The 454,510-nt window shown below is 71.9% G+C and carries 428 protein-coding genes, 3 tRNA genes, 8 pseudogenes, 4 riboswitches and 3 other annotated features (2 of these 446 cut by a window edge); of the genes and pseudogenes, 175 read left to right on the top strand and 264 right to left on the bottom strand.

The window, feature by feature from the left end:
* From JOE61_RS18950 to hrcA, 4 genes are all read right to left on the bottom strand, one after another.
* Nucleotides 1-8: the 5' portion of a sodium-dependent transporter gene (locus tag JOE61_RS18950; RefSeq protein ID WP_193667397.1), read on the bottom strand. 1,549 nt of this gene lie to the left of the window's left edge; only the first 8 of its 1,557 coding nucleotides appear in the window; the start codon lies at nt 6-8; its stop codon lies off the left edge, out of view.
* A 102-nt stretch (nt 9-110) separates the two neighbouring features.
* Complete coding sequence (locus JOE61_RS18945; protein ID WP_193667398.1) at nt 111-851, bottom strand: 16S rRNA (uracil(1498)-N(3))-methyltransferase; 741 nt, start codon at nt 849-851, stop codon at nt 111-113.
* A 7-nt stretch (nt 852-858) separates the two neighbouring features.
* Nucleotides 859-2,040: a molecular chaperone DnaJ gene (gene dnaJ / locus JOE61_RS18940; RefSeq protein ID WP_193667399.1), complete on the bottom strand. Its 1,182-nt coding sequence runs from the start codon at nt 2,038-2,040 to the stop codon at nt 859-861.
* Nucleotides 2,041-2,131: 91 nt separating this feature from the next.
* The gene (hrcA, locus tag JOE61_RS18935) at nt 2,132-3,166 is read right to left on the bottom strand and encodes a heat-inducible transcriptional repressor HrcA (protein WP_193667400.1); all 1,035 of its coding nucleotides are present in this window, start codon (nt 3,164-3,166) and stop codon (nt 2,132-2,134) included.
* A 133-nt stretch (nt 3,167-3,299) separates the two neighbouring features.
* On the opposite strand from hrcA, the gene JOE61_RS18930 reads away from it, so the two are divergent.
* From JOE61_RS18930 to JOE61_RS18910, 5 genes are all read left to right on the top strand, one after another.
* Nucleotides 3,300-3,989, top strand: coding sequence for a hypothetical protein (locus JOE61_RS18930; RefSeq protein ID WP_193667401.1), 690 nt, complete (start codon nt 3,300-3,302; stop codon nt 3,987-3,989).
* 4 nt (nt 3,990-3,993) lie between these two features.
* Nucleotides 3,994-4,845: an MBL fold metallo-hydrolase gene (locus tag JOE61_RS18925; protein ID WP_193667402.1), complete on the top strand. Its 852-nt coding sequence runs from the start codon at nt 3,994-3,996 to the stop codon at nt 4,843-4,845.
* Between the two features lie 107 nt (nt 4,846-4,952).
* Nucleotides 4,953-5,195 (top strand): hypothetical protein, encoded by a 243-nt coding sequence (locus JOE61_RS18920; RefSeq protein ID WP_193667403.1) that lies wholly within the window; start codon nt 4,953-4,955, stop codon nt 5,193-5,195.
* 90 nt (nt 5,196-5,285) lie between these two features.
* Nucleotides 5,286-6,137, top strand: coding sequence for a DUF3097 domain-containing protein (locus JOE61_RS18915; RefSeq protein WP_193667404.1), 852 nt, complete (start codon nt 5,286-5,288; stop codon nt 6,135-6,137).
* A complete protein-coding gene (locus JOE61_RS18910) occupies nt 6,134-6,520 on the top strand; it encodes a DUF4870 domain-containing protein (protein ID WP_204797315.1) in 387 nt (128 codons plus the stop codon). Before JOE61_RS18915 ends, JOE61_RS18910 begins: the two co-directional genes overlap by 4 nt.
* Here the strand turns inward: JOE61_RS18910 and hemW are convergent.
* Together hemW and JOE61_RS18900 are read right to left on the bottom strand one after the other, a co-directional pair.
* Nucleotides 6,513-7,739: a radical SAM family heme chaperone HemW gene (hemW, locus tag JOE61_RS18905; protein ID WP_193667405.1), complete on the bottom strand. Its 1,227-nt coding sequence runs from the start codon at nt 7,737-7,739 to the stop codon at nt 6,513-6,515. The genes JOE61_RS18910 and hemW overlap by 8 nt on opposite strands.
* Before the next feature lie 110 nt (nt 7,740-7,849).
* Nucleotides 7,850-9,670, bottom strand: coding sequence for an AMP-dependent synthetase/ligase (locus JOE61_RS18900; protein WP_193667406.1), 1,821 nt, complete (start codon nt 9,668-9,670; stop codon nt 7,850-7,852).
* A gap of 217 nt (nt 9,671-9,887) precedes the next feature.
* Between JOE61_RS18900 and JOE61_RS18895 the strand changes: the two genes are divergently transcribed.
* Nucleotides 9,888-11,315 carry a sugar transferase gene (locus tag JOE61_RS18895; protein WP_193667407.1) on the top strand — a complete coding sequence of 476 codons (1,428 nt, stop codon included), beginning with the start codon at nt 9,888-9,890 and terminating at the stop codon, nt 11,313-11,315.
* Here the strand turns inward: JOE61_RS18895 and JOE61_RS18890 are convergent.
* From JOE61_RS18890 to JOE61_RS18865, 6 genes are all read right to left on the bottom strand, one after another.
* Complete coding sequence (locus tag JOE61_RS18890; protein ID WP_193667408.1) at nt 11,260-12,429, bottom strand: glycosyltransferase family 4 protein; 1,170 nt, start codon at nt 12,427-12,429, stop codon at nt 11,260-11,262. The genes JOE61_RS18895 and JOE61_RS18890 overlap by 56 nt on opposite strands.
* Complete coding sequence (locus tag JOE61_RS18885) at nt 12,417-13,676, bottom strand: Wzz/FepE/Etk N-terminal domain-containing protein (RefSeq protein ID WP_193667409.1); 1,260 nt, start codon at nt 13,674-13,676, stop codon at nt 12,417-12,419. The genes JOE61_RS18890 and JOE61_RS18885 overlap by 13 nt, the downstream gene beginning before the upstream one ends.
* Nucleotides 13,677-13,851: 175 nt before the next feature.
* The gene (locus JOE61_RS18880; protein ID WP_193667410.1) at nt 13,852-14,955 is read right to left on the bottom strand and encodes a glycosyltransferase; all 1,104 of its coding nucleotides are present in this window, start codon (nt 14,953-14,955) and stop codon (nt 13,852-13,854) included.
* Nucleotides 14,943-16,103 carry a glycosyltransferase family 4 protein gene (locus JOE61_RS22625; protein ID WP_193667411.1) on the bottom strand — a complete coding sequence of 387 codons (1,161 nt, stop codon included), beginning with the start codon at nt 16,101-16,103 and terminating at the stop codon, nt 14,943-14,945. Before JOE61_RS22625 ends, JOE61_RS18880 begins: the two co-directional genes overlap by 13 nt.
* Before the next feature lie 3 nt (nt 16,104-16,106).
* Complete coding sequence (locus JOE61_RS18870; RefSeq protein ID WP_193667412.1) at nt 16,107-17,504, bottom strand: O-antigen ligase family protein; 1,398 nt, start codon at nt 17,502-17,504, stop codon at nt 16,107-16,109.
* Nucleotides 17,501-18,997 (bottom strand): oligosaccharide flippase family protein, encoded by a 1,497-nt coding sequence (locus JOE61_RS18865; RefSeq protein ID WP_193667413.1) that lies wholly within the window; start codon nt 18,995-18,997, stop codon nt 17,501-17,503. Before JOE61_RS18865 ends, JOE61_RS18870 begins: the two co-directional genes overlap by 4 nt.
* 152 nt (nt 18,998-19,149) lie before the next feature.
* On the opposite strand from JOE61_RS18865, the gene JOE61_RS18860 reads away from it, so the two are divergent.
* Nucleotides 19,150-19,878: a hypothetical protein gene (locus JOE61_RS18860; protein WP_193667414.1), complete on the top strand. Its 729-nt coding sequence runs from the start codon at nt 19,150-19,152 to the stop codon at nt 19,876-19,878.
* 50 nt (nt 19,879-19,928) lie between these two features.
* Here the strand turns inward: JOE61_RS18860 and JOE61_RS18855 are convergent, their stop codons facing one another.
* From JOE61_RS18855 to JOE61_RS18840, 4 genes are all read right to left on the bottom strand, one after another.
* The gene (locus tag JOE61_RS18855; protein WP_193667415.1) at nt 19,929-20,753 is read right to left on the bottom strand and encodes a hypothetical protein; all 825 of its coding nucleotides are present in this window, start codon (nt 20,751-20,753) and stop codon (nt 19,929-19,931) included.
* Nucleotides 20,754-20,863: 110 nt separating this feature from the next.
* Nucleotides 20,864-21,793, bottom strand: a complete 930-nt coding sequence (locus JOE61_RS18850; protein ID WP_193667416.1) for an aminoglycoside phosphotransferase family protein — start codon at nt 21,791-21,793, stop codon at nt 20,864-20,866.
* Between the two features lie 5 nt (nt 21,794-21,798).
* Entirely contained in the window at nt 21,799-23,679 is a 1,881-nt protein-coding gene (gene lepA, locus JOE61_RS18845) for a translation elongation factor 4 (RefSeq protein ID WP_193667417.1), read from the bottom strand.
* An 89-nt stretch (nt 23,680-23,768) separates the two neighbouring features.
* Nucleotides 23,769-25,493, bottom strand: coding sequence for a thiamine pyrophosphate-dependent enzyme (locus JOE61_RS18840; RefSeq protein WP_193667418.1), 1,725 nt, complete (start codon nt 25,491-25,493; stop codon nt 23,769-23,771).
* Between the two features lie 125 nt (nt 25,494-25,618).
* On the opposite strand from JOE61_RS18840, the gene JOE61_RS18835 reads away from it, so the two are divergent.
* Entirely contained in the window at nt 25,619-26,659 is a 1,041-nt protein-coding gene (locus JOE61_RS18835; protein WP_193667419.1) for a phosphotransferase family protein, read from the top strand.
* A 96-nt stretch (nt 26,660-26,755) separates the two neighbouring features.
* Complete coding sequence (rpsT, locus tag JOE61_RS18830) at nt 26,756-27,016, top strand: 30S ribosomal protein S20 (RefSeq protein ID WP_193667420.1); 261 nt, start codon at nt 26,756-26,758, stop codon at nt 27,014-27,016.
* 126 nt (nt 27,017-27,142) lie between these two features.
* On the opposite strand, the gene holA is transcribed toward rpsT, so the two are convergent.
* From holA to JOE61_RS18795, 7 genes are all read right to left on the bottom strand, one after another.
* On the bottom strand, nt 27,143-28,141 hold the full coding sequence (holA, locus tag JOE61_RS18825) for a DNA polymerase III subunit delta (RefSeq protein ID WP_193667421.1): 999 nt from the start codon (nt 28,139-28,141) through the stop codon (nt 27,143-27,145).
* A gap of 55 nt (nt 28,142-28,196) precedes the next feature.
* Nucleotides 28,197-30,563, bottom strand: coding sequence for a ComEC/Rec2 family competence protein (locus JOE61_RS18820; protein WP_307823101.1), 2,367 nt, complete (start codon nt 30,561-30,563; stop codon nt 28,197-28,199).
* Entirely contained in the window at nt 30,560-31,552 is a 993-nt protein-coding gene (locus JOE61_RS21870) for a ComEA family DNA-binding protein (RefSeq protein ID WP_227491272.1), read from the bottom strand. Before JOE61_RS21870 ends, JOE61_RS18820 begins: the two co-directional genes overlap by 4 nt.
* Nucleotides 31,553-31,972: 420 nt before the next feature.
* A complete protein-coding gene (locus tag JOE61_RS18810; protein ID WP_193667422.1) occupies nt 31,973-32,854 on the bottom strand; it encodes a DegV family protein in 882 nt (293 codons plus the stop codon).
* A gap of 12 nt (nt 32,855-32,866) precedes the next feature.
* Entirely contained in the window at nt 32,867-35,374 is a 2,508-nt protein-coding gene (leuS, locus tag JOE61_RS18805; protein WP_193667423.1) for a leucine--tRNA ligase, read from the bottom strand.
* A 206-nt stretch (nt 35,375-35,580) separates the two neighbouring features.
* Nucleotides 35,581-37,722 (bottom strand): PhoX family protein, encoded by a 2,142-nt coding sequence (locus JOE61_RS18800; protein ID WP_193667424.1) that lies wholly within the window; start codon nt 37,720-37,722, stop codon nt 35,581-35,583.
* Nucleotides 37,723-37,820: 98 nt separating this feature from the next.
* A complete protein-coding gene (locus JOE61_RS18795) occupies nt 37,821-38,798 on the bottom strand; it encodes a helix-turn-helix domain-containing protein (RefSeq protein ID WP_193667425.1) in 978 nt (325 codons plus the stop codon).
* A gap of 70 nt (nt 38,799-38,868) precedes the next feature.
* Here JOE61_RS18795 and JOE61_RS18790 point away from each other — a divergent pair, with 70 nt between their 5' ends.
* The 4 genes from JOE61_RS18790 (at nt 38,869) to JOE61_RS18775 (ending at nt 43,800) form a co-directional block, all read left to right on the top strand.
* A complete protein-coding gene (locus tag JOE61_RS18790; protein WP_193667426.1) occupies nt 38,869-40,398 on the top strand; it encodes a flavin-containing monooxygenase in 1,530 nt (509 codons plus the stop codon).
* Nucleotides 40,399-40,436: 38 nt separating this feature from the next.
* Nucleotides 40,437-40,637: riboswitch (cobalamin riboswitch) on the top strand.
* A gap of 141 nt (nt 40,638-40,778) precedes the next feature.
* Nucleotides 40,779-41,609, top strand: a complete 831-nt coding sequence (locus JOE61_RS18785) for a ferredoxin-like domain-containing protein (protein WP_307823100.1) — start codon at nt 40,779-40,781, stop codon at nt 41,607-41,609.
* The gene (locus tag JOE61_RS18780; RefSeq protein ID WP_193667428.1) at nt 41,606-42,271 is read left to right on the top strand and encodes a precorrin-8X methylmutase; all 666 of its coding nucleotides are present in this window, start codon (nt 41,606-41,608) and stop codon (nt 42,269-42,271) included. Before JOE61_RS18785 ends, JOE61_RS18780 begins: the two co-directional genes overlap by 4 nt.
* Nucleotides 42,268-43,800 carry a precorrin-2 C(20)-methyltransferase gene (locus JOE61_RS18775; RefSeq protein WP_193667429.1) on the top strand — a complete coding sequence of 511 codons (1,533 nt, stop codon included), beginning with the start codon at nt 42,268-42,270 and terminating at the stop codon, nt 43,798-43,800. The genes JOE61_RS18780 and JOE61_RS18775 overlap by 4 nt, the downstream gene beginning before the upstream one ends.
* Here the strand turns inward: JOE61_RS18775 and JOE61_RS18770 are convergent.
* The 4 genes from JOE61_RS18770 to cbiE form a co-directional block, all read right to left on the bottom strand.
* Nucleotides 43,782-45,113 carry an HNH endonuclease gene (locus JOE61_RS18770; protein WP_193667430.1) on the bottom strand — a complete coding sequence of 444 codons (1,332 nt, stop codon included), beginning with the start codon at nt 45,111-45,113 and terminating at the stop codon, nt 43,782-43,784. The genes JOE61_RS18775 and JOE61_RS18770 overlap by 19 nt on opposite strands.
* Before the next feature lie 138 nt (nt 45,114-45,251).
* Complete coding sequence (locus JOE61_RS18765) at nt 45,252-46,358, bottom strand: hypothetical protein (protein WP_193667431.1); 1,107 nt, start codon at nt 46,356-46,358, stop codon at nt 45,252-45,254.
* A gap of 499 nt (nt 46,359-46,857) precedes the next feature.
* Nucleotides 46,858-47,604 (bottom strand): cobalt-precorrin-4/precorrin-4 C(11)-methyltransferase, encoded by a 747-nt coding sequence (locus JOE61_RS18760; protein ID WP_193667432.1) that lies wholly within the window; start codon nt 47,602-47,604, stop codon nt 46,858-46,860.
* Nucleotides 47,601-48,848, bottom strand: coding sequence for a precorrin-6y C5,15-methyltransferase (decarboxylating) subunit CbiE (cbiE, locus tag JOE61_RS18755; protein ID WP_193667433.1), 1,248 nt, complete (start codon nt 48,846-48,848; stop codon nt 47,601-47,603). Before cbiE ends, JOE61_RS18760 begins: the two co-directional genes overlap by 4 nt.
* Before the next feature lie 26 nt (nt 48,849-48,874).
* Nucleotides 48,875-49,033, top strand: a riboswitch (cobalamin riboswitch).
* Nucleotides 49,034-49,056: 23 nt separating this feature from the next.
* Between cbiE and JOE61_RS18750 the strand changes: the two genes are divergently transcribed.
* From JOE61_RS18750 to JOE61_RS18725, 6 genes and pseudogenes are all read left to right on the top strand, one after another.
* Nucleotides 49,057-51,102, top strand: coding sequence for a VWA domain-containing protein (locus JOE61_RS18750; RefSeq protein ID WP_193667434.1), 2,046 nt, complete (start codon nt 49,057-49,059; stop codon nt 51,100-51,102).
* Nucleotides 51,103-51,125: 23 nt separating this feature from the next.
* Nucleotides 51,126-51,746 carry a 5,6-dimethylbenzimidazole synthase gene (gene bluB, locus JOE61_RS18745; RefSeq protein WP_193667435.1) on the top strand — a complete coding sequence of 207 codons (621 nt, stop codon included), beginning with the start codon at nt 51,126-51,128 and terminating at the stop codon, nt 51,744-51,746.
* 1 nt (nt 51,747) lies between these two features.
* Complete coding sequence (gene cobO / locus JOE61_RS18740; RefSeq protein ID WP_193667436.1) at nt 51,748-52,362, top strand: cob(I)yrinic acid a,c-diamide adenosyltransferase; 615 nt, start codon at nt 51,748-51,750, stop codon at nt 52,360-52,362.
* Nucleotides 52,356-54,759, top strand: a pseudogene (cobBC, locus tag JOE61_RS18735) (bifunctional hydrogenobyrinic acid a,c-diamide synthase/histidinol phosphate aminotransferase CobBC); the annotation flags it as partial. The gene cobO and the pseudogene cobBC, both read left to right, overlap by 7 nt.
* 42 nt (nt 54,760-54,801) lie before the next feature.
* Nucleotides 54,802-55,857, top strand: a complete 1,056-nt coding sequence (gene cobT, locus JOE61_RS18730; RefSeq protein ID WP_193667681.1) for a nicotinate-nucleotide--dimethylbenzimidazole phosphoribosyltransferase — start codon at nt 54,802-54,804, stop codon at nt 55,855-55,857.
* Nucleotides 55,850-56,605, top strand: coding sequence for an adenosylcobinamide-GDP ribazoletransferase (locus JOE61_RS18725; protein WP_193667437.1), 756 nt, complete (start codon nt 55,850-55,852; stop codon nt 56,603-56,605). The genes cobT and JOE61_RS18725 overlap by 8 nt, the downstream gene beginning before the upstream one ends.
* A gap of 5 nt (nt 56,606-56,610) precedes the next feature.
* Here JOE61_RS18725 and cobU read toward each other — a convergent pair whose 3' ends face one another.
* Nucleotides 56,611-57,135 carry a bifunctional adenosylcobinamide kinase/adenosylcobinamide-phosphate guanylyltransferase gene (cobU, locus tag JOE61_RS18720; protein WP_193667438.1) on the bottom strand — a complete coding sequence of 175 codons (525 nt, stop codon included), beginning with the start codon at nt 57,133-57,135 and terminating at the stop codon, nt 56,611-56,613.
* A gap of 11 nt (nt 57,136-57,146) precedes the next feature.
* Between cobU and JOE61_RS18715 the strand changes: the two genes are divergently transcribed.
* On the top strand, nt 57,147-58,091 hold the full coding sequence (locus JOE61_RS18715) for a cobalamin biosynthesis protein (RefSeq protein WP_307823099.1): 945 nt from the start codon (nt 57,147-57,149) through the stop codon (nt 58,089-58,091).
* Here the strand turns inward: JOE61_RS18715 and JOE61_RS18710 are convergent.
* The 9 genes from JOE61_RS18710 to JOE61_RS18670 form a co-directional block, all read right to left on the bottom strand.
* The gene (locus JOE61_RS18710) at nt 58,039-58,761 is read right to left on the bottom strand and encodes a cobalt-precorrin-6A reductase (RefSeq protein ID WP_193667439.1); all 723 of its coding nucleotides are present in this window, start codon (nt 58,759-58,761) and stop codon (nt 58,039-58,041) included. The two genes, JOE61_RS18715 and JOE61_RS18710, sit on opposite strands and share 53 nt — an antisense overlap.
* The gene (locus JOE61_RS18705; protein WP_193667440.1) at nt 58,758-60,218 is read right to left on the bottom strand and encodes a cobyric acid synthase; all 1,461 of its coding nucleotides are present in this window, start codon (nt 60,216-60,218) and stop codon (nt 58,758-58,760) included. The genes JOE61_RS18710 and JOE61_RS18705 overlap by 4 nt, the downstream gene beginning before the upstream one ends.
* A complete protein-coding gene (locus JOE61_RS18700; RefSeq protein WP_307823098.1) occupies nt 60,218-60,751 on the bottom strand; it encodes a 2'-5' RNA ligase family protein in 534 nt (177 codons plus the stop codon). Before JOE61_RS18700 ends, JOE61_RS18705 begins: the two co-directional genes overlap by 1 nt.
* Nucleotides 60,752-60,783: 32 nt before the next feature.
* Nucleotides 60,784-61,557 carry a precorrin-6A synthase (deacetylating) gene (gene cobF / locus JOE61_RS18695; protein ID WP_193667442.1) on the bottom strand — a complete coding sequence of 258 codons (774 nt, stop codon included), beginning with the start codon at nt 61,555-61,557 and terminating at the stop codon, nt 60,784-60,786.
* Nucleotides 61,550-65,161, bottom strand: coding sequence for a cobaltochelatase subunit CobN (gene cobN, locus JOE61_RS18690; protein ID WP_193667443.1), 3,612 nt, complete (start codon nt 65,159-65,161; stop codon nt 61,550-61,552). The genes cobF and cobN overlap by 8 nt, the downstream gene beginning before the upstream one ends.
* 29 nt (nt 65,162-65,190) lie before the next feature.
* Nucleotides 65,191-65,325: riboswitch (cobalamin riboswitch) on the bottom strand.
* A gap of 2 nt (nt 65,326-65,327) precedes the next feature.
* A complete protein-coding gene (locus JOE61_RS18685; protein ID WP_307823097.1) occupies nt 65,328-66,074 on the bottom strand; it encodes a (2Fe-2S) ferredoxin domain-containing protein in 747 nt (248 codons plus the stop codon).
* Nucleotides 66,071-66,889: an ABC transporter ATP-binding protein gene (locus JOE61_RS18680; protein ID WP_307823096.1), complete on the bottom strand. Its 819-nt coding sequence runs from the start codon at nt 66,887-66,889 to the stop codon at nt 66,071-66,073. The genes JOE61_RS18685 and JOE61_RS18680 overlap by 4 nt, the downstream gene beginning before the upstream one ends.
* A complete protein-coding gene (locus tag JOE61_RS18675) occupies nt 66,886-67,860 on the bottom strand; it encodes a FecCD family ABC transporter permease (RefSeq protein WP_193667684.1) in 975 nt (324 codons plus the stop codon). The genes JOE61_RS18680 and JOE61_RS18675 overlap by 4 nt, the downstream gene beginning before the upstream one ends.
* Nucleotides 67,861-67,928: 68 nt before the next feature.
* On the bottom strand, nt 67,929-68,966 hold the full coding sequence (locus JOE61_RS18670; RefSeq protein ID WP_193667444.1) for an ABC transporter substrate-binding protein: 1,038 nt from the start codon (nt 68,964-68,966) through the stop codon (nt 67,929-67,931).
* 28 nt (nt 68,967-68,994) lie between these two features.
* Nucleotides 68,995-69,114, bottom strand: a riboswitch (cobalamin riboswitch).
* Nucleotides 69,115-69,208: 94 nt separating this feature from the next.
* Between JOE61_RS18670 and JOE61_RS18665 the strand changes: the two genes are divergently transcribed.
* Together JOE61_RS18665 and JOE61_RS18660 are read left to right on the top strand one after the other, a co-directional pair.
* Nucleotides 69,209-69,532: a putative quinol monooxygenase gene (locus JOE61_RS18665; RefSeq protein WP_193667445.1), complete on the top strand. Its 324-nt coding sequence runs from the start codon at nt 69,209-69,211 to the stop codon at nt 69,530-69,532.
* A 16-nt stretch (nt 69,533-69,548) separates the two neighbouring features.
* Entirely contained in the window at nt 69,549-70,928 is a 1,380-nt protein-coding gene (locus JOE61_RS18660) for an FAD-binding oxidoreductase (protein WP_193667446.1), read from the top strand.
* On the opposite strand, the gene JOE61_RS18655 is transcribed toward JOE61_RS18660, so the two are convergent.
* The 7 genes from JOE61_RS18655 to JOE61_RS18625 form a co-directional block, all read right to left on the bottom strand.
* The gene (locus JOE61_RS18655; protein ID WP_193667447.1) at nt 70,900-73,506 is read right to left on the bottom strand and encodes a hypothetical protein; all 2,607 of its coding nucleotides are present in this window, start codon (nt 73,504-73,506) and stop codon (nt 70,900-70,902) included. The two genes, JOE61_RS18660 and JOE61_RS18655, sit on opposite strands and share 29 nt — an antisense overlap.
* Nucleotides 73,507-73,608: 102 nt before the next feature.
* Nucleotides 73,609-73,681: transfer RNA gene (locus JOE61_RS18650), tRNA-Ala, on the bottom strand.
* A gap of 77 nt (nt 73,682-73,758) precedes the next feature.
* A complete protein-coding gene (locus JOE61_RS18645) occupies nt 73,759-74,379 on the bottom strand; it encodes a histidine phosphatase family protein (protein WP_193667448.1) in 621 nt (206 codons plus the stop codon).
* Entirely contained in the window at nt 74,376-74,768 is a 393-nt protein-coding gene (gene rsfS / locus JOE61_RS18640) for a ribosome silencing factor (protein WP_193667449.1), read from the bottom strand. The genes JOE61_RS18645 and rsfS overlap by 4 nt, the downstream gene beginning before the upstream one ends.
* The gene (gene nadD / locus JOE61_RS18635) at nt 74,765-75,397 is read right to left on the bottom strand and encodes a nicotinate-nucleotide adenylyltransferase (RefSeq protein ID WP_193667450.1); all 633 of its coding nucleotides are present in this window, start codon (nt 75,395-75,397) and stop codon (nt 74,765-74,767) included. The genes rsfS and nadD overlap by 4 nt, the downstream gene beginning before the upstream one ends.
* Nucleotides 75,398-75,407: 10 nt before the next feature.
* The gene (locus JOE61_RS18630; protein ID WP_193667451.1) at nt 75,408-75,572 is read right to left on the bottom strand and encodes a hypothetical protein; all 165 of its coding nucleotides are present in this window, start codon (nt 75,570-75,572) and stop codon (nt 75,408-75,410) included.
* Between the two features lie 42 nt (nt 75,573-75,614).
* Nucleotides 75,615-76,931 carry a glutamate-5-semialdehyde dehydrogenase gene (locus tag JOE61_RS18625; RefSeq protein ID WP_193667452.1) on the bottom strand — a complete coding sequence of 439 codons (1,317 nt, stop codon included), beginning with the start codon at nt 76,929-76,931 and terminating at the stop codon, nt 75,615-75,617.
* Nucleotides 76,932-76,987: 56 nt separating this feature from the next.
* Here JOE61_RS18625 and JOE61_RS18620 point away from each other — a divergent pair, with 56 nt between their 5' ends.
* Entirely contained in the window at nt 76,988-77,530 is a 543-nt protein-coding gene (locus JOE61_RS18620; RefSeq protein WP_193667453.1) for an SGNH/GDSL hydrolase family protein, read from the top strand.
* Between the two features lie 144 nt (nt 77,531-77,674).
* On the opposite strand, the gene JOE61_RS18615 is transcribed toward JOE61_RS18620, so the two are convergent.
* From JOE61_RS18615 to JOE61_RS18600, 4 genes are all read right to left on the bottom strand, one after another.
* On the bottom strand, nt 77,675-78,628 hold the full coding sequence (locus JOE61_RS18615) for an electron transfer flavoprotein subunit alpha/FixB family protein (RefSeq protein ID WP_193667454.1): 954 nt from the start codon (nt 78,626-78,628) through the stop codon (nt 77,675-77,677).
* 12 nt (nt 78,629-78,640) lie between these two features.
* A complete protein-coding gene (locus JOE61_RS18610) occupies nt 78,641-79,420 on the bottom strand; it encodes an electron transfer flavoprotein subunit beta/FixA family protein (RefSeq protein ID WP_443678577.1) in 780 nt (259 codons plus the stop codon).
* Nucleotides 79,421-79,590: 170 nt separating this feature from the next.
* Complete coding sequence (locus JOE61_RS18605; protein ID WP_307823094.1) at nt 79,591-80,013, bottom strand: hypothetical protein; 423 nt, start codon at nt 80,011-80,013, stop codon at nt 79,591-79,593.
* Between the two features lie 36 nt (nt 80,014-80,049).
* Nucleotides 80,050-80,838 carry an enoyl-CoA hydratase/isomerase family protein gene (locus JOE61_RS18600; RefSeq protein WP_307823093.1) on the bottom strand — a complete coding sequence of 263 codons (789 nt, stop codon included), beginning with the start codon at nt 80,836-80,838 and terminating at the stop codon, nt 80,050-80,052.
* Between the two features lie 97 nt (nt 80,839-80,935).
* Here JOE61_RS18600 and glgX point away from each other — a divergent pair, with 97 nt between their 5' ends.
* Complete coding sequence (gene glgX / locus JOE61_RS18595; RefSeq protein WP_193667456.1) at nt 80,936-83,143, top strand: glycogen debranching protein GlgX; 2,208 nt, start codon at nt 80,936-80,938, stop codon at nt 83,141-83,143.
* A 10-nt stretch (nt 83,144-83,153) separates the two neighbouring features.
* On the opposite strand, the gene glgP is transcribed toward glgX, so the two are convergent.
* Nucleotides 83,154-85,757, bottom strand: coding sequence for an alpha-glucan family phosphorylase (gene glgP / locus JOE61_RS18590; protein WP_193667457.1), 2,604 nt, complete (start codon nt 85,755-85,757; stop codon nt 83,154-83,156).
* A 143-nt stretch (nt 85,758-85,900) separates the two neighbouring features.
* Between glgP and JOE61_RS18585 the strand changes: the two genes are divergently transcribed.
* The gene (locus JOE61_RS18585; RefSeq protein WP_193667458.1) at nt 85,901-89,362 is read left to right on the top strand and encodes a M36 family metallopeptidase; all 3,462 of its coding nucleotides are present in this window, start codon (nt 85,901-85,903) and stop codon (nt 89,360-89,362) included.
* A 787-nt stretch (nt 89,363-90,149) separates the two neighbouring features.
* On the opposite strand, the gene JOE61_RS18580 is transcribed toward JOE61_RS18585, so the two are convergent.
* Nucleotides 90,150-90,461, bottom strand: a complete 312-nt coding sequence (locus JOE61_RS18580; protein ID WP_193667459.1) for a GIY-YIG nuclease family protein — start codon at nt 90,459-90,461, stop codon at nt 90,150-90,152.
* A 321-nt stretch (nt 90,462-90,782) separates the two neighbouring features.
* Here JOE61_RS18580 and JOE61_RS18575 point away from each other — a divergent pair, with 321 nt between their 5' ends.
* From JOE61_RS18575 to JOE61_RS18555, 5 genes are all read left to right on the top strand, one after another.
* Nucleotides 90,783-92,768, top strand: coding sequence for an alpha-1,4-glucan--maltose-1-phosphate maltosyltransferase (locus JOE61_RS18575; RefSeq protein ID WP_193667460.1), 1,986 nt, complete (start codon nt 90,783-90,785; stop codon nt 92,766-92,768).
* A complete protein-coding gene (gene treS / locus JOE61_RS18570) occupies nt 92,765-94,570 on the top strand; it encodes a maltose alpha-D-glucosyltransferase (RefSeq protein ID WP_204797314.1) in 1,806 nt (601 codons plus the stop codon). The genes JOE61_RS18575 and treS overlap by 4 nt, the downstream gene beginning before the upstream one ends.
* The gene (locus JOE61_RS18565; RefSeq protein ID WP_193667461.1) at nt 94,567-96,048 is read left to right on the top strand and encodes a maltokinase N-terminal cap-like domain-containing protein; all 1,482 of its coding nucleotides are present in this window, start codon (nt 94,567-94,569) and stop codon (nt 96,046-96,048) included. Before treS ends, JOE61_RS18565 begins: the two co-directional genes overlap by 4 nt.
* Complete coding sequence (glgB, locus tag JOE61_RS18560; RefSeq protein WP_193667462.1) at nt 96,045-98,261, top strand: 1,4-alpha-glucan branching protein GlgB; 2,217 nt, start codon at nt 96,045-96,047, stop codon at nt 98,259-98,261. The genes JOE61_RS18565 and glgB overlap by 4 nt, the downstream gene beginning before the upstream one ends.
* Before the next feature lie 64 nt (nt 98,262-98,325).
* On the top strand, nt 98,326-99,258 hold the full coding sequence (locus tag JOE61_RS18555) for an NUDIX hydrolase (RefSeq protein ID WP_307823092.1): 933 nt from the start codon (nt 98,326-98,328) through the stop codon (nt 99,256-99,258).
* Between the two features lie 147 nt (nt 99,259-99,405).
* Here JOE61_RS18555 and JOE61_RS18550 read toward each other — a convergent pair whose 3' ends face one another.
* From JOE61_RS18550 to JOE61_RS18535, 4 genes are all read right to left on the bottom strand, one after another.
* Nucleotides 99,406-100,506, bottom strand: a complete 1,101-nt coding sequence (locus tag JOE61_RS18550; RefSeq protein WP_193667463.1) for a GNAT family N-acetyltransferase — start codon at nt 100,504-100,506, stop codon at nt 99,406-99,408.
* Entirely contained in the window at nt 100,499-101,671 is a 1,173-nt protein-coding gene (locus tag JOE61_RS22620; protein ID WP_193667464.1) for an ATP-grasp domain-containing protein, read from the bottom strand. The genes JOE61_RS18550 and JOE61_RS22620 overlap by 8 nt, the downstream gene beginning before the upstream one ends.
* A 74-nt stretch (nt 101,672-101,745) precedes the next feature.
* Nucleotides 101,746-102,504: an EI24 domain-containing protein gene (locus JOE61_RS18540; protein ID WP_204797313.1), complete on the bottom strand. Its 759-nt coding sequence runs from the start codon at nt 102,502-102,504 to the stop codon at nt 101,746-101,748.
* A gap of 4 nt (nt 102,505-102,508) precedes the next feature.
* Nucleotides 102,509-103,480 carry a co-chaperone YbbN gene (locus JOE61_RS18535; RefSeq protein WP_193667465.1) on the bottom strand — a complete coding sequence of 324 codons (972 nt, stop codon included), beginning with the start codon at nt 103,478-103,480 and terminating at the stop codon, nt 102,509-102,511.
* Nucleotides 103,481-103,571: 91 nt separating this feature from the next.
* On the opposite strand from JOE61_RS18535, the gene JOE61_RS18530 reads away from it, so the two are divergent.
* Both JOE61_RS18530 and JOE61_RS18525 read left to right on the top strand, forming a co-directional pair.
* Nucleotides 103,572-106,691 carry an ATP-binding protein gene (locus JOE61_RS18530; RefSeq protein ID WP_193667466.1) on the top strand — a complete coding sequence of 1,040 codons (3,120 nt, stop codon included), beginning with the start codon at nt 103,572-103,574 and terminating at the stop codon, nt 106,689-106,691.
* A 54-nt stretch (nt 106,692-106,745) separates the two neighbouring features.
* Nucleotides 106,746-108,167, top strand: coding sequence for an FAD-binding oxidoreductase (locus tag JOE61_RS18525; RefSeq protein ID WP_193667467.1), 1,422 nt, complete (start codon nt 106,746-106,748; stop codon nt 108,165-108,167).
* A 28-nt stretch (nt 108,168-108,195) separates the two neighbouring features.
* Here the strand turns inward: JOE61_RS18525 and JOE61_RS18520 are convergent, their stop codons facing one another.
* Complete coding sequence (locus JOE61_RS18520; protein WP_193667468.1) at nt 108,196-109,509, bottom strand: UDP-glucose dehydrogenase family protein; 1,314 nt, start codon at nt 109,507-109,509, stop codon at nt 108,196-108,198.
* A 157-nt stretch (nt 109,510-109,666) separates the two neighbouring features.
* Here JOE61_RS18520 and mptB point away from each other — a divergent pair, with 157 nt between their 5' ends.
* Nucleotides 109,667-111,082: a polyprenol phosphomannose-dependent alpha 1,6 mannosyltransferase MptB gene (gene mptB / locus JOE61_RS18515; RefSeq protein WP_193667469.1), complete on the top strand. Its 1,416-nt coding sequence runs from the start codon at nt 109,667-109,669 to the stop codon at nt 111,080-111,082.
* Here the strand turns inward: mptB and JOE61_RS18510 are convergent.
* Genes JOE61_RS18510 through JOE61_RS18495 form a run of 4 tightly spaced genes read right to left on the bottom strand, consistent with a single transcriptional unit; the run spans nt 111,021 to nt 115,504 of the window.
* Complete coding sequence (locus tag JOE61_RS18510; RefSeq protein ID WP_307823091.1) at nt 111,021-112,181, bottom strand: glycosyltransferase; 1,161 nt, start codon at nt 112,179-112,181, stop codon at nt 111,021-111,023. The genes mptB and JOE61_RS18510 overlap by 62 nt on opposite strands.
* A gap of 4 nt (nt 112,182-112,185) precedes the next feature.
* Complete coding sequence (locus JOE61_RS18505) at nt 112,186-113,304, bottom strand: glycosyltransferase family 4 protein (protein WP_193667470.1); 1,119 nt, start codon at nt 113,302-113,304, stop codon at nt 112,186-112,188.
* 60 nt (nt 113,305-113,364) lie between these two features.
* Entirely contained in the window at nt 113,365-114,330 is a 966-nt protein-coding gene (meaB, locus tag JOE61_RS18500; RefSeq protein ID WP_193667471.1) for a methylmalonyl Co-A mutase-associated GTPase MeaB, read from the bottom strand.
* Entirely contained in the window at nt 114,314-115,504 is a 1,191-nt protein-coding gene (locus JOE61_RS18495; RefSeq protein WP_193667472.1) for an acetyl-CoA C-acetyltransferase, read from the bottom strand. Before JOE61_RS18495 ends, meaB begins: the two co-directional genes overlap by 17 nt.
* A 180-nt stretch (nt 115,505-115,684) precedes the next feature.
* On the opposite strand from JOE61_RS18495, the gene mce reads away from it, so the two are divergent.
* The 4 genes from mce to JOE61_RS18475 all read left to right on the top strand — a co-directional run bounded on the left by mce (nt 115,685) and on the right by JOE61_RS18475 (nt 120,245).
* Nucleotides 115,685-116,152, top strand: a complete 468-nt coding sequence (gene mce, locus JOE61_RS18490) for a methylmalonyl-CoA epimerase (protein ID WP_204797312.1) — start codon at nt 115,685-115,687, stop codon at nt 116,150-116,152.
* Nucleotides 116,153-116,245: 93 nt separating this feature from the next.
* On the top strand, nt 116,246-117,583 hold the full coding sequence (ccrA, locus tag JOE61_RS18485; protein WP_193667474.1) for a crotonyl-CoA carboxylase/reductase: 1,338 nt from the start codon (nt 116,246-116,248) through the stop codon (nt 117,581-117,583).
* 260 nt (nt 117,584-117,843) lie between these two features.
* The gene (locus tag JOE61_RS18480) at nt 117,844-119,082 is read left to right on the top strand and encodes a coiled-coil domain-containing protein (protein WP_193667475.1); all 1,239 of its coding nucleotides are present in this window, start codon (nt 117,844-117,846) and stop codon (nt 119,080-119,082) included.
* Entirely contained in the window at nt 119,079-120,245 is a 1,167-nt protein-coding gene (locus JOE61_RS18475; RefSeq protein ID WP_193667476.1) for an AI-2E family transporter, read from the top strand. Before JOE61_RS18480 ends, JOE61_RS18475 begins: the two co-directional genes overlap by 4 nt.
* A 55-nt stretch (nt 120,246-120,300) precedes the next feature.
* Here JOE61_RS18475 and JOE61_RS18470 read toward each other — a convergent pair whose 3' ends face one another.
* Together JOE61_RS18470 and JOE61_RS18465 are read right to left on the bottom strand one after the other, a co-directional pair.
* Nucleotides 120,301-120,702, bottom strand: a complete 402-nt coding sequence (locus JOE61_RS18470) for a GNAT family N-acetyltransferase (RefSeq protein ID WP_193667477.1) — start codon at nt 120,700-120,702, stop codon at nt 120,301-120,303.
* Nucleotides 120,703-120,890: 188 nt separating this feature from the next.
* On the bottom strand, nt 120,891-121,862 hold the full coding sequence (locus JOE61_RS18465; protein ID WP_193667478.1) for an EamA family transporter: 972 nt from the start codon (nt 121,860-121,862) through the stop codon (nt 120,891-120,893).
* Between the two features lie 62 nt (nt 121,863-121,924).
* Here JOE61_RS18465 and JOE61_RS18460 point away from each other — a divergent pair, with 62 nt between their 5' ends.
* Both JOE61_RS18460 and JOE61_RS18455 read left to right on the top strand, forming a co-directional pair.
* Complete coding sequence (locus JOE61_RS18460) at nt 121,925-122,440, top strand: CGNR zinc finger domain-containing protein (RefSeq protein ID WP_227491273.1); 516 nt, start codon at nt 121,925-121,927, stop codon at nt 122,438-122,440.
* 119 nt (nt 122,441-122,559) lie between these two features.
* The gene (locus JOE61_RS18455) at nt 122,560-122,919 is read left to right on the top strand and encodes a response regulator (protein ID WP_193667480.1); all 360 of its coding nucleotides are present in this window, start codon (nt 122,560-122,562) and stop codon (nt 122,917-122,919) included.
* Here the strand turns inward: JOE61_RS18455 and JOE61_RS18450 are convergent.
* The 4 genes from JOE61_RS18450 to JOE61_RS18435 form a co-directional block, all read right to left on the bottom strand.
* Nucleotides 122,916-123,665 (bottom strand): hypothetical protein, encoded by a 750-nt coding sequence (locus JOE61_RS18450; protein WP_193667481.1) that lies wholly within the window; start codon nt 123,663-123,665, stop codon nt 122,916-122,918. The genes JOE61_RS18455 and JOE61_RS18450 overlap by 4 nt on opposite strands.
* A gap of 39 nt (nt 123,666-123,704) precedes the next feature.
* Complete coding sequence (locus JOE61_RS18445) at nt 123,705-125,522, bottom strand: 3-hydroxyacyl-CoA dehydrogenase family protein (protein WP_227491274.1); 1,818 nt, start codon at nt 125,520-125,522, stop codon at nt 123,705-123,707.
* 76 nt (nt 125,523-125,598) lie between these two features.
* Nucleotides 125,599-126,198 (bottom strand): GNAT family N-acetyltransferase, encoded by a 600-nt coding sequence (locus JOE61_RS21860; protein WP_204797311.1) that lies wholly within the window; start codon nt 126,196-126,198, stop codon nt 125,599-125,601.
* Nucleotides 126,132-127,685, bottom strand: a complete 1,554-nt coding sequence (locus JOE61_RS18435) for an alanine/glycine:cation symporter family protein (protein WP_193667483.1) — start codon at nt 127,683-127,685, stop codon at nt 126,132-126,134. The genes JOE61_RS21860 and JOE61_RS18435 overlap by 67 nt, the downstream gene beginning before the upstream one ends.
* 93 nt (nt 127,686-127,778) lie before the next feature.
* Between JOE61_RS18435 and nucS the strand changes: the two genes are divergently transcribed.
* Complete coding sequence (gene nucS, locus JOE61_RS18430) at nt 127,779-128,456, top strand: endonuclease NucS (protein WP_193667484.1); 678 nt, start codon at nt 127,779-127,781, stop codon at nt 128,454-128,456.
* Nucleotides 128,457-128,493: 37 nt separating this feature from the next.
* A complete protein-coding gene (locus JOE61_RS18425) occupies nt 128,494-129,024 on the top strand; it encodes a DUF952 domain-containing protein (RefSeq protein WP_204797310.1) in 531 nt (176 codons plus the stop codon).
* A gap of 5 nt (nt 129,025-129,029) precedes the next feature.
* Here JOE61_RS18425 and JOE61_RS18420 read toward each other — a convergent pair whose 3' ends face one another.
* Nucleotides 129,030-129,947: an FAD-dependent oxidoreductase gene (locus JOE61_RS18420; protein ID WP_193667485.1), complete on the bottom strand. Its 918-nt coding sequence runs from the start codon at nt 129,945-129,947 to the stop codon at nt 129,030-129,032.
* A 112-nt stretch (nt 129,948-130,059) separates the two neighbouring features.
* Here JOE61_RS18420 and JOE61_RS18415 point away from each other — a divergent pair, with 112 nt between their 5' ends.
* Nucleotides 130,060-131,130 carry an alpha/beta fold hydrolase gene (locus JOE61_RS18415; protein WP_193667486.1) on the top strand — a complete coding sequence of 357 codons (1,071 nt, stop codon included), beginning with the start codon at nt 130,060-130,062 and terminating at the stop codon, nt 131,128-131,130.
* Between the two features lie 31 nt (nt 131,131-131,161).
* Here JOE61_RS18415 and JOE61_RS18410 read toward each other — a convergent pair whose 3' ends face one another.
* From JOE61_RS18410 to JOE61_RS18390, 5 genes are read right to left on the bottom strand one after another with little or no spacing between them, the layout of a single operon-like run.
* Entirely contained in the window at nt 131,162-131,686 is a 525-nt protein-coding gene (locus JOE61_RS18410; protein ID WP_193667487.1) for a ferritin, read from the bottom strand.
* A gap of 35 nt (nt 131,687-131,721) precedes the next feature.
* On the bottom strand, nt 131,722-131,952 hold the full coding sequence (locus JOE61_RS18405; protein WP_193667718.1) for a hypothetical protein: 231 nt from the start codon (nt 131,950-131,952) through the stop codon (nt 131,722-131,724).
* A 52-nt stretch (nt 131,953-132,004) separates the two neighbouring features.
* Nucleotides 132,005-134,032, bottom strand: coding sequence for an ethylmalonyl-CoA mutase (locus JOE61_RS18400; RefSeq protein WP_193667488.1), 2,028 nt, complete (start codon nt 134,030-134,032; stop codon nt 132,005-132,007).
* Nucleotides 134,033-134,083: 51 nt separating this feature from the next.
* Nucleotides 134,084-134,392, bottom strand: a complete 309-nt coding sequence (locus JOE61_RS18395) for an STAS domain-containing protein (RefSeq protein ID WP_193667489.1) — start codon at nt 134,390-134,392, stop codon at nt 134,084-134,086.
* A 59-nt stretch (nt 134,393-134,451) separates the two neighbouring features.
* Nucleotides 134,452-135,090, bottom strand: coding sequence for a hypothetical protein (locus JOE61_RS18390; RefSeq protein WP_193667490.1), 639 nt, complete (start codon nt 135,088-135,090; stop codon nt 134,452-134,454).
* A 58-nt stretch (nt 135,091-135,148) separates the two neighbouring features.
* Here JOE61_RS18390 and JOE61_RS18385 point away from each other — a divergent pair, with 58 nt between their 5' ends.
* Nucleotides 135,149-135,721: a cob(I)yrinic acid a,c-diamide adenosyltransferase gene (locus tag JOE61_RS18385; RefSeq protein WP_193667491.1), complete on the top strand. Its 573-nt coding sequence runs from the start codon at nt 135,149-135,151 to the stop codon at nt 135,719-135,721.
* Nucleotides 135,722-135,730: 9 nt separating this feature from the next.
* Nucleotides 135,731-136,486, top strand: coding sequence for a hypothetical protein (locus JOE61_RS18380; RefSeq protein ID WP_193667492.1), 756 nt, complete (start codon nt 135,731-135,733; stop codon nt 136,484-136,486).
* Here JOE61_RS18380 and JOE61_RS18375 read toward each other — a convergent pair.
* The 25 genes from JOE61_RS18375 to argS all read right to left on the bottom strand — a co-directional run bounded on the left by JOE61_RS18375 (nt 136,483) and on the right by argS (nt 161,316).
* Nucleotides 136,483-137,697 carry an MFS transporter gene (locus tag JOE61_RS18375; RefSeq protein WP_193667493.1) on the bottom strand — a complete coding sequence of 405 codons (1,215 nt, stop codon included), beginning with the start codon at nt 137,695-137,697 and terminating at the stop codon, nt 136,483-136,485. The two genes, JOE61_RS18380 and JOE61_RS18375, sit on opposite strands and share 4 nt — an antisense overlap.
* A 312-nt stretch (nt 137,698-138,009) precedes the next feature.
* Nucleotides 138,010-138,459, bottom strand: a complete 450-nt coding sequence (locus JOE61_RS18370) for a DUF2550 domain-containing protein (RefSeq protein WP_193667494.1) — start codon at nt 138,457-138,459, stop codon at nt 138,010-138,012.
* A gap of 77 nt (nt 138,460-138,536) precedes the next feature.
* The gene (locus JOE61_RS18365) at nt 138,537-138,935 is read right to left on the bottom strand and encodes a F0F1 ATP synthase subunit epsilon (protein ID WP_193667495.1); all 399 of its coding nucleotides are present in this window, start codon (nt 138,933-138,935) and stop codon (nt 138,537-138,539) included.
* Entirely contained in the window at nt 138,935-140,389 is a 1,455-nt protein-coding gene (atpD, locus tag JOE61_RS18360; RefSeq protein WP_193667496.1) for a F0F1 ATP synthase subunit beta, read from the bottom strand. The genes JOE61_RS18365 and atpD overlap by 1 nt, the downstream gene beginning before the upstream one ends.
* An 18-nt stretch (nt 140,390-140,407) precedes the next feature.
* The gene (locus JOE61_RS18355; RefSeq protein ID WP_193667497.1) at nt 140,408-141,322 is read right to left on the bottom strand and encodes a F0F1 ATP synthase subunit gamma; all 915 of its coding nucleotides are present in this window, start codon (nt 141,320-141,322) and stop codon (nt 140,408-140,410) included.
* A 2-nt stretch (nt 141,323-141,324) separates the two neighbouring features.
* Nucleotides 141,325-142,962: a F0F1 ATP synthase subunit alpha gene (gene atpA, locus JOE61_RS18350; RefSeq protein ID WP_193667498.1), complete on the bottom strand. Its 1,638-nt coding sequence runs from the start codon at nt 142,960-142,962 to the stop codon at nt 141,325-141,327.
* A 50-nt stretch (nt 142,963-143,012) separates the two neighbouring features.
* Nucleotides 143,013-143,831 carry a F0F1 ATP synthase subunit delta gene (locus JOE61_RS18345; RefSeq protein ID WP_193667499.1) on the bottom strand — a complete coding sequence of 273 codons (819 nt, stop codon included), beginning with the start codon at nt 143,829-143,831 and terminating at the stop codon, nt 143,013-143,015.
* A 1-nt stretch (nt 143,832) separates the two neighbouring features.
* Entirely contained in the window at nt 143,833-144,372 is a 540-nt protein-coding gene (locus JOE61_RS18340) for a F0F1 ATP synthase subunit B (RefSeq protein WP_179617064.1), read from the bottom strand.
* Between the two features lie 35 nt (nt 144,373-144,407).
* A complete protein-coding gene (locus JOE61_RS18335) occupies nt 144,408-144,614 on the bottom strand; it encodes an ATP synthase subunit C-like protein (RefSeq protein WP_219633601.1) in 207 nt (68 codons plus the stop codon).
* 119 nt (nt 144,615-144,733) lie between these two features.
* A complete protein-coding gene (atpB, locus tag JOE61_RS18330; protein ID WP_193667500.1) occupies nt 144,734-145,525 on the bottom strand; it encodes a F0F1 ATP synthase subunit A in 792 nt (263 codons plus the stop codon).
* A gap of 79 nt (nt 145,526-145,604) precedes the next feature.
* Nucleotides 145,605-145,847: an AtpZ/AtpI family protein gene (locus tag JOE61_RS18325; RefSeq protein ID WP_227491275.1), complete on the bottom strand. Its 243-nt coding sequence runs from the start codon at nt 145,845-145,847 to the stop codon at nt 145,605-145,607.
* Nucleotides 145,848-145,874: 27 nt separating this feature from the next.
* Nucleotides 145,875-146,351: a hypothetical protein gene (locus JOE61_RS18320; protein WP_193667501.1), complete on the bottom strand. Its 477-nt coding sequence runs from the start codon at nt 146,349-146,351 to the stop codon at nt 145,875-145,877.
* Between the two features lie 121 nt (nt 146,352-146,472).
* The gene (locus JOE61_RS18315; RefSeq protein ID WP_193667502.1) at nt 146,473-147,618 is read right to left on the bottom strand and encodes a glycosyltransferase family 4 protein; all 1,146 of its coding nucleotides are present in this window, start codon (nt 147,616-147,618) and stop codon (nt 146,473-146,475) included.
* A gap of 11 nt (nt 147,619-147,629) precedes the next feature.
* A complete protein-coding gene (locus tag JOE61_RS18310) occupies nt 147,630-148,307 on the bottom strand; it encodes an L-threonylcarbamoyladenylate synthase (protein ID WP_193667503.1) in 678 nt (225 codons plus the stop codon).
* Nucleotides 148,304-149,146 (bottom strand): peptide chain release factor N(5)-glutamine methyltransferase, encoded by an 843-nt coding sequence (gene prmC / locus JOE61_RS18305; protein ID WP_193667504.1) that lies wholly within the window; start codon nt 149,144-149,146, stop codon nt 148,304-148,306. The genes JOE61_RS18310 and prmC overlap by 4 nt, the downstream gene beginning before the upstream one ends.
* Nucleotides 149,147-150,220: a peptide chain release factor 1 gene (gene prfA / locus JOE61_RS18300; RefSeq protein ID WP_193667505.1), complete on the bottom strand. Its 1,074-nt coding sequence runs from the start codon at nt 150,218-150,220 to the stop codon at nt 149,147-149,149.
* 129 nt (nt 150,221-150,349) lie between these two features.
* Nucleotides 150,350-150,559, bottom strand: a complete 210-nt coding sequence (gene rpmE / locus JOE61_RS18295) for a 50S ribosomal protein L31 (protein ID WP_179617069.1) — start codon at nt 150,557-150,559, stop codon at nt 150,350-150,352.
* Between the two features lie 137 nt (nt 150,560-150,696).
* Nucleotides 150,697-152,223, bottom strand: a complete 1,527-nt coding sequence (locus JOE61_RS22615) for an ATP-binding protein (RefSeq protein WP_193667506.1) — start codon at nt 152,221-152,223, stop codon at nt 150,697-150,699.
* A gap of 16 nt (nt 152,224-152,239) precedes the next feature.
* Complete coding sequence (locus JOE61_RS18285) at nt 152,240-152,611, bottom strand: response regulator transcription factor (protein WP_193667507.1); 372 nt, start codon at nt 152,609-152,611, stop codon at nt 152,240-152,242.
* Between the two features lie 162 nt (nt 152,612-152,773).
* A complete protein-coding gene (rho, locus tag JOE61_RS18280; RefSeq protein WP_307823090.1) occupies nt 152,774-154,708 on the bottom strand; it encodes a transcription termination factor Rho in 1,935 nt (644 codons plus the stop codon).
* A 166-nt stretch (nt 154,709-154,874) separates the two neighbouring features.
* Nucleotides 154,875-155,786, bottom strand: a complete 912-nt coding sequence (thrB, locus tag JOE61_RS18275; RefSeq protein WP_193667508.1) for a homoserine kinase — start codon at nt 155,784-155,786, stop codon at nt 154,875-154,877.
* Nucleotides 155,787-155,790: 4 nt separating this feature from the next.
* Complete coding sequence (gene thrC / locus JOE61_RS18270) at nt 155,791-156,918, bottom strand: threonine synthase (RefSeq protein WP_193667509.1); 1,128 nt, start codon at nt 156,916-156,918, stop codon at nt 155,791-155,793.
* The gene (locus JOE61_RS18265) at nt 156,915-158,228 is read right to left on the bottom strand and encodes a homoserine dehydrogenase (protein WP_193667510.1); all 1,314 of its coding nucleotides are present in this window, start codon (nt 158,226-158,228) and stop codon (nt 156,915-156,917) included. Before JOE61_RS18265 ends, thrC begins: the two co-directional genes overlap by 4 nt.
* Entirely contained in the window at nt 158,225-159,643 is a 1,419-nt protein-coding gene (lysA, locus tag JOE61_RS18260; RefSeq protein WP_193667511.1) for a diaminopimelate decarboxylase, read from the bottom strand. Before lysA ends, JOE61_RS18265 begins: the two co-directional genes overlap by 4 nt.
* A gap of 5 nt (nt 159,644-159,648) precedes the next feature.
* Nucleotides 159,649-161,316: an arginine--tRNA ligase gene (gene argS / locus JOE61_RS18255; protein WP_193667512.1), complete on the bottom strand. Its 1,668-nt coding sequence runs from the start codon at nt 161,314-161,316 to the stop codon at nt 159,649-159,651.
* A gap of 145 nt (nt 161,317-161,461) precedes the next feature.
* On the opposite strand from argS, the gene JOE61_RS18250 reads away from it, so the two are divergent.
* Both JOE61_RS18250 and JOE61_RS18245 read left to right on the top strand, forming a co-directional pair.
* Nucleotides 161,462-161,534, top strand: a tRNA-Arg gene (locus JOE61_RS18250).
* Between the two features lie 242 nt (nt 161,535-161,776).
* The gene (locus tag JOE61_RS18245) at nt 161,777-163,297 is read left to right on the top strand and encodes a hypothetical protein (RefSeq protein ID WP_193667513.1); all 1,521 of its coding nucleotides are present in this window, start codon (nt 161,777-161,779) and stop codon (nt 163,295-163,297) included.
* 106 nt (nt 163,298-163,403) lie between these two features.
* Here JOE61_RS18245 and JOE61_RS18240 read toward each other — a convergent pair whose 3' ends face one another.
* Nucleotides 163,404-164,351, bottom strand: a complete 948-nt coding sequence (locus tag JOE61_RS18240; RefSeq protein WP_193667514.1) for an LCP family protein — start codon at nt 164,349-164,351, stop codon at nt 163,404-163,406.
* Nucleotides 164,348-165,028, bottom strand: coding sequence for a hypothetical protein (locus JOE61_RS18235; protein WP_193667515.1), 681 nt, complete (start codon nt 165,026-165,028; stop codon nt 164,348-164,350). The genes JOE61_RS18240 and JOE61_RS18235 overlap by 4 nt, the downstream gene beginning before the upstream one ends.
* Nucleotides 165,029-165,170: 142 nt before the next feature.
* Between JOE61_RS18235 and JOE61_RS18230 the strand changes: the two genes are divergently transcribed.
* Genes JOE61_RS18230 through JOE61_RS18220 form a run of 3 tightly spaced genes read left to right on the top strand, consistent with a single transcriptional unit; the run spans nt 165,171 to nt 169,812 of the window.
* Nucleotides 165,171-168,935, top strand: coding sequence for a multifunctional oxoglutarate decarboxylase/oxoglutarate dehydrogenase thiamine pyrophosphate-binding subunit/dihydrolipoyllysine-residue succinyltransferase subunit (locus JOE61_RS18230; RefSeq protein ID WP_193667516.1), 3,765 nt, complete (start codon nt 165,171-165,173; stop codon nt 168,933-168,935).
* 4 nt (nt 168,936-168,939) lie between these two features.
* The gene (locus JOE61_RS18225) at nt 168,940-169,116 is read left to right on the top strand and encodes a DUF6104 family protein (protein WP_193667517.1); all 177 of its coding nucleotides are present in this window, start codon (nt 168,940-168,942) and stop codon (nt 169,114-169,116) included.
* Nucleotides 169,117-169,164: 48 nt separating this feature from the next.
* Entirely contained in the window at nt 169,165-169,812 is a 648-nt protein-coding gene (locus JOE61_RS18220) for an acetoacetate decarboxylase family protein (RefSeq protein ID WP_193667518.1), read from the top strand.
* Between the two features lie 6 nt (nt 169,813-169,818).
* Here the strand turns inward: JOE61_RS18220 and JOE61_RS18215 are convergent, their stop codons facing one another.
* The 3 genes from JOE61_RS18215 to JOE61_RS18205 are packed head-to-tail and all read right to left on the bottom strand — an operon-like array spanning nt 169,819 to nt 172,372.
* Nucleotides 169,819-170,046 carry a hypothetical protein gene (locus tag JOE61_RS18215; protein WP_193667519.1) on the bottom strand — a complete coding sequence of 76 codons (228 nt, stop codon included), beginning with the start codon at nt 170,044-170,046 and terminating at the stop codon, nt 169,819-169,821.
* A gap of 60 nt (nt 170,047-170,106) precedes the next feature.
* Nucleotides 170,107-171,213, bottom strand: coding sequence for a fatty acid desaturase family protein (locus tag JOE61_RS18210; protein WP_193667520.1), 1,107 nt, complete (start codon nt 171,211-171,213; stop codon nt 170,107-170,109).
* A gap of 46 nt (nt 171,214-171,259) precedes the next feature.
* A complete protein-coding gene (locus JOE61_RS18205) occupies nt 171,260-172,372 on the bottom strand; it encodes a flavin reductase family protein (RefSeq protein ID WP_193667521.1) in 1,113 nt (370 codons plus the stop codon).
* Nucleotides 172,373-172,520: 148 nt separating this feature from the next.
* Here JOE61_RS18205 and JOE61_RS18200 point away from each other — a divergent pair, with 148 nt between their 5' ends.
* Nucleotides 172,521-173,141, top strand: a complete 621-nt coding sequence (locus JOE61_RS18200) for a TetR family transcriptional regulator (RefSeq protein ID WP_193667522.1) — start codon at nt 172,521-172,523, stop codon at nt 173,139-173,141.
* Between the two features lie 22 nt (nt 173,142-173,163).
* On the opposite strand, the gene JOE61_RS18195 is transcribed toward JOE61_RS18200, so the two are convergent.
* From JOE61_RS18195 to JOE61_RS18180, 4 genes are all read right to left on the bottom strand, one after another.
* Nucleotides 173,164-173,853 carry an SDR family oxidoreductase gene (locus tag JOE61_RS18195; protein WP_204797309.1) on the bottom strand — a complete coding sequence of 230 codons (690 nt, stop codon included), beginning with the start codon at nt 173,851-173,853 and terminating at the stop codon, nt 173,164-173,166.
* Nucleotides 173,854-173,861: 8 nt separating this feature from the next.
* Entirely contained in the window at nt 173,862-174,830 is a 969-nt protein-coding gene (locus tag JOE61_RS18190; protein ID WP_193667697.1) for a zinc-binding dehydrogenase, read from the bottom strand.
* A 54-nt stretch (nt 174,831-174,884) separates the two neighbouring features.
* Nucleotides 174,885-176,093, bottom strand: a complete 1,209-nt coding sequence (locus JOE61_RS18185; protein WP_193667523.1) for an NAD(P)-dependent malic enzyme — start codon at nt 176,091-176,093, stop codon at nt 174,885-174,887.
* A gap of 182 nt (nt 176,094-176,275) precedes the next feature.
* The gene (locus JOE61_RS18180; RefSeq protein ID WP_307823089.1) at nt 176,276-176,650 is read right to left on the bottom strand and encodes a S24 family peptidase; all 375 of its coding nucleotides are present in this window, start codon (nt 176,648-176,650) and stop codon (nt 176,276-176,278) included.
* Nucleotides 176,651-176,699: 49 nt separating this feature from the next.
* Here JOE61_RS18180 and sodN point away from each other — a divergent pair, with 49 nt between their 5' ends.
* The 3 genes from sodN to JOE61_RS18165 all read left to right on the top strand — a co-directional run bounded on the left by sodN (nt 176,700) and on the right by JOE61_RS18165 (nt 178,699).
* Complete coding sequence (sodN, locus tag JOE61_RS18175; protein WP_193667525.1) at nt 176,700-177,101, top strand: superoxide dismutase, Ni; 402 nt, start codon at nt 176,700-176,702, stop codon at nt 177,099-177,101.
* 261 nt (nt 177,102-177,362) lie between these two features.
* Entirely contained in the window at nt 177,363-177,737 is a 375-nt protein-coding gene (locus tag JOE61_RS18170; protein ID WP_193667526.1) for a BlaI/MecI/CopY family transcriptional regulator, read from the top strand.
* Complete coding sequence (locus JOE61_RS18165; RefSeq protein WP_193667527.1) at nt 177,734-178,699, top strand: M56 family metallopeptidase; 966 nt, start codon at nt 177,734-177,736, stop codon at nt 178,697-178,699. Before JOE61_RS18170 ends, JOE61_RS18165 begins: the two co-directional genes overlap by 4 nt.
* Nucleotides 178,700-178,760: 61 nt before the next feature.
* Here the strand turns inward: JOE61_RS18165 and JOE61_RS18160 are convergent, their stop codons facing one another.
* The 3 genes from JOE61_RS18160 to JOE61_RS18150 all read right to left on the bottom strand — a co-directional run bounded on the left by JOE61_RS18160 (nt 178,761) and on the right by JOE61_RS18150 (nt 180,862).
* A complete protein-coding gene (locus JOE61_RS18160; RefSeq protein ID WP_193667528.1) occupies nt 178,761-179,573 on the bottom strand; it encodes a cytochrome c biogenesis CcdA family protein in 813 nt (270 codons plus the stop codon).
* Nucleotides 179,551-180,051 (bottom strand): TlpA family protein disulfide reductase, encoded by a 501-nt coding sequence (locus JOE61_RS18155; RefSeq protein WP_204797308.1) that lies wholly within the window; start codon nt 180,049-180,051, stop codon nt 179,551-179,553. The genes JOE61_RS18160 and JOE61_RS18155 overlap by 23 nt, the downstream gene beginning before the upstream one ends.
* Before the next feature lie 268 nt (nt 180,052-180,319).
* Complete coding sequence (locus tag JOE61_RS18150; RefSeq protein WP_193667530.1) at nt 180,320-180,862, bottom strand: copper resistance CopC family protein; 543 nt, start codon at nt 180,860-180,862, stop codon at nt 180,320-180,322.
* Between the two features lie 98 nt (nt 180,863-180,960).
* On the opposite strand from JOE61_RS18150, the gene JOE61_RS18145 reads away from it, so the two are divergent.
* The gene (locus JOE61_RS18145) at nt 180,961-181,602 is read left to right on the top strand and encodes a copper resistance CopC family protein (RefSeq protein WP_193667531.1); all 642 of its coding nucleotides are present in this window, start codon (nt 180,961-180,963) and stop codon (nt 181,600-181,602) included.
* Nucleotides 181,603-181,649: 47 nt separating this feature from the next.
* Nucleotides 181,650-182,900 carry a CopD family protein gene (locus JOE61_RS18140; protein ID WP_193667532.1) on the top strand — a complete coding sequence of 417 codons (1,251 nt, stop codon included), beginning with the start codon at nt 181,650-181,652 and terminating at the stop codon, nt 182,898-182,900.
* Between the two features lie 64 nt (nt 182,901-182,964).
* Here JOE61_RS18140 and JOE61_RS22310 read toward each other — a convergent pair whose 3' ends face one another.
* Nucleotides 182,965-183,393: a TlpA family protein disulfide reductase gene (locus tag JOE61_RS22310; RefSeq protein WP_307823162.1), complete on the bottom strand. Its 429-nt coding sequence runs from the start codon at nt 183,391-183,393 to the stop codon at nt 182,965-182,967.
* A gap of 466 nt (nt 183,394-183,859) precedes the next feature.
* Between JOE61_RS22310 and resB (JOE61_RS18130) the strand changes: the two genes are divergently transcribed.
* From resB (JOE61_RS18130) to JOE61_RS18105, 6 genes are all read left to right on the top strand, one after another.
* Nucleotides 183,860-185,380 (top strand): cytochrome c biogenesis protein ResB, encoded by a 1,521-nt coding sequence (gene resB / locus JOE61_RS18130; RefSeq protein ID WP_204797307.1) that lies wholly within the window; start codon nt 183,860-183,862, stop codon nt 185,378-185,380.
* Nucleotides 185,377-186,387 carry a c-type cytochrome biogenesis protein CcsB gene (ccsB, locus tag JOE61_RS18125; RefSeq protein WP_193667535.1) on the top strand — a complete coding sequence of 337 codons (1,011 nt, stop codon included), beginning with the start codon at nt 185,377-185,379 and terminating at the stop codon, nt 186,385-186,387. The genes resB (JOE61_RS18130) and ccsB overlap by 4 nt, the downstream gene beginning before the upstream one ends.
* Nucleotides 186,388-186,399: 12 nt before the next feature.
* On the top strand, nt 186,400-186,828 hold the full coding sequence (locus tag JOE61_RS18120; protein ID WP_193667536.1) for a DUF2752 domain-containing protein: 429 nt from the start codon (nt 186,400-186,402) through the stop codon (nt 186,826-186,828).
* 175 nt (nt 186,829-187,003) lie between these two features.
* Entirely contained in the window at nt 187,004-187,171 is a 168-nt protein-coding gene (locus JOE61_RS18115; protein WP_193667537.1) for a hypothetical protein, read from the top strand.
* A gap of 57 nt (nt 187,172-187,228) precedes the next feature.
* Nucleotides 187,229-188,134 (top strand): F510_1955 family glycosylhydrolase, encoded by a 906-nt coding sequence (locus tag JOE61_RS18110; protein ID WP_204797306.1) that lies wholly within the window; start codon nt 187,229-187,231, stop codon nt 188,132-188,134.
* On the top strand, nt 188,131-188,835 hold the full coding sequence (locus JOE61_RS18105; RefSeq protein ID WP_193667539.1) for a TVP38/TMEM64 family protein: 705 nt from the start codon (nt 188,131-188,133) through the stop codon (nt 188,833-188,835). The genes JOE61_RS18110 and JOE61_RS18105 overlap by 4 nt, the downstream gene beginning before the upstream one ends.
* A gap of 59 nt (nt 188,836-188,894) precedes the next feature.
* Here the strand turns inward: JOE61_RS18105 and JOE61_RS18100 are convergent, their stop codons facing one another.
* Entirely contained in the window at nt 188,895-189,296 is a 402-nt protein-coding gene (locus JOE61_RS18100; protein WP_193667540.1) for a heavy metal-responsive transcriptional regulator, read from the bottom strand.
* A gap of 55 nt (nt 189,297-189,351) precedes the next feature.
* On the opposite strand from JOE61_RS18100, the gene JOE61_RS18095 reads away from it, so the two are divergent.
* Nucleotides 189,352-189,681, top strand: a complete 330-nt coding sequence (locus JOE61_RS18095) for a thioredoxin family protein (protein WP_193667541.1) — start codon at nt 189,352-189,354, stop codon at nt 189,679-189,681.
* Complete coding sequence (locus JOE61_RS18090; protein WP_193667542.1) at nt 189,665-191,017, top strand: dihydrolipoyl dehydrogenase family protein; 1,353 nt, start codon at nt 189,665-189,667, stop codon at nt 191,015-191,017. The genes JOE61_RS18095 and JOE61_RS18090 overlap by 17 nt, the downstream gene beginning before the upstream one ends.
* Before the next feature lie 17 nt (nt 191,018-191,034).
* Here JOE61_RS18090 and JOE61_RS18085 read toward each other — a convergent pair whose 3' ends face one another.
* The 5 genes from JOE61_RS18085 to JOE61_RS18065 form a co-directional block, all read right to left on the bottom strand.
* Nucleotides 191,035-191,172, bottom strand: coding sequence for a hypothetical protein (locus tag JOE61_RS18085; RefSeq protein WP_193667543.1), 138 nt, complete (start codon nt 191,170-191,172; stop codon nt 191,035-191,037).
* 79 nt (nt 191,173-191,251) lie between these two features.
* Nucleotides 191,252-191,479 (bottom strand): SHOCT domain-containing protein, encoded by a 228-nt coding sequence (locus JOE61_RS18080; protein WP_204797305.1) that lies wholly within the window; start codon nt 191,477-191,479, stop codon nt 191,252-191,254.
* Nucleotides 191,480-191,561: 82 nt separating this feature from the next.
* Complete coding sequence (locus JOE61_RS18075; RefSeq protein WP_204797304.1) at nt 191,562-192,296, bottom strand: ZIP family metal transporter; 735 nt, start codon at nt 192,294-192,296, stop codon at nt 191,562-191,564.
* Nucleotides 192,297-192,422: 126 nt separating this feature from the next.
* The gene (locus JOE61_RS18070) at nt 192,423-193,088 is read right to left on the bottom strand and encodes a cation diffusion facilitator family transporter (RefSeq protein ID WP_307823088.1); all 666 of its coding nucleotides are present in this window, start codon (nt 193,086-193,088) and stop codon (nt 192,423-192,425) included.
* Nucleotides 193,085-193,471, bottom strand: coding sequence for an ArsR/SmtB family transcription factor (locus tag JOE61_RS18065; RefSeq protein ID WP_193667544.1), 387 nt, complete (start codon nt 193,469-193,471; stop codon nt 193,085-193,087). The genes JOE61_RS18070 and JOE61_RS18065 overlap by 4 nt, the downstream gene beginning before the upstream one ends.
* A gap of 169 nt (nt 193,472-193,640) precedes the next feature.
* Here JOE61_RS18065 and JOE61_RS18060 point away from each other — a divergent pair, with 169 nt between their 5' ends.
* Both JOE61_RS18060 and JOE61_RS18055 read left to right on the top strand, forming a co-directional pair.
* Nucleotides 193,641-194,060, top strand: a complete 420-nt coding sequence (locus JOE61_RS18060; RefSeq protein WP_193667545.1) for an anti-sigma factor — start codon at nt 193,641-193,643, stop codon at nt 194,058-194,060.
* Between the two features lie 3 nt (nt 194,061-194,063).
* Nucleotides 194,064-194,936 (top strand): RNA polymerase sigma factor SigF, encoded by an 873-nt coding sequence (locus JOE61_RS18055; RefSeq protein ID WP_307823087.1) that lies wholly within the window; start codon nt 194,064-194,066, stop codon nt 194,934-194,936.
* Nucleotides 194,937-194,944: 8 nt separating this feature from the next.
* Here JOE61_RS18055 and JOE61_RS18050 read toward each other — a convergent pair whose 3' ends face one another.
* Nucleotides 194,945-195,346: a hypothetical protein gene (locus JOE61_RS18050; RefSeq protein WP_193667546.1), complete on the bottom strand. Its 402-nt coding sequence runs from the start codon at nt 195,344-195,346 to the stop codon at nt 194,945-194,947.
* A 242-nt stretch (nt 195,347-195,588) separates the two neighbouring features.
* On the opposite strand from JOE61_RS18050, the gene JOE61_RS18045 reads away from it, so the two are divergent.
* Nucleotides 195,589-195,840: a WhiB family transcriptional regulator gene (locus tag JOE61_RS18045; RefSeq protein ID WP_068113543.1), complete on the top strand. Its 252-nt coding sequence runs from the start codon at nt 195,589-195,591 to the stop codon at nt 195,838-195,840.
* 55 nt (nt 195,841-195,895) lie between these two features.
* On the opposite strand, the gene JOE61_RS18040 is transcribed toward JOE61_RS18045, so the two are convergent.
* Nucleotides 195,896-197,374 (bottom strand): sensor histidine kinase, encoded by a 1,479-nt coding sequence (locus JOE61_RS18040; protein WP_193667547.1) that lies wholly within the window; start codon nt 197,372-197,374, stop codon nt 195,896-195,898.
* Between the two features lie 89 nt (nt 197,375-197,463).
* On the opposite strand from JOE61_RS18040, the gene JOE61_RS18035 reads away from it, so the two are divergent.
* From JOE61_RS18035 to JOE61_RS22745, 5 genes are all read left to right on the top strand, one after another.
* On the top strand, nt 197,464-198,315 hold the full coding sequence (locus JOE61_RS18035; protein WP_193667548.1) for a DUF2785 domain-containing protein: 852 nt from the start codon (nt 197,464-197,466) through the stop codon (nt 198,313-198,315).
* A 24-nt stretch (nt 198,316-198,339) separates the two neighbouring features.
* Complete coding sequence (locus tag JOE61_RS18030; RefSeq protein ID WP_193667549.1) at nt 198,340-200,052, top strand: acetolactate synthase; 1,713 nt, start codon at nt 198,340-198,342, stop codon at nt 200,050-200,052.
* A gap of 2 nt (nt 200,053-200,054) precedes the next feature.
* Nucleotides 200,055-200,540: a GNAT family N-acetyltransferase gene (locus JOE61_RS18025; RefSeq protein ID WP_307823086.1), complete on the top strand. Its 486-nt coding sequence runs from the start codon at nt 200,055-200,057 to the stop codon at nt 200,538-200,540.
* An 8-nt stretch (nt 200,541-200,548) separates the two neighbouring features.
* Nucleotides 200,549-200,917, top strand: coding sequence for a thioesterase family protein (locus JOE61_RS18020; protein WP_193667550.1), 369 nt, complete (start codon nt 200,549-200,551; stop codon nt 200,915-200,917).
* 176 nt (nt 200,918-201,093) lie between these two features.
* Nucleotides 201,094-201,168, top strand: coding sequence for a 50S ribosomal protein bL37 (locus tag JOE61_RS22745; protein ID WP_369797015.1), 75 nt, complete (start codon nt 201,094-201,096; stop codon nt 201,166-201,168).
* A 73-nt stretch (nt 201,169-201,241) separates the two neighbouring features.
* Here JOE61_RS22745 and JOE61_RS18015 read toward each other — a convergent pair whose 3' ends face one another.
* From JOE61_RS18015 to JOE61_RS17945, 15 genes are all read right to left on the bottom strand, one after another.
* The gene (locus JOE61_RS18015) at nt 201,242-201,433 is read right to left on the bottom strand and encodes a Flp family type IVb pilin (protein WP_204797303.1); all 192 of its coding nucleotides are present in this window, start codon (nt 201,431-201,433) and stop codon (nt 201,242-201,244) included.
* Between the two features lie 229 nt (nt 201,434-201,662).
* A complete protein-coding gene (locus JOE61_RS18010; protein ID WP_204797302.1) occupies nt 201,663-202,301 on the bottom strand; it encodes a response regulator transcription factor in 639 nt (212 codons plus the stop codon).
* Nucleotides 202,279-202,833 carry a sensor histidine kinase gene (locus JOE61_RS18005; RefSeq protein WP_193667552.1) on the bottom strand — a complete coding sequence of 185 codons (555 nt, stop codon included), beginning with the start codon at nt 202,831-202,833 and terminating at the stop codon, nt 202,279-202,281. Before JOE61_RS18005 ends, JOE61_RS18010 begins: the two co-directional genes overlap by 23 nt.
* Nucleotides 202,764-203,882 (bottom strand): hypothetical protein, encoded by a 1,119-nt coding sequence (locus JOE61_RS18000; protein ID WP_193667553.1) that lies wholly within the window; start codon nt 203,880-203,882, stop codon nt 202,764-202,766. The genes JOE61_RS18005 and JOE61_RS18000 overlap by 70 nt, the downstream gene beginning before the upstream one ends.
* Complete coding sequence (locus tag JOE61_RS17995; protein WP_193667554.1) at nt 203,879-204,802, bottom strand: type II secretion system F family protein; 924 nt, start codon at nt 204,800-204,802, stop codon at nt 203,879-203,881. Before JOE61_RS17995 ends, JOE61_RS18000 begins: the two co-directional genes overlap by 4 nt.
* Nucleotides 204,803-204,812: 10 nt before the next feature.
* A complete protein-coding gene (locus tag JOE61_RS17990) occupies nt 204,813-206,702 on the bottom strand; it encodes a type II secretion system F family protein (RefSeq protein ID WP_193667555.1) in 1,890 nt (629 codons plus the stop codon).
* Complete coding sequence (locus tag JOE61_RS17985; RefSeq protein ID WP_193667556.1) at nt 206,699-208,102, bottom strand: TadA family conjugal transfer-associated ATPase; 1,404 nt, start codon at nt 208,100-208,102, stop codon at nt 206,699-206,701. The genes JOE61_RS17990 and JOE61_RS17985 overlap by 4 nt, the downstream gene beginning before the upstream one ends.
* A gap of 1 nt (nt 208,103) precedes the next feature.
* On the bottom strand, nt 208,104-209,300 hold the full coding sequence (locus JOE61_RS17980) for a CpaE/TadZ family protein (protein ID WP_193667557.1): 1,197 nt from the start codon (nt 209,298-209,300) through the stop codon (nt 208,104-208,106).
* On the bottom strand, nt 209,297-210,076 hold the full coding sequence (cpaB, locus tag JOE61_RS17975; RefSeq protein ID WP_193667558.1) for a Flp pilus assembly protein CpaB: 780 nt from the start codon (nt 210,074-210,076) through the stop codon (nt 209,297-209,299). Before cpaB ends, JOE61_RS17980 begins: the two co-directional genes overlap by 4 nt.
* A 52-nt stretch (nt 210,077-210,128) precedes the next feature.
* Nucleotides 210,129-211,772, bottom strand: a complete 1,644-nt coding sequence (locus tag JOE61_RS17970) for a TadE/TadG family type IV pilus assembly protein (RefSeq protein WP_193667559.1) — start codon at nt 211,770-211,772, stop codon at nt 210,129-210,131.
* Nucleotides 211,769-212,188, bottom strand: a complete 420-nt coding sequence (locus JOE61_RS17965) for a TadE family protein (protein ID WP_193667560.1) — start codon at nt 212,186-212,188, stop codon at nt 211,769-211,771. The genes JOE61_RS17970 and JOE61_RS17965 overlap by 4 nt, the downstream gene beginning before the upstream one ends.
* A 178-nt stretch (nt 212,189-212,366) precedes the next feature.
* A complete protein-coding gene (rsrA, locus tag JOE61_RS17960; RefSeq protein ID WP_193667561.1) occupies nt 212,367-212,681 on the bottom strand; it encodes a mycothiol system anti-sigma-R factor in 315 nt (104 codons plus the stop codon).
* A complete protein-coding gene (locus tag JOE61_RS17955; RefSeq protein ID WP_227491277.1) occupies nt 212,678-213,361 on the bottom strand; it encodes a sigma-70 family RNA polymerase sigma factor in 684 nt (227 codons plus the stop codon). The genes rsrA and JOE61_RS17955 overlap by 4 nt, the downstream gene beginning before the upstream one ends.
* Before the next feature lie 100 nt (nt 213,362-213,461).
* On the bottom strand, nt 213,462-214,148 hold the full coding sequence (locus JOE61_RS17950) for an alpha/beta hydrolase family protein (RefSeq protein ID WP_193667562.1): 687 nt from the start codon (nt 214,146-214,148) through the stop codon (nt 213,462-213,464).
* On the bottom strand, nt 214,145-214,975 hold the full coding sequence (locus tag JOE61_RS17945) for an SOS response-associated peptidase (RefSeq protein WP_193667563.1): 831 nt from the start codon (nt 214,973-214,975) through the stop codon (nt 214,145-214,147). Before JOE61_RS17945 ends, JOE61_RS17950 begins: the two co-directional genes overlap by 4 nt.
* A gap of 73 nt (nt 214,976-215,048) precedes the next feature.
* Here JOE61_RS17945 and JOE61_RS17940 point away from each other — a divergent pair, with 73 nt between their 5' ends.
* The 10 genes from JOE61_RS17940 (at nt 215,049) to JOE61_RS17895 (ending at nt 223,649) form a co-directional block, all read left to right on the top strand.
* Nucleotides 215,049-215,588 (top strand): DoxX family protein, encoded by a 540-nt coding sequence (locus JOE61_RS17940; RefSeq protein WP_193667564.1) that lies wholly within the window; start codon nt 215,049-215,051, stop codon nt 215,586-215,588.
* Nucleotides 215,589-215,625: 37 nt separating this feature from the next.
* Complete coding sequence (gene aroA, locus JOE61_RS17935; RefSeq protein WP_193667565.1) at nt 215,626-216,966, top strand: 3-phosphoshikimate 1-carboxyvinyltransferase; 1,341 nt, start codon at nt 215,626-215,628, stop codon at nt 216,964-216,966.
* Between the two features lie 7 nt (nt 216,967-216,973).
* The gene (gene rsgA, locus JOE61_RS17930; RefSeq protein ID WP_193667566.1) at nt 216,974-217,993 is read left to right on the top strand and encodes a ribosome small subunit-dependent GTPase A; all 1,020 of its coding nucleotides are present in this window, start codon (nt 216,974-216,976) and stop codon (nt 217,991-217,993) included.
* A 9-nt stretch (nt 217,994-218,002) separates the two neighbouring features.
* Nucleotides 218,003-218,899 (top strand): inositol monophosphatase family protein, encoded by an 897-nt coding sequence (locus JOE61_RS17925; RefSeq protein WP_193667567.1) that lies wholly within the window; start codon nt 218,003-218,005, stop codon nt 218,897-218,899.
* Nucleotides 218,900-219,010: 111 nt separating this feature from the next.
* Nucleotides 219,011-219,442, top strand: a complete 432-nt coding sequence (locus JOE61_RS17920; protein WP_193667568.1) for a CBS domain-containing protein — start codon at nt 219,011-219,013, stop codon at nt 219,440-219,442.
* 47 nt (nt 219,443-219,489) lie between these two features.
* Complete coding sequence (locus JOE61_RS17915; RefSeq protein ID WP_204797301.1) at nt 219,490-219,897, top strand: ArsR/SmtB family transcription factor; 408 nt, start codon at nt 219,490-219,492, stop codon at nt 219,895-219,897.
* Nucleotides 219,894-220,982 (top strand): ACR3 family arsenite efflux transporter, encoded by a 1,089-nt coding sequence (arsB, locus tag JOE61_RS17910; protein WP_227491278.1) that lies wholly within the window; start codon nt 219,894-219,896, stop codon nt 220,980-220,982. The genes JOE61_RS17915 and arsB overlap by 4 nt, the downstream gene beginning before the upstream one ends.
* A gap of 45 nt (nt 220,983-221,027) precedes the next feature.
* The gene (locus JOE61_RS17905; protein ID WP_193667569.1) at nt 221,028-221,921 is read left to right on the top strand and encodes a DICT sensory domain-containing protein; all 894 of its coding nucleotides are present in this window, start codon (nt 221,028-221,030) and stop codon (nt 221,919-221,921) included.
* Nucleotides 221,918-223,213, top strand: coding sequence for an NAD(P)/FAD-dependent oxidoreductase (locus JOE61_RS17900; protein ID WP_193667570.1), 1,296 nt, complete (start codon nt 221,918-221,920; stop codon nt 223,211-223,213). The genes JOE61_RS17905 and JOE61_RS17900 overlap by 4 nt, the downstream gene beginning before the upstream one ends.
* 10 nt (nt 223,214-223,223) lie before the next feature.
* Complete coding sequence (locus JOE61_RS17895) at nt 223,224-223,649, top strand: hypothetical protein (protein ID WP_227491279.1); 426 nt, start codon at nt 223,224-223,226, stop codon at nt 223,647-223,649.
* A 2-nt stretch (nt 223,650-223,651) separates the two neighbouring features.
* Here the strand turns inward: JOE61_RS17895 and JOE61_RS17890 are convergent, their stop codons facing one another.
* Nucleotides 223,652-224,104, bottom strand: coding sequence for a MarR family winged helix-turn-helix transcriptional regulator (locus JOE61_RS17890; RefSeq protein WP_193667571.1), 453 nt, complete (start codon nt 224,102-224,104; stop codon nt 223,652-223,654).
* A gap of 97 nt (nt 224,105-224,201) precedes the next feature.
* Between JOE61_RS17890 and JOE61_RS17885 the strand changes: the two genes are divergently transcribed.
* Nucleotides 224,202-225,452: an MFS transporter gene (locus JOE61_RS17885; RefSeq protein ID WP_193667572.1), complete on the top strand. Its 1,251-nt coding sequence runs from the start codon at nt 224,202-224,204 to the stop codon at nt 225,450-225,452.
* Here the strand turns inward: JOE61_RS17885 and lepB are convergent.
* Nucleotides 225,347-226,129, bottom strand: coding sequence for a signal peptidase I (gene lepB / locus JOE61_RS17880; protein WP_307823085.1), 783 nt, complete (start codon nt 226,127-226,129; stop codon nt 225,347-225,349). The two genes, JOE61_RS17885 and lepB, sit on opposite strands and share 106 nt — an antisense overlap.
* 73 nt (nt 226,130-226,202) lie before the next feature.
* On the opposite strand from lepB, the gene JOE61_RS17875 reads away from it, so the two are divergent.
* Both JOE61_RS17875 and JOE61_RS17870 read left to right on the top strand, forming a co-directional pair.
* A complete protein-coding gene (locus tag JOE61_RS17875) occupies nt 226,203-226,571 on the top strand; it encodes an FKBP-type peptidyl-prolyl cis-trans isomerase (RefSeq protein WP_193667573.1) in 369 nt (122 codons plus the stop codon).
* A gap of 26 nt (nt 226,572-226,597) precedes the next feature.
* The gene (locus JOE61_RS17870) at nt 226,598-227,761 is read left to right on the top strand and encodes a lactate 2-monooxygenase (RefSeq protein WP_193667574.1); all 1,164 of its coding nucleotides are present in this window, start codon (nt 226,598-226,600) and stop codon (nt 227,759-227,761) included.
* A gap of 10 nt (nt 227,762-227,771) precedes the next feature.
* Here the strand turns inward: JOE61_RS17870 and JOE61_RS17865 are convergent, their stop codons facing one another.
* The 4 genes from JOE61_RS17865 to JOE61_RS17850 all read right to left on the bottom strand — a co-directional run bounded on the left by JOE61_RS17865 (nt 227,772) and on the right by JOE61_RS17850 (nt 231,448).
* Nucleotides 227,772-228,032, bottom strand: a complete 261-nt coding sequence (locus tag JOE61_RS17865) for an RNA-binding S4 domain-containing protein (protein ID WP_193667575.1) — start codon at nt 228,030-228,032, stop codon at nt 227,772-227,774.
* A 35-nt stretch (nt 228,033-228,067) separates the two neighbouring features.
* The gene (locus JOE61_RS17860; protein WP_193667576.1) at nt 228,068-229,435 is read right to left on the bottom strand and encodes an HNH endonuclease; all 1,368 of its coding nucleotides are present in this window, start codon (nt 229,433-229,435) and stop codon (nt 228,068-228,070) included.
* A gap of 360 nt (nt 229,436-229,795) precedes the next feature.
* Entirely contained in the window at nt 229,796-230,095 is a 300-nt protein-coding gene (locus JOE61_RS17855; RefSeq protein ID WP_193667577.1) for a hypothetical protein, read from the bottom strand.
* Nucleotides 230,096-230,176: 81 nt separating this feature from the next.
* On the bottom strand, nt 230,177-231,448 hold the full coding sequence (locus tag JOE61_RS17850) for a DUF445 domain-containing protein (RefSeq protein ID WP_193667578.1): 1,272 nt from the start codon (nt 231,446-231,448) through the stop codon (nt 230,177-230,179).
* Between the two features lie 47 nt (nt 231,449-231,495).
* On the opposite strand from JOE61_RS17850, the gene JOE61_RS17845 reads away from it, so the two are divergent.
* The 3 genes from JOE61_RS17845 to JOE61_RS17835 all read left to right on the top strand — a co-directional run bounded on the left by JOE61_RS17845 (nt 231,496) and on the right by JOE61_RS17835 (nt 235,608).
* Nucleotides 231,496-231,912: an FAD synthase family protein gene (locus JOE61_RS17845; RefSeq protein WP_193667579.1), complete on the top strand. Its 417-nt coding sequence runs from the start codon at nt 231,496-231,498 to the stop codon at nt 231,910-231,912.
* A gap of 95 nt (nt 231,913-232,007) precedes the next feature.
* Nucleotides 232,008-233,630: an MXAN_6640 family putative metalloprotease gene (locus JOE61_RS17840; RefSeq protein WP_193667580.1), complete on the top strand. Its 1,623-nt coding sequence runs from the start codon at nt 232,008-232,010 to the stop codon at nt 233,628-233,630.
* Nucleotides 233,631-234,456: 826 nt separating this feature from the next.
* Nucleotides 234,457-235,608, top strand: a complete 1,152-nt coding sequence (locus JOE61_RS17835) for an ArsO family NAD(P)H-dependent flavin-containing monooxygenase (protein WP_307823084.1) — start codon at nt 234,457-234,459, stop codon at nt 235,606-235,608.
* Here JOE61_RS17835 and JOE61_RS17830 read toward each other — a convergent pair.
* From JOE61_RS17830 to JOE61_RS22775, 7 genes are read right to left on the bottom strand one after another with little or no spacing between them, the layout of a single operon-like run.
* Complete coding sequence (locus tag JOE61_RS17830; RefSeq protein WP_193667582.1) at nt 235,594-236,052, bottom strand: arsenate-mycothiol transferase ArsC; 459 nt, start codon at nt 236,050-236,052, stop codon at nt 235,594-235,596. The genes JOE61_RS17835 and JOE61_RS17830 overlap by 15 nt on opposite strands.
* Entirely contained in the window at nt 236,049-236,792 is a 744-nt protein-coding gene (locus JOE61_RS17825; protein ID WP_193667583.1) for an arsenate reductase/protein-tyrosine-phosphatase family protein, read from the bottom strand. Before JOE61_RS17825 ends, JOE61_RS17830 begins: the two co-directional genes overlap by 4 nt.
* 20 nt (nt 236,793-236,812) lie before the next feature.
* Nucleotides 236,813-237,820, bottom strand: coding sequence for a selenide, water dikinase SelD (gene selD, locus JOE61_RS17820; RefSeq protein WP_193667584.1), 1,008 nt, complete (start codon nt 237,818-237,820; stop codon nt 236,813-236,815).
* Nucleotides 237,817-238,770, bottom strand: coding sequence for an NrfD/PsrC family molybdoenzyme membrane anchor subunit (gene nrfD, locus JOE61_RS17815; RefSeq protein ID WP_193667585.1), 954 nt, complete (start codon nt 238,768-238,770; stop codon nt 237,817-237,819). The genes selD and nrfD overlap by 4 nt, the downstream gene beginning before the upstream one ends.
* Nucleotides 238,767-239,741, bottom strand: a complete 975-nt coding sequence (locus JOE61_RS17810; RefSeq protein WP_307823083.1) for a 4Fe-4S dicluster domain-containing protein — start codon at nt 239,739-239,741, stop codon at nt 238,767-238,769. The genes nrfD and JOE61_RS17810 overlap by 4 nt, the downstream gene beginning before the upstream one ends.
* Nucleotides 239,738-242,428: a formate dehydrogenase gene (fdh, locus tag JOE61_RS17805; RefSeq protein WP_193667586.1), complete on the bottom strand. Its 2,691-nt coding sequence runs from the start codon at nt 242,426-242,428 to the stop codon at nt 239,738-239,740. Before fdh ends, JOE61_RS17810 begins: the two co-directional genes overlap by 4 nt.
* Nucleotides 242,429-242,440: 12 nt before the next feature.
* Entirely contained in the window at nt 242,441-243,001 is a 561-nt protein-coding gene (locus tag JOE61_RS22775) for a dehydrogenase (RefSeq protein ID WP_193667587.1), read from the bottom strand.
* Between the two features lie 110 nt (nt 243,002-243,111).
* Here JOE61_RS22775 and JOE61_RS17795 point away from each other — a divergent pair.
* The 4 genes from JOE61_RS17795 to JOE61_RS17780 all read left to right on the top strand — a co-directional run bounded on the left by JOE61_RS17795 (nt 243,112) and on the right by JOE61_RS17780 (nt 247,383).
* A tRNA-Sec gene (locus tag JOE61_RS17795) sits at nt 243,112-243,206 on the top strand.
* 33 nt (nt 243,207-243,239) lie between these two features.
* The gene (gene selA, locus JOE61_RS17790) at nt 243,240-244,544 is read left to right on the top strand and encodes an L-seryl-tRNA(Sec) selenium transferase (RefSeq protein ID WP_193667588.1); all 1,305 of its coding nucleotides are present in this window, start codon (nt 243,240-243,242) and stop codon (nt 244,542-244,544) included.
* A complete protein-coding gene (locus JOE61_RS17785; protein WP_193667589.1) occupies nt 244,545-246,329 on the top strand; it encodes a selenocysteine-specific translation elongation factor in 1,785 nt (594 codons plus the stop codon).
* Nucleotides 246,330-246,477: 148 nt separating this feature from the next.
* Nucleotides 246,478-247,383 carry an SGNH/GDSL hydrolase family protein gene (locus JOE61_RS17780; protein ID WP_307823082.1) on the top strand — a complete coding sequence of 302 codons (906 nt, stop codon included), beginning with the start codon at nt 246,478-246,480 and terminating at the stop codon, nt 247,381-247,383.
* A gap of 44 nt (nt 247,384-247,427) precedes the next feature.
* Here JOE61_RS17780 and JOE61_RS22740 read toward each other — a convergent pair whose 3' ends face one another.
* Together JOE61_RS22740 and JOE61_RS22735 are read right to left on the bottom strand one after the other, a co-directional pair.
* Nucleotides 247,428-247,730 (bottom strand): M15 family metallopeptidase, encoded by a 303-nt coding sequence (locus tag JOE61_RS22740; protein ID WP_227491363.1) that lies wholly within the window; start codon nt 247,728-247,730, stop codon nt 247,428-247,430.
* A 588-nt stretch (nt 247,731-248,318) separates the two neighbouring features.
* Nucleotides 248,319-248,976: pseudogene (locus JOE61_RS22735) on the bottom strand (CapA family protein); the annotation flags it as partial.
* On the opposite strand from JOE61_RS22735, the gene JOE61_RS21845 reads away from it, so the two are divergent.
* The gene (locus JOE61_RS21845) at nt 248,971-249,204 is read left to right on the top strand and encodes a hypothetical protein (protein WP_239553330.1); all 234 of its coding nucleotides are present in this window, start codon (nt 248,971-248,973) and stop codon (nt 249,202-249,204) included. The pseudogene JOE61_RS22735 and the gene JOE61_RS21845 overlap by 6 nt on opposite strands.
* A 75-nt stretch (nt 249,205-249,279) precedes the next feature.
* Here the strand turns inward: JOE61_RS21845 and JOE61_RS17765 are convergent, their stop codons facing one another.
* From JOE61_RS17765 to JOE61_RS17755, 3 genes are read right to left on the bottom strand one after another with little or no spacing between them, the layout of a single operon-like run.
* The gene (locus tag JOE61_RS17765) at nt 249,280-250,968 is read right to left on the bottom strand and encodes a PhnE/PtxC family ABC transporter permease (protein ID WP_193667591.1); all 1,689 of its coding nucleotides are present in this window, start codon (nt 250,966-250,968) and stop codon (nt 249,280-249,282) included.
* On the bottom strand, nt 250,965-251,729 hold the full coding sequence (locus JOE61_RS17760) for a phosphonate ABC transporter ATP-binding protein (RefSeq protein ID WP_193667592.1): 765 nt from the start codon (nt 251,727-251,729) through the stop codon (nt 250,965-250,967). The genes JOE61_RS17765 and JOE61_RS17760 overlap by 4 nt, the downstream gene beginning before the upstream one ends.
* Nucleotides 251,726-252,652, bottom strand: a complete 927-nt coding sequence (locus JOE61_RS17755; protein WP_193667593.1) for a putative selenate ABC transporter substrate-binding protein — start codon at nt 252,650-252,652, stop codon at nt 251,726-251,728. The genes JOE61_RS17760 and JOE61_RS17755 overlap by 4 nt, the downstream gene beginning before the upstream one ends.
* Before the next feature lie 122 nt (nt 252,653-252,774).
* Between JOE61_RS17755 and JOE61_RS17750 the strand changes: the two genes are divergently transcribed.
* Nucleotides 252,775-253,398 carry a TlpA family protein disulfide reductase gene (locus tag JOE61_RS17750; RefSeq protein WP_193667594.1) on the top strand — a complete coding sequence of 208 codons (624 nt, stop codon included), beginning with the start codon at nt 252,775-252,777 and terminating at the stop codon, nt 253,396-253,398.
* Between the two features lie 9 nt (nt 253,399-253,407).
* On the top strand, nt 253,408-254,304 hold the full coding sequence (locus JOE61_RS17745) for a cytochrome c biogenesis CcdA family protein (protein WP_204797299.1): 897 nt from the start codon (nt 253,408-253,410) through the stop codon (nt 254,302-254,304).
* Nucleotides 254,305-254,354: 50 nt separating this feature from the next.
* Here JOE61_RS17745 and JOE61_RS17740 read toward each other — a convergent pair whose 3' ends face one another.
* From JOE61_RS17740 to JOE61_RS17725, 4 genes are read right to left on the bottom strand one after another with little or no spacing between them, the layout of a single operon-like run.
* Entirely contained in the window at nt 254,355-255,539 is a 1,185-nt protein-coding gene (locus JOE61_RS17740) for an FAD-dependent oxidoreductase (RefSeq protein WP_204797298.1), read from the bottom strand.
* Complete coding sequence (locus JOE61_RS17735) at nt 255,536-256,402, bottom strand: DUF1295 domain-containing protein (RefSeq protein WP_204797297.1); 867 nt, start codon at nt 256,400-256,402, stop codon at nt 255,536-255,538. The genes JOE61_RS17740 and JOE61_RS17735 overlap by 4 nt, the downstream gene beginning before the upstream one ends.
* A 40-nt stretch (nt 256,403-256,442) precedes the next feature.
* The gene (locus JOE61_RS17730; protein WP_193667596.1) at nt 256,443-257,699 is read right to left on the bottom strand and encodes a cation:proton antiporter domain-containing protein; all 1,257 of its coding nucleotides are present in this window, start codon (nt 257,697-257,699) and stop codon (nt 256,443-256,445) included.
* Nucleotides 257,696-258,391, bottom strand: a complete 696-nt coding sequence (locus tag JOE61_RS17725; RefSeq protein WP_193667597.1) for a TVP38/TMEM64 family protein — start codon at nt 258,389-258,391, stop codon at nt 257,696-257,698. Before JOE61_RS17725 ends, JOE61_RS17730 begins: the two co-directional genes overlap by 4 nt.
* Before the next feature lie 36 nt (nt 258,392-258,427).
* Between JOE61_RS17725 and JOE61_RS17720 the strand changes: the two genes are divergently transcribed.
* Nucleotides 258,428-258,847, top strand: coding sequence for a DUF1801 domain-containing protein (locus JOE61_RS17720; protein ID WP_193667598.1), 420 nt, complete (start codon nt 258,428-258,430; stop codon nt 258,845-258,847).
* A 50-nt stretch (nt 258,848-258,897) separates the two neighbouring features.
* On the opposite strand, the gene JOE61_RS17715 is transcribed toward JOE61_RS17720, so the two are convergent.
* From JOE61_RS17715 to JOE61_RS17705, 3 genes are read right to left on the bottom strand one after another with little or no spacing between them, the layout of a single operon-like run.
* Complete coding sequence (locus JOE61_RS17715; RefSeq protein WP_193667599.1) at nt 258,898-259,431, bottom strand: glycine cleavage system transcriptional repressor; 534 nt, start codon at nt 259,429-259,431, stop codon at nt 258,898-258,900.
* Nucleotides 259,432-259,472: 41 nt separating this feature from the next.
* Nucleotides 259,473-259,739, bottom strand: coding sequence for a metal-sensitive transcriptional regulator (locus tag JOE61_RS17710; RefSeq protein WP_193667600.1), 267 nt, complete (start codon nt 259,737-259,739; stop codon nt 259,473-259,475).
* Entirely contained in the window at nt 259,739-260,161 is a 423-nt protein-coding gene (locus tag JOE61_RS17705) for a DUF302 domain-containing protein (protein ID WP_193667601.1), read from the bottom strand. The genes JOE61_RS17710 and JOE61_RS17705 overlap by 1 nt, the downstream gene beginning before the upstream one ends.
* 153 nt (nt 260,162-260,314) lie before the next feature.
* Between JOE61_RS17705 and JOE61_RS17700 the strand changes: the two genes are divergently transcribed.
* The 10 genes from JOE61_RS17700 to trxA all read left to right on the top strand — a co-directional run bounded on the left by JOE61_RS17700 (nt 260,315) and on the right by trxA (nt 268,574).
* Complete coding sequence (locus tag JOE61_RS17700) at nt 260,315-260,617, top strand: rhodanese-like domain-containing protein (protein ID WP_193667602.1); 303 nt, start codon at nt 260,315-260,317, stop codon at nt 260,615-260,617.
* An 8-nt stretch (nt 260,618-260,625) separates the two neighbouring features.
* Entirely contained in the window at nt 260,626-262,011 is a 1,386-nt protein-coding gene (locus JOE61_RS17695; protein WP_193667603.1) for an MBL fold metallo-hydrolase, read from the top strand.
* A gap of 2 nt (nt 262,012-262,013) precedes the next feature.
* Nucleotides 262,014-262,838 (top strand): sulfite exporter TauE/SafE family protein, encoded by an 825-nt coding sequence (locus tag JOE61_RS17690; protein WP_193667604.1) that lies wholly within the window; start codon nt 262,014-262,016, stop codon nt 262,836-262,838.
* A 31-nt stretch (nt 262,839-262,869) separates the two neighbouring features.
* A complete protein-coding gene (locus JOE61_RS17685; RefSeq protein WP_193667605.1) occupies nt 262,870-265,041 on the top strand; it encodes an MMPL family transporter in 2,172 nt (723 codons plus the stop codon).
* 67 nt (nt 265,042-265,108) lie between these two features.
* Nucleotides 265,109-265,309, top strand: a complete 201-nt coding sequence (locus JOE61_RS17680; RefSeq protein WP_193667606.1) for a DUF8730 family Cys-rich protein — start codon at nt 265,109-265,111, stop codon at nt 265,307-265,309.
* Nucleotides 265,310-265,416: 107 nt separating this feature from the next.
* Nucleotides 265,417-266,085, top strand: a complete 669-nt coding sequence (locus JOE61_RS17675; RefSeq protein WP_193667607.1) for an ArsR/SmtB family transcription factor — start codon at nt 265,417-265,419, stop codon at nt 266,083-266,085.
* Entirely contained in the window at nt 266,082-266,555 is a 474-nt protein-coding gene (locus tag JOE61_RS17670) for a hypothetical protein (RefSeq protein ID WP_193667608.1), read from the top strand. The genes JOE61_RS17675 and JOE61_RS17670 overlap by 4 nt, the downstream gene beginning before the upstream one ends.
* A complete protein-coding gene (locus JOE61_RS17665) occupies nt 266,552-267,295 on the top strand; it encodes a DsbA family protein (RefSeq protein WP_193667609.1) in 744 nt (247 codons plus the stop codon). Before JOE61_RS17670 ends, JOE61_RS17665 begins: the two co-directional genes overlap by 4 nt.
* Entirely contained in the window at nt 267,292-268,179 is an 888-nt protein-coding gene (locus tag JOE61_RS17660; RefSeq protein ID WP_193667610.1) for a cytochrome c biogenesis CcdA family protein, read from the top strand. The genes JOE61_RS17665 and JOE61_RS17660 overlap by 4 nt, the downstream gene beginning before the upstream one ends.
* A 29-nt stretch (nt 268,180-268,208) precedes the next feature.
* A complete protein-coding gene (gene trxA, locus JOE61_RS17655) occupies nt 268,209-268,574 on the top strand; it encodes a thioredoxin (RefSeq protein WP_193667611.1) in 366 nt (121 codons plus the stop codon).
* A 19-nt stretch (nt 268,575-268,593) separates the two neighbouring features.
* Here trxA and JOE61_RS17650 read toward each other — a convergent pair whose 3' ends face one another.
* The 3 genes from JOE61_RS17650 to JOE61_RS17640 are packed head-to-tail and all read right to left on the bottom strand — an operon-like array spanning nt 268,594 to nt 270,622.
* Nucleotides 268,594-270,084 carry a multicopper oxidase family protein gene (locus JOE61_RS17650; protein WP_193667612.1) on the bottom strand — a complete coding sequence of 497 codons (1,491 nt, stop codon included), beginning with the start codon at nt 270,082-270,084 and terminating at the stop codon, nt 268,594-268,596.
* Nucleotides 270,081-270,248 (bottom strand): hypothetical protein, encoded by a 168-nt coding sequence (locus JOE61_RS17645; RefSeq protein ID WP_193667613.1) that lies wholly within the window; start codon nt 270,246-270,248, stop codon nt 270,081-270,083. Before JOE61_RS17645 ends, JOE61_RS17650 begins: the two co-directional genes overlap by 4 nt.
* A complete protein-coding gene (locus JOE61_RS17640) occupies nt 270,248-270,622 on the bottom strand; it encodes an ArsR/SmtB family transcription factor (protein WP_193667614.1) in 375 nt (124 codons plus the stop codon). The genes JOE61_RS17645 and JOE61_RS17640 overlap by 1 nt, the downstream gene beginning before the upstream one ends.
* A gap of 59 nt (nt 270,623-270,681) precedes the next feature.
* On the opposite strand from JOE61_RS17640, the gene JOE61_RS21840 reads away from it, so the two are divergent.
* Genes JOE61_RS21840 through JOE61_RS17600 form a run of 8 tightly spaced genes read left to right on the top strand, consistent with a single transcriptional unit; the run spans nt 270,682 to nt 278,611 of the window.
* Nucleotides 270,682-271,023, top strand: a complete 342-nt coding sequence (locus JOE61_RS21840; protein ID WP_204797296.1) for an NADH-quinone oxidoreductase subunit A — start codon at nt 270,682-270,684, stop codon at nt 271,021-271,023.
* Between the two features lie 38 nt (nt 271,024-271,061).
* Nucleotides 271,062-271,973 (top strand): hypothetical protein, encoded by a 912-nt coding sequence (locus tag JOE61_RS17630; protein WP_193667615.1) that lies wholly within the window; start codon nt 271,062-271,064, stop codon nt 271,971-271,973.
* Nucleotides 271,966-272,886 carry an NADH-quinone oxidoreductase subunit H gene (locus JOE61_RS17625; protein WP_193667616.1) on the top strand — a complete coding sequence of 307 codons (921 nt, stop codon included), beginning with the start codon at nt 271,966-271,968 and terminating at the stop codon, nt 272,884-272,886. The genes JOE61_RS17630 and JOE61_RS17625 overlap by 8 nt, the downstream gene beginning before the upstream one ends.
* 14 nt (nt 272,887-272,900) lie before the next feature.
* The gene (locus JOE61_RS17620) at nt 272,901-273,473 is read left to right on the top strand and encodes an NADH-quinone oxidoreductase subunit J (protein ID WP_193667713.1); all 573 of its coding nucleotides are present in this window, start codon (nt 272,901-272,903) and stop codon (nt 273,471-273,473) included.
* Entirely contained in the window at nt 273,470-273,772 is a 303-nt protein-coding gene (locus JOE61_RS17615) for an NADH-quinone oxidoreductase subunit NuoK (protein ID WP_193667617.1), read from the top strand. The genes JOE61_RS17620 and JOE61_RS17615 overlap by 4 nt, the downstream gene beginning before the upstream one ends.
* On the top strand, nt 273,769-275,706 hold the full coding sequence (locus tag JOE61_RS17610) for a proton-conducting transporter transmembrane domain-containing protein (RefSeq protein WP_193667618.1): 1,938 nt from the start codon (nt 273,769-273,771) through the stop codon (nt 275,704-275,706). Before JOE61_RS17615 ends, JOE61_RS17610 begins: the two co-directional genes overlap by 4 nt.
* A gap of 3 nt (nt 275,707-275,709) precedes the next feature.
* Nucleotides 275,710-277,203 (top strand): complex I subunit 4 family protein, encoded by a 1,494-nt coding sequence (locus tag JOE61_RS17605; protein ID WP_193667619.1) that lies wholly within the window; start codon nt 275,710-275,712, stop codon nt 277,201-277,203.
* Nucleotides 277,204-277,213: 10 nt separating this feature from the next.
* Complete coding sequence (locus JOE61_RS17600; protein WP_193667620.1) at nt 277,214-278,611, top strand: NADH-quinone oxidoreductase subunit N; 1,398 nt, start codon at nt 277,214-277,216, stop codon at nt 278,609-278,611.
* A gap of 15 nt (nt 278,612-278,626) precedes the next feature.
* On the opposite strand, the gene JOE61_RS17595 is transcribed toward JOE61_RS17600, so the two are convergent.
* The 5 genes from JOE61_RS17595 to JOE61_RS17575 form a co-directional block, all read right to left on the bottom strand.
* Nucleotides 278,627-280,378, bottom strand: a complete 1,752-nt coding sequence (locus JOE61_RS17595; RefSeq protein ID WP_193667621.1) for an N-acetylmuramoyl-L-alanine amidase — start codon at nt 280,376-280,378, stop codon at nt 278,627-278,629.
* 55 nt (nt 280,379-280,433) lie between these two features.
* The gene (locus JOE61_RS17590; protein ID WP_193667622.1) at nt 280,434-281,279 is read right to left on the bottom strand and encodes a potassium channel family protein; all 846 of its coding nucleotides are present in this window, start codon (nt 281,277-281,279) and stop codon (nt 280,434-280,436) included.
* A gap of 244 nt (nt 281,280-281,523) precedes the next feature.
* Complete coding sequence (locus tag JOE61_RS17585) at nt 281,524-282,435, bottom strand: F510_1955 family glycosylhydrolase (RefSeq protein ID WP_193667623.1); 912 nt, start codon at nt 282,433-282,435, stop codon at nt 281,524-281,526.
* Between the two features lie 148 nt (nt 282,436-282,583).
* The gene (locus JOE61_RS17580) at nt 282,584-283,201 is read right to left on the bottom strand and encodes a DUF305 domain-containing protein (protein WP_193667624.1); all 618 of its coding nucleotides are present in this window, start codon (nt 283,199-283,201) and stop codon (nt 282,584-282,586) included.
* 101 nt (nt 283,202-283,302) lie between these two features.
* Nucleotides 283,303-283,740: a hypothetical protein gene (locus tag JOE61_RS17575; RefSeq protein WP_193667625.1), complete on the bottom strand. Its 438-nt coding sequence runs from the start codon at nt 283,738-283,740 to the stop codon at nt 283,303-283,305.
* A gap of 288 nt (nt 283,741-284,028) precedes the next feature.
* Here JOE61_RS17575 and lnt (JOE61_RS17570) point away from each other — a divergent pair, with 288 nt between their 5' ends.
* On the top strand, nt 284,029-285,618 hold the full coding sequence (gene lnt, locus JOE61_RS17570) for an apolipoprotein N-acyltransferase (protein WP_193667626.1): 1,590 nt from the start codon (nt 284,029-284,031) through the stop codon (nt 285,616-285,618).
* A 201-nt stretch (nt 285,619-285,819) separates the two neighbouring features.
* Here lnt (JOE61_RS17570) and JOE61_RS17565 read toward each other — a convergent pair whose 3' ends face one another.
* Entirely contained in the window at nt 285,820-286,206 is a 387-nt protein-coding gene (locus JOE61_RS17565) for a BlaI/MecI/CopY family transcriptional regulator (RefSeq protein ID WP_193667627.1), read from the bottom strand.
* A gap of 255 nt (nt 286,207-286,461) precedes the next feature.
* On the opposite strand from JOE61_RS17565, the gene JOE61_RS17560 reads away from it, so the two are divergent.
* Complete coding sequence (locus JOE61_RS17560; protein WP_193667628.1) at nt 286,462-287,193, top strand: F510_1955 family glycosylhydrolase; 732 nt, start codon at nt 286,462-286,464, stop codon at nt 287,191-287,193.
* Nucleotides 287,194-287,321: 128 nt separating this feature from the next.
* On the opposite strand, the gene JOE61_RS17555 is transcribed toward JOE61_RS17560, so the two are convergent.
* Nucleotides 287,322-288,143: a DUF3152 domain-containing protein gene (locus JOE61_RS17555; protein ID WP_193667629.1), complete on the bottom strand. Its 822-nt coding sequence runs from the start codon at nt 288,141-288,143 to the stop codon at nt 287,322-287,324.
* A 174-nt stretch (nt 288,144-288,317) separates the two neighbouring features.
* On the opposite strand from JOE61_RS17555, the gene JOE61_RS17550 reads away from it, so the two are divergent.
* Entirely contained in the window at nt 288,318-289,037 is a 720-nt protein-coding gene (locus tag JOE61_RS17550) for a response regulator transcription factor (protein ID WP_193667630.1), read from the top strand.
* A gap of 2 nt (nt 289,038-289,039) precedes the next feature.
* Nucleotides 289,040-290,554: a sensor histidine kinase gene (locus JOE61_RS17545; RefSeq protein WP_307823081.1), complete on the top strand. Its 1,515-nt coding sequence runs from the start codon at nt 289,040-289,042 to the stop codon at nt 290,552-290,554.
* 24 nt (nt 290,555-290,578) lie between these two features.
* On the opposite strand, the gene ppk2 is transcribed toward JOE61_RS17545, so the two are convergent.
* Both ppk2 and JOE61_RS22730 read right to left on the bottom strand, forming a co-directional pair.
* The gene (ppk2, locus tag JOE61_RS17540) at nt 290,579-291,517 is read right to left on the bottom strand and encodes a polyphosphate kinase 2 (RefSeq protein ID WP_193667631.1); all 939 of its coding nucleotides are present in this window, start codon (nt 291,515-291,517) and stop codon (nt 290,579-290,581) included.
* Nucleotides 291,518-291,620: 103 nt separating this feature from the next.
* Nucleotides 291,621-292,121: pseudogene (locus tag JOE61_RS22730) on the bottom strand (VC0807 family protein); the annotation flags it as partial.
* Nucleotides 292,122-292,377: 256 nt separating this feature from the next.
* Between JOE61_RS22730 and JOE61_RS22610 the strand changes: the two are divergent.
* Entirely contained in the window at nt 292,378-293,025 is a 648-nt protein-coding gene (locus JOE61_RS22610; protein WP_193667632.1) for an arsenate reductase ArsC, read from the top strand.
* 31 nt (nt 293,026-293,056) lie between these two features.
* Here JOE61_RS22610 and JOE61_RS17530 read toward each other — a convergent pair whose 3' ends face one another.
* From JOE61_RS17530 to mobF (JOE61_RS17510), 6 genes are all read right to left on the bottom strand, one after another.
* Nucleotides 293,057-293,761, bottom strand: a complete 705-nt coding sequence (locus tag JOE61_RS17530; protein WP_193667633.1) for a lysoplasmalogenase family protein — start codon at nt 293,759-293,761, stop codon at nt 293,057-293,059.
* Between the two features lie 28 nt (nt 293,762-293,789).
* Nucleotides 293,790-294,938, bottom strand: a complete 1,149-nt coding sequence (locus JOE61_RS17525; RefSeq protein ID WP_193667634.1) for a CDP-glycerol glycerophosphotransferase family protein — start codon at nt 294,936-294,938, stop codon at nt 293,790-293,792.
* Nucleotides 294,939-295,026: 88 nt separating this feature from the next.
* Nucleotides 295,027-296,388 (bottom strand): DUF222 domain-containing protein, encoded by a 1,362-nt coding sequence (locus JOE61_RS17520; RefSeq protein ID WP_193667635.1) that lies wholly within the window; start codon nt 296,386-296,388, stop codon nt 295,027-295,029.
* Nucleotides 296,389-296,481: 93 nt separating this feature from the next.
* Nucleotides 296,482-297,381 (bottom strand): glycerophosphodiester phosphodiesterase family protein, encoded by a 900-nt coding sequence (locus JOE61_RS17515; protein WP_193667636.1) that lies wholly within the window; start codon nt 297,379-297,381, stop codon nt 296,482-296,484.
* Between the two features lie 258 nt (nt 297,382-297,639).
* Nucleotides 297,640-297,783: a hypothetical protein gene (locus JOE61_RS21830; RefSeq protein WP_227491281.1), complete on the bottom strand. Its 144-nt coding sequence runs from the start codon at nt 297,781-297,783 to the stop codon at nt 297,640-297,642.
* Entirely contained in the window at nt 297,780-298,985 is a 1,206-nt protein-coding gene (gene mobF, locus JOE61_RS17510; protein ID WP_227491282.1) for a MobF family relaxase, read from the bottom strand. The genes JOE61_RS21830 and mobF (JOE61_RS17510) overlap by 4 nt, the downstream gene beginning before the upstream one ends.
* Before the next feature lie 48 nt (nt 298,986-299,033).
* On the opposite strand from mobF (JOE61_RS17510), the gene JOE61_RS17505 reads away from it, so the two are divergent.
* From JOE61_RS17505 to JOE61_RS22725, 3 genes are all read left to right on the top strand, one after another.
* Nucleotides 299,034-303,296 (top strand): protein NO VEIN domain-containing protein, encoded by a 4,263-nt coding sequence (locus JOE61_RS17505; RefSeq protein ID WP_193667637.1) that lies wholly within the window; start codon nt 299,034-299,036, stop codon nt 303,294-303,296.
* Between the two features lie 154 nt (nt 303,297-303,450).
* On the top strand, nt 303,451-304,683 hold the full coding sequence (locus JOE61_RS17500; protein ID WP_193667638.1) for a DUF6880 family protein: 1,233 nt from the start codon (nt 303,451-303,453) through the stop codon (nt 304,681-304,683).
* Nucleotides 304,601-304,897, top strand: a complete 297-nt coding sequence (locus tag JOE61_RS22725) for an antitoxin VbhA family protein (RefSeq protein WP_193667639.1) — start codon at nt 304,601-304,603, stop codon at nt 304,895-304,897. Before JOE61_RS17500 ends, JOE61_RS22725 begins: the two co-directional genes overlap by 83 nt.
* On the opposite strand, the gene JOE61_RS17490 is transcribed toward JOE61_RS22725, so the two are convergent.
* From JOE61_RS17490 to JOE61_RS21825, 9 genes are all read right to left on the bottom strand, one after another.
* Nucleotides 304,898-305,353, bottom strand: coding sequence for a HEPN domain-containing protein (locus tag JOE61_RS17490; RefSeq protein WP_193667640.1), 456 nt, complete (start codon nt 305,351-305,353; stop codon nt 304,898-304,900). It lies immediately after the preceding gene.
* A complete protein-coding gene (locus JOE61_RS17485; RefSeq protein WP_193667641.1) occupies nt 305,353-305,946 on the bottom strand; it encodes a helix-turn-helix domain-containing protein in 594 nt (197 codons plus the stop codon). The genes JOE61_RS17490 and JOE61_RS17485 overlap by 1 nt, the downstream gene beginning before the upstream one ends.
* 58 nt (nt 305,947-306,004) lie before the next feature.
* Nucleotides 306,005-306,382 carry a hypothetical protein gene (locus JOE61_RS17480; RefSeq protein ID WP_193667642.1) on the bottom strand — a complete coding sequence of 126 codons (378 nt, stop codon included), beginning with the start codon at nt 306,380-306,382 and terminating at the stop codon, nt 306,005-306,007.
* A gap of 70 nt (nt 306,383-306,452) precedes the next feature.
* Complete coding sequence (locus tag JOE61_RS17475; RefSeq protein ID WP_193667643.1) at nt 306,453-307,637, bottom strand: tyrosine-type recombinase/integrase; 1,185 nt, start codon at nt 307,635-307,637, stop codon at nt 306,453-306,455.
* Complete coding sequence (locus tag JOE61_RS17470; RefSeq protein WP_193667644.1) at nt 307,630-307,833, bottom strand: helix-turn-helix transcriptional regulator; 204 nt, start codon at nt 307,831-307,833, stop codon at nt 307,630-307,632. Before JOE61_RS17470 ends, JOE61_RS17475 begins: the two co-directional genes overlap by 8 nt.
* A gap of 1,092 nt (nt 307,834-308,925) precedes the next feature.
* A complete protein-coding gene (locus JOE61_RS17465) occupies nt 308,926-309,426 on the bottom strand; it encodes a hypothetical protein (protein WP_193667645.1) in 501 nt (166 codons plus the stop codon).
* 113 nt (nt 309,427-309,539) lie between these two features.
* The gene (locus tag JOE61_RS17460; protein ID WP_204797293.1) at nt 309,540-309,875 is read right to left on the bottom strand and encodes a cytochrome P450; all 336 of its coding nucleotides are present in this window, start codon (nt 309,873-309,875) and stop codon (nt 309,540-309,542) included.
* Entirely contained in the window at nt 309,872-310,801 is a 930-nt protein-coding gene (locus JOE61_RS17455) for a cytochrome P450 family protein (protein WP_204797292.1), read from the bottom strand. Before JOE61_RS17455 ends, JOE61_RS17460 begins: the two co-directional genes overlap by 4 nt.
* Nucleotides 310,802-311,030: 229 nt before the next feature.
* Complete coding sequence (locus JOE61_RS21825; protein WP_193667646.1) at nt 311,031-311,285, bottom strand: MMPL family transporter; 255 nt, start codon at nt 311,283-311,285, stop codon at nt 311,031-311,033.
* 20 nt (nt 311,286-311,305) lie between these two features.
* Here JOE61_RS21825 and JOE61_RS17445 point away from each other — a divergent pair, with 20 nt between their 5' ends.
* From JOE61_RS17445 to JOE61_RS17430, 4 genes are read left to right on the top strand one after another with little or no spacing between them, the layout of a single operon-like run.
* A complete protein-coding gene (locus JOE61_RS17445; RefSeq protein ID WP_204797291.1) occupies nt 311,306-311,701 on the top strand; it encodes an ArsR/SmtB family transcription factor in 396 nt (131 codons plus the stop codon).
* Nucleotides 311,698-313,668, top strand: a complete 1,971-nt coding sequence (locus JOE61_RS17440; protein WP_193667647.1) for a heavy metal translocating P-type ATPase — start codon at nt 311,698-311,700, stop codon at nt 313,666-313,668. Before JOE61_RS17445 ends, JOE61_RS17440 begins: the two co-directional genes overlap by 4 nt.
* Entirely contained in the window at nt 313,665-314,225 is a 561-nt protein-coding gene (gene lspA / locus JOE61_RS17435) for a signal peptidase II (RefSeq protein WP_193667648.1), read from the top strand. Before JOE61_RS17440 ends, lspA begins: the two co-directional genes overlap by 4 nt.
* A 51-nt stretch (nt 314,226-314,276) precedes the next feature.
* Nucleotides 314,277-314,867 carry a cadmium resistance transporter gene (locus tag JOE61_RS17430; protein WP_193667649.1) on the top strand — a complete coding sequence of 197 codons (591 nt, stop codon included), beginning with the start codon at nt 314,277-314,279 and terminating at the stop codon, nt 314,865-314,867.
* 280 nt (nt 314,868-315,147) lie between these two features.
* Here JOE61_RS17430 and JOE61_RS17425 read toward each other — a convergent pair whose 3' ends face one another.
* From JOE61_RS17425 to JOE61_RS17395, 7 genes are read right to left on the bottom strand one after another with little or no spacing between them, the layout of a single operon-like run.
* A complete protein-coding gene (locus JOE61_RS17425) occupies nt 315,148-316,566 on the bottom strand; it encodes an NADH-quinone oxidoreductase subunit N (RefSeq protein WP_204797290.1) in 1,419 nt (472 codons plus the stop codon).
* A gap of 4 nt (nt 316,567-316,570) precedes the next feature.
* Nucleotides 316,571-318,061, bottom strand: a complete 1,491-nt coding sequence (locus JOE61_RS17420; RefSeq protein WP_193667650.1) for a complex I subunit 4 family protein — start codon at nt 318,059-318,061, stop codon at nt 316,571-316,573.
* 2 nt (nt 318,062-318,063) lie between these two features.
* Complete coding sequence (locus JOE61_RS17415) at nt 318,064-319,989, bottom strand: proton-conducting transporter transmembrane domain-containing protein (protein ID WP_193667651.1); 1,926 nt, start codon at nt 319,987-319,989, stop codon at nt 318,064-318,066.
* An 8-nt stretch (nt 319,990-319,997) separates the two neighbouring features.
* Nucleotides 319,998-320,300 (bottom strand): NADH-quinone oxidoreductase subunit NuoK, encoded by a 303-nt coding sequence (locus JOE61_RS17410; protein WP_193667652.1) that lies wholly within the window; start codon nt 320,298-320,300, stop codon nt 319,998-320,000.
* On the bottom strand, nt 320,297-320,860 hold the full coding sequence (locus tag JOE61_RS17405) for an NADH-quinone oxidoreductase subunit J (RefSeq protein ID WP_193667653.1): 564 nt from the start codon (nt 320,858-320,860) through the stop codon (nt 320,297-320,299). Before JOE61_RS17405 ends, JOE61_RS17410 begins: the two co-directional genes overlap by 4 nt.
* Nucleotides 320,861-320,862: 2 nt before the next feature.
* A complete protein-coding gene (locus JOE61_RS17400; RefSeq protein ID WP_204797289.1) occupies nt 320,863-321,828 on the bottom strand; it encodes a complex I subunit 1 family protein in 966 nt (321 codons plus the stop codon).
* Nucleotides 321,821-322,585: a hypothetical protein gene (locus JOE61_RS17395; RefSeq protein WP_204797288.1), complete on the bottom strand. Its 765-nt coding sequence runs from the start codon at nt 322,583-322,585 to the stop codon at nt 321,821-321,823. Before JOE61_RS17395 ends, JOE61_RS17400 begins: the two co-directional genes overlap by 8 nt.
* On the opposite strand from JOE61_RS17395, the gene JOE61_RS17390 reads away from it, so the two are divergent.
* A complete protein-coding gene (locus JOE61_RS17390; protein WP_204797287.1) occupies nt 322,568-323,035 on the top strand; it encodes a hypothetical protein in 468 nt (155 codons plus the stop codon). The genes JOE61_RS17395 and JOE61_RS17390 overlap by 18 nt on opposite strands.
* Before the next feature lie 125 nt (nt 323,036-323,160).
* On the opposite strand, the gene JOE61_RS17385 is transcribed toward JOE61_RS17390, so the two are convergent.
* The 10 genes from JOE61_RS17385 to JOE61_RS17340 form a co-directional block, all read right to left on the bottom strand.
* Nucleotides 323,161-323,484, bottom strand: a complete 324-nt coding sequence (locus JOE61_RS17385; RefSeq protein ID WP_227491389.1) for an NADH-quinone oxidoreductase subunit A — start codon at nt 323,482-323,484, stop codon at nt 323,161-323,163.
* A gap of 79 nt (nt 323,485-323,563) precedes the next feature.
* Nucleotides 323,564-323,788, bottom strand: coding sequence for a DUF305 domain-containing protein (locus tag JOE61_RS17380; RefSeq protein ID WP_204797285.1), 225 nt, complete (start codon nt 323,786-323,788; stop codon nt 323,564-323,566).
* Nucleotides 323,789-323,974, bottom strand: a complete 186-nt coding sequence (locus JOE61_RS17375; protein WP_204797284.1) for a hypothetical protein — start codon at nt 323,972-323,974, stop codon at nt 323,789-323,791.
* A gap of 95 nt (nt 323,975-324,069) precedes the next feature.
* The gene (locus tag JOE61_RS17370; RefSeq protein ID WP_193667656.1) at nt 324,070-324,327 is read right to left on the bottom strand and encodes an SHOCT domain-containing protein; all 258 of its coding nucleotides are present in this window, start codon (nt 324,325-324,327) and stop codon (nt 324,070-324,072) included.
* A gap of 87 nt (nt 324,328-324,414) precedes the next feature.
* Complete coding sequence (locus tag JOE61_RS17365) at nt 324,415-325,881, bottom strand: multicopper oxidase family protein (RefSeq protein ID WP_193667657.1); 1,467 nt, start codon at nt 325,879-325,881, stop codon at nt 324,415-324,417.
* Nucleotides 325,878-326,105: an SHOCT domain-containing protein gene (locus JOE61_RS17360; RefSeq protein ID WP_193667658.1), complete on the bottom strand. Its 228-nt coding sequence runs from the start codon at nt 326,103-326,105 to the stop codon at nt 325,878-325,880. Before JOE61_RS17360 ends, JOE61_RS17365 begins: the two co-directional genes overlap by 4 nt.
* Nucleotides 326,102-326,974 (bottom strand): F510_1955 family glycosylhydrolase, encoded by an 873-nt coding sequence (locus tag JOE61_RS17355; protein ID WP_193667659.1) that lies wholly within the window; start codon nt 326,972-326,974, stop codon nt 326,102-326,104. Before JOE61_RS17355 ends, JOE61_RS17360 begins: the two co-directional genes overlap by 4 nt.
* A gap of 79 nt (nt 326,975-327,053) precedes the next feature.
* Nucleotides 327,054-327,482, bottom strand: a complete 429-nt coding sequence (locus tag JOE61_RS17350) for a hypothetical protein (protein WP_193667660.1) — start codon at nt 327,480-327,482, stop codon at nt 327,054-327,056.
* Nucleotides 327,483-328,271: 789 nt separating this feature from the next.
* Entirely contained in the window at nt 328,272-328,631 is a 360-nt protein-coding gene (locus JOE61_RS17345) for a HepT-like ribonuclease domain-containing protein (RefSeq protein WP_193667661.1), read from the bottom strand.
* Nucleotides 328,631-329,104: a nucleotidyltransferase domain-containing protein gene (locus JOE61_RS17340; RefSeq protein ID WP_193667662.1), complete on the bottom strand. Its 474-nt coding sequence runs from the start codon at nt 329,102-329,104 to the stop codon at nt 328,631-328,633. Before JOE61_RS17340 ends, JOE61_RS17345 begins: the two co-directional genes overlap by 1 nt.
* 404 nt (nt 329,105-329,508) lie before the next feature.
* Here JOE61_RS17340 and JOE61_RS17335 point away from each other — a divergent pair, with 404 nt between their 5' ends.
* The 9 genes from JOE61_RS17335 to JOE61_RS17295 all read left to right on the top strand — a co-directional run bounded on the left by JOE61_RS17335 (nt 329,509) and on the right by JOE61_RS17295 (nt 338,772).
* Nucleotides 329,509-331,323: an ATP-dependent nuclease gene (locus JOE61_RS17335; RefSeq protein ID WP_193667663.1), complete on the top strand. Its 1,815-nt coding sequence runs from the start codon at nt 329,509-329,511 to the stop codon at nt 331,321-331,323.
* Nucleotides 331,316-332,668 (top strand): UvrD-helicase domain-containing protein, encoded by a 1,353-nt coding sequence (locus tag JOE61_RS17330; RefSeq protein ID WP_193667664.1) that lies wholly within the window; start codon nt 331,316-331,318, stop codon nt 332,666-332,668. Before JOE61_RS17335 ends, JOE61_RS17330 begins: the two co-directional genes overlap by 8 nt.
* Nucleotides 332,669-332,718: 50 nt before the next feature.
* Complete coding sequence (gene istA / locus JOE61_RS17325) at nt 332,719-334,281, top strand: IS21 family transposase (RefSeq protein WP_193671191.1); 1,563 nt, start codon at nt 332,719-332,721, stop codon at nt 334,279-334,281.
* Complete coding sequence (locus tag JOE61_RS17320; RefSeq protein WP_307823079.1) at nt 334,278-335,024, top strand: ATP-binding protein; 747 nt, start codon at nt 334,278-334,280, stop codon at nt 335,022-335,024. The genes istA (JOE61_RS17325) and JOE61_RS17320 overlap by 4 nt, the downstream gene beginning before the upstream one ends.
* 19 nt (nt 335,025-335,043) lie before the next feature.
* The gene (locus JOE61_RS22720; protein ID WP_193671183.1) at nt 335,044-335,421 is read left to right on the top strand and encodes an ATP-binding domain-containing protein; all 378 of its coding nucleotides are present in this window, start codon (nt 335,044-335,046) and stop codon (nt 335,419-335,421) included.
* Between the two features lie 273 nt (nt 335,422-335,694).
* A complete protein-coding gene (gene istA, locus JOE61_RS17310; protein WP_193671184.1) occupies nt 335,695-337,020 on the top strand; it encodes an IS21 family transposase in 1,326 nt (441 codons plus the stop codon).
* The gene (istB, locus tag JOE61_RS17305; RefSeq protein WP_193671185.1) at nt 337,017-337,829 is read left to right on the top strand and encodes an IS21-like element helper ATPase IstB; all 813 of its coding nucleotides are present in this window, start codon (nt 337,017-337,019) and stop codon (nt 337,827-337,829) included. Before istA (JOE61_RS17310) ends, istB begins: the two co-directional genes overlap by 4 nt.
* Nucleotides 337,830-337,964: 135 nt before the next feature.
* Complete coding sequence (locus JOE61_RS17300; protein ID WP_193671186.1) at nt 337,965-338,399, top strand: helix-turn-helix domain-containing protein; 435 nt, start codon at nt 337,965-337,967, stop codon at nt 338,397-338,399.
* Between the two features lie 40 nt (nt 338,400-338,439).
* On the top strand, nt 338,440-338,772 hold the full coding sequence (locus tag JOE61_RS17295; protein ID WP_307823080.1) for a transposase: 333 nt from the start codon (nt 338,440-338,442) through the stop codon (nt 338,770-338,772).
* 195 nt (nt 338,773-338,967) lie between these two features.
* Here the strand turns inward: JOE61_RS17295 and JOE61_RS17290 are convergent, their stop codons facing one another.
* Nucleotides 338,968-339,714: an ATP-binding protein gene (locus JOE61_RS17290; RefSeq protein WP_307823079.1), complete on the bottom strand. Its 747-nt coding sequence runs from the start codon at nt 339,712-339,714 to the stop codon at nt 338,968-338,970.
* Nucleotides 339,711-341,273: an IS21 family transposase gene (istA, locus tag JOE61_RS17285; RefSeq protein WP_193671191.1), complete on the bottom strand. Its 1,563-nt coding sequence runs from the start codon at nt 341,271-341,273 to the stop codon at nt 339,711-339,713. The genes JOE61_RS17290 and istA (JOE61_RS17285) overlap by 4 nt, the downstream gene beginning before the upstream one ends.
* 178 nt (nt 341,274-341,451) lie before the next feature.
* On the opposite strand from istA (JOE61_RS17285), the gene JOE61_RS17280 reads away from it, so the two are divergent.
* A complete protein-coding gene (locus JOE61_RS17280; RefSeq protein WP_193671203.1) occupies nt 341,452-342,336 on the top strand; it encodes an IS3 family transposase in 885 nt (294 codons plus the stop codon).
* A gap of 18 nt (nt 342,337-342,354) precedes the next feature.
* Nucleotides 342,355-343,035: pseudogene (locus JOE61_RS17275) on the top strand (IS630 family transposase); the annotation flags it as partial.
* On the opposite strand, the pseudogene JOE61_RS17270 reads toward JOE61_RS17275, so the two are convergent.
* The 10 genes and pseudogenes from JOE61_RS17270 to JOE61_RS17225 form a co-directional block, all read right to left on the bottom strand.
* Nucleotides 343,033-344,265: pseudogene (locus JOE61_RS17270) on the bottom strand (heavy metal translocating P-type ATPase); the annotation flags it as partial. The pseudogenes JOE61_RS17275 and JOE61_RS17270 sit on opposite strands and share 3 nt — an antisense overlap.
* A 59-nt stretch (nt 344,266-344,324) precedes the next feature.
* Nucleotides 344,325-344,705 (bottom strand): heavy-metal-associated domain-containing protein, encoded by a 381-nt coding sequence (locus tag JOE61_RS17265; protein ID WP_307823078.1) that lies wholly within the window; start codon nt 344,703-344,705, stop codon nt 344,325-344,327.
* Nucleotides 344,706-344,732: 27 nt separating this feature from the next.
* Nucleotides 344,733-345,017 carry a metal-sensitive transcriptional regulator gene (locus JOE61_RS17260; RefSeq protein WP_193671180.1) on the bottom strand — a complete coding sequence of 95 codons (285 nt, stop codon included), beginning with the start codon at nt 345,015-345,017 and terminating at the stop codon, nt 344,733-344,735.
* A gap of 287 nt (nt 345,018-345,304) precedes the next feature.
* Nucleotides 345,305-345,706, bottom strand: a complete 402-nt coding sequence (locus tag JOE61_RS17255) for a DUF302 domain-containing protein (protein WP_193671179.1) — start codon at nt 345,704-345,706, stop codon at nt 345,305-345,307.
* A 352-nt stretch (nt 345,707-346,058) separates the two neighbouring features.
* On the bottom strand, nt 346,059-346,310 hold the full coding sequence (locus tag JOE61_RS17250) for an SHOCT domain-containing protein (protein ID WP_193671178.1): 252 nt from the start codon (nt 346,308-346,310) through the stop codon (nt 346,059-346,061).
* A 360-nt stretch (nt 346,311-346,670) separates the two neighbouring features.
* Entirely contained in the window at nt 346,671-347,144 is a 474-nt protein-coding gene (locus JOE61_RS17245) for a hypothetical protein (RefSeq protein ID WP_204797283.1), read from the bottom strand.
* Between the two features lie 35 nt (nt 347,145-347,179).
* Nucleotides 347,180-347,806, bottom strand: a complete 627-nt coding sequence (locus tag JOE61_RS17240; RefSeq protein WP_193671181.1) for a DUF3152 domain-containing protein — start codon at nt 347,804-347,806, stop codon at nt 347,180-347,182.
* 6 nt (nt 347,807-347,812) lie between these two features.
* Nucleotides 347,813-348,301: pseudogene (locus JOE61_RS17235) on the bottom strand (IS3 family transposase); the annotation flags it as partial.
* A gap of 107 nt (nt 348,302-348,408) precedes the next feature.
* Nucleotides 348,409-349,869, bottom strand: a complete 1,461-nt coding sequence (gene ltrA, locus JOE61_RS17230; RefSeq protein WP_307822747.1) for a group II intron reverse transcriptase/maturase — start codon at nt 349,867-349,869, stop codon at nt 348,409-348,411.
* 541 nt (nt 349,870-350,410) lie between these two features.
* Nucleotides 350,411-350,923 carry a hypothetical protein gene (locus tag JOE61_RS17225; protein ID WP_193670816.1) on the bottom strand — a complete coding sequence of 171 codons (513 nt, stop codon included), beginning with the start codon at nt 350,921-350,923 and terminating at the stop codon, nt 350,411-350,413.
* Nucleotides 350,924-351,101: 178 nt separating this feature from the next.
* On the opposite strand from JOE61_RS17225, the gene JOE61_RS17220 reads away from it, so the two are divergent.
* Nucleotides 351,102-352,355, top strand: coding sequence for an IS256 family transposase (locus JOE61_RS17220; protein ID WP_193670817.1), 1,254 nt, complete (start codon nt 351,102-351,104; stop codon nt 352,353-352,355).
* Here JOE61_RS17220 and JOE61_RS17215 read toward each other — a convergent pair.
* Nucleotides 352,352-352,654, bottom strand: a complete 303-nt coding sequence (locus tag JOE61_RS17215) for a transposase (protein WP_204797282.1) — start codon at nt 352,652-352,654, stop codon at nt 352,352-352,354. The genes JOE61_RS17220 and JOE61_RS17215 overlap by 4 nt on opposite strands.
* A gap of 307 nt (nt 352,655-352,961) precedes the next feature.
* Here JOE61_RS17215 and JOE61_RS17210 point away from each other — a divergent pair, with 307 nt between their 5' ends.
* Nucleotides 352,962-354,002: an acetate/propionate family kinase gene (locus tag JOE61_RS17210; RefSeq protein WP_193670818.1), complete on the top strand. Its 1,041-nt coding sequence runs from the start codon at nt 352,962-352,964 to the stop codon at nt 354,000-354,002.
* Nucleotides 354,003-354,279: 277 nt separating this feature from the next.
* Here JOE61_RS17210 and JOE61_RS17205 read toward each other — a convergent pair whose 3' ends face one another.
* From JOE61_RS17205 to JOE61_RS17185, 4 genes are all read right to left on the bottom strand, one after another.
* On the bottom strand, nt 354,280-355,632 hold the full coding sequence (locus tag JOE61_RS17205) for an APC family permease (RefSeq protein WP_193670819.1): 1,353 nt from the start codon (nt 355,630-355,632) through the stop codon (nt 354,280-354,282).
* Between the two features lie 123 nt (nt 355,633-355,755).
* Nucleotides 355,756-356,037: a metal-sensitive transcriptional regulator gene (locus JOE61_RS17200; protein WP_193670820.1), complete on the bottom strand. Its 282-nt coding sequence runs from the start codon at nt 356,035-356,037 to the stop codon at nt 355,756-355,758.
* 91 nt (nt 356,038-356,128) lie between these two features.
* Entirely contained in the window at nt 356,129-359,260 is a 3,132-nt protein-coding gene (locus tag JOE61_RS17195; RefSeq protein ID WP_307823077.1) for a heavy metal translocating P-type ATPase, read from the bottom strand.
* A 507-nt stretch (nt 359,261-359,767) separates the two neighbouring features.
* On the bottom strand, nt 359,768-360,403 hold the full coding sequence (locus tag JOE61_RS17185) for a cytochrome b N-terminal domain-containing protein (RefSeq protein WP_193670821.1): 636 nt from the start codon (nt 360,401-360,403) through the stop codon (nt 359,768-359,770).
* A 47-nt stretch (nt 360,404-360,450) separates the two neighbouring features.
* On the opposite strand from JOE61_RS17185, the gene JOE61_RS17180 reads away from it, so the two are divergent.
* Nucleotides 360,451-361,712, top strand: a protein-coding gene (locus tag JOE61_RS17180) for an IS3 family transposase (protein ID WP_193670822.1) whose coding sequence is annotated in 2 segments (ribosomal slippage) — nt 360,451-360,799 and nt 360,799-361,712 — 1,263 coding nt in all. Because the reading frame shifts where the segments join, the coding sequence is not laid out codon by codon here.
* Here JOE61_RS17180 and JOE61_RS17175 read toward each other — a convergent pair.
* From JOE61_RS17175 to JOE61_RS17145, 7 genes are all read right to left on the bottom strand, one after another.
* The gene (locus tag JOE61_RS17175) at nt 361,670-364,876 is read right to left on the bottom strand and encodes a beta-phosphoglucomutase family hydrolase (protein ID WP_227492314.1); all 3,207 of its coding nucleotides are present in this window, start codon (nt 364,874-364,876) and stop codon (nt 361,670-361,672) included. The genes JOE61_RS17180 and JOE61_RS17175 overlap by 43 nt on opposite strands.
* A gap of 50 nt (nt 364,877-364,926) precedes the next feature.
* The gene (locus tag JOE61_RS17170; protein WP_227492309.1) at nt 364,927-365,811 is read right to left on the bottom strand and encodes a DMT family transporter; all 885 of its coding nucleotides are present in this window, start codon (nt 365,809-365,811) and stop codon (nt 364,927-364,929) included.
* Nucleotides 365,812-366,060: 249 nt separating this feature from the next.
* On the bottom strand, nt 366,061-367,128 hold the full coding sequence (locus tag JOE61_RS17165) for a type II glyceraldehyde-3-phosphate dehydrogenase (protein WP_193670824.1): 1,068 nt from the start codon (nt 367,126-367,128) through the stop codon (nt 366,061-366,063).
* Between the two features lie 83 nt (nt 367,129-367,211).
* Entirely contained in the window at nt 367,212-367,490 is a 279-nt protein-coding gene (locus JOE61_RS17160) for a metal-sensitive transcriptional regulator (RefSeq protein WP_193670825.1), read from the bottom strand.
* Nucleotides 367,491-367,825: 335 nt separating this feature from the next.
* On the bottom strand, nt 367,826-368,152 hold the full coding sequence (locus JOE61_RS17155; RefSeq protein WP_193670826.1) for a hypothetical protein: 327 nt from the start codon (nt 368,150-368,152) through the stop codon (nt 367,826-367,828).
* A 187-nt stretch (nt 368,153-368,339) separates the two neighbouring features.
* Nucleotides 368,340-370,778, bottom strand: a complete 2,439-nt coding sequence (locus JOE61_RS17150) for a phosphoketolase family protein (protein ID WP_193670827.1) — start codon at nt 370,776-370,778, stop codon at nt 368,340-368,342.
* A 100-nt stretch (nt 370,779-370,878) separates the two neighbouring features.
* On the bottom strand, nt 370,879-372,816 hold the full coding sequence (locus JOE61_RS17145; RefSeq protein ID WP_307823076.1) for a heavy metal translocating P-type ATPase: 1,938 nt from the start codon (nt 372,814-372,816) through the stop codon (nt 370,879-370,881).
* 57 nt (nt 372,817-372,873) lie between these two features.
* Here JOE61_RS17145 and JOE61_RS21820 point away from each other — a divergent pair, with 57 nt between their 5' ends.
* On the top strand, nt 372,874-373,167 hold the full coding sequence (locus JOE61_RS21820) for a hypothetical protein (RefSeq protein WP_227492319.1): 294 nt from the start codon (nt 372,874-372,876) through the stop codon (nt 373,165-373,167).
* 83 nt (nt 373,168-373,250) lie between these two features.
* Here the strand turns inward: JOE61_RS21820 and JOE61_RS17140 are convergent, their stop codons facing one another.
* Genes JOE61_RS17140 through JOE61_RS17130 form a run of 3 tightly spaced genes read right to left on the bottom strand, consistent with a single transcriptional unit; the run spans nt 373,251 to nt 376,480 of the window.
* Entirely contained in the window at nt 373,251-374,249 is a 999-nt protein-coding gene (locus JOE61_RS17140; protein ID WP_193670829.1) for a carbamate kinase, read from the bottom strand.
* 1 nt (nt 374,250) lies between these two features.
* Complete coding sequence (argF, locus tag JOE61_RS17135; protein WP_193670830.1) at nt 374,251-375,252, bottom strand: ornithine carbamoyltransferase; 1,002 nt, start codon at nt 375,250-375,252, stop codon at nt 374,251-374,253.
* A gap of 4 nt (nt 375,253-375,256) precedes the next feature.
* The gene (locus tag JOE61_RS17130; protein WP_193670831.1) at nt 375,257-376,480 is read right to left on the bottom strand and encodes an arginine deiminase; all 1,224 of its coding nucleotides are present in this window, start codon (nt 376,478-376,480) and stop codon (nt 375,257-375,259) included.
* Nucleotides 376,481-376,702: 222 nt separating this feature from the next.
* Here JOE61_RS17130 and JOE61_RS17125 point away from each other — a divergent pair, with 222 nt between their 5' ends.
* Entirely contained in the window at nt 376,703-378,229 is a 1,527-nt protein-coding gene (locus JOE61_RS17125; protein WP_193670832.1) for a YfcC family protein, read from the top strand.
* 913 nt (nt 378,230-379,142) lie between these two features.
* On the opposite strand, the gene JOE61_RS17120 is transcribed toward JOE61_RS17125, so the two are convergent.
* Together JOE61_RS17120 and JOE61_RS17115 are read right to left on the bottom strand one after the other, a co-directional pair.
* Nucleotides 379,143-380,267, bottom strand: coding sequence for a sensor histidine kinase (locus JOE61_RS17120; RefSeq protein ID WP_307823075.1), 1,125 nt, complete (start codon nt 380,265-380,267; stop codon nt 379,143-379,145).
* Nucleotides 380,264-381,235 (bottom strand): response regulator, encoded by a 972-nt coding sequence (locus JOE61_RS17115; RefSeq protein WP_443678576.1) that lies wholly within the window; start codon nt 381,233-381,235, stop codon nt 380,264-380,266. The genes JOE61_RS17120 and JOE61_RS17115 overlap by 4 nt, the downstream gene beginning before the upstream one ends.
* Between JOE61_RS17115 and JOE61_RS17110 the strand changes: the two genes are divergently transcribed.
* From JOE61_RS17110 to JOE61_RS17075, 8 genes are all read left to right on the top strand, one after another.
* The gene (locus JOE61_RS17110; protein ID WP_204797281.1) at nt 381,234-381,431 is read left to right on the top strand and encodes an SHOCT domain-containing protein; all 198 of its coding nucleotides are present in this window, start codon (nt 381,234-381,236) and stop codon (nt 381,429-381,431) included. The two genes, JOE61_RS17115 and JOE61_RS17110, sit on opposite strands and share 2 nt — an antisense overlap.
* A 61-nt stretch (nt 381,432-381,492) precedes the next feature.
* The gene (locus tag JOE61_RS17105) at nt 381,493-383,034 is read left to right on the top strand and encodes a multicopper oxidase family protein (RefSeq protein ID WP_193670833.1); all 1,542 of its coding nucleotides are present in this window, start codon (nt 381,493-381,495) and stop codon (nt 383,032-383,034) included.
* A 2-nt stretch (nt 383,035-383,036) separates the two neighbouring features.
* A complete protein-coding gene (locus tag JOE61_RS17100; RefSeq protein WP_204797280.1) occupies nt 383,037-383,483 on the top strand; it encodes a hypothetical protein in 447 nt (148 codons plus the stop codon).
* A 120-nt stretch (nt 383,484-383,603) separates the two neighbouring features.
* Complete coding sequence (locus JOE61_RS17095; protein ID WP_193670834.1) at nt 383,604-383,849, top strand: YgaP-like transmembrane domain; 246 nt, start codon at nt 383,604-383,606, stop codon at nt 383,847-383,849.
* A 146-nt stretch (nt 383,850-383,995) separates the two neighbouring features.
* Complete coding sequence (locus JOE61_RS17090) at nt 383,996-384,157, top strand: hypothetical protein (protein ID WP_193670859.1); 162 nt, start codon at nt 383,996-383,998, stop codon at nt 384,155-384,157.
* Nucleotides 384,158-384,199: 42 nt separating this feature from the next.
* Nucleotides 384,200-385,321, top strand: coding sequence for an ABC transporter permease (locus JOE61_RS17085; protein ID WP_194624583.1), 1,122 nt, complete (start codon nt 384,200-384,202; stop codon nt 385,319-385,321).
* Complete coding sequence (locus JOE61_RS17080) at nt 385,318-386,490, top strand: ABC transporter permease (RefSeq protein WP_193670836.1); 1,173 nt, start codon at nt 385,318-385,320, stop codon at nt 386,488-386,490. The genes JOE61_RS17085 and JOE61_RS17080 overlap by 4 nt, the downstream gene beginning before the upstream one ends.
* Before the next feature lie 161 nt (nt 386,491-386,651).
* On the top strand, nt 386,652-387,431 hold the full coding sequence (locus JOE61_RS17075; protein ID WP_307823074.1) for an ATP-binding cassette domain-containing protein: 780 nt from the start codon (nt 386,652-386,654) through the stop codon (nt 387,429-387,431).
* A gap of 30 nt (nt 387,432-387,461) precedes the next feature.
* Here JOE61_RS17075 and JOE61_RS17070 read toward each other — a convergent pair whose 3' ends face one another.
* Nucleotides 387,462-388,019 carry a class I SAM-dependent methyltransferase gene (locus JOE61_RS17070; RefSeq protein WP_193670838.1) on the bottom strand — a complete coding sequence of 186 codons (558 nt, stop codon included), beginning with the start codon at nt 388,017-388,019 and terminating at the stop codon, nt 387,462-387,464.
* A 193-nt stretch (nt 388,020-388,212) separates the two neighbouring features.
* On the opposite strand from JOE61_RS17070, the gene JOE61_RS17065 reads away from it, so the two are divergent.
* Nucleotides 388,213-389,514, top strand: coding sequence for a YVTN family beta-propeller repeat protein (locus tag JOE61_RS17065; RefSeq protein WP_204797279.1), 1,302 nt, complete (start codon nt 388,213-388,215; stop codon nt 389,512-389,514).
* A 148-nt stretch (nt 389,515-389,662) separates the two neighbouring features.
* On the opposite strand, the gene dprA is transcribed toward JOE61_RS17065, so the two are convergent.
* From dprA to JOE61_RS17040, 5 genes are all read right to left on the bottom strand, one after another.
* Nucleotides 389,663-390,691, bottom strand: coding sequence for a DNA-processing protein DprA (dprA, locus tag JOE61_RS17060; RefSeq protein WP_193670839.1), 1,029 nt, complete (start codon nt 390,689-390,691; stop codon nt 389,663-389,665).
* Nucleotides 390,688-390,840: a hypothetical protein gene (locus JOE61_RS17055; RefSeq protein ID WP_193670840.1), complete on the bottom strand. Its 153-nt coding sequence runs from the start codon at nt 390,838-390,840 to the stop codon at nt 390,688-390,690. Before JOE61_RS17055 ends, dprA begins: the two co-directional genes overlap by 4 nt.
* A gap of 14 nt (nt 390,841-390,854) precedes the next feature.
* Entirely contained in the window at nt 390,855-391,883 is a 1,029-nt protein-coding gene (locus JOE61_RS17050) for a DUF4192 domain-containing protein (RefSeq protein ID WP_193670841.1), read from the bottom strand.
* A 14-nt stretch (nt 391,884-391,897) separates the two neighbouring features.
* Complete coding sequence (locus JOE61_RS17045; protein WP_193670842.1) at nt 391,898-392,287, bottom strand: single-stranded DNA-binding protein; 390 nt, start codon at nt 392,285-392,287, stop codon at nt 391,898-391,900.
* A 224-nt stretch (nt 392,288-392,511) separates the two neighbouring features.
* Nucleotides 392,512-392,967 carry a hypothetical protein gene (locus JOE61_RS17040; protein ID WP_193670843.1) on the bottom strand — a complete coding sequence of 152 codons (456 nt, stop codon included), beginning with the start codon at nt 392,965-392,967 and terminating at the stop codon, nt 392,512-392,514.
* A gap of 311 nt (nt 392,968-393,278) precedes the next feature.
* Here JOE61_RS17040 and JOE61_RS17035 point away from each other — a divergent pair, with 311 nt between their 5' ends.
* The 6 genes from JOE61_RS17035 to JOE61_RS17010 all read left to right on the top strand — a co-directional run bounded on the left by JOE61_RS17035 (nt 393,279) and on the right by JOE61_RS17010 (nt 397,442).
* Nucleotides 393,279-394,865 (top strand): ParB/RepB/Spo0J family partition protein, encoded by a 1,587-nt coding sequence (locus tag JOE61_RS17035; RefSeq protein WP_193670844.1) that lies wholly within the window; start codon nt 393,279-393,281, stop codon nt 394,863-394,865.
* A 117-nt stretch (nt 394,866-394,982) separates the two neighbouring features.
* Nucleotides 394,983-395,987 (top strand): DUF932 domain-containing protein, encoded by a 1,005-nt coding sequence (locus JOE61_RS17030; RefSeq protein ID WP_193670845.1) that lies wholly within the window; start codon nt 394,983-394,985, stop codon nt 395,985-395,987.
* A 76-nt stretch (nt 395,988-396,063) separates the two neighbouring features.
* The gene (locus JOE61_RS17025) at nt 396,064-396,525 is read left to right on the top strand and encodes a hypothetical protein (RefSeq protein WP_193670846.1); all 462 of its coding nucleotides are present in this window, start codon (nt 396,064-396,066) and stop codon (nt 396,523-396,525) included.
* Complete coding sequence (locus JOE61_RS17020; protein WP_193670847.1) at nt 396,525-396,824, top strand: hypothetical protein; 300 nt, start codon at nt 396,525-396,527, stop codon at nt 396,822-396,824. Before JOE61_RS17025 ends, JOE61_RS17020 begins: the two co-directional genes overlap by 1 nt.
* A 4-nt stretch (nt 396,825-396,828) precedes the next feature.
* Nucleotides 396,829-397,074: a hypothetical protein gene (locus JOE61_RS17015; protein WP_193670848.1), complete on the top strand. Its 246-nt coding sequence runs from the start codon at nt 396,829-396,831 to the stop codon at nt 397,072-397,074.
* Nucleotides 397,071-397,442: a hypothetical protein gene (locus JOE61_RS17010; protein WP_193670849.1), complete on the top strand. Its 372-nt coding sequence runs from the start codon at nt 397,071-397,073 to the stop codon at nt 397,440-397,442. The genes JOE61_RS17015 and JOE61_RS17010 overlap by 4 nt, the downstream gene beginning before the upstream one ends.
* A 61-nt stretch (nt 397,443-397,503) precedes the next feature.
* Here JOE61_RS17010 and JOE61_RS17005 read toward each other — a convergent pair whose 3' ends face one another.
* Together JOE61_RS17005 and JOE61_RS17000 are read right to left on the bottom strand one after the other, a co-directional pair.
* A complete protein-coding gene (locus JOE61_RS17005) occupies nt 397,504-398,031 on the bottom strand; it encodes a hypothetical protein (RefSeq protein WP_193670850.1) in 528 nt (175 codons plus the stop codon).
* Entirely contained in the window at nt 398,012-398,401 is a 390-nt protein-coding gene (locus tag JOE61_RS17000; RefSeq protein ID WP_227492310.1) for a hypothetical protein, read from the bottom strand. Before JOE61_RS17000 ends, JOE61_RS17005 begins: the two co-directional genes overlap by 20 nt.
* A gap of 313 nt (nt 398,402-398,714) precedes the next feature.
* Between JOE61_RS17000 and mobF (JOE61_RS16995) the strand changes: the two genes are divergently transcribed.
* Nucleotides 398,715-404,648 carry a MobF family relaxase gene (gene mobF, locus JOE61_RS16995; RefSeq protein WP_193670852.1) on the top strand — a complete coding sequence of 1,978 codons (5,934 nt, stop codon included), beginning with the start codon at nt 398,715-398,717 and terminating at the stop codon, nt 404,646-404,648.
* Between the two features lie 85 nt (nt 404,649-404,733).
* On the opposite strand, the pseudogene JOE61_RS16990 reads toward mobF (JOE61_RS16995), so the two are convergent.
* The 11 genes and pseudogenes from JOE61_RS16990 to JOE61_RS16940 form a co-directional block, all read right to left on the bottom strand.
* Nucleotides 404,734-405,291, bottom strand: a pseudogene (locus JOE61_RS16990) (integrase core domain-containing protein); the annotation flags it as partial.
* Nucleotides 405,292-405,323: 32 nt separating this feature from the next.
* A protein-coding gene (locus tag JOE61_RS16985; protein WP_239553326.1) for an IS3 family transposase occupies nt 405,324-406,621 on the bottom strand; the annotation gives its coding sequence in 2 pieces (ribosomal slippage) (nt 405,324-406,327 and nt 406,327-406,621; 1,299 coding nt in all).
* Nucleotides 406,194-406,343 (bottom strand) — a sequence feature (AL1L pseudoknot). Its footprint overlaps the gene before it by 150 nt.
* An 11-nt stretch (nt 406,622-406,632) precedes the next feature.
* Nucleotides 406,633-407,127 (bottom strand): annotated as a pseudogene (locus JOE61_RS16980) (helix-turn-helix domain-containing protein); the annotation flags it as partial.
* A gap of 579 nt (nt 407,128-407,706) precedes the next feature.
* Nucleotides 407,707-409,530 carry an ATP-dependent DNA helicase gene (locus tag JOE61_RS16975; protein WP_204797278.1) on the bottom strand — a complete coding sequence of 608 codons (1,824 nt, stop codon included), beginning with the start codon at nt 409,528-409,530 and terminating at the stop codon, nt 407,707-407,709.
* Nucleotides 409,531-409,557: 27 nt separating this feature from the next.
* Entirely contained in the window at nt 409,558-410,448 is an 891-nt protein-coding gene (locus tag JOE61_RS16970) for a hypothetical protein (RefSeq protein ID WP_204797277.1), read from the bottom strand.
* Nucleotides 410,449-410,451: 3 nt separating this feature from the next.
* Nucleotides 410,452-411,570 (bottom strand): helix-turn-helix domain-containing protein, encoded by a 1,119-nt coding sequence (locus JOE61_RS16965; RefSeq protein ID WP_193671134.1) that lies wholly within the window; start codon nt 411,568-411,570, stop codon nt 410,452-410,454.
* The gene (locus tag JOE61_RS16960; RefSeq protein ID WP_193671133.1) at nt 411,563-412,255 is read right to left on the bottom strand and encodes a hypothetical protein; all 693 of its coding nucleotides are present in this window, start codon (nt 412,253-412,255) and stop codon (nt 411,563-411,565) included. The genes JOE61_RS16965 and JOE61_RS16960 overlap by 8 nt, the downstream gene beginning before the upstream one ends.
* A 336-nt stretch (nt 412,256-412,591) precedes the next feature.
* Complete coding sequence (locus JOE61_RS16955) at nt 412,592-413,290, bottom strand: hypothetical protein (protein ID WP_307823073.1); 699 nt, start codon at nt 413,288-413,290, stop codon at nt 412,592-412,594.
* Nucleotides 413,287-414,765, bottom strand: a complete 1,479-nt coding sequence (locus JOE61_RS16950; RefSeq protein WP_193671132.1) for a type IV secretory system conjugative DNA transfer family protein — start codon at nt 414,763-414,765, stop codon at nt 413,287-413,289. The genes JOE61_RS16955 and JOE61_RS16950 overlap by 4 nt, the downstream gene beginning before the upstream one ends.
* Nucleotides 414,762-415,370 (bottom strand): hypothetical protein, encoded by a 609-nt coding sequence (locus JOE61_RS16945; RefSeq protein WP_193671131.1) that lies wholly within the window; start codon nt 415,368-415,370, stop codon nt 414,762-414,764. Before JOE61_RS16945 ends, JOE61_RS16950 begins: the two co-directional genes overlap by 4 nt.
* Before the next feature lie 76 nt (nt 415,371-415,446).
* Nucleotides 415,447-418,590, bottom strand: coding sequence for a VldE C-terminal domain-containing protein (locus JOE61_RS16940; RefSeq protein ID WP_193671130.1), 3,144 nt, complete (start codon nt 418,588-418,590; stop codon nt 415,447-415,449).
* A 198-nt stretch (nt 418,591-418,788) separates the two neighbouring features.
* Between JOE61_RS16940 and JOE61_RS16935 the strand changes: the two genes are divergently transcribed.
* From JOE61_RS16935 to JOE61_RS16900, 8 genes are all read left to right on the top strand, one after another.
* Nucleotides 418,789-419,874 (top strand): tyrosine-type recombinase/integrase, encoded by a 1,086-nt coding sequence (locus JOE61_RS16935; RefSeq protein WP_193671129.1) that lies wholly within the window; start codon nt 418,789-418,791, stop codon nt 419,872-419,874.
* 40 nt (nt 419,875-419,914) lie between these two features.
* Nucleotides 419,915-420,274, top strand: a complete 360-nt coding sequence (locus tag JOE61_RS16930; RefSeq protein ID WP_193671128.1) for a helix-turn-helix domain-containing protein — start codon at nt 419,915-419,917, stop codon at nt 420,272-420,274.
* 47 nt (nt 420,275-420,321) lie between these two features.
* Nucleotides 420,322-422,115, top strand: a complete 1,794-nt coding sequence (locus JOE61_RS16925; RefSeq protein WP_193671127.1) for a site-specific integrase — start codon at nt 420,322-420,324, stop codon at nt 422,113-422,115.
* Between the two features lie 517 nt (nt 422,116-422,632).
* Nucleotides 422,633-423,160 (top strand): GNAT family N-acetyltransferase, encoded by a 528-nt coding sequence (locus JOE61_RS16920; RefSeq protein ID WP_204797276.1) that lies wholly within the window; start codon nt 422,633-422,635, stop codon nt 423,158-423,160.
* Between the two features lie 189 nt (nt 423,161-423,349).
* On the top strand, nt 423,350-424,366 hold the full coding sequence (locus tag JOE61_RS16915) for a hypothetical protein (RefSeq protein ID WP_204797275.1): 1,017 nt from the start codon (nt 423,350-423,352) through the stop codon (nt 424,364-424,366).
* The gene (locus tag JOE61_RS16910) at nt 424,363-424,683 is read left to right on the top strand and encodes a PadR family transcriptional regulator (RefSeq protein WP_204797274.1); all 321 of its coding nucleotides are present in this window, start codon (nt 424,363-424,365) and stop codon (nt 424,681-424,683) included. The genes JOE61_RS16915 and JOE61_RS16910 overlap by 4 nt, the downstream gene beginning before the upstream one ends.
* Nucleotides 424,673-425,428, top strand: coding sequence for a CPBP family intramembrane glutamic endopeptidase (locus JOE61_RS16905; RefSeq protein WP_193671125.1), 756 nt, complete (start codon nt 424,673-424,675; stop codon nt 425,426-425,428). Before JOE61_RS16910 ends, JOE61_RS16905 begins: the two co-directional genes overlap by 11 nt.
* Nucleotides 425,429-425,804: 376 nt before the next feature.
* Nucleotides 425,805-426,994 (top strand): IS3 family transposase gene (locus JOE61_RS16900; protein ID WP_307823072.1). Its coding sequence is split into 2 segments (ribosomal slippage): nt 425,805-426,083 and nt 426,086-426,994, totalling 1,188 coding nucleotides; the frame shifts between segments, so codons are not numbered across the junction.
* 21 nt (nt 426,995-427,015) lie between these two features.
* Here the strand turns inward: JOE61_RS16900 and JOE61_RS16895 are convergent.
* The 6 genes from JOE61_RS16895 to JOE61_RS16870 all read right to left on the bottom strand — a co-directional run bounded on the left by JOE61_RS16895 (nt 427,016) and on the right by JOE61_RS16870 (nt 433,730).
* Nucleotides 427,016-428,280 (bottom strand): IS3 family transposase gene (locus JOE61_RS16895; RefSeq protein WP_204797272.1). Its coding sequence is split into 2 segments (ribosomal slippage): nt 427,016-428,001 and nt 428,001-428,280, totalling 1,266 coding nucleotides; the frame shifts between segments, so codons are not numbered across the junction.
* Nucleotides 427,859-428,002, bottom strand: a sequence feature (AL1L pseudoknot). It overlaps the preceding gene by 144 nt.
* 68 nt (nt 428,281-428,348) lie before the next feature.
* Entirely contained in the window at nt 428,349-428,795 is a 447-nt protein-coding gene (locus JOE61_RS16890) for a rhodanese-like domain-containing protein (RefSeq protein WP_193671176.1), read from the bottom strand.
* A 20-nt stretch (nt 428,796-428,815) separates the two neighbouring features.
* Complete coding sequence (locus JOE61_RS16885) at nt 428,816-430,276, bottom strand: multicopper oxidase family protein (protein WP_227492412.1); 1,461 nt, start codon at nt 430,274-430,276, stop codon at nt 428,816-428,818.
* Between the two features lie 313 nt (nt 430,277-430,589).
* The gene (gene lnt / locus JOE61_RS16880) at nt 430,590-432,185 is read right to left on the bottom strand and encodes an apolipoprotein N-acyltransferase (RefSeq protein ID WP_227492411.1); all 1,596 of its coding nucleotides are present in this window, start codon (nt 432,183-432,185) and stop codon (nt 430,590-430,592) included.
* Nucleotides 432,182-432,730, bottom strand: coding sequence for a M15 family metallopeptidase (locus tag JOE61_RS16875; protein ID WP_193671173.1), 549 nt, complete (start codon nt 432,728-432,730; stop codon nt 432,182-432,184). Before JOE61_RS16875 ends, lnt (JOE61_RS16880) begins: the two co-directional genes overlap by 4 nt.
* Nucleotides 432,731-432,977: 247 nt before the next feature.
* On the bottom strand, nt 432,978-433,730 hold the full coding sequence (locus JOE61_RS16870; RefSeq protein WP_204797273.1) for a GNAT family N-acetyltransferase: 753 nt from the start codon (nt 433,728-433,730) through the stop codon (nt 432,978-432,980).
* Nucleotides 433,731-433,832: 102 nt separating this feature from the next.
* On the opposite strand from JOE61_RS16870, the gene JOE61_RS16865 reads away from it, so the two are divergent.
* The 3 genes from JOE61_RS16865 to JOE61_RS16855 all read left to right on the top strand — a co-directional run bounded on the left by JOE61_RS16865 (nt 433,833) and on the right by JOE61_RS16855 (nt 437,339).
* Nucleotides 433,833-434,945, top strand: a complete 1,113-nt coding sequence (locus tag JOE61_RS16865; protein WP_193671172.1) for a hypothetical protein — start codon at nt 433,833-433,835, stop codon at nt 434,943-434,945.
* Nucleotides 434,946-435,139: 194 nt separating this feature from the next.
* The gene (locus JOE61_RS16860; RefSeq protein ID WP_193671171.1) at nt 435,140-436,069 is read left to right on the top strand and encodes a HoxN/HupN/NixA family nickel/cobalt transporter; all 930 of its coding nucleotides are present in this window, start codon (nt 435,140-435,142) and stop codon (nt 436,067-436,069) included.
* A 5-nt stretch (nt 436,070-436,074) separates the two neighbouring features.
* Nucleotides 436,075-437,339, top strand: a protein-coding gene (locus JOE61_RS16855) for an IS3 family transposase (RefSeq protein WP_204797272.1) whose coding sequence is annotated in 2 segments (ribosomal slippage) — nt 436,075-436,354 and nt 436,354-437,339 — 1,266 coding nt in all. Because the reading frame shifts where the segments join, the coding sequence is not laid out codon by codon here.
* Nucleotides 436,353-436,496: a sequence feature (AL1L pseudoknot), on the top strand. (Overlaps the previous gene by 144 nt.)
* Before the next feature lie 36 nt (nt 437,340-437,375).
* Here JOE61_RS16855 and JOE61_RS16850 read toward each other — a convergent pair.
* From JOE61_RS16850 to JOE61_RS16835, 4 genes are all read right to left on the bottom strand, one after another.
* Nucleotides 437,376-438,377, bottom strand: coding sequence for a cytochrome d ubiquinol oxidase subunit II (locus JOE61_RS16850; RefSeq protein WP_193671087.1), 1,002 nt, complete (start codon nt 438,375-438,377; stop codon nt 437,376-437,378).
* On the bottom strand, nt 438,374-439,690 hold the full coding sequence (locus JOE61_RS16845; protein WP_193671086.1) for a cytochrome ubiquinol oxidase subunit I: 1,317 nt from the start codon (nt 439,688-439,690) through the stop codon (nt 438,374-438,376). The genes JOE61_RS16850 and JOE61_RS16845 overlap by 4 nt, the downstream gene beginning before the upstream one ends.
* 182 nt (nt 439,691-439,872) lie before the next feature.
* A complete protein-coding gene (locus JOE61_RS16840; protein ID WP_193671085.1) occupies nt 439,873-440,778 on the bottom strand; it encodes a cation diffusion facilitator family transporter in 906 nt (301 codons plus the stop codon).
* The gene (locus JOE61_RS16835) at nt 440,778-441,149 is read right to left on the bottom strand and encodes an ArsR/SmtB family transcription factor (RefSeq protein WP_193671084.1); all 372 of its coding nucleotides are present in this window, start codon (nt 441,147-441,149) and stop codon (nt 440,778-440,780) included. The genes JOE61_RS16840 and JOE61_RS16835 overlap by 1 nt, the downstream gene beginning before the upstream one ends.
* Nucleotides 441,150-441,869: 720 nt before the next feature.
* Between JOE61_RS16835 and JOE61_RS16825 the strand changes: the two genes are divergently transcribed.
* Nucleotides 441,870-442,043: a thioredoxin domain-containing protein gene (locus JOE61_RS16825; protein WP_193671083.1), complete on the top strand. Its 174-nt coding sequence runs from the start codon at nt 441,870-441,872 to the stop codon at nt 442,041-442,043.
* Between the two features lie 971 nt (nt 442,044-443,014).
* On the opposite strand, the gene JOE61_RS22605 is transcribed toward JOE61_RS16825, so the two are convergent.
* From JOE61_RS22605 to JOE61_RS16805, 4 genes are all read right to left on the bottom strand, one after another.
* Complete coding sequence (locus tag JOE61_RS22605) at nt 443,015-443,206, bottom strand: methyltransferase family protein (protein ID WP_307823071.1); 192 nt, start codon at nt 443,204-443,206, stop codon at nt 443,015-443,017.
* Nucleotides 443,207-443,487: 281 nt separating this feature from the next.
* Complete coding sequence (locus JOE61_RS16815) at nt 443,488-445,407, bottom strand: heavy metal translocating P-type ATPase (protein ID WP_307823161.1); 1,920 nt, start codon at nt 445,405-445,407, stop codon at nt 443,488-443,490.
* 170 nt (nt 445,408-445,577) lie between these two features.
* The gene (locus JOE61_RS16810) at nt 445,578-445,934 is read right to left on the bottom strand and encodes an ArsR/SmtB family transcription factor (RefSeq protein ID WP_193671081.1); all 357 of its coding nucleotides are present in this window, start codon (nt 445,932-445,934) and stop codon (nt 445,578-445,580) included.
* Between the two features lie 112 nt (nt 445,935-446,046).
* Nucleotides 446,047-446,553, bottom strand: coding sequence for a flagellar basal body-associated FliL family protein (locus tag JOE61_RS16805; RefSeq protein ID WP_193671080.1), 507 nt, complete (start codon nt 446,551-446,553; stop codon nt 446,047-446,049).
* Between the two features lie 364 nt (nt 446,554-446,917).
* Here JOE61_RS16805 and JOE61_RS16800 point away from each other — a divergent pair, with 364 nt between their 5' ends.
* The gene (locus JOE61_RS16800; protein ID WP_204797270.1) at nt 446,918-448,000 is read left to right on the top strand and encodes a M23 family metallopeptidase; all 1,083 of its coding nucleotides are present in this window, start codon (nt 446,918-446,920) and stop codon (nt 447,998-448,000) included.
* A 22-nt stretch (nt 448,001-448,022) separates the two neighbouring features.
* Here JOE61_RS16800 and lnt (JOE61_RS16795) read toward each other — a convergent pair whose 3' ends face one another.
* A complete protein-coding gene (gene lnt / locus JOE61_RS16795; RefSeq protein WP_193671079.1) occupies nt 448,023-449,558 on the bottom strand; it encodes an apolipoprotein N-acyltransferase in 1,536 nt (511 codons plus the stop codon).
* A 169-nt stretch (nt 449,559-449,727) separates the two neighbouring features.
* On the opposite strand from lnt (JOE61_RS16795), the gene resB (JOE61_RS16790) reads away from it, so the two are divergent.
* The 4 genes from resB (JOE61_RS16790) to JOE61_RS16775 form a co-directional block, all read left to right on the top strand.
* Nucleotides 449,728-451,212, top strand: a complete 1,485-nt coding sequence (gene resB / locus JOE61_RS16790; RefSeq protein ID WP_193671078.1) for a cytochrome c biogenesis protein ResB — start codon at nt 449,728-449,730, stop codon at nt 451,210-451,212.
* Complete coding sequence (gene ccsA, locus JOE61_RS16785) at nt 451,209-452,117, top strand: cytochrome c biogenesis protein CcsA (protein WP_307823070.1); 909 nt, start codon at nt 451,209-451,211, stop codon at nt 452,115-452,117. Before resB (JOE61_RS16790) ends, ccsA begins: the two co-directional genes overlap by 4 nt.
* A 103-nt stretch (nt 452,118-452,220) precedes the next feature.
* Nucleotides 452,221-452,853, top strand: a complete 633-nt coding sequence (locus JOE61_RS16780) for a copper resistance CopC family protein (protein WP_193671077.1) — start codon at nt 452,221-452,223, stop codon at nt 452,851-452,853.
* On the top strand, nt 452,850-454,510 hold the 5' portion of the coding sequence (locus JOE61_RS16775; RefSeq protein ID WP_193671076.1) for a bifunctional copper resistance protein CopD/cytochrome c oxidase assembly protein. The gene runs 412 nt beyond the window's last position; the window shows 1,661 of its 2,073 coding nt (coding positions 1-1,661); its start codon is at nt 452,850-452,852; its stop codon lies off the right edge, out of view. Before JOE61_RS16780 ends, JOE61_RS16775 begins: the two co-directional genes overlap by 4 nt.

Genomic DNA, 454,510 nt, shown 5'->3' with positions numbered 1-454,510 from the left:
GCGCTCATCAGACCTCCCAGGACGCTGGTGACAGGTGCCTCGGCCGACCATGGACGTGACCGGCGGCACCCCACACTAGGACCGCGCGCCCCCGGGCGGGAACCGGGTCGTCAGGACCAGCGGGACGTGCGCGCCAGCAGCGCGGCGCAGGCCACCACCCCGGCGGTCGAGGTGCGCAGCACCTCCTCGCCCAGGCGTACGACGCGCGCGCCGGCCTGGGTGAAGGCGGCCAGCTCCTCGGGCGAGACGCCGCCCTCGGGGCCCACCACGACGACGACGCTGCCACGGGGCGGCACGGCGACGCCCGACAGCGGCTCGGTCGCGTCCTCGTGCAGCACCACCGCCAGGTCGGCGCCGCGCAGCAGCTCGGCCACCTCGGCGGTGCCGGCCAGCGCGTCGACCTCGGGGTGCCACGGGCGGCGGGCCTGCTTGGCCGCCTCGCGCGCCGTCGAGCGCCAGCGGGCCAGCGACTTCGCGGCCCGCTCGCCCTTCCAGACCGCCACCGAGCGCGAGGCCGCCCAGGGCACGACCCGCGCCACCCCGACCTCGGTCAGCACCTCGACGGCCAGCTCGCCCCGGTCGCCCTTGGGCAGCGCCTGCACCACCGTGAGCGACGGGGTGGGCTCAGGCACCCGCTCGGCGCTGACGACCTCGACGGCGAAGACCCGCTTGCCCGTCGAGGTCACCTCGCCCACCACCGAGCGGCCGCGGCCGTCGGTGAGCACGACCTGCTCGCCCACGCGCAGGCGGCGTACGGCGACCGCGTGGTGCGCCTCGTCGCCCTCGACGGTGACCGCGGAGCCGGTGGTGGCCGACTCCAGGCTCGGCACGAGGTGGACGGGGAGCGTCATCGACGGCTCAGTGGGCGTTGAAGGCGTCGCGCAGCCGGCCGAAGACCGACTTCGCGCCGCCCGGGCGGACCTGCCCGTCGGGGGCCTCCTCGCCGCGCAGGGCCGCGAGCTCGCGCAGCAGCTCCTCCTGGCGGGCGTCGAGGCGGCCCGGGGTCTCGACGGCCACGGTGACGACCAGGTCGCCCCGGCCGCCGCGCAGGCCGGGCACGCCGCGCCCGCGCAGCACCTGCTCCATGCCCGACTGGGTCCCCGGGTGCACCTCGAGCTCGAAGGAGGTCTCCAGCTCGGGGTCGCTGCCCTCGGAGGCCACGTCGGCCTCGAGGGTCGGGATCGTCAGCGTGGTGCCGAGCGCGGCCGCGGTCATCGGCACGGTGACCGTGCAGTGCAGGTCGTTGCCCTGGCGGGTGAACACGTCGTGGGCCGCGACGTGGATCTCGACGTAGAGGTCGCCGGCGGGGCCGCCGCCCGGGCCGACCTCGCCCTCCTCGGCCAGCTGCACGCGGGTGCCGGTGTCGACGCCGGCGGGGATCTTGACGGTCAGCGCGCGGCGCGAGCGCACCCGCCCGTCGCCGGAGCACTCGCGGCAGGGCTCGGGGATCACGGTGCCGAAGCCGCGGCAGGCCGCGCACGGGCGCAGGGTGCGGATCTCACCGAGGAAGGAGCGCTGCACGTGGGCGACCTCGCCCTGGCCGCGACAGGTCTCGCAGGGCACCGGGTGGCTGCCCGGCGCCGCGCCGTCGCCGCCGCAGGTGGTGCAGCTGACCGCGGTGTCGACCTTGATCTCGCGGGCCACGCCGAAGGCGGCCTCCGCGAGGTCGATCTCGAGCCGGATCAGCGCATCCTGGCCTCGGCGAACGCGCGGACGCGGACCACGGCCCTGGCCACCGCCCTGACCGCTGCCTCCGAAGAAGGCATCCATGATGTCGGTGAAGGAAAACCCGGCACCCTGGCCGAAACCACCGGCCCCGGCACCGCCGAACGGGTCGCCGCCGCGGTCGTAGGCGGCCCGCTTCTGGGGGTCGGAGAGCACCTCGTAGGCGCGGGAGACGTCCCCGAACTTCTCCTTCGAGGCCGGGTCGGGGTTGACGTCGGGGTGGTGCTGGCGCGCGAGCTTGCGGTACGCCTTCTTGATGGCGTCGGCGTCGGCGTCCTGGGAGACGCCGAGGATGTCGTAGAGGTCCTGGCTCACCATGTTCCTAACGGAGTCTTGACTGGGTGCTGGCTGGGTGCTGGCTGGTGGGTGCTGCGGGTGCTGGTGCTTCGAGGGGCGGCGAGGCGGCTCAGGCCTCGTCGAGGATGCGGGAGACGTAGCGGGCCACGGCTCGCACCGCGGCCATCGTGCCGGGGTAGTCCATGCGGGTCGGCCCGACGATGCCCAGCGTGGCGAGCGACTCGTCGGGCGGGCCGTAGCCGGTGGAGACGACGCTGGTGGAGGCGAGCTCCTCGTAGGGGCCCTCGGCGCCGATCCGCACGGTCACCAGCCCGCCGGTGCCGGCCTCGCCGAGCAGCTTGAGCAGCACGACGTGCTCCTCGAGCGCCTCGAGCAGGGGACGCACCGCGGAGTCGAAGGAGTCGCCGTACCGGGCGAGGTTGGCCGCCCCGCCGACGGCGATGCGGTGGTCGGAGCGGTCGTCGCCCAGGGCGTCGAGGAGCACCTCGACCACCGGACCGCTGGCGCTGCCCGCCTCGGGCCGGGCCGGGTCGGCGGCAGCGGGCGGCAGCCCCCGCAGGGCCGTCATCGCCTCGGCGATGGTCTGGCCGGTGACCGCGCGCAGCACGAGCTGGCGCAGGTCGGCCAGGGCGTCGTCGGTGAGGTCGGCGCCGAGGTCGACCAGGCGCTGCTCCACGCGCCCGGTGCTGAGGATCAGCACCACGAGCAGGCGGCGGGGGGCGAGCGCGACGATCTCGACGTGGCGCACCGTCGAGCGCGAGAGCGTGGGGTACTGCACCACCGCGACCTGGCGGGTCAGCTGCGAGAGCAGCCGCACCGAGCGCTGCACGACGTCGTCGAGGTCGACGGCGCCGTCGAGGAAGCTCGAGATCGCGCGCTTCTCGGCCGAGCTGAGCGGCTTCACCGTGGTGAGCCGGTCGACGAACATCCGGTAGCCCTTGTCGGTGGGCACCCGCCCGGCACTGGTGTGCGGCTGGGTGATGTATCCCTCGTCCTCGAGCACCGCCATGTCGTTGCGCACCGTGGCCGGCGAGACGCCGAGCCCGTGGCGCTCGACGAGCGCCTTCGAGCCGACCGGCTCCTCGGTGTGGACGTAGTCCTCCACGATGGCGCGGAGCACGGCGAGCCTGCGGTCCTCCTGCACGTCGCCTCCTCCGGCCTCTGGTCCGTCACCCGACCACGAGGTTGGCACTCGTGGTCGCGGAGTGCCAATCCTACAAGGCCGGCCGGGCGCTGCTCACCTCTTGACGGCGAGTGAAGGTTAGGCTTCCCTAATCATGGACCTCTCCTCGCTCGTCGGCCCCGCGTCGTACGCCGTCGCCGCCGCGGCGCGCAGCATCCTGGCGTGCCCCGCCACCGCCGACCTCGAGGTCGACCGGCTTCCGCTGCCGCTCGACGACGTGGTGCTGGGCGAGATGGGCGGGCGTCCCACGCTGACCTGCGAGGCCGGCTCGCCGCTGGCCCGGGCCGCCGCGGCCCGCTCGGTGGCCCGGTTGGGACTGGTCGGCGCGGTGCGCGGGCGCGCGGGGGACGCGCTGGTGCTCACCGGCAGGCTGGGCCCCCTCGAGACGGCCGCCTGCGCCTCGTGCGACCACGAGCACCTCGTCGTGGGCCTCGACCCGGCCGCCGCCCTGGTGACCCTCGCCGGGCATCGCCACCAGCTGCCGCTCGCCGACTACCTCTCCCCCGCCCACCAGCTCAACCGCGGCTACCTGCAGCGCAGCCTCGAGCACGTCGAGGAGCACCACCACGACGACCTGCGCCGCAGCGTGGCCGCCTCGACCGGCACACCGCTCGACGACCTCGTCGCGGTGCGGCTGCGCGAGCTCGACGCGCGCGGGGTCACCCTCGAGTGGATCGACCCCGGAGGGGCCCACCAGGTGCGCCTGCGCTTCCCGCGCCGGGCATCGAGCACGGTCGAGCTGGGCAGGCTGCTGCGGGAGGGCATCGCCGCGCCCCTAGGGTGAGGTCATGGTCTTCTCCGAGGTCGCCGACCGGGTCTGGGTGGCCCGGCACGAGTGGTACGACGTCAACGTCAGCGTCGTCGCCGGCGACCGGGGGCTGGTCGTGGTCGACACCCACGGCTCGGCCGCCGCCGGGCGGCGCGTCCTCGACGACGTACGCCGGCTCGGCGCCGGCGAGGTGGTGGCCGTGGTCAACACCCACGCCCACTTCGACCACGCCTTCGGCAACGTCGCCTTCCGCGAGGCCGACCCCGAGGTGCCGATCCACGCCCACGAGGGCGCGGTGGCCGGCCTCGAGGCCACGAGCGTCGCCGACACGGCGGCGGCCCACGCGGGCGGGGCCGACGACCCGCGCCGCGAGGAGGTGCTGGCCACCGAGGTGGTGCTGCCCGACCGCACCTTCTCCTCGGCCACCGTGCTCGACCTCGGCGACCGGGTCCTCGAGCTGGTCCACCCCGGCCCGGCGCACACCGCCGGCGACCTGGTGGTGCTGGTGCCCGACGCGCAGGTGCTGCTGGCCGGCGACCTGGTCGAGGAGTCGGGGCCGCCGTCGCTCGGCGCCGACAGCTTCCCCATGCAGTGGCCGCTCTCGCTCGACATCGTGCTGGGCCTGACCACGGGCGCCAGCACCGTGGTGCCCGGCCACGGCGCCGTGGTGGACCGCGACTTCGTCGAGGTGCAGCGCAACGAGCTCGGCATCGTCGCCGAGACCATCCGCGACCTGGCCGGGCGCGGGGTCCCCGTCGACGAGGCGCTCGCCGCCGGCGAGTGGCCCTGGGAGCCCCGCCACCTCGAGGCGGCCGTGCGGCGCGGCTACGAGCAGCTCCCCCGCAGCCAGAAGCGCCTCCCCCTGATCTGACGGTCCGGGCCGGGTCGAGGCGAAGTTCGGGCCGGGTCGAGGCGAAGTCCGGGCCGGGTCACCTGGGGGTGGGTGACCCGGAGCCGCCGCATGACTAGCGTCACCTCATGAGCGAGAACGAGACCGAGTCCCCCCACCCGACCTCGATCGGCGACGAGCAGCTGCCCGACGACCTGGTGGCCTCCGAGGACAACCCGCTGGCCGAGGGCCTGCCGGCGGGCGAGGACGTGCACCTGCTCGAGGAGGGCAAGCGCGCCGAGCAGATGCCCGACCCCGAGGACGAGCACGACGACGGGGACGGGGACGACGACGGGGACGGGGACGACGACGGGGACGACGACGGGGCGTGACGACGGGGCGTGACGCGTGCGACACCCCGGGCGGGTCACCACCGGCGCGCCCGCCGCGCGACGTCGGTGCGCTCTCCTAGCCTCGTGCGGGTGAGCGACCGATACGGCCACGACGTCCTGTCCGGTGACTGGCGCGCGCCCAAGCGCGGCCGCGCCACCGAGGCGCCCGCGACCCTGGGCGAGGTGGTCGAGGAGGTGACGACCGACTTCTGCGGCGAGGTGGTGCAGGTCGACCGCGACCTCGACACCGTGACCCTGGAGGACCGGCGCCAGCGCCGGCGCACCTTCCCGCTGGGTCCCGGCTTCCTGCTCGAGGGGCGCCCGGTGATCCTCACCGCGCCGGTGGTCCGTGCGGCCCCCGCGCGCCCGACCCGCACCGCGTCGGGCTCCATCGCGGTGCACGACGCCAGGGCGCGGGTGGCGCGGGCCAGCCGGATCTTCGTCGAGGGCCGTCACGACGCCGAGCTGGTGGAGAAGGTGTGGGGCGACGACCTGCGCATCGAGGGCGTCGCGGTCGAGTACCTCGGCGGCGTCGACGACCTCGCCGACCACCTGCGCGACTTCCGGCCCGGGCCGGGACGCCGCGTCGGGGTGCTGGTCGACCACCTGGTGCGCGGCTCCAAGGAGAGCCGCATCGCCGACGCCATCGTGCGCTCCCCCGTGGGCAAGCACGTGCTGATCGTCGGCCACCCCTTCGTCGACATCTGGCAGGCCGTCAAGCCCGACCGGCTCGGCCTGCAGGAGTGGCCCACCATCCCGCGCAGCATCGAGTGGAAGAAGGGCGTGTGCCAGCACCTGGGCTGGCCACACCGCGACCAGGCCGACATCGCCCGGGCCTGGAAGCAGATCCTGGGCCGGGTCCAGTCCTTCGGCGACTGCGAGCCCGCGCTGCTGGGTAGGGTCGAGGAGCTGATCGACTTCGTCACCGAGGAGAGCCCGTGAGCCAGCCGCAGCCGCCGTACGCCGCGCACCCCGGCCAGTTCGGGGGCCTGACCCCGGAGGAGAAGACCTGGGGCGGCGCCGCGCACTGGTCGGCGCTGGTCGGCGCGTTCGTGGCGATGGCCTTCCTGGGCCCGCTGCTGGTGCTGCTGCTCAAGGGCTCGACCTCGCCCTACGTGCGCCGCCAGGCGGTCGAGTCGCTGAACTTCCAGCTCTCCATCCTCATCTACGCCACGGTCTCGGCCGTCCTCGTCCTGGTGCTCGTCGGCATCCTGCTGCTCGCCGTCGTGGGCGTGCTGTGGCTGGTCTTCACGATCCTCGGCTCGGTGCGCACGGCCGACGGCGGGGAGTACCGCTACCCGCTGACGATCCGGATGGTCAGCTGAGCAGCTCGCGCACCACGCCGTCGGCGAGCAGCCGGGCCCGCTCGGTCAGCGCGACCCGGCCCGCCCGCTCCACCAGCAGCCCCCGGGCGGCCAGGCCCGGCACCGCCGCGCGGCCCGCCGGGTCGAGGACGCCGACGTCGATCCCCTCGCGCAGCCGCAGCTCGAGCAGCACCCGCTCCACGCGCCGGTCCTCGGCCCCGAGCACCTCGCGGGCCTGGGCAGGGCTGCGGTCGGCACCGATCCGGTCGGCGTACGCCGCGGGGTGCTTGACGTTCCACCACCGCACGCCGCCCACGTGGGAGTGCGCTCCCGGGCCCACGCCCCACCAGTCGCCGCCGGTCCAGTAGAGCAGGTTGTGCCGGCAGCGGGTCGCGGCGCTGGTGGACCAGTTGGACACCTCGTACCAGCCCAGCCCGGCGGCCACGAGGCGCTCGTCGGCCAGGGCGTACTTGTCGGCCAGGTCGTCCTCGTCGGGCATCGGCAGCTCGCCGCGGCGCACCCGCCGCGCGAGCGCGGTGCCGTCCTCGACGATCAGGGAGTAGGCCGAGACGTGGTCGGGCTCGCAGGCCACCGCGGCCTCGACCGAGGTGGCCCAGTCTGCCTGGGACTCCCCCGGCGTGCCGTAGATGAGGTCGAGGCTGACCTGCTCGATGCCGGCGGCTCGGGCCCACTCGACCACCGCCGGCACCCGACGCGGGTCGTGGGTGCGGTCGAGGACCTCGAGCACGTGCGGCACCTGTGACTGCATGCCGAAGGAGACCCGGTTGATGCCGACCTCGCGCAGCCGCTCGAGCGAGGCGGCGTCCACAGAGTCGGGGTTCGACTCGGTGGTGACCTCGACGTCGGGGGCCAGCCCGAACTCCTGGGCGGCGGCCGCGACCACCGAGCCGAGGTCCTCGGGGCTGAGCAGCGTGGGGGTGCCGCCGCCGAAGAAGATGGTCGAGACCGGCAGGTCGCGCTCACCGAGGACCCGCCGGGCGCGGCGCACCTCCGCCACCGCCGCCTGGGCGTAGGTCGCCCGTGAGGCGCCGGGCGCGCCGCCGGCCGGCCCGAGCTCCTCGGCCGTGTAGGTGTTGAAGTCGCAGTAGCCGCAGCGCACGGTGCAGAACGGCACGTGCACGTAGAGGCCGAAGGCCCGCTCGCCGAGCTCGGCGAGGGCGGCCTCGGGCAGCGACCCGTCGGAGGGGACGGGCTCGCCGTCGAGCGGGGTGGAGGGCATCGGCCCATCCTCCCCCATCCCGGTGGGACCCGGACGCGTCAGGGCCCGGACGCGCCAGGGCCCGCCCACCCCCGGTCGGAGGTGTGACGGGCCCTGGTCGAGCGGCTCGCTCAGCTGTAGAAGCTGGCGATCTTCTCCTTGTTGTTCGACTCCACGACGTTGCGCTTGACCTTCATCGAGGGGGTCAGCTCACCCGACTCGATGGTCAGGTCGTGGTCGAGGACGTCCCACTTCTTGATGGTCTCCCAGCGGTTGAGCTTCGCGTTGAGCTGCTCGACGTAGCCGCCGATCATCTGCTGGACCTGCTCGGAGCGCACCACCTCGGTGTAGTCCTTGCCGGCCATGCCGTTCTCCTCGGCCCAGCCGGCCATCGCGTCGGGGTCGAGGGTGACCAGCGCGACGACGTAGTTGCGCTCGTTGCCGAAGACCATGAACTGGCTGACGTAGGGGCACAGGGCCTTGAACTTGGCCTCGATCGCCGACGGGGCGATGTACTTGCCGCCGGAGGTCTTGAAGAGGTCCTTGATGCGACCGGTGATGGTCAGGAAGCCCTCGGCGTCGAGGCTGCCCTTGTCGCCGGTGCGCAGCCAGCCGTCCTCGGTGAAGGTCTTCTCGGACTCCTCGGGCAGGTTGTGGTAGCCCTGCATGACGTGCGGGCCGCGCAGCTGCACCTCGTCGTTCTCGCCGATGCGGACCTCGGCGCCGGGCAGCGCCTTGCCGACGGTGCCCATCCGGTACTCGTCGGGGTGGCCCACCGTGGCGCCGGCGGCGTTCTCGGTCATGCCGTAGCCCTCGAGGATGAGGATGCCGGCGCTGTGGAACCACTGCGCGATCTCGGAGTTCAGCGCCGCCGAGCCGGAGATGAAGAAGCGGACCCGGCCGCCGAAGCGGTCGCGGACCTTGCTGAAGACCAGCTTGTCGAACAGCCCGTGCTGCAGCTTCAGCGGCAGCGGGACCGACTTGCCCTGGCGCTTGAGCTCGTCGACCTTGGCGCCGACCTCGAAGGCCTTGGTGAAGATCTTCTCCTTCGCCCCGCCCTCGGCCGCCTGCATCATGTGGATGCGCGAGTAGGCCTTCTCGAAGATGCGGGGGGCCGCGCCCATGAAGGTCGGCTTCACGACCGCGAGGTTCTCGATGATCTTGTCGACCCGCCCGTCGATGGCCGTGGCGAAACCGCAGGCCAGCTGGGAGGAGAGCAGCACCTTGCCGAAGGAGTGCGCCATCGGCAGCCACAGGAACTGCAGGTCGTCCTCGTGCAGGAGGTCCTGGACCCGGATGGCCTCGCCCTCGAAGACCCACGAGCGGTGCACCAGGCGCACGCCCTTGGGCCGGCCGGTGGTGCCGGAGGTGTAGATGAGCGTGGCGAGCTGGTCGGGCTGGATCTTCTGGGCGGTCTCCTCGACGATCCCCGGGTGCTCGGCCAGGTAGGCGCGGCCCAGCTCGGCCAGGGCGTCCATGTCGATGACCCAGTCACCGTCGGTGGTGCCCTCGAAGGTGACGACCTTGACCACCTCGGGCAGCTCGTCGCGGTGCGCACGCAGCTTCTCCAGCTGCTCGTCGTCCTCGGCGAAGACCACCCGTGAGCCCGAGTCGCTGAGGATGTAGGAGGTGTCCTCGCCGTTGGTGCTCGGGTAGACGGTGGTGGTCGCCGCTCCGGCGCACATGACGGCCAGGTCGGCGAGGATCCACTCGTAGCGGGTGCCCGAGACGATCCCGACACGCTGCTCGGTCTCGATGCCCAGCGAGACCAGGCCGGCCGCGAGCGCGGTGACGCGGTCGCCGGCCTCGGCCCAGGTGACGGACTCCCAGGCCTCGCCGACCGGGAAGCGGTAGGCCTCGGCGGTCGAGGACTTGGCGACACGGTCGAAGAACTGGACGGCGACGTTCGCAGGCATCGTGTCGACGAAGCTGGCGTCGTGGTTGGCAGGCATGGCGCTCCTGGCTGTGCGGCGGGCGGTGCGGTCGAGTACGGCAGTAACCTAGATCACTTTGCGTACTGGCGCGTAGCAACCCCGGGCGGGTCGTGACCAGATCGCGATCTTCGACGTGGCGGTGGATGTGTGAAACCCCTGCGCACCGGGCATGCTCGACGGCGGTGACGTCTTCCATGGGGGGCGGCGTCGCCTGCCTTGGGGGGTAGAAGTTCTAGTGCAGCAGTCCATCCACGCCCGCAGCGGCCTGTCCGGCATCGGCCCGCTGCTCGTCCTCACCGACCTCGCAGCCGTGCTGGCCACCGGGCTCGTCGTCGACCGGGGCCTGTGGCCGGTGGCCCTGGGCACCGCGGCCCTGGGCCTCGCGCTGGTGGCCAGGAGCCTGGGCCTCTACCAGTCGCGCCTGGTGCTCTCGGTCCTCGAGGACCTGCCGGCGCTCCTGGTGACCACGCTGACCGCGGGGCTGCTGGTCCTGGGGCTCGGGCTGGAGCCCGCCGCGCCGCGCGGCGACGCGATCGCCCGTGCCGCGGTCTTCACCGCCGCCCTGGCCGGGATCCTCGTGGCGGGCCGGGTCGTGGCCTACGCCGTGGTGCGCACCGGTCGCCGGCGCGGCTACCTGATGCACCGGGTCGTGATCGTCGGCGCCGACGGGATCGGCGACCGGCTCGCCCGGGCCCTGCTCGCCGACCCGGCGACCGGCCTGCACCCGGTCGGCTTCGTCGACGACGACGTCGACCCGCGCCGGCTGCCGGCGCCGCTGCTCGGTGGGCTGCGGGCCCTGCCGCGGGTGATGCGCGACCTGAACGTGAACGACGTCGTCTTCGCCTGGGGGGCGCGCACCGACGACCAGACGATCGCCCTGGTGCGCCACTGCCAGGAGAGGCAGTACCAGGTCTTCGTCGTGCCGCGCTTCTTCGAGGTGATGGGTCTCGACCGGGCGCGTCGCGTCGAGGTGGTGCGCGACGTCAGCCTGGTGCGGCTGCGCCGCTGGGCGGTGCGGCCGGGGTCGATGCTCGTCAAGCGCACCCTCGACGTCGCGGTCTCGGCGCTGGCCCTGGTGCTGCTCGCGCCGGTGCTCCTCGGCACCGCCGTCGCCGTGCGCCGTGAGCTCGGCTCCCCGATCATCTTCCGCCAGACACGGGTGGGCCGGGGCGGGCGCACCTTCGAGCTGCTGAAGTTCCGCTCCATGGCCGCCTCGCCCCAGCAGGGCGACACGACCTGGAACATCGACACCAGCGACCGGCTGGGCCCGGTGGGGCGCTTCATCCGCCGCACCGGCGTCGACGAGCTGCCCCAGCTGTGGAACATCCTGCGCGGCGACATGAGCCTGGTCGGGCCGCGTCCCGAGCGCCCGCACTTCGTGGCCCAGTTCTCCGAGAACACCCCCGGCTACCGGCACCGCCACCGGATGCGCACCGGCCTGACCGGGTGGGCCCAGGTCAACGACCTGCGCGGCGACACCCCGATCGACGACCGGGCGCGCGCCGACAACTACTACATCACCAACTGGTCGCTGTGGGGCGACGTCAAGATCGTGATGCGCACCGTGCGCACGGTCGCGCGCCGCGAGCCGCGACGAGACGACGAGCTCATGGACCTCGTCGTCGAGGCCGGGACTCCACCAGACTCAGCGAGAGCTGGCTGACCCGGCGCGCCGCCTCCGCGGCGTCGCGGGTGGCCAGCACGTGCCGCCAGCCGCGCATCCCCTCGGCGTCCGCCAGGCCGGGCTCGGTGAGCCGGCGCACGATCGCCTCGGCGAAGTCCTCGGGCCGGTCGGGCCGCACCATCGCCCCGCACTCGTAGGGCAGGCTCTCCTCGATCCCCTCGATCCACGAGGCGATCACGCTGCGCCCGGCCGCCATCGCCTCCATCGGCGCCAGCGCGGCCCCTTCGTACTGCGAGGGGAAGACCACGACGTCGGCGGCGCTGAGCCAGGCCGGGACGTCGGTGCGCGGCCCGACCATCTGCACGCCCTCGAGCCCCGCCGCCCGCTCGCGCAGCACCTGCTCGTCGGGACCGCTGCCGACCAGGACCAGCCGGGCTGCGGGGCAGGCACGCAGCACCTCCGGCCAGGCGTCCAGCAGCACATGCTGGCCCTTCTGGGCGCTGAGCCGGCCGATGCACACCACCGTCGGGGCGTCCACGACCAGGTCGAGCGCACGGCGCGCCTCACGGCGCTCGTCGTCGTCGGTGAGGGTGAAGCGCTCCAGGTCGACCCCGTTGGGCACCACCGAGATCGGTGCCAGGACACCGCGCTCGCGGCCGACCTCGGCCTCCCCGTCGCTCACGCACAGCAGGTGGTCGGTCCAGCGGGCGGCGAAGCGCTCCCAGCGAGCGGCCAGCACGGCCTTCGGGCCCCCGCCGGCCAGGAAGGACCAGCCGTGCGGCTGGAAGATCGTCGGCACCTGGCTGCGCACCGCCAGCCGGCCGACCAGCCCCGCCTTCGAGCTGTGCAGGTGCACCAGGTCGGGCTCGAGGTCGGCGAGCAGCCGGGCGTAGCGCCCGACCTCCTCGGCGACCGACGGCCCGGGCTCGCGCGCCGCGTCGAACCAGCGCACCTCGGCGCCGATCTCGCGGGCGGAGTAGCCCAGCCACCCCTCGGAGGGGCAGGCGACCGTGACGCTCCAGCCGCGCTCGACCTGGTCGCGGACGTAGGTCAGCAGCACCCCCGCGGTGCCCTCGCTGGTGGGCACCGAGGTGTGCAGGACACGGGGCCGGCCCGGGTGCCGAGCCCGCTGGCGGCGGCTCAGGCCGCCCACTTGTCCTTGCTCCGCCCGACCAGGACGGCTCCCAGGAGACGGGACCCCGAGGCCACCAGCCGGTAGTGCACCTTGGTCAGCTCGGGCGGGCGCAGCTCGCCCTCGGTCACGGCGAGCAGGACCGCGCCCTGGCTGCCCATGATGGCGGCGTCGTCGTTCTTGGTGATCGAGTTGGCGATCACCACGACGACGTCGAACAGCTCGCGCATCTCCTGGGCCGCTCCGGCGAAGCTGGTCTCCAGCAGCCGGCCGTGGGACTCCGCGCCCCAGCGACCCGACGAGAGCACCTCGAGGCCGTCGACCGGGCCCTGGTTGAGCGCCGAGGACAGCGGGGCGCCACGCAGCACCTCGTAGAGGCCGGCGGTGGAGGGCTCCAGCTGGGTCGGCCGCTTGGCGCCCGCACCCATCCGGGCGTCGACCAGCAGCGTCCGGCGCCCGACACCGGCCAGCGAGATCGCCAGGTTGGCGGCGAGCCACGCGTTCAGGTCGCCGTCGGTGACGCCGGTGACGACCACCATGCCGGCCGGGTCGCCGCTGGCCTCGACCTCCATCGAGACCCGCAGCCGGCGGAAGACGTCGGCGTCGGGGGTGCCGGCGTACATCGCCAGCAGCCCCGGCTCGCGCGGGGGCTGGATGTGGGCCAGCACCGGCAGGTCGATGACCTCCTCGACGGTGGCGGCACTGGAGACGGTGTAGGTGCGCCGGTCGCGCACCAGGGCCGCGGACGCGGCCAGCACCAGGGCCAGCAGCGCGCCCACCCCGATCGCGAGCAGCAGGTTGGGGCTCGAGAAGGTCACCGGCGCGCGGGCCGGGTCGCTGGGTGAGAAGCGGAAGGCGCCCTCGCTGGGGTCGTTGAGAGGCAGTGCGGCCGAGACCAGGTTGGCGATGTCGGCGGCGACCTGGGGGTCGCGGTCGTCGACCTCGACCTCGATCAGCACGGTGCCCTCGACCCACCGGGCGTCGATGGCGCGGCGCAGCTCGTCGGCGCTGCGCTGCACGTCGAGCTGCGAGCGGACCTCCTCGACGATGTCGGTGGAGTTCGCGTTCTCGGCCAGGGTGCCGCGCAGCGCGTCGAGGTCCTCCACGGTGCTGCCGCCGGCGGCTGCCGCGGCCACCTCGGCGCGAGCGGTGTAGGTCTTGGGCGCCAGGACCACGCCGGCGGCCACGGCCGCTCCGACGAGGGCCGTCACCAGCAGGACCAGCAGACGTTGCCTCCACAAGGCACCGCCGAGCTCACGCATCTCCATTTTTTTCTCTTCCCCCCAGAAGCACTGCAGTTCCACCTTCAACGACCAGCATGCCCGGAAGTTCCGCGTAGACCGGTGTGACATGGACGACCCGGGTGGTGGAGCTGGTCCAGGCTTGAGGCTCTCCTACCCGCGGACCCAGTGTCCAAACGTGCACCGACCAGGGGGTGGGCACTCAGGACCCGGCACCTGGCCCGACACCTGGCCCGACACCTGGTCCCACACCCAGGTCCGCGTAGAGCCGCAGGTAGTCGGCACGCATGGCGGCCACCGAGTAGCGCTGCGCGACCAGCTCACGACCCCGCTCGACCAACCGTCGCGCACGGGCCGGGTCGTCGAGGACGGCGACCAGGCCGTCGTGCAGGGCCTCGACCTCACCGGGGTCGACGAGCTCGGCCGCGCCGGCGAGCTCGCCGAGGCCACCGACGTTGCTGGCCACCAGCGGCACCCCGGCGGCCAGGCTCTCGAGGGCGGCCATCGACAGGCCCTCGCGGTCGCTGGCCACCACGGCCACGTCGCTGGCGGCCAGCAGGGCGGGCACGTCGCTGCGGGTGCCCAGCAGGCGTACGCGGTCGCGCAGACCGAGACGCCCGACCAGGCGGTCGAGGCGCTCGCGCTCGGGGCCGTCGCCGACGACCAGCAGCGTGCCGCTCCGCCGCCGGGCCCAGGCCCCGACCAGGAGGTCCTGCCGCTTGGGCGGCACCAGCCGGGCCACGCACAGCGCCACCTGCTCGTCGCGGGCCAGGCCCAGCGACAGCCGTGCCGCGGCACGTGAGGGCAGCACCGGCACGGGCACCGCGTTGGGCACCACCCGGACCCGCTCCTCGGGCAGGCCGTGCAGCACCAGGTCGGCGGCCACCGAGCCGGAGACCGCCACCACCAGGTCGGACCAGCGCTGCAGCACCCGCACCGCCGGGGCGTAGTCGCCGGGGGCCAGGCCGTGCACGGTGCTCAGCACCGGCGGGCGGCCGGTGGCCAGGGTCCCGAGGCGCCCGGTCAGGGTGGCTCGCACGTTGTGCGCGTGCACCAGGTCGGGGCGTGCGCGCACGCTCCAGCGCGCCACCTTCGCGCTGGCCGTGGCCAGGCGGCGTGTGCCGGGCACCCGCATGGGCACCCGCAGGTGGTCGATGCCGGCCTCCTCCAGCCGGCGCGCCCGCCAGCCCACGTCGCTGGCCACGCACACCCGGTGGCCGTCGGCGACCAGGCTGGCGGCCAGGTCGGCCACCAGGGTCTCGGCGCCGCCGGAGCCCATCTCGGCGATCGACATCAGCAGGCGCACGGCGCCTCCTGGGCGTAGAGCGCGGTGAGGCGGTCGAGGCAGTGGTCGAGGGTGTAGCCCGCGAGCACCCGGTGGCGGGCCGCGGCCCCCATCGCCCTCCGACGCTCGGGGTCGTCGCGCAGGAGGGCCAGCGCCGCCGCCACCTGCGAGGCGTCACCGGCCGGCACGACCAGGCCCTCACGCTCGTGGCGCAGCACCTCGGGGACGCCGCCGACCGAGGTGGCCAGCGCGGGCAGCCCCGCCGCCATCGCCTGCAGCAGCACCATCGGACAGCTCTCGGCCAGCGACGTCAGCAGCAGCGCGTCGACCCGCCCGAGGACCTCCTCGGGCCGCGGCACCCGGCCCAGCAGGTCGACCCGCTCCCCCAGCCCGGTGGTCTCCAGCCGCGCCGTCAAGGCCTCCAGCGACGCTCCGTCCCCGGCCAGCAGCACCCGCACGCCCTCGACCGCGCCCAGCGCGTCGACCAGCACGTCGAGGCCCTTGACCGGTTCCACGGAGCCGATCCAGGCCACCACCAGCTCGCCGGGACGTGCCGCGCCGGGCTCGCCGGGCTGGCTGGGCCCGCGGGGCCGGAAGCGGAGCGGGTCGACGCCGTTGGGCACCACGTGCACCCGTTGGGGGTCCAGGCCGACGTGCTCCACGGCGTACGTCGCCACCGCGGCGCTGGGCGAGACGACCTCGGCACCGCTCCACCGGGTGATCCACCGCTCGCCGTGCAGGTAGTAGAGCCGGTCGCGGCGGCGCGGTCGTGCCACCCTGCGGTTGCCGCGCACCAGGTCGCTCAGCGCGTCGGGCACCCCGTGGAGCGTGTAGACCACGCGCGTGCCGCGCAGCGCGGGGGCCAGGGCACGTCCCACCCAGCCGGCGCGCCGGTCCTGCAGGTGCAGCACGTCGGGGCGCAGCCGGTGCAGCTCTCGGGCCAGGCGCACCAGGCCGGCCAGGTCGCCCTTCGAGGTGGCCGCCACCGGGTGCCACACCACCCCCGCCCGCTCGGCGCGGGACGTGCCGGGTCCAGGCGGGCCCACGACGTGGGAGTCGACCCCACGGCCGGCGAGCCCGACGGCGACGTCGACCGCGTGGTCGACCGGCCCACCGTGCTGCTGGGTGAGCACCTGCACGACCCGGCGAGGCGCGCCCGAGGCGCCCACGTCTCAGTCCTCCGGTCCCGGCTCGGGCGGCGCGTCGACGAGCAGCACGGCGCCCAGGGCCACCAGCAGCCACAGGGGCAGGAAGAACTGCTCGCTGAGGAAGCAGGCCGCGGTGGTGGTGCCGACCAGGGCGGCGAGGACGGCCGAGGCCAGCGCCGAGCCGTCGCGGCGCCAGGAGCGCCACGCCCCCCGCAGCCCCGCGACCAGGAGCCCCACGAAGCCGGCCAGCCCCAGGAGGCCCAGCTCGGCGGCCACCTCCAGGTAGGTCTGGTGCGCCACGTCGAGGTCGCTGGTGGCGCTGACCGGCAGCTGCTCGAGCCAGCGCTCGTGCTCGACCCCGAAGGAGCCCGGACCCTGGCCCAGCAGCGGAGCGTCGAGCGCCATCTCGCCGGCGGCCTCCCAGAGCTGGAGCCGCTCGGCCACGTTGCGGTCGGCGACCGCGTCCTTGGCTGTCAGGCTCTCGCCGACCAGGTCGGGGAAGAGCCCCACCACCAGGGCGGTGAGCACCAGGAGCGAGCCGAGCACCCCCATCAGCTGCTGCAGGCTGACCTGGCGCACCAGGACCGCCACCACCAGCATCACCACGAGGCCGATCAGGGCCCCGCGCGAGAACGTGCCCAGCAGGGCGAGGGTGATCAGCACCGTCGCCGCGTCGTACATGCCGGGGCGCCAGCCCGGGCGCCGCACCGCCAGCGAGAGCGGCAGCGCCGCGAGCAGGAAGAAGGCCAGGTCGTTGGGGTCGCCGATCGGGCCCGCCACCCGGCGGTCGAGGCCGTCGGTGAACCGGTCGAGCCCCAGGGTGTAGGAGAGGATGCCGGCCAGTGCCGCGACGGCGGAGGCGCCGACGTAGACCCGGGCCAGCGTCGCGGGAGCGAGCCGGCCCGCCCGCATCGTGTCGACCAGCACCACCAGCAGCGCCAGGAAGCCGGCCCAGCGCACCAGCACGGCACCCCCGTCGGGTGCCCCGTTGACGGCGGTGGAGGCCAGCAGCGCCACGGCGAGCACCGCCGCGGCCGCGAGCGCCTTGGTGCGCGGCCCGCGGTGCAGCCGCCCGCGGCTGCGTCGTACGAGCCAGGACCCGACGGCGAGGGCCGCCAGCACCTTGGTCGCCCGGGGATCGAGCACGGCCAGGTAGTCCTCGAAGAGCGAGGCGGCCACCACCAGCGCCAGCGCGACCTCGAGGCGGGTCAGCATCACCACCAGCGCCAGCCCGGCCACCAGGACCGGGCCCACCAGTCCGGGCGCCAGCCCGACGGCGACCCCACCGGCGACGGCGAGCACGGCCGGCACCAGCACCAGGGGCCACTGACGGCCCGAGCCCACCGTCGCCCCCGCCGGGGGACGCTCGGGCGCGCCGGCCACCTCGGGCTCGGTGGTGGCGTCGGCGTCGGTGCCGCTCATGCGAGGACCTCCCGGCGGCGCAGGAGCTCGAGGACGGCGCGCCATGCATCGGCGCCGACGGCACGCAGCACGATCAGGAAGACGAGCACGGCGACCAGGGTGGTGGCGCCCAGCGCCACCACTCCCCCGCCGGCGACCGGGTCGAGCCCGCGCAGCGCGAGCACGGCCAGCGCCATCGCGACCGAGGCGACCAGCGCCGGGCGGACGTCGGCGCCCAGGCGGGCCGCCGACGTGCCGGGCACGGCGCGGCGGGCCAGGGCGAGCGCCGGCAGCGCGACCGCGGCGACGACGACCACCTGGGCCAGCGCGACGGAGACGATGCCGCGGTCGACCACGACCAGCAGGGTCAGGCCCAGCACCAGCAGGTGGACCAGGCGCACCGCCATCGCCACTCCTGGGCGGCCGGCGGCGTTGAGCACGGTCAGGCAGACCTGGAGCAGTGCGAGCAGCAGCGCGTAGCCCGCGAGCAGCGCGAGCACCGGGGTCGCGGGCGCCCACTCGGCGCCGAGCAGCACCAGGTCGTCGGCCAGCAGCGCCAGCAGCAGGCAGGCGGGCAGCATCAGCGAGAAGGTGACCCCCAGGGCCACCTCCGCGGCCCGGGCCCGGTCCGCGCCCCGGGCACGGCACAGGTAGGGGAACGCGGCCCCGGTGACCACGACGGCCACCATCAGGTAGGGCATGTTGGCGATCCGGTAGGACAGTGAGTAGTGGCCCAGCGCCAGCGCACCGAGCACCCGCGCCACCAGCAGGTAGTCGAGGTTGAGCTGGACCACCTCCAGCAGGTGGGCACCGGAGAACGGGGCGCCGAAGGAGACCAGCGCCCGCGCGTCGGCGCGGTCCCAGCCGGGCAGCACCGGACGGTGCACGACCCAGGCCAGCAGCATCATCAGCACCGCCTGGGTCACCTGGCCCGCGACGAGCGCCATCACCCCGACGCCCTGGATGACCAGGGCGATCGCCACGACGGCGCCGACCACCGCCGAGACCGTGTCGGGGACGATGCGTCGCGCGAAGGCCAGCCGGCGGCGCAGCAGCTCGGTGGTGACGCCGGCGACGGCCAGGCACGGCAGCACGACGGTGAGCCCACGGATCACCGCTGCGCCCCCGTCGTCGGCCCGCAGGCTCGAGGCGAGCAGGGGTGCGGTGGCCCACAGCAGGGCGGCGAGCGCGCTGCTGGTCACCAGTCCCAGGCTCAGTGCGGTGCGGGCGGCCCGCTCGACGCGCTGCGTGCTCCCCTCGAGGTGCACCAGCGCGCTGGCGGTGCCGAGGGTGCCCAGGATGGCCGCGACGTTGGCCACCAGGCTGCCCAGCGCCACCAGGCCCAGCGCCGAGGGGGTCAGCAGCGCGGCCAGGGTCAGCAGCACCACCGTGTGCGCCGCCTTGACCACGACGCCGTTGGTGGCCAGCCACAGCGCGCCCCGGGCGGTGCTGCCGGCGGGATCGTGAGGGGTCGCCGGCGCCGGGCTCGTGCGCGCACGCGTCGACGCCGTCATCTGACACCCCCCGGTGGTCGTCGTGCGGGCCCGACGGGCACCAGCACCTCCTCATTGTTACCCAGACGGTTTCGGTCTACACCTGTACGGTCATACTCTCGGCAGGTGCCGCGGACTGGGCGGCACCCACGTGGCGTGACCAGGGGGATCGTGTGCACAAGCTCGTCGTGGGGGCCCTCGCCCTCGTGCTGACCGGCCTGCTCACCACCGGGTGCAGCACCATCCGCGCACAGGTCGACGGGTCGACCCGCTCCGACAGCACGCCGATCGAGGTGGCGCCCGTGCTCGAGACCGCCGAGTGGGCCGTCAACGACGGGCTCGTCTCGGTGATGGTGCGCAACGACGACTCGCGCGTGCTGCGCACGGCGACGGTCGCCCTGCAGGGCGTCGACGCCGACGGTGTGCTGGTCGGGGTCTGGGACACCGACACGATGGCCGGCGAGAGCGCCTGCTGCACCGTCCTGGGCCTCGAGCCCGGGGAGCAGTTCGGCCTCTACTTCGCCGTGGGGCCGCAGGCCGAGCGGATCGCCGACGTCGAGCTGTCCTTCTCCGAGATCTCGTGGGCCAAGGCCGACGCCGAGCCCGCCGAGCCGGTGGCGGCCGCCGTGCCCCAGGACACGATGCTGGGCCCGGACCGCACGGTGGTCGTCGCCCGCGTCGAGACCGGCGAGCAGGCCGTGCCCCGCGCCCTGGTCCAGGCGGTGCTGCGCGGACGCTCCGGCAAGCTGATCGCGGTCGTGACCGGCCGGTGGAGCTGCTTCGCCGCCGGCGAGGACCGTCGCATCCGCATGGAGCTCTTCCAGCGGGTGCCGGTCGGCACCGGTGTCGACACCGTCACGATCGACCGTCTCGACACCGGCCCGCAGCCGACCTGCCCCTGACCCCGCCTTCGCGGGGTCCCGCGCCCAGTTCCCGCGCTCAGTGCCCGCGATCAGTGCCCACGGAAGAGCCAGCCCAGCGGACGGGGATCCGCGGAGGCGTCCTCGAGGTCGTCCTGGGCGCGCGGCTCGACCTCGGGCTCGCTCGCGCCGGCCTCGGACGGCGCCGTGACGGCGTACAGCGACTCACGCGACTCGGGCGCGGTGCCCTCAGCTGCAGGCTCGGCGTCAGGCTCGGGCTCCTCGACCACGGCCGGCTCGGCCGTCTCGGGCGTCCCGGGCGTCTCGGGCGTCTCGACCTCGACCTCGACCGGCTCGGCGGAGCGCGGCGCGGCCTCGACCGACCGGTCGGAGTCCACGAGCGCCGACTCGGCGTCGCTCAGCCCGTCCGCGGAGCGCTGCACGTGCTGCACCGCGGCATGCGCGCCGGAGAGGAGCGAGCCCAGGTCGCCCAGGCTGCCCCCGATGTCGCCGAGCAGCCGCTCGACCCGGGCACGCAGCTCGGACATCTCGGCGCGCACCTCGGCGGCGGCCTCCTCGCGAGCCGCGCGACGCTGCTCGTCGAGGCCGGAGCGCAGCTCCTCGGCCTCGGCGGCGGCCTGCTGGGTCAGGTCGAGCGCCTCGGCACGCGCCTGCGCGAGCGTGGCGTCGGCCCGCTGACGCGCCTCCTCGACGAGCGAGGCCGCCAGCGTCTCCGCCTCGGCGACCATCGACTCCGCCTCGGCGGCAGCCTGCTGGCTCATCCGGTTCGCCTCGGCCACGATCTCCGCGGCCTCGCGTCGGGCCCCGAGCTCGGCCCGCAGCCGCGAGGTCTGCTCCCCCGCGCTCGACTCGCCGGTCTGCGCGCCTTCGCGCGCGCTGTCGTCGTCGTCCGTCACTGGCCCCCCTAGCTGTGGGCCCGCCCCATGGCGAGCCCGACGGTCTCCGGCAGCCTACCCGCGAATCGCGCGGCTACACCCGTTCACCCAGAGCCGGGCGAGCGCCGGCCTCACTCCTGGACGGCCTTCGCCACGCTGAGCAGCCTGGTGACGTGGTCGCGCTCGGCGGGTCCCAGCCGCGACCCGGCGGCCACCGCGTCCTGGACCACCCACAGCACCCCCAGGACCTGGCGCACCACGGTCCAGGCCACCGCGCGGTCCTCGTCGAGCCCGGCCGCGTCGACGACGGCGTGGAAGCGGCGCCGGATGCCGCCCCGCACGTCGCCGGCCAGCTCCTCCCACCGGTTCCACAGCAGCGGCGCCGGCTCCCAGTGCGGGTCGCCGCTCAGCGGCTTGGGGTCGATCGCCACCCACCGCGACAGGTCCGGGTCGGTGGCCAGCACGTTCGCGTAGTGCAGGTCGCCGTGCACCAGCACACCGTCGCAGTGCGCGTCGCCGGCGAGGTCGCCGACGAGCGAGAGGCACTGCTCCACCATCCGGCGCGGCAGCGGGGCCTGGGGCGGCAGCGCCCGCAACGGCTCGACCTGGCGACCGACGTACTCGCTGAGACGCCGCAGGCGGGGCGGGGCGGGCACGTGGAGCCGCGGGTAGAGCGCGGCGACCTGCTCGCAGTCGGCCACGTCCCAGCCGCCACCGAGGTCGGTGCGCTCGAGCCGGTCGAGCAGGAGCGCGCGCCGGCGGGGGTCGGCGCGGCGCATCCGCACCGCCCCGTCGCCGCCCCAGTGCTGCAGCGCCAGGGCCTCGTGCTCGGTCTCCTCGTCGGGGAAGGCGACCTTGAGCACCGCCGCGGACCCGTCGGGGTCGCGCACCGGCAGCACCACCGCGGTCTCGCCCCACCACAGCTCGGTGCCCGCACGCAGCGACCACTCCTCGACCAGGTCGCCGAGGCGTCCGGGCAGCGCGTCGACGTACGCCGCCCACGCCGGCCCGCGCTCCGCGAACGCCAGCACCGGGTCGGGCAGCCGGGGCAGCGCGACCACGAGCCCTACTTCTTGGTCTTCTCCGGGGCCGGCGCGTTGGAGAGCGCGGCCACGAAGGCCTCCTGGGGGACCTCGACGCGACCGACCATCTTCATCCGCTTCTTGCCCTCCTTCTGCTTCTCCAGCAGCTTGCGCTTGCGGCTGATGTCGCCGCCGTAGCACTTGGCCAGCACGTCCTTGCGGATCGCGCGGATGTTCTCGCGGGCGATCACCCGGGCGCCGATGGCGGCCTGGATCGGCACCTCGAACTGCTGGCGCGGGATCAGGTCCTTGAGCTTGCCGGCCATCATCACGCCGTAGGAGTAGGCGCTGTCGCGGTGCACGATCGCCGAGAACGCGTCGACCGGCTCGCCCTGCAGCAGGATGTCGACCTTGACCAGGTCGGCGGCCTGCTCACCGGAGCGCTCGTAGTCGAGCGAGGCGTAGCCCTTGGTCTTCGACTTCAGCTGGTCGAAGAAGTCGAAGACGATCTCGCCCATCGGCAGCGTGTAGCGCATCTCGACGCGGTCCTCGGAGAGGTAGTCCATGCCGCCGAGCTGGCCGCGCTTGGTCTGGCACAGCTCCATGATCGCGCCGATGTGGTCGCTCGGGCTCAGGATCGTGGCCTTGACGACCGGCTCGCGGACCTCGGCGATCTTGCCCTCGGGGAACTCGCTGGGGTTGGTGACCGCGAACTCGGAACCGTCCTCCATCACCACGTCGTAGACGACGTTGGGGGCGGTGGAGATCAGGTCGAGGTCGAACTCGCGCTCGAGGCGGTCGCGGGTGATCTCCATGTGCAGCAGGCCCAGGAAGCCGATGCGGAAGCCGAAGCCGAGGGCGCCGGAGGTCTCCGGCTCGAAGGTCAGCGCCGCGTCGTTGAGCTGCAGCTTCTCCAGCGCCTCGCGCAGGTCGCCGAACTGGTCGCCGTCGATCGGGTAGAGCCCCGCGTAGACCATCGGGTTGGGGTGCTTGTAGCCGCCGAGCATCTCGGTGGCGCCGTTGTGCTGGGTGGTGACGGTGTCACCGACCCGCGACTGGCGCACGTCCTTGACGCCGGTGATCAGGTAGCCGACCTCGCCGACGCCGAGCTCGCCGGCCTTGACCTGCTCGGGGCTGATCACGCCGACCTCGAGCATCTCGTGGGTGGCGTTGGTCGACATCATCTTGATGCGGTCGCGGTGGTTGAGCTTGCCGTCGATGACGCGCACGTAGGTGATGACACCGCGGTAGGTGTCGTAGACGGAGTCGAAGATCAGCGCGCGGGCCGGCTTGTCGGCCGCGCCGACCGGCGGCGGGGTCTGCTTGACGATCTCGTTGAGCAGCGCCTCCACGCCGAAGCCGGTCTTGGCGCTGACGCGCAGCACGTCCTCGGGCTCGCAGCCCACCAGGCCGGCGAGCTCGGCGGCGTACTTGTCGGGGTTGGCGCTGGGCAGGTCGATCTTGTTGAGCACCGGGATGATGTGCAGGTCGGCGCCCATCGCCAGGTAGAGGTTGGCCAGCGTCTGGGCCTCGATGCCCTGGGCCGCGTCGACCAGCAGCACCGCGGTCTCGCAGGCCTCGAGCGAGCGGGAGACCTCGTAGGTGAAGTCGACGTGGCCGGGCGTGTCGATCATGTTCAGCACGTAGGTGCCGGCCTCGGCGCCCTCGTCGTTGCCGTCCTCGACGCCCCACGGCATCCGCACGGCCTGGCTCTTGATGGTGATGCCGCGCTCGCGCTCGATGTCCATCCGGTCCAGGTACTGCGCCCGCGCCGCCCGCGCGTCGACCACGCCGGTCAGCTGCAGCATCCGGTCGGCCAGCGTCGACTTGCCGTGGTCGATGTGGGCGATGATGCAGAAGTTGCGCAGCGTCGACGGGTCGGTCTGCCCGGGGACGGGCCAGGACTTCGGGGGAACGGCAGGCACGGGGTCTCAGGGATCTCTCGGACGACGGGGCACGGGCGCGGCCATCCTCCCACGGGTGCGGTCGAAGGCCCGCCTCCCGGGGGCGGGTCCTACTCCGGGCTGACCACCATCTCCTTGGCCTTGGCGATGGCGAAGCCCCAGCCCTGCTCGAGGGTCGGCTTCGAGGGCACCGCGATCTCGTCGGGGTTGGTGACCACGTCGAGCAGCACCGGGCCGTCGTGCGCGAGCGCGCGGCGTACGGCGTCATCGAGGTCGTGCGGGTCCTCGACCCGGATGCCCCTCATCCCGACCGCCTCGGCCACCGCCGCGAGGTCGGGGTTGTGCAGCACGGTGCCGAACTCGGCCATGCCGACCTGCTCCATCTCGAGCTTGACCATGCCCAGGCGCCCGTTGTCGAAGACGACCAGCTTGACCGGCAGGTCGTGGCTGACCGCGGTGATCAGGTCGCCCATGAGCATCGTCAGGCCGCCGTCGCCGCACAGGGCGACGACCTGGCGGTCGTGGTCGAGCGCCTGGGCACCCAGGGCCTGGGGCATCGCGTTGGCCATCGAGCCCAGGTTGAAGGAGCCCAGCAGGCGACGGTCGCGGTCGATGCGCACGAAGCGCGAGAGCCAGGTCGTGGCCATCCCGGTGTCGGCGGTGAAGACGGCGTCGGGCGCCGCGTGGCGGTCGAGGAGCCCGGCGAGGAGCTCGGGACGGATCCTGCGCTCGGGGTTGTCGACCTTGCGACGCAGGAAGCCGGTGGGCTTCTTCTCGTAGGCCGGGTCGACGTAGTGCTGCTGCAGGTCCTGCCAGGTCTCGTACGCCGAGCGGGCGCGGTCGAGGTGGCCCCGGTCCTCGCGGCGCTCCAGGTGCGGCAGCAGCGCGCCGACCGCGAGCCCGGCGTCGCCGACCACGGCGTGGTCGACCGGGTGCCGCCGCCCGATGTGGGTGCCGTCGCGGTCGACCTGCACCACGGTGGGCCCCGAGGGGTAGAACTCCTTGTAGGGGAAGTCGGTGCCGACCATCAGCAGCAGGTCGCAGGTCTCGAGGGCCAGCGTGGCCGCGGGGTTGCCGAGCAGGCCGGACTGCCCGACCTCGTAGGGGTTGTCGTGGTCGAAGGCCTCCTTGCCCTTCAGGGCCACCACCATCGGCGCGGCCAGCCGCTCGGCCAGCTCGAGCACCTCGTCGCGGGCACCGGCCGCGCCCTGGCCGACCAGCAGCGTGACCCGCTCGGCCGCGGCGACCGCGTCGGCGGCGGCGCGCACCGAGTCGGGCGTCGGGGCGGCGGTGGCGAGATCGGCGACGAAGCGCGGCACGGCGGTGTCCTTGGCGACCTCGAGCTCGCCGACGTCGCCGGGGACCGTCAGCACCGCGACCCCGCCCTGCTGCAGCGCGGCGTTGCCGGCCTGCTCGAGCAGGGTGGGCAGCTGCGAGGGGTCGGTGACGGTGGCGGTGAAGACCGACACGTCGGCGAAGAGGACGTCGTTGTCGACCTCCTGGAAGAAGTCGCTGCCGATCTCGGCCCGGGGCACCTGCCCGCAGATCGCCAGCACCGGCGCGTGCGACTTCTTGGCGTCGTACAGGCCGTTGAGCAGGTGGATCGCGCCCGGCCCGACGGTGCCCATGCAGACCCCCAGCCGACCGGTCAGCTGGGCCTGGGCGCCCGCGGCGAAGGCGGCGACCTCCTCGTGGCGCACGCCCATCCAGCGCAGCCGCTCCTCGCGGCGGATGGCGTCGGTCACGGGGTTGAGGGCGTCGCCCACGACACCCCAGACCTCGGTGGTGCCGTGGTCGGCGACGGCCTCGATGATCAGCTCCGCGACGGTGGTCATGCGGCCCACGCTCCCGCGTGCGCGTCGCCCGCGGAAGGTCCCGGCGGGTGAGGTCGCGCCGTCCTCCTGGCGCCTCCCGGGGTGTCGCGGCACCGCGGGGGCGCGCGCTGGCGCACGATGGGCCGGTGCACCCGCCGCTGGAGGACCTGCCCCACGGGCTGACCGCGCGCCGCCTGGAGTGGGTGCACCTGCCGCCGCACGTGCGGCGGCTCGTCGAGCAGCGCTGCGGCACCGCCGTGGTCGAGGCCCGTTCGGTGACCGGCGGCTACACGCCCGGCTTCGCCTCGGTGCTGCACGGCGCCGACGGCTCGCGGCACTACGTGAAGGCGGCGTCGGTGACCGCCCAACGCTCCTCCGCCCTGACGTACGCCGCCGAGGCGGCCTCGCTGGCCGCGCTCGACGCGGGCTCGCTGCCGGCGCCGCGACTGTCGTGGAGCCACGGCACCGAGCCGGGGCGGCGCCACCGCGCCGACGACTGGGTGGTGGTGGGCCTCGAGGCCGTGGCCGCCCGCGCGCCGGCGCGCCCCTGGCACGACGACGACCTCGCTGCGGTGCTCGCCACGCTGGTCGACCTGGCCGTCTCCCCCGCGGCCGCCGGCGTCGACCTGACCGACGTCGCGGAGGACCTCGCCGACTGGCCGGGCCGCTGGGCCGAGGTCGCCTCGACGCGGCCCGACCTCGACCCGGCCCACGTGCGCGAGGCCGAGGCGCTGGCCCGCGAGCTCCCCGCTGCCGTGGCCGGCGGGGCCCTGGTGCACGGCGACGTCACCGACGACAACCTGCTGCTGGCCGACGACGGCCGGATGCTGCTGTGCGGGTGGGCGTGGCCGGCCCTGGGCGCCCCGTGGCTCGACAGCCTGTGGGCCCTGGTCGGGCCGCGCTCCGACGGCGTGGACGTCGAGGCGGTGCTGCGGCGCACCCCGCTGCTCGCCACCGCCCCGGCCGAGCGCGTCGACACGGTGCTGGCCGCGACAGCGGCGTACTTCCTGGCCTCGGCGCAGGGCCGCTCGCCCGCCTGGTCGCCGTACCTGCGGCTGGCCCAGCGCCGCCAGGGTGAGGCATGCTGGGCCTGGCTCGGCCAGCGGCGCGGGTGGTGGCCCGGCCCGGCACCCCGCGTCGGCACCGCGACGGGGTCGGAGGATTTGGGCGGGCTCGTGCGCCGCTGATAATCTCCGATGTCGCGTGTGTGGCGCCTGTGTGCCCCTCCGCGCCCCGACTCAGCACCAGACCATTCGTTCTCAACACCAGCAAAGGCATTGCCCGTGGCGAACATCAAGTCCCAGATCAAGCGCAACAAGCAGAACGAGAAGCGTCACGAGCGCAACAAGGCGGTCAAGACGAACCTCAAGTCCGCTGTGCGCAAGTTCCGCGCTGCCGCCGACGCCGGCGACAAGGAGACCGCGCTGGTCGCCGGTCGCGACGCCGCCAAGAAGCTCGACAAGGCCGCCTCCAAGGGCGTCATCCACAAGAACCAGGCCGCGAACCGCAAGTCCGCGATCGCCAAGAAGGCCGCTGCTCTCTGATTCCGCGTCTCCGCCCAGCGCGGAGACCGTCTGGTCCTGAGCCGACCCGCCCGACCTCGTCGGGCGGGTCGTCGGCATTTCCGGACCCGTCGATCCGGGACGGGTCAGCGCGAGATCCGGGCCGGGTCAGCGCTCGCGCAGCTCGGTGACGGTGAGCACGAGGCGCTCCAGGGTGTACGACGCGTCGCTCGCGGCGCCCTTGATGTCGGCGTCGGCGCGGGCCACCGCGCGCACCGCCTCGCCCAGCGCCGCGCTCGACCAGCCCCGGGCCTGGTCGCGCACCGAGCGGACCTTCCACGGCGGGACGCCGATCTCGCGGGCCAGGTCGGGCTCGCTGCGCGAGCGGGCGCCCTTGAAGCGCGCCAGCCCGCGCACCCCGCCGGCGAAGGCGGAGGTGATGAGCACCGCGGGAGTGCCGCCGTCGAGCGCCCAGCGCAGCTCCTCGAGGGCCTCGAGTCGCCGCCCCGAGAAGGCGGCGTCGGCGACCGCGAAGGACTTGGCCTCGGCCCGGCCGCCGAAGTAGCGCTTGACCCGCTCCTCCGTGAGCGTCTCGCCGGGGAAGTCGTTGGTCAGCTGGTGGGCGGCGGCCGAGAGCGAGCGCAGGTCCTGCCCCACGGCCTGGACCAGCGTGGTGGCGGCCTGCTGGTCCATCCGCGCGCCCAGGCTGCGAGCCTCGTTGATGACGAACGAGGGGTACTCGGAGGCCTTGAGCTCGGCGGACTTGACCTCGGTGACCGGGCCGAGCTTGCGCAGCTTGGTGAGCACGCCGCTGCCCTTCTGCCCGCCGCTGTGCACGAGCACCAGCGCGACGTCCTCGGCCGGGGCCGCGCAGTAGCCCAGCAGGCCGGCCACCGACTCCTCGGGCAGGTCCTCGAGCTTGCGCACCACCACGCAGCGGGTGCTGGAGAACAGCGACGGCGCCGACATCTCGCCGAGGGTGGCCAGGCTCAGCTCGGCGGCCGCGGCCTCGGAGAGCTCGGCCTCGGCGTCGTGGGCGCGCACGGCGCTGCGCACGGCGCCGACGGTGCGCTCGCCGAAGAACTCCTCCTTGCCCGTCACGAGCGTGACGCGGCCCAGCACGTCGGCGGCGGAGGGGGCGCGGGGGGCGGAGCGGGCGGCTGGCATGGTGCGCGCAAGCCTGCCACAGCCCGCCGACACCGCCGCCCGGGGCACGGGCGGCTCAGTCGCGGGTGAGCCCCACCGCCTCGCCGTCGCGCACCACCACCGCGAGCGGGCCGTCGGTGTCGGTGCGCAGCACCCGCGCCCCGGCGGCCTCGAGGTCCGTGAGCAGACCGGCGTCGGGGTGCCCGTAGTCGTTGTCGGCGCCGACCGGCACCAGCGCCAGCTCGGCACCCAGCCCGGTGAGCAGGTCGAGGTCCTGGTGCCGGCTGCCGTGGTGGGGCACCTTGAGCACGTCGACCGCCAGGTCGGGCAGCGCCCGGGCCAGTGCCGCCTGCCCGGGCGGCTCGAGGTCGCCGGGCAGCAGCACCCGCACCCCGCCGACCTCGGCGAGCAGCACCACGCTCTGGTCGTTGGCGGTGCTGCCGTCGCCGGGCCCGCCGCGCGGGGTGCTGTCGACGGGGGCGAGGGACTGCAGGGCCACCTCCCCCACGCGCTCGGTGGCGGCGTACGACGCCACGCCGACCTCCGCGCCCGCGGCACCGGCCAGCTCGCCGACCGCCGCCACCGCGTCGGGCGGGTCGAGCAGGGGGCTGGTGACGACGCGGTCGATCTGACGGCCCTCGAGCACCCCGGCGAGGCCGTCGACGTGGTCGGCGTGGAAGTGGGTCAGCACCACGAGGGGCACGTGCTCGACGCCCAGGTCGGAGAGGCAGGTGTCGACCGCGACCGGGTCGGGGCCGACGTCGACGACCACGGCGCTGGCCGCGCCGGCGCGCAGCACCACCGCGTCGCCCTGGCCCACGTCGCAGACCACCACCAGCCAGCCCGACGGCGCGAAGGCCGCCGCCGGCCGCACCACCACGACCACGCCGGTCACCGCGCACAGCAGGATCGTCGGCAGCGGGCGCGCCAGCAGCCGCGGCGCCAGCACCGCCAGCAGCAGGCTCAGCGCGGTGAGCACCGCGAGGGGGACGACGCCGGTGCCCCAGTCGACCGCGGCCGCGGGCAGGCCCGCCCCGCGCTCGGCCACCGCCACGATCCAGCCCACGCACCAGGTGGCCACGGTGCCCAGCAGCCGGCCCACGGGTGGCGCGAGCAGGCCCACCAGTCCCCCGGCCAGCCCGACCACGGTGGCCGGGCCCACCACGGGGGCGGCCAGCAGGTTGGCGGCGACCGCGACGAGGCTGACCTGGCCCGAGATGCCCGCGACCACCGGGGTGCAGGCCAGCTGCGCGGCCGCGGGCACCGCCACCGCCTCGGCCAGCCAGCGCGGCATCCAACGGGCCAGCGCGTCGCGCCAGCCCGGCGCCAGCAGCATGATGCCGGCGGTGGCCAGCACCGAGAGGGCGAAGCCGACCGAGACCGCCAGCCCGGGCTGGACGAGCAGCAGGCCGGTCACCGCGACACCGAGGGTCCGGGGCCCGCGTCGGGCCCCGTCGGTGCCCAGGGCGACCAGCGCCACCGATCCCATCACCGCGGCGCGCAGCACGCTGGGCTCGGTGCGGGCCAGCAGCACGAACCCGACGATGCCGCCCGCGCCCACCAGGAGCAGCCACCGGCCCCGCACGCCGGCGCCCCGCGCCAACCACAGCAGGCTGCCCACCACGAGGGTCAGGTTGGTGCCGCTGACGGCGAGGAGATGGGTCAGCCCGGTGGCCCGGAAGTCGTCGGCCACCGCGGGGTCCAGCCCCACGTCGTCGCCGTCGACCAGCGCGGGCACCAGCACCCGCTCGGGGGCGGGCCGGTGCGCGACCGAGTCGCGCAGCGACTCGCGCACCGCGCCGGCACCGCGCCACCACAGGTCCGGCGGGTCGCGCACCTGCGGGGCGCCGGTGGCGTCGAGGACGGCGGCCAGGTCGTCGCCGTCGGCGGGGCCCAGGCGCCCCTCGGCCAACACGGTGGAGCCCAGGGCCGCGCCGGCCCACTCCGGTGGGGCCAGCACGAGCACCGGCGCGCGCAGCGTGTGGGCGCTGCCCCGACCCTCGACCTCGCGCACGGTGACCCGCAGCCACACGCCGTCGGCGTACGGGCCCTGGAGCGGGCGGGGATCGGCGGTGACGGTGGCCAGCACCCGCACCACGGCCCGCTGCTCGGCGAGGTCGGCCAGCGGCCCGCCGCCCACCTGGTCGTGGCGCAGCGAGGTGCTCAGCCCCACCGCGAGCAGGACGAGCAGCAGCAGCGCGCCGGTGAGCGCCGCGCCCCGCCGGCCTCGCGCCCGGAGCGCCGCCACCCCCAGGCCACCGCAGGCGGCGACCGCCGCGAGCCACGCGGCGGGGGCGAGGGCGCCGACCAGCCCGCCCGTCCACGCGGCCGCGCCCACCAGCGTCATCCGGAGGTCGGCGGTGGCCCGTGCGGGCTCGGCGGGTTCGGCGGGCTCGGGGGGCCCGGCGGGCCCAGCGGTGTCGGCGGACCGCGCGAGGCTCACACCGTCACGAGGGGTGCGAGCTGGGCGAGGGTGGCCTCGCCGATGCCGTCGACCTCGAGCAGCTCCTCGACCGCGGAGAAGGCGCCGTGCTCGGTGCGCCAGGCCAGGATCGCCCCCGCGGTCACCGGACCGACCTGCGGCAGCGTCTCGAGCAGGGCCTGGTCGGCGGTGTTGAGGTCGACCAGGGCCGCGCCCGGTGAGCTCGGTGGCACAGGGGTGCCCCCCGGCGTCACCGGCGCAGCGGCACCGGGCACCCCGACGAGCACCTGCTCGCCGTCGACCAGCAGTCTCGCGAGGTTGAGGCCCATCAGGTCGACTCCGGGGCGGGCACCGCCGGCGGCCTCGAGCGCGTCGACGACCCGCGAGCCCGCCGGCAGCACGGCGATGCCCGGCCGGCGGACCTTGCCGGCCACGTCGACGGTCACCTCGGTCCCCGGCTCCGGGGCGCCGGCCGCGCCGACAGCTGCCGGTGCCGCTGCCGGCTCGGGCGGCACCAGGTCGACGAGCGGCGTCTCCACCTCGGCGACGGTCTCGAGCCGCGGGCCGCTCGGCTCGGGGTCGGAGCGCACCACCCACCACGACGTCACGGCCAGCCCGGCGGCGACCAGCAGCGCGACGACGCCCAGGTGCGCCGACGACAGCAGCGCCCGGCCGCGCAGGGTGGGCGGCACCAGGTCGTGGGCGGCGCCCAGCAGCTCGGGTCGTGGCCGCGCACGGCGGGAGGCGTGGCGCCCGGGCACCGGGACCATCCCCGGGACCGGGCCGGGAGCAGCCGGGGCGGGCGGGGCCGGCGGGGGCGCCGGCGGACCGGCGAGCGGCCGGATGCGGGTGTGCGGCGCCCACCAGTCGTCGTCGGCGTCCGGCTCGGGCTCCTCCTGCTGCAGCGGCGGGGCCGGTGCCGGCCGCACGGCCTCCAGCTCGGCGCTGAGCTGGGCCAGGCGGCGAGCCACGGCTTCCTGGTGCTCGGGGCTGGGTCGTCGACTGCGCATGCAGGCAACCTAGGAAGCCCTCCACCGCCGCAACGACCACCGGACGCGAGCCTGTGGACGACCACCTGCTCGACGCACCCTGTGGACACCACGTGGCCCCGTAGGTCGAGCAGCGAGGGCAGGCCGTCGGTCGAGCAGCGAGGGCCGAAGGCTCGAGCGACGCCGAGACCCAGCGAGCACACGGCGTACGGCGAGCGGTCACGCACCCGGTCTCGGCGACGTTCCTCGCTGGCGCTCGTCACTGCTCGACCAACGACGGCCGTTGGTCGAGCAGCGAGGACCGAAGGCTCGAGCGACGCCGAGACCCAGCGAGCCCATGACGTACGGCGAGCACGCCACTCACCCAGTCTCGGCAACGTTCCTCGCTGGCGCTCGTCACTGCTCGACCAACGACCACCGCCGTTGGTCGAGCAGCGGCGGTCAGGGGTGGAGGGGGGCGACGCAGACGGCGATCATGCCGGGGCCGACGTGGGCGCCCAGGACCGCGCCGAGCTCGCCGCACCACAGCTCGCGGCCGCCGAGCTGGTCGGCGAGCCGCTCGCGGAGGTGGTCGGCGAGCACCTCGGCGCGCTCGGGGTTGGCCAGGTGGGCGACGTAGACGTCGACCTGGGTCTCGCCGGCCGCCTCGACGGCCAGCTCCTCGAGCCGGGCCAGCGCCCGGGCGGAGGTGCGCACCCGCTCCAGGGAGTCGACCCGCCCGTCGTCGATGCGCAGCAGCGGCTTGACCGCCAGCGCACCCCCGAGCAGCGCCGCGGCCGCGCCGATGCGCCCGCCGCGGCGCAGGTACTCGAGGGTGTCGACGTAGAACAGCGAGGCGGTGGCCTCGGCGCGCGCCCGCGCGGCGTCGGCGGCCTCCTGGGCCGAGCCGCCGGCGGCAGCGACGCGCGCGGCGGCCAGGGCGGCGTACCCGGTGCCGATGCCGACCTGGCGGGTGTCGACGCAGACGACCGGCAGCGGCGCCTCGCGCGCTGCGAGCTGGGCGGACTCGTAGGTGCCGCTCATCTCGCCCGACAGGTGCACCGACACGACCGCGCTCGCGCCCGCGGCGTGGGCCTTCTCGTAGGCCTCGAGCATCACCGCCGGCGAGGGCCGCGAGGTCGAGACCGGGGTGTACTCGCGCAGCGCCTGCGCGACCCGGTCGGGCGTCGCGCCCTTGGAGCCCTCGTCGAGCACCTGGGCGCCGATCACCACCTGCAGCGGCACGACGACCAGTCCGTGCTCGGCCACCGCCTGCGGGGGCAGGCTCGCGGTGGAGTCGGTGACGACGACGACCGGCCCCTCGCCGGCTGCGGGCTTGCTCACGCCGTCACCCTGTCAGACGACGATGTTGACCAGCTTGGGCGCGCGCACGACGACCTTGCGCACGACCGCCCCGTCGAGGGCGCGCTGCACGTCGGCGTCGGCCATCGCCAGCTGCTCGAGGTCGGCCTCGGAGATCTCCGGGGAGACCTCGAGACGTGCCTTGACCTTGCCCTTGACCTGCACCACCGCGGTGACGGTCTCCTGCACCAGCAGCGACTCGTCGACCACGGGCCAGCCGGCGCGGGCGACGGTGGGCTCGTGGCCCAGGCGCTCCCACATCTCCTCAGCGACGTACGGCGCGACCAGCGACAGCAGGATCGCCACCGCCTCCACGGCCTCGCGCACCGCCGGGTCGGCGCCGCCCGGGCCCGAGTCGATGGCCTTGCGGGTGGTGTTGACCAGCTCCATGGTGCGCGCGACCAGCACGTTGAAGCGCTGGGTCTCGACCAGCTCGGTGGCCTCCGCGACGGTGCGGTGCACGGCCTGGCGCAGCGCGGTGTCGCCGTCGGCCGGGGCGGTGCCCGGCTCGCTGGTGACGTCGCCGGAGAGGCGCCAGGCGCGCTGCAGGAACTTCAGCGACCCGCCGGGCGACATGTCGGCCCAGTCGATGTCGGCCTCGGGCGGCCCGGCGAAGACCATGGTCAGGCGGATCGCGTCGACGCCGAACGCGTCGATCATCTCGCCCAGGTCGACACCGTTGCCCAGCGACTTCGACATGCCGCGGCCCTCGTTGATGACCTCGCCCTGGTTGAGCAGCGCGCTGAAGGGCTCGGTGAAGTCGATCATGCCCATGTCGTGCAGCACCTTGGTGAAGAAGCGGCTGTAGAGCAGGTGCAGGATCGCGTGCTCGACGCCGCCGACGTACTGCGCGGCGGGCATCCAGTCGCGCACCGCCTGCGGGTCGAACGGGCCGTCGGTGAACTGCGGGGAGCAGTAGCGGAAGAAGTACCACGACGAGTCGACGAAGGTGTCCATCGTGTCGGAGTCGCGCTTCGCCGCGCCACCGCAGGTCGGGCAGGCGACGTTGACCCAGTCCTCGGCCGCGGCCAGCGGCGAGACGCCCTTGGGCTTGAGGTCGGAGCCCTTGAGGTCGGGCAGCTCGACGGGCAGCTGGTCCTCGGGCACCGGCACCTCGCCGCACGCCTCGCAGTGGATGATCGGGATCGGCGCGCCCCAGTAGCGCTGGCGGCTCAGCAGCCAGTCGCGCAGGCGGAAGTTGACGGTGCCGGTGCCGGTGCCGCGCTCCTCCAGCTGCTCGATGATGCGCGCGATGCCGGCGGCCTTGTCGCCCAGCCCGTCGAGCGGGCCGCTGTTGACGTAGGTGCCGTCGCCGGTGGTGGCCTCGTAGGTCTCCTCCGGGTTCGGCTCGCCGGTGTCGACGACGCGGCGCACCGGCAGCCCGAACTGCTTGGCGAAGTCGAGGTCGCGCTGGTCGTGGGCCGGCACCGCCATGATCGCGCCGGTGCCGTAGTCGGCCAGCACGTAGTCGGCCGCCCACACCGCGATCTGCTCGCCGGTCACCGGGTTGGTGGCGGTGACGCCCAGGTCGACGCCGGTCTTGGGCCGGTCGGTGGCCAGGCGGTCGATGTCGGAGGAGCGGCGCACCTCGTCGACGTACGCCGTCAGCGACTCGGCGCGCTCGGGCGCGACGATCTCGGCGGCCAGCTTGGCGTCGGCGGCCACCACCATGAAGGTCGCGCCGTGCAGGGTGTCGGGGCGGGTGGTGAAGACCGTGACGGTGCGGGTCTCCCCCGAGGCCAGGGTGATGTCGAAGTCGACGTGCGCACCCTCGGAGCGGCCGATCCAGTTGCGCTGCATCGCCAGCACCTTGGAGGGCCAGGTGGCCTCCAGCGGCTCCATGTCGTCGAGCAGGCGCTGGGCGTAGTCGGTGATCTTGAAGTACCACTGCGACAGCTCGCGCTTGGTGACCACGGCGCCGCAGCGCTCGCAGGCCCCGTTGACGACCTGCTCGTTGGCCAGCACGGTCTGGTCGTTGGGGCACCAGTTGACCGGCGAGAACTTGCGGTAGGCCAGGCCCCGCTCGCGGAACTTCAGGAACAGCCACTGGGTCCAGCGGTAGTACTCGGGGTCGGAGGTGTTGAGCCGGCGCGACCAGTCGAAGCTGATCGCGTAGCGCTTGAACGACTCGGCCTGGGTCTCGATGTTGGCGTAGGTGAAGACGGCCGGGTTCTCGTCGCGCTTGATCGCGGCGTTCTCGGCGGGCAGGCCGAAGGAGTCCCAGCCGATCGGGTTGAGCACGTCGTGCCCGCGCTGCCACCAGTAGCGCGCGACGACGTCGTGCAGCGCCATCACCTCGGCGTGGCCCATGTGCAGGTCGCCCGAGGGGTAGGGGAACATCGTCAGCGCGTAGCGCTTCTCGGCGCCGGGGGCCGCGGAGCCGGCGCGGAACGGGTCGAGGTCGTCCCAGACCTTGCGCCACTTGTCCTGCACCGCGACGACGTCGTACGTCGCCGCCACGGGGGCGCCGTCGTCGCTGCGGTCGGTGGGTCGCTCGCTCATCTGGGTCTCTCTCACGTCTGGTGGCCGGCGTGTGGGCCGCCGCTGGTCCCGGGCACAAAAAAACCCCTCGTGGCGAGGGGCAGCCGCGTCGAGTCGTCGTCGACGCGGCTAGGCAAGGAGCAGGGCGTGCTGCATGGGGGCAGTCTAGCGCCCGCCGCCCGGCAGGTGGAACCAGCCGGGCGACGGGCGCCGTGGAGGTGCGGGGCTCAGCGGTCGCGGAAGGCGACGACGACCGAGGGCCGCGGGAAGTCGTCGGTGTGCGGCCAGGTGGAGGCCTGGTCCTCGAAGGTGGCCCCGTCGACCTCACCGGGGTGCTGCACGGCCACCCACAGCGAGCGGTTGGCGTCGGTGAGCAGCGGACCGCACGCCTCGGCACCGCGCGGGACGGTGAGGAACTGGGTGACGTTGCCGCGCTGGGCGCCGGCGACCGGCACCCGGAAGACGCCGTCGTTGGAGCCCAGGGCGTTGCCGTCGGTGGAGATCCACAAGTTGCCGCGGTCGTCGAAGGCGACGTTGTCGGGGCACGAGATCGGGCTGACCTTCGTCTTGTCGAAGCCGGCGAAGTAGGTCTCCGGCGCCTCGGGGTCGCCGCAGACGAGCATCAGGTCCCAGGTGAAGGTGCTCGCGCCGTGGTCGGAGCCGGCCGGGCTCATCTCCAGCACGTAGCCGTTGCGGTTGCCCGAGGCCGGGGTGAGCGGGGCGCCCACGGAGGAGCGCACCATCGAGGAGGTCAGCGGGTTCGCCTCGTCGGGCGGGAACGTCGAGCCGCGCTGGGAGTTGTTGGTCAGCGCGGCGTAGACCTTGCCGTTGACCGGGTTGGGCTCGACGTCCTCGGGCCGGTCCATCCGCGTCGGGGCGACCTGGTCGGCGGCCAGGCGGGTGAAGAGCAGCACGTCGGCGACGCTCATCCCGGGCACGAACGAGGTCGTCTCGTCGCACAGCGCGATCCACTCGCCGGTGCCGTCGTGCTCGCCGTCCTCGGTGCCGTCGCCGACGAGCCTGGCGACGTAGAGCGTGCCCGCGGTCAGCAGCGTCCTGTTGTGCCGGCGCGCCTTGGCCGAGGGCCCCGTGCGCATCGAGTCGCGCGAGACGAACTTGTAGAGGTAGTCGCCGCGCTCGTCGTCGCCCATGTAGGCCACCGCGCGGCCGTCGCGGGTCAGCGCCACGTTGGCGCCCTCGTGCTTGAAGCGGCCCAGCATCGTGTGCTTGACCGGCGCCGCGTCCGGGTCGTAGGGGTCGAGCTCGACGATCCAGCCGAAGCGGTGCGGCTCGTGGGGCTCGGCGGCCAGGTCGAAGCGCGGGTCGACGGCGCTCCAGCCCCGCCCCGAGCCGGTGATGCCGTAGCGGGCGTAGGCCTCGGTGTAGCGCTCGTCGCGCTGCTGGCCCTCGGGCAGGTCGAAGTACTGGTTGAAGTTCTCCTCGCCCGAGAGCACCGTGCCCCAGGGGGTGGTGCCGCCGGCGCAGTTGTTGAGCGTGCCCAGCACGGTGGTGCCGCTGGGGTCGGCGCTGGTGCGCAGCCGCTCGTCGCCGGCCGCGGGGCCGTCGAGCACGAAGGCGGTGTCGATGTGCACGCGGCGGTTGTAGCGGGTCTTCTTCAGGCTCTTGACGCGCCGCCAGGACCCGGCGCGCGAGCCGCGCCGGATCTCCACGACCGACATGCCGTGGTTGGCCATCGCGATCGCGGTGATCTCGGCGTCGGTGTAGACGCCCTCGGGGAACATCAGCGCCTCGTCGGTGTACTCGTGGTTGACCACGAGCAGCGAGCGGTCCTTGCGGTCGCGCTTGGCGTCGCGCAGCGGCAGCACCCCGACGTAGTCGCAGTTGTAGCCGAACTGCTGCTTGGCGGCCTCCGGGGTCTGGCGGCGCGCGTCGAAGGCGGGCGCGCCGGCCACGACCCCGTCGCCCCAGCGGATGACCACGTCGTGGTCGAAGCCGGAGGGGGTCACGACCGCGTCGCGGCGGTTGGGGCGCACGGGGGTGAACGCGGCGGTCGCCAGGTCGCCGGAGACCGGGCGGGCCGCGACGCCGGGCTCGGCGGCGGCGGGGGCCACCGCGGCAGCCGCCAGCGTGCCGCCGAGCACCATCATGCCGGAGCCGGCGGCGGCGCCCTTGAGCACCGAGCGGCGGGCCACGGCCTTGGCGATCTCGTCCTGCACGTGGCCGTGGCCGGTGCGGTTGGGCTCGGGGTGGTCGCAGGCGTTGCCGCAGCGGTACTGGCAGGTCATGAAGCTGCGACCGCCGTGGCGGGTGCCGGTGGGGGTGAGCGGGAGCAGCGAGCGGGAGCCCGGGGCGGTGTCCGGCGCGGTGGCGGCCGAGGACGCGGCGGGGCGGGCGGGGGTGCAGGTCATGGCGGGTGGCTCCTGGGTCGAGGGGGTCCTACGCGCCAGCGAACCTAGGGACGCTGCGAGAGCCCGTCGCGACGCTGCGGTGACACCTCGCCGTCGGATCAGTGAACGCCGGGTGCCCGAGCCCGACGGGCCGCGCTGGGCGGCCTTCCGGTCCAGCGCCGGTGGGCGTGCACCAGCGCCGCGGGCTCGGCGTACCCCAGGCGGGCGGCGACGTCGGCGACCGGCAGCCCGGCGCGGAGCAGGTCGGCGGCCAGCGCGCGGCGTACCTCGTCGAGCAGCGCGCGGTACGACGTGCCGGCGGCGGCGAGCTGGCGGCGCAGGGTGCGGTCGGTGCGGCCCAGGGCCGCGGCCACCACCGCCATCGGGGCGCCGTCGGCCAGGCGCTGGGTGATCAGCACCCGCACCTGCTGGGGCAGCCCGGAGGCGCTGCGCCGGTCGGCGGCCAGGTCGCGGCAGACCGCCTCGGCGAGGGCGCGGCGACGGTCGTCGCCGCTGGCCAGCGGCCGGTCGAGCTCGGTGGCGGCGAAGCGCAGCACCGCCTGGTGGGGGCCCACGTCGAGGTGCGCGCCGACCCCGCCCGGCAGCAGCGAGTCGAGCACGGTGCGAACCGCCGTCGCGTCGCGCGCCACCAGGAAGGCCCGCACGTCGGCGGGCAGCGCGCTGCCGTCGAGCTCGGCGACCACGTCGTCGCCGACGACCTCGACGCTCGGCACCACGAAGGCGTAGCTGAGGTCGAAGAAGCGCAGCGCCACCGTCACCACGTCCAGCAGGGTGCGGCTGGTCATCAGCGCGAAGCCCAGCGCCCCGAAGGTGCCCACGTCGTACGCCGCCCCCACGGCGGCGCCCGCGCCGGGGGCCCGCTGGCGCAGGGCGCGCACGACCCGCAGCTCCTGCGCGGCGGTCACCTCGCGCACCCCGCCCGGCCCGAGGTCGTCGAGCCGCAGCCCGGTGCCGAGCAGGAGCGCGGCCGGGTCGTGGCCGCGGGCGCCGGCCCAGCGCAGCAGGTGGCGGACCCCGTCGGCCGAGCGCGGCACGTCGGGGCCGGGAGCCTGCGCGGGAGGCAGCGGGCGGGTCATGTCCGCTATTGTCAACTCGATTGCGCCCGATGTCTCCCCCGCGGCGCCCGCCGGCCCTAGCGTCCTGGGCATGACCTCCCCCGACCCGGCCGCCTCACCCGCCTCGCCCGCCCCGTCCTCCCCCGGCCCCGCCGTCCGGTCGCCGCGCGTCGTCGTGGTCGGCGCCGGCTTCGGCGGCCTGGGCGTCGTGCACGCGCTGCACGAGCAGGGCGTCACCGACGTGACCGTGCTGGAGCGCGCCGACGAGGTCGGCGGCGTGTGGCGCGAGAACACCTACCCCAACGCGGCCTGCGACGTGCCGTCGCCGCTCTACTCCTGGTCGTGGTCGCCCAACCTGGCCTGGGGCCGCCGCTACTCCCCGCAGCCCGAGATCCTCGACTACATCCGGCGCACCGCGGCCGAGCACGGCCTGCTCGACGCCGTGGTCACCGGCACCACCGTGACCGGCGCGCGCCACGACGGCGAGGCGTGGCAGGTCTCGACCGAGGTGGACGGCGCGGCCGGGCCGACGTACGCCGCCGACGTGCTGGTGCTGGCCACCGGCCAGCTCTCCGAGCCGGTGATGCCCGACCTGCCGGGCCGCGACGACTTCACCGGGCCGACCTTCCACTCCGCGCAGTGGCGCCACGACGTCGACCTGGCCGGGAAGCGGGTCGCGGTGGTCGGCACCGGCGCCAGCGCGATCCAGTTCGTGCCCGGCATCGCCGACGAGGTCGCCTCCCTCACCGTCTTCCAGCGCTCGGCGCCCTACGTGGTGCCCAAGCCCGACCAGGCCTACTCGGCGCGCCACCACGCGCTCTTCCGGCGCCTGCCCGGCACCCTGGCCGCCGAGCGGCGCACGGTCTTCTGGCTCACCGAGCAGCTCAACGGGGCCCTGGCCGGCGAGAGCCGGCTCTCGAAGCCGATGACCAAGGCGCTCGAGGCCGCTTGGCGCGCCCACCTGCGGCTCACCGTCAAGGACGCGGGCCTGCGGTCGCGGCTGGTGCCGGACTACCCGCTGGGCTGCAAGCGCCTGCTCTTCTCCAACGACTGGTACCGCACCCTCGACCGCGAGCACGTCGACGTGGTCACCGGGCCGGTCACCGGCGTGGAGCCCGGCGGGGTGCGTGCCGCCGACGGCACCCTGCACGAGGCCGACGTGCTGATCTGGGGCACCGGCTTCGCGGCCACCGACTTCCTGCGCGGGCTCGACGTGGTCGCCCCCGACGGCACCCGGCTGGGCGACGTCTGGGCCGACGGCGCCCGGGCCCACCTGGGCATGGGCGTGCCCGGCTTCCCCAACCTGTTCAGCATCTACGGCCCCAACACCAACCTCGGCGGCAGCTCGATCATCGCGATGATGGAGGCCCAGGCGGGGTACGTCGCGCAGGTCGCGCGCCGCCTCGCCGACGGCCGGGCCCGCGCCCTGGCCCCGCGCCCGGAGGTCTGGGAGGCCTTCGACACCGAGATGCAGTCGCGGCTGGGCGAGAGCGTGTGGGCCGGGTGCACCAGCTGGTACACCGACGGGCCGCGGATCACCACCAACTGGCCGGGCCTGGTCGCGGAGTACCAGCGCCGCACCGCCACCGTCGACTGGTCGGAGCTCGAGGAGGTCGGCTGACCAGCAGCCGAGCGGCCGGCGAGGGCGCCGGCCGGGGTTGGTACGGTCCTGCTGCCAGTCACGCCTCCCCCGGGAGGCCAGGGAACCCGGTGCGACTCCGGGACTGACGCGCAGCGGTGTGGGTGACGGGCGGGACACGTGGCACCTGCGGGTGGCACAGCCACTGGGCCCCGGCCCGGGAAGGCGTCCTGGCCCGGTCGAACCCGAGTCCGAAGACCTGCTGGCCCTCACGGCACCCGCCGGGAGGTCACCACGGGCTCCGCGCACGGGCCCCGACCTCGAAGGAAACGATGGTCGACGTCGCCGTCCCCCGACCCCACTCCCCCTCAGCTCCCGCGTCCCCCTCCTCCCCCCGCTCGCGCCCGGACCGCTGCCCCGGGGTGCTGCGCCCCTGGCCCGCCGACGACGGCGCACTGGTGCGGGTGCGCCTCGTGGGCGGTCGGCTGCCCGGCTCGTCGCTGCGGGCGCTGGGCCGGGTGGCGCTGGCGCACGGTGACGGTCGGCTGCACCTGACCGGTCGCGCCAACCTGCAGCTGCGCGCCCTGCCGTCGGTCGCGACGGTCGACGGTCCGGTGCTGCCGCCCGAGGTGGTCGACGCGATCGTGGCGACCGGCCTGCTCCCGGCGCCCTCGCACGACCTGGCGCGCAACGTGGTGGTCTCGCCGCAGACCGGCCTGGCCGGCGGTCGCGCCGACCTGCGGCCCGTCGCCGCGCGGCTCGACGCCCTGCTCTGCGCCGACCCGACGCTGGCCGCCCTGCCGGGGCGCTTCCTGCACGTGCTCGACGACGGCCGCGGCGACGTGGCCGGGCGCGGGTGCGACCTGGGCCTGGTGGCGCTCGACGCGCGGACCGCCCAGCTGCGGGTGGGCGGGGCCTGGGGCGAGGTCGTCGCCCTGGCCGAGGCGCCGGCCCGGCTGGTCGGTCTGGCCCGCGCCTTCCTCGACGCCCGCGGCACCGGCCCCGGGGCCGCCTGGCACGTCGACGAGCTGGCCGGGCCGCTGGTCCCACCCAGGCCGCCGGACGAGCGGGCGCTGGTGCGCAGCACGCCGCCGGCGTACGGCGCGGTGGCCGGCGGGTGGCACCAGGAGGCCGTTCACGGAGTGCTGGGCGCCGCCGACGTCGACGCCCTGGTCGAGCGGGCGGGTGGCCCCGACGCCGACCTGGTCGTCACGCCGTGGCGCGGCGTGCTGGTGCCGGAGGTCGCACGATGAGCCGGCCGGTCGCGCCGCCGCGGCGCTACGACTACGTCAGCGACGGGCCGGCGATCTACGTCGACTCCTTCGCCACGATCCGCCGCGAGGCGGACCTGTCGGGAGTGCCGGCCGACGCGGAGAAGCTGGCGGTGCGGATGGTGCACGGCAGCGGCCAGGTCGACCTGGTGCCCGACCTGGTGATCCACCCCGGCCTCGTCGCCGCCGCGCGCGAGGCCCTGGCCGCCGGCGCGCCGGTGCTGTGCGACGCACGGATGGTGGCCATGGGGGTCACCGCCAGCCGGCTGCCGGCCGGCAACGAGGTGCTCTGCCACCTCACCGACCCCGAGGTGCCCGAGCTGGCGCGCCGGTGGGGCACGACGCGCACGGCTGCGGCGGTGTCGCTGTGGGAGCCGCGGATGGAGGGCGCGGTCGTGGCCATCGGCAACGCACCGACCGCCCTGTTCCACCTGCTCGAGACGATCCTCGACGGCGGGCCGCGCCCGGCGGCGGTGATCGGCTGCCCCGTGGGCTTCATCGGGGCGCGGGAGTCGAAGGAGGCGCTGGCCTCGTTCGGCGACGACCACGGCGTCGACCTGCCGTTCGTGACCGTGCGCGGTCGCCGCGGCGGCTCGGCGATGGCCTCCTCGGCCGTCAACGCGCTGGCCCAGGAGCAGGAGTGAGCGGGCGGCTGTACGGCGTCGGGCTGGGGCCCGGCGACCCCGAGCTGGTGACCCTCAAGGCGGCTCGGCTGATCGGGTCGGCCGACGTGGTCGCCTACCACGCGGGCGTGGGCAAGCGGTCGAACGCGCGACGCATCGCCGCCGACCTCGTCCCGCCGGGCGTGGTCGAGGAGGAGCTGCGCTACCCCGTCACCACCGGCACCACCGACCACCCCGGTGGGTACGCCGGGGCGATGGCCGACTTCTACGCCGAGTGCGGCGAGCGGCTGGCTGCCCATCTGGAGGCCGGGCGCGACGTGGTCGTGCTCGCCGAGGGCGACCCATTGTTCTACGGCTCCTTCATGTACCTGCACGACCAGCTCGCCGAGCGCTTCGAGACCGAGATCGTGCCGGGGGTGCCGGCCTTCGCCGCGGCCACCGCTGCCACGGCCACACCGCTGGTGCGCCAGACCGACGTGCTGACGGTGCTGCCCGGCACGCTGCCGAAGGCCGAGCTCGCGCGTCGCCTGGCCGACACCGACGCGGCGGTGATCATGAAGCTGGGGCGCACGTTCCCCGCCGTGCGCGAGGCGCTCGCCGAGGCCGGCCGCCTCGACCACGCCCTGTACGTCGAGCGGGCGGCCATGCCCGAGGAGCGCTGGCTGCCCGTGGCCGACGTCGACCCCGCGAGCGTGCCGTACTTCTCGCTGGTGGTGGTGCCGGGTGACTCGCTGGCCGGTCGCGGCCGCCGCGCGCCGCGGGCGGAGCCGCAGGTCTCGGCCGACCGCACGGCACCGGCCGCCGAGCTGCTGGTCGTCGGCCTGGGGCCGGGGCCCGAGCGGTGGCTGACCCCCGAGGTCGAGGCGGCCCTGGCGGAGGTCGACCACGTGGTCGGCTACGCGCCGTACGTCGCCCGGGTGCCGCAGCGGGCCGGGTTGAGCCGGCACGCCTCGGGCAACACCGTCGAGGTCGACCGGGCCCGGTTGGCGCTCGAGCTGGCGCGCGGCGGCGAGCGGGTGGCCGTGGTCTCGGGGGGCGACGCGGGTGTCTTCGGGATGGCCTCGGCGGTCTACGAGGCCGTCGACGCCGACCCCGCGCTGGCCGACGTGCCGGTCAGGGTGCTGCCCGGGGTCTCGGCGGTGCAGGCCGTGGCGGCGCGGGCGGGGGCACCGGTGGGCGCCGACTTCGCGGTGGTCAGCCTGTCGGACCGGCTCAAGCCCTGGTCGGTGGTCGAGAAGCGGCTGCGCGCCATCGCCGAGGCCGACCTGGTGCTGGCCGTCTACAACCCGGCGAGCCGCTCGCGCACCGAGCAGGTGGTCGCGATGCAGAAGGTGCTGCTCGAGCACCGCTCCCCCGACACCGTCGTGGTCGTCGGCCGCGACGTCGGCCGCGCCGAGGAGTCGCTCGAGGTGACGACGCTGGGCGCGCTCGACCCTGCCACGATCGACATGAAGTGCCTGCTGCTCGTCGGGGCGACCTCGACCCGCGTGGGGGCGGGCGGGGCCGTCTGGACTCCGCGGTACGTCGAGCCTCAGGCCGCCGGCGGGTAGTCGTCGAGCACCAGCTGCAGGCGTGCGCGGACGACGTCGACCTGTGGATGGGCTCGATGCTGGGCCGACAGGTCGCCGGGTGGCAGGGCGGGTGCCCTGGAGCGCGCCTGGTGGCCGGTGGGGGTCGTCGTGATCACGAGGCCGTCGTGGACGGTGGCGGTGAAGCCGGGGGCTTCCTTGGCCTGGTTGCAGGCCTCGCACAGGCCTTGGCCGTTGGTGGCGCTGGTGGGGCCGCCGGCGTGGTCGGGGACGACGTGGTCGTGGTGGCGGATCGGGGCGTCGCACCACGAGGTGCGGCACGACTGGTCGCGCAGGTCGATGAAGAGTCCCAGCGCGGCGGGGAAGGTGCGGGAGCGGGAGTCCATCGTGACCAGGGCGCCGGTGCTGGTGGTGTAGAGCCGCCGCAGCGTGGCCTGCGCCTCCGCCAGCGCGGTGGCGACCAGGTCGCGAGCGACCCCGGCCGGCAACGGGCCGTACCCAGCGATCCAGCCCGGGGCATGACCGCCGCCGAACAGGGTCGCGTCCGAGACGGTCAGGTTGACCGCCACCGGCACCGGGCCAGGAACTGGCGCCGGCTCGGCGGACTGTGAGCTGGTGGCGGCCGGGGTGGTGAGGGAGGCGACGAGGGCGTCGGCCATCACCTGGCCCCGGGAGCGCTCGTCACCAGCGGCACGGGCCTGGTCGGCGGTCCGGGTCAGCGCGGCGTAGACCGAGACTCCTTGGGCGACCGGGAGCAGCGCGGTCAACCAGGTCATCGTGTCGGGGGCGGGCCGCAGCGAGACGTGCCGCTCGCCCTCGGCCCTGCGCGAGCGCTTCAGGGCGGCGTGCGGGTCGAGCTCATAGGCGCGAGCCCGGGCAGCGGCCACCAGCCGCTTGTCACCCCACCCCTCGGTCGTCTCGGGGTCGGCCATCAGCTCCGCATCGACCCGACGCCGGTCTTCCAACGACAGGCAGGCGGTCTCGCGGGCCATGAGGGTGGCGCGCCATTCGCCGCACCAACCCGCGCGCATCGCAGCCAGCGTGTGCGGCATCTCGGCCACCAGGATCTTCGCCAACCCCAGGTGGCGGGCGCCACGGTTGGGTGACTCCCGTCGGGCCAGCCCAACCTGCGAGGCCACCCCCACACCCTGCCGCTCGACGGGCAGACCGGCCGCGGCGTGCCGGCGGCGTACGACCTCATCGAGCCGCGCCGTCACCTCGACCTGCAGCGCATCGAGCTGGCACTTCTGCTCCTCGGCTGCGCGCAGCACCTCGACCAGCTCGACCTCGGAGAGGTCGGCCAGGTCGAGACCGGGTGCGGGAGCGAGTGCCATGACGACACTTTACTCGAACAGGTGTTCGAGTGCAAGGGTCTGCAGAGACCTAATCGGGCCCGTCGGGGCCACCCACGCCCTCCTGGCCGGGCCGCTGGCACTCCGCGACCAGTTCCTCCACCTCGCCCGGCCGTCGCCTCAGAACCGCCTTGCTCGGTCGGCTTCACTGCACGAGCGTGGTCGCGGCCGGGTAGTCCTGTCCGGCCTGTTCAAGGTCGCCGTCGATGCCGATGCGGAAGACAACGGTGGTCGTCCTCGTCGGGGAGACGAGAGCCAGCACGTGGGTGTCGTCCTCCCACACGACCTGCTCGATGCACCTGGACCCGGGGTCACCGTGCCGCGTTCTTGACCTGACTCAGCGTCGAGGAACCAGATCGTGGCGCAGTTGCTGCGGCGCAGTCCGCGTGCGACCACGGTGTCCCCGTCGGGGCTGAATTCGTCGAGCCCGCTGCCCTGCGGACTCCTGAAGAGCGGCTCGGCACCCGTGGGGTCGAGCACGCCCCAACCGAACGTCGACAGCTCGGCTGCGATCGTCCCTCGAGCCTCGTTGACCGCGGCAACGGACGCGACGCCGACAAGGTCCCGCGGAGCCTGATCGAGGTCGGTGACGAAGGCTCCGGAGCCGAACGCGCGGTTGACGATCACCTCGTCGCCCAGCACACCGGCAGCGGAGATGAGAGCGTTGATGTTCGGCGCGGCGACCATCTGGGTACGGATCGTGCCGTCGGCCCCGCGGAGGTGAACCGTGGCCGGGGTGGCGACCCCGCTCTCAGGACACGCGAAAGTCGCCCACGCTGCCAGCGTTTGATCGCTGTTGGTCGCGCCGCTTCCGGACGTGCACGGGGTGATGGCGGTGACGCCGTCCACCGTCGACAGAAAGAGACCGTTCGTCCCCTCGAAGTAGCGGTTGTCGGAAACGACGAGCCCGTCCTCGAGGCGGGTGGCAGCGACGATGTCCGCGCCTCGGGGGAGCCGGGGAAGTGGGTAGGAGGGTTCGCCGTCGGGTGGGACGTAGGCGCTGTCGACGAGGAGCCCGATGCGTGGAGCAGGTCCGGTTGGGTAGGTGACAGGCGGCTCCGGGGTTCGGTCCCGATCCGGTGCTCTGGAGGATGGCGCGGACGAAGAAGCACCCGAGGTGGCGGACGGCGGTGCCTCGACTTCGGGCGACGGCTCAGCTGTGCTTGCGCAGGCGCATACGAGGTGGGCCAGCACAGTCGTCGCTGCTGCGCTTGTCAGGAGGGTCATCCACCTACGACGCTCCATCGACGGCGGAAGTTGCCTCTGGACCAAGGACTTCCGCCCGACCAAACCGCCGTGAGGGCTCGGTCCGACCATGCCGTGATCCGCTCGGTCCGTCCGAGTGGCGCGCGCGGCCGCGCGGTCGGCTCTCGTGCCGTAGCCGAACGGGCACAACGCCTTCGCCTGGCCGCCCGGACTCCGGTGCTCCATGGCGACGCACCGCGCGAGGGACTGTTGTGCCCGTTCGACTACGACCTGCTGAGGCCGAACCTGGCGCGGTGCTGGCGTCCGGTCCATCCGCTGTGGGCCGCGGCCCACCCTCCGCCGCGCACTCGCGGGCTCCGGCGTTCCCGGATCAGCGTGCGACGCCGTTTCCCAGCCCAGGACCGCCGACACATCAGGCCCGCCCAACGGGCGGTCTTGACCACCTCGAAGTCGGCGGTCTCCTCAGGTGCCACCCAGTGAGGCTGTCCGAGGAGCGCGCCATCCGGTTCCATGCCGGCCCCTACGGCTTCGTCCGCTCCCGCGCCGCGTCGTAGAGGTACGACTCCCCACCGTCGCGGGCCAGCGCCCGGCCGACCAGGATCACCGCGGCCTGCCGCAGCCCGGCCTCCTCGACCCGGTCGCCGATGTCGGCGACGGTGCCGCGCAGCAGCAGCTCGTCGGGCTGGCTGGCGCGGTGCACCACGACCACGGGGCAGTCGCTGCCGTAGAACTCCTCGACCTCGGCCATCAGCTCGCGGGTGCGGGTGATGGCCAGGTGCAGCACCAGCGTGGCGCCGGTGGCGGCGTACGCCGCGAGCGACTCGCCCTCGGGCATCGCGGTCGAGCGGGCCTGGGTGCGGGTCAGCACCACCGACTGCGCCACCAGCGGGACCGTCAGCTCGCGCCCGGCGAGCGCCGCGGCGGCGGCGTACGCCGGGACGCCCGGGGTGACGTCCCACGCGACCCCGGCGGCGTCGAGGCGCCGCGACTGCTCGGCCACCGCGGAGTAGAGCGACGGGTCGCCCGAGGTCAGCCGCACCACGTCGAGCCCGTCGCGGGTGGCGGCCACCATCTCGGCGACCATGGTGTCGAGGTCGAGGTGCTGGGTGTCGACCAGGCGCGCGTCGTCGCGGGCGTGGCCGAGCACGGCGGCGTCGAGGTAGGTGCCGGGGTAGAGCACCACGTCGGCCGCGCCGATCAGCGCGGCGGCGCGCAGGGTGATCAGGTCGGCGGCGCCGGGGCCGGCGCCCACGAAGTGCACGGTCACGGGGTCTCCTGGTCGGTCGGGAGGGGCCTGGTCCACGCCCACTGGGTCACGGCGCGAGCAGGGGTCCAGCCCGTGAACGAGCCGAGCGGCGCGGCGTGCTCGACCGACGTGCGGGTCAGCTCGCCGCCGTGCGCGGCGTACGCCGCCGCCAGCAGCTGCTCGCTCTCGAGCGTCACCCCGTGCGCCACCAGCCTTCCCCCCGGTCGGAGCCGTTCGCGGCACAGGTCGAGCAGCCCCGGGGCGGTGGCGCCCCCACCGACGAAGACGGCGTGCGGGTCGGGCAGGTCGACCAGCGCCTCGGGAGCCCGCCCGGCCACCACCTCGAGCCCCGGGACACCCAGCCGGGCCGCGTTGCGGGACACCCGCTCGGCGCGGGTGCCGTCGGCCTCGACCGCGACTGCGCGGCAGGTGGGGTGGGCGCGCATCCACTCGATGCCCACCGAGCCGGCGCCGGCGCCGACGTCCCACAGCAGCTGGCCGGGCTGGGGCGCGAGCCGCGAGAGCGCCGCGGCGCGCAGGTCGCGCTTGGTGAGCTGGCCGTCGTGCTCGAAGGCGTCGTCGGGCAGGCCCGTGGCCCACGAGCCGACCACCGGCCCGCGCAGCTCGAGCGCGACGAGATTCAGGTCGGGCACGCCCGCGGGCGGGTCGGCGTGCCAGGCCTCGGCCGTGGCGTCGACCCGCGCCTCGCGCTCGCCGCCGAGGTGGCTCAGCACGCTCATGGTCGAGCCGGCGTACCCGTGCTCGACCAGCAGCCGCGCCAGCACCGACGGGGTGGTGGCGTCGGAGGAGAGCACGACGAGGCGCCGACCCGGCGCCAGCTGGCGCACGACGGTCTCGGGACGACGACCGACCACGGTGACGACCTCGACGGTCTCTGCAGGCCACCGCATCCGGGCCCGGGCCAGCGCCACCGACGACACGGCCGGGTGCACCTCCACCGCCTCGGCGCCGAGCAGCCCGACCAGGGTGCCGGCGATGCCGGAGACGAACGGGTCGCCGGAGGCCAGCGCCACGACCCGGCGCCCGTCGTGCTGCCACAGCAGCGCCGGCAGCCCCTCGCGCAGCGGCGAGGGCCAGGCCAGGCGCAGCTGGTCGACACCGGCGGGCAGCATGGCCAGGTGCCGGTCGCCGCCGAGGACCACCTCGGCCTCCAGCACGGTGCGCTGCAGCGGCTCGGGGAGGCCCTCCCAGCCGTCGTCGCCGACCCCGATCACGACGACGGTGGACGGGCTGGTCGAGGTCACGGGCGCTGACGCTATCGTGACGGCGAAGCCACGAGGTGCCCCGAGGCCCGGTAGAGACAAGCCGGCGCGGAGGGGAGAATCTGGGAAGCCGGTGAGAGTCCGGCACAGGCCCGCTGCGGTGACCTGGAGGGCGCGAGAGCGCCGAGCCGGGAAGTCCGAAGACCGGCCTCGCGGCGCCTATCCGATGGCGGACGAGCGGGAGCCTCCCATGCCACAGCAGTACCCCTTCTGCGCCGTCGTCGGCGCCGACGAGCCCGACGGCCCCTTCGGCGAGATGGCCCTCGCCCTCCTCCTCACCACGATCTCGCCCGAGGTCGGCGGCGTGCTCGTGCGCGGGCAGAAGGGCACGGCCAAGTCGACCATCGTGCGGGCCCTCGCCGAGGTGCTGCCGCACATCGACGTCGTCGCCGGCGACCGGTTCTCCAGCGACCCCCGCGACGACACCCACCTCTCCCCCGACGGCCCCTTCGCCGCCGACGTCGCGGCCGAGTCGCGGCCGGTGCGCCTGGTCGAGCTGCCGGTCGGGGCCACCGAGGACCGGGTGCTCGGCTCGCTGCACCTCGAGCGCGCCCTGTCGGAGGGCCGCACCGAGTACGAGCCCGGCCTGCTGGCCCGCGCCCACCGCGGGCTGCTCTACGTCGACGAGGTCAACCTGCTGCACGACCACCTCGTCGACGTGCTCCTCGACGCCGCCGCGATGGGCCGCGCCACCGTGGAGCGCGACGGCGTCTCGCTGACCCACGCCGCCCGCTTCGTGCTGGTCGGCACGATGAACCCCGAGGAGGGCGAGCTGCGCCCCCAGCTGCTCGACCGGTTCGGGCTCAGCGTCGAGGTCGCCGCCCCCGACGACCCGGCCCTGCGCGCCGAGGTGGTGCGCCGGCGGATCGCCTTCGACGCCGACCCGGTCGGCTTCAGCGCGTCGTACGCCGCCGCTCAGGCCGCGCTGACCGAGCGGGTGCGCGCCGCGCAGGAGCAGGTCTCCCACGTCGAGCTCACCGACGCCGCGCTGCTGCGCATCGCGGAGCTGTGCGCCGCCTTCGGCGTCGACGGGCTGCGCGCCGACATCGTCACCGCGCGCACCGCGGTCGCGCACGCCGCCTGGCAGGGACGCGACCGCGTCGTGCTCGACGACATCCGCGCCGCGGCCAGGCTGGCGCTGCCCCACCGGCGCCGCCGCAACCCCTTCGACGCGCCCGGCATGGACGACGAGCTGCTCGACCAGGTGCTGGGCGACGACCTCCCCGAGCCGCCCGACCCCGACCCCGACCCCGAGCCGGACCCGGACGGCCCCAGCGACCCCGGCGGGACGTCATACGGTGAGGACGAGGGGACGTCCCGCCCGTATGACGTCCCGCAGGAGCCGGAGGACGACGCCGAGCCCGGCAGCAGCAGCGACCCGGCCGACAACGACGCCAGCGCCGGCGCCGGCGACCGACCGGCCGGCGGGGGCTCCCCCGTCAGCGCCGGGCAGCCCTACCGCACCCGCCTGCTCACCGCCCACGGCACCGGCACGGGCGAGGCGGGGCGGCGCAGCCGCGCCATCACCGAGCGCGGACGCCGCGTGGGCGCGAGCGCCACGGGCAGCGGATCGGTGCACCTGCTGGAGACCCTGCGTGCCGCCGCGCCCCACCAGGCCGCCCGCGGCCGCGACGGGGGCCGGCTGCTGCTGCGCCCCACCGACCTGCGCTTCGCCACCCGCGAGGGCAAGGAGGCCAACCTGGTCCTCTTCTGCGTCGATGCCTCCGGCTCGATGGCAGCGCGGCGCCGGATGGAGCAGGTCAAGACCGCGATCCTCTCGCTGCTGCTCGACGCCTACCGCCGCCGCGACAAGGTCGGGCTGGTGACCTTCCGCGGCACCGGCGCCGAGCTGGCGCTGCCGCCGACGCACTCGGTCGACGTCGCCGCCGCCCGCCTGGAGGAGCTGCCGGCCGGAGGGCGCACCCCGCTGGCCGAGGGCCTGCTCGAGGCCGCCCGGGTGCTCGCGGTCGAGCGGCTGCGCGACCCGCGGCGCCGGCCGCTGCTGGTGGTCGTCACCGACGGCCGCGCCACCAGCGGCCCCGACGCGGTCGACCGCTCCCGCCTGGCCGCCGGCCTCCTGGCCGCCCAGGGAGTGGCCAGCGTGGTCGTCGACTGCGAGAGCGGCGCGATGCGTCTCGGCCTCGCCGGCGCCCTGGCCGCCCACCTGGGCGCGGAGCACCTGCCGGTCGGCGAGGTGAGCGCCGAGGCGCTCGCCGACGTCGCGCGTGCGGCCTGATGCCGGCCCCGGACAGCGCGCCGATGTCGCTCTACGAGGCGATCGAGCGACGCCGCGACGTGCGGGCCGAGTTCACCGGCGAGGCTCCCGACGACGCCACCCTGACCCGGGTGCTGGCGGCCGCGCACCGTGCCCCCAGCGTCGGGATGAGCCAGCCCTGGGACTTCGTCGTCGTGCGCGACCCCACCACCCGCGAGCGCTTCGCCGCCCATGTCGCCGGCGAGCGGGCGTCGTACGCGGCCGGCCTCGACGCCGGGCGCGCCGAGACGTTCGCCCGCATCAAGGTCGAGGGCATCCGCGAGGCCGGCCTCGGCGTGGTCGTCACCCACGACCCCGACCGCGGCGGCCCGCAGGTGCTGGGCCGGCACAGCATCGACGACACCGGCCTCTACTCCACCTGCCTGGCCATCGAGAACCTCTGGCTGGCGGCCACCGCCGAGGGCCTGGGCGTCGGCTGGGTCTCCTTCTACCGCGAGCAGCACCTGCGCGACCTGCTGGGCATCCCGCCGCGGGTGCGCCCGGTCGCCTGGCTCTGCGTCGGCCGCACCAGCGGCCTGCACGACGTCCCCGACCTCGAACGCCACCGGTGGCGCGGCCGCCGCCCGCTGGCCGAGGCCGTCCACCACGACAGATACCGGAGCTGACATGCCGCAGGGCCGCCCCACCACCGTCCCCGACGACGGTCTGACCACCGCGCAGCGCCGCTCGCTGCCGCTGCTGATGGTGCACACCGGCGACGGCAAGGGGAAGTCGACCGCCGCCTTCGGCGTCGCGCTGCGCGCCTGGAACCAGGGCTGGGACGTCGGCGTCTTCCAGTTCGTGAAGTCCGCGAAGTGGCGCATCGGCGAGCAGAGCGTGCTCGAGCGGCTCGGCGAGCTGCACGAGCAGACCGGCGAGGGCGGGCCGGTGGCCTGGCACAAGATGGGCGCCGGCTGGTCGTGGAGCCGCAAGGAGGGCTCGGCCGACGACCACGCCGCCGACGCCGCCGAGGGCTGGGCCGAGGTCAAGCGGGCGCTGGCCGAGGAGCGCCACGACCTCTACGTGCTCGACGAGTTCACCTACCCGATGGAGTGGGGCTGGGTCGACGTCGACGACGTCGTCACCACGCTGCGCGAGCGCCCCGGGCGCCAGTACGTCGCCGTCACCGGGCGCCGCGCCCACCCGGCGCTGGTCGAGGCCGCCGACCTGGTCACCGAGATGACCAAGGTCAAGCACCAGATGGACCGTGGCCAGAAGGGCCAGCGGGGCATCGAGTGGTGAGCGCCCCCACCTCCACCCGGCTGCCGCGGGTCGTCGTGGCAGCCCCGGCGACGGGCGCGGGCAAGACGACGGTCGCGACGGGATTCATGGCCGCCCTCGCGCGGGCCGGGCACGAGGTGTCGGGCCACAAGGTCGGCCCCGACTACATCGACCCCGGCTACCACGCGCTGGCCTGCGGGAGGCCCGGGCGCAACCTCGACCCGCACCTGGTCGGCGAGGACCTGCTCGCGCCGCTGCTGCTGCACGGCGCCCGCGGCGCCGACGTCGCGGTCGTCGAGGGGGTGATGGGCCTGTACGACGGCCGCGTGGGCACCGAGGGCTACGCCTCGACCGCTCACGTCGCGGCGCTGACCCGCTCGCCGATCGTGCTGGTGGTCGACATCTCGCGCTCCTCCCGCTCGATCGGCGCGGTGGTGCACGGGATGGCCACCTACGACCCGACCGTGCAGGTCGCCGGCGTGGTGCTCAACAAGGCCGGCTCGCCCCGCCACGCCCGCGAGGTGGCCGACTCGATCGCGCCGACGGGCATCCCGGTGCTCGGCACCATCGGGCGCGACGAGGCCGTCGAGGCACCCTCGCGCCACCTCGGGCTGGTGCCCGCCGCCGAGCGCGGCCTGGCGGCCGAGTCGCTGGACCGGCTGGCCGGGCAGGTGGCCGAGCAGGCCGACCTCGACGCGGTGCTGGCGATCGCGCGCAGCGCCCCCGACCTCGAGGCCGCGCCCTGGGACCCGGCGGTCCAGGTGCGGCCACCGGCAGGCGCCACGACGACCGGGGACCGGCCCGTGGTCGCCGTCGCCGGCGGACGATCCTTCACCTTCCGCTACACCGAGACCGACGAGCTGCTGCGGGCCGGTGGCTGCGAGGTCGTCACCTTCGACCCCGCGACCGACGCCGCGCTGCCGGCCGGCACCCGTGGGATCTACCTCGGCGGGGGGTTCCCCGAGGTGCACGCCGCCGCCCTGGGCGACAACGCGTCGCTGCGCGCCGAGGTGGCGGCCGCGGTGGCCGCCGGCGTTCCGACGGTCGCCGAGTGCGCCGGGCTGCTCTACCTCTGCGAGAGCCTCGACGACGTCGCGATGGTCGGCGCGGTGCCCGCGCGGGCCCGGATGACCGAGCGGCTGACGCTCGCCTACCCCGAGATGACCGCGGTCTCCGACTCGCTGCTGACCCGCGCCGGGGAGCGCGTCACCGGCCACGAGTTCCACCGCACCCACGTCGACCCGGTCGCCGGCACCGCGCCGGCCTGGAGCGGCGAGGGGCACACCGTCGGCTTCACGAGCACCAGCCTGCACGCGGCGTACCTGCACGTGCACTGGGCGGGGCACCCGCAGCTGGCGCAGCGGTTCGTCGACGCGGTGCACCGTGCCTGACGCCGCCGCCGGCGACCCGTCGACCCCGCCGGCCGACCCGCTGCGCCACCACGGTGACGCGGAGGTGCGCGGCGCCGGCCTGCTCGACCTGGCCGTCAACGTCTACCCCGGCCCGCGCCCGGGGTGGCTCGATGCCGCGCTGCGCGCCAGCCTCGACGAGGTCGGCGCCTACCCCGACCCGGCCCCGGCCGAGCGGGCCGTCGCCGCACGCCACGGCGTGCCGGTGGCCCACGTGCTGGCCACCGCCGGCGCCGCCGAGGCCTTCTCGCTGGTGGCACGGCTGCGGCGCTGGCAGCGCCCTGTCGTGGTGCACCCTCAGTTCACCGAGCCGCACGCGGCGCTCGAGCAGGCCGGCCACCGGGTCACCAGCGTCCTCACCCGGCCCGAGGACGGCTTCGCGCTCGAGCCCGCCGCGGTGCCTCACGACGCCGACCTCGTCGTGGTCGGCAACCCCACCAATCCCACCGGTCGCCTGCACCCGGCCGCCGACCTGCTCGCGCTGCGCCGGCCGGGACGCCTCGTGGTCGTCGACGAGGCGTTCATCGACACGGTGCCTGGCGAGGCCGGGAGCCTGGCCGGCGAGCCGCTCGACGGCCTGGTGGTGCTGCGCAGCCTGACCAAGCACTGGTCGATCCCCGGGGTGCGGGCCGGCTACCTGCTCGGGGCGCCCGACGTCGTGACCGCCCTGCGGCGCGAGCAGGTGCCGTGGTCGGTCTCGACCACCGCCACGGCGGCGATCGAGGCCTGCTGCACCGTCGTGGCGCGCGCCGAGGCCGACCGCCGGGCCCGCACGATCGCCGCGTGGCGCGTACACCTGGCCGCGTCGCTGGCGGCGGCCGGTGTCACGACCCTGCCCTCGGACACCTCGTTCCTGCTGGCCCGGCTCGGCGAGGGAGGTCGCGAGCGGCTGCGCGCCCGGGGCGTCGCCGTACGCCGCTGCGACACCTTCCCCGGCCTCGACGCCGGCTGGGTGCGCGTCGCGGTGCGACCGCCCGAGGTCACCGACCAGCTCGTCCGCGCCCTCGCCACCGGCGCGGGCGACCGTCCCCCCACCCCTCCCGGAGGTCCCGTGACCACACCCGTCCCCGTCCAGCCACCGCACGCGCCCAGCGCCCGCGCCGGCGCCGAGCGGCTGGCGGGCCTCGCCGTGCCGGCGGGCGCGCTGGGCCGGCTCGGCGAGCTGGCCACCTGGCTCTGCGCCGTGCAGGGCCAGGTGCCGCCGCGCCCGCTCGACGACGTGCGGCTGGTGATCTTCGCCGGCGACCACGGGGTGGCCCGGCACGGGGTGTCGGCGTACCCGCCCGACATCACCGGCGCGATGGTGCGCACCTTCGTGGCCGGGCGCGCCGGCGTCAACGCGCTGGCCGCCGCCCACGGCGTGCGGGTGCGGGTGCTCGACCTCGGCGTCGACGCCGACCTCGACGGGCTGCCCGCCGAGGTCGGCGCGCACAAGGTCCGTCGCGGCAGCGGCGCGATCCACCTCGAGGACGCCCTCACCGCCGAGGAGACGCAGCGGGCCGTGGCCGTGGGACGCGGCGTGGCCGAGCAGGAGGTCGCAGCCGGGGCGCAGCTGCTGCTCAGCGGCGACATGGGCATCGGCAACACCACCCCCGCGGCGGCCCTCGTGGCCGCCAACCTGGGGCTCGGCGCGAGCGACGTGGCCGAGGTCGCCGGACGGGGCACCGGTGTCGACGACGCCGGCCTGGCCCGCAAGCGCGAGGTGCTGGGCGCCGCGCTCGAGCGGGTCGGTGACCGGGCCGCCGACCCCGTGGAGTCGCTCACCGCCCTGGGCAGCGCCGACCTGGCCGCGACCGTGGGCTACCTGCTGGGGGCGACGCACGCCGGGGTTCCGGTGCTGCTCGACGGGCTGATGTCGGTGGCCTGCGCGCTGGTCGCCGAGCGGATCGCCCCCGGCACCGCCGGCTGGTGCGTGGCCGGGCACCGCTCCCCCGAGCCGGCCCAGACGCTGGCCCTGGAGCGGCTGGGGCTCGAGCCGCTGCTCGACCTCGGGCTGCGCCTGGGCGAGGGCAGCGGAGCGGTCACCGCCGTGCCGCTGCTGCGCAGCGCGGTGGCGCTGCTGCGCGACGTCGCGCAGCTGCGTGACCTGGTGCCCACGGATGCCTGACTCCTGGCGCCTGGCGCTCGGCACCCTGACCGTGCTGCGGGTGCCACCGCCGCGTGCGGTCACACCGGTCGTCGCCGGCCGCGCGATGCTGCTGGCCCCGCTGGCGGTGCTGCCGCTGGGTCTCCTGGTGACCGTGGTCGGCCAGCTCGGCGCCCGGCTCGCCCTGCCCCCGCTCGCCGTGGCACTGGTCGCCGTCGGCGCGCTCGCCGCCGGCAGCCGCGCCCTGCACTGGGACGGGCTCTCCGACGTCGCCGACGGCCTCACCGCCTCCTACGACCCCGCGCGGTCGCTGGAGGTGATGAGGTCGGGCGCGTCCGGCCCCGCCGGGGTGGTGGCGACCGTCGTGGTGCTCGGCGTGCAGGTCGCCTGCCTGGCCCCGCTGCTCACCAGCACCCGCGGCGCACTCGTGGCCGGGCTGCTGGTCTGCGCCTCCCGGGCCGCGCTGGCCGGGTGCTGCCTGCGCGGGGTGCCGGGCGCTCGCCGCGACGGGCTGGGAGCGGCGTACGTCGGCACGGTGCGGCTGCTGCCCGCGATGGGGCTGTGGTCGGTCGCGGCCCTCGCGCTGCTGCTCGCGGCCGGCTGGCCGGGCCTCGTGGCGCTCGCGTTGGCGGCCGGGGTGGTGGCCGCGCTGCTGCGCAGGGTGGTGCGGCGCCTCGGCGGGGTGACCGGCGACGTGCTGGGCGCCGCCGTCGAGCTCTCGCTGGCGGCGATGCTGCTCGGCGTGCTCACCGGGGGCCCGGTCGGGTGAGCGGCTCAGAGGCGCAGCACCCGGCCGGCGACCACCAGGTGCACCTCGTCGCAGGCCTCGGCCACCCGCTGGTTGGTGGTGCCGAGCAGGTCGCGGAAGAGCCGGCCCGACCGGTGCGCGGGCACCACGCCCAGGCCCACCTCGTTGGTCACCAGCACCACGTCGTGGGCGCAGTCGCGCAGCGCCGCCACGACCGCGGCCAGCCGTGCCCCGAGCAGCGCGCCCACCTCGTCGGAGGCCAGGTCCCACGCCCCGTCGGCGTCGAGGAGGGCGGTCACCCAGGTGCCCAGGCAGTCGACGAGCAGCGGTCCGTCGGCCCCCGCCAGCGCGCCGGCCAGGTCGTGGGTCTCGCGCGTGCGCCACGCCGCCGGGCGCCGCTCGCGGTGGGCCGCGACGCGCGCCGCCCAGTCGGCGTCGTCGTCCTCGGGCACCGGACCCGGCGCGACGTAGGTGACGGGCCCGGTGCCCACGAGCGACTCGGCGTGGCGGGACTTGCCCGAGCGCACGCCGCCGGTGACCAGGACCTTCACGGGAGCCTCCAGTGCTGAGCAGATCGGTGGGGATGGTGCTGGGGGTCGGCCTCGACCGCGTGCTGGCCGACCCCGCACGATGGCACCCCGTCGCCGGCTTCGGCACCCTGGCCGCCCGCCTCGAGCACACGACGTACGCCGACCGGCGCGGCGCGGGCGCGGCGCACGTGCTGGTGCTCGTCGGGGGCTGCGTGGCGCTGGGCGGCGCGGCCGAGCGCGCGACGCGGGGCCGGCCGGTGGCCCACGCCCTGGTCACGGCCGTCGCGACCTGGACGGTGCTCGGCGGCACCAGCCTGGGCCGCGAGGCCGCGGAGGTCGCTCGCCTCCTGGAGACCGGCCGGCTCCCCGAGGCGCGGACGCAGGTGGCGCGGCTGGTGGGCCGCGACACCCGCACGCTGACCCTCGACGAGGTGGCCCGCGCCGCGCTCGAGTCGCTCGCCGAGAACACCTCCGACGCGGTGGTGGCCCCGCTGGTGCTGGGTGCGGTGGCCGGGGTGCCGGGGCTGCTGGGCTACCGCGCGGCCAACACGCTCGACGCCATGGTGGGCCACCGCAGCGCCCGCCACGCCCGATACGGCTGGGCCGCGGCTCGTCTCGACGACCTGCTGAACCTGCCCGGGGCACGCCTCACCGCGGCCCTGGCCACGCTGCTGGGCGCCGACCCGGCCGCCAGCCTGCGCGCCTGGCGCCGTGACGCCGGCGCGCACCCCAGCCCCAACGCGGGGCCGGTGGAGGCCGCCTTCGCCGGTGCGCTGGGCGTGCGGCTGGGCGGGCGCACCGTCTACGGCCACGGCGCCGAGGCACGGATCGAGCTGCGGCCGGTGCTGGGCGAGGGGCGTGCCCCGGTGGCTCACGACGTGGCCCGGGGCCGCCGGCTGGCCGACCGGGTGGGGCTGGGGGCGCTCATCTGGCTCGCACCGATCGCAGCCAGGCCAGCGCGCCGGCGACGTCGCTGACGGTGGGCACGCCCGCCGGGGGCGCGGGCCGGCGCACCACGACGGTGGCGACCTCGAGCTCGGCGGCGGCCCGCATCTTAGGCCAGGTCAGCGACCCGCCCGAGTCCTTGGTGACCAGCACGCCGGCCCGGTGCCCGCGCAGCAGGGCCCGCTCCCCCGCCGTCTCGTAGGGGCCCCGGCTGCGCAGCAGCGTCCAGGCGGGTGGCAGCGCCACGTCGGGCTCGTCGACGACCCGGGCCAGCACCGCGTGGTCGGCCAGCGGGCCGGTGAAGGCGGCCAGCTGCTGGCGTCCGACGGTGAGCACGGGTCGGCGCCCGAGCCGAGCGGCCGTGAGCGCGGCCTCGTCGTGGTCGTCGACCCAGTGCCAGCGACCGGTCGGGTCGCTCCAGCCGGGTCGCTGCAGCCGCAGCAGCGGCACGTCGACGCCGGCCGCGTGCGACGAGATGGTGGCGGCGAAGGGGTGCGTGGCGTCGACGACGGCGTCGAGGCCGGCGGCGTACGCGCGCAGCGCCTCGGCGCCCCCGAAGCCGCCGATCCGCACCCGGCCCACCGGCAGCCGTGGGCGCGCCACCCGGCCGGCCAGCGAGGACTCCACGTCGACGCCCGCCTCGACCAGCGCGGTCGCCAGGGCCCGGGCCTCGCTGGTGCCGCCGAGCAGCAGCACCCTCACCGCTGGTCCCCCGCGGCCCTCGGGGCCCCCGGCGGCAGGAACGGCAGCCCGGCCGGCGCGCCGTCGAGCGCGAGCCCCAGCAGGGCGTCGACGTCGAGGTGGGTCTCGACGAGCTCGCCGAGCAGGTCGAGCCGGCGCTCCCTGGCCGCCGGGAAGGAGACCGACGAGGCCACTCCCAGCGCGCGCTCCAGGTAGGTGGCACGGTGGGCGTCGTCCTCGAGGGCGCCGTGCACCATCGTGGCGGTGACCGCACCCGCCTCGCGCTCGCCCTCGAGCCGGCCGTGGTGGATCTCGTAACCGGCAGGCGCGTGGAGCCGCAGCACCTTGTCGGGGGTGAAGTCGGTGACGGCTTCGAGCAGCCCCAGGCCCTCGACGTCGGCGCCCGCCGGTCCCTCGACGCCCTGCGGGTCGCGGATCCGGCGCCCCAGCATCTGCGCACCGCCGCAGATGCCGAGCAGCGGCCGGCCGGCTCGCGCGTGCGTGCGCAGGGCGGTGTCGAGCCCGCGCTCGCGCAGCCAGGCCAGGTCGGCGAGGGTGGCGCGGGTGCCGGGCAGCACCACCAGGTCGGCGTCCGAGAGCCCCTGCGGGGTGGAGGCGAAGACCACGTCGAGCCCGGGCTCGAGGCCCAGCGCGTCGACGTCGGTGAGGTTGGAGATGCGTGGCAGCCGCACCACGACCACCCGCGCCGCCGTCGTCCCGGCCGCCCCGGCGCCCGCGCGGCGGCCCTCGAGGTCGAGGGCGTCCTCGGAGTCCAGCCACAGGTCGGGGCTGTGCGGCAGCACGCCGAAGGTGCGCCGCCCCGTCGCCCCGACCAGCTGCTCGAGGCCCGGTCGCAGCAGCCCGAGGTCGCCGCGGAACTTGTTGACCACGAAGCCGGCCACCAGCGCCTGGTCCTCCGGCGCGAGCAGCGCGACGGTGCCGAGGAACGCCGCGAAGACCCCGCCCCGGTCGATGTCGCCGACGACCACCGTGGGCAGGTCGGCGTGCCGCGCGAGGCCCATGTTGACGTAGTCGCCGGCGCGCAGGTTGATCTCGGCGGGGCTGCCGGCCCCCTCGGCGACCACGACGTCGTGGCGCGCGGCCAGGTCGTCGTACGCCGCGTGCGCGGCGCGCGCCAGGTGCGCGCGACCGGTGCTCCACTCGCGCGAGGACACCTCGCCGGCGGGCCGCCCCAGCACCACCACGTGGCTGCGGCGCTCACCGCCCGGCTTGAGCAGCACCGGGTTCATCGCGGGCTCGGGCTCGACCCGGGCGGCCAGCGCCTGCACCCACTGCGCCCGCCCGATCTCGGCGGTGCCGCCGTCGGGGTGCGCCACGACCATCGAGTTGTTCGACATGTTCTGCGCCTTGTACGGCGCCACGGCCACCCCGCGCGCCGCCAGGGCCCGGCACAGTCCCGTGGTGACCACGCTCTTGCCCGCGTCGGAGGTGGTGCCGGCGATCAGCAGGCCGGCCATCAGGCCCCCGCCCCGGCCGGTGCGTGCGCCAGCGGGAAGGAGCGCAGCAGCCGGCAACCGCCGGCCTGCCACCACTGCAGGTCGACCCGGTCGACCCGGACGCGGGCGGGCAGCAGCGGCGCCACGTCGGCGACCACCTGCTCGCGGGTCACCGGCCCGGCGGCACCGCGGGCGCCGACCTGGTCGAGGCTCAGGTGCGGCACCACGTCGGCGTACCTGCCCTCGTAGGGCGGGCACTGCGGGTAGGCCCCGGCCAGCAGCTCGGTGAGCTCGGCGAAGGCGGCGACCGGCTCGGGCCGCAGGTGCACCATCCCCTCGGGGAAGACCGCCGGGTCGTCCAGCTCGGCGTCGAAGGCCGGGACCGCCGACAGCAGCTCCGCCACGCGCTCGAGGTCGCCCTCGGCGGGTGCGGGCAGCCAGGGCCCGAGCACGGTGACGTGGGCGTGCACGAACCCCGGGTCGGTCGAGACCCAGGCCGGGTCGTGGCCGCGGGTCCGCTCACGCACCCAGTCGTCGAGGGCGGGCACCGGCACGGCCAGCACGCTGTGGCCCGGCCACCGCCCGCTCACGGCGCCCGCAGCAGGTAGAGGTCGAGCACCCAGCCGTCGAGGGCACGCGCGCGCTCCCGGGCCGCGGCGACGTCGTCGAGCACGTCGGCGACCCGGCCGGCGACCAGCTGCTCGCCGGGGGCACCCAGGTTGGCTCCCCACCAGATCGACCAGCCGGTGACGTCGGGCTCGGTGCCGAGCAGCTCGAGGCGCCGGGTCAGCACGACGACGACGTTGCGCTCCCCCGCGGCGAGCGCCTCGGGCAGGCGACGGGCCGTGGTGACGTGCAGGGGGGCACCGACCTCGTGCAGCACCAGGCGGTGCCGGGCCGCGAGCAGCTGGAGGCTGCTGATGCCGGGCACCACCTCGACCGCCAGCCGCACCCGGTCCTGCAGCCGGTCGAGCAGCCGCAGCGTCGAGTCGTAGAGGCCGGGGTCGCCCCACACCAGCAGGCCCACGTCGCCGGGGTGCTCGGCCAGCGCGACCTCCCAGGCGTCGGTGCGGGCGGCGTGCCACGCCTCCACCGCCGCCTCGTAGTCGACGTCGTCGTGGCGGGCGCGCGGCGGGTCCTCGAGCACCACCAGCTCGACGTCGTGCCGGGCGCAGATCTCGCGGCGCACCTCGAGCAGCGGGTCGCCGGTCGACTTCACGAAGGCCAGCACGACGTCGACCGAGCCGATCGCGGCCGACGCCTCGGGGGTCACGTGCTGGGGGCCCATCCCGATCCCGACGACCACGACGCGACGGGTCGCCACCGGCCGCACCACCGGGTCGACCACCGCCTCAGCCATCGGCGCGGTCCTCCAGGTCGCCCTCCAGGTCGAGGTAGACCGCCTGCATCCGCGCCAGCGTGTCGGCGTCGGGGGCCTGCCACAGCCCGCGGTCGGCCGCCTCGTGCAGCTTCTCCACGATGCCGCGCAGCGCCCACGGGTTGGAGCGGCGCATGAACTGCTGGTTGGTCTCGTCGAGCACGTACTCGCGGGCCAGCGACTCGTACATCCAGTCGTGCACGACCCCGGCGGTGGCGTCGAAGCCGAAGAGGTAGTCGACAGTGGCGGCCAGCTCGAAGGCGCCCTTGTAGCCGTGGCGCTGCATCGCGGTGATCCAGCGCGGGTTGACCACCCGGGCCCGGAAGACCCGGTTGGTCTCCTCCTGCAGGGTGCGGGTGCGCACCGCGTCGGGGCTCGTGGAGTCGCCGACGTAGGCGCGCGGGTCGGAGCCGGTCAGCGCGCGCACGGTGGCGACCATCCCGCCGTGGTACTGGAAGTAGTCGTCGGAGTCGGCGATGTCGTGCTCGCGGGTGTCGATGTTCTTGGCCGCCACCTGGATGCGCCGGTACGCCGTGCGCATGTCGTCGGCGGCCGGGGCACCGTCGAGGTCGCGGCCGTAGGCGAAGCCGCCCCAGGCGGTGTAGACCTCGGCCAGGTCGGCGTCGTCGCGCCACGACCCCGACTCGACGACCTGCAGGATGCCGGCGCCGTACGAGCCCGGCTTGGAGCCGAAGACACGGGTGGTGGCCCGGCGCCGGTCGCCGTGCTCGGCGAGGTCGGCCTCGACGTGGGCGCGCACGAAGTTCTGCTCGGGCGGCTCGTCGAGGTCGGCGACCAGCCGCACGGCGTCGTCGAGCATGGCCACCACGTGCGGGAAGGCGTCGCGGAAGAACCCGGAGATCCGCACGGTCACGTCGATGCGGGGGCGGCCGAGCTCCTCGAGGGGGACGACCTGCAGCTCGGAGACCCGCCGCGAGGCCTCGTCCCAGAGCGGACGGACGCCCAGCAGCGCGAGCACCTCGGCCACGTCGTCGCCGGAGGTGCGCATCGCACTGGTGCCCCACACCGACAGCCCCACCGACGTTGGGTGGGTGCCGGTGTCGTCGAGGTGGCGCTGCAGCAGCGAGTCGGCCATCGCGACGCCGGTCTGCCAGGCCAGCCTGCTGGGCACCGCACGCGGGTCGACGGTGTAGAAGTTGCGTCCGGTGGGCAGCACGTTGACCAGGCCCCGCAGCGGGGAGCCGGAGGGGCCGGCCGGCACGAAGCCGCCGTCGAGGGCGTGCAGCACCGCGTCGAGCTCGTCGGTCGTGCGCCCCAGCCGGGGCACCACCTGGTCGGCGGCGAAGGCGAGGACGCGCTGCACCTCGGGGTCGTCGTGCAGCCCGGTGACCGCCCCCGGGTCCCAGTGGGCCGCCTCCATGGCGAGCACCAGCTCGCGGGCCTGCTGCTCGGCGGCGTCGACGGCGCCGGTGGCCTCGTGGCCCTCCTTGAGCCCGAGCGCGACCCGCAGGCCGGGCACCGCCGCCGACTCCCCGCCCCACACCTGCGAGGCGCGCAGGATCGCCAGCACCAGGTTGACCCGGGCCTCCCCGTCGGGCGCCTGGCCGAGCACGTGCAGGCCGTCGCGGATCTGGGCGTCCTTGATCTCGCAGAGCCAGCCGTCGACGTGCAGCAGGAAGTCGTCGAACTCGGTGTCGTCCGGCCTGTCGTCGAGCCCGAGGTCGCGGTGCATCTCGGCGGCGTGCATGAGCTGCCAGATCTCGCCGCGCACCGCCGGCAGCTTGGCGGGATCCATCGCCGCGATGTTGGCGTGCTCGTCGAGCAGCTGCTCGAGCCGGGCGATGTCGCCGTAGGTCTCGGCGCGCGCCATCGGCGGGACCAGGTGGTCGACGATGGTGGCGTGCGCGCGCCGCTTGGCCTGCGCGCCCTCCCCCGGGTCGTTGACCAGGAACGGGTAGACCAGCGGCAGGCTGCCGATCGCGGCGTCGGTGGCGCAGGAGGCCGACAGCGCCGCGTTCTTGCCCGGCAGCCACTCCATCGACCCGTGCTTGCCCAGGTGCACGACCGCGTGGGCGCCGAACCCGCCGGACTCCTCGGGCGCCTCGAGCCAGCGGTAGGCGGCCAGGTAGTGGTGGCTGGGGGCCAGGTCGGGGTCGTGGTAGATCGCGACCGGGTTCTCCCCGAAGCCGCGCGGCGGCTGGATCAGCAGCACCACGTTGCCGGCGGTGATGGTGGCCAGCACGATCTCGCCGGCCTCGTTGGTGAACAGGGTGCCCGGCGCGGCGCCCCATGCGTCGACGACCTGCGCGCGCAGGTCGGCGGGCAGGTCGGCGGTCCACGCGGCGTACTGCTCGGCGGTGATCCGCACGTGCGCGTCGCTGAGCTGGGCGTGGGTCAGCCACTCCTCGTCCTGCCCGCCCGCCGCGATCAGGGCGTGGATCAGCGCGTCGCCCGCCTCGGTGTCGTCGTCGAGCTCGAGGCCCGGCACCCGGCCGGGCGCGCCGAGGTCGTAGCCGGCCTCCCGCATCCGGCGCAGCAGCCGGATCGTCGAGACCGGGGTGTCCAGCCCGACGGCGTTGCCGACCCGGGAGTGCTTGGTCGGGTAGGCCGAGAGCATCAGCGCGACCTTGCGCTGCGCGGGCGGCGTACGCCGCAGCCGGGCGTGGTTGACCGCGGTGCGGGCCACCCGGGCGCAGCGCTCGGGGTCGGCGACGTAGCGCGGCAGCCCGTCGGCGTCGACCTCCTTGAAGGAGAACGGCACGGTGATGATGCGCCCGTCGAACTCGGGGATCGCGATCTGGGTGGCCGAGTCGAGGGGGGTGACCCCGTCGTCGCTGGCCTCCCACTCGGCGCGGCTGCTGGTCAGGCACAGGCCCTGGAGCACCGGGATGTCGAGGGCCGCCATCCGCTCCACGTCCCACGCCTCGTCGTGCTCGCCGGCGCTCGCCGAGGCAGGGGTGCTGCCCCCGGCGGCGAGCACGGTGACCACGAGCGCGTCGAGGGTGCCCAGCGCGTCGTAGAGCGCGTCGGGGGCGGCGCGCAGCGAGCCCGCGAAGACCGGGACGCCGACGGCGAGACCGGTCGCGTCGACCGCGTCGGCCAGCGCGTGCGCGAAGGCGGTGTTGCCGCTGGCCTCGTGGGCCCGGTAGTAGAGGACGCCCACCCGCGGCAGGTCGCTGTCGACGTGCGGGCGCGCCCAGCCCCACTGCGGCAGCGCGACCGGCGGCTCGAAGCCCTCGCCGGTCAGCAGCACCGTGTCGGAGAGGAAGGCGTGCAGCTGGGCCAGGTTCGCCGGCCCGCCCTCGGCGAGGTAGCGGTGCGCCTCGGCGGCCACGCCCATCGGCACCGAGGAGAGCTCCATCAGCTCGGCGCTGGGCTGCTGCTCGCCGCCCAGCACCACGGTCGGCATCCCCGTGGCGGCGATCCGGGCGAAGCCCGAGCACAGGTCCTGCGGCGAGCCCAGCACGCGCCCGACGACGAGGTCGCAGCCCTCGATCGTCTCGGCCATGGACTGGTGGCCGGGCCGCGCCGGGTTGGCCACGACGTAGTCGACGCCGCTGGCCCGGGCCGAGAGCAGGTCGGTGTCGGAGGTCGAGAGCAGCGCGATGCGCGCGCGTCGGTTCATCGTGTTTCTCCTCGGGGTTCTCGCCCCTGGTCGGCGGAGGTCCCGTGGCCAGTGTCTGGCTACGCCCGCTGCTCTCGCAGCGGGCTCACAGTGGCGGAACCGCCCCGGACTTCGGCATCGCTGCCGGCACCGGGTTCCTGGTCACCACGAGACGTGTGCGGCCACCCTAGTCGCCCCGGGCCCCGCGCCGGCGCGGCAGCCGCTGCTCGGTCAGCGGGCGGTCGTGGAGCAGGTGCTCGCCGACCAGGCGCGCCGCCAGGGCCTCGTCGACGCCGGCGTACCAGACGTCGTCGGGCTGCACCGCCACCACGGGCGCGTGGTTGCAGGGGAACAGGCACCCGGTCTGGGTGACCAGCACGTCGTCGTCGCCCAGGCCCTGCTCGACCAGGGCCCGGGCCAGGGCCGTCGCGGTCGTCTCGGCGCCCCGTGCGGTGCAGCGCGGTCCCCGGCACACCAGCACCTGGTGGCGGTGGCCCGGCAGGTCGTCCCACGCCGCGGAGGTCAGCCCGGCCTCCCGGCCGGTGAGCGGGCGGACGGCGCGGGCCAGCACGGTGGCCAGCTCGCCGTCGTGGCGCAGCAGGTCGGCGGCCACGGTGATGTCCGGGGCCTCGGGATGCTGCACCGGCTGCTGCCCCTCCCGCTCGCGCCGCCAGTGCGCGGCGACGCGGCGCAGCCAGGACGCGCCGGGACCGGTGGCGCCCAGGCGCACCCCGACGAGCACCACGCGCTCGGCGCCGAGGTCGGCCAGGCGGGTCAGCTCGCCTGCGAGCGACGGATCGCCGACCTGCAGGAAGGCCACGGTCGCGGCGCGGTCACCGGCCAGGTCGGCGACCCGCCGGGGCTGGGCGGCCTCGTGCGCCGACATGCCCACCAGCACCAGCCGCTCGCGGTCGTCACCGGCCGCCGGGCTCACCGGGTCGCCTCCCTCACCGGGCGGGTCGCGAGCACACCGTTCCAGCGCACGTGCGGTGCCGTGCGCCGTGGGTGCGTCTCGACGTCGACGTCGACGCCGTAGACGTCGGCGACCAGGGCGGGGGTGAGCACGCGAGCCACCGGGCCGGCCGCGGCCACCCGGCCCTCGCGCAGCACGACGACGTCGTCGCAGTAGGCCGCCGCCATCTCGAGGTCGTGCAGCGCGGCCAGGGTGGTCAACCCGCGCTCGCGCACCCGCTCGAGGAAGTCGAGCTGGTGACGCAGGTCGAGGTGGTTGGTCGGCTCGTCGAGCAGCAGCACGGCGGGCTCCTGGGCCAGGGCACGGGCCAGCTGGGTGCGCTGCCGCTCCCCGCCCGAGAGGCGGTCCCAGCCGCGGTCGGCGAGGTGGTCGACGCTGACCAGGCGCATCGCCTGCTCCACGGCCCGGGCGTCCTGGCCGTCCAGGGGCCCGGCGCCCCAGCGCGAGCGGTGCGGCGTCCGCCCGAGCGCGACGACCTGGCGCACGCTCAGCGCCAGGGTGGTCTCCGCGTGCTGCTCGACGAGCGCGAGGCGCCGGGCCCGCAGCCGGGCGGGCATCCGGTGCACGTCGGCGCCGTCGAGGTGCACCGCGCCGGCACCGGGCCGTCGCAGCCCCGCGACGACGTGCAGCAGCGACGTCTTCCCCGACCCGTTGGGCCCCAGCAGGCCGGTGACCCGGCCCGGGCGGCAGACCAGGTCGACACCGTCGAGGACCGGCTGCGCGCGACCCGCCACCCGCAGCCCGACGTCGCTCGCCTCGAGCACCGCGGGGCTCACGACGCCACCCGCCCGCGGCGCAGCAGGTGGGCGAAGAACGGCGCCCCCACCAGTGCGGTCACGACGCCGATCGGGATCTCCTGGCCCTGCACCAGCGAGCGGGCCAGCGTGTCGGCCCAGACCAGCAGCACGGCGCCCAGCAGCGCCGCGAGCGGGAGCAGCAGCCGGTGCTGGGGGCCGGTCAGGAAGCGCACCACGTGGGGGACGACCAGCCCCACGAAGCCGATCGCGCCCGAGAAGGCGACCAGGCAGGCGGTGACCAGGGCGGTGAGCACCATCAGCACCCAGCGCAGCCGCTCGACGTCGATGCCCAGCGAGCGCGCCGAGGCCTCGCCGAAGGCCAGGGCGTCGAGCTGTCCTGCCATCGCCACGAACGCCACCGTCGAGAGCACCGCCACCGCCGCCACGGCCAGGGCGCTGCCCCAGCGCAGCCCGGCCACCGACCCGAGGGTCCAGGTCAGCACCCGCCGTGCGGCGTCGGCGTCACCGGCCAGGATCACCACCATCGAGGTGTAGGCGCCGCACACCTGGGCCGTGGCGACCCCCGCCAGGACCGTGCGCCCCGGCGAGAGGCTGCCGCCGCGACCGGCCGCCAGCACCAGCACCAGCACCAACGCGCCCAGCGCGCCGGCGAAGCCCGCCGCGGCGACGGCGGTCGAGCCGGCCAGCCCGGCGACCGAGACGCCGAGCACGATCACCGTGACGGCACCGACCGCCGCCCCGCTGGAGATCCCGAGCAGGTAGGGGTCGGCCAGGTCGTTGCGGGTCAGCGCCTGCAGCACCGCGCCGCAGCAGGCCAGCGCCGCCCCCACTGCCGCCGCGCCCAGCACCCGCGGCATCCGCAGCTGCCACACGATCTGGTCGTCCAGCAGCCGCACGTCGAGGCCCGGGGCGCCCAGCCGTCGCGCCACCACCTCGACGACGGTCGACAGCGGCACCGGGACCGCCCCGATGCCCAGCGCCGCGGCCATGCTCGCCACCAGGACGGCGGCCGCGAGCAGCAGCACGAGCGTCGTGGGGAGGGCCGGCCGGCCCCGCCTCACGAGGCGTCCAGGCCTGCCAGCTGCTGCGCCACCGACACCGCGCCGTCGACCAGGCGCACACCCGCGGTGGACTCCGAGAACGCGACGGTGACGAAGCGCTGCTCACGCACGGCCCGCAGCCCGCCGAGCACCGGGTCGGCCGCGAGGTAGGCGACCTTCTCGGCGGCGCTCGACCACGAGGCGTCGGCCAGCACGACCACGTCGGGATCGGCCTCGACGACCTTCTCCCAGCTCGCCTCGACCCAGCTGCCGGGCTGGTCGGCGAAGACGTTGGTCGCCCCCACGGCGTCGAGCACCAGCTGGGGGCCTCCGGCGCCCGCACCGACGTACGGCGTCTTGTCGCCGGAGTCGTACCAGAGCACGTCGAGGCCGGCGCCGGCCCGCTCGGCCTCGAGCGCGGCCAGCTGCTGCTCCTGCTCGGCGCGCAGCCGCGCGGCGCGCGCCGGCACCCCGAACGCCGCCGCGACGGCGTCGACCTCCTCCCACACCGCCGCGAAGGACGCGTCGGGGCGCTGGTCGGCGTCGTCGCAGCCGAAGGGCGAGAGGTAGGCGTGGGTGCCCGAGCTCTCGAGCTCGGCCCGGCTGCCGGCGGCGCCCGCGTCGAAGGCGCTGGCGTAGGCGCCGTAGACCAGGTCGGGCTCGACCGCGAGGAGCTCCTCGCGCGTGGGGTACTCCGGCGACAGCACCGGCACGCCGGCGTACGCCGCCGCCCAGCGCCGGGGCACCCGGTCGTCGAGGTAGGCGGTGCCGACGAGCCGGTCCTCGACGCCCAGCGCGAGGGCGACCTCGGTGGCGCCCTGGTTCATCGTCACGGCGCGCTCGGCGGGGCGCTCGAGCGTGCTGGTGTGGCCGCAGCTGCTGATCTCGACCGGGAAGCCGGCGGCCTCGGCGGTGCTCGCGCCGGCCCGCGGCTCGGGCGCGCCGGCGCAGCCGGAGGCCACCAGGACGAGCGCGAGCGCCGCCGGGGCCGCCAGGGGCCGCAGGGATCGCGGGCCGCGCCGGGGGTGGGTGGACGTGGACCGGCAGGGCCTCATGATTTCTCCTCGGGGTTCTCGCCCCTTGCTCGACGGAGGTCCCGTGGCCAGTGTCTGGCTACGCCCGCGGTGCTGCTGCGGGCTCACAGTGGCGGAACCGCCCCGGACTTGCGCCGGGTTCCTGGTCACCACGAGACGTGTGTGCCGCAGCGTAGCCCCGGCGCGCCTAGGCTCGCAGCGGCAGGTCCGGCCGCTGGTCACCCTGCCGCCCGTCCCCCCACGAGTCCCATGAGGAGAGAGTCTTGATCTTCATCACCGCCCGCTTCCGCGTCCGGCCCGAGCACGCCGACGCCTGGCCCGAGATCTCGCGCGAGTTCACCGAGTCGACCCGCGCCGAGCCGGGCTGCCTGTGGTTCGACTGGGCGCGGGCGCTCGACGACAGCGACGAGTACTTCCTCACCGAGGCCTTCGCCGACGGTGACGCCGGTGCGGCCCACGTGCAGTCCGAGCACTTCCAGAAGGCGACGCGCGAGCTGCCGGCCTACCTCGTCGAGACGCCGCGCATCGTCAGCACCGAGGTCGAGGGCACCGGCTGGTCCGAGCTCGGCGAGATGCGCGTCGACTGACGGCGCGACGACCCGCGTGAGCACCCCCTTCGACCGGCTCGGCCCCGACCTGGTCACCACCGACCCCGAGGTCGTCGCGTCCTTCGCGCGCGACGAGGCGGCCCTCGGGGTGCAGGGCGGGGCGGGCGGGGCCGGGCCGCTCGCCGTGGTCAGCCCCCGCAGCACCGCCGACGTGGCAGCCGTCCTCGCGATCGCCCACGAGCACCGGGTGCCGGTGGTGGTGCGCGGCGCCGGCAGCGGCCTGTCCGGCGCCGCGGCCGCGCCCGACGGATCAGTGGTGCTCTCCACCCGGCGGCTGGCGCGGGTGCTCGAGGTCGACCCGGTCGAGCGGCTGGCCGTGGTGCAGCCCGGGGTGGTCACCGGCGACCTCCGCGCGGCCGCCGCCGACGCCGGCCTCTTCTACCCGCCCGATCCCGGCAGCGTCGCGTTCTCGACCGTCGGCGGCAACGTCGCGACGAACGCCGGCGGCATGTGCTGCGTGAAGTACGGCGTCACCGGCGACTTCGTGCTCGGCCTCGAGGTGGTGCTGGCCGACGGCACCGTGGCCCGCACCGGGCGGCGTACGGCCAAGGGCGTGGCCGGCTACGACCTCACCGCGCTGGTGGTCGGCTCCGAGGGCACCCTGGGCGTGATCACCGAGATCACCGTGCGGCTGCTGCCGGCGCCGGGCCCGGCCCGCACGCTGGTCGCGACGTTCCCCTCGCTGGGCGCGGCCGGCGCCGCGGTGGCCGCCGTGACCCGGGCCGGGCTCGACCTGTCGATGCTCGAGGTCATGGACCGCACCACCCTCGACGCGGTCGACCGGCTCACCGGGATGGGCCTGGGCGCCGACGGAACCCCGGCGGCGATGCTGCTGGCGCAGGGCGACGGCGGGTCCGCGGCCGCCGTGCTCGAGGCGATGGCGGTGCTCTGCGGCGACGCCGGCGCCGAGGACGTCGTGGTCGCCGACGACGCGGTCGAGGGCGAGGCCCTGCTCGAGGCGCGCCGCCAGGCGCTGCCGGCGCTCGAGCGGCTCGGCGACTGGATCCTCGACGACGTGTGCGTGCCCCGCGGACGGGTCGTCGACCTGCTCGAGGGGATCGAGCGGGTCGCCGCCGCCCAGGCGCTGACCATCGGGGTCTTCGGGCACGCCGGCGACGGCAACATGCACCCGACGATCGTCCACGACGCCGCCGACCCGGCCTCGGTGGCGGCCGCGGCCCGCGCGTTCGACGCGATCACCTCGCTGGCCCTCGACCTCGGCGGCACCATCACCGGCGAGCACGGCGTGGGCCGGCTCAAGCGCGACTGGCTGGCCCGCGAGCTCGACCCCGGGGCGATGGCGATGTCGCGGGCGGTCAAGGCGGCGCTGGACCCGCGAGGCATCCTCAACCCCGGGTGCGTCCTGGAGCCCTGAGGGCCTCCCAGCGCCGGCGCCAGTCACGGGCGAGGTCCCCGCCCTCCACGCTCTCGCGCTCGCAGGACACCAGCCGGTCGCGGGTGTCGGCGAGGCACTCGTCGCGCCCCGCACCGCCGTGCAGCAGGTCCCTGCTCTCGTCGACGCCCCACAGCTGGTCCCGCCCCCCGCGGCCGCGCACCTCGTCACGCCCGGGGCCGGGCACCAGGAGGTTGGGGCCACCGTCACCGACGAGCAGGTCGTCGTGGGTCGTCCCCACCGCCCCCTCGACAGCCCGGAGGCGCACCACGCGCTTGCGCACCCAGCGGTCCAGGACACGGGCGCGCCCCGTCCCGAGGTCGACCCGCACCCGGGCCCGCGACCCCGTGGCGACCAGCGCGTCCTGGCCGGCGCCGCCGTGCACGAGGCGGGTGAAGGCCGAGAAGCCCAGCAGGTCGTCGCCGCCACCACCGCGCACGACGTCGTCACCGCGGCTGCGGCCCACCACGTCGTCGCCCGGACCGGCCAGTATCTTCTCGGTGGCCGGGGTGGTGGTGATCACGTCGTCGCCCGCGCCGGCCCGGACCACGCGGGGGCCGCCCAGGCTGACGTCGTCGTGGGCGGTGAGCGTGACCTCCTCCACCCCCGTCACCTCCACACCGCCGGGGAAGCGGTCGGGCGGGTCGTGCACGGCGACCTGCACCCCCTCGGACATGGCCGACAGGTCGACCCTGTCGTAGCCCTTGCCGCCCAGCGCGTAGGCCGCCTCCTGGGACACCGTGATCAGGTCGTCGCCGCCACGTCCCTTGGCGCCTCCCCGCACGAGGTGGAACACGTCGTCGTGGCTGGAGCCGGTGAACCCGCGCGGCGCACCGTGGTCGCCGAAGCCGACCAACCGGTCGCGGCCCCAGCCGGTCACCACCCCGGCCGCCTGGTCGACGACGACGCCGCGCGGCGCGCCCGCGTAGTCGACGCGCCCGCCGCCGGCCAGCACGTCGTCACCGCCCCGGGGCGCCAGGATGCCCCCGAAGTGGGTGCTGAGCCGGTTGGGCCCGTCGTCGCCGACCAGGGTGCCGCCGTCCCACGCCGTCAGGTCCTCGATGCCGCTGAGCCGGTCGTGGCCGGAGTCGCCCCGGGCCAGCCCGGTGCGCAGGTCGGCCGCGACCCGCCGCCAGCTGCCCCTGCTCTCCAGGTCGCGGTGCGCGAACGTCGCTACGTCTCGCCCCGGTCCTCCGCGCAGCTCGTCGTCACCGAGGCTGCCGTCGATCTCGTCGTCCCCGCCGCCACCGACCAGCACCTCGTCGCCCCGCGAGCCGAGCACCAGGTCGTCGAAGTCGGTGCCGCGCAGCTCCTCGACCCCGTAGACCTCCGTGTCACCGTGCCCGCGCACCAGCCACCGGTCGAGGTGGGCCCGCACCGGCGCGGGGTCGTCGGCGTGGTCCAGCCGGTCCTGACCGGGTCCGGCCAGGACGAGGTCGCGACCCGCGCTGGCACGCACACGGTCGTCGCCGGCGCCGGCGCAGATCACGTCGTCCCCCGGAGTGCCGGCCAGGTCGTCGTCGCCGTCGGTGCCGGTGATCGTGCAGCGCGGGTCCGGCTGCCAGTCCACGACCTCGTACGAGCCGGTGAGCAGCGGACCGGGCTCGCTGCGTCCCGTGTCAACCTCGACCACCCGCCGGCCCCCGTAGGTCCGCACCAGCACCCGCTCGCCGCTGGGGGCCCACACGAGGGAACCGGGCGGCCCGGGCACGGGCCGGGGCTCGGCGGCCGGGCCGCCGGCGGAGTCGAGGTCGACCACCAGCAGCTCGTCCTGCGTGGAGAGCAGCAGCCGTTCCCCCGTCGGGGACCAGGCGAGGTCCTGCGGTGCCTCGTCGAGCTCAGCCAACACCGTGGTCGCGCCCGTCGCGCGGTCCACGGCCACCACCTCGAAGCCCCACCTCGGGGTCGCGTCCGCACCTCGCGAGTAGGAGCGCAGGACACCCAGGCGCGAGCCGTCGGGCGAGGAGGTCAGGCCCCCGGTCCCTCCCACGAACGAGTGCACCAGCCGGGCGCCGCCGGAGTCGACGGCGACCTCCCACAGCTCGCTGCCCGCGCCGGTGCGCACCAGCACGGCCGCGTGCTGGGACCCGGCCCAGACCATCTCGTCGACGAAGCGGTCGGGGACCCGCACCGGCCGGCGCTCACCGGTCACGACGTCCACCGCCATGGCGTCCTGGTCGCCGGGGGCCGCGTGGTCGAGCGCCAGCACCCGTCGGCGGTCAGGGGACCAGTCCACGGCCTCCAGCGAGGTGTAGGCGAGGTCGGCGGGGTCGGCGGCGTAGAGCGGGGTGCGCGCGTCGTCGGAGTCCGCGGCCCGCGCCTGGAGGGTGCCGCCCGACCACGACCCGGCGAGCAGGGTCCCGCCCTCCGTCTCCCAGCTGTACGCCGCGTCGGCGGCCCGGGCAGGGGGCGCCGTCGACGGCCCGACCGGCAGCGGCACGACCAGTGTGAGGGCCACTGCCAGGGCCGCCAGCAGCCCCGGCACGACCAGCCGGCGGGCCACGCCGAGCGGGACGGGGGACGCGACCCTGCGCGGGGCGGGACGGGGACGAGGACGCACGGCAGCTCCAGAGGTCGAGGACCGTCAGGTTAAGGGAGCGCCACGACGACGAAGACCCCCGGCTCAGCGCCTTCGCGCTGTGCCGGGGGCCTGTCTTCGTTGTGGAGCTGAGGGGACTCGAACCCCTGACCCTCTGCATGCCATGCAGATGCGCTACCAGCTGCGCCACAGCCCCAGTCCGTCTGCCTCCCCGTTGCCGGTGAGCGACCTGCGGAACATTAGCCGACGGCTCCGACGATGTGAAATCCGGGGTCAGGAGACGGTGCGGTTGTAGGCCTCGAGGCGCAGACGGCCGTCGCCCGCGTGCTCGCGGAAGACCACCCAGCCGCAGTTGGCCAACCCCTGGAGGGTCGCGAACTGCGTCTCCGGCCAGCCCAGCAGCGCGCCGGTGGCGACCCGGATCGCGGCACCGTGGGAGACCGCCAGCGCGGTCCCGCCCTCGGGCGTCGCGCGCAGCAGCTCGCCGAGGGCCTCGCTCATCCGCAGCCCGACCTCGGCGGCCTTCTCGGCGCCCGGCACCACGTCGTACTCGCCGGAGCGGAACGCCGCGAACTCCTCGGCGTCGAGCGTGCGGTACTCCTCGTGGGTCAGGCCCTGCCGCTCGCCGAGGTGGAACTCGCGCAGCCGGGCGTCGTACGCCGCCCACGCGGGTTCGCGGCCCAGCTCGCGCAGCACCGGGGCCACGGTGGCGCGGGCCCGGGCCAGGTCGGAGCACCACACGACGTCGGGACGCAGCGCGGCCACGACCGGCGCGGTGCGCGCGGCCTGGTCGCGCCCGGTGTCGTCGAGGTCGACGTCGAGCTGGCCCTGGATCCGCTTCTCGCGGTTGGAGGCGGTCTGGCCGTGCCGGAGCAGGACCAGGGTGCGGCTCACGCCGGGTCGCGCGGAGCGCTGGGGCCCGTGGCGTCGGCCGGCAGGGCGATCACCGGGCAGTCGCGCCAGAGCCGCTCGAGGGCGTAGAACTCACGCTCCTCCTCGTGCTGGACGTGCACGACGATCTCGCCGTAGTCGATGAGGACCCAGCGCCCGTCGCGCTCGCCCTCGCGGCGGATCGGCTTGGCGCCGACCTCGCGCAGCTTGTCCTCGACCTCGTCGACGATCGCCTTGACCTGGCGGTCGTTGGAGGCGGAGACGAGGAGGAAGGCGTCGGTGATGGCCAGCTGCTCGCTCACGTCGTAGGCGAGGAGGTCCTGGCCGAGCTTGTCGCCGGCTGCGCGCGCGGCGGCGTGCACCAGCTCGATGGCGTGGTCGGTGGCGGTCATGTGGCTCCGGTGTCGGTGGATGGTGTCTCGGTGGCGGGGTAGAGCTCGTGCTTGGCGATGTACTGCACGACGCCGTCGGGCACGAGGTACCACACCGGCTCCCCGCGCTGGGTCCGCGCACGGCAGTCGGTCGAGGAGATCGCCAGCGCAGGGATCTCCACCATCGTGACACGGTCGGCGGGGATCGCCCGCAACGTCTCCTCGTCCATCTCGTAGCCGGGACGGGTGCAGCCCACGAACTGGGCCAGGTCGAAGAGCTCGTCGGCGTCGCGCCAGGTGAAGATCTCGGCGAGCGCGTCGGCGCCGGTGATGAAGTAGAGGTCGGCCTCGGGCAGCCGCTCGCGCAGGTCGCGCAGGGTGTCGATGGTGTAGGTGCGCCCGCTGCGGTCGATGTCGACGCGGCTGACGTTGAAGCGCGGGTTGGCCGCGGTCGCGATCACCGTCATCAGGTAGCGGTGCTCGGCGGTGGTGACCTCGCGGTCGGCCTTCTGCCAGGGGTCGCCGGTGGGCACGAAGACGACCTCGTCGAGGTCGAACCACGCCTGGACCTCCGAGGCCGCCACGAGGTGCCCGTGGTGGATGGGGTCGAAGGTGCCGCCCATGACGCCGACCCGGCGCCGACGCGTCATGAGCCGAGGCTCAGCTGTGCTCGCGGCCGTTGCCGAAGCCCAGCAGCGCAGCCAGCAGGCCGAGCATGATCACCAGGACCAGCAGGCCGATGCCGTAGGACAGCACGTGGTTGACCTCGTGCTCGGCCTCGGAGGCCAGGACGACGGTGCTCTGCAGGATCTGGGCAGCGGTCATGGCGCAAGACTACCGCCGGGCCGGCACCCGGCCGGCACCGCCTCAGCGCACGTGGCCGTCGCCGGTGACGACGTACTTGGTCGAGGTCATCTCGGGCAGCCCCATCGGGCCCCGCGCGTGCAGCTTCTGGGTGCTGATCCCGATCTCGGCACCGAAGCCGAGCTCGCCGCCGTCGGTGAAGCGCGTGCTGGCGTTGACCAGCACCGCCGCGGAGTCGACCGCGGCCACGAAGCGGCGCGCGGCCGACTGGTCCTCGGTGAGGATCGCCTCGCTGTGGGCGCTGGAGTGGCGGCGCACGTGGTCGATGGCCGCGTCGATCGAGCCGACGACGCCCACCGCCAGGTCGAGCGTGAGGTACTCGGTGTCCCAGTCGTCGTCGGTGGCCGGCACCACGCCCGGCAGCGCCGCGGTCGTGGGGTCGCCGTGGACGGTGACCCCGGCCTCCTGCAGCGCGGCCACGACCCGGGGCAGGAAGGTGTCGGCGAGGTCGGCGTGCACCAGCAGCGTCTCGGCGGCGTTGCACACGCTGGGGCGGTGGGTCTTGGCGTTGAGCACCACGGCCAGGGCCTTGTCGAGGTCGGCGGCCCGGTCGACGTAGACGTGGCAGTTGCCGACCCCGGTCTCGATCACCGGCACCGTCGACCCCTCGACGACGCTGCGGATCAGCCCCGCTCCCCCGCGCGGGATCAGCACGTCGACGCGGCCCCGGGCGCGCATCAGCGTGGTCACGCTCTCGCGCGAGTCCGCCGGCACCAGCTGCACCACGTCGGGGTCGAGGCCGGCCCCGGCCGCCGCGTCGCGCAGCACCTCGACGATCGCCGCGTTGCTCACCGCAGCGCTCGAGGAGCCGCGCAGCAGCACGGCGTTGCCCGACTTCAGGCAGATGCCGGCGGCGTCGGCGGTGACGTTGGGCCTGGCCTCGTAGACCATCGCCACCACCCCGAACGGCACCCGCACCTGGCGCATCTCCAGCCCGTTGGCCAGGGTGCCGCCGCGCACCACCTCCCCCACCGGGTCGGGCAGCCCCGCGACGTCGCGCAGCCCCTGGGCCATCGCCTCGAGGCGCTCGGTGCTCAGCCGCAACCGGTCGACGATGCCCTCGGGCGTGCCGTCCTGCTCGGCGCGGCGCACGTCGTCGGCGTTGGCCTCGAGCACCTGCCCGGCCCGCTCGAGCAGCGCGTCGGCCATGGCGTGCAGCGCGGCGTCCTTGGTGGCGCGGGTGGCCTGCGCGAGGCCGTGGCTGGCCGCGCGGGCGCGGTCGGCCAGGACGAGCACGGGGTCGGTGCTGGCGTCGGTGCTGGCGTCGATGCTGGCGTCGGTGCTGGCGTCGATGCTGGCGTCGGTGGTGGCGTCGCTCATGGCGCGATCGTAGACGTGGCGGGGTGGCCCGCCGGGCGCCCTCCTAGGCTGCGGACATGCGCATCGTGCTGCTCGGCGACAGCCACCTCGACCGGGTCCGCCGCGACCTGCACCGCCTGGCTCCCGAGCCCGGCGACGAGGTGGTCAACGCCGCCGTCGGCGGCTCCTTCGCCTTCGAGCTGCTGGGCCAGGCCCACGGCGTGCACCTGCGGCCCGAGGACGCCGTGGTCGTCTCCGTCGGCACCAACGACGCCGCACCGTGGAAGGCCGTGCCGCCCTACGACTTCGAGGTCAACCTGCGCGAGCTGCTCGACCACCTCGTCGAGCTGGGCACGCCGCGCCTGGGTCGCCTGGTCTACCTCACCCCGCCCGGGGTCGACGAGGCGCGGCTCGGCGGGCCCGGCGACCGCACCAGCGCCGTCGTGGCGTCGTACGCCGCCATCGGCGCCCGGCTCACCACCGAGGCGGGTGGCCGCGTCGTCGACGCCCTGGGCCTGCTCGCCCCGCTCGGCGCGGCGGCGTACCTCGACGACGGCGTGCACCTGACCGGCGCCGCCTACGACCTCCTGCTCCCCGCCCTCGCCGACGCCCTGCGCTGACCCTCCTCCACGGGCGGGGCCCCGTCGGGACGTCATACGGGCAGGACGTCCGTCGCTGCGGAAGGTATGACGTCGTGCGGCCGGAGACGCCGAAGGGCCCCGACCACGTCGTGGTCGGGGCCCTCGGTGAGGTGAGCCGGGGGCTCAGCCCTTGCGCTGGTTGATCTTCTCGGTGGCGGCGGGCAGGACCTCCTTGAGGTCACCCACGACGCCGAAGTCCACGAGCTCGAAGATCGGGGCCTCCTCGTCCTTGTTGACCGCCACGATCGTCTTCGAGGTCTGCATGCCGGCGCGGTGCTGGATCGCACCGGAGATGCCGTTGGCCACGTAGAGCTGCGGGGAGACGGTCTTGCCGGTCTGGCCGACCTGGAAGGAGTGCGGCATCCAGCCCGAGTCGACCGCGGCGCGCGAGGCGCCCACGGCGGCGCCCAGCGCGTCGGCCAGGCCCTCGATCGGGGCGAAGTCGCCGCCGGTGCCACGGCCGCCGGAGACCACGATCGCGGCCTCGGTCAGCTCGGGGCGACCCGAGGCCTTGCGCGGCTGGGCGGCCACGATCTGGGCCTTCTTGGCCGAGTCGGAGATCGTCGCCGCGAACTCCTCGACGGTGCCGGCACCGGCCTCCTCCACCGGAGAGGTGGAGTTGGGCTTGACCGTGATGATCGGGGTGCCGTGGGTGACCTTGGCCTTGACGGTGAAGTTGCCGGCGAAGACCGACTGGGTGGTCACGCCACCCTCCTCGACGTCGACGGCGTCGGTGATCAGGCCCGAGCCGGTCTTGATCGCCAGGCGGGCAGCCACCTCCTTGCCCTCGTAGCCGGAGACCAGCAGCACCGCGGCGGGGCTGCTCTTCTCCACCAGCTGGGCCAGCGCCTCGGCCTTGGGGGCCACCAGGTAGCCCTTGATCTCGGCGTCGTCGACCACGTAGATCTTCTCGGCGCCGAAGGACTTCAGCTTCTCGGCCGCGGCCGAGGCCACGTCGGAGCCGCCGAAGACGACCGCGGCGGGCTCGCCGAGCCGCTTGGCAAGGGCGAGGAGCTCGAAGGTGGGCTTGCGGATCGCGCCGTCGACGTGGTCGACGACAACCAGGACTTCAGACATGTCGGTCGCTCCTCAGATGAACTTCTTGGAGGCGAGGAAGCCGGTGAGCGCCTCGGCGCCCGAGCCGTCCTCGTCGGTGACGATCTCGCCGGCGGTGCGCGGCGGGCGGGCGGCGGTCTCCTCGACCTGCGACCACGCCACGGACAGGCCGACCTGGTCGGCCTCGACGCCGATGTCGGACAGCGCCCAGGTCTCCATCGGCTTCTTCTTGGCCGCCATGATCCCCTTGAAGGAGGGGTAGCGGGCCTCGCCGGTCTGGTCGGTGACCGAGAGCACCAGCGGCATGCTGGCGCCGATCACCTCGGTGGCGGTGTCGGAGTCGCGCTTGATGCGCACCTGGTCGCCCTGCGACTCGATGACCGAGGCGAAGGTGACCTGGGGCAGGTCGAGGCGCTCGGCGAGCATGGCCGGGATGACCGAGCCGGAGGCGTCGGTCGAGGCCATGCCGCACATGACGAGGTCGACCGGCTTCTCGGCGCCGGCCTTCTCGATGGCCTTGGCCAGCACCAGCGAGGTGGCGACGTAGTCGGAGCCGGCGATGGCCTCGTCGGAGACGTGGATGCCCTTGTCGGCACCCATCTGCAGCGCCTTGCGCACGGCGTCGACAGCCTTCTCGGGGCCCACGCACAGCGCGGTCACCTCGGTGTCGTCGCCGGCCTTCTCCTTGAGCTGCAGCGCCTGCTCGACGGCGTACTCGTCGAGCTCGGACAGCAGGCCGTCGACGCCCACGCGGTCGACGGTGTTGTCCGACTCGAACTGGCGGTCGGCGGTGGCATCGGGCACGTACTTCACACAGACAACAATGTTCATGGGATCTGGCCCGGTCAGGGCCCCTCCTGTGCACTCGGTGGTCTCGGCGAGGTTACCCGTGAGTTGCAGTGCGGCGGTACACCGTCCGCGGTTGGGTATCTCACATGCATGACAGCGGTGCTGTCACGGTCGTACGGGGTGGAACGGGGTGGTCAGGGCTTGATGACGCGCTCGAGGAGCCGGCCCACCACGAGGTAGGCGACCGCGCCGAGGCCCCAGTTGAACAGGGCGTTCTTGGTCTCGGCGTTGGATCCGTCGAACTCGCGGATGCCGTTCTCGCGGGAGAAGACCCCCAGGTCGACGCCGTCGGCGAGGTCGAGGACGGCGGAGACCAGGGCGTTGTCACGGTTGGCGTCGATGGCGATCAGGAGCGCGCCGACGGCCAGCACCAGCGCCAGCAGCACGAAGACGGTCCAGACCAGCGTGCCGACCCGCGAGCGCAGCGCGGCCACGCTCATCGACGAGCCGCCCCGCTTCGCCGGCGCCGCGGCTGCGGCGCTCTCCTTGCCGGCGCCCTTCTCGGTGCTCTCGTCGGAGCCCTTCTCGGTGCGCTTGCCCAGCCTGCCCAGTGCCACGTGCGTCTCCTTCGAAGGGGGGAGCGACGAGCCGGCTCAGCTACCCGTGAACTGAGCCTTGCCCGGTCCGTTCTCGACGAAGGATGACATACCGATGGTCCGGTCCTCGGTGGCGAACAACGAGGCGAACTGCATCCGCTCGATCTCCAGGCCCGTGTCGAGGTCGACCTCGAGGCCCCGGTCGATGCTCTCCTTGGCCGCGCGCACGGCGTACGTCGCCGCCCCGGCGAACTGGCGCGCCCAGGCGGTGGCCTCCTCCAGCACGCTCTCGTCGGGCACCACCTTGTCGACCAGCCCGATCGCCAGCGCCTCGTCGGCCTTCACGAAGCGACCGGTGAAGATGATGTCCTTGGCCTTGCTCGGGCCCACGAGCCGTGAGAGCCGCTGGGTGCCGCCGGCGCCGGGGATGATGCCCAGCAGCACCTCGGGCTGGCCCATCACGGTGCGCTCCCCCGCGACCCGGATGTCGGCGGCCAGCGCGAGCTCGCAGCCGCCGCCCAGCGCGTAGCCGTTGACCGCGGCGACGACCGGCTTGGGGATGCGCGCCACGGCGGTGACGGCGGCCTGCAACGGGCCGGAGCGCTTGACCATGTCGGTGTGCGACATCTCGGCCATCTCCTTGACGTCGTTGCCGGCGGCGAAGACCCGCTCGCCACCGGTCAGCACGACGGCCTTGACGTCGTCGCGCTCGGCGACCTCGGCGGCGACCGCGACCAGCTCCTCCTGGACCTGGATGGAGATGGCGTTCATCTTCGGGCGGTCCAGGCGGATGGTGGCGACCCCGTCGGCCACCTCGAGACGCACGAACTCGGCTTGATCGGCCACGGGCACAACCTCTCTGGTCGGTAAAGATCGACGGCGTGCGCAGGGCGCACCCGGGCATCGTGCCACTGGCGCGCACCGGCCTGGGAGACTGGTGCGTGTGACTCCTTCGACGTGGACCCACCTCGGCCAGACCGCACAGGTCTGGCCCGGGCGCAACTGGCCCCTGGGGGCCACCTGGTCGGCGGAGTCGACGAACTTCGCCGTCTACGCCCCGGCGGCCACCGAGGTGTGGCTGTGCCTGTTCGAGGAGGGCCCCGACGGCGGCGAGCTCGAGGTGCGCCACCAGCTGACCGAGCAGTCGCTGGGCATCTGGCACGGCGCGCTGCCCGGGGTGCGCCCCGGCACGCCGTACGGCTATCGCGTCGACGGGCCGTGGGACCCCGCCGAGGGGCTGCGCTTCAACCCCGCCAAGCTGCTGCTGGACCCCTACGCGCTGGCCGCGACCGGTGACCTGGTGCCCGGTCAAGCCGCGTTCGCGCACGTGTGGGGGCGCACCGACGTGCGCGACGACCACGACTCGGCCGGGCACGTGCCGCGCGGCGTGGTCGTCGACCCGGCCTTCTCCGACTCCCCCGAGGGCCCCTTCGACTGGGAGGGCGACACCCCGATGCGCCGCCGCTGGCGCGACACGGTGATCTACGAGGCGCACGTCAAGGGCCTCACCGCCCTGCACGACCGGGTGCCCGAGCACCTGCGCGGCACGTACGCCGGGCTCGCCCACCCGGCGGTGACCGACTACCTGCGCGACCTCGGGGTGACGGCCGTCGAGCTGCTGCCGGTGCACCAGTTCGTCTCCGAGCCGTCGCTGACCGAGCGCGGCACCACCAACTACTGGGGCTACAACTCGATCGGCTACTTCGCCCCGCACGCGGCGTACTCGAGCTCGGGCGAGCGCGGCCAGCAGGTGCGCGAGTTCAAGGAGATGGTGCGCGCGCTGCACCGCGCCGGGCTCGAGGTGATCCTCGACGTCGTCTACAACCACACCGCCGAGGCGGGCCCGCTCGGCCCGACGCTGAGCTTCCGCGGCCTCGACGACCGCGGCTTCTACAAGCGCGTGGCCCCGACGCTCGACCCGCTCACCGGCGAGAGCACCTTCGACGACACCTACTGGGACGTCACGGGCTGCGGCAACACCGTCGACTCCAACAACCCGCTGGCGCTGCGGCTGATCCTCGACTCGCTGCGCTACTGGGTCACCGAGATGCACGTCGACGGCTTCCGCTTCGACCTGATGTCGGCGCTGACCCGCACCGGCTACGACGTCGACATGAACTCCGACCTGCTGGTGGCCATCGGCCAGGACCCGGTGCTGCGCCACGTCAAGCTGATCGCCGAGCCGTGGGACGCCTCGATGGACGGCTACCTGGTGGGCGGCATGCCCCCGCCGTGGGTGGAGTGGAACGACCAGTACCGCGACGAGATCCGCGACTTCTGGCGCAACCACAACCAGGGCACGCACGCGGTGGCGACCCGGCTGGCCGGCTCCTCCGACCTGTACGCCGACGACGGCCGCTCGGCGTACGCCTCGATCAACTTCGTCACCGCCCACGACGGCTTCACGCTGCGCGACCTGGTCAGCTACGAGCACAAGCACAACGAGGCCAACGGCGAGCGCAACCGCGACGGCACCGACAACAACCGCTCGTGGAACCACGGCGTCGAGGGCGAGACCGACGACCCGGCGATGCTGGCGGTGCGCCGGCGCCAGGCCGCCAACATCATGGCCACGCTGTGCCTGTCGAACGGCGTGCCGATGATCACCGCCGGCGACGAGCGGGGCCGCACCCAGCGCGGCAACAACAACGCCTACTGCCAGGACAACGAGATCTCGTACGTCGACTGGCGCCCCGACGACGCGTGGCTCGACGTCTACGAGGTGACGCGCGCGGCCCTCGCCCTGCGCCGCGAGCACCCCGCCCTGCGCCAGCGGCACTGGTTCGAGGGCCGGCCCACCATCCGCGGTGGGCCCAAGGACCTCGCGTGGCTGCACCCGAGCGGGCGCGAGATGTCACCGGAGGACTGGCACGACCCCGAGCTGCGCACCGTCGGCATGTTCGTCTCCGGCCAGCCGCTGCGCGCCCCCGGGCCGCGCGGCGAGCAGCAGGTCGACGCGTCGTTCATGATCTGGTTCGGCTCGGGCTGGCTGCCCCAGCGGGTCTCGCTGCCCGAGAACGACTGGGTCCAGCGCGGCGAGGTCGTGCTCTCCACCGACCCCCGCCTCGCGGTGGGCACCGTGGTCGAGGCCGGTGGCGAGCTCACCGTGGGCCGGCGCAGCGTCGTGGTGCTCTGCAGCACCACGACCTGAGCCGGCACCCTCACGCGGGCAGCGCGACGACCCCGAGCTCGGCGTCGGAGGCCAGCAGCGGGTGCTGCGGCAGCACCCGCACCGTGTAGCCGAACGCGCCGGCGTGGCTCAGCGCCACGTCACCGTCGAAGCGGAACCGGCCGCCGCCGTAGGTCTCGGCGAGCACCAGCTCGGCCCGGTGGGAGTCGATGATGGCGTCCTCGGCGTCGGCGCGGCCGTGCACCAGCTGCACCGTCACGTCGGCGGGGTCCAGCTCGCCCAGCGACACGAACGCCCGGGTCGAGAGCACCGCGCCGACCTCCGGCGAGTCGCCCACCCCGCTGCTCTCGACGTGCTCGACGCGCACCGCGGGCCACGCCCCCAGCACCCGGCGCTTCCAGGCGGCCAGGTCGACGGCGCCCGCGTAGTCGCTGTTGAGCTCGCGGGCGTGGCCGGTGGCCGGGGCGTAGAGCTCGCGCACGTAGTCGCGCACCATCCGGGTCGCCAGCACCTTGGGCCCCAGCGAGCGCAGCGTGTGGCGCAGCATCTCGACCCACCCGGTCGGCACGCCGGCGTCGTCGACGTCGTAGAAGCGCGGGGCGACCTGGTTCTCGAGGAGGTCGTAGAGCGCGGTGGCCTCGAGGTCGTCGCGGCGGTCGGGGTCGTCGAGCCCGTCGGCCGAGGGGATCGCCCAGCCGTTGCCGCCGTCGTACCACTCGTCCCACCAGCCGTCGAGGATGGAGAGGTTGAGCCCGCCGTTGAGGGCCGCCTTCATGCCCGAGGTGCCGCACGCCTCGTAGGGGCGCAGCGGGTTGTTGAGCCACACGTCGCAGCCCGGGTAGAGCGGCTGGGCCATCGCGATGTCGTAGTTGGGCAGGAAGACGATCCGGTGGCGCACCTCGGGGTCGTCGGCGAAGCGCACCATCTCCTGGATCAGCCGCTTGCCGCCGTCGTCGGCGGGGTGGGACTTGCCGGCGATCACCAGCTGCACGGGCCGCTCGGGGTCGAGCAGCAGCCGCTTGAGGCGGGCGGGGTCGCGCAGCATCAGCGTCAGCCGCTTGTACGACGGCACCCGCCGCGCGAAGCCGATGGTCAGCACGTCGGGGTCGAGCGCGGAGTCGATCCAGCCGAGCTCGGCGGGCGCGGCGCCCCGCTCGACCCACGAGCGGGACAGGCGGGCGCGGGCGTCGTCGACCAGGCGCTGGCGCAGCTCGCGCTTGACCGCCCAGATCCGGCCGGCGTCGACCTCGTCGGCGGCGGCCAGGAACGCGCCGGCGTCGTCGGAGTCCGGGTCGACGCCCTCGGCCAGGCCGAAGACCTCGCGGGCCACCCAGGTGGGGGCGTGCACGCCGTTGGTGATCGAGGTGATCGGCACCTCGGCCTCGTCGAAGGCCGGCCACAGGCCGCGGAACATCCCGCGGGAGACGTGGCCGTGCAGCTCGGAGACGCCGTTGGCGCGCTGGGCCAGGCGGAAGCCCATCACCGCCATGTTGAAGACCGCGCCGTCGCCACCGTCGTAGTCCTCGGCGCCGAGCGCCAGGATCCGCTCCAGGGGGACTCCCGGGGTCGCGCCGCCCTCGCTGAAGTACTGCTCGACCAGGGTGCGCTCGAAGCGGTCGATGCCCGCGGGCACCGGGGTGTGGGTGGTGAAGACGGTCGAGGCGCGCCCGATCTCGAGCGCGGTGTCGAAGTCGAGACCGGGGCCGTCGGCGGCCGCGGTCAGCTCGCGGATGCGCTCCAGGCCCAGGAAGCCCGCGTGGCCCTCGTTGGTGTGGAAGACCTCGGGCTCGGGGTGGCCGGTCAGGCGCGAGAAGACCCGCAGCGCGCGCACGCCACCGACGCCGAGCAGCAGCTCCTGGCGCAGACGGTGCTCGGAGGTGCCGCCGTACAGGCGGTCGGTGACGTCGACGTAGTGCTCGGGGTTGCCCTCGACCTCGGTGTCGAGCATCAGCAGCGGCACCCGCCCGACCGAGGCGACCCAGATGCGGGCGACCAGGTCGGGCCCGCCCGGCATCGCGATGGCGATCGTGGCCGGCGTGCCGTTCTCCTCGCGCAGCAGCGAGATCGGCAGCTCGTCGGGGTCCAGGACGGGGTAGGTCTCCTGCTGCCAGCCCTCGCGCGAGAGCGACTGGCGGAAGTAGCCGTGGCGGTAGAGCAGCCCGACGCCGATGATCGGCACGCCCAGGTCGCTGGCGGCCTTGAGGTGGTCGCCGGCCAGGATGCCCAGGCCGCCCGAGTACTGCGGCAGCACCGCGGTGATGCCGAACTCGGGCGAGAAGTAGCCGATGGCGCGCGGGGCGGCGCCGCCGGCCGGGCCGGCGAGGGTGCCGGCGGCGGTGCGCTGCTGGTACCACCGCTCCCCCTCGACGTAGGCCGCCAGGTCGGCGCGGGCGGCGTCGAGCCGGGCCACGAACGCCTCGTCGGCGGCCAGCTCCTCGAGCCGGTCGGCACCCACGGAGGCCAGCAGCCGCACCGGGTCGTGGCCGGTGGACTCCCACAGCGCGGCGTCGACGGTGGCGAAGACGTCCTGGGTCGGGGGGTGCCACGACCAGCGCAGGTTGCCCGCGAGCTCGCTGAGGGCGCCCAGGCGGGCGGGGAGGACAGGGCGGACGGTGAATCGTCGGATGGCGCGCACCCGCTGACGCTAGCGGCTGTGTGGAACGATCCAAAAGGCTTCAGAAGATTTCTTTGAGGTCACGAACCTGTCACATAGTCAGGTTTTAGGCCGTTTCGGCGGCCGGGCGCATAACCGCTCACGGCGCCCGCCGTTGAGAGGCCATGACCCTTGACCCCGTGCGCAGCCGCCGCCGCAGGACGGCGGCGCTGGCCCTGGTGACCGCCACCCTGGTCCCCGGCCTCGCGCAGCTCCCCGCCCTCGCCACCAGCACCGCCGCCGCTCCCGCGCCCCTCGGCGCCGACGACGTCACCACGCTCGCCGACTCGGTGCCCGGCCTCTCCGACCTCGATGCGCGCGGCAGCGTGCTGCCGAGCCTGGCCCAGCGCCGGGTCGCCGAGGACCTGGGCGCGATCAGCCTGCGCTGGAACGACTTCGGCACCCCCGCCTCGATCCTGCCGACCGGCGGCGTGCTCGCGAAGGCGGCCTTCCCCGGCGCCGGCGCCGCGAACGCCGAGAAGTCCGCCCGCGCCTGGCTCGAGGCCAACGCCGCGGTCTTCGGGCTCGACGCCTCGCAGATGCGGGGCCTCGAGCTGGTCAACGCCCAGGAGCTCGCCGCCTACGACGGCGCCCCGCACCCCGGGTACGCCGTGCTGCTGCGCCAGCGCTTCGGCGACCTGACCCCCGCCCTGGGCTCGATGGTCACCGTGGGCGTCGCCCGCGGCGAGATCGCCTACGTCTCCTCCTCGCTGGTGCGCGCCGAGGCCGACCTCGACGCCTCGTCGGCCACGCTGAGCCCGCTGCAGGGCTGGCTGGCCGCGGCCCGCAACGTCGGTCGCGACCTGGGCGCCGGCACGGTGGGCGACATCGTCAGCAGCGTCACCGACGACTGGACAATGCTCACGGTGCCGGGCTTCGCCCAGCCCCAGCAGGTCCGCCTGCGGGCGTTGGCCAGGGCCGATGGCTCGGTGCGCCCGGTCCTGGAGGCCAACGTGGTCGACAGCGGCGCCGGGGAGGCCTTCGCCTACACGCTGCTGGTCGACGCGGTGAGCGGCGAGGTGCTGCACCGCGAGAACAAGGTCGAGCACGACCAGGTCAACGACGTCTTCACCGGCGCCTTCACCGGTGACCAGTGCGGGCCGGTGCACGACTTCGAGCTGGCCGACGACAAGACCCGCACCATCAACGCGCTGGGCCTGAGCACGCCGGCCGACGACATCACCGTCAAGATCTTCGGTCCCGGCAAGGAGCTGCTCCTGACCCAGGACCTGCTCACCAGCCCCGAGCTGGCGACGTACTCCTCGGACGATCTGGCGGCCGGCATCTACGGCGTCCAGGTCTGCCCCTTCGACTCCGCCTCCGCGGTGAGCGGCACCTACTCGCTGCTGCTGACGACCAGCGACCAGGGCGCGCCCTCCACCGGCGGCGAGCTGTTCTCGCCGAGGTGGCGCTACTTCACCGCGAACCCGTCGATGAGCTCGGTCGACGACGAGTCGACCCCCAGGAACTCGGTGATCGGCTGCTGGGTCGCCGGGCCCGGCTGCACGCTGCCCTCCGGCCCGTTCAAGAACGTCGCCTCGACCTACCCCTGGGACGCGCTGGACGCCACCGGCGCCACCACCGCGACCACGGTCGGCAACAACGCCAACACCCACGAGGCGTGGGCCAGCCCCCTGACCCCCGGCGGGCTGTTCCAGGCCCCGGTCTCCCCCACCCGGGAGTACACGGGCGAGTTCACCGACGCGTGGAACAACTCCAAGTGCGACCCGACGCAGCTGGTGCCCGGCGGCAACGACATCGAGTTCTCGACGCAGAACCTCTTCGTCTCCCACAACCGGATGCACGACTACAGCTACTACCTGGGCTTCACCGAGTCGAACTACAACCTGCAGCTCGAGAACTTCGGGCGCGGCGGGGTCGAGGGCGACCAGGAGGTCGGCAACGTGCAGGCCGGCGCCCTCAGCGGCGGCCAGCCCACGTACCTGGGTCGTGACAACGCCAACCAGATCACGCTGCAGGACGGCGTGCCGGGCATCACCAACCAGTACCTCTTCCAGCCGATCGCCGGCGCCTTCTACGCCCCGTGCACCGACGGCGGGCTCGACATGGGCATCGTGGGCCACGAGTACACCCACGCCATCAGCAACCGGATGGTCGCCGGGCCCGACGAGGGCCTGACCTCCGCCCAGGGCGGCGCGATGGGCGAGTCGTGGGGCGACCTGGTCGCCGCGGAGTACCAGTTCAGCCACGGCTACGACAACGGCGGCAACATCTGGGCCGTCGGCGTCTACGCCACCGGCAACAAGCGCACCGCCATCCGCGACTACGCCATCAACCGCAACCCGCTGAACTTCAGCAACGTCGGCTTCGACACGACCGGCCAGCAGGTGCACGCCGACGGCGAGATCTGGAGCGGCACCCAGTGGTCGGTGCGCCAGGCGCTGGTCAAGAAGCACGACCGCCGGTTCCCGTACGCCGACGAGGGCCTGCAGCTGCGGTGCGCCCAGGCCACCGACGACGCCAGCCCGCTGGCCCCGCAGGTCTGCCCCGGCAACCGCCGCTGGGTGCAGCTGATGTTCGACGCCTTCCTGCTCCAGCAGGGCGCCACCTCGATGCTCGACGCCCGCGACGCGATGCTCGCCGCCGACCGGATGCGCTTCGGCGGCGAGGACGTCAAGGTGATGTGGAAGGCCTTCGCACAGCGCGGCATGGGCAAGGACGCCTCCACCCCCGACGCCGACTCCGAGCACGTCAAGGGCGGCTTCGCCTCCCCCAAGCAGCGCAACGGCAAGGTCACCTTCAAGGCCTCGCGCGGCGCCGGCAAGATCTATGTGGGCGACTACCAGGCCCGGGTGACCCCCGTGGCCGACACCTCGCCGAAGACGAAGCTCGACGCCACCGTCCAGATGGTCCCCGGCAGGTACCGGATGCTCTACACCTCCGGCAAGGGCGGCTTCAAGCGGTTCACCCTGCGCGTCAAGGCCGGCCAGAGCAGGACGGTGCGCCTGACCAAGCAGAAGAACCTGGCCGCAGCCGCCAACGGCGCGACGGTCATCGACGCGACCGAGGGCTCGCTCAACACCGCCCACCTCATCGACGGCAAGGAGGCGACCAACTGGGGCGCGGTCACCGAGACCAACGTCGACGAGTCGAAGCCGTTCGTCTCCGTCGACCTGGCCAAGGGCACGCACACGATCCGTCGGGTGCAGGTCAGCGCGCTGCTGACCCCCGCCCCTGCCACGGACGAGACGATCCCGCTCGCCACCGACGAGGACCCGGCCTCCGGCTCGCGCTTCACCGCGCTGCGCCGCTTCGCCATCGAGGTCTGCACCAGCGGCTGCGACTCGGCCAAGGCGTCGTGGAAGCGGATCTTCACCTCGAGGGCCAACGCCTTCCCGGCCGGTCGTCCCCGCCCCGTCGCGCCCGACCAGACGCTGCGCTCCTTCAAGGTGCCGGCCAGCCGCGCCGCCGCGGTGCGCCTGGTGACCCTGGAGAACCAGTGCACCGGCACCCCGGGCTACGCCGGTGAGCAGGACAACGACCCGCTCAACGACACCGACTGCGCCACGGCCTCCGACCGCGGCACGATCGTGCACGCCTCCGAGCTGCAGGTCTACGCCCGCTGACCCACCCGCACCACCGCACCACCACCGTTGGTCGAGCAGCGAGGGCCGAAGGCTCGAGCGACGCCGAGACCCCGCAACCACCCGGCGTACGGCGCGCGCGGGCCTCACCGGGTCTCGGCGACGCTCGTCGCTGGCGCTCCTCCCTGCTCGACCAACGACCGTCACCACCGTTGGTCGAGCAGCGAGGGCCGAAGGCTCGAGCGACGCCGAGACCCCGTGAGTCCATGGCGTACGGCGAGCACGCCACTCACCGGGTCTCGGCGACGCTCGTCGCTGGCGCTCCTCCCTGCTCGACCAACGACCGTCACCACCGTTGGTCGAGCAGCGAGGGCCGAAGGCTCGAGCGACGCCGAGACCCCGCAACCACCCGACGTACGGCGCGCTCGGGCCTCACCGGGTCTCGGCGACGCTCGTCGCTGGCGCTCCTCGCTGCTCGACCAACGACCGTCACCACCGTTGGTCGAGCAGCGAGGGCCGAAGGCTCGAGCGACGCCGAGACCCCGTGACCACCCGGCGTACGGCGAGTGGGCAGCTCACCGGGTCTCGGCGACGCTCGTCGCTGGCGCTCCTCCCTGCTCGACCAAACGGCACTCGTTGGTCGAGCAGCGAGGGCCGAAGGCTCGAGCGACGCCGAGACCCCGTGAGTCCATGGCGTACGGCGCGCTCGGGCCTCACCGGGTCTCGGCGACGCTCGTCGCTGGCGCTCCTCGCTGCTCGACCAACGACCGCCCCACCGTTGGTCGAGCAGCGAGGGCCGAAGGCTCGAGCGACGCCGAGACCCCGTGAGTCAAGGCAGGTCCTCACCCACAGGCGGTCGACACCGGCCACGTGCGAGTGTGGGCAGGTCGCCGTAACGCCCCTCGATCAGGGCGACCCTCTTCGCCCGGCTCCACCCCTGGATCCGCTTCTCGTAGGCGTAGGCCTCGTCCCTGCGCTGGAACTCCACGGCCCAGACCAGCCTCACCGGTCGTCGTCGGCGGGGTTTGGTGTAGTCCGCTCCCTCTCCCCGGTCGTGCTGGCTGACACGGCGCTCGAGGTCGGTCGTGCTGCCGACGTAGAACGAACCGTCGGCGCACTCGAGGATGTAGGTCCAGGCCATGTCTGGAGGCTTCCCCAGGACAAGGCCATCGCTGTCGTACGTCGCTTCCCCCTGTGGAACGGGCGCCGGCGCCGCGGGCCTGTGCAGTGGGCGTGGTCACCTTCGGCGTACGGCGAGCGCGATCGTCGCCGGGTCTCGGCGACGCTCGTCGCTGGCGCTCCTCACTGCTCGACCAACGGAGGTCGTACGACGAGTGGGCAGCTCACCGGGTCTCGGCGACGCTCGTCGCTGGCGCTCCTCACTGCTCGACCGACGGGGGTCGGGGCCTCTCACCCTGGTGGCGGCTTGCAGGTGGGGGCGCTGGCCGGAAGGGTGGAGCCCATGGTCGGACGCATCCCTGTCATGGACGTCAGCCCGCTGGTCGACCTCGGTCGCCAGCCGGCGAAGGCGACCGTCGGTGAACCCTTTCCCGTCGCCGCCACCGTGTTCCGCGAGGGCCACGACAAGCTGTCGGCCGAGGTGGTGCTGACCGGGCCCGACGGCCGACGCGCCGCGCCCGTGCGGATGGAGAAGCTCCCGGACCCTCCCGACCGCTACCGCGCCTGGGTGACGCCCGACGCCGAGGGCGCCTGGACCTTCGAGGTGCAGGCCTGGTCGGACCCGTTGGCCACCTGGCAGCACGACGCGGGGCTGAAGATCCCCGCCGGGGTCGACGTGGAGCTGATGTTCACCGAGGGCCGGCTGCTGCTCGAGCGGGTGCTGGCCGACCTGCCGGCCACCGACCCCGGTCGCGAGGTGCTGCGACCCGCGATCACCGCTGCGCAGGACACCGAGCGTCCCGCCGAGGCCCGGCTGGCGGCGCTGCAGGACCCCGCCCTGCTCGAGGTGCTGCACGCCCACCCGATCCGTGAGCTGGTCAGCGTCGAGGGCCCGTTCCCGGCGTACGCCGACCGCGAGCGCGCGCTCTTCGGCAGCTGGTACGAGTTCTTCCCGCGCTCGGAGGGCGCGACCCGCGACGAGGCCACCGGCAAGGTCACCAGCGGCACTCTGCGCACCGCCGCCGAGCGGCTCGACGCGGTGGCCGAGATGGGCTTCGACGTCATCTACCTGCCGCCGATCCACCCGATCGGCGAGGTCAACCGCAAGGGCCCCAACAACACCCTGACCCCCGGCCCCGACGACACCGGCTCCCCGTGGGCGATCGGGTCGAAGGACGGCGGCCACGACGCCATCCACCCCGACCTGGGCGACTTCGACGACTTCGACGCGTTCGTCGCGCGGGCCGGCGAGCTGGGCCTGGAGGTCGCGCTCGACCTGGCCCTGCAGGCCGCGCCCGACCACCCGTGGGTCACCGAGCACCCCGACTTCTTCACCACCCGCGCCGACGGCTCGATCGCCTACGCCGAGAACCCGCCGAAGAAGTACCAGGACATCTACCCCATCAACTTCGACAACGACCCCGAGGGCATCCGCCGCGAGGTGCTGCGCATCGTGCGGCTGTGGATGTCGCACGGCGTGCGGATCTTCCGGGTCGACAACCCGCACACCAAGCCGGTGGAGTTCTGGGAGTGGCTGCTCGAGGAGGTGCGCCGCACCGACCCCGACGTGATCTTCCTGGCCGAGGCCTTCACCCGCCCGGCGATGATGCGCGGCCTCGGCGCGGTCGGCTACCACCAGAGCTACACCTACTTCACGTGGCGCACCGCCAAGTGGGAGCTCGAGGAGTACCTCACCGAGCTCGCCACCGAGACCGACCACATGATGCGGCCCAACTTCTTCGTCAACACCCCCGACATCCTGCACTCCTACCTGCAGTACGGCGGCCCGGCGGCGTTCAAGATCCGAGCGGTCCTGGCGGCCACCGGCTCGCCCACCTGGGGCGTGTACGCCGGCTACGAGCTGTACGAGCACGTGGCGGTCAAGCCGGGCAGCGAGGAGTACCTGGACTCGGAGAAGTACCAGGTCCGGGTGCGCGACTGGGAGGGCGCCGAGGCCGAGGGCCGCACCCTCGCGCCGTACCTGACCCGGCTCAACCACCTGCGCCGCCAGCACCGTGCGCTGCAGCTGCTGCGCACCGTGGTGATCCACGGCAGCGACGACGAGAACGTGCTGGTCTTCAGCAAGCAGGCGGTGGCCGGCGACCCCACCAGCGACACCGTGATCGTCGTGGTCAACCTCGACCCGCACGCCACCCGCGAGACCACCGTGCACATCGACCTGCCCAGCCTGGGCATGGACTGGGGCGACTCCTACGTCGTCCACGACGAGATCTCCGGCGAGGCCTGGAGCTGGAGCCAGCACAACTACGTGCGACTCAACCCCCACCACGAACCCGCTCACGTGCTGAGCGTCAGGAGGACCGCGTGAACGACGCCCAGCCCGGCCAGGGCGCCCAGGTCACCCACCTCGACGGGCCGCCCCTGGGCGACGACCCGGTCGTCGACGGCCACACCGACTCCGGCGTCGACGCCGGCCACGCGGCCTACGCGACGCCCGACTGGTTCAAGTCGGCGGTCTTCTACGAGGTCCTGGTCCGCTCCTTCCGCGACTCCAACGGCGACGGCACCGGCGACTTCAAGGGCCTGGTCGAGAAGCTCGACTACCTGGAGTGGCTCGGCGTCGACTGCCTGTGGGTGCCGCCGTTCTTCCCCAGCCCGCTGCGCGACGGCGGGTACGACGTGGCCGACTACACCGGGGTGCTCCCGGCCATCGGCACGATGGAGGACTTCCACTACTTCCTCGACGCCGCCCACGACCGCGGCATCCGCGTGATCATCGACTTCGTCATGAACCACACCAGCGACCAGCACCCGTGGTTCCAGGCCAGCCGCTCCGACCCCGACGGCCCCTACGGCGACTTCTACGTCTGGTCCGACACCGACGAGCTCTACCAGGACGCGCGGATCATCTTCGTCGACACCGAGCCGTCGAACTGGACCTGGGACCCGGTGCGCCAGCAGTACTACTGGCACCGGTTCTTCCACCACCAGCCCGACCTGAACTTCGACAACCCCGCGGTGCACGACGCGATGATCGAGGCGATGAAGGTCTGGCTCGACATGGGCCTCGACGGCTTCCGGCTCGACGCGGTGCCCTACCTCTACGAGCGCCCCGGCACCGACGGCGAGAACCTGCCCGAGACCCACGACTTCCTCAGGAAGGTGCGCCGCATCGTCGACGAGGAGTACCCCGGGCGGGTGCTGCTCTGTGAGGCCAACCAGTGGCCGCAGGACGTCGTGGAGTACTTCGGCGACTTCGAGTCCGGCGGCGACGAGTGCCACATGGCCTTCCACTTCCCGGTGATGCCGCGCATCTTCATGGCGGTGCGCCGCGAGTCGCGCTACCCGATCTCGGAGATCCTCGAGCAGACCCCGGCGATCCCGCACAACTGCCAGTGGGGCATCTTCCTGCGCAACCACGACGAGCTGACGCTCGAGATGGTCACCGACGAGGACCGCGACTACATGTGGTCGGAGTACGCCAAGGACCCGCGGATGAAGGCCAACATCGGCATCCGCCGGCGCCTGGCCCCGCTGCTCGACAACGACACCAACCAGATCGAGCTGTTCAACGCGCTGCTGCTGAGCCTGCCCGGCTCCCCCGTCCTCTACTACGGCGACGAGATCGGGATGGGCGACAACATCTGGCTGGGCGACCGCGACGGGGTGCGCACCCCGATGCAGTGGACCTCCGACCGCAACGCGGGCTTCTCCTCGGCCAACCCCGGCCGGCTCGACCTGCCGGTGGTCCAGGACGCGATCTACGGCTACGAGTCGGTCAACGTCGAGGCGCAGATGGAGAACCCCTCCTCGCTGCTGCACTGGACCCGCCGGATGCTGCAGGCCCGCCGCCACCACCCGGCGTTCGGGCTCGGGGAGTTCCACGACCTCGGCGGCTCGAACTCCACGGTGCTCTCCTACGTGCGCACCCACACCGACGAGGACGGCCACGAGGACGTCATCCTCTGCGTCAACAACCTCTCGCGGTTCCCGCAGCCGGTCGAGCTCGACCTGCGGCGCTTCGAGGGCCGGCGCCCGATCGAGATCATCGGCGGCGTGCCGTTCCCCGAGATCGGCGAGCTGCCCTACCTGCTCACCCTGGCCGGCTACGGCTTCTACTGGTTCCGGCTCACCACGCCCGAGCACCACGAGGAGGGCCAGCTGCTGTGAACGACCCGACGAGTACTCCCGACCCGCAGGTCTTCGTCGACTACCTGGGCCGCACCCGCTGGTTCGGCGGCAAGGGCCGGCCCTTCGCCGTCACCGGCGTACGCCGCGTGGGCACGGTGCCCGGCTCGGTGCCGGGCGGCCCGGTGGTGCTGCTGTGCCTGGCCGAGGTGACCTACGACGACGTGGGTGACGACGCCGCCGACAAGGTCGAGCACTACCAGGTGCCGCTGGCGCTCTACCCCGAGCCGCAGGAGCGGCTCGAGCACGCGCTGGTCGCCACCTGGGACGACCCGGGTGCCGGGCGGGTGCACGGCTACGACGCGCTGCACGACCGCGAGGCGATGGCCTGCTGGCTGCGCTCCTTCGACCGCGCGGGCGGTGAGCCGGGCGGCAACCTGGTCGACGAGGCCAGCTCGCTGGCCTTCCACCGGCTGCCGGGCCACGACCTCGACCTGGAGTCGCACTCGACGCTGTTCTCGGGCGAGCAGTCGAACTCGTCGGTGGCCTTCGGCGAGGACGCCCTGATGAAGGTCTTCCGCAAGGTGACGCCGGGGGTCAACCCCGACGTGCAGGTCCACGAGGTGCTGAGCCGGGTCGGCTCCCCCGACGTGGCCGCGCTCTACGGCTGGCTCGACTGGGTCGACCCCGAGCAGCGGGCCGGTGACCGGCACGACGCCGACGACCCGGCCGACACCGGTGGCGGGGTGATGCAGCTGGCGATGCTCCAGCAGTTCCTGCGCACCGCCTCCGACGGCTGGGACCTGGCGCTGTCCAGCGTGCGCGACCTGTTCCGCCAGCCCGAGCTCCACGCCTCCGAGGCCGGCGGCGACTTCGCCGGCGAGGCGACCCGGCTGGGGCGCACCCTGCGCGAGGTGCACCTGCTGATGGCCGAGCACTTCCCCACCGCGACCGTGCGGGGCGCCGACCTGGCCGGCACCATGGCCGGGCGGCTGCCCGCGGCCCTTGCAGCCGCCCCGGGCCTCGAGGAGCACCGCGCGTCGCTCGAAGCGCTCTTCACCCGGGTCTGCGAGCTCGGCGAGGTGCCGGTGACCCGCATCCACGGCGACCTGCACCTGGGCCAGACCCTGCGCACCGCGCTGGGCTGGAAGATCGTCGACTTCGAGGGCGAGCCGGCCAAGCCGCTCGCCGAGCGGCTGCTGCCCGACTCCCCCTGGCGCGACGTCGCCGGGATGCTGCGCTCCTTCGACTACGCCCCGCGCGTGGTCGAGCGCACCTGGGCCGAGGACGACCCCGACGGGGCCGACGTCCGCGCCCTCAAGGCCGCCGAGTGGGCCAACCGCAGCAAGAACCACTTCCTGTACGCCTACGCCGACGGCGACATCGGCGACGAGCAGCGGACCCTGCTCGACGCCTACGTCGCCGACAAGGCCGTCTACGAGACCGTCTACGAGACCCGCAACCGGCCGACCTGGGTGGACATCCCGCTCCAGGCCGTCGCCGAGATCGGAGCACCATGACCCCCCCGACCCCGCAGCAGCCCGTCCAGGCCACCCCGAAGCCGGTCGACCGCGCCGAGCTCGACCAGCTCGTGCGCGGCGAGCACGGCCACCCGCACGCCGTCCTCGGCCCGCACCCGCACCAGGGCGCGGTCACCGTGCGCGTGCTGCGCCCGCTGGCCTCCTCGGTCACCGTGTGCGGCGAGTGGGGCGAGACCCCGCTCGACCACGAGCACGAGGGCGTGTGGGTCGGCGTGCTGCCGGTCGCCGAGGTGCCGGCGTACTCGCTCTCGGTCAGCTACGAGGGCGAGCCGTGGGACTCCGACGACCCCTACCGGTTCCTGCCCACGCTGGGCGAGATGGACCTGCACCTGATCAACGAGGGCCGCCACGAGCAGCTGTGGACCGTCCTCGGCGCCCACGTGCACCACTACGACGCCCCCGGCGGGACCGTCTCCGGCACCTCGTTCGCGGTCTGGGCGCCCTCCGCGCGCGGCGTGCGGGTCAAGGCCGACTTCAACTCCTGGGACGGGCGCGAGCACCCGATGCGCCAGCTCGGCACCTCGGGGGTCTGGGAGCTGTTCGTGCCCGAGGCCGGCACCGGGACGTCGTACAAGTTCGCGGTGCTGGGCCCCGACGGGCAGTGGCGCGACAAGGCCGACCCGATGGCCTCCTGGGCGGAGAAGCCGGCCAGCACCGCCTCGCGCGTCTTCGAGTCCTCCTACACGTGGGGCGACGAGGAGTGGATGGCCGCGCGCGCCGACAAGGCCGCGGTGCAGGCGCCGATGAGCGTCTACGAGGTGCACCTGGCCTCGTGGAAGAAGAACTACGACCAGTCGATGTGGTCGTGGGAGCAGATGGCCGAGGACCTGGTCGCCTACGTCGTCGACCTCGGCTTCACCCACGTCGAGATGATGCCGGTGATGCAGCACCCCTTCGGCGGCTCGTGGGGCTACCACGTGACGTCCTACTTCGCCCCCGACGCCCGCTTCGGCGACCCCGACGGCTTCCGGCTGCTCGTCGACCGGCTGCACCAGGCCGGCGTCGGCGTCATCCTCGACTGGGTGCCGGGCCACTTCGCCACCGACGAGTGGGCGCTGGCCCGCTTCGACGGCACCCCCCTCTACGAGGACCCCAACCCGCAGCGCGGCTGGCACAAGGAGTGGGGCAGCCACATCTTCAACTTCGGGCGCCGCGAGGTGCGCAACTTCCTCTACGCCAATGCCATCTACTGGTGCGAGGAGTTCCACGCCGACGGTCTGCGCGTCGACGGCGTCGCCTCGATGCTCTACCTCGACTACTCGCGCGAGGAGGGCGAGTGGACCCCCAACATCCACGGCGGGCGCGAGAACCTCGAGGCCGTGCAGTTCCTGCAGGAGATGAACGCCACCGTCTACCGGCGGGTGCCCGGCGTGGTCACGATCGCCGAGGAGTCGACGTCGTGGCCGGGCGTGACCCGCCCGACCGAGCACGACGGGCTGGGCTTCGGGTTCAAGTGGAACATGGGCTGGATGAACGACTCGCTGGCCTACCTGGCCAACGACCCGGTGCACCGCTCCTACCACCACGGCGAGATGACCTTCTCGCTCGTCTACGCCTTCTCCGAGAACTACGTGCTGCCGATCAGCCACGACGAGGTCGTGCACGGCAAGGGCTCGCTGCTGCGCAAGATGCCGGGCGACCGCTGGCAGCAGCTGGCCAACCTGCGCGCCTACCTCGGCTTCATGTGGGCCCACCCGGGCAAGCAGCTGCTGTTCATGGGCGTCGAGCTGGGCCAGGAGTCGGAGTGGGCCGAGGCCCGCGAGCTCGACTGGTGGCTGCTCGACCACCCCGAGCACCGCGGCGTGCACAGCCTGGTGCGCGACCTCAACAGCACGTACGCCGACTCGGCGGCGCTGTGGGCGCGCGACAGCTCCCCCGAGGGCTTCATGTGGCTCGACGGCAACGACGCCGGGCGCAACACCTTCTCGTTCGTGCGCCGCGCCCCGGGCGAGCCCGACCTGGTGTGCGTCTCGAACTTCTCGGCGGTGCCGTACCACGGCTACCGGCTGGCGCTGCCGGCCACCGGCGAGTGGGACGAGGTGCTCAACACCGACGCCGAGACCTACACCGGCTCGGGGGTGGGCAACTACGGCTCGGTGACCGCGGTCGCCGGTGAGCACGCCGGCCAGCCGGCGCACGCCGACATCTCCGTGCCGCCGCTGGCCACGGTGTGGTTCCGGGCGCGGTCCTGAGCGCGGGGCTGGGCGCGGGGCTGGGCACGGGGCCGGGCTGGCAGCGGCTGGCTAGGGTGGCGGCGTGACCGACGAGCACCCCACCCTGACCGACGGCACGGTCACGCTGCGGCCGACGGCCCCGGCCGACCACCCGATGTCGCCGCACGACGATGCGGCGCTGCTGTTCTCGGTCGTCGTCGACGACGAGCCCGTCGGCAGCCTCGGCGTGGTGCGCAAGGACGCCACCACCGTCTGGCTCGAGGGCGGCCTCGACGACGCCCACCGGGGCCACGGCTACGCCACCCGTGCCCTGCGGGTGCTGGTCGACTGGTCGCTGACCGCCGAGCACGAGGGCGGGCTGGGAGCCACCCGCGTCGAGTCGCGCATCCCCGTCGACGCCGAGGGCGCCCTGCGCGCCGCGACCCGGGCGGGGCTGCGCCGCGAGGGTGTCGAGCGGGTGGTGCCGGGCGAGAGCACGACCGAGGGGTACGTCGTGCTGGCACGACTGGCCACCGACCCACCGCTCAGCGACCCCGGGGCGTTCCGGGCGCTGCTCAACTCCTTCCTGCCCCGCAAGCGCGCGATCAGCCAGATGCTGGTGCGCGACCGCGACGGCCGGGTGCTGATGTGCCAGCTGACCTACAAGCAGGACTGGGACCTGCCCGGCGGCGTGGTCGAGGTCGGCGAGTCGCCGCAGCTGGCGGTGGCCCGCGAGGTCACCGAGGAGCTGGCTCTCGAGATCCCCGCCGGCCGGCTGCTGCTCACCGACTGGCTGCCCACCTGGGGCGGCTGGGACGACGCCATCTGCCTGGTCTTCGACGGGGGCGAGCACGACGCCTCGATCACCGAGCAGATCGTCGAGCAGGCCCGCGAGATCCGCAGCGCCCGCTTCTGCACCATGGACGAGGTCCACGAGCACGCGGCCGAGTTCACCGCCCGACGGGTCGCGGCCGCGCTCGCCAACCTCGACGGCGAGGCCGCGGCGTACACCGAGAGCGGCCGCAGCCACCCCTGACCCGGCCCATACTTCCCGCCGAGCCGGCCCAAACTTCCCACCGAGCCGGCCCGAACTTCCCGCCGAGCCGGCCCGAACCTCCCGCCGGACGGACCGGGCCGGGTCAATGCGAAGTTTGCGCCGGGTCAGTGCGAAGTTCGGGCCGGGTCAGCGGCGGGTGCGGTGCTGCAGCCAGCGGCGCAGGGCCAGGGCGGGAAGGCGCGAGGAGCGCCCGCGCAGCGGGACGACCACGGCGTCGAGGCGGCGCCGGCCGGGGTAGAGCAGCGTCGAGGGGCTCGAGGAGTCCTCCACCGCGCCCGAGTCGATCCACCCGAGCGCCGGGTCGTCGTGGAAGTCCTCCAGCACCGCCACCTCCAGCTGCAGGCCCGGGGAGCTCGACGAGTAGGCCTCGTCGAAGGCTGTCTTGACGTGGAAGGCACCGCCGCCTCTGACCAGCACGCACAGCGAGGCGACGACCGTCTCGCCGCCGCGCAGCTCCCACAGCTGGGCGCGCCCGGCGGCGCAGGCCTGCACGAAGGTCTCGGTGAAGGCCCTCCCCCGGGCCGACGAGGCCGCCACGGCCGTGCCCGCCTCGCCCTTCCAGCCACCGGCCTCGAGCTCCAGGAAGCGACCCAGCGCAGCCTGCGGGTCCACGCCGCTGCGGTCGACGAGCGACACCTCGGCACCGAGCTGGCGCTCGAGCCGTCGACGGGTGCGACCGAGCTTGCGGCGACGCGACGAGCTCAGCCGACCGTCGAGGTACGTCGCCTCCGCGCGGCGGTGCACCACCGGACGCTCGGTCGAGGCCAGCACCACGGTGTCACCGCGGCCGAGCGCCGCATCGAGTGAGGAGCGCACCACCCCGTCGCCGGGCAGCTGCTCGAAGGAGAGCCAGCCGGTCGTGCCCGAAGCCAGCCGGCCCAGCGCGCTCGCCCAGGTCGCCTCGGGGTCGGGGCTGTCGAGCAGCGGGGTCTCGAGGAAGCAGTCGTCGTGGCCCCAGGCCCGGTAGGTCGGCACCGGCACGCGGCGGTAGCCGCGCGAGCGCAACAGCGGCAGCGCCAGCTCGAGCAGACCGGCGCGCTCGACGACGAGCAGCTCGGCGCCGGCGCCGTCGGGCAGGTGCCGTGCGGCGGCCAGCACCGGCCCGGCCTCGACGTACGGGTTCGGCTCGACCGCCCTTGCGGCCAGGGCGTCCCACGCCTCGCGCAGCGGCGGGTCGACCTCGCGCAGCGGCACCAGGCGGGCGCGGCGGCGCGCCGGCTCAGTCATGGTTCCCCCGGCGCCGGCCCCGCTCGCGCAGCGCCGCCAGCAACGGCCCGGGGTCGCGCAGGTCGGCGTGCGGGTGCACGGCCCCCGGCGCGTGCGCCAGGGTGGAGGCCAGGTCGCGCAGGAGGCCGCCGCGCCGCTCTCGCCGGGCCCGCGACACGTCCTCGAAGAACGACTGGAACCGCACTCCCACCCGTCCGGGAGCGACCGGGGCGACGTCGTCGCCGAGCGCCGCGCGCGCCCACAGGTCGGGCAGGGGTACGCCGCTGCCGACGGCCAGCGCGAGGCTGCCGTAGAAGCGGCCGTTGAGGTCGATCAGCCGCGGCGGTCCGTCCGGCGCCGACATGAACTGCAGGTTGGCCAGGCCCCACCAACCCATCTCGTCGAGCAGGCGGCGCACCCCGTCGAGCAGCTCGGGGTCGACGGGCACGGTGACGGCGCGGCAGCTGGTGAGGCGGCTGGAGAGCCGTGGGCTCCACTGCTGCACCGCCCCGAGCAGCCGGCCCTGCTGGTCGACCACGACGCTGAGGGCCGAGAGCCGCCCGTCGACGACCTCCTGCAGCAGCGGTCCCCCACCGGCGGCGGCCATCTGGTCGGCGACCTGCGTGGCCTCGTCGCGCCCCGCGCAGACGCGGGCCATCAGATGCCGGGCGCTGCCGCCGGCGGCGGGGTCCCAGTGCAGCCGGGCCTTGACCACCACCGGGCCGTCGACCGACGCCAGCGAGGCCGGCGTCGCGATCTCGGTGTGCGGCACGGCCAGCCCGACGCGTCCGGCTGCCTCGACCAGGGCCAGCTTGTCGATGGCGCGCACCACGTCGGCGTGTGCGGCGTACGGCACGACGCAGCCGATCTCGTGGCGCCGGGCCGAGAGCAGGAGCACCTCGATGTCGTCGGCGCCGAAGACCACGTCGTAGCCGTGCTCGGCCACCAGCGCCGCGACGGCGGCGACGAACGCGTCGGGATCGTGCTCGGGGGCCGGCACGGAGAAGTCCCGGTGCACGGCCCGGGACCGGGCCAGCTCACCGTGGGCGGAGGCCACCCCGACCTCCCAGCCGGCGGCGTGCAGCGAGCGCGCCGCGGCCAGCACGTGCACCCCGCCGCTGTGCACGACGAGGGCACGACGAGGCGCCTGGCCGGTCGCCGAGACCCGGCCCGAGGAGAGGAGCACCGGGACATCCTGCCAGCCGGCAGCCCGCCCACCACCACCGTGGGCAGGGGGCGCAGGCGGAGATACGGGCCGGGTCAGCGCGAGATCCTGGCCGGGTCAGCGCGAGATTCTGGCCGGGTCAGCAGGTCGCGGGCCAGCATCGTGGCGCCCACCACCGCGGCGGGCATCACGACCACGGCGCCCAGCGGCACCAGGAAGCACGCCTGCGTGGCGACCCCGAAGCCCAGCACCCGGCCGGGGTGGGCGCGCAGGAGCTCGCGCCGGGCGGCGCGGTCCATCCCCCGGGCCGCCAGCGGCCGCGAGAGCAGCTCACCGGCCAGCAGCCGCCCGGAGACCACGAGGCCGACGCCGGCGCCGACGACGGCACCGACGACCGGCAGCAGCCCGACCGCGAAGACGCCCACCGCCGTCACCAGCCCCAGCAGCACCAGCACCGCCGAGTCGCCCAGCGAGCGCCAGGCCGAGGGCCCCTCGTCGGGGACCGGCCCGCCCAGCATCGTCTCGGTGGCGACCCAGATCCGCTCGTAGAACGGGTCGCCGACCGTCAGCGTCACCGCGGTGAAGGTGACCGAGGTCAGCACCAGGAAGCCGACGACCACCAGGAGGGCCAGCCCCAGCCGCAGCAGCCCGCGCAGCACCTCCGCCCACCCGTCGGCGAACGGGGTCGCCCACGCCACCAGGTCGCCGAGGTTGACCAGCAGCCCCACCAGGGCCGCCAGGATCGCGAGCAGCACCAGCAGTGCCGGCACGATCCCCAGCAGCATCAGCCGCGGGCGTCGCCGCCACATGCCCAGGCCGGCGCCGACGTACGCCGCCCCGGCGAGCAGGCCCACCGGCTCAGAAGAGCGCGGAGGCGAGGTTGCCGCGCCCGCGCAGCACCCGCTCGTCGTCGTTGCCGACGGCTGCGAAGAGGCCCAGCAGGTGCTCGCGCGCCTTGGTGCGGTCGTCGCCGCTGGTGCGCCGCACCAGGTCGACGAGCCGGTTGAAGGCGTCCTCGACGTGCCCGCCGGCCAGGTCGAGGTCGGCGCAGAGCGTCTGCGCCTCGACGTCGTCGGGGTCGGCCGCCGCGGCCGCGCGAGCCGCGTGGAGGTCGACGCCCTGGGTGCGCTGCATGACCTTGGCGATCGCCAGGCCGGCGACGGCCTCGGCGTCGGCGGGGTTGGCGTCGACGAGCTTCTGGTACTCCGCGACCGCGGCGTCGATGTCGCCCGACCCGAGGGCGTCCTGGGCGGCGGCGTAGCGCGGGTCGACCTGCTCGGTCTCCTCCTCGTCACCCGCCGGGGCACCCGCCCGCGGCTGGTGCCGCCCGGTCATCCCCTGCGCGGTGAGCTGCTGGACGACCTGGGTGAGCGCACCGCGCAGCTCCTCGAGCGGCACGACGTCCTGCAGCAGCGGCGCGGGGCGGCCCTCGAGGACGGCCACGACGTAGGGCAGCGACTGCACCTGCACGGCCTGGGCGATCTGCGGGGAGGTGTCGACGTCGACGAGACCGACCAGGAAGCGGCCGTCGAACTCGTCGGCCAGGGAGGCCAGGTCGTCGGCCATCTGGCCGCTCTCGGGCAGCTGGGTGCGTGAGTAGAAGGCCAGCAGCACCGGCGCGGTCATCGACGACTCGATGGTGGTCTGGAAGTTCTGCTCGTCGACCTGCACGGCGTAGGCGCCGCTGCCGCCGGCGCCTCCCGGGGCACCACCGGCGGCGGGCGCGCCGGGCGCACCGGGCGCTCCGGGGGCGGCCGGGGGCGCCTGGGCCGGGCGCTTCAGCGCGGAGAGGTCGATCGCACCGGGACGGGAGAACGGCTGCTGCGTCATGTCCCCCATGCTAGGGATCCTCGCGCGCGTCGCGAGGACCGGTCCGGCCGATGTCTCGACGCGGGGCCCGCGAGGGCGCAGTCTCGTAGGCATGCTCCGCGTGCGGGTCCTCGGAGAGCGCAGCGCCGTCGACGACGCGACCGGCGAGGTGCTCACCCGTTCGGCGCGCTCGATCGCGCTGGTCGCCTACCTGGCGCTGCACCGGGGCACCCCCCAGCCCCGGGTCCGGATCGCCGAGGCGTTCTGGCCCGACTCGGCCCAGCAGCAGTCGCTGACCAACCTGCGCCGCGAGCTGCACCAGCTGCGGCGGCTGCCCGGCGCGGGCGAGGCCGTGGTGGTGAGCGGCACCGACCTGACGTGGACGGGCGAGGGTGACGTGGTCGTCGACCTCGTGGAGCACCTCACGGCGCGGGACCGGGCGCTCGTCCACGCGACGGACGGCCCGGGCGCCCTGCTGGAGCACGGCGAGCTCGCGCTGGCGGCGTACGGCGGCGACCTGCTGCCGGGCCTGTACGACGAGTGGGTGCTGGCCCAGCGCGCGAGCCTGGTCGAGGGCGCCCGCGAGCTGTGCAGCGCGCTGGCCGTGGCCGCGGGGGCCGCGCAGCGCTGGGACCTGGCCGTGCGCGCGGCCCGCCGCCGGGTCGCGCTGGACCCCCTCGACGAGACGGCGCACCGCGACCTGATGCGCCTGCAGGCCGCGCAGGGCGACCGGGCCGGGGCGCTGAGCACCTACCACCGCTGCGCCGACGTGCTCGAGGAGCAGCTGGGGGTGGCGCCCGACCCGGCCACCCGCGAGCTGCGCGACACCCTCGTGAGCGGGGACCGGGGGTCGTCACCGCAGACGGTGCCCCGCTCGGCCGGGTCCCCGGCGCCGGCGGGGCCGGTGGGCCTGGTGGGCCCGGTGGGCCTGGTCGGCCGCGACGAGGAGCTGGCCTGGCTCGAGCGGGCCCTCGACGACGTCGAGCGCGGCGGCGTGCGCACCGTGCTGGTCAGCGGCGAGCCCGGGGTCGGCAAGACCCGGCTGGTCGCCGAGCTGGCCCACCGTGCCACCGCCGACGGCGCCTGCGTGGCGCTCGCCCAGTGCTACGCGGGTCTGGACCCGATGCCCCTGGCACCGGTCGTGCAGTGGCTCGGCGAGCCCGGGCTGGAGCGGTGGCTCGAGGCGCTGCCCGCCCGCTGGCGCGACGAGGTCGACCGGCTGCTGCCCGGCGGGGGCGCGGCCGCCGGGGGCGACACCCGCGGCGTGGTCGACACCTGGCGTCGCCACCACTTCCTCCGTGGCCTCGCCGAGGCCCTGCGACCGCCCGGGCGAGCGGTGGTGCTGGTCCTGGAGAACGCGCAGTGGTGCGACCTGGAGACCCTCGACCTGCTGGGGTTCCTGCGCAGCCTCGAGCCCCACCGGCCGCTCCTGCTGGTGCTCACCGCGCGCAGCGGCGACCCGACGGCCGACCGCGCCCTCGACGGGTGGGTACGCCGCGCCCGCGCGGTGGCCCCCCTGCGCGAGCTGGCGCTGCGACCGCTGCCCCCCGCCGCCAGCGCCGACCTGCTGCGCCACCTCTGCCCGCAGGCCGGCGACGAGCAGGCCCGGCTGCTCCACGACGTCACCGGGGGCTTCCCGCTCCACCTGGTCGAGGCGGTGCGCCGGGACCCGGGGCTGGCGCGGCTGCACGCCGCCTCCCCCGACCTGGCCGCGCTGCTGCGGGGCCGCTTCGACGACCTGGGCCCCGACTGCCGGGCCGTCGTCGAGCTGGCCTCCGCGGTGGGACGCGACTTCCCGCTCGACCTGCTGCGCGCGTCGTGCGAGCTGTCCGCCGAGGCGGTGGTCTCGGCCGTCGACGAGCTGTGGCGGCTGCGGATCCTCTCCGTCCACCGCGAGCGTTACGACTTCTCCCACGACCTGCTGCGCCGGGCGGCGTACGAGCAGCTGACGCCGGCGGCGCGCTGGCTCCTGCACCGCAGGCTCGCCGCCGGCCTCGAGGAGCTGCACGCCGGCGACCTCGACCCGGTGGCCGACCTGCTCGCCGACCAGTACGCCCGGGCGGGCTCCACGCAGCGCGCCTGCGAGCTCTACCAGCGTGCTGCCCTGCTGGCCGACTCCGTCTTCGCCCACGCCGACGCCGCCCGCCTGCACCGTCGCACGCTGCGACTCCTGGCCGACCTGCCCACCGGCCCGGGCCGGGACCGGCGCGAGCTGCAGGCGCTGTCGGGGCTGGCGCGCGCGCTCAACGCCTCGCGGGGCTACTCCGACCCCGAGCTCGCCGCGACGCTGACCCGGGCGGTCGACCTGGGCGAGCGTGCCGGCCTGGTGGGCGCCACCATGGACGCCCTGGTGGGCCTGTGGGCGGCCCGGTTCGTGCAGGGCGACATCCCGCGCGCCCACGCGATCGCCCTGCGCGCCCTGGCCCTGAGCGAGGCCGCCGGCGACGCCGACCCGACGGCCGACCTGCTGCGCTCGCAGGCCCACTTCGCCTGCGCCGGCTCGCTGCTCTCCCTGGGCGGGGCGGCGGACTCCCTGCAGCACTTCGACCGCGCGACCACCCTGGCCGCCGACGAGGCGTCGCTGAGCATCGGCAGCCACCCCACGGTGCACGCCCACGCCTGGTCGGCCCACGCGCACTGGCTGCTCGGCGACCCGGGCACCGCGCGCCGGCACGCCGAGGAGGCGGTCGAGCGGGCCCGGGCCCTCGCCCACCCCTACAGCCTGGCCATCGCCCTGGGCTACGCCGCGCTCACCCAGCAGCTGCTCGACGACACCGCTCGGCTCGCCGCCTCCACCGACGAGCTGGCGGCCCTGAGCCGGCGGCACGGCTTCGCCTACTACGCCGACTGGGGCGAGGTGCTCGCCGGGTGGAGCGCCGACAGCAGCGCCGGGACGGCCCGGATGGAGCACGCGGTCGCCCGGCTGCGCCGGGCCGGGGCCTTCACCCGGATGCCGTACTGGCTCGAGCTGCTGGCCCAGCGCACCACCGACCCGGTCCGGGTGGTGGCGCTGCTCGACGCCGCCACCGTCAGTGCGCGCACCCACCACGACGTCTGGTGGCTCCCGGAGGTGCTGCGGCGCCGGGCCGCCCTGCTGCCCCCCGCGGCGGCGACGGCGACGCTCGAGCAGGCCGCGGCGCTGGCGCGCGACCACGGCAGCGTGACGCTGCTCCGACGCTGCTGCGACGACCTCGACACCGGCCGAACGCTGGCCGAACGCCCCGCTCCCTAGCGTCGGTCGGCGACGGGCAACGGCTCGTCCCACCACCGATCCAGGAGCCCTGACATGACCACGACCGCACCCACCAGTCCCGGCACCCACGCCGCGGGCCCCGTGCCCTGGGAGGAGCTGGCACCGCTGCTGCGCGGTCCGCTCGTGCTGCCCGGGGACGACGACTACGACGAGGCCCGCGCGGTCTACAACGGCATGATCGACCGGCGGCCGGCGGCGCTCGCGCGCTGCCGCGACACCGTCGACGTGGTGGCGGCGGTCGGCTTCGCCCGCGAGCACGGACTCGACGTCGCCGTGCGCGGGGGCGGCCACAACGCCGGCGGCCTCGGGGTCTGGGACGACGCCCTGGTGGTCGACCTGTCGCTGATGCGCTCGGTGCGGGTCGACCCCACCACGGCCACCGTGCGCGTCGACGGCGGCTGCACCTGGCAGGACGTCGACCACGCGACCGTGGGCTTCGGCCTGGCCACCCCCTCGGGGTTCCTCAGCTCCACCGGCGTCGGCGGCCTGACGCTGGGCGGCGGGGTCGGCTACCTGAGCCGTCGCTACGGCCTGACGGTCGACAACCTGCTCTCGGCCGACGTGGTGCTCGCCGACGGGCGCCTGGTGACCGCCGACGCCGAGCACCACCCCGACCTGTTCTGGGCGCTGCGCGGGGGCGGGGGCAACTTCGGTGTCGTCACCTCCTTCGAGTTCCGCTGCCACCCGGTCGGCGAGGGGGGCGTGGTGATCGGTGGCCCGGTCCTCTACGACATCGGGGACACCAGCGAGGTGCTGCGCTGGTACCGCGAGCTGCTGCCCTCGCTGCCCGAGGAGCTCAGCGGCTGGTTCGGGGTGCTGACCATCCCGCCCGCCGCCCCCTTCCCGGAGGAGCTGTGGGGCCGCAAGGCGTGCGGCATCGTCTGGTGCTACACGGGTCCGCACGACCGCGCCGACGAGCTGCTCGACCCGGTCCGCTCCTTCGGCCGGCCGCTGGTCGTGGGCATGCACGAGATGCCCTTCAACGTGCTGCAGTCGGCCTTCAACGCCCTCTACCCCGCCGGGCTGCAGTGGTACTGGCGGGCCGACATGTACGAGTCCATCAGCGACGAGGCGGTCGACGTGCACAGCCGGTTCGGCGAGGCGCTGCCGACCGGACACTCCACCATGCACCTCTACCCCATCGACGGTGCCGCCTCGCGGGTGGCGCAGGACGCCACGGCCTTCGCCTACCGCTCGGGCGGCTGGGCCGGGGTGATGGTCGGCGTCAGCCCGGACCCCGCCGACAACCCGGCGATGACCGAGTGGGCCAAGGGCTACTGGTCCGAGCTGCACCCGACCTCCGCCGGGGGCGCCTACGTCAACTTCATGATGGACGAGGGCGAGGACCGGGTGCGGGCCGCCTACCGCGGCAACTACGCCCACCTGGTCCAGGTCAAGACTGCCTACGACCCGACCAACTTCTTCCACGTCAACCAGAACATCCGGCCCGCCTGAGCCGCCGAGCCGCCGCGCCGGGCGTCGCTCAGGCGGCGCCCAGCGCCCGGACGCTCCACCCGGCGGCGCGCCACGCGTCGGGGTCGAGGGCGCCCCGCGCGTCGACGACCGCACGCTGCGCCACGACCTCTCCCAGGCGGCGCGGGTCAAGGCCGCGGAACTGGTCCCACTCGGTCAGCAGCGCCACCACGCGGGCGCCCGCCGCGGCCTCGAGCGCCGAGTCGGCGTACTCGAGGTCGGGGTGGGTGCGGCGGGCGTTGTCGAGCGCCTGGGGGTCGACGACCACCACCCGGGCACCCTCGTCGTGCAGCCGCTGGGCCACCTCGAGCGCGGGGGCGTCGCGCACGTCGTCGGAGTGCGGCTTGAAGGCGGCGCCCAGCACGCACACGCGGGCCCCGCGCAGGTCGCCGCCGGCCTGCTCGCGGACCAGCTCGACGGTGCGCAGCCGACGACGCCGGTTGATGTCGTCGACCTCGCGCAGGAAGCGCACGCTGCGCCCGGTGCCGAGCTCCTCGGCGCGGTGCACGAAGGCCCGGATGTCCTTGGGCAGGCAGCCGCCGCCGAAGCCCAGCCCGGGCTTGAGGAAGCGCCCGCCGATGCGGTCGTCGAGGGCGAGGGCCGCGGCGAGCTGGTGCACGTCGGCGCCGGAGGCCTCGCACACCTCGGCCATGGCGTTGATGAAGGAGATCTTGGTGGCCAGGAACGAGTTGGCCGCCCCCTTGACCAGCTCGGCGGTGGCCAGGTCGGTGACCACGCAGGGCACCTGCGCGGCGAGCAGCGGCGCGAAGACGGCCTCGAGGACGGCCCGGGCCGTCCCGGCGGCGACGCCCAGCACCAGGCGCGAGGGCCGCAGGGTGTCCTCGATCGCGTGGCCCTCGCGCAGGAACTCGGGGTTCCAGGCGAGCTCGGCCGCCGCACCCGCCGGCGCGAGCCCCGCGAGGAGGCCGGCGAGCCGCTGGGCGGTGCCGACGGGCACCGTCGACTTGCCCACGACCAGGCAGGGCCGCTCGAGGTGCGGGGCGAGCGCGGCGACCGCACCCTCGACCTGGGACAGGTCGGCGCCCATCGAGCCGGCCAGCTGGGGGGTGCCGGTGCACACGAAGTGCACCTCGCCGAAGGCCGCGACCTCCGCGACGTCGTCGGTGAAGCGCAGGCGGCCCGAGTCGAGCGCCTTGCGCAGCATCTCGGGCAGGCCGGGCTCGTGGAAGGGGACCCGCCCGGCGGCCAGCGCGGCGAGCCGCTCGCCGTCGCGGTCGAGGGCCAGGACGTCGTGGCCGAGGACCGCCATGCAGATGGCGTGCGTCGCGCCCAGGTAGCCGGTGCCGATCACGGTGAGTCGCATGGACCCACCGTGGGCAGCGCGCCCGACACCCGCGCAGCGCCGCCGTGGAGGTGCGGTGAACGGCTGCGGAACGGTTGCGGGGCCCGGTCGCGCGCCGTTGCCGCGGCGTTCACCGGCGTGTGCGCCACCGGCCGCCGGGGGCCCCTAGCGTCACCGCGTGCCCCAGCCCGCCCGCCGGTCGAGCCCCTCACGGCGCACCCTGCACCTCGGCGTCCTCGGCTCGCTGCTGGTGCTCGTCGGTGGTCTGGTGATCAGCGCGGTGCCCGCCAGCTCGTGGGTGGCCGACCTGCCGTGGCGGCACTCGATGCCGGGGCGGATGAGCGGGCTGGTGGTCGTGGTCGGCGGCCTGGGTCTGCTCAGCGCCGCCTGGATCCGGCTCTGGCGGGCCGCCGGGCACGGCCGGGCCGAGCTGCGCCTGGTGCGCACGGCCACCGTGCTGTGGAGCGCACCTCTCCTGCTCGCCCCTCCCCTGTTCAGCCGGGACGGCTGGAGCTACGCCGCCCAGGGCGAGCTCACCCGGCTCGGCCTCTCGCCCTACCGCTGGGGCCCGGGCGTGCTCTCCGGCCCGGTGGTCGAGGCCGTCGACCCCCGCTGGCTGGGCACCCCGACGCCGTACGGTCCGCTGCCGCTGCTGTGGGGCGCGGGCACCGCGCGGCTGGTGGACTCGCCGTGGGCGATGGTCGTGGGCCACCGCGTGCTCGCCCTGGCCGGGCTGGCGGTGCTGGCCTGGGCGCTGCCGCGCCTGGCGGCGTGGACCCGGTACGACGCCGCGCTCGTCTCGGCGCTGGTGCTGCCGAGCCCGCTGGTGCTGGCCCACGGCGTCGGCGGCCTCCACAACGACCTGCTGGTGGCCGGGCTCGGGGCGGCGGCGCTGGTCGTGGCCGCCGAGCGGGGCTGGCTGCTCGGCGCCGCCACGGGCGGGCTGGCCGCGGCGGTCAAGCTGCCCGGCGGCCTGGTCTGCCTGGGGGTGCTGCTCGTGTCGCTGCCCGTCGGCGCAGGCCTGCGCGAGCGCGTGGGCCGCGGGGCCCAGGTCGCGCTCGTCAGCGTGGCGACGCTGGTCGGGGTGGGCGTGGTCGCTGGCACCGGCAGCGGCTGGGTGCACGCCCTGGGCGTGCCCGGCACCGTGCACACGCCGCTGGCGCTCAGCGCCACCCTCGAGCTGCTGCTGCCCGGCGCACGGCTGCTGGCGCAGGTCGCCGCGCTGGCGCTGGTGGCCTGGCTGGGCCTGCGCGGGCGCACCGGCGACCCCGGGGCGGCGCTGCGCGCGAGCGCGCTGGCCTTGACCGCGACGGTGCTGCTCAGCCCGGTGGTGCACCCCTGGTACGCCCTGTGGTGCCTGCCGCTGGCTGCGGCCTGCCACCTGCGCGGCCGGGCACTGGCGCTGCTGGTGTGGTTCTCGTTCGCGCTGGGCATCACCGCGCCCCTCGACTCCGAGCTGCGCGGCCTGCACGTGGCGATCGCGCTGACGGCCACGCTGGTGGTGGGTCTGGCGATCGCGCTGACCTGGGCGGTCAGGCCGTCCGCGCTGCCGCCCCCGGCTCGTCGCCGCGTCCGTCCCTCGCTGCCGGGGTGAGCCCGGCGTGCACGGCCAGCATGTCGTGCACGGTGCGGTCCCAGGCGAAGAGCTCGGCGCGCGCCCGGGCCGCGGGGCGCGCCACCGCCTCGGGTCGCGCGGCCAGGGCGAGCACCGCGTCGGCCAGGTCGTCGGGGACCGGACGCCCCCAGGCGCCGCACACGTCGTCGACCAGCTCGCGCGCCCCGCCGTACGACGCCGTCACCACGGGGGTGCCGCAGGCCAGTGCCTCGAGCACGGCCAGGCCGAAGGTCTCGCCGGGGCAGACCGAGAGCGCGACATCGGCGCGGCCCAGGTGCTCGGCCAGCGCCCGGCGCCCGGCGACGTGGCCGTGGAAGGTGACCGGCGCGCCGCCGGCCAGCTCGACGAGCTCGGCGCGGTGCGGCCCGGTGCCGTAGACGTCGAGGTGCACCGCGACCCCGCGCCGGTGCAGGGCGACGGCGGCACCGACCGCCAGGTGCGGGCTCTTCTCCCGGGAGAGCCGTCCGGCGTGCACCAGCCGCAGCACCCGGCCACGGGGATCGCGGGCCTCGGGCGGGGCGAAGGTGTCGAGGTCGACGCCCAGGGCGACCCGGTGCAGCCGGGTGCCGGCGGCGCCGGCGACCTCCTGCAGCTCACGGCGGGCGAACTCGGAGGTCACCACGATCTCGTCGAAGCTGCGGGCCAGGAGCCGGTTGAGCACCGAGACCGGCGCAGCGATCCCGGGGGTCCCGGCCTCGCGGCCGGTGCGCAGCGAGAGCATCGCGTCGAGCCGTTCGTGGGAGAACAGCACCGAGCGCACCCCGCGGCGCCGCGCCCAGTGCGCCACCGGCCACAGGGTCGCCTTGTCGGAGACCTCCACCGACGTCGGTGCGAACTGCTCGAGGACCTCCCCGACCCGCCAGGGCTCGACGATCAGCCGGTAGCCACCGCCGACGCGCGGGGCCCGCAGCTGCACGACGTCGCCGTGCTCGGTGGTGGTGCGCCGGTCGCGCGGGCCGGGCACCACCAGCAGCCGGGGCACCCCGGCGGCCGCGTAGCCCGCGCCGAGGGTCTGCACGGCCGTCTTCATGCCACCGGAGGCGGGCCCGACGAAGTTGGCCAGCTGGGCGATCCGCACCCGCTCAGGCCGCCGCTCGGTGCGGTCCCGGACGCAGCACCGCCCGGTAGTGCTGCTCGACGAGCTGGTCGACGACGGCCGCCCAGCCGCGCTGGGCCACCTCGCGCGCGGCCCGGTCGGCCAGCTCGTGGCGCAGCACCGGGTCGGCCACCAGCCGGGCGACCTGCTGCGCGAGCGCGCCCTCGGCGCGCGGGTCGTAGAGCAGCCCGGTGCGGCCGTGCTCGACGAGGTCCAGCGGCCCCCCGGCGGCCACCGCCACCACGGGCACCCCGCTGGCCTGGGCCTCCTGCACGGTCTGGCAGAAGGTCTCCGACTCGCCGGGGTGCACGAAGACGTCGAGGGTCGCGAAGGCCCGGGCCAGGTCGGCTCCGCCGAGCATCCCGGTGAAGACGGCGTCGGGCATCCGCCGCTCCAGCGACTCCCGCTCCGGCCCGTCGCCGACGACAACCACCCGCACGCCGGGCAGCCGGGAGACCTCGACCAGGCGGCGTACCTGCTTCTCGGGGGCCAGCCGGCCCACGTAGCCCACCAGGGTCTCGCCACCCGGTGCCCACCGCTCGTGCAGCGCGGCGCTGCGCCGCGCGGGCCCGAAGAGGTCGAGGGAGACCCCGCGCCGCCACAGGTGCAGGTCGCCGACCCCCAGCGCGGCGAGCTGGCGGTAGGAGGTCGTCGAGGGCACCAGGGTGCGGTCGACGCGCCGGTGCAGGCGCCCCACCCACGCACCCGCGAGCAGGTCGGCGCGCACGCGGTAGTGGCGCGCGAACCCGGCCACGTCGGTCTGGTAGACCGCCACCGTCGGCACGCCCAGCCGCCGCGCGGCACGCAGCCCGACCGCCCCGAGCGCGATCGGGGAGGCCAGGTGCACCACGTCGGGGTCGAAGTCGACCAGCGCCCGGTGCACCGCGGCGTCGGGCAGCCCGATCGGGAACGAGCGGTAGGTCGGCAGCCCGACGGAGCGCACCCGCACCACCGGCACCCCGTCGTACGACCCGGGGCCGGGGCCGGGCGCGACGATGATCGCCTCGTGCCCGGTGCGGCGCAGGTGGTCGACGACCTGGCGCACGGTGTTGGTGACCCCGTTGACCTGGGGCAGGAACGACTCGGTGACCACGGCGACTCGCATGCCCCCAGGCTCGGGGGCGCCGGTGGACGGGTCAGGAGCGGCGGGGCGGCGTGCGGGTGATCAGTCGGTGAACGCCGAGAGCAGCCCGTCGGCGGCGGTGTAGGGGTCGGTGCGGCCCTCGGCGACCGCCACGGCGAGCTCGTCGAGCTCCTCGCGACCGCCCACGTCGGCCCAGCGCCGGCGCAGGGTGGTGACGGCGATCGCCTCCACCTCGACGCGCGCCCGTCGGGTGCGCCGCCGCCCCAGGGCGCCGGTGCGCTCCGACCACTCGCGGTGCCGGTCGAGCTCGGCGACGACCTCGTCGACGCCCTGGCCGGTCTGCGCGACGGTCTTGACGATGCCGGGTCGCCACGCATCGGCGGGCCGGTCGCCCAGGGAGAGCATCGAGCGCAGGTCGCGGCGCACCCGGTCGGCGCCCTCGCGGTCGGCCTTGTTGACGACGAAGACGTCGCCGATCTCGAGGATGCCGGCCTTGGCGGCCTGGATGCCGTCGCCCATGCCCGGCGCGAGCAGCACGACGGTGGTGTCGGCGGCCGCGGCCACCTCGACCTCGCTCTGGCCCACGCCGACGGTCTCGACCAGCACCACGTCGAAGCCGGAGGCGTCGAGCACCCGGACAGCCTGCGGGGTGCTCCAGGCGAGCCCGCCGAGGTGGCCGCGCGAGGCCATCGAGCGGATGTAGACGCCGTCGTCGGAGGCGTGGTCCTGCATCCGGATGCGGTCGCCGAGCAGCGCACCGCCCGAGAACGGCGACGACGGGTCGACGGCCAGCACCCCGACCCGCTTGCCGGTCGCGCGCAGGGCGCCGACCAGGGCGTTGGTGGAGGTCGACTTGCCCACGCCGGGCGAGCCGGTGATGCCCACGACCTGGGCGTGGCCGGTGTGCGGGGCCAGCGCGGCCATCACCTCGCGCAGCGCCGGGGACTCGTCCTCGACCAGCGAGATCAGGCGTGCCACGGCCCGGACCTCGCCGGCGCGGGCGCGCTCGACGAGGTCCGGGACCAGGTGGTCAGCTCGTCGGGACACGCACGATGAGGGCGTCGCCCTGGCCGCCGCCGCCGCACAGGGCGGCCGCGCCGACGCCGCCGCCGCGGCGCTGCAGCTCGAGGGCCAGGTGCAGCACCACGCGGGCACCGGACATGCCGACCGGGTGGCCCAGCGCGATGGCGCCGCCGTTGACGTTGACCTTGGCCTCGTCGAGGCCCAGGCTGCGCGCCGACTCGATGCCCACGGCCGCGAACGCCTCGTTGAACTCGACCAGGTCGAGGTCGGCGGGCGCGATGCCCTCCTTCTCGCAGGCCTTGGCGGTGGCGTTGGCGGGCTGCATCTGCAGGGTGGAGTCGGGCCCGGCGACCATGCCGTGGGCGCCGATCTCGGCGAGCCAGGTCAGGCCGAGCTCCTCGGCCTTGGCCTTGCTCATCACGACCACGGCGCAGGCGCCGTCGGAGATCTGCGAGGCGGAGCCGGCGGTGATGGTGCCGTCCTTGGCGAAGGCGGCGCGCAGCTTGCCGAGCGACTCCGCGGTCGTCTCGCCGCGCACGCCCTCGTCCTGGGAGACCACGACCGGGTCGCCCTTGCGCTGCGGGATCTCGACCGGCACGACCTCGTCGTCGAAGACGCCGTTCTTCCAGGCCTCGGCGGCGCGCTGGTGGGAGCGGGCCGAGAACTCGTCCTGCTCCTCGCGGCTCAGGTTGGTGCCCTGGGCGTTGCACTGCTCGGTCAGCCCGCCCATGGCCTGCTGGGTGGCCTGGTCGAAGAGGGCGTCGTAGGCCATCGAGTCGACGAGGGAGACGTCGCCGTACTTGAACCCCTCGCGCGACTTCGGCAGCACGTGCGGTGCGTTGGTCATCGACTCCATGCCGCCGGCCACGATGATGTCGGCCTCGCCCGCGCGGATCATCTGGTCGGCCGTCGCGATCGCGTTCAGGCCCGAGAGGCAGACCTTGTTGACGGTGATCGAGGGGACGCTGGCGGGCAGGCCGGCCAGCAGCCCGGCGGTGCGGGCGGGGTTCTGGCCGGCACCGGCCAGGATCACCTGGCCCATGATGAGGTAGTCGACCTGCTCGCCGGTGACACCGGCCTTCTCGAGGGCCCCCTTGATGGCCACGCCACCGAGGTCGGCGGCGGTCTGGCTCTTCAGCCCGCCGAGCAGGCGGCCGATCGGGGTGCGGGCCCCCGCGACGATGACGGTTCCGGACATGTTTCCTCCAAGGACGACGACTGCGGGCGGGTCGGCAGTGGTGCGGACCACGCCTCACCTCGACGATACCGACGAGTCACTTCGGTGGGTACCGGGCGCCGGGCCCCGGTCGTGAGGCACACGTCACAACTGCGCCGGGACCGTTGTCGCGGAGCGCCCCGGCGTACGACCATGCTCGCCATGACCTCCTCCCCTGCTCCGGCACCCGGTCCGCTGGGCGTGCCCGGCCACCTCTTCACCGCCATCGACCACGTCGGGATGGCGGTGCCCGACCTCGACGAGGCGATCGCGTTCTACCGCGACACCTTCGGGATGCGCCTGGCCCACGAGGAGGTCAACGAGGAGCAGGGCGTGCGCGAGGCGATGATGGCCGTGGGCGACTCGACCTCCCACGTGCAGCTGCTCGCCCCGCTGTCGCCGGAGTCGACGATCGCGAAGTTCATCGACCGCAACGGCCCCGGCTGCCAGCAGGTGGCCTACCGCGTCACCGACGTCGAGGCCGTCAGCGCGGTGCTGCGCGAGCGCGGCGTGCGGATGCTCTACGACGAGCCGCGCCGCGGCACCTCCGACAGCCGGATCAACTTCGTGCACCCCAAGGACGCCGGCGGCGTGCTCGTCGAGATCGTGGAGCCCGCCGCCCAGCACTGAGCCGTGGGTCACACGGGGTCGACCCCGTGGTTACCCAGCAGTAATCTTCGCGACCAACACCTCGTAGAGCCCGCCCAACCCACAGGAGCCCACGTGCAGCACATCCTCGACGCGATCATGGCGGGCGACACCGCCCCGGACGACTTCGCGAACCTCGACCTGCCCGAGTCCTACCGCGCCGTGACGGTGCACGAGGACGAGGTCGACATGTTCGAGGGCGTCGCCACCCGTGACAAGGACCCGCGCAAGTCGCTGCACGTCGAGGACGTCGCGCTGCCCGAGCTGGGCCCGGGCGAGGCGTACGTCGCGGTGATGGCCTCGGCGATCAACTACAACACCGTGTGGACCTCGATCTTCGAGCCCGTCTCCACCTTCGGCTTCCTCAAGCGCTACGGCCGGCTCTCCGAGCTGACCAAGCGCCACGACCTGCCCTACCACGTGGTCGGCTCCGACCTCGCCGGCGTGGTGCTGCAGACCGGCCCCGGCGTGACCAAGTGGAAGCCCGGCACCGAGGTCGTGGCCCACTGCCTGTCCGTCGAGCTCGAGGACGCCGAGGGCCACGACGACTCGATGATGGACCCGCAGCAGCGGATCTGGGGCTTCGAGACCAACTTCGGCGGCCTGGCCCACATCGCCCTGGTCAAGTCCAACCAGCTGATGCCCAAGCCGGCCCACCTCACGTGGGAGGAGGCCGCCTCGCCGGGCCTGGTGAACTCCACCGCCTACCGCCAGCTGGTCTCCCGCAACGCCGGGCAGATGAAGCAGGGCGACAACGTGCTGATCTGGGGCGCCTCGGGCGGCCTCGGCGGGTTCGCCACCCAGTACGCCCTCAACGGCGGCGCCGTGCCGATCTGCGTGGTCTCCAACGAGGAGAAGGCCGCGATCGCGCGCTCGATGGGCGCCGAGCTGATCATCAACCGCTCCGAGGAGGGCTACCGGTTCTGGAAGGACGAGCACACCCAGGACCCCCAGGAGTGGAAGCGCTTCGGCGCCAAGATCCGTGAGCTCACCGGCGGGGAGGACATCGACATCGTCTTCGAGCACCCGGGCCGCGAGACCTTCGGCGCCTCGGTCTACGTGACCCGCAAGGGCGGCACCATCACCACCTGCGCCTCGACCTCGGGCTACATGCACGAGTACGACAACCGCTACCTGTGGATGAACCTCAAGCGGATCGTCTCCAGCCACTTCGCCAACTACCGCGAGTCGTGGGAGGCGAACCGCCTGGTGGCCAAGGGCATGATCCACCCGACCCTGTCGCGCACCTACACGATGGACGAGGTCGGCCAGGCCTCGCTCGACGTGCACCACAACCTGCACCAGGGCAAGGTCGGTGTGCTGTGCCTGGCCCCCGAGGAGGGCCTGGGCGTGCGCGACCACGAGATGCGCGAGAAGCACCTCGACGCGATCAACCGGTTCCGCGGGGTCTGACCCACCCGTTTCCCACCCCTCTCCCGGGCCCGTCCGGGACCGTCCGGCGACCCGCCTGCAGGCCCTGCAGGCGGGTCGCTGCGTGTCCGGGCGCGGCGCCGCGCCCGCTCCGTCGCACTCACAGCGAGATCTCAGGCGCCAGCGGGGGTGGCGAGGTGTGATCCGGGCCGCGCATCGGCCAAGATGAGCACCGGGAGCACGCCGACTCGGGCGCGCGACACCAGTTCCTCCCCCCAGCGCGGCAAGAAGGGTTTTTCTCGATGAGCGACCAGGGCCTGTCCATCTTCGACGACGAGCCGGAGCGCCCCTCGGGCGACGGCGACAAGACCCAGGTGATCCCCACCGTCGGCAGCGGTCCGGCGGCGCCGGCGGGCGCGACGTCGGGCTCGCGGCCCGGCGCCGGCGCCCAGCGAGGCGCCTCGGCGGCCAAGCCCTCGGGCGGCACCACCGGTGGCGCGGCGGCCGGGGCGGGCCGTCCCGAGACGCCGACCTTCCCCACCGTGCGGCGCGGCGGCTACGACGCCGCCGCGGTCGACACCAAGGTGCGCCAGCTGGTCGGCGAGAAGAGCGGGCTCTCCAGCGCGCTCGCCGAGTCGGAGCGCCGGGTGGCCGAGCTGCAGCGCGAGGTCGCCACGGCGCGCGAGGAGCTCGCCGAGAGCGAGCGGCCGTCGTACGCCGGGCTGGGCGGGCGCGCCAGCTCGATGCTGCGCCTGGCCGAGGAGGAGGCCGCCGAGATCCGCGAGACCGCCGAGCGCGACGCCGAGGAGATCCGGGGGCAGGCCACCCGCGACGCCCAGGCGATCCGGGCCGACGCCTCCCGCGAGGCCGAGGACATGCGGATGGTGCAGCTCAAGGAGCTCGAGGAGCACCGCACCCGGGTCCTCGCCGACGCCGAGCAGGAGCTGAGCCTGGCCCGCAGCGAGGCCGCCGACGTGCTCGCGGCCGCACGCCGCGAGTCCGACCAGCTGCGCCTGGCCGCCGAGCAGGAGTCGACCGAGATGCGCACCTCCGCCCAGCGCGCCGTCGAGCAGGCCCGCGCGGCCGCCGACCGCGAGGTCCAGGAGGCCCGGCGCACCCTGGCGGTGGAGAAGGAGCGCCTGGCCCGCGAGGCCAGCGACCACCACCACACCGCCATGGCCGAGACCCAACGGCTGGTCGCCGAGGCCGAGCAGCGCGCCAGCTCGGCCGAGGAGCGGGCCGCCCAGGCCACCGCCCGGGCCACCCAGCACCGCGAGCAGGTCACCAAGGAGGCCGAGGCGCTGCTGGGCCGGGCGCGCCGCGAGGCCGAGCAGATCGTGGTCTCGGCACGCACCCAGTCGGAGTCGATCAGCTCGACGAGCACGGCCGAGGCCGAGCGCGAGCTGGCCAAGGTCCGGGCCGAGGTCGAGCGGCTGCGCAAGCGCCGCGACGGCATCACCGCCCAGCTGGCCTCGCTGGCCGACCTGGTCAACGCCTTCGGCGACGACGAGGAGACCAAGGCAGACGGCCCCGCCTCGTGAGCGGGACGCACGCGGACGAGGTCGCCGACGGGCCGGAGGCCCCCGCCGAGGAGACCCCCGCGCCCGACGGGGCCGCCGCGGACTCGGGGCCCAAGCCCGGCGACCGCGAGGACCTGGGCACTCCCGGGCCGCCGCTCGACCGGCGCGCCCCGTTCTACCTGGGCTTCTTCGGCGGCCTCGGCGCGTTGACCGCGTGGTGGCTGGGCTCGACGCTGCTCTCGATCAGCAGCACCCTGCTGCTCGTCGTGGTCTCGCTCTTCCTCGCCGCGGGGCTGCACCCGGCGGTCGAGGCGCTGGTGCGTCGCGGCATGCGCCGCTCGCTGGCGGTGCTCACCGTCATCGTGGTGTTCCTGGTGGCCGTGGGGCTGTTCACCGTGGCCATCGTGCCGGTGATCACCGACCAGGTGGCCGCGATCACCGAGAACGCACCCGGCTGGTTCGACCAGCTGCAGCAGAACCAACGGGTGCAGCAGCTCAACGAGGAGTACCAGGTCCTCGACAAGGCCCGCGACTACCTCAGCGGCGGCGACTTCGTCGGCACCCTCTTCGGAGGGGCGCTGGGCATCGGGCTCGCGGTGCTCGGGGCGCTGTTCAACGCGTTCATCATCGTGGTGCTGACCCTCTACTTCCTGGCCTCGATGAACTCGACCAAGGCCGCGCTCTACCAGCTCGCCCCCGCCTCGCGCCGCGAGCGCGTCGCCAAGCTGGGCGACCGGGTGCTGGCCGGGGTCGGCGGCTACGTCTCGGGTGCCTTCGTGGTGGCCCTGGCCGCGGGGCTGTCCTCGCTGGTCTTCCTGTTCGTCGTGGGCCTGGGTGAGTACGCCGTCGCGCTGGCCTTCGTGGTGGCGCTGCTCGACGTGATCCCGATGATCGGCGCGACCATCGGCGCGGTGATCGTGACCGCCATCGGCTTCGCCACCGACCCGACGATCGGGCTGGCCTGCCTGATCTTCTACGTGGTCTACCAGCAGGTCGAGAACTACGTGATCTACCCGCGGGTGATGTCGCGCTCGGTCGACCTGCCCGGCGCGGTCATCGTGATCGCGGCGCTGGTGGGCGCGGCCCTGCTCGGCGTCGTCGGTGCGCTGCTGGCCATCCCCACGGCCGCGGCGATCCTGATGCTGGTCCGCGAGGTCTTCGTCCGGCGTCAGGACACCGCATAGCCGCGAGCCGGCGCGAGTTCCCCGCGAGCCGGCGCCAGTTCCGGCCCGGCTGGACTCAGGCCCCGGGGTAGATCCGGTAGCCCTGCATCCGGGTGTGGCTGAAGGACTCGTAGAGGCCGGTCGCGGTGTCGGTGATCAGGTCCATCCGCAACGTCCCGGTCGCCTGGAACGTCGCGACCACCAGCAGCCGCGCGATCCCCCTGCCGCGGTGGTCGGGGTGCACGGCCACGAAACCCAGGTGCGACTGCAGCACCCCGTCGCCCAGCGCCTGCGCCCAGCCGACCAGCTCGCCGTCGACGTCGGCGACGTACGCCGCCGCGCCCGGCGCCGTGCAGACCCGGTGCACGACCTCGGCGTCGGTCAGCGACGGCCACTGCACGGTGGTCGAGAGCCGGGCGATCGCCCGGGCGTCACGGTCGTCCTGGTCACGGTAGGGGCGGATGTCGGCGGTCGCCATGGCAGGCAGGGTATGCGCGACCCCGACCGCCCTGGGCGAGGAGGTCGCGGAGCGGCCTGGGCGACCCACGACAACAGCTTCACCAGAGAGCCGTCTGCGAGTTCGTCGATCGTTCGACCAACGGCCCATCCCGTTGATCGAACGATCGACGAATCGGGAGAGCCGTCCCGACGGACCGCCCGGGAGGCTCAGGTGACGACGGGCTCGGTGCGCACCACGCGCGACTCCCCCAGCTTGACCACGACCACGCCCGCGAGCACCAGCACGCCCCCGAGCAGCTGGACCAGGCGCGGCAGCTCGTCGAGCAGCACCCACGCGAAGACCACGGCCGCCAACACCTCGGTCAGCGCGACGAAGGAGGCCAGGCGCGAGCCGAGGCGCCGCCCGGCCGCGATCCCGCTCGTGTAGGACAGCCCCGCGGTGACCAGGCCCAGCAGCAGCACCGGCACCCACCAGGCGACCTCGCCGACGGCGTACGTCGCCGGGGCGGTGCCGGCCGTCATCGGCATCAGCCCGGACAGGCCCAGCCCGGCCAGCACCAGCGACCCGACCACCAGCCCGCCCGCCGCCAGTGCGAAGGGCGGCAGCCCGTTGTCCTCGTCGGCGGAGATCACGAAGTACGTCGCCGCGCCCACCATGGCGCCCAGGCCCCAGGCCACGCCCGGCAGGCTGATGTCGGCCCCCGAGACCACGTCGAGCACCAGCACCAGGCCCGCGGCGGCCAGCGCGGCGCCGACCAGGGTGACGGCGCTGGGCCGCTGGCCGTGGCGCAGCCACAGCCACACGACCACCGCGGCCGGGGCGGTGTACTCGATGAGGAGCGCCGGCCCGACCTGCATGTACTGCACGGCCGAGAAGTAGCAGAACTGCGCTCCGGCCACCGCCAGCACGCCGTAGGTCACCACCAGGCCGATGTTGCGCCGCAGCAGCCCCCACCGTCCCCGCAGCGAGACCAGTCCGAGCGGCAGCACGACGACCGCGGCGATGGCGACCCTGATCAGCACGGTCGCGCCCGGGCTCCACCCGGTGTCGAGCAGGCCCCGGGCCAGGGCGCCCGAGAGCCCGAAGGAGAGGGCCGAGACCAGGGCGAAGGCCAGGCCGGCCCCCAGGCGGGACGTCGCGGCGGCGGGCACCGGGGCGTCATGGGTCAACGTCGTCATGGGTCATGACGCTAGAGGGGGTTTGGTAACGTGTCAATGTGGTTTTCGCTCATGACACCGAGATGTCCCTCCAGGCCGCCGTGACCCTGGCCAACACCGCCCTCGAGCCGGACACGCTGACGACCGTCGGGGAGCTCGACGAGTTCTACAGCACCCACCAGTACAGCGGGCGGCACGAGCAGACGCTCGACGAGCTCGACGAGGTGCGCGCGCTGCGCCCGGTCCTGCGCGGGCTGATGCTGGCCGAGCGCGACGACGCCGTCGAGCTGGTCAACACCATGCTCGCCGAGGCCGGAGCCGTGCCCCGCCTGGTGCGCCACGAGGGCTACGACTGGCACATCCACGCCTGCGACCCCGACGCCGACCTCGTCACCCGCATGAGCGTCGAGACGGCCATGGCGATGATCGACGTCATCCGCACCGACGAGATGTCGCGCCTGGGCGTGTGCGCCGACGACGACTGCGACGGCATCGTCCTGGACCTCTCGCGCAACCGGTCGCGGCGCTTCTGCTCGACCACCTGCGGCAACCGCAACGCCGTCGCCGCCTACCGGGCGCGCCAGAGCGACACGGCCTGAGCTCCGCTCGCCGCCCGCCTCCCGTCGACGTCGACGTCGGCGTCGGCGTCGGCGTCGGCGAATCCCGCCATCCGGAGCCTGCGGGTGCCACACTGGCCCCGAACGAGAAGGAGGCCCTGATGCGCGTGCTCGTCGTCGACGACGATCCGGACCTGTCGATGCTGATGGCGCTGGTGCTCTCGCGCCAGGGCGGTCACGAGGTCGACACCGCCGGCGACGGCGTGGAGGCGCTCGCGCTCCTGGGCACCAGCGACTACGACATCGTGGTGCTGGACTGGAACATGCCGCGGCTCGACGGCCTCGGCCTGTGCGCGGCCATCCGGGGCGACCTGCAGCGACCCGACCTCCCGCTGCTGATGGTCACCGCGCTCCCCGACCACGCCACGGCGCGGGCCGCCGGCATCGACCAGGTGCTCGGCAAGCCGTTCAGCACCTCCGCGCTGCTCGGCGCGGTGGACGGCCTGGCCCAGCCGGCCTAGAAGTCGAAGAGGTCCCCGAAGCCCTCGCCGATCCCGCCCAGCCCCTCACCGATGCCCTCGCCGATCCCGCCGAGGGCGTCGAAGCCGCCCATCCCGCTGAAGAGCAGGCCCGCGAACATCCAGTCCATGGGCGTGAAGGCGCCGTAGTAGCCCTGCGCGTAGGGCTGGTAGGCGCGACCGCCCTGCCAGTAGGGCACTCGCCGGGTCCCGACCATCACCTGGCGTGCGTCGGGCTCGGCCCCCGCCCGCACCCGCTCGGCGTCCAACGCGCAGGCGGGCACCTCGCGGCGGGCGCCGCCGGACGGGGTGAACGGCACGTCGGTGGTGGACAGGCCGTGGCGCGGGTCGAAGAAGCACGGTGGTCGCCGCGTCGGCAGCGGTTCGCCGTGCACGCGGGCCTGCACGCACGCGACGGCGTAGCGCCCGTCCTCGATGATCCTCGTGACGTCCTCGACCTGGTCCGGGCTGGTGATCGCCTCGCCGGCCGCCTTCGCGGCCTCGTAGGCGTCGAGGGCGCGCTGGTAGTCGGCGTTGGCCCCCGCGTCCAGCGTGTGCCCCAGCATCTCGGCGTCGAGGTCCTGCAGTTCGGTGCCCAGCGCGGTGACATCCTCGAAGACGAGCTGGCGCACCGGCGCCAGCTCGGCCTGCCGCGCCTGCTCCGCACGCCGCCGGCCCGCCTGGGTCACCCACAGCAGCAGGCCGCCGCCGGCGGCGAGGGCCAGCAGGACGATCAGCAGGTCGGGCATGCCGTCATCCTACGGACCCCCACCGCGGGCGGGCGGGCCTCAGCGGCTGCTGTAGTCGCGGAAGCCGCGCTTGGTCTTGCGACCCAGGTAGCCGGCCGTCACCAGGTGCTCCAGCAGCGGCGCGGGCGCGAAGCCGGGCTCCCGGAACTCCAGGTAGAGCTCGCGCTGGATGGCCAGCGACACGTCGTTGCCCACCACGTCGAGCAGCTCGAAGGGACCCATCGGCAGCGCACAGCCCTGCTTCATGGCGGTGTCGATGTCGTCGGCGGTCGCGTAGTGCGCCTCGAGCATCTTCACCGCGTCGTTGAGGTAGGGGAAGAGCAGCGCGTTGACGATGAACCCGGCACGGTCGGCGCAGGAGACCGCGACCTTCCCGATCTTGGCGCACAGCGCCCGCGTGGTCTCCGCGACGTCGTCGTCGGTGGCCACGGTCGAGACCACCTCGACCAGCTTCATGATCGTGGCGGGGTTGAAGAAGTGCATCCCGACGACGTCCTGGGGACGCGAGGTCACCCGGGCCATCTCGATGATCGGCAGCGACGAGGTGGTCGTGGCCAGGATGGCGCCGGGCCGGCAGATCTCGTCGAGGTTCTCGAAGAGCGTGGTCTTGATCGCCAGGTCCTCGGCGATCGCCTCGACGACCAGGTCGACCTGCGCGAGGTCGTCGAGGCTGGTGGTGCCGCTGACGCGCGCCAGCACCTCGCTCTTCTGCTCCTCGGTGGCCCGGCCGCGCTGGATCTGCTTGTCGAAGTTCCTGGTGATCGCCGCGCGCACGCCCTCGACCTTCGACTCGGCGCGCCCCACGCACACCACGTCGTGGCCCGCCTTGGCGAAGACCTCGACGATGCCGGCGGCCATGGTGCCGGTGCCGACGACGCCGACGGTGCGGATGTCGTGCTTGAGCTGCGGTGCGTCGTCGGCCGACGGGGTCGCCGCGTCGGGCACCACGGTCGGGCTGTCGGGCGCCTCGTAGGTGTAGAAACCGCGGCCGGTCTTGCGGCCCAGCAGGCCCGCGGTGACCATCTGCTTGAGGATCGGCGTGGGCGCGTGCAGCCGGTCGCGGCCCTGGCGGTACATCGTCTCGAGGATCTCGTACGCCGTGTCGAGACCGATCAGGTCGAGCAGCGCCAGCGGGCCCATCGGGTAGCCGCAGCCGAAGCGCATCGCGGCGTCGATGTCCTCGCGCGAGGCGTACTTGCCCTCGAACATCGACGCGGCGTGGTTGAGGTAGCCGAAGAGCAGCGTGTTGGCGATGAACCCCGCCTTGTCGCCGCACACCACCGGGCTCTTGCCCAGGCGGCCCAGCACGGCCTGAACGTCGGCCAGCACCACCGGGTCGGTGACGACCGTGCGCACCACCTCGACGAGCTGCTGGACCGGGGCCGGGTTGAAGAAGTGGATGCCCACGACGCGACCGGGGTGGGACGTGGCGGTCGACAGCTCGGTCACCGAGAGCGACGAGGTGTTGGTCGCCAGGATCGTGCTCGCGTCGACGATCGAGTCGAGCTCGCGGAAGATCTGCTGCTTGGTCGCGACCGACTCGACGACGGCCTCGATGACCAGGTCGGCGCCGGCCAGGTCGCCGAGCGAGGTGGTGGTCCGGATCCGCCCGACCAGCTCGGCGGCCTCCTCCTCGGTGAGCTTGCCGCGCGCGACCGCGCGCCCGGTCGACGCCTCGAGGTGGCGGCGGCCGCGAGCCGCGCCCTCGTCGTCGAGCTCGACACCCACGACGTCGAAGCCGTGGCGGGCGAAGACCTCGGCGATCCCGGCGCCCATCGTGCCGAGGCCCACGACCCCGATGGTCGTGAACTCGCGGGAGGCGGCGGGTGTGGCGGCGGTCTCAGGGGAGGTCGTCATGGCCCGCATCATGGCACGCGGAGGGCCGTCGCACCGTGGCGTAGTTCACTCGCGAGTAACGTGATGCCCGCCACACTCACTCCTGGCGGCGCAGCACCAGTCGCATCACGACCCGCTCCCCCGCCTCGTCGAGGCCCCGCTCCTGCTCCCGGGCCCGCAGCTCGGCCAGGACGCCGACCGGCTGCACCACCTCGAAGCCCAGCCGCGCGTAGAACGGCGCGTTCCAAGGCACGTCGCGGTAGGTGCACAGGCTCAGCTCGCCGAACCCGTCCCACCGCGCCTCCTCCGCCGCGGCCTGCACCAGTCGGGCACCGGTGCCGCGCCGCCCGTGGGCCGGCAGCACGGAGACCTGCTCGAGGTGCGCCCTGGTCTCGTGGCCGTCGTCGAGCAGCACGACGTGGGCGAAGCCGACCACCTCGCCGTCCACGACCGCCACCAGCAGGTGCCCGGGCTGGTCCGCGCGCTCCCCACCCGTCGGGGCCGGGCCGGTCAGGGCCGGCGGCAGGTGGTCGAGGTGCTCGCGGAACAGCGCACCGCCCGCCTCCTCCACCGACGCCAGGTGGCGCAGGTCGGAGGGGCGGGCGGCACGCAGGACCGGGCCCGAGCCGCTCAGGTGGTCGCTCGCTCGTCGCGGGGGACCTCGGTGATCTCGCCGCTCGCGCGACCCTCGCGCCACTTGCGGACCTCCTCCTTGACCTTCGGCAGCAGCAGGTAGCAGCCGAGCAGGTTGAAGATCGCGCAGACGAAGAGCATGCCGTCGGCGAAGCTCAGCACCGAGCCGAGGTTGACGACCGCACCCAGCGCGGTGAAGACGCAGAAGATGAGCTTGAAGGCGTTCTCCTTGCCCTTGCTGCGCCCCACCAGCGTGGTCCAGGCCTTGAGCGTGTAGTAGCTCCAGGTGATCAGCGTCGAGAAGGCGAACAGCGCCACGGCGACGGCGAGCACGTTGTCGAAGCCGGGCAGGAAGGAGTCGAAGGAGCGCGAGGTCAGCACCACGCCGGTGTCGCTGGTGACCGACTCGCCGGCAGCGGCCCGGTCGAGCAGGTCGTTGTAGAGCGGCACGTCGGCGATGACGATGGTCAGCGCGGTCGCCGAGCAGACGACGACGGTGTCGATGAAGGGCTCGAGCATCGCCACGAAGCCCTCGGAGACCGGGTGCTTGGTCTTGACCGCCGAGTGCACGATCGGCGCCGAGCCGACGCCGGCCTCGTTGGAGAAGGCCGCACGCTGGAAGCCCACGATGAGCACACCGAGCGCACCACCGGTGACACCCTCGGGGTTGAACGCGCTGGAGACGATCGTGCCGACCGCGTCGGGGATCTGCGTGACGTTGCCGAAGATCACCAGCAGGCAGGCGCCGATGTAGAGGATGCCCATCAGCGGCACCAGCTTGGAGGTGACCCGGGCGATGGAGCGCACGCCGCCCAGGATGACCAGCCCGACCAGCGAGGCCAGGACGATGCCGAAGATCAGCGCGGCGTCGTCGGAGGCCAGCCAGCCGTCCTCGCCACCGGTGATCTCGACCGCCTGGGCGTAGGTCTGGTTGGACTGGAAGGCGTTGCCGCCCAGGGCGCCGAAGAGGATCAGGGCGACGGCGAAGATGCTCACGCCGATCTTGCTGGCCGTCGCACCGAAGCGCTCGAAGGCCACCGGCAGGTACTTGAAGGGGCCGCCGGTGACGGTGCCGTCCTCGTGCACCTCGCGGTAGCGCACCCCGAGCGTGCACTCCACGAACTTCGTGCACATGCCGAGCAGACCGGCCAGGATCATCCACAGCGTCGCGCCCGGACCACCGACGGTGACCGCGACCGCGACACCGGCGATGTTGCCGAGCCCGACCGTGCCCGAGACCGCGGACGACAGCGCAGCGAAGTGGGTGACCTCGCCGGGGTCGCTGGCCCGGGAGTACTTGCCCAGGACGAGGTCCTTGGCGGTCTTCAGCGAGGTGAACTGGATGCCCCGGAAGTAGATCGTGAAGATCGTGGCCGCGGCGACGAGCCAGAACACGATGAGGGGGAAGGAGTAGTCCCCCAGGGGGACCTGCCAGAAGATCACATCCGTCACGGCGGTCGCGATCGGCTCGAAGGCGTTGTTGATCGCCTCTTCCACACCGCCCAGGAAACCGTCGGACTCCGCTGCGAGCGGGATCAGCATGGTCGTCATGGACGTTTACTCAACCCGACCAGACCTGTGAGCGCAATCACCCACACCGCCCGGGACCGCCCCGGATGTCGTCGGGAGGTAGATTCCGGCCCCGTGAGACTCGTCGTTGCCCGCTGCCAGGTCGACTACGCCGGTCGGCTCACCGCGCACCTGCCGATGGCGACCCGGGTGCTGATGATCAAGGCCGACGGGTCGGTGCTGGTGCACTCCGACGGCGGCTCCTACAAGCCGCTGAACTGGATGTCGCCGCCGTGCACGCTGGCCGAGGGCCACGACGAGCACGGCACCGCCGAGTGGGTGGTCACCTCCACCAAGACCGGCGACAGCCTGCGGATCCTGCTCGAGGAGGTGCACAGCGACTCCTCCCACGAGCTGGGCGTCGACCCGGGCCTGGTCAAGGACGGCGTCGAGAAGCACCTGCAGGAGCTGCTGGCCGAGCACCCGGCCACGCTGGCCGAGGGCCTGGTGCTCGTGCGCCGCGAGTACCCCACCGCGATCGGCCCGGTCGACCTGATGTGCCGCGACGGCGAGGGCCGCTCGGTGGCGGTCGAGATCAAGCGCCGCGGCGAGATCGACGGCGTCGAGCAGCTGACCCGCTACCTCGAGCTGCTCAACCGCGACCCGCTGCTCGCGCCGGTGCGCGGCATCTTCGCCGCCCAGGCGATCAAGCCGCAGGCGCGGGTGCTGGCCACCGACCGCGGCATCTCGTGCGCGGTCGTCGACTACGACGCGCTGCGCGGCATGGACGACGCCGAGGCTCGCCTGTTCTGAGACCCCCTGCGACGCCCGGGGCCCGTAGGGTCGGGGCGTGCTGATCTTCCACATAGCCACGGCGGCGGACTGGAGCGCGGCGCTGGCCAGCGGGGCCTACACCACCTCCACGCGTTGGCGCACGCTCGAGCAGGAGGGCTTCGTCCACGCCGCCCGTGCCGAGCAGTGGCGCGACGTGCACGCGCGCTACTACGCGGACGCCGACGAGCCGCTGGTGCTGCTCGAGATCGACACCGACCGCCTGCGCAGCCGGGTGGTGGAGGAGCCGGCCCTCGCCGGCGGCGCCGAGACCTTCCCGCACGTCTACGGACCCATCGAGCCCGCGGCGGTGCTGCGCGCCGTGCCGGTGCCCGAGGCCCTCGCCGCCACGTCCTTCAGCAGCCTGTTCCTGCGCGAGCTGGTGCGAGCCGCACTGCTCGGCGTGCTCGTGGTCGTCCTGGCCGCCGTCGGCGCGCTGCTCCTCGACGAGACCCTCGGGGGGTGGGGCGTCCTGGTGGGCGCCGTCGCCGGTGCCGCGCTGGGCGTCGTCGTGGCGCGGGTCCTGGGCCGGCGACGCGCCCGGACCTGAGGGCCTCAGCCCACCAGCGAGGCGACCTCGTCGGCGCAGCCCCAGCTCAGGGTGACCCCGGCGCCGCCGTGCCCGTAGCAGTGCACGACGTCGCCCACCCGCTCCAGGCGCACCGAGGGCCGGGCCGGGCGCAGCCCGACCCGGTGCGCCAGCACCCGCGCCCCCTCCAGCTGCGGCACCAGCCGCGTCGCGCGGGCCAGGACCTGCTCGGCGGTCCGCGGGTCGGGCGTGCGGCTCCACTCCCCCTCCTGCGCGGTCCCGCCGACCACGACGTCGTGCTCGCGCGGCACCACGTACGTCGGTCCCTCGCCGTCGAGCACCCACCGCTCGAGCCCGACCTGGGCCAGGCGCACCACCTGCCCCCGCACCGGCACCACGCTCGGGTCGGCGCCGAGCAGCCGCGCGCCGATGCCCACGCAGGAGACCACCAGGTCCAGCCCGGAGGCCCGCCCGGGCACGGGAAGCGCCGACAGGTTGAGCCGCGAGACCGTGCCGCCGAGCTCCTCGACCCGCCCCAGCAGCCAGCGCAGGTAGACCGGCATCTCGACCACCGGGGCCACGAACGACCAGCCGTCGGCGTACCCCTCCGGGGGCGATGCGACCCTGGTCAGGTCGGGCACCGCCGAGCGCCACCACGGGTCGGGCGCCGGCAGCCGGAGCAGCTCGGAGCCCTCCTGGAGGCGCACCCCCGTGCCCGGCACCTCGGCCAGGCGGGCCAGCTCGGTGAAGCAGGTCGCCGACCACGCCGTGACCCGGTCCTGCGGCAGCGCCCGGTAGGGATACCAGATGGCCGCGGCCACCGCGCTCGTCGTCTCGAGCGGCAGGTCACGGGCGACGACGTCGACCCGGTGACCCGCCTCGAGCAGCCGCACCGCACAGCTGAGCCCCACGACACCGGCACCGACCACCACGACCCTGCTCATGGCCCAGAGTCTGGCACCGCGCCCGTCGCGCCGCAGCCGCCTCGACGGACGTCACACACGTCACATACCGACGGTCTGTGAACGCGGGCCTTGTTGACATACGTTCAACACCATGACCCGGACCCTGCGCACCCTTCTCGTCGGTCTCGTCGTGGGAGCGCTCAGCGGCGCCCTGCTCGGGGCCCTGGCCGGCCAGGCCAGCGCCGAAGGCGCCCGGCCCACGGTGATCTCGCGCGAGGTGGCCTTCGACCTGGTCAACACCAACGACACCGACCTGCTCTGCCTGCCCGACGGCGAGGACTACGTCGTGCGCGCCCGGCTCGTCGGCCCGCGCCAGCAGGTGCTGGGCCGGGCCGGCGCGCGGCGCATCAACCTGCTCGTCCACGACGCCGGCACCGGCGGCTGGTTCTGGGGCGCGGGCTCGCCGCGCCGCTACGACTACGCCCGCCAGCTGGCCCGCCGCGGCGAGACCTCGCTGGTGCTCACCCGGCTCGGCTACGACGAGAACCGGCTGGGCTCGGGGCGCGACACCTGCCTGGGCGCCCAGGCCACGATGCTGCACCAGGTGGTCCAGCACCTGAGGTCGGGCCAGTACCGCTTCACCGGTGACGTCGGGACCACGACCCCGCACGCCGGCCACGTGGTCGTCCACGGGCACGGCACCGGCGCCGCCGTCGCCCAGCTCGAGGCCTCCACCTTCGACGACGTCGAGGGGCTGGTCCTGATGTCGTGGACCGACAACCAGTTCTCGCAGCGTGCGCTCGCCGAGTCCGCCCGCCAGGGCACCACCTGCCTGAGCGCCGACTACGCCCGCTACGGGGAGAGCCGCGCCGACTTCCGCTCGCTCCTCTTCGGCTCCGCCCCCGCGCAGGTGCAGCGCCGCGCCGCCCGACTGCGCAACGACGTGCCGTGCGGCGACGTGCTGAGCCTCGCCAGCATGGTGACGGCCCTGACCCTGGGCACCGGCGACATCGAGGCCCCGGCCCTGCTGCTGTACGGCGACCAGGACGCGCGCACCCGCGCGGGCGCCGCCGAGCAGCAGGCCGGTCGCTTCCGCTCCAGCGAGTCCGTGCGCACCCGCACCTTCCGCGGCACGGCCAGCGCGCTCCCCCTCGAGCGCCGGGCCCCGCAGGTGCGTCGCGAGGTGCTGGCCTTCCTGGCCGCGCTCGGCGAGCGCGGCTAGGCACTCCGGACGGGGACGGCCGGGTCCGCGCCTACGCGCCGGCGACCCGGGGTGCGGTCGGGTCGTCGAGCCCGGAGTCCTGCTCGCGCGCGACGTACTCCTCGATGTCCTCGACGTCGTCGAGGTTGCGGCGCACCACGGCCAGCAGGTCCGACATCGTGGCGATCTCCTCGACCTGCTCCTTGATGAACCACTGCAGGAACTGCTCGGAGGCGAAGTCCTGCTCCTCGCGGGCGGTACGCACCAGGTCGTAGATCTGCTCGGCGACCTGGCGCTCCTGCTCCAGGGCCAGGGCGACCGGGCCCACGACGTCGTCGAAGGAGGAGAGCGGCGCGGGGACCCCGGGGATCACCACGGCCGAGTCGGTGTCGAGCAGGTACTGCACCATCATCATGGCGTGGTCGCGCTCCTCGAGCGCCTGGGCGTAGAAGAACGCCGCCATCTGCGGCATCGTCTCGGCGTCGTAGTGAACGGCGCAGGCCAGGTACTGCTGGTGCGCGGCCAGCTCGTTGCCGATCTGGGCGTTGAGCTGCTCGACGAAGCGCGGTGCGGGCACGGGTTCCTCCGGTGGTCTGGCGGGGCTGGTGGCCCTCAGGCCGAGGCGGCCAGCTGCTTCTTGGTCACCTTCGAGCCGTCGAGGCGCACGAGCTTGCGCTTCTTGACGGTGTAGCCGGAGGGCAGGGTGCCCTCCTTGAGCATCCGCAGGGGACAGCGACCGCACTTGCTGCGCGACTCGCAGCACTCGGTCTTCGGCAGCTTGACCACCGTCGAGCCCTTGCCGCTCTTCTTGGAGCCGTGCTTGGCGCCCTTGCCCTTGCCCATGCCGCTCACGGTAGCACGGGGTTAGGTGAGGCTTACCTGCCGTTCCACCGCGTCAGTCCAGGTCGTTGGCCGCGCGGATGACGTCGACGATGCCGCCCATGATCTCGGTCAGCCCGAAGTCCTTGGGCGTGTAGACCGCGCCGACACCCAGCTCGGCGAGCCGGCGGGCGTCGGAGTCGGGGATGATCCCGCCGACGATGACCGGGATGTCCCCGGCGCCGGCCTCGCGCAGCCCCGCCAGGATGGCGGGCACCAGCTCCATGTGCGAGCCCGACAGGATCGAGAGCCCCACGCAGTGCACGTCCTCGGCCACGGCCGCGGAGACGATCTGCTGCGGGGTCAGGCGGATGCCCTGGTAGACGACCTCGAAGCCGGCGTCGCGGGCGCGCACGGCGACCTGCTCGGCGCCGTTGGAGTGGCCGTCGAGGCCCGGCTTGCCGACCAGCAGGCGCAGCCGGCCGCCGAGCTCGTCGCCGGTGGCCCGCACACGCTCCCGCACGGCGGTCAGCTCGGTGCCGGCCTCGGCCACGCCCACGGCGCCGGAGACGCCGGTCGGGGCCCGGAACTCGCCGAACACCTCGCGCAGCGTGCCGGCCCACTCACCGGTGGTCGCCCCCGCGCGGGCGGCGGCCAGGGTGGGCCCCATCAGGTTCTCGTCGCCCTGGGCGGCCTCGGCCAGCGCGGCCAGGGCTGCGGCGACCTCCTGCTCGTCGCGCTGGGCCTTCCAGGCCTCGACCGAGTCACGCGCCGACTGCTCGGCGCGGGGGTCGGCGGTCATGATCGCCCCGTCGAGGTCGGAGGTCAGCGGCGACGGCTCGGTGGTCTCGTAGCGGTTGACACCGACGATGACCTCCTGGCCCTCCTCGATGCGCGCGCGGCGGGCGGCGTGCGCCGAGACCAGCTCCTCCTTCATGTAGCCGGACTCGACCGCGGCGATCGCGCCACCCATCGCCTGCACCCGGTCGATCTCGGCCTTGGCGCCGGCGACCAGCTCGGCGACCTTGGCCTCGATGACGGTCGAGCCGTCGAAGATGTCGTCGTACTCGAGCAGGTCGGACTCGAAGGCCAGGACCTGCTGCAGCCGCAGCGACCACTGCTGGTCCCACGGGCGCGGCAGCCCGAGGGCCTCGTTCCAGGCCGGCAGCTGCACGGCGCGGGCGCGCGCGTTCTTGGAGAGCGTGACCCCGAGCATCTCGAGCACGATGCGCTGCACGTTGTTCTCGGGCTGGGCCTCGGTCAGGCCGAGCGAGTTGACCTGCACGCCGTAGCGGAAGCGGCGCATCTTGGGGTCCTGCACGCCGTAGCGCTCGCGGGTGATCTCGTCCCACAGCTCGACGAAGGCGCGCATCTTGCACGTCTCCTCGATGAAGCGCACCCCGGCGTTGACGAAGAAGCTGATCCGGCCCACGACCTTCTCGAAGTCCTCGTCGGCGACCTGGCCGGACTCCTTGACCTGGTCGAGCACCGCGATCGCGGTGCACAGCGCGTAGGCCAGCTCCTGGGTGGGCGTGGCCCCGGCCTCCTGCAGGTGGTAGCTGCAGATGTTGATCGGGTTCCACTTCGGGATCTGGTGGACGGTGTAGGCGATCATGTCGCTGATCAGGCGCAGGGAGTGCTCGGGCGGGAACACGTAGGTGCCCCGGGAGAGGTACTCCTTGATGATGTCGTTCTGGGTGGTCCCGGCCAGCTGGGCGGCGACCTCCTCGGGCGTCAGGTCGGGGTTCTGCTCCTCGGCCACCACCTGGTACATCGCCAGCAGCCACATCGCGGTGGCGTTGATGGTCATCGACGTGTTCATCGACGTCAGGGGGATGTCGGCGAAGAGGTGGCGCATCTCGCCCAGGTGCGGCACCGGCACCCCGACCTTGCCGACCTCGCCGGTCGACATCACCGAGTCCGGGTCGTAGCCGGTCTGGGTCGGCAGGTCGAAGGCCACCGACAACCCGGTCTGTCCCTTGGACAGGTTGTTGCGGTACAGCTCGTTCGACGCCTGCGCGGTCGAGTGGCCGGCGTACGTGCGCATCACCCAGGGGCGGTCCTTCTCAGGACGCGCGAGCAGGGGTCGGTCCTTCTCCGTCATGGACAGAGGGTAGAACGGGATCTACGCGCTGGTAACCGGCTCGGGTGTGGCTTATCCGACACCCAGGGCCGCGCGGTCGACGTCGACGACCCGGATCAGGTGCGAGAGGTGCAGCAGCCGACGCACCGCCGGGCCGCAGCCGCGCAGGGTCAGGTGCCCCCCGCGCAGGTCGGCCGCCCTGCTGGCCACGGCCAGCACCCGCAGGGCCGTGACGTCGGCGCCCGAGACCGCGGAGAGGTCGACCACGACGTGCCCGTGGCGGGCCAGGTGGTCGTAGACCGCGGCACGCACCTCGGTGGTGCTGCGCACGTCGAGGTCGCCCTCGAGCCGCAGCGTGGCTCCGTCCCTGCTGATCCGCATGTGCCCTCCCGCCCGCTGGCCCCGCTCCCCCGGTGGAACGCGACTCGGCGTGGTCGTCCTCACACACCTTGACGTGTCGGCGGCCCGGATGGTTGCACCGTGCGGCCACTTTTCTGCTCCGTGTCGCGACCGACCAGCGCGAGCGCACCCGTGCCGAGCCCCAGCAGGGCCATCCCGGCCACCCCCTCGGGCGCGAAGATGTGCCCGACGTGCACCAGCCAGGCCCCCGCCAGCAGCACCATCCCGACCAGGCCGACCAGCACGGGAGCGCGCAGGCGCACGACCTGGTCGACGACCAGCACCCCCACGCAGACCAGCAGCGCCCACGAGCCGACCTCGCCCAACGGCGTGCCGATGCGGAACATCTGGCTGACCGCGGCCGGTCGCTCCACGCCCGGCCCGAGCTGGTGGGTCACCCAGCCGGCGCCGATGCCGCTCACCACGTCGAGCGCGGTGTAGAACGTGGCGTAGACGTAGGCCGACAGGCGCACCACCCAGGCGACCGCATCGGTGCGCCCCCGCACCAGCACCGCCAGGGCCACGCCGACCAGCGGGAAGACCAGCAGGCCCGGCACGTGCAGCGCGAACCACCGCCACGCGGTGTCGTACGAGAGCCCGTGGGGGTGGAACAGGCCGGCGGCGGCCAGGGTCAGGCCCGGCAGTGCCAGCGCCAGCGGCCAGAGGAGTCGGCGTGCCATGCGCCGAACCTACGCACGCCCCGGAGGCGCTGCACCCACCCGTGGCTACCCTTCAGCCATGGTCAACCTGACGCGCATCTACACCCGCACCGGCGACGCCGGCGAGACCCGGCTCGGCGACATGAGCGTCACGACGAAGACCGACACCCGGTTGCAGGCCTACGCCGACGTCGACGAGGCCAACGCCCACCTGGGCCTGGCCGTGGCCCAGGGCGGCCTCGAGGACGACGTCGTGCAGCTGCTCGTGCACGTGCAGAACGACCTCTTCGACGTCGGGGCCGACTTCTGCACCCCGGTGGTCGCCGAGCCGGAGTACCCGCCGCTGCGCATCACCCAGGACTACGTCGACCGGCTCGAGGGCTGGTGCGACCACTACAACGAGCCGCTGGAGAAGCTGCGCTCCTTCATCCTCTCCGGCGGCACCGTCGGCGGCGCCCACCTGCACGTCGCGCGCACGGTCGTACGCCGCGCGGAGCGCTCGGCCTGGGCGGCGCACGCCGAGCACGGCGAGAGCATGAACCCGCTGGCCATCACCTACCTCAACCGGCTCTCCGACCTGGTCTTCATCCTGGCCCGCCACGCCAACCGAGAGCGCGGCGACGTGCTGTGGGTGCCCGGCGGCGAGCGCTGAGGCGACGTCGTGACCCCTGACCGGTTCTGGCGCCTCGTCGAGCTGCTCGCCGGCACCGCCGACGAGGAGACCGTCCCCCGGCTGGAGGCGGCCCTGGCGCCCGGTGAGCACGAGACCTTCGCCGACGCGGTGCAGGACCACGTCGACCGGTTGCTGGCGCGACGGGAGGTGCCGGGCTCGCACGCCGGCGACACCGCCGAGCACCTCGCGGCGGCCGTGGTCGCCGCGGGGCGCGACACCTACGAGCGCGAGCTCGCCCTCGACACCCCCCTCGACCCCGGCCGGTGGCGCTGGGAGGAGGCCGAGAGGCTCCTGGTGGCCGGGCTCGTCGCGGAGGAGGAGCCCCACGACGGCGTCGGCGACCTCGCCGAGCAGCTGGGCGTCCACCTGCAGTGGCGCTCGGTGCAGGTGCCGGACGGGGTGCTCACCAGCTGGGGCGAGGAGGTCGCCGAGATCGACGGGGTCCTCGGCGACGACCCCGCCTTCGGACGCGTCCCCGCCGACGACCCGCACTGGCACGAGGCGCTGCAGCGCCTCGCCGAGGACCCCGAGTTCCACCACCGTCGAGCCGCCGTGGCCGGCCTCGAGCTGCACGTCGTGGTGCGCGACACCGACGAGGCGACGCTGAGCGCCTTCCCCGACGCCGACGCCGCCGAGCACGTCGTGCTCGTCGTCCCGGTCGAGGCGATGACCGCCGACCCCCACCGCGCCGAGGCCTACGTGGAGGCCGTGGTCACCATGCTCGTCTCGTTGACCGAGGACTAGGACGCCACGCCGGCCGTGCGGTCCCGCGTGGCGCCGACGCTGAGCGCCGCGGGGAGCATGAGCACGGCGACGACCAGCAGCACCTCGAGGGTCCCGACCCGGTCGGCGAGCCGACCCAGCAGCGGCGGGCCGGCGAGGAACGCGCCGTACCCGATCGTCGAGACCACCGAGACGCGCAGCGCGGCGCCCTGCGGGTCGTCGGCGGCTGCGCTCATCCCGACCGGGAAGCCCAGCGAGGCGCCCAGCCCCCAGGCCAGGATGCCGGCGGCGACCACGACGGGCGAGCCGCCCAGCACCGTGGCCAGGGTCCCGGCGCCCGCCAGGGCGGCGCAGCCCAGCAGCACCGGGGAGCGGCCCCAGCGGTCCAGCAGCAGCGGGCCCAGCAGGCGACCGGTGGTCATCGCCACCACGAAGAGCGCGAACCCGGACACCCCGACCCACGTCTCGACCCCGTAGCCGTCGATGAGGGCCAGCGAGAGCCAGTCGTTGGCGGTGCCCTCGACCATCGCGAAGCAGAGCACCATCAGGCCGATCGCCAGGGTGCGCGGCTCGGTCCACGCCGAACGGCGCGCCGGGGCTCCGGGCGCCGGGTCGTGGCCACCGGCCGCCGGGCGGGCGGGGGCGAAGCGCGCGGCGCTCCCCCAGGCCAGCGCCCAGGCGAGGCCGGCGACGCCGGTCAGGTGGACGAGCAGCGGCACGTCCAGGGCCACGACCAGCACCCCCAGGCCCGCGCCGATCATCGAGCCCAGGCTCCAGCCGGCGTGGAAGCGCGGCATGATCGTGCGGGCCAGGCCCCGCTCCACCTCGGCGGCCTCGACGTTCATGGCCACGTCCCACACGCCGGTGCCGGTGCCGTGCACCAGCAGCCCCGCCGCGGTGACCGGGACCGACCCGGTGCTCACCCCGAGCGCTGCCAGGCCCAGCCCGCACGTGTCGAGCCCGGCCCCCAGCCGCACGGTGGCACCGCCGCCGATCCGGTTGATCACGTGGCCGGTGCTGGGCAGGGCCACCAGCGAGCCCGCCGCGACGGCGAGCAGCAGCAGCCCCAGCGAGCCGTTGCTCAGGGCCAGCCGCTCGCGCACGTCGGGCAGCCGGGAGACGAGGGAGGCGAAGACCAGCCCGTTGAGCACGAAGGTCAGCGCCACCGCGTTGCGGGCACGCAGCAGGGTCGTATCGGGCCGATCGACGGCCCGCTCAGCGGTGCGGGGCATCCGCCCATCGTGCCAGTTGACCGGTCAACCAGCCAAGGCGCCCCTGTTGGTTGAGGAGGTTGCGCAGCAACCGTCTCGAAACCCCGCGACCACACGGCGTACGGCGCGTGGGCACCTGCCCATTGGTCGAGCAGCGAGGGACGGAGGCTCTGCGCGGAGTGGTCACAGACAACGTCTCGCAGTGCTGCTGACTCGCCGTTCGTGACCACTGCGCGCTCAGCAGGATGGCCCGGCGTACGGCGCGTGGGCACCTCACCGGGTCTCGACGACGTTCCTCGCTGGTGCTCGTCACTGCTCGACCGACGGCGTCGGTCAGCGGGAGCCGGGCATCTCCGCACCCGGGGGGCGTGCCTCCAGCCACGACTGGAAGCCGGTCAGCGACGACGTTCCCATCGCCAGCTCGACGTCGGCCCCGGTGGCGCTGTGGCACACGATGACCACGTGGTCGGGGAACAGCGAGGACTGCTCGGCACCCTCCGGCGCGCGGCGAGCCTCGTAGGTCAGCTCGCTGCGCTCCCAGGTGCGCTTGGGCCGTGGCGACAAGGAGAAGATGCGGAACCACTCGAGCTGCTCGCCCGAGTAGCGCCCGATCCCGAGAAGCCAACCGCGCCCGGCCCTGTCGGACCGGACGCGGTGGCTGAGCTCGAAGGTGCCGCCGTCACGAGCGATGACACGACGGCGCACGACCAGGGCGAGGCCGTAGAGGAGGACGAGCACCAGGAGCACACCGGCTGCGTCGAGCAGCCACTGCCACACCGGCATCCACGTCCCCCTGCCTGAGTCCCGACCGCGCTGAGGGCATCACCCTAGCGGCACGGTCGGGACTCCAGCAGGTGGGGTCAGCCCGCCTTCTCGGCCGCCCGGATCCGGGCCTGGGCGCGCCGCAGGTGCAGCTCGCGCTCGTCGCCGGTGGGCAGGCCCTCGGCCGCCTCCAGCGCCGCCTTGGCCTCGTCGATCTTGATCTCCTCGGCGAGCAGGGCGTGCTCGGTCAGGATCGAGACACGGTCGCCGGCGACGGAGAGGAACCCGCCGTCGACCGCCGCGTGCACGACACCCTCGACCGAGCTGATCTCCACCGCGGCCTCGGTGAGCAGCGACAGCAGCGGGGCGTGCCCGGGCAGCACACCCAGGTCACCCTCCGTCGTGCGCGCGATCACCATCGACGCCTCGCCGGACCACACGGTCCGGTCGGCGGCGACCAGCTCGACCTGCAGGCCGGTGCCGACCTCGTCCGCCATCAGAGGTTCTTCTGGATCTCGGCCCACTTCTTCTCGACGTCGTCCAGACCGCCGCACATGAAGAAGGCCTGCTCGGCCACGTGGTCGTACTCGCCCTCGGCGATCTTGTTGAACGCCTCGATCGTGTCGGCGACCGGGACGGTCGAGCCCTCGATGCCGGTGAACTGCTTGGCCACGTAGGTGTTCTGCGAGAGGAACCGCTGGATGCGGCGCGCGCGGGACACGATGACCTTGTCCTCCTCCGACAGCTCGTCGACACCGAGGATGGCGATGATGTCCTGGAGCTCCTTGTTGCGCTGCAGGATCTGCTTGACGCGGATCGCGCAGTCGTAGTGCTCCTTGCCGATGTACTGCGGGTCGAGGATCCGCGACGTCGAGGTCAGCGGGTCCACGGCCGGGTAGATGCCCAGCGAGGCGATCTCGCGCGACAGCTCGGTGGTCGCGTCGAGGTGGGCGAACGTGGTGGCCGGCGCCGGGTCGGTGTAGTCGTCCGCGGGGACGTAGATCGCCTGCATCGAGGTGATCGAGTTGCCTCGCGTCGAGGTGATCCGCTCCTGGAGCACACCCATCTCGTCGGCCAGGTTGGGCTGGTAGCCCACGGCCGAGGGCATCCGACCCAGCAGGGTCGAGACCTCCGAGCCGGCCTGGGTGAACCGGAAGATGTTGTCGATGAAGAGCAGCACGTCCTGGTTCTGCACGTCGCGGAAGTACTCCGCCATCGTCAGCGCCGAGAGCGCCACCCGCAGGCGGGTGCCCGGCGGCTCGTCCATCTGGCCGAAGACGAGGGCGGTCTGCCCGAGGACGCCGGCCTCCTCCATCTCGACGATGAGGTCGTTGCCCTCACGGGTGCGCTCACCGACACCGGCGAACACCGACACACCACCGTGGTTCTTGGCCACCCGGGCGATCATCTCCTGGATGAGCACCGTCTTGCCCACACCGGCGCCGCCGAACAGGCCGATCTTGCCGCCCTGCACGTAGGGCGTCAGCAGGTCGATGACCTTGATGCCGGTCTCGAACATCTGGGTCTTCGACTCGAGCTGGTCGAAGGCGGGCGCCTTGCGGTGGATGCCCCAGCGCTCGTGCTCGGCGAGCTGCTCGCCCTCCTCGAGGTTCAGCACGTCACCGGTGGCGTTGAAGACGCGACCCAGGGTCACGTCGCCGACCGGCACCATGATCGGCTCACCGGTGTCGATGACCTGGCCGCCGCGCACGAGGCCGTCGGTCGGCTTCAGCGAGATGGCACGGACCATGCCGTCACCGATGTGCTGGGCCACCTCGAGGGGCAGCACCGTGGTCTCACCGTTGAGGACGACCTCGGCGGTGAGCTTGTTGTAGATGTCGGGCATGTTGTCGACGGGGTACTCCACGTCGACGACCGGGCCGATCACGCGGGCGATGCGCCCCACGCTGGCGCCGCCGGCCTGGGTGGTCTCTTCAAGCGTTGCAGTCATGTCTCTCACTCACTCCACTTATTCGGCACCGGCGTTGGCATCGGCGAGCGCGTTGACGCCACCGACGATCTCGCTGATTTCCTGGGTAATGCCGGCCTGGCGGGCCTGGTTGGCGATCCGCTTGTACTTCTTGATGAGCTCTTCGGCGTTGTCGGTGGCCGACTTCATCGCCTTCTGGCGAGCGGCGAGCTCGGAGGCGGCCGCCTGCAGCAGGCAGAAGAAGATCCGCGACTGGACGTACTGCGGCAGCAGCCCGTCGAGCACCGCCTCGGGCGAGGGCTCGAACTCGTAGAGCGGCAGCAGCTCGGACTCCTCGGGGGCCTCCTCGCCCTCGACGACCTCGAGCGGCAGCAGCCGCACCGCGGTCGGCTCCTGGGTCAGCATCGACACGAAGCGCGTGTAGACCACGTGCACCTCGTCGACGTCGCCCTCCTCGCCCTGCTCGCGCAGGAACCGCTCGATCAGGGTCTCCCCGATCTCCGCGGCGACGTCGTAGGACGGCTGGTCGGAGAACCCGGTCCAGGTCTGCTCGACCGGACGCTGGCGGAACTTGTAGTACGCCTCGCCCTTGCGGCCCGCGATGAAGGTGTCGATCTCCTTGCCCTCCTCGCGCAGGCGCTCGGCGAGCCTCTCGGCCTCCTTGAGCACGCTCGAGGAGTAGGCCCCGGCCAGGCCACGGTCGCTCGTGACGATCAGGACGGCGGCCCGCTTGGGGTTCTCCTCCTCCTTGGTCAGCGGGTGGTCGACGTCCGAGAACGTCGCCACCGCCGACACCGCACGGGTCAGCTCGCGGGCGTACGGCGCTGCCGCCTGTGCCCGCTGCTGCGCCTTGACGATCCGGGACGCAGCAATGAGCTCCATGGCGCGCGTGATCTTCTTCATCGACTCGGTCGACTTGATCCGCGCGCGGTACTCACGCAGCGATACGGCCATGGTCAGCCCCGCTTCTGCTTGACGATCTGCTCCTGGCCGAGCTCGTCGTCCTCCATCGCCTCGGCGTCGGCCTCGTGGCCGATCTTGATCGAGCCGCCGTCGGAGGTCTCGAACTGGTCGAGGAAGGAGTCGTACGCGCTCTCCAGGCCGTCCTCGTCCTCGAACTTCTGCGTCTCGCGGATCGAGGACAAGATGCCCTCGTGCGAGCGGCGCACGTAGTCGATGAACTCCTGCTCGAAGCGGATCACGTCGCCGACGGGCACGCGGTCGAGGCGACCGGTGGTGCCCAGCCACATCGAGACCACCATGTCCTCGAGCGGGTACGGCGAGTAGGCCGACTGCTTGAGCAGCGCCATCAGGCGCTGGCCGCGGTCGAGCTGCTGGCGCGAGGCGGCGTCGAGGTCGGAGGCGAACATCGCGAAGGCCTCCATGGCGCGGAACTGCGCCAGGTCGACCTTGAGCGAGCCGGTGACCTTCTTCATCGCCTTGGTCATGGCGGCACCACCCACGCGCGAGACCGAGACGCCCACGTCGATGGCCGGGCGCTGGTTGGCGGCGAAGAGGTCGGACTGCAGGAAGATCTGGCCGTCGGTGATCGAGATGACGTTGGTCGGGATGAACGCCGAGACGTCGTTGGCCTTGGTCTCGATGATCGGCAGGCCGGTCATCGAGCCCGCGCCCAGCTCGTCGGAGAGCTTCGCGCAGCGCTCGAGCAGGCGGCTGTGCAGGTAGAAGACGTCACCCGGGTAGGCCTCGCGGCCCGGCGGGCGACGCAGCAGCAGCGACACGGCGCGGTAGGCCTCGGCCTGCTTGGTCAGGTCGTCGAACACGATCAGGACGTGCTTGCCGTCGTACATCCACTGCTGGCCGATGGCCGAGCCGGTGTACGGCGCGAGGTACTTGAAGCCCGCCGAGTCCGAGGCCGGCGAGGCCACGATGGTGGTGTACTCCAGCGCGCCGGCCTCCTCGAGGGCGCCACGCACGGAGGCGATGGTCGAGCCCTTCTGGCCGATCGCGACGTAGATGCAGCGCACCTGCTTCGTCGGGTCGCCGGAGTCCCAGTTCTGCTTCTGGTTGATGATCGTGTCGATCGCGATCGTGGTCTTGCCGGTCGCGCGGTCACCGATGATCAGCTGGCGCTGGCCGCGCCCGATCGGGGTGAGCGAGTCGATCGCCTTGATGCCGGTGGCCATCGGCTCGTGCACCGACTTGCGGTCCATCACCGTCGGGGCCTGCAGCTCCAGGGCACGACGACCCACGGCGGAGATCTCGCCGAGACCGTCGATGGGGTTGCCGAGCGGGTCGACCACACGGCCCATGAAGTCGTCGCCGACCGGGACCGAGAGGATCTCGCCGGTGCGGCGCACGGTCTGACCCTCCTCGATCTTGTCGAAGTCACCGAGGATGACGACGCCGATCTCGCGGGTGTCGAGGTTCAGGGCCAGGCCCCGGGTGCCGTCCTCGAACTCCAGCAGCTCGTTCGCCATGGCCGAGGGCAGACCGCTGACGCGGGCGATGCCGTCGCCGGCGGAGGCGACGTAGCCGACCTCTTCGCGGCTGGACGCGTCGGGCTGGTAGTCGGCGACGTACTTGGCAAGCGCGTCACGGATCTCGTCCGGACGGATGGAGAGCTCCGTCATCTTGGTGCCTTCTCTCTTGTGTCTCTACGAAGTCGGGTTGGTGCGGGCGGTCAGCCGACGAGGCGGCGGCGGGCGTCGTCGAGACGGCTCGAGATCGTCCCGTCGATGACGTCGTCGCCGATCTCGACCCGGATGCCACCGAGGACGGCGGGGTCGACGACCACGTTGAGGTGGACGGGCCGGCCGTACTGACGCTCGAGGGCGCCGGCGAGGCGGGCGCGCTCGTCGTCGGGCAGGTCGCGTGCGACCCGCACCGTGGCGACGCCCTGGTGCTGGGCCTCGGCGGCCACCTTCTGGTACTCGGCCAGCGCCACACCGACGGTGCGGTAGGTGCCGGCGAGCGCCTGGGTGACCAGGCTGAGCGTGGCGGGAAGGACCTTGCCGGCGAGGAGGTCCTCGACGAGCCGGGCCTTGTCCTGGTGGGAGCGGGCGGGGTCGGAGAGTGCGTCGCGCAGGGCCGGCGTCGACCTGACCGCCTGCCCGAAGGCGAACATCTCGTCGGCGAGGCGCGAGGCGTCGCCACCCGCCGAGCGCACCAGCGTCACGACGCTGAGGTGCTCGAGGGCGTCGGCGAGGTCACGGGTCCTGGTCCAGCGACGGCTCACCGCCGCGCGCAGCACGACCAGGGCCTGCTCGCTCACCTTGCCGCCGAGGACCTGGTCCACGAGTCCCTGACGGGCCTCGGGGGCCACCGAGGCGTCGGTGACGAAACGCCGCAGCGCCCCCTCGCCGCGCAGGGTCGTGGCGACCGAGAAGAGGTCGCGACTGACCTGCGTGGCGACCTCCGGCGAGCCGGAGACCGAGGTCTCCAGCTCACCGGTCAGCGTGGCGACGGCGTCGGCCGATGCTCCGCGGAAGTCCGAGGTCATCTCAGTTGACCCCCGGCGTCCCGGTCTCGAGGTCGGCGAGGAAGCGCTCGACGACGCGACCCTGGCGGGCCTCGTCCTCCAGGCTCTCCCCGACGATGCGACCGGCCAGGCCCGTGGCCAGCGAGCCGACCTCGGCGCGCAGCGACGCGACCGCCTGCTGGCGCTCCGCCTCGATCTGCGCCTTGCCGGCCTCGACGATGCGGGTCTGCTCGGCCTGCCCCTGCGCACGCAGGTCGCTGACGATCGCAGCGCCCTGCTCGCGGGCCTCCTCACGGATGCGCGCCGCCTCGTGGCGGGCGTCCGCGAGCTGGGCCTCGAGCTCGGCGAGCTTGGCGTCGGCCTCGGCCTGCTTGGTCTCCGCCGCCGCGAGGCCGCCCTCGATGGCGGCGGTGCGGTCGGCGTAGGCCTTCTCGAAGTTCGGGACGACGAACTTCCAGATCAGGCCGAGCAGGATGAGGAACCAGACTGCGCCGAGAATGATCTCGGACAGGTGCGGGATCAGCGGGTTGAGCTCTTCCGCTGCCCGAACGGACTCAGACATGTATCACCTCGTGAGGTAGGGCGCCGAGGCGTAGGTCACTGGATGGCGAAGGCGAGCGCGATGCCGATGATCGCCAGGGCCTCGGCGAGCGCGAAGCCGAGGATCGCGATCGACTGGAGGCGCGACTGGGCCTCGGGCTGGCGGGCGACACCGTTGATGTAGGCAGCGAAGATCAGGCCGACCGCGATGGCGGGACCGATCGTGGCGACGCCGTAGCCGAGCATGTTGAGAGAGCCGGTCACAGCTTTCCTTTCGTCGTGACGCAGGGCGCGTCGTGGAGTCTCATGACTTTGTTGACCATATGAAGTTGTGGGAATCGGGGGTGCGGACGGGCCGCACGGTGCGCCTGGGCGCGGTCGGCTCAGTGCTCCTCGGCAACCGCACCGGCGACGTACATCGCGGTCAGCAGCGTGAAGACGTAGGCCTGCAGGAACATCACCAGCAGCTCGAGGGCGCTGACGAGGAAGAACATGATGATCGCACCGATGCCGCCCACGATGTTGAGCGCGGAGGGCGAGGCCTCGACCAGCAGGTACTCGCCGCCGAGAGCGAAGAGGATCAGCAGCAGGTGGCCGGCGAACATGTTGGCGAAGAGTCGCAGCGCCAGCGTCACGGGGCGCACCACGATGTTGGACAGGATCTCCAGGGGCACGATCAGCAGCAGCATGACGCCGCTGACACCGGCCGGCACCGAGACGTGCTTGAGGTAGCCCAGCGCGCCGTGGCGCCAGATCCCCACGCCGTTGTAGAGCAGCCACGAGAGTGCCGCCAGGCCGTAGGCGTAGCCCGAGTGCGAGAACGTCGGGAACTGCACGATCGGGATCATGCCGAAGTAGTTGTTCACCAGCACGAAGGTGAACAGCGCGAAGAGGTAGGGCACGAACTTCATGAAGTGCTCGGAGCCGATGGACTCGCGGGCGATGGAGTTGCGCACGCCGCCGTAGACGAACTCGCCGGCGAACTGCATGCGTCCGGGGACGATGGCCGCCTTGCGCGACATCGCGTAGAAGAGCGCGAAGATCAGCACCACGGACAGGCTGACCATGACCATCGGCTTGGTGACCTCGCCGATGATCGGCGGCAGGTCGAAGTCAGCCGGCCCAGGGGGCGTGAAGCCCTCCGCGGCCATGATCACCGCAATGGTGTCAGACATCAACGCCCTGTCTCCTTCGTGTCGCATCCGGTGCAGAAGATCGTGCTCGTGCTCATGGTGCCCGTGCTGGGCCTGGTGGTCACGCCTCGGGGTCCGGGGGCTCCTGCGGTGCGCGTCCGAAGCGGACGATCACCACGTAGAACCCCAGCACCGCGCCGAGCACGAGGCCCGTCGGCAGCAGGAACGCAGTCCCCAGCCAGCGGTCCCCCGCCCAGCCCAGGCCGCCGTAGAGAAGCACACCGGCGCCCAACGAGCCGAACGCGGCCCAGGGGTCCGTCGACGGCTCGCTCGAGCGATCGGGGACGTGGTCTCTCGGCGCCATGGCGATCCGGACGATAGCAGTCGTGGGTCACGTCGCGTCACCCGCGTCCTCGGAGGTACGCGAGCGCTCGCGCAGGTCGTAGACGGGGATGCGCACCCGGACCGCGGCCGTGACCTGCCCGGCCATCCAGGCCAGCACGACGGCCAGCAGGCCGCCGAAGAGCCAGCGGCGCTCGGCGACCCCGGCGAAGGCGGGCTGCTCGGACAGCGTCACCAGCAGGACCACCACGAGCATCAGCTGCAGCGTGTAGGTCAGCAGTGCCACCATCAGCGAGGCGTGCGGCATCAGGCCGCTGACGACGTCGACGGTCACCGACCCGAAGAGCATCACCCCGAGGACGGCCAGCGCCCCGATCAGGGCCGCGCCCGCCGCGTCGGGTCCGGCGACGAGGGCGCCGACGCCCGCGACCAGCAGGCCGGGTGCCAGTGCCGCAGCCGCGACGACCCCGTGCAGAGCCACCGCGCCGGGGCGGCGGTGCTCGTGGGCGGTCGTCGCGGACGTCATCGGCGGCCGTTCTCTGGGGGACAGACGGGGGTCGAGGTGTGGTGCGGAACCAGCCGCGCCACCTCGTGAAAACTATCACAAGGTCGCCGGGGCCCGGCAACTGGAACGATCCAGGGCCGCCTCAGGCGGGGGGTCCGGCGGGCACGGCGTGCCCGGGCCGGTGCAGCACCGGCAGCAGGAAGGTCAGCGCCACCGTCAGCCCGGCTCCCCCGGCCAGCGCAGCCACCACCCACGGCCCGGAGTAGAGGCTGGCCAGCACCGTCCCGAAGGCGACCAGGGCCGCCCACATCCACATGATCAGCACGGCACGACGCTGCGAGTGGCCGATCTCGAGCAGCCGGTGGTGCAGGTGCTGCTTGTCGGGGGCGAACGGCGACCTGCCGGCCCGGGTGCGGCGCACCACGGCCAGCACCAGGTCGAGCAGCGGGACCACCAGGATGGTGATCGGCAGCAGCAGCGGCAGCAGCGTCGGGGCCAGGCTCGCCTGGGAGCCCGCCCCGCCCTGGGACAGGTCGGAGCCGGCGAACTGCCCGGTGAGGGTGACCGCGCTGGCCGAGAGCACCAGCCCGATCAGCATCGACCCGGAGTCGCCCATGAACAGCCGGGCCGGGTTGAAGTTGTGGGGCAGGAAGCCCACGCAGGCCCCCGCCAGCGCCACCGCCAGCAGCGCCGCCGTCGTGGCCCGGGGTGCGTTGTTGAGGCTGGTGAGCTGGTAGCAGAACAGGAAGAACGCCAGCGCACCCACGCCCACGACGCCGGCGGCGAGGCCGTCGAGGCCGTCGACGAAGTTCACCGCGTTGATCGTCGCCACGACCAGGAAGCCGGTCAGCAGCGCGCTCTGGGTGGGGTCGAGCGAGAAGACCTGCCCGTCGGGGCCGGTGAAGAAGTAGAACTGCACGCCGAAGGCCACCAGGAACCCGGCCGCCAGCAGCTGGCCGCCCAGTTTGGTCAGGGCGTCGAGCTCGAAGAGGTCGTCGAGCACCCCCACCGCGCAGATGAGCGCGCCCGCGACGATCACCACACCGGCGTCGCGGAAGACCACGGCCCCGCTCAGCGAGAGGAACGGCAGCTCGCGCGCGACCAGGTAGGCCGCCACCAGCCCGCCCAGCATCGCCAGGCCGCCCAGGTAGGGGATCGGCTCCGCGTGCACGTCGCGGTCGCGGACCCGGGCCACGGCCCCGGTGCGCAGCGCGATCTCGCGCGCGATCACCGTGAGCAGGTAGGTGACCGACGCCGCGACGAGGAAGACCAGGATGTACTCGCGCACCGCTCGCCCGCTCAGTCCTCGGCGGTCAGCGTCGCGCCGAGCGGCTCGAGGACGGCGTTGAGCTGGTCGAGCGAGAGCGCACCGACCCGCAGCACGCGGCCCTGGGCGCCGGTCACGTCGACGATGGTGGAGGGCTGCGCCCCGTCGGCGCCCTGCGGGCTGGGGCCGGCGTCGACGATCACGTCGACGTGCTCGCCGAGCATCTCCTGCGCGGCGTCGGCGTCGGTCGCGGCGGGACGGCCGGTGAGGTTCGCCGAGCTCACCGCCAGCGGGCCGGTGCGCTCCAGGAGCTCACGGGCGACCTCGTGGTCGGGCATCCGCACCGCCACGGTGCCGCGGGTGTCACCGAGGTCCCACTGCAGCGAGGTCTGCTGGTGGCACACGATGGTCAGCGGCCCGGGCCAGAACGCCTCGACCAGCGCCCGTGCGTAGCCGGGCACCCGCACGGCCAGCGCGTCGAGCGTGGTGGCGGCGCTGACCAGCACCGGCGGCGGCATGTCCCGACCGCGGCCCTTGGCCTTGAGCAGCGCGCGCACCGCGGCCGGGTCGAAGGCGTCGGCACCGATGCCGTAGACGGTGTCGGTGGGCAGCACCACGAGGCCGCCGCGCTGGACGGCCAGGCTGGCGGCGTCCAGCGCCTGCTCGCGCTCGTCGGGCGTGGAGGTCCCGTGGCGTTCCATGGAGGTCATCGTGCCAGCCTCGCCGTCACGAAGCGTGCACGCCCTGCCAGGTCGCGGTGGTCGCGCACGTCGCGCCACCGCCCGCTGGCGCTGAGCACGTCGGGTGCGGAGGAGCCCTGCACGTCGGCGTGCTCGGCCCCGAGCACTCCCCCGGGACGCAGCAGCACCGCGGCGCGACGCTCGAGCACGCGCAGCGCGTCGAGCCCGTCGTCGCCGGAGAAGAGCGCGAGGTGCGGATCGTGGTCGCGGGCCTCCGGGGCGACCGACTCCCACGCCTCGAGAGGCACGTACGGCGGGTTGCACACGACCACGTCGACGGTGCCGGCGAGCTCCTCGAGCTCGGTGGCCATGTCGCCCAGCCGCAGGTCGACACCGGTGCCGAGCAGGTTGCGCTCGGCCCAGGCGTGGGCGGCCGGGTCGAGCTCGACGGCGTGCACCCGCGCCGCGGGCACCTCGTGGGCCACCGACCTGGCCACCGCGCCCGAGCCGGTGCACAGGTCGACGACCACCGGCTCGTCGAGCAGGCCGGCCTGCTCGACCGCCCAGCCGGCCAGCAGCTCGGTCTCGGGGCGGGGCACGAACACCCCGGGCCCCACGGCCAGCTCGACGTGGCGGAACCAGGCGCGACCGGTGAGGTGCTGCAGCGGCTCGCGGGCGGCGCGGCGCGCGACCAGGGCGTCGTACGCCGGCAGCGCGTCCGGCCCGACCTCCTCGACGAGCACCAGTCGACCGCGCTCGGTGCCCAGCACGTGGGCGAGCAGCTCGGCGGCGTCGTGCTCGGGGCTGGGGACGCCGGCCGCACGCAGCCGCTCCACAGCGGTCGAGAGGACCACCCGCCGCGCGGTCACTCAGTCCTCCAGCGCAGCGAGACGCGCGGCCATGTCGGCGTCGGTGCACGACGCGATGACCGGACCGAGGTCGCCGTCGAGGACCTGGTCGAGGTTGTAGGACTTGTAGCCGGTGCGGTGGTCGGAGATGCGGTTCTCGGGGTAGTTGTAGGTGCGGATGCGCTCGGAGCGGTCGACGGTGCGCACCTGGCTGCGCCGGGCGTCGCTCGCCTCGGCCGCGGCCGCCTCCTGGGCCACCGCCAGCAGCCGGGCGCGCAGGATCCGCATCGCCTGCTCCCGGTTCTGCAGCTGGCTCTTCTCGTTCTGGCAGCTGGCCACGATGCCGCTCGGCACGTGCGTGATCCGCACCGCGGAGTCGGTGGTGTTGACGCTCTGGCCGCCGGGGCCGCTGGAGCGGAAGACGTCGATGCGCAGGTCGTTCTCGTCGATGCTGACGTCGACCTGCTCGGCCTCGGGCAGCACCAGGACCCCTGCCGCGCTGGTGTGCACGCGCCCCTGCGACTCGGTGACCGGCACCCGCTGCACGCGGTGCACGCCGCCCTCGAACTTCAGCCGGGCGAACGGGGCCTCCCCCGGCTCGGGCGTGCCCTTGGCCTTGACCGCCACCGTGACCGACTTGTAGCCACCCAGGTCGGACTCGGTCGAGTCGAGGACCTCCACCGACCAGCCGTGGCGCTCGGCGTAGCGGGTGTACATCCGCAGCAGGTCACCGGCGAACAGGGCGGACTCCTCGCCGCCCTCACCGGACTTCACCTCCAGCAGCGCGTCCTTGTCGTCGGTCTCGTCGCGCGGCACCAGCAGCCGGCGCAACCGCTCGGCCGCCTCCTCGCGGCGCGCGTCGAGCTCGACCGCCTCGTCGCCGAAGGCGGGGTCCTCGCCGGCGAGCTCGCGCGCCGCGCCGGCGTCCTCGCCGAGGCGCTGCCACTCCCGCCAGGTGCGGATCACCGCCGAGAGCTCGGAGTAGCGGCGGTTGAGCCGCTTGGCCAGCCGGGCGTCAGCGTGCGTCTCGGGCTCGGCGAGACGCTGCTCGAGCTCGGCGTGCTCGGCGAGCATGCTCTCGACGGCCTCGAACATCGGTGGCTCCTGGGGTCGGACGAGCGACGGGCGGGACGGGGCTGGACAACGGGGCGGGACAACGGGGCGGGACAAATGACGAGCGCCGGTCCACCGCCGCGGGGCGGTGGGCCGGCGCTCGAGGTGGAGCTACTTCTTCTTGGCGTAGCGGGCCTCGAAGCGGGCCACGCGGCCGCCGGTGTCGAGGATCTTCTGCTTGCCGGTGTAGAACGGGTGGCACTGCGAGCAGACGTCGGCACGCATGGTGCCGGAGGTCGCGGTGCTGCGGGTGGTGAAGGTGCTGCCGCAGGTGCAGGTCACCTGGGTCTCGGTGTACTCCGGGTGGATGTCCTTCTTCATGCTTCCCTCTTTCGTCGGGGCCGCCGGGTCGCCGCCGTCTTCTCCGCGGGTGCGGTGCGGGGACGTGAACCGGAGCCGGTCGTATTGTGCCAACCAAACTCGGCACCTTCCAATTCCAGCCGGGCCGTGACCGGGGCTCAGCCGTCGGACTGGAGCGGGATCCGCACCACGACGCGGGTGCCCCGGCCCTCCTCGGAGTCGATGCGCACGTCGCCGCCGTGCTTGTCGACGATGGTCTGCACGATCCGCAGCCCCAGGCCGGTGCCGGCGATCTCGTTGGTCACAGCGTTGGAGGCGCGGAAGAACCGGCTGCCGAGGCGCTCAAGCTCGGCGGAGGGGATGCCGATGCCCCGGTCGAGCACCGTGACGACGCCGGAGCGGCGCCCGTCGGTCTCCTCGATGCGCAGCGAGACCGTGACCCGGCCCTGCTCGAGGCTGAACTTCACCGCGTTGCTGAGCAGGTTGAGGAAGGCACGCCCGAGCATCGGCCGGTCGGCCAGCACGACGACGGGGTGCTCCCCGAGGTCCTGCTCGACCACGATGCCGCGGCCCGAGGCGGTGATGGAGACGTCGGTGACGGCGTCGCGCACCAGCGGGACCAGGTCGACCGCCTCCAGCGAGGTGGCCCGGTTCTCGGCCTTCGACAGGGTCAGCAGGTCGTCGATGAGCGTCTTGAGGCGGGCCACGTTGCGCCGGCTGGCCTCGAGGATCCGCTCGTGGCGCGGCGACATCGTGTCCTCGAACTCCTCGGCCACCATCTCGAGGTAGCCGTGGATCGTGGTCAGCGGGGTCCGCAGCTCGTGGGAGACGTTGGAGACGAAGTCGTCGCGCGCGGTGTCGAGCACGCGCAGCTCCTCGGTCACCTTGTGCTCCACCGCGCGCGCCCGCGACTGGGCGTCGGCGAGGTCGTTGAGGGCCAGCGCGACGGAGCGGACCTCGCGCGGGCCCTCGGGCCGGGCCCGGACGGTGGGGTCCTTGGCCATCTGGTGCACGACGCCCTCGAGCGCCACCAGCGGGCGCGAGACCTCCGCCAGCAGCCGCGCCCGGGACCGACCGACCACGAGCCAGCCCAGCAGGGTCAGCAGCGCCACCGACCCGATGGTGGCCCGCAGGCGCCAGGTCGCGGCGGCGCTGGCCTCGCGCACCCGACTGCCGAACAGCGCGGCGGTCTCCTGGTGCGCGGCCCGCACCTGCTCGAAGAGGCGCTGGCCCTGGCGGTAGCGACGCAGCTGGAAGGTCTCGGCACCGCCGGGCGCCTGGACCCGTGGCTGGGCGTAGTCGACCAGCCAGCGCTCGGCAGCGTCGCGCTGCGCCTGCACCAGGGCCATCAGCGGTGCGTCGGCGGCGGCGTACTGCGCGACGACCTGCTGGTGCCCCGGCAGCCTGGCGAGCGCCTGCTGGTAGTCGTCCAGCGCACCGGGCTCGCCGCTGCGCGCCCACGCGCCGACGGCCGACTCGAGGTCGGTCAGGTCCTGCAGCACCGCCTGGTTGCCCACCGAGGCCGGCTGCAACCCCTCGGTGAGGTCGTCGACGGCGCGGGTGGAGAGCACCACGCCCACGATCGCGATCAGGGCGATGACCCCGATCAGGACGGCCAGGCGGTGCAGCGCCGGGGTCAGGGTCCGGGCGACGGTGCGCGGGCTCGAGCCCTCGGTGACGACCACCGTGTCCGCGCCGCGCTCAGACCGACCGGGACAACAGCGCCTCGACCCTCGCCGCGAGCTCACGCGGGCTGAAGGGCTTGGTGATGTAGTCGTCGGCGCCGGAGTCGAAGCCCGACTCGACGTCGGACTCCTGCGCACGCGCGGTCAGCAGGATGACGGGAAGGTCGGCCAGCCCCGGGTCGGCACGGATCGCACGGATGGCCTCGAGCCCGGAGACCCCCGGCATCATCACGTCGAGCACCGCCAGGTCGGGCCGCGAGGCCTGGCACGCCTCGACAGCCGCGGCGCCGTCGGCCACCGCGGTGATCTCGTGGCCCAGGGTGGAGAGCTTGAACTCCACCAGCTCTCGGATGTCGACGTCGTCGTCAGCGACCAGGATGCGTGCCACGTTGCGAGGCTTCCTCTCTCTCCGGCTGACCCTCCGGCCTCCCTAGGAGGGCCGCCAGCATGTGGGCGACAGCGTATCCGTATCGCTGCCGCGACGACGGGCACACCGCCGATTCGGCCGTGCCGGGCCCGCGTCGACGTCGTACGCCGACGCCGGCCGCGGTCACCGGCGCGCTGCCCGGCCGGGCGCGCGCTGGAAGCCGCTGAGCATCTCGTAGTTCGTCTGGGTGCTCGTCAGCCGCTCGCGGAGGTCGCGCATGGCGGCCTCGCTGCCCTGCTGGGCCAGCGCGTCGACCAGCGCCTCGACGACCGGCAGCTCGCCCTCGCCCAGGAGCAGCTCGGTGTGACGGGTGCCGGAGCGGGCGACGTCGACGGCGGGGAAGACCCGCCGCATCGCCAGCTCGCGGCTCAGCCGCAGCTCCATGTTGGCCGTGCCGGTGAGCTCCTCGAAGATCACCTCGTCGACCTTGGAGCCGCTCTCGACCGTGGCGGTGGCCAGCACCGTCAGCGAGCCGCCGTTCTCGATGTTGCGGGCCGCGCCGAAGAACTGCTTGGGCGGGTGCAGGGCCGTCGAGTCGACGCCGCCCGAGAGCACCCGGCCGTTGCCGGTGCCGGCCAGGTGGTAGGCACGACCGAGCCGCGTGATGCCGTCGAGGAGCACGACGACGTCGTGGCCCAGCTCGACGAGACGCTTGGCCCGCTCGATCGCCAGCTCGGCGACGACCGTGTGGTCGGAGGGCTGGCGGTCGAAGGTCGAGGAGATGACCTCGCCCTTGACCGAGCGCTCGTAGTCGGTGACCTCCTCGGGCCGCTCGTCGACCAGCACCACCATGAGGTGGCACTCGGGGTTGTTGGCGCTCAGCGAGGCGGCCACGCCCTGCAGCACGGCGGTCTTGCCGGCGTGGGCGGGCGAGCTGATCAGCCCGCGCTGGCCCTTGCCGATCGGCGCCACCAGGTCGATCGTGCGGCCGATGAGGTCGTCGGGACCCTTCTCGAGGCGCAGCCGCTCGGAGGGGTGCAGGGGCGTCATCTTCTCGAACTCCACCCGGGTGCGGGCGGCGTCGGGGTCGGCGCCGTTGACGCTCTCGATGCGCACCATCGGGTTGAACTTCTCCTTGCGCTCGCCCTCGCGGGGCTGGCGCACCTGGCCGACGACCGCGTCGCCGCGCCGCAGCCCGAACTTGCGCACCATCGAGAGCGAGACGTAGACGTCGTCGGCACCGGGCAGGTAGCCGCTGGTGCGCACGAACGCGTAGTTGTCGAGCACGTCGAGGATGCCCGCGGCGGGGACCAGCACGTCGTCCTCGAGCACCGTGGTGTCGGGCTCGTTGCGCCCGCCGCCACCGCCACCGCCGCTGCCGCTGCCGCCGCGGGTGCGGTCCCGGTCGCGGCCGCGACGACGCCGGCTGCGTCCACGTCCGTCGCCGTCGTCGTCACCCTGGTCCTGCTGGCCCTGCTGGCCCTGCTGGCCCTGCTGGCCCTGCTGGTTCTGCTGGTTCTGGTGCTGGTGCTGGTTCTGGTTCTGCTTGCCGCCCTGCTTGTCCTGCTTGTCCTGCTTGTCCTGGTTGCCCTGGTTGCCGGACTGCTTGTCCTGCTGCGACTGCTTGTCCTGCGCGGACCTGTCCTGCTGCCCGCGACCCTGCTGCTCGCGGCCCTTGTCCTGGCCCTTGTCCTGGCCCTTGCCCTTGTCCTGGCCCTTGTCCTGGCCCTTGCCCTTGTCCTGGCCCTTGTCCTGGGCGGGCTGCTCAGGCTGGGCAGCAGGCTGGGCGGCGGCAGGCTGGTCGGCACGCACCCGCGTGCGCTGGCGCGTGGTCGTGGTGGTCCGGGTCGTGCCGGCCGAGGCGGGCGCCTCCGGGGTCGTCTCCTGGGGCTGGGCCTTCGGCTCGGACTGGGCCTTCGGCTGCGACTGGGTCTTCGGTTGCGACTGGGCGGCCTTGATCGCCTCGACCAGCTGGGCCTTGCGCATCCCTCCGGCACCGGCGATGCCGAGCCCGGTGGCCAGTGACTTGAGGTCGGCGATGAGCATCCCGTTCAGTCCCCCTGCCCGCTTCTTGGGGGTGCTGGCCTCGTCGGGCGCGGGGACGGAGTCTTGCGTCACGTGGGTCCTATCGACGTCTCGCGGAGCCGCCGGGGCTGGCCGGGGGCTGCTGGTCACTGGTCCCGCCACCGCACGGCGGAGAGGGACGCACCCCGCAGATCGCGGGTGCACGCCGGAGGAGCTGGTCGTCGGCGCGCGGTCAGACTAGCACCGGCGCGCGGCGGGCTCAGAGCACCCGCACGCCGCTGGTGTCCAGGGCCAGGTAGGAGGCCCACCAGCCCGCGGGGCACCTCTCGAGCAGCGAGGCGGTCAGGGCGGTCGCCGGGCCGTCGCAGAACGCCAGGACGGTCGGTCCGGCCCCGGACACGACCGCGGCCACGCCGTCGGCGCGCAACCGGTCGACCAGCTCGAGCGACTCGGGCATCGCCGGGCGGCGGTAGTCCTGGTGCAGGTAGTCGCGGGTGGCGCGCAGCAGGTGCTCAGGCTGACCGGCCAGCGCGGCCACCAGCAGCGCGGCCCGACCCGCGTCGGCCGCGGCATCGGCGTGCGGCACCGTGGCCGGCAGCAGCCCGCGGGCCTGCTCGGTGGAGACCGGGGTCGGCGGCACCATCACGACCGCGCCGACGCGCGGGTCGACCGGGCAGGGCACGGCGTAGAAGCCACCGTCGTCGTCCCGACCAGCGACCACGAAGCCGCCCAGCTGGGCCGGAGCCACGTTGTCGGGGTGTCCCTCGAGGCCGGCGCACAGGTCGAGCACCCGGTCGTCGTCGAGCAGCAGCGCACCGCCCGCCACCAGGGCACGCCCGAGCGTGACGCCGGCGACGATCGCGGCGGAGGACGAGCCCAGGCCGCGCGCGTGCGGGATCACGTTGCGGCAGTGCAGCCGCAGGCCCGGGGGGCGCACGCCCATCGCGTCGAAGGCCACCTGCATCGCCCGCACCACCAGGTGGGTGGCGTCGCGCGGCACGCCATCGGCGCCGGCGCCCTCCACCAGCACCTCGACACCGTCGCCGACGACCTCGGCCTCGAGCTCGTCGCGCAGGTCGAGCGCGAGCCCCATCGAGTCGAAGCCGGGACCGAGGTTGGCCGAGGTGGCCGGCACCGTGACGCGCACCGGCCCGGTGACGAAGGAGGTCATCGGGTCAGGCGAGCCCGGCGGCGCGGGCGGCGGCGACGACGTCGTTGTCGATCACGGTGTCGACGATGCCGGGGCGTCCCTGCTCGGCCTGGGCGACCGAGTAGGCCTCCAGCGCCGTCGCGGTGTCCTTGAGGCCGTGCCCGGTCACGGTGACCACGACCGTCGAGCCGGCGTAGGACTCCCCCGCCTCGAGCTCCTGCAGCAGCCCGGCGACGCCGGCGGCCGAGGCCGGCTCGACGAAGACGCCGTCGCGCTGGGCCAGCCTGCGCTGCGCGTCGAGGATCTGCTCGTCGCTGACGGCTGCGAACCGGCCGCCGGACTCCTCGGCCGCCTCGACCGCGAGCGACCACGAGGCGGGGTTGCCGATGCGGATCGCGGTGGCCTTGGTCTCGGGCTCGGGGAACGGCTCGCCGGTCACCAGCGGGCTGGCGCCCTCGGCCTGGAACCCGCGCATCACCGGCCGCCTGGTGGCGCGGCCGAGCTCGGCGAACTGCCGGTAGCCCATCCAGTACGCCGAGATGTTGCCCGCGTTGCCGACCGGCAGCAGGTGGAAGTCGGGGGCGTCGCCGAGGAAGTCGACGATCTCGAACGCCGCGCTCTTCTGGCCCTGCAGCCGCACCGGGTTGACCGAGTTCACCAGGGCCACCGGGTACTGCTCGGCCAGCTCCTTGGCGATCTGCAGGCAGTCGTCGAAGTTGCCGCGCACCATGATCACCTGGGCGCCGTGCACGATCGCCTGGGCCATCTTGCCGGCGGCGATCTTGCCCTCGGGCACCAGCACCAGCGGGGTCAGGCCGGCCTTGGCGGCGTACGCCGCCATCGAGGCCGAGGTGTTGCCCGTCGAGGCGCAGACCACGGCGCGCGCGCCCTCGTGCTTGGCCACCGAGATCGCCGCGGTCATGCCGCGGTCCTTGAAGGAGCCGGTGGGGTTGTCGCCCTCGACCTTGAGGTGCACCTCGGCGCCGGTCAGCCCGGAGAGCCACTCGGAGTGCACCAGCGGGGTGCCGCCCTCGCGCAGCGTCACCGCCGGCGCGTCCTGCGGGATCTCGAGCAGGTGGCGGTACTCCTCGATGACCCCGCGCCACTGGTGGGTGGCGCGACCGGCCTCGCGGTCGAGCTGGTGGGTGCTCACTCTGCTCCTCCTTCGACGCGCATCACCGAGCTGACCTCGCGCACGATGTCCATCTGCTGCAGGTGCTCGACGGTGGCGCGCAGCTGGGCGTCGGTGGCCTCGTGGGAGACCACGACCAGCTGGGCGTCGTCGTCGCGGCCCTCCTGGTGCACGGTGCGGATCGAGACGCCGTGCTCGGCGAAGGCGGTCGCGACCGTGGCCAGCACACCGGCGCGGTCGTCGACGTCGATGGCCACGTGGTAGCGGGTGCGGGCCTCGCCCATCGGCAGCACGGCCCGGTCGGCGTACGCCGACTCGCCGGCGCCGGTGACGCCCTCGCGCCGGTTGCGGGCCACGGTGACCAGGTCACCGAGCACGGCCGAGGCCGTCGGCGCGCCGCCGGCCCCGGGACCGTAGAACATCAGCTGGCCGGCGGCCTCGGACTCCACGAAGACGGCGTTGTAGGCCTCGCGGACCGAGGCCAGCGGGTGGCTGCGCGGGATCATCGCCGGGTGCACGCGCACCGAGACGGCCTCGTCGCCGCCCGGCTGCTCGCGCAGCTCGCAGATCGCCAGCAGCTTGACCACGCAGCCCATCTCGGTCGCCGAGGCGACGTCGGCGGCGCTGACCTCGGTGATGCCCTCGCGGTGGACGTCGGAGGCGGTGACGCGGGTGTGGAAGGCCAGCGAGGCCAGGATCGCGGCCTTGGCCGCGGCGTCGAAGCCCTCGACGTCGGCGGTCGGGTCGGCCTCGGCGTAGCCCAGCTCCTGGGCCTCCTCGAGCGCGTCGGCGAAGCCGGCGCCGGAGGAGTCCATCTTGTCGAGGATGAAGTTGGTGGTGCCGTTGACGATGCCCAGCACCCGCGTCACCTTGTCGCCGGCCAGCGACTCGCGCAGCGGGCGCAGGATCGGGATCGCGCCGGCGACGGCGGCCTCGTAGTAGAGGTCGCGACCGGCCTTGGCCGCCGCCTCGAAGAGGGTCGGTCCGTCCTCGGCGAGCAGGGCCTTGTTGGCCGTGACCACGGACGCACCGTGCTCGAGCGCCGACAGGATCAGGCTGCGCGCGGGCTCGATGCCGCCGATGACCTCGACCACGAGGTCGACGTCGTCGCGGGCCACCAGGCCCTCGGCGTCGGTGGTCAGCAGCCCCTCGGGCATCTCCACCTCGCGGGCCGCGTCGAGGCGGCGCACGGCCACCCCGGCCAGCTCGACCGGCACACCCACGCGGGCGCCCAGGTCGGCGGCCTGCTCCACGAGCAGGCGCACCACCTGGGAGCCCACCGAGCCACAGCCCAGCACGGCCACCTTGAGCGGCTTGCCACTCTCCGTCACGACTCGATCACCTCGGGGTCATCCACGTCCGTTGCCAACAGGTCCTGCTCAGTCTCACGTCGTACGACCACACGCGCGACCCCGTCCCGCACCGCGATCACCGGGGGGCGCAGCGTGTGGTTGTAGTTCGAGGCCATCGAGCGGCAGTAGGCGCCGGTGCCCGGCACCGCCACCAGGTCGCCCGGCGCGACGTCGCCGGGCAGGAACTCGTCCTTGACCACGACGTCGCCGGCCTCGCAGTGCTTGCCGACCACCCGGGCCAGCAGCGGGGCCGCCGCGGAGGCGCGCCCGGCCAGCGTGCAGGAGTAGTCGGCGTCGTAGAGGGCGGTGCGGATGTTGTCGCTCATGCCCCCGTCGACCGAGACGTAGGTGCGCACCGCGCCCCCGTCGAGGCGCACCGGCTTGACGGTGCCGACCTCGTAGACGGTGCAGACCGAGGGTCCGACGATCGCGCGGCCCGGCTCGATGGACAGGGCCGGCACGTCGATGCCCAGCGCGCGGCACTCGTGCTCGACGATCGCCGACATCTCCGCGGCCAGCTGCGCCGGCTCGGCGGGGTCGTCCTGGGTGGTGTAGGCGATGCCGAATCCGCCGCCGAGGTCCATCTCGGGCATCGTGACGCCGAGCTCGTCGGCTACCCGTGCGTGCAGCGCGAGCACGCGGCGCGCCGCCACCTCGAAGCCCGAGGAGTCGAAGATCTGGCTGCCGATGTGGGAGTGCAGGCCCAGCAGCTCGAGACCCGGGGCCTCCTGCACGCGGCGTACGGCCTCGAGGGCGTCGCCGGAGGTGATGGAGAAGCCGAACTTCTGGTCCTCGTGGGCGGTGGCGATGTATTCGTGGGTGTGCGCCTCGACGCCCGCCGTCACCCGCACCATCACCCGCACCGTGGTGCCCAGGCGCTCGGCGACCTCCGCGAGCCGCTCGATCTCGGCGGTGGAGTCGGCGATGACCCGGCCCACGCCGAGCCGCACCGCCCGCTCGATCTCGGCGGGCGACTTGTTGTTGCCGTGGAACCCGACGCGGTCCATCGGGAAGCCGGCCCGCTCGGCGACCGCCAGCTCACCGCCGGTGCACACGTCGAGGCACAGCCCCTCGTCGGCGACCCAGCGCGCGACGGCGGTGCACAGGAACGCCTTGCCGGCGTAGAAGACGTCGTAGTCGGCGAAGGCGTCGCGGAACGCGGCCGCCCGCGAGCGGAAGTCGGTCTCGTCGAGCACGTACGCCGGCGAGCCGTGCTCGGCGACCAGGTCGGGCAGCGCGACGCCGCCGACGCTGAGCACGCCGTCGTCCTTGCGCGCCGTGCGCGACCACAGGTGCTGGACCAGCTCGTTGGGGTCGGCGGGCTGGCGCAGCCAGGAGGGACCCTTCAGGGCCCCGTCGGCGTGCGCCCAGCCGGCCTCGTGGGAGACGGGCACTCAGCTCACATCCGCTCCGGCGTCGAGACCCCGAGCAGGCGCAGGCCGTTGGCCAGCACCGTGCGGGTCGCCGCCACCAGCACCAGGCGGGCCCGGTGCAGGTCGTTCGGCTCCTCGTCGCCCATCGGCAGCACGCGGCAGTTGTCGTAGAAGCGGTGGTAGACCCCCGCGGTGTCCTCGAGGTAGCGCGCCACCCGGTGCGGCTCGCGCAGCTCGGCGGCGCTGGCCACGACCCGGGGGAACTCGGCCAGCGCACGCAGCAGCTCGCCCTCCTTCTCGTGCGAGAGCAGGGCGGGGTCGAAGTCCTCGGGCACCGAGCCGGGCCCGGCGAAGCCGAGGTCGGCGGCGTTGCGCAGGATCGAGGAGATCCGGGCGTGCGCGTACTGGACGTAGTAGACCGGGTTGTCGCTGTCGGCGCGCGACCACAGGTCGAGGTCGAGGTCGATGTTGGAGTCGGAGCTGTAGCGCGCCAGGGCGTAGCGCGCGGCGTCGACGCCGATGGCTCCGACCAGGTCGTCGATGGTGACCACGGTCCCGGCGCGCTTGGACATCCGCAGCGGCTGCCCGTCGCGGACCAGGTTGACCATCTGGCCGATCAGGATCTCGAGGTTGGTGCCCGGGGTGTCGCCGAAGGCGGCGCACATGGCGTTCATCCGCCCGACGTAGCCGTGGTGGTCGGCGCCGAGCATGATCAGGCAGCGGTCGAAGCCCCGCTCGCGCTTGTCGAGGTAGTAGGCGAGGTCGCCGGAGAGGTAGGCGCCCTGGCCGTCGCTCTTGATGACGACCCGGTCCTTGTCGTCGCCGAAGCGCTCGGTGGCCAGCCACACCGCGCCGTCCTGCTCGTAGACGGTGCCGAGCTCGCGCAGCCGGGTGACGGCCCGCTCGACGGCGCCGGACTTGTGCAGCTCGTCCTCGTGGAAGTAGACGTCGAAGTCGACACCGAAGTCGTGCAGGCTCTGCTTGATCTCGGTGAACATCAGGTCCACGCCGACCGCCCGGAAGGCCTCCTGCGGGTCGGGGTCCTGCAGGGCGTCGGGGCGCACCTCGAGGACCCGCGCAGCGATGTCGTGGACGTACTGCCCGCCGTAGCCGTCCTCGGGAGCCGGCTCCCCCTTCGCCGCGGCGAGCAGCGAGCCGCTGAAGCGGTCGATCTGCGAGCCGTGGTCGTTGAAGTAGTACTCGCGGGTGACCTCGGCGCCGGTCATGGTGAAGATCCGGCCCAGGGCGTCGCCCACCGCGGCCCAGCGCACGCCGCCGATGTGGATGGGCCCCGTCGGGTTGGCCGAGACGAACTCGAGGTTGATCTTCTCGCCGGCGAACGCGTCGGAGGCGCCGTAGGCCTCGCCTGCGGCGACGACCTGCGCGGCCACCGCGCCCTGGGCGCCGGCGGACACGGAGATGTTGAGGAAGCCCGGGCCGGCGATCTCGACGTCGGCGACGCCGTCGACCGCGGCCAGGCGCTCCTGGACGAGCCCGGCGAGGGCGCGCGGGTTGGTCCCGGCCTTCTTGGCCAGCTGCAGGGCGACGTTCGTGGCGTAGTCGCCGTGCCCCTTCTGCCGGGGTCGCTCCACGGTCACGCTCGCAGGGACACCGTCCGGCAGGGTGATCGCACCCTCGTCGGACAGCGTCGTCAGCACGTCGACGATCGCGGTGGAGAGCTGTTCGGGAGTCACCCGTCCAGCCTATCGGCGCCCACGGTCGCGACCCGCATCGATGTCGGGGCCTGGGACCGGCCGCGGCGGCGGCCTACCGGATTCGTCGCCCCGACCCCGGAGTTGTAGGGTGACGCCGTCCCGCAGCCGTTGCGCAGCGTGGCATGCCTCCGTAGCTCAGGGGATAGAGCACTGGTTTCCGGTACCAGTGGCCGCAGGTTCGAATCCTGCCGGGGGCACCCGACCGCTAGGCCCGGTCCACGTCTGTGGGCCGGGCCTTCTGCGTCCTCCAGCGACGCCTCTGACCCGATCGGACTGGTCTGTACCAGCCCGAACGGACTACCTAACCCCGGCGCGCCCAGCCCGTTCTACCTGTCGAGGGATCGAACCACTGGTCCCCACCGGGAGGGGAGGGTGCTCCACACGCTTCTTCCGGCCCCCACGTCCCGCAGCGCCGCTGCGCCGATGAAAGTAGGAGAGCGTGAAGAAGTCCCTCAAGAGGGCCGCTGCGGCGTCCGCCGTCTGTGCGGTCAGCCTTGCCGGCACCCTCGCCGCGAACCCCACCGCCGTCGCCGGTGAGTCCACCGAGGCGCGGGCCAACCAGAAGACGATCACCGACTTCGGCATGAAGGCGCTCGCCTTCGGCACCAAGGTCTCGGTCGGCGGCATCGACATCAAGAGCCTCAAGGACTCCCTCGACATCCTCGCCTGCACCCGCAGCGCCGGGGTGGAGCGCGTGAAGCCCTCGAAGCTGAGCACCGACCAGATCACCGCGCTGATCGCCGAGAACGCCCCGGTCGACATCGCCAAGCTGATCAGCATCTCCCCCAGCACCAGCCGCACCTCGACCTACCGCGAGGGCCGCGTCACCGGCACCCGGGCCGTCAACACCATCGCCGACATCACCCTGGGCGGCGAGCTCGTCGAGGACCTCAAGATCCCGACGCTCAAGATCAAGGGCCTGAACTCGGTCGCCGATTCCTTCCACGACCCGGCCGACGCCGACGGCGACGGCAACCCCTTCGGCACGGCCGAGAGCTTCGGCTTCGAGGGCATCTCGCTGGACTACGAGGGCACCGTCGTCGAGGACACGCCGCTGGCCGACCTGCTCGACATCGTCAACCAGGTCGCCGCGCCGGTCAACGAGATCGTCGACCAGCTCATCACCCTGCTCACCGACACCGTCGGCGGCATCATCGAGATCCCGGGCCTGGGCTCCATCGGCCTCGGCAGCTCGTTCAGCAACATCGGCGAGCACTCGGCGTCCTCGGGCGCCAGCGCGCTGGCCATCGAGGTCGACCCCAGCGAGACCGACAACGACTCCCCCGTGCTGCTCAAGCTGGGCTACGCCCAGTCGCGCATCGCCGACTCCGTGCCCTCGGGCGTCTTCCGCTCCACGATCATGGGCCTGGACTTCGAGGCGCTGCCGATCAACGACGACGTGGCGCTGCTCAAGATGGGTGGCATCGGCACCCAGTCGATCCCCTGCGAGGGCACCGGCAACAAGAAGGTCGTCAAGACCATCGAGGGCGAGCGCAGCATCCCGCTGAGCCTGCCCGGCCTGGGCGGCGTCGCGGTCCTCGACGGCCTCGAGTACTCCTACAAGGCCAAGCAGATGTCGCGCGGGCGCGCCCGTTCGATGGCCAAGAGCTCGCTGGGCTCCTTCTCGATCCCCGCGCTCGACCTCGAGATCACCGGCATCAGCTCGAAGCTCAACCTGCTCAGCCGCAAGGGCGAGCGGGTCCGCGGCTCCGACAAGCCGAAGTTCAAGGTCGCCGACATCCTCTACAAGGGCGAGAGCCTGCTGCCCGAGGGCGGGCTGAAGATCCGCGAGACCGTCGAGTTCACCATCGACGAGCTGCAGCAGACCGGCTTCATCACCTTCGGCCCGCGCTTCACGCGCAACTACTACGGCGCGAACCTGTCGGCGATGAACGTCAAGATCCCGGGCATCCTCGACCTCGACCTGGGTTGGGTCGAGTCGAAGATCTACCCCCGCTGACCGGCTGAGCCGACCAGCACCGCAGCACCGCAGCACCGCCCGCGACCGGGACGGCCCACCAGGGCCGTCCCGGTCGTGGCACGTCCGGCGCCCTCAGCAGCCTGCGTCAACAGCCGGGGGGCAGCGTGGCGTCGCCGCGCGCGGCCGCCCCCAGGCGACGGGCCTGGGTGAGGTTGGGCCGCACCACGCTCATCCCGCGGATGGTCGCCACCGCCCCACCCACGACGCAGGTGGTGATGCGAGCGGGGTCCACCCGCGCGACGGCGCGCGCCAGGCGGAACAGCTCGCCGGGCCCGAGGTCGGTGTCCATGTGCTGGACCACGCTGAGCACGCCGCGCTCGACGAAGCCCGGCCGGTCGGCCTTGGCGCGGATCTCGGCACCGATGCCGCGCAGCACCCGCTGCTGGTTGGCCGAGCGGGCGAAGTCGCCGCCCGCGAGCGTCTTGCGGATGCGGGAGAAGGCCATGGCGCCGTACCCGTTGAGCCGGATGCGGCCCTGGGCGAAGCCCTCGGGCTTCAGCGAGCTGTCGGAGAAGCGGCGCGGGTTGGTGACCGTGATGCCGCCGATGTCGTCGACCAGGTCCTCGAAGAACGGGAACCGGGTGACCATCACGTAGTCGGGCTGGACCCCCACCATCGCGCCCACGGTGCGTCCGAGCAGCTCGGGCCCGCCCAGCACCATGGCCGCGTTGACCCGGTTGGCGGAGTGGCCCGGGATGGGGACGAACGAGTCGCGCGGGATGCCGATCGCCGAGGCCGCCCCGGTGCGCGTGTCGATGCCGACCATCTGCAGCGCGTCGCCGCGCGAGCGGGTCATCGACTGCCCGGGCCGCGCGTCGGAGCCCACGGCGAGGATCCACACCACGTCGGGGCTCAGGTCGACCGCGCCGGAGCGCTGCGCCTTCACCAGGGCGACGTCGCCCGGCGCCACCTCCGGCGGGGGCACCACGAGGGCGGTGCCGGCCAGCACCGTGCCGAGCAGGGCGGTGCGCAGGCCGCGCCCGGCCCGCGTGCGCCTCCTCGCCGTCGTCGTCGTGGTCGTGGTCGTGGTCATGACCTGCTCCTGTCCCGGCCGCGCTGGCGCGCCTTGCCGCCGCGCGGGCCGCTCGTCGGCTTGGGCCCCTGCAGCACGTCGTACCCGAAGATCCGCCAGCCCTCGCGGTAGAGCATGAACAGCCGGGCGCTCACCCGGACCCGGCGCTCCACCTCACCGCTGGTGCGGTAGTCGAGCGTGGTGCGCGCCGTGACGCCGCGCGCGGTCTCCTGGGTGGCCAGGATGTCGACCACGACGCGCCGCCGCACGGGGGTCAGGGCGTCGATCCGCTCGCCGAGGCGGTGGCTGGTCATCCGGTCGAGGTCGCGGCGGGCCGCCTGCGCGGCCCCGGGCGTGAAGCCCGGGAACACCGAGCGGTAGCGCCGCCGCGGGTAGGTGGCGTCGACGAACGCCGCGTCCCACCAGCGGTCCACCGCGCGTCCTACACCGGTGGCGACCCGGCGCCGCTTCACCGGACCCAGCGCTCCGACCACCTCCCCCACCGCCAAGTCGGTACGCACGCGGCGCGCCGGGCGGGGCTCGCCGCCCGTCCCGGGCCGGCTGCTCGCGGCGGGGCCGGAGCCCTCGCTGCGAGGCTCCTCGCCGGTGCAGGCGACCAGTCCGGGGGTCGCTGTCAGGACGACGACCAGGCCGGTCATGAGGGTCCGGCGGGGCCCGCCGGGGTGTGGCGACGGCATCGTCTGCTCCTCTCGTGGTGTTAGTCCGGCAACACCCTGTCCGAAAGCAGGCCCAACCTCGGCATTTGCTGGTGCGTGGGTCTAGCCTTGACCACCGACTCCACCCATCCACGCGCGCTCATCGGAAGAGGCGAAGCAAGCCGTGCCGCAGTCCCCCAGCAGTTCCCCCTCCACCTCCCCCGAGGTCTCCGACGACTTCGGTGCCAACGAGTGGCTCGTGGAGGAGATGTACGAGCGCTACCGCAAGGATCCGAGCAGCGTGGAGCCCAGCTGGGCCTCCTACTTCGAGGCCAACGGCAACGGCGCCAGCACCGGCTCCGCCCCGGCGCAGCAGGCCCCGCAGGCCGAGAAGACGCCCGAGAAGACGCCCGAGAAGAAGCCCGAGGAGCAGGCCGAGAAGAAGCCTGCGTCGAAGCCCTCCGGCACGTCCGAGACCGCGAGCTCCGAGGCGCCCGCCCCGGTCGCCAAGCCGCGCCCGGAGACCAAGGCCGCCGAGCCCTCGAAGGGAACCACCACCCCGATGGCCAAGGAGTCCAAGCCGCCGGCCCCCGCCGAGGCCAGCGACGAGCCGACGTACAAGGTGCTGCGCGGCGCGCCGGCCCGCACCGCGGCCAACATGGACGTCTCCCTGACGGTGCCCACCGCCACCTCGGTGCGCTCGGTGCCGGTCAAGCTGCTGTGGGACAACCGCACCGTCATCAACAACCACCTCGCCCGCGCCCGCGGCGGCAAGGTCTCCTTCACGCACCTGATCGGCTACGCGCTGGTCAAGGCCCTGAAGTCGATGCCGGAGATGAACAACTCCTACGCCGAGGTCGACGGCAAGCCCAACCTGGTCACCCCCGCCCACGTCAACCTCGGCCTGGCCATCGACCAGAAGAAGTCCGACGGCACCCGCCAGCTGCTGGTGCCGAGCATCAAGGGCTGCGAGGCGATGGACTTCGCCGGCTTCTGGACCGCCTACGAGGACATGGTCACCAAGGCCCGCGACAACAAGCTGGGCGTCGTGGACTTCCAGGGCACCACCATCAGCCTGACGAACGTCGGCGGCCTGGGCACCAACCACTCCGTGCCGCGCCTGATGACGGGGCAGAGCGCCATCATCGGCGTCGGCGCGATGGAGTACCCGCCGGAGTGGCAGGGCGCCTCGGAGGAGGCGATCGCGCGCAACGCGATCTCCAAGGTGATGACCCTGACCTCCACCTACGACCACCGCGTCATCCAGGGCGCGCAGTCGGGTGAGTTCCTCAAGCGGGTCCACCAGCTGCTGCTGGGCCAGGACGGCTTCTACGACGAGATCTTCCGGTCGCTGCGGATCCCCTACGAGCCGATCCGCTGGGGCCACGACATCGCGACGTCGCACGACGACGAGATCAGCAAGCAGGCGCGCATCCTTGAGCTGATCCACGCCTACCGGGTGCGCGGTCACATGATGGCCGACACCGACCCGCTGGAGTACCGCCAGCGCACCCACCCCGACCTCGAGATCGAGACGCACGGGCTGAGCCTGTGGGACCTCGACCGCGAGTTCGCCACCGGCTCCTTCGGCGGCACCGGGCGCCGCTTCATGCGCCTGCGCGACATCCTGGGCATCCTGCGCGACTCCTACTGCCGCACCACCGGCATCGAGTACATGCACATCATGGATCCCGAGCAGCGTCGCTGGATCCAGGAGCGTGTCGAGCAGCCGCACACCAAGCCGCCCCGCGAGGAGCAGCTGCGGATCCTGCTCAAGCTCAACCAGGCCGAGGCCTTCGAGACGTTCCTGCAGACCAAGTTCGTCGGCCAGAAGCGGTTCTCGCTCGAGGGCGGCGAGACCACGATCCCGGTCATCGACGAGATCTGTGAGGCCGCGGCCGAGTCGGGCCTCGACGAGGTCACGATGGGCATGGCCCACCGTGGCCGGCTCAACGTGCTGGCCAACATCGTGGGCAAGAACTACTCCCAGATCTTCCGCGAGTTCGAGGGCAACATCGACCCCCGCACCGTGCAGGGCTCCGGCGACGTGAAGTACCACCTCGGCGCCGAGGGCGAGTTCGAGGCCGAGAGCGGCGAGACCGTCAAGGTCTCGGTGGCCGCGAACCCCTCGCACCTCGAGGCCGTCGACCCGGTGCTCGAGGGCATCGCCCGCGCCAAGCAGGACGTCCTCGACCAGGGCAGCGCCTACCCGGTGCTGCCGCTGCTGGTCCACGGCGACGCGGCCTTCGCGGGCCAGGGCGTGGTCGCGGAGACCCTCAACCTCTCCCAGCTGCGCGGCTACCGCACCGGCGGCACCGTGCACCTGGTGGTCAACAACCAGGTCGGCTTCACCACCTCCCCCGGCTCGTCGCGCTCCTCGCTGTACTGCACCGACGTGGCCCGGATGGTCCAGGCGCCGATCTTCCACGTCAACGGCGACGACCCCGAGGCCTGCATCCGCGTGGCCCGGCTGGCCTTCGAGTACCGCCAGGCCTTCAACAAGGACGTCGTCATCGACCTCGTCTGCTACCGCCGGCGCGGCCACAACGAGGGCGACGACCCGTCGTACACGCAGCCGCTGATGTACGACCTGATCGAGCAGAAGCGCTCGGTGCGCAAGCTCTACACCGAGTCCCTCATCGGTCGTGGCGACATCACGATCGAGGAGGCCGAGCAGGTCCTCAAGAACTACCAGCAGCAGCTCGAGCGCGTCTTCACCGAGGTGCGCGAGGCCACCGGCCACCCCTCGGAGTGGACCACGGTCCCCGACTACCCCGAGAAGCCCAGCGGCGAGGCCGACACCTCGGTGCCGCTGGAGTACCTCAAGCGGGTCGCCGACGCCTACGTCACCCCGCCCGAGGGCTTCACCGTGCACCCCAAGGTGATGCCGCAGCTGCAGCGCCGCGCCAAGGCCATCACCGAGGGCCCCATCGACTGGGGCACCGGCGAGGTGCTGGCCTTCGGCGCGCTGCTGATGGAGGGCCGCCCGGTCCGCCTGGCCGGCCAGGACTCGCGCCGCGGCACGTTCGTCTCGCGCTTCGGCACCATCATCGACCGCGTCAACGCCGACGAGTGGACGCCGCTGTCGTCGCTGACCGAGGACCAGGCCAAGCTCTACCTCTACGACTCGCTGCTCTCCGAGTACGCCGCGCTCGGCTTCGAGTACGGCTACTCCGTGGCGCGTCCCGAGGCGCTGGTGCTGTGGGAGGCGCAGTTCGGCGACTTCGTCAACGGCGCGCAGACCGTCATCGACGAGTTCATCTCGGCCGGCGAGACCAAGTGGCGCCAGCAGTCGGGCGTCGTGCTGCTGCTGCCGCACGGCTACGAGGGCCAGGGCCCCGACCACTCCTCGGCCCGCATCGAGCGCTTCTTGACCATGGCCGCCGACGAGGCGTTCGTGGTCGCCCAGCCCTCGACGCCGGCGTCGTACTTCCACCTGCTGCGCCAGCACTCGCTGGGCGAGGCGCACCGCCCGCTGATCGTCTTCACGCCCAAGTCGATGCTCAAGCGCAAGGAGGCCGCCTCGCAGCCCGAGGACTTCACCTCGGGCACCTTCCGGCCCTTCATCGGCGACGCCGACGCGGACGCCTCGAAGGTGGACACCCTGCTCATCTGCTCGGGGCGCGTGACCTGGGACCTGATGGTCGAGCGGGCCAAGCGCGAGGGCTCGGAGCGCTTCGCCATCGCGCGCGTCGAGCAGCTCTACCCGCGACCGCTCGACGAAATCAAGGCCGAGATCGCGCGCTACCCGCACCTCAAGACGGTGCGCTGGGTGCAGGACGAGCCCCGCAACATGGGCCCGTGGCCGCACTACCAGCTCAACGCCTGGCCCGAGGTCGACGCACAGGTGGAGCCGGTCACCCGCCCGGAGTCCTCCTCCCCGTCGGTCGGCACCGCCAAGCGCCACCAGGCCGAGCAGAAGGACCTGCTCGACCAGGCGTTCGCCTGAGGCCATGTACTACACGGACCGGGGCATCGAGGAGCTCGAGCGACGCCGGGGTGACGAGGAGGTCACCCTGGCGTGGCTCGCCGAGCAGCTGCAGGCCTTCACCGACACCCACCCGGAGTTCGAGACCGCGGTGGAGCGGCTGGCGACCTGGCTGGCCCGTCTCGACGATCCGGAAGACTGACCTGTCAGAATGCGGACGCGGGGGCGGTGGCGTGGCTAGACTCCGGCCATGAGCACGGACGCGACCTCCTCCCCCGCTCCCGGCGACGGCTCGGTGGACTACCCGCCGGCGCCCTGGCAGATGGTGGGCCAGATGTGGGTCTCGGTCTTCCGCGTCGGCCGCGACGTGGACGAGCGGCACCCGAAGGGCGTCTACGGCGCCGCCTTCGTCTCCTACGAGGAGGGCAGCCCGCTGACCTACTCCGAGCTGCTGGTGGCGCGCGTGATGCGCACCCCCGCCGGCGAGCGCCGGGTCAGCATCACCGACATCTGGGTCGACTCCCCCGCCTCGGTGGCGGGCGGTCGTGGGCTCTGGGCGATCCCCAAGGGGCTGGGCGACTTCGAGTCGTCGACCTCGCAGCGGGGTCCGCTCTCGCGGGCGTCGTGGTCGATGAGCACCGCCGGGCAGCCGGTCGCCAGCGCGCGCTTCAGCGACCTGTCGTCACTGGCGCCGCGGGTGCCCGCCAAGGGCGGCACCTGGCAGGCCCCGATCGATGCCCACACCGTGCCGGTGGAGACCGGCATGGCCGGGCGCTCGAAGGTGGCCCCGTGCACCGCCCGGTGGGACTTCGACCCCGCCGGCCCGCTGGGCTGGCTGGCCGGTCGGCGGCACCTGCTCTCCTTCCGCCAGCGCGACTTCACGCTGTCGTTCGGCTGAGCAGGCTCACTCCTCCGAGCGCTCGGCGGCGCGGCGGGCGGCCTCGCGGATCTCGAAGACCTCGGTGGCCAGGCCGCCCAGGGCGCCGGCCACGCCCTTGACCGCCCCGGTGACGATCGTGGCGACCTCGCCGACGGTGGTGGCCGCGGCCTCGACGGCGCTCTGCGCGGCGTCCTTGCCGATCTCGGCACGGCTCAGCCGCTCCTCGCCGCGCTGCTCAGGGGTCTGGCTCATGGCCCCAGTCTCACCGCCACGGACGCTCTTGGCCAGGTGGGCTCGCTCACGCTGGACGACTCAGGCGGCGGCGGGCTGCTCGGCCGCCTGCGACGGCTGCTCCCTGCGACGGTCCGGGAGGGCCAGGCGGCAGATCTTGCGGGCCACGCTCAGCAGCTGCTTGCCCAGCGGGCCGGTGTTGTAGGGCAGGCCGTAGCGCTCGCAGATCTCCCGCACCTCACCGGAGATCTCCGGGTAGCGACGGGCGGGCAGGTCGGGGAAGAGATGGTGCTCGACCTGGAACGACAGGTTGCCGGTCATCAGGTGGAACAGCGACCCGCCGTCGATGTTGGCCGAGCCCAGCAGCTGGCGGTAGTACCAGTGCCCGCGGGACTCGTCCTCGCACTCCCCCTCCGAGAAGGTCGCCACCCCGGCCGGGAAGTGCCCGCAGAAGATGATGTTGAAGGCCCAGACGTTGCGCACCAGGTTGGCCGTGGCGTTGCCGGCCAGGGTCAGCGGGAAGAACGGTCCCGTCAGGGCCGGGAAGAGCACGTAGTCCTTGAGCGCCTGGCGGCGCACCTTGCGCATGATCCCCGCGTGCAGGGCCTTGTTGTCGGCCAGGGAGCGGCGGCCGGCCACGATGTTCTCGACCTCCAGGTCGTGCATCGCCACGCCCCACTCGAAGAAGACCATCAGCAGGAACGCGTAGACGGGGTTGCCGAGGTAGTAGGGGTGCCAGGGCTGGTCCTCGTCCATGCGCAGGATGCCGTAGCCGATGTCGCGGTCCTTGCCGAGCACGTTGGTGAAGGTGTGGTGGATGTAGTTGTGGGAGTAGCGCCACTGCTCGGAGGGGCACACGTTGTCCCACTCGTACATCCGCGAGCTCAGGCCGGGCTCGCCCATCCAGTCGTACTGGCCGTGCATGACGTTGTGGCCGATCTCCATGTTGTCGAGGATCTTCGAGACGCTCAGGGCCGCCACGGCCAGCGGCCAGGCGGGCGGCAGGTAGAACAGGGCCCGGCCGGCGACCTCGAGGCGGCGCTGCAGGCGCACGACCCCGTGGATGTAGTCGGCGTCGGCCTCGCCGAGGTCGGCCAGCACGCGCTGGCGGATCGCGTCCATCTCGGCGCCGAGGGCGTCGAGCTGGACGGGGGTCAACCGGGGGCTGCTGGTGGTGGTGCTGGTCATGGGAGGTCCTCTCGGTTGGTGGCGCCCTCGGGCGCCGGGAGGTGGCTCAGAGGTCGACGGTGCAGCTGCCGACGGGGGCGGACACGCAGATGCGCACGTCCTCGTCGGGACGCGCGGACTCCTCGCCGGTGACGACGTCGCGCACGGTGCCGCTGGTCTTGCGGGTGGTGCAGGAGAAGCAGATGCCCATCCGGCAGCCCGTCTGCGGGCGCAGCCCGAGCGCCTCGGCCTGGGCGAGCAGGGTCTCGCCGGTGTTGGCGGCGCCGAGCCCGCTGCGGGCGAAGCTCGTCTCGCCCTCGGCCTCCTCGGCGCCCAGGGGGCTGGCGGGCGCCTTGAAGTGCTCGACGCGCAGCCGCTCGCTGCCGTCGTACGCCGCCTGCACGGCCTGCACGAGCCCGGTCGGACCGCAGGCCCAGGTGTCGGTGTCGCGGAACCCTGGCACCAGACGAGCCAGCGCGGCGGGACCGAACCGCTGCCCGCCCGCCCCGGTGTGCACCACCCGCACGTCGACGTGGTTGTCGAAGCGCGCGATGGCGGCGAGCTCCTCGGCGTAGATCTGCTCGGCGGCGCTCCTCGCGTAGTGCAGGAAGGTGACCGGGCGTCCGGCGCGCCCGTCGTAGCCGTCACGCAGCAGCGTGCGCAGCATCGACATCACCGGGGTGATGCCCGACCCGCCGCTGATCAGCAGCACCGGGTGCGGGCTCGGCGTCGCGGGCGTGGCATGCATGGTGAACTCGCCCCCGGCCTGGCTCAGGTGCAGCAGGGTGCCGGGGGTCGCCGCGGTCGCCAGGTGGCGCGAGAGCGAGGTGCGCTCGTCGCCGTCGTCGTGGGCGCGCACCGTGAGCGTGAACCGCTCCCCCGGGCCCGAGGCCGCCGACGACACCGAGAAGCAGCGCGTGGCCCGACGAGCCCCCGGCAGGTCGACGCCGACCTGCACGTGCTGCCCCGCGCGGTGCCCGCGCCAGGTCGAGGTGGGTTGCACCGTCAGCGTGCTGACCGGGTGCACACCCGTTGTCTCGCGCCGCACGTCGACGACACGTCCCCGCACCTCGTGCGCGGCCCAGAGCGGGTTGACCTGCTCGAGGAACCGGTCCACGCTGTGGGGCGAGGCCAGGGCGGCCGCGGCGCGGGACTGCAGGACGGCGCTGAGGACACCCATGACTTCCTCCACAATTCAGTGAACGTGCGTACACCGAAACTATGGCGACCCACCTGGCCCGCCGTCAACGGCACCCCCGCGTGAGCCGCACCACCCGGGGCCCCGGGCCCGCAGCGGGGCGGCCACCCGACGGCGATAGCATCGACGCGTGACCCAGACCCGTGTCGAGCGCAAGGAGCGCACCCGTCGAGCGATCCTCGACGCCGCGCTCGAGCTCTGCGAGGACAGCAGCCTGGTGGCCCTCTCGCTGCGACAGGTCGCCAAGGAGGTGGGGATCGTCCCCACCGGCTTCTACCGCCACTTCGACTCCATCGAGTCGCTGGGCCTGAGCCTCGTCGACGAGTCGTTCGCGTCGCTGCGAGCACTGCTGCGCGACGTGCGGCGCGACCAGGGCTCCACCACCGACATCGTCGACGGCTCGGTCTCCATCCTGGTCGACCACGTCCACCGCCAGCGCTCCCACTTCGCCTTCATCGCCCGCGAGCGCACCGCGGGCCAGCCGGCGGTCCGCGAGGCCATCCGCCACGAGATCGAGCTGTGCGAGCGCGAGCTGGCCACCGACCTCGCCCGGCTGCCGGGCACCGCCGACTGGTCGCCCGAGGACCTGCGCATCCTCTCGGGCCTGATCGTCTCGGCGATGGTGGCCGTGGCCGAGGAGATCCTGGCCGCCGCCCAGCGGCCCGAGGCCGAGAAGCAGATCGTGGAGAAGGCCCGCACCCAGCTGCGGATGGTGCTGGTCGGCGCCCTCAACTGGCGCTCGCGCACGTGAGGACGCAGCGGCCGGCGACCCGCTAGCCCCGAGGCGTGAGCGACAGGTCGGTCAGCACCGCGTCGTCGGGCAGGTCGAGGGCCTGCAGGATCGCAGCGGCGACGGTGGCCGGGTCGATCCACTGCGACGGGTCGTAGTCCTTGCCCTCCTGGGCGTGCACCTTCTCCTGCATCGCCGTGGCGGTGCGGCCGGGATAGATCGTGCTCACCCGCACGCCGTGACCCGACTCCTCCGCGCGCAGCGAGTCGGCCAACGCCTTGAGCCCGTGCTTGCTGGCGGCGTACGCCGACCACTGCGGCTTGGCGACGAGCCCGGCGCCGGAGTTGACCAGCACGACGGTGCCGCGCGCCGAGCGCAGGGCCGGGAGGGCCAGCCGGGTCAGGACGGCGGGGGCCACGAGGTTGACGGTGACCGTCTCGACCCAGGCCGCAGCCGAGAGCTCGGCCACGGTGCCCAGCTCGACGACGCCGCCGGCGTGCACGAGCGAGTCGAGCCGCCGCGGCAGCCGGTCGGCCAGCGCCTCGACCGCAGCGGGGTCGGCGAGGTCGGCGACCAGCGTGCGAGCACCGGGGCAGGCCTCGGCGAGCTCGCCGGCACGCTCGTCGGAGCGGGCCAGCAGCCACACCTCGTCGCCGCGCTCGCGCAGCCGACGGGCCAGGACCTCGCCGATGCCCGACCCGGCGCCGGTCAGCAGGTGGGTGCGGGTGCTCACGGTCGCGCTCAGCGGGTCAGCACGACCTTGCCGAAGACATCGCCGTCGATCATGGCGGCGAAGCCCTCGGCGGCCTGCTCCATCGGCAGGATCCGGTCGACGAGCGGGCGGGCGCCGGTCGCGTCGAGCATGGAGACCAGGGAGGCCAGCTCGTCGCGGGTGCCCATGGTCGAGCCCACCACCGAGAGCTGCAGGAAGAAGATGCGGGTCAGCTCGGCGTCGTCGAGCTGGGGACCGGAGGTGGTGCCGGAGATGACCAGGCGACCGCCCGGCTTCAGCGAGCGCACCGAGTGCGACCAGGTGGCCCGGCCGACCGTCTCCATCACGGCGTCGACCTTGACGGGCAGCCGTGCGCCGGACTCGAACACCTCGTGGGCCCCGATCTCGAGCGCGCGGGCCCGCTTGGCCTCGTCGCGGCTGGTGGCCAGCACCCGCAGCCCCGCGGCGCGCCCCAGGATGATCGCCGCGGTGGCGACGCCACCGCCGGCGCCCTGCACGAGCACCGTGTCGCCCGCGGTCAGGTCGCCACGGGTGAAGAGCATCCGGTAGGCGGTCAGCCAGGCGGTCGGCAGGCAGGCGGCCTCCTCGAAGGAGAGCGAGGCCGGCTTGGGCACCACGTTGCGGCGCGGCACGACCACCTTGTCGGCGAAGGTGCCCTGGTGGCGCTCGGAGAGCAGCGAGCGCTTGGGGTCGAAGGTCTCGTCGCCGCTCCAGGACGGGTCGCTCACCACGGCGTGCACCACGACCTCGTTGCCGTCCTCGTCGAGGCCGGCGGCGTCGCAGCCGAGGATCATCGGCAGCGCCTCCTGCCTGAGGCCCACACCGCGCAGCGACCACACGTCGTGGTGGTTCAGCGAGGCCGCCTTGACGGTGACCGTGGTCCAGCCGTCGGGGGCCTCGGGCTCGGGGCGCTCGCCCACCACCAGGCCGGACAGCGGGTCGTCGGAGGAGAAGGAGTCGGCGTAGACGGCGAACATGTGGCTCACGTTACTCGTCGGCGACCACCCGCAGCGGTGAGGGCCCGCACCGCGTCAGCGGCGCGCGACCCCGTCGCGCCGCGCCGCCTCGGCGACCGCGCTGGACACCGCGCCCGGCACCCGCTCGTCGAAGGGCGAGGGGATGACGAAGGTCTCGCTCAGGTCGTCGCCGACCAGCTCGGCCAGGGCGTTGGCCGCCGCGAGCTTCATGCCCTCGGTGATGCTGGTGGCGTGCACGTCGAGCGCACCGCGGAAGATCCCCGGGAAGGCCAGCACGTTGTTGATCTGGTTGGGGAAGTCCGAGCGGCCGGTGGCCACCACCCGGCCGTACTTGTGCGCGATGTCGGGGTGCACCTCCGGCGTGGGGTTGGCCAGCCCGAAGATGATGGCGTCGGGCGCCATCCGCGCCACGTCCTCCTCGGGCACGGTGCCGCCGGAGACGCCGAGGTAGACGTCGGCGCCGGCGAGCACGTCGCCCAGGGTCCCGGTGCGCCCGGTCTTGTCGGCCGTCATCTCGGCGAGGGCCTTCTTGACCGGGGTCAGGTCGCCGCGCGAGGAGTGCAGGACGCCCTTGCGGTCGGTGACGGCCAGGTCGGTGATGCCCGCCTCGAGCAGGATCTTGGCGACGGCGACGCCGGCGGCCCCGGCACCCGAGATGACCACGCGGGTCGTCGCCGCCTCGCGACCGGTGATCTTGAGCGCGTTCTTCAGCGCGGCGAGCGCCACCACGGCGGTGCCGTGCTGGTCGTCGTGGAAGACCGGGATGTCGAGGATCTCCTTGAGGCGGTCCTCGATCTCGAAGCAGCGCGGCGCCGAGATGTCCTCGAGGTTGATGCCGCCGAAGCTCGGCGCCAGGCGGGCGACGGTCTCGATGATCTGCTCGGTGTCGGTGGTGTCCAGGCAGATCGGGACGGCGTCGACGCCGCCGAACTGCTTGAACAGCACCGCCTTGCCCTCCATCACCGGCATCGCGGCCGAGGGGCCGATGTCGCCGAGCCCGAGGACCGCGGTCCCGTCGCTGATCACCGCGACCGTGTTGGGCACCCAGGTGTAGTGCTGGGTCATGCTCGGGTCGGCGGCGATCGCCTCGCACACCAGGGCCACGCCCGGCGTGTAGGCCAGCGACAGGTCGGCGGCGTCCTTGAGCGGCGCGGTCGCGGCGACCCGCATCTTGCCGCCCAGGTGCAGGTCGAAGACGGGGTCGCCCTCGAACGGGTGGCTCGTGGCGGTGGCCGGCTGGGGCGGCTCGGGGACTGAGGACATCTCGTTGAGGTCTTTCCAGGCTGAGGGCCGTCGGGGACGGATCCGGCTCGACGGGCGGGGTGGTGCCTCGGAGCGCCGGGACCCGGGCGGGGTGCGCGTGATCGCAGTCTCGCACAGCGGGGCCGACGCCCCGGGGGGCGTCCCACCGTGCGGTGGGTCACACCGCACGGGCGCGACGCGCCTCAGAGCCGCCGGGGCCGCGGCCAGGCCCGGGCGACCACGACGCCCAGCACGTCGGGCTCCGGCACCGGCCCCCGGTGCCGCGAGTCGACGCCGACGTCGGGGTCGTCGCTGAGCAGCCACCACCCCGGCGTGCCCGACGCCGTACGCCGCCGCTCGGCGGCACGCTTGACCGCCAGCGTGCCGTCGCCCAGCCGGGCGACGACCACGCGTCCGGGGCGCACCGCGCGCCGGTAGGAGACGAGCAGGCGGTCACCGGGGCGCAGGCCCGGGCGCATCGAGTCGCCGCGCACGAGCGCCCAGCCCCACGGCCGGCTCCGGGGGCTGGTGGGGCGCGGGGCTCGACCCGCCCGAGCGGGTGGGGACGTGTCGCTCACGCGGAGTAGTGTCCCAGCCAGAAGCCAGACGACGTACGAGAGGACCTGCATGTTCGCCAAGCTGTTCGCACCCACCGTCGAGGTCTCCGCCCACTGCGACCTGCCCTGCGGTGTCTACGACCCCGCGCAGGCCCGCATCGAGGCCGAGTCGATCAAGGGCATCATCGCCAAGGTCGCCGACAACGACGACCCCGACTTCCGCACCCGCGCGATCATCATCAAGGAGCAGCGCGCCGAGCTGGTCAAGCACCACCTGTGGGTGCTGTGGACCGACTACTTCAAGCCCCCGCACTTCGAGAAGTACCCCCAGCTGCACGTGCTGGTCAACGAGGCCACCAAGCTCGCCGGCGCCTCGGGCGCCAAGGGCGCCCTCGACGCCGAGGTCGCCGACCAGCTGCTGGCCAAGATCGACGAGATCGCCGAGATCTTCTGGGAGACCAAGAAGGGCTGAGGCTCGGAGCGGGTCACCTGGCCCGCAGCTCTACCTGGTCGACGCCGTCCCGGTCCGCAGCGAGTCTGCGAGCGGTCCGAGGGCGGCGTCGAGCACGTTCCGGCTTCACGTCGCGAGACATCCCGACAGAAGGTCTGGCGCTGGTGAGCCCCTGCGTCCCCCACGGTGCCTGCCGACTCCCCGGCCGGTCGTCTACTATCGGGAACCGGAGATGAGAGCCGCACACGAACGCGTCTGGGGAGTCGAGACATGCAACAACGGGTGAGCAACCTGGGTCCCCTCGAGGCTGTCATCATGGAGCGGATGTGGGCGCGCGGTCGGCCGACTCCCGTGCGTGAGGTGCTCGACGAGCTGGAGCATGAACGCAGCCTCGCCTACACCACCGTGATGACGGTGATGGACAACCTGCATCGCAAGGGCCTCCTGGGGCGTGAGCGGGTCGGACGGGCCTACCACTACGTCCCGGTGCAGTCTCGTGAGGAGCACACTGCTGCGCTCATGAGCGAGGTGCTCGCCGACACTGCCGATCGTGGGAGTGCGTTGCTGCACTTCGTGGAGCAGATGCAGCCCGAAGAGCTGGACCGACTACGTTCGGCTCTCGACCGGCGCAGCTCGACGAAGAGCGAGGGCGAGTGATCGCCGACGTCGCGCTGGTCGTCGTGGCAGTTCTCGCCGCGACGCTGGGGCCGAGGTTGTTGCAGCGCTCCACCTCGATCGAACGATCGCCCTGGGTGGGCATCGTCCTGTGGCAGAGCCTGAGCGTGTCAGCCGTCGCGGCTGTCGTGCTGACCGGGGCGGCACTCGCGTTGCCCGCAGTGCCCCTCAGCAACGACCTGGCCGCGCTGCTCTCGGCATGCGGTGCGGCGTTGCGCGCACAGTACGAGACTCCTGGTGGTGCGGCAGCCAGCGCGACGGGCGCCGTCCTTGCCGTGAGCGTGCTGGGGAGGGTCATCTACTGCCTGGCGGCGGAGGTCGCCCTGGCGCGCAGCCAGCGGGCTCGGCTGCGGCGGTCGCTGCTCATCCTCGCCCAGACCGACCCGTGCACCGGCGCCCTCGTGCTCGAGCACGACGCCCCGGTGGCGTACTGCGTGCCCGGCCACGGCGGTCGCGTCGTGATGACCAGCGCAGCACTCGACACGTTGCGGCCCGACGAGCTCGAGGCAGTCATGGCGCACGAGCGCGCTCACCTGGTCGCGCGTCACCATCTGGTGCTCGCCGTCTCGAGAGCGCTGGCGAGAGCGTTCCCGGGGGTGCCGGTGTTCCGCGATGCTCATGTGGCCCTGACGCGGCTGGTCGAGATGCACGCCGACGACGTGGCTGCCAGCTGCAACGAGCGCCTCAGCATTGCCACGGCCGTGGTCCGCATGGCGGAGTCGAAGGCGCCCGCCGCCGCGCTCGGTGCCGGCGGTCCGACATCCGTGGCCCGAGTACGACGCCTGCTCGCGCCCGCAGACCCGCTGCGGGCCAGCGGCGTGGCGGCGGCGCTGGTCATCGCCGCTGTGCTGGTTCTCGCGCCTCTGGGCATCCTCGCCGCACCCGCCGTGGTTGCTGCGACCGCCGACCTGTGCCCCATCGACTTCCCCACCGACACCGTCTGACTGCACCCCGCACGGGGTGCAGCCACGGCGTACCGACCCCGGCGTGGCTGCGGGCCGGTGGCTAGATCGGAGGCTGCCATCCCGCGATCAGGCCCTGCATCCGGCTGATGAGCGCGGTCCAGACCCCGGTGACCTGCAGCAGACCGAGCAGCACCAGCACGGCGCCGCCGGCGGCGGTGACGGCGCGGGCATGTCGGCGCGCCCACGCCACCGAGCCCATGAAACGTTGCATGCCGGCTGCGACCAGGATGAAGGGGATGCCCAGCCCGGCGCTGTAGGCGAAGGAGAGCGCAGCACCGCGACCTGGGTCGGCACTGCTGGTCGCCAGGGTGAGCACGGCGGCCAGGGTGGGCCCGATACAGGGCGTCCACCCGAGTCCGAACAACGCACCGACCAACGGTGCACCGGCCAGACCGGTCCGCGGACGACGGTTGATCCGTACCGTTCGGTTCAACCATGGCAGCCGCCACAACACCCCGCTGAAGACCAGTCCGAACAGGATCGTCAACGCGCCGAGGATCCGGATCAAGGTCTCCTGGTGCTCGAAGAGCAGCGCCCCGAGCGAGCCGAACAGGGCGCCGTACGCGGTGAACACGGCGGCGAAGCCAGCCACGAACAGCACCGCGCCGGTCTTGGCGCGACCTCGCCGGTTCCTCTCACCAGTCTCGGCATCCTTTCGCGTCGCGTCGGCAGGGAACGGCACGTCCTGACCCGCGAGGCCGCCCACGTAGGAGAGGTAGCCGGGCACCAGCGGCAGGCAGCACGGCGAGAAGAAGGACAGGAGTCCTGCCGCCACCGCCACGAGACCAGCCAGGATCAACGGTCCGTCGAAGACGAGCCCCTGCACGCCCTCAGCCAGCGTCGCCGCCGACATCCGGTGCCTCCTTCGACGACCCGGGCGTTGGCTCCAGCACGTCGTCGACCAGGGCACGCAGGGTGCGGTACGTGGCCTGCCCGATGACCCGGGCGGCGACATCGCCGTCACGGTCGACCACCAACGTGCTGGGGATCGCATTGGGGGGCAGCATGGCGCGCAGTGCGAGCAACGCCTCGCCCGACTGCTCGGTGGTGATGCTGGGATAGGTGAGCCGGTACCTGCGCTCGAAGGCGATCGCGGCGTCGTCGGTGTCCCGGACGTTCAGACCCACGAACTGGACGCCCTCGGCGCGAGTCTCCTCCCAGACCCGTCGCAGCCCCGGTGCTTCGGCACGGCAGGGTGGGCACCACGATCCCCAGACGTTGATGACGAGCACCGACCCGTCGTGCTCCGCGGTGTCGAACTCGGACCCGTCCAGCGTTGCGCCGCGCAGCCGCGGCAGTGGCTCACGGTCCGCCACGGCGATCTGCTCCACCACGCCCTCCCCCGTGATGTACCCGGGCCCGCCTGAGCTCCCAGTGGTCGGAGAGCCACAGGCAGCGAGCAGCACCGCCGAAAGGGCGGCAACCACCGTGAGCCGCCCACCCGCCACACGCGTCCGCATACCGCCTCCACACCAGTCAGCATCTACTAAGAATGATCGTATCAAGATGCTCTGATTCGACCGGACTGCACCCGTGGTTGCTGACGTGGGGAGCGACGTCGCCATCGTCGCAACCCGCCGCGCGCCGAGCCCGACGCTCTCACCGCGTCGATCTGCGAGACCGCGCTCCAGCAATGACCACTCCGGCGATCGCCGCGCCAGCTGCCACTACCAGCCCGATCCAGGACACGGTGGACGCCGCGTCGTCGCCACCGGCGTCATTGGAGTCCGTGCGCTCCTGGTTCTCTAGTGGATCGAGAGGCTGCTCACCGCTGGGGCTGGGCGACGCGGTGCGCTGCCGGACCAGTGCAAAGCTGAGGGAGCCCACGACGGGGTGGCCGTCGCGCGAGACGGCTCGGAATTCGATCTCGTAGATGCCCCGCCGGGCGGCCGACCGCACGGGGATCACGAGCGTCCTAGCGTCGATCTCCACCTCTCCGCGACGAAGCTCCTGGCCGTTCGGTCCGGTGACCGAGCCCGAGCCGGATCGCGGCCGCTCGCCGAGGTCGATGCGCACCTCCTCGGGCAACGCCGCGACCTCCTCGCCGTTGCGCGGCGAAGTTCCGACCACCTCGTCGTGGGCGAACGCGGCCGTCGGCACGAGCAGCCCGAGCAAGACCGTCGTCGCGACGTACCGACCCATCGCACGCGCTTCCCTGTCCCCGATTGATGCGGAGGCCGCCGACCAGACGACCACCGTCCCATTACTATTATGCATCGTAGTCACGTGAAGGAGATGCCATGATCAGGACCGTCCACCGACGGAACTGGCGAGGCCGCACGATCCGGCTGGCCGTGGTCGCGTTCCTCGGCGTGGTCGCGATGCTGGTCGCCGCTTCGCCCGCCAGCGCACATCCGGTCCTGCTCTTCAGCGATCCGGCGTTGGATGGAGCCGTTCCCGACTCTCCGGGATCGGTCAACCTGGTCTTCAACGAGCCGGTGGTCTCCACGGACCGAGCCGTGGCCATCACCGACAGCAGTGGTTCGGCTGTTCCGACCTCGCCGCCGAGGACCGAGAAGGGTGGCACGGTCCTCACCGCATCCGTGACCCAGAAGCTCGAGCCGGGCATCTACCAGGTCCAGTGGGAGGCCACCGGGGTGGACGGGCACGGCGCGAGAGGTGAGTACCGCTTCGCGGTGGGCACCGTGATCACCGGCGACCAGACAGCCAGCACCAGCCAACCCACGGACTGGTCCGCGGCTGGCCTCAGGTGGCTGCTGCTGGCAGGTTTCGCCGTGGCCTTCGGAGGGCTCGTGGGCGAACGCATCACGTCCCGGGCCGGCCGGCGGACGCCGGGTTGCCCAGCGTGTGCTCCTGGGCCCAACTGGGCGCCCTCCTCGGTCTTTTCGCCGCCACAGCGGCCGCAGCCCGGCTGGCACTGAGGGCGGAGAGCATCTCGGTCCTGTGGGAGAGCGCAGCCGGACGCGTCGTGCTGGCCCATGCACTGGGCTTCGGGGTCGCTCTCCTGCTCCTCGCACTGCGGCGGCCTTCGTATGCGCTGCTTCCGCTCCTCGTCGTTGCTCTCGCCGAGGGCGTCGGCTCGCACAGCGAGATCGAGCTCCCTGTGGTCGGCGGTTTGCTGACCGCCGTCCACCTGGTTGCAGCCGGAATCTGGGTCGGGGCACTGCTGCACGTAGCACGAGCTGCTGTGAAGTGGCGGGCCACCAGAGCGGCGGTCCAGTGGGCGTTGCTCCGGTATGCGAAGATCGCCACGATCTCGTTCGTGGTGATCGTCGTGACCGGCTTGACCATGGCACTGCTGCTGGTGCCGCTGCCTGCACTGACCGGCACAGGCTACGGACGCGCGCTGCTGGTCAAACTCGCGGCTGTGGTCGCCGTGGTCGGAATGGCGCTGGCGGCACGGCGGGCCCTGCGGTCCGAGCGGCTGGGTCGCGCGACCCGGACGGCACGGTTCGAGGCCGTCACGCTCGTCGTCGTGCTGGGCGCCACGTCCGTCCTCGTCTCCACGCCCACACCGGGCGCCTTCAGCGCCCCTCCTCCCCCGCCACCCACCGGAGTCGCCGTTCCCGCCGGCGGCCTGGCCGGTCAGGTCGGCGTGAACCTGGTCGCGAGCGAGGGCCAGGTGGTCGTCCGGCTGACCACTCCCAGCGACGGCAACGAGTACGACGTCAGCGAAGCCCCGGACTACACACTGTCCGCGCAGCTGCAGTCTGCGACCGGGACGCAGGAGCCCGTGGAGTTCCGGGCCTGCGGCGAGGGCTGCTTCGTCGCCGCCCTCGACTGGGCCGACGGCGACAACGTCCTGAATCTTCGTGCGACCGCGTCGGGGTGGCGCGGTGGCAATGTCGCAGCCCTGGTCCCGTGGCCGGCGGAGCCCGCCGAGGACCTGCTGGAGCGCACGCTCCGGGTGCTTGACGACTTCGACCAGGTCACCATCTACGAGGCGGTGACCAGCGACGGCGAGGCAGGGCTGCCGCAACCGAGCCCCGCGACCCTCAGCATGGCTGAGTTCCTCGAAGGCGAGCCGTACAGCGCGGGCGTGGCGCCGATCGCAGCCAGGAGCACCGCCGACTCCGGCGCCACCAAGCTGCTGATGGGCTTTCCCTCCGCTGGGACCTACGTCGAGGTCACGCTCGATGGTCTCGGACGCATCAGCCAGGAGGTCCTGGCGGCCCCGAGCCATTCCATCAGCAGGAGGTTCTTCTACAAGGACGACTGACAGGGACCCCGTAGCACCGCAGCCTCCACCGGGGAGGCACCCACGACGATGGCACGGGCTCGACTCAATGCCTGCTCGCAGCGTCCTCCAGGATCTTGGCGACCAGCTCGTCGAGCGTGTCACGGTCGAGGCGTCCGATGTGCTGGTCGACGATCTCACCATCCGGCGCGAGGAACAGGGTCACCGGCAACCCCGGTACCTGGGTCGCGCGCAGCAGCTCGGCGGCAGGGTCGACGACCTGCGGGTAGCGCACCCCCACCTCCTCCAGGAACGGACCCGCAACAGTGGACGGATCCTTGGTGCCGACCCCGAGGAATGCGACCTGCCCGCCGAGGTCGTCGTGAGCAGCCTGCAGCATCGGCATCTCCGCTCGGCAGGGCCCGCACCAGGTTGCCCACAGGTTCACCACCATCGCCCTGCCCCCGAGGTCGCGCAACCGCACCTCCTCCTGTGAGGTCAGGCAGCGCAGGCTCAGGTCGGGAAGGACGCGCACGCCACCGCCTTCGCCGTTCGCGTCTCTACCGTCCCGTCCGGCCGGGTTCCGAGACGGCAGCGACGAGCAGCCGGCCGATCCAGACACGGCGACCGGCGCAGGGGCGAGGTCGCTCGACCCCGCAGCGCTCCCGGATGGCTCCGGCGAGGTCCTCGCACAGCCGCCCGCCACCAGCACCAAGGACACCAATGTCACAGACGACCGACGTATCCACACGGCACCAACTCTACTACCGAACGTAGTACGCTGCGTTTGTCATGAGAGCCGCTGCCACCATCTTCCTGCTCGGACGGAAGTCCTCGCCGCCGTCCTTCCACCCCGTCACGATCGGTGCTCGATGACTCAGCTGCACGCAGACAAGCCCCATCGCGAAGATCCGGACGAGGCCGCGGCGACGATCTCGCCCTCACCGGTCGGCATCGGCGTGCTCGGATGGGCCAGATGGGCGTGGCGCCGGCTCACCAGCATGCGCACGGCAGTGATCCTGCTGACCCTGCTGGCCCTGGCCGCGGTGCCGGGCAGCCTGTTGCCCCAGCGGGGCGTGGCGAGCGACCCCGCCGCGGTGCCGCAGTTCTACGCCGAGAACCCTGACATCTCCCCCTGGCTGGACCGCGTGGGACTCTTCGGCGTCTACGCCTCACCATGGTTCGCTGCGATCTACCTGCTGCTCCTCGTGTCGATGACCGGTTGCGTGCTCCCGAGGTGCGCCAAGCTCTGGCGCGACTTCCGTAGCGAACCGACGAAGGCTCCCACCCGGCTGGATCACCTGGAAGATCACCGCCGAGACGTCTTCGTCGGCAGGCGTGATCACGGAGAGACATCGACGTCCCGGGTGGACGCGCTCGAGCTGGTCGAGTCGGCGCTGCGGCGGCGTCGCTTCCGGGTCCGAGTGGCTGACGGAGCAGTGAGCGCCGAGAAGGGGCACGTCCGCGAGGCCGGCAACCTGCTCTTCCACCTGTCGTTGCTGGTGCTGCTGTTCGGGATCGCCGGAGGCAGGCTGTACGGCTACGAGGCGCGAGTCGCGGTCGTGGCGGGCGAGTCGTTCACCAACGTCGCCTCCCAGTACGACGACTTCAGCCCGTCGGTCTGGACCGACGTCAATGCGCTCGAACCCTTCAGCTTCCGATTGGAGTCCTTCGAAGCTGACTTCGAGACCTCCGGAGCCCGCCGCGGTGAGCCTCGATCCTTCGATGCGCGCCTCCGGGTCGAGTCCGGCGAGGACTCGTGGACGGCGCACGTACGTCCCAACCAGCCCCTCGAGATCAACGGCACCAAGATGTTCCTCACCGGGCACGGCTACGCGCCCGTCGTGACGGTGCGCGACGGCACCGGCGCCACCGCGTACTCCGGCCCGGTCATCTTCCTCCCCGCCGACAACAACCTCACCTCCGACGGCGTCATCAAGGCACCGGATGCCCGCCCTGCCCAGCTCGGGCTCGAGGGGCTCTTCCTACCCACTGCGGCCGACATCGGCGACGGCGCCTTCTCGGCCTACCCCGACCTCGTCAACCCCCGGCTGCTGCTCACGGTCTGGACCGGGGACCTCGGGCTCGACGACGGGTTGGCCCAGTCCGTGTACACCCTCGACAAGTCGCGGCTCCAGCAGGTCATGCGACCAGGCTCCGATCAGCCCTTCGGTCCCCAGCTCGCCCCCGGCCAGACGGTGCGACTCCCCGACGACCTGGGCACCGTGACCTTCGACGGAGTCCGCCGGTTCGCCAACTTCCAGGTCGCCCGCGACCCCGGCAAGGAGCTGTCGTTGCTGGCGGCGCTCATGCTGCTGGGCGGACTGACCACCTCGCTGATCGTGCGCCGCCGCCGCGTCTACGTGCGAGTCCACGACGACGCCGGGACGGTCGTGGTCCAGTACGCCGGCCAGTCCGCGACTCGACGTGGACTGCCGCACGGCGAGATCGACTCGATCGCCGACGACGTACGCCACGAGCTCGACCGCCACCGGCAGCCCCACCGGAAGGATGCACCATGACCACCGACCTCCTCGCCCGCCTCTCGGACGGACTCGTCTACTCCACCATCGCCGTCCTGGCGCTCGCTTTGCTCGCCCACGCGGCGTCCACCGCCCTGAGGTCGCTGCCCACCCGGCATCCCGGCGCGTCGTCGACGCTCAGCGTCTCCGCCCGGGGTCGGACAGCAGGCGCTTCCCGCGCTGCCGAGGCCGCAGGAGCCACGGGGTCCACCAGGGAGCGCGACGCCACGGACACCCGGGCAGGCGAAGGACCCGCCCTCGTGGTGGGCGCCTCCGCAGTGAGTCTCACCGTGCTCGGGACGCTGTTGCTCGTCGCCGGCGTCATCGTGCGTGGGTTGGCCGCCGGCCGTGCGCCCTGGGGGAACATGTTCGAGTTCCTCCTGGTGCTCTCGCTCGCCGCCGGGGGTGCCTACGTCGCGCTCGTGCGACGTCGCGCCGTCCGGGAGGCGGGGGTCTGGATCGTCGCCCTCATGCTGTTGGCGCTCGGCCTGGCTGTCACGAGCTTCTACACGCCCGTCGACGACCTGGTCCCGGTGCTCGACTCGTACTGGCTCGTCATCCACGTGGCCGCTGCCATCGTCTCCGGCGGGGTCTTCACCATCGGCGCCATCACCGCCGCCCTCGGCATCCTGCGGAGGCGGTGGGAGGCCCGACCCGTCACCGAGCGGTCACAGCGCTACGTCGCCGCACTGCCGACCGCATCCTCGTTGGACCGGGCCAGCCACGCCGTCCACGTCTTCGCCTTCCCCGTCTGGACGTTCGCCGTGATCGCCGGGGCGATCTGGGCCGAGAACGCATGGGGCCGCTACTGGGGCTGGGACCCGAAGGAGACCTGGGCCTTCATCACCTGGGTCTTCTACGCCGCCTACCTGCACGCCCAGAGCACCGCAGGACTGCGAGGCTCGCGCGCCTCCTGGTTCGCCCTGGCGGGCTACGTCGCATTCCTGTTCAACTTCTTCGGCGTCAACCTGTGGATCTCCGGCCTCCACTCCTACGCCGGAGTCTGAGGCGGCACCCGGATGCGGATGCGCCTCTACCTCGCCCCGACGGATCGGCACCGTTCGGTGACCTGGGTCGCCGCGCTCGGCGCTGCCGCCAGCCTCGCACTGCTGACGTTCGGCCTACCGCCGATCGATCTCCACCCACCCTGGCACCACCTGGGACTGATGGACCCGCTGTGCGGGGGCACCCGATCCGCGCGGCTGACGATGGAGGGAGACCTCGCCGAGGCTTGGCGCTACAACCCCCTGGGCATCGCCGCGGTCCTCGCCGCCTTCGCGACCCTCGGCCGAGCAGCGCTGGGTGTGGTGAGCGGTCGGTGGGTCGACGTGCACGTCCGCTCGACGAGGACAGCGACGCGAACCCTCTGGACGCTCGCAGCCTCGACCTTCATCGCGCTCTGGGTCCGGCAGCAGCTCATCGCCGATCTGCTCGTCCAGCAGACCTGACCCCTGGCGTCGATAGAGCTGGCATGAAGGCGGTGCCGCGGCCGTGGGCGTGCCTGACTCCCCGCTGACGTCCCAGCAGCGGACCCTTTTCAGAACCCCTTATACTATGAATCATAGTACACATCGCAGCGGGAGAAAGGACCACCTCGCGGGAGACATGGATGGACTGGGCGGCATGAGCCTGCTGATGGGCTTCGGGATGCTGCTGGGAATGGTGGTCTTCATCGCCATCGTGGCACTGGCAGTCGTGGGCGCCATCTCGCTCACGCGCCGTGGAGGTCGAGGTGACCGGAAGCTCGAGACCCACCACGGACGCGAGCCAGACGACGAATCCCGAGCCTGAGCCCGGACTGGCACCGCTGATCACCGCGCGCACACCCCCGACCAGGAGACGAGAAACATGCCCCGCACCGTCAGCGCTGAACCTCAGGCCGAGCAGTCCTCCCGAGGCAGCACGGCGTCAGCGCGATGGTGGTTGACGATCGCCGTCGTGGCCGCGCTGCTCGCTGCCGCCGGTTGGTGGGCGCTCCGAGCGACAGACACCTCGGACCAGGCTGGCGGCGTGCTCGAGCACGTGCACGGTCTCGGTGTCGAGCCCAGCACCGGAGCCCTGCACGTGGGCAGCCACTACGGGCTGTTCCGGGTCGATGAGGACGCCGGTGCGCTGGCCGGTCCGATCAGCGACCGGGTACAGGACTTCATGGGCTTCACGGTCGCGGGCCCGGACCACTTCCTCGCATCGGGCCACCCCGGGAAAGGACAGGACGGTCCGAGCTCGTTGGGCCTCATCGAGTCCACCGACGGGGGGCAGAGCTGGACCAACCGGTCGTTGGCAGGTCAGGCGGACTTCCACGCGCTGGAATACCGCCATGGCCTGGTCTACGGAGCGGACGCAGCGACCGGCGGCTTCATGGTCTCCGATGACATGGAGACATGGGAGACCCGGTCCACCGGGGTGGTGTTCGACTTCGCGGTCAGCCCGACCGACCCTGACACCGTGATCGCCACCACCGCGGAAGGACCGGCGCTGAGCACCGATGGCGGTCGCTCCTTCGCCCTGCTCGAGAACGCTCCGCTTCTCATGCTGGTCAGCTGGGACACCCAGGGAACGGTGACCGGCCTGGACCCGGTCGGCACCGCCTACACCAGCAAGGACGCGACGACCTTCGTCAGGGCCGGCTCGCTCGGCGCCCAGCCCGAGGCACTTCATACCGACGACGACGGGCACGTCTACGCCTCAGTGGAGGGTCGTCTGTGGCGCTCCACCGACGGCGCGCGGACCTTCGACCGATACCCGTCGAGATGATCCGGAGGATCGCGGCTCTCCAGCTGACGTCGACCCCCGAGGCCGCAGCTCGATGGCGGCCTTGGCTCCTAGGAATCTTGTTGCTGGCTGCGACGGGTGTCGCCGTGCTCGTGGACCTGCCGTCGGTGGACGCTGTCCGTGACGGCATCGGGGACCTCGGGTGGGCCGCGCCGGCAGCCTTCGTCGCGGCCTACGCCGCAGGAACGCTGGCGCCCTTGCCCAAGAACGTGCTGACGGCGGCCGCCGGTCTGCTGTTCGGCTTCACCCAGGCCCTGGCGCTGGTGTGGGTGGCCGCCGTGCTCGGCGCCGCGATCGCCTTCGCACTGTCCCGGCACCTGGGTCAGGCATCGTTCCAGAACCTCGGCTCAGCGCGCATCGCGCGGTTCGACGCGCTCGTTGCCGAGCGCGGGCTGGTCGTGCTCCTGGCGCTGCGCCTGGTCCCGGTCGTGCCGTTCACGGCCATCAACTACCTGGCCGGGCTCACCCGGATGTCGTGGACGAGCTACCTGCTCGGCACTGCACTCGGGATCGTGCCCGGCACCGTCGCCTACGTCGCGGTCGGCGCCTTCGGGACGGACCTCGGGACTTGGCAGTCCTCGCTGTCGCTGGGGGCGCTCGCCGTCCTCTCGGTGGCCGGCTTCATGGCCCTGCGCAGACGAGACAACGGTCTCGGACGAGAGGACCCGCCTGAGCGGAGCTGAAACGCCGGTCGCTCCTGGGGAAGTGATGTACCGACCGGGGTGCCGCCACTCCCACAGGATCAGCCGCTGGACGCGAGGATGTGGCAGACCTGGGTGTTGGTGCAGTCCGCAGGGTCGAGGCGCTCGCTGCGCGCGATCAGGCCCTCCAGCTCTTCCGCCATCGTGACGAGCTCGCGCTGCCGGGCCCTGATCTCGTCCAGCTTGGCCAGGAGCAACGACTGGACGTGGGCGCACGGGACGGCGCCCTCCCTGCGCTGGTCGAGGACGCTGCCCAGCTCGACCAGGGTGAGCCCGGCAGCCTGTCCCGAACGGATGAACGCCAGCCGGGCCAGGACCGATTCGTCGTAGTCCCGGTACCCGTTGGGGCCCCGTTCCGGCTGGGGCAGGAGGCCCCGGCGCTCGTAGAACCGGATGGTCTGCGCCGGCACACCAGCAGCCTCAGCCACGTCCCCTATCCGCATGGCTCCACCCTAGGGGTTGACCTTGCACCGTGGATCAAGGTCTAGCGTCCCAGCCATGGACGTCACACTGCTCTACTTCGAGGACTGCCCGAGCTGGAAGATCGCCGACGAGCGACTCGCGGCCCTGGCCTCCGAGCGCGGCGACCTCCGGGTCACCCACCACCTCGTCGAGACCCCGGCTGAAGCCGAGCGCACCGGTTTCCGGGGCTCACCGAGCATCCAGGTCGACGGTGTGGACCTCTTCGCCGAGCCCGGCGACGCGGTCGCCCTGGCCTGCCGTCGCTACCCCACGCCCGACGGGTTCCAGGGCGCCCCGACGCTCGACCAGCTCAGGGCGGTCCTGGACGTCCCACGAGAGGAAGCTCCCCATGAAGCAGACCTATGACCTGATCGTGGTCGGCGCCGGCATGGCCGGGGTCGCCGCCGCGAACAAGTGCGCGGCCCAGGGCTGGTCCGTGGCGATCGTCGACTCACTGCCCTACGGCGGCACCTGCGCCCTGCGTGGATGCGACCCGAAGAAGATCCTGCGCCGCGGCGCCGAGGTCATCGACAGCGCCCGGCTGATGAACGGCAAGGGCATCGACAGCGACGGACTCGCGATCAGCTGGGCGGACCTGATGAAGCACAAGCACGGCTTCACCGACCCGGTCCCGCAGAGCATGGAGGACGGGCTGGGCGACAGCGGGGTCACCACCCTGCACGGCCGCGCACGGTTCACCGGCCCGCGGACCCTCGAGATCGACGGCGTCGCGCACGAGGCCGACCGCTTCCTCGTCGCCACCGGCGCGCAGCCACGTCCCCTGGACTTCCCGGGCCACGAGCACCTCATCGACAGCTCCGACTTCCTCGACCTGGCACAGCTGCCGGACCGCATCCTGTTCGTCGGCGGCGGCTTCATCTCCTTCGAGTTCGCCCACATCGTCGCCCGGGCCGGCACCAGCGCCGTCGTGGTCGACCGTGGCGAGCGACCCCTCAAGAGCTTCGACCCCGACCTCGTCGAGCTCATGGTCGAACGCAGCACCCAGGTCGGCATCGACCTGCGGCGCCGCACCAGCATCGTGCAGGTGCAGCCGAGCGACGACGGCTACCAGGTCACCATCGAGCGCGACGGCGAGCAGGAGACGATCCAGACCGACCTCGTCGTGCACGGCGCCGGCCGGGTCGCCGAGCTGGCCGACCTGGGGCTCGACGCCGCAGGGGTCGAGTGGGGCGAGCGCGGCATCCAGGTCGCCGCGCACCTGCAGAGCACCACCAATCCCGCCGTCTGGGCCGCCGGCGACTCCGCCGACACCGCCGGCATGCCGCTGACACCGGTCGCCGTCTCCGAGGCCAAGGTCGCCGCCTCCAACATGCTCAAGCAGACGACCACCGCGCCCGACTACGCCGGCATCCCCACCGCGGTCTTCACCATCCCCGAGCTGACCCGCGTGGGCATGCTCGAGGCCGAGGCCCGCGACCAGGGCATCGACCTCGCCGTGCGCTACTCCGACACCAGCGGTTGGTACTCCAGCTACCGGATCGGGGAGACCGCCTCCGCGGCGAAGATCCTCATCGACCAGTCCACCGACCAGGTCGTGGGAGCCCACCTGTTCGGACCGGAGTACGGCGAGCTCGTCAACACCCTGGGCCTGGCCGTCAAGCTCGGCCTCACCACCCGACAGCTGAAGTCAGCGACCGCCGCCTACCCCACCGTGGGCTCCGACCTCGGCTCCATGCTCTGAGCCACGCCGTACGGCGCTCAGACGGACATCGAGCGCGGCAGCGCCGCCTCGAACGCCTTGAGACGCCGGATCAGCACGACGTCGCTGATCACCACAGCCGACATGGGCGACATCGGCACCAGCGGCATGACCGGGAAGGCGGGTGGCTTCTTCATGCCTGCAGGCTAGGAAGGCACCCGGCCAACGGGTCAATCACCGGACGGGTGAAACGGTCCGGGTGGCCGGTGGGACCCGCTAGTCCCGGAGTCCTGAGCTACGGCGGAAGTACTCGTCCTCGTCCAGCTCGCCCGCGGCGTAGCGGCGGCGCAGGATCTCTTCGGGAGAATCCGCCCAAGGAACCTGGCTGGCGCGGCTCCCGGGGCGCACCGCTCGGACCACGACGACTCCGAGCCCCACGAGGAGTGCCAGACCCACCACGCCCCAGATCGTCATCCACAGCATCATGCCGCCCATCACGTCCACCATCTCCTCGGTTCCCGTCTTACAGGTCACTGCGGCTCGCGGATCGAGCCTAGCTCGGGGCGCGAGCATGCGTCGCCGCCGATCATCCGACGTAGACCGAGATCAGCGCGAACACGGCGAACCCGGCGGTGAGGGCGATGGGGCCGAGGGGGCTGGTCTCGCCTTCGTGGGCTTCGCTCAGCATCTCTTCGACGACGACGCTCGTGAGCGCGCCTCCGGTGGCGGCGAGGACGGACAGGGTGACGAGCTCGGGTGCGTCGCGGAGGGCGAAGTAGCCGAGGGTTGCCCCCACGATGATGGGAACAGCGAACGAGACGGACATGAGGACGCGGGTGCGGCGGGTCATCTCGGTGCGACGCAGGGTCGCGACCGAAGCAAACCCCTCGGGGAGGTCTGCGGGGACCTGCCCCAGGGCGAGAAGCAATCCGAGAACAGGGTTGATGACCGTTCCGGTACCGATCATGACGCCATCGCTGAAGAGGTCGATGGACACACCGGAGTAGATGGCGAGCGGACCCTTGGACTCTTCGCTAGTCCCGGTGCGGACTTGGACGTATCCGATAGCGCGTTCCAGAGCGACGAACACTGCGCCACCTCCTACGAACGCGGCGATGGGCACCCACGGCGGGTCGGCGGTGAGTGCTTCGGGCATGAGCTCCAGGCCGACGACGGCCAGGACGATCCCGGCGGCGAGGTGCAGGGCGAGGCTGAGCGATCGTTCGGACACGTCGACCACCTCGGCCGCCACCCCGCCGAGGAAGTTGCCGGCGGCGGGTAGGCAGGCAAGGACGAGGACGAGCGTGAAGCCCTCCAACATCGAGGGTCCTTTCTCACGTGGGTGCGTGTGGTCGCGCAGTCAATGACGTCGACCCCACCGGCGGCAGGTGCGACGGCTGCAGTCGGTGCCACGGCCAGCCGGTGCGACGGGCGGCCCCGGGCCCCGCTACTCCTCCGAGCACGTTGCAGCGACGGCAGGGCCGCAGCCGCAGCTCTCCCCGCGCCAGGCATCCAGCCCTTCGCGGGCCGCGACCGCGGCGATGACGAGGCCGGCGACGGGGTCGGCCCACGACCAGCCGAGGGTGGCATTCAGGACCAGACCGACCAGCAGCACCGCTGAGAGGTAGGTGCACAGCAGGGTCTGCGTGGAGTCGGCCACCACGGCGTTGGAACCGAGGGCTCGACCGGTGCGGCGTTGCGCCCAGGAGAGGAACGGCATGATGAGCAGCGAAGCGGCCGCCAACCCGATCCCCACCGGTGAGGGGTCCGGCTCCGCATCTGTCAGCAGCGCTCGTCCGGACTCGAAGGCGATGTAGGCGGCGAGCGCGAAGAACGAGATCGCCATCAGCCGCAGCGCCTGCTTCTCACGCGACTCGGGGAGCCGGTGGCGGAACTGCCACAGGATGATCAGACCTGACGACACCTCGACCACGGAGTCGAGCCCGAAACCCACCAGCGCAACAGATCCGGCGACGACACCGGCGGTGACGGCGATGACGGCCTCGATGGCGTTGTAGGCGACGGAGGCTGCGGCGAGCAGCTGGGCTCGACGTCCCAGCTGTGCCCGATCGGCCACGGACACGGTCTGGTCGGTGTGCGCGGGGGTGGTCACGAGCCCGCATCCTCGTGCAGCTGGACGCCGTGGTCGGGGCACAACGTCACCGCATCCCCCGTCGCGTCCAGGAGTCGTTCAGCGGCCTTCCACAGGTCCATCAGCGCCTCCTCGTGGTTCAGCGAGTACACCGTGGCCCGCCCCACGGGCCGGGCCGTCACCAGGCCGCAGTCGCGCAAGCACGCCAGGTGCTTGCTCACTGTGGACTGCGCGAGACCCAGGTGTGCGGTGAGATCGACGACTCGGTGCTCGCCCAGCGAGAGGTGCCGCAGGACGGAGATGCGGGACGGATCCGAGAAACCGTGGAACAGGCAGGCTGCCGCGGTCAGCCCGTCGGTGGCGCCAGCGCGGCCAGCAGCGCCATTCTCCTCTGTCATCGTCATATGGCGATGCTAGTGCCCCCACAGGTCGCCTTGTCAAGCGAGGCGACTGAGGCGTTTGCGGGGGCCGCCCCCGGGGTAGCACCAGGGGGGCCGGCACCCTGCCGTCGTCACACGTCCGCGCCGGCCCACTAGGGTGCCTGCCACCCCCATCTCCTCGAGGACGGCCCCCATGTCTGCCACCACTGCGACGACCGGTCCGGTCGCGGACCGACCCGACGTCGAGATCCGCCTGCCCGCGGACGGCGCCTACGTCTCGGTGCTGCGCACGACCACCGCGGGCCTGGCCGCCCGGCTCGACTTCACCATCGACGACATCGAGGACCTGCGCATCGCCGTCGGCGAGGCCTGCGCGATGGTGCTGCCCGAGGCCGACACGGCCTCCGACTTGGTGGGTCAGTTCCACCTGCGCCCCGGCGAGCTGACCGTCTCGGTGGCGGTCGACGCCGCCGCGCCCTCCGCGCCCGACTACGACAGCTTCGCCTGGCAGGTGCTCACCACGCTCGCCGACGCCGCCACCGTCGGCACCAGCGAGGGCCGCTTCGTGGTCACCATGGTGATGCACCCGACCGCCCTCGGCGCGGGCGAGTAGCCGGTGCCCGCCTCCCTCCCGCCGGACCCTCCGGTCGCAGTCCCGACCCTCCTGCCCGGCGAGGCGCCCCCGGACCCTCCGGAGGACGACGACGCGACCCGGCGCCGCCTGGGCATCGAGCAGACCAGGCGGCGCAGCGCCGAGCTCTTCACCCAGATGCACGAGGACGGCGCCGCCGACGCGGTGCGCGAGGGTGCGCGCGACTCGCTGGTGCACCTGCACCTGCCGCTGGTCGAGCACTGCGCACGGCGCTTCCGCAACCGTGGCGAGCCCTTCGAGGACCTGGTGCAGGTGGGGACCATCGGGCTGATCAAGTCGGTCGACCGCTTCGACCCCGAGCGGGGCGTGGAGTTCTCCACCTACGCCACCCCCACCATCATCGGCGAGATCAAGCGCTACTTCCGCGACAAGGGCTGGGCGATCCGGGTGCCGCGGCGGCTGCAGGAGCTGCGGATGCAGATCGGCAGCGCCACCGCCGAGCTGACCCAGTCGCTGGGCCGCTCCCCCACCGCCGGCGAGCTGGCCGAACGGGTCGGCTGCAGCGTCGAGGAGATCATCGAGGGCATCGAGTCCTCCAACGCCTACTCCACCCTCTCCCTCGACGCCACCGACGACTCCGACGACGGCACCTCCTCGATGCTCGACGCCCTCGGCGCCGACGACGAGGGTCTCGAGCACGTCGAGATCCGCGAGTCCCTCAAGCCGCTGCTCGACCGGCTCGAGCCCCGGGAGAAGCGGATCCTGCTGCTGCGCTTCTTCAAGAACCAGACCCAGTCGCAGATCGCCGAGGAGATCGGCGTCTCGCAGATGCACGTCTCGCGGCTGCTCAGCCGCACCCTCGACCAGCTGCGCGCCTCGCTCGAGACCCCGGACTGACGCTCGGGCTACTCGCGAGGGGCCGGCTCGTCGCCGAGGGCGCGCATCGACTCGGGGTGCACCAGCCCCGCGATGGCCACCCCGCTGCTCACGGCCAGCACCACCACGACAGCCCAGGCGCCGCGGAAGCTGAAGGCCAGGCCCAGCCCGATGAGCTGTGCGAGCAGCAGGGGGCCACGGGACCAGGAGGCCAGACGGGTCAGCGCGCCGGCACACACGAGGAGCAGCAGCCCGAAGAGCGCGAAGAAGGCGGAGGTGGTCGTGCCCAGCGCCAGCCGCTCGCTCGACAGGCTGGCCAGCTCGGCCGCGGCGAGCAGCAGCAGCACCAGTCCCTGCACCGCGCCGATGGAGGCGGCGACCAGCAGGGGCGCCGGGGCACGGTGGCGGTCGGGGCTCGTCTCGGGGTCCACGACGACGAGCGTAGAGTGCCCCGCCGAGGCCTCATCGCCCGCCCACTTGGCAAATTGTGGTCGCTGTGACGTAGGAGACCCGACTCCTTGCGGCGTTGGGGGTTGTTTAACGGTCCAATCGTTGGGACGCTGGTCGCTGCGCTCGTCGTCGTCGCGTGCACCTTCGCGTGCCCAACGTCGCAGCCTCGCAGGCCCTGCCGCCCCTGGCCTGCACGTCGTACAGAAAGAGGGACACCCCAGCCATGGATTGGCGCCACCGTTCGGCCTGCCTCGACGAGGACCCTGAGCTGTTCTTCCCCATCGGCAACACCGGCCCGGCCATCCTCCAGATCGAGGAGGCCAAGCAGGTCTGCCGACGCTGCGACGTGCGCGAGCTCTGCCTGCAGTGGGCCCTCGAGGCCGGCCAGGACCACGGCGTGTGGGGTGGGCTGAGCGAGGACGAGCGCCGCGCGCTCAAGCGCCGCAACGCCCGCGCCCGGGTGCGCACCGCCTGAGTCGCCGGCTGGGTCGGCGGCTGGGTCGGCGGCGGGCTCGGATCCGGAGGCGGCACTAGTCCAGCGGCAGGTCGATGTCGACGCGGGTGCCGGGCCCGTGCGGCACCTGGCCCAGCGCCAGGTGGCCGCCGAGCTCGGACTCCACCAGCGTGCGCACGATCGAGAGGCCCAGGCTGGTCGAGCCGGCCAGGTCGAAGTCGGCGGGCAGCCCGTGGCCGTCGTCGTCGACGGTCAGGTGCAGGCTCGACCCCGGGCGCTGCACGCGCACGGTGACCGTGCCCTCGCGCGCGTCGTCGACCCCGGCGTCGTAGCCGTGCTCCACGGCGTTCTGCAGCACCTCGGTCAGCACCATCGACAGCGCGGTCGCCGACTCCGAGGGCAACCGGCCGAACGCGCCCTCGCGCCGCACCCGCACCCGCCCGGGGGCGGCGCTGACCTCGGTGACCATCTGCCCGAGCCGGTCGGCGATCTCGTCGAAGTCGACGTCCTCCTCGACGGCCTGGCTCAGCGTCTCGTGCACGATCGCGATCGACCCGACCCGGCGCACGGCCTCCTCGAGCGCCTCGCGAGCCTCGGGCGAGCCGATCCGGCGCGCCTGGAGGCGCAGCAGCGCGGCGACGGTCTGGAGGTTGTTCTTCACCCGGTGGTGGATCTCGCGGATCGTGGCGTCCTTGGTGATCAGCTCACGGTCGCGGCGGCGCAGGTCGGTGACGTCGCGCACCAGCACCAGCGCGCCGAGGTGCTCGCGGTCGGAGCGCAGCGGGATCGACCGGGCGATGAGGGCGACACCGTCGCCGCTCAGCTCGGTGTCGCGGTGCACGCGCCCGCCCATCACCGCGCTCAGGGTCTCCTCGTCGACGCGGCGGCGCGGCGGGACCAGCGAGCGGGTCAGGTCGGGCAGCACGTGCCCGGCCAGGTCGCCCGAGAGCCCGAGCCGCCGGAAGACCGACTGGGCGTTGGGACTGGCGTAGACCACGCGCCCGGACGGGTCGACCCGCACGAACCCGTCGCCCACCCGTGGCGAGTCGGCGTGGTCGCTGCGCTGGCCCGGGGGCGGGAAGTGGCCCTGGGCGATCATCCGGGTCAGGTCGGCGGCCGACTGCAGGTAGGCCAGCTCGAGACGGCTGGGGGTGCGCACGCCCAGCAGGTTGGTGTTGCGCGCCACCACCGCGATCACCCGGCCGCGCCGGCGCACCGGGATCGTCTCCACCCGCACCGGCACGTCGTCGCGCCACTCGGGGTCGCCCTCGCGCACCAGCCGACCCTCGGCGTGGGCGCGGTCCAGCAGGGGGCGCGAGCCCGTGGCCGCGAAGTCGCCCAGCACGTCGTCGACGTACGCCGTCGGCGCGGTCGTGGGCCGCATCTGCCCACCCGCCCAGAACCCCGAGCCGGTGCGGTCGGGCAGCCACAGCACCAGGTCGGCAAAGGAGAGGTCGGCGATGATCTGCCAGTCGGCCTGCAGCAGCTGGAGCCAGGCCACGTCGTCGTCGTCGAGGTCGGTGTGGGCACGGACGAGCTCGGCGAACGACGACACGCCGACAGCGTAGTGCCGCACCGTGGCGGGTCGCCCCGGTGACCGGTCCGCAGGTGCGCCGGGGGGCGGGGTTTGGCAGGATGGGCGCCATGTCGGCGTCGTACTGGAACCAGGTGCTCGCCGACGGTCTGACGGTCCCCGAGGACCGTCCTCTCGGGGACCTCACAGCAGAGCTCACGCGCATGCTCGGCGACCCCGATCCAGGCCGTCGGGACGAGATCGCACTGCTCACCCTCACCGCGTGGATCGAGCGCGGCGTCTACGACGACCTGATGGTCGGCCTGGGCGACGGGATGAGCGAGGGCCTGCGGGTCGGCGTCGAGGTGCCCGGCACCGACGACGTCTTCCGTCGCAGCTGCTCGGCGCTGGTGCTGGCCCGGTGCCTCGAGCGCGCCAACGCGCACGGTCTCGTGGGCCAGCCGACCATCCTCGACTGGGGCGACCGGCTGGCGACCTGGCTGCTGCGCGAGCAGGACCTGCGCAGCCTGGTCGAGGGCAAGGGCTGGGCGCACGCCGTCGCGCGGGGCGCCGACGCCATCGGCGCGCTGGGCGGCTCGCCGCACCTGGGGGCGCCGGAGCTGACGGTGCTGCTCGACGTGGTCGCCGACCGGGTGCTGGCCGAGCCGCTGCCGGGGCAGCCGCCGTTCGACCACGGCGAGCTCGACCGCCTCGCGATCGCGACCCTGCAGCTGCTGCGCCGCGACCTGCTGCCGCTGACGGTGCTCGAGCCCTGGGTCAACCGGGTCGCGAGCGCCGCGACCGAGGCGATGGCCGCGCCCGCCGGCCACGATCCCTTCCCCCGCTGGAACCACGCCGAGGGCTTCCTGCGCGCGCTCTACGTGCAGCTCGCGCTGACCAGCCGGCCGCCGGCCGTGCGGGCCGACCTGGTGCTGGTGGTGGTCGACGCGCTGCGTCGCACCAACCACGCGTTCCTGGGCTGAGCACGCCTCGGTAACCTGCGTCACATGAGTGAGCAGACCACCGACCAGGGCGCCGACCGGCCCGCCACCACCACCTCCGCGCGCGCGGGCGAGGAGCTCACCGGCCACGCCGGTGTCCTGGCCACGGCGGCGGCACGCGCCCACGGCGTCGAGACGATGTTCACCCTCTCCGGCGCCCACGTCTTCCCGATGTACGACGCCGCCGTCACCGCCGACCCGCCGATGCGGCTGCTCGACGTGCGCCACGAGCAGACCGCGGCCTTCGCCGCGGAGGCCACCGGCAAGCTGACCCGGGTGCCGGGACTCGCGGTGCTGACCGCCGGCCCGGGCGTCACCAACGGCGTCAGCGCGATCGCGCAGGCCCAGTTCAACGGCTCCCCCATGGTCGTCGTCGGCGGTCGCGCCCCGCAGAACCGTTGGGGATCCGGCAGCCTGCAGGAGCTCGACCAGCCCCCGATCCTGGCGCCGGTCTCGAAGCTGGCGCGCACCCTGCCCACCGCCGGTGAGGTGATGGACGGGATGAACGAGGCCTTCACGCTCGCCGGCTCCTCGCACCGCGGCCCGGTCTTCGTCGACGTGCCGATGGACGAGTTCTTCAACAGCGCCAGCGGCGTCGTGCCCGCCGGCGGCCCGCAGCGCGGGGCCGAGCCCGACACCGACGCGATCGACACCATCGCCGGGCTGCTGGCCGCCGCCGAGCGCCCGGTGCTGGTGCTGGGCACCGACGTGTGGGCCGACCGCGCCGAGGAGGCCGCCCTGCGCCTCGTCGAGGCCACCGGGGTCCCGACCCTGACCAACGGGATGGGCCGCGGCCTGGTGCCCGGCGGGCACCCGCTGCTGGTGACCAAGGCCCGCGGCCAGGCGCTCGGCGGCGCCGACCTGGTCGTCGTCGTCGGCACCCCCCTCGACTTCCGCCTGGGCTACGGCGTCTTCGGCGGCAAGGACGGCGCCCCGGCGGCCCGGGTCGTGCACGTGGCCGACTCCCCCGCCCAGCTCTCCGGCCACGCCGAGCTCGCGGCCTCGGTCTGCGGCGACCTCACCGCGGTGCTCGACGGCCTGCTCGGCGCGCTCGAGCGCCGCGGGCAGACGTCGTACGCCGCGTGGGCGAGCAGCCTGCAGGAGACCGTGCGCGCCGCCACCGAGCGCGACCGTGCGCTGCTCAGCGCCGAGGCCGACCCGATCCACCCCGCCCGCATCTACGGCGAGCTGGTGCCGCGCCTGGCAGACGACGCCGTGGTGATCGGCGACGGCGGGGACTTCGTGTCGTTCGCCGGCAAGTTCGTGGAGCCCAAGCGGCCCGGCGGCTGGCTCGACCCGGGCCCCTACGGCTGCCTGGGCGCCGGCCTGGGTGCCGCCATCGCCGCCCGCATCGCCCGGCCCTCCGCCCAGGTGGTGCTGCTGCTCGGCGACGGCGCCGCGGGCTTCTCGCTGATGGACGTCGACACCCTGGTGCGCCACGGCCTGCCCGTGGTGATGGTGATGGGCAACAACTCCGCGTGGGGCCTGGAGAAGGGCCCGATGCAGATGCTCTACGGCTACGACGTGGCCGCCGACCTGGCGCCGCGCACGGCCTACCACGAGGTGGTCAAGGCCCTCGGCGGCGCCGGCGAGAGCGTCACCGACCCGCGCCAGATCGGCCCCGCCCTCGACCGGGCCTTCGCCTCGGGCGTGCCCTACCTGGTCAACATCATCACCGACGTGGACGCGGCCTACCCGCGCGCCACCTTCGGCATCTGAGCGTGCGCATCCGCCTGGCCCGGCCCGACCAGCTGGTCGTGGTCGGCGACGTCACGGCGGCGGCGTACGCGCCGTTCCTGGAGGGGCCCGACGACCCGTACGTCGCGCGGCTGCGCGACGCCGCCGCGCGCGCTCGCGAGGCCGAGCTGTGGGTGGCCTCGCCCGACGACTCCGACGAGGTGCTGGGCAGCGTGACCGACTGCCCGCCCGGCTCCCCCTGGCGCGAGGTCGCCGCCGACGGCGAGGGCGAGTTCCGGATGCTCTCGGTCGCGCCCGGCACCCAGGGGCAGGGCGTCGGTGCGGCGCTGGTCGAGCACGTGCTCCAGCGCTGGCGCGAGCGCGGCACCGGGGCCGTGGTGCTCTCGTCGCTGCGCGAGATGGCCGGCGCTCACCGGCTCTACGGCCGCCTCGGCTTCGAGCGGCTGCCCGAGCGGGACTGGCAGCCGGTCCCCGACGTCCACCTGATCTGCTTCCGGAGGCACCTGTGAACGACCCGATGCACGCCACGACCAGCCACCAGGTCACCGAGGCCGACACCGCGATCGCGGTCGGGTCGGGCTCGCTGCCCGTGCTGGGCACCCCCCGCCTGCTGGCGTGGTGCGAGGCGGCCACCTGCGCCGCGATCGACGCCACGCTGCCCGACGGCTCGACCAGCGTCGGCACCCGGGTCGAGCTCGAGCACCGCGGCGCCAGCCCGGTCGGGGCCACCCTCGAGGTCACCGCGACCCTCACCCACGTCGACGGCCGGCTGCACCGCTTCTCGGTCGCCGCCCGGCACACCGGCGACTCGGGCGGCAAGGTCGTGGCCTCGGGCGAGGTGACCCGCGTGGTTGTCGACGCCGAGCGGTTCCTGGCCCGCCTCTGACCCGGCCCGAACTTCACCCCGACCCGGCCCAGACTTCCCACTGACCCGGCCCGAACCTCCCCGTTCCCCAGGAACTGGCGCCGGCCCGGCGGGGGTGAATTCGTGCCCGGGACGGTCATTTGAGAGACTGACCCTTGGCCCAGCCACGGGTCGACCGCGATTCGGAGGAGAACACCATGGGCAAGACCGGCCGCAAGCGCCGCGCTCGTCGCAAGAAGGGCGCGAACCACGGGAAGCGCCCCAACGCCTGAGCGCACACGTGACGAGACCCCGAGCCGGATCGGCTCGGGGTCTCGTCGTTCCTGCGGCAGGCAGCGCCCAGCACTAGATCTTGCCGGCCACCTCGTTGAAGGTGGCGGTCAGGTTGGTGCCGATCAGCTGGACGGCGACGATGATCGCCACGGCGATCAGGCTGACCATCAGGCCGTACTCGACGGCGGTGGCGCCGCGCTCGGAGCGCTTCTCCTTGAGGTCGCCGATGAGCACGAGGGTCATGAGCTGCAGCTTCTCGATCATGGGGTTCTCCTGGGGATGAGGGGCTCCGGAGGGTCCGGTGCCGGGTGCTGGTCCCCCGTCCGGGGTCCCTGTGGTGCTTCCAGACTCCCGCGGCCCGCGGGGCCGGTAGTCCAACTCCGGTACCCGGCGACGTAGTCATTTCGGGCCATGCGCGTGGCCGTCCCCCGGACGCACTCGAGCCGCGCCCCGGGAGAGGTGGGCGCGGCTCGGGCGGCTCGGGAGGGACAGGTCAGCCGGGGCTCGGGGCGTGGTCCAGCAGCAGCCCCAGGCGGTGTGCCTGGGCCAGCGCCTGGGTGCGGTTCGAGACCCCGAGCTTGCGGAAGATGCGGTTGAGGTGGGTCTTCACGGTGGACTCCCCCATGTAGAGCCGGCGCGCGATGCCGGCTGTGCCCTCGGCCTCGGCGACCAGCCGCAGCACCTGCTGCTCGCGCGGGGTGAGCCGCACACCGGCCCCGGCCGCTCCGCGGGCCAGCGCGCCCGCGAGGCTGGGCGCCACGAAGGCGCGCGGCGCGCGTGCCGCCCGGTGGGCGGCGGCGACGACGTCGGTCCCGCGCGTCTCCTTCGTCAGGAACGCCGACGCCCCGGCCTCCAGCGCCGTCAGCACCGCCTCGTCACCGCGGTGCATCGTGAGCACGACCAGCCCCACCGTGTCGCTGGCGGCCCGCAGCCGTCGTACGACGTCGAAGCCGCTGCCGTCGGGCAGCTCGAGGTCGGTGACCACGACGTCGGGCGTGAGCACGGCCGCCATGGCCAGGCCCTCGGCCACCGAGCCGGCCTGGCCCACGACCTCGTCGTCGCCGGAGCGCTCGAAGACCCGCGAGAGGCCCTGCCTGATCAGCTCGTGGTCATCGATCAGCAGCACACGCACGGTCGTCTCCCTTGTTGATGGTCTCGCGGTGGTCGCCCGGCGTGACCAGCACGACGCTGGTGCCGCCCCCGGGTCGTTCGCCGACGGTGAGGTCACCGCCCAGCTGCCGGGCACGCTGACGCATCGACTCCAGGCCGAGGTGCCCGGGCCGAGGCTTGGCGCCCCCGACGCCGTCGTCCTCGACGTCGAGCCGCAGCGAGCAGCCGTGCCGGCGCAGCGTCAGCCACAGGGTGCTGGCACACGCGTGCCGGTCGACGTTGGCGACCGCCTCCTGCGCGATCCGCAGGACCTGCAGCTCGAGCTCGGGCGCCAGGCGCGGTCCGGTCTCCTCCAGCAGCACGTGCACCCGCAGCCCCCGGCGCGCGGCGATGCGGCGCACGCACCCAGCGATGGCGTCGGCCACGCCGGCCTCGCCCACGAGGTCGTGGTGGAGGTCGAGGACGCAGGAGCGCATCTCGCGGGTCAGGTGCGCGACCTCGTCGCGCAGCTCGCCAGCGGTGCGGGCGAGCTCAGCCGAGTCGGCCAGGTCCACCAGCTCCTCGGCGAGGTAGCCGATGGCCACGTGCGCTGCGCCAGGCCGTCGTGCATCTCGCGCGCGAGGCGCTGCCGCTCGGCGTGGGTGGCACCGCTGCGGATCGAGCCCGCCAGCAGCGCGGTGTCGAGGCGCAGCGCGAGCGACCCGAGCTGCTCGCGGACGTCGTCCGCGTCCGTGCGGGCGGCGCGGTCCGCACGCTCCAGCACGAGCGCACCGAAGACGACCTCGCCGGCGCTCAGCGGCAGCGAGACCAGGGAGTCGACCGACCGGGCACGGGCAGAGCCGGCCGCCAGCCGGGCCTGCGCCTCGTCGCTCTCGCCGAGCCGCCCGCAGGAGGACAGCAGGCGCGGCGTGCCCTGGTCGTCGAGGACCCACAGCGAGGACCGGTCGGCTCCCACGAGGTCGCGGGCGGTGACCTGCAGCTCGCGGGCAAGCACGTCGACGTCGACGTCGAGCCCGCGCTCGTGCACGAGACCGTGCAGCTGTTCGACCAGCTGGTGGGCCGCTGCGTGCGGCGCACGCGAGTCGAGCACGGCACGGCGCGTCCGGGTGCGGCCGGCGGCGAGCAGGCCGGCGCCCAGGCCGACGACGGTCCAGAGGACCAGGGGCCCGGGCTCCCCCGCCCCGGCCACACCGGTGGGGACCGCCAGGTACGCCGCTGCCCCGGCGGTGACGGCGCAGGCCCAGGTGAGGACGGCGGACAGGGAGCCGCGGCGCAGCCCGGCCAGGACGACCGGGACGCCCACGACGACGAGCAGCGGCTCGGCACCGTGCCCCACGAGGAGCACCACCACCGAGGTGACGGCCCCGTCGAGGGGGCCGTGCCAGGAGCTGCCCAGGGTGCGGGGCGACCGGTCGAGGACGCTGACGGTGACGGCCAGCGCGACCAGCGTCACCAGGGCGTCGAGCGAGGACAGCAGCACCCCCTCGGTCAGCAGCTGGCCGACCACGAGGGCCAGGGCGCAGACCCGCACCAGGACGCGCAGCCGCCGGGCCTCGGTCTCGGGAGCCGTCGCCCGCGCGACCCGCCCACCGCTCCCGCTCATGCGAAGATCTTCGCCATGCTCATGCCGGCGGGGCCGAGCACGATGATGAACAGGCACGGCAGGATGAAGAGCACGAGCGGCACGGTGATCTTCACCGGGACCTTCATCGCCTTCTCCTCGGCGCGCTGGCGGCGCTTCACGCGCATCTCGCGGCTCTGGATCCGCAGCACCCGGCCCACGGGGACGCCGAGCTGGTCGGCCTGCACCATGGCCAGGCAGAAGGAGCGCAGGTCGGGCAGCGTCGTCCGCTCGGCCATCGCCCGCATCGCCTCGGTGCGACCGACGCCGAGCTGCATCTCCTGGATCAGCCGCTGCAGCTCCTGGGAGAGGGGGCCGGTGGTCTGCTGGGCCACCCGGTGCACGGCCGCGTCGAAGCCCAGGCCCGCCTCGACCGAGATCGTGAGCAGGTCCATCGAGTCGGGGAGCTCGCGCTGCATCAGCGCCTCCCGCTTCTGGCCGGCGTTGTGCAGCAGCACGTTGGGCAGCACGTAGCCGAAGGAGCCGGCCGACGCGGCGACGAGCAGCACCGCGAGCGGGGAGCGACCGCCCGACCAGGCCCAGGCGAGCGCGAGCAGAGCGAGGACGGCGGCGCCCAGCACCTTGGTGCCGATGAGCCGGGAGACGTCCCAGCCCGCCGGGTTGCCCGCCACGTCGAGCCGGCGCTGCAGGCGCTCGGCCGTGCCGGCCCGCACCACCCGCCGCCCGATGCCGACGAGCCGGTCGCCCAGCGGCGCCAGCACCCGCTCGTTGAAAGGACGCTGCACCTCACCGCGCAGTGCGTCCGGGGCCGCGTCGAGCGCGTGCACGAGCGCCACGGAGCGACCCACCGCGGCGCGCTCGACACTGAGGGCGCCGACGACGGACAGCGCCAGGGTGCCGGCCACCACGAGCATCAGGGCACCGCCGAGAAGGAGCAGCATCGGGGACATCTCAGACCTCCACCTTGACCATGCGGGACATCGTGAACGAGCCGAGGGCCAGCAGCAGGCCGGCGAGAGCCAGCAGCACCAGGCCGACCCCGGTCGTGTAGAGCGGGCGCACGAACTCGCCGCGCGTGAGGAGCAGGAAGACGAACATGCCGACCGGCAGGCAGCCGAGGATCCAGGCGGAGAGCCGTCCCTCGGCAGACAGGGTCCGCACCTGGCGGCGCAGGAACTCGCGCTCGCGCAGCGTCTCGGAGACGGTGGTCAGGAGCTCGGCCAGGTTGCCGCCGACCTCGCGCTGGATCCGGATGGCCATCACCACCCAGGCGAAGTCGTCGCTGCCCATCCGCTCGCCCACCGAGTCGAGGGCCTCCTCGATGCCGACGCCCAGGCGGTGCTCCGAGAGTGCCCGGCGCAGCTCACCTGCCATCGGCTCCTGGCCCTCCCGGACCACGGTGTCGATCGCCTGGGCGACCGAGAGTCCGGCGGAGAGGCCACCCGCCACCAGCGACAGGGTCTCTGCGAGCTGGGCGCCGAACGCCGCGAGCCGCTTGCTGTGCTTGCGGCGCAGCCACAGCTCGGGCAGCACCGCACCGGCAGCGAGGCCGAGCACCAGCAGCACGGGGCCACCGAGCGCGAGGCCGAGAGCGGCGGGGGCCAGGACCAGCCCGGCCCGCAGCAGCAGCCACTCGGCCACCGTGATCTCGAGGCCGGCGCCCGCGAGCCGGCGCGCCACGCGCTGCTCGAGGTCGGGGCGCACCAGCCGGTCGGTGAGGCCGACGGCCGAGGCCTTCAGCCCCGAGCCGGCGGACTCGGAGGGTGCGGTGCCGAGGTACGCCGCCAGCTGGGACTGCGCCCGGGTCGGCCCGCGCGCGGCCCCCAGGGCGACGGCGGTGACCACGAGCAGCCCCAGGCCGAGGCCTGCGAGCCCGAGGAGGAAGGCGGTGCGCCCCACTGTCGTGGCGGCCGGCGGGACCGCCGCCGGCGGGACCGGGGCGCTGCCGAGCGAGACGAGCGCCGAGTCGAGAGGGGCACCGGGAGAGGCGGGGTCGAGCACCGCGAGGGTGACCTCGTCGCCGACGTCGGCGGGACGGGTGAAGGAGAGGAGCACCTGGCGCTCCAGCGCGTCGGCCTCGGCAGCGAACAGCCCGGACAACGCGCTCTCGTCTTCGGCGTCGACCACCGTGCCCCCGGCCTCCTGCACGAGCTCGGCCAGGAGCCGACGGTCGCGTGGGCGCTGCTCCAGCGCCACCGCGTCGATGCCCGCTGCAGTGCCGGCGACGGCTGCGGCCGCCCGGGTCACGTCGAGCCTGCTCCCGCGGTCGCGCCCGTCGGAGAGCAGCAGCACCGAGCGCGCGCCCCCCGAGCCCGTGGCGAGCGCCGCGCGGGCGACGCCGTCGTGGAGACGGGTGCCCGCGCCCAGGGCGATCTGTGCCAGCGCCTCGGCGACGGCGTCACGGTCGGTCGTGGGGGCGACCGGCTGGCGGACCGAGCCGGCGAAGGTCACCAGACCGACCCGGACGTCGTCCGGCACGGTCTCGAGGAAGAGCAGCGCCGCCTCGCGGGCCGCAGCGACGGGAGCACCGCGCATGCTCCTGCTGACGTCGAGGGCCAGCACCGTGGTCCGTTCCACGGCGCCCGCGACCACCGGCTCGACCACGGCCTCCACGACACGTCCGTCCACCTGCAGCGCCAGCTGCTCGACCGACTCGGGGGCCACGTCGGCGCCCACGCCGAGGAGCACCGACACCGTCGCGTCGTCGGCGGCCTGCACCAGCTCGATCTCGACGTCGTCGCCCGGTGTGGGGCCCGCCTGCACCGGCGCGGGCGGGGCCACGGCCCACACCAGCGCGCCGGCCAGCACCACCAGCACCGGTCGCACGTCCACGACCCTCATGAGTGCACCGCCCCGGCGAAGAGCATCGGGTCGACCTGCACGTTGCGCTCGCCCAGCCGCTCGAGGAACCGCGGCCGCAGCCCCGTCGAGCGGAGCCGTCCGAGAGCCCGGCCCTCGGCGTCCCAGCCGGCCGAGTGGTCGAAGCGGAAGACCTCCTGCAGGGTGATCACGTCGCCCTCCATGCCCGCGACCTCGGTGACGGAGGTAAGGCGTCGCGACCCGTCCTTCAGACGCGACTGCTGGATGACGACGTCGACGGCGCTGGCGACCTGCTCGCGGATGGCGCGCACCGGCAGCTCCAGCCCGGCCATCATCACCATCGTCTCGACCCGGGACAGCGCGTCTCGCGGTCCGTTGGCATGCACGGTCGACAGCGACCCGTCATGGCCGGTGTTCATCGCCTGCAGCATGTCGAGGGCGGCCGCGTCGCGGATCTCGCCGACGACGATGCGGTCGGGCCGCATCCGCAGCGAGTTGCGCACCAGGTCGCGGATCGTCACCGCCCCCCTGCCCTCGATGTTGGCGGGACGGGACTCGAGGCGCACCACGTGGTCCTGGTGCAGCCGCAGCTCGGCCGCGTCCTCGATGGTCACGATCCGCTCGTCGTGCGGGATGAAGGACGACAGCACGTTGAGCGTCGTCGTCTTGCCGGCACCGGTGCCGCCCGAGACCAGCACGTTGAGCCGCCCACGCACGCAGGCCTCGAGCAGGGTCGCGGCCTCGGCGGAGAGCGTGCCGAAGGCGACCAGGTCGTCGACCGTGTAGGGGTCGGGGGCGAACTTGCGGATGGTGATCTTGGAGCCGTCGAGGGCCAGTGGCGGGATGACGGCGTTGACGCGGCTGCCGTCGGGCAGCCGGGCGTCGACCATCGGGCTGGCCTCGTCGACGCGGCGACCGACCTTGCCGACGATCTTGTCGATGGTGCGACGCAGGTGCGCCTCGTCGGCGAAGGTCGCGTCGACCGGCGTCAGGTGCCCGTCACGCTCGACCCAGATGTCCTCCGGGCCGTTGACCATGACCTCGGTCAGCGCCGGGTCGCTCAGGAAGGGCTCGAGCGGCCCGTAGCCGAGGATGTCGTCGGCGATCTCCTGGGTCAGGCGGGTGCGGTCGGTGCCCGACATCGGGCGGTCGGTGGCGGCCACCGCCACCTGCAGGGCCGCCCGCACCTGCTGCTCGAGCTCGCTCTGGGTGGTGTCGGCGTCGTACAGCTTGGGGCCCAGGCTGCGCACCAGCTCGGCGTGCACGATCCGCTTGAGGTCGGCGAAGGGATCGCGACCCACACGCGGTCGCGGGGCGGCGGCCCGCGGCGCCGGCCGGTCTCCGGCCCGCTCGACCGGGGCGCCGCGCGAGGGGGACGTGTCCCGGTCGCGGACGAGCTGGAGACGATCTGCGAGAGACATGTCAGCCCACCTTCTTCGTGCGGCGCAGGCGCCGCGGAGCGACGCGGTGCGAGGTGGTCGGTGCGGCGGAGCCACGGCGCGCATCGGCCTCGGCGCCCGTCGCGGCGGCCAGGGAGCGCAGCGCCTTGGCGACCGCGTGGCCGGGGTGCGAGCGCACGATGGTCTCGGCGCGGTTGACGCAGGAGAGCACGGCCCGGTGGGCCGGCACGTCGACCAGCACCGGCAGGCCCAGGGTGGACTCGAACTCCGAGGCCGCCAGCCCGGCCCTGGAATCGGTGCGGTTCAGCACCAGCCGCCAGCGTTCGCGTGGCAGGTCGAGCAGGTCGAGGGTCCCGGTGGCCAGCTTGAGGCTCTTGAGGGAGGGGACGTCGGGCGTGCCGACGAGCAGCAGCAGGTCGCAGTGGTCGAGCGCCTGCAGCGCGGCGTCGTCGAACGTGCCGCCGGTGTCGACCACCACGACGTCGAACATCTCGGCCAGCGTGCCCAGCACGTCACCGATCGGCTCCACGGGTACCCGTTCACCGAGGTGGATCGGTGCGGCCAGCACCGACAGCCGCTCGGAGTGCTTCGTCAGCAGCGAGCCGACCCCGCTGGGGTCGATCTCGCCGTCGAGGCGGGCCAGGTCGGCCAACGTGTGGGCCGGGGTGAGCCCCAGCAGGATGGCCACGTCGCCGCAGGTGACGTCGAGGTCGACCAGGCACACGGTGCGGCCCTCGTCGGCGAGCGCGGCCGCCAGGTTGGTGGCCACCAGGCTCTTGCCGACCCCGCCCTTGACGGAGAAGAGGGTGACGACCAGGCCGGCCTCGTAGGCCCCCGGCGCGAGCGGCGCCTGCACCACACCGGCGCAGCGTCGGGCCAGCTCCCGGGCCCGTGCGACGGCCCCGACCAGCCCGTCGACGTCGGCGGCGTCGACCACGGCGCGGACGCCCGCACCGAGGGCCCGGGTCAGCACCGCGGTGTCGATGCCGTCGTGGACGAGCACCACGGCCAGCCACGGCCGCAGCAGCCGCTGCTGCTCGGCGAAGCCCGTGGCCTCGGACAGCGCGACCGAGGTCCCCAGCACCACGACCTGCTCGTGCGGGTGTGCGGCGAGGTGCCGGTCGAGCTCCTCGAGCGTGCCGAGTGCGGTGGCGGCGGCACCGAGCGCCTCGTGCCACAGGTCCACCAGGGCGGTGTCCTGCTCGACCAGGGCGGTCACGACGCGCTCCCGGCGAAGATCTCCGGCATGATGTCGCGTGCGGTGACGCCCCGGTTGCTGCTCACCTCGGACTTCTCGGTGCGCAGCGCGAAGGCGAGGTCGCCGTTGCGGGAGGCGTAGATGACCCGCTCGGCCTGCTCCTGGTCGACCGCGATGGTGAGGATGGTCCGGGGGATCTGCTCGGTCGTCTGCTCGCCCTCGTCGGTCGTGGTGGTCAGTGCCGCCATCGAGGTCGCCCCGACGCCGATCACCTCCACCTCGGGCAGCAGCAGCCGCGTGTAGGGGGCCAGCTTCTGGGTGGTGCCGTCGGCCTTGTAGACCTCCGGGTCCCCGGAGGCGAAGATCGCCACCCTCGACCCGGGGGCCACGAAGCCGGCGACCCTGGCCGGGTCGGTCAGCTCGACGCTGATGGCCAGCCGGTCCTCAGGGATCGTCAGGGTCTCTCCCGACCCAGGAGCCCCGAACTGCTGGCCGATGACCTGCTGGCCGGGGTAGGTCGCCGCCAGCGCCACCTCGTCCTCGATGGAGGCGGAGGAGGCCAGGGCGCCGTCGACGAGGTCGTCGCGCAGCACCTCGTCCTTCGCGAGCTTGCCGGCCGCCTGCGCGTCGGCCACGGACTCGCCGGCCTCGATGGTCTCCGTGGCGACGAGGACCTCGACCCGGTCCTGGCCAGCCGTCGCCCGGGTCTCGATGCCCTGGACGTAGAGGAGGACCATCGTGGCGCCGAGCGCGGCGATCAGGAAGGCGGTCCCGAACAGGATGCTTCGTCGTGCCATGAGAGTGTCCTTCGATCGTGGTGCGGGATGGGTGGGGTCGCTGGCTGCGTCGTCACTCGACGAGGACCAGGACCTTGGTGCCCGAGCCGGTGTAGTCGACCTCGTCGCCGACCGCCGGTGCCGTCGGAGGGAGCGCGTCCTGGCTGAACAGCACGACACGCACCTCCCGGATGCCGGACGGCTCGGTGACGAGGCCGTTGAGTGCGCTGATGGAGCCCGGCGCCGCCCGCGTGGCGGACAGGGCCTGGTCGGTGATGAAGCCGGGACGGAAGGCCACGATCGGCCAGGACTTCTTGCCGGTGGAGGGGTCGGTGTCGACGATGGGGATCCAGAAGAAGCGCGGCGAGGCGAAGATGTCGGCCGAGAGCGCGCCGGCACCCACCGCGTTGCCGGCGACGAGGTCGCTGAGGTGCGCGCCGCCCACGACGTAGCAGCTCAGCAGGTCGTCGTTGATGTGCCTGCCGAGCACCGTCGCCGAGGTGCGGCTGTCGTCGCCGCTGCGGCTGCAGCCGTTCGTCGAGGCCGCGTCGAGCCGCCCGGGCAGTGAGCCCTTGCCCGAGACCAGCCCGGCGTTGGTCGCCGAGATCTTCAGGCCCGGCTCGCTCGCCAGGCAGTTGGTGCCGTCGACCGGCGCGCTCTTCGACTCGACGCTGCCGGGCTTGCCGCTGCACTCGCCCGCCGGGCTGGGGTGGAGGGCCAGGGCCGGCTCGACACCCAGGATGATGTTGCGCTCCAGCACGTGCGACGTCGAGTCGGCGCGCGGCACGTCGATCGTGCCGAAGTTCCCCTCCAGCGAGGTGTCGCAGTAGAGCTTCTCCTCGCCGACGGTGAACCGCTGGGCCTCGTGCGGCTCCGACCACTTCCCCGCCTCGAGCACCCGGACGTACCAGACGTCGGGCACGTCGAGCACGGCCGAGGGCACCTGCAGCGTGATCGTGTCGGGTTTGCCGTTGGTGATGCCCAGCGCCGTCACCACGTGGTGGTACGGCGGGCCGCCGGCGCCGGTGAACCCGACCCCGTCGGCCTTGTCGAGGAACTTGCCGGACAGCGTCACCGCCATCGACGAGGTTCCCTCGGGCGCCGAGGTCGGGGTGGTGGTGAACTCGGCCTTGTTGTGGGAGCCCGAGTCGGGGTCGAGCGCCGGGACCGGGGCCGTGGTGGCGCTGGGCCCGCTGTCGTCGCGGATCGTCTGGGCTCCGTAGTCACAGCCCTGCACCCCGAAGTACGGCAGCACGGCGCCGGCGGCGGGAGACCTCACCTGGGCCGCGGCCCGCGCCGCGACGTCGAAGCTGTCGTCGTCGGACAGCACGCGCCCCAGGCCGAGCGGCACCTCCGAGCGGGGAGCCCACAGCTCCACCTTCCAGTCACCCGGGCACCGGATGAAGCCGTCCTGGTCACCGGGGCCGCCGCCCAGGTCGATGGGGTACTGGCCGGGCACGGCGTTGCCGGCGCGGGTCAGGTAGTCCTCGGCGGCGCTGACGACCTCGGCGTTGCAGCCGGCCTCCTGGTCGAGCTCGGCGACGGCGGCCATCACGGCGATGTCGACGTCGGTCTGGAGCAGCGACTTCTTGGCGTAGGCCTGGCCGAGGTCCACCGCGAGCGCGCCGACCCCCAGCAGGACCACGGCGAGCACGGCGAAGAGGATCGCGACGGCGCCGCGGTCGTCGCGCGCCGCCCCGGCCCGGCGGGCGCTCATGACCCGCACCCGCCCGCCGGCACGTTCTCGATCCGCGAGGTCGCCGACTTGTCGATGGCGGCGTCGAAGAACGGGAAGAACCCGAGGTCGTAGCTCTCGAAGGTGACCTGGACCGTGATCTCGTCACCGACGCCTGCGCCGGCGGCCCTGGTCGCGGTCACCGTCGCGCCGGTGCCGGTCGGGACGCCTTCCAGGGCCTTGGCCCCGGCGGCCTGGACCGCGGCCGTGTCGCAGGGGTCGACCGCGCCGACCCGGGCCGCCTCGCGGGCGGCGTGGCCGGCTGCCTGCCAGGACCAGAACCAGAAGCCGAACTGGAGGATCCCGAAGACCAGCGTGAACAGCACGAGCGCGACCAGGCCGAACTCGACTGCTGCCGCTCCCCTGTCCGAGGCACGTGCCGCACGACGTGACGCCATCAGATCCCCTTTGCACCGGTGTCCAGGTGCGTGACGCTAGGGGGCCGAGCAGAGAGCCAAAGTAAAGTCAAGGGGGTAGTGCCCCATATTGGCGACGCCAAGGTAAAAGGCGTCTAGCCCATTTGGGGCACGTTCCTCAGCGCTCGCGCGCGGCGGGTCAGTGCTCGCGCGCGGCGGGTCAGCGCTCGGTGATCTCCACCTGCACCTGACGCATGCGCATCATCACGCGCTCGCGCAGCTCGGCGGGAGCCGCCTCCGAGCAGGAGCGGGCGACGATCTGCTTGACGGTGCGCTGCAGGTCGTACTTCGCCAGGCACGGGTTGCAGGAGTCGAGGTGCAGACGCACGGCGTCGCAGTCGGAGGCGTCGAGCTCGTTGTCGAGGAAGTAGACGATGCGCTCGAGGAAGTCGACGCACTCCTCGGCCGACACCTCGTCGGGGTGCTCGTGGTCGTGGGGCCGGTCCTCGTGGGACGGGGTCTCGTTGCTGGTCATGACACCTCCCCCGGCACCGTCGAGGCGGGCAGCAGGTCGTTGCGGCGCACGTGGTCGGAGAGCATGTCGCGCAGCTGGCGACGGCCGCGGTGCAGCCGCGACATCACCGTGCCGATGGGGGTGTCCATGATCTCGGCGATCTCCTTGTAGGCGAAGCCCTCCACGTCGGCGAGGTAGACCGCGAGGCGGAACTCCTCGGGCAGGCGCTGGAGGGCGTCCTTGACCTGCGAGTCGGGCAGGTGCTCGAGCGCCTCGGTCTCGGCGGACTTCAGCCCCGAGGAGGTGTGCGACTCGGCACGGTGCAGCTGCCAGTCCTCCACGTCCTCACCCATCGACTGCTGCGGCTGGCGCTGCTTCTTGCGATAGGTGTTGATGAAGGTGTTGGTCAGGATCCGGTACAGCCAGGCCTTCAGGTTCGTGCCGGGCTTGAACTGGTGGAAGGAGGAGTAGGCCTTCGCGAAGGTCTCCTGCACCAGGTCCTCGGCGTCGGCGGGGTTGCGGGTCATCCGCATCGCCGCCGAGTAGAGCTGGTCGAGGAAGGGCAGGGCGTCGCGCTCGAAGCGCGAGGAGCGCTCGGCGTCGGTCTCCGTGTCGCGGTCGACGACCTCGGGGGTCGTCGAGGCGTCGTCAGGGGTCAGGTCCGCGGGCGCGGGGGCCGGGGACTCGGTGGTGTCGCTCATCGAGTCCCAGCCTAGCCGCGGTGCGGTCGGTTCCAGCAGGGCCATCACGCTGGGGGAACCAGCGAGGCCGCCCGGATGTTCCCGGCACCCGGGAGACGCCTCAGGAGCGGGAGCCGGGGCTGCTGCCGACCACGTCGCGCACCAGCCACTCCAGGGTCGTCTCGACGAGCACCGCGAGCGCCTCCTCCTGCGTCAGGTCGCCACGCTTGAGCACCGCGAAGCCGTGGTCGGCGCCGGGCACGACCGAGAGCACCACGTCGGCGGGCAGCTCGTCGGGGAACTCCTCGGGGCGGCCCATCGTGTCGCGCTCGCCCTGCACGACCAGCGTGGGTACGCCGCACCCGGTGAGCTCGTCGAGCCGCGAGCGCTCGGGCCTGCCCGGCGGGTGCAGCGGGAAGGCCAGCGCCAGGCAGCCGACCGCGCCGAGGTCGCGCGCGCACCGGGTCGCCGAGCGGGCCCCGGCGGAGCGGCCGCCGACCACGAGCGGCGTACCCGTCGGGTGCAGCGACGCCAGCGCCGCGGCCGCCGCCCGCAGTCCGTCGTCGAGGGTGGGCGGCGGCGAGGCGACCTTGCGCCCGGCGACGCGCCACGGCTGCTCGAAGCGCGCCACGGTGATGCCGTTGGGCGGCAGCGCGGCGGTGAGGGCCTCGAGGTCGCGGGTGTCGATGCCGACCCCGGCCCCGTGGCTGAGCAGCAGGCGGCAGCCCTCGTCGGCGGCCGGGGTGACGACCAGGCGGCCGGGGCCGTGGGGGGTCTCGACGGTGCAGGTGGGCTCGTCGCCGCTCATGGCGTCCCTCCGGACGGCGCGGCCACGAGGTCGTCGGCGAGCTCGTCGGCGACCCCGTCGGGCAGGTCGTCGAGCGGCAGCGGCGTGACCAGCTCGGGACCGTTGTTGCGCACGTTGCTGACCAGCGGTGCGACCGGGTAGGCCTCGAGCCGCCCCGGGGCGGCGGGGCTGAGCAGCGCCGAGAGGTCGGCGGCGCCCGGGGCCCTGGTCGGGTCGAGCCACTGCGCCCACCGCTCGCGCTCGACCATCATCGGCATCCGGTCGTGGATGCGACCCAGCGCGTCCTCGGCCTCGGTGGTGATCACGGTGCAGGTCCAGCGGAACCGCTCGGGGTCGTCGTCGTCGCGGGTGGGGTCGCGCCAGATCTCGTAGAGGCCCGCCATCGCGAGCACCCCGCCGTCGGCGGGCCGGATGAAGAACGGCTGCTTGCGCGGCCGGCCGGCCGCGGTGGTCTGCGAGGTGGGGTACCACTCGTAGTAGCCGTCGGCGGGCAGCAGGCAGCGGCGCCGGGCGAAGGCCCGCTTGAAGGCCGGCTTCTCGGCCACGGTCTCGCTGCGCGCGTTGATCATCCGGTTGCCGATCGAGGGGTCCTTGGCCCAGGAGGGCACCAGTCCCCAGCGCAGCACGCGCAGCTGGCGCTCCGGCTCGGGGTCGGCACCGTCGGTCCCGTCGGCACCGCGAGGGGGTCGCTGCACGACGGCGTAGACCTCCTTGGTGGGCGCGACGTTGTAGTCGGGCTCCAGCGGGGCCGCGATGCGCGGCTGGTCGATCTCGAACTCCTCGATGAGGTCCTCGGGCCGACGGCTCGAGGCGTACCTGCCGCACATGGCCTCCACCCTAGTCGCGCCCTCACCCCGGGAGGCGACCTCAGCGCCGGGCGGTTCGTGTAGACAGGGGCGCATGTCCTTGAGCCGCATGTTCGCCCGTCCCCTGATCGCCGCCGGGATCCTCTACGGCGCCCAGAACGCCCTGCGCCACACCGACGACCTGGCCCCCAAGGCCGCGGCGGTGACCGACAAGGTGGTCCCGGCCGCCAAGAAGGCCGTGCCGCAGGCCCGCGTCATCCCCGACGACCCGGCCACGCTGGTGCGCATCAACGCCGGCGTGCAGATCGCGGCCAGCCTCGCGCTGGCGACCGGGCGCGCGCCGCGCCTCTCGGCGGGGCTGCTGACCGCCTCGCTGGTGCCGACCACGATCGCCGGGCACGCCTTCTGGGCCGAGTCCGACCCCGACGCCAAGCGGACCCAGCAGATGGCCTTCTTCAAGAACCTCTCCATCATCGGCGGCCTGCTGATCACCTCCGGCGACACCGACGGGCGCCCCGGGGTGGCCTGGCGTGCCCGGCGGGCCGGCAAGGACGCGCGCCGCGAGGCCACGCACCTGGCGAGCGCGGCGAAGCACGAGGCGCGGCTGGCCCGCGCCAAGTCCCCGATCGGCTGAGCACCGGGACCCGAGCCGGGGTCGGTAGTCTGCGCGGGTGCCCGACGCTGCTGCCGACCCCCGCTCCGCCCCCTCCGAGCACTGGCCCGCGCCACGGTCGAGGGGGCCGGTCACGGCGACCGTCTCGCTGCCCGGCAGCAAGTCGCTGACCAACCGGGCGCTGGTGCTGGCCGCCCTGGCCGACGGCCCGAGCGTCGTACGCCGGGCGCTGCGCTCGCGCGACACGACGCTGATGGCGCGCTCGCTGAGCGCGATGGGCGCCCACGTCGACACCGCCGCCGAGGACTGGCAGGTCACCCCCGGGGCGCTGCGCGGCCCCGCCCACGTCGACTGCGGCCTGGCCGGCACCGTGATGCGCTTCGTGCCGCCGGTCGCCGCCCTGGCCGAGGGTGAGGTCTCCTTCGACGGCGACCCCCACATGCGCAACCGCCCTGTCGGCGAGGTCCTCACCGCCCTGCGCGGCCTGGGCGTCGAGGTCGACGACGCCGGACGCGGCGCCCTGCCGTTCACGGTGCGCGGGCACGGGTCGGTGCGCGGCGGCACGGTCGTGCTCGACGCCTCGGCCTCCTCGCAGTTCGTCTCGGCGCTGCTGCTGGCCGGGGCCCGCTACGACCGCGGCGTCGACGTGCGCCACGACGGCAAGCCGGTGCCCTCGCAGCCGCACATCGACATGACCACCGCGATGCTGCGCAGGCACGGCGTCGAGGTCGACGACTCCTCGCCCAACCGCTGGTCGGTGGCCCCCGGCCCGGTGCGCGCCGTCGACCACCTCATCGAGCCCGACCTCTCCAACGCGGCGCCGTTCCTCGCGCTGGCCGCGACCACCGGCGGCACCGTGACGGTGCGCGACTGGCCCGCCAGCACCACCCAGGCCGGTGACGCGCTGCGCGAGATCCTGTCGCTCATGGGCTGCGAGGTCGCGATGGTCGACGTGCCCGACGCGACGTCGGGGCGCGGCCTGCGGGTCACCGGTCCCGACCGGCTGCAGGGCATCGACCACGACCTGCACGACGTGGGCGAGCTGGCGCCGGCGGTGACCGCGCTGTGCGCGCTGGCCGAGGGCCCCAGCCACCTGCGCGGCATCGCGCACATCCGGCACCACGAGACCGACCGGATCGCCGCGCTGGCCACCGAGCTGGGGGCCCTGGGCGCCGACGTGGTCGAGCACCCCGACGGGCTGAGCCTGCGCCCCGCGCCGCTGCACGGCGGGCTCTTCCACACCTACGCCGACCACCGGATGGCGCACGCCGCGGTGATCGTCGGCGCGGGCGTCGACGGCGTCCTGGTCGAGGACGTCGCCACCACCGGCAAGACCTTCCCCGACTTCGCCGGCTTCTGGTCCCGGCTGCTGGGCCCGGCCGCGGACGAGCGGGGCTGAGGCGGCGGTGAGCCCGGTGCGCGGTCGCTACTCGACCCACGACCAGGAGCACTACGAGCGACCGCGCCGGCGCACCCGCCCCCGCACCAAGGAGCGACCCACCTACGACGACGCCCTCGACGGCCTGGTCGTCACCGTCGACCGCGGGCGCTACACGCTGCTGGTCGAGGAGCGCACCGTCACCGCGATGAAGGCCCGCCCGCTGGGGCGCAAGGCCGTCGTGGTCGGCGACCGGGTGCGCGTGGTGGGCGACACGACCGGCGACGACGGCTCCCTGGCCCGCATCGTCGAGGTGCACGAGCGCAGCACGGTCCTGCGGCGCACCGCCGACGACGACGACCCGGTCGAGCGGGTGATCGTCTCCAACGCCACCCAGCTGGTCGTGGTCACCGCGCTGGCCGACCCCGAGCCGCGCCCGCGGCTGCTCGACCGCGCCCTCGTGGCGGCGTACGACGCCCGGATGGCGCCGCTGCTGTGCATGACCAAGTCGGACCTCGCCGACCCCGAGGTGCTGCTGTCCACCTACCGCTCGTTGGGGGTGCCCTGGGTGGTGACCCGGCGCGGCGGCGACCTCGACGAGCTGCGCGAGCGGCTGGCCGGGCAGGTCAGCGTGATGGTCGGGCACAGCGGCGTGGGCAAGTCGACCCTGGTCAACGCCCTGGTGCCCGACGCGCACCGCGAGGTCGGCCACGTCAACGCGGTCACCGGCCGCGGCCGGCACACCTCGACCTCGGCGTACATGCTGCGGCTGCCCCCGCTCCCGGGACGCTCCGAGGCCGAGGCGGGCTGGATCGTCGACACGCCCGGCATCCGCTCCTTCGGCCTGGCCCACGTCGAGCCCGAGCACCTCATCGAGGCCTTCCCCGACCTCGACGAGATGACCGAGGGCTGCCCGCGCGGCTGCACCCACGGCGAGGACGAGCCCGAGTGCGGGCTCGACGAGGCGGTCACCGCCGGCGAGGCCGACCCCGACCGGGTGACGTCCTTCCGGCGGCTGCTGGCCGCCCGCTCGGCCTCCGACCACTAGCCTGTGCCCGTGCCCTCCGACGCGACCCCTGCGCACGACTACACCGACGACCTGCGCCTGGCCCACCTGCTGGCCGACGACGCCGACTCGCTGAGCACCGCGCGCTTCAAGGCGCTCGACCTGCACGTGATGAGCAAGCCCGACCTCACGCCGGTCACCGACGCCGACCAGGCGGTCGAGGAGGCGATCCGGCGCACCCTGTCGCGGGTGCGCTCGCGCGACGCCGTGACCGGGGAGGAGCAGGGCACCACCGGCAACAGCCAGCGCCGCTGGATCGTCGACCCGATCGACGGCACCAAGAACTTCGTGCGCGGCGTCCCGGTGTGGGCGACCCTGATCTCGCTGGTCGTCGAGGACGAGGTGGTGCTCGGCGTCGTCTCCGCGCCGCAGCTGCAGCGGCGCTGGTGGGCCTCGTCCGGCAACGGCGCGTGGACCGGCCGCTCGCTGCTCAAGGCAACCCGCATGCAGGTCTCCGACGTGCGCCGCCTCGAGGACGCCTCGCTGTCCTACTCCTCGCTGTCGGGCTGGGACGAGCGCGGGCGCCTCGACGACATGGTCGGGCTGATGCGCCGCTGCTGGCGCACCCGCGCCTACGGCGACTTCTGGTCCTACATGCTGGTGGCCGAGGGCGCTGTCGACATCGCCGCCGAGCCCGAGCTCGAGGTCTACGACATGGCGGCCCTCGACGTGATCGTGCGCGAGGCCGGGGGCCGCTTCACCAGCCTCGACGGCACCGACGGCCCGTTCGGCGGCAACGCCCTGGCCACCAACTCCCACCTGCACGAGGCGGCACTGACCTTCCTCGGCTCGCTGCCCGACGACCACGACGGCGGCGAGGACCCCGACTGGCCGCGCAGCGGCCCGGGCTCGGTCTCCCCGCTGCGGGGGCGCCGCGGCAGCGAGTAGCGCCGCCCCGTCCACGACCTGGGCGGGTCCCGTGCGTGAGCGCGCTCACACTTGTACCGTCGAGGTAGCGGCCGCCGACGTCGGCGACCCCGGTCACGGAGGTGCAGGCACATGAGGATCGCGGACCTGTTGAGCGACAAGCACGGCGAGGGCGTCGTGACCATCTCCCCGGAGGCCGGCGTGCGCGAGCTCGTGGCGCTGCTCGCCGAGCACAACATCGGCGCTGTCGTCGTCAGCTCCGACGGCAGCGCGATCGAGGGCATCGTCAGCGAGCGCGACGTCGTGCGCCGCCTGGCCCAGGACGGCACGGTCGTCAACAACACCGTCGGCGCGATCATGACGCCGGTGGTCGAGTGCGCCGAGCCCGACACCGACCTCGACGCGGTGATGCAGCTGATGACGCAGCGCCGCATCCGGCACGTGCCGGTGCGCCAGGCCGGCGCCCTGGTGGGCATCGTGAGCATCGGCGACGTGGTCAAGCACAAGATCGACCAGCTCACCTTCGAGCGCGACCAGCTCGACTCCTACGTGCACCAGGCCTGACCGGCCCCGTTCACCCGCAAGACATCGACGCATGTCACTATTGATGCATGTCGATGTCCGGATGCGCCCCTGACGACCCCCTGGCCGGCTGCACCCCGCTGGCCCGCGAGCCGCTGAGCGCGGAGCAGGCAGCCGCCATCGCGCCGATGCTCAAGGCCGTGGCCGACCCGGTGCGGCTGCGCCTGCTCTCGCTGGTGCTCTCGCACCAGGACGGCGAGGCGTGCGTCTGCGACCTGCAGCCGGCCTTCGACCTCTCCCAGCCCACCATCAGCCACCACCTCAAGGTGCTGCACGAAGCCGGCCTGCTGCACCGCGAGAAGCGGGGCGTGTGGGTCTACTACCGGGTGCGGCCCGAGGCGATGCAGGCGTTCCTGACGCTCTTCGCCGCCGTTCCCGACCCGCTCTCCGGCGCGGCGAGCACCACCACGACGACCACCGCAGGAGCACCGGCATGAGCACGACGCAGCAGTCCCCCGACACCGCGGTCGTGGCCCGGCTCTCGACCCTCGACCGGTTCCTGCCGGTGTGGATCCTGGTGGCCATGGCCGCGGGGCTGCTGCTGGGGCGCAGCGTCTCGGGGCTCGACGAGGCGCTGGCCCGGGTCGAGGTCGCCTCGGTCTCGCTGCCGATCGCGATCGGCCTGCTGGTGATGATGTACCCGGTGCTGGCCAAGGTGCGCTACGACGAGCTGGGCCACGTCACCGCCGACCGACGCCTGCTGGTGGCCTCGATCGTGCTCAACTGGCTCGTCGGGCCGGCGCTGATGTTCGCGCTGGCCTGGCTGCTGCTCCCCGACCTCCCGGAGTACCGCACCGGCCTGATCATCGTCGGCCTCGCGCGCTGCATCGCGATGGTGCTGATCTGGAACGACCTGGCCTGCGGCGACCGCGAGGCCGCGGCGATCCTGGTGGCCATCAACTCGGTCTTCCAGATCGTCGCCTTCGCGGGCCTGGGCTGGTTCTACCTCGACGTGCTGCCCGGCTGGCTGGGCCTCGGCGACGAGGGCGTCGGCGGTGCCGACGGGGGCCTCGACGTCTCGGTCTGGTCGATCGCGGTCTCGGTGCTGATCTTCCTCGGCATCCCCCTGCTGGCCGGCTTCCTGACCCGCACGCTGGGCGAGCGGGCCAAGGGCCGCGAGTGGTACGAGGCCCGGCTGCTGCCGGTCATCGGCCCGTGGGCGCTCTACGGCCTGCTCTTCACCATCGTGGTGCTCTTCGCCCTCCAGGGCGACACGATCACCAGCCAGCCGCTCGACGTGGCCCGCATCGCGCTGCCGCTGCTGGCCTACTTCGCCCTGATGTGGGCGGGCTCCTTCGCCTTCGCGATGGCGCTGGGGATGACCTACGAGCGCACCACCACCCTCGCCTTCACCGCGGCCGGCAACAACTTCGAGCTGGCCATCGCAGTGGCGATCGGCGTCTTCGGCGTGACGTCGGGCCAGGCCCTGGCGGGCGTCGTGGGACCCCTGATCGAGGTGCCGGTGCTGGTGGCGCTGGTCTACGTGTCGCTGTGGGCACGCAAGCGGTTCTTCACCACCTGACCTCCACAGTTTCCTCAACAGCCTGTTGAGTATTAGGCTCACGCCATGACGCAGCCGACCGCCGCCCACGACGCCCGCCTGTCGATCGGCGACCTCGCCGACCAGACCGGCGTCTCCCCCGCCACGCTGCGCATGTGGGAGCAGCGCCACGGCTTCCCGGTGCCGCAGCGTCTCGAGAGCGGGCACCGGCGCTACCTCGGGACCGACGTCGACGCCGTGCGCCGCGTGCTCGAGAGCCGCGACGCCGGCACCCGCCTCGACGTGGCCATCGAGCAGGCGGTGCGCGCGCTGCAGGCCGAGGCCGAGCCGCGCACCCCCTCGGTGTGGGCCGAGCTGCGCCGACGGCACCCGCAGCTCGACACCCACCGGCTGACCAAGTCGACGCTGCTGGCGCTGTCGTGGGCGATCGAGGACGAGTTCGCCGCCCGCGCCGACCGCGCCCACCTCTTCGGGCTGTTCCAGGTGCAGCGCAACTTCGAGCGCGCCGAGCAGCGCTGGGACGAGCTGGCGCGGGTGGCCGCCTCGACGTACGTCTTCGCGGACTTCGACGACGTGTCCGACCGCTCCACCAGCGACACGCGCCGCCCGGTGCGGGTGCCGCTGGCGGCCGACGCGCCGATGCGGCGGGAGTGGGCGGTGGTCGTCGACAGCGTCGACCTGCCCATCGCGCTGACGGCCTGGGAGGTGCCCGGCCAGGACGACGTCGCCAACCGCGACAAGGTCTTCGAGTCGGCCTGGACGGTCGAGCCGCGCGCGGTGCGCGACGCGGCGCGCGTGTGCGCCCGTGTGGCCGCCGACGCCGGCGCGCCCGGGGCCGCGGCCACGCTCTACCACCTCGCCGACGAGCCCGGCCCGGGCATGGCCGACCTGCGCTCGGTGACCACCCTGTTCAACCGGGTCGTCGCCTACGTCGACCGCGCGCCGCGCTCGCACGCGTGAGCGGTCCGGCCGTCGGCGCCGTCGACGTCGCGGTCGTGGGCGCCGGGCTGGCCGGCCTGCAGTGCGCCCGCGAGCTCGTCGGGGCGGGTCTCGACGTGGCGGTGCTCGAGGCCGCGGAGGCGGTCGGCGGCCGGGTGCGCTCCGAGCGGGTCGACGGGTTCACCGTCGACCGTGGCTTCCAGCTGCTCAACCCCGCCTACCCCGCGGTGCGGCGCTGGGTCGACACCACGGCGCTGGGCCTGCAACCGCTGCCCGCGGGGGTCGCCGCGCGTCTCGACCGCGGCACAGTGCGGGTCGCCGACCCCCGCCGCGAGCCACGGCTGCTGCCGGCGACGCTGCGCGGTGCGCTGCCGCTGCTGCACGGCGCTCCGGCCGCGGCCCGGTGGGGCCGCCCGCTGCTGACCCGCGACCACCGCGGGCTGGTGCGGCGGGCCGCCGCCACCCGGGCCGACCGGTCGCTGCACGCCGCCCTCGACGCCCACGGGGTGCGCGGCGACCTGCGCCGGGTGCTCGACGCGTTCCTGGCCGGGGTGGTGCTCGACGACAGCGGCGAGACCTCCGACCACTTCGCGCTGCTGCTGACCCGCGCCTTCCTCGACGGCACGCCCTCGCTGCCGCGCGAGGGCATGCAGGCGCTGCCCGACCAGCTGGCCCGCGGGCTCGGTGCGCGGCTGCGGCTGGGCAGGGGCGTCCACTCCCTGCACCACGACGACGACGGGGCGAGGCTGGAGACCGACGACGGGCCGCTGCGGGCCCGGGTCGTGGTGGTGGCCACCTCGGGGCCGGCCGCCTCCCTCCTCGTCGGCGAGGCCGCGTTGCCGACCCCTCGCACCCGCGGCGTGGTCACCCACTGGTGGACGCTGCCGCCCGGCCTGGTCGAGCCCGGGCCGGGCCTGCTGCACGTCGACGCCCGCAGCCGTCCGAGCGGCCCGCTGGTCAACACCGCCGTGGTCTCGGCCGCGGCGCCGTCGTACGCCCCGGCGGGCCGGCACCTGGTGCAGGCCTCGGCCCTGTGGCGCCAGGATGGGCCGGCACCCGACGAGACGACGATGCGGCGCCACGCCGCCGAGCTGCTGGGGGCCGGCGGGTCGGGCTGGGAGACGGTGGCGCGCCACGAGGTGCGCGACGCCCTGCCCGCGCAGCCCGTTCCTCTGGCGCACCGCCAGGAGCAGGTGCTCGGCCCCTCGCTGGTGGTCTGCGGCGACCACCGCGACACGGCCTCGCTGCAGGGTGCGCTGGTCAGCGGCCACCGCGCCGCCGCTGCGGCGCGACGGCTGGTCGGCGCCCGGTGAGGCGTTCCCGTTGAGCGCGGCGAGCGCGCCCGAGGTGGTGCTGGCCCTGGTGGCGAGCGCACACCTGGGCTTCCAGGCCACGGTCACCGTGCTGGTCTACCCGGCGCTGGCCGGGCTGGCCGACGAGCCGTCGTGGGCCCGGGCGCACGAGTCGCACAGCCGCCGCATCACACCGCTCGTCGCGGTGCTCTACCCCGCGCTCGTGCTGAGCGGGGCGTGGCTGGTCGCCGACGGTCCGGGGGCCGCGGGGTGGACGGCCCTGGTGGGGGTGACGGTGGCGATCGGTGCGACCGCCGTGTCGGCCGCACCCACGCACGGACGGCTGGGCCGTGACGGCCCCACCCCCGCGCTCGTACGCCGCCTGCTGCTGGCCGACCGGGTCCGCCTGGCCGGTGCCGTGGTGGCCGCCGTGGGGGCGGTCGCCGTCGCGCTCTGACCTCAGGCGCGGGCCGGCGACAGGTCGGGCAGGCTCTCGAGCAGACCGGACAGCTCGGGTGTCGCGGCGGCCTCGCCCAGCGCGTCGACGAGCGCCGCGTCGTGCACCGGCCTGGCGTCGGCCAGCACAGCCCGTCCCTCGGCGGTCAGCTCGGTGTAGATGCCGCGCCGGTCGTCCTGGCACAGGATGCGCGTGAGCAGACCCCGGCCCTCCAACCGGTTGACCAGGCGGGTGGCCGCGCTCGGCGAGAGTGCCGCCGCGCGGGCCAGCTGTGCCATCCGCATGTGCCAGCCGTCCTGGCGCGAGAGGGCGTCGAGGACGGTGTACTCGACCACCGAGAGCCCGGTGCGGGTCGACAGCTCGCGCTCGAGGGCCGACTCGATGACCGCGTGCAGCGCGGCCAACCTGCGCCAGCCGCTGGCGCGGACCTCGACGGCGTCGTCCTGGATGCCCATGCGCCCAGACTACCAGCGTTTGGCTATTGCCCGCGTGTGCAACTAGTTTAGTTGCACACGCGCTTTATTGATGAGTGCACCAATGAAAGGAGTGGACGTGCCACTCGCTCTCCTCGCCCTCGCCGCCGGCGGCTTCGGCATCGGGCTCACCGAGTTCGTGATCGCCGGGCTGCTGCCCGAGGTCGCCACCGACCTCGCCGTCGACGAGGCCACCGCCGGGTGGCTGATCTCCGGCTACGCCCTCAGCGTCGCCGTGGGCGCGATCCTGGTCACCGCCGCCGTCTCCCGGTGGCCCCGCAAGCAGGTGCTGCTGGGACTCATGGTCCTCTTCGTGGCCGGCAACCTGATCTGCGCCGTCGCGCCGACGTACGACGTGATGCTGGCGGGGCGGGTCGTGGCCGCGCTGTGCCACGGCGCGTTCTTCGGCATCGGGTCGGTGGTGGCGGCGGGCCTCGTGGCCCCCGAGCGCAAGGCCGCCGCGATCGCCACCATGTTCGCCGGCCTCACCGCCGCCAACGTCCTGGGAGTGCCCCTCGGCACCCTGCTGGGCCAGCAGCTGGGCTGGCGCTCGACCTTCTGGGCCATCACCGTCATCGGCGTCGTGGCGATGGTGGCGATCGCCTCGCTGGTGCCCGCGACCTCCCCCGACGAGGAGCCCGCGTTGCCGCTGCGCCACGAGCTCGGCGCGTTCCGCAGCCGCCAGGTCTGGCTCTCGCTGGGGGTGACCGTCCTCGGCTACGGCGGCATGTTCGGCGCCTTCACCTACATCGCCTACACCCTCACCGGGGTCAGCGGCTTCTCGAGCGGCGCCGTGCCCTGGCTGCTGGTCCTCTTCGGAGCCGGCCTCGTGGTCGGCAACACCGTGGGGGGCAGGGCCGCCGACCGCTCGGTCGCGCGCACCCTGGTGGTGGCGATGAGCCTGCTCGTGGTCGTGATGGCGGTCTTCTCGGTGGGCGCCTCCTCGAAGCCGCTCACCCTCGTTGCGCTGGTGCTGATGGGGGCGCTGGGGTTCGCGACCGTGCCGGCCCTGCAGATGCGCGTGATGCAGCACGCCGGCGACGCACCGACCATGGCCTCCGCCGCCAACATCGCCGCCTTCAACGTCGGCAACGGCTTCGGGGCCTGGATCGGCGGGGTCACCATCACCGCTGGTCTCGGCTACGCCTCACCGCTGTGGGCCGGCGCCCTGGTGACGACGGCGGGACTGCTGGTGCTGCTCGTGGCCGAGGCGCAGGTGCGCCGTCAGTCGAGCGCGTCGAAGGCGTCGGGCTTGTCGAGCAGCGAGAACCTGCTGGCGGGCCAGACCCGGGCGAACACCTTGCCGACCACGAGGTCGGTGGCCACGTAGGCGTCGGTGGCGTCGCAGCTGCCTGCCTCGGCGTCGGCGTCGGCCTCGGCCCCCTCCTCCCGGCGGCGGTCGCGCTCCTCGGAGACGTCGCAGCGCAGGTGGAAGCTGGAGTCGGCGGAGTCGTCGCGGTGGTCGCCCATCACGAAGACCGAGCCCTCCGGCACCGGGCCGGCCGACCACTCGCACGAGGCGATCATCGGGCCGTCGCAGTCGCGGTCGTTGCGGGTGAAGACGCTGGAGTCGAGCGGCTCCCCGTTGACCAGCAGCCGGCCCTGGTCGTCGCAGCAGGTGATGGTGTCGCCGGCGACGCCGATGACGCGCTTCACCAGGTGGCCGCCGGCGGGGTAGAGCCCGATCCGGCTCAGCGTGCTGGCCACGGCACCGGTGGGACCGGCCGACTCGGCGGGGCTCAACCAGCTGCCGGGGTCCTCGAAGACGACGACGTCGCCGCGCTGCGGCTCACCGGTCCAGTAGGAGACCTTCTGCACCAGGATGCGGTCGTTGACCTCCAGGCCGGGCTCCATCGACCCCGAGGGGATGTAGAAGGCCTGCACCAGGAAGGTCTTGACCACCAGCGCGAGCACGACCGCCAGCCCCATCAGCAGCAGCGACTCCTGCCACAACGGCATCGAGTGGCGCTTGCCTGCCCTGTCGGCGGCTGACGCTTCGTCCGGCACGTGCCCTCCTTCACTGCGCCGGCACCCCACCGGTCGCGGCAGACCCTACCCGCCGGGCACTAGGGTCTGACCCATGGACAAGCCTGAGATCGACTTCCCCGACTTCGACCCGCCCGCCGACCTCGTGGTCACCGACGTCACCGTCGGCGACGGCGCCGAGGCCTCCTCCGGCCAGACCGTGTCGGTGCACTACGTGGGCGTGGCCCACTCCACCGGCGAGGAGTTCGACGCGTCGTACAACCGCGGCACCCCGCTGCAGTTCCGCCTCGGCATCGGCCAGGTCATCAGCGGCTGGGACCAGGGCGTGCAGGGCATGAAGGTCGGCGGCCGCCGCAAGCTCGTGATCCCGCCGCACCTGGGCTACGGCGACCGCGGCGCCGGCGGGGTCATCAAGCCCGGCGAGACGCTGATCTTCGTCGTCGACCTGCTCGGCGTCTCCTGAGCACCGGCTGAGCACCCCTCGAGCACATGGGCCACTTCGGAGACCACCAGATCTCGATCTACGTCGACGGGATGATCGGCGGCACCACGCCGGCGATCACCACCGACCTGGCATCGCTGGAGACCGCTGCGGCCCAGGTGCTCGACCCCGCCCCGCTCGGCTACATCGTGCCGAGCGCGGGCGGGGGCTCGACGGCGCGCGCCAACGTCGCCGCCTTCGAGCGCTGGCGGATCGTGCCGCGGATGCTGCGCGACCACGCCACACGCGAGCTGTCCACCGAGGTGCTCGGCACCGCGATGGCCGCCCCGGTGCTGCTGGGGCCGGTGGGGGTGCAGACCCTCGCCCACCCCGACGGCGAGCTGGCCAGCGCCCGCGCGGCGACCGCGATGGGGCTGCCGTTCGTGCAGTCCACGCAGGCCGACCACTCGATCGAGCAGGTCGCCGAGGCCTCCGGCGACGGCGCCCGGTGGTACCAGCTCTACTGGCCCTCCGACCCCGAGCTCTGCGAGAGCTTCCTGGCGCGGGCCCAGGCCTCCGGCTACACCCACCTCGTCGTCACCCTCGACACCACGATGCTGGGCTGGCGCCCCCAGGACCTCGACCGCGGCTACCTGCCGTTCCTGGCCAACCAGGGCATCGCCTCCTACACCACCGACCCGGTCTTCAACGCCCGCCTCGAGAAGCCGGCCGACGAGGACCCGGTCGGCGCCGGCATCGCGTTCGCCGGCGTCTTCCCCAACCCCGGCCTGAGCTGGGACCAGCTGCCGTGGCTGCGCGAGCGCTGGCCCGGCCCGATCGTGCTCAAGGGCGTCCAGCACGTCGACGACGCGCGGCTGGCCCGCGACCACGGCGTCGAGGGCATCGTGGTCTCCAACCACGGCGGCCGCCAGGTCGACGGTGCGGTGGCCTCGCTCGACGTGCTGCCCGGCATCGCCGAGGCCGTCGGGGACGACCTGTGCGTGCTCTTCGACTCGGGCGTGCGCTCGGGCCCCGACGTGTTCAAGGCCCTGGCGCTGGGCGCCGAGGCGGTGCTGCTGGGCCGGCCCTACCTCTACGGCCTGGCCCTGGGCGGGCAACCTGGTGTCGAGCACGTGCTGCGCTGCCTGCTGGCCGAGCTCGACCTGACGCTGGGCAACGCCGGCTACGCCAGCCACCGCGACCTGGGCCCGGAGGCACTGGTGGGGGGCTGAGTCCCGGCCGCTACCAGGGCAGCCCGTCGTCGTACGTCGCCTCGTCGGCGACGCGCGCCGCCTGCGGTCCGATCCGCACCACGTCACCCATCGTGAGCTGGCGACCGCGGCGGGTCTCGACCTCGCCGTTGACCAGCACCTCGCCGGAGGCGACGACCTCCTTGGCCTGCGAGCCCGACTCGATCAGGTTGGCCAGCTTGAGGAACTGGCCCAGCCGGATGACGGACTCCTCGCGGACGGGGACGTCGAAGGGCTCCACTGGTTCAGGCACTCCCCCAGTCAACCACTCGCGCGACGGCGCGCGCCTCAGGCCGCCTGGAAGTCGTCGGCGAGGACGACCTGGAGGTGGTGGCGGTAGAGGTGGACCACGGGGCCCAGCCCCTGGGATTGCCGGGGTTGCTGGGGTGGCTGGGGCGGTGGGTCGCCGGGTGGCAGGGCGGGTGCCCTGGAGCGGACCTGGTGGCCGGTGGGGGTCGTCGTGGTCACGAGGCCGTCGTGGACGGTGGCGGTGAAGCCGGGTGCTTCCTTGGCCTGGTTGCAGGCCTCGCACAGGCCCTGCCCGTTGGGGGCGCCGGTGGGGCCGCCGGCGTGGTCGGGGACGACGTGGTCATGGTGGCGGATGGGGGCGTCGCACCACGGGGTGCGGCACGACCGGTCGCGCAGGTCGATGAACAGTCCCAGCGCGGCGGGGAAGGTGCGGGAGCGGGAGTCCATCGCGACCAGGGCACCGGTGCTGGTGGTGTAGAGCCGCCGCAGCGTTGCCTGTGCCTGCTCGAGGGCGGTGGCGACCAGGTCGCGTGCGTACCCGGCCGGCACCGGGCCGTACCCGGCGATCCAGCCCGGGGCGTGACCGCCGCCGAACAGGGTCGCGTCCGAGACGGTCAGGTTGACCGCCACCGGCACCGACGCGGGGGCCGGGCCAGGAACTGGCGCCGGCTCGGCGGACTCTGAGCTGGTGGCGGCCGGGGTGGTCAGGGAGGCGACGAGGGCGTCGGCCATCACCTGGCCGCGGCCGCGCTCGTCACCAGCGGCACGGGCCTGGTCGGCGGTCCGGGTCAGCGCGGCGTAGACCGAGACTCCCTGGGCGACCGGGAGCAGCGCGGTCAACCAGGTCATCGTGTCGGGGGCGGGCCGCAGCGAGACGTGCCGCTCGCCCTCGGCCTTGCGCGAGCGCTTCAGGGCGGCGTGCGGGTCGAGCTCGTAGGCCCGGGCCCGCGCCGCGGCGACCAACCGCTGGTCGCCCCAGCCGTCGGTGGTGGCGGGGTCGGCCATCAGCTCCGCGTCGACCCGGCGGCGGTCCGCCAGGGACAGGCAGGCGGTCTCACGCGCGACGAGGGTGGCGCGCCACTCGGTGCACCACCCGGCCCGCATCGCGGCCAGGGTGTGCGGCAGCTCGGCCACCAGGATCTTCGCCAGCCCGAGGTGGCGGGCGCCCCGGTTCGGCGACTCGCGCCGGGCCAGGGCGACCTGCGAGGCCACACCGGCGCCCTGCTTCTCCGCGCGCACACCGGCGGCGGCGTGGCGGCGGCGTACGACCTCGTCGAGTCGCGCCGTCAGCTCGACCTGCAGCGCGTCGAGCCGGCACTTCTCCTCCTCGGCCGCGCGCAGCGCCTCGACCAGCTCGACCTCGGAGAGGTCGGCCGGGTCGAGACCGGGTGCGGGAGCGACTGCCATGACTACACTTTACTCGAACAGGTGTTCGAGCGCAAGGGTTCGAAAGGACCAGTTCGGAGCCGTCAGGGCCGCCCACGCCCTTCCTGGCCGCGCCGCCCACACTCCTCGACCCGCTACCCCACCTCGGAGGCCCGTCGGCTCAACGGCAGCTCCGCGAGCAGCACCCGGCCGTCGGAGAGCGGTCGCAAGGGGTCAGCGGTGACCTGGCAACCACTCGTCGCCCGCACCCGGTTGCTGGCCCACCGCTGGCCTGGCCGGGTCGAGCCCATCGGTGCGTTGGCAACCGAACCCACAGTCGGAACGGTTGCTGATGCACCGCCCGCCAGTGGCAGCCCTCCCCCACGCCCGCGCCCCACCTCGTCAGCCGGGTTCGGTGAAGCTGACCGGCTTGCCCGCGGCTCGGGCGTAGTCGATCTCCCGTCGCGTCGACTCACCGACGTACCCGCCGGGATTGACGACGAGCACGCGGTCGGCGAGGTCGATCTTGCGCAGGTGGAGGGCGTCGAGGACGGCCTTCTGCTCCGACGTCGGCGACTCGTCCGCCTCGCTGGGGGCCACCACGATGACTCCGGCGAAGGTGAGCTCGCGGTTCGCCTCGCGCATCTGGGTCATGAACCTCGCCGATCCGCAGATGCAGACGATCTCAGGACGGCCGATCACGAGGCGACCCTAGCGACGTACCCGCATGTCACGCTCGGCAGGAACTCGCGCCGGCTCGCGAGGAACTCGCGCCGGCTCGGGTCAGGGCAGCAGCACGTCGAGGGTGTGGATCAGCACGCCGACCAGCCCGCCGACGATGGTGCCGTTGATCCGGATGAACTGCAGGTCGCGGCCCACGTGCAGCTCGATGCGCTCGGCGGCCTCGCGGCCGTCCCAGCGCTCGATGGTGTGGGTGATGACGGCAGTGACCTCCTGGCCGTAGCGCTCGACGACGAAGACGGCGGCGTCGGCGGCGCCGGCGTCGAGGCCGGCGCGCAGGTCGGGCTCGGTGACCAGGCGGTGGGCGAACCGGTCGACCTCGGTCTGCAGCCGCTCGCGCACCGCTCCGCGGGGGTCGCCGAGCGACTCGGTCAGGGCCCGGCGCAGGGCGTCCCACAGCGCGATGGCGGTCGCGATCACCTGCGGCTGGTCGAGCAGGCGGTCCTTGAGCGCCTCGGCCCGCTCGCGGGTGCCGGGGTCCTCCAGCAGGTCGTGCGAGAGCTGGCGCAGCATCGAGTCGAGCGCGGCCCGGGCGCGGTGGCGCGGGTCGTCGCGGATGTCGGAGACCCAGCGCACCAGCTCGAGGTGGATGCGCGAGGTGACCCGCTCGTTGACGCTCTGCGGGGCCCACCACGGCGCCCGCTCCCCCAGCACCTCGGCGACGGTGTCGGGGTTGTCGACCAGCCACCCGTGCAGCTCGTCGAGCACCAGGTCGATCACCCCGTGGTGCAGGTCGTCGCGCATCGCCTCGGCCAGCAGGTTGCCCAGCAGCGGCGAGATCGGCTCCTCGCGGAAGCGCGGCACCAGCGCGTCCTCGACCAGGCTGCGCACGTGCTCGTCGCGCACCTTGGCCAACCCGGTGGCGACCACCTCGGCCACCTCGTCGACCACCCGCCGCGAGTGCTCGGGCTTGGAGAGCCAGGCGCCGACCCGGGCCGCGACCTGGGCGGCGCCGACGCGCTCGCGCACGACGTCCTCCTGCAGGAAGTTCTCGCCGACGAACTCCTGCAGGCCGCGGCCCAGGTCGTCCTTGCGGCGCGGGATCAGCGCCGTGTGCGGGATCGGGATGCCCAGGGGGTGCCGGAACAGCGCAGTCACCGCGAACCAGTCGGCGATCGCGCCCACCATCGACGCCTCGGCGCCGGCGTTGACGAACCCCCAGAAGCCGTCGGCGCCACGGGTCAGGGCGTAGACGACGGCCGCCAGGAGCAGCAGCCCCAGCGCCACGCTGCGCATGCGGCGCAGCGCGCGACGGCGTACGTCGTCCTGCGTGGTGTCGGTGCGAGGGGCCGGGGCCGCGGTCTGGGTGCTCATCAAGGCCAGATTCTCGCGCACGGGTGTCTGGTGCGAGACTTCGCGGCATGTCGGCACCCTCATCCACGGCCCGCACCGTGATCACCTTCGGGACCTTCGACGTCTTCCACGTCGGGCACCTGCGCGTCATCGAGCGCGCCGCGGCCCTCGGCGACCGGCTCGTGGTGGGCGTCTCCGCCGACGAGCTGAACATGCGCAAGAAGGGTCGCGAGCCTGTCTTCAGCGAGGGCGAGCGGATGGCGATCGTGGCCGCGCTCAAGCCGGTGCACGCCGTCTTCCTGGAGGAGAGCCTCGAGCTCAAGCGCGACTACATCCTCGAGCACGGCGCCGACGTGCTGGTGATGGGCGACGACTGGGAGGGCCGCTTCGACGAGTTCCGCGACATCTGCGACGTCGTCTACCTGCCGCGCACCCCCGCCATCTCGACGACCGCGCTGATCGAGAAGATCTCCGCGACCGGCTGACCGGCGCGTCCGGCCGGCCGTGGGCGCCGGGGCGGTGCAAGGTGGTCCAGACCTCCCGCGGGCCCCAGACGCAGGCCCCCGACGCTAGGACCACGATGCGCCGCAGACCCGCCGCCCCGCCCCGCCGCCGCACGACCGCGGCGGCGCTCGCCGTCGCCATCGCCGCCGCCCTGCTCACGAGCACGGCCGGCGCCTCCACCCCCGGGCCCGACCTCTCCGACGTCCCGGCCCTCCCCGCCGGCCCGGGTGAGACGGGCGACCCGGGCGACGACCCGCAGCAGGCGCTCGCCGCCGCCCGCGAGGCGCTCGGCCTGGCCGGCTCCGCGCAGGGGCGCGGCCCGGGACAGGCCGTCGGCGAGGCCCGCGAGGCGACCCTGGCGCTGCGCGACCTGCAGGTCGCGCTGCCCCGTCTCGCCGACGACGAGCGCGACCTGGGCGAGGCGCTGCTGGCCCGGCCCACCGACGGCGACGCCGACCCGGTCGGCCAGGGCTACGCCAGCCGCTCGAAGCGGATCTGCGGCGACCACGTGTGCGTCCACTACGTGACCAAGGGCGCCGACAAGCCCTCCAGCCAGGCGTGGGTGCGCACCACGCTCGCGGTGATGGAGCGGGTGTGGGACTTCGAGACCGGCCGGCTCGGCTACCGCACCCCGGTCAGCGACCGCTCCCTGCCGAAGCGGGAGAACGGCGGCAACGGCAAGTTCGACGTCTACCTCAAGGAGCTCAGCGGCCAGCGCCTCTACGGCTACTGCTCCCCCGAGTACCTCGTCAAGGGCAACAAGCGCCTGGCCAACGGCTACTGCGTGCTCGACGACGACTTCGCCCGCTCCGAGTACGGCCGCAAGCCCAAGGACACGCTGCGCGTCACCGCCGCCCACGAGTTCTTCCACGCGATCCAGTTCAACTACGACTACCGCGAGGACCGCTGGCTGATGGAGTCGACCGCGACGTGGGTCGAGGAGCGCTTCGCCGACGACGTGAACGACAACCGGCAGTACCTGCCCGTGGGCCAGGTGCGGGTGCCCGACGCGCCCCTCGACGTCTTCAGCACCACCTTCGGGCGCCACTACGGCAACTGGGCGTGGTGGGAGCACCTGAGCCAGCGCCACGGCAACGCCCTCGTGGCGAAGGTGTGGAAGCAGGCGGGACAGTTCCGCGGCGCCGGGCGCGACTACTCGACCAAGGCCCTGACCAGGGTGCTGCGGTCGAAGGGCGGCTTCAGCCGCGAGTACACCCGCTTCGTCGCCGCCAACCTCGACACCCGCGCGTCGTACGCCGAGGGCCGGCACTGGCCCAGCCCCACCCGGGCGGCCAGCGCGCGGCTGACCAAGGACTCGCCCACCGCGACCCGGCGCACCGCGGTCGACCACATGGCCGCCAAGCACGTCGACCTGAGCCCCGCCGCGGCCCTCAAGGGGCGCAGGTGGCGCCTGCGGCTGGTGCTGGACGGGCCGGGCTCGGCCTCACGGCCGATGGCCGCGGTGACCGTGACCACCACGAAGGGAGCCGGCACGCAGCGGATCCTCAGCTTCGACGACGACGGCCGGGCCAGCACCTCGGTGCCGTTCTCGGCCTCCACGGTGGAGTCGGTCACCGTCTCGTTCGTCAACACCTCGACGAGCTTCGACTGCCACGAGGACAAGCCCTACTCGTGCTCGGGCGTGGCCAGGCACGACGAGAAGCCGTTCCGCGTCGTGGCCAAGGCCTTCCGCCGCTGAGCCGCGGACCTGCTCGACCTGCTTGAACTGGTCGAGCTGCTTGACCTGCTTGAACTGGTCGAGCTGCTCGACCTGGTCCCCGAAGGGGCGGTCGGCGACCTCGCCCAGGGTGTCGACCACCCGGACCACGGTGGCGCCGGCCGGCTGCGACAGCCCGCCGGTGAGCTCGTCGAGGCTCTGGGTGACCGCGGCGGCCACGGGGTCGAGCAGCGAGGAGACCGGCCCCTCGCCTCCGCCGCCCGGCGGGGTGCCGGGGTTGCCGGGCGGGGTGCTGGGCGGGGTGCTGGGCGGGCTGGGCGCGGGACCCTGCGGGCCGCGAGGTCCGGATGCCGAGGGCGCCGGCTGGGCGACGGGCTGGGCGACGGACTGGGTGACGGGCTCGGCCGGCGTGGCCCCGGGCTGGGCCACGGGCGCCGCGGGCTGGCCCTCGGCCCGGTCGGTGGCCTCGGGGGCCGGGCGCCGGGACAGGGGGCCGGGGGCCTCGGGCCGCAGCTGCGCGCCCGTCAGGACCCGCTGCTGGGCGGCCAGCACCGGCTTCTCGGCGCCCAGGTCGGGCAGCACGTCGACCAGGGTCGTGGTCACCACCAGCGCCGCGACGAAGGAGCCCGCGCCGACCAGCAGGCCGGCGTAGCCCAGGCGCACGTCGCGGTCGCGCCGGGTCACCACCCTGCGCCTGCGCACCACCACTGCCACCACCTCGTCGTCACGTGTCTGAGCCGGAGGCTACTGACGCCGAGCCGCGCGCGCAGCCCCCGGGGGCCAACGATGTCCGGGAGGGCCAGGGGAAATGACCGAAAGGACGACGGCGCTGTCTAGGGTCGGGCGGGTGAGCGAGCGCCGGGGCACCGACCCCCAGGTCGACGTGTGCGTCATCGGGGCCGGGCAGGCCGGGCTGGCGGCCGGGTTCTACCTGCAGCGGGCCGACCGCGAGCGGCGCCGGCGCGGCGACCGCGCGCTGTCGTGGGTGGTCCTCGACGCGCACGACCGGCCGGGTGGCTCCTGGCCCGAGACGTGGCCGAGCCTGCGGCTCTTCTCCCCCGCCGCCTACAGCTCGCTGCCCGGCTGGCCGATGCCGCGCTGGAGCGGCGAGGACAACCCGCCCGCCTCCCACGTGGTCGCCTACCTGCGCGACTACGAGCAGCGCTACGGCCTCGACGTGCGCCGCCCGGTGCGGGTCCACGAGGTGCGCCGCGACCACGGCGAGCGGCTGCGGGTGCGCACCGACCACGGCGACTGGTCGGCCCGCTCGGTGATCAGCGCCACCGGCACGCAGTCGCGGCCCTTCGTGCCGGCCGTGCCCGGCGCCGACGAGTTCGAGGGCACCCAGGTGCACACCGCCGGCTACCGCGGCCCCACGGCGTACGCCGGGCAGCGCGTGCTGGTCGTCGGTGGCGCGAACTCCGCGGCCCAGGTCGCCGCCGACCTGCTGCCGAGCGTCGAGCGGCTGCACTGGGCGGCGCTGCGCCCGCCGCGCTACCTGCCCGACCACGTCGACGGGCGGGTGCTCTTCGAGACCGCCACCCAGGCGGTGCGCGACCGGGCCGCCGGCCGGCCGGCCCGGAGCGTGGCCTCGCTCGGCGACATCGTCGCCGTGCCCGCGGTCCGCGAGGCGCGCGACCGGGGCGGGCTGCGTGCGGTGCCGATGGTCGAGCGGCTGACCCGCCCCGGCGCGCGCTGGCCCGACGGGCACGAGGAGCCGCTCGACGCGGTGGTGTGGGCCACCGGCTTCCGGCCGGCGCTGGGTCACATGCGCTCCCTGGGCCTGGCCTCCGCCGACGGTCACCTGCTCACCGAGGCGCCGGCGGGCGGCACGATGCCGGTGCAGGCGGCCGGGGAGCCCCGCGTGCTGCTGCTGGGGTACGGCGACTGGTGCGGGCCGGCGTCGGCGACGCTGGTCGGCGCGGGTCGCCCCGCGCGGGAGTCCGTGGCCGCGGTCGAGGCCCTGGTCGACCGGTCCGCCGGCTCAGGCGAGGACTGAGGGCCCCAGGTCGAGGTCGGGCACCAGCTCGACGAGCAGCCCGCGGACCCGCTCGTCGAGGTCGGCCACGATCGCGCGCACGGTCTCGGGGTCCTGCCCGCCCGGGTCGGCGACCGGCCAGTCGACGTACCGCACGCCGGGCACGTAGGGGCACTCCTCGCCGCAGCCCAGCGTGATGGCCATGGTGCTGGCGGCGATGGTCTCGCGGGTGAGCCGGGTCGGCACCTCCTGCGAGGTGTCGAGGCCGAGCCGCTCGAGGGCGTCGGCGACCTCGGGGTGGATGTGCTCGCCGGGCTGGGTGCCGGCCGAGAGCGCGCTGACCCGGCCCTGCGCGTAGTGCTCGGTCAGCACCCGGCTGATCACGGAGCGGCCGCCGTTGCGCACGCAGGCGAAGACGACCTGCGGGACGTCGGCGTGGCCGGAGTGGTCGGTGGTGCTGGTCATGCGTTCTCCTCGGGGTGGTGGGGCTCCGGGCCTTGCTGGGGGCTCGTCCGGGGGCTCATCCGGGTGGCCAGCAGGGCGACGCGGCGCTCGATCTCGGTGGCGGCGTCGTCGAAGGCGTCGTCGGTGCCAACGGGCACCGGGTCGGGCACCGACCAGTGCGGGCCCAGGGGCTCGCGGCCGGCGAGCTCCTCGTGGGCCCGGTCGCAGACGGTGACCAGCAGGTCGCCGTCGGCGGCGACGTCGGCGAGCCGCACCGGGGAGCCGGCCAGGTGCAGGCCGCGGCGCTGGGCGACCGCTCGGGCACCGGGGGCGACCTGGTCGGCGGGGTGGGTGCCCGCCGAGACGCCCGGCACCGTCGCCGCGCTGTTCCACAGCGCCGCCGCCAGCTGGGAGCGCGCGGAGTTGGCGGTGCACACGAAGACCACCCGCCGCGCGGCCAGGGCCTCCTGGGCGTCCGAGCCGGTGACCAGGAGCGCGTCGAGGGCGCCGGGCAGCAGGGTCACGTAGCTGCGCCGCCGGTCGGCCTGCGAGGGGTGGCGGCGCACGAGCCCGGCGCGCTCGAGCACCCCGAGGTGGTGGGCCAGCAGGTTCGAGCTCAGCCCGAGCGCCGCCCGCAGCTCCCCGGGCGAGGCGTCGCCCAGGCTCAGCAGGTCGACGACGCGCAGCCGCGCCTCGTCGGCCAGCGCCGCGTGCCGGGCCACCCGCACCGCGAGCGCCTCCCCATTCGCCTCAACATCCATTGAGGCTATTCAACCAGATGTCAGCGCACGGTGATGCGGGTGCCCTCCCCGGCACGGGCCACGACCTCGCCCACCACCGGGTGGCCGGGCAGCTCACCGGCGACCAGCAGGCCCCCGGAGGTCTGCGCGTCGGCCAGCAGCACCAGCTCGTCCTCGTCGACCCCGGCATCGAGGTGGGGGCGCACCCAGTCGAGGTTGCGGCGGCTGCCGCCCGGCACGAACCCGGCGGCGTACGACGCCCGCGCCGGCTCGAGGTAGGGCACGGCCGCGGCGTCGACCACCGCGTCCACCCCGCTGGCCCGGCACATCTTGTAGAGGTGGCCCAGCAGCCCGAAGCCGGTGACGTCGGTGGCGGCGGTGTGGCCCGCGACCAGCGCGGCGCGCGAGGCGTCGCGGTTGAGCGCGGTCATCACCGCGACCGCCTCCTCGAAGACCTCGCCGGTCGCCTTGTGGCGGTTGTTGAGCACCCCGAGGCCCAGCGGCTTGGTCAGCGTCAGCGGGGTGCCGGGCGCCGCGGCGTCGTTGCGCAGCAGCCGGGACGGGTCGGCGGTGCCGGTCACGGCCAGGCCGTACTTGGGCTCCGGGTCGTCGATGCTGTGCCCGCCGGCGAGCAGGCAACCGGCCTCGGCACAGGTCGCCGCTCCCCCGCGCAGCACCTCGGCGGCCACCTCGAAGGGGATCCGGTCGCGCGGCCAGGCCAGCAGGTTGACCGCGACCAGCGGCTCCCCGCCCATCGCGTAGACGTCGGAGAGCGCGTTGGCGGCCGCGATCCGCCCCCAGTCGTAGGGGTCGTCGACGACCGGGGTGAAGAAGTCGGTGGTCAGCACCACGGCGCGGTCGGCGTCGAGGCGCACCACCGCTCCGTCGTCACCGTGCTCGAGCCCGACCAGCAGGTCGGCGCCGGCGGCCACCGGCAGCCCGGCCAGCACGCGTTCGAGCTCGCCGGGCGGCACCTTGCAGGCGCAGCCGCCCCCGGAGGCGTGCTGGGTCAGTCGGAGGGTGTCTTGCGGAGTCGTCTCACCGGTCACACGCACACAGTGCCCGATCCCTGGCGACGCGCCTCCTCCTCTCGGGCGCGAATGCGCTCTCGCTGCGGCACCACGACGTACTTGGGGTCGCGCGCGGACTCCTTGCCGGCCTCGAAGACCGCGAAGCGCAGCGCCAGCGAGCCGGCGGAGTACGACGCCCCGGCCACCCGGCGCAGCCACGGACGACGCTGCCCGAGCGCGCTCAGCCCCAGCCCGGTGACGGTCAGGGCGCGCGAGAGCTTGGTCAGCTTGCCGGCCAGTCCCTTCTCGTAGGGCTCGGCGAGCATGCCGAGCCGCTGCTCCATCACGCGGCCGATGCCGAGCTCGGCGACCGCGCCGACACCCGCCATCCGCACCGCGGGGCCGCTCTCGGCCGCGGGAGCCAGCATCATGGCGGTGCCGCCCGCCGCGGCGGCCGCGGAGCTGCCGAAGACGAACGGCAGCTCGCGGTGCGCCTCGTGCCAGACCGGGATCGCGGTGTTGGAGAACAGCGCGGCGGTGTAGGTGGCCAGGGGCGGGCCGAACACGGCGGCCCCGGCCCCGGCCAGGCGGCCCAGGCGGGGCGCCACCCCGGTCACGTTCGAGGCCGCGGCGGCGCCGGCGAGGGTGCTGAACGGCGCGAGGATGTAGGAGCCGACCGACAGGGGCGAGGTCGGCTTGAAGACCCGCAGCATGTTGAGGAACCGCTCGGGGCGGCCCAGGTCGTGCACCAGCGCGACGGTGCCGATCGCGGCGCCGGTGGCCGCGGTCAGCCGGGTGACCCGCTCGAGGCCCGGGCGTCCGCTGAGCGCCGCTCCCTCGGCCAGCAGCGACGAGCCGCCGGCGATGCCACCGATCCACAGGTAGATCGGGACGTCGGGGGTCTTCCAGGTCGGTTCCTTGAGGATCGGGCGCCCGTAGTAGGACTGGAACTCCGGCTCCGGCACCATCGACTGCTCGCCACGCTTCATCGGCGCCTCCCCAGGAAGGACGCGGCGCCGAGACCGGCCAGGGCCAGCGCACCGGCCCCGACGTGGCGCCACATCGAGCCCAGGTCGCGCGTGGTCACCACCGGGTCGGGCGGCAGGCCGTAGACCTCCGGCTCGTCGAGCAGCAGGAAGAACGCCCCGTCGCCGCCCACCCCGTCGTCGGGGTCGGCGCCGTAGAGCCGGGCCACGTCGACGCCCTGGTCGTGCAGCTGCTCGACCCGGGCGTCCGCGCGCTCGCGCAGCTCGTCGAGGTCGCCGAACTGGATCGACTCGGTCGGGCAGGCCTGTGCGCAGGCGGGCGTCTGGCCCTCCTTGAGCCGGTCGTAGCACAGCGTGCACTTGAAGGCGCGCCCGTCGGGCTTGCGCTGGTCGATGACGCCGTAGGGGCAGGCCGGCACGCAGTAGCCGCAGCCGTTGCAGATGTCCTCCTGCACCACCACGGTGCCGAACTCGGTGCGGAACAGCGAGCCGGTCGGGCAGACGTCGAGGCAGGCGGCGTGCGTGCAGTGCTTGCACACGTCGGACGACATCAGCCACCGCACCCCGCTGTCGCCGGAGGCCGCGCCCTGCGGGTCGCCGTCGACGAGGTCCTCGCCCAGCGTCACCTCGCGCTCCCAGCCGGGTGGCTTGCTGCCCGGCATCCCCAGGTCGGTGGGCGGCGCCCCCGTCGAGGGCGCTCCCACCGGCTGCTCGATGAAGGCGACGTGGCGCCAGGTGCTGGCGCCGAGCTGCTGGGTGTTGTCGTAGGACATCCCGGTCAGCAGGTAGCCGTCGTCGGGCACCTGGTTCCACTCCTTGCACGCCACCTCGCAGGCCTTGCAGCCGATGCACACCGAGGTGTCGGTGAAGAAGCCCTTGCGGGGCGGGTGCTCCTCGTAGCCCGCGTTCTCGCTGGGGTCGTCGAGGCGTCCCCACAGGGACTCGGGGGACAGGAACTCGCTGAGCCTGCTCACGTGTCGGTGCCTCCGTCGGTGGGGTGGTCCAGGTCGACGCCGGCGCGCCTGCGGTAGTCGTCGACGTACGCCGTCAGGTCGGCGCCGCGCGGGCGGCGGCCGGGGCGGATGTCGCAGGTGCCGACCTTGTCCTGGATCGAGACGTTGGGGTCCATCGTCACGTTGACCAGGTCGTTGGGCGAGTCGCCCTTCGAGATGCCGTTGACGCCCCAGTGGTAGGGCAGGCCGACCTGCTCGACCCACTGCTCACCCAGCCGCAGCGAGCGCAGCCGCTCGGTCACCAGCACCCGTGCCTCGATGGCGGTGCGGGCGGTCACGATGGTCACCCACTGGCCGTGCTCGAGGCCGCGCTCGGCGGCCAGGCGCGGGGAGACCTCGCAGAACGGCTCGGGCTGCAGCTCGGTGAGGTAGGGCAGGGTCCGGCTCATCGCCCCCGTCGTGTGGTGCTCGGTGAGCCGGTAGGTGGTGAACACGTAGGGGAACACCTCCGAGAAGCTCGGGTTGATCGGGTTCGACGGGGTCGAGAGCTGCTTGCGCCCGGGGTTGTTCTGCTGGGCGTAGACCGGGTTGTGCACCGGCGACTCGGGCGGCTCGTAGTGCGCCGGCAGCGGACCGTCGGCGACCCCGACCGGGGCGAAGAGCCAGCCCTTGCCGTCGGTCTGCATCACGAACGGGTCCTGGCCGCCGATGGCGTCGGGACCCTTCGCGCCGTCCTCCGGCACGTGGTCGGGCGCCCGGTCCACGACGAAGTCGGGCACGTCGGAGCCGGTCCAGCGACCCTGCCCGGCGTCCCACCACACGTAGCGCTTGCGCTCGCTCCAGGGGGTGCCGTCGGGGGCGGCCGAGGCCCGGTTGTAGAGGATGCGCCGGTTGGCGGGCCACACCCAGCCCCACTCGGAGGCCACCTGGTCCTGCTCCCAGTGCGGCTTGCGCCGCCGGGCCTGGTTGACCCCGTCGGCGAAGACGCCGCAGTAGATCCAGCAGCCGCAGGAGGTCGACCCGTCGGCCTTCAGCTCGGTGTAGGACGAGAGCGGTGCCCCGTCGGGCCCGGTGCCGTTGATCTCCCGCAGCACCGCCTCGGCGTCGGGCTCGCCGTGCTCGTCGACCGGGTAGTCCCAGGCCAGGTCGAGCAGTGGACGGTCCATCTCGTCGGTGGAGCCGGCGAGCTTCTCGCGGATCCGGTTGCCGAGGTCGACGTAGAACTCCAGCTCGCTCTGGCAGTCGCCCGGCGGCTGGACCGCCTGGTCGCGCCACTGCAGCATCCGCTGGGTCTGGGTGAACGAGCCGGCCTTCTCGACGTGGTTGGCCGCGGGCAGGAAGAAGACCTCGGTGCCGATCTCCTCGGTGACCAGCTCGCCGGTCTCGATCTCGGGGCCGTTCTTCCAGAAGTCCGCGGACTCGATCATCTGCAGGTCGCGCACGACCAGCCAGTCGAGGTTGGCCATCCCCAGGCGCTGCATCTTGCCGTTGGCCGAGCCCACGGCGGGGTTCTCCCCCACCAGGAAGTAGCCCTTGACCCTGCCCTCGATCTGCCCCTTGACCGTGCTGTACGTCGAGTGGTCGCCGGTCAGGCGCGGCAGGTAGTCGAAGCAGAAGTCGTTCTCGGGCGTGGCCGCGTCGCCCCAGTAGGACTTGAGCAGGCTGACGGCGTAGGAGCGGATGTTGCCCCAGAAGCCCGCCTTGCCCTCGTCGGCACGCACCCACTCGTCGAGGCTCTGGTGGTGGTCGGCCAGCGGCATCGGCAGGTAGCCCGGCAGGATGTTGAACAGCGTCGGGATGTCGGTGGAGCCCTGGATGCTGGCGTGCCCGCGCAGCGCCAGGATCCCGCCGCCCGGACGCCCGATGTTGCCCAGCAGCAGCTGCAGGATCGAGGCGGTCCGGATCATCTGGGCGCCGGTGCTGTGGTGGGTCCAGCCCACGGCGTACGCGAACGCGGTGGTGCGCTCGCGACCGCTGTTGGTGGTCAGGGCCTCGGCCACCTGGCGCAGCTGCTCGGGCCGGATGCCGCAGGCCTGCTCGACCATCTCGGGGGTGTAGCGCGCGAAGTGCCGCTTGAGGATCTGGAAGACGCAGCGCGGGTGCTGCAGCGTCTCGTCACGCAGCCCCTTCCAGTTGACCGGCGCTCCTCCCGAGCCGTGGCTCTCGGAGCGGGCAGCCTGGTGCGAGCGCTTGGCGTCGTCACCGGTCGCGGCCGCGTCGGCCTCCTCGCGCAGCTCGCGGTCGCGCTGGCGCTCCTCCTCGTTCATCTCCTCGGGCGGCTCGTAGCGCCACGAGATCGGGTCGTACTGCCCGGTCTCGGGGTCGAAGCCGGAGAACAGCCCGTCGAGGTCGTCGGGGCCCTGGTAGTCGGCGTCGATGACGTTGGCGGCGTTGGTGTAGGCCACGACGTACTCACGGAAGTCGAGGTCGTTGCTCAGCACGTGGTTGACCAGCCCGCCCAGGAAGGCGATGTCGCTGCCCGCGCGGATCGGGACGTGCAGGTCGGAGACCGCCGAGGTGCGCGTGAACCGGGGGTCGACGTGGATGACCGTCGCGCCCCGGCGCTTGGCCTCCATCACCCACTGGAAGCCCACCGGGTGGGCCTCCGCCATGTTGGAGCCCTCGATGAGGATGCAGTCAGCGTTCTGCAGGTCCTGCAAGCTGGTGGTAGCCCCACCACGGCCGAACGAGGTACCCAGACCGGGCACCGTGGAGGAGTGTCAAATACGGGCCTGGTTCTCGATCTGTATCGCCCCCATGGCCGTGTACAGCTTCTTCATGAGGTAGTTCTCCTCGTTGTCGAGGGCTGCCCCTCCGAGGCTGGCGATGCCGAGGGTGCGGCGCGTGCGCCGCCCCTCCTCGTCCTCCCACTGCCAGAACTGCTTGCGGGTGGCGATGACGCGGTCGGCGATCATGTCGAGCGCGGTCTCGCGGTCGAGGTCCTCCCACTCGGTGCCGTGCGGGCGGCGGTAGCGGACCTTGGTGACCCGGCTGGACGAGGTGACCAGCTGCTTGCTGGCGCTGCCCTTGGGGCACAGCCGCCCCCGCGAGATCGGGCTCGCCGCGGAACCCTCGATCTGCACGACCTTCTCGTCCTTGACGAAGACCTTCTGGGCGCAGCCCACGGCGCAGAACGGGCAGACCGAGTCGACGACCCGGTCGGCCTGCACGGTGCGCGGCTCCAGGGTGCGGCTGCGCTGCGACATCGCCGCCGCCCCGCGGCCCAGCTTGTCTCGACCGAGGACCTGCCGCACCAGCGGCCACCCGAGGAACTGCTCCATGGGCTGCACCCTGCCGCACCGCCTACCCGGTTGCCAGCACCCGAGGGGGTGGGGCGTGGCGGGCCCGGGGGTGGGACGGGGGCGAGACGACTCCGGGCTATGTTGAGCACGGAGGCGTACCTCGTCTGGTGACGGGCGCGGCCCTCAAAGCCGTTGTGACCGGGCATCCCGGTCAGGCGGGTTCGATTCCCGTCCGCCTCCGCCAGCTCTGCCCAGCAACCGTCGCCGGAGGACCCCCGTGGAGGACGCCCGCCGCCGGGTCCCGCGCACCGACACCGTGCTGGGCGACCCGGCCCTGGCGCCGACCCTGGAGCGGCTGGGCCGGGCGCGGGTGAAGGCCGCGGTCGCCGAGGCCCAGACGGCCTGCCGCGAGGCCCGCCTGGCGCCCGACGAGGTGGTGGCCGCGGTGCTCGCCGCGCTGCCGGCCGCGCCGGTGTCGATGCGACGCGTGCTCAACGCCACCGGCGTGGTGGTGCACACCAACCTGGGCCGGGCACCGCTGTCGGCGGCCGCCGTCGACGCCCTGGCGCTGGCGGCCGGTGCAACCGACGTCGAGCTCGACCTCGAGACCGGTCTGCGCGGACGCCGCGGCGCGGCGGCCCTCGCCGCGCTCGCCGCGGCCGTGCCCGACGCCGGCGGGGTGCACGTGGTCAACAACGGCGCCGCTGCCCTGGCGCTTGTGACCTGCGCGCTCGCGGCCGGGCGCGAGGTCGTGGTCTCGCGCGGCGAGCTGGTCGAGATCGGCGACGGCTTCCGCATCCCCGAGCTGATGGAGTCGCTGGGGGCGCGGCTGCGCGAGGTCGGCACCACCAACCGGGTCCGCCGCGAGGACTACGAGCGGGCGGTCACCGACCGCACGGCGTTCGTCCTCAAGGTGCACCCCTCCAACTTCCGCGTCGAGGGCTTCACCTCCGCCGTGCCCGTCGAGGGGCTGCAGGGGCTGGGGGTGCCGGTCGTGGCCGACATCGGGTCGGGGCTGCTCGCCCCGCACCCGCGCCTGCCCGACGAGCCCGACGCCGCCACCACGCTGCGCGCCGGCGCCGACCTGGTCACCGCCTCGGGCGACAAGCTGCTGGGCGGCCCCCAGGCCGGGCTGCTGCTCGGCGAGACCGGGCTCGTCCAACGGCTGCGGCGCCACCCCTTCGCCCGCGCCCTGCGCGTCGACAAGCTGACCCTGGCCGCGCTCGAGGCCACCCTGACCGGGCCGGTGCCCCCGGTCGCGGCCGCGCTGGCCACCCGCCCCGACGAGCTGCTCGAGCGCGCCCGCCGCCTGGCCGCCGCGATCGGCGCGCCGGCCGAGGCCGTGGCCTCGCAGGGCCGTGTCGGCGGCGGGGGCGCGCCCGGGGTGCCGCTGCCCAGCGCCGCCGTCGCGCTGCCGCACCGGCTGGCCGCGCCCCTGCGCCACGGCTCGCCCGCGATCGTGGGCCACGTGCACGAGGGGCGGCTGCTGCTCGACCTGCTGGCGCTGCCGCCCGCCGACGACCACGCCCTCGCCGACGGCGTACGGCGCCTGCTCGCGCACGACGCCGAAGGGGGTCGCTGAGTGCACGTGGTGGCGACCGCGGGCCACGTCGACCACGGCAAGTCGACGCTGGTGCGTGCCCTGACCGGGGCCGACCCCGACCGGCTGGCCGAGGAGAAGCGGCGCGGGCTGACCATCGAGCTGGGCTACGCGTGGATGGACCTGCCGGGCACGGGCGAGGTGGCCTTCGTCGACGTGCCGGGCCACGAGCGCTTCGTGTCCACGATGCTCGCCGGCGTCGGGCCGGTGCCGGTCGCGGTGCTGGTGGTGGCCGCCGACGACCCGTGGATGCCGCAGACCGCCGAGCACCTCGCGGTGCTCGACGCCCTGGGCGTGCGGCACGGCCTGCTGGTGGTCTCGCGCGCCGACCTGGCCGACCCCGCGCCGGCCCTTGCCCGGGCCCACGATGAGCTCGCCCGCACCGGCCTGGCCGGGGTGCCGCACGTCGTGACCCGGGCCGGCGACGAGGCGGGCGTCAGCGCCCTGCGCCAGGAGGTCGGGGCCGCGCTCGCGCGCGTGCTCGCCGGGGTGCCCGCGCCCGACCCGGGCGCCGACGTGCGGCTGTGGGTCGACCGGGTCTTCCACGTGCGCGGCACCGGCACGGTGGTCACCGGCACCCTGCCCGCGGGCACCGCCCGCGAGGGCGACGAGCTGGCGGGGCCGGGCGGGACGGTACGGGTGCGCCGCGTGGAGTCGCTGGGACGCCGGCGCGACGCGGTGAGCGGGGTGGCCCGGGTGGCGCTCGCGCTGGCCGACCGCTCCCCCGGCGCGGTGGCCGCGCTGGGCCGCGGCGACGCGCTCCTGACCCCGGGCGCGTTCCTCGGCGTCGACGTGGTCGACGTCGAGGTCAGCGGCCCCGACCTCGACGCCCTGCCCGAGCGACCGCTGCTGCACGTCGGCTCGGCCCAGCTCGCCGTGCACGCGCGCCCGCTCGCCCCGGGGCTGGCCCGGCTGCGGCTCGACCGGCCGCTGCCGCTGCGCGTGGGCGACCGCGCGGTGCTGCGCTCGACCGGCGACCGGGTCGTGCGCGGCGTGCGCGTGCTCGACCCGCGCCCGCCCTCGCTGCGCCGCCGCGGCGCGGCCCGGGCGCGGGCGGTCGACCTGGCCGGCCTCGACGGGACCACCGCCGCCGACCTGCGGGTGCGCGGCCTGGCCCGCGACGACGACCTGCGCCGGGCCGGGCTCGACCCCGCCGCGGCACCGGCGGGCACGGTGCGCGCCGGCGGCTGGCTGCTCGACCCGGCCCGGGCGGCGGTGGCCCTGGAACTGGCGTCGGCGGCGCTGGCCGAGCCCGCTGCCGCCGACGGGCTGGCGCCCGCCGAGCTCGCGAAGGCCGCCCGCCTGCCCGATCCCGCCCTGCTGGAGCCGGTGCTGGGCGGCACCGGCGCACCGCCGGCCCGCCTGGAGGACGGCCGCTGGCGCACCGGCGCCGCAGGGGCCCCCGACGTCCCCGCCGACCTCGTCCCGGCCCTGGCGCAGCTGCGCGAGGAGCTCGCGTCGGGCCCGTTCGTCGCGCCCGGCGCCGACCGGCTGCGCGAGCTGGGCCTCGACGCCCGGGCCCTGGCCCGCCTCGACCGGGCCGGTGCGGTGCTCCACCTAGGCGGCGGCGTGGTGGTGCGCGCCGGCGCCGACGAGGAGGCGCTGGCGGTGCTCGGCGGTCTCGACCAGCCGTTCCCCGTCACCGCCGCCCGCACCGCCCTGGGCACCAGCCGTCGCGTCGCCCTCGCGCTGCTGGCCCACCTCGACCGCACCGGCCGCACCGTCCGGCTCGCCGACGACACCCGGCGCCTGCGCACCCCCCGCTGACGCGAGCCGGCGCCAGTTCCCCGCGAGCCGGCAACAGTTCCGGCCGTCCGCACCGTGGGCGGGGTGTGGCGCACGCCACTGCACCCGCCTAACCTTCGCGAGCCGTCATCGGCACCCGTGCACCCACCCGCCGCCGCCTGGAGTCTCCGTGTCCCGTCGCCCCGCCCTGCTCGCCGCCGCCGCCCTCGCCCTGGTCGGCACCCTGCTGCCCTCCGGCACCACGGCCGTCGCCGAGCCGGCGACCGCCGAGCGCGTGGGCCTGCGCTACGTCGCGATGGGCGACTCCTACAGCGCCGCGTCGGGGGTGCTGCCGCTCGACCCCGCCGCCCCGGTGCAGTGCCTGCGCTCGCTGCGCAACTACCCGCACGTCCTGGCAGAGGCCGTGGGCGCCCGGCTGAGCGACGTCACCTGCGGCGCCGCCGACACCGGCGACTACCGCGGCTCCCAGTACCCCGGCGTGGCACCCCAGCTCGACGCGCTGAGCCGGCGGACCCGGCTGGTCACGATGACCATCGGCGGCAACGACAGCAGCGTCTTCATCAACTCGATCCTGCAGTGCGGCGCCGCCGGTGTCACCACGCTCGGGCAGGGCAGCCCCTGCAAGGAGCAGTACGGCGACTCCTTCACCGACACCATCCGCGAGACGACCTTCCCGGCGGTCCGCCGGGCGCTGCGCGACGTGCACCGCCGGGCACCCAAGGCCGAGGTCGCCATCCTGGGCTACCCGTGGATCATGCCCCGCCGCGAGGGCTGCTACCCGCTGATGCCCGTGGCCCGTGGCGACGTGCCCTACCTGCGCACCATCCAGCGCACCCTCAACAACGCCGTCAAGCGCGCGGCGAAGGCCACCGGGTCGACGTACGTGAACCTCAACAAGGTCTCCGACGGCCACGACGCCTGCCAGCTGCCGGGCACCCGGTGGGTCGAGCCGGTGCTCGCCGGCACCAACCCGGTCATCGTGCACCCCAACGCGCTCGGCGAGGAGCAGATGGCGGCGCGCACCCTGGCGGTGCTCGGTCTGCCGGGCACGATCACGCCCTCGCCGCTGCCCTGACCGACCCTCCCCGGCGGCCCCCGGCCCCGCCGGGCTCACGGGGCTCACGGCGCGGTGAAGTGCTGGTAGTCGGGCTGGCTCCACGTGCCGCCCCAGGTCCAGCCGATCCGCTCGAAGGCCCGGGTCACCACGTCACCGCGGCGGACCACCCCGGGGGCGACGTCGGCGCCGGGCGCCCGGGAGACCTGCGCGAAGCGGCGTCCCGACGGCGGTCGCACGCCGTCGTCGGTGACGTAGGGGTTCTCACGGGGGTTGATGTCGACCGCGGCGCCGAAGGCGTGCCGCGACCAGCGCTGGGTGCCGGCCACGCGCCGGCAGTTGTAGCCGGAGGTGTTGTCGGCCGCCATCGAGCGGTCGTCGTCGCCACCGTAGGCGTCGACCAGGCGCATCCGGCGGATCGGGAAGCCGGCGTCGTAGAGCTCGCGGAAGACCCCGACGAGGTCGACGGCGTGGTCGCGGTGCACCACGATCTCGCCGGTGCGCGCGCGACCCTCGAGGTCGACGTGGCTGACGGTGAGGTGGCGCAGCCGGTCCAGCGGCACCGGGCAGCGGTCGGGGTCGTGGCTGCGCCGCATCCGGCGGGCCAGGTCGGGCCCGATCCGCCGCACGCTCGCGTCGTACGCCGGCAGCCCGGCCTGCTCGGCGCCGGGCCCGGGCGCGCGGGGCTCCTGGCCCGGCACCGGGTCGAGGCGTGTGCAGGAGCGCAGGTCGCGCCACCGGGCGTGGCCGTCGTCGCGGGCCGCTCCCTGGAGCAGCCGCGGCTGGCCGCCGCCCGCCGGGATGGTGGCCGGCCGGAACGTCTCGCGGCGCACCTCGCCGTCGACGACCCGTAGCCGCAGCACCCCGGTCTGCGGCCGTCGGCCGTGGTACCAGAGCAGGCCACCCAGGCCGTAGCCCACGTAGGTGTCGTCGAGCATGCCGGCACCCTGCAGCTGGTGGGCGTGCGCGCCCACCACGACGTCGGCGCCGGCCTCGCCCAGCGCGGCCGCGAGCCTGCGCTGGTCGCCCGTCGGGCACCGGGCGCCCTCCTGTCCCCAGTGCAGGTAGACCACGACGAGGTCGCCGGCCCGGTCGGCGCGGCGCACGGCGCCCCAGCAGCCGCCGCGGCGGGTCCTGGCGGGCCGCGGCGAGGCCAGGGCTGTCGGCGCCGGCGGCCCAGACATCGTCGGCGCTCTCGCGCGGCGAGGCGTCGGCGGCCAGCACGGCCACCGTGGTGCCGCCGACCTCGACCCGGTGCGGCCGGTGGGCCGTGCGGGCGTCGCGGCCCACACCGACCACCGCGACCGGGGCGTCCCGGGCGGTCCGCAGCGTCTGCCGCAGCCCGGCTCGGCCGTGGTCGGCGCCGTGGTTGTTGGCCATCGAGACCACGTCGACGCCGGAGCGCGCCAGGAGGTCGAGCGCGGCGGGAGGGCTGCGGAACCAGTAGCGGTCCCCGGGGTCCTCCAGCTCCTTGCGCGTCGGTGAGGTCCGGGTGGTCAATGCGCTCTCGAGGTTGACGATGGCGACGTCGGCCTCGCGCAGCACCGTCGAGACCGGGCCGAGCGTGGCCCTGGGCCGCTCCAGCAGGGCGCGGACCCCGGCCTCGAAGTGCACGTCGCCCCCGATCGCCAGCGTGACGACGCCGCTGGGCCGCGGCGCGCCGGCGGCGTCGCCGTCGGCCCCGTCCTGGGCCGCGCCGCGTCCCTGCGCCGCCTGGCCCGGGGCGGTGCGCTCGCGGTCGTCGGGGGCCGACCGGTCGTCGTACCGCTGCGCGGTGACAGCCAGCACGGCGACGACGAGCGCGCACACCACAGCCAGGACGATGACGCGACGTCGCTGTAGGGACATGTCTTGGCCTCCCCCTCCATCCTCCGAGGGGCCTCCAAACGAGGCCTGCAGGAGTCCCCGGCGGCCCGGTCAGGCGGCCAGCGCGCGGCGGATCCGGCGCCCGGCGAGCTCGGCGGCCACCGACACGGCGAAGGAGGCCAGCAGCAGCGTGGTGACCACCGGGAACCGGAACAGGTTGAGGTTCTCCTGCAGCAGCCGGCCCAGCCCCGCAGCGCCCACGACCCCGACCACCGCGGTGTCGCGCACGCAGATCTCGAAGCGGTAGAGCGTGTAGGTCACCAGCGACTGCGCCCCCGCGGGCACCGTGGCGGCCAGCCCCGCCACCGAGCGGGCCACCCCCACGTCCTGCAGGGCCGTACGCGGGCGCAGCGGCACCGACTCCCACGCCTCCGCCACCAGGCGCCCCAGGATGCCGCCGGTGTAGAGCCCCAGCGCGACGGCGCCGGGCAGGATGCCGGGGAAGAAGGCCAGCAGCGCGACGACGGCCCAGACCGTGGGCGGCACCGAGCGCAGCGCCAGCAGGAGCAGCCGGGCCACGCCCCAGGCGCCCCAGCGCAGCACCCCGCCGCCTCGTCCGTCCCGGTCGCGGCGCGGCCGCGAGGCCAGCGGACCGACCGCGAGGGTCAGCACCACCGCGACCGCCATGGCCAGCACCGCCATCGCGATGGTGTCGAGCACGCCCGCGCTCAGCGTCGACCACCCACCCGGCGGCAGGGCCGGCGGCAGCAGGTCGTCGACCAGGCGCCCCGACAGCTCACGGGTGCGCTCGGAGAACAGCCCGGCCCAGGAGACGTCGGCGTACCACCAGGCGACCACGAGCATCGGCAGCAGCGCCCACCCCGACCACCGCACCCACCGCGAGCCGGTCGCCGGTGCGCCGGTGCGCCCGCTCGACCAGTCCGAGCAGCTGGCCACCGCCAGGCCGGTGCGCACGCGGGTGCTCCACAGGTCGACGACCGCCGAGAGCAGGAGCACCGCCCCGATCAGGGTCCACACCTCGTCCCAGTTGCGCGACTGCAGGCTCACCACGAGCTCCTGGCCCAACCCGCCGACCCCCACGACGCCGAGGATCACCGCCGACCGGATGGCGCACTCGAACCGGTAGAAGGCGTAGGACAGCAGCAGTGGCAGCGCGCCGGGCAGGAGCCCGTAGGCCAGCGCCGGCACCGGCGCCGCGCCGGCCGAGCGCAGCGCCTCCAGGGGGCCGCGCGCGGTGGAGTCGAGGGTGTCGGCGACGACCTTCGCGGTCTGCGCGCCGAACGGCACCGCGATGGCGACCACCGCGGCGAGCGGGTCGAGGCCGAGCACGCTGACCAGCAGCAGCGCCCACACGAGCTCGTGGATCGAGCGCGCAGCCACCAGCACCCCCCGCAACGGCAGGCGTACGACGCCCACCCACCGGCCGGGGCGCTGGCCCCAGGCGACGTCGCTGAGCACCAGCCCGCCCACGGCGCCGAGCACGAGCGCCCCGGCTGTGCCGAGCAGCGCGAAGGCGACGGTCACCAGCAGCGCGCGCCAGACGACCGCCAGGAACTCGGCGTCGAGAGCGGGGTCGAGCGCCTTGCCGAGGAGGTCGTCGACCAGCGCGAGCCCGCCGGTGTTGACCAGGTCGACGCTGCCGTCGAGGGTGCGCAAGCAGGCCCAGGCCAGCGGCAGCACCACGACGGCGAAGGCGACCAGTCGGCGCGCCCGGACGCTCCGAGCGCTGGCGCCCCGACGCGGTGCGGTGCGCGACGGCGCTGCGTCGAGGGTCGTCACAGGACGTAGAGCTCCTCGAGGTGGTGCTCGGCGAGGTCGGGAGCGGCGACGTCGAAGGCGATGCGGCCCTCGCGCAGCCCGATGGCGCGGGTGCAGTGGGCCCGGGCCAGGGCGGGCTGGTGCAGGCTGACGACGAGGGTGGGGGCGGCGGCGCCCTGCTGCTGGCCGACCTCGGTGAGCAGGCGCAGGACCTCCGCGGCCCGCGCCGGGTCGAGGCTCGAGACGGGCTCGTCGGCCAGCACCAGCTCGGGGCGCTGCAGCAGCAGCCGCGCGATGGCGACCCGTTGCCGCTCGCCGCCGCTGAGCCGCTCGGTGCGCTCGTGCACGGCCCAGCCCAGGCCCACCTGCTCGAGCACGCCGCGCACCTCGGCCATCCCGGTGGGCCACACCAGCGAGCGCAGCGCGGTCGCGGTGCTCATCCGGCCCAGCCGACCCGCGTTGACGTTGTGGAGGACCCGCACCTGCTCGACGAGGTCGAGGCGCTGGTGCACGGTGCCGATGCGGGCCTGCAACCGGCGTCGCGCCCGGGCCCCGAGCAGGTCGGGCCGCTGGTCCAGCAGCTCGACGGTGCCCCCGGTGGGTCGCAGCGAGCCGTTGAGCAGTGCGAGCAGCGTGCTCTTGCCGGCGCCGCTGGAGCCCAGCAGCGCGACCCGCTCGCCGCGGTGGACGTCGAGGTCGAGGTCGGCCAGCGCGTCGCGGTCGCCGAACCGGCGCGAGACCCTGGTGAGCCTGACGACGGGCCCCGCCCCGGCCTCGTTCACGCCAGCAGCCCCAGGTCCTTCGCGACCGCCTCGATCTGGTCGTAGTTCTCGTTCTCGGTCGGCACGAACGAGGTGGCCCCGAAGAGGTCGAGGACGGCGGCGTCGTCGGGGTCGGCGGGGTCGAGCCCGAAGAGCATCCGGGCGATGGCGTCGGTGGTGCCCGCCCCGAAGGTCTCGTCGAGGTCGGGGCGCGCCAGCCAGTGGTAGTCGGCGTACCCCGGCGTGCGCCACAGCACCACCACGTCGGAGAGGTCGACCTCGCCGGCGTCGACGGTGGCCCGCCAGACCTGCTCGTTGACGGCACCCACCTCGAAGCTGCCGCTGGCGACCGCCTCGATCGTGGCGTCGTGCGAGCCGCTGAAGCCCGGCGCGCCCCTGAGGTCGGCGACGTCGAGCCCGGCCTGCTCCATGAAGTACTGCGGCATCAGGCGGCCCGAGGTCGAGGTGTCGGAGCCGAAGGTCAGGCTGTGCCCGCGCAGCGCGGTGAGCCCCTCGGTGTCGTCGAACGGCTCGAGGCCCGAGGCCGCGGTGGCGATGAAGAGGCTGTGGAAGTCGGCGTCGATGTCGCGCTGGGCGATGGCCCGGGCGCCCTCGACGCGGCTGCGGGCCTGCACCCCGGTCAACCCGCCCATCCAGGCCAGGTGGATGTCGCCGACCTCGAAGGCCCGCACCACGGCGGTGTAGTCGGTGACGGCCTCGTAGGAGACCTCGAGCCCGGTGGCGTCGGCAACAGCGTCGGCGACCAGGCCGTAGAGCCGGTTGAGCTGCTCGGGGTCCTGGTCGGGGATCGCCGAGATCCTCAGCACCGCGGTCGAGCCGCCCGACGCCCCGGCTCCGGAGCCGTCGTCGGTGCCGTCACCGCACGCTGCCAGCAGCAGCAGGCCGGCGGTGCCGCCCAGCAGGGCGCGACGGGTGGGGTTCATCGATGACGTCCTTCCGAGTGGTGGTCGCCGCCGCAGCATCCTGCCCCGCGACGGTGGAGCGCACCACCCCGGTCCGCCCTGCGGTCGGGGCGACCGCTGGGCGAGCGGCCTAGGCTGGCAGCATGAACGCGCACCGGCTCCGATCCGCCCGCACCGGCGCGGGGCTGGTGGTCGGCGTCCTGCTGCTCGCCGCCTGCGGCACCAGCACCGGTCCCACCACGAGCAGCGACACCACCGGCACCAGCACCGGCTCGGCGAGCCCGACGCCGTCGACCGCCCCGGACGACGCGGCCTCTCCCCCGGCTGCTGGCACGGCAGACAACCCAGGCAACCCCGGCAACCCGCTGTACGACGTCTCCTCGAGCACCGTCGACGGTGCCGGCTGGGACGGGGCCGACCTGGCCGGCAAGCCGGCGGTGCTGTGGTTCTGGGCGCCGTGGTGCCCCACCTGCCGTGCGCAGATCTCCGGCGTCGGCGAGCTCGCGAGCACCCACGGCGACGACGTCGCCGTCATCGGGGTGGGCGCGCAGGACGACGCCGACGCGATCGCCGAGTTCGCCGCCTCCGTCGACCCCGCGGTCACCAACCTCTCCGACGCCGACGGGTCGGTGTGGCGCCACTACGGGGTGACCGCGCAGAGCACCTACCTGGTCCTCGACGCCGACGGCGAGGTGCGCGCCGAGGGCTACCTCGACGAGGCCGAGCTGGCCGGGATCGTCGACGACCTGGTCGAGCAGGCCGGCTGAGGCTGCCCCGTGTCCGAGGGACTGCTCGCCGTCGCCCTCGGGGCCGGGATGCTGGCGGCCGTCAACCCGTGCGGCTTCGCGCTGCTGCCGGCGTACGTCTCGCTGCTGGTCGCGGGTGACGACTCCCCCGACCGCTCCCGCGCCGTGCTGCGCGCGCTGGGCCTGACCGGCGCGATGACGCTCGGGTTCTCGGGCGTCTTCCTGGTCTTCGGCCTGGCCGTGGCACCCGTCGTCTCGCAGGTGCAGCGGCACCTGCCGTGGGTGACGGTGGTCCTGGGCGTGGCCCTCGCGCTGGTGGGCGCGTGGCTGGTCGCGGGCCGCCGGCTGGTGCTGCCGTCGCTGCCGCGGCTGGGCCGCCGCCCACGCCGGGCACGGCCCCTGCAGCGGTCGTTCTGGTCGATGACCGGCTTCGGCGCCGGGTACGCCGTGGCCTCGCTGTCGTGCACCGTCGCACCGTTCCTGGCCGTCGTGGTCGCGGGCTTCCGCAGCGACTCGGTGCTCGAGGGCGTCGCGCTCTTCGCGGCGTACGCCGCCGGGATGGGCTCGGTGGTCGGCGCCCTGGCCGTGGCGACCGCCCTGGCCTCCCCCACCACCGTGCAGCGCCTGCGCCGCTCGGGCGCCTGGGCGCCCCGCGTGGCCGGTGCGGTGCTGGTCGTCGCCGGCGCCTACGTCGCCTACTACGGCTGGTGGGAGCTGCGGATCCTGGGCGGCGCGGACGCCGCCGACGACCCCGTGATCGGCGCCGCGGCGGCGCTGCAGCGCGCGATCGTCGACGTGGTCGGCGCGGTCGGGCCGGGCGGCTGGGCGCTCATCGTGCTCGCGCTGGTCACCCTGACCCTCGTCGTCTCCCGGCTGCGGCGCCGGGCCGCGCGGACCAGCGCGCGCCCGGCGGAGCGGGCTGCATGAGTCCCCGGCCGGCCGGGGACTCCTGCGCTTGTCAGGGGTTGCAACACCCCTCAAGCGCCAGAGCCCCCTGACAAGTCCGCTGGGCCGTCGCCGCGGCGTACGCCGCCGTAGATCGCGCGGCGCACCACCCACGGCTGCAGCACCCGGTCGAGCGCCCACCGCGGCACACGCGCACCGCGGCCGGTGGGACCGTAGACGCGCATCCCGTCGCGCTGCGGCCCGAGCACCGAGCCCCACCGCCGCCCGGGCACCAGCAGGTCGGCCAGCGGACGGCCGTCGAGGTGGGCGAGCACATTGCCGGCCAGCAGCCGGTGCCCGAAGTTGCGTGCCGAGCTGCGCAGCGGGTCGCTGGCGGCGACGTCGCCGATGGCGAAGACGCCCTCGCAGCCGGGCACCCGCAGCTGCGGGTCGACCCGCACGAAGCCGCCGTCGTCGAGCAGCGCGGGCGGCAGCCACCCCGTGTGCGGGCGCACCCGGCCCACGGCCCACAGCACGACGTCGGCCTCGACGGGTGGCTGGCCGGTGCTGAAGCGCACCGGCCCGGTCCCCAGCCGCTCGAGCCCGGCCGGGTCGGGCAGCACCGCGCGGTGCCCCGCGAGCAGGCGCACGCCGGCAGCCTCCAGACGTCCGCGCACGTGGGCCCAGGTGCGGCCGTGGTGCTGCGGCAGGGCCCGCTCGCCGGGGAAGGCCAGCCGGACCGACCGACCGGGCCACGTCTCGGCGATGTTGCCGGCGGCGCTGACCGCGGCCGCGCCGCCGCCGACCACCAGCACCGACCGGGCGGCGGCCAGTCGCTCGTGGTCGGCGCGCAGGGCCCGGGCCACCTCCGCGTCGTCGCGCACGGCGTCGGAGCGCCAGAACCCGTTGGCCACCCCGGTGGCCACCACCAGCACGTCGTAGCCGAGGTCGCGCCGCGCCCCGCCGGCCTGCTCGGCCTCCTCGACGGACACGCTGCGGGCGGCGGCGTCGAGCCCGACCAGCCGGCCGTGCACCACCGCGGCGCGCTCGAGCCGACGGAAGGCGGCGTACGGCGTGCGGTAGTCGCGCGACCACTCCTGGGGACGCGTCAGCCGCAGCCCGAGCTCCTGGCCGCTGACCAGGCCGGTGGTCGGCGAGACGCCGGTGACCTGCAGCGCCGGTCGCCGGCGCAGCAGCTCGACGGCGCTGAGCACCCCGGTGTCGCCGAGGCCGGCGACCACCACCCGGACCGGGCCGGGCGCCCGTCCGCCGCTCACCGCGGCGGGCGCGGCACCAGCGCCGGCACCCGGTCGATGACCTCCTGGTAGCCCGGTCGGCGCTCGAGGCTGCGCGCGTCCATCATCGGGATGCTCGCGCCGAGCAGGATCGCCAGCACCAGCACCGGACCCGGCAGCACCCACCACCACAGGTCGGGGGCGGCGGCGAGACCGAAGAGGGCCACCGACACCCAGAACAGCAGCTCGCCGAAGTAGTTGGGGTGCCGCGACCAGGCCCAGGGTCCGGTGTCGAGGACCTGGCCCGGCGTGCGGGCGCGGGTGAAGCGGTGCAGCTGGCGGTCGGAGACGTGCTGCAGCAGCACGGCCCCGAGACCGACGACCAGCGCGAGCGCGTCGAGCCAGCCCACCTCGCGCGCCGAGCGCGTCACCACCAGCACCGGCAGGGTGGCGAGGAAGACCTGGAGCGTCGGCACCAGGTGCACACCGGTCAGGTCGACGAGCAGGGCGGCTCGCGGGGCCCGCGCCCGCAGCAGCGGGTAGCGCCAGTCCTCGTGCGGCAGCCCCGGGTAGGTGATCGCCCAGTTGGCGGTCAGCCGCACCGCCCACAGGCCCACCACCAGCGCCACCAGGCCCAGGCGCACGGGGTCGGCGTCGGGGTCGCGCTCGACCCACCACCACGCCAGCAGCAGCGGCGGCGCGACGCTCCACCAGGCGTCGTAGCACGACGAGCTGCCCCACAGCCGGCTCCCGGCGAAGACGACCAGCGTCGCCACCACGTCGGCCAGCAGCGTGTCGAGCACCAGCCACGGCGTGGCGGGCCCGACCAGCAGCCACGCCAGACCGGCGCCCGCCGCGGCGAGGTAGAGGACCGCGATCCGCGCCAGCGACGCACCCTTGCTCATCCCGGCAGACTAGAACACGTTCTCGTTGGGTGGTGCGGGTTCAGGGCGAGAGCCGGCGCCGGGTCGGCATCTCGGCGGCCGCCCCGTGCTCGGCCCGGTCCCGGCCGACCTCGTCGAGCCGTCGCGCCAGCCGCGCCGACCACGTCGACGCGCTCAGCCCGTGCAGCGCCACGCTGAGCAGCACCGTCAGGCAGGCCACCTCGAAGACCGCCTCCCCCGTCGGGCCGCCGGCCTCCTCCACCACGAGCAGCGCGAAGAGGATCGAGGCCAGCCCGCGCGGGCCGAACCACCCCAGGAACAGCCTCGTCTCGAGCAGGGTCCGCGAGCCGGCGAGCGCGACCAGCACCGGCAGCAGGCGCACCACGGTCAGCGAGCACACGGCGTACGCCGCCGAGCGCCAGGTGACCTCGTCGAGCACCGGCCCCACCAGCACGGCCCCGAAGACCAGGAACGTGGTGACGGTGAGCAGCTCGCCCTCGTCCTCGGTGAAGTCCTGCACGTGCGCGCAGTGCCCGCGCGCGACGTGGCCGAAGGCCAGGCCGGCGGTGAAGGCGGCGATGAAGCCGTTGCCGCCCAGCAGCACCGCCCCGGCGTACGCCGCCGCGACGACGCCCAGCGCGGCCAACTGGCGGTAGACGCCCTCGACGGCCCCGGCTCGGGAGCGCCGGTCGAGGAGCCAACCGCCCACCAGCCCGGCGACCGCGCCCGCGCCGACACCGGCCCCGACCTGGGCCAGCGCCAGGCTCCACCACCCGTCGGTCCCGGCGCCGGCGGCACCGTCGGCCACCGCGACCGCCAGCAGCACGGTGACCACCGGCAGCGCGATGCCGTCGTTGAGCCCGCTCTCGACATTGACCGCCTGGCGGATGCGCACCGGCAGCCGCCGGTCGCTGACCACGGCCAGCCCGAGGGCCGCGTCCGTCGGCGCCAGCACCGCGGCGAGCAGCGCGGCCCCCACCAGCCCGAGCCCGGGCAGCAGCAGCGCGCCCGCGAGCGTGCCCGCGAGGATCGTCAGCGGCAGGCCCACGCCCAGCAGGCGCACCGGCAGTCCGAGATGGCGCCGCAGCTCGCGCAGGTCGATGCGGATGGCGTCGGTGAAGAGCACCAGCGTGAGTGTGACCTCGACGAGCACGGTGACGACCTCGCCGTCCAGCTCGAGGTCGACCAGCCCGGCAGCCCCGGCCAGCAGGCCGACGCCGGTGAAGACCATCGGCGCGGTGACCGGCGACAGGCTGAGCCGCGACGAGACCAGCGCGTAGCCCAGCACGGTCAGGGCCAGCAGCAGCAGCTCGCTCACGTGCCCGCCCCCTCGGCGTGTCCTCCCCGCAGCATCCGTCGACCGGCCAGCGCCGCGAGCACCGTCAGCGCCACGAGCACCGCCAGCCCTGCGAAGAGTCGCCCGGGGCTGGTGCCGAAGGCCCCCAGCGCGGCGTAGGCGATGGTGCCGGGCACCATCCCCACCGCGGTGCCGAGCAGGTAGGCGCCCAGGCCCAGCGGCACCAGGCCCGCCGCGTAGTTGATCGCCGTGTAGGGCACCACCGGCACCAGCCGGACCGCGACGACCGCGACCAGCCCGTGCTCGCGGAAGAGCGTGTCGACCCGGTCGAGGCGGCCCCCGACCAGCCGGTCGACGGCCTCACGTCCCAGCAGCCGGCTGAGCCCGAAGGCGACCAGCGCCGCCAGCATCGCCGCCCCCCACGCCAGCACCGCGCCGACGACGAAGCCGAAGAGCACCGCCCCCAGCGCCGTCATCAGCCCCTTGGGGGTCGGCAGCAGCGCGAGCGCGGCGTACCCCAGCACGAAGGCGAGCGGGCCCCACGCGCCGGCGTCGTCGACCCGCTCGCGCAGCGACGAGACCTCGGGCACCCGCCCGGTCGCCCAGGCCAGCAGGAGCGCCAGCACCAGGGCCCCCAGCAGCGCCAGTCGTACGACGCTGCCGCGCGCCGGGCGCGTCATGGGCGCCCGCGTGGCGTCGCCGGTCGGGTGCATCCGGCCACGCTAGCGGGGTCTGCGAGCATCGTGCCCATGGCCGACAGGGACACCCGCAAGACCCAGCCGACCACCGCGGACGTCGAGGCCTACCTCGACTCGGTCGAGCAGCCGCGCCGCCGCGAGGACGCCCTGGCGGCGCTGGCGCTGATGCGGGAGGTCAGCGGCGCCGAGCCGCGGATGTGGGGAGCCTCGATGGTCGGGTTCGGCCGCCAGGACTACACGACCGCCGACGGCAAGCAGCACCAGTGGTTCGCGATCGGGCTGGCGCCGCGCAAGGCGGCGCTGACGCTCTACGGGCTCACCTACTACGACAGCAACCGCGACCTGCTCGAGCGGCTGGGGCCGCACACGACCGGCAAGGGCTGTCTCTACGTCAAGCGGTTCGAGGAGCTCGACCACGAGGTGCTGCGCGAGCTGGTCGCGCGCTCGTGGGAGGCCAACCACTCGGGTTGAGCGACCTGGCGGGAAGGTTCGGGCCGGGTCAGCGGGAAGTTCAGGCCGGGTCAGCGCGAAGTTCGGGCCGGGTCGAGCTCGAGGTCGACCATCAGCTCGTCGGCGAGGCGCTCGAGGTCGGCGCGGACCTCGGCGTTGGCGCCGGGAGGCATCCGCAGGGTGGCGCGGGCCTCGAAGAGGGTGCCGCCGCCCATCGGGGCGTCGACGACGTCGGTGAGCAGCTCCTCGATGCCCACGCCGCGCGCGGCCAGCGCCGAGGAGATCTCGGCGACGATGCCCGGGTGGTCCTGGCCGACCAGGTGCAGGGTGAAGGTCGCGGGCCCGTCAGCGGGCTGGGCGTCGGCCGGCCCGGCGTCCTCCACGCGCACCGTGAGGCCCTCGGCGGCGAGCGCCGCGAGAGCCTCCTCGAGCCCGGCGCGCTGGGTGTCGGGCACCTCGACCAGCGCGATGCCGGCGAACTTCCCGGCCAGGCGGGTCAGCTGGCTGCGCTGCCAGGAGCCGCCGCGCGCCTCCACGAGCGCGGAGACGGCCGAGACCAGCCCCGGCCGGTCGTCGCCGATGACGGTCAGCAGCAGGGAGGCCATGGCCGCAGGCTACCGCCCGCGCGGGCCCCGGCCGGCGTGGCTCAGGCCAGCGCCAGGAAGAGCTTCTCCATCTTCTTGACGTCGACCCCGTCGAGGTCGTCGTCGTTGGCGGTCAGGCACTGCTGCAGGCCGGTGGCCACGATGGCGTAGCCGGCACGCGAGAGCGCCTTGTTGACCGCGGCGAGCTGGGTGAGCACGGACTCGCAGTCCGAGCCCTCCTCCATCATCCGGATCACGCTGGCCAGGTGGCCGTTGGCGCGCTTCATCCGGGTGATGATCGCCTTGATCTCGTCGGGCTCGAGGTCCATCAGGTGGTTCCTTCCAGGGAGGCGAGGGCCTTCGAGAGGCGCTCGCGGGCATCGGTGGCGACGCTGCGGATCGCGTCGCCGGCAGGACCGTCGGCGTCCCCGAGTCCCACCGACATCATGACGTCGGGGTCAAAGGCCTCGACGACGGTGGTGGTGTCGTCGAGCGCGCGCACGACCACGTTGCAGGGCAGCAGCGCGGCGATCGAGGGCTCGACCTCCAGCGCCTGGTGCGCCAGCTGCGGACGGCAGGCGCCCAGGATGACCTGGGGCGCGACGTCGACGTCGAGCTTCTTCTTCAAGGTGGCCTTGAGGTCGATCTCCGTGAGGACCCCGAAGCCGGCCTCCGCCAGCTGCTCGCGCACCGCCTCGACGGTCTCGTCGTACGGGCGGTCCAGGGTCGTGCTGATCGTGTAGCTGCTCATGGACGTCCTCTCGTCGAGTCGTCACCCGGACGGGTGACGTGGCTGCTTGCTCCACGAACTATACATCCCCCTAGGGGGTTGTGCTAGGTTGGCAAGCATCCCCCCCAGGGGTTCGAGAGCGAGCCCTCCCGACCACTTCGCAGAGGAGACGACATGCGAGAGATCGACATCGACCAGGCCGCCGCAGCGCTCGAGCAGGGCGCCACCGTGGTGGACGTGCGGGAGCCCTCCGAGTACGCCGACGGCCACCTGCCCGGCGCCGTGAACATCCCGATGGGCCAGCTGCCCGGCCGCACCGACGAGCTCGACAAGGAGACCACCACCTACGTGGTCTGCGCCTCGGGCAACCGCAGCGGCGCGATGACCGACTTCCTGACCGGATCGGGCTTCGACGCCGTCAACATCGCCGGCGGCACGTCCGCGTGGATCCGCGCCGGCCGTCCGACCGAGAAGTGAGGAGCACCATGAGCGAGCACACCCAGCAGGACGAGCTGACCGTGCGGGTCATCGAGACCTCCACCCTCGGCGACCGCAGCTACGTCGTCCACGACGGCGAGGTCGCCATCGTGGTCGACCCGCAGCGCGACATCGACCGGGTCCTCGAGATCCTCGAGTCCGACGGCGTGCGGCTCACGCACGTCTTCGAGACCCACATCCACAACGACTACGTGACCGGCGGGCTCGCCCTGGCCCGCGAGACCGGCGCCGCCTACCTCGTCAACGGCGAGGACGACGTCTCCTTCGAGCGCACCCCCGTCGCCGACGGCGAGGTCGTCGAGGTCGGCGACCGGATCGCGGTGCGCGCCATCGCCACCCCCGGCCACACCTTCACCCACCTGTCGTACGCCGTCACCGACGGCGGCGAGCCGTTCGCCGTCTTCACCGGCGGCTCGCTGCTCTTCGGCGCGACCGGCCGGCCCGACCTGATGGGCCCCGAGCACACCGACGCCCTGGTGCGCCACCAGCACGCCTCGGCGCACAAGCTGGCCGAGGAGCTGCCCGACGAAGCCGAGGTCTTCCCGACCCACGGCTTCGGCTCGTTCTGCTCGGCCACCCAGAGCGACGCGACCTCCTCGACCATCGGCCAGGAGAAGTCGCAGAACCCGGTGCTGACCCAGGACGAGGAGACCTACGTCCGCGAGCTGCTCGACGGCCTGGGCGCCTACCCCGCGTACTACGCGCAGATGGGCCGCCGCAACGCCGAAGGCCCCGACGCCCCCGACCTGAGCACCCCCGAGCGCGCCGACGCGGCCGAGCTGCGCCGGCGCATCGAGGCCGGCGAGTGGGTCGTCGACCTGCGCAACCGCACCGCCTTCGCGGCCGGTCACGCGCCCGGCACGGTGAACTTCGGGCTCGACGGCGGGTTCGCGACGTACCTGGGCTGGCTCATCGAGTGGGGCACCCCGGTGACCCTGCTCGGCGAGAGCGCCGACGACGTCGCCGAGGCCCAGCGCGAGCTGGTGCGCATCGGCATCGACCGCCCGGCGGCGCACGCCACCGGCGGCCCGAAGGACTGGAGCGACCGCAACCTCGGCAGCTTCGAGACCGCCACCTTCGCCGACCTCGCCCAGGTACGCCACCACCGTCCGGTGGTCGTGCTCGACGTCCGTCGCGTCGACGAGCACGAGAAGGCCGCGATCGACGGCGCCGTCAACATCCCGATCCACGAGATCCCGCGGCGCGTCGACGAGGTGCCCGAGGGCGAGGTCTGGGTGCACTGCGCCGGGGGCTACCGCGCCTCGGTCGCCGCCTCCTTCCTGGCGGCCGCCGGTCGCGACCTGGTCTCGATCGACGACAGCTTCGAGAACGCCGAGAAGGTCGGCCTGCACCTGGTCGGCCCCGAGGCCTGAGCGTGACCTTCGTCCTCGCCGTCGCCGCCGGCGCGCTCATCGGGCTGTCCCTGGGCGCGCTCGGCGGCGGCGGGTCGATCCTGGCCGTGCCGGTGCTGGTCTACCTGCTCGACCAGTCGGCCACGCAGGCCACGACCGGCTCGCTGGTGGTGGTGGGGGTGACGTCGCTGGCCGGCGCCGTCTCCGCGCACCGCCAGGGCAACGTGCTGCTGGGACGCGGCGTCGTCTTCGGCGTCGTCGCGATCGGCGGCGCGGCCGCGGGCGCCACCGGTGCCGCGCTGGTCAGCGACGACGTGCTGCTGGCCTGCTTCGCGGCGCTGATGCTGCTCGTGGGCGCCCTGATGGCCTGGCGCCGGCTCGCCCACAGCGACCCGACGAAGCCCGACCGGGGCGGCCGGCCGGGTCTCGACGACCCGATCATCACCTTCAGCCCCACCTTCGCCTGCAACTGCCCGCGCGCGCTCAAGGTGCTCGTCACCGCCACCGTGGTCGGCCTGCTGACCGGCTTCCTCGGCGTGGGCGGCGGGTTCCTGGTCGTGCCGGCGCTGCTGCTGGCCCTGGCGCTGCCGATGACGTACGCCGTCGGCACGTCGCTGGTGGTCATCACCATCACCTCGGCCTCGGCCCTGGTCGTGCGTGCCGGCGCCGGTGCCGCTCCCGACTGGTGGCTGGTCCTGGCGCTCACCATCGCCTCGTCCATCGCCGCTGTGCTGGGCGCCCGCCTGGCCGACCGGATCGACACCGACAAGCTCCAGGGAGCCTTCACGCTCCTCGTCCTGGGCGTCGCGGTCTACACCGCCGCCCGCGCCTTCCCGGCGCTGCTCTGACCCACAGACCTGACTCACAGAACGGACCCCCATGAGCACCACCACGACCCCGGCCCACCGGGCCGGGACCCCTTCCGACGAGACCGCACCGCCCTCGGCCGGCCCCCTGGGCCGCCTGGGCCTGTGGGTCACCAGCCACGGCAAGCTCGTGGCGATCGTGTGGGCCCTGCTGATCGTCGGGCTGGGCGTCTTCGCCCCACAGGTCGAGAAGAACCTCTCCGGTGCCGGTTGGCAGGCCGACGGCTCCGAATCCGTGGCCGCGCGCGAGCTGGCCCGCGACAGCTTCGGCGGCAACGCCTCCTCGGCGATCCAGGTCGTCGTGCACTCCGACGAGGGCCCGGTCACCGAGGGTGAGGGCAAGGCCGTCATCGCCGAGGTCACCGCGATCCTCGAGGACGAGCCGCGCATCGCCGACGTGATCGCGCCCCAGCCGGGCGCGACCCTGTCGGAGGACGGCTCGACCGCCATCGTGCTGGCCGGCGCCGGCGTCGACACCAACGAGATGGTGCGCGTCGCGACCGACATCAAGGAGGAGCTGCAGGGCCTGTCCACGGACACGGTCCAGGTCAACCCGACCGGCTCGTCGCTGCTGTGGTCGGACTTCAACGAGGCCAACCTCGAGGCGATGCTGCAGTCCGAGCTGATGTCGTGGCCGGTGACCATGGCCATCCTGGTGCTGGCCTTCGGAGCCCTGGTCGCTGCCGGGCTCCCGCTCATCCTGACCCTCTCCGGCCTCGTCGCCTCGGCGGGCTCGCTGGTGCTGATCAACGAGCTGGTGCCGGTCTCGATCTGGGCGATGAACTTCGCGATGATGTTCGCCCTGGCGCTGGGCATCGACTACGCGCTGTTCCTGGTGGTGCGCTACCGCGCCGCCCGGGCCGCGCGGCCGCACGACAAGCCGTGGGCGATCGCGCAGATGATGGACACCGCCGGCAAGGCCGTGCTCCTCTCGGGCCTGACCGTGCTGGTCTCGCTGTCCGCGGTGATGATCGTGCCCTCGCCCTCGTTCCGCTCGATGGCCGGCGGCATCATGCTCTCGGTCGTCTTCATCCTCGCCGCCACGCTGACCCTGCTGCCGCTGGTGCTCAACAAGCTCGACGACAAGATCAACAAGGGCGCGCTGCCCTGGTCGAAGTCCGGTGAGCACCGCTCGCCGCGCTTCGAGGCCTGGGGCGAGCGGCTGTGGAAGCGCCCGCTGGTCTGGGGCCTGGCCTCGCTGGTGGTCCTGCTCGCGCTCGCAGCGCCGATCATGGGCCTGAAGACTGCGATGCCCTCGATCAAGGTGCTGCCCGAGGAGTCCTCGGCCCGGGTCGGCTACGACCTGGTCCAGGAGTCGTTCGGTGAGGGCGCCCCCGGCACCCTCCAGGTGGTCGCCGACGCGGCCGACGCCGACGAGACCGCCGCCACCCTGCAGGCCGACGGGGGCATCGCCGGCGCGATGCCCCCGATGCCGGCCAGCGACGACAGCGACCTGGTGCTCATCCAGGCCGTCCCGACCGTCGACCCGTCCGACCCCAAGCTCGGCGAGACCGTCGACCGGCTGCGGGGCGACCTGCCGGAGTCCGCGCTCGTCGGTGGCGCCGCGGTCGAGAACCTCGACCTCAAGGCCCAGCTCGACGAGTCCACCCCGCTGGTGATCGGCATCGTGATGGTGCTCGGCTTCCTGCTGCTGCTCTTCGCCCTGCAGGCACCGCTCATCTCGCTGCTGGGCACCCTGGCCAGCCTGCTCTCGACGGCCGCGGCCTTCGGTGTGGCCCGGCTGATCTTCCAGGAGGGCTACGGCGCCGACTTCCTCGGCTTCGAGCCCCAGGGCTTCCTCGACGCCTGGGCGCCGGTGTTCTTCTTCGCGATGATCTTCGCGATCGCCATGGACTACACGGTCTTCCTGCTGGCCTCGGCCAAGGAGCACTACGAGCGCACCGGCGACCCCAAGCAGGCGATGGTCGGCTCGCTGGCCCACTCGGGCCGGGTCATCTTCGCGGCCGGCGCGGTGATGGTGGCGGTGTTCTTCACCTTCGCCCTCTCCGGCCCGATCCCGCCCAAGGAGATGGGTGTGGTGCTCGGCATCGCGGTGCTGCTCGACGCCTTCCTGGTGCGCCTGGTGCTGCTGCCGGTGATGCTGCGCCTGACCGGCAACGCCGCCTGGTACACCCCGGCCTGGCTGCGCAAGGTGCTGCCGAACATCACCTTCGCCCACGACTGATCCCCCACGACGACTGATCCACGACTGAACGACGACTGCGGCCGAGGCCGCGGGAAGGAGAGGCACCATGTGCCGCCCCACCACCTGCAAGACCTGCCAGAAGACCACCTGGGCCGGCTGCGGCAACCACGTCGCCCAGGTCAAGGCGAGCGTCCCCGCCGGCCAGTGGTGCCCCGGGCACTCCCAGGCCGAGCTCCGCGAGGCGCGGGAGGCAGCCAAGGGCGCCGGCTCCCAGGGCGGCTGGTTCAGCCGCCTGCTGGGCCGCTGACGCACCACCGCACGTGACCGGAGGGCCGGCGGGAGGGACACCTCCCGCCGGCCCTTGCGCGTCCCCACGCCTCGGGTACGGTCTTCCAAAGATCATTGGAGGAATGGATGGACGACGAGCGACGCAGCTCCCTCTTCGACGAGCTCGGGGTGGTCGGCAAGGCCTTCGCCAGCCCGCGCCGCCTCGAGCTGGTCGACCTGCTGGCCCAGGGCGAACGCACCGTCGACGCGCTGGCCCGCGCCGCGGGCATGGGCGTCACCACGGTCTCGGCCCACCTGCAGGTGCTCAAGCTGGCCAACCTGGTCAGCACCCGGCGCGAGGGCACGCGCGTGCACTACCGCCTCGCCGGTGACGACGTCGCGGCTCTGTACGACGCCCTGCGCACCGTGGGCCGGCACCGCTCGGCCGACGTGGAGCGCGCCCTGGCGGCCTACCTCGACGTGCCCGGCTCCGGCGAGGTCGGCCTGGTGACCCGCGACGACCTCGCGGCGGCCCTCGACGAGGGCAGCGCCGACGTCATCGACGTGCGCCCCGTCGAGGAGTTCCTCGCCGGGCACGTGCCGGGGGCCCGCAGCGTGCCGCTGGAGGAGCTGGCCACCGCGGTCGACGACCTGCGCGCCCGTGGCCCGGTCATCGCCTACTGCCGCGGCGCGTTCTGCGTGATGGCCCACGACGCGGTGCGCATCCTGGCCGCCGCCGGCATCGATGCCCGCCGCCTCGAGGACGGGATGCTCGAGTGGCGCACCCACGGGCACCCCGTCGAGGTCGGCGCATGACCGCCTGGACGCCGCGCCGCTGGGGCGCCGCCGTCGTGGCGAGCCTGGCGTTCGCGCTGGTCGTGGCCGTACCCACCGACCTGGTCGACACCCCGATCTTCGGCCGCGAGGTGCCCCCGACCTGGTGGGCCTGGCCGTCGCTGGTCGTCTCCTCGCTGCTGGCCGGCCTGCTGGTGGCGACGTACGTCGCCGCACCGGAGCAGCAGGGGCCCGACCCCGCCGGGCGGGGCGGCTGGATCGGCGGCACGCTCACCTTCTTCGCCGTCGGCTGCCCGGTCTGCAACAAGCTCGTGCTCCTCGCCCTCGGCAGCGCCGGCGCGATGACCTGGTTCGAGCCCGTCCAGCCCCTCCTCCAGCTCGTCGCCGTCGCCCTGCTGGCCTGGGCGTTGCAGCGCCGCCTGGCCGGCGAGAGCAGCTGCGCCACCCCCACGAACGTGCCCGCCTCCACCGTCCGGAGTGATCCCTCGTGACCCGCAAGCGCACCTCCCCCGTCGTCCCGCTCGCCGTGGCCGGCATCGCCGCCGTCGCCCTGGTCGGCGTGCTCGTCGGCACCGGCGGCTCGGACGACTCCCAGCCCGACGCCGGCGCCCGCGCCGAGGTCACCGACACCTCGCCCCAGGTGGCGCCGGATGACGACCCGCTCGCCCAGCTGCCGCGCCGGGAGAAGGGCGACCCGATGGCCCTCGGCGACGTGGACGCCCCCGTCGTGATGGTCAGCTACTCCGAGTTCCAGTGCCCCTTCTGCGGGAAGTTCGCCCGGGACACCGAGCCGGAGCTGGTGGAGCAGTACGTGGAGGACGGCACCCTGCGCATCGAGTGGCGCGACTTCCCCTACCTGGGCCAGGAGTCGGCCACCGCCGCCCTGGCCGGACGTGCCGCTGCTGCGCAGGGCAGGTTCTGGGAGTTCCACGACGCGATGTACGCCGACCAGCCCAGCCCCAACAGCGGCGCGATCGACCAGGAGTACCTCGACGCCATCGCCGAGGAGATCGGGCTCGACGTCGCCGACTTCCGCCGCGACATGGCCAGCCCCCAGGCGCAGCAGGCGATGGCGGCGGACTTCACCGAGGGCCAGCAGATCGGGGTCACCGGCACCCCGGCGTTCATCATCAACGGCCAGCCGGTGATCGGTGCGCAGCCGACCGCGACCTTCGAGCAGGTCATCGAGGACGCCGCCGACGCCGCCGCTGACGACACCGCCTCCCGATGACCGAGATCGGCGTGGTCGCGGCCTTCGCCGCCGGCGTGCTGGCGCTGCTCTCGCCGTGCAGCGCGCTGCTGCTGCCGTCGTTCTTCGCCTACGCCTTCGCCGACGCCCGTGCCCTGGTGGCCCGCACGACGGTCTTCTACCTCGGCCTGCTGCTGACCCTGGTGCCACTGGGCACCGGCGCCGGCTTCGCCTCCGAGCTGTTCTACGGCCACCGCAGCACCCTGATCGCGGTCGCGGGCTGGACGATCATCACCCTCGGCGTGCTGCAGCTGCTCGGGCGCGGCTTCGCCGTGCCGTTCTCGGCGCGCCTGCAGTCGTGGGCGGGCTCGCGCAGCGGCAGCGGCTGGGCGTCGACGCTGGTGCTGGGCGCCGTGTACGGCCTGGCCGGCTTCTGCTCCGGCCCGGTGCTGGGCGCGATCCTGACGGTGGCCGCGACCTCCGGCTCGCCCTGGCAGGGCGGGGTGCTGCTGGCCGTCTACGCGCTGGGCATGGCCGCGCCCCTGCTGGTCCTGGCCGCACTGTGGGACCGCTACGACCTGGGCAGCCGGCGGTGGCTGCGCGGTCGCACGCTGTCGTGGGGCCGCGTCAGCGTGCACACCACCTCCGCGGTCGCCGGCGTGCTCTTCATCGTCATCGGGGTCCTGTTCCTGCGCTACGACGGCACCGCGGGCATCACCGGCGTGCTGGGCGTCGACACGGTCGACCTCGAGTTCGCCGCCCAGCAGGCGATCGGCGAGTGGGCGGCCGCCATCCCCCTGTGGGTCGTGCCTGCCGCGGTCCTCGTCGTGGCCGGGCTCACGGCGCTGCGCCGGGTGCGCCGCGACGCGGGCGGGAACAACGACCAGGCGACACCTGTTGGGACCAGTAACCCCCCTAGGGGATGACCACTTCCGACCGAACAGGAGACCACCCGATGGCCACCACCGACCTGACCGCCGCCACGTTCGAGACCACCATCAGCGACAACGAGATCGTCCTGGTCGACTTCTGGGCCTCCTGGTGCGGCCCGTGCCGCCAGTTCGCACCGGTCTTCGAGAAGGCCTCGGAGGAGAACAGCGACATCGTCTTCGCCAAGGTCGACACCGAGGCCGAGCAGAGCCTGGCCGCCGCGGCCAACATCACCTCGATCCCGACGCTGATGGCCTTCAAGGGCGGCACCCTCGTCTTCGCCCAGCCGGGCGCCCTGCCCGCGCCGGCGCTCGGCGAGCTGATCGGGGCCGTGCGCGCCCTCGACGTCGAGAAGGCCAAGGCCGAGGCAGCCGCCCAGTCCGGCTCCTGAGGATTCCCTCGCGCCGGGCTCACCCCCCGACCCGGACGACGCCCATCATGCCGGCGTCCTCGTGGTCGAGGACGTGGCAGTGGTAGACGGTGCGGCCGGGCAGGTCGAAGGCCACCCGGACCGTCACCGTCCCACGCGCCGGGACGTTGACCACGTCGCGCCACACCGGGTCCTGCACCGGACCGTCACCGGCGTCGAGCACCTGCATCGGCCACACGTGCAGGTGGAACGGATGGTCCATCGAGCTGTCGTTGCGGATCGTCCAGTCCTCGACGGCCTCGAGGGCGACCTCCTGGTCGGTGCGGTCCGGGTCGAACGCGCGCCCTCCGAAGGTGAAGCTCATCCCGCCCATCCCCATGCCGGTCTCGAGGACGAGCTCGCGGCGGCGCGTGGGCTCCTGGCCGCGCAGGTCGCGCGCCGCCACGGGGCTGGGCAGGGGACGCCCGCCCCCGACAACGGTCCCCGCCACCTCGAAGGTCAGCAGGTCGACCGCATCTGACGCGGCTCCGTCGCCGCCCATCATCCCGCCCATCCCCGACTCACCCCGGTCGACCGGCACGAGCCGGACCGTGGTGGAGCCGGAGACCGCCGTCAGCACCATGTCGGCCCGGTTGCCGGGAGCCAGCACGACGGCCTCCCCCGCGCTGGGCTCGGTCAGCGGACCGAGGTCGCGTGCCACCAGGTCCAGCTGCTGGTCGCCGAGGTCGAGCTCCAGGTAGCGCGAGACGCAGGCGTTGACCACCCGCCACCGCTCCCGCTCGCCAGGACGCGCCTCGAGGACGGGCATCACCTGGCCGTTGGCCAGCACCAGGTCGCCCTCGCGACCCATCATCCGGTCCTGCATCGAGGCCCCCTTGAGGGACCCGGACTCGTCGAGGCTGATGTCGGAGACGACCAACACCCGCTCACGGGCCACCTCGACCTCCGCACCGCCGGCGGCGTCGGGGGGATCCTCGACCACGATGGCGCCGTACAGGCCCCCGAAGACCTGGTCGGCCACGTTGCCGTGGTGGTGGGGGTGGTACCAGAACACCCCCGGCGGGTGGTCGTCGGGCAACCGGTGCTCGTACTCGAACGACTCCCCCGGCTGCACGGCCACGAAGACGTTGTCGCCGTTGCCCTCCGGGGACACGTGCAACCCGTGCACGTGGAGGTTGGTGGGCGCATCGAGCCGGTTCACCAGCTCGATGCGCAGGGTGTCGCCCGGTCGCACCCGCAGCGTCGGGCCCGGCAGCCCGTCGTTGTAGCCGAGGACGTCGGCCCGTCGCCCCGCCACCAGGCGCTCCCCACGACCAGCCACGAGCCGCACGTCCAGGAGGCCCGACTCGCTGCTCACGACCGCCGGCTCCACCAGTGCCGCACCGGTGCGGGGCTCGAGGGCCGACTCCGGCCCGAAGCGCCACCAGCCAGCGGCTCCCGCGCCCGCCGCCAGCAGGCCGACGCCGCCGATCCGCAGCGCCCCGCGGCGCGTGACCCCCCGCTCCTGCGGACCCGACCCGCCGGCGCTCACCGCCGCCCTCGCGCCCACCACGCCACGACGGCGAGCAGGCCCAGCACGAGCAGCGTCACCAACCACGAGCGGATGTCGGCGACACCCCAGCCGCCGCTCTCGACGCCGGGGGTCCCCTGTGCCTTCACCAGGGCCTGAAGAATGACCACCAGCTCGCTCGGCATCACGTCAGGTCCTCCTCGGAGTGCGTGCCCATCTCTCCCAGCCGCAGCAGGCAGTGCTGGCGCAACGGCTCTGGGAACCCGTCAGCCAGTCGGTAGAACCCCATCCTTCCCTCGCGGCGCCGGCGCACCAGGCCAGCGGTGCGCAGCATCCGCAGGCCATAGCTGGCAGCGTCCTCGCTGACCTCCAGGGCGAGCGCCAGGTCGCCCACGCACAGCTCCTCGGCGGCGTCGAGCGCGAACAGCAGGCGCATGCGGGTCGGGTCGGCGATCAGCGTGAGCACGCTGGTCACGTCGGAGGCGACCTCGGCGGACGGGAGCCGGTCACGGGCCCGTGCGACCGCGGCCCGGTCAACCGGATGGGTGTGGACGCTCATGTAGCTCCTCTCCTAGGCTTGTCCGCACCATCGTACGGACATGCGGAAGAGGAGGCACTGTGCTCGAGCTCGTCACCACGCTGGCACTGGTGGCCGGGGTGCTGCTCACCCTCCTCGTGTGGCACCGGGTCCTCACGGTGGACTCCACGCCGCTGCTGGTGCTGCCGCACACCTCAGGTCGGGTGCCGCTGCAGCACGCGCTGTCGCGCTACCACCCGCGCTGGTACGCGGCCAGCGTCGTCTTCCTGGCCTTCGACGTCGAGATGCTCTTCATGTACCCCTGGGCGGTCGTCGTCGAGGACCTCGGCCCCGGCGCCGTCATCGAGATGTTCGCCTTCCTGGCGATCCTGCTGAGTGCCGTTGCCTGGGCACGCCGCGAGGGGGCCTTCCGTTGGGCCTGAGACAGCTCCTCGTACGTGCCGCGACCAGCCGTCCGCGGGTGCTCGTGATCGAGATGCCGGGCGGCACGCAGGCACGGATGGCGGCCGAGCGCGAGCTCGACCGCCGCGGCTGGCCCCCCGGCACAGCGCCGGGGAGCGCCGACGTGCTGCTCCTGGCAGGCAGCGTGCCCGAAGAGCTGGCCAGCGCCGTCGACCTGCTCTGGGACCAGCTGCCGGGCCCCCGGACCCGGGCCTGTCCCACCGGCCCCGACGACGTCGTCGCCGAGCTCGACAGGGCCCAGGCGTCCCTGCGCGACGACCCGCAGCAGCGCCTCGACGCCCGCGAGCGCGACCGCGAACCCGCGGGCTCCTGGGTCGAGGACGACATGGACCACGGCGACATGGACCACGGCGACATGGAGATGGCACCGGGAGGCATCCCGCTCGCCGAGGGCGACGACGACCGCGACGGGCTGGAGATGGACGTCCTGGTGCACCCGCTCGGCCCCCTGCTCGACCACTGGCCCGGCGGTCTCGAGCTGCACACCCGGCTGCACGGCGACGTCGTGGCGCACGTCGAGGTGCAGCGCCCGGCGAGCCCCACCCACGTGCCGGCCGCCGTCGCGGCCTGGGACGCCGTGGCCCGCGTGCTGTCCCTGGTCGGCGACGACGTCTGGGCCGCGCGTGCGCGGGCGGTGCGCGACCAGCGACCGGGACCCGAGCTCGACGGCGGAGGCCGCCGGCTGCGTGCCCACCTGACCCGCCTGGCCCAGCACCACGTGCTGCCGCACTCCGTGACCGACGTCCTCGGGCGGCTGCTCGACGAGCGCATCGACGTCTCGACGCACCGGCTCGACGACGAGGCGCTGGCGTCCCTGCTCGAGGGCCATGACCTGGGCGACGTGCGCCTGCTGGTCGCCACCCACGCACCGCTGCTAGAGCCGTCAGCCGCAGGAGCCGGTCGTGACTGAGGCGCTCGCGGCCACCACCGGCGCCGCCGGGGTCCTGCTGCTGACCTTCGTGCTCGCCTGGACGGCCAGCGCGTCGTACGCCGTCGCGACCGGTCGCAGCGGCGGCGACGCCGTGCTGCACGCCCCCCGCGAGACGGCCCGGCTGCTGCGCCAGCGCCGGCGCGACACGATCTCGGCCGACCGGCTGCTCTGGCGCCTCGCCGGCTGGTCGCTGCTGCCCGTGGCCGTGCTGCTGGTCGCACTTGTGCCGCTCGAGGACGCAGCGCTGCTGCCCGGCTCGCTCGGCGTGGTGTGGGCCAACACCCTCGACATCCTCGTGTGGGCCTTCGTCTGGCTGGTGGGCTGGGGCGCCAACTCCGTGGTCGGCCTCGTCGGCGGCTACCGCTTCCTGGCGCTCGCCCTCGCCTACGAGCTGCCGCTGATGTTCGCGCTGGTCGCGCCGGCCCTGGCCGCCGGCAGCCTCGACCTCGCCGTCGTCGCCGGCGCCCAGGGCTCGCTCTGGTACGCCGCGTGGATGCCGGTCGCCTTCGTCGCCTACCTGCTGGGGGTGCTCGGCTTCTCGGTGCTCGGGCCGCTCGTCGCACCGGCCGGACGCGAGAGCGCCGAGGGGGTGCTGGCCGAGCTGTCGGGGCCGGACGCGCTGGTGGTGCGCGCGGCGCGCTACGCCCTGCTCGGTGCGGGTGCCGCCGTGGCGGTGCCGCTCTTCCTGGGTGGCGCGTCGGGACCGTGGCTGCCCGGGGCGGTCTGGGTGCTCCTCAAGGCGCTGCTGCTCACCGCGGCGCTGGCCTGGGTGGCCGGCCGGCTGCCCGCCCTGCGGGTGCACCGGCTGATGGAGCCGCTGTGGACGGTGCTGCTGCCGCTGGTGGTGCTGCAGGACCTCGTCGTCGGCATCGTCGTCGTGGCGGGCCGGTGAGCCCGGTGAGCACGATGGGTCTGGTCGATGTCGCCTTCTGGGCCTGCGCGCTGGTGGCGGTGGCGATGGGCGTGCTGGTCTTCGTGGTCGACTCGATGGCGCGGGCGACGTACGCCTTGGCGGCCTCGTTCGTGGCCACCGGGGGCGCGCTGCTGCTGATGCAGCAGTCCTACCTCGGGGTGGTCGTGGTGCTGATGATGGTGATGGAGATGGCCGTGATGGCCGTCTACATGGTCATGTTCATGGGGATGAACCCAGCGCTGATGCCGATGAGCATGGTGCACTCGCACCGCGCCGCCATCGGGGTCGCGGTCGCGACCTTCGTGGCCCTGGGCAGCGGCGCGGTCCTGGTGCCCTGGCCCGAGCGCCGGGGCTCGCCCTCGCCCGACGTCACCGAGGCGCTGGGCACCGCCATCATGGAGAGCCACATGCTGGTGATGATGGTCGTCGGCCCGGTCATGGTCGCCACGATCGTCGTGGGCGTGCTGCTGTCGTCCTCGCGCACCCGCTACGACCGGATGGGCGACGACCTCGACCAGCCCGCCCTCGACCCGCCCGCCCTCGACCGCCGCGAGGAGCGCCGATGACCCTCGAGACCGTCCTGCTCGTGGCCTCGGCCCTGCTGGCCGTGGGCCTCTACGGCGCCCTCTCGCAGCAGGTCGTGGTGATGGTGATGATGGGCCTGGAGCTGATGATCGCCGGCGTGCTCCTCGCGCTCGGCGGCTTCTGGTGGTTCCTCTCCCCCGACCCCTCCGGCCAGGTCCTGCTGCTGGTGGTGCTGGCGGCGATGACCGTCGAGATGGCCACCGGCTTCGCTGTCGCCACCCTGCTGCACCGGCGTGCCGGCTCCGACATGACCGACATGGCCACGGAGCTGCACGAGTGAGCGCCCCCGACCTGCTGCTCGTCCTCGTCGTCGCGGTGCCCGCGGCCGTCGGGGCCGTGCTGGTGCTGGCCGGCCCGTCCCGGTGGTCGGCGGCCGCCGGAGGGGCCACCCTCGCCGCCGCGGCGACGGCATCGGTGCCCGCGGTCGTCGCCGGCGCGGAGGTGTCGGTGCCGTTCGTCGCCGGATCCCGGTGGGGGCTGACCACGAGTGGTCCGGCCGAGGTGCTGCTGCCCACCGTCCTGGTCGTCGCCACGCTGGTGCTGGTCGTGGCCGGGGGCGTGCCCGAGACCCGGGAGCCGCGCTTCACCGGGCTGATGCTGCTCTTCACCGCGGCGGCGGCGCTGACCGTCCTGGCCACCAGCCTGCCGGGGCTGCTGGTGGGCTGGGAGCTGATGGGCGCGGCGTCGTACGCACTGATCGGCTACCGCTACGCCGACCCCGGCCGGGTGGCCTCGGGGGCCACCGCCTTCCTCACCACCCGCGCCGCCGACCTGGGTCTCTACCTGGCGACGGCGGCCGCCCTGGCCGGCGGCACCGACCTCTCGCTCGACGCGCTGGCCGGCATCGAGGGCGGCTGGCGCGACGTCGCCGCAGGCGGGGTGCTGGTGGCTGCGCTCGGCAAGGCGGCCCAGCTGCCGTTCTCCTTCTGGCTGGCCCGCGCCATGGACGGGCCGAGCCCCGTCTCGGCGCTGCTGCACTCCGCAGCCATGGTGGCCCTCGGCGGCTACCTGCTGGTGCGGCTGTCGCCGCTGCTCGAGGCCACCGGCTGGGCCGCGCCGACCGCCGCCTGGCTCGGCGCCGCCACCGCCGTGGTCCTCGGGGCGGTGGCCCTCACCCAGACCGACCTCAAGCTCCTGCTGGCGGCCTCCACCAGCGCCCAGCTCGGCTTCGTCGTGCTCGCCGCGGGCGTCGGTGCGACCGCGGCCGGCACCGCCCACCTGGTCGCCCACGCCGCGGTCAAGGCGCTGCTGTTCCTGGCGGCCGGTGCCTGGCTCGAGGCGCTGGGCAGCAAGCGGCTCGACGTGCTCACCGGCGCTGCCCGACGCTGGCCGGCCCTCGGTGTCCTGGCCGTGGCCGCCCTGCTCGCGCTCGCCGGGCTGCCGCCCCTGTCGCTGTGGGGCACCAAGGACGCCGTGCTGGCCGCCGCCCACGCCGAGTCGGCTGCTCTGTACGCCGCCGCCCTGGTGGCCACCGCGCTCGCGGCGGGCTACGCGGTGCTCGCGCTGGTGCACCTCGCGCGTCCTGTCCCTGCCCGACCGGCCGAGCAGACGGGGCGGGTGCCGCGCCGGATCCCGGTGGCGCTGGCCCCGCTCGCACTCGGGGCGGTGCTCCTCGGGGTGCTGGCCCTGCCGGCGGTGCTCGAGCGGCTCCCCGGCCGGGTGCCCGCCGACCCGACGTGGCCCGAGCTGGTCGGTTCGTCGGTGCTCGTGCTCGCCGTGGCCGGCGCCACCGCGTGGCTGGTCGGACGGGGCCGTGAGGCACCCGCGCCGCTGCGGCCGCTGCGCGCGTGGCTGCACGACTGGCTGCGCCTGGAGACCGCGGTGCACCTGACGGTGGTGCGACCGACCGTGCGCCTCGCCGAGGCGGCCGCCCGGGTCGACGACCGGGTGCTCGCCCGTGCCGTGACCGGTGCCGCGGGGGCGACGGCGCGTCTCGCGGGGGTCTCCGCCCGCGCCGACGACCGGGTGCTGGCCCGCGCCGTGACCGGCGTCGGGACAGCGGGGCTGGCCTCCGCCCACGGCTCCGACCGCGCCGACGCCGGCACCCACCGGGCGGTCCACGGCGTGGCCGGCGCGCTGGTCCGGGGCGGGCGCGCGGTGCGCCGCAGCTCGGCGAGCGGCCAGCTGCACCACTACTACCTGCAGCAGGTCGCCCTGCTGCTGCTCGTGCTCGTCGTCGTGTCCCTGGTCGTCCTCGTCGGAAGTCTGAGGTAGAGCGTGCTCTCCGTCCTGGTGCTCCTCCCCCTGCTCGCCGCGGCCGCGCTGCTGGTCCCGGCCGTCCCCGACCGGTGGGCCCGGTGGGCCTTCGTGGGCGTGACGACCCTCGAGGTGGTGCTGGCCGCGGTGCTGTGGGCCCGGTTCGAGGACCCGGGCCCGGGCGCCCTGGCCTTCGAGCAGCAGGTGCAGTGGATCCCCGGCCTGGGGGCGAGCTACCACGTCGGGCTCGACGGGCTCTCGCTGGCACTGGTCCTGATGACCACCGTCGTGTTCGCCGCGTGCGCGGTCTACGCGCTCGGCGACGAGCAGCGCCCCCGCCTGCAGGCCGCCCTGTTCCTGGCCCTCGAGACCACCTGCCTGGGGGTCTTCGCCGCCGCCGACCTGATCGTCTTCTTCCTCTTCTTCGACCTGTCCATCGTGGGCATGTACTTCTCCATCCACGGCTGGGGCCACGGCGACCGGGCGCGCTCGGCGCTGCAGTTCTTCCTCTACACCTTCCTGGGCTCCCTGGCGCTGCTGCTCGGCTTCATCGGCCTCTACGTCGCCTCCGAGCCACGCACCTTCGACATGGTTGCGCTGTCGGCCGACCCGCCGCTGCAGGGCAGCGGCGCCACCGGGGTGCTGGTGCTCGGCGCGGTGCTGCTCGGGCTGGCCGTCAAGACCCCGACCGTGCCGTTCCACACCTGGCTGCCGCCCGCGCACACCGACGCGCCGGCGATCGGGTCGGCCGTGCTGGCCGGCGTGATGCTCAAGCTCGGCACCTACGGGTTCGTGCGGATCGCGATGCCGATGCTGCCCGAGGCCTGGCGCGCCTGGGCACCGGTGCTCGTGGCCGTCGGCGTCGTCTCGGTGCTGTGGGGCGCGCTGGTGGCGCTGGCGCAGAGCGACCTGAAGCGGATGGTCGCCTACACCTCGGTCAACCACATGGGCTACGTCGTGCTGGCCGTCGGGGCGGCCGGGATGCTGGGAGACGGCCCGGCCGACGACGGGGCCCGGGCCACCGCGGTCACCGGCGCGGCGACCCAGATGGTCAGCCACGGCCTGCTGACCAGCGCGCTGTTCCTGCTGGCCGGGGTGCTCTGGACCCGCCGCGAGAGCTACGACCTGGCGGCGTACGGCGGGCTCGCCGCGGACGCCCCCCGCTTCGCCGCCCTCCTGGTGCTGGCGGCCCTGGGCTCGCTGGGCCTGCCGGGGCTCTCCGGCTTCGTCGCCGAGCTGCAGGTCTTCGCCGGCGCCGTCGCGGTGGTGCCCTGGAGCGCGGTGGCCCTGCTGGGCATCCTGCTGATGACGGCGGTGCTGCTGCGTGCGGTCCAGCAGCTGCTCACCGGTCCCGTGAGCGGGCTCGCCGAGGGCTTCGCCGACCTCCGGGCCCGCGAGTGGGCGCCGATCGCCGTGCTGCTCGTCCTGGCGGTGGCGATCGGCCTGGCTCCGCGTCCGCTGCTCGACCTCCTCGAGCCCGCGGCCGCCGCGGCGGCCGCCCTGGTGTCCCGGTGACGCCATGAGCATGACCACGAGCGTCCTGGCGCTGCTGCCCGAGCTGGTGCTCCTGCTCGGGGCGGTCGGCTGCCTGCTGCTGGGGTCGTGGACCCCGCGGCTGCGCCAGCGCCGCGTCCGGGCGGTGGCCGCGCTGACGGGGCTGGTCTTCCTCGCCGCCGCGGTCCGCGGCCTGCTGTCCGGCGCGACCACCGCGTTCTCGGGCACGTTCGCGGTCGACGAGACGACCGGGCTGCTGCGGCTCGTGGTCGGCGTCGCCCTGCTCGTGCTGCTGGTGCTGGCCGGCGACGAGGTGGCCGGGCACCCCCGCGAGAGCGAGGTCTACGTCCTGCTCCTGCTGGGGGCCGACGGCGTGCTGGTGGTGGGCGGGGCCACCGACCTCGCCGTGCTCGTGGTCGGCTTCCTGCTGGCCAGCATCCCCCTCTACGGGCTGATCGGGCTGTCCGCGGCCGCCACCGCCCCCGAGGCCGCGCTCAAGACCTACCTGGTCGGTGCGCTCTCGGGCATCGTGCTGATGCTGGGGGCCGGCGTCCTCTTCGGCCTCGCGGGCACCACGGCGTACGCCGACCTGGGCGCCGGGGTGCGCGACGCGCCGGCCGCCGCCGGGGCCGCCGGAGTGGTGCTGGTCGCCTTCGGGCTGCTGTTCAAGGCCGGGGCGGTGCCGGCGCACTTCTGGGTGCCCGACGCGGTGCAGGGCTCGTGGGTCACCAGCGCCGCCTTCCTGACCACGGTGCCCAAGCTGGGGGCGGTGGTGGCGGTGATGCGGCTGCTCGAGGCGCTGCCCCGCCAGGACGTGTGGCCGCTGCTGGTGGCCGCCCTGGCCGCGCTGGGCATGACCGCGGGGAACCTGGCGGCGCTCACCCAGGGCGACGTGCGCCGGCTGCTGGGCTGGTCGACCATCAGCCAGGTCGGCTACCTGCTCGCCGTGGTGGCCGCCGTGCCGAGCGTCGAGCGGGCCCGCCCGGCGGTGCTGCTCTTCCTCGCCGGCTACGCCGTGACCAACCTGGCCTGCTTCGCCGTGCTGCGCGCCGAGCCGGAGCGCGTGCGCGTGGACCAGTGGCGTGGCGTCGCGCGGCGCCGACCCGGGCTGGTCGCCGCGCTCGGCGTGGCGCTGCTCGGCCTGGTGGGCACCCCGCCCACCGCGGTCTTCGTGGCCAAGGTCGCCACCATTGCGGTCACCTGGGAGGCCGGGCTGGCGTGGCTGGCCGTGCTGGTCGCGGCCAACACGGTGCTGAGCCTGGCCTACTACCTGCGCTGGCTGGCGACCTGCCTGGCCCCGGCGGGCCAGGACGAGGGCCAGGACGAGGACAGCACCACGCGGCGGCTTCCGGCCGGGCTCGCGATGGGCTGCGCCGCCGGTGCGGTCGCTCTCGGCCTGGTCGCGGGGCCCGTGCTCGCCCTCGGGTGAGGGCGAGCACCGGGCTCAGCTGACGATCTCGACCGTCGTCTCGCGCTGCGAGGGGTTGCAGGAGCGGTCGCCGGTGTAGGTGACCACGACCCGGCGCTGGCCCGGCCGCATGGGACGGCGCTTGCCCAGCGTGGTGCGCACCTTGCCGTCGCGCAGGGGCACGGTCTTGGTGCGGCTGCCGACCTTGATGCTCACCCGCCCGGTCGGCGTCACCGCCAGCCCCCGGGGCGGCACGAAGTCGACCAGCACGCGCACCCGCCCGCGCCGCGAGCGTGCCGAGGGCACCACCTTGACCGGCGTGGTGACCCGGCCGGCGGAGACGACGTCCTGGGTGGGCTCCGCCCCCGGGCTGGTGGCCCTGACCAGGGCGGTGATCTCGCTGCCCAGGTCGGCCTCGGTGCAGCGGTAGCGCAGGCCGGTGGCCCCGCTCACGGCCTTGCCGTCGCGGCGCCACTGCACGCTGACCTTGGCGCCCGAGGGCTCGTAGGCTCCCGGGTCGAGCTTGAGCGGCTTGCCCGGTCGGCTGCGACCGGTGACCTCGGGGCGCCGGGTGGCCCGCACCTTCGGCGTGCTGCTGCGGTACCTCTTGACGATCCGGTGGGCCTCGGAGCGCACGTCGTCGAGCCGGGCGTAGAGCAGCTTGCCGGGGCAGGCTGTGTCGTTGGTGTCGCGGTGGCCGTCGATGATGCGCAGCGTCGCCATCGCGCCGGCGGCGTACCTGTCGCTGCCCTCCGAGCGCACCGTGATCTTGCCCCGCGGCTTGCGGCCGTACTGGTCGAGCTTCCAGGCCGCGAGGTCGGCCAGCGCGCCCAGCATCTTCTTCGACGGCCCGGCGACCTCGTAGTTGCCGATGGCCGCGACGCCGGCCGAGGTGGCGTTGAAGCCGAGGGTGTGCGCGCCGCGCACCGGCTTGGTCACGCCGCCGGCCCGGCCCTCCCAGAGCCGGCCGTACTTGTCGACGAGGAAGTTGTAGGCGATGTCGCTCCAGCCCAGGTTCTGGGTGTGGTAGCGGTAGAAGCCGCGGATGATCGCCGGCACGTCGGCCGGGGCGTAGTCGTTGCCGCTGGCGCTGTGGTGCACGTGCAGCTGCTCGATGGTGGAGTTGTAGCGCGGCGAGCCGTCGCGCCAGGACTCCGTGGCGCCCCACTGCTTGCGGGTGCGGATCGCGGGCCGCGGCACCGGCTCGCCCTGGCGCGCGGCCGTGGAGCGCCCGGCGACCAGCGAGGCCGGCACCTCGTCGAGCTCGTCCTCGGGCCGCGGCGCGGGGTGCAGCAGCACCAGGGTCAGCGCCTCGGGGCGCACGCCGCTGACCTGCACCTGCACGCCCTCGGCGGGGCCCACCCAGCGCAGGTGGGTGCCATTGACCGCGGTGTCCTCGGCGTCGGTGGGGTCGGGGTGGTCGTCGAGGGTCGGCAGCACCGCCCACTGGCCCCACTGGCCGGCGACCTTCGAGCGCACCGACACCTCGGCGGTGCTCTCGCCCTGCCAGGTCACCGCGACCATGGAGTGCACGGAGGTGGGCAGCGCCCTGGTCGACCAGCGCGCCTGCGAGGAGCGGCGCAGCATCGTGTCGTCGAGGCGCACCTCGAGGGACTTCACATCCGACCCGCTGTCGGCGGAGAGCTCGAGGGCGCCGCCGGGCGCGAGGTCGTCGTCGGGGCGTGAGGAGGGGTCGAGTCGCACGGCGACCCCGACCGCGCCGACGGCGACACCGCCGACGACGGCCGCCTTCACGAGGGAACGTCGGTGGGTGGGTTCGGGGGGCATGGGGCGATTGTGCCGAGAGCGTGGCTCCAGATCCGGGAGGCACGACCAGGAAGGCTCAGTCCTTGGCGGCGCCTCGCGGTGCCAACGCGGCCAGCATCCCCGACCGGTCTGTCGGTAGGTCGAACTGTGCGCTGAGGACCACGAGCAGATGATCCACGAGCTCGTCGAGCGCGCCCTGCGCGACCTGCCGGTCCGAGGGGTCTTCGACGCCTTCACGTGCAGCGGCGGTCACGAGGTCGAGATCTCTGAGGAGCGACCCGAGACCGAGCCGGGGGTCGCTCTCACGGAAGTAGAACGTCTCGGAGTTCTGCACCAGGTCGACCGTGACGGCGCTCAGGGCAGCTGTCCATCGGTGCAGCTGGTCGACGGCGACCCGGTCGTGAGCCGTCGCTCGCAGGGCGGCACTGAGGTCGAGGGCGAGGGAGCGGCGCCGCGCCAACGCCGGGTAGATCTGGCTGGTCCACCCGATGGCCGCGGTGAGCACGCCGAAACCCAGCAGTCCCTGCAACGGGACCAGCAGCCGCGCCCAGGGCTGGGTCAGGACCACGTCGCCCAGGCCCAGGGTCGCGAGGGCGACCGACGAGAGGTAGGCAGCCCCCTCGACCCCGCCCCGGCTGGGCACGCCGTGCCCGTACGTCGCGCCAGCCGGGAGCAGCGGGAGGTAGAGCAGGGCGAACCCGGCGACCAGCAGGGCGATCCACAGCAGCATGGCCAGGACGACGGACAGTGGTCCCGCTAGCAGCTCGCCCCGTCGGCCGGCCCGTGAGCCCACCGCCCACAGCGCAGCGCAGATCCGCGCACTGAACGCGCCGTGGTCGCCGGGATGGAACAGGGTGTGGAAGACGTCCCTGAGCGCCAGCAGCACCAGGAGAGCACCCACGACGGCGGTCACCACGTCCATGCCACCACCCTAGGACTCCCCATTACTATCGTCACTAGTACAAGTGTCACGCCACCGGGGCGGCGGGGCACGGCCAACACCGCCCTGCTCGCGCATGCCACCGGCGCCCGACGGGACAGCACCCTGGCTGGCCGCGACCTGCTCCCCAGACGTGGGGGGGTCATGACAGGTTGCGCGCGGTGTGCGCCGCGGCTCTGCGTCGTACAAGGCTGAGCATGTCCAGGCGCTCGTCTGTGCGCGCCTGTCATGGTGTGCCCTGGTAGGTGAACAACGGCGTCCAGGTCGCCCCGTCATCGCTGGAGGTGAACAGGCCGGCGTCGCTCGCGGCGTACCAGGCCTCGTCGCCGGCCTCGAACGCGGAGGGGCTGCCGGGCAATCTGGCCCGTGTCTGCCAGGTGGCGCCCTGGTCGCGCGAGAGCAGGGTCGTGCCGTCGGGAGCGAGTCCGCCCAGCTCGTCGTCGGTGGGCCAGTCGAGGAAGGTCAGGACCGGGGCTCCGGAGAGCCCACTCTCGTCACCGGTCGCTGCGTATGAGCGCAGCCGTCCCGTGCTGTCGGTGGCCAGGGCGCGTTCTGGGTCGGTCGGATCAGCCGCGACGTCGATGAACTGGCCCTCGGCGAGCAGGTCCCACTCACGACCGTCGGAGCTGGTCAGCAGCCGCCCGCCCACCGAGTCAGCACCCCAGATGCGGGTCTCGGTCGAATCCAGGGCATGGAAGTCGGCCTCGCCTTCGAGGCTCGCGCTCGACCACGTTGCTGCGGTGTCACTCGACTCGAAGAGCCCCAGGTGCGGGGCACGGTTGCTGTCGAGCTGGGGGTGCCCGCTGGCAAGGAACCGACCTGGCCCGGCCACGGTGAAGCCCATCGTGTCGAAACGTTCGGTGCCGACCGGCTGCACCTCTCCGCTGTCGCCGACCGCGAATACGCCCTCGTGCGCGCCGACGTAGAGGCGGTCGTTGCCAGGATCGATGCCGATGCCGTGGATGTGTCCGACTGCGACGGTCCCGCCGGCTCCGACAGCCCCGGGTGCGCTCGAATGATCGTCGCCCCTGAGCACCCAGACCATGAGGGCGACGGCGAGCAGAGCCCCGGTGCCGCCGATGATCAGCGCTGCTCGGCGCTTGGGGGCGGGAGGTCCCTGAGGGGTGCGGTACGGCACAGAGACGGAATGTGAGGTGTTCATCGACGGTGCTTTCGTGTGTGAGCCGCATGAGCCGGCAACAGATGAGGGACCCGAGCGGCCCCACCCAGGGGCGGGGGAAACGCTTGCTGGGTGAGGCCGCTTCACCGGGGCGTGAAGCCCGGGGTCAGGGGCTGAGCAGGCCTTCAAGCTGCTCGATCTCGATCTGCTGAGCGGACTCGATCTCCTTGGCCAGCGCAATCGCATCCGGGAACTCGCCGTTGCCCTGTTCGGCCTGTGCCATCTCGATCGCGCCGGTGTGGTGCGCGATCATCATCTCGATCCACATGTCCTGGAACTCGGCGTCGGAAGCCTCGGCCAGGCCAGTCATCTCGTCGGGGCTCATCATCCCCGACATGCTCGACATGTCGTCGCCACCCATGTCCATGCCGCTTGATGCGTCAGGGACGTCCTGGCCCCAGTCGGTCAGCCACGTCGTCATGGTCTGGATCTCGGGCTCCTGTGCGCCTCGGATCTCGTCGGCGATGGCGGCAACCTCGGGGTCCAGGACGCGTCCCTGGGTGAGAGCGACCATCTCGATGGCTTGGGCGTGGTGGGGGATCATGTCGGTGGCGAACTGCACGTCGGCGCCGTTGAAGACGTCGCCGTTCTCGGCTGTCCGTCCCGCGGAGGGGTCGGCGGTGGCGTCGGTCGCATCGTCGCCGCAGGCAGCGAGGGCGCCGGACAGGGCGAGGACGGCAGCGCTGGCGATGGCGACGTTCTTGATGCGGGTAAGGGCGAACACAGTTGTCTCTTTCCTTGATGCCGCACAGACGCGGCGTGAGGTACGTGCGGGCGCGAGGACCACCCGAGCTCACGATGCGGAGAGCTCGGTGGCAGCGCCTGTCAGCACCTTTGGATCGAGAGGGCGTACAAGTCGGGCGGGTCAGAGTCGCGAGTGCGCGACGGAAGGACGCCCCGGCTCGTGTTCGTGGTCACGACCGAAGAGAGCGGGTACGAGAGACCGCGGCGACGCAGCGCCAGGAAGATCGCGCCGGCTAGGAGCGCCAGACACAGAGCCATCCCGACGTACATGTCTCCGGACTCGACGACGCCGCTGGTGGGAGCGGCACCGCCGCTCTTCATGGCGGTGTCCAAGCTGGTGCCCGTCACGTCGGCGGCCGTGTGGATGCGCATGGTGACGTCGTCCACGGTATTGGTGGACCCGGCCCCCATGGCTTGGTGGGTGCCCGTGCGGTACGACTCGGCGGGGCCATGGCTCGCGGTCCCGTGATCGGACAGGCCGTGCATGGAGGAAAGCCCGGCCAATGTCACGAGCAGCACGAGGAGGCGTACGCCGGAGGACCCCCCGCGGCGCCGCGCTGGGACCAATCCCATTCGCCTCACACGCCGTAGCCTATGGTGCGGCTACAAGGGTCATTTCAACGGGGCGGGTGCCTCAGAGACTTCGCCGTTCTCGTCGTCGGACCGCTCACAGTGCAGCGCAGATCCGTGCACTGGACGCGCCGTGTTCGCCTGGATGGAACAAGGTGTGGAAGACGTCCCTGAGCCCCCAGGACTCCCCGCTACTATCGTCACTAGTATGAAGCGTCACGCCATTGGCTCTCCGCGATGATTCGCACAGCGGTCACGGTGCTCGGATCAACGGCGGCGGCGCTGGCGCTGGGCCTCGCCTTCGACTCGGCGACGGTCCGCTGGTTCGCACCGCTGGCGGTGGGTGCGGTCCTGGTGGGCTGGAGCAGGGCACGCTCATGGCGAGGCGCCCTGACGGGCGGGCTCTCGTTCGGTCTCGCCTTCTGGTCGACCCACCTGTGGTGGGTGATCGCCTCGACCGGACCGCTCGCCTGGGGCGCACTGGTGACCTGGGGGGCGGCCGGCACGGCCATCACCGCCCTGCTCGCGCGTGCCACCGGCGCCCGACGGGGCAGCACCCTGGTGCTGGCGGCGACCTGGTGGGGCGTGGAGGCTGCGCGATCGAGCTGGCCGCTGGGGGGCCTGCCCTGGGGGCGGTTGGGGACCACCGCGCTCGACACCCCCTGGTCCGGCCTCCTGGCGTTCGCCGGGGTCGGCGGGACCAGCCTCCTGCTGGCCTGGGCGGGAGTGGTCGTCACCCGTCGACCCGTCACCTGGCTGGCTCGGGCAACCGACGTCCGTCGACCACGCAGCGAGGGCGTGCACGACACGGCAGGTCGCGTGGCCGTCACCCTGTGCCTCGCATCACTGCTCGTCGCCGGCTCGACCACCGACCCCGGCCCCAGCACCGAGACCGCACGGGTGGCGATCGTGCAAGGAGACGTCCCCGGCGACGGCACCAGGGTGCTGGAACACCGCGAGGCGATCCTGGCCAGCCACCTCGCCCTGACCCAAGCACTGTCCGAGGAGCTGCGCGCCTCGGATCAACCGCTCCTCGACCTGGTCGTGTGGCCGGAGAGCTCGCTACCGGCCGACCCGCTGGTGGATCCCGCGGTCCGCGCTGCGGTCGAGGCCAGCGTGGTGGCGACCGGCGACGCGCCACTGCTCATCGCCGCGATCGCCGAGGGCCCCACCGCCGGCACGGCCCTCAACCAGTCGCTCCTCTGGGGTCGTGACGGCCCGGGCGGCCGCTACACGAAGGCACATCCCGTGCCGTTCGGCGAGTACATCCCGTGGCGGGACCGACTGGCCTGGATCTCCCCGCGCCTGGACGAGATCCCGCGCGACATGCTCGCGGGTGCCGAAGCACCGAAGCCACTGCCCGCTGGAAGTCTCGACCTGGCGGTCGGGATCTGCTTCGACGTCGCCTACGCCGACACGATCGGCGCCCAGGTCCGGGCGGGCGCGGACCTGGTCGTCGTCCAGACCAGCAACGCCGCGTTCACCGGGACCTCCCAACCCGAGCAGCAGTTCCTGATCTCCCGCGCCCGAGCGGTGGAGACCGGACGTGACATGGTCGTCTCATCGGTGAACGGCGTGAGCGGCCTGATCGCCGCCGACGGGTCGGTGCGCTCCCGGCTCCCCGTGACCACACCAGCGGCCCGGGTCGTCGAGGCAAGGCTCTACGACACGACGACACCAGGCGTGCGGGTCGCTCGCTTCAGCGACGTCGTCGGAGTCCTGGCGTTGACATTGCTGCTCGTCCGCCTTGCGCTGTCGAGCCTCCTCCGGCGCCGGGACACGGCCGTCGAGACACCGGCCGACCGATCTCGAGCGGCTGGCGCGTGACGACGCCCGCGATCGCCGCCCATGTCCCCACTTGCTCACGAGCGCTCGAGGGCATGGGCGACCAGCACGTGCGGTGGTGCCGTGCGCGCAGGTGCGCCCGTTCGTGGACCAGCACCCAGTCGAGCTGGACGGGCGAGAGAGCCGCGTGGGCCGCTCGGGTCACCACGGTTGGAGGACACGGACCGCGCAGCGAGGCGGCGATCACGCCAGCGGAGGCTGGGGGTCCGCTTCCGGACGCTCACCGGCGTCAGCCACCAGTTCGCGCAACGCCACCAGGTCCTCGGGGCTGAGCTGTTCGACGAAACGCAGCAGGACGCCGCTGCGGTCGCTGGCGCCGACCATCGCCTGCCCCATCAGCTCCGCCGTGTGGCTCTCGCGAGACCCGGTGGGGCGGTAGAGGTAGGCACGCCCCTGCTTTTCCCTGAGCAACAGGCCCTTGCGGTGCAGATTGTCCATCACCGTCATGACGGTGGTATAGGCCAGCGGCGGTCGTCGGGTCATGTCCTCGAGCACGTCGCGCACGGTTGCCGGGCGGTCCCAGGACCAGAGTCGTTCCATCACCGCCGCCTCGAGTGGCCCCAGACCCATGCCTCCCCCCGTCCCGTCGCCCGATCGCCATGCTAGCCCGCACCCCGCGTCGCGCCCCGCATCCAGCCCTTGGCTACGATCGTGCTTCGTAGCCCCTCTCCGGAAGGTCGATCGATGTCCACCCTCCACCCCCGCCCCGGCCGCGCTCGCCGCAGGTCACTCGTCACGGCAGCACTGCTGCTGACTGCTCCGCTGGTCGGATGTTCAGGTGGCGAGCAGTCCACGCAAGGTGAGGCCGCCTTTTCCCCCGACCACGTGCACGGCTTGGCGGAGGAGCCCGGGACCGGACGGCTGCTCCTGGCCACCCACGACGGACTCTTCGCGCTGCGCGCCGACGGTGATGCCCCCTCGGCGGTCGGGGAGCTGAACACCGACCTGATGGGATTCACCGTCACCGCCGGCGGCGACTACTACGCCAGCGGCCACCCCGGGCCCGGCGAGGAAGGCCCGGCGGCCCTGGGGCTCATCACCTCGGGCGATGCTGGGCAGACCTGGCAGGGGGTCTCCCTGGCCGGGGAAGCGGACTTCCACGCGTTGGACGCTGCTGGCAGCGCGTTGTACGGCGTCGACGGCGCCGTGCGACTGCTGCGCAGCTTCGACGCCGGGCTGACCTGGAGCGAGCGCACCCTGCCCGAGCCGGTCGCCGACGTGGCTGCCGATCCGGGCTCCGATGCCCTGGTGGCGACCAGCGAGGCGGGGCTCCTCCTGAGCACTGATGCCGGCGAGAGCTTCTCGCCGCTGACGGACGCGCCGCTGCTGATGCTCGTGGACTGGGCCGAGGACGGCGGTCTCGTGGGCATCTCTCCCACCGGCCAGGTCCACACCGCCGAGGACGCCGACGACGAGTGGTCCGAGCAGGCCACGGTGGATGGAGCGGTGCAGGCGATGACGGTCACGACGTCGGGTGCGGTCTACGTCTCCACCCAGGACGAGCTCCTGCGCAGCGACGACGGCGGCAGCACGTTCAGCACGGTCACCTCCTACTAGACCCGACCCGCTGACCCGCCCCAGTCCGGGCGAACCCCCTCCACCTCGTCTCGCGGTCGAGGTTGCCCAGGTCGCGGCGGTGGTCTCCCGCTGCTGGGACGTCAGGCGATCCCCGAACAGCGCCGAGCTCAGGGATACGGCCAGGCGTTGGGCACGCAGCCGTCGAGGACCACGGTCTGCTGCAGCATCACCGGGGCGGGCAGGCCGGGGCCCGGGCAGCTCTCGTGGCCGTTGCCCAGCGCGTGCCCGACCTCGTGGTTGACCAGGTAGCGGCGGTAGCCGCGCAGCCCCCCGTCGTAGGCCAGCGAGCCCCGCACCCAGCGCACCGCGTTGAGCGCCACCACTCCCCCGTTGCGGCACGACAGCTCGCCGCGGGTGTTGAGCGGGGCGCAGAAGCGGTCGGTGGTGGCCGGCGTGGTCACCAGGATGCGCAGGTCGGGGTCGGCTGCGGTGGGCTCGAGCACCCCGGCCTCGCCGCGCACCCAGCTGCGCGGGTCGCCCAGGATGGCGCGCACCTGCGCGGCGACCTCGGCGGCGTCGATGCCCGAGGCGGCCAGCCCGCGCTCGACCTCGACCGTGTACGTCGTGAGGGTGCCCGGGGGTGGCGGCTGCTCGACCGGGGCCACCTCGAAGGTGCCGGGGCCGGCGTACGGCACCGGCTCGGGCTCCGGCTCCGGCTCCGGCTCGGGGCGTGGGTCGCGGCCGCGCACCGGGTCGACGACGGCGGCTCCGACGTTGCCGAGCGAGGCGGCCGTGCGCCTCGGCGCGGAGTCGGCGGCAGCGGGCGCGGGGGTCTCCTCGGCGACCGAGGACTCCGCGCCGACCGGGCCCAGCATCGCCAGCGCGCCGAGCGCAAGCGCCCCTGCCGCGCCGAGGCCGACCACGGCCCGGTGCCGACGGGGCACCGCTCGCGGCGCGGGTCGTGGCGCGCGGTGCCGTCCGCTGCTCACGTCTCGCCGACCCCCTCGTGCCGCGCAGGACCCCGGCGGCCCCACGCACCCGGCCATCGTAGGCAGCGACGGCGGTGGCGGCAGCCCCGGGCCACCGCCGCGGCGACCGTGACTCACAGGTTCCTCCCAGGCAGCGCACAGCCACCGACCGGGACGGCGCGCAAGGATGGTCGCGTGACACCGACGCAGAGCACCCCGCCCGAGGCCCGGCTCCTGGTCGTCGACGACGAGCCCAACATCGTCGAGCTGCTGGCGGCGAGCCTGCGCTTCTCCGGCTTCGAGGTGCGCACCGCCCCCGACGGGCGGGCGGCCCTCGACGTGGCCCGCGACTGGCGACCCGACCTGGTGGTCCTCGACGTGATGATGCCGGGCATGGACGGCTTCGAGGTCGTGCGCCGGCTGCGCTCCGAGGGCCGGCTGTGCCCGGTGCTCTTCCTGACCGCGCGCGACGGCGCCGAGGCCAAGGTGCAGGGGCTGACCCTCGGCGGCGACGACTACGTCACCAAGCCGTTCAGCCTCGAGGAGGTCGTGGCCCGCATCCGCGCGGTCCTGCGGCGTACGACGCAGGGCGCGGCGAGCGTGCCGTCGACCCGGTTCCGCTTCGAGGACGTCGAGCTCGACGAGGACTCCCACCAGGTCTGGAAGGACGGGCGCGAGGTCACGCTCTCCCCCACCGAGTTCAAGCTGCTGCGCTACTTCCTGCAGAACCCCGGGCGGGTGCTGAGCAAGGCCCAGATCCTCGACCGGGTCTGGCAGTACGACTTCGGCGGCGACGCCAACGTCGTGGAGTCCTACGTCTCCTACCTGCGCCGCAAGGTCGACACGACCGAGCCGCGGCTGCTGCACACCGTGCGTGGCGTCGGCTACGTGCTGCGCGTCCCGAGCGGGGCCTGAGCGTGCGCGGGCTGGCCGGGCCGGCCGGGCCGGCCGGGCTGGCCGGGCTGGTGGGGCGGGTGCCGCTGCGCCGGGCGCTGGTGGCGACCCTGCTGCTGGTGGTGACCCTGGCCCTGGTCGGCTCCGGCCTGGCCACTCACGCGACCCTGCGCGGCTACCTGCTCGACCGGGTCGACGAGCAGCTGCGCGGGGTGGCGCCGGTCCTGGCGGGCAGCACCGGGCTGGGCGAGACGCCCACCCGCTCCCGGGGCCCCCAGGGGCGCGGCCCGCTGCCCAGCGAGTTCGTGGTGCAGGTCGTCGACGAGTCGGGCCAGGTCGTGCTGGGGCCCACGAGCAACCTCGTCGACGACGAGCCGCTGCCGCTGCTGCCCAGCGACCCCGCGGCCGAGGACGCCGAGGACGCCGAGGACACCTTCACGGTCGGGGCGGTCAGCGGTGACGGCCGGTGGCGGGTCCGGTCGGTGCCGGTGACGCTGGCCGACGGCTCCTCGGGCACCCTGATGGTCGCGCAGAGCCTCGACGACGTGGAGGGCATCCTCGACCGCCTGGTGCTGCTGCTGCTGGTCATCGGCGTGGTCACGCTCGCCGTGGTCGGCGCGGTCGGCTACCTGCTCGTGCGGGGCAGCCTGCGCCCGCTGCAGGACGTCGAGCGCACGGCCGCCGCGATCGCCGCCGGCGACCTGTCCGAGCGGGTGCCCGAGGCCGACGAGCGCACCGAGGTCGGCCAGCTGGCGGCGGCGCTGAACGTGATGCTCGGCCGGGTCGAGTCGGCCTTCGCCGAGCGCGAGGCGGGCGAGCAGGCGGCGCGCACGTCGGAGGAGCGGATGCGCCGCTTCGTCGCCGACGCCAGCCACGAGCTGCGCACCCCGCTGACCACGATCCGCGGCTTCGCCGAGCTCTACCGCCAGGGCGCGGTCAGCGACGACGACGGCGTACGCCGCGTGGTCGGGCGCATCGAGTCGGAGGCGCAGCGCATGGGCCTGCTCGTGGAGGACCTGCTCCTGCTGGCGCGCCTGGACCAGCAGCGGCCGCTGGCCAGCGAGCCGGTCGACCTGCTCGACCTGACGACCGAGGCGGTGGAGAGCGCACGGGCGGTGCAGCCGGACCGCCCGGTCGTCCTCGAGGTCGGCTCGCTCGACGGGCTGCCCGTCGTCGTGGGCGACGCGCCCCGGCTGCGCCAGGTGCTCGACAACCTGCTCGGCAACGCGCTGCGGCACACGCCCGAGGACACCCGCGTGACGGTCTCGGTCAGCACCCGCAGCGGCGACGACGGCGCGCCCGCGCGCGTCGCGGTCGAGGTCGCCGACGAGGGGCCCGGCATGGACGCCGACCACGCGCGCCGGGTGTTCGAGCGGTTCTACCGCGCTGACGAGTCCCGCAACCGCACCGACGGCGGCACCGGTCTCGGGCTGGCCATCGCCAGCTCGCTGGTGCAGGCGCACGGCGGCACCCTCGGCGTCGACACCGCCCCCGGGCGGGGTGCGAGGTTCCGGGTCGACCTGCCCGCCGAGCGGTGAAGACCGACCAGGGTCGCGGGAGGCTCAGGACCAGGCCTCGACCGGGTTGGGGAAGTGTCGCGCCGGGCCGTCCTCGACACCGGTGACCTCCTTGGGCGACCCGACGAGCTGCGGGTCGGGTCCACCGACCAGCTCGTGGTCCTTCGACGGGTACTCGAACCGCGAGAGCAGCACCCGCATCGCCTCGAGCCGGGCGCGCTTCTTGTCGTTGGACTTGATCACCGTCCACGGCGCGTCACCGGTGTGGGTGTGGAAGAACATCGTCTGCTTGGCGCTGGTGTAGGCCTCCCACTTGTCGAGGCTCGCGAGGTCGGTCGGCGAGAGCTTCCACTGCTTGACCGGGTCCTGGCCGCGGGCCTCGAAGCGGGCGAGCTGCTCCTGCTTCGAGACCGAGAACCACAGCTTGACCAGGTGCATCCCCGACCGCACGAGCATCCGCTCGAGCTCGGGGGTCTCGCGCATGAAGTTGAGGTACTGCGTGGGCGTGCAGTAGCCCATCACCCGTTCCACGCCGGCCCGGTTGTACCAGGACCGGTCGAAGAGCACGATCTCGCCGCCGCTGGGCAGGTGCGGCACGTAGCGCTGGAAGTACCACTCGCTGCGCTCGCGCTCGGTGGGCACGCCGAGCGCCACCACCCGGGCACCACGCGGGTTCAGGTGCTCGGTGAAGCGCTTGATCGCCCCGCCCTTGCCGGCCGCGTCCCGTCCCTCGAAGAGCACGGCCACCCGCAGGCCCGAGTCCTTCACGTGCGCCTGCAGCTTCAGCAGCTCGATCTGCAGCCTGCGCTTGGTCCGCTCGTAGTCGCGGCGGCCGAGCTTGGCGTCGTACGGGTAGCCCTGGCGCCACGCCGGCAGGCCCTCCGGCCCGGCCAGGTCGTCGAGCTCGTCGCCCTCGGGGCGCAGCTCCTCGTTCAGGTCCGCGATCTCGTCGAGCTCCGCGGCGTGGGACGGGGTGGTCGTCATGCCCTCCACGGTGGGCGAGGCGACCAGCGTCCGTCAGGGCGAGCGGGGAGCCGAGCAGGCCCTCGCGCCCGGCGACGAAGGCGGCCAGCGCGACCGTGGCGACCGCGGCCAGCACGTTGATGGCGAGCATCGAGGCGCTCTTGACCAGCACGAAGGTCTCGAGCGTCTGGGTCTGCAGCAGCCACAGGGTCAGCGCCGCCTTGCCGATCCCCAGCGCCGCCCACAGAGCGGTGAGGTGCCAGAAGAGCCGCCGGATGCGCGGACGCATCGCGATCTCGAGGTCCATCGGGTAGAAGTCGCCGGCCAGCCGGGCGACCATCGGCCGGGCGCTGGCGAGCGAGAGCAGGAAGAGCAGCCCGACGACGCCGTCGCTGATGACCGGCTGCAGGAAGTAGAGCCAGGTGCTGTCGGCCAGCACCGAGAGCAGGGTGCGTCCGGTCAGCAGCACGGCAGCCAGGACCAGCAGTCCCGAGGTGCGGCGCCCGGTCAGCAGCCGCCAGCCGATGGCGCCGTACGACCAGAGCAGGGCGGCCACGACCGCCGGCCACACCCCCGCCAGGGCGAAGACGCCGTAGAAGAGCACCGCCGGCACGACGACGGCCACGAGCAGGCTGGAGCAGACCCGGCGCACGACGGAGCCGAGGCTCGGGCAGTGGGACGCGGGGGCTGCGGGGTGGGCTGCCAAGTGATGGTTCCTCCACCGCGGGTGACGACGTCGACAGGGCGTCAGGGGAACCCACGGCGCTGCCAGCCTACGAGAGCCGGCCTGAGGTCACGGCATCGTCGCGTCCGATTGACCGGGGCCGGTCGCCTCAACGAGTATTGCCTCAACATTCATTGAACTACTGAGGAGCACCGCCGTGACGACCCACCACCCCGACCCGCTCGAGCACCGCGTGGCCGTCGACGCAGCCCTCGACCGCCTCGCCACCGAGTTCGCCGCCACGTTCAACCGCGCGACCATCGACCGCCTGCTGCGCTCGTCGGTGCGCGAGCTGAGCGCGACCGCGTCGGTGGTCCACTACGTCCCCCTCCTCGCCGAGCGGTTCGCCCGCCAGCGCCTGCAGGCGCTCGCGCGCACCGAGGGCCGCGTCGACGACGGGCGGCCGGTCGTGCTGTTCCTGTGCGTGCACAACTCCGGGCGCTCCCAGATGGCGCTGGGCCTGCTCGAGGAGCTGGCCGGCGACCGCGTGGTCGGTTGGTCCGGCGGCTCCGCGCCGGCCGGCGGGCTCAACGACGTGGCGGTGGCGGCGATGGCCGAGCGGGGCGTCGACATCTCCTCCGAGTTCCCCAAGCCGTGGACCGACGAGATCGTCGGTGCCGCCGACGTGGTGGTCACCATGGGCTGCGGCGAGGCCTGCCCGCTGCTGCCGGGCAAGCGGTACGAGGAGTGGACGCTCGACGACCCCGAGGGCCAGGACCTGGCGCAGGTGCGCGCGGTCCGCGACGAGATCGAGCGGCGGGTCCGTCGGCTGCTCGACGAGCTGGGGGTCCCGGCCTCGTCCTGACCCGGCCTCGTCCCGGCCCGGGCCCGTCGGGTCACCCAGTGCCGTCGCCGGCCAGCGCGGCACCCTCGGCGAGCAGCAGCTGGGCCGCTGCGTAGGTGAGCATCACCGCCGACTCGAGGCGCTGCGGCGGGTCGGTGAGCCACAGCTCGCGCAGCCCGATGATCGCGTCGGAGAGCAGGAACAGCCCGGCACCGGCCATGGTGCGGCGCCGCGCCGCCGCCCCGACCGAGGGGCCGACCTGGGTGCTGGTGGCGGCCATCGAGGTCAGCACCGCCGAGTACGCCGCGATCGTCGCGCCCAGCCGGCGGTCCTGGCGCGCGGCGGCCAGCGCGAGCGGCGGCGCGGTCAGCCCCCACAGCAGCCCGAGGGCCGCCGGGGCCGGCCAGCGTGGTGCCCCGCGCCGCGACCGGAAACCGCCGATGTAGGCAGCGTGGCCCAGCGCGAAGGAGCCGGCGCCGGCCATGAACCTCTCGGGGGCCGCGCCCAGGAGGAGCACGTCGCCGCCCCACCCGCCGGCCTGCGCCGCGAGGGTCGTGGTGCGCAGCGGCGACCCCGTCGCCCGCGGGTCGGTGGCGAGCGACGCCGCCAGCACCGGCATCAGCAGCGGCTTGGTCACCGTCCTGGCCCGGTGCGCCCGCCGGCCGGCGGTGCCGGCGAGCAGGGTGTCCAGGGCCGCGACGGCGACGTACGCCGATCGGAGCCGGCGCGACGTGGTGCGGCTGGGGACCAGGGCCATCCGCTGACGGTAGTGCCTGGCGGGCGGCTCAGGCGATGGTGTCGACGACCTGCTCGTCGCCGGCCACCTCGCCGACCAGGCGGTCGCGCAGGTGCACCAGGTCGGAGACGGAGTCGAGGAAGTGGCGGGTGCTGTCGCCGACCTGGAGGTCGTCGAAGTAGTGGTGGCGCATCGCCAGCCGGGCCAGGTGGTGCTCGTCGCGCTCGAGCCGCGCCGTGAGCAGGCTCGTGAGCCTGCCGACCGTCGTGCTGTCGACCACGTCGGCGCAGCGGCTGACGGGCACCTCGCGGCGCAGCCGCTCACCGTCGTGGTGGCGGTCGGTGAGGAAGATCGGCTTCTCGGTGCGCAGGTAGAGCCAGTCGAGGCCGACCGAGGAGACGTCGGTGATCATCGCGTCGCAGTCGGGGATGACCGCGAGGATGTCGCCGCGCAGCACCTGCGCGTGCCCCGCCCCGGGGTCCCGCTCGCCGGCCTCGGCGACCAGGCGCAGCACCTCCAGGTGCGCGTCGCGCACCGCCGGGGTGGTGCTGGTGACGATCTTGGGGTGCGGCTTGTAGACCAGCCGCACGTCGGGCACCTCCAGCACGGCCTCGACGATCAGCGCCCCCAGCACGTCGAGGGAGGTGTAGTCGTTGTAGTCGGCGTCGCCCTCCCACGTGGGGGCGTAGAGCACCGTGCGACGGGCGCTGGGCGCCAGCAGCGGCGCCGGGCGCAGGTCGAGCTGGGGGCGCCCGGTGCGCACCAGCCGACGGGTGTCGAGCTCGAGCAGCCCGCTGTCGTGGCGCTGCACCGCGGCCTCGCCGGCCACGAAGACCCGGTCGTATGCCTTCGCGTTGTTGCTGGCCATCGACTGCTTGTCGCTCTCGCCGTGGTTGATGTGCACGTGCAGGCGACGGCCGTCGAGCAGCGACTGGAAGTTGAGCATCGAGTTGTTGCAGTAGAGCACGACCTTCGCGTCGAGCCGGTCGTAGAGCGCGGTCAGCTCGGGGAACTCCACCGCCGTGAGCACCGGCAGGTCGGTGCGCTCGCGCAGCACCTCACCCGAGGCTGCGTCGCGCACCACGATCGCCACCGGGTGCTGCTCGTGCAGCAGCGCCAGCACGTCGAGCCACTGCACGAGCTGGTAGGTGCGGGTCGGGTCATCGGCGAAGTAGGCGATGACGTGCACGTCGTTCACGAGCGGAGTTTACGCCCCTGCCCCCTCACCTGCCGCGCCGCGGCGGGCGCTGCTACCGAGATCGGTGTAGATCGGCGACTGCACCTGCTCAGGCGGCGTGGTCGATGCGGCGGGTGCCGGTGGGGTCGACGAGGTAGATGGCACCGAAGCGGTCGCGCCACAGGAAGATGCCGGGGAAGGGTTGCTTGACCCGCAGGTGTCCGAACGTCTTGACCCGGTGGTGGGTGGCGGTCATCGGTCCGTAGTTCCCGACCTCGCTCGACCCACCGGCCACCCCGGGCGCCCAGGGGTCGGTGTGGTCTGTCTGCATCGTGTTGCTGGTGCAAGAGGAGAAGGGGAAGACGTCGGCCGGCGAGATCACGCGCACGGCCCGCCTATGTCGCGCCGGGATCTCGTAGGCATCCACGGGCACCTGTCCGAGTGGGTCGAACACCGGGCGGATCGTGAACCTCGCGTGCCGACCGAGGACCTCGCGGACCCACTCCCGGGTCACCGGGCCGTGGCCCTCCACCCTCGCGATCGCCGGGACGCCACCGGTGCCGCTGTCGGTGCTGATGTCGTGGCCGTCGAGGTGGACCACCACCTCCACCCTCGGTGTGAGCCCGGTCAGGTCGAGGTCCTCGGGAGCCGTGTCGGGGTGGGCGAGCATCAGCACCGCCAGCACCCGCCGCTCGTCGGCGCACACCACCGTGGTCGCCTCGTCGGGCTGCTCCTCCCCGACCGGTTGACGGATCGGGTCGGCGGCGTGCGGATCATCGGGCAGCTGCCCGCGCAGCCGCTCCGCGAGCGCACCGATGGTGGCGTCGAGCTGGGTGATCACCGGGATCGGGGCGCGGATCAGGAACGAGGCCATCCCGTGCTCGGGCTTGCCCACGATCTTCGCGAACGTCGCGCGCCGGGCACGCTCCTCCTTCTCCCGCGCCAGCTCCGGGGCCGCGGCGGCGACCTTGCCCACCACCAGCGCCTCGAACCGCGTCCACGGAATCCGACCGTCCGCGGACTCCGCGACCTCCGCATCGACCCACTCCGCCTCCACCGCGGTCAGCTCACGGGTCTTGGTCACCACGAACCGGGCATACGAGGACCGCACCTCCCCGGCCACCACCCGTGCCCACAGCACCGGGTGGCGGTGGTGCAGGTCCTGCGCGTCCGCGATCAGAGCAGCCGCCGCGTAGGTGGTGCGCCCGATCCGGACACCCAGCTCGGCGGCCGCGAACTCACTGACCGGCGCGGTGCCCTCACCGCCGTACTGGCGCGCCTTCTCCCGCCCCGGCAGCACCGCCACCTTGGGACCCAGCACCCCAGGGCGGGCGGGGTCGTGCAGCACCGCCCACCGGTACGCCACCCGCAACAACCCCACCTCAGCCCGCTGCGCCGCGGTCGCGAGCTCGGCAGCGGTGTCGAGGACAGCCTCCTCCGACATCTCCTCCACCACCGCGTCCTTGAGCATGACTCCACCCAATCACCAGCCGCCGACATTCCCGCCTGACCCGCGTTTCCGCAGGTCAGACGGATGATGACGAGGCCGGGCGCCTCGTCGGCCCTAGGCCGCGCGGGCGCGGGTGCGGCGCTCGGCGAGCACGTCCTCGAGGACGTCGGGGAAGTTCGTGATCACCCCGTCCACCCCGCGGTCGAGCACCAGGTGCATGTCGGCCCGCTCGTTGACGGTGTAGGTGTGCACCTCCATGCCGGCGTCGTGCACGGCGTCGACGTACGCCGCGTCGAAGGAGCGGAAGCTCGGGTTGATCTGGTCGGCCCAGGTCGACAGCTCGGGCAGGAGCGACTCGGCGGGACGACCGAGCAGTCCGACGGGCACCGAGGGCTGGATCTCGTGGTAGCGGGCCATGGAGGCCCAGTCGAAGCTCTGCACGACCAGCCGCTCGGACCGGACCGCGGAGGTGAGGTAGCCGGGGAAGCTCGCGAGCTCGTCGGCGACCTGCTGCTCGATCCCGGGGTAGAGGGCCGGAGACTTCACCTCCATGAGGATGCCGGCGCGGCCGCGTCGGAGCTGCTGGACCATCTCGGCCATCGTCGGGATCGGCTCGCCGGCGTACTCCTCGGAGAACCAGGAGCCCGCGTCGAGCTGCTGCATCTCGGCATAGGTGAAGTCGCCCACCCGCCACGGCGCCCGGTCGGGGAAGACCTCCTCGACGTCGGTCGTGCGCGCGAGGGTGGTGTCGTGCACGAGCACCAGCACTCCGTCCTTCGAGCGCTGCACGTCGGCCTCGACCAGGTCGGAGCCCATCTCCACCCCCAGCTCGAAGGCGGCCATCGTGTTCTCCGGGGCGTGGCCCATCGCGCCGCGGTGGGCGACGTTGGCGACGCCGACGTGCTCCGGCGGACCGGCCGCCGCGACGGCGGACGGTGCGAGGAACGCCGAGGACGCCGCGGCGCCGGCGAGGGTGGTGGCGAGCAGGACGGACAGACGTGAGGCCACGCGCATGATCGATCTCCCGAGCGGGTCGAAGTGGGGCTGACGACCCGGACGCTGTCGGCCGAGTGCGACGCCCCGATGACCGCGGGGTGACCTGGCTGCGACGCCGGCCGGAACTCCTGGCCTGCGCGACGACGAGGGCTGGCGACACCCCGGGAACGCCAGAGGCCCCCTCTCGCCAGCATTGGTGAGAAGGGGCCTCTGAGCCTTGTAGCGGGGGCAGGATTTGAACCTGCGACCTCTGGGGACGATCTGGTCGCCCAACTGCTACTTCGGAATGCCTTTGGTCAGCTTTGGTTGCCTCGGTCGGAAGACGCTCGTGCCGTCGCGCCGGGTGAAGACCGGCGGGACGGTCGCGAGCTCGGGCGGCGTCAGCCGCAGCGACCAGGCCTCTGCGGCGTCGACGATCATCCCGGTGACCGCCTCGCGTTCGGTCGTCGTCGCGAAGCGCCAGGACATGGTCTGCCGGGGGCTTCGGCGTACAGGTTGACGCGGCGCCACGTGGAGCGCTTCTCCTCGACCTCGGCGAGAACGGAGGAAGCGAGCGCGTCCACGACATCGAGCGGTACGTCGTCCGCGCGAAGTGTGCGCGGCGCTGCGTCGCTCGCGAGGTCCCGCGCCCAGGCGGTGGCGTCCTCGCCCAAGTGTGCCGACGCCGTACGCCGCCACACGTCGGTGAGCTCGGCCAGAGATCGGGACTGCTTCGACGGCCGCGTCGCGAGGCTGGCCTGGTTGCGGATCCTGTGCACGACGGCGCGGCTCGGTCGGTGGCCATGCTTGGCGACGTACTGCTGAATGAGGTCGTCGGCCGCGGCGTCGATCGCGGTTGCTCGGCTTGAGAACAGCTTCGAGAGGGACTGTGGGACACCCGCGATGACCCACTCGCGATTGCGGTCTCGGCCGCGGGATCGCGGCTCCCAATCGACTCCGAGCGCGCGGGTGAGATGGTCAGCGAAGACGGCCTGGTGCAGCTCGGACACGGCCACTGCCCAGGCGTACACCGCCTGGCTGTCGAGAGAACGCCACTTGCGGTCGATCGAGGTCAGCGTCTTGTTGCTGATGACGACGTGGGTGTGCAGGTGGGGATCCCCGGCGCGGGAGTCCCAGTGCTCGTAGGCGGTCGCGATGAACCCCGTCGTCTCGACCTGCGCGACGGCGCCATCGGGCGTCCCGACGCCCATGCGGGTAGCAGCGAGCACGCAATCCATGAAGTCGAAGACATCCCCGATCGCGTCGTGGTGGGCGTTGGCGATAATCGCCTGTGTGCCGGCGTCGGCGACACCCCACAGGACGCTTGCCGACTTCGGGATCGAGAACGAGAAGTCGAAGCCGGCCACCGCCTTCTGCTTCGTAGTCCCGTAGATGGGGTAGGCGCGGCCGAGCCGCTCGCCGGTGACCGGATGGCGGCCGTGGTCGATCAGCAGCTCCAGCTGAGCCTGGGTGACCTCGCCGCCCTCCTTGAGTCCGAGGTCGGCGACTCCGGAGCCGATCCACCTTCCCGGCGGTGGTGCCGGTCTCGCGTAGTAGCGCGTGAGCGGAGTCGAGAAATCGCGCTCCCCATCGCCGACGACAACCGTCTTGAGCAGGTACTTGTAGCCGTTCGGGCCTGGCATCGACGAAAGGCCCTAAGGTGTCGGATCCGTGAGGCATGCTGTCTGGTGATGCCCGACGAGCCCATCGACCCAGCAGCTCGGCAACATGCTGAAGAGGTCGCCAACCTGAAGTTGCTCTTAGACTCAGGCGGGCGCGAGTACGCCCTGCGATCGCTCGATGAGCGTGGCGGCGCTCAGGAGCTCGTACGCCAGCAGTACTCCGGGCGCTACCCATTCGAGCTGCTCCAGAATGCGAACGATGCCGCCCGCGAAACGGGAACGAGTGGTCGCGCACGATTTGTGCTGACGGAGACTGCACTCCTGGTCGCGGACAACGGCACAGGTTTCGGCGAGCGCCAGGTCAAAGCGATCTGTTCGCTAGGACGATCTTCCAAGGGGCCAGGCACCTCGATCGGCCACAAAGGACTCGGGTTCAAGTCCGTCGGTGAGATCACCGACCAACCACAGATCATCTCAACGGGCACCAACTTTCAGTTCGACTCCGTCCGGCTCTCTCGCGACCTGCAGGAACTCTTCGGGACCCTTCCGCCCAAGCAACGATTCCCGGTCTATGCGTTCCCCTATCGAGTCAGCGAGGTCGACGTCGATGCTGATCGCGAGGAGATTGCTCGCCTGCGTTCAGATGGCTTCGCGACAGTCATTCGCCTGCCGATTCGGAGCGGTGTTGCGAGAGAGACTGTTGCGCAGCACCTCGTCACGAACCTCTACCCGAGGCTGCTCCTCTTTCTGCCCGACGTTGACCATCTCGAGCTCGGCGGAACGGATTCGGACTTCTCGGCCGAGGTTGCCCGCCAAGACGACGGCACGGTCGAGCACGTGCTCATCGAGACAGACAGCGGCAGCGAGGAATGGCTCATCTACCGCGGAGCAGTCTCGCCGGAACGCGATGTGCTCGAACCCATGGGGGAAGCGTGGTCCGAGGTCGACGAGGTTCGCTTCGCTGTCGCAGTCCCTCTCGACCAGGACTCCCAACCCCTGACATCCGAGACCTTCCCACTCCACGTCTACTTCCCCACCGAGGAGAACCCGGGACTCCACGTCGCTGTGCACGCCGAGTGGGCGCTCACGATGGATCGCCGGCGGATCGCAGGAACCCCGGAGGCGATCGAGTTCAATCGTTTCCTGCTCGACTCTGTTGCCGACTTCGTCGCCTCGTCCGTGGCGGTCGAGCTGGTCAACCGCTGCGGACAGAGCGCCGCGAGCGTGAACGTGCTGCTTCCACTCGACGGACAGGACCTCGATGGTGGCGCTGGCCGCCTGGTCAATCGGTGGCGAACCCTCCTGTCGGAGGTCGACTTCCTGCCCTTCGTTGACGACACACTCCGTAAGCCGGTCGACGCCCAACTCCTCCCGGCCGGAGTGCCCGATCCGCATGCGGCCCATACGCTGACGACCCTGCCGCCGGCCAACACCCTGCGTCCGGACGTCGAGTCCGTTCCGTCGATCCGGACGTTCGTCGCCTCCGTGACCGAACGCGCGCCGCTTGGGGAGTCCGACTTTCTGAACCTGATGTCGCCGCCGACCAGTGAGACAGTCCACGCGCTCTACTCATTCCTCGTGGGATGGCGCAATACGCACGGCCTGTCTCTTATTCACAAGCTGCAAGACGTCCGCTGTGTTCTCACCACCAACGGCCAGTTCCTCGCGCCGGCAGAGCAGACGATCTTCTTCCCTCGGCGGGACTCGTCCCTCCCGGACGACATACCCGTGCCCATCGCAGCAATTCCCGACGTCGAGGGCGCCCAGGGACTCCTCACCGATCTCGGTGTAAAGGACTTTGAATGGCGCGATCTCATCCGCGAGTACCTCGTCAAAATTCTGGAGAACCCGGATGCCGATCCAGCCGAGCGCAAACGCGCGATGGATGGCTTGCGGGCCTATCAAGCCGTTCGACGAAGCGGCGGTGAGGAAGTCGGGGCTCTGCTCGGACGGGTCCTCCTGCCCACACGTCTGGCTGGAGGCAACGAAGCGGTGGGCCTTCGACGCGCCGACCGGATGTATTTCGGCACCGATTGGACGGGCTCGACGCGGCTCGAGCAGATCTATGGCCCGTTCGGCGAAGCAGAGTTCCTCGCGGCCGAAGTGCCGGAGGATCCCGACGCCCTCCGCACCGAGGTGGACTTCTATCGGATGCTCGGTGTTGTCGAGCATCCGCGTCTGGACTCAGCGACCGGACGTTACACAGTCGGAGGCACTCGCCATCCCCAAGCCGAGGATGTCACGTTCGCGGAATGGCTCGCTTCGCTGCCCAATCAAGGGCGTAGGTGCACTCAGGGACATGAGGGCAGCCAAGAACTCACCGTCAGCTTCAAGTTGGACAGGTTCGCAGAGCTTGCCGAGACCGGCGATCCCGTTCGGCTGCTGCCGCTGTGGCAAGAGCTCGCACTTCATTGGGGCAAGGTCTACGAGGAAGGCCTCGACTCGACCATCCGGTGTACCCACGGCTGGCACTCGTCGGACAAGAACAGGGAGGTCGAATCCCTCTTCGGCTACCTGCTGCGGACGCGGGCTTGGGTCCCAGTCGAGCTCGCAGGCAAAGCGACAGTGGCCCGTCCGGGCGCCGCATGGGTAGAGACCACGGAGCCGCCACCCCGAATCCGCGAGCGCATACCGCGAATCAGCGAAGCGATGTACCGAACTCGGGGCGGCTCGGCACTCGCGACAGGACTCGGCCTCATTGAAGCTGGACGACCTGGGGTCGACGATCTGTTACGCGTCCTGGCGTCTGTGGCCGAGGAAGCCGACAGTCTTGGATCCAGCAATCGAGAGATCGACCTCGCCGCCCGTTGGGTTTTGCGCACCATCGACGATGTGCTCCCGCCCGGCGCCGATCCGCATCCCGATCCGAGCCAGGTCCGCGTCTTGGCTTCGCACCGCGGTTCGACGTCGTTCGTGGCGCAACCACCCTTTGCCGAGGATGCCTTGCTGCGTGACACCTGGGAGCAACTGCGACCGGTCCTGTCTGCAGACACAGGGCTCACACGACTCACGTCATACCTGAGCCTGGTGAAACTCGACGATGCGGTCATCACTACTCCTATCGCCTACGAGGAGCATCGAGGCTCGACGCTCGAACGGGTACGTCGAAAGCTCGATGCGACGAAGCCGCACATCTTCGCCCTGGTTCTAGCCGAGAACTCGCGAGCTGAAGTACGTGTCCGACCCGCGCTCCGGCGACTCGAGTTGGTCGTATGTGACCGCCTTGTCCTCAAGTACACCTATGAGGGTGATGAAGTGGAGCGCGAGGACGCAACCTGCTTCATCGCCACGCGACAAGAGCTGTATGGCCGAGCTCGACGCAACATCGGCACGGCGTATCTGGAGCTCGACCCCTCAACAGGCGAGCCCGACTGGTTCGCTGTCGGCCGCCAGCTCGCCCAACACCTCGACGTCATGGGTCATGCCGACGCCATCACAATGCTGCTCAAGATGGACAGGGCGGACCGCGAGCGGATGATGACGGATCGCCAGATCCCTCTGGAAGCTGTGGCCGAAGCCCGCGAGCGTTTGCAACTCCCCCTCGAGGACGAGCAGGAGTCGACCAGCACCCTCGATGCTCTGATCGCGGCCGCATCGGCGAACACAGCCGAACTCGCCGTCGACGACGTCGACGACGTCGAGTATCCCCCGGCGCCGCCAACCGACGACGACCTTCATCTGCCGACGTCGCCCAATGACGACAACGCGATCTCCGAACCGTTTGCTCCGCCGGTCATCGACTGGGACTCGGTAGAGCTCGTCGACGCGACTCTGGGAGATGTCGCGATGTCCGACGGCGCACCGAAACGTCGGGCAAGCGCTAGTTCCGTTGGGACGTCGCGAGCTCCGACCGTGCAAAGCGAGATGGCCAAGGTCGCCACGGGCAAGCTCGGAGAGAAGATCGCTTACAGGAAGGAGCGCGAGAGGGTGGCCGCCTTCGGGGGCGATCCCGATACCGTCTTTTGGCGCTCAAAGGACGACGAACTCGCGCCTGTCGACATCATCAGCATTGACGAGGGCGGCGATCGGATCTACATCGAGGTGAAGGCAACGTCGGCGTCCGACCCAGCCACCCCATTCGACATTTCCCGATCCGAACTCCTGGAGGCGGGCGCCTACGGCGACCGCTACTACATCTATCGCGTCACGGACACGAACACGGCGACGCCGAGAGTCACCAGGTGGGCCAATCCGATGAAGCTCATCCGCGAGAACCAAGGTCGCCTCCTCCTGTCGGGCGCCCAGATGGAACTTGGCCTGGTCACAGCCGCTGTCGACTCCGACCTCGGCGAACCCACGGACGCCCTCCACCTCGATCTGCCAGAGGCGTAACAGCGAAATGGTTGAAGAACCAGGGTAGGCGGGGAGGGCGGATAAGGGGCGGAAGTTTGAGGGGGCGTAGGACGGGGCGGATGTGGTGAGAGCGCAGATCGGACAGGGGTGAGGGGTAACAGAGGTGGGCGCTCGAATTGTGAAGAATGGGCGAGTGACCTCGCTGGCCGACGCCGTACTCCCCCTGATTCGCACCCGCCCGGACCTCTACCGCTACAGCGTGGCCAACGCGCACGGCCAGGACATGCACGAGGCGATCGACATCCTCGAAGCGGCGATCCCGACGGCAGACCCCGCCGAGATCTACACGGTCACGCACAAGGCCCTCGCCTCGTCGCTGAAGGTGATCGCGCGTGCGGATGACTCCGCCGGGATCATCGGTGACGCCTGCCGCCGGCTGCTCGAGCTCCACCCGCGCGCAGCGGCTTCAGCCAGGACGCCGGTCGGCAAGCTGGTCGACTGGATGATGGAGTTCCAGTTCGACGACGACGATGTCGACTACTTCGAGCTCGACCCGGTGGCCTATGCGCCGGCGCTCGGTGACGTCGGCATGGCCGCCTACCGGAAGCGCCTGGCGGAGGTCGAGGCGAAGCTCGGGTCGCGCCCATCGGAGGACGAGCGATGGTCGTCAGGTCACTCGCACGCGAGGTCCACACTCGGCTGGAACGCGCAGCGGCTCGCCGTCCTCGATCACGACATCGACGCGATCATCCGCACCCATGCGAAGGATCGGAAGGTCGCTGCGTGGCTGCAGGACACGGCGAAGGCGTTCGAGGAGATCGGCGAGATCGATCTGGCCATCGACTGGGCGAAGCAAGCCACGGACTTCGACCGCGGGCACCAGTCGCGCAAGGCCGCGGAATACTGGTGCGGCCTGCTGGAGGCCCACCGGCCGGACGAAGCTCTGGAGGCCCGGCGCTCGGTGTTCCGCAGGTGGCCGTCTTCGACATCGGCGGCACGGCTGCACAAGGCCGCCGGCAAGGCGTGGCCCGAGTATCGCAGCGAGGTGGTGGCCACGCTCGCGGCGAGCCCGAGTGACGCAGTGCTCTTCGCGCTGCTGACGCTGAAGGAGCCTGAGTTCGCCTGGAGCCTCGCGCACTCGCTCGCGCTCGACAGCGACCACACGTGGAGCGAGCTCGTAAAGGCCTACGAGAAGGTCGACCCGCTCGCCGTGCTGCCGATCCACCAGCGCCTGGTCGAGAACGAACTGGTGGAGGCAGGGGCGCAGCATTACCGGCTGGCCGCTCGGCGGCTCGCGAAGATGCGGAAGCTCGCTGCGGGTTCCGAGCACGCTGACGAGGTCGATGACTTGGTCGCCGAGCTTCGAGAGACCCATCGACGGCGTCCGCGACTCCAGCAGGAGTTCGATCGAGCTGGGCTCCCGTGAGCCACAACAGCATGGAGGCCGAGTCGTGACCGGACAAGACTCGGTCGATGTCGGGCGGCGTAGGCGGGCCGTCGAGGATGCTCGGCGGTCATCCGAGTTGGAGGGCTCCCGCAGCAGCGACGCCACCCGCGCCGACCAGGACGCATTGGTGCGCGGCGAGATCGACGCAGGGCAACTGGTCGAGCGGGTGCGGGCTCGCCATCGCCTGGTCTGATCAGAACAAGCCGAGCTGATCCAGCAGACCCTGCGCCGCGGTGATGATCGCCTGCGCGTCGTCGACAGCTTCGGCAGCCTCGTCGTGCGTGGCGTCGTCGCCGGGGCGCTCGGGATACTCGAGTTCGTTGCGCCGACGACGGAGCGCGCCGAACTGTCGGAAGCCAGGTCCGAACTGCGCTCGAGCAGCGCGCTCGACGGCGTAGTGCCCACCCTTCGTCGTCGGCCGCAGTCCTTGATGAGCGAGCAAGGCGGTCAGTGCCTGACGTGCGGCGTCGTAGGCCAGGACGAACGCGGAGTCAGGGTCGGTCCCAACGGCAGAACGGGCGGTCGACAACGTGACGGTCGCCTTCTCAAGGAGCCGCTCGCCGTTGGCAGCGGCACCGGTCAGCTTCTGCAACTCCCCCGCCGCGAGCAGCGCTTCGACGTCGGACTCGCCGCGCGTCCAGCGGGCCATCAGGAGCTCACCTGCTCCCCCGAGTCGAGGACGGTGACGTGCGCAGACTCCTTGATTTGCGCGACGAGCACGTCCTCCGGATCAGCCCACTGCTTCGCCGTGCGCACGACCGGGTTGACCTCGATCCCCAGTCGGGCGTTCGCTCGGTCTGCCGCGTCGTAGAGGTCGGCACGGTCGACCTTTCCCACCACGAGGACGTCGATGTCGTGCGGCGGCGGACCTGCCTGACCGTCGTACCGGGCCGCCCAGGAGCCGAAGATCACGACCTGCTCGGCGCCCCCGATCGCGAACTCCTCGGCGATCACGGCCCGAGGACCGAAGGTGATCTCCAGGAGTTGGGTCAGTGCCTGCGCCGCCGGGTGGTCGACATTCGCGCGAATCAGCCGGTTCCGTCCCTGGGTTCGGCTCCTGAGGAGGCCGGCCTCATCGAGGCGGATCACCTCGCGGTGCAGCGTGGAGAGAGGAACGCCAAGGCGCGCGGCAATCTCGGTCACGCCGTACTCCTGCTCAGGGTGCAGCAGCAGCCACATCAGCAGTTCGGCCTGATGCTGAGATCGGAACACCGGCATCAGCGCCGGTCCATCGCTACGCACAACTGGAATATATCTCCCGATTATAGGTAGCGTCAAGGCGCCTTCCCTCACCACGACCTCACTCATCGTTCCCGACGAACTCGAAGTTCATCTTCACCGAACAGGTGGGGCAGAGCGTCTTGTACCAGCCGCGCCCGCCTCGACGCGCGAGCCAGCCAGGCCGCCCACAGCGCTCGCAGGTCTCGTAGGACTTGGCCTCGGCCTCGCGGATCAGGTCGTAGAACCGCTCTGAGGTCTCTTGGTCGACGTCGCCGGGATTGGCGTAGTAGCGCAGGCCTCCGAACTTCTCCTTGACCTGGCTGACCGTGTAGTCCGGCGAGAGCGCCTTCAGCTTCGCCTCCAGCTCGGCGATCAGGGTGCCCCAGCCGTCGTCGCACTCGAACCAGCTGTTCGACTCGTCGAGATTCTCTTGGCTCTCCTCGTTCCGGTCGTCCATCGTCACTCCTTCCCGTCCAGGTCGACCCGGTCCCGACCGTACGGACGGGGTCCGACATCAACGAACCGATTTAGTCGTCCTTGTGGGCGAACGCCTGCTCGAGGAGCTCGGCGGTCAGCGGGTTCACCTGCCCGTTGCGGCGGATGTAGTGCTCGATCGTCACCTTGGGGTCGGTGTGGCCGAGCAGCTCGGAGGCAAGATTGAGGCTGGCCTGCTCGTTCACCACGGTGGCGACAGTGCGTCGGAACATGTGCGGCGTGACGCCCTCGATGCCGGCGTCGCCGAGGACTTTGCGGAGCTGGCGGCGGACGTTGGCGGTGGTGAGCGGCGTGCCCTCGCGGCTGCAGAACACCAAGGCGTCGAGTGAGTGGTCGCGCATGGTCGCCATCCGCCGGCGCAGTGCCTCGGCGGTGAAGGTCGGCAGCGCGATGACCCGGTTCGACCGGTCGGTCTTCGGGTGCTCTTGGCGATAGGTCCCCTTGCCGCGCTCGGAGATCACCGTCCCGCAGATCCGCAGGGTCGCCGGACTCGTCGTCAGGTCCAGATCGCGGCGGCGGATGGCCAGCGCCTCGCCGATCCGGGCGGAGGTGCCGAGCATGACTTCGACGATCTGCCCGAGCTGCCCGTCCGGATTCGGGCCCGACGTGCCGCGGGTGGCCTCCCATGCCTTGATCACCGCACGGATCGCGTTGACCTCGGCAGCGGTCAGGGCAGTCGGCGTGCGCTTCGGCTTGTGGAGCCGGGACACGTTGTCGATCGGGTTGCGCGGCAACACCTCGTGCCTGACCGCGAGTGCGAACGACTGCCGCAGCACCGTCCGAGCGCGCTTGGCCGACGAGTACGAGCTGTTGCCCAACTGCTTCAGCAGGGCATCGCAACGGGCGACCCCGATCTCGCGCAGGGTGAAGCCCTGGAACGCCGGCAGGACCAGACGGCGCATGTCGCGCTCGTAGTTGAAGCGGGTCGCCGGCGCGATCCGGCCTTCGAGGTCGAGGTCGGCGAGCCAGTAGTCGACGAGCGCCGGGAACGGGCTGTCCGGCGTCAGCGTCGTGTCGACGGGCTGGAAGGCGTTGCGCTGCGTGAGCTTCTTCTTCAGCGCCACCTCGGCCGCTGGCCGTGACGGCGCGGTCGCCTGGACGAGGCGCGTCTGGCCGTCCCAGTCCCGGAAACGCGTGCGGGCCTCGACCTTGCTCTTGCCGCGGGTGATGAACGCGATCTCGCCGTACCCGCCGATCGGGATCCGCGGCCTACTCATGGTCGGCCTCGTGGTGCTCCTCGAGCCACTCCTGCACGTCGCTGACCGCGAACCGGAGGTGCTTCCCGAGCTTGAACGCGCGCGGCGCCCGGCCGGATAGCCGCCAGTCGTAGATGGTCTGCACGGGGACGCCGAGGTACTCGGCGAGCTCCTCGACCCCGATGAGGGGCTCGAGCCCCAGCTTCGTCGTACTCATGCCGAGTAGGTGGGCGGGCGCTGCCGCGCGAGCCCGAAGCGACCGGAACCAACGGTGCTGCGGCCCGGTGGGCAGCGCTGCGCACCTGTGAATGTGATGGGTAAACGATGGGATCGCATCTCGCCCCCAAAGCGAAAGTCCAGGTCAACCATGGGCTGACCTGGACTTTCTTCGTAGCGGGGGCAGGATTTGAACCTGCGACCTCTGGACTCACAGTTCGGTGGTGACGGGTTGCGAGCCTGCTTGCTGCTTTTTGCTGCCTCGCGCTCTGACCTGCGCAAACGCACAGTGAACGAGGCGACGGCGCCCAATCCTCTTGATGCTATCTGACGTCGCTAGATGGCTTGCGATACCGTTTTCGGGACATAAACGTGGCATGGCTCGAATCTCATCCGAGCGAAGGCTCGCTGCCCGCCGCAGCCAACAGCAGGCGGTCTCGACCGGCGCCGGGTACGCATCATCCGGCCCATCGTGGACGGCTGCACGACCTGACCGTCCCAGTCAAGGGTGAGGTCGGAGATCACGAGCACCCGTTCGCGGGTGACAGGGATGGGGTCCGGGTCCTCGACGATGATCGCGCCGTAGAGGCCTCGGAAGACTTACGCGAGGACGCGACGGCGACCTCCGTGACAGGCGCGGGTACATCCCCGCCTCTGTGGCCCGCTCCGCGCGAATGACAGCCGCGGACAGCGTGCGTCGGTCGACCGCCTCCCGATTTGCAGGAAGGCCGTCGCGCTACCCCTCGGTCGTTCGGCGGCGTTTCCCGTGTCCGTCACTTCGCTTGGTACGAATCCGGTACATGCCCGTCTGACTGACCCTCACAAACGCGGCCGCGGAACCGGGGCCCAAGGGGGCCGTCGCAAGCATGACGATTAGGCGAGCACGCGGACAGCGAGCTGAGACTGGAGCACCTGAGCGAGAGAACCGTCCAGTCCCCGCCGCGTCCTGAGCTGGCTACGCTCATGGCGCACCGTCTTCTTGCCCAAGCCCTCACGGCCGGCCACAGCCACAGCCGCCGAGGTCAGCGACAGGCGCTCCGGCAGATCCGCAAGCGCCTGCCTACGCATCCTTCCAGTCCTCGAGGATGCGGCATCAGAGGCGGGCGCTCGAGACTGAACCTCGTGGGACGCTGGAAGAAACGAGCGCGGTACCGAGCAGTACCAAGGTGACGACAGCGGCTGCCAGCCACGCCAGGTGAGTCGTGAGGGCATGGGGCACGAACATCGTGTAGCCCACTCCGCCCAGTGTCACGACCAACAAGGCCACCGCCGGTGGCCACACCCACACCTGGCGTAGGGCGATTATCAGCGCCACGGCAGGCACCCAGTAGGACACCTCGCTGGCGAGGCTGTCGAGGTCGCGTACGGCGGCTGCCGGGGCCTCAGCGAACGGAACCGCGTCCACCCAGTCGGCGAAGAACATCGCCGCGCAATGGAACGCCAAAATCGCAGCTGCTGTCACGGTCACGACCAGGTCGCCTGTTGAAATTGCGCTGGAGTGGCTTCGCCACAGTGGACGCCGAGCGGCGAGACGTGCTCCGACCAGGACACTGGCCGTCGCCAGCAGCAACCCCCAGTAGATCGGTTGGTCCACCGACAAACCACCTCGATGATCGTGTGACGACGACCGTTCGGACGGCGCGCCGCGGGATCTCTCTCCTGGAATGCTAGCTCCGCACCACGGGTCCGCCACCCACGTGGTCCAGGTCAGGCGGAGATGCCGGTCGCCACAAGTCGGATCGGATAACCGCCGGTTGGCAGTGCCGGGAGTCGACCGAAGTCGACGGGAGCAGACGGGGCCACCGCGGTATAGGTCATGTGCCTGACGAACTGATCGAGGGCCACGACCATGAGCCGTGTCGCGATCGGCTCGCCGGGGCACCGATGATGCGCAGCGGGGTCGCCCCCGCCCTGAGGCACGAACGCAAACCGATCGGGTTCCTCGCCGAGGAACCGTTCGGGGTCGAAGCGTTCCGGGTTGATCCAGTACCGGTTGTCGTGGTTCGTGCCATACAGGTCGAGCAGGACGCGGCGGCCCTTCACGAACAGGTGGCCCCCCAGTGGAAGTCCTCGCGGACGACGGCAGCCACAGCCGGGAAGAACGGGTAGTGACGGCGCACCTCTTCCACGAACGCCGTGTCTTCACTTCCGTCACCGGTGGCGAGCCGCTTCCTCCAGGCCGGATGAGCGTCGAGCGCGTGCGCAACGAGCGTGATGTACACCGCCGTGGCGATTGTGGGTCGCAGCACGTTGAGCAGCTCCACCCCTGCCACGCGGGACGCCATCGGACGACCGTTCGGCTCACGGTGGTGGGCGACGACGTACGCCGCGGACGACGGAGGCGGGTCCAGCTTGCCGGCCCGGACGTGATCGATGACGGCGGCGGCCCATCGGTCAGCCGCTCTGCGAGCGGCCCGCGAGCGAAGGTGACTGACGCCGATCTGCCCGGCCTCATCGAAAAGGGCACTGAGCTGCCGGGTGCGGTCCTCGACCTCGGCCGCAGGCAGGGGTACGCCTGCCCACTCGCAAACGGCCAGGGTCAGCAGCTCCTGGAGCCGGGGATAGAGCTGAATCCGTCCGACGGCCTCCCAGTCGTCCACGGCTCGCCGCCACGAGCGAGTGACGCTTTCGGCAAGCGCTTCAACTCGGTCGGGTTGAACGATCTGGAGGAACATTGCCTTGCGTTGGCGATGGTCCTCGCCGTCGAGACCCTGTACGCCTCCTTGGCCGAAGAGGGTCTTCTGCAGTGCACCTGGCGCAGCTCCGGCCCGCTGGAACCGTGCCGGATCGTAGAAGACACCGGCGGCCTCGACGCCGGTCATGCAGGTCGTCGGCCGCAGCAGGAGCCGGGTCAGGAAGGCGTCTGCACCGAGCTCGGAGGCCCGGCGCGAGATGAAACGGTAGGGATCGCGAAGCAGCGCGATCGTGCTGCCGGCCGACTTGAGGTCCGAGAGATTCAAGGTGATCACCCTTCCGGTGTCGTTGGTCGACGGTACCCACGGTTCCCGGCACTAGGCACGGCGCACGGTCGGTGACTCATCGCTGTCTCTTGACCTCTGCCTCGCCCGAAGTGCTTGAGCGCAGGGCGTCGGTGCCGACAGCCAGCTCGGTGGCGATGGTCGGCAGGGCGACGTTCGTGATGGGGATACCGAAAACCCGCTCCGCCTTCCTCTTGTGTCCGGGATGAGCCGGGTTGGGTCAGTCGGTGAGGCCCAGCCGTTGGTGCAGGCGCCGTAGCGGCGCGGGGGCCCACCAATTCGCCTCTCCGGCCAGTCGCATGATCGCGGGCACGAGCAGGGCGCGGATGATGGTCGCGTCGAGAATGACGGCGAGTGTCAGGCCGACGCCGATCACCTTCAGGGCGGTCAGGTTCGAGGCGGCCAGGCCAGGAAGACGGTGACCAGGATGGCGGCCTAGCGTGATCGCTGACAGCGGACGTGGACGATCAATCACACTGCCGCTATCATCGAGCTATGCCAATGACAACGACCCATGCCGACGCGGGCCTCAGGCGCGGCGCGGCCCTGTTCCACGGCCTCGCGGACCGCAACCGGCTGTCAATCATCCGCCATCTCGCCGATGAAGAGCGACGCGTCGTGGACCTCACCCAGGCCCTCGGGCTGGCTCAGGGAACCGTGTCCGGTCACCTCGCCTGCCTCCGCGACTGCGGCCTCATCGTCGGGCGACCGGAGGGTCGTCAGATGTTCTACTCCATCGCCCACCCTGAGCTGATGGATCTTCTCGGCGCAGCCGAGCAGCTGCTCGCCCTGACCGGCGAGTCGGTCGACCTGTGCCCCATCTACGGACCCGCTGACCCGTTGTCCGAGTCCCGCCCCGACGCCCCCACCACGAAGGAACGTGCACTGTGACTGACGCCTGTGGCTGCGGCTCCGACGAGCCCCGAGAAGACAGCAACGAACTGGAGGAGCAGGAGCCCGAGCGTCTGTGGGAGGTCAGTGAGCTGCGGTTCGCCGCTGCGGCCGGCCTCTTCCTCGTCGCCGGCTTCGTGGCTGATCTGAACGACGCATCCCAGGGGGTGGTGACCGGGCTGAACGCCGTCGCCCTGGCGCTCGGCGCGTGGACCTTCGTCCCTAACACGCTGAAGCGGTTGGCCAAGGGCAAGATCGGGGTCGGCACCTTGATGACGATCGCCGCTGTGGGCGCGGTGATCCTCGGTGAGGTTGCGGAGGCGGCGATGCTGGCCTTCCTCTACTCCATCAGCGAGGGCCTGGAGGAGTACGCCGTGGCCCGCACGCGTCGCGGCCTGCGTGCCCTGCTCTCACTGGTCCCGGCCGAGGCCACCATCCTTCGCGACGGCTCCCAGGCCGTCGTGGCTCCTGCCGAGCTCGCCATTGGTGACCTGCTTCTGGTGCGGCCCGGAGAACGGGTCGCGACCGACGGCGTCATCCGGACCGGCCGCACCGCACTCGATGTCTCGGCCCTCACCGGCGAGTCCGTCCCGGTCGAAGCCGGCCCCGGCGACATCGTCTACGCGGGCTCCATCAACGGCACCGGCGTCCTCGAGGTCGAGGTCACCACTACCGCCGAGGACAACTCCCTGGCGAGGATCGTCACCATCGTCGAGGCCGAGCAGTCCCGCAAGGGCGAGGCCCAGCGCCTGGCCGACCGCATCGCCAAGCCCCTGGTCCCCGGCATCATGGTCCTCGCCGCCATCATCGCCATCGTCGGCAGCCTGATCGGCGACCCCGCCACCTGGATCGAGCGTGCACTGGTCGTGCTGGTCGCCGCCTCGCCGTGTGCGCTGGCGATCTCCGTGCCGGTCACCGTGGTCGCTGCCATCGGCGCCGCCAGTCGCATCGGCGCGTTGGTCAAGGGCGGCGCCGCCCTCGAGGCGCTCGGCCGGATCCGGACCGTCGCCCTGGACAAGACCGGCACCCTGACCCGCAACGACCCCGCCGTGGTGGAGGTTGCCACCGCACCCGGCCACACCCGCGAGCAGGTGCTGGACGTCGCCGCCGCGCTGGAGGCCCGCAGCGAGCACCCCCTGGCCCGCGCCATCCTTGCCGCCGTTCCAGAGCACCGCGACGCCGAGGGCGTGGAGTCCGTCACCGGCGCCGGTATCATCGGAGTGGTCGACGGGCGGCCGGCACGGCTCGGCCGGCCGGGTTGGATCGCCGCCGGCGAGCTCGCCGAGCCGGTGCGCGGCATGCAGGAGGCCGGCGCCACCGCCGTGCTCGTGGAGTACGACGGGGTCGTGATCGGTGCCGTCGCCGTCCGCGACGACCTGCGACCCGAAGCCGCCGAGGTCGTCGCCCGCCTCCGCGCCGACGGCTACCAGGTCGCCATGCTCACCGGTGACAACGAGCGCACCGCGACCGCCCTGGCTGCCCAGGCTGGGATCAGCGACGTCCATGCCGACCTCCGCCCCGAGGACAAGGCGGCCATCATCCACCGGCTCCGGGAGCAGCGACCCACCGCCATGGTCGGCGACGGCGTCAACGACGCCCCCGCACTGGCCACCGCCGACGTCGGGATCGCGATGGGCGCCATGGGCAGTGACGTGGCGATCGAGACCGCCGACGTCGCCCTCATGGGCGAGGACCTGCGCCACCTCCCCCACAGCCTGAACCACGCTCGCCGCGCCAGGTCGATCATGCTGCAGAACGTTGGCCTCTCGCTCGGCCTGATCACCATCCTCATCCCGCTGGCTGCGTTCGGCGTGCTCGGGCTCGCGGCCGTGGTCCTGGTTCACGAGGTCGCTGAGATCTTCGTGATCGGCAACGGCGTGCGTGCGGGTCGGGTTCGCCCGCTTGCGGCGGCACCTGCTGGTGCGTCTGCGGCCACCGCTGTTCCAGCGAAAGCCGGGGCACGGTGAGCCGCGGTCCCGCCAGCGCCGCCACTCGAAACCGAACCCGACGCGCTTCAGTGATTGCAACGGCCGTGACGGCCGCCGCGATCGACCTGGGAGCGAAAGCTGCCTCAGAATCGCGACTCGCGGACTCGACGGTCGACCTCGGACTGATCCAGCTCCGGCTTGCGTACAACAGCGGCGTGGCATTCTCCGTCGGCAACCGACTTCCCTCGTGGGTGATCGTGGCCGTGACCGGGACGCTTGCCCTTGCGTTGGTCGCGTACGCCTGGCACAGGGCGCCGCGCGCCGGGTGGGTGGAGCGGATCGCTGGAGGCGCCGTCATCGGCGGAGCCGTGGCCAACCTGGTCGACCGTGCCGGCGACGGCGTCGTCACCGACTACCTGCACACCGGCTGGTGGCCCACCTTCAACCTCGCAGACACCTTCATTGTTGTCGGCTTCATGGTGATCGCCCTGCTGCAGGCCCGTCCCGAGAGCAAGGGCGACCAGGCTACGGACGCGGTGCCGTACGTCCGACCCGCTGCCAGCACGGACACCACCACAGACACCAAGCACCCGTAGCCAGCGGCGCCGACGACAGTCGACACCGCCGAGACGAAGGAGACATGCGCGTTGATCACTTCCGCGTTGCAGGCGATCGGCCTGTTCCTGGTCACCAACATCGACGACATCATCGTCCTGTCCCTGTTCTTCGCACGCGGAGCAGGCCAACGCGGCACCACCACCAAGATCGTGGTCGGGCAGTACCTCGGGTTCGGCGCCATCCTCCTGGCCTCGGTCGCGGTGACGTTCGGGGCCGGGCTGTTCCTCCCCGACGACGCCATCCCCTACTTCGGTCTGATCCCCCTGGCGCTCGGGCTGTGGGCCGCCTGGCAGGTGTGGCGCAACGGGGACGACGATGACGACAGCGTCGCCGACAGACCGATCAGCGCTCTGACCGTGGCCGCCGTGACCTTCGCCAACGGCGGGGACAACATCGGGGTCTACGTGCCGGTGTTCCTCACGGTCGGCACGGCAGCCGTCGTGGCCTACTGCGTCGTATTCCTCGCCCTCGTACTGGTCCTCGTCCTCGCCGCCAAGTTCGTCGCGACCCGCAAGCCGATCGCCGAGGTTCTGGAGCGCTGGGAGCACGTGCTCTTCCCGCTCGTCCTCATCCTGCTCGGCCTCGTCATCCTGATCGAAGGCGGCGCGTTCGGCCTCTGAGCACACGGGCCCTGTGCGCGACGTCGCTTTCCCGAAGAGGAACGTCGACCGCCTCAGACCAGGCACCGGCTGTCCAGAACTCCGCATCCTCAACGGCGATCATGTCGCGGACGGCAGGTCCGTCCCGGCCGCCTCCTTCGCTGGGATAAGTCGGGGGACCAGCCGGATGTAGACGAGCATCCCCACCAACTCGACCAGGGTCTGGGTGACCACGATCGCCGGTGTCACAGCGTATGCCGCCCGATCCGTGCGTGGGGTGGGTCCCCACCCGGGATGCAGGTCAGACCGAGAAGACACTCCAGAGGACGCCTGCGCCTATGCCGAGCACGAGGCTGAGACCCGAGGTCACCACCGCCGTCGTCGCCGACCAAGCACGAGGGACGAACGCTCCTGGCAGGGTCCGCGCGGGGGGTTCCCCCCGGCCGTAGACGGGTGCGATCCACCGAAGGTAGTAGAAGAGACTGACCACGGTGTTGACGAACACCAGCACGGCCAGCCAGGCAAGCCCGCCGTCCCAGGCGGCGGCGGTGGTGGTGAGCTTGCCCGCGAAGACGACGGTCGGCGGGGTGCCGACGAGGCCGAGCAGCGCCACCACGAGGGATGCGCCAAGCCATGGCCGGGCTCGTCCCATGCCGCGGTAGGAGTCGAGGTCGCGCCGGTCAGGGAAGGCGGTCGTCACTGCGAAAGCCGCGAGGTTGGTGACGGTGTAGCCGGCGAGGTAGAGCAGCAGGGCGGGCAGGGCCAAGTCGCTGCGCCCGGCCACCGCGACCGGCACGAGGAGGTAGCCGACCTGGCTGACCGTGGACCAGCCGAGCAGGCGCCGGGGGTCGCTCTGCCAGTAGGCGGCGAGATTGCCGAGGGTCATGCTGGCGACCGCGAGGACCGCGACCAGCAGCGGCCAGGCGAGGGTGTCGGGGAGCATGGCGATGAGCCGGTAGGCCGCAACCATCGCGCCGATCTTGGGCACAGTGGTGAGGAAGGCCGCGACCGCTCCACCCGCACCCTCGGCGGCATCGGGGACCCAGAAGTGCCCCGGGACACCGCCGGCCTTGAACATCAGACCACCCAGCACCGCCACGACGCCCGCCGCGACCACGCCCCGCGGCGCCCCAGCAAGTCGGTCGGTGAGCTCGGCGTACGACGTGGTCGCGGAGACGCCGTAGAGCAGCGTGACCCCGACCAGCAGCAGGATGCCGAACAGGGCACCCAGCAGGTAGGTCTTCATCGCCGCCTCGGCTCCGCGGGGCGTGCGCGCGATGCCGATCAGGCCGTAGAGCGGGATGCTCGCGAGCAGGAACCCGACCACCACCACGAGCAGATCGTCGGCGCCGGCGAGGACGAGCGTGCCGGTCGTCGAGAACAAGAAGAGTGCGTAGGTCTCGCTCTCCCGCGGCGAGCCGGCGATCTCGTCGGAGGCCAGCGCGAGGACGATCAACGTGCCGAGGGCGGCGACGATCCGCGCCACTCCGGTGGCGGTGTCGACGGTGAAGGTGCCCTCCATGGCCGGCTGGGCCGAGCCGGGGAGGTCGACCGCGGCCAGGATGGCGGCGGCGACCAGCGCGGCCGCGGCGATGACGCGGGTGACCCACTGGCGGGTCCGCGGGAGGAAGGACCCGCTGACCAGGACCGCGAGCCCGCCGAGGAACAGCACGATCTCCGGCAGGAGCAGGAGCGGCCGCATCGCCATGTCGGAGCCCACGGGCCTACCTTCCGACGAGCTCGACGGCGACCTCGGCCGCGGGCTCGATCACGGCGAGCAGTGGTCGGGGGAACACTCCGATGAGCAGGGAGAGCACCAGCAGCGGGCCGACCGACCAGACCTCGGCGGCGCGCAGGTCGGTGAAGCCGACCGAGCGGCCGCGGGTCTCGCCGGTGAAGATCCGTTGCAGCGCTCGGAGGAACAGCGCCGCGGTGAGGAGGATTCCGACGAGCGCGATGGCTGTGACGGGGGCGGCGGCGATGCTGCCGGTGAAGATCTGGAACTCCGCGATGAAGCCGGACAGCCCGGGAAGGCCAAGGGAGGCGAAGGCACCGACGGCGAAGAAGGCGGCGAATCGGGGGGCGGGTCCGGCCAGGCCGCCGTAGGAGTCCATGTCGTAGGTCGCTGCCCGGTCCTGGAGGACGCCGGCGAGGAGGAACAGCGCACCGGTGATCAGGCCGTGGCTGACCATCTGTGTGACGGCACCGGTGACCGCAATGGACCGGGCCTGCGCGGTGTCGTCGGCGACGAGCCCTGCGGCGCCGACGGCGAGGACGATGTAGCCCATGTGGTTCACCGACGTGTAGGCGACCATCCGCTTGAAGTTCGTCTGGGCCAGGGCCACCAGGGCGCCGTACACGACAGAGACGATGCCGACGACGATGATCACCCACGCCCAGTCCCGCCACGCCTCGGGCAGCATCGGCATCGCGATCCGCACGAATCCGTAGGTGCCCATCTTCAGCAGCACGCCCGCCAGGACCGCCGAGCCGATCGCCGGCGCGTCGGTGTGGGCCGGGGGCAGCCAGGTGTGGAACGGCACGGTCGGGGTCTTCACCGCCAGTCCGACCAGGATGGCGGCCAGCACCAGCCCACCGGCAAGCGACGACCCGGCGAGCGGGGTCTGCTCGGCCAGCTCGACCATGTCGAAGGTGTGCGGGTCGGCGGCGATGTAGAGGCCGATGAACCCGACGAGCAGGGCCAGGGAGCCCAGGAACGTGTAGAGGAAGAACTTCATCGCCGACCGGGCGGCGTTGCCGTGCCCCCAGCCGGCGATCACGAAGTACATGCCGACGATCGAGAGGTCGAAGAAGACGAAGAAGAGGATCAGGTCGGCGGCGACGAACAGGCCCATGCTGACGCTCTGGAGGAAGAGGAACAGCGCAGCCTGGAGACGCGGCCGGTCGGTCTCGCGCAGCGCGAAGATCGCGCAGGCGAGGAAGATCACCGCGGTCATCGCGATCAGCGGCAGGGACAACCCGTCGACGCCGAGGTGGTAGCTGCTGTTCACGCCGGGGATCCACTCGGCCTGCTCCTCAAAGGCGAGTCGTCCGGCCGTGGGCGTCTCGTAGCGCAGCCACGCCGCGACCACGAGGGCGAGGTCGGCGGCTGCGACCGCGACCCATGCCCACCGTGCGGCCGTGTCGCCGAGCCGCGGAAGCGCGAGCAGGGCCAGAGCGGCAGCCAGGGGCAGGAAGACGATCAGACTGAGCACGTTCACCTCACCGTGACAAGGAGCAGGACGCCGATCGCGAGCACCGCGACGGCCTGGATGTAGTACTGGTGCAGCTGGCCGGTCTGCGGACGACGTGCGAGCCGGCCGAGGCGGCGCAGCTGCGCAGCGAGCCCCTCGACCGCCCCATCGAACCACCGGTCGTCGTCCCGTGCCGCGCGAGCCGCGGTCCACAGCGACGCCCGGGACGTTGTCTCGACCGCCCCGTCGAGCACCCGGTCGTCGAAGGTCGCTGCCCGACGCGCCAGACCGAGCGCGGCCGCGGCGGACCCGGCCACGCCCCGGTCCAGGACGCGGTCGTCGAAGCGCGCCAGCGCCTCTGCCAGCGCGAGGGTCGGGCGTACGACGAGGGCCTGTGTTGCGCGCTCGAGGCCCAGCCAGGCCAGGGCCCAGCCCGGCTCCGGCACCGGACGCCACCACACGAGCGCCAGCACCCCCAGTGCGACCACGACCGACGCGGCCATCTCCAGCGGCGTCGGGTGGAGCGGCTCCTCGCCGAGAGCGCGGGCGACCGTGTCGCCGAACGGCGGCAGCGCGAGCACGCCGAGGACCACTGCGCCGAGAGCGAGGGCGACCAGCGGCGTCTGCTCCAGCATGCCGACGTGGCGGGTGCCCCGCTGCTCCTCGTCGAGGTGTGCCTCGACCTGGGCGTGTTCCCGCTCGGGCAGCTGTCGCCACAGGATCACCAGGATCTTGCCGGCGTAGGCCGCCGAGAGCGCGGCCGCGGCGAGGCCGACGGCGTAGAGCCACGGTGACTCTGCCAGGGCCGCGGCGAGGACCGCGTCCTTGGTCGCCCACAGCGCCAGCGGGGCGACGCCCGCGAGGGACAGCGCACCCGCGGTGGCGGCCCAGCCGACCAGCCGCCACCTCCGAGCCACGCCGCGCAGGCCGGCGAGCTGCTTGGTGCCGAGCGCGGTGAGCCAGGCCCCGGCGGCGAGGAAGAGCAGCGCCTTGGTCGAGGCGTGTGCGACGAGGTGTGCCGCTCCCCCGCTCACCGAGGCCAGCCCGGCGCCCATGACCACGAACCCGAGCTGGGCGGAGGTGGAGGCGGCGAGGAGCTGTTTGAGGTCCTGCTGTGCCACGGCGACGGCGCCGAGCAGCAGCGCCGTGAGTGCGCCCACCCAGGCAGCAGCCGGCGCGGCCCAGCTCGTCGAGGCCAACAGTGGCTCGGTGCGCAGCAGCAGGTAGCCACCCATGGCGACCATGGCGGCGGAGTGCAACAGTGCACTGACCGGGCTCGGTCCCTCCATCGCGCGCGACAGCCAGAACGAGAACGGGAGCTGGGCCGCCTTGCCGAGAGCCGCGACCAGGACACCCGCCGCGACCACGTGGCGCCACCCCTCGCTGGCTGCGGGCAGGTCGGCCAGTGACAGGCCGGCTCCACCGGCGAGCGCTGCCCCGGCCGCGACGTACAGCCCGACGTCCGCCGTGCGCGTGGTCACGAACGCCGTGGTGCCGGCGGAGACCCGGTGGTCGTCGCGCCACCAGAATCCGATCAGCGCGAAGGACGTGGCGCCCATCACCTCCCAGGCGAACAGCAGCGCGGGCAGCGTCTCGGCAGTCGCGGTCAGGAGCGCGGCGGAGGCGAAGAGCAGCATGAGTCCGTGGAACCGGGCCTGTGACTCGCGGATCTCGCCGGCCGAGAACACCAGCACGAGCAGGCTCACGACCGCGACCGTCGGTGCGACCAGCGCGGACAGGGCGTCCACCCCGAGGGCGAGGTCGCTGCCGGCCATGAACGGCACTGACACCCTCGGACGTTCGAGGGCGACGACCACCGACAGTGCGGCTGTGGTGAAGGCCGTGGCCAGCGACACGGCGGCCGCCGCCCGCTCGAGTCGCGTGAGGGCGAGCCCGCCGCCCACCACGGCGGGGAGCAGTACGAGCAGCCAGAGTGCGGTCTCGGCCATGGACCCGGTCACCCCGACAGGTCCGTGGCCATGTCGGTCATGTCGGCACCACGCTCACGATGCAGCAGCGTGGCGACCGCGAAGCCCATCGCCATCTCAACTGTCATCGCGGCGATGATCACCATGAGGAGGACCTGCCCGGTCGGGTCGGGCGCGAGGAACCACCAGACGCCGGCAGCGGCGAGGATGACAGCGTTGATCATGAGTTCCAGGCCCATCATCACCATCACCACGACCTGCTGGGAGATCGCGCCGTACAGCCCTACGCTGAAGATCGCCGCGGCGATGAGCAGGGTCGCCTCCAGGGTCATCGACCGACACCTCCCGGCTGAGGATCGTCTGCGGGGCGCTGCTTCAGGTCATCGCCGAACCGGTTGTAGCGGGTGCGGTGCGCGGCCAGCACGACGCCAGCCACGATCGTGGCGACCATCACCGGACTGATCACGGCCATCACCAGCATCTTCGGGCCCATCAACGCCTCCCCCAGCGCCATCGTGACGTCCGGCGGTGGGCTGCCCCGGCGGGTGGGCCAGTCGACCATCAGGATGCCTGTCGCGAGCGCCAGGAACGTGGTCAGGGCGACGGCGATGGCGGTCTTGTTGCTGTGCACCATGCTCATCGGCATCAGCGCGGGGTTCATCCCCATGAACATGACCATGTAGACGGCCATGATGGCCATCTCCATGACCATCATCAGGATCGTCACCACGCCGACGTAGTTCTGCTGCAGGAAGAGCACCTGCAGGCCAACCGCGACGAAGGACAGGGCGAGGGCGTACGTCGCGCGCGCCATCGAGTTGACGTAGAAGACCGCAGCGCCGCCGAGCACGGCGACGAGCCCGATCCCCCAGAAGGCGATGTCGGTGATCACGTTCACGACCTCCCGACAGCGATGACGGCGACGACCAGGTCCTGCAGCAGCACGGCCGGGAGCAGCAGCATCCAGCCCACCTCCATGAACTTGTCCGGCCGGAAGGCCGGCAGCCGCCGCCGCAGCCAGACCAGGACCGCGAGTAGGGCAACGGTCTTCACCAGCACCCAGGCCCAGTCCGGCAGCAGCGGGCCGGCGCCGCCGCCGAGGAACATCGGGACCGCGAACGCGGCGCCGGCAGCCAGCAACGCATATCGCCCCGCCTCGAACACCAGCCGGTCCACGCCCGACAGTTCCGCTCGTGCCCCGCCGGCGACGTCCGTGCCGATCGCCGGAGCGAACGGTCCCCACACCGAGAAGGCGGCGACCCCGAGCAGGTAGACGAGGAACGCCACCGGCATCCAGGCCACGAACCAGAGTCCGTCCTGGGCCGCCGCGACCCTGCCGACGTTCAGGCTCTCGGCGGCGATCGCCGGAGCGACTAGGGCAAACATCAACGGAAGCTCGTAGCCCAGCCCGTGTGCCAGGAACCGGTAGCCGCCGACGAGCGAGTGTGCCGAGTTCGCGCCCCACCCGGTCAGCCACACCAGCGCCCAGACCATCACGTCCATGGCGTTGAACCACATGACCCCCACGTCGAGGTCGAAGATGGTCCACTCCCCCAGCGGCACGACCGTCACCATCAGCGCCGCCACTACCAGCAGCCCGGCACCCCCGAGGCGCCACAACAGCCGGTCGGCTTCGACGGTGGTACGACGCCGCTGCCGCATCAGCCGGGCCGCCTCACCGAACGGCCGGACCGGCCCGGCCATCGTCCCGCCCGGCTTACCCCCCGCACGCGCGGCGAGGGCACCGTCCAGCATGGCAGCGGTTACGGCCAACACACCCAGAATCCCCAACGCGGCAATCGCCCAGCCGGGTGCCACGGTGGTGATCGGCGAGTCCGTCATCGGCATCGGGTCAGCCATGGGACACCTCGTGCTCCGCCTGTCGGGCGAGCAGCTCGTGGATGTCGAGGCTGGCGAGGACCAGACGTGCCGTGGCGAGATCCAGACCCATGACCAGATGTGCCAGGTGGTCGGTCGAGAGTGTCCGGCCGGCGTCGTTCGTCCGACTGCCGGTGTCACCGGCGGCGGTCGCGGCAACACCGGCGACCGCCCGGTCCAGCATGCCGATCAGCCGGTCATAGGTGTCACCGACCGCGTCGGCCGGCAACCCCCGGGCGTGGGCGTCCTCGTCGCTCAGCCGCCTGACGCCTCGAAGCGACCAGCGCAACGTCCACGAACGACGGACCCTCCGGCGCAGACGCTCGAGTTCCGACCCCGCCGCTCCGTCCCCGGACTCCAGGGCGGTGTCGCGGACCCTTCGGGCCTCTGCCGCGGCGTCGTCCCACCCCGCCAACGCCAGGAGCGAGGCGATGTTGTCGATGCCGCGGGCTGGCCCGAAGACTTCGTCCTCTTGGCGGGCAGGCCCGTCGACGAGCTCGGCCTGTGCCTCGACGATGACATCGCCCTGCAGCGAGCAGCGCAACACCAGACCGGCCGGCCAGTGCGGCAGAACAGGCCCGCAACGCACCTGCAAGACGTCCATCTCGAGGCCGTCGCGGTCCTCGCCGCCCTCCGCGAGAGGGATGCCTCCCGGGGACATCTCCATGTCGCCGTGGTCCATGCCCTCGTGGCCCTCGTGGCCGCCGTGGTCCATGCCCTCGTGGCCGCCGTGGTCCATGCCCTCGTGGCCGCCGTGGCCCATGCCTTGGTGGCCGCCGTGGTCCATGCCCTCGTCGCCGCCGTGGTCCATGCCTTGGTGGCCGCCGTGGTCCATGCCCTCGTCGCCGCCGTGGTCGATGCCCTCGTGGCCGCCGTGGTCCATGCCCTCGTGGCCGTCACCTGGACCGTGGTCCATGTCTCCATGGCCGCCATGACTCTCGGCTCCAGGTCCGGCGTGCTCGGCGAGGAGTTCGGAGGCGGTGGGTCGCTGCTGCGCGTCACGGCGGTGGTGGTCGGTGTCGAGCAGGCCGGTGTGTGCTTCGTCCAGTCGAGCACCCACTTCGTCGCCCGCGTGCACGTCCACGCGCACCCGTGGTCCTGGCATCTGGTGCCAGACGCCCTCGATCGCTTCCGCGAGCTCCGGCCCGGGTTCGCCGCACACGACGAGTACGTCGGCGTCCGCGGGTGAGTCGGCGAGCCGCCATCCTCGCGCGAACAAGTTGCGCTCCGCCGCCATTCGCGTGCGCCACGAGCCCGGCACCTCGACGACCAGAGCGTGAGCGTGCCGGGAAGCGCTCCGTGCGAGCGCGTCACTCAGACCCAACGCAGTGCCCCCTCCCGCCATGCCCAGAGCACGGCGACGAACAAGGCAGCCAGGAAGAGGAACATCTCGACGACCGCGGTCACGCCGACCTGTGCGACGACGACCGCCCAGGGATACATGAACAGCATCTCGACGTCGAAGGCGAGGAAGAGCAGCGTCGCGAGGTACCAGCGCACGTGGTACCGCGACAGTGCGTGCTGCGCGGGGGCCCAGCCCGACTCGAAGGGAAGCACGTTTAGCGAGTCTGGCGCTACGGCGGTGAGCCTGTGCAGCGCGTACAGCCCGAGTACGAGTACCCCGACCGCGCTCGACATCACGACAACCCCTGCGTACATGACTCTCCTCTCGCGTTCAGATCGTCGCCACCGGCTGACTATGGACGGGGATCCGTGCTCAGGGGCTGGCCTCGAAGTCCGGGACGGGGCGCTGCTTGGCCTCTTCCTCGGGGGTGGCGGCACCGTTCTTCTCGATGTCCTCGATCAGCCACTTCATCTCGGCGATCTCGATGCGCTGAGCCTTGATGATCTCGTCGGCCAGCTTGCGCACACGCACGTCTTCGATCTCGGACCGCTCGCTGGTGAGGATCGCGATCGAGTGGTGCGGGATCATGCCCTTCATTTAGGACTCGTCCTGCACAAACGTCTGCGACCGGGACAGCCACAACGCGGAGCCTCCCACGACGAGCGCGGCCACGATGATGGCGACGTTGACCTTGACGTTCTTGTACATCATCCCCCACATGAAGCCGACGTGCTTCTTGTGCTGCTCGTGCTCGGACTGGTTCTGATCGGACTTCGTGGTCATGCTGGGTCTCCTCTCATCGGGGATACTTATCCACATCGCCGGTTGTGACACCGGAGCTTGTCGTCGGTGATCCGGCGCAATGGTTCCGCCTGCGCCTATCGGTCGCTGTCGTCTCGGAGCTGACGGAGGCGGTCCTGGTACTCCTCGTCGGTGAGCTCGCCACGGGCGTAGCGCTCGTCGAGGATCTCTTGCGCTCGAGTTCTCCCGGTCCCCGGTCCAGGCGCGCTGCCACTGCCGCGGTTCGTGCCTCCGCCGCTGCCGCGAACCAGCAGCACGACGACGAGAACGATGACCAGGATCATGACGGGCCAGATGAACCACATCCAGCCCATGCCTCCTCCGTTGCCATACATGGGTCTCACCTCTCTTTCCGATTCCTGGAGCCCGAGGGCTCCGCTGTGTTGTCAGGTGGCCCGCTCGGGGCAGGGACCGCCGCGAGGTCAACTGGCCAGGACGGTGCCCATCATTCCCCGGTCCTCGTGGTCGAGGATGTGGCAGTGGTAGACGGTCCGGCCGCCGAAGTCCTCGAACGCGACCCGGACCTTGACCTGGCTGCGGGCGGGAACGTTCACCACGTCGAGCCAGACAGGCTCTGGCACCTCGCGGCCGTCGGTCTCCAACAGCTGCATCGGCCACACGTGCAGATGGAAAGGATGGTCCATCGGGCTGTCATTGCCGATGGTCCACTCCTCCACCGTGCCCATCCCGACCTGCTGGTCGATCCGGTCGGCGTCGAACTCCTCACCGTCGAAGGTGAAGCTCATCGGACCGTCGCCGCCGCCCATCATCCCGCCCATGCCCATCTGGAAGGTGAGCGACCGACGACCATCGACGTCAGCGTCACGCAGGTCGCGGACAGCCGGGCCAGGCGGGATCTCACCCGCGGCTCGGTTGCCGCTCGCGGAAACGCCCAGGCGGGCGAGGGTCACCGGCCCGCCACCCCCTGACATCGGGCCCCCACCCATCATCTGGCCCATCATGCCGCCACGGTCGACCGGCATCGCGGTCAGCTCGCTGCCTCCCTCGGACAGGTCGACCACCAGGTCGAGCCGGTTCCCGGGCGCGAGCACGACGTCCTTCAACGCCATGTCCCGGGGCAGGCGACCCACGTCGCGACCGACCACACGAGCCCGCTGCCCCGGCAGTCTCAACGCGAGGTAGCGGGCCGTGCAGGCATTCACGACGCGCCACCGTTCACGCTCACCTGATCGACCCTTGAGGTCAGGCTCAGCGGCACCGTTGACCAGGACGAGCTCACCCTCGCGGCCCATCATCTGCTCCATGGTGGACGGGCTCACCAGTGAGCCACCGGAGTCCAGGGTGATGTCGGAGACGACCATGACCCGTTCCCGGTCGACGGTGATCTCCTCGTCGTCCTCCACGATGATGGCGCCGTAGAGTCCGCCGAACACCTGGTCCGCGACCGTGCCATGGTGGTGCGGGTGGTACCAGTACACGCCTGGTGGATGGTTCTCGGGCAACCGATACTCATACCGATGCGCCTGGTCCGGTTCGACAGCGACGAACACATTGTCCCCGTTAGCCTCGGGGGACACGTGCAGCCCGTGCACGTGCAGGTTCGTGACCCGATCGAGCCGGTTCACCAGCTCCACTCGCAGCGTGTCGCCCGGCCGCAGCCGCAACGTCGGACCCGGCACACCGCCGTTGAACCCCATCGTCGTGGCCTGCCGGCCGGCGACCTCGTGGCTGCCCAGCGCAGCCTCCAGCCGCACCTCCAGCAGGCCCCCGGTGCTCCGGAGAACCTCGGGCTCGGTGAACCGCTCCCCGGCGACGGGGTCCAGGACCGAGGTGGACAGCTCCCGCCACAGGCCCGTGCCACCGACGACGGTGCCCACCAGGCCGGCACCGCCCATCGTCAGAGCCGTGCGTCGGCTGATCGGATTCACGACTTCCCCTCCCTCAGGACGCGCGACCGGTGCTGGTACTCCTCCGTGCTCAGCTCGCCCGCCGCGTACCGCTCCTCGAGGATCTGTCGGGCACCACCCGTCCCGCTCGGCCGACCGGGCCGGCCCGAACCGGCTTCGAGGCCTCCGGCCAGCACCCGCACCGCCGTCACCACCAGCATCACGACGCCGAGGACCAGCAGCACTCCGTAGAACAACGCGATCATGGGCGCCCGACCTCGGACCACGTGGCACCAGTATCGGTGGACACGAGGACGCCGCCCTCCGTGGCGGCATACCACCGCGACTCGGTGGCGGTCAGCGCGCGAGGCACGTCCGGGAGTGATCCCACCTCCCGCCAGGAGTCCCCACCGTCGTCGCTGCGGTAGACCGACCCCTCGGGGCCGGCCCCGACCAGCAGGTCCTCGCTGTCCCAGTCCAGGAGCAACAACCGCGGCGCGGACTCCACGAGCTCGGGAGACCCGGAGACCTGGAGCCGGACGAGCGAACCGCTGCCATCGGTCAGCAGCACAAGATCGGGGTTGCCTGGATGGGCGGCCACGTCGGCGGCGGGCAACTGGCCCAGGTCGCGCCACCGCCTGCCGTCCTCGGTCAACATGAGGCGCCCGCTCTGGGAGTCGACCCCGTACACGCGCTCACCCGACGCCTCGAGCGCATGGAAGTCCGCCTCCCCTTCCAACGAGAGCGACCTCCACGTCCGACCGGAGTCTGTCGACTCGGAGAGTCCCAAGTGCGCGGGTCCCCCGGCGCCCGGCTCGGGGTGACCACTCATCAGGAAGCGGTCCGCGTCGGCGATGGTGAACGACATCGCATCGAAACGCTCCTCCCCCACACGCTCGAAGCCGTCGGCACCGAGGGCGAACACCCCGTGATGACTCGCGACGTAGAGCGTGTCGTCCGCGGGGTTCACGTCGAGAGAGTGGATATGGCCGAACTCCTCCCCGGCCGCAGCGGCGTCCGAGGCGGTTTGGTTCTCTGTAGAGCTACAGCTGGCGAGCAGGGCCACGGCCATGGAGAGGCCGACGACCAGAGGGAGACCAGAAGACAGACTCAGCGATTTGCGCGTCGCGCACATGCGCATACTCCAAATGAGATCGAATGACGGGCAGGACGGACGCACCGGACCCATGCGGGTGGTGCGCCGGTGTGCCTGATCAGATCCGGAGTACGGTCAGCTGTCGTTCGAACGGCGGTGGCAGCCCCGCCACGTCGAGCGCGGCGACGACCCACGGCACCAGACGCGGCAGACGCCATCCCCCGCCACGTGCCGCAATAGCGAGCAGCCACAAGCCCAGCGCCAAACCGGGCGTGAGCATCATCAGGCACAGCGCGAGCAACCCCCCGTCATCCGCCGGCGGGGCCTCGTCCCCGGCAACGACGCCGAGGGATGCGACCACGCCCACCGTGGTGTCGGTGGTCATGATGATCGTCGGGGCGGCGTGGTGCCCGACGTGCTCGCCGGAGTCCGGCCCGGACGCCAGCCCGTGCATGCCAACGATTCCGAGCGCGACTGCGCACAGGAGGACGACCAGCGGAAGCCGCGTCCTCACGGCTCCCGGGAAGGTGCGGTCGGCAAGAGTCATCGCATCCTGAGTTTAGGCACAGCCACACCCGGCCGCCAGCCAGGCACCTTGATCCTGCCGCTGTGAGGGCAGGCAGCGCCGCCGGACCCGAGGAGCGATCACGTGCCATCGGCACTCGTCAAGAAGGAAGACCGCCTTTGACGTCGGCTGCGAACGCTTCACAACGATCCCGAGTTCCAACGAGCCGTGTCCGCAGCGCGACAACGTCGCGCGTCATAGTCCAGGACGGCCCTTTTCACAGGTCGACGACATCGAGCTCATATGCCCGATTCGCTCTGGCCCGAGCTCATCAACCCCATCCTCGCCGCCGTCCTCCTCGGCGCCCGAAACCAGACACAGCCGAAGGCCACCGCAGCCGATTGGCGACGTCGGCCGCACCGCGATGATCACCAAGGTCGCCGACCACCCAGGCTGAATCCAGGTGGCGAACCCGGCACCGGACCCCGCTGCAGAGGGGGTTTTCGGGTCACAAAGCGCGACACAAGCCAGAATGGCTCAAATGACAAGTGGCCCGTGTCCTGCATTTCCGCAGGCCACGGGCCACTTTTCAGTAGCGGGGGCAGGATTTGAACCTGCGACCTCTGGTCATCCGGCGCGAGCGGGCGGGATCTGTCCGGCTCTTGCTGATCTTTGAGCATTCGTGCCCTTACCTGCGCGAACGTCCGACTTGACGGTGCCGAAGAGGTCTCACCTCTTGCTTGGATGTGACCTCGAGAGACGACTTGTGCCGTGGTTTTCGGGGACTAAACGCGACACGGTTCGAATCTCGGCTCCTCGTCTTGCCGGCGTTCAGTCATCTTCACCGAGCGTCATCTCGGCCTCCGCGAAGAGGCCCTGTAGCGAGACCTTCCACGCCGGCAGGTCTCTCGAGAGCGTCAGCCAGGTGAGCTCGCGGTTGATCTCGTCGTACTGGTGGATGATGAAGTTGCGGTTGGCGACGGCGAGTGCCCATTCGACGCCGTCGGGCGCCAACACGTCGAGCCGGGACAACCGGTTGGCTGCCTCACCGAGCTTCATCATGAGCGAGTCCCCCGCCTCTTGGAGCAAGGCATCGGCGAGGTAAGCATCCTTGCCGCGTTGCACGATCTCGTCGACGCGGCTCACCCAGGACTGGATGTGAAGGAGTTCCTTGGCCGCATTGACTTCCATCAGAGCAGCACTGCGTCGCGACGGATGTCGTCATCTAGCCTCGGCTTCAGACCGCCGTAGTCGACCAGATCGATCTGCCGACCGAGCACCTGCTCGATGAGCTGCTTGAACCTGATGAAACCGAACGACGACGTTTCCTCCGGCGACTCGACCAGCAGATCGATGTCGGAGTCCTGGCCCGCCTCCTGACGCGCCACCGAACCGAAGACTGCAAGCCTGCGGTACCCGGCATCTTCGGCGAGACTCCGGATCACCGGCGCAGCCGCCTCAATCAGCTTCTCCGGATGAACACTCGACAGATCCGAAGCCGCCCGCAACTGCTGACTCACCGCGGGCTGGCTGATCCCGAGCACCGTTGCGATCTCCCGCTGGCTCATCCCGGTCGCCACCATCGCCCTGAGGGCGAGCACACGCCGAAGCCGCGCAACATCCTCGTCATGTCGCGCGCCGCGATACTCGGCAAGAAGCGTCATAAGGCAATCTTATCATCGCTACCACCCCGCGAGGTCGCTCGCGCCCGCCGAGCCCGCAAGCTGGCCTCACGAACGCCCAAGAGGGGCTACGGATGTCGGCTCGATGTCGTCCCGCGAGACGCCCCTCTCCCGAGGACTCACCCGGACGGGTCCAACGGCCAACTGCCCGCCGTCATGCCTGACGCCGTCCCTTCCGGCCAGGGCGTTCGTCAATCAGGGTTCACCCTGCGGTACGGCGCGGCGCGGGTGACCCGAGAATCTGTGTCCTTCCGGCTCACGGAATGACGCTCAGCCGCGGTAGCCCGGACAGGGCAGCCGCACACCTGCAAAGTCGTTAACCATCCCGAGGAACGCCGGTCCTCCGCCTTAAGGTCGAGGAGACCTGCCTACCCGAAGCGAGGACCATGCGGATCCGGCGAATCGACATTGAGAACTTCCGCGGCATCAAGTCCGCCTCCTGGCGGCTGCCTACAAGCCGCCGATTCTCCGCCCTCATCGGCCCCGGGGACTCCACGAAGACCACAGTCTTGACCGCCCTCGAGCGCGCGCTCCACGACCGTGCAGGGCAGAGTGTTCTGGACACAGACTTCTACGACGCCGTGGTGGATCAACCGATCCGTATCCGGGTGGCGGTCGACGAGCTGCCAGATGAGCTCATCGCGATGGACGCGTTCGGCGGGTTCCTCGCCGGCATCGACGACGACGGCGAGTGGATGCACGACCCGGTCGACGAGGCTCAGCGCTGCGTCATCGTCGAGTTTCTGGTCAAGGCCGATCTCGAGCCCGTCTGGCAGTCATACCGACCGCCACTGGAGGGACTGGACGACGAGGAGCCGCACCCCATTCGTGCGCGGCACCGGTCACGGATGACGGCCTACCGGATCGACGACCGCATCGACGCGCATCTGAGGTGGTCACGGACCTCGTCCCTTGGGAAGCTCACCGCCAGCCGGGACGACACCAGGTCGACCCTCACGCTCGCAGGACGCGCGGCACGTGACGCTGCCGCTGGTGCGGTCACCGACGCCCTAAAGAATCTGGCGAAGGACGTTCAGCAGGAGGTGCAGGCGATCGGCACGACCGAGTTTGCGGACCTGAAGCCGGGACTTGACGTGTCATTGACCAACACCCAGGGCAACCTGGCGCTATTCGAAGGCGACGTCCCCTTGACGAACTTCGGGCTCGGCACCAGACGGCTGACGGGGGCCGCGACGCAGCAGCTCGCGAACCAGGGGAGCACCACTCTCCTCGTCGACGAGGTAGAGCACGGGCTAGAACCCCACCGGCTCGTTCACCTCCTGGGCCATCTGCGGACCAGCGAGGCGTTCTCGCAGGTGTTCGTCACCACTCATTCGCCGACAGCCCTGCAGCACCTCGAGGCCGAGGAGCTGGTGATGGTCCGTTCGACGGACGGTGTGACCGAACTTCGCCCGCTGGATGACCCAGTCGAGCTGCGGAATCTGCTGAAGAGCAGTCCCGAGGCCTTCCTGTCGCGCCGCATCGTCATCAACGAGGGGAAGACCGAGTACGGCGTGGTCCTCGAACACCTTGACCTGTGGAACCTCGGAGCGGACGCCGAGTCGGCGCCGTCGGCTGCACTCGGAGTCGTCGCCATTGAGGGCAACGGTGGGACCGGGTCAGCAGCCTGGGCGAAACAGTTCCTCCACGCCGGCTACGAGATCGTGCTGTTTATCGACAGCGACGACGAGGCTGCGAACAGCCTCGTGCCGGCCATCGAGGCCGCCGGCGGGACCGTAGTCCAGTGGAGCGGCGCCCACAGCATTGAGACAGCGATCTGCTCCCAGCTCGACGAGGCCGGGCTGACAGCGTTCATCGAGGCGGCCCTGGACGTTGCTGACGACCGGGAGGGCTCGGCGCAGTCCTACGCAGCCAAGCTGGTGGCGAAGGGTGCTCCCGCAGCGAGCACGGGCGCCGACCCGCTGGACGTCACCACCTGGGCAGCAGCGGGCGTCGTCCTAGAGAAGGCTCGCGAGATCGTCGGGCTCGCCGCCAAGGGCAAGGACATCGACAAGGAGAAGGCCTGGTTCAAGCGGGTCGACAAGGGTCGTCGCCTCGGCAGGTTCATCCTCGAGACGCCGGCGCTTCACACCGGTGAGGTCATGGCAAAACTCGACGAGCTGAAAGCCGCCATATACGCCCGCCCGGAGACAACACCGGAGGCACCACCCGCACTAGAGCCGGGGCAGCCCGGTGCCTGAGGACCTGTCGGATGAGCTGATGACGGACGCCGCAGGGTTCATCGACGCCCTTCCTGCCTCGGTCGTCATGCCGGCCGGAGCAGGCAAGACCCATCTGCTCGCGGCCGCCACGAAGCACGTCATCGACAGCGGCGGCAAGGTCCTGGTGATCACCCATACCAATGCGGGCGTCCACGCCGTCGCCGCCCGACTGAAGCGGTTCGGCGTGACGACTGGCGTCCAGATCACGACGATCACCAGCTTGGCCTTCCGCCTGGCGCGCGCATACCCGGTGCTCGGCGATCACATTGTCCCGCGCGTCATGGTTCCCGACGACTCGCTGGCCTACGTTCAGGCCGCGACCCGAGCCCTGGCGGGTCGGCACGTCCAGGCCGTCCTGAGAGCCTCGTACACACACGTCCTCGTCGACGAGTACCAGGACTGCAACGTCGAGCAGCACGCCATGGTGCTGAAGATCAAGGACACCGTCGGCAGCGTCGGCGTCCTCGGTGATCCCCTCCAGGCGATCTTCGGGTTCTCTGATGGGCTCCCGGACTGGGACGAGGTGCTCAGTGAGTTTCCCGAGCACCCCGACATCACGCCTGAGCCCCGACGCTGGGCCGGCCACAATGAGGATCTGGGAACCTGGCTGTTCAACATCCGCTCTCACCTCACCGCCGGCCGGGTCCTGCAGCTGGACAACCCCAAGTACCCGCCCGGGGTTCGATTCACCGACATCTCTGGGAACTACCAAGGAGTGGCCAACGCTGCACGATCTGCGCTGTCACTGCCAGCCAACGAAACCGTGCTCGTCATCAGCGCCCGGCATGCGGCCAGCGGCCGAAGCATCGCGGGTCAACTCGACGGCCTGTACACCGTGATGGAGGAGGTCGCCGGCAGCTTCATCGGCAGGTGGCTGACCAAGCTGCTCGATGCGGACCCCGACGGATATGCGTCCTGGCTCTTCGACTTCACCAAGAAGTGCCACGCAAAGAGCGGTGTCCTAGACCCCGACCCGCTAGGAAAGTGCTACGCCCGGGGCGGGGCCGGCGCCCACCTGCTGCACACGTCGGCGAAGCGGGAACCGGTTCGGATTGCCATCGAGGCCCTGGACCGGGTCGTCGCGAATCCCACCCTGGGTGAGCTGGCCGCGGCGATGGACGTCATCCCGAACGCGCCCGGGATCCGGCTGCACTCGCATGAGGCCTGGTACGACGCTAGGACCGCAATCCGCGGGGCGGCAGCGCAGGGTGAATATTCGCCTTACTGGGGTCCAGCGGCGGCGTGTTCCGGGGCCGTCGGGGTGACTGCTCGTTGGCGGGCTTGGGGGCCGGTGTTGGCGTCGTTGGGGGCCACCTGTTTCTAGGCTCCTCCCGCCGTGCGTATAGGGCGCACAGCGGAAGGAGCGGATCATCGATGGTACGGAAGATCAAGGCGAAGCTCGTGCTGCAGTTGCGAGCCGAGGGACTCTCAGGGCGAGCGATCGCGTCCTCGCAGGGAATGTCACGCAAGTCCATCACTGCGGTGCTGGACGCTGCGGACGTAGCCGGCATCAGTTGGGACGACGTCGCTGAACGCCCAGAGGACGAGGTGTACGCGCTGCTGTTCCCCGGACGCGGTGAGCACGAGAGCGTGTTCGCCCAGCCGAACTGGGACCAGGTCCACAAAGAGATGGCCCGGGTCGGGGTGACGCTGAAGCTGCTGCACAGCGAGTACACCGACTCATGTGCCGCGGCTGGCGAGCCAGCGATGGGCTACGACCGGTTCTGCCGCACCTACCAGCGCCACGTGCTGGTCACCGGCGTCGCGTCGCGTGTGGGTCACAAGGCCGCCCAGACCGTCGAGGTCGACTGGTCCGGCCCGACGATGCAACTGAGCGACCCGGTCAGCGGAGCGATAAGGACGGTGTACCTGTTCGTGGGGTGCCTGCCGTTCAGCCGGTACGCATTCGTGGAGCCGACCCTGGACATGAAGCAGGACACCTGGCTGCGGGCTCACGTGGCGATGTTCGAGGCCTTCGGCGGTTCGGTGCCCAGGGTCGTGTCGGACAACCTGAAGACCGGAGTGATCAAGCATCCCCGTGACGGCGAGATCGTCCTCAACGACGCCTACCGTGAGATGGCTGGGCACTACTCGGCCGCGGTGCTGCCAGGCCGGGTCCGCAAGGCCAAGGACAAAGCCAGCGTCGAGAACACGGTGTGGCACGTCGCGATGCGAATCATCGCCGACCTGCGTGATGAGAGGTTCACGTCGCTGCCCGAGCTCAAGGCGGCCATCACCAGCCGCGTGGAGGCCTACAACGGCGAGCCGTTCCAGAAGCGACCCGGCTCGCGGGCGAGCGTGTTCACGGCCGAGGAGCAGCCGCTGCTGCGGCCGCTGCCACAAACGGCCTACGAGATCAGCCGGTGGGTCTACGGGCGTCGGGTCGGGCGCAACGGGCATGTGGTGTGGGAGAAGAACTTCTACTCCGTACCGTTCGCCCACGTCGGCGCCTTGGTCGACCTGCGTATCACCGACCGGGTGCTGCAGGCCTACCGCGGCACCGCGCGGCTGAGCAGCCACTTGCTGCTGCCGCCGGACGCGGCCAACGAGTACCGCACCAATGACGCCGATCTCCCGGTCGGCGAACGGTATCGCCAGTGGGACCCGGACCGGGTCAGGGACTGGGCTGAGCGGATCGGCCCGGCGACGGTGAGCGTGGTGAACCGGATCTTCGAGTCCGTCCCGGTCGACGAGCAGGGCTTGGACGCCGCCCTGGCGGTGCTGCGGCTGTCGCGACGTTTCTCGGCCGAGCGGGTCGAGGCAGCCTCCCGGCTGGCGTTGGCAGGTCGGGTGCGGTCCCCGCGCTATGCGCACCTGCACCCCATCTTGGTCACCGGGCAGGACAAGACCGCCGGGCTGCGGCCACCACGCGAGGAACCAGCAGAAGCCGGTGGCTACGTTCGTGGTGCCGGCTACTACGCGGGCGGTGCCAAGTGAACGGCATCGACATCGAGACCAAGCGCAAGCTGCGTGAGATGGGCGCCGCGCCGCTGCTGGAGGCGCTCGAGGGCCAAGACGACACCCTGACGCTGGGGATGGGCTTCGGTGAACGGCTCCGGTTGGTGGTCGACGAGGCACACTCGACGTTCAACCACGCCAAGGTCGAGGGCCTGATCCGCCGCGCCGGACTGCGGTACCCCGGCGCCGACCTGCGCCGGCTCGATCTGGTCGAGGAACGTGGGCTGGACCGTCAGGTGATCGCCCAGCTCGGGACCTGCACGTTCATCGAGCGACAGCAGAACGTGGTGTTCCAGGGCTTCACCGGCTCCGGGAAGTCCTACCTCGGATGCGCGCTAGCCAAGCAGGCCTGCCAACACCGGATCCGTGCCCACTACATCCGCATGCCCGACCTGGAAGAAGCCTGGGCGCTGGCCAGTGACAAGCCACAAGGAGCGACGAAGTTCCTCAAGAAGTACGCGGCCTTCACGTTGCTGGTGATCGACGAATGGCTGCTCGACCACCCCGACGACGCCATCAGGAGCATGCTGCTCGAGCTACTGGAACGCAGGTACGACACCGGGTCCACGGTGTTTTGCACCCAATACGCCAAGAAGGACTGGCACCAGCGGCTCGGATCAGGAGTGCACGCCGACGCGATCATGGACCGCATCGTGCACAACACCATCTGGGTCGACACCGGCAACCACAACATGCGTGAACACGCCTCGATGAACCGGTGAAAACAGCCGTTGGGGGCCGGTGGCCCCCACACCTGCGGCCACTGGCCCCCAACGGCAAGATCCACGGCCCCCAGCCACCCGATCCAGTGGTCCCCAAGCCTTCAAATACTCACAGGGAGGCGACAAGTCCCTCCTGCACACCGAGCTGAGCAAGGCACGCGACTCTCTGCGTCACGCCGGCCGGCGCGAACGCCGGCGAATCATCTCCCGCACCTTGCTGGTCAAAGGGCTCGAATACGACCACATCATCATCGCCGACGCGACAAACCACTCGGAGGTCAACGACTTCTATGTCGCGCTCACCCGCGCACGCAAGTCCATCCACATCCTCGCCAACGGCGCATCACTGACCCTGGGCGAGTCACCCAGGGGCCCCAAGGCTCGGAAGGAACCGTAGGGACGAGAAGTAAGGGACGTCGCACGACGAACCGGCCAAACGTGCCGGATCGCGATGGGCTCGCGGAGCGACCCGGTGCGGGATGGGCTCGCGGAGCGACTCGGTGCGGGATCGGTGACAGGTACAACGGGAGACGAAATTGGACGTACCGGCGCTGACCTGCGACGGCGTCGCTGGCGGGCCGCGGGAAAGACCGCAAGGAGTTGTCGCTGCCGGGTGAATCCTGACCCCCTGGTGCCGATTGAATCCTGACCCCCTCGGCACTGTGAGGGAGTGATCATGACTGAGGACTGGGCTGAGATTCGACGGCTGCACAAGTCGGAGAAGATGAGCATCAAGGCCATCGTGCGCAAGACGGGGTTGGCGAGGAACACTGTGCGTGCCGCGTTGGCCTCGGATACGCCGCCGAGGTACGAGCGGGCCCCGGCGGGCTCCATGCTCGATGCCCACGAGCCGCGGATTCGGGCGTTGCTGGCGGAGTTCCCCTCGATGCCGGCCACGGTGATCGCCGAACGGATCGGGTGGACGAACTCGTCCTCGGTGCTGCGGGCCAGGGTCGCCCAGCTGCGTCCCCTGTACGCCCCGAGTGATCCCGCGGACCGTACGAGCTATGTCGCCGGAGAGATCGTGCAGTGCGACCTGTGGTTCCCCGGCAAGGTCATCCCCGTCGACGTCCACGCCGGGTCCAAGACCGCGGCCTGGGTGGGCGGGCGGCCCGCCGTGGACCTGCCGGTGTTGACGATGGTCGCGGCGTTCTCGGGGTTCATCATGGCCACGCTGCTGCCGTCCAGGAAGACCGGCGACCTGGTGGCTGGCATGTGGCAGCTCCTGTCGGGACTCGGCGGGGTCCCGAAGATGCTGGTGTGGGACAACGAGGCCGGCATCGGCCAGCACCACCGGCTGACCCTGGGCGCCAGGTCGTTCGCCGGCACGCTGGGCACCCGGATCTATCAGACCGCGGCACGTGACCCCGAAGCCAAGGGGATCGTGGAACGGGCCAACGGGTTCCTGGAGACCTCTTTCATGCCTGGACGCGAGTTCGACTCCCCGCACGACTACAACACTCAGCTCACCAGCTGGTTGCCGCGCGCGAACGCTCGGGTGCTGCGCCGCACCGGCCAGCAGCCCGGCGTCCGGGTCGCGGCCGATGTCGCCGCGATGGGGGCCCTGCCGCCGGTCGCGCCGTCGGTGGGCACCACCGTGCGGGTCCGGCTGGGTCGCGACTACTACGTGCGCATTGCCGGGAACGACTACTCCGTCGACCCAGCCGTGATCGGCCGGTTCGTCGATGTCCACGCCGGCCTGGACACCATCACGATCACCTGCGCCGGCACGAGCGTGGGAGTCCACCAGCGGTGCTGGTCGTCCCATCAGACGATCACCGACCCTGCCCACGTGGACACCGCGGCCGGGCTGCGCAGCGCCTTCCAGGCCCGCACCGCTGCGATGCGTGGCCCCTCCACCAGGCCGGTGAACGGGGTGGGTGCGGTTGTGGGTGTGCGGGCGTTGAGCGACTACGACGCGCTGTTCGACCTGACCCCGGCGATCACCGACGAAGCGGCTGTTGCTGCGCGAGCGAGCCTGGAGGTCGTGCGATGACGACACCCACCGGCAAGATCACCGGCAGAGCAACCGGCAGCGACCTGTTCAGTGAGGTCGCGTTCCTGGCTCGTGAGCTCAAGACCCCGGTGATCAACGAGACCTTCGCTGTCCTGGGCGACCAGGCCCGCGCCGAGGGCTGGTCGCACGAGGAGTACCTCGCGGCCGTGCTGGGCCGCCAGGTCGCCTCACGGACCGCGAACGGGACCCGGATGCGGATCGCTGCGGCGCACTTCCCCGCGATCAAGACCATCGAGGACTTCACCTTCGACCACGTCCCTGCTGCGACCCGCGACCTGGTCGCGCACCTGGCCACCACCACGTTCATCGCCAAACGCGACAACGTCGTGCTCCTCGGGCCGCCAGGGACGGGGAAAACGCACCTGGCGATCGCGTTGGCGATCAAGGCAGCCGAGGCGTCCTACCCGGTTGCGTTCGACTCCGCGACCGGGTGGATCACCCGCCTGGCCGCTGCCCACGAGCAAGGCCACCTCGAGCGCGAGCTGCGCAAGCTCAACCGCTACCGGCTGCTGGTCATCGACGAGGTCGGCTACCTGCCCTTTGACACCGCCGCCGCGTCGCTGTTCTTCCAACTCATCGCCAGCCGCTACGAGACCGGCTCGGTCGTGGTCACCTCGAACCTGGCGTTCTCACGCTGGGGCGAGACCCTCGGCGACGACGTCGTCGCAGCAGCCACCATCGACCGACTCGTCCACCACGCCCAGGTCATCGCCCTGGACGGCGAGTCGTACCGCACCCGCGGGCACCGAACCGGGCCACCCCCGGCAAGCCACACCAAGACCACCTAGCACCAACAAACCGCTCGAAGGGGGTCAACTTTCGATCGGCAAAAGGGGGTCAGTTTTCGGCCGGCGTTGACAGGAGTGGTCTAGTGGCACGTGTCGTTAGTTCCTGAACGCTTAGGTTTCTGAAATCATGGGGCCATGGCGAATCGACCGGCCCCGGCTTTGTTGTTGCGCGATGGCGACCGCGACCAGCTTGAGGGCTGGCTTCGTTCGAGGTCGCTGGGTTCAGGTCTGGCCAAGCGTGCGCGGATGATCCTGCTGGCCGCCGACGGGGTGGGGAACCGCGAGATCGCACAACGAGTCGGCGCTTCGCCGACCACGGTCATCCAGTGGCGGAGCAGGTACGAGGAGCGCGGGCTGCCCGGGCTCGAGGACCGGGAGCGCTCAGGACGGCCGCGGAGCCTGGATCACCGCGCGATCGTGGCCGAGACGTTGAAGCCGCCGCCGAAGAAGCTCGGCGTCACGCACTGGTCGAGCCGGCTGCTGGCCCAGCGGCTCAAGGTCTCCAACTCCTCGATCGCGCGGGCCTGGCGGGCTTATGGGATCAAGCCGTGGAAGGCCGAGTCGTTCTGAATCGCCCCGGGTCTGATGGAGGCTCTCATTCCTGGGAAGGATGATGAGAGTCATGGCAGCACCGAGGAAGTACAGCGCTGAGCTACAGCAGCGGGCGACGAGGATGGCGATCGAGGCCCGGAAGGACCCCGCCTCGGCGCGGGGAGCGATCAAGCGGGTCGCCGATCAGCTCGGGGTCCACCCCGAAGCGTTGCGTACCTGGGTTCGCCAGGCCGAGATCGACGGCGGCGTCCGGCCCGGGACCACGACAGATGACGCGACCAGGCTGGCCGAGCTCGAGCGTGAGGTCCGCGAGCTACGACGTGCCAACGAGATTTTGAAGACGTCCGCGGCTTTTTTCGCGGCCGCGGAGCTCGACCGCAAGATCAAGTAGAGGTGCCCACCGCGGTGCTGGTCGACTACATCGACCAGCACCGCGATCGGTTCGGGGTCGAGCCGATCTGCACCGTCCTGAAGTGAGTATTTGAAGGCTTGGGGACCACTGGATCGGGTGGCTGGGGGCCGTGGATCTTGCCGTTGGGGGCCAGTGGCCGCAGGTGTGGGGGCCACCGGCCCCCAACGGCTGTTTTCACCGGTTCATCGAGGCGTGTTCACGCATGTTGTGGTTGCCGGTGTCGACCCAGATGGTGTTGTGCACGATGCGGTCCATGATCGCGTCGGCGTGCACTCCTGATCCGAGCCGCTGGTGCCAGTCCTTCTTGGCGTATTGGGTGCAAAACACCGTGGACCCGGTGTCGTACCTGCGTTCCAGTAGCTCGAGCAGCATGCTCCTGATGGCGTCGTCGGGGTGGTCGAGCAGCCATTCGTCGATCACCAGCAACGTGAAGGCCGCGTACTTCTTGAGGAACTTCGTCGCTCCTTGTGGCTTGTCACTGGCCAGCGCCCAGGCTTCTTCCAGGTCGGGCATGCGGATGTAGTGGGCACGGATCCGGTGTTGGCAGGCCTGCTTGGCTAGCGCGCATCCGAGGTAGGACTTCCCGGAGCCGGTGAAGCCCTGGAACACCACGTTCTGCTGTCGCTCGATGAACGTGCAGGTCCCGAGCTGGGCGATCACCTGACGGTCCAGCCCACGTTCCTCGACCAGATCGAGCCGGCGCAGGTCGGCGCCGGGGTACCGCAGTCCGGCGCGGCGGATCAGGCCCTCGACCTTGGCGTGGTTGAACGTCGAGTGTGCCTCGTCGACCACCAACCGGAGCCGTTCACCGAAGCCCATCCCCAGCGTCAGGGTGTCGTCTTGGCCCTCGAGCGCCTCCAGCAGCGGCGCGGCGCCCATCTCACGCAGCTTGCGCTTGGTCTCGATGTCGATGCCGTTCACTTGGCACCGCCCGCGTAGTAGCCGGCACCACGAACGTAGCCACCGGCTTCTGCTGGTTCCTCGCGTGGTGGCCGCAGCCCGGCGGTCTTGTCCTGCCCGGTGACCAAGATGGGGTGCAGGTGCGCATAGCGCGGGGACCGCACCCGACCTGCCAACGCCAGCCGGGAGGCTGCCTCGACCCGCTCGGCCGAGAAACGTCGCGACAGCCGCAGCACCGCCAGGGCGGCGTCCAAGCCCTGCTCGTCGACCGGGACGGACTCGAAGATCCGGTTCACCACGCTCACCGTCGCCGGGCCGATCCGCTCAGCCCAGTCCCTGACCCGGTCCGGGTCCCACTGGCGATACCGTTCGCCGACCGGGAGATCGGCGTCATTGGTGCGGTACTCGTTGGCCGCGTCCGGCGGCAGCAGCAAGTGGCTGCTCAGCCGCGCGGTGCCGCGGTAGGCCTGCAGCACCCGGTCGGTGATACGCAGGTCGACCAAGGCGCCGACGTGGGCGAACGGTACGGAGTAGAAGTTCTTCTCCCACACCACATGCCCGTTGCGCCCGACCCGACGCCCGTAGACCCACCGGCTGATCTCGTAGGCCGTTTGTGGCAGCGGCCGCAGCAGCGGCTGCTCCTCGGCCGTGAACACGCTCGCCCGCGAGCCGGGTCGCTTCTGGAACGGCTCGCCGTTGTAGGCCTCCACGCGGCTGGTGATGGCCGCCTTGAGCTCGGGCAGCGACGTGAACCTCTCATCACGCAGGTCGGCGATGATTCGCATCGCGACGTGCCACACCGTGTTCTCGACGCTGGCTTTGTCCTTGGCCTTGCGGACCCGGCCTGGCAGCACCGCGGCCGAGTAGTGCCCAGCCATCTCACGGTAGGCGTCGTTGAGGACGATCTCGCCGTCACGGGGATGCTTGATCACTCCGGTCTTCAGGTTGTCCGACACGACCCTGGGCACCGAACCGCCGAAGGCCTCGAACATCGCCACGTGAGCCCGCAGCCAGGTGTCCTGCTTCATGTCCAGGGTCGGCTCCACGAATGCGTACCGGCTGAACGGCAGGCACCCCACGAACAGGTACACCGTCCTTATCGCTCCGCTGACCGGGTCGCTCAGTTGCATCGTCGGGCCGGACCAGTCGACCTCGACGGTCTGGGCGGCCTTGTGACCCACACGCGACGCGACGCCGGTGACCAGCACGTGGCGCTGGTAGGTGCGGCAGAACCGGTCGTAGCCCATCGCTGGCTCGCCAGCCGCGGCACATGAGTCGGTGTACTCGCTGTGCAGCAGCTTCAGCGTCACCCCGACCCGGGCCATCTCTTTGTGGACCTGGTCCCAGTTCGGCTGGGCGAACACGCTCTCGTGCTCACCGCGTCCGGGGAACAGCAGCGCGTACACCTCGTCCTCTGGGCGTTCAGCGACGTCGTCCCAACTGATGCCGGCTACGTCCGCAGCGTCCAGCACCGCAGTGATGGACTTGCGTGACATTCCCTGCGAGGACGCGATCGCTCGCCCTGAGAGTCCCTCGGCTCGCAACTGCAGCACGAGCTTCGCCTTGATCTTCCGTACCATCGATGATCCGCTCCTTCCGCTGTGCGCCCTATACGCACGGCGGGAGGAGCCTAGAAACAGGTGGCCCCCAACGACGCCAACACCGGCCCCCAAGCCCGCCAACGAGCAGTCACCCCGACGGCCCCGGAACACGCCGCCGCTGGACCCCAGTAAGGCGAATATTCAGCAGGACGCCGATGTGCGGATCGCCCCGAGCACCTACTACGCCACCAAGGCCAGGCCACCGTCGGCGCGCAGCGTGCGTGACGCCGAGCTGATCGAGGACATCAAGGTCGCCCACCGGGCAAACCTTGGTGTCTACGGCGCCCGCAAGATCCACGCCGAACTCAACCGCGAAGGCGTCAAGGTCGCTCGTTGCACCGTGGAGCGGCTCATGAAGGCCGAGGGGCTGCGTGGAATCCCGCGAGACAAGACCCGCAAGACCACCATCGGCGACGGCGCGGAGACCGAGCGGCCCGAGGACCTGGTCAAGCGCAAGTTCATCGCCACCGCCCCGAACCAGCTCTGGGTGGCCGATCTGACCTACGTCCGAACGCATGCTGGCTGGACCTACGTCGCGTTCGTCCTCGACGTGTTCAGCAGGATGATCGTGGGCTGGCAGGTGTCGACCAGCCTGCGCACCGACCTCGCGCTGGACGCCCTGGACATGGGTCTGTGGGCACGACAGCGGGCCGGCCGCGACGTCACCGGCCTGACGCATCACAGCGATCGCGGAGTTCAATATCGAGCGATTCGCTACACCGAGCGGCTGGCCGAAGCCGAGGCCGTCGCATCGGTCGGGTCGAAGGGCGACAGCTACGACAATGCGATGGCCGAGGCGCTCAACTCGCTGTTCAAGGCCGAATGCATCCGCAATCCCGTCATGCGCCCCAAGGGCGGCTGGAAGTCAGTCAGCGACGTCGAGATCGCAGTCGCTGAGTACGTCGACTGGTTCAACCACAGGCGCCTTCACGGCGAGCTTGGCCACGTCCCGCCCGCCGAGTTCGAGGCCAACCACTGGGCATCCGAGCCCCTTCCGCACTACCGTGCGAACCCGGTCCTCATCGAGGTCGGAACCAACTAACCGAGCCTCCACGAAACCCGGGGCGATTCATTCCGGTTCTCCACCGATACCGAGCTGGTCGGGAAGGTCACCGACATCTGCGGGCTCTACCTGGCCCCACCCGAGAACGCGATCGTGCTGTGCGTGGATGAGAAGTCCCAGATCCAAGCCTTGGACCGCACGGTGCCGATCCTGCCCATGCAGGAGGGACGGATCGAGCGTCGCTCCCACGACTACTACCGCCACGGCACCACGACCCTGTTCGCCGCCCTGGACATCGCCACCGGCAACGTCACCGGCGCGCTGAAGACCCGGCATCGCCACGAGGAGTTCCTGGCGTTCCTCAAGCAGATCGAGAAGACCTACCGTCACGTCCGCGACGACGACGGCGACCCGGTCGAGCTGCACCTGGTGATGGACAACTACGCCGCGCACAAGCACAAGAACGTCCGAGCCTGGCTGGAGGAGAACCCCCGGTTCAAGGTCCACTTCACCCCCACCCACGCCTCGTGGATGAACCTCGTCGAGGTCTTCTTCAGCATCGTCGAACGCCAAGCCATCCGCCGCGGAGTCTTCAAGTCCGTCCAGGACCTCAACGCCAAAATCCGCGCCTTCCTCGACGGCTGGAACGACCGCTGCCACCCCTTCGTCTGGACCAAAACCGCCGAAGAGATCCTCAGCAAGGCCAACCGTCCAACAACTTCAAATCCGCGCCACTAGGCCAAGTGCGCATGGGCAGGCGATGATCAGGACCGCGACCGCGGCGGTAAAGGCAGCGGTGACGGTGTGGCCGGTCAGCAGCCAGCCGCCCAGGGTCACCAACGACAGGGCGATCACGATGGGCACGAAGACCGCGGACACCCGGTCAGCCAGCCGTTGGACCTGTGCCTTGCCGTTCTGGGCGTCCTCGACGAGTCGGGCCATCTGAGCCAGCTGGGTGTCGGCTCCGACCCGGGCGGCGGAAACCACCAGGCGGCCGCCGGCGTTCACGGTGGCACCGACGACGCCGTCACCTGGGCCGACCTCGACCGGCACCGGTTCCCCGGTGAGCATGGATGCGTCGACGGCGGAGGTGCCCTGTTCGACGACTCCGTCGGTGGCGATCTTCTCTCCGGGGCGTACGACGAACCGGTCGCCGACGGCAAGCTGGTTCACGGCGATGCGCACCTCTCCCCCGTCGCGGAGGACTGCGACGTCCTTGGCGCCCATGTCGAGCAGAGCGCGCAGTGCCGCACCTGACTGTCGCTTGGCGCGGGCCTCGAAGTAGCGGCCGGCGATGATGAAGGTGGTGACAGCCGCGGCCACCTCCAGGTAGATGTGGACGCCCGCCTCCCCGTCGGGGAAGAGGTCGAACGGCATCCGCACCCCGGTCATCCCGGCGTGGGTGAACAGCAGTGCCCACAGCGACCAGAGCCAGGCCGCCGACACCCCGAGCGAGATCAGGGTGTCCATCGTGGCCGCGCCGTGCCGGGCGTTGGTCACCGCCGCGCGGTGGAACGGCCACGCCCCCCACACAACCACGGGCGACGCGAGGGTCAGCGAGATCCACTGCCAGTTGTCGAACTGGAAGGCGGGCACCATGGAGAAGGCGAGGACCGGCACCGTCAGCACCGCGGAGATGACCAGGCGTTGCCACCAGCCCGCCGCCTCAATGGCCTTCTCGTCTGGCCCAGTGTCTGGCCCAGTGTCGGCCGCGGAGCCCGAGACCGCAGCGGGGGCTGGGACGGATGCGGTGTACCCGGTGGCCTCGACCACGCCCACAAGGTCAGCGGGGGTGAGTGTCGCCGGGAAGCTGACCTTGGCCTTCTCAGTGGCGTAGTTGACCGTCGCGCTCACTCCCTGGAGCTTGTTCAGCTTCTTCTCGATGCGAGCCGCGCAGGAGGCACAGGTCATCCCGCCGATGGTCAGCTCCAGCTCGCGGCTGACCTGGTCCGAGGTGGTCGTCGGCATCGTCATTCGAGTTCATCTCCTCGCGGCCGCAGGTGCGGCGTCGCGTTGGCGTTTCGGGGTTATCGCTGGACGAGCTGGTACTCGCCGGCCTCATCGAGGGCGGCCCGAACCTGGATGTCGTCCAAGGGGGCCTGGCTGGCGACGGTCACCGTTGAGGTTCCGCCGGCGACGAGGTCGACGTGCACGTCGGTGACACCGTCGAGGGACTGCAGCTCGCTGGTCACAGCTGCGGCGCAGTGGCCGCAGGTCATGCCGGAGACGGCGTAGGTGTGGGTGTGGGTGGTCATCGGATTCTCCTGATCGATCGAGCTGGACGTCGTGGCCGCTGAGTCGGCGTCGGAGGCGCCGCAGCCGCAGCCGCCGCATCCGCAGCCGCCGGAGTCGGTGGCCTGGTCTTCGAGCAGCGGGAGACTGCGAGGCGTGTTGGCGATCTCGGTCACGGTGTGTCCCTTTCGTTGGTGTGCGGGTTAGGAGCGGACGAGTCGTGCGATGGCCTTGGAGGCCTCGGTGAGCTTGAGTCGGCTGTCCTCGGGGCCGCCGGCGTTGGTCAGGCAGTGCTGCAGGTGTTGGTCCAGGAGCAGCAGCGCGACGCTCTCGAGTGCCTTGGTGGAGGCTGAGATCTGGGTGAGGATGTCGATGCAGTAGGTGTCCTCGTCGACCAGACGCTGGAGTCCGCGGACCTGGCCCTCGATGCGGCGCAGTCGGGTTTGGAGCGCCAGTTTCTCGGTGATGTAGCCAGGCTCCGTGTGCATCGCGAACCTCCTCAGAACTCCGGGGCTGTTTGGTTCTCACACCCAGTTCCAAAGTACCCCCCGGGGGTATCTTGGGCAAGGGTTGTCGGAGACCCTTCATCGAACCTTCATGAACGCGGGCCCGCCGATGAATGCGGCGGCCACAGCGGTGGTCGGTGGGCCCCGCCGTCATGACCTGTGTCCTCTGAGTGTTCCGCCGATTCCCCGGCGGGTCCCGCTGGGAGCTCAAGCGTGGTCGCCGGCTGCTCGGCCGTGGTGACTTATCCAACGAGGTGCCGCGCCACGGTTCACTGCGTGTTGTCGAGGGCCGCGAAGGCTGCGCCCAGACGCTCTTTGGCATCGCTCGCGATCTTCCTCAGTGCCGGGTTGTCAGCGAGGCCCATCATGGCATCCGGGTCGAACGCCTCGACCAGTGTCGTCTCGTGGTCCAGGGCGCGCACGACCACGTTGCAGGGCAGTAGTGCCGCGATCGACGGTTCGGCCTGGATGGCTTCGTAGGCCAGCGGGGGCCGGCAGGCCCCGAGAATCACCTGCGGGTCGATGTCGACGTCGAGCTTCTCCTTCAGAGACGCCTTGAGGTCGATCTCGGTCAGCACCCCGAAGCCCTGATCGCCCAGGGCCTCTCGGACCGCAGCGACAGTCTCGTCATAGGGCTTGTTGATCGTGGTGGTGATGGTGTAACTGTTCATCAGGCTCTCCTTGTCTGCTTCGCTAGTGTCCTGCCAGCGCGGCTGGGCTCAACTGCTGGCTTCGCGCGATCGGTTTCGTGTGCGCCGTCTCTCTGCTTGGTTCGCGCCGTACGTCGTGCGGGACGTATCGTCCACCGGGCCAGCCAAGCAAGGACGAGCAAGACCACGAACGCGGCGATCCAGGCCTTGGAGCCGGCGATGCCGGGGCCGAAATCGAAGTCACCGAGGCCTCCGACGCCCAGTGTGAGTAGTTGACCCTTCTGTCCGAACATGTCGAGCCTGTTCTCCTTCATCAGTCGTCGGAAACCCGAGTCCTCGAGACGATCAGGAGATCGGGCCAGGTCGTCGTCGGTCAGCGTGCGCTCCCACGGAGCGCGGCTCTGCGCGCTTCGTACTCTTCACGGTGGACATCGCCCCGCGCGAACCGTTCATCGAGGATCTCGAGCGCGCCACGGTCCTGGGTGTTACCCCCGAGACGGCTTCTGCTGCTACCGCGGAAGATCATCACCCCGGCGAGGATGACCAGGCCCCAGAAGATCGTCATCATCGCGATCATGGCGAGCCAGCCTCCTGTGCCCATGCCGTTGCCGTACCAGTCCGTCATCGTCAACACCTTCTTCACTTGTCTTGGTACCTTCACCATGACTGTCGCGCCCGGTCCGTCCAGTCGAGGTTGTGTGAAGGTTCGTTAAAGAGGTCCCGCAAGAGTTCCGACTGTCTTCCGACCTCCGGCCCGAGCGACGGAAAGAGGGCCTGGCCTAGGTTTGCTCCCTGGGAGTCGGCTCAACGCTTGCGGACGGTCACAAGAAGAAGTGCGACGCCAAGTCCACCCAGGATCGGTCCCAGCGTGGCCACGCTCGGGAGGTTTCCCTGCTGGAGCCCCACCCAAGTCCCTCAACGGTCAGCCATCCGCCCAAACCGGCGAGGAGCAGAGCAGCAAAGAAGCCCAAGACCCAGCCGCGCACTAGACAACCCCGGCGTTGCGCGCCGTTCCCTGGGGTCTCCTGGCGCGGGCGATTCGGCATTCGACGGCTGCGCGCCGACGTGCCCACAGGGCGTAGGCCAGCACTCCGAGAGAGCCCAGGGCGAGCACAGGCTGGATCGGAGCGAACCAGTTCAGCGCCCCTGTTACTCCGATCGCCATCACCACGAGCTTGTTACAGATCGGGCAACCGACCGCGAAGAGGGACAGCATGCTCCCAACAAGAGTCTTGCCGCCCTGAGACGCCGGCACCGGAAGCGCCGGGTCGCGTACGTAGGTAGCTACGAGCAGGCCAGTCAGCAATGCCGAGAGAACCCAGACCGGGTAGTTCCACCACAGCACCGGGGTCATTCGTTGGTACAACGAGGTCTCAATGATCCCGGTCGGAATCCCGATCACGAGTGCCGTGACGACAGCAGCGATACCTGCGATCGTGACTCTTCTCGCAAGCAACATGCCCCCACCTCTCGACTAGGCGTCATAGTAGTTGCTCAACCGGCTGTCGGCCACGGATTGGAAGTGCAGCCCTCAAGGCTCTTCGTCTGTTGAACCATGACCGGAGCCGGGCTTCCAGCTTTGGGACACGCGACGTGACCGTTGCCGAGAGCGTGCCCGAACTCGTGGTTGACCATGTACACGCGGTAGCCGTCGAGATTGTCGCCATACGCAGTGGCGCCGTTCGCCCATCTCCACGCGTTGAGGACCACCGTCTGTCCGTTTCGGCACGACAGACGTCCGTCGGTGTCCAGAGGCGCGCACAGGGCATCCGTCGTTTCCGGCGTCGCTAGGAGGATCCGGAACGTGGCGTCCTTCGATACACGCTGAACCGTTCGGGACATGATCGCGGTCCAGCCGCGCCTGTCCCCGAGCACATGGTCGATCTCGCGCGCGACGTTGGACGTAGCGAACGGAAGTCCTTCTTCCACTTCGACGGAGTAGGTGACGAGCTCGCCGCTCCCTGTCGGTCTGGATCTGCCGGACGCGACCGTGAAGTGACCGCTCCCTGCCTCGGCGACTTGGTCAGTGGCGGGAGGGGATGCGAGGGCCGATGGTGTTGATCGCGAAGACGGTGGCGCCTCTGGTTCCCCGGACGGGACTGCTGCACGAGTAGGTGACAGGTCAGGTCACGCAGCCTGAGTGGTTGTCGTGGTCTCGTTCGTGGTCATGATGGTCTCGTACTCGATGGGGGTCAATCGGCCGAGCGAGGCTTGTCGTCGTCGTCGGTGGTAGGTCCGTTCGATCCAGGTCACGATCGCGATCCGGAGCTCTTCGCGGGTGGCCCAGGAGCGCCGGTCGAGGACGTTCTTCTGCAGGAGCGCGAAGAAGCTCTCCATGGCGGCGTTGTCGCCGGCGGCGCCGACGCGGCCCATGGATCCGACCATGGCGTGGCGGTTCAGCGCGTGCACGAATTTTCTGCTGCGGAATTGGGATCCGCGGTCGCTGTGGACCACGCAGCCGGCGACGTCGCCGCGTCGGGCGACCGCGTTGTTGAGCGCTGCGACGGCCAGGCGGGACTTCATGCGCGAGTCGATGGAGTAGCCCACGATCCGGTTGGAGTAGACGTCCTTGATCGCGCAGAGGTACAGCTTGCCCTCGCCGGTGCGGTGCTCGGTGTAGGGGTCGGACCGGGGCGCCCTGTCAGCCTCTCGACTGGTGGGTTTCCCCGGCCCGCCCTCCGAACCGGACGTGCGACTCTCACCGCATCCGGCTCTCCACGTGGTCATGCCGCTGGGCGGGGAGGAGGCGTTGTTGTACTCGACCATGGTGTCGGGATCTTGGTGCCCCGGTAGCGGTAGCGCTCGATGGGGAACGCGTTGGCTCGGAACATGTCGATCCCTCCGGCATGGATGTGCCATCCGGGCAGGTAGCGCCGGACCAGGGTGTGCATGTTCAGCCCGAGGTGTCGTTTGCGGAGCCACCCCACCACCCGCCAGAAGGCGAAGTGGTCGACGTAGCCGAAGGTCCGCGAGGACACACCGTGGCGGAAGTAGGTGCACCAGCCCCGCAGCGTCGGGTTCAACCGGCGCAGCAGGTCTGCGAGTGTTCGATGTCTTGCACGACGTGTCAGCGTCCGCACCTTGTCGATGATCGAAGTCAGCGACTTCTTCGACGGGTAGGTGTAGATCGCCTTCTTGCCGGTCCGGCTCCGCCAGGCACGGCGCTGGATGCGCCAGCCGAGGAAGTCGAACCCCTCATCGATGTGGCAGACCCTTGTCTTCTCGACCGACAGACGCAGGCCCATCGGCGCGAGCACCGCCCCAACCTCGTCCCACAGCGCTTCGGCGTCTGCGCGTTGCCCGTGGATGAGGACCACGAAGTCGTCGGCGTAGCGGACGAGTTTCATGACCGCACCCCCGGCGCGTCGATGCTTGGCGCGTGTCCATTCCGGGCCGAGCGCTTCCCACTTAGCGGTGAAGTGCTCGTCCAGCACGGACAGGGCGATGTTGGCCAGCAGCGGTGACAGGATCCCGCCTTGAGGTGTGCCGGTGATCGTCTCGCGGTTCAGGCCGTCCTCGGTGAGGACGCCAGCCCGCAAGAAGGCCTTGACCCAGCCCAGGACCCGCTTGTCCCCAACACGTCGCCGCACCCGCTCCATGAGCGCGGTGTGGTCGATCTCGTCGAAGCACGCCTTGATGTCGGCCTCGAAGACCCACTCATAGTTGCGAGTGGGTGATGCGAGGTAGTGAATCTCAGCGATCGCGTCCTGGGCGCGGCGACGAGGACGGAAGCCGTAGGAACACGGCTTGAAGTCCGCCTCGAAGATCGGCTCGAGCACCAGTTTCAACGCAGCCTGCACGACCCGGTCACGAGCAGTCGGAATCCCCAGCGACCGGACCTTGCCCGACGCTTTGGGGATCGTCTTCTGCCGCACCGGCGACGGCACGAACCTACCTGCCTTCAGATCCTCGCGGACCCCGGCCAACAGATCCATCGCCGCCCAGCCGACACCGCGCGGGGTGACCCCGTCGACGCCTGCTGTTCGTGCTCCCTTGTTCCCCCGAACCCGGTGCCACGCCACGACCAAGAAGGCCGGGTCGTAGACCAGGTTGGCGAGGTCATCGAAACGACGGTCGGGATTCTCCGTCGCCCATCGGTGCAGCTTCTTCTGCATCCGTAGTACCCGCCACTCGGCTTCCTCCCGCTCGGGGAAGACGACGCGCGACGGTTCGCCGGTGTTCACCAGCGCACTCCTACGAACGCGTTGATGCTGCGAACACGCTGGGCCCCTTCGCCATGTGACCGGCTTTCCCGGCCTCGGACTACTACGGGCCCTCCGCCCCACCGCGACGACATCGGTCGGCGACGGACCTTCCCGCCGGTCAACAGGCTGCTGACCGGTGAGGGAATCGTCGCGGTGGTTCCCACGTTCACTGTCGAACCGTTCGACGGGGTCGGCGCCCAGCTATGCCCCTGCAGCATCGCCGCGGCTACGCCGCAGACATTCACCACGGCCTCCCGGCTGGCGACATCACCCAGCCAAGGAGTTCCCCGCACCAGAACGCCCGAAGGCGCCTGATGCGGGTGCGCGCTGCTAACCGGCCCTGATCCACCAGGTTCGAGCCGGAGGCTCTCTTGAGGGGCGTTCAACCGCTGGTTCCTCACGTACGCCTTCCCGTCTTGCTAGCCGGACCCGCGCCATCTGGCAGTGCTGACGCGTCCCGTCGTTGTCAGGGCTGCTTCCACCCTCGCCCCCGTCCCGGAGGTTCGGGCTGCCCTCAGCTTCACCGTGCTGCTGCGACAGCACGACGGTGGTGGTCTCTCACCCCCACTCGGTTCAGCAGCGCCTCGTGGCGCTCGATGTCGGTCAGCCACAACTCGTTGGGAGCCTCGGCGTTGAACTCGTGGCGGGTCACGCCGTGCTTGTCGACCACGGCGCACAGGTCGTCGTGGACCGGCGGCCCGGGCTTCTTGGCCTTGCCGCGCTTGGGCTTGCCGAACGCGCTCCACCAGCCGTTGCTCGAGCAGATCCGCCACGCGGTCCGCGCCGCCATCGACTCGCCCGCCTCGAGGGCTTCATCGACCAGGAAGCGGTAGCCGAACTCGGGGTCATCGCCGTGGGCGTCGAACAAGGCGTTGGCCCGGTAGGCCTCGACCAGCTCGGCGTCACTGACCGGTGCTGCCAACCAGCGGTAGTAGGGCTGACGAGCGATCTTGAGCACCCGGCACGTCACCGTCACGGGCACCCGGATCGGGGCGTCCTTGGCGGCCAGCTCACGGACGAGCGGGTACATCATTTTCCCGGCAGATTGGCCTGGGAGAGATAGGCCGCCGCACGACGCAGGACCTCGTTCAGTTGAGTCCAGGGACGTGGTGTACGACGGGCCCGCTGTGAGCGTGGCGTCCTGACACAGCGACGGCCACCGCGTGATCCTTCAGAAGACCTTGCGAAGTCCGACTGAAGGAGTCACCACGATGACCGTCGACCCCAACTCTATTGACCTTCCCACGTTCATGGCCGAGCACCTGCAGCGCGCCGAGCCCGACCTTCTCCGATCGATGCTGTCCACGTTCGTGCAGGCGTTGATGTCGGCCGAGGCGGACGCGATCTGCGGCGCTCCCTACGGCGAGCGCAGCCCGGAACGGACCAACTCCCGCAACGGCTACCGGGTCCGGGACTTCGACACCCGCACCGGCACGATGGAGGTCGCGATCCCCAAGCTGCGCGAGGGGTCCTACTTCCCTGACTGGCTGCTCGAGCGCCGCCGGCGGGCCGAGCGGGCGCTGACCACGGTGGTGGCGACCTGCTACCTGCTCGGGGTCTCGACACGGCGGATGGAGAAGCTGGTCGAGACCCTCGGCATCACCCGGTTGTCGAAGTCGCAGGTCTCGGTGATGGCCAAGGAACTCGACGCCCACGTCGAGGACTTCCGGACCCGGCCCCTCGACGCCGGCCCGTACACGTTCGTGGCCGCGGACGCGTTGACGATGAAGGTCCGCGAGGGCGGCCGCGTGGTCAACACCCACGTGCTCGTCGCGACCGGCGTCAACGCTGATGGGCACCGCGAGATCCTCGGACTCGACATCTGCTCCGCGGAGTCCGAGGCCGGCTGGCTGACCCTGTTCCGCGGCCTGAACGCCCGTGGCCTGTCCGGGGTCAAGCTGGTCACCTCCGATGCCCACTCCGGGCTCGTCGCGGCCGTCGGAGCGACCTTGGAGGGCGCCAGCTGGCAGCGGTGCCGCACCCACTACGCGGCCAACCTGATGGCGATCTGCCCGAAGTCCTCCTGGCCCGGGGTGAAAGCGATGCTGCACTCGGTCTACGACCAGCCCGACGCCAAGGCCGTGCACGCCCAGTTCGACAAGCTCCTCGACACCGTGGCCGACAAGCTGCCCGAGGTCCACGACCACCTCGACGAAGCCCGGTCCGACATCCTCGCGTTCACTGCCTTCCCCAAGGAGATCTGGCGCCAGATCTGGTCCAACAACCCCAACGAAAGGCTCAACCGCGAGATCCGCCGCCGCACCGACGTCGTGGGGATCTTCCCCGACAGGACCTCCGCGATCCGCCTCATCGGCGCCGTGCTCGCCGAGCAACACGACGACTGGATCGAAGGCCGCCGCTACCTCGGACTCGACGTCCTGGCCCGCTCCCGCATGGCCCTGATCAACACCGACGAGACCACCATCGAGAAGGAGGACCTGACACCCGCCGCATTCACTGCCTAGAGTGCAGCCACCGGATCACGCGGTGGCCCCTTCATCCACCACGACCGTGGACTTGACCCCTCGTTCTCCTGCTCCAGCAGCCGCAACCGCTTACGAAGCTCGCGGTTCTCAGCAGCCTGCTCGCTCGTCGGGCCGGACGTGGCGCCGTCTTCGATGTCGGCCTTCTTCATCCACCCCGTCAAGCAGGACTCGCTGATTCCGAAGTCAGCAGCGATCTGCTTGAGGTGGACGCCTGGCTCACGGTTCCGAGCGACGCGCACGACGTCATCACGGAACTCCTGGGGATAGGGCTTGGGCACGGTGTACATCCTTCCAGCGGCACCTCTCGGCACCACAGATCAGATGTCACCTACTCGTGCAGCAGTCCCACATCATGAACGGCCGAGTGAGGTGTTCCTGTCGACCTTGAGTGAAGATCCGCTGAAGAAGCAGGCACCCTGCCCCGGACCGTCGGCGCCGGCACGGGCACGTACTCGTCGGTTCACACGGGCACGGCTGATCCCCATGGGACGATGCTGAGGTGCATACCTTCCCCCCGCCACACAGGGTGACTCCCGAGAACGAGGACCTTCGCAGTGGCTCGATCCGTGAGGCAACGGTGACGGTGTGCGTCTCCTAACCGTCAACGCAGGATCGACGTCGACCAAAGTCAGCGTCCTTGACGAGACCGGCGACGAGCAGAGCTACCACTCACTGGACGCGGCGATTGTCGACATCAATGCTTGGTCAGGAGTCGATGCCGTCGCCCACCGAGTCGTTCACGGTGGGGAACGGACCGAACCAGTCGTCATCGACGATGCGGTTCGAGTGGAACTCACCGAGCTTGCCGACCTCGCGCCGCTGCATCAAATGCCGAGTCTCGAGGCCATCGATGTCTGCCGGGGCCGCCTGCCATCGGTGCCGCACTTCGCCTGCTTCGACACCTCGTTCCACGCCACCATCCCGGTCGCGGCGCGCACCTATGCTGTCCCCCAGCGGCTGCGGGAACGCATCCGCGTCTACGGCTTCCACGGCCTCTCTCACGCGTGGGCGGGAGCCCGAGTCAGCGAACTCGCCCCTGAGGCAGAGCGAGTCCTCGTGGCTCACCTGGGCGGGGGCGGATCCCTCTGCGGACTGCTGTCCGGTCGCAGCGTAACCACCACCATGGGCTTCACCCCGCTCGACGGGCTGGTGATGGCCACCCGCAGTGGCTCGCTCGACCCGGGGGCGCTGTTGTGGTTGGCCCGGCACACGGACGAGGATCTCGACCACGTGCTGGAACGCGAGAGCGGCCTGCTCGGCCTTTGCGGCACCGCCGACATGCGTGAGGTCCTGCGCCGGGCTCAAACCGACGACACCGCTGCCGAGCTGGCCCTGGAGGTCTACGTCGGCCGCCTCGTCCGGCTGCTCGGCGGCTGCGTTGCGGACCTGGAAGGCATCGACGCGCTTGTCTTCACAGGCGGGATCGGAGAGAACTCTGCTCCGCTCCGGGCCCTCATCTGCGACCGACTCCGTTGGCTCGGGGTGAAAATCGTCGCCCACCGGGACTCTGTCGACGGATCCGAGCTCACTGCAGTTGGCGCGACCGTGCGCACCTTCCTCGTGCATGCTCGTGAAGACCGCCAGATGTTCACGGAGGTAGCGAGGAGCCTGAGAACCCTCGCCTGAGTGCCCGACGGCCAACTGACTGCCTATCACTGCGGGGCCAGCTGATCCGGAGCCATTCGGGCCAGATCTCAATCAGAGCCGAGGTCCCTCGGAAGCTGAGCCCCCAAACCCCCGGGATTCTTGCCGCGTCCAGGGTTCGTTGACGGCTGGTCACTGTCGCTCCGGGCTGAGGCTCACGGACCTCCCGTCGCCTTGATCGTTCTCCGCGGGCGTCGTCGTGGATGTCGAGTGGCTACCTCCGCTTGAGCCTGTGATTCCAGGAACGACCCCAGTTGGCCTACATGTCCATGGTGCCGTCGGCACGAGTGTGGGAGCGCATCAAGAGACGCTCACCGGCGACGATGACGACGATGCCCGCACCGGCGACGTAGAGACTCAACGCATCGTCGGCAGCCTTGACCCAGACGAATGCTGCAAGAACGACCACGTCGAGGACGATGGCGGCAATCACGATCGCCGGGTTGAAGTCGATCCGGTCGCGGAGCCTGGTGAGCAACCCCCAATGGATGGCGATGTCCATGATCAGGTAGTAGATGGCTCCAAGGGCTGCAATCCTACTCAAGTCCAACGTGGCGGCTAGTGCCATGGCGAATGCGACGGTGTAGACCGTGGCGTGGATACGCACCGTGCCGGGCATGCCGAAGTCCCGATGTGGCACCTGCTTCATGCGGGTGAGCATCGCCAGTAGCCGCGACGACGCGAAGATGCTGGCCATCACACCTGATGCTGTCGCGACAATGGCCAAACTGACCGTGAACCACACCCCGGCCCCACCGAGAGCAGGCCGAGCGGCCTCGGCCAGGCTGAAGTCCTCGGCGGCGAGGATCTCCGGCAGGCTGAGGTTGCCGGCCACGGCCGTGGCGATAGCCAAATAGACGACGGTGCATATGCCCAGCGCGATCACGATCGCTCTGCCGGTGTTGCGGTGCGGATCGACGATGTCACCGCCGCTGTTGGTGATCGTGGTGAAGCCCTTGTAGGCAAGGATCGCCAGCGCGACCGCAGCAAGGAACCCCTCAGCGGAGGTATCGAGCCCCGCTGCACTCGTCCCATTCGTGAAGTTGGCACCAGAGGCAAGCCAGAGGCCGACGACCGCGAAAACACCGAGACCGATGATCTTCACCGCCGCCATCGATCGTTGGCTGACCTCGATGGCCCGGTTGCCGGCAACGTTGACAACGAATGCGGTGGCGAGCAGCCCGATGGCGAAGACCGGCACCCACAGCGAAACTGGTTCGAGGCCGACGATCTGCAGCACGTAGGCGCCGAAGGTGCGGGCCACCAGGCTCTGGCTGATCACCATGGAGACGTACATCAAGATCGCGAACACGCCCGTCGCCGCACCCGGGCCGTACTCCTCACGGAGAAACTTGGCAACACCTCCCGAGGACGGGTAGGCGTTGGACAGCTTGACGTAGGAGTACGCACTGAGGGCGACGACCACTGCCGCAGCGACGAACGCCGCCGGGAACCAGTTGCCGGCAAGCCGGGCGGTTTGCCCGGTGAGCGCGAAGATGCCCGCGCCGATCATGACGCCGGTGCCCAGGGAAACTGCCCCGACCAGGGTCAGGCTGCCGGGCGCATCCTCCGGTGACTGGTGGTCGTCAGCGGCTCGGGGATTGGTCTGCATCACAAGTCCTCCTTCGTGGTCGGTTCGGCAGCCACTCCATCCGATCCCGTCTCAGACATGACTGGGAATAGCGGGGCGGTTCGTTGCGTGGAGATCGCGCGCCGGCCGTCCATAGCGGGCCGGTCAATGTCGGGCCAGCCGGACAATGGCGTCATGGGCTTCTCGAAGCTTGGTGGCTCTGTGCGATTCGCTGGCGTCCCCTGCTGCGACCAGGCACTGCGCGACATGCTCGTCCAGGAGCCCGACCGCGACGCTGCGAAGGCCCTGGTCTGCGGCGGAGAGCTGGGTAAGGATGTCGATACAGTCCCGGTCATCGTTGACCATTCGGGCGATGCCACGCACCTGTCCCTCAACCCGCTTGAGCCGCAGGATCAACGAGCTGCGGGCCACGCTAGTTGCGGCCATCGCTCCACTCTCCTTCTCTGACGCTGCGTCGGGCCAACTGGGTATGTCGGCCCCCGGGTGGGCGCCCTCCAGGGGGGCGCCCGGATGTCTGTTAGGCCTGCGCGTAGCGACTCGGCTCCTTCCCAAAAGCTGTGGCGCAGTGCTGTGAACAGAAGTGATACGTCGCGCCGTGGTGCTCGATGCTGACCGCCGCCCCGGCCTGCTCGATGCTCATCCCACACACTGGGTCGACGGTCGGCTCCGTCCTCGTAGGGGTGGTCGGGGGCGTTGCCTGCTCCTCCGAACGGTCGCCGCCGATCTCGACAACTGGGTCGATGCCAGCAACAACGACGTCGGCGGGTACCGACGGAGGTGTGAAGGTCCGCAGCCGGTTGGCGTTGGCCACCACCGACAGCGAGGACAGCGCCATCGCCCCCGCGGCGATGATCGGGCTGAGTACCAGCCCGAACGCGGGATACAGCACGCCCGCGGCCACGGGGATGCCGAGCCCGTTGTAGACGAAGGCGAAGACCAGGTTCTGGCGGATGTTGCGCATCGTCGCCCGAGACAGGTCGATCGCGTTCACCAAACCTGACAGAGCCCCGCTGATCAAGGTGATGTCCGACGACTCGATGGCCACGTCCGTGCCGGTGCCGATGGCGGAGCCGACATCGGCCTGCGCAAGTGCGGGTGCGTCGTTGATGCCGTCTCCGACCATCCCGACCACTCGCCCTTCGCTCTGCAGGCGCTTGACCTCGCGGGCCTTGTGCTCGGGCAGAACTTCGGCCACGACCCTGCCGATACCGACCTGGCGCGCGATCGCTGCCGCGGTGGCACGATTGTCCCCAGTCATCATCACCACGTCGATTCCCCGAGACTGCAGTGCCGCGATCGCCGCAGCGGATCCCTCCTTGAGAGTGTCAGCTACCCCGATCACCCCGGCCGGGACGCCGTCGATGGCCACCAGCATGGGGGTCTTGCCATCGGTGGCCAGCCGTTGTGAGTCCCCGGCCAACGGGTCGGCGTCGATTCCGGCTCCCTCCAGCAGGCGTCGGTTTCCCACCAGGACTGGGCGCCCGTTGATGAGCGCTCGAACGCCCTGGCCCGTGATCGAGTCGAACTCGGTGGCTGAGACCATCTCGGCGTCACGCTCTCGGGCACCGGCCACGATGGCGGCGGCGAGAGGGTGTTCCGAAGAGCGCTCGACCGCTGCGACCGCGCTCAACAACTCGTCCGCGGTGAAGCCGACGGCTGGCAGGACGTCGGTCAGCGCCGGTGTTCCCTTGGTGATGGTGCCGGTCTTGTCGAGCACGACGGTGTCGAGCTTGTGTGCGGTCTCCAGAGCCTCGGCGGAACGGATCAGGATCCCAGCCGTTGCGCCTTTGCCGGTACCCACCGTGATCGACAGCGGGGTGGCCAGCCCCAGCGCGCAGGGGCAGGCGATGATCAGCACGGACACCGCGGCGACCAACCCGAAGATGTAGACCGGGGTCGGTCCGAGAAGGAACCAGGCCACGAACGTCCAGATGGCAACCGCGATGACGGCGGGCACGAACATGCCCGAGACCCGGTCGGCCAGTCGTTGTATCGGAGCTCGGGAGCCCTGAGCCTGCCGCACCAAGTTGATGATCTGGGCGAGCATCGTCTCGGCGCCGACCTTGGTCGCGGTGTAGCGGAAGGCGCCGGTCTGGTTGATGGTCGCGCCGATGACGGTGTCACCGGCACCTTTGAGGGCCGGGAACGGCTCGCCAGTAACCATCGACTCATCGACAGCCGAGGAGCCGTCGACGACCTCACCGTCTACCGGTAGCTTCTCCCCCGGACGGACCACCACGACGTCGCCGAGTTCGACCTCCTCCACCCCGACCTCCACCTCGTGGCCGCCCCGGATGACGCGGGCGGTGCGCGGCTGGAGACCAATCAGGGTCCGGATGGCCTCACCGGTGCCGGCCTTGGCCTTGGTCTCCATGAGCCGACCCAGAAGGATCAGCGTCAGAATCACCCCGACCGCCTCGAAGTAAACTTGGCGGGCTTCTGTCGGCAAAGCGCCGGGAGCCACGGTCACCACCAGGCTGAAACCGTAGGCCGCGATCGTGCCGAGCGTGATCAGTGAGTTCATGTCTGCGCCGCGATGGGACAGGGCCAGCCAGCCCGTGCGGTGGATGGGCCAGCCCGTATAGACCATGACCGGGGTGATCAGAGCCAGTTGCAGCCAATGGTTCATCAGCAGGTCCGGGATCCAGGAGAACCCGAACAGCTCGGCCCCCATCACCGCCAGCGCCACTGGTGCGCTCAGCAGCGCGCCCCAGAGCACCCGGCGCTTGAGGTCCGCGATCTCGACGTTGCGTTCGCGCTCTTCGACGTCGTCGGTATCGGCCAGCGACGCCAGCTGCGGACTCGCCTCAGGGGCGTCGCTCTCGCCTTGACCAGTGGCTACGACCGGTTCTGCTGACCTTAGTTCACCATCGGCTACGCCGACTCGGATCTCGCCGTGCAGCATCCCCATCCCACAACGGAACTCATAGGTCCCCGCACCCAGAGGCGGCAGGTCAACGACCGTACGTTGTCCCTCCGGCAGTTCGACGTCAACGCCGAGCTCGGCGATGACCAGCCGTTCAGAACAGGCCGATGACTCCTGCCGGTCGAACACCAGGCGAATCGGCGCCGCGGGTTCGACCTCCACCGCGCTCGGGTGATACCCGCCCTGGACCAGGACCTCCTCCTCCTGAACGCTCTCACCGACCCCCAGTCCGACTCCGGCGCCGTGGTCGGCGGGCTCCGAACCCAAGAGGTCAGCACGTCCGGGTTGAACCGATTCGCCGGCGACCACGCCAAGGAGCCGGGCGTCCGGCAACAACTGGGACGTGGCCTCGTCGAGGACCCGGATCCGCCCGTGCAGCATGTTCATCCCGCAGGCGAAGCCGAAGGTGCCCGGCGTCCTCGGGATGAACTCCACGACCGTGGTCTGGTAGGCCGGGAGCAGCTGGTTCACCCCGAAGTCGGGAAAGACCACCCTCGAGGAGCAGTCACCGCTCTCCTGCCGGTCGAACAGCACACGTACCGGGACGCCTGGGGCCACCTCGATGACATCGGGACTGTAGCCGCCCCTGACAGTGACTCGAACCTCCTGGACGCCCTCGCGAAGAGCTGCCTGACGCGACTTCTTCGGGCCGAAGAAGAACCAGGCCAGCACGCCCGTCAGCACTACCGCGGCAGCAACGACGACGATCTCGATCCCACTCACAACTACCTCCCTCGTCTTTGCCCCGCCGTCAACTTTCGACTCCCGGGACGCGAACCTCGTCTTAGGTCTGCAACGGGGCTGACACACCCCTGGAGGGTACATCTCATCTCAGCGCCCGAACGTGAAGGTGGCCCCCCTCAACGAGTGAAGGTCGAGTAAAGCCCTCGGGGCTTGCTGTCAGCCGGTCACCGCTACCAGCACCAGCACCAACACCAACACCAACACCAACAGGTTGAGCCCCGGTCAGCGTGCGGACCGTTCGCGTGCGCGTTGTCGTACACGATCCAGGGCGAGCATGATCCGCGCGGCGGCGGCCACGGATCCGATCAGGACCAGACCGCTCACGGCGACACCCAGCCCGATCATGGGGCCGGGTGTGGCTGCAAGGGCTGCGCTCATGGCTCCGCCGGCCAGGACAGCGACCCCGAGGAGGATCCAGAACCGGCGGTGCGCCCGACCTACTGGTCCACTCGCCACTGGGTCCGCGCGCCTGATCACGAGGGTGAACTACATCCCAAGATGCTGCTGGGTCGGGGTGACGGCCATCAGCACGGTCAGGGCGACCACGACGAGCAGGATCACTAGGGCGATGGTCATGGACACCGGGCGCTTGCGCCAGTAGCGGTTGGGGTTGCGATCAACGAACGGCAGGATCACCAGGAGGGCGAAGAAGATCAGTTCGCCGTAGAGGATCCCGGGCAGGCCGATCCAGTTCTCCAGGGTGAACATCCACCAGAAGTTCCAGGGTGGTCTGGTGACCTCGATGCCGGCGACCGGCGGCGGCCCTATTGTCGGTGGCACCAGAACCGCAAGGACACCTAGGAGACCCAGCAGCACTGTCCCGAAGGCGGCGATCCTGCGCAGGTGATGGGTGAACGGCTCCGTCGGCTCATCCTCCGGCGCTTGGTTGCCGGAATCATCGGTGGGTAGCGAGGGGTGCGGTGAGATCTTGTGCTTCTTGACCAGCAGGGCGTGCAACGTCGCGAGCACGAGGATCAGGCCGGGCACGATGACCACGTGCGCGGCGTACAACCGGACCAGGATCGAGATTTGACCAGCTAAATCGGGGGAGAACCACCAGCCGGCACCGCCGAGCAGTTTGCCGATCTCAAGGTTGGGGGCCTGACCCCGGTTCGTGGACACGCTGAATCCAGCATCTGCTGCTGGGGAAGCGAGATGATCCGAGAACTATGGCCAGGAAGAACTACTCCGAGGAGTTCCGTCGTCAGGCCGTCGACTTGTACGAGTCCACGCCGGGGGCCACGGTCCGCGGTATCGCTGAGGAGCTGGGCATCGTGCGGGGCACGCTGCGCCACTGGCTCGATGCGTACGGGACCGGCAAGAAGACCGCTGCTGACGGGACGCTGACCTCCAGCCCGCTGCAGTCCAAGACCACCACGTCGACCGCACCAGAGTCAGGGAACGAGACCCCTGAGCAGAAGGTCGCCCGGCTCGAAGCCCGAGTGCGTGAGCTGGAGGTCGAGACGACGAAGCTCACGACCGAGCGGGAGATTCTCCAGCGGGCGGCCAAGTATTTCGCCGGGGAGACGCGCTGGTGAGTCGCTTCCAGTTCGTCGCAGACAACTCCGCCACCTTCGAGGTGAAGCGACTGTGCGAGCTCGTCGAGATCGAGCGCTCGTCCTACTACGCCTGGCTCAAGGCCGCCCCCGCACGCCAGGAGCGCGCCCGCGCCGATGCCGAGCTCGCGACGCGGATCAGGGCGGCCCACGCCGAGGACAAGACCTGCGGGGCGCCACGGATTACCGCTGAGCTCAACGACAACGCGCCTGGCGGTGAGCGCGTGAACCACAAGCGCGTGGCCAGGGTGATGCGGCTCGAGGGCATCCGTGGCTACGTGAAGAAGCGTCGGGTGCGGACCACGACCCCCGAGCCGTCGGGCCAGAAGTACCCCGACCTCCTCAAGCGCGACTTCACCGCCCCAGCCCCGAACCAGCGCTACGTCGGGGACATCACCTACCTGCCGCTGGCCGACGGGACGAACCTGTACCTGGACACCGTGATCGACTGCTACTCCCGTCGCCTCGCCGGCTGGGCGGTCGCCGACCACATGCGCACCGAACTCGTCGAGGACGCCCTCAAGGCCGCCGCCGCGACCCGGGGCAGCCTCAAGGGCGCCGTGTTTCACAGCGACCACGGGTCGGTCTACTGCTCGAAGGACTACGCCAAGCTCTGCGAGAAGCTCGGCGTCACCCAGTCCATGGGCGCCGTTGGCTCCTCGGCCGACAACGCGCTCGCTGAGTCGTTCAACGCCACGATGAAGCGCGAGGTTCTCCAAGACGCCGCGTGCTGGAGCGACGAGCTGACCTGTCGTCGGCAGGTCTTCAGGTGGCTCGTTCGCTACAACACCCGCCGGCGTCACACCTGGTGCGGCTACTTATCCCCCTCCACCTACGAGGACCGCCGCGCCGCTACGCTGCCAACCGCTGCGTAATCACACCCCGTGTCCACGAACCGGGGGTAGGGCCCAACCACCACCCGCTGGCCTGCCGGCACAGTCAGGATCGTGCCTCCTACCCGGATCCGGACCTGCGGGTTGGTGGCACATCGGTCGGTCTGCACTTCCACCCGGTCCGGGGTGACCACCACCCGCAGCCGTTGGCCTCGATGGACCAGGGTGAAGCGCGCCGACCGCAACCCGTCGGGCAGGTGTGGGTCGAACACCACCTCATCGCCCTCGATGCGCACCCCGGCGAAGGCGCGGGTGATGATGTCGATGGACCCGGCCATCGCCCCAAGGTGGATCCCTTCCCGGGTGGTGCCGCCCTGGGTGTCGTCCAGGTCGGCGGCCAGCGCCTCGCGAAAGGTCTGCCAGCCCCGGGCGGGGTCCATGCGCGCCAGGACCGAGGCGTGCACCACCCGGCTCAGGGTGGAGCCGTGCGCGGTCCGTGCCAGGTAGTAGTCCACAGTGTCGCCGACCAGGCCGGGATCGGTCGGGTAGCCCAGTCGGCGGAGCATCTCGGCGAGCCCGTCGGGGCCGAACAGGTAGGCGAGCATGAGGACGTCGGCCTGCTTGGCGAGCTTGTACCGGTTGGTGGTGTCTCCCTCGGCCTCGAGAATCAGGTCGAGCCGGCCGATGTTGCCGTAGGTCTCCCGATAGTGGTCCCAGTCCAGCTCGGCCAGGGCTTCGTAGCCGGCGAACTGGCTGATCACCCCCTCGTGGAAAGGCACGGTGAGGCGGCGACTCAGGTGCTCCCACCGGTCCGGCTCGTCGGGCCGGATGTTCAGCCGGGTGCGCAGCTCGTCGCAGTCGTGCCCGGCCGTCAGGTCCAGAACGTCCACGGCGCGCCGGCAGACCCAGGCGGTGAGCACGTTGGTGTAGGCGTTGTCCCGCAGTCCCTGGCCGGGGGTGTCGGGGTAGCCGTCGTGGTACTCGTCGGGGCCCATCACCCCATCGATGTGGTAGCGGTCTTCGTCACCGTCGTAGGTGGCCAGGCTGGTGAACAGCCGGGCCACCTCGATGACCAGGTCGGCGCCGCGGTGGGCCAGCCAGGCGACGTCACCGGTGGTCTGGTAGTACTGCCAGGCGTTGTAGGCGACCGCGAGCCCGACGTGACGTTGGCGCCGGGAGTTGTCGGGCATCCACCGACCCGAGCGCAGGTTGTACAGCTGACTGGGGGTCTCCTCCCGGCCGTCGCTGCCGCTCTGCCAGGGGAACATCGCGCCGGCGAGCCCTCCGGCGGTGGCGGCGCGGCGGGCCGCATCGAGACGTCGATGCCGGTAGTCGAGCAGCGCCCGGGTGACCCAGGGCAGGTGCGTGGTGAGCACCGGCAGCACGAACAGCTCGTCCCAGAACACGTGCCCGCGGTAGCCCTCCCCGTGCAGGCCCCGGGCCGGCACCCCGGCGTCGAGGTCGACGGTATGAGGGGACAGTGACTGCAGCAGGTGGAACAGGTGCAGATTCAGCGTCAGCTGGGTCTGCCGGTCCGCGTCCAGCTCGATGGCGAACCGGTCCCAGAGTTGCTGCCAGGCCGCCTCATGGGCGGGCAGCAGGTCGCCAAGCCCGCCCGGGACCCAGGCCAGCTCCTGCAGCGCCGCAAGCCGGGGCGAGGAGATCGCCCGGTCCCGGGAGGTGAAGACGGCCACTGTCTTGTCCACCGTGACCGGCACCCCGTCCTCCAGCGCCAGCTCGAACCGGCGCCCCGACACCTCCTCCTTCGCGGTGCCTGAACTAGTGGCCTCGGTGCCGGTCACAGCGGTTCCGTTCACCATGGTTCGGGCGGCGATCGCAAGGCGGACCCGGCTCTGGGTGGTCTCGACATCCACCAGCAACGTGCTCGGATCTACCTCCTCGGTGGAGACTGTGCGCAGGTGCTGGTCGGCCAGCGGCCGGTACTCCGCGACGTTGCGGTTGTTTACGCCGGCGTCGATGCTGCTGGCGATGGTCACCGTGCCGCTCCAGCCGTCGGCGACCAGGGTGGTCTCCAGTGCGGCCAGGTGTGGGCGGGCCATCGACACCAGCCGGCGCTGGGTCAGCCTTAGCCGCCGACCGGCGGGGTCGGTGAGCACCGCATGCCGGGTCAGCACACCGCGACGCAGGTCCAGCTCCCGACACTCGGCGGACACCACTAACCCACCCTGGGACCACCACGGGTCCTCGCCGGTGCGCACGTCCAGGCACAGCCAGTTCGGGGCGTTCACGAGGTGCTCGTCCTCCACCTCCCGGTCGTGCACGGTGGAGGTGAGCCGGTTGTAGACCCCGGCCAGGTAGGTGCCCGGGTAGTGCACGCCGTCCGCGGCTCGCTCGGGGGCCGCACCTCGGGTGCCGAGGTAGCCGTTGCCGAGCGTGGTCAGCGCTTCTCGGTGTCCTTCGTGTGCGGGGTCGAACCCCTGGTAGACCAGGAGCCACGGGTCGGCTCGTAGTGCGCCGAGGTCCAGCTGGGAGACGTCCTCGACCACCAGGTCGGCGCCGGCGGCTTCCAGCGCCTCCCGGTGCCCGGACCGGTCCACCCCCACCACCAGCCCGAAGCCGCCGCGGCGGGCCGCCTGCACCCCGGCGACTGCGTCCTCGACCACCGCGGCCCTGCCCGGGGCCACTCCGAGGCGGCGGGCGGCCTCGACGAAGGTGGCCGGGTCCGGTTTGCCCGGGAGCGCGGACTCGGCGGCGGACTCCCCGTCCACCACGACATCGAACACCCGGTCGAGGTCGGCGGCGGCGAGCAACGCCTCCGCGTTGCGGCTGGCGGTGACCAGGGCGACCGGCACTCCGCCGGCCCGCAGCCTGTGCAGCAGCTCCACGGTGCCGGCGAACACCCGTACCCCGTGCTCGGCGAGAAGCTCGCGGTAGATCTCGTTCTTCCGGGCGGCCAGGCCGTGCACGGTCCAGCTTCCCGGCGGGTCCTGCGGGGTCCCGGCGGGGAGGTCGATGTCGCGGGCGGCGAGGAAGGCCGCGACCCCGTCCTCCCGGGACCGCCCGTCCACGTAGCGGCGGTAGTCGGCGTCCGTGTCGAAGGGCCGCGGCGTACCTCCGGTGCCTGTCCTGGCCCGGTCGTCGCCCAGTACCGCGTCGAACAGCCGCTTCCACGCCTTCGCGTGGATCGCGGCGGTGTCGGTGACCACGCCGTCCATGTCGAAGATCACCGCGTCCTGCGGCGGCATGGCACCGGTGGGCGTCGGGCCGGTCGCCTCGGGTGTCGGTAGCGGGTTGGTCATCTCTTCTCCACCTCTGAAGGTGCGTCGGTGTGGTCAAGGGGAACCGGCTGGACGTGACTCGGCGACGGTCGCAGGATGGCCCCCAGGGCCACCAGCACCGTGAACAGCCCGACCGCGGTCCACCCGTCCGGTCGCTCCCTCAGCAGGAGCGCGGCGAGGGCGATGCCGACCACGGGGGTCAGGAACGTCCAGGCGCTCAGCAGGTCCAGCCGGGCACGCTGGACCTCCGTGAACCACACCACGAACGCAGCAGCCGTGCCGACCAGGGACAAGAACGCCAGCACGACCACGAACCGCGGCGTCCACGCGATGACCGGGGCACCCTCCACCACGGCGGCGAGCACCGCGCCGGCTACACCGCCGATCACGAAGTGCCAGCCGGTGACCACGATCACATCCAGCCCACCCAGCCGGCGGGACAGCAGCGTTCCGGCCGTGATCGCCGTCGCCGCCGTCAGCGACATCAGCGCTCCGTCCCCGCCACCTCCCGGCACCGCGACCAGGACCAGGCCGGCGAAGCCGACCACCAGCGCGATCACGGTCCGCCGCGACAGCGCCTCCCCGTACAGCCACCATGCCGGCAGCACGATGAGCAGCGGCTGCGCGTTCGCCAGCACCGCGGCGGTGCCCGTGGCTGCCCCCGCGACACCGACGAACATCGCCGCGAACGCGATCGTGCCGTTGACCAGGCCCAGCAGGGTGATCTGTCCCCAGGCCCGGAGCCCCGGCGGTGCTGGACGCCGCTGGGCGGCGGCGAGCAGCAGCAGCGCTATTCCGGCCACCAGCCCGCGCAGGGCGGCGAACCACAGCACCGGCGCGTCCCGTAGCCCCCACTCGATGGCCACGAAGCACGAACCCCACGCAGCGGTGACCAGCAGCATCCGTCTCGGCCGGGGCCGCCCCGGCGCACCGGGTACGGGTTCGGCGAGCGGGTTGGTGGTGCTCGAGGCAGGCATGGTCGGATCGTGGTCAGCGGCTGCTGGCGCGTGCCGGCTCTCGGCGGTCCGGCGCATCGGCCGCACCAGCCGGCGGCGTCGACGGCAGCCGGAGCCGGCTCGGGTGCAGTGCGTCGACCGCGATGATGATCGAGAGCCCAGGCATCGAAGTGGGGCTGCGCCATTTCTTGGTCCTCATGCGCCGGTGACCGCCTGGTCCAGAACGGGGAGGAACTCCCGGCGCATGCCCAGAGCCTGGTCGGTCATCGCGATCGAGGTCGGGCCGTCGGGCACGCTGCCGGTCAACGCCCGGATCGCGTCGATGGTCTCGGGGACCACGATCGCTTCGTTGTAGACCTGGTAGGTCAAGAACGCCTCATCGTCCTGCACGGCCAAGACGTCCTCCCAGACCGCGACCTCCCACATGTCGCCGCGGGGCCGTCCGAGATCTCGCATCAGTTCGACGGTGGTGTTCAGTGCGGCCAGTCCGTCCGTCATCTTGATGAACGCAATCCGGGGCGCGGCCCGCAACGCCTCGAGCACCTCCTCCCGGCTGGCCGGACGGGTCAGCTGCAGGGTCCAGTAGTGGTTGTGGGTCTGGGTGTGCGCGGCCTTCGCGGCCATCGTCACCACGTCCAGGTCCGGTCGCACGGTGAGTGCGTCCGGGCCCTGATGGGAAGGAATGGAGGCCTCGGGCACCACGGTGTTCATCACCCCGCCCAGGTGGGACTCCCCCGGGTCGGTGGCCCGCCGGATCAGCACGCCACGCGCCCGGGCCAGCAGGCCGGCGTCCTGCAACGCTCCCAGCACCCGCACCACGCTGGTGGTGTTGCACGACACCACCCGGGTCATGTCGCGCCCGACCGCGCTGGCGTAGTTGGCCTGCGCCACGAAGGAGTGCCCGGTGGTGGCGTGAGCCTCACCGCCCTGGAACACCGCCTTGACTCCGGCCGCCCGGTAGGTCGCCAGGTTGGTCGCGGCGACCCTCTTCGGGGTCGTGTCCACCACCACGTCGACGACCCCGAGCAAGTCCTCCAGGCTCCCGGCCACGGGTACACCGGCGGCACGCATCGCGGCCTCGCCCTGACCGGTCGCCGCGAACACCGCGATGCCCTGCCCGACCGCGGTGCGGATCCGCCAGTCCCCGATCACGTCGGCGACGCCGACCAGCACCATGTCCGGCATGGCGCGGACCGCGTCGACGACCCGTTTGCCGATCACCCCGTAGCCGTTGACCGCGACGCGAATCATGTTCTCAGTCATGGGACTTCTCCTTCTTCTGATCGGTTGGTGTGCGGGTACCGCTGGGGTTGGTGGAGCGGCGCTGAGCTCAGGTGCCGGTGCCGCTAGCTCCGGACAAGCCGGCCGATCGCCGCCGAGGCCTCCTTGAGCTTGTCCTCGCGCTCCGCGCCGCCGGCTCTCGCCGCGTCGAGCAGGCAGTACTCGATGTGGTCCTCCAACAGCAGCAGCGCCACACACTGCAGGGCACGTGACGCCGCGGACACTTGGGTGAGGATGTCGATGCAGTACGTGTCCTCTGCCACCAGCCGGGAGATCCCCCGCACCTGACCCTCGATCCGGCTCAGCCGGTTGATCAGCTCCCGCTGCGCGCTGTCACCCGTCATGGCAGCTCTCCTCCCACCCGGCGTGCACCACACCCGCAGACGTCCGCGGGTGTCGATGGGCCGTACCCGGGTGCGGTATGTCTTGTGCCTGCCAGATAACCGTGGTCCGGTGAAGGGCTTGCCGTGGCACCGGTGAAGGTTCGATGAAGAACCGGCCGCAGCTCGGCCATGCCGTCATGGAAACACCGGGGTGACGGCAGCCAGCCCGGGGATCTTCACAAGAGGTACATCGGATCCTCGCAGCGGCTTCGCACAACCGCTGCACGCTGGAGGGCAATCGGCCGCCGCCCGGCGGAACCGAGCAGCTACCGGGGTCGGCCCACCGCCGGCGACCGTCAGATGAAGGAGAGGCAACCATGTTCGTCGCAACGATCCGCTTCCCAGCAGTCCCCCAGGAGCGAGTCCAGTCGTTCCTCGACTGGTTCACCTGGTCCAACGACGTCCTGCGTGGCACCGCGGGTCTGCGGCAACGGCGGCTGCTCCGCGGTGCCGGGGACTCCTTCGCCGCCCTCGTCGAACACGAGAGCGCCGAGACCTTCGCCCAGATGCACCGCAGCGAGGAAGCCACCCGCATCCAGGCCCGGCTCGCCACGATCCTCGACGAACGGCCGCAGGCCGCGACATTCGAGGTAGCGGCCGAGCTCGTGCCGGACAGCTCCCACTGCTGTGACAGCACAGACGGTGAGCCTCCGGTGACCCCTCTGGACCGAGCCCCTCCGCCACCACATCGACCGCGGCTGGGTGCTGCGCCTAGCCGTGACCCGGCAGGAGCCGTGGTGCACCTCGGATCGGCCCCGACGATGCGCTCGACCGGGTCGATGTGGCTGGATTGGTCGCTGTCGGCGAAGATCAAGGCTCCGGCTCCTCCAGCGGGTTCGGGCCGCTTGTCGATGGGCCCGCGTGGCCGGTCCACTGCCAGTTCCGGACTTCAGGCATGTCCTGGCCGTGGGTGCGGATGTACTGCCGGTGCTCGATCAGCTTCCTGTGCAGGGCCTCGCGGGCGTGGGCGGAGACCGCGTGAAGTCGGGGCACCCGGTCGAGCACGTCGATGGCGAGGTGGAAACGGTCGATCCGGTTGAGCACGCACATGTCGAACGGGGTGGTGGTGGTTCCCTCCTCGACATACCCGCGGACGGCGAGGTTCTGGTGGTTGGTCCGTCGGTAGGTCAGGCGGTGGATCAGCCACGGGTAGCCGTGATAGGCGAAAACCACTGGCGTGTCGGTGGTGAACAGCGAGTCGAACTCCGGGTCGGTCAGCCCGTGCGGGTGATCCCGCTTGTCTTGTAGGCGCATCAGGTCCACCACGTTGACCACCCGGAGGCGCAGGTCCGGGAAGTACCCGAGGAGGATCTGCGCCGCGGCGAGGGTCTCCATCGTCGGCACGTCACCGGCGCAAGCCAGGACCACGTCGGGCTCCTTCCCGGCATCGGTACTGGCCCACTGCCAGATCCCGATCCCCTTCGTGGCGTGCACGATGGCGTCCTGCATCGACAGGTACTGCAGCTGCGGCTGCTTGCCGGCCACGATCACGTTCACGTACTGCCTGCTGCGCAGGCAGTGATCGGCCACCGACAGCAGGGTGTTCGCGTCCGGGGGCAGATAGACCCGGATGACCTGCGCTCCCTTGTTGACCACGTGGTCGATGAAGCCGGGATCCTGATGGGAGAAGCCGTTGTGGTCCTGGCGCCACACGTGCGAGGTCAGCAGGTAGTTCAACGAGGCGACCGGGCGGCGCCACGCGATGTCGTCGGTGACCTTCAACCACTTGGCGTGCTGGTTGAACATCGAGTCGACGATGTGGATGAACGCCTCGTAGCAGGAGAAGAACCCGTGCCGGCCGGTGAGCAGATAGCCCTCCAGCCATCCCTGGCAGGTGTGCTCGGACAGGATCTCCATGACCCGGCCGTCGGGGGCCAGGCCCACGTCCTCGGGCAGGATCGGCGCCATCCAGGCCCGGTCGGTCGCCTCCAGCACGGCGCCCAACCGGTTGGAGTTGTTCTCATCCGGGGCGAACACCCGAAAGTTGGTCATGTTGTTGCCCATGACGTCGCGGAGGAAGGTGCCCAGCACCCGGGTGGACTCCACCGTCCCGGTTCCGGGATGATCGACCGGGACGGCGTAGTCGCGGAAGTCGGGCATCCGCAGGGCCTGTAGCAGCAGCCCGCCGTTGGCGTGCGGGTTGGCGCTCATCCGGCGTTCCCCGGCCGGGTGCAGGTTGCGGATGCTCGCCACCGGTGCGCCGTCCTGGTCGAACAGCTCCTCGGGCCGGTAGCTGCGCAGCCACTCCTCGAGCACGGCACGGTGGGCATCGTCCTCCCGCGCGTTGGCGAAGGGCACCTGGTGGGAGCGCCAGAACCCCTCCACCTTCAGCCCGTCGACCTCCTTGGGTCCGGTCCAGCCCTTCGGGGAGACCAGCACGATCATCGGCCAGCGTGGCCGCTGGGTTCGCCCCTCCTCGCGGGCCAGGCGGCGGATCTCGGTGATCTCGTCCAGGCAACGATCGAGGGTGGCGGCGAAGTCCTGGTGCATCTGCTCGGGATCGGCGCCCTCGACGTAGTACGGGGTATGCCCGTAGCCACGCAGCAGCCCGTCGAGCTCGTCGCGCTCGATCCGGCCCAGCACCGTGGGATTGGCGATCTTGTACCCGTTCAGGTGCAGGATCGGCAGCACCGCCCCGTCGCGGGCCGGGTCGACAAACTTGGTCGAGTGCCAACTGGCGGCCAGCGGACCGGTCTCCGCCTCCCCGTCACCGACGACCGCGGCCACGATCAGGTCGGGGTTGTCGAAGGCCGCGCCGTACGCGTGGGACAGCGCGTAGCCCAGCTCACCCCCCTCGTGGATCGAGCCCGGCGTCTCCGGGGCCACGTGACTCGGGATCCCGCCGGGAAAGGAAAACTGAGTGAACAGCCGGCGCATCCCCGCCTCGTCCCGGGACACGTCGGTGTAGATCTCGCTGTAGGTGCCCTCCAGCCACGCTGCCGCGACCGGACCAGGACCGCCATGCCCCGGCCCCATGACGTACATCATGTCCAAGTCGCGGGCCATGATCGCGCGGTTGAGATGCGCGTAGATGAAGTTCAGCCCCGGCGTCGTGCCCCAATGGCCCAGCAGCCGCGGCTTCACATGCTCATCCCGCAGCGGCTCGCGCAGCAGCGGGTTGTCCATCAGGTAGATCTGACCGACCGCGAGGTAGTTCGCCGCCCGCCACCAGGCGTCGATGCGGGCGAGCTCCTCGTCGCTCAGGGTCCCCGCAGCACGAGTGGTGGCGGGTTGCTGGTTGGTCGTCATCGGGTTAGCCCCCCTGTGTAGGTGGTGCGGGTGCGCTGACCGAGGCCCGGCTCCACGGACGCCTGTCCTCCTCGATCACCGCCGATAGCGTCGGGTTGGTTCATCTACTCGCCCCGACCGGCAGCACCTCCGTGCTCTCGTCGATCGCCGGAGGACGGAGCTCGACTCGTCGCAGCAACTGAGCGTTGAGGGCGACGACGATCGTCGACACGCTCATCAGCACAGCAGCAGCCGCGGGCGGCATGCTGATCCCAGCCCAGTGGAGCGCGCCGGCAGCGATCGGGATTGCGAGCACGTTGTAGCCCGCCGCCCACCACAGGTTCTGCATACTCTTGCGGTAGGCGGCCTTCGAGAGCCGAATGATGCCTGCCACCGCCCTGGGATCCGAGCTGGCCAGGATCAGCCCGGCAGACTCGATGGCGACATCGGTGCCAGCACCGATGGCGATCCCGACATCGGCCCGGGCCAGTGCCGGGGCGTCGTTGACACCGTCGCCGACCATGGCCACCTTCAAGCCACGGGCCTGCAGCTCGGCGACCTTGGCGTCCTTCTCCTCGGGCAGGACCTCCGCCATCACCTCGTCGATCCCGAGGTCGTTGCCGACCGCCTCGGCGACCTGGCGCGCGTCGCCGGTGATCATCATCACCTGTCGGCCCATTTGGTGGAGCTCACGGACGGCGTCGCGGGCCTCGGGGCGCACCTCGTCCTCGAGTGCGATGCCCCCGATGATCGTGTCGCGCCGCACAAGGTACAGCACCGCGGCACCGCGGTCCTTCCAGCCCTGGGACCACTCGGAGAGGTCCGCGGGTTCGGCCAGGGCACGTTCCCGCAGCAGCGCCGGTCCGCCGACCGCGTAGGCGTCGCCGTCGACAGTGGCCTCGACCCCACGGCCGGTGATCGATCGGAACTCGGTGGCCGGGGCCACGTCGCCGCGTTGTTTCGCCGCATCGACAATTGCCCGCGCCAGGGGATGCTCGCTGTCGGACTCGACCCCTCCGGCCAGGCGGAGCACCTCATCCACGCTGATGTTGCCGGCACCGCGGGCGCCAACCACGTTGTGCTGTCCCTTCGTGAGGGTGCCCGTCTTGTCGAACAGGATCGCGTCGACAGTGCGGCTCTGCTCCAGGGCCAGCCGGTCCTTGATCAGGATGCCGTTACGGGCTGCGACGGCCGAGGAGATCGAGGTCGTCAACGGGATGGCCAAGCCGAGGGCGTGCGGACATGAGATCACCAACACTGTGACGACCCGGGTGACGGCCTCGTCGCTATCACCGAGCAGGAACCACACCACGGCGGTAATGGCAGCCACTCCGGTGGCCACGTAGAACAACAGGGCGGCTGCCCGGTCGGCCAGCACCTGCGTGCGGGACTGCGAGGCCTGCGCCTCCGCGACCAGTCGCTGGATCCCAGCCAGCGTCGTGTCCTCACCCACCGCGTCGACCCGAACCCGGATCGCCGAGTCGGTCGACACGGTGCCGGCCACCACCCGGTCCCCGACGTCCTTGGCGACCGGCTTCGATTCGCCGGTGATCATCGCCTCGTTGAGCTCAGCGGACCCCTCGACGATCTCACCGTCTGCGGGCACCCGGGCACCGGAGCGGACCAGCACGACGTCACCGGCCAGCAGGTCCTCGATCGCCACGGACTCGATCGATCCGTCCGGTCCCACTCGTTCGGCCTCGTCGGGAAGCAGCTCGGCCAGCGCGGCGACCGCGTCCTGAGCCTGGCCAAGCGCCCTCATCTCCTGCCAGTGGCCGAGCAGCATGATCGTCACCAGCGCGGCAAGCTCCCACCAGAAGTCCAGGTCGAACCAGCCCAGCGAGGTCGCCATCGACGCCACGTAGGCGACGATGATCGCCATGGAGATCAACAACATCATCCCTGGCTTGCGTTCCTTGAGCTCGCGCCAGCCGCCCTCCAGGAACGGCCAACCACCCCAGAAGAAGATCACCGACCCCAGGACCGGACCCACCAACTTCACGCCGGGGAACTCGAGGTCGTAGCCGAACCAGTCCATGACCATGCCACTGGTCGCCACCACCGGCAGGGTCAGCAGGAGACTCCACCAGAACCGACGACGAAACTGCTCGGTGTCGTGCCCGGCGTGCTTGCCGCCATGGGAGTGCTGCCCCTGGCCATCTCCGGCATCTCGACTGCCGCCACGGCGAGCGCCGCCGTGACCGGCATGACCGTGTTCTACACCGTCGGCGTGGTCGCTGGAGAACGGGTGCCCATCGCCAACGCCGGCAGCGTCGTTCCTGGGGTGGTTGAGGTGAGCTGGATCGTGTGCCATAGGCCCTCCAAGATCTCCATTCATCGTGCCCGACTCGCCGTCTCGGCGCCAGCCAGGGTCATATCGAACAATGTGGTAGTCAAGTCCGCCGAGTAACGCCAGGTCTGAACCTCATGCACGGGATTGACCCGTACCTGGGGAGCCGCGCGTCGTCCGCTACCCGTCCCCTGCAACCGCGTCTATTCAGGACTGGGCCCGGCGACCGGGGAGCCATACGCGTCGTGTTTCCCGCCGGCGGCCGAGGTTCTCCTTGGGGGGCCGTGGTACTCACCTGACGGGGTGACGACGGTCCCGGCTTCGCCTCGCAGCATCGCCGGCGCGTCCTCGAGCCGGCCGATGGCGCCGAGGTCGCCGGTGAGTTCGACGAACCGGCAGACCGCGTCGACCTTGGGACCCATCGACCCGGCCGGGAAGTCCATGCGACGCAGCGACCCCGGCGTGGCACGTTGGATCAATCTCGCCTCGGGGGTACCGAAGTTCTCCTGGACGCCGGGGACGTCGGTGAGCACCAGCAATGCGTCCGCCTCGAGCGCCTCGGCAAGTACGGCGGAGGTCATGTCCTTGTCCACGACCGCCTCGATGCCTTCGAGCTCGCCACGATCGTTGCGGATCACCGGCACCCCGCCGCCTCCGGCGCAGATCACGATGGCACCGCTGGTCAGCAGTAGCCGGATCAGGCGGGTCTCGACGACCCGCTCGGGTCGGGGTGAGCCGACCACCCGGCGCCAGTGGGTTCCGTCGGGCTTGACCGTCCAGCCGCGGTCCTTCGCGAGGCGCTGGGCCTCCTCCTCGTCGTAGACCTCGCCCACGAACTTGGTGGGGTTGTCCAGAGCGGGGTCGTCGGCGCGGACCAGTGTCTGGTTGATGATCGCCGCGACCTGTCGGCCCGGGCTGGCGTTCTGCATCGACTGCAGCAGCCAGTAGCCGATCATCCCCTGCGTCTGGGCACCGAGCACATCGAAGGGGTACGGCGTGGTCAGGTGCGGGTCGGAGGCCGATTGCAGGGCCAGGATCCCGACCTGCGGTCCGTTGCCATGGGTGATCACCAACTCGTGGTCGCGCCCGAGCGGCGCGAGCGCCTCGATGGCCCGTTTCGCGTTCTCCTCCTGGACCTCGGCGTCCGGGCTCTGCCCACGCTGAAGCAGGGCGTTGCCGCCCAGGGCTACCACGATGCGCACGTCAGTCCCCCAGGGTAGCCACGAGGATGGCCTTGATGGTGTGCAGCCGGTTCTCCGCCTGGTCGAACACCACGGAGTGGTCGGATTCGAAGACCTCGTCGGTCACCTCTAAGCCGTCCATCCCGGTCTTCTCGAAGATCTCCTGGCCCACGACCGTGTTGCGGTCGTGGAAGGCCGGCAGACAGTGCAGGAACTTCACTGCCGGGTTCCCGGTGCGCTCCAGCATCTCCTGGTTGACCTGATAGGGCCGAAGCAGGGCGATCCGTTCGTCCCACACCTCGTGGGGCTCACCCATGGAGACCCAGACGTCGGTGTAGAGGAAGTCCACTCCCTTGACACCTTCGGCGACATCGTCGGTCAGCAGGAGCCGGGCACCGGTGCGCTCGGCGATGGTGCGCGCCTGGCCGACCGTGGCATCACTGTTCCATAGCTCCTTGGGAGCGACGATCCGCACGTCCATGCCCATCATGGCGCCGGCGATCAGCAGCGAGTTGCCCACGTTGTTGCGGGCGTCACCGCAGTAGGCGAAGGCGATCTCGTGATCATGCTTCGAGCTGTGCTCGCGCATCGTGAGCATGTCGCACAGCGACTGGGTCGGGTGCCACTGGTCGGTCAGGCCATTCCACACCGGGACGCCGGCCTTGGCGGCGAGCTCCTCCACGTTGCTGTGGGTCGAGCCGCGGTACTCGATGCCGTCGAACATCCGGCCCAGCACCCGGGCTGTGTCGGCGATGGACTCCTTGTGGCCGAGCTGGGAACCTGAGGGGTCCAGGTAGGTGATCCGCGCGCCCTGGTCGTAGGCGGCGACCTCGAAGGCGCAGCGGGTGCGCGTGGAGGTCTTCTCGAAGATCAAGGCGATCTCCTTGCCGTTCAGCCGTGGGACCTCGGTGCCGGCGTACTTGGCTGCCTTGAGGGTCGTCGAGAGGTCGAGCAGGTGCTTCCACTCGGTCGGGGTGAAGTCGAGCTCCTTGAGGAAGTGGCGGCTGCGCAGCGTCCGTGACATCAGCTCAGATCCCGTCTCTCTCGATCGGACACGTCATGCATCGCGGTCCGCCGCGGCCGCGGCCGAGCTCGTCGCCCTCGATGGTGATCACCTCGATGCCGTTCTTGCGCAGGTGCGTATTGGTGGTGACATTGCGTTCGTAGCCGACCACGACGCCGGGCCGGACGGCGAGCACGTTGCAGGCGTCGTCCCACTGCTCACGCTCGGCGGCACGGATGTCCTGGGCCGGGGTGAGCACGTTGATCCGGTCCAGCTCGAGGGCGTCGGCGATCGCCATGTGCATGTCCTCGGGCGGGTGCGCGGCGACCTTCAGCTCCTTCTCGGTGTCACCCGGCTCGACCGTGTAGGCGGGCAGCATCGGCATGCCGGCGTACTGAGTGAAGGTGTCCTCGTTGAGCATGGTCATCACCGTGTCCAGGTGCATGAACGCCCGCTTCTGCGGCATCGCGAGAGCCACGACCTTCTCTGCAGCGCCTTCGGCGAACAGCTTGCTGGCCAGGCGTTCGACGCCCTGCGGGCTGGTCCGCTCGCTCATCCCGACCAGCACCGCGCCCCTGCCGAGGACCAGGATGTCGCCGCCCTCGGTGGTCGCCGATCCGTCGGAGCGACCCTCGCCCCAGATCTTGAAGTCCTCGTCAGCAAAGTGTGGGTGCCAGCGGTAGATGGCCTCGTAGTGCACGGTCTCGCGGCCACGGGCCCGCTTGCGCATGGAGTTGATCGATACGCCGTTGTAGACCCACGCCGAGGTGTCCCGGGTGAAGATGTGGTTGGGCAGCGGGGCGAGCAGGATGTCGTCCAGGTCCAAGGCGGCGATCACGACGGACCCGGGCTCCTCGATCCGCTCCAGCAGCTCCCGCTTGGTCATCCCGCCGATCAGGAACCGGGTGGCCTCCTCGCTGGGCATCGCATCGAAGGTGTTGCGCACGGAGTCGATGGCCATCGGGCCGTAGACGCGCTCGTCGAAGCTGCCGTCGAGGACGAACTTCCGCGCCTCGGGGATCTCGATCACCTCGCGCAGCAGCTGGTCGAAGTAGTGCACCTCGACGCCGCTCTCGCGCAGCGCTTCGGCGAAGCCGTCGTGCTCCTTCTTGGCCTCCTTGACCCACAAGACGTCGTCGAACAAGAACTCCTGCATGTTCGACGGCGTCAGGCGACTCAGCTCCAGATCTGGTCGATGCACGATCGCCTGGCGCAGCCGGCCGACCTCTGAATCCACGTGGAGCGGCATTTAGTCCTCCCTAGGTCCATGACGAACCTCCATGCAAGCACACGCGACACCCGAGCGAGTAGGGGGTGACATCCCGTCCGGATGAATGCTGCATGAACCGCCGGAAGACACCTGAGGTTCCGCGGCGGTTCTGGTAGGCGGGGATCGTCAGTGCGGTAGACCTGATCCCGAAGCGACGGCAAGATGCGCGCTACGTCACCGATTCCGAACTTGGGAGTACGCATGAGCTCCTCGTCAGCCGGCACCACCAACCAGCAGGCCCAGCCAGGCACTGCCAAGTGGCGCTTCCCGAGCGCGTTCACGGTCTTGTTTGTCGTGACCCTCGTGGTGTGGTTGCTCGCCTTCATCATCCCCACCGGGGCCTACCAGGTCGACGAGGACGGTCGTCCGATCCCGGGGAGCTACGAGTCGACCGGTACCGAGTTTGGTCTCTGGGATCGGTTCATGGAGCTGTTCCTCGCCCCGGTCAACGGCCTCTACGGTGTCCAGAACGCCGAGAGCGGGGTCATCGGCCCGTACGAGACCGGCGAGCTGTTCGGCGCCGCCGGGGTCTTCTTGTTCGTGCTGGCGATCGGCATCTTCATCACCATGGCGATGCAGACCGGCGCCATCCAGGCCGGAGTCGCGCGCATCGCCAAGCGATACAGCCACCGCGGCGCCGTGGTCGTTGCGCTGCTGATGGTGGTCTTCTCCATCGCCGGGACCACCGAGGGCATGGCTGAGGAGACGCTCGGCTTCTACGCCCTGGTGGTCCCGCTCATGCTGAGCCTGGGCTACGACCGGATGGTCGCCGCAGCGACGATCCTGGTCGGCGCGACCATCGGGGTGCTCGCCTCCACGGTCAACCCGTTCGCAACCGGGGTCGCCTCTGATGCCGCCGAGGTTTCCATCGGCGACGGCATCGTTTTCCGGCTCATCATGTACCTGCTCCTGGTCCCGGTCGGCGTCTGGTACGTGCTCCGCTACGCCCGCAAGGTCAAGGCCGACCCCGCCACCTCGAAGACGACCCCGGCTCCGGGCGACGCCGAGATCGCCCGCACAGGGATCGGCGAGGTCGAGCCGCTCACCGGCAAGCACAAGACCGTGCTCGCCATCGTCGCGCTCACCTTCGTCTTCATGATCTTCTCCCTGGTGCCCTGGGCCCAGATCATCGAGGGCACCGACGCGGACAGCTACCCCTGGCAGCTCGACTGGTACTTCCCCGAGCTCGCGGCGCTGTTCCTCGCGATGTCAGTGGTCGTCGGACTCATCGGCGGGCTCGGCGAGCAGGGCATCACCGACTCCCTGGTCAAGGGCGCCGGAGAGTTCATCGGCGTCGGTCTGATCATCGTGCTGGCCCGGGGGGTCACCGTGATCATGAACAACGCCGAGATCACCGACACCGTCCTGAACTCCATGGAAAGCCTCGTCAGCGACACCTCCTCCTGGGTGTTTGGGCCATTGATGTTCCTGGTCAACATCCCGCTCGCCTTCCTGGTCCCCTCCACATCCGGGCACGCCGCCCTCGCCATCCCCATCTTGGCCCCGCTCGGTGACTTCGCCGGCGTCTCCCGGGCGATGGTGATCACCGCCTACCAGTCCGCCTCCGGACTGGTGAACCTGATCACCCCCACCTCCGCAGTGGTCATGGGTGGCATCGCGCTGGCGAAGGTCCGCTACGACCAGTGGCTGCGGTTCGTCGCGCCGCTCCTCGGGATCCTATTCGTCGGCTGCCTGGTGCTGATCGGAATCGGCTCGGCCATCAGCTGACGGGCCATCGACACGCGCCCGGCTCGCGCCACTGCTAACAAGACCGGGCCGCGGGCGCCATCGATGGCAAACGAGATGCGCTGCAGACAAGGGACCAAGTCCGGCGGGATGTCTCGCTACAACAAGTCTTCGGCGGGCCAGACGGATGTAGGAAGGCGGCCCAACTACTTCACCCTCCTTCGGACAACATCAAACCTTCACCATATTCGCACTGGGCTTCCACCAGGCTCGTGCAGGTTAGGAGTGAAGGAACCTGGCGCATCCAGCCCCGGCTCCTGATCGTGGAGGAGGCAGACGATGTTGGAGTTTCTGAGTAGCAACTGGGTGTGGATCCTGCTTGTCGCCGGAATGCTATTCATGCACCTTGGCCACGGCCACGGCCACGGACACAGCGGGCACAGGGGCTGTGGGGGTCACCAGCACTCGGAGAACCGGCATCCCCCGACGGCCGAACGCTCGACCGGCGATCGCCCGCCCGATCCGCATGAACACCCGAGCTCCGGCCGACACCACTGAGCGAACCCACCCCGGCGACTCCCCAGGGCCACCGGAGCGTCGTCGGCCAGCTCACTCCAGCGGCGGCAAGCCATCGATCGGAGACCCCATGGCGGGTTGATCGGAGATCCCGTTGATCGGAGATCCCATGGTGAACCGTGCCGTTGTCTGACCCGAGCCGTACCCCCCGAAGGACTGCTTCATGGACCCGAATCTCGACGTACTTGCCTAACGCGTTACCCGCGACCCAGTCGATCCGGGGGAATGATCGTGGGCGAACACAAGAACGAGCTGGCACGGTGCTGGCGGCGGCATCGATCGCCTTGGCGGTGCCCAAACGACGTTTCGACGCGCTCACTGGCGTAGGTGCTGCGGACCCGCATCCGGCCCTCATCTGTTGCGCACAAAATCCGCATCGCTACCCCTGGCCGGGTAGCCGCACCGTGAACGTGGCCCCGAGTCCGGGCCCGGCGCTGGTCACCGAGATCCCACCGCCATGTGCCTCGACGAGGGCGCGGGCGATGGCCAGACCGATGCCCGAGCCGCCATGGCCCCGGTCGCGGGCGGTGTCGGCACGGTAGAACCGGTCGAACAGGTGCGGCAGGTGCTCCGCGTCCACCCCCTGGCCGGTGTCGGCGACGCGATACTCCACCCAGTGGTCGATCCGGCGGCAGGCCAGGGTCACGGTCCCACCCGCGGGAGTGTGGCGCAGGGCGTTGTCGAGCAGGTTGCCGAGCACCTGGCCGAAGCGGTCGGCGTCGACGCGGACCTGGCCGGCATCGTCGAGCTCGGTGCGCAGGTCGACCCCCTTGGCGGCGTACCGGTCGCGGGCGACGTCGGCGGCCGCAGCAGCCACGTCAGCGGCGGCCACCGGTCGCAGCGTCACGTCGATCCCCTCCTCTGCCTGGGAGACGGCGGACATGTCCTCGGCGAGGCGCCGCAGGCGGCCCGTCGAGCCGCGGATCACCCCGAGCGTGTCGTCGTCCAGGGCTCGGACGCCGTCCTCGACGGCCTCCAGGTGCGCGTCGATCGTGGCCAGGGGCGTGCGCATCTCGTGGGCCAGGTCGGCCAGCATGCTGCGTCGAGTCGACTCGATTGCTGCGAGTCTCTCCGCGAGGCGGTTGTAGGTCAGTGCGAGGGAGGCGAACTCGCCGCCCAGGCCCGGGTCGGGCACCCGGGTGTCGTACCGTCCGGCGGCGATGTCCGCTGCGGCGGCGGCCACGTCGCCGATCGAGCGCTGCACCCGGCGGCTGAAGTACCACGAGACCGCCAGCGCCGCGAGGACCGATGCAAGCAGCGCCAGAGAGACCGAAAGGACCAGCGCCGAGGAGAAGGCCTCCTCGACGTGACGAGTCTCCTCGGCGGTGTGGGTGTCGCCGGCCTGCTGGAGGTGGTCGCTGAAGATGCTGGGTCCGACGACGGAGGCGACCAGCCAGGTGGTCAGGGCGCCGGCCACCAGCACCAGGGCCTGGGCGACCAGGAGCCGAGCGGCGAACCGCGGCCGGGCACGGACCGTGTCCGCCAGGAGTGCGGGGCTGGTCACTGCCCTGGGCCCATCCGGTAGCCGACGCCACGGACGGTCCGGATGAACCGCGCCTGGGTGGCGTCGTCGTCCAGCTTGCGGCGCAGGTGGCCGACGTGCACGTCGACCAGGTGCTCGTCACCAACCCACGAGGGTCCCCAGACGGCGTCGATGAGCTGCCGCCGACTGAACGCCATCCTGGGCCGCTCGGACAGGGCGGCGAGGAGGTCGAACTCGGTGCGCGTCAGCGCGACTGGTTCGTCCTCGAGCCATACGTCGCGTCCCAACGGATCGATGACCAGGGCACCGAAGGTGCGGGCGCCTTCCAAGTCATCGGACGAGGTTCCCAGGGGACGGGGCCTGCGGAGCATGGCTTGGATCCGGGCCATCAGGATCCGGGGGCTGAACGGCTTGGTCAGGTAGTCATCGGCCCCCACCGAGAGCCCGATGAGCGTGTCGACCTCTTCGCTGCGTGCGGTCAGCATCACCACGTAGGCATCAGAGAAGGTGCGCAGCTGCCGACAGACCTCCACCCCGTCCAGGCTGGGCAGGCCCAAGTCCAGCACCACCACGTCCGGGTCGACGGCGCGGGCGGCCTCCACCGCCTCGAGCCCGTCATGAACCACCGCGACCTCGAAGCCGTCGCGCTCGAGGTAGCTGCCGATGAGTCCGGCCAGTTGCGTCTCGTCCTCGACCACCATCGCCCGGAGCCCGGTGCGGGGGCGACCACCCGCGGCACCCGTTGCCGGTGAGCCGGCCTTTTCGTTCATGACGTCCTCGCCCATACCCGCCATGATCGCAAGTCCGCTGCGCGGCAAGCCGTAGGTCAGCACCTGCGAGGGCGGGTTCTTCAGCGAACCTTCACATGAACGCGACCCAGACGCAGTGGTGCCCGGGCGATCGTGGCAGGCACCAAGCCGAGCAAAGGAGCTGAGGACGATGATGGGCTGGTACCACGACGGCATGGGTTGGGGCGGTTGGATCGTCATGACCCTGGCCATGGTCGCGTTCTGGGCGCTGGTGGTCTTCGCCGTTCTCACGCTGTTCCGCACGGAGCGCCCCGGTGAGTCCACCCCGGACCGCCGCGACCCGATGCAGATCCTCGACGAGCGGTTCGCCCGCGGCGAGATCGACGAGGACGAGTACCGCGCCCGCAGCAGTGTGCTGCGTGCCTCGGTGCACTAGCACGCTCGCACCGCGCGCCTCGCACATCTCGCCCTCGCCGAACCTGAGTCAGGAGCCCCACTTGTCCGAGATCACTCGTCGCGCCGTCCTTCGCGGAGCCGCCGGACTCGCAGGTGTGGCCACCCTCGGAGGCCTTGCCTCCTGCAGCCGGTCAACGGAGACCGCGGTCGGTTCCGCCGCCGACGCGGTCGCAGCGGCGGAGGCGGCGCGCCGGAAGCCCGGAGGTCGACTCGTCACCGCCCGACTCACCCCGCAGCCGGTGACCCTCGACCTGGGTGGCCGGACCGTGAGCACGTGGGCCTACGGCGACACCGCACCGGGGCCGCTGCTCCGCGTCGACGCCGGCGACGTGCTCCGCGTCGATGTCGACAACCAGCTCCCCGCCGCCACCAGCGTGCACTGGCACGGCCTGGCGCTACGCAACGACATGGACGGCGTGCCCGGCATGACACAGGACCCGATCCCCGCCGGAGGGACGTTCCGGTACGAGTTCACTGCCCCTCACCCGGGCACGTACTTCTACCACCCGCACTCCGGAGTCCAGCTGGACCGTGGCCTGTACGGCGTCCTGGTCGTCGACGACCCCCACGAGCCGGGACGCTACGACGCCGAGTGGATCGTGGTCCTGGACGACTGGGTCGACGGGACCGGTCGCACCCCGGACCAGATCCTCGCCGACCTGCAGGAAGGCGGCGACGACTCCATGGGAGACATGCATGACATGGGCGGCATGGAGGGGATGGACCACGGCTCGATGGGCGGGTCGATGGGTGGGATGCACGGCATCGAAGGCATGCAGTCGCCTCTGCTGGGTGGTGCCGGAGACATCGTCTATCCGCACTACCTGCTCAACGGCCGGACTACCGAGGATCCGGTTACGCTGTCGGCGAAGCCGGGTCAACGCGTTCGGATCCGCTTCGTCAACGCCGGCTCGGATACGGCGTTCCGGGTCGCCGTCGGTGGGCACCGCATGACCGTCACGCACAGCGACGGCTTCCCCGTCGTGCCGGTGCCCACCGACGCGCTGCTGATCGGGATGGGCGAGCGCTTCGACGCCACGGTCACTATCGGGGAGGGCGTGTACCCGCTGGTCGCCACCGCCGAAGGCAAACAGGGCCAGGCGCTCGCCGTGATCCGAACCGGCGCCGGTCGCCCACCCACTGGCGACGTCAAGGTCCGCGAGCCGGCCCGCCAAGTGCTGCTCGGGACCGTCCTGTCGGCGGCAGAGTCGGTCCGCCTGGACCCGCGGTCGGCCGACAGAAGCCACGACCTCGTGCTGGGCGGCAGCATGGCGCCCTACCGCTGGACCATCAACGGCAAGACCTTCCCCGACACCGACCCGTTGCAGCTCACCCAGGGGGAGCGGGTCCGGCTGCGGTTCGTCAACCACTCGATGATGTTCCACCCCATGCACGTGCACGGCCACACCTTCGCCCTGACGAACAGCGGAGCCCGCAAGGACACCGTCATCGTGCGCCCCATGGCGACCCTCGACGTCGACCTCGACGCCGACAACCCCGGCCAGTGGGCGACCCACTGCCACAACATCTACCACGCCGAGACCGGCATGATGACCACGCTCTCCTACCAGGGCCAGGAGTAACGATGTCCGAACAGCACTTCCAGTCTGAGGCCGAGGCCGTGCGGCCCGAGACGCTTGACGCCGCCGATCCTGACCAGCGCCGAGGTGTCCTCGCCACCGCGTGGAACGCGCTGACCGCCCTGGTGGGCGGCATCATGGGCCTGCTCCCCCACCTGCTGCACCACGTCGGGATCCTCGGCGGAGCGGTGCTGGTGACCGGCGCGACCGGCAATGTGCTGTTCGCCGTACTGGGACTGGTCTTCTCCCTGCCTCTGCTCCGCCGCCTCTACCGGCGCTTCGGCACCTGGAAGGCCCCCGTTCTTGCCTTGGGTGTCTTCGCGCTGATGTTCTCCCTGTCAGCCTTCGTCATCGGCCCCGCCATCAGCAACGACGATCCGAACCCGGACCGGGACCGGACCCCCGTGCAGACCCCGGACCCTGAGGAACACGAGGGCCACCACGGTGGCTGACCACGTCGACCGCGCACCTTCAACGAACCTTCACACGAAGGGCGCGGTCACCTTCACCCGTCAGCGGGACGCTGAGAGTGCACCAAAGGACCACGGTCCGCGACGAAGTTGGAGGACGTCATGAGCAGCCGTTGGAGCATCAACATCACCCCCGCCGAACGCGTCGCTCGCGTCGTGATCGGCGGCCTCGCTGCGATCGCCGGCGCGTTCTTGCTGGGCGGCGCCGGATCGACCCTGGCGGTCGTCCTCGAGCTGCTGCTGGTGCTGGCCGGCCTCGACCTGGTCATCACCGGGGCACTCGGACACTGCCCCCTCTACGCCAGGCTCCGCCACGTGCCCGCATCCCTGAAGGACAGGACGTCATGAGCACGCCGAACGGCATGGACCGAGAACCCCTCCGCAGTCCTCAGCAATGGACCCACCCGGGGTCGCCTGCGACCACTGAGCCCCACCGCGCCGGGCAGGAGCCCGACGGCGGTGCTCACGGGGCGCACGGTGGTCACGGGTTGATGATGATCGTCTGCTGCATCCCGATGCTCGCCATCGCCGGACTGCTCTTCCTCACCGGCGTAGCAGGTTCCGGCATCATCGTCTCCGCCCTGCTGTGCACCGCGATGATGGCGGCCATGATGTTCGCCATGCCCGGCGGGCACGCCGGTCACGGCCACAAGTAGCACGAGCATCGAGCCACGCTCGGCATAGGGATGTGAGCCGACATGAACGGTCGCAGTGGAACCTCGGTCCCGGTCACCCGCCGTTTTCTCACCACGCGTCCGGTCCGCACCGCTGCCGGAGCCGCCGGGATCGGGCTCGCCCTCATGCTGATGCTGCTGCTGGCCGGACTCTGGGTCGGCGTCCAGGACCGCGTCACTACCTATGACGACCACCTCGGTGCCGACCTGGTCGTGGTGCCCGCCGGAACGCGGAACCTCTTCGCCGACCCCGGCGCTCTGCCGGCGCCGGCCGTGGACGCCATCGCCCAGGCCCCGGGCGTGACACGAGCCGCGCCGCTGCGCACCATGTATCAGATCCTCGAGCTGTCGCACGGCAAGGCTGCCGTGGCCGCGGTCGCCTACGAACCCGGCAGCGGACTCGGTGGCCCCTGGGCCTTCACCGATGGCCGTGCCCCCGAAGCCCCCGACGAGGTGGCCATCGATGCCTTGTGGGCCGAACAACACGACTTCGCCATCGGCGATCAGCTGCCCATTCTCGGACACCCGATGCGGGTGGTCGGCCTCACCGGCGACACCGCACTGTTCATGACCCCGCTGCTGTTCACCACCACGGCCGGGATGGACCAGATGCTGCGGGCTACCGGCACCACCGGAGCGGTGCTGGTCACGACCGCGGACCCCGATGCCGTAGCAGCGCAGCTGCGTGACGAGGGGTACACCGTGCGCACTCCTGCCGAACTGCGGGAGGCATCGTTGCGGCTGGCGACCGACATCTACGGCTCGCCGGTACGGCTCATGGTGGGCGTGGCCTTCGCAGCCGGCACCCTGATCGTCGCGCTCGTGGCCTACACCCGGGTCACCGAACAACAGCGGGACCTGGGCGTCCTCAAGGCCCTCGGCGCCACCCCCGGACGGCTTCGCCGAATCGCGGTGACCGAGACCGTGGCCCTGACGGTGCTCGGCACGCTCGCCGCGATCGTCCTGCTGATCATCACCCGGGAAGTCCTCGCCTGGTGGCGACCCGCATTCCCGGTGCTGCTCACCCCCGGCACCATCGCCCAGACCGCCGCCGCAGCGGCCACGATGGCACTACTCGCCGCATGGCTACCGGCACGCCGACTCAACCGGCTCGACGCGGCCTCCGCATTCCGGAGCGGACGATGACCACCACCACGCAACCAACTCCGCCGCAATCCGATCACCCACGACGCGCCCTCGCGACAGGAGCCGTGCCCGTGGGGCGCCGCTTCCTGTTCGCCGACCGCCGCCGCGCCACGCTGACCGTCCTCGGCGTGGCCGCCTCCCTGCTACTGGTCCTCGTCCTCGGCGGCATCTTCGCCGGAGCCGTCGACCGCGTCACCTACTACATCCGCACCTCCCCGGCCGACGTGTTCGTTTCCCAGGACGGGGTGCGCACCATGCACATGTCTGCCTCGTCGCTACCCGGGGACACCCCCGAGCGCATAGCCGACATACCGGGAGTTGCCTGGGCCTCGCCGATCGCGTTCGCCTCCGGCTCGGTGGCCGGACCACAGGGTCGGCAGCTGTCCTACCTCATCGGCTACGACACCCGCACCGGCCGGGGAGGCCCCACACGCCTCGTGGCCGGCCGCACACCCGCCGTCGGCGAAGCCGTCCTGGACGAGCAGGCAGCCAAACAACTTGGAGTCCAGCTCGGCGACCGGTTCACGGTCATGGGCACGTCCCTGCGCGCTGTCGGGTTCTCCACCGGCGGCAGCAGCATCACCAACACCACCGTCTTCGTCGAGCTCAGCGAGTTCGGCCGGATCCACGACGACCGCGTTTCGTACGTGCTCACCGGGCTGGACCCAGGCGCCGACCCAGAAGCGGTCACGGACCGGATCGAGGCCGAAATCGGTGGCGTCACGGCCCAGACCCGCGAGCAGCTCGCCGACTCCGAAGCCCGCATCGTCACCGACATGAGCGCCGACCTGCTCCGGCTGATGTCCTCCATCGGCCTCGTCATCGCGCTCGCCGTCATCGCCCTGGGACTGATGACCGCCACCTTGAACAGGCTGCGAGACTTCGCCGTCCTCAAGGCCCTCGGCGCCCGCACACCTCGGCTCGCGGCAGCGGTGGCGATGCAGGTGCTGCTCACCGTCGTACTCGCCTCCACCGTCGCCACCACAGCCGCGCTGGCGCTGGCCTGGTTGCTGCCACTCGCCGCCCCAGCGGTCCAGATCTCCATCACCACCGCCGCCGTCGCACAGACCACCACCACAGCGCTCCTTGTCGGCCTCATCGCCGCCCTGTGGCCGCTGCGCCGCATTGCCGCGCTCGACGCGGCAACCGCCTTCCGGGAGACACGATGAATACCAACGCCCCCACCACCGCCGGTACCGCCCCGGTCCCCGACCCAGTGCCCCGGTCACCGGGCGACAACACGCCCCACGGGGAATCGACCAGGCCCGGGGTGCTCACCGTTCGAGGGCTCACGAAGACGTACGGGGCAGGCGACACAACCGTGGATGCCGTGCGAGCAGTCGACCTCGACCTCGCCGCCGGCGAAGTGCTCCTCGTGATGGGACCGTCCGGATCGGGCAAGACCACCTTGCTGCTCATGCTCGGCGCACTGCTGCGTCCGAGCGCAGGCTCCATCACCATCACCGGCCGTGACGGCGTCGACGTGGACATCGCCGCGGCGCGTGAGAAGGAGCTCCCTGTGCTGCGGTCGCGCACCTTCGGGTTCATCTTCCAGGACTACGCCCTGCTCGACGCACTCACCGCCACCGAGAACATCGCAGTTGCCGCCAATCTCGCCGGCACCACTGGTCCAGCTGCACACGAGCGCGCCCGCGAGCTGCTCGAGCGCGTCGGCCTTGCCCGCCGGGCAGCGGCGCGGCCCTCCCAGATGTCCGGCGGCGAACAACAGCGCGTCGCAGTCGCACGCGCGCTCGCCAATGACCCACCCGTTCTGCTCGCGGACGAACCCACCGCCAACCTCGACGCCTCCCGCGGCCGAGACCTCGCCCGGCTGCTGCGCCAGCTCGCCGACGAGGACGGCCGCTCGATCGTCATCGTGAGCCACGACGATCGACTCCGAGAGATCGCCGACCGCGTGCTCTGGATGGAAGACGGGCAATTCCGCCACGTCGCCGCACTTGCCGTCGATCCCGTCTGCCGCATGCAGGTCGAGCCGAACGGACCCCACGCCAACTGGCGCGGCGAGCAGTGGTGGTTCTGCTCTGACGCCTGCCGACGGGAATTTCTCACCCAGCCCGAGCGATTCACCCCACGGCCGGCCTCCAACTAGGCCGTGCTGCCGCAGGGTCGGCAGTCGTCATCAGTCGACATGCGCCCGGAACCGGAACGCGTCCCTTCGAGTGTCGATCTCAACGTGATCGAACCCGGCAACTTCCAGCCGTGCCGGCAGTGCCTCCGGGTCGACCAAGGTGCAGGTGTCGCCGACATGCGCCAGCGCGAACAGGGGACCCCACCGGCTGTCCGAGCCCGCAAACAGACCACTCGGGCGCAAGACCCGGGCGGCCTCGGCGCACAAGCGATCCTGCGCCGCGGCCGAGGGCAGATGATGCAACATCGTGAAGCAGACCACCGCATCAAACGATCCAGACTCAAATGGGAGCGCCGTCGCGTCACCACGTCGCACGACCACCCCCGGGTGCCCTCGGGCGAGCGCCGAGGCATCGGCCTCGTCGTACTCCAGGCACGTCAGCGATCCCACGCGCGACACCAGCCAGTCTGTGGTCAGTCCCGGACCCGGCCCCAGCTCCAGGACAGCCGCCCGCTCGAGGGAGATGCCGTCCAACGCCCACGGCAGCAGCGCTCTCACATGAGCGCGCCAAGGCCGGGATCGGCAATAGAGGCGATGGATCAGGTTCACCGTCGAGTCCTTCCTTCATGCACGCGGGTGGCGTCCCACCTCGATCTGACTATGCGGATCGGCCACTGTCCAGCCACGTGATCGGCCTTCATCGGTTCTTCACCGAAACCACCGGCGATCCGTCCGGGTCAAGCGGCGAAGGTGATGGCGCGGTCCCCACCAGGCCGACTTCGTCTATACGAAAGGCTCGCCCATGAGCTCAACATCCGACACCGGTCCCGATGCGGCTTCTGCGCAGCTCCCGAAGGATCGGCACGAGTGGAGCCGGCGCATGCGCGTCGTTGCTCTCTCCGCCGGCGCGTTGACCGTGCTCGCCGTGGCGGGTGGCCTGGCGGTGCTCAACGGCAATGACGACCGCGCCGACGAGGACCCGACGGCGGCCACTCTCGCCGGCCACCGCGGCAGGGTGGAGGGCACCGTCTGGATCGCCAACGAGGGCGGCGGATCGCTCACGGCGATCGACGCCGCCACCAACCGGATCGTGACCACCGTCGCCGGCGTCGAAGGGCCACACAACGTCCAAGTGTCTCCCGACGGCGCTTCGGTGTGGACGGTGAGTGGCCACGACGGATACGCCGCCATGCTGTCCGCCGAAAGCCTGGACCTGCACGGCGTGGTTCCGACCGGCTCCGCGCCAGCCCATGTCGTGGTCTCCCCGGACGGGGCCACCGCGTACACCACCAACGGCGCAGACGACACCGTCTCCGTCATCGACACCTCCACCATGAAGGCCACCGACACCATCAAGGTGGGCCAGGGCCCGCACGGCCTCCGACCCAGCCCGGACGGCCGCTGGCTCGTCGTGGCGAACGTCGCCGACACCACGCTCAGCGTCATCGACACCCGGACCAACCAGCTGGTCACAGACATCGACGTGGGGAAGGCCCCCGCGCAAGTCGCCTTCTCCCCCGACGGCCGGTTCGTGTACGCCTCCCTAAACGGCGAGGACGCCGTCGCCAAGGTCGACATGACGTCGCGCAAGCTGGTCGGCACGGTCGCAGTCGGAGACGGCCCCATCCAGACCTATGTCAGCGGCGACAACCGCTATCTCCTCGTCGCCAACCAGGGCACCGAAGACTCGCCCGGGACCACCGTCTCGGTGATCGACATCAAGACGTTCACCGTGACCGCAACCGTCGAGACCGGACAGGGCTCCCACGGCGTCGTCGTCGACCCCTCGAGCCAGCACGCCTACGTCACCAACATCTACGGCGACGACGTCGCCGTCCTGGACCTCCAGGAGCTCGAGGTCGTGGCCCGGATCCCCGTCGGAGACAAGCCCAACGGCGTGAGCTTCTCCCCGCTCCCGAACGACGCCGAAGACGGCAGCGTCACGCTCGACCTCCCCACGGATCCCGAAGCGCCCGCAGACAAGATCGAAAACGGTCACGAAGACGGTCACCGTTTGGAGGCGCATCAGCTCGCCCAGCTGAGTAGATCCGGCGGTCCTTCCAGGACGCGCTCGACGCTGACGCTCCAGATCCAGTCAACGTGAGCGGTGGGCGCCGCGGTCGGGGAGGACAGGTCGATCATCGGTGATTCCATCCTTGATTCGACGTCGTCGAGTGGACCTAGGAACTCTCAGCAGCGTAGGGGCGTACCGGCGCGAGTCCGGGTTATCCACAGGGCCTCCGGTGGGCTCCTCAACGCCGAGGGGCGGCGGCCGGGGCCGGCGGTCCCCCGATGTGGGTCTGCGCGGAGCGCACCGGAGCCGGGAAGGGCTCGTCGACCTGTGCGGCTGCGGCCATCGTCGAGTGGGCGTGGGTGGTGAGATCGGTGATGACCTCTTGGGCGCTGGTGACCATGCTGGCCTGGCCCAGCCGGATCAGCTGGTTCACTCCGGCCGAGGCGGCGCTGGTGACTGGGCCTGGGACGCCCATGACGGGCCGGTGCAGGGCACCGGTCCAGTGCGCGGTGGTGAGGGCGCCGCTGCGGAAGGCTCCCTCGACGACCACCGTGCCTTCGGCGAGGCTGGCGACGATCCGGTTTCTCGCGAGGAACCGGGCGCGGGTGGGCGCGGTGCCGGGTGGCGCTTCGGCGACGACGAGGCCGCGATCGGGGACCGCCTCGAGCAGCTGGGCGTGCGCGGCCGGGTAGGGCCGGTCGGCCCCGCACGGCATCACAGCGATGGTCGGGCCGCCGGCGAGGAGGGCGCCGCGGTGGGCGGCCTGGTCGACACCGTAGGCGAGTCCGCTGACGACGGTGTGGCCCATGGCCGCGAGGTCCCGGCTCAGCTCGTTGGCTTGATGCGTTCCGTAGTCCGTCGCGGCGCGCGACCCCACCACGGCCACGGCGTTGGCTGCGAGCTGGTGGAGGTCAGCCCCTCCCCTGACCCACAGTCCGACGGGTTCGCCGCCGCGGTCGTGCAGCGCGCCGGCGCCGCGCAGGCCCGCGAGCTGGTCGGGCCACTCGGTATCACCGGGGATGACGAACCGGATGCCGCGGCCGGCGGCCTGCTCGAGGACCTTGCCGGGATCGACGTGGGCGAGCTCCTGGCCGATGGTGAAGCCCCAGTGGTTCTCCACATCGCCGGCGGCCTCGAGGTAGTCGAGGACCTTGCCGGCACCGAGCTCGCTGACCAGGCCGGTGACGCGCAGGTCGCCGGGCTCGATGACGCTGCTCAGCTTGACGCGGGCCAGCCGGTCGGCGACGTCGGCGGGCGGGGTGCTCATTCCGGGCCTCCCCACAGCAGGTCGAGGTCGGGTTCGTGGATGACGTCGAGGCGCTTGTCGGCCGCGTAGGCCGCGGGGTCGGGTACGACCAGGCGCCGCAGCTGACGCTCGGTGGTGCTGTGCTGCACCGGGGTGTCGTCGTGGTTCATCGCGGTGGTCCTCCTCAGCGGCCCGGGGCCGGACGGTCGGTGATGGGCTGCGCGCCCGGGATGTCGCGCTGCTGGCCGGGTGGCTTCGGGACGTAGGACTCGTCCAGCTCGGCGGTGAGACCACGCATCTGCGTCTGGTACCGCTCCCACTCGCGGGGGTGGATGCCGTTCTGCAGCGCCGAGGCGACGATGGCGGCCATGGAGTAGGGCCGGTCGGCGGGCACCTGGTCGAGGGCGCACCAGGCCTTGGCCCCGTCACCGTGCAGCCAGCTGGCGAAGCCGAGCATGGAGGCCGGCGCCGCGCGGACCTCGTCCGGCGCGCGGCGGGTGAGGTCGGTCCAGATGGCCGTGTGGGAGGTGGAGTTCTCGCGACTCATGTCCTCCCAGAGCGCGTCGCGGGTGCTGATCGTCTCCAGGGCCACCAGCATTCGTGCGCCGTCGATGTCGGAGAGCCGGTTGCCGTCGGCGTGGAACTGCTCGAGCCGGTCCAGTGCCCAGTCCCGCTCGAGGGCGGGAGTGCTGGCCGCGGCCGCAGCCCGGGCCGCGGGGAGCAGCTGGGCGATCGGCTCCCGGTCACCGACCATGGAGGCGGCCAGCGAGGCTCGACTGGCCGCCGGCTGGGCGGCGCCGGTCAGGACGGTGGCGGCCGCGATCCGCTCCGCGGTCGCCTCGGTCTGCAGCCCGGTCTGGCCCGTGTTGAACTCGCGCCACCGCTCGCCGTCGGCCCACAGCCGGATGTGGGTGGTGATGCCCACGGTCTCGAGGCGGTTGGACAGATGCTGGCTGGCCAGCTCGGCGCTGCGGCGGTCCTCGGTGAAGCAGAGGATCGCCAGGCGGGCTCCGGGGCGGGCGTGGCGGCCGTACGGGCCGCTCAGGGCGTCCCACACTTCCTCACGGTCGGCGGCCGTCTTCGGCAGGTCGACGCGGGTGATGGGGAGCCCTGGCCGGAAGGGCACGAGGACGATCGACTCCTCCGGTTTGAAGCCGAGGACGTGCGGCACCGCGGCCAGCAGCTCGTCTGGGGACTGAACGAGGAGATCCATCGGAGCGAGCCTCCTCAGCTGGCCTGGGCCGCGTGGGGGGCGCGCTCGATGCGCGCGGAGACGTACTTGAGCGACAGGCCGACCTCGCCGAAGCGGTTGTCGACGACCACGACGTCCTTGGTGCGCTTCTCGCCGGTCTCCTTGTCAGCCCAGGCCTCGGTGCGCTCGAGGCCGTGGACGAAGATCGGGTCGCCGGATCCGCAGCTGTCGTGCACGTGGGTGGCGGCCGAGCCGAAGATCTTGACGTTGTGGGCTGTGGGCTCGTCGTTGATCCACTCCCCCTGGTCGTTCTGGGTCCGGCGGTTGGCCAGGACCCGGCAGCTGACGAACGGCTTGTTCTCGCGGGTGTAGAGCAGCTCTGGCGCCTCGGCCAGGTTGCCGGCGAAGGTGACGGTGGTCGACATGACTTCCTCCTAGGTGACGGCGAGGACGAGTCCCCGCAGTCACCTAGGTCCCGTCGGGGTCCGGCAGCGATCACATCTGTCGAACTTGTTGCTCGAGCTCGCGTGCAGCCGGTCATCCCCACGGCGCACGGAAGCGCCCCGACCGGCTCTCGGGTACCGGGTCGGGGCGTTGGGAAGGACGCTAGACGCAGCCCCCGACACAACCCGGCCGGCGGGCAGCTGGCCTACCGTGCCGGCCGGCGCCGCGGCGGGCGGTTGCTGAGCTTCTGCGGCGGCGGGGGCAGGTCTCGGCCCAGCCGCCGGCGGGCCTCCTCGGCGGCCGCGATGACTGCCTCCTGGGCGAACGCGGAGCGGGCGAGCATCCGGCCGAGCTCCTGGCGGTCGGCCACGAGTGCGTCTTCGACCGCCTCGATGGTCGAGGCCGGCAGGTCGTGCTTCTTGTTGAAGCTCTTGCGAGTCACGCTGACCAGGGCGGGATGGTTCTCGCCGGCGGCCGCGAGCTCGGCCCGCTTCTGCGGTGAGCGCTTGGCGTGCACCTCGAGCGCCTGGGCGAGCCATCCGACGAAGGAGCCGGGCGAGTCGGCGTCGGTGTCCAGGTCGGCGATGTAGGCCGATCGGGCGAGGTCCCACACGCCGGGCTTCCAGTAGATCCCGACCGGGATCGTGGTCTGGCTCGTCACCGGATCACTCCCCTGGCCTCGGCCGTCGGCGTCGAGCTGCAGCGGCTAACACCAACGCCGCTGCATTCCCGGTCGGGGCCCTGCGCAGCCGTTCCCACCCTCGCTCGATTCCTTCCGTTCCAGCCAGCTACGAGGTGCAGCTGCGCCGCGCCGCCGCAGAGGAGTCCGCGCCCGGGGAGGCCGGGGTTATCCCCACCCTCACCGGGTGCCCACCTTTCCACAGGTGCGCCCTGTGGCCCGGTAGGCGTCGGTCCCCGCTGGGAGACTCACTCCTGTCAGTTCTTTCTATTCTACTCATGGAGGACAGCAGCATGACCGACACCATCCAGACCCCCGCCGACACCGCCGCCGACGAGGCCACCGAGGTCGTCCAGGCCGAGGAGTTCAAGTACCTCGACCCCGCCGACATCATCATCGGCACCAACGTCCGGACCGACCTGCGAGCCGACCACAAGGAGTTCCGCAAGTCGATCAAGGAGCGCGGCGTGCTGGAGGCCGTCACGGTCTACCGCAACGAGGACGGCCAGTACGTCCTGCTGCGTGGCCAGCGCCGCACCGTGACCGCCGCCGAGGTCGGCACCCCGACCGGGCTGATCCCGGCCCGTGTCGTGCCCCAGCCTGCCGACGCCGACCGGATCGGTGACCAGATGGTCGAGAACATCCACCGCGCCGGGATGCGCGAGGCCGAGATCGTCGCTGGCGTGGAGCAGCTGGCCCTGCTCGGCGTGAGCGCCGCGCAGATCGCCAAGCGCACCAGCATCGACCGCCCGACCGTGAACGCCGCCCTGGCGGTCACCAAGGCCGACCAGAGCCGCAACCGGCTCGACTCCGGCGATCTGACGTTGGAGGAGGCCGCGATCTTCGCCGAGTTCGAGCACGACCCCGAGGCCGTCGAGCGCCTGGAGAACGCCAAGCGGTGGCGGCGCTCGCTCGCCCACGAGGCTCAGCGGCTGCGCGACGAGGCCGCAGAGCGCGAGGCCGACGCCGCCGAGGTCGAGCGGTTGCGCGCCGAGGGTCTGCCGGTGCTGAGCGCCGAGGGGGTCGAGGAGGCCGACGAGGTGCTGCGCATCGAGCGGCTGGTCACCGAGGAGGGCGAGCCGCTGCCCGAGGAGGAGTGGCCCAACGTCCCGGGCGCTCGCGTCCACGTCGTCAAGGAGTGGGTCTACCCCGAGGACGAGTACGACGAGGAGAGCGAGGACGGTGACGAGTCGAAGGACGAGGACTACGAGCCCGCCGAGCCCTACCAGCAGTACGTGCCGGTGTGGGTCGTGACCGACCTCGCCGCCTCCGGCCTGTGCCGTCGCGGCGGCGGGTCCAGCAGCACCGCCAGCGCGGACGAGGGCGGCGGGAGCGAGGAGGAGGCCGAGGCCCGCCGCGAGGAGCGCCGCCGCGTGATCGCCAACAACAAGGCCTGGGCGAGCGCGGAGACGGTGCGCCGCGAGTGGCTGGCCACGTTCGTCGCCCGAAAGACCGCCCCGAAGGGTGCCGAGGCGCTGATCTGCGAGGCCGTCGTCACCGGCCACCACTCGCTGAGCAAGGCCATGGACCACCGGCACCCGATGCTGTTCACGCTGCTGGGCGTCGACCGTCCGACCGGCTACTACGGCGCGGGGCACGACGAGTGCCACAAGATCGCCACCAAGGCGAGCACGCCGAAGGCCGCGACCATGACCACGCTCGCCGCCGTCATCGCCGCGTGGGAGGCCACGACCGGCAAGCACTCGTGGCGCAACCCGACCGCGTGGGATGCCCGCGTGCTCGGCGCGCTCGTGGAGTGGGGCTACCAGCCCAGCGAGGTCGAGCGGATCCTGCTCGGCGAGGAGCCGCAGACGAGCACCGGCAGCGACGAGCAGGAGGACGAGGCCAGCGGCACCGAGGCCAGCGACAGCGCCGCCTGACCGGGCTCCCCACTCCCCCACCTGAGGGCGGTTCTTCCTGTGGAGAACCGCCCTCGGTGGAATAGAAACCATAGAATGAACTCAGTTCGTTTGATCCGCTACCGGGAGGACCCCGACATGTCACACGAGATCGAGACCCACGGCTCGCAGGCCGCAGCCGTCTTCGCCCGCAAGGACGCCTGGCACCGCCTGGGCACCACCGTCCGCGACCGCGCGTTCACCGCCGAGGAGGCCATGAGGCTCGGCCACCTGGGCGGCTGGGACGTCCGGAAGTTGCCGCTCACCACCGCCGAGGTCAGCGAGGGCGGCGTCACCGCGATCGAGGTCCCCGGCTTCGCCACGGTGCGCACCAACCCGTTCACCGGCGAGCCCGAGGCGCTCGGCGTCGTCGGCGGCGGCTACACCCCGCTGCAGAACGAGGACCACGCCGAGTTCCTGAACCTGCTGGCCGACGAGTCGGGCGCGATCTTCGACACCGCCGGGTCGCTGCGCGGCGGTCGGCAGATGTTCATCACGATGCAGCTGCCGAACTCGCTCATCGTCGGCGGCACCGACCGCGTCGACCTGAACATCGCCGCACTCAACAGCCACGACGGGTCCAGCGCGTTCCGCATCCTCGTGACCCCGGTCCGCGTCGTGTGCGCGAACACCCAGAGCGCGGCCCTGCGCAACCACGAGTCGTCGTTCTCGATCCGGCACACCCGCAACGCCAAGGCCGCCGTACAGGCCGCCCGCGACGCGCTCGGGCTGACCTTCACCTACGTCGACGCGTTCCAGGCCGAGGCCGAGCGGCTGATCCAGCAGTCCATGACCGATGCCGCGTTCGACGCCCTGATCGACGCCACGTTCGGCAAGGCCGAGGCCAGCGCGACCAAGCGAGTCCGCGAGACCGAGCGCCGTCGCCGCTCCCGGCTGCACTGGCTCTTCGCCGACGCCGAGACGCAGGCCGGCATCCGCGACACCGCGTGGGCCGGCTACCAGGCCGTGGCCGAGTACGTCGACCACTACGCCCCGGTCCGCACCACGGGCGACGAGCAGACCGCCCGGGCCACGCGGGTGCTCACCAGCGACGACCCCGACCGGATCAAGCGCCGCGCCTGGACCGCGCTCGCCCCGGCCTGACCGTCACCCCAGTTCCTCCGGTGGCGGGCCGAGTCCCCGAGCCCGGCCCGCCACCGGCCCAGCCGAACGAGGAGCCATGACCGACACCACCACTCACACCGACCTCGCCACCGAGCAGGTCCGCGCATGGGATCTCCGGCCCACCGACACCCTGGTCGACCCCGACACCGGCATCGCATTCCCCATCACCACCGTGAGGGTGGATGAGCCCGGACGCGCCGGACGCGAAGTCCACATCGCAGCCCCAGTCCTCGGCCCCCGCACCCTGCCGCTCAACCAGTTCGTCACCATCGCGAAGCGAGACACCACCCCGGCTGGCACCGCCGCCGACATCGCCGCCAACGCGGCCAAGGACCGGCACACCCTGAGCGAGACCACGTCGGACCTGATCGTCATCGAGCACCGGCTGCGCGACGTGCGCCGCTGGACTCCCGAGACCGCCCGCGCCCACCTGGACGCGGCCCTGTCCAGCGTCGCCACGGCACTGGACGCCCTGCACGCCGAGTACGCCACCCGCACCACCGAACAGGAGCAGTGATGACCGAGCAGACCCAGCCGGAGCCGACCGGCACCGTGATCAGCGAGCGCGACCAGCGCCGCATCCTCGCCGCCATGATGAAGATGCCGTACGCCGCCAGCAGCCGCGTCCCGAAGCCGTGGACCGCGATGGGCGAGACGGTCACCGCCGACGCCGTCGTGGCGTTCCTCGACGGCCTCGCCGAAGTCCTGACCGAGGTCTCGGCACCGAGAACGACCAGCACCGCCGACGCCTGTTCTCCCTCGAGGCCGACGTGCAGGCGTTCCGCCGCCTCATCGGCACCGCACCCGCCGAGGTGACCCCGTGAGCGCGCACATCGAGTGGTTGGCCGCCCGCGAGACCAGCCTCCAGGTCTTCACTCCCGGCGAGGGCTGGGTGGGAGCCGGTGAGCACCGCCAGCCGGTGCTGACGCTCGCCGGTGACGACGTGGTGGCGATCCAGGGCACGCCTGCGGAGTTGCGCGCGCTGGCTGCCCGCATCAGCGTCGTCGTCGCGGCCGCGTCCACAAGGCTCGACCGCTCGACCGAACGGGAGGACCAGCCAACATGAGCGACGACGCCACGCTCCGCGCCCTTGAGGCCCGCGCCACCCCAGGCCTGTGGACTCCACACGGCGACAAGATCCGCGCCACCGCCGCCGACGCCCTGATCCCGGACAACATCCTCGTCGCCTACGCCGGTGCTCACTGGCAGCGGCTGGGGATCAAGAAGTACCCGCGCGGGGGCGACGTTCCCGAGCACGCGCCCGACGTGGCGTTCATGGCCGCTGCCCGCACCGCGCTGCCCGACCGCCTCGACCGTCTCGACCGCATCCGCGACCTGCACGCCAAGTGGGGCGAGCAGTCGCCCGAGGACGCGGACGGCTACCTCGACCTGTGGGAGACGCTCGGTCGGCTCCTCGACGGCGAGCCAGCCTGACCAGCAACCGCGAGGCCGCCCGCACCATCGACGGTGCGGGCGGCCTTCTGCGTCCGGCTGGTCACCACAGGGTCAGTTGCTCGCCCAGCAGTTCCTGGAGCCGCGCGAGGTCGTCGGCCACGAGCTGCGGGTCCTCGCGCGCCAGGTCGCGCAGTTCCCGCGCCCGCCGACGTGGCGCGCGCGGGTCGGCCAACGGGCTGTAGGGCAGCCGCCGCTGCACCGACCACTCGCACCGGTTCTGCGCCGCGCTCGACACAACAACGTGATCGGGCGCGATCCGCTGGCACAGCGGGTTGTGACAGCGATGCCCGAGCAGCCGCGCCTCCGCGAGCGCGTCCACACCGTGCATGACCGCGTACGCGAACCGGTGCGCGATGATCACCCGCCCTGGCGCGTACCAGAACCGGCCACGTCCGCCGCCGTCCGTGCGCTCCCGATCGGACCGACCGGCCACCGCGCCGGTCCACCACAGGCACTCACTGCCCGGCACCGTGGCGACCTTCGCCCGGTACCGCGTGAGCACGGCCGGATCGGTGATCGCTGCCGCGACCGCCGCGAGGCCGGCGTCATCAAGCCGCCGAACCGGCACCCGCTCCCCCACTCCCCGCAGCCGCCAGCGCGGCCGCGCCGTCGCCGCCCTGCTCGCCTCCGCCGTCCTCGGCCTGGGGCTCACTGGCCAGCCGCCGCAGCCGCGTGGCCTCCCGGACACTCACGGTCTCCCCGCACCACTCGACGGCCTCACTCAGGGACAGGCCCTCGCGCTCGGTCAACTCCCGCAGCGCCTCACCCGCGCGCTTCTCGGTCTCAGCCACCGCAGCGTCACGCTCACCGATCGCGACCATGACCCGCTCGGCCAGGTCGATCACCCGGCGCTCCCGCTCCTCGCGCTCCTTGCGCCGCTTCTCGGCCATCTCCCGCGCCGTACGCCGCGCCTGCTGCTTGATCGTCTGCTGACTCATCCGGTCCTCACTCGTGTCGACATGGACTCTGACAGTCACCTACGACATTTCCCGGTCCCCGAGCGATCACCGAACCCCAGAAACCTTCGAAATCCATTCCCCCACCGACCCAGCCGAACCCGTCCAGCCAGCCCGATCCGAACCCGACGCCCCAGCCGTCACCGACACCCCTCAGCGTCCCCCCGATTTCTCGCGGCCGACCAAGTGCCACACACCTCTTGCATTCTCGGTTCGCCGAATAGAAAGAATAGAGCCGAAATCCGGCCGAAAGTGACCGCCTGCCGCGCGCGCACGCACGTAGGTGACCGTGACGATGAGCCTCCACAAGCTGACGGCGGGGTCGGGGTACGACTACCTGACCCGCCAGGTCGCAGCGATGGACGCCACCGACAAGGGCCACACCGGCCTGGCGAGCTACTACACCGAGAAGGGCGAGACCCCCGGCGTGTGGGTCGGCTCGGGCATGGAAGGCATCGAGGGACTCGACGCCGGCGACATCGTCACCGCCGACCACATGCAGAGCCTGTTCGGCTCCGGGCACCACCCGCTGGCCACCCAGCGAACCAGGGAGCTGGACCTGCGGATCGGCCGCGAAGAGGCCGAGCGGCCGACCGAGGCCGACTACAAGACCGCGGTCCGGCTCGGCACCCCGTACAAGGTCTACGACAACGACATCAGCCCGTTCCGGATCGAGGTCGCCAAGCGATTCAGTGAATGGAATGGGGCTGCTGGTCACCCTGGCGACTACCCCGTCCCCGCAGCAGAGCGCGCCAAAATCCGTACCGAGGTCGGCAGGGAGTTCTTCCGTGCCGAGCACGGCCGCGAACCGGCGGATGCCCGTGAGCTCGCGGCAACGATCGCCAAGCACTCCCGCCCCAAGACCAACGCCGTCGCCGGCTACGACCTGACCTTCTCCCCAGTCAAGAGCGTCTCGGTGCTGTGGGCGATCTCCGACCCGAAGACCGCCGCGGTGATCGAGCGGGCCCACCAGGCGGCGATCAAGGACGCGCTGGGCTTCATCGAGTCCAAGGCACTGTTCACCCGCCGGGGCACCAACGGCGTCCGCCAGGTCGACGTCCGCGGCCTGGTCGCCACGGCGTTCACCCACCGCGACTCCCGCGCCGGAGACCCTGACTTGCATACGCACGTCGCCGTGGCCAATAAAGTCCAGACCCTCGACGGCAAGTGGCTGGCCATCGACGGCCGGCCGCTGCACAAGGCGGTCGTCTCGGCCTCGGAGACCTACAACACCGCGCTCGAGCGACACCTGGTCGACGCCCTCGGCGTGCGGTTCGAGGAGCGCCCGAACGAGGACGCCCGCAAGCGGCCGGTGCGTGAGATCGTCGGCGTCGACCCCGAGCTGAACCGCCGGTTCTCCAAGCGCCGGATCAACGTCGAGGACCGCCGCAAGGTCCTCGCGGCGGCGTTCCAGGCCACCCACGGGCGGCCCCCGACGCCGGTAGAGACCATCCAGCTGTCCCAGCAGGCGACGCTGGAGACTCGCGAGGCCAAGCACGAGCCCCGCTCGCTGGCCGAGCAGCGGGAGGCCTGGAACCGCGAGGCGGTGGAGGTGCTGGGCACCCCGCAGCGGGTCAAGCAGATGGTGCACGGCGCCCTCAACCCGAAGGGTGCGGCCTGCTCCCTGGCCGACTCGGCCTGGTTCGCCAAGACCACCGACCGGATCGTGGCCACGATGGAAGGCGGCCGGAGCACCTGGCAGTACTGGCACGTCTACGCCGAGGCCCAGCGGCAGGTCCGGGCCGCCAATGTGCCCACCAACCAGGTCTCCCAGGTGGTCGACCTGCTGGTCGGCGAGGTCCTCGACGACCGCTCGGTGAGCATGGCCCGCCCCTGGGACACCATCAGCGAGCCGGCCGAGCTGCGGCGCGCGGACGGGGCCTCGGTCTACACCCAGGCCGGGGCCGACCTGTTCACCTCGAGAAAGGTACTGGCCGCCGAACAGCGCCTGGTCGACGCCGCCGGCCGCCATGACGGGTACGCCGTCGAGGCGTCCTCGGTCGACCTGGCGCTTCTGGAGTCGATCGCCAACGGCATCACCCTCAACGCCGGACAGGCCACGCTGGTGCGGGAGATGGCCACTTCCGGCCCCCGGCTCCAGCTGGCGATCGCCCCGGCCGGATCGGGCAAGACCACCGCGATGCGAGCCCTGGCCAGCGCATGGAGCGACGGCGGCGGCACCATCATCGGCCTCGCTCCCTCGGCGGCGGCCGCGGACGCCCTGCGCTCCCAGATCGACACACAGACCGACACCCTGGCCAAGCTCACGCACTCCCTCGAGCAGGCCCGGCAGACCGGTACCGCGAGGCCGGACTGGGTCGCCGGCATCGACTCCTCAACGCTCGTCCTGATCGACGAGGCGGGCATGGCCGACACCCTCTCCCTGGACGCCGCGGTCTCCTACATCCTCGAGCGCGGCGGCAGCGTCCGCCTGATCGGTGACGACCAGCAGCTTTCCGCGATCGGCGCCGGCGGCGTGCTGCGCGACATCCAAGCGACCCACGGCGCGCTCCAGCTGACCGAGCTGGTCCGGTTCAAGGACCCCGCCGAGGGCGCGGCGTCGCTGGCCCTGCGCGAGGGCAAGAGCGAGGCGCTCGGCTTCTATCTCGACCGCGACCGGGTCCACGTCGGCGACCTGGCCACCATGACCGAGGAGGTCTTCGCCGCCTGGCAGGCCGACCGGGCCGCCGGCCTGGACTCGATCATGCTCGCCCCGACCCGCGACCTGGTCAGCGAGCTGAACCAGCAGGCCCGCGCTCACCGTCTGGACGGGATCGACCCGGCCGACGTCGCCAGCAGTGGCCCGACCCGGCGGCTCGCCGACGGCAACGAGGCGTCGATCGGCGAACTGATCATCACCCGCGAGAACGACCGCCGGCTGCGTACCTCGGCCACCGACTGGGTCAAGAACGGCGACCGCTGGACCGTTCTGGAGATCCACGACGGCGGCGACCTGACCGTCCAGCACACCCAGCACGGCCGCACCGTGCGACTGCCGAGTGACTACGTCGCCAAGGCCACCGAGCTCGGCTACACGTGCACCGTGCACACCGCCCAAGGCGTCACCGCCGACACGATGCACGGCCTGGCCACCGGCACCGAGTCGCGCCAGCAGCTCTACACGATGATGACCCGCGGCGCGCACGCCAACCACGTCTACCTCGAGGTCGTCGGCGACGGCGACCCACACTCGGTAATCCACCCGACCCTGGTCCGGCCGCTCACCCCCACCGACATCCTCGAGTCGATGCTGGCCCGCGACGACGCCCAGCGCTCCGCGACCAGCCTGATCCGCGAACAGGCCGACCCGGCCACCCGGCTCGGCGAGGCCTCCCAGCGCTACCTCGACAGCCTCTACATCGCCGCCGAGGACCTGCTGCACCACGAGACCACGACCGCCGCCGACGGCACCACGATCAACATGGTCGACGCGCTGGACACCGCCGTCGAGACACTGACTCCCGGGCTCTCCGATGAGGCCGCCTGGCCCACCCTGCGCGCCCACCTGCTGCTGCTCGGCGCGGCCGGCGAGAACCCCGTCGAAGCCCTCCGGGCCGCCGCCGGTGACCGGGAACTGGAGAGCGCACGCGACCGGGCCGCGGTCCTGGACTGGCGCCTCGACGCCTCCGGACTCCGCAGCACAGGCAACGCGGCCATCCCTGCTCCGCTGCCGTGGATGCCCGCGATCCCGGCACGTCTGGCCGAGGACCCGCACTGGGGTCCCTACCTCTCCCAGCGCGCGCACCTGGTCGAGCAGCTCGCCGAGAAGGTCCACACCCGCGCCGCCGAGCAGTCCTCGCTGCCGGTGTGGGCGCAGAACGGCATCCGCCCCGAGGCCGCCACGGTGGCCGACGTCGAGGTCTGGCGCGCAGCCATGCAGGTCCCCGCCGACGACCGGCGACCGACCGGCGCACCGCAGCTGCAGAAGGCGTCGGCGACGTGGCAGCGGCGCCTCAACCGGGCCGTCACCGGTGACCACACGCCGGCGCTCAAGGAATGGCGTCAGCTGCTCTACTCGCTCGCCCCGCAGGTCCGCGACGACGAGTTCACCCCGCTCCTGGCCGAGCGGCTGGCCGCGATGTCTCGCGCCGGCGTCACAGCTCACAAGCTGCTGCGCACCGCCGCCGCACCCGATCACCCGGCGGGCGCGCTGCCCGACGAGCTCGCCGCGGCCGCGCTCTGGTGGCGCATGGCCCGCCACCTCACACCCGCGGTCGCCGCCCAGATCGGCGACGGCTCCCACGGCGAGAGCGTCACCACCGACTGGGCGCCGCGACTCGCGGACCTGTTCGGTCCCGAGCGCGCCGCGAGCATCCAGGCCAGCACCTGGTGGCCGGCGCTGGTCTCCAACGTCGACCACGGCCTACAGCGTGGCTGGCAGGTCCAGGCCCTGCTGGGCGCCGGCCGGGCGCTGCCGAGCGACGGCTGGGAGGGCGTCGACGAGTGCCAGGCACTGGTCTGGCGGACCTCGATCGCGCTGGAGACCGCTCCCGACGAGCACGCGCACGAGTACCACTTCGAGGAGCCGCCCGCGGACCTATGGGAGGGCATCGAGCCCGACCAGGCGATGTTCGTCGACCAGCCCGACGACATCCCGTGGCCGCTTGCTGAGGACCCCGACACGGACCTCGAGCCCCCCGTCGACCTGGTCGACGAGCACCAGGTCGACCCGCTCGAGGAGGACGTGGTCGGTGCGAACGACGTGGTCGACGAGGACCAGTACATCGAGAGTGACCTGACGCTGGCCGCCTACATCCGCGACCTCGGCGGCACCCGGCTGGAGCCCACCGACGCCGATGTCCGGCTCATGTACCAGCGCGCCGACGAGTGGCACTCCTCCCCCGTCACGCGTGAGCGCATGGTCGAGATCAACGAGCTCACGCAGACCTTCTTCGAGTCCCGGTTCACCGACTCGTGGGGCCGCGACTACCTCACCGGCCGGTTCGGCGTCGACCTCGCCGGCGACGAGCGGTTCCGCCCCGGTCAGGCTCCGGCCGGCTGGACCAACCTGGTCGACCACCTTCGCGGCCGCGGCGTCAGCGACGCCGAGATGCTCGCCACCGGAGTCGCTGTAGAGGCCCGGACCGGCCGCCTCATCGACCGGTTCCGCGACCGCGTGGTGTTCCCGGTGATCCACCAGGGCGAGGTGCTCGGCTTCGTCGGCCGCCGCCGCCCCGACCTCACCGATGATGACAAGGCCGGACCGAAGTACCTCAACACCGCCGACACCCCGCTGTTCCACAAGGGCGCGCAACTGTTCGGTGTCGTCGACGAGATGCTCGCCGAGGGCGCCGTCCCGGTGATCGTCGAGGGCCCGATGGACGCGGTCGCCGTCACGATCGCCAGCGCCGGCCTGTACCTTGGCGTGGCCCCGCTCGGCACGTCCCTAACCGATGAGCAGGCCGCGCAGCTGGCCGCCGTCGGCCGCGACCCGATCGTGGCCAGGGACGCCGACCTGGCGGGCCAGGTCGCGGCCGAGCGCGATTTCTGGATGCTCACCCCGCACGGCATGGACCCCGGCTACGCCCGGTTCCCCGACGGACTGGACCCCGCTGACCTGCTCGCTCAGGGCGGCCCGGCCGCGCTCACCGCCGCGGTGGCCAGCGGCCAGCCCGCCTTCCGGTCCCTCGGCGACCAGCTCCTCAACGAACGGCTCGACAACCTCGCCCCCGAACAGGCGCGGGTGGCCGCCATGCGGGTCATCTCGGCCCGTCCCAGCCGGGCCTGGGAGCCGGGCGTCAGCCAGGTGCGGGCCCGGCTGCATGTCTCCCAGCTGCAGGCCCGCCGGGACCTGCGCGACGCGGTCAAGAGCTGGGATGCCGACCCGAGGAACGCGGCCGTGGCGGAGCTGCACAAGAGCAGCGACGTCCGCGCCCGACTCGCGGCCGCGGCCGACAAGACGCCCGCCGAGCGGTGGGCACCGCTGGCCCGCGAGCTCGACCCGCGCCTCCTCGAGCAGGGCGACTGGCCGGCCACCGCAGCGATGCTGCAGCAGGCCCACGAGCACGGTCACGACGTCGGCGCCGCCACCCGCGCGATCGTCGCCGAGACACCCCTGGGCGACAGCGCCGCCCGCGACCTGCGCTACCGGATCGTCTCCCGTCTGGAGATCCCGATCGACGCGACCTCGCCTCTCGACACTCCCACGATCTGCCAATCCCAAGGAGCGGACTATCCCTGGTCAAGTCCGACCATGGATCGCCGCATGCCACCGACCGGTCGGCCATGATTCGGCTACGAAGCCACGGCGAACGGCCCAGAATCACGCACACGCGTCGCGCGACCGAACGTCTGCGCCGGACTGCGTCTCAGCACTAGCTGTGATGCCCAGCCAGGTTGTCCAACCTGGTGATGGGGGCTGCCTTGCCGATTGCTGAGTGGGGCCGGTGGTGGTTGTACTCGTGGATCCATCCTGGCAGAGCCGCGAGGCGGGCTGACTCGGAGTTGTAGAACTTCTTGAACGCCCATCCCTCGGCCAGGGTTCGGTGGAAGCGTTCGATCTTCCCGTTCGTCTGGGGTCGGTAGGGCCGGGTCTTCTTAGGTGTGATGCCCAGGTCGGTGCAGGTGTCGCGCCACAGGTGCGATCGGTAGCAGCTGCCGTTGTCGGACAGGACGCGCTGGACGGTGACGCCACGCTCAGCGAACCACGCAGTCGCGTTGCGCAACACCAGCGTGGCGGTTTCCTTGGTCTCGTCGTCGTGGGCCTCGACGTAGGCCACGCGGGAGTGGTCGTCGATGACGGTGTGCAGGTAGCAGGTCCCGATCAGTGGCTGGCGGTGCTTGTTCCTCTCGCCGGTGCGCGCCGCGGTTGCGGAGCGGTTCTTGTCGCCCTGTTGCTTGCCCACGTAGCGCCAGCCGCCGCCGTCGGGGACCTTGAATCGCCCCGGGTTTCGTGGAGGCTCGGTTAGTTGGTTCCGACCTCGATGAGGACCGGGTTCGCACGGTAGTGCGGAAGGGGCTCGGATGCCCAGTGGTTGGCCTCGAACTCGGCGGGCGGGACGTGGCCAAGCTCGCCGTGAAGGCGCCTGTGGTTGAACCAGTCGACGTACTCAGCGACTGCGATCTCGACGTCGCTGACTGACTTCCAGCCGCCCTTGGGGCGCATGACGGGATTGCGGATGCATTCGGCCTTGAACAGCGAGTTGAGCGCCTCGGCCATCGCATTGTCGTAGCTGTCGCCCTTCGACCCGACCGATGCGACGGCCTCGGCTTCGGCCAGCCGCTCGGTGTAGCGAATCGCTCGATATTGAACTCCGCGATCGCTGTGATGCGTCAGGCCGGTGACGTCGCGGCCGGCCCGCTGTCGTGCCCACAGACCCATGTCCAGGGCGTCCAGCGCGAGGTCGGTGCGCAGGCTGGTCGACACCTGCCAGCCCACGATCATCCTGCTGAACACGTCGAGGACGAACGCGACGTAGGTCCAGCCAGCATGCGTTCGGACGTAGGTCAGATCGGCCACCCAGAGCTGGTTCGGGGCGGTGGCGATGAACTTGCGCTTGACCAGGTCCTCGGGCCGCTCGGTCTCCGCGCCGTCGCCGATGGTGGTCTTGCGGGTCTTGTCTCGCGGGATTCCACGCAGCCCCTCGGCCTTCATGAGCCGCTCCACGGTGCAACGAGCGACCTTGACGCCTTCGCGGTTGAGTTCGGCGTGGATCTTGCGGGCGCCGTAGACACCAAGGTTTGCCCGGTGGGCGACCTTGATGTCCTCGATCAGCTCGGCGTCACGCACGCTGCGCGCCGACGGTGGCCTGGCCTTGGTGGCGTAGTAGGTGCTCGGGGCGATCCGCACATCGGCGTCCTTCAGGACGGTGCAGATCGGCTCGACCCCGAACCGATCGCGGTGCTGGTCGATGTAGTCGACCAGCACCGCGGTGGGCACCTCTACTTGATCTTGCGGTCGAGCTCCGCGGCCGCGAAAAAAGCCGCGGACGTCTTCAAAATCTCGTTGGCACGTCGTAGCTCGCGGACCTCACGCTCGAGCTCGGCCAGCCTGGTCGCGTCATCTGTCGTGGTCCCGGGCCGGACGCCGCCGTCGATCTCGGCCTGGCGAACCCAGGTACGCAACGCTTCGGGGTGGACCCCGAGCTGATCGGCGACCCGCTTGATCGCTCCCCGCGCCGAGGCGGGGTCCTTCCGGGCCTCGATCGCCATCCTCGTCGCCCGCTGCTGTAGCTCAGCGCTGTACTTCCTCGGTGCTGCCATGACTCTCATCATCCTTCCCAGGAATGAGAGCCTCCATCAGACCCGGGGCGATTCACCTTGCCTAGTTTCTTGACGTCGACGTGGATCAGGTCCCCGGGCTTCTCGTGCTCGTAGCGGCGGATCGGTTCACCGGTGGCCCGGTCGATGTGGGTGAGCCGGTTGATCCGGCACCGGACCAGGACTGCGTGCACGGTCGATGCCGGCATGCCCAGCTTGTCGCCGATCGCGATGGGACCGAGGCGCTGCTTCCAGCGCAGGTGCACGATCTTGCGCACCACCGGGGCCGGGGTCCGGTTCGGTTGGTGCCGTGGGGCCGAGGACCGGTCGTGCATGCCGTCCGGGCCCTCGGCTCGGTATCGCTCGGCCCACTTCTTCGCAGTTCGCCAGGAGACGTCGTAGCGCTCGGCCGCGCGAGCTGGCGGCCAACCGTGCTCGACGACCAGGCGTGCGAGTCGGAGCCGGGCGCGAGGGGTCAGGGCAGCATTGGCATGGGTAGCGTGGGACACGAAGGCCTCCTTGGTGGCGGAGCGGTTTCTAGACAGCTCCACTCCACACCGGGGAGGCCTTCGTCCATCTACATGTCAGACCGTGTCGTCGCAGGATCTCGACCAACGTGCCTGGTCATCACAACTAGCTGACACCGGAAGATGAGCCGTGAGTACATGGATTAGCGCCAATCAAACGCCTGGGGTCGACTGGGCGGTCGACTACTCCGTAGCAACCGTGGGATGGCTGTCGCTGGCGGTGATCACCTTTCACAACTCGCCGACGGCTTCAGGCGGGAGCATCCAACCTCCCTTGGCTCTGGCTGTACTTTGCGTTGACCTCATGCCCGGCGATGCAGTCTTCGAGCTTCTCGCCGTCGGCGTACTCGAACTATCCCTCCAGGTTGATCTCGGCGAGCGTGCCGAAGTGGGCCTTCTAGTCTTGAACAGCTGGTCGCAACGGGAGGCGCCGGGAGCGGACGCCGTCATAGAGCTGGTCGAAGGCGTCGCGCGCGGGGTCTGCCGGGAGGCTGGGGGTCACAGGGACATTAGTGGGGTCCAGGGCCGCCTCACTGCCGGCACGCGGTCCACGGTGGTCGGCTACGGCCGGGGGCGTTCCCTCGTCCTCCTCGGCCGGGCACCCAGTGGCACGACGCCGCGGCGCGCCTTCAGCAGGCTCTCGTCCTTGGTGTTCTCGCGCACCGCCAGCCGGCTCAGGATCCGCTGCTGCGTCTCCGGAGTCCAGAAGACCCCGAGCCGTCGGCGTGCTCGTGTGATCGCCGTATAGAAAATGTTGTGAGAGATCCGTTCCTCGTTGGCATCGGTGATCACGACCTTGACCGAGTCGTACTCGAGGCCCTGGGCCTTGTGGATCGACACCGCGTACGCGATCTGGAACGGGATGAGCGTGTTGAGCATGTCGTCGTCCTCGTCGCTGCTTGCGCGCTCGAAGACATCGAACTGGACCGTCGACTCCGCCACCCAGCGGAGCTCCGTGAAGGCCACCTCGCTTTCGGTGACCTCCCGTTCGAGGTCGACGTCGAACGTGATCCGCCCGGGAGTGCGATCAATGGCGGCGATCGTGCCCTTCATGTTGTTGAAGATGACGGGCCGGAACCGGTCGGTCTCGTTGAACAGCACAGGATCGCCGACCTTGTAGGTCGACTCGCCCCAACCGACCGCTGGGCTTGGGTTGCCTGCCTGCAGGAAGCGGTTGACGTTGTTGATGCCGTACAGGCCGTCGTAGTTGAGGCAGAGGACGATCTCATCGTCGCCCCGGCGCGTGAACAGCTCCTCGCCCAGCTCCATCGAGTAGCCGTTCTTCGAGAGCGACTCCTCGATGCGGTCGTCGAGGTTGCGCACGCGGTCCCACAGCGTGAGCAGCGCGTCATCGTCGGTTCGGAACGGCTTCGTGAGCTCGAATGTGGAACCTTCCGGGATGTAGGAGCGGGCCAGGCTGAACCAGTTGCCGAACTGGATCGACTCGATCTGGTAGACGTCGCCGACGAGCACGAGCAGGTCGAACTCGGTGCAGCCGAGCACCTTCAGCAGGCTCGCGTTGTCGACGGTGCTGCACTCGTCGATCACCACCACGTCGTACCTCGAGCCGAAGTCCTCAGTCTTGTAGACGTGACTGGTGATCGTCCGGAACTCGGTGTTCGGCGCGTCGACGCGCCGCTTCAGGTTGTCGACGGCCGGGTTCGTGTGCGCGAGGAAGAGCTTGCTCTTGCCGGCGAAGTAGTTGGCGATGTGGTTGACCATCGTCGATTTTCCGGTGCCGGCTGCGCCGATGACGAGCGCGACGTTCGACTGCTCGAAGAGGGCCTTCAGGGCCTCCGCCTTCGAGGGGTCGTCGATCACGCCCGGGTTCGCATCCAACCAGTCCTGCACGTCATCGGCATGTCCGTCGAGGCCCTCGCCAGCGGCCTGCTGCAGCTTCTCGATGATCGCGACCGTGTCGTCCTCGTATCCGACGATGAAGACGTGCCCGTTCTCGTGCTTGAGCTTCCGGGGCGCGTGCCGGTCGGTCGGCGGCAGGAGTCGGTTGTGCTTGGCGATCAGCGCGTCGACGTCGCCGAGATCTTCGAACTCTGCAGCCGGGGTGTAAATCGCGCCATGCTGCTCGACGTTGTTCCTCACGCGGCGTGCCAGCAGTTCGTGCTCACGACCGGTTGCATCGAGACTCTCCGCGAGATCTCCGAACCGTGGAACGTGCCCGCTCGGAGCGGTGCAGAACGGCATCTTGTCGAACGGGCTGCTTCGCGAGGTGAGCCGGAGTCCCGACAGCCACCCGTTCGGCTCCGGGTCGAACTGAGCCTTGATGACCCGGTTGCGCTTCTGGAGCATCAGGTACCGCAGCACGCGCGACCCTGGGCGGTTCGCGCGGATGACCCTCCGGGCCTCGTCCAGCGCGGGGAAGATCACCGCTGAACGGCGTGAGTCCTTGAGAGCTCAGGCGCGAATCTGCGTGTAGCTGGCGTCGGTCATATCGACTAGGTCGAGCAGGCTGGAGCGGGTCGTCGTCAGGTACTGCATCAGGTTGCGGTACTCGGCGTGGCTCGACTGGACCTGCGACGCCGGGCCGAAGATGCGGGCGAAGTTCTCGAACTCGCACGGGCGGATCGAGACCTCCCACGCACGGATGATCAGGATCGGCATGGTCTCGCCGAGCACCGCGATCGACTCGCTCGACAGGTCCAGGTACGCCGCGTACTTGTCGGTCATGTCGACGTCTGTGAACGCGATCGTGCGGTCGAACTTGCTGGTCCAGTTGTGGGCGAGCGAGAACGTGACCTCGTAGTAGATCCGGCCGCCGACGAAGAACGGCCGCGAGCTGTGGACGTAGTAGCGCTCGCGGCGTGGCTCCGTCGGCGTCGCCCGGGCTGCCTCGATGCGCGCGGCGATGCTCTCGTAGTACTCGCGGAGCGACGGGTCAAGATCGACCGGGAACAGCTCGAGGTTGCCGAGGATCGCGATGCCGAACTCCTTCAGCGCGAGGTTACGCGTGCGGAGCAGGTACTCGTAGTACTTGAGCATCAGCCGCTCGGACGGGTCCCCGTCCAGCGTGTAATGCGAGGCGCTGGCCTGGAGCAGGTTGTGGAACCGGCTCAGCAGCCGGAACTTGGCCTTCGCCTTGACCGCCTCCAGCGCCAGGCCCACCCGGTCGTAGTGAAACTCGGCGGACGGGTCACCGAGGTGCGACCAGACGATGAGCCCCTCGACTAGATTCCGGAGCTGGGCGAGAAGGTTCTGCGATAGGAACCCGCGGTCGTCGGCGTACCGCTCGATGTTCTGGCAGATCGCGCTGTCCGCGCTGCGGACCTGCTGCTCTACGGACGCCACCGGTCAGCCCTGGGCGCCGACGAGGCGTAGGACCGGGCGCTGGTCGGCATCGCCGAGCAGGTCACGCACCTGCATGGGGCTGAGCTTGAGCGCCTCGGCGAGAGCGGGCACTCCCGCGCCGTGGTCGCCCGCCAGTGCCGCGGCCTTCTTCAGCAGCGACGGCATCTCGCCCGGGTAGGCGCTGGTCGGGTCGGCCAGCGGGTCGTCGATCATGGCAAGGCGCTGGTAGGCCCGCCGTGCCGACGACTCGGTGGTACGCCCGCGCTCGACCATCCGGCGCACCAGAGACTTCGGCGAGACGCCCCACGTCCGCCCGAGCCGATCCAGGGCCGCCAGGTCGAGCCGCTGCGGCAGCGCCGCGTCCATGGCGGCCGCCGGCGTCAGGAACGCGGCGGCGAACTCGTCGGCCTCCTTCTCGACCGCCGCGCTGTACTCGCCGGACTCGCCGTGCAGCAGCAGGTGCCCGATCTCGTGGGCGGTCGAGAACCTGTGCCGGAAGACGTTCTCGCTGCGCCGCGGCGTGGTGATGATGACCGGCCGATCGACAATGACCACCGAGAAGGCGTCGACGGCTTCGATCTCGCGCAGTGGACGCACAGCGACGACGATCCCGCGCGACTCCGCCGTCGCGACCAGGTGTTTCACGGGCCCGTCCGGCAGACCCCAGTGCCGCCGCAGGGCCGCCGCCGCCTCGGTCGGCGTCGTCCCCGCCGGGAGGGTCGGGAGGTCCGACTCAGGCAGCTTGACGTACCGCTCGAGTGCGAAGGTCAGCTCCCATACCAACGTGGCGGTGGCCAGCGCCTTGTGGCGGTCGCTCACGCGGGCTGACCTCAGGCTGCGGAAGTGCGCGTTCACCGTGTCGATGCGCGCCAGCGGGCGGCCGACGCCGAAGAATCCAGGAGGGACGTCAAGAGCCTCTGCCAGCCGGTCCAGGACCTCAGCGCGCGGCGAGTTCACGCCGGCCTCGTACTGGCCGATCGCCGCGGCCGAGACGCCGACGGATGAAGCCAGGTCGGCCTTGCTGACGCCGAGGCGCGCCCGCGCCTGGGTCAGCCGTGCCGGCTCGAACCGGCCGCTCCTCCCAGTCGGGAGCTCGAACAGGCCCGGGCCGTCCTCAGACATCCGGCCCGGACCCTTCCTGCTCGCGCGCCTCGACCTTCGGCTCGACCGGCGAGCCGCTGTCGAACGACGCGACGTCCGATGCGTTGCCATCGGCGACCGGCTCCGGCTCCCAGATGCTCTCCTGCCCGCGCAGCTCGACCTTGCCCTCGCCGTCGAGCACAGCGACAGCCCACTCGATCGACTGCAACTGCCGCGGCGTCGACTCGACCATGACGAGCACCACCGGCATGCTGTCGCCAACGACGCGGAGCACAAAGCCGACCTCGCCCGCATCCGGAGGGTCCTGGGTCGGCTCCTGCGCCGCCGAAAGGCTCGGCTCCCACAACGCTGGGTCGAGCGGCGCGGTCGTGAAGCCGTTCCTGCGGGTCGGGCTCGACGCGAACTCGCTCACCGCGTTGGGGCTGTTCGGTACCCGCCAGACGTACACCAAGCAGTCGTTGACAACGGGGATCTCGTGCCCGCCAGGGGCCAGATTGCATGACCGGAAACCGCGATCCTTCAGTGCGTCGCGGGTGTCGTCCTGCAGGTCACGCCACTGGCTGCCGAAGCCCAACGCGTACCGCGACTCGGAGACGAGGTGCGCCTCAGCCGCGAGAGCGTGCCGCGCCCGTACGATCTCGACCAGAAGGTCACGGAGGCCGGGCGCGTCAGAGCCGAGAGCGTCGGCGGGCGAGTCGGGGACCATGGGCGAACCTCCTGGATCGGGTGTCCAGGGCCGCTGCTCGGTCAGGACGTGACTTCAGTATGCCACACGATCCGCGCACTAATGCTTCAGTGCGGTACTGTGCGCCGTCTACTTCTTCGTCCACCGTCAATGGCGCCACCGACCCCCCATCTCGCCGCGGTCACCGTTCCCCCGGAACTCCGCTTCCCCATGGCCGACAACCCCGCACTCGTCACAACAGCCATCGACGCCTGGCACCAGGCCACGGCGCCTCCTCCACTCGCGAGGATGAGGGCACCTTTCGGCGTGCGCGTAACGCAGGATGTGCCTGCGTCAATCCCAGTCGCGATTGCCGCATCAGATACGGGGCCCCTTCTCGGTTCGGGTGCGCGGCTGCGAGCCGAGCGGGTCGTCCTTAATCTCGCCGGTGTCCAGGTCGACCTCGACCAGGCGCGGTCGACCGACCCGTTCGGGCTGCTCGTAGGCCCGTCGGTTGACGGACAGCGCGTCGACGTCGTGGGCGAAGGCGTTCTCACGCCGCTGGGTGCTGGCGTCGCCCAGGTGCTCGTTGTGTCGCGGCTTGGCGGGCCAGCTCTTGTGCTCGTCGTCGCAGTGGGCCCGTAGCCGGTTGCGCATGCGGTCGGTGAATGCCGGCAGGCAATAACGATGCCACTCCTCGAGCGCGTCGCTGGTCATCGCCAGCCCGGCACGGCGGCGCTGGTCGGCCAGCACCGCGATCTCGCGGACCAGGTGCGGGTGCAATGGCCAGCAGCTCGGGATGAGCCCGGCGACGTCCCAGGTGTATTCGCGGTTAAGCCAGATCACGACGTCCTCGAACCACTCCCACAGCTGATGTCGGAGCTCGGGGTCGAGGCACGTGGCCGGCTCCCAGGGCCGGGGCAGCAGGGCGTGGTTGCCCAGGGCCTTCTTCTGCTCCTCGGTGCCGTTGATGGCGATGTGGAGCTCGCGGTAGGCCAGCCGGACCTGTTCCCCGGGCACGGGGAACGGGAACACCATCGGGCTGGGCGCGGCCCGTCGGGCCTGATCGGTCGTCACTGCTCACTCCTTGTCGGTTCGGTCTCGTCGTCGACGAAGCCGAGGCGGCGCGCCTCGACGAGGGCGGCGGTCGCCCGGGCCTCGGGGGTGATGACCATGCGGCGGTCGTTGGTGAGCCGCGCGCGCAGCGCCCTCTGGTCGGCCACCAGCCGCTCGCCGGCCTTGCCCTCCACGCAGCGGTGCAGCTTGGCGATGATCGGCTTGCCGTTCTCGGCGATCACCAGGGCCCGCCGCTCGGGGAGCTGGCGGACCTCCTCGGGCCGCATGATGGGGATGTCGTCGCCGGAGAAGTTGCGGCCGCTGCCGTTGAACCCGCCGGTGGAGTGGGTGACGCGGCCGATGCGGACGGTTCCGAGCAGGTCGGAGATCTCCTGGTTGAACGCGACGTCCTTGGACCCGCCGAACATCACCAGCGTGTTGGTGAGCCCGAGCAGCGCCCGGGCCTCGTGCTCGCCGAAGATGCTGGTCAGCTGGGGACGGGTCTGGGCGGCCCAGATGAACGACAGGCCCAAGGCGCGCTCGTTGGCCATCCGGGTGCGCAGGGTCGGCAGCGGTGCGGTCGAGGGCAGCTCGTCGAGAACCGAGACCAGCGGCGGGCACAGCCGGCCGCCCCACGGTGAGCTGTTGGCCAGCAGCAGCCCGGTGTCCAAGACGTGCTCGGCAACCGCAGTCATCAGCGGGCTGGCCGAGGCGTAGGGGTCTTCGCGGCCCAGGAGGTAGATGGTGCCGCGTCGACGGATCACGTCGGCCAGGTCGGTGGCCGGGTGCCCGTGGCTGGGGACGCAGCGGCGGCGGATGTCGGCCTGGAAGAACAGGGACACCGCCTGCTGCACCGTGGTGATCGTGTTGCCGGCGGTGCGGTCGTCGCCGTTGAGCGCCCCGTGCAGCAGGCCGTGCCAGAACGGCTCGGCGTGCGGGTGCCGGCGCAGGATCTCCATCGGCTGGCTGGCCGCGGTCGGGTTCGCGACCCACTGCAGGACGTCCTCGAGGGTCTTCCCGGTCAGGGCCGCGGCGTGGAAGTAACCCTGCAGCACCTTCGCCGATTCCGCGGCGTAGAACCGGGCGGCATCGTCCCCGGTGCCGCCGGTGATCGCACCCTTGACGGTGCCGGCGGTGAAGGCCTTGGCTCGCCGCTCGGCGACCTTGGGGTCCACGCAGCCGGCGATCGGGTCCCAGATCAGCTCGTCGACGACGCCCTCGGCCAGCCCGAACGGGTCGAGGACCACGCACGGCCGGTCGTCGCGGGAGCGTTCGGTGAGGCTGAGCAGCAGGTCCTCGACCTTCGTCAGGGTGACCAGGGCAGCGCCCGGGGCACTGAGCAGCGCCGGGGTGAGCAGGTCGAGGGTCTTGCCGGAGCCCTGCGGGCCGATCACCCCGGCGGTGCGGTCCCACGGCACCCAAAGCTCGCCGCCACGCGGCTCGTGCGCGTCCCCGATGCGCCAGCCCACGTCCCACGGGTTGAACCTCAGCTTCATCGCTTCTCCTTCGTCCGGCGGCCGTTCAGGAGCCACGGGCTGAGCCCGTGGCCGAGCTGCGGCCCGGTCTGTTCGGTGAGGTCGCCGGCGGTGCGCTGAACGGGTGCCGCCGTGGCGGTGGCGTGCTTGCCGTAGAGGTCGGGGCGGACGATGCCGGCGACCTTGCGCAGCCGAGTGACGCCCAGGATCTTCTCGGCCTCTGCGGCGGTCGCCATGCCGCGCATGCGTCCCGGGCCCCAGCGCTGGTAGGCCCAGGCGCCGACCCAGATGGTGGCGCTCAGCAGCGCGACCCCGGTCATCGCGAGGCTGACCCACACCGGGGCGCGGCCAGCCAGGCCTTCCGGTGTCGGTGTGGGCAGGCCGGCGTCGGCGTGCCCGCTGAGCACGCCGGGGAGGCTGGTCCAGAAGGCGGTGCCGATCGGTGAGGGGAACGCGCCGGCGTTGGCGTCGGGCCAGGTCCAGCCGGCGCCGGCAAGCAGGTTCGCGACGGAGCGGCCCAGCTGGATGCCGATGACGATGACGATGACGAACAGGGTCGCCAGGGCCACGGCTACAGGGATCTCCCAGGTCCAGGGGTAGGGGTCGCGTCGTCGCTCTCGCTGCATTGGATTCCGCCTCCTGGGATCGTGGGTGGTCGAAGTTCTGGCTGGTCACCTATGTGTCGGGAGGGCCCGGCAGCGATCACACAGACCGGGTCGGGTTCGAGGCGTTTTCAGCCAGCCAGGTCGAGGGGTCGACGTTGTCGGGTCCGTAGATGGAGCCGTTCTCGAGGCGGACCTCGAAGTGGAGGTGGCAGCCGCTCCCGTTGCCCTCCTTGCCGACCTGGCCGATCGGCTCGCCGGCAGCGACGGTCTGGCCGCGGCTGACGGTGACGCTCTGCATGTGCGCGTACCAGGTGGTCAGAGAGCCGGCGCCGGTGGTGACCTTGACCAGCTGCGAGCCAGCCCAGCTCTGGCTGGTGTCGATCTCGATGGTGCCGGCGTGGGCGGCGTAGACGGTCGTGCCGCACGGGGCGGAGAAGTCGGTTCCGGTGTGCCAGTTGCTCCAGTAGGGGCCGGTGTCGTGCCAGTTGCGCTTGTCGGTGCCGATGTACTCCGCCGGCACCGGGTAGACCACCTCGTCGCAGGACGCGCCCTCGAGGCCGACCGGGGAGACCTGGGCGTTGGGGAGCACGTTGATGTGCGGGTGGTCGAGGTGGTTCGCGGTGGCCGAGCCTCGGTCCTCCATCGGCCGCCAGCCCTCGTCGGCTCGCGCGGCCGACCAGATGCGCTGGTACCAGATGATGTAGTCGATCCCGAGCTCGCGGGCGTGGGCCTGGGCGTACGCCACGAGCGCGTCCCCCTGGGCCTTGCCGGCGGGAGTCAGCGGGACCATGAAGTCGGCCGCCAGCCCGGCGGGGTGACCGTGCGGGTCGGTGGCGCTCTCGCGGTAGCCGCCGACGGTCTTGATGTCGAACATCGGGCCGAGGATGTTGACCAGCTGCGTCAGCTGCGGCTTGACCGGGCCGAGGTTGTAGTTGGTCTCGGTCGCGACCGCGCAGCCCGCGCTGCTGCCGGCGGTGGTGGCGGTCACCAGCGGGTGGTCAGCGATCTTGTTGGCCTGGGTGCTGTTGTCGACCTCGGCGCTGGCCCAGGTGAGGTTGGCGCCGTAGATGTGGTCGATCGGCGCGTCCTGCTCGGGCTTCTTGCAGGGCTCGGCCGATCCGCCGAAGGCGTTGCTCAGTTCAGGGGTCAGCGCGCAGTGTGAGGAGTTGTTGCCGTCCTTGCCGTCGTTGAAGTCGCCCAGGATCACCGCCGGGGTGCCGGTGCCGGCGAGCTCGGTCGTGGTGGCCAGCTGGCGGCGCAGCGCCTCCGTGCGGTTCTCGGCGGCGTTCCCTTGCGTGTTGGCGGGGTTGTGGATGCTCCAGACCCAGATGACCTGCCCGGCGTTGACGCTGTCGGCCGCACCCGTCAGCTGGACGACCGGCATCCCGACGTCCTTGCCGTTGAAGTACGGGATCTGGACGAGGCGTGAGTCGGTCATCTCCCAGCTGCCGCGGTCCCAGATCACCTTGTTCTGGGTGTTGCCCGTGGCCGGGTACATGCCCCACTTGGCCGAATAGCGGTCATTCAGAGCTTTGGCCTGGGGGCCGTGGACCTCCTGGAGGCCGGCGATGGTGACGCCGGCGTTCTCGATCGCGCTGAGTGCCCCGGGCAGCCGCTTGTCCCAGGTGGCGTACCCGGCCTTCTCGTTGCCGCCACCCGCTTGGTTGTCGGTGTGGCCGGCGCCCAGGATGTTCAGGGTCCCGACGGTGATCGGGTTGACGGTGTCCTCGCAATTGCTCGCGTTCGAGACCGCGCCGTCGACGTCTGGCAGGTCGGGTAGGTCGCCGCCGAGGAGGTCGGTGATGTCGCCGGCGACGTCCTCCCACTGGGCGTAGGCGTCGGGAAAGCCCGACCGCTGCACGGCCTGGGCCGCCTGCGTCAGCGGCATGTCCTGCCAGCCGGGGACGTCGAGCAGTCCGGGGTTGCCGGTGTGCTGGGCCTTGCCGAAGAAGGCACGCGCGGCGAGCACCGGGTTGGTCACCTCAGCACGGCTCCCCCAGCCGGTCGAGGGACGCTGCTGGAACAGGCCACTGGAGTCGCGGTCGCCGCCGGTGAGGTTGACCAGCTTGGACTCCTGGATCGCGGTGGCGATCGCGATCTGCAGCCCGTAGCGGGGAACCTGGAGGTCGCGGGCGACCTGGGCGATGGTGATCGCGTTGCGGGCCTGCTCGGTGGTCAGGGTCGGGTAGCTGGAGGCGAACCGCAGTCCCATCAGCTGGGCGAGCACGTCGCCGGACGGGGGCTCGGCCGACGTCCTTGTGGTGTGGGCGGCGTTCACCCCACCTTCGCTGGTGGCCGCGGTCGTGGGGGCGCTCTCGGGGCCGGCGCCGTTCATGGCGATGCGGGCGGCGATCCAGTGGTGGTCGGAGACCATGGTCCCGTCCCAGCCGCCCTCGAGCTGCACGCCCTGGTGCTGGGGGAAGAAGATGAAGTCGACCGAGTGGTTGTGCCAGCCGTAGCCGGCGGCCTTCATCTTGGCGGCCGCCGTCCACGGGAGGTCGATGTAGGAGGCGTGGGTGTTCATGTCGCCGCCGATGAGCACCGGGCCGTGGGTGGCTAGGGAGTTCCGCAGCTGCAGCAGGATGTCCATGCCGGCGCCGTACTGCTGGGGCCGGGTCAGCGGCGGGTTGCCGTGCTGGCGGGGGTACTTGTGCGGGTTGGTCATGTGGTGGGTGGAGATCACCGACACCACGGCGCCGTCGGCGCGCTCGAGGATCACCCAGGTGGCGAACCGGTCCCAGGTGACCGGGCGGCCCTTGTAGTAGGTGTTGTCGTCGACGGCGAGGGTGACCCGGCCACCGTTGGCCTTGGACCAGGTGTCGCGCTTCCACAGCACGACGTTGCCCATCGAGTTGTTGTCGCCGGTGTGGTCGGCGACCCGGAACGCTCCGTAGCCGGGGGCGGCGGCCTCGATCTGCGCCAGGCTCCAGCCGCTGGCCTCGTTGAGGCTCACGAAGTCGGGGTTCGTTGACAGCACACGGGGCATGGAGGCCCGAAAGCCGTCGAGACCGGAGCGGCGCGGGATGTTGGCCTGCGCCATGGTGATCGTGCCCTTGACCGGGCCGCCCACGGGGCCGTCGATGACACCGAGGTCGCCGAGCTCGGTGGGTGCGGTCTCGCTGGTCTGGGTGCGGCACTCGGCGGCCGCGGTCGTGGTCATGACCACCATCAGGGTCACGACGAACGGCAGGGCCATGAAAACGATCAGGACCGGCAGTCCGGCGAGGAGTAGCTTCTTCACGACAGGTCAGTCCCGAGCGCCTCAGCCGGCTGTCTCTAGGAACTCAGGTTCGATCGGACGCCCGGAGGCCCTGATCTGAGTTCGTGCAGGTCGTGCCGGTTCGACACTCGTCAGCACTTGAATTGAAGACTCGTCACTCTGGCTGATGGTTTCGATGTACTGTCGACGCATGATCGTCTCGCTTGAAGATGGTGACTGATGGGCTTGGTGGCATTGCCGGGTGGCAGCGCTGCTGGACCGGCACTGATAGGTACGCAGGCGGTCCAGGACTTCGAGCAGGAGCTCGTTGACCAGTACGCACTGGCGATGTCCGCAGCAGGTCTGACGGACCGCCACATCGGGGGGACTCGGGCGATCGTCATCGAGTTCGCTCGCTCGCTGTCGACTCCCCTGTGGGAGGCCACCTGCGCGGACGCGGACGCCTTCTTGGCCCAGCAGCGCCGGCGGGGACTCAGCGTGTCGACCCGCGCGGGCAAGGCCGGCGCGCTGGCGGGCTTCTACGACTTCGTGATCGCCCGCTACGAGGGCACGATCCGCCGCGCGACCGGTGTCTTGGTCGAGCAGCCGATCGATGAGTTCAACCGCCAGTCGGGGGCGTCGCTGGGCAAGGTCCGGGTGCCGCCCTCGGATGAGGAGATCGACTCGCTGTTCACCGCGTGGCGCGGGTCGGTCACGCAGGCGCGCAAGTACCGGCCGGCGGCCCGCGACTACTTCGCCGCCTCGCTGTGGCGCCGACTCGGGCTGCGGATCAACGAGACCGTCATGCTCGACATCCGCGACTGGCGCCCCGATCTGGGTGAGTTCGGCAAGCTCCACGTCCGCCACGGCAAGGGCTCCGGCGGCCGCGGGCCAAAGCCACGGCTGGTGCCGGCGATCAACGGCGCGAACCAGTTGATCGACTGGTGGCTGGCCGAGGTCCGCCCGCAGTACGGCGAGGATTGGGCCGCCCCGGACGCGCCGCTGCTGCCGTCTGAGCGGTTCGACCGCGACTTGGACCGGTGCGGACGTGTCGGCGCGAACGCGCTGCGCCGCGCATTGGGGATTCAGGTCGACCTGTGGCTCCCGGCGTGGTCGGGGCGGATGACGCCACACGTGCTGCGGCACTACTGCGCCTCGTCGCTGTACGCGGCCGGGATGGACATCAAGGCGCTCCAAGAGCTGCTTGGGCACCAGTGGCTGGCAACGACCTCGGGGTACCTCCACGTCCGCAGTGACCACATCGAACGCGCGTGGAACAGCGCGAGCGACCGCGTCGAGGCCCGCTTGGGCCTCCATATCGACTGATCGAACTGACCCGACTAGTGCACTGAAGGAGAGGATCCAGATGCAGTGGAGCCTGCGGCTTCGGGCCGCCGAACGAGGGATCTGGAAGTCCGCAGAGCTGCGGCGGATGCTGGCAGATGCCGGGCTCGAGATCTCCGCCGGGAAGATGTCGTCGTGGTGGGCCGGGACCCCGCCGACGATGCGCCTCGAAGAGCTCGACGTGCTCTGCGCCGTGCTCGAATGCACCCCGAACGACCTGATGAAAACCGAGCCGGACAAGGTCGCCGCGCGGCGTCCCCGCAACACCGACGCAGCCAACGGCAACGGCGGAAACGGCCATGGCGATCCGAACGGCAACGGCGGCACGCCACCGGCGGTCACACCGCGGCTCGGCAAGCCCCGCTCGACCCCACCGCTGTAGCCCGCACCCCCACCGCTCACGGACACGACGAGCACGAGACGATCGAGATGCCCGCGCCCGGACCCAACGCCGCGTTGCGGCTGCCGCCCAAGTGCAACGCCTGCCAGAGCAACCGCGTCGCGTGGACCAGCCCCAGGGTCGACTTCTGCTACCAGTGCCTGCCAGGCGGGCCATTCACGGCTCCACCGTGCAACCGCTGCCGCACACGAACCGACTACTTCAGCCAGGGCCTGTGCAGCCGGTGCCATCCCCGCAGCCCCGAGCACATCGGATCCTGCAAGGGCTGCCTGGCCTGGGGCGTCTACCCCCGCCACAACTGGACCTGCTGGTCGTGTCGCTGGTGGCAGAGCCACTACCCGAAAGGCACCTGCGCCTGCTGCGGCCGCACCAGCCACGTCAGCGACCGTCAAGCCTGTCGCCTGTGCCTCGAGAATGCCCGCTTCGAACAGGAACCCGGCCGAGCACCCGACGTCGCCGCGGCGAGCAAGGACAGCCAGCAACTTTTCTTCGCGAACATGGTCTTCAAGCGGCGCGTGACACCGCTGCCCGACTACGTCCGCTGGGACCATCGCTGGTCGACGAAGAACAAGAACCAGCTGCCCTGCCAGCCCGGCACCAGCTTCGACGACCACGCGCTCGAACAGCTGACCCTGTTCGACATGCACCCCGACCCCGAGGTGCTGCGCCAACGCCTCCTGGTCGAGGACAGCGAACTGACCCGGTACTGCGCGGCCATCGTCGCCGATCACGCCCGCCGCTATGGCTGGAGCGTCAGGCAGCGCAATGCCGTGATCCAGTCCCTGCGGCTGCTGCAGATCCTGCGTCCTACTCCCACCGCGAAGGTCCGCGCCAGTGACGTCGTGGCGTTGCGCCGCTACGACGGCACCATCACATCCACCCTCGACGTCCTCGCGGAAGCCGGGCTTCTGATCGAGGACGTCCCGACCCGGGTCGAGCGGTACTTCAACGCCAAGTTCATCGCGTCCGGAGCCCTCCCGGACACGATGCGCAATCACCTTCAGTTGTGGCTTCAGATCATGCTCGGCGGATCCCGACAAGCACCACGCCAGCTGCCCCGCGAACCCGAGACCGTCGAGATCCACATCCAAGGTCTCGCGCCCGTCGTACAGGGATGGGTCGAAACCGGGCGCCAGTCGTTCGCCGAGATCAGCACCGACGACATCCTGGCCGCCCTCGCGGCCCTGCCTCCCAGCACCAGCCAACGCCACTTCGCCGAGATCGGCCTGAAGTCGCTGTTCAAGATCCTCAAAGGCCGCCGACTCGTCTTCACCAACCCCATGCGCGGCATCGACCTGACCCGCGTGCCGACGACCCTCCCGCTGCCGCTGGACCCCGCCTTGATCCGCGCCGAGCTCGACTCGCCGAACCCGGCCGTCGCGCTGGCCGTCGCTGTGGTGGCCTTCCACGGGCTGACCGGCAAGCAGGTCCGTGAGCTGCAGCTGAGCGACATCGTTGACGGCCGCCTCCACCTCGATGGCCGCGACATCCCACTCGCCGCACCCGTGAGGACACGGCTGAGCGCCTGGCTCGACCACCGCAACCGCACTTGGCCGGCCACCGCGAACCCGCACCTGCTCATCAACCGACGCACCGCGCCACGTCTCGTCCCCGGCGGTCCGTCCTTTCCCTGGAGGGACAGCCGCATCCGCCCGCGCGCCCTGCGAGAGGACCGCATCCTGCACGAGATCCACGCCACCGGCGGCGACGTACGCCGCATCTACGACCTCTTCGGACTTAGCGTCGAAGGCGCCACCCGCTACCTCAAGACGATCGAGCACCCCGACCTGAGGTATACGGATCACCCCGGAAGCCAGACATGACCATGTCGTTGCGTACCGCGCGGCGTGGGCCGAGAGTCGTCGCAACATCCTCACGCCACGGATAAGCAACCGCGAGGCGCACGAATCGGACACCTTGACGCCACTGACTTTGGTCACGGCCGCAGCGTGGCGGCTCAGCGTCCCCCTATGCGTCCCCCTGGGCCGTCGAAGGGCGGGGGGACGCGGCAGCCCGCGTTACGTTTGCACAGGTCAAACAGCGTCCCCCCGAAATCCAAGGAAATTCCTGAGACCCGGTCGCTCGGACGGTGAAGGAGGAGTCCCGCAAGCGGATCCCTCTGTGACACGCTCCGCGTGCCGATCGTCGCGCGGGACGCGCTCCAGTACAGGATCGGCTCGCGGAGCGCGCCAGTGCGGGATCGTCACGGGTGACATAGCGCAAATAGGGTGCGCCGCAGCGAGCAACCGTCAGGCCGGCGGGACGTCTTCTCTCCGAGTGCGGCATCCTGTGTCTCTAGCGGGGAATCGATCCCCAGTGTCAAGTCGGAGGAACAACAGGTTGAGTCACTTCACCATCGATCTTGAGGACAAAGTCGACCTGGTGCTGCGCGAGCCGTGGACAGTCGATGGGATGCACGCGCTCATTACGAAGAACCTCGACCGGCTGCGCAACTGGGAATCTTGGGCTCAGGGGGAACAGACTCGCGATGGGCTTGAATGTTTCACCAACCACCACCTCAGCGAATGGGTCGCCGGACGCAGCCTGCCCGCGGCGATCCGGCAGAACGGAGCGCTGGTCGGCTCCGTTGGAGCGCGCATCGACTTGTACGCAGGAGTTGCTGACCTCGGCTACTGGATCGATGCCGATCAGGAAGGCCGCGGTCTGGTGACTCAAGCGTCGCGCGCAGTCATCGATCACTTGCGCAACGATCGGGGGCTCCGTCGCATCGAGATCCGGGCGGCCGTCGGCAACACACGAAGCCGCGCGGTCGCCGAGCGTCTCGGCTTCGAGTTCGAGGGTACGCTGCGCCGCGCTCAGCAAGTCGGCGAGACAGTCCACGACGTTGCTCTATACGCACTGACCTGACCCTCGCTCCGGAACGACCGATCCAGCGCCAGGCACGGCCCCCGGACCGCTGGCGTCAGCGTCGCCGTTAGCCGAACGTGTCGCGGTCACAGCGAGAGCCCGAAATCAGCACCGGCACGGGGTTCGTGCGGGTCCGTTTGCACCGACCGGTCCCGCATGGTTGTATCTAGGTATTGTTTCGATCTAGGTATGGGAGTGGTGGCGGTGGGCGCCAGCATGTGGCCGGTCGGGGACCGGGAGTGGGTTGCGAGGTACCGGACGTCGATGGCGGACAGGAACGTGCCGGCGCTTGCGCTCGAGGAGCGTGAGCGCGAGCTGGCGGGCACGGTCCGCGAGATGAAGCTGTCCGCGGCGGAACTCTTCGGCGACGCCGAAGAGCTGGCCTCCGAGGACGCAGCCGAGCTCGCCACGGTGGAGGAGGAGGTGCGGACCTCGCTGGGCGGCGGCCTCCAGCCGGCGCTCAAGGAGGTGGGCGGCATGCTGGTGGGGCTCGGCGTGGTGGCCTCGTTGGTAGCGATCATCCGCAGCGGTTGGTCCATCGACATCGACACCGCGCTCGTTCTAGTGGGCGCGAGCTTGCTGGTCGCGTTCTTGGGCTGGGTCATCGCCCGGGCGCTCTTCTCATCCGGTCGGTCGGCCGCCGCTGTAGCTGCCGGGGTCGGTGCCGGTGCCGTCGCCGTTGCTGGCATCGCCTGTGCGGCCAAGGTGGGAGCCGGCCACGTCGCGGCGAGTGACGTACCGCTGCCGCTTCTGGTGGTCGGTCTGCTGGTCCCGGGAATCGCGACTCTCGTCATCGCGGACCGGATGCCGCAACAAGAGCTTCGCGAGAATTGGGACGACTCGCAGTGGCTGCGTCGCTTCAGGGGAGGTCTGCGTGCACGTCTGGTGCCGGCTGTCACGGCCCGCGGTCACGTCGCTGAGATCGAGCAGACCCTGGCGGCCGGAGGGATGTCGGCCTACTCGGAGTTCGGACATCCACTCATCCTTGCTCACGAAGTCGCCCGGGCCGACAGGACTGCGCGCAGACGGTTCTGGGCGATGTCCACGATCGCAGCGGTCGGTACGCCGTTGTGCCTCGCCGTGCTCGTCATGGCCAACCAGAGCTGGGGGATGGTGACGATCCCGGTGGCGGTTGCCTTCTTCCTCATGGCGGCCGGCGCCTTCTTGGTCGGATGGGACCGCCGACCGTGGACGACACAGCGATGAGCATCGCGGCGTGGCAACGAGCCTCGCTGCCGATGCTCGTGCTGAGCGTCCTTGCGGTCGCACCCCGACACGGGTATGGCATCTCGCAGGCTCTGGTGTCGGCGGGACTCCAACCGATCAAGGGTGCCCAGCTCTACCCGGCTCTCGTGCGGCTCGAGGACGAAGGTGCGATCGTTGCGCAATGGGAACAGAGTGAGTCCGGTCCCGCGCGGAAGGTCTACGAGCTGACCGCCGAGGGGCACACGCTGCGAGAGGACCTGCTTGAGCAGTGGCGGGCATTCATGACAGCAGCGGAGGCGGTCGGCCGTGCACAGTGACACCACACCCTCCGAAGCCGTCACCGCGGCTGAGTCTCGACGCAGCGCTCCCCAACAAACCTTCCCGCGCCCGGTCACCGGCGTTGACCTGCTCCTCGCGGGCCTGGCTGTCGTAGTGGGACCCGGTGTTGTCGCGGTCCTCGTCATCGTGACCGGCGTCGCTCTCGACCAGCCCTGGCTGGTCAGCATCGCCATACCTTTGGCCACCATCGCGGCCGGTGTCAGCCTCTACATGGCCCTGCTCCGTCGGGGATGGGCCGGACGGGATCTCGGCTTCGTACGAGCACGCCGCCGCTCTCTGTGGCATCTGTTGTGGGAGGTGCCTCTGCTCTGGGTCACAGCCCTGCTTCTCACCATCCTCATCGGGACACTCATCGGCATCGGCCCAGCCGAGACGACCTCCACGACGTCGAACTCGGCTGACGCGTTGGCACTCGGTGCTGTCGGGGTGCTGGCAACCGCTGTGTGTGTCACGATCCTGGTCCCAGCGCTGGAAGAGATCCTGTTCAGACGACTTCTCTTCGGCTGGCTCGAGCAGCGCTTCGGCATCGCGGCCGCACTCGGCGGGTCAGCGATCGTCTTCGGTGTAGTCCACGTTGTGCCCCCGGTGATCCTGCTTCAGTTCCTGATCGGACTCGGTGCCGCGCTCCTGGTGCGCGCCCACCGCACCTTGTGGGCACCCCTGGCCCTGCACGGCCTCAACAACGGGACAGTCACCGTCGTCGCAGTCACACTCCTGCAGTAGCCACCACGCGGGCCACTGCTCTCATTCGACGAACAGCCTTCGCAGCCGCTCCAGACACCTGCGGCCACAGCAACCCAGCACTATGAACCGCAGCACGATCCTCTGCGGGACGACAGCCGCTGATCCCGACCACCGTTGAGGACGTCGCCGTTTGCGGGTTGGTCACCCGGACGACCGGATCAGCCGAAGTCCGTGCGTTTGGCAGGGCTCGTCTCACCTAGTCGCAGATGCGAAGCGGCTCATTGTCGGGTGCGGGCACGAACACGACCTGCCGCCCTAGCGCCTCGAAGACTGCGCGGTCATCGGACAGGGTCTGCCCCGCGGTTGGTTGACACCTGACCTCTGAGGTTTCGGCCTCAGGCGGAAGGATGTCCCCGTGGCAAAGCCCTATCCCAAGGAGTTCCGTAACGACGTCGTGGCCGTGGCTCGCAAGGGCCAGGCCCCGCTGTCTCAAATCGCGAAGGACTTCGGCATCTCCGAAGGCTCGCTGGCGAACTGGATGAAGCAGGCCGACGTCGAGGACGGCCGGCGGCCCGGCCTGACCGACGACGAGCGCAAGCAACTGCGTGAAGCCAACAAGCGGATCCGGCTGCTCGAGCAGGAGAACGAGGTCCTCCGCCGGGCTGCTGCCTACCTTTCGCAGGCGAACCTGCCGGGAAAATAGTCTTCCCGCTCGTCCGTGAGATGGCCGCGACCGGTGCCCCGATCAGGGTGCCGGTCGCGGTGGCGTGCAGGGTCCTGGGCTTGTCGACCCAGGGGTACTACAAGTGGCTCAAAGACCCGGTCTGTCAGCGAGACTGGGACGACGCGCACCTCATCGACGTCCTCTACGACCTCCATGCCGACGACGCGACGCTCGGCTACAGGTTCCTCACCGACGAGCTCGACCTCGAGCACGGCATCACCGTCGGGGAGAACCGCGTCCACCGGCTCTGCCGCATCGCCGGCATCACCGCGTCACACCACAAGAAGCGCAGCAAGGCCGGTTCCACCGGTCCTGCGCCGCACGACGACCTCCTGGCGGTTGTCGACGAGCACGGTGTGGTCCGCCACGAGTTCGTTGCCGATGAGCCGAACAAGGTGTGGCTCTGGGACATCTCCGAGCACCCCACGCGGGAAGGGAAGCTCTACATCTGCGCGATCAAGGACGTGTTCAGCAACAAGATCGTCGGCTACTCCATCGACACCAGGATGAAGTCGTCCCTGGCCCGTGCTGCGATGCGCAACGCCATCGCGCTCCGATCGCCGACCGGGACCGTGTGCCACTCAGACAGAGGCGGTCAATTTCGAGCCAAGCGCACCCAGCGGCTCCTGGCGAACAACGACCTGGTCGGCTCGATGGGACGCTCCTACGGAGCCGGCGACAACGCCAGCATGGAGAGCTTCTTCTCCCTGTTGCAGAAGAACGTCCTCGACACCCAGCGCTGGGACACCCGCGAAGACCTCCGCCTCGCGATCGTCACCTGGATCGAAACCAAGTACAACCGACGCCGCCGGCAACGCGCCCTCGGGAAGCTCACGCCCGTCGAGTTTGAGATGATCTACGCGACCGCAGAAGCGGCATGATCACTGTGTCGCGTGCCGGGTTCAGTGGAGGCTCTGAAGTGACGCGTCGACGGTAGTCGGCGCGGGGTTGTGCCGGTAGTGCTCTTCCTCGAACTCGACGGGTGGGACGAGTCCGATCTCGCCGTGCAGGCGTCGGTGGTTGAACCAGTCGATGTACTCAGCGACGGCGATCTCGAGGTCGTCGATGTTCTTCCAGGGGCCCTTGTTGCGGATCAGCTCGGCCTTGAACAGCGAGTTGAACGCCTCGGCCAGGGCGTTGTCATACGAGTCGCCCGTCGACCCGACGGATGCGACGGCGCCGGCCTCGGCCAGGCGCTGGGTGTAGCGAACCGCGAGGTATTGAACGCCCTTATCGCTGTGGGCTATGACGCCGGTGGTGTCCTGGCCGGCGTGCTCGCGGGTCCACAGCCCCATCTCGAGAGCGTCCAGCGCCAGGTCGGTGCGCAGGCTCTTCGACAGCTGCCAGCCCACCACTCGGCGGGAGTAGACGTCGATGACGAACGCGGCGTAGACCCAGCCGGCGAAGGTGCGGCAGTAGGTGATGTCCGCGACCCAGACACGATTCGGTGCAGGTGCCTTGAAGTCGCGGTCCAGCAGGTCCGGGCGGGCATCCGGGCCGGTGCCGGGGATCGTGGTGCGCGGCCCTTTGGCTCTGCTGATCCCGCGCAGCCCCTCGGCGCGCATCAGCCGGTGCACGGTGCACCTGGCGATACGGTGACCGCGCCGGTTGAGCTCGGCGTGCATCTTGCGGACCCCGTAGACGCCGTAGTTGTCGGTGTGGACCTGCCGGATCACCTCCAGGCGCTGCGCGTCGGCGACAGCGCGTGCCGAGGGCGGCCGGGACTTCGCGGCGTAGTAGGTGCTCGGGGCGATCTGCATCCCTGCCTTGCGTAGGACGGTGCAGATCGGCTCGACCCCGAACCTCGCCCGGTGCTGGTCGATGTACTCGACCAGCACCGCCGTGGTCACTTCAGCTTGCGGTCGAGCTCCGCCGCGGCGAAAAAAGCCGAGGCCGTCCGCAAGATCTCGTTGGCCCGCCGTAGCTCCTTGACCTCACGCTCGAGCTCGGCGATGCGCTGCGCCTCGGTGCTGCTGACGCCGGGACGGTGGCCCTCGTCGACCTCGGCCTGGGAGACCCAGTTGCGCAACGTCTCGGGATTGATCCCCAGCTGATCGCCGACCCGCTTCAGTGCGCCGGTCCTGGTCGCCGGGTCACGCCGCAGATCGACCGCCATCCTGATTGCCCGCTCCCGAAGCTCCTCGGGATACTTCCTCGGTGCTGCCATGACTCTCATCCTTCCGTGGAATGAGAGCCTCCATCAGACCCGGCACGCGACAATGGGCTCTTAGGCCGTCATCCCCGCTTCCGGGCAGCCTGATCGGGGGGCAGCAGTGCCCGGCCGTCGGCCCGCCATGCCTCCATCCCGCCGTCGAGTTCGATGACGTCGGTGTAGCCCAGGTCGCTGAGCGTCACCGTGGCCAAGGTGCTCATATTGCCCGAGCGGCAGTAGACGGCGATCAGCGCGGAACTGTCGGCCGGTAGCTCGTCCACCCGCGTGCGCAGCCGGTCGAACGGGATGTTCGCCTCGGTGCCCGGAATGGAACCCTCGTCGGGTGTGTGCACGTTGAGGACGAAGGTCGCCGGTTTGGCGATGAGGTCGGCAAAGGTCGCCGGCGAGACCCTCACCGCGGTGTCGTCCGCGTTCGGGGACGGGTCACTCCCGCAGGCGCTGAGCAGAATCACCGCTGCGAGCCCGGCGATCACTGTGATGCTCAGGCGTGGCAGCGGGTTCAAGAACATCGAGCCTCCTCGGTATGGGGTCAGACCTCGTAGGCGATCGAGGTCATCATGCCCAGCTCCATGTGGTAGACGTTGTGGCAGTGGACCGCCCAGCGCCCGGGGTTGTCCGCCACCAGGTCGATGTCGACCTGCTCCATCGGCAGCACGTTGAGGTTGTCCTTGCGGACGCCGCGTCCGTCGCGCCGGGCCACCGCGAAAGTGTGCCCGTGCAGATGGATCGGGTGGAACATCATCGAGTCGTTGACCAGGCGCACCCTCACCCGTTCGCCGGCGGCCACGGCCAGCGGTTCGTGCTCCTCGAAGGTCCGACCGTTGAACAGCCACCGCCGTCCCTGGTCGTCCATGGTGAGCTTCATCGTCAACTCCCTGTCGACGTGTCCGGCTCCGAGCTCGACCTCCGGAGCCGCAACCAGGTCGGCATAGGAAAGCAGTCGGCGAGAAGGCTCGGCCGGGCTTCGACCGAGCGGCGGCACCTCGCCGCTCGCGGTGCGCAGCAGGGCCCGCGCTTCTGGATCCATCTTCCCCTCGGGGCTGGCCACGATGGGGAAGACCCCATCGCCGGCGGTCACGACCACGTCGTACCGCTCACCCATGCCGACGATGAGGGCGTCGACCACGATCGGGACGACCGGGAAGCCGTCCGTGTGGGTGACCGTGAGCCGGTGGCCGCCGACGGCGAACCGGTACGCCGTGTCGGAAGCCGCGTTGATGATCCGGAACCTGATCCTCTGGTTCGGCGCACTTGTGACGGTGACGGGTGCCGACGGAAGCCGCCCGTTGATCAGGTGGGCCGGGTAGGAGACGTCACCGGTATCGGCGCCCAACGGCTCATCGGCCGAGGGCATGCCCATCTCCATGCCGTCCATGCCGTCCATGCCGTCCATGCCGTCCATGCCGTCCATGCCGTCCATGCCGTCCATGCCGTCCATGCCGTCCATGCCACTCATGTCGCCCATGCCGTCACGGCGGAACCCGGCCAGTAGGTCCGCCGGAGGCTTACCCCATCCGTCGGTCCAATCGTCGAGGACGAGCACGACCTCCTCGTCGTACTTCCCGGGCTCGGCCGGGTCGGCGACGACCAAGGGCGCATAAAGACCGGTGTCGAGTTGCACGCCCACGTGTGGATGGAACCAGTACGTCCCCGGATCGGGTACGACGAAGTCGTAGGCGAACTCCGCGCCCGGAGCCGTGGCCCTCTGGGTGAGATCGGGTACGCCGTCCATGTCGTTGCGTAGCGCAACGCCGTGCCAGTGCACGCTGGTCGGCTCGGCCAGCCCGTTGACGAGGCGCACACTCAGCTCGTCACCCGCGGTCACCTCGATCGGCTTGCCGGGCAGGGAGCCGTCATAGCTCCACGTGTCGACCACTCGACCGCCGAGGTCGACGCGGCTCGGCGCGGGCGTCAACGTGCGCTCGACCACCCGCCCGGTTCGACGGCGAGCTTCTTCGGCGGCGGCGACCGCGGGATCGGTCGGCGTCATGAGCCGGGGCGAGGAGTCGCCGTCGATCCAGCGCGGGAGCCCTATCGCCCCGCCTCCGGCCAGCGCGGCGGCGCCACCGAGGAGCAGGGCGGTACGCCGACTGATCCGAGGGGACGAACCCGGGGCCTCGGTCGCGCTCTCGAGGGGCCACGACGGGTGGGCAGGCTCCTCAGGCACGGCCTCACCCCTTCTCAGACCGGCACTCGCCAGGGACCACTCTCCTGGTCTGGGCCGCGGGTCTATCGCTCACGAGCATGATACGGGGCCGGGGTATGGATGGCTCCGACGACCCCGCGCGACCTCGGCATCCACGTCAGCGATCCGGTCTCGCACGGAGCCGACCCATGGAACTTGCGATCAGAGCCCAGATGGCCCCGATCGCCGCGACACCGAGCAGCGAAGCATCGATGACCGGCATGAGCCGAAGGGCGGGAGTTGCGGCTCTGCTGGTCGCCACCTCCTCCAGCATGGTGTCGGTCGTGCGCTCCTCCAAGCGAGCCAGCACCTCACCGTCAGCGGTGATGATGCCGCTGATCCCGTTCAGGGAGGCCACGATCACCGTGCGGCCGGTCTCCAGGGCGCGAGCTCGAGACATCGTGAACTGTTGCTCGCGTTGGCTGGTCCCGGTGAACATCGCGTTGCTGGTCTGTACGACGACCAGCTCCGCACCCGACCTGACTTGCTGTGCGATGGGGTCGGCATAGGCCACGTCGAAGCAGATCGCATCGGCTATCCGGACGATGCCCTCTTCAGTGTCGATGTCGAGGGGTTCCGCTTCCGCGCCCGGCAGCATGTCGCGCGGAATCTCGGCGAGCCTGGGTGACAGCCCGTCGAGAAGGGAGCGGAAGGGAATGAACTCCCCGAAGGGCACAGGGTGCTGCTTGGTGTAGGCCTGACCGTCCGGCCCCGACTCGGTCCACAGGATGCCTTGGTTGAGTGCGGTGCCGGGGCGCGGGCCGTCGACGATCCCGCCGACGAGCAGCGGAGTCTGGATGGCGGTGGCCGCCATCGAGATCTCCGTGTTCGCCTCCAGGTCGCGGATCGGGTCGACAGCCGTCGAGTTCTCCGGCCAGACCACCAGGTCGGGTCGCGGTGCCGTGCCGGACTCGACCTGGCGTGCCAGGTCGACGGTGGCCCGGGCATGGTCACGGGTGATCTGCCGGTGGTTTCCCGCCACGTCGTCGCCGCTGCCGGGCACATCGCCTTGCACCACGGCCACCGTGACCGACCCGGTCCGGGCGACGTCCACCGGGACCAGTTGAGGGACGACTGTCATGGCAAGCGGAGCGGCAAGGTAGAGCACCGCCCGGCGGGGGTTACAACGACCCGCGACAACGCCATAGGCCACTGCGGTCGCGAGCAGCGCGATGATGAATCCCGCGCCGGTAACGCCGACGTACGGCAGTGCAGCCGACACCGGCGTATCGACCGTGGTGAACCCGACCTGGCCCCACGGGAAGCCGCCGAAGGGCCACATCTGTCGGACCACCTCGACCGACGACCACATGACAGCCACGAGCACCGGCCAGGCCGGCAGGCGGCGCAGCAGAGGAATCAGCGCTCCCATTGCCGCGAACCACAGCGATTCGACGAAGGTGACCGCCGCCCACGCGCCCGGGCCGATGGAGTCCTTGAGCCACCACACGTGCGCGGCGAGGAAGGCGAAGCCGAACAGGTAGCCGAGGACGGCGCCGCCGCGAGCGGTGTCCGCGAACAGGCACACAGCGACTGTGAAGGCGGCGATGGAAACAGGACCTAGGAGACTCGCCCCGACCGGGTCGAAGGCCAGAGACAGGGCGCCTCCCGCGATCACGCTGAGGAGCGCTGCTGCCGTTCGTCCTCGCGAGCCGCGTCGGCGCGGGCGGCTGTCTCGGAGTTCCTGTTGTGGCAGGGGCCGTGTGAGAGTCATGAGGGCGTGTAGGGCCGTGAGGGGTAGCCGGTGTCGAAGTGCATGTAGTCGGGAACCTTGATGTTCTGCCAGATCCAGCCCCGTTCGCGGAAGAGCCGCCAGACCAGTCCACCCTTGACGATGACACCGGGGCCGGGGACGCGCGCCCGGGTCTCCGGGGTGGGGACCCAGCACTGGCAGCGAAGATCCATCCAGGGGTTCTCCCGGGGATTGATGTCGATGGCGCGACCGTTCGCGTGCGGGGAGAACTGCGGCGGTGCATTGATCTGGTCTGGCCGGCGGCAGTTGTAGGCCGAGGTGTTGTCGTCGCGCAGGCTGGCGTTCACGTCACCGCCGTAGGCCTCGACCGGTCGCATCTTCCGAATCGGAAACTTCTTGTCGAACAGCTCTGTGAAGATCACGGCAATGGCCGGTGCGACGTCCCGGTTGACCACCAGGGCCCCGCGCTCGACGGTTCCGTCGAAGGTGTAGTGGTTGACCTCGACCCGGCGGAGGTCGGTGCGCGCCAGAGGGCATCCAGGCCTCCACACCCCGACTCGCTTCATGCGGTTCCACTGGCGCCTCGACACTGGCCGGATCTCCGCGGCCGCAGCCGGCTCGGGCGGGCTGCTGGTGGGCGGGCTGCTGGTGGGCGGGCTGCTGGTGGGCGGGCTGGACGCAGGACTCGTTGGCTCCCCATCCGGGGCGTCGCCTCCAGGGCGATCGGTCCTAGGTGCGGTGCACGCCGCCAGGAGCAGGAGGCCAACGACCGCGCCGATCCGGGTCCGTCCAACGATGCGGGCACGCCTGCGTTTACTCGGCGACAAAGCGGCGGTCCTGCGGTCCGGCCTCGCGGCTGGTCACCGCCTTCGTGAACGTGCTGAGGGGTGCGCCGTCCGGAGTGCGATGCTCACCGACTGCCGTCCAGCCGGACCGTCGGTAGTAGTCGGTAGCTGGCCCGCCCGTTTGGGTGACCAGCGTGAGCTCGTGGCAACCCGCGTGGCGGGCGTCGTCCTCGAACGCCGCGATGAGGGCCGCGCCGACTCCCCGCCCCCGGTACTCGGCCACGACAACCACATGGTGAAGGACCGCACTCCGACGGGCGGGCCCCGACGCCGCGGGCGCTCGACCACGACGGAAGACAAGCTTCTTCAGGTATCGCATGCCGCGGGTCCGGGCGAAGCTGACCGCGAGGGTCGGATTGCGGATGAGAGCCAGCACAGCCCGCTTGGTCAACGCGCGCCCGTGAGCGCTGATGACATGCCGCCGATGACCGACCAGGTCCGAGGTTCCGGCGAGGTAGCCGATCGGCTCTGCCCCGTCGGTGGCAACGACCGCGCAGCTGGAGTGATCGGTGCAGTAGGAGAGGTAATACTCGGTCAGAAACGCGCGGCCGAGCCGAGCGAAGAACCCGTCCGGGAAGTGCTGGAGGTGCTGGTCGACGACGAACGGCAGATCCTCTGGTCGCAGCCGTCTGAGCGCTACGACAGGGCCGTTTTCCGACAACATATCTCCGATGCTTGGTGGCGTTACTATGCGCCATAGTAGCAGCGGCACACCGAACACCGGCGTAGCATCCCTGCGCCCTTCGTGACGACGACAGAGGGGCCGGCCTGGACGTGAAGATTACCCCCTTGGGGTATATTGTGAAATCCGGAGGAGGAGCCCATGGCCAGTACGCCGCGTAGCACCCGGGCCCAGTCTGCCGGCCGCGTAGCCGTCGAAAGTCGAGCCAGCCGCAGGCAGGACGCGGTCACAGTGGCGATCGGGTTGTGGCTGATCGGTGGCCTGTTCAGCGACGGCTGGGCCCACCACAACGTTCCGGAGCTGGAGGGCTTCTTCACGCTGTGGCACGGAGTCCTGTACTTCGGCCTTCTTCTGGCCGGCACCTGGTTCGCCTGGCTCGGGCGCGGCGGGGGACGGCGCTGGTACCGGCGCGTGCCGGCCGGGTATGGATGGGGCGTCGTTGGTATCGGCGTCTTCGCGGCAGGCGGTCTCGCCGACATGGCGTGGCACCTGGCTTTCGGAGTCGAGGCGGGGATCGACGCCCTGCTCAGCCCGTCCCACCTCGTGCTGTTCACGGGCGGTCTACTGATCCTCACGAGCGCTGTTCGCTCGCGCTGGGGAGCCGGCGACATCGCCTCGCCGGTGGCGATGGGAGCCCTGGCTCTTGTCACGGCACTGGTGTCCTTCTTCCTGCTTTACGTCTCCGAGTTCACCGCCCACGCCCCCACGATCGCGGTCCGGGCGCTCCCGGAGGGGCACCCCGAGCACACGGCGTCTGAGTTGCCTGCCACCGCGGGATTGGGTGGATTCCTCATCACGACCGCGCTCCTGGTGATGCCGCTGGTGTGGACCTGGCAGCGCGGGCGCGCGCCACGCGGCCTGCTCACCATGCTGGTGGCGCTCACCTCGTGGCTCGCTGCCGCCGTTGTCGATTTCGATCGAGCCGCCGTCTTCGGGGCCGCCGGGGCCACTCTGGGAGCGATCGTGGGCGAGTTCGCGCTCGACTGGCTCGAGAACCGCCGCCTACCGAGAAGATTGCGAGTTCCCGTGCTGGCTGCTGCAGCGATCGTCCCGACCTGGACGGCGCACATGGCGTCACTGGCCGTCGGGGTCGGACTCGCCTGGCCTGTCGAGCTCTGGTCCGGGGCGGTGATCCTCTCCGGGCTCGCGGCCGCGGCCCTGGGCGGACTCGCGGTATCCGCACTCCCGCCGCCCGTCAACGATGCCGCAGCCCGACTCCAGGGGCCTGTTCGCGTGGCCGATGGCCAAGGCTGAGCTCGCCAGCAGCGCGCCGCCACCCCTCAGGCACCTCCAGCGCGAGGCCGCAGGACGGTGCCGCTGCTCGCATCCGTGACTTGAGCAATGCGGGATGCCCTCCAGCCCCATCAGCAGGACCGCGAGCGCGCGCTGCTCACATCCACCCAGAGCGTCAGGCACTATCGCAAACGGTTTGCAATAAGGTACCGGACATGAGTGTGGTGGGCTCAAGAAGCGCCGGTCGTACCTTGGCAGGCATCGCGGCCGTGGTGGCGCTGCTCAATGTCCTTGGCTGGGGCGTGTTGCTCGCTGTCGTCGCGCCGCGCGAGTTTCAGCTCGGCGACGCCGGTGGGTTTGGGATCGGCGTCGGGGTCACGGCGTTCCTGCTCGGTGCCCGGCACGCGTTCGACGCCGACCACATCGCGATCATCGACAACGCGACCCGAAAGCTGGTAGGCGAGGGAAGGCCGACGGTCGGCACCGGCTTCTGGTTCGCGCTGGGACATTCGAGTGTCGTCTTCGCCCTGTCGGCGCTCCTCGCGTTGGGCGTGCGGGCACTGGCGGGTCCGGTCCGGGACCAGGACTCCGCACTGCAGCACTCCTTCGGCGTGGTCGGGACGCTTGCTGCGGGCATGTTCCTCATCGTGATCGGGCTGATGAATCTGAGCGCACTGATCGGCCTCGTGCACGCTGCCCGGCATCTGCGAGCCGGGACCTTCGACGAGGACGCGCTCGAACACCACCTCCACAACCGCGGCTTCCTAGCCCGCATCTTCAAACGCACCACGCAGAAGGTGAGCAAACCGTGGCACCTCTACCCCGTCGGTCTGCTCATGGGACTCGGCTTCGACACCACGACCCAGGTCGCGTTGCTGGTCCTGGCCGGCGGCACGGCCGCATACGCGCTGCCGTGGTACGCGATCCTCGTGCTGCCGGTGCTGTTCGCGGCCGGGATGACGCTGTTCGACACCATCGACGGCCTGTTCATGGCGCACGCCTACCAATGGGCGTTCCTCAAACCGGCGCGCAAGCTGTTCTACAACATCACGGTCACAGCCTTCTCGGTGCTCGTGGCGCTCTCGATCGGCGTGATCGTGTCGCGTGCCGGGTCTGATGGAGGCTCTCATTCCACGGAAGGATGAGAGTCATGGCAGCACCGAGGAAGTATCCCGAGGAGCTTCGGGAGCGGGCAATCAGGATGGCGGTCGATCTGCGGCGTGACCCGGCGACCAGGACCGGCGCACTGAAGCGGGTCGGCGATCAGCTGGGGATCAATCCCGAGACGTTGCGCAACTGGGTCTCCCAGGCCGAGGTCGACGAGGGCCACCGTCCCGGCGTCAGCAGCACCGAGGCGCAGCGCATCGCCGAGCTCGAGCGTGAGGTCAAGGAGCTACGGCGGGCCAACGAGATCTTGCGGACGGCCTCGGCTTTTTTCGCCGCGGCGGAGCTCGACCGCAAGCTGAAGTGACCACGGCGGTGCTGGTCGAGTACATCGACCAGCACCGGGCGAGGTTCGGGGTCGAGCCGATCTGCACCGTCCTACGCAAGGCAGGGATGCAGATCGCCCCGAGCACCTACTACGCCGCGAAGTCCCGGCCGCCCTCGGCACGCGCTGTCGCCGACGCGCAGCGCCTGGAGGTGATCCGGCAGGTCCACACCGACAACTACGGCGTCTACGGGGTCCGCAAGATGCACGCCGAGCTCAACCGGCGCGGTCACCGTATCGCCAGGTGCACCGTGCACCGGCTGATGCGCGCCGAGGGGCTGCGCGGGATCAGCAGAGCCAAAGGGCCGCGCACCACGATCCCCGGCACCGGCCCGGATGCCCGCCCGGACCTGCTGGACCGCGACTTCAAGGCACCTGCACCGAATCGTGTCTGGGTCGCGGACATCACCTACTGCCGCACCTTCGCCGGCTGGGTCTACGCCGCGTTCGTCATCGACGTCTACTCCCGCCGAGTGGTGGGCTGGCAGCTGTCGAAGAGCCTGCGCACCGACCTGGCGCTGGACGCTCTCGAGATGGGGCTGTGGACCCGCGAGCACGCCGGCCAGGACACCACCGGCGTCATAGCCCACAGCGATAAGGGCGTTCAATACCTCGCGGTTCGCTACACCCAGCGCCTGGCCGAGGCCGGCGCCGTCGCATCCGTCGGGTCGACGGGCGACTCGTATGACAACGCCCTGGCCGAGGCGTTCAACTCGCTGTTCAAGGCCGAGCTGATCCGCAACAAGGGCCCCTGGAAGAACATCGACGACCTCGAGATCGCCGTCGCTGAGTACATCGACTGGTTCAACCACCGACGCCTGCACGGCGAGATCGGACTCGTCCCACCCGTCGAGTTCGAGGAAGAGCACTACCGGCACAACCCCGCGCCGACTACCGTCGACGCGTCACTTCAGAGCCTCCACTGAACCCGGCACGCGACACCCACCCGCACGCCTTGTCGTCTATGGTCTCGCCCATTCATCGCTCTGGGTGAGCCGCAGCAGGTAGATCAACGGCGGGAGGACCAGGACCACCGCGAGGCCTACCGCGACGAGTAGCCCTTGGAGCGTCGCCGGGGCGCCGGCTGCCTCGCTGATGGTCACCTCGTCGACGAGCAGCCAGGGGTACTGGCCCACGCCCCACCCCGAGACCACGGCGGCGACGGCGACCACGGCCGGCCAGCGAGCCTTCGAGTAGTGCCGGCGCCACAGCAGCGCCAGCGTCGCGACGCCGGAGACCGCTGAGAGCACCACGAGGGGAGCGGCGCGGCCCCTCAGCCCCTCCCCCAGGACCGGGGCGTCCTCGAGGATCGGCACCAGCGCGGCGAACACGACTGCCCCTGTCGCCAGGCCGACGGCGAGCGCCCGTGACCGCAGGTCCTCGGTGAGGCGGTTCCGACGGCTGCGGTGGGCATCAGCGGCAAGGAAGACGCCGGCGAGGAACGCACAGGTGCCGACCGCGATCACTCCGCCGAACAGCGACGTCGGGTTGAGCCACGACGACCAGCGATCACCTGTCCCGTCCGCGGGCACCCGTCCGGAGGCGATGGCGCCGGCGACGGTGCCCAGGAAGAACGGCGTGATGATCGAGGACACAGCGAAGACCACGCCGAACAACCGCGCCTGACCGAGCGTGGCGGAGTACTTGCGAAACGCGAAGCTCGCCCCGCGCAACACGATGCCCAGTAGTGCGAGCAGCAGCGGTAGGACCAGCGTTGACATGGCCGCTGCGAACGACTCCGGGAATCCGGTCCACCAGATGACCAGTACGTAGATCAACCACACGTGGTTGGCCTCCCACACCGGTCCGATGCTGTGGTCCACCAGGGTCCGCAGCTCGGCACCGCGCTGGCTGTCGCCGGCCGTCAGGTCGAAGAAGCCAGACCCGAAGTCGGCGCCGCCCAGCACGGCGTAGGCGATGACGCCGGCGAACATCGCGGCGGCGACCGCGACCTCGAGGCTCATCGACCCGCCTCCCGGGTCTCCGGGGCGTACGGGCTGGGCAAGTCGGTGTCGCCCTCGCGCCACCGGCGCGCCATCGACCTCAGGACCACAACGGCACCGATCGTCATCGCGGCGTAGATGACCGTCGAGATGCCGAGCAGCAACCAGAGCGTCGAGTTGTAGTCGCCGACCGCCTCGGGTGTGCGCATCACGCCGTACACGATCCACGGCTGTCGGCCCACCTCGGTGGCCACCCACCCGGCCTCGAGCGCGATCACGGCCAGCGGCCCGGCGACGGCTGCGGCCCGCAGGAACCACTTCTTCGTCAAGAGGTCCCGCCCGCGCCGCCGCTGGATCCAGAACCAGGCGACACCGGCGGCGAGCAGCGTGCCGATCCCGACCATGGTCTGGAAGGCGAGATGGGTGATGTTGACCGGCGGCCGGTCCTCCTCGGGAATGGTGTCGAGGCCGGGTACCGGCTCGTCGAGCGAGTTCATCGCGATCAGCGAGCCCAGGACCGGGATGTCGATCGCACCGACGACCTCTCCGTCGACCAGGACGCCGCCGAGCCGCAGCGGCGAGGGGCTCTCGGTGGTCTCCGCGAGCTCGAACGCCGCCAGCTTCGCGGGCTGCCGGTCGTCGAGGCCGGCGCCGAGCACGTGCCCGACGAACGGCTGGGTGAGCGCGGCGACGGAGGCGAACACGAACGGGACCATGAATCCCAGCCGGTGGTGGCTGTCGCGACGCCCACGCAACATCCCGACGGCGTAGACACCCGCGATGGTGAACCCGGCCACCATGTAGGCGCCGACCCACATGTGGGCGAACTGCAGGAACGCATGCTGGTTGAACAGCACCGTCCACGGCTGGACGTCGGTAACGTCACCGCCGACCATGCGGAAGCCGGTAGGCACGTTCATCCAGGCATTGACGGCGACGACGCAGTAAGCCCCGACGATGCCGGTGACGGCCATCGGGAGCACCATCAGGACGTGTCGCTTGGGTGGCATGCGACCCCAGCCGTAGAGGTAGATGCCCAAGAAGATCGCCTCGAGGAAGAAGGCCAGCCCCTCGAAGGCGAAGGGCAGGCCGAGCACGTCGCCGTACCTGCCCATCAGGCCCGGCCACAGGACACCCATCTCGAAGCTGAGGACCGTGCCCGAGACCGCACCGATCGCGAACAGGACCGCCGACACCTTCGCCCACCTCTGGGCGAGGGTGAGCGCGACCGGATCCTGGCGTCGGATCCCCCGCAGGTGCATCACGAAGATCATCGCCGGGAACGCGACGCCGAAGCACGCCAGCACGATGTGCCACCCCAGTGACAACGCCATCTGCTGACGGGCCGGAAGCAGGCCCGCTGGTTCGGCTCCCGCGGTGGCTTGCACGACGGCATCGAGGACAATCTCCGGAGTCACCACGTCACCAACGCTACGGACCTGCGCTTGCTGCGCCAGACTTTGTGAATGATTTCACGAATGCCTTCGAACAGGCCCTGGCTGCGCGTTTGGGAAGGTCACCAGGTCGCTTCGTGACACTCGCGGGCGGGGTCGACCTCGACCTGGAGGGTCGCGTGCTCGATGCCGTGACCGTCCCGCAGAGCCGTCTGGGCGCCGCTCAGCACGGTCTGGGTGTCGGCGCCGTCCTTCACCACGAGGTGAGCCGTGGCGACGTTCATGCCCGAGGTGAGCGTCCAGGCGTGGAGGTCGTGGATCTCGGCCACACCCGGCAGGGCCTCGAGGTCGCGCACGACGGCAGCGAGGTCGACATCGTCGGGCGCGTGCTGGCCGAGGACGGCCAAGACCTCGCGTCCGAGGATCACGGCACGAACGGCGACAAACACGCCGATCGCCATGGCAACCAAGGTGTCCCACAGACCGTCGCCAGTGAGGCCGACTAGCACGCCGGCCACAAGGACGCCCACACTGCCGGCCGCGTCAGCCATGACTTCGAGGTAGGCGCCCTTGACGTTGATCGACTCCTGGGCGCCGCCCCGGAGCAGCACGAGGCAGACAAGGTTGATCGCCAGGCCGATGGCGCCGACGATCATCATCGGACCGAAGGCCGGCTCGATGGTCTCGCCGATGCGGGTGATCGCCTCCACCACGACGTAGACGGCAACCCCGAGCATGATCAGGACGGTCAGACCGGACGCGAACACCTCGGCGCGATAGGAGCCGTAGGTACGACGTCCCGACGCATCGGGCAGAGTGGCGATCTTGGTCGCCACCAGCGCCGCACCCAGGGCGACCACGTCCGCCGCCATGTGGCCTGCGTCCGAGATCAGCGCCAGCGAGCCACCAAGAAGTCCGACGACCAGCTCGACCGTGAAGAAGCTCGCGACCAGACCGACGGCCAGAGCAAGGCGCCACCGATGACGACCGCCCGCATGCCCGTGCCCCTGCCCGTGACCGGCGCCCATCAGAGGTCACCCCCGACCGTCGGGCAGTCCGTGACGGCCCCGCCGGTGGCCGCGAGGACCCGCTCCGCCGCCGCCAGCACCTCTCGCACCGCAACCCCGGGGGTCAGCGAGAACACGGACGCACGCCCCCGAGGTCGAGACTGCACCAACCCGCAGTCGCGCAGGCAGACCAGATGCTTGGAGACGGTGGACTGCGCGAGGCCGAGGTGCTCCACAAGGTCGACCACCCGATGGGGCCCGAGGTGGAGGTGAGCCAGGATCGCCAGCCGCGACGGATCGCCGAGGGCGCGGAACAGGGCGGCTGACGCCTCCGCGCCCGACTGTCCCGCGGCTCGCCCAGTGGCATCGCTCAGGGTCGACATCATCGTCATGTTGCGATGCTAGAGGGCCCCCGTCCCCAGTCTTTAGCCTGTCCACCCGATTGCTGCTATCGCGCATAGTAGACCAGTGAGAGGCGGAGACCAGTGCGAAGCGGACCAAGGCAACCATCGGGGCCGGCGCCATCGTCGTGGCGGCGCTAGCGACCCTGCTGCTCGTGGGTCAAACCCGCGACGACGGCGGTGCAGCAGCGATGGAGACGCGCGCCCAAGAGAGCGCCGTGGTTCGCACGGACAGCCGCATCCTCGGCGAGGAAGGATCCAGCGACGTCGGTGCGGCCGCGGCTGACCCCGCGGCTCAGCCTGGCCGGCGCGCCGCTGCTGGGTGCGGTATTCGCGGTCGGCTGGACGCCGTGCATCGGCCCCGCCCTGACCGCTGTGCTGACGCTGTCCACGACGTCGGCCACCGCCGAGGGGGAGCCATCCTGTCCCTCGCCTATGCCCCGGGTCTCGGGCTGCCCTTCCTGCTCGCCGCCGTCTCGCTGACGCGCGCGGTGAGCGTGTTCGCCCGGGTGCGGCACCGCTCCCTGTGGATCACCCGCGGGGGCGGTCTGCTGCCGGTTGGCAGGCCCCGTTGTGAGGCCGGTCTGGAGGTTAGCGGTCTGTCTGGCCTCCATCGGCCTTACTCTCGCCGCAGTGGCGTGCTGGACTTCGATGTCTCAGTCGGGCACGTCCACCCCAAGCTCCACCAGTAGGAGCTTCGACGGCGCTGACGTGGTGCAGCAGTACGAGCCGGAGGACCGGCGCCCGCTAACGCGCTTCACCGCGTCGCTGCTGGACGGGACTCAGCTCGACAGCGACGACCTGCGCGGTCGACCGGCGGTAATCAACGTGTGGGGTTCGTGGTGCGGAAAGCCGTCCGTGCGCAACGTCCCGTCCTGGTCCTGACTCGCCCTGTCTTGATCTCGTGCGTGGTCGGTGGGGTGGGCCTGCTGGCCTCGGTGGCCTGGCTCCCGGAGAAGCGCGCCGGGGCTGCTGCCTCTCGGCCGAGGTCCGTTACCATCGCCGTCGTCCAGGCAGAGGTGCCCGGTGATGGCACCGACGTCGCCGCGCCTCACCGGAAGGTCCCCAAGCACTGGTCCTCGAGACCCAGCGGCTGGCTCGCACTTGGGGGTCCGCCGGTCCGGTCCCGGACCTGGTCGTGTGGCCCTAGAACGCCACGGCTGCGGACCCCGCCGCGGACACCACCGCGCGGGACGCGCTTCTGACCGCGGTGGAGGTCTCCGGCGCCCCCGTGCTGGCTGGCTCGATTGTCGATGGTCCGACGACCTCGACCGCGCTCAACCAAGCCGTCGTGTGGACCAACGAAGGCCCCGCAGGTCGTTACACCAAGCAGCACCTCGTGCCGTTCGGGGAATACCTGCCACTGCGCCCGCTCGCGGAGCGAATCTCCACCCGCGTGGCGACATCGGGCGGGACATCATGCCCGGCACTGCGCCCTCGGCGCTCCTGGTCGACGACCTGATGCTGGCCACGGCCCTGTGCTTCGACGTCGCCTACGACGACGTCCTGCGCGAGCAGGTGGCCCAGGGCGCCCAGTTGGCGTCGTCCAGACCAGCAACGCCATGTTCCTGGGAACCGCCCAGCAGCAGCGGTGGATGCTCACCCGAGCCCGCGCCGTCGAGCTGGGCCGCTCGGTCGTCGTCTCATCGATGAACGGGATCTCCGGGGCGATCGCGCCCGACGGCGGTGCGATCGCTCGGCTTCCCGCGGCGCGGTCCGGGGCCACGGTCGTCTCCGTGTACGTCGAGAGGGCCCCACGCTCGCCGTCCGGCTGGGGGCGTTGCCGGCCAGCACCGCCTACGCCCTCGGTGTCGGGAGCGTGCTCGCGGCCTGCTGGCGTACCCGCCGCGAGCGGGCTACCAGAGTGTGACCAGCCACCGTGGCACCCGCGACGCATAGGCCTCGAAGTCGGCGCCGAACCGCGATCGCAATGCGGCCTCCTCGTCCGGGATCTGGACCCGGTCCATCCAGGCGACGAACCCCACCAGAGGAACGACGGTGCGAGCTCGTCCCCACCACAGCGCGTGCGCGACCAGGAGGCCAGCCATCCCGACGTACATCGGGTTGCGGGTGTGACTGTTCAGCCCGTCGGTGACCAGTGCGGAGGGTGCAGCGCCGGGTCGCGGGTCGACGGTCGTGCGCCGGGCGCGAAACCGCAACACAGGTGCGACGAGGACTCCTACAGACGCGGCGGTGGTGGCCGCCGCAAACGGGCGTCGCGGCCTGCGCCCCCTGCGCGAAGCAGGTCGTGCGAGGAGGCGTTGCGCCAGGGCTGCCGCCAGGCACAACCCCAGCGGGGGCACCGCCGCTCCGGCGTCAGCTCGTCTCATCACCGTGGGCCACTGGTCGCCGCGGGTTGCGGGACTCCGGGTGTGGGCATCGTCGGGTGGGTCAGAGACTCGTCGCGTTGTACCCGAGCTGCGCGCAGGCCGTTGAGGATGACGAGCACCTCCGCCAGCTCGTGGACCAACACGACCTCCGCCAGCCCAAGGGTTCCCACCAGCGCCAGCGGCACCAGGACGACGATGATCACGACGGCGAGGCCGATGTTGCCGGTCATGATCCGGCGTCCGCGGCGGGCGTGGTCCAGGGCGAGCGGGAGCTGTCGCAGGTCGTGACCGGTGAACGCCACGTCTGCCGATTCGACCGCCGCCGCGGAGCCGGTCACCCCCATCGCGATACCCACAGTGGCAGCGGCCAGTGCGGGTGCGTCGTTGATGCCGTCGCCGATCATCGCGATCGGCTTACGGCTTGCGCGTGAGGCCACTTCGTCGGCCTTGTCCGCAGGAAGCTGCTCGGCCCGCACGTCCGCGATGCCGGCCTCATGCGCGAGGGCCTCAGCGGTCCGCTGGTTGTCGCCGGTGAGCATGAGCACCTCGATGCCGCGCTCCCGCAGCATGGAGACCGCCTCCGCGGCCTCCGGTCGCAGCTCGTCACGGACGCCGATCACACCCGCCACCTGCTCCTCCACCCCCACCACGACGATGCTCATCCCCTGCGCAGCCATGCCGTCCACGTCTCCCTGAAGCACTCCCGGTGCGACCCAGCGGGGACTGCCCACCCGCACGACCCGGCCGCCAACGGTGCCGACCACCCCATGCCCCGCGTGCTCCTCGACGCCGGTCGCCCGCACCGCTGCGCTGCTGGCAGCACGGATCGCCTCGGCGAGCGGGTGGGTGCTGGTCGCCTCGAGCGCTGCGGCGCAGCCAAGCACCTGGTCACACGAGAAGCCCTCCGCCGCGGCCACGGCGACGACCTCGGGCCGGTTGCGGGTCAGGGTGCCCGTCTTGTCCAGCGCCACCGTGGTCACGGTCCCCAGCTGCTCGAAGGCCTGTCCGGACTTGATGACCACACCGAGCCTGCTCGCCGAACCGATCGCCGAGATCACGGTGACCGGCACCGCGATAGCCATGGCGCACGGCGACGCCGCCACGAGCACGACAAGCGCCCGCTCCAACCACATGCCCGGGGCATCGGTCAGCAGACCGAGAAGCGCAACGCTTGCCGACAGGAGAAGCACACCCGGGACCAGCGGGCGGGCGATGCGGTCGGCCAGGCGCGCCCGGTCGCCCTTCCGGGCGTGGGCCTGCTCGACCAGCCGCACGATCTGCGTCAGCGAGTTGTCCGTACCGGCGGCGGTGGCGCGGATCCGGAGCGTGCCGGAGCCGTTGACGGATCCGGCAGACACCTCGTCCCGAGGCCCAACCGCGACCGGGATCGCCTCCCCCGTGATGGCGGCGGTGTCCAGGCTGGATGCGCCCTCCTCTACGACACCATCGGTGGACACGCGCTCGCCCGCGCCGACGATGAGGACGTCGCCGATCTCGAGGTCGGCCGCCCTCACCAGGTCCTCGTGGCCGCGACGCTCGACGCGGGCAGTGTCGGGGATCAGGGCGAGCAGCGCGCGGAGGCCGTGCTGGGCCTTGTCCATGGCGCGCTCCTCGAGCGCCTCGGCGATGGAGAAGAGGAAGGCCAGCGCCGCGGCCTCCGCGAAGCTTCCCAACGCCACGGCACCGGCGGCGGCGATCGTCATCAGCAGACCGACTCCGAGGCGGCCGCGCCGCAGCCGGCGCAAGGCACCCGGCACGAAGGTCCACGCCCCGGCCGCCAAGGACCCCAACTCGAGGATCAACTGCACACGTTCGGCGTCGAGGCGGCCGATCACCAGGCTGGCAGCGAGCAGCACGCCGGAGAGGGCGGGGAGCAGCAGCGCGCCGTCGCGCCACCACGGCGTGAGCTCCTCGTAGATGAGCGGCTCGTCCGCGGAGACCGCCCGCGGCCCGCAACAGTCGTCGGCCGGGTCATGGCCAGGCGGGAGATCCGCGCCACCTGCGCTCACGGGCGGCCCGCCCGGCATCGCAAGTGTTGGCCGTCCGTCGGCGGACGGAGTCGGCTCGTCCGGGCCGCAGCACTCGCGGCTCACCGCTGAACCTCCGCGCCGCAGCAGCCGAGTGGGCAGGTCTCGCCCAGGCACCCTGAACCGTCGTCGACGGCGACCACCACGTCGAGCAGCAGTGAGATTGCCTCCCCGAGGTGGGGATCAGCGATGCGGTAGCTGGTGCGCCTGCCCTTCGGCTCAGCAACCACGAGTCCACAGCCCAGCAGGCAGGCGAGGTGATTGGACACATTGGTCCTCCTCAGGTCCAACTCCTGCGCCAACAGCGCCGGGTACCCGGGTTCCTCCACGAGCTTCATCAGGATCCGGGCACGCGTCGGGTCGGCCATGGCTCGCCCCAGGCGAGTCATCACCCCAACCCGGGAAGCAATGGTCAGCACACGCTGACCATAGCATGACAAGTCAGCAAGCGCTGACTTGTTAACCGCGCGGGCTCTCAGACGGTGAAGCCTTCTCTTGCGCGGGACGACTGTTGCACACGCCGCGCCTGCGCTACTGCGTGACGAACTCGGTTGAGTAGATGTCCATGAGCTCGCCCTCGTTGAGCTCCAGGATCACCTCTTTGAGTTCTGACTTGAGGATGTCTCTGGACTTGGTTTCGACGACCTCGTCGACGGGTAGTCTCGAGAAGACCTCGATAGCAGCGTCGAAGGCGCGGCTCCCGTCGACCTCCTCCTCTACGTCCAAAGTGGCCTGGAGAGCGATCGCCACTCGCAGGTAGGGACCGTCGGCCAAGTTGACCTGGATCGGTTCCAGGGCCACCACTTCGCCTGGCTCGGGGGCCAGTACCGGCGTCGGCCTGAGCAAGAACCAGTACGCCGCTCCCCCGACAACGGCGACGAGCAGCAGCGCAACGATCAGTTTCTTGCGCAGGGCCCCCTTCCGCCCTTCTGTTGCGGCCTCTGGTGAGTCGACCATGTCTCTCCTACTTCCAGCTGATGGCTTCCTTGAGAATTCGTCTCCCTCAGCCTCGGCCACCAGCCGCCGGATCTGCGGCATCTACTACCTCGCATAGTTGACGCCTCTGTCCGTCAGTGCTTCACTCGGTGACTTCTCGGGCGTCGACGGCCATCAACCTCGGCGTCGCCCCCGTCAGCAACAGCGAGGGATCAGCGCTGTGGCCACTAACCACAAGCGGGACACCGATGCCGGTCGTTTCCGTCTGCCCAGGACGCCCTACGTCGCCGAAGGGCTGGCCTTCCTCACCACGCTCTTGTCCGTCGGCGTCGGCGTGATGGCCGCGAACCTCACTTTGCCTCAGGTTTTGGGCATTGCGACGCGTCCGCTACGGTCTCGGACCGTTGCGCCTGATCACCCCTTCGGGCGCCCGTCCGACGTCGCCGACACCGCGGAGCCTCCACGCATGGGTCACCACCGAAAAGGCAGCCACGACCACGGTCGCGGCGACTCCGGGACCCTGCTGAGCGCCGAGCAGCCGTACGTCGGCCGCCGCCGTGCCGTGCCGACCGGTTCCACCGAGGTCGCCCCGGCAGCGCCGTACGTCGGCCGCCGCCGCGCGAGCACCAAGACGATCGACACCGGCACCATCGAGCGGGTGCTGGCCGACCTCGAGCCGGTCGACCAGACGACGTCGTTCGCCACCGACCAGACCATGTCGCTGCCGCTGTCCTCGCTGAGCGCGGCCGCGATCGCCTCCCCCGCCCCCGCGGGCCGTCGCCGGGCCGTGAGGACCTCGACGCGCTCCTCGGTCCTGCGCCGGGTGCCCTCGGTGCCCGCGCTGCTCGGCGTCGCCGCCCTGGCCGTCTCGGTCGGCGGGGTGCTCACTACCTCCGGCACGCCCGTCCCCGAGCCCGCGGCCCCAGCCTCGGCCAAGGTGTCCCCCGCCAGCGCCCTGACCGGCTCGCTGGGCCAGGAAAGCGTGATCCTGGGCCGCGACGCCGTGGTCTCGCGCGACTCCTCCCGCGACGCCCTCGAGGGCGCCGACGACGGCAAGCTCGCCGCCCAGGTGGAGCAGCAGGCCAAGCAGCGCAACGCCGAGCTCTCCAACCTCGCGGCCGCCGCGGAGAAGCACGCCAAGGTCCTGGAGCAGAACCTGTGGCAGCTCCCGCTGGCCGGCTACCGGCTGACCGCCCAGTTCGGCGAGACCGGCCTCTGGGCGACCTACCACACCGGCCTCGACCTTGCCGCGCCTCCCGGCACTCCCCTGGTCGCGATTGCCAACGCCACCGTCACCTCCGCCGGGTACGACGGCGCCTACGGCAACAAGACCGTGCTCACGCTCGAGGACGGCACCGAGATCTGGTACGCGCACCAGACCTCGATCTCCGTCACGACCGGTGAGAGCGTGACCGCGGGTGAGGCCATCGGCACCGTGGGCTCCACCGGAAACGTCACCGGCCCCCACCTCCACCTCGAGGTCCGCCCCGGTGGCGGCGACCCGGTGGACCCGCGAGCGGCCATGATCGCCCGCGGCATCACGCCCTGAGAGCGGGTCCGTGAGAGAGAAATCAACTCTTCTCTTGCATCGGGCTACGTCGTCTCCCGAGAGCCACTCCCACGGCAACAACGGCGAGCAGCCCGGCCGCCCGACCGGGCCACGGCCCCAGCCGCACTGCCGGGGTTACTCCGCTGGTCGTGGGCACCTCGACGAGGCTACCCCGCGACTCGCGCGACGGAAGCCGCTCGATCACGCGTCCATCCGGACCGATAGCACCCGAGATCCCGTTGAGCGAGGCCACGACGACTCCTCGTCCCACCTCGACAGCACGAGCCCGCGTGACGTCCCACTGCTGCTCGAGCTGCGCAGTCCGCAGGAACATGGCGTTGCTGGTTTGGACGGTGACCAAGTCGGCCCCCTGGTCGACCTGCTCGCGCAGCACGTCGTCGTACGCGATGTCGAAGCACAGCGCCGCGGCAATGCGCCGGCCTGCCACCTGTAGCGGAGCCGCGTCGCCCCCCTCGACCATGTCCCGCTGGATGGCGGCAACGCGACTCGAGACCTGTTCCGCGATCGCTCTGAAGGGGACGTACTCCCCGAAGGGAACCAAGTGCTGTTTGGTGTAGCGGGCCCCCGGACCCCGCGCCGTCCACACGATCGCCTGATTGAGGGCAAGCGAGGGCGAGGGGCCGTCCACGATCGCGCCGACCAGGACAGGCGCCCCCGCTTCCCTCACAGCCGTGTCAAGCAGCGCCCCGGCCGTTGGGTCGACGGAAGGGTCGACAGCGGTGGCGTTCTCCGGCCACAGGACGAAGTCTGGAGCCGCACTCGAGGGGCCAGGCGAGGCCAGTACGTCTCGGGTCTGCTTCAGCTGGTTCAGGGTGACCTGGCGATGGTTGACGGCCACCTGCGTCCCGTCTCCCGGCACGCCACCTTGGACGACGGCGACGCGTGCACGTCCCTGCTCCTGTACACCCAGTCGGCCCCCCACGGCAGCGGCATCGAGGACAACCCACACCATCACGCCCACGCCGGCGGTGGTCGCGACCATTGGTCGGGTGAGGCCCCGGCCATTGCGACGACGAGCCACGGCCATGACGAGATTCGCCGCGGCGGCACCCATCAGCACCACGAGAGTGCCGGCACCAGCAACACCTCCGACGGCGAGGACACCCGACCAAGGCGCGTCGACCGCGGTGTAGCCCAACCGGCCCCACGGGACACCTCCCCATGGCACGAGCGAGCGTGCCGTCTCCACCGTGGTCCACACCAGCGCAGTCCAGATCGGCCAGGCCGGGAGGTCCCGCACGAGGGTCATCGCGACGCCCGTCGCGACCAGCCAGACCGCCTGAGTGAGGACGATCGCAGACCAAGCGGCAACGGCGATGGACTCGCTGAGCCACCACAGAGTCATCCCGAAGAAGACAACGCCGTACGCCCCTCCTGCTAGGCCACCGCCGACGGGACCCTGCCTCTGCACGGCGAGGACGAGAGCAGCAATCCCCACCGGCGCCAGCCAGGCCAACGACCACGGCGCGAAGGCGAAGGCCGTCAATGCGCCACCCACGGTCGCGCACCCCCATCCCCTGATGCGGGCCTGCCTCATCGGACCTCCTCGACGACTAATTACTAGGGCAGATAGTATGTTGGCGATGAGCAACCCTGGACCCGCTGGCACGACCGTGGACGACACGGAGCCCTCACGCCGGCCCACCACGACCTCGAGCTCAAGTCTCTTGGGCTGGTGCCGCTGGGTGTGGAGACGACTGACGGCCATGCGCACCGCCGTCGTCCTGCTCGTCCTGCTCGCGTTGTCCGCTGTCCCCGGGTCACTGCTGCCGCAACGCGGCGTGGCCAGCGATCCCTCCGCTGTCGCGTTCTTCTACCGGGAGCATCCGGACTTGGCCACGTGGCTGGACAGGTTCTCACTGTTCAACGTCTACAGCGCACCCTGGTTCGCGGCCATCTACATCCTCTTGCTGGTCTCCATGACCGGATGCGTCCTGCCGAGGTGTGCTCGTCTGTGGCAAGAGTTCCGCGCTGCCCCGCCGCCGGGCCCTCGTCGTCTGGCACGGGAGGCCGGATATCAGAGGGTGCGCAGCGCCGACGCGGACGCAGCCCTGGAGACGGCCGCCAGGCACCTGGCCCGCCGCGGCTTTCGCGTGGTGCGCACCGATGGAGAGGTCAGGGCAGAGAAGGGGCACGTCCGGGAGGTTGGCAACCTGCTCTTTCACTTGTCCCTGCTCTTGCTGCTCGTGGGTGTCGCCGGGGGACGACTCTTCGGGTACGAGGGACGGGTCGCGGTCGTCGAGGGCGCTAGCTTCGCCAACGTGACGTCCGCCTACGACGCGATCACGCCGGCGCCACTGGCCGACCTCGCCGAGCTGGAGCCGATGCAGCTCACCTTGGAGAGCTTCACTGCCGAGTTCGAGACCAGTGGAGTGCGACGCGGCGAGCCACGAGGCTTTGCGGGCAACGTGTCGTACCGCAGCCAGGCCGAGGGATCGGGGACCTTCACGGTCGAGCCGAACCGTCCTCTAGACATCAACGGCACCAAGTTCTTCTTGACCGGGCACGGCTATGCGCCGGAGGTGACCGTGCGCGACGGCAACGGCGACGTGGCGACGTCCGGACCGTTCATCTTCCTGCCCATGGACCAGGCGTTCACCTCCGACGGCGTCGTGAAGGCGCCGGACGCGCAACCCAGATCGGTCGCACTGCAAGGACTGCTGCTGCCGACCGCGGCCCGGGGGGAGGGCGGAGTCACCGTCTCGGTCTTCCCCGACGACGTCAACCCGAGGCTGCAGCTCACCGCTTTCACCGGTGACTTGGGTCTGGACGACGGCACTCCTCAGTCCGTGTTCGCACTGGATCTCGATGACCTGGAGGAGGTGAGTGCTCCGGACGGGGAGAAGTGGAGGGTTTCGCTCGCTCCTGGCCAGACGGCCACTCTGCCTGACGGACTGGGGTCGGTGACGTTCGACGGGCTCTCACGCTTCGCGAATTTCCAGGTCGCACGGGACCCAGGCAAGGAGATCTCCCTGGTGGCCGCCATCGTGCTGCTGCTGGGGCTGACCGTCTCCCTCGGGGTGTCTCGTCGCCGGGTGTGGGTCAGAGCCGATGACGACGGCAACATCGAGGTCGCTGCGCGCACCCTGTCTCGACGCGAGGCTCCGCTCTCCGAGCTGGCGACGCTCGCGCAGATCCTCCGCTCCATGCCTTGCACCGACACCCGACCGTCGAGGGAGATCCGCTCGTGACCACCGCAGAGCTTGCAGCACTGTCCGACAGGTCCGTGGTGGCGGCGATGATCCTGCTGGGCATGGCCCTCGTGGCGTTCGCCGTCAACACCGCCACGTCACGGAGGTCCCCGACTGCGGCAAACGCGGTGAGCACGACCGTTGGCCCCGGGCGGTCGACGGCGACACAGCACGCCGGGGGCTGGGTGCCCACGCCGGTTGACGCTCCCGCAGCGCGGGTCGGCACCGTGCTTCTGAGCCTGGGGGCTCTAGCCACGGGCCTGGCCGTCGTGCTGCGCGGCGTCGCGGCCGGTCGGGTGCCCTGGGGGAACATGTACGAGTTCGGACTGACCGGGTCGGCAGCCGTGGCCCTGGTGTTCCTCTCCCTGCTCCGGGGGCGGCAGGTCGTAGGCCTGGCGGCATGGGTGGCAGGTTTGGTGCTCGTGCTGCTGGGCGTATCGGTCACCAGCTTCTACACGCCGGTCGACGACCTGGTTCCGGTCCTCAACTCATGGTGGCTGGTGGTCCACGTCGCCGCAGCCATTACAGCCGGCGCCCTCTTCACCGTCGGAGCGATCGCGACACTGGCGCACCTGCTGCGCCGTCGCTCGGCGGCCGGGGACGATCCCTACGCCGCTCTGGCGCACACCGTGCACCTGGTCGCGTTCCCGATATGGACGTTCGCGGTGATCGCCGGGGCCGTCTGGGCCGAGAACGCGTGGGGGCGCTACTGGGGTTGGGACCCGAAAGAGACGTGGGCCTTCATCACCTGGGTTCTCTACGCCGCTCATCTGCACGCTTTGTCGGCCGCTGGTTGGCGACGTGGGGCAGGGCTGCTGGCTGTCGCGGGCTTCCTCGCATTCGCCTTCAACTTCTTCGGAGTCAACCTCTGGATCCCCGGACTTCACTCCTACGCGGGCGTGTGAGGAGCCTGGACATGAACGACGACACCGTCTCTACCATCATCATCGGCCTGTTCACACTAGTGGCGACCCTGGTCGCCATGTATCTCATCGCGCGAGGTAAGAAATGACTCGTTCACCGTGGCGTCACAGCGGGATCGCGACACTCGCCTTCTTCCTCGTCGCCTGCGTCGGGACGCTGGCGGCGCCACCCGCCGCGGCGCACACGGACCTGCTGTCCGTCGATCCGGCGGACGGCGCCCAGCTGGACACCTGGCCCGAGGTCCTCACCCTGACCTTCACCGAGGACATGAGTCCGGGGCTGAGCACGATCACTGCACGCATCGGTGGCGGCGAGACTCTCGACCTGGAGCTGTCGAACGGCGCGAGCCCGGCCGAGCTGGTCGCAGCCGTTCCTCGCAGTCGGACCAGTGACACCTCCACGCCAGGGGGCCGCACCCCGTGGCGCATCTCGTATCGGGTCGTGTCCCGGGACGGACATCCCGTCGCCGGCAGCTTTACCTTCACCGTCCGTTCCTCCGCGGCGCAGCTTCAGTCTGCCGAGGAAGACGCACCGACGGAGGCCACGCCGCCCGCCGACACTCCCCCGCCCGTCAGCGCCAGCACCGACCCCGATCCCAGCGAGCCAGCAGGCGTGTCGGGTGGCTTCCTCGTCGTCATCGGCGCCGTCGTCATCGTCCTTGTCTTCCTCGCCGGCGTCGCAACCGTCAGGCTGACCCGCCGCAGGAGTGAGGCATGACCAGCGCGACGGTCGCCACCCGCACAACCCGCACCACCCGCACCGTCGGTGCCATCGGTGCGGTCTCGTGGGCGGTGTTTGTCGCTCTCCTCGCCACGTCACTCACGGGGGCGCTGGCACCGCTGGGTGTTCCCGGGTTGCCGGACCCGGGCACCATCACGCGCGTGGGGCTCCCTGTCGTCCAGACGCTTCGCGACTTGGGCGCCATGCTCACGGTCGGGACCCTGGTCCTGGCCAGCACCTGTGTGCCCCCCGAGCCCGGCGACGACGAGGCGCGGATCACCGGAGTGCGGGCCCGCCTCGTGGCCGTCGCGCAGCTTGGCGCCACGGCCTGGGTCGCGATGAATGGACTTCTGGTCGCCTTGGTCTATTCCGATGCGTCGGGCAGCGCCGTGGGGGCCAGGGGGTTCCTGCAGGAGGCCATCTTCTTCGCTCGTTCCTACGAGCTCGGCCAGTACCTGCTGTGGGGGGCCGGACTGTCCGCGGTCGTAGCCCTTGGCTGTGCAACGGCGTCGCGCACCGCCACCCTCGGCGCGCTGACGGTCGTTTCCTTGGTCGCGCTGTGGCCCGTCGCACTCACTGGTCACGCGGCCGGCACCCTGAGCCACGATGAAGCCGTCAGCCTGCAGATGTTTCACCTGGTGGGCATCGGTGTCTGGGGTGGGGGACTTGTGGGGCTTGCCTTCGTCGGCGCTCGTCTCGGCCCGACCCTGGGCACGGTGGCGCGACGCTACTCCACCTTGGCGGGGTGGTGCGCAGCACTGGTGACGGTGTCGGGCCTCGCCGGGGCTTGGATCCGGGTACCGGACGTCGCGTCCCTTGTGTCGTCGTACGGCGCGCTGCTCGGCCTCAAACTGACCGCGATCGTCGTCCTGCTCCTCGCGGGGCTCTGGCAACGGCGAAGCCTTCTGGCCCAGGTCGCGGCCGGGCGGACGCAGTCATTCTGGCGACTCGTGGTGCTCGAGGTGCTGGTCCTGCTCACCGCCGCCGGCCTCGGCGTCGCTCTCGGCCGAACCGACCCGCCGGAGGGGGACGGAGCGTCCACCACACTCACGTTGACCGAGTCGCTCCTGGGCAGCCCGATGCCTCCCGGCCTTGACACAGCCGGTTGGCTGACTCGCTGGAGCCCCGATGCGCTCTTCCTTCCTGTCGGTCTGGCCGCGCTGACGTGGTACCTGGTAGCCGTGCGTCGACTGCGCCGGCGCGGCGTCCCCTGGCCATGGCTGCGCACGGCGTGCTGGATCACAGGCTGCGTGCTGTTCCTCTGGGCGACCAACGGGGCGCCGGCGACCTACGGACGTGTCCTCTTCAGCATGCACATGGTGCAGCACATGACCATCGCTACCGCCGTTCCGACCTTCCTCGTGCTGGGGACGCCCGTCACCTTGGCTCTCCGGACCCTGAAGCGCCGCGACGACGACTCTCGTGGTCCCAGGGAGTGGCTGCTCCAGGTTGTCCACTCGCTCCCCGCTCAACTGCTCGGCCACCCCATCGTGGCGTCGGTCCTCTTCGTGGCCAGCATGGTGGCCTTCTACTACAGCTCGTTGTTCGGCCTCTCCCTGGAGACCCACACCGGGCACGTGCTCATGACTGTGCACTTCGTGCTGGCCGGCTATCTCTTTGCTGAGTGCGTCGTGGGCGCGGACCCGGGCCTCAC

The organism is Nocardioides salarius (assembly GCF_016907435.1).
GTDB classification, from domain to species: Bacteria; Actinomycetota; Actinomycetes; order Propionibacteriales; family Nocardioidaceae; genus Nocardioides; species Nocardioides salarius.
This window is presented reverse-complemented; position numbering and strand designations above follow the sequence as displayed.

What these genes read in the sequence shown, in the direction of transcription:
- JOE61_RS18945 (WP_193667398.1), bottom strand. Translation starts at nt 851, where the DNA reads ATGACGCTCCCCGTCCACCTCGTGCCGAGCCTGGAGTCGGCCACCACC.
- JOE61_RS18930 (WP_193667401.1), top strand. Translation starts at nt 3,300, where the DNA reads ATGGACCTCTCCTCGCTCGTCGGCCCCGCGTCGTACGCCGTCGCCGCC.
- JOE61_RS18925 (WP_193667402.1), top strand. Translation starts at nt 3,994, where the DNA reads ATGGTCTTCTCCGAGGTCGCCGACCGGGTCTGGGTGGCCCGGCACGAG.
- JOE61_RS18920 (WP_193667403.1), top strand. Translation starts at nt 4,953, where the DNA reads ATGAGCGAGAACGAGACCGAGTCCCCCCACCCGACCTCGATCGGCGAC.
- hemW (WP_193667405.1), bottom strand. Translation starts at nt 7,739, where the DNA reads ATGCCCTCCACCCCGCTCGACGGCGAGCCCGTCCCCTCCGACGGGTCG.
- JOE61_RS18900 (WP_193667406.1), bottom strand. Translation starts at nt 9,670, where the DNA reads ATGCCTGCCAACCACGACGCCAGCTTCGTCGACACGATGCCTGCGAAC.
- JOE61_RS18885 (WP_193667409.1), bottom strand. Translation starts at nt 13,676, where the DNA reads ATGGAGATGCGTGAGCTCGGCGGTGCCTTGTGGAGGCAACGTCTGCTG.
- JOE61_RS18870 (WP_193667412.1), bottom strand. Translation starts at nt 17,504, where the DNA reads ATGAGCGGCACCGACGCCGACGCCACCACCGAGCCCGAGGTGGCCGGC.
- JOE61_RS18865 (WP_193667413.1), bottom strand. Translation starts at nt 18,997, where the DNA reads ATGACGGCGTCGACGCGTGCGCGCACGAGCCCGGCGCCGGCGACCCCT.
- JOE61_RS18840 (WP_193667418.1), bottom strand. Translation starts at nt 25,493, where the DNA reads ATGACCACCGTCGCGGAGCTGATCATCGAGGCCGTCGCCGACCACGGC.
- holA (WP_193667421.1), bottom strand. Translation starts at nt 28,141, where the DNA reads ATGCCAGCCGCCCGCTCCGCCCCCCGCGCCCCCTCCGCCGCCGACGTG.
- JOE61_RS21870 (WP_227491272.1), bottom strand. Translation starts at nt 31,552, where the DNA reads ATGCGCAGTCGACGACCCAGCCCCGAGCACCAGGAAGCCGTGGCTCGC.
- leuS (WP_193667423.1), bottom strand. Translation starts at nt 35,374, where the DNA reads ATGAGCGAGCGACCCACCGACCGCAGCGACGACGGCGCCCCCGTGGCG.
- JOE61_RS18800 (WP_193667424.1), bottom strand. Translation starts at nt 37,722, where the DNA reads ATGACCTGCACCCCCGCCCGCCCCGCCGCGTCCTCGGCCGCCACCGCG.
- JOE61_RS18795 (WP_193667425.1), bottom strand. Translation starts at nt 38,798, where the DNA reads ATGACCCGCCCGCTGCCTCCCGCGCAGGCTCCCGGCCCCGACGTGCCG.
- JOE61_RS18790 (WP_193667426.1), top strand. Translation starts at nt 38,869, where the DNA reads ATGACCTCCCCCGACCCGGCCGCCTCACCCGCCTCGCCCGCCCCGTCC.
- JOE61_RS18780 (WP_193667428.1), top strand. Translation starts at nt 41,606, where the DNA reads ATGAGCCGGCCGGTCGCGCCGCCGCGGCGCTACGACTACGTCAGCGAC.
- JOE61_RS18770 (WP_193667430.1), bottom strand. Translation starts at nt 45,113, where the DNA reads ATGGCACTCGCTCCCGCACCCGGTCTCGACCTGGCCGACCTCTCCGAG.
- JOE61_RS18765 (WP_193667431.1), bottom strand. Translation starts at nt 46,358, where the DNA reads ATGACCCTCCTGACAAGCGCAGCAGCGACGACTGTGCTGGCCCACCTC.
- JOE61_RS18750 (WP_193667434.1), top strand. Translation starts at nt 49,057, where the DNA reads ATGCCACAGCAGTACCCCTTCTGCGCCGTCGTCGGCGCCGACGAGCCC.
- bluB (WP_193667435.1), top strand. Translation starts at nt 51,126, where the DNA reads ATGTCGCTCTACGAGGCGATCGAGCGACGCCGCGACGTGCGGGCCGAG.
- cobO (WP_193667436.1), top strand. Translation starts at nt 51,748, where the DNA reads ATGCCGCAGGGCCGCCCCACCACCGTCCCCGACGACGGTCTGACCACC.
- JOE61_RS18725 (WP_193667437.1), top strand. Translation starts at nt 55,850, where the DNA reads ATGCCTGACTCCTGGCGCCTGGCGCTCGGCACCCTGACCGTGCTGCGG.
- JOE61_RS18705 (WP_193667440.1), bottom strand. Translation starts at nt 60,218, where the DNA reads ATGGCCGGCCTGCTGATCGCCGGCACCACCTCCGACGCGGGCAAGAGC.
- cobF (WP_193667442.1), bottom strand. Translation starts at nt 61,557, where the DNA reads ATGGCTGAGGCGGTGGTCGACCCGGTGGTGCGGCCGGTGGCGACCCGT.
- cobN (WP_193667443.1), bottom strand. Translation starts at nt 65,161, where the DNA reads ATGAACCGACGCGCGCGCATCGCGCTGCTCTCGACCTCCGACACCGAC.
- JOE61_RS18675 (WP_193667684.1), bottom strand. Translation starts at nt 67,860, where the DNA reads ATGGCCGCGGCGCTGGGCATCGGGGCGGTCCCGGTGCCGCTGTCGACC.
- JOE61_RS18670 (WP_193667444.1), bottom strand. Translation starts at nt 68,966, where the DNA reads ATGAGGCCCTGCCGGTCCACGTCCACCCACCCCCGGCGCGGCCCGCGA.
- rsfS (WP_193667449.1), bottom strand. Translation starts at nt 74,768, where the DNA reads ATGACCGCCACCGACCACGCCATCGAGCTGGTGCACGCCGCCGCGCGC.
- nadD (WP_193667450.1), bottom strand. Translation starts at nt 75,397, where the DNA reads ATGACGCGTCGGCGCCGGGTCGGCGTCATGGGCGGCACCTTCGACCCC.
- JOE61_RS18630 (WP_193667451.1), bottom strand. Translation starts at nt 75,572, where the DNA reads ATGACCGCTGCCCAGATCCTGCAGAGCACCGTCGTCCTGGCCTCCGAG.
- JOE61_RS18625 (WP_193667452.1), bottom strand. Translation starts at nt 76,931, where the DNA reads ATGAGCGACGCCACCACCGACGCCAGCATCGACGCCAGCACCGACGCC.
- JOE61_RS18620 (WP_193667453.1), top strand. Translation starts at nt 76,988, where the DNA reads ATGCGCATCGTGCTGCTCGGCGACAGCCACCTCGACCGGGTCCGCCGC.
- JOE61_RS18615 (WP_193667454.1), bottom strand. Translation starts at nt 78,628, where the DNA reads ATGTCTGAAGTCCTGGTTGTCGTCGACCACGTCGACGGCGCGATCCGC.
- JOE61_RS18585 (WP_193667458.1), top strand. Translation starts at nt 85,901, where the DNA reads ATGACCCTTGACCCCGTGCGCAGCCGCCGCCGCAGGACGGCGGCGCTG.
- JOE61_RS18580 (WP_193667459.1), bottom strand. Translation starts at nt 90,461, where the DNA reads ATGGCCTGGACCTACATCCTCGAGTGCGCCGACGGTTCGTTCTACGTC.
- JOE61_RS18575 (WP_193667460.1), top strand. Translation starts at nt 90,783, where the DNA reads ATGGTCGGACGCATCCCTGTCATGGACGTCAGCCCGCTGGTCGACCTC.
- glgB (WP_193667462.1), top strand. Translation starts at nt 96,045, where the DNA reads ATGACCCCCCCGACCCCGCAGCAGCCCGTCCAGGCCACCCCGAAGCCG.
- JOE61_RS18550 (WP_193667463.1), bottom strand. Translation starts at nt 100,506, where the DNA reads ATGACTGAGCCGGCGCGCCGCCGCGCCCGCCTGGTGCCGCTGCGCGAG.
- JOE61_RS18535 (WP_193667465.1), bottom strand. Translation starts at nt 103,480, where the DNA reads ATGACGCAGCAGCCGTTCTCCCGTCCCGGTGCGATCGACCTCTCCGCG.
- JOE61_RS18530 (WP_193667466.1), top strand. Translation starts at nt 103,572, where the DNA reads ATGCTCCGCGTGCGGGTCCTCGGAGAGCGCAGCGCCGTCGACGACGCG.
- JOE61_RS18525 (WP_193667467.1), top strand. Translation starts at nt 106,746, where the DNA reads ATGACCACGACCGCACCCACCAGTCCCGGCACCCACGCCGCGGGCCCC.
- JOE61_RS18520 (WP_193667468.1), bottom strand. Translation starts at nt 109,509, where the DNA reads ATGCGACTCACCGTGATCGGCACCGGCTACCTGGGCGCGACGCACGCC.
- JOE61_RS18505 (WP_193667470.1), bottom strand. Translation starts at nt 113,304, where the DNA reads ATGCGAGTCGCCGTGGTCACCGAGTCGTTCCTGCCCCAGGTCAACGGG.
- JOE61_RS18495 (WP_193667472.1), bottom strand. Translation starts at nt 115,504, where the DNA reads ATGTCCGGAACCGTCATCGTCGCGGGGGCCCGCACCCCGATCGGCCGC.
- mce (WP_204797312.1), top strand. Translation starts at nt 115,685, where the DNA reads ATGACCTCCTCCCCTGCTCCGGCACCCGGTCCGCTGGGCGTGCCCGGC.
- JOE61_RS18480 (WP_193667475.1), top strand. Translation starts at nt 117,844, where the DNA reads ATGAGCGACCAGGGCCTGTCCATCTTCGACGACGAGCCGGAGCGCCCC.
- JOE61_RS18470 (WP_193667477.1), bottom strand. Translation starts at nt 120,702, where the DNA reads ATGGCGACCGCCGACATCCGCCCCTACCGTGACCAGGACGACCGTGAC.
- JOE61_RS18465 (WP_193667478.1), bottom strand. Translation starts at nt 121,862, where the DNA reads ATGACGACGTTGACCCATGACGCCCCGGTGCCCGCCGCCGCGACGTCC.
- JOE61_RS18460 (WP_227491273.1), top strand. Translation starts at nt 121,925, where the DNA reads ATGTCCCTCCAGGCCGCCGTGACCCTGGCCAACACCGCCCTCGAGCCG.
- JOE61_RS18455 (WP_193667480.1), top strand. Translation starts at nt 122,560, where the DNA reads ATGCGCGTGCTCGTCGTCGACGACGATCCGGACCTGTCGATGCTGATG.
- JOE61_RS18450 (WP_193667481.1), bottom strand. Translation starts at nt 123,665, where the DNA reads ATGCCCGACCTGCTGATCGTCCTGCTGGCCCTCGCCGCCGGCGGCGGC.
- JOE61_RS18445 (WP_227491274.1), bottom strand. Translation starts at nt 125,522, where the DNA reads ATGACGACCTCCCCTGAGACCGCCGCCACACCCGCCGCCTCCCGCGAG.
- JOE61_RS18435 (WP_193667483.1), bottom strand. Translation starts at nt 127,685, where the DNA reads ATGACGACCATGCTGATCCCGCTCGCAGCGGAGTCCGACGGTTTCCTG.
- JOE61_RS18420 (WP_193667485.1), bottom strand. Translation starts at nt 129,947, where the DNA reads ATGAGCAGGGTCGTGGTGGTCGGTGCCGGTGTCGTGGGGCTCAGCTGT.
- JOE61_RS18415 (WP_193667486.1), top strand. Translation starts at nt 130,060, where the DNA reads ATGACCCGGACCCTGCGCACCCTTCTCGTCGGTCTCGTCGTGGGAGCG.
- JOE61_RS18405 (WP_193667718.1), bottom strand. Translation starts at nt 131,952, where the DNA reads ATGGGCAAGGGCAAGGGCGCCAAGCACGGCTCCAAGAAGAGCGGCAAG.
- JOE61_RS18400 (WP_193667488.1), bottom strand. Translation starts at nt 134,032, where the DNA reads ATGACGGAGAAGGACCGACCCCTGCTCGCGCGTCCTGAGAAGGACCGC.
- JOE61_RS18395 (WP_193667489.1), bottom strand. Translation starts at nt 134,392, where the DNA reads ATGCGGATCAGCAGGGACGGAGCCACGCTGCGGCTCGAGGGCGACCTC.
- JOE61_RS18390 (WP_193667490.1), bottom strand. Translation starts at nt 135,090, where the DNA reads ATGGCACGCCGACTCCTCTGGCCGCTGGCGCTGGCACTGCCGGGCCTG.
- JOE61_RS18385 (WP_193667491.1), top strand. Translation starts at nt 135,149, where the DNA reads ATGGTCAACCTGACGCGCATCTACACCCGCACCGGCGACGCCGGCGAG.
- JOE61_RS18375 (WP_193667493.1), bottom strand. Translation starts at nt 137,697, where the DNA reads ATGCCCCGCACCGCTGAGCGGGCCGTCGATCGGCCCGATACGACCCTG.
- JOE61_RS18370 (WP_193667494.1), bottom strand. Translation starts at nt 138,459, where the DNA reads ATGCCGGTGTGGCAGTGGCTGCTCGACGCAGCCGGTGTGCTCCTGGTG.
- JOE61_RS18365 (WP_193667495.1), bottom strand. Translation starts at nt 138,935, where the DNA reads ATGGCGGACGAGGTCGGCACCGGCCTGCAGGTCGAGCTGGTCGCCGCC.
- atpD (WP_193667496.1), bottom strand. Translation starts at nt 140,389, where the DNA reads ATGACTGCAACGCTTGAAGAGACCACCCAGGCCGGCGGCGCCAGCGTG.
- JOE61_RS18355 (WP_193667497.1), bottom strand. Translation starts at nt 141,322, where the DNA reads ATGGCCGTATCGCTGCGTGAGTACCGCGCGCGGATCAAGTCGACCGAG.
- atpA (WP_193667498.1), bottom strand. Translation starts at nt 142,962, where the DNA reads ATGACGGAGCTCTCCATCCGTCCGGACGAGATCCGTGACGCGCTTGCC.
- JOE61_RS18345 (WP_193667499.1), bottom strand. Translation starts at nt 143,831, where the DNA reads ATGACCTCGGACTTCCGCGGAGCATCGGCCGACGCCGTCGCCACGCTG.
- JOE61_RS18340 (WP_179617064.1), bottom strand. Translation starts at nt 144,372, where the DNA reads ATGTCTGAGTCCGTTCGGGCAGCGGAAGAGCTCAACCCGCTGATCCCG.
- atpB (WP_193667500.1), bottom strand. Translation starts at nt 145,525, where the DNA reads ATGTCTGACACCATTGCGGTGATCATGGCCGCGGAGGGCTTCACGCCC.
- JOE61_RS18325 (WP_227491275.1), bottom strand. Translation starts at nt 145,847, where the DNA reads ATGGCGCCGAGAGACCACGTCCCCGATCGCTCGAGCGAGCCGTCGACG.
- JOE61_RS18320 (WP_193667501.1), bottom strand. Translation starts at nt 146,351, where the DNA reads ATGACGTCCGCGACGACCGCCCACGAGCACCGCCGCCCCGGCGCGGTG.
- JOE61_RS18310 (WP_193667503.1), bottom strand. Translation starts at nt 148,307, where the DNA reads ATGACCTCCATGGAACGCCACGGGACCTCCACGCCCGACGAGCGCGAG.
- prfA (WP_193667505.1), bottom strand. Translation starts at nt 150,220, where the DNA reads ATGTTCGAGGCCGTCGAGAGCATGCTCGCCGAGCACGCCGAGCTCGAG.
- rpmE (WP_179617069.1), bottom strand. Translation starts at nt 150,559, where the DNA reads ATGAAGAAGGACATCCACCCGGAGTACACCGAGACCCAGGTGACCTGC.
- thrB (WP_193667508.1), bottom strand. Translation starts at nt 155,786, where the DNA reads ATGACCTCCTTCGTCACCGGGCCGGTGCGCGTCACGGTGCCGGCCACC.
- JOE61_RS18240 (WP_193667514.1), bottom strand. Translation starts at nt 164,351, where the DNA reads ATGACCACGACCACGACCACGACGACGACGGCGAGGAGGCGCACGCGG.
- JOE61_RS18235 (WP_193667515.1), bottom strand. Translation starts at nt 165,028, where the DNA reads ATGCCGTCGCCACACCCCGGCGGGCCCCGCCGGACCCTCATGACCGGC.
- JOE61_RS18225 (WP_193667517.1), top strand. Translation starts at nt 168,940, where the DNA reads ATGTACTACACGGACCGGGGCATCGAGGAGCTCGAGCGACGCCGGGGT.
- JOE61_RS18220 (WP_193667518.1), top strand. Translation starts at nt 169,165, where the DNA reads ATGAGCACGGACGCGACCTCCTCCCCCGCTCCCGGCGACGGCTCGGTG.
- JOE61_RS18215 (WP_193667519.1), bottom strand. Translation starts at nt 170,046, where the DNA reads ATGAGCCAGACCCCTGAGCAGCGCGGCGAGGAGCGGCTGAGCCGTGCC.
- JOE61_RS18210 (WP_193667520.1), bottom strand. Translation starts at nt 171,213, where the DNA reads ATGACCAGCACCACCACCAGCAGCCCCCGGTTGACCCCCGTCCAGCTC.
- JOE61_RS18205 (WP_193667521.1), bottom strand. Translation starts at nt 172,372, where the DNA reads ATGGGTGTCCTCAGCGCCGTCCTGCAGTCCCGCGCCGCGGCCGCCCTG.
- JOE61_RS18190 (WP_193667697.1), bottom strand. Translation starts at nt 174,830, where the DNA reads ATGTTCGCCGTCTACGCCGACTCCTTCTCCTCCGACGACCCGCTGTCC.
- JOE61_RS18185 (WP_193667523.1), bottom strand. Translation starts at nt 176,093, where the DNA reads ATGTCCTCAGTCCCCGAGCCGCCCCAGCCGGCCACCGCCACGAGCCAC.
- sodN (WP_193667525.1), top strand. Translation starts at nt 176,700, where the DNA reads ATGTTCGCCAAGCTGTTCGCACCCACCGTCGAGGTCTCCGCCCACTGC.
- JOE61_RS18160 (WP_193667528.1), bottom strand. Translation starts at nt 179,573, where the DNA reads ATGTCGGCGGCGACGCTGGCTGAGGGCGTGCAGGGGCTCGTCTTCGAC.
- JOE61_RS18150 (WP_193667530.1), bottom strand. Translation starts at nt 180,862, where the DNA reads ATGGGTCGGTACGTCGCGACGACGGTCTTGCTCGGGCTGCTCGTGCCG.
- JOE61_RS18145 (WP_193667531.1), top strand. Translation starts at nt 180,961, where the DNA reads ATGATCAGGACCGTCCACCGACGGAACTGGCGAGGCCGCACGATCCGG.
- resB (WP_204797307.1), top strand. Translation starts at nt 183,860, where the DNA reads ATGCGCACGGCAGTGATCCTGCTGACCCTGCTGGCCCTGGCCGCGGTG.
- ccsB (WP_193667535.1), top strand. Translation starts at nt 185,377, where the DNA reads ATGACCACCGACCTCCTCGCCCGCCTCTCGGACGGACTCGTCTACTCC.
- JOE61_RS18120 (WP_193667536.1), top strand. Translation starts at nt 186,400, where the DNA reads ATGCGGATGCGCCTCTACCTCGCCCCGACGGATCGGCACCGTTCGGTG.
- JOE61_RS18115 (WP_193667537.1), top strand. Translation starts at nt 187,004, where the DNA reads ATGAGCCTGCTGATGGGCTTCGGGATGCTGCTGGGAATGGTGGTCTTC.
- JOE61_RS18110 (WP_204797306.1), top strand. Translation starts at nt 187,229, where the DNA reads ATGCCCCGCACCGTCAGCGCTGAACCTCAGGCCGAGCAGTCCTCCCGA.
- JOE61_RS18105 (WP_193667539.1), top strand. Translation starts at nt 188,131, where the DNA reads ATGATCCGGAGGATCGCGGCTCTCCAGCTGACGTCGACCCCCGAGGCC.
- JOE61_RS18100 (WP_193667540.1), bottom strand. Translation starts at nt 189,296, where the DNA reads ATGCGGATAGGGGACGTGGCTGAGGCTGCTGGTGTGCCGGCGCAGACC.
- JOE61_RS18095 (WP_193667541.1), top strand. Translation starts at nt 189,352, where the DNA reads ATGGACGTCACACTGCTCTACTTCGAGGACTGCCCGAGCTGGAAGATC.
- JOE61_RS18090 (WP_193667542.1), top strand. Translation starts at nt 189,665, where the DNA reads ATGAAGCAGACCTATGACCTGATCGTGGTCGGCGCCGGCATGGCCGGG.
- JOE61_RS18085 (WP_193667543.1), bottom strand. Translation starts at nt 191,172, where the DNA reads ATGAAGAAGCCACCCGCCTTCCCGGTCATGCCGCTGGTGCCGATGTCG.
- JOE61_RS18075 (WP_204797304.1), bottom strand. Translation starts at nt 192,296, where the DNA reads ATGTTGGAGGGCTTCACGCTCGTCCTCGTCCTTGCCTGCCTACCCGCC.
- JOE61_RS18065 (WP_193667544.1), bottom strand. Translation starts at nt 193,471, where the DNA reads ATGACGATGACAGAGGAGAATGGCGCTGCTGGCCGCGCTGGCGCCACC.
- JOE61_RS18060 (WP_193667545.1), top strand. Translation starts at nt 193,641, where the DNA reads ATGTCTGCCACCACTGCGACGACCGGTCCGGTCGCGGACCGACCCGAC.
- JOE61_RS18045 (WP_068113543.1), top strand. Translation starts at nt 195,589, where the DNA reads ATGGATTGGCGCCACCGTTCGGCCTGCCTCGACGAGGACCCTGAGCTG.
- JOE61_RS18035 (WP_193667548.1), top strand. Translation starts at nt 197,464, where the DNA reads ATGTCGGCGTCGTACTGGAACCAGGTGCTCGCCGACGGTCTGACGGTC.
- JOE61_RS18030 (WP_193667549.1), top strand. Translation starts at nt 198,340, where the DNA reads ATGAGTGAGCAGACCACCGACCAGGGCGCCGACCGGCCCGCCACCACC.
- JOE61_RS18020 (WP_193667550.1), top strand. Translation starts at nt 200,549, where the DNA reads ATGCACGCCACGACCAGCCACCAGGTCACCGAGGCCGACACCGCGATC.
- JOE61_RS18015 (WP_204797303.1), bottom strand. Translation starts at nt 201,433, where the DNA reads ATGATCGAGAAGCTGCAGCTCATGACCCTCGTGCTCATCGGCGACCTC.
- JOE61_RS18000 (WP_193667553.1), bottom strand. Translation starts at nt 203,882, where the DNA reads ATGAGCGGGAGCGGTGGGCGGGTCGCGCGGGCGACGGCTCCCGAGACC.
- JOE61_RS17995 (WP_193667554.1), bottom strand. Translation starts at nt 204,802, where the DNA reads ATGCTGCTCCTTCTCGGCGGTGCCCTGATGCTCGTGGTGGCCGGCACC.
- JOE61_RS17990 (WP_193667555.1), bottom strand. Translation starts at nt 206,702, where the DNA reads ATGAGGGTCGTGGACGTGCGACCGGTGCTGGTGGTGCTGGCCGGCGCG.
- JOE61_RS17985 (WP_193667556.1), bottom strand. Translation starts at nt 208,102, where the DNA reads ATGTCTCTCGCAGATCGTCTCCAGCTCGTCCGCGACCGGGACACGTCC.
- cpaB (WP_193667558.1), bottom strand. Translation starts at nt 210,076, where the DNA reads ATGGCACGACGAAGCATCCTGTTCGGGACCGCCTTCCTGATCGCCGCG.
- JOE61_RS17970 (WP_193667559.1), bottom strand. Translation starts at nt 211,772, where the DNA reads ATGAGCGCCCGCCGGGCCGGGGCGGCGCGCGACGACCGCGGCGCCGTC.
- JOE61_RS17965 (WP_193667560.1), bottom strand. Translation starts at nt 212,188, where the DNA reads ATGGCGTCACGTCGTGCGGCACGTGCCTCGGACAGGGGAGCGGCAGCA.
- rsrA (WP_193667561.1), bottom strand. Translation starts at nt 212,681, where the DNA reads ATGACCAGCAACGAGACCCCGTCCCACGAGGACCGGCCCCACGACCAC.
- JOE61_RS17955 (WP_227491277.1), bottom strand. Translation starts at nt 213,361, where the DNA reads ATGAGCGACACCACCGAGTCCCCGGCCCCCGCGCCCGCGGACCTGACC.
- JOE61_RS17950 (WP_193667562.1), bottom strand. Translation starts at nt 214,148, where the DNA reads ATGAGCGGCGACGAGCCCACCTGCACCGTCGAGACCCCCCACGGCCCC.
- JOE61_RS17945 (WP_193667563.1), bottom strand. Translation starts at nt 214,975, where the DNA reads ATGTGCGGCAGGTACGCCTCGAGCCGTCGGCCCGAGGACCTCATCGAG.
- JOE61_RS17940 (WP_193667564.1), top strand. Translation starts at nt 215,049, where the DNA reads ATGTCCTTGAGCCGCATGTTCGCCCGTCCCCTGATCGCCGCCGGGATC.
- JOE61_RS17920 (WP_193667568.1), top strand. Translation starts at nt 219,011, where the DNA reads ATGAGGATCGCGGACCTGTTGAGCGACAAGCACGGCGAGGGCGTCGTG.
- JOE61_RS17915 (WP_204797301.1), top strand. Translation starts at nt 219,490, where the DNA reads ATGTCGATGTCCGGATGCGCCCCTGACGACCCCCTGGCCGGCTGCACC.
- arsB (WP_227491278.1), top strand. Translation starts at nt 219,894, where the DNA reads ATGAGCACGACGCAGCAGTCCCCCGACACCGCGGTCGTGGCCCGGCTC.
- JOE61_RS17905 (WP_193667569.1), top strand. Translation starts at nt 221,028, where the DNA reads ATGACGCAGCCGACCGCCGCCCACGACGCCCGCCTGTCGATCGGCGAC.
- JOE61_RS17890 (WP_193667571.1), bottom strand. Translation starts at nt 224,104, where the DNA reads ATGGGCATCCAGGACGACGCCGTCGAGGTCCGCGCCAGCGGCTGGCGC.
- JOE61_RS17875 (WP_193667573.1), top strand. Translation starts at nt 226,203, where the DNA reads ATGGACAAGCCTGAGATCGACTTCCCCGACTTCGACCCGCCCGCCGAC.
- JOE61_RS17870 (WP_193667574.1), top strand. Translation starts at nt 226,598, where the DNA reads ATGGGCCACTTCGGAGACCACCAGATCTCGATCTACGTCGACGGGATG.
- JOE61_RS17860 (WP_193667576.1), bottom strand. Translation starts at nt 229,435, where the DNA reads ATGGCAGTCGCTCCCGCACCCGGTCTCGACCCGGCCGACCTCTCCGAG.
- JOE61_RS17850 (WP_193667578.1), bottom strand. Translation starts at nt 231,448, where the DNA reads ATGAGCACCCAGACCGCGGCCCCGGCCCCTCGCACCGACACCACGCAG.
- JOE61_RS17845 (WP_193667579.1), top strand. Translation starts at nt 231,496, where the DNA reads ATGTCGGCACCCTCATCCACGGCCCGCACCGTGATCACCTTCGGGACC.
- JOE61_RS17840 (WP_193667580.1), top strand. Translation starts at nt 232,008, where the DNA reads ATGCGCCGCAGACCCGCCGCCCCGCCCCGCCGCCGCACGACCGCGGCG.
- JOE61_RS17830 (WP_193667582.1), bottom strand. Translation starts at nt 236,052, where the DNA reads ATGACCAGCACCACCGACCACTCCGGCCACGCCGACGTCCCGCAGGTC.
- JOE61_RS17825 (WP_193667583.1), bottom strand. Translation starts at nt 236,792, where the DNA reads ATGGATGTTGAGGCGAATGGGGAGGCGCTCGCGGTGCGGGTGGCCCGG.
- nrfD (WP_193667585.1), bottom strand. Translation starts at nt 238,770, where the DNA reads ATGAAGCGTGGCGAGCAGTCGATGGTGCCGGAGCCGGAGTTCCAGTCC.
- JOE61_RS22775 (WP_193667587.1), bottom strand. Translation starts at nt 243,001, where the DNA reads ATGGAGCAGTTCCTCGGGTGGCCGCTGGTGCGGCAGGTCCTCGGTCGA.
- JOE61_RS22740 (WP_227491363.1), bottom strand. Translation starts at nt 247,730, where the DNA reads ATGGCGGCCGACAACACCTCCGGCTACAACTGCCGGCGCGTGGCCGGC.
- JOE61_RS17755 (WP_193667593.1), bottom strand. Translation starts at nt 252,652, where the DNA reads ATGAACCCCACCCGTCGCGCCCTGCTGGGCGGCACCGCCGGCCTGCTG.
- JOE61_RS17750 (WP_193667594.1), top strand. Translation starts at nt 252,775, where the DNA reads ATGAACGCGCACCGGCTCCGATCCGCCCGCACCGGCGCGGGGCTGGTG.
- JOE61_RS17735 (WP_204797297.1), bottom strand. Translation starts at nt 256,402, where the DNA reads ATGAGCAAGGGTGCGTCGCTGGCGCGGATCGCGGTCCTCTACCTCGCC.
- JOE61_RS17725 (WP_193667597.1), bottom strand. Translation starts at nt 258,391, where the DNA reads ATGCACCCGACCGGCGACGCCACGCGGGCGCCCATGACGCGCCCGGCG.
- JOE61_RS17720 (WP_193667598.1), top strand. Translation starts at nt 258,428, where the DNA reads ATGGCCGACAGGGACACCCGCAAGACCCAGCCGACCACCGCGGACGTC.
- JOE61_RS17715 (WP_193667599.1), bottom strand. Translation starts at nt 259,431, where the DNA reads ATGGCCTCCCTGCTGCTGACCGTCATCGGCGACGACCGGCCGGGGCTG.
- JOE61_RS17710 (WP_193667600.1), bottom strand. Translation starts at nt 259,739, where the DNA reads ATGGACCTCGAGCCCGACGAGATCAAGGCGATCATCACCCGGATGAAG.
- JOE61_RS17705 (WP_193667601.1), bottom strand. Translation starts at nt 260,161, where the DNA reads ATGAGCAGCTACACGATCAGCACGACCCTGGACCGCCCGTACGACGAG.
- JOE61_RS17700 (WP_193667602.1), top strand. Translation starts at nt 260,315, where the DNA reads ATGCGAGAGATCGACATCGACCAGGCCGCCGCAGCGCTCGAGCAGGGC.
- JOE61_RS17695 (WP_193667603.1), top strand. Translation starts at nt 260,626, where the DNA reads ATGAGCGAGCACACCCAGCAGGACGAGCTGACCGTGCGGGTCATCGAG.
- JOE61_RS17685 (WP_193667605.1), top strand. Translation starts at nt 262,870, where the DNA reads ATGAGCACCACCACGACCCCGGCCCACCGGGCCGGGACCCCTTCCGAC.
- JOE61_RS17680 (WP_193667606.1), top strand. Translation starts at nt 265,109, where the DNA reads ATGTGCCGCCCCACCACCTGCAAGACCTGCCAGAAGACCACCTGGGCC.
- JOE61_RS17675 (WP_193667607.1), top strand. Translation starts at nt 265,417, where the DNA reads ATGGACGACGAGCGACGCAGCTCCCTCTTCGACGAGCTCGGGGTGGTC.
- JOE61_RS17670 (WP_193667608.1), top strand. Translation starts at nt 266,082, where the DNA reads ATGACCGCCTGGACGCCGCGCCGCTGGGGCGCCGCCGTCGTGGCGAGC.
- JOE61_RS17660 (WP_193667610.1), top strand. Translation starts at nt 267,292, where the DNA reads ATGACCGAGATCGGCGTGGTCGCGGCCTTCGCCGCCGGCGTGCTGGCG.
- trxA (WP_193667611.1), top strand. Translation starts at nt 268,209, where the DNA reads ATGGCCACCACCGACCTGACCGCCGCCACGTTCGAGACCACCATCAGC.
- JOE61_RS17645 (WP_193667613.1), bottom strand. Translation starts at nt 270,248, where the DNA reads ATGCCGAGCGAGCTGGTGGTCATTCTTCAGGCCCTGGTGAAGGCACAG.
- JOE61_RS17640 (WP_193667614.1), bottom strand. Translation starts at nt 270,622, where the DNA reads ATGAGCGTCCACACCCATCCGGTTGACCGGGCCGCGGTCGCACGGGCC.
- JOE61_RS17620 (WP_193667713.1), top strand. Translation starts at nt 272,901, where the DNA reads ATGGGTCTGGTCGATGTCGCCTTCTGGGCCTGCGCGCTGGTGGCGGTG.
- JOE61_RS17615 (WP_193667617.1), top strand. Translation starts at nt 273,470, where the DNA reads ATGACCCTCGAGACCGTCCTGCTCGTGGCCTCGGCCCTGCTGGCCGTG.
- JOE61_RS17600 (WP_193667620.1), top strand. Translation starts at nt 277,214, where the DNA reads ATGACCACGAGCGTCCTGGCGCTGCTGCCCGAGCTGGTGCTCCTGCTC.
- JOE61_RS17595 (WP_193667621.1), bottom strand. Translation starts at nt 280,378, where the DNA reads ATGCCCCCCGAACCCACCCACCGACGTTCCCTCGTGAAGGCGGCCGTC.
- JOE61_RS17590 (WP_193667622.1), bottom strand. Translation starts at nt 281,279, where the DNA reads ATGGACGTGGTGACCGCCGTCGTGGGTGCTCTCCTGGTGCTGCTGGCG.
- lnt (WP_193667626.1), top strand. Translation starts at nt 284,029, where the DNA reads ATGATTCGCACAGCGGTCACGGTGCTCGGATCAACGGCGGCGGCGCTG.
- JOE61_RS17565 (WP_193667627.1), bottom strand. Translation starts at nt 286,206, where the DNA reads ATGGGTCTGGGGCCACTCGAGGCGGCGGTGATGGAACGACTCTGGTCC.
- ppk2 (WP_193667631.1), bottom strand. Translation starts at nt 291,517, where the DNA reads ATGACGACCACCCCGTCCCACGCCGCGGAGCTCGACGAGATCGCGGAC.
- JOE61_RS17530 (WP_193667633.1), bottom strand. Translation starts at nt 293,761, where the DNA reads ATGGCCCTGGTCCCCAGCCGCACCACGTCGCGCCGGCTCCGATCGGCG.
- JOE61_RS17520 (WP_193667635.1), bottom strand. Translation starts at nt 296,388, where the DNA reads ATGCTCAAGGACGCGGTGGTGGAGGAGATGTCGGAGGAGGCTGTCCTC.
- JOE61_RS17515 (WP_193667636.1), bottom strand. Translation starts at nt 297,381, where the DNA reads ATGCGCGTGGCCTCACGTCTGTCCGTCCTGCTCGCCACCACCCTCGCC.
- JOE61_RS21830 (WP_227491281.1), bottom strand. Translation starts at nt 297,783, where the DNA reads ATGATCGTCGACGCCGCAGAGGCCTGGTCGCTGCGGCTGACGCCGCCC.
- mobF (WP_227491282.1), bottom strand. Translation starts at nt 298,985, where the DNA reads ATGCCAGGCCCGAACGGCTACAAGTACCTGCTCAAGACGGTTGTCGTC.
- JOE61_RS17505 (WP_193667637.1), top strand. Translation starts at nt 299,034, where the DNA reads ATGCCCGACGAGCCCATCGACCCAGCAGCTCGGCAACATGCTGAAGAG.
- JOE61_RS22725 (WP_193667639.1), top strand. Translation starts at nt 304,601, where the DNA reads ATGACTTGGTCGCCGAGCTTCGAGAGACCCATCGACGGCGTCCGCGAC.
- JOE61_RS17490 (WP_193667640.1), bottom strand. Translation starts at nt 305,353, where the DNA reads ATGGCCCGCTGGACGCGCGGCGAGTCCGACGTCGAAGCGCTGCTCGCG.
- JOE61_RS17480 (WP_193667642.1), bottom strand. Translation starts at nt 306,382, where the DNA reads ATGGACGACCGGAACGAGGAGAGCCAAGAGAATCTCGACGAGTCGAAC.
- JOE61_RS17475 (WP_193667643.1), bottom strand. Translation starts at nt 307,637, where the DNA reads ATGAGTAGGCCGCGGATCCCGATCGGCGGGTACGGCGAGATCGCGTTC.
- JOE61_RS17470 (WP_193667644.1), bottom strand. Translation starts at nt 307,833, where the DNA reads ATGAGTACGACGAAGCTGGGGCTCGAGCCCCTCATCGGGGTCGAGGAG.
- JOE61_RS17445 (WP_204797291.1), top strand. Translation starts at nt 311,306, where the DNA reads ATGCCAATGACAACGACCCATGCCGACGCGGGCCTCAGGCGCGGCGCG.
- JOE61_RS17415 (WP_193667651.1), bottom strand. Translation starts at nt 319,989, where the DNA reads ATGGCCGAGACCGCACTCTGGCTGCTCGTACTGCTCCCCGCCGTGGTG.
- JOE61_RS17410 (WP_193667652.1), bottom strand. Translation starts at nt 320,300, where the DNA reads ATGACCCTGGAGGCGACCCTGCTCATCGCCGCGGCGATCTTCAGCGTA.
- JOE61_RS17400 (WP_204797289.1), bottom strand. Translation starts at nt 321,828, where the DNA reads ATGGCTGACCCGATGCCGATGACGGACTCGCCGATCACCACCGTGGCA.
- JOE61_RS17395 (WP_204797288.1), bottom strand. Translation starts at nt 322,585, where the DNA reads ATGGACCACGGCGGCCACGAGGGCATGGACCACGGCGGCCACGAGGGC.
- JOE61_RS17385 (WP_227491389.1), bottom strand. Translation starts at nt 323,484, where the DNA reads ATGTCGAGCGCGGTCGGGGTACTCGTACTCGGGCTGTACGCGCTGCAC.
- JOE61_RS17380 (WP_204797285.1), bottom strand. Translation starts at nt 323,788, where the DNA reads ATGAAGGGCATGATCCCGCACCACTCGATCGCGATCCTCACCAGCGAG.
- JOE61_RS17375 (WP_204797284.1), bottom strand. Translation starts at nt 323,974, where the DNA reads ATGACCACGAAGTCCGATCAGAACCAGTCCGAGCACGAGCAGCACAAG.
- JOE61_RS17370 (WP_193667656.1), bottom strand. Translation starts at nt 324,327, where the DNA reads ATGTATGGCAACGGAGGAGGCATGGGCTGGATGTGGTTCATCTGGCCC.
- JOE61_RS17360 (WP_193667658.1), bottom strand. Translation starts at nt 326,105, where the DNA reads ATGATCGCGTTGTTCTACGGAGTGCTGCTGGTCCTCGGCGTCGTGATG.
- JOE61_RS17355 (WP_193667659.1), bottom strand. Translation starts at nt 326,974, where the DNA reads ATGTGCGCGACGCGCAAATCGCTGAGTCTGTCTTCTGGTCTCCCTCTG.
- JOE61_RS17350 (WP_193667660.1), bottom strand. Translation starts at nt 327,482, where the DNA reads ATGACTCTTGCCGACCGCACCTTCCCGGGAGCCGTGAGGACGCGGCTT.
- JOE61_RS17345 (WP_193667661.1), bottom strand. Translation starts at nt 328,631, where the DNA reads ATGGAAGTCAATGCGGCCAAGGAACTCCTTCACATCCAGTCCTGGGTG.
- JOE61_RS17340 (WP_193667662.1), bottom strand. Translation starts at nt 329,104, where the DNA reads ATGACGCTTCTTGCCGAGTATCGCGGCGCGCGACATGACGAGGATGTT.
- JOE61_RS17335 (WP_193667663.1), top strand. Translation starts at nt 329,509, where the DNA reads ATGCGGATCCGGCGAATCGACATTGAGAACTTCCGCGGCATCAAGTCC.
- istA (WP_193671191.1), top strand. Translation starts at nt 332,719, where the DNA reads ATGGTACGGAAGATCAAGGCGAAGCTCGTGCTGCAGTTGCGAGCCGAG.
- istB (WP_193671185.1), top strand. Translation starts at nt 337,017, where the DNA reads ATGACGACACCCACCGGCAAGATCACCGGCAGAGCAACCGGCAGCGAC.
- JOE61_RS17300 (WP_193671186.1), top strand. Translation starts at nt 337,965, where the DNA reads ATGGCGAATCGACCGGCCCCGGCTTTGTTGTTGCGCGATGGCGACCGC.
- JOE61_RS17295 (WP_307823080.1), top strand. Translation starts at nt 338,440, where the DNA reads ATGATGAGAGTCATGGCAGCACCGAGGAAGTACAGCGCTGAGCTACAG.
- istA (WP_193671191.1), bottom strand. Translation starts at nt 341,273, where the DNA reads ATGGTACGGAAGATCAAGGCGAAGCTCGTGCTGCAGTTGCGAGCCGAG.
- JOE61_RS17260 (WP_193671180.1), bottom strand. Translation starts at nt 345,017, where the DNA reads ATGCACACGGAGCCTGGCTACATCACCGAGAAACTGGCGCTCCAAACC.
- JOE61_RS17255 (WP_193671179.1), bottom strand. Translation starts at nt 345,706, where the DNA reads ATGAACAGTTACACCATCACCACCACGATCAACAAGCCCTATGACGAG.
- JOE61_RS17250 (WP_193671178.1), bottom strand. Translation starts at nt 346,310, where the DNA reads ATGACGGACTGGTACGGCAACGGCATGGGCACAGGAGGCTGGCTCGCC.
- JOE61_RS17245 (WP_204797283.1), bottom strand. Translation starts at nt 347,144, where the DNA reads ATGTTGCTTGCGAGAAGAGTCACGATCGCAGGTATCGCTGCTGTCGTC.
- JOE61_RS17225 (WP_193670816.1), bottom strand. Translation starts at nt 350,923, where the DNA reads ATGATGTACCCGCTCGTCCGTGAGCTGGCCGCCAAGGACGCCCCGATC.
- JOE61_RS17220 (WP_193670817.1), top strand. Translation starts at nt 351,102, where the DNA reads ATGACCGTCGACCCCAACTCTATTGACCTTCCCACGTTCATGGCCGAG.
- JOE61_RS17205 (WP_193670819.1), bottom strand. Translation starts at nt 355,632, where the DNA reads ATGCAGACCAATCCCCGAGCCGCTGACGACCACCAGTCACCGGAGGAT.
- JOE61_RS17200 (WP_193670820.1), bottom strand. Translation starts at nt 356,037, where the DNA reads ATGGCCGCAACTAGCGTGGCCCGCAGCTCGTTGATCCTGCGGCTCAAG.
- JOE61_RS17175 (WP_227492314.1), bottom strand. Translation starts at nt 364,876, where the DNA reads ATGCCGCCGCAGGACGCGGTGATCTTCGACATGGACGGCGTGGTCACC.
- JOE61_RS17170 (WP_227492309.1), bottom strand. Translation starts at nt 365,811, where the DNA reads ATGCTGCTGGTCACCGCTGCGTGGGGTTCGTGCTTCGTGGCCATCGAG.
- JOE61_RS17165 (WP_193670824.1), bottom strand. Translation starts at nt 367,128, where the DNA reads ATGACTGAGAACATGATTCGCGTCGCGGTCAACGGCTACGGGGTGATC.
- JOE61_RS17160 (WP_193670825.1), bottom strand. Translation starts at nt 367,490, where the DNA reads ATGACGGGTGACAGCGCGCAGCGGGAGCTGATCAACCGGCTGAGCCGG.
- JOE61_RS17150 (WP_193670827.1), bottom strand. Translation starts at nt 370,778, where the DNA reads ATGACGACCAACCAGCAACCCGCCACCACTCGTGCTGCGGGGACCCTG.
- argF (WP_193670830.1), bottom strand. Translation starts at nt 375,252, where the DNA reads ATGTCACGGACGCTGCGCAGCCGCCACTTCCTCAAGGAGCTCGACTTC.
- JOE61_RS17130 (WP_193670831.1), bottom strand. Translation starts at nt 376,480, where the DNA reads ATGCCGCTCCACGTGGATTCAGAGGTCGGCCGGCTGCGCCAGGCGATC.
- JOE61_RS17125 (WP_193670832.1), top strand. Translation starts at nt 376,703, where the DNA reads ATGAGCTCCTCGTCAGCCGGCACCACCAACCAGCAGGCCCAGCCAGGC.
- JOE61_RS17110 (WP_204797281.1), top strand. Translation starts at nt 381,234, where the DNA reads ATGACCCTGGCCATGGTCGCGTTCTGGGCGCTGGTGGTCTTCGCCGTT.
- JOE61_RS17115 (WP_443678576.1), bottom strand. Translation starts at nt 381,235, where the DNA reads ATGACGATCCAACCGCCCCAACCCATGCCGTCGTGGTACCAGCCCATC.
- JOE61_RS17100 (WP_204797280.1), top strand. Translation starts at nt 383,037, where the DNA reads ATGTCCGAACAGCACTTCCAGTCTGAGGCCGAGGCCGTGCGGCCCGAG.
- JOE61_RS17095 (WP_193670834.1), top strand. Translation starts at nt 383,604, where the DNA reads ATGAGCAGCCGTTGGAGCATCAACATCACCCCCGCCGAACGCGTCGCT.
- JOE61_RS17090 (WP_193670859.1), top strand. Translation starts at nt 383,996, where the DNA reads ATGATCGTCTGCTGCATCCCGATGCTCGCCATCGCCGGACTGCTCTTC.
- JOE61_RS17085 (WP_194624583.1), top strand. Translation starts at nt 384,200, where the DNA reads ATGAACGGTCGCAGTGGAACCTCGGTCCCGGTCACCCGCCGTTTTCTC.
- JOE61_RS17080 (WP_193670836.1), top strand. Translation starts at nt 385,318, where the DNA reads ATGACCACCACCACGCAACCAACTCCGCCGCAATCCGATCACCCACGA.
- JOE61_RS17065 (WP_204797279.1), top strand. Translation starts at nt 388,213, where the DNA reads ATGAGCTCAACATCCGACACCGGTCCCGATGCGGCTTCTGCGCAGCTC.
- dprA (WP_193670839.1), bottom strand. Translation starts at nt 390,691, where the DNA reads ATGAGCACCCCGCCCGCCGACGTCGCCGACCGGCTGGCCCGCGTCAAG.
- JOE61_RS17055 (WP_193670840.1), bottom strand. Translation starts at nt 390,840, where the DNA reads ATGAACCACGACGACACCCCGGTGCAGCACAGCACCACCGAGCGTCAG.
- JOE61_RS17050 (WP_193670841.1), bottom strand. Translation starts at nt 391,883, where the DNA reads ATGGATCTCCTCGTTCAGTCCCCAGACGAGCTGCTGGCCGCGGTGCCG.
- JOE61_RS17045 (WP_193670842.1), bottom strand. Translation starts at nt 392,287, where the DNA reads ATGTCGACCACCGTCACCTTCGCCGGCAACCTGGCCGAGGCGCCAGAG.
- JOE61_RS17035 (WP_193670844.1), top strand. Translation starts at nt 393,279, where the DNA reads ATGACCGACACCATCCAGACCCCCGCCGACACCGCCGCCGACGAGGCC.
- JOE61_RS17030 (WP_193670845.1), top strand. Translation starts at nt 394,983, where the DNA reads ATGTCACACGAGATCGAGACCCACGGCTCGCAGGCCGCAGCCGTCTTC.
- JOE61_RS17025 (WP_193670846.1), top strand. Translation starts at nt 396,064, where the DNA reads ATGACCGACACCACCACTCACACCGACCTCGCCACCGAGCAGGTCCGC.
- JOE61_RS17020 (WP_193670847.1), top strand. Translation starts at nt 396,525, where the DNA reads ATGACCGAGCAGACCCAGCCGGAGCCGACCGGCACCGTGATCAGCGAG.
- JOE61_RS17010 (WP_193670849.1), top strand. Translation starts at nt 397,071, where the DNA reads ATGAGCGACGACGCCACGCTCCGCGCCCTTGAGGCCCGCGCCACCCCA.
- JOE61_RS17000 (WP_227492310.1), bottom strand. Translation starts at nt 398,401, where the DNA reads ATGAGTCAGCAGACGATCAAGCAGCAGGCGCGGCGTACGGCGCGGGAG.
- mobF (WP_193670852.1), top strand. Translation starts at nt 398,715, where the DNA reads ATGAGCCTCCACAAGCTGACGGCGGGGTCGGGGTACGACTACCTGACC.
- JOE61_RS16965 (WP_193671134.1), bottom strand. Translation starts at nt 411,570, where the DNA reads ATGTCTGAGGACGGCCCGGGCCTGTTCGAGCTCCCGACTGGGAGGAGC.
- JOE61_RS16960 (WP_193671133.1), bottom strand. Translation starts at nt 412,255, where the DNA reads ATGGTCCCCGACTCGCCCGCCGACGCTCTCGGCTCTGACGCGCCCGGC.
- JOE61_RS16950 (WP_193671132.1), bottom strand. Translation starts at nt 414,765, where the DNA reads ATGAAGCTGAGGTTCAACCCGTGGGACGTGGGCTGGCGCATCGGGGAC.
- JOE61_RS16945 (WP_193671131.1), bottom strand. Translation starts at nt 415,370, where the DNA reads ATGCAGCGAGAGCGACGACGCGACCCCTACCCCTGGACCTGGGAGATC.
- JOE61_RS16935 (WP_193671129.1), top strand. Translation starts at nt 418,789, where the DNA reads ATGGGCTTGGTGGCATTGCCGGGTGGCAGCGCTGCTGGACCGGCACTG.
- JOE61_RS16930 (WP_193671128.1), top strand. Translation starts at nt 419,915, where the DNA reads ATGCAGTGGAGCCTGCGGCTTCGGGCCGCCGAACGAGGGATCTGGAAG.
- JOE61_RS16925 (WP_193671127.1), top strand. Translation starts at nt 420,322, where the DNA reads ATGCCCGCGCCCGGACCCAACGCCGCGTTGCGGCTGCCGCCCAAGTGC.
- JOE61_RS16915 (WP_204797275.1), top strand. Translation starts at nt 423,350, where the DNA reads ATGGGAGTGGTGGCGGTGGGCGCCAGCATGTGGCCGGTCGGGGACCGG.
- JOE61_RS16910 (WP_204797274.1), top strand. Translation starts at nt 424,363, where the DNA reads ATGAGCATCGCGGCGTGGCAACGAGCCTCGCTGCCGATGCTCGTGCTG.
- JOE61_RS16890 (WP_193671176.1), bottom strand. Translation starts at nt 428,795, where the DNA reads ATGTTCTTGAACCCGCTGCCACGCCTGAGCATCACAGTGATCGCCGGG.
- JOE61_RS16885 (WP_227492412.1), bottom strand. Translation starts at nt 430,276, where the DNA reads ATGACGCCGACCGATCCCGCGGTCGCCGCCGCCGAAGAAGCTCGCCGT.
- lnt (WP_227492411.1), bottom strand. Translation starts at nt 432,185, where the DNA reads ATGACTCTCACACGGCCCCTGCCACAACAGGAACTCCGAGACAGCCGC.
- JOE61_RS16875 (WP_193671173.1), bottom strand. Translation starts at nt 432,730, where the DNA reads ATGAAGCGAGTCGGGGTGTGGAGGCCTGGATGCCCTCTGGCGCGCACC.
- JOE61_RS16865 (WP_193671172.1), top strand. Translation starts at nt 433,833, where the DNA reads ATGGCCAGTACGCCGCGTAGCACCCGGGCCCAGTCTGCCGGCCGCGTA.
- JOE61_RS16860 (WP_193671171.1), top strand. Translation starts at nt 435,140, where the DNA reads ATGAGTGTGGTGGGCTCAAGAAGCGCCGGTCGTACCTTGGCAGGCATC.
- JOE61_RS16850 (WP_193671087.1), bottom strand. Translation starts at nt 438,377, where the DNA reads ATGAGCCTCGAGGTCGCGGTCGCCGCCGCGATGTTCGCCGGCGTCATC.
- JOE61_RS16845 (WP_193671086.1), bottom strand. Translation starts at nt 439,690, where the DNA reads ATGGCGTTGTCACTGGGGTGGCACATCGTGCTGGCGTGCTTCGGCGTC.
- JOE61_RS16840 (WP_193671085.1), bottom strand. Translation starts at nt 440,778, where the DNA reads ATGGGCGCCGGTCACGGGCAGGGGCACGGGCATGCGGGCGGTCGTCAT.
- JOE61_RS16835 (WP_193671084.1), bottom strand. Translation starts at nt 441,149, where the DNA reads ATGACGATGATGTCGACCCTGAGCGATGCCACTGGGCGAGCCGCGGGA.
- JOE61_RS22605 (WP_307823071.1), bottom strand. Translation starts at nt 443,206, where the DNA reads ATGGCTGGCCTCCTGGTCGCGCACGCGCTGTGGTGGGGACGAGCTCGC.
- JOE61_RS16805 (WP_193671080.1), bottom strand. Translation starts at nt 446,553, where the DNA reads ATGCCGCAGATCCGGCGGCTGGTGGCCGAGGCTGAGGGAGACGAATTC.
- JOE61_RS16800 (WP_204797270.1), top strand. Translation starts at nt 446,918, where the DNA reads ATGGGTCACCACCGAAAAGGCAGCCACGACCACGGTCGCGGCGACTCC.
- lnt (WP_193671079.1), bottom strand. Translation starts at nt 449,558, where the DNA reads ATGAGGCAGGCCCGCATCAGGGGATGGGGGTGCGCGACCGTGGGTGGC.
- resB (WP_193671078.1), top strand. Translation starts at nt 449,728, where the DNA reads ATGCGCACCGCCGTCGTCCTGCTCGTCCTGCTCGCGTTGTCCGCTGTC.
- JOE61_RS16780 (WP_193671077.1), top strand. Translation starts at nt 452,221, where the DNA reads ATGACTCGTTCACCGTGGCGTCACAGCGGGATCGCGACACTCGCCTTC.